The sequence below is a fragment of the Blautia hydrogenotrophica DSM 10507 genome (genome assembly GCF_034356035.1).
GTDB classification, from domain to species: Bacteria; Bacillota; Clostridia; order Lachnospirales; family Lachnospiraceae; genus Blautia_A; species Blautia_A hydrogenotrophica.
In genome coordinates this window covers 2751015-3212387 of sequence record NZ_CP136423.1, presented here as the reverse complement: position 1 = coordinate 3212387, position 461373 = coordinate 2751015, and the positions used below count along the sequence as shown (strand labels likewise).

Here is a 461373-nt window from a genome sequence, read left to right as displayed (position 1 = left end):
AAATTTCAATGGGTGTTTTGAGTTTTATGACCCGTTATCAACAGGCTCAGACTGCGCAGATGTATATGAGTATGTTGGGGAGTGATCCTAGTTCCATGTGGGACCAGGTGGAGGACGAGAAAAAAGGAACCACTTACGGGGATTCTCTAAGAGATGATGCTCTAGAGCAGTTAGAAGAGATGTGCCTGCTGAAAATTCATGCGGATGAATATGAAGTCACGGTGACGAAAGAGGAGCAGGAGAAGATTCAGAGGGCTGCGAAGCAGTTCATGGAAGACAACAGTGAGGAAGTGAAAAGTGAATTGGTGGTCTCCCAGAAGGATGTAGAAAGGTTCCTAGAGCTGACTACCTATTATCAGAAAATGCAGGAGCCGATCAAGGCGGATGCTGATATGAATGTGACAGATGAAGAGGCTGCTCAGACAACGGTCACATATACGAAGGTGGATCCGCCGGACACAGAGGCTACCACCGACGAGGAAAAAGAAGATTCCGGTCAGGAGGAGAAGGATGCAAAGACGAAGGCACAAGAAATTTTAGACCAGGTGCTTGCCACTGAGGATGCAGATATGGATGCGATTGCCAAGTCAGTGGATGAGGATTTGAGTGCGCTGTCGGAGAGTTTTTCTACCAATGAGGCTGAGGAAGAGGAGGATGAAACCGACACTAGTACTGGAAATCTGCCAGATGCCGTAAAGGAAGCCGTGAAAGGACTTCAGGATGGCGAGGTGGTGTCCTCTTTGATTCAAGATGGGGATAGTTATTATGTGGTGCGCCTTGACAGTGCTTTTGACCAAGAGGCAACGGAGAATCAGAAAGACTCCATTATTTCCGAGAGAAAACAGGAGCTTTATGATGATACGGTGGAGGAGTGGAGAGATAAGGCAGATATTTCCGAAGACAAAAAAGCAATCAAAAAATTAAAGGTGAAGGGAAATCATAAATTTACCTTTAAGGCAGAAGAGGCTGAGAGCACGGGCGCTGGGGATGGAGCGTCCGAGAACGCTGAGAATTCGGAGGCTTCTGAATAATAGTTTAATTTTTGGAGGATAAAAGAACCCCCTTTCTATGGACTTGGGAAAGTCTGTAAAAAGGGGGTTCTTTGTACGGATAAGCCTGGCGAGCGGCTGTCAGTGTTATATTGAATTATCTCAATCCGTTTTTGTCCTTAGGTACGGGAGTGATAACATTTAGGGTGTACTCATGGAGTGCCTCACGCCGGAATTTATCCGATTGCAGGAAACGGGAGTACAGCAAATCCAACATGACTAAGATCGGAAACTGAGGGGAGATTGCCTTTCCGTTTTCTAAATGCTCTTTGACTGCGAACAGGAGTACTTCGTCACAGAATTTTTGGAATTCCCGTTCTTTACAGGAGGTCATTAGGATGGTAGCTGCTCCCTGTTTTTTAGATTCTCTTAAGGAGTTGATGACGGCTTCTGTCTGCCCGCTGACACTGATTCCAATAACTGCGCAGTCATTAGAGATCACTACAGTGTTCATACGCATCATTTCATGATCTGTGATGGAAACGATGTTCAGACCGATACGCATAAAACGGAATCTCATTTCATCAGCGGCCAGGCCGGAGCTTCCACGGCCGTAGACATAGATTCTTTTTTTGGTAGTTAAAATCTTTAAAATCCGCTCCATTTGGGGGATGTCGACCAGAGAATAAGTCTTGTTTAGCAGCTCTTGGTAAGTGTTCAGAACAAGCTTTGTCTGGTCGTCAGCAGCCGGTTCGTCGGAAGAGGAAAAAGTCTGTCTGTAATGAAACAGAAATTCCCGGTATCCCTTGAAACCGCATTTTTTGGAAAAGCGGGAGAGGGAGGCTTCTGACACGTAGAGAAGCTGGGAGATATTGCGGGAAGAGAAATCCATCTCTTCCCGATTATGAATAAAAAAGTCTGCGATGGTCTTTTCTAACGGGGTCAAGTTCGCGTAGACAGATTCAATGAGTGGGATAATTGACTTTTCATAGTGTTCCATAGAGATACCTCTTTTTTAGCTGGAGCTTTTCTTTAGTGGAGAGATTGAAAGTGAAAATAGGCACCTAGCATACCTGCCTGATTCTGGTTTTGGGCGAAGGCAAGCCGTGTCTTTTCTGATACCGAAGGGATTAAGTAGCGGTCCATCGCTGTGCGAATTTTTACTTCCAGAAAATCCTTCTGGGCCATGATACCACCGCCTAAAACGACGATTTCAGGATTCAGCACATAGCAGATATTGGCAATTCCCATACCGAGTACGTCTACCATTTCATCGATGGCTCTCAGACAATCAGGGTCTTGGGCTTTTGCCTGCTCAAAGATGATTTTTCCATTGATGGAGGCGGGGTCTACCTGTTTGGCCGCAGCGACCTTTTTGACTAGAATGCTACTAGCCCCCAAGTCCTGGAACTGACCGCCTGGCAGGTACATGTATCCGACTTCAGCTCCGCTGCCGGAGAAACCATGAAAAACTTTTCCGTCTATGATGATAGAACCACCGATTCCTGTGCCGATGGTCAGGCAAAGGCAGACGCCGCACCCTTTTGCAGCGCCTGCGTGACTCTCAGCTAGGCCAGCACAGTTCACATCGTTTTCTACTTCACAAGGAAGGGAAAAGCGGTTCTCTATAATTTCCTTTAACCTGGTTCCAGTATACTCAGGAATCAAAGGAGAGGCATAGGTGATGGTTCCGGTCTGGCAGTCCACCATTCCAGCAGTGGAGACACAGACTCCCGAGGGAGAGAAGTCTTTTAAAAAGTCTTCTGTGATTTTACAGATTTTTTTCACAATTCCGGGTCCGCCGTGTTCCTGTGCCTCAGTGGGTATCTCACCTGTATAAAGGAAGGTGAGATCTTCTTGAATAACTCCATATTTGATGGAGGTTCCGCCGATATCGATGCAGATATATTGCTTCATGTGACAGCTCCTTATGCTGGTATCAAAATCTTAAATATAGCTTTTTTGATGGTAACTGGCTGATCTACGGCGACAGCGGTACGGTGGCCGTCTTTGGGATAGCAGATCAGAAAATCATCTTTTTCCAGGATGACGTGACTGTTAGGCTCACCTTCCAGGGGGAGAAAGTCGTCTTTTTCCACAAACTCTTTTTGAGTCATGTTGTCGATAAAGTTGACGTCGATCTGTTCTGGTCCTCTAAGCATCAAATGCAGGTCTAAGTATTGGCGGTGTGCTTCCCAGAAACGATTCTCAGCCGCAGTAGTTTCGTATTCGACGATATTTACGAAGAGGCGGTCTTTGTCTATGGGGTGGCTTCCTTTTTCGTAGTTGATTAAATCGTGAGTTTTAGCATATTCAAAACATTCTAAGATTCCCTTTTCTAAGAAAGAAAAATCTTTTAAATCTCTGAGATTTCCGAAGATCATAACATTACCTCCATGCTGAATAGAATTTTATTTTTGAGATGAATGGGAAAAGACATCCAGTCCGGCCGAAGACCAGAACCGGATGCCAGTATAATTAGGACTGCAATCCTACGGACCTTAGTTCTTGTAAATTGTTGTGTGCGGTGCCGGTACAGATTTATCACCTTTCACTTTGCGGTAAATCAAGCTGGCCGGAATACCTACTACCAAAGATACTGCGATGGAAATGATAGAGTAGGACCAGATAGACACGGCATCAGCAGGTATGAAATATTTAATATAAATCATCACGCAGGAAGCAGCTATGAACGCGATGGTTGCTCCAAAAGTGTTTGCCACCTTGGTGAATGCACCCAGGATAAAGGTTCCGATCAGAATACCGAGCACGAGTCCCATAAAGCCGTTGAACCATTCATAGGCAGATTTTACTCCGCCGTTTGCCAATACCATGGCTACGACGATGGAGAAGATACCCACGATCAGAGATACATACTGTCCAATTTTTGTCTGCTGTTCGAAGCTCAACTGCTTCTTAGAGAGACGTTCCTGGATATCCAGAGTCCAGCTTGAAGCTACGGAGTTCAGACCTGTGGAGAGAGTGGACTGTGCGGCTGCGTAGATTGCGGCTAAGAGAAGTCCGGTTACTCCTACGGGAAGCTCAAAGGCAATCCAGGATGCGAAGATCTGGTCCTGTTGAGCAGCTGGGGGAAGCTGATTTCCTTGTACCTGATAGAACACATACAGACCAGTACCAATTAGATAGAAGACAGTTGCGATGAAGATGGACAGACCTCCGTTTGCCAGCATCATCTTATTCAACTTTTTGGTATCGGTTGTTGTGGTAAAACGCTGTACGATATCCTGACTGGACACATAAGATCCCATGGTGTTAAAGCCTGCACCGACGATCAGCAGGAATACACTGTTTTTCAGGATATTGGCATCAAACAACGGCTCGTTAGAGGACAGGAATTTCTCGCCTGCGGTAAATTCATGGAAAATAGCTCCTAATCCGCCGTCTATCTGAGAGATGAGGAAGATTAGGCCGAAGGTTACACCGATCAATAGGACGGAACCTTGGATGAAATCAGTCCAAAGCACGGATTTCAATCCGCCAGTGTAGGAATAGATGATCGCTATGATTCCCATGATGATAATCAAAATGTTTACATTGATGTTCATCAGACTAGAAAGTACCATACAAGGCAGGTACATGATGATGGACATACGTCCGATCTGATAAATGATAAACATGATTGCGCCCAGAACACGCAGTCCTTTGCTGTGGAAACGCAGCTCCAGATAATGGTAAGCGGTGTCAATATCCAGCTTACTGTACACTGGAAGGAAAAATTTGATGGTTACCGGAATAGCCAGCAGCATGCCCAGCTGAGCAAACCATAGCAGCCAGGATCCTGCATAGGAATTTCCTGCCAGGGACAGGAAAGAAATCGGGCTCAACAGAGTTGCAAAGATAGAGACAGATGTCACCCACCACGGCACAGTTCCGTCGCTCTTAAAATATTCTTTTCCCTTCATCTCTCTTTTGGCAAAATGAAGGCCGGCAAACAGAACAGCTGCCAGATATACGATTAAGATAATTAAGTCAATGACTGTAAAACCTTGCATTGTAGACCTCCCTCATAGTTGTGCTTATGCACAGTATTTTGCGACCGCATTTTTTACCATCTGAGCAGCCTCTTTGGCGATAGCTAGATCTGCCTCACACAGACCAGTCAGAGGTTCACGGACGCTTCCGATGTCCAGACCTTCATTGATACGCAAAACTTCTTTAATCATAGCGTACATGTTTCCATGGCCGGAGCAAAGTTTGTAGATAATCTCGTTGATGTCATACTGAAGTACACGAGCTTCTTCCATCTTGTTGGCACGAACCAGCTCGTCTGCTTTCAAAAACAGCTCAGGCATAGCGCCGTAGGTTCCGCCGATTCCGCCGGCAGCTCCCATTACGCGGCCGCTGATGAACTGCTCGTCTGGACCATTAAATACCATAAAATCGTCTCCGCCGGCTGCCTGGAACATCTGGATATCCTGTACGGGCATAGAAGAATTTTTCACTGCGATGACACGAGGATTTTTCTTCATCTCAGCCAGAAGACTCATGGTCAGAGCGGTGCCAGCCAGCTGAGGAATATTATAGATGACAAAATCTGTGTTTGGTGCGGCGGAACTGATGGAATTCCAATAAGCAGCGATCGAGTACTCGGGAAGGCGGAAGTAAATTGGTGGGATAGAAGCGATTGCGTCCACTCCACAGCTCTCAGCGTGTCTTGCCAGCTCCATACTGTCTTTGGTGTTGTTGCAGGCGACGTGGCAGATCACGGTGAGTTTCCCTTTTGCTACAGCCATAATATTTTCGATGGTTATTTTACGGTCCTCCACGCTCTGGTAGATACACTCTCCAGAGGAACCACAGGCATATACGCCTTTGACGCCTTTGTCGATGAAGTACTGGGTCAAAGCACGCACACGTTCTGGGCTTACTTCTCCATTTTCATCATAACATGCATAGAATGCAGGAATTACGCCTTGGTACTTTTCTAATTTGTTCATAGTGAACTCCTTTCCGGCTTTCTTGGCCTCAGTGAAGAAATAAATAGTATTTGGTATTTATAAGTCAAAATTATAATGTGCGAAGTGCTTCTGTGAAGGCTTTGGTGATTAACTGTGGACGAGTTATGATGGAACCTACCACCACGCTGTAGCATCCAAGTTCAATCACTCTTTTGGCTTTCTCAGGGGTATTGATGTTTCCTTCTGCGATCACGCGGTGAGTGACTTTTGATAAAATCTCGCGGATGATCTCGAAATCATTGGCCTCGATTTTGTCACCTTTACTCTGTTCTGTATAGCCCACCAGAGTGGTTCCTATAAAATCGAATCCCAGCTCGTCCGCGTGCAGAGCTTCTTTGATGGTGGAGCAGTCTGCCATCAGCAACTGATTCGGATATTTTTCTCGAATCTGATGATAAAAGTCATCCAGAGTCTGGCCGTTAGGACGCAGATCACTGGTTGCATCTAGAGCGATAATTGCGGGTTTTACTTCCATCAGTTCATCGACTTCCTTCATGGTAGGAGTGATATAGACTTTACTATCTTCGTAGTCTCTTTTTACGATTCCAATGACTGGAAGGTCTACGTTCTTTTGTATCTCTGAGATGTCTTCTTTTGTGTTGGCACGAATTCCAAAGGCTCCGCCCTCTTTAGCGGCCAGTGCCATTCTTCCCATGATGAAAGAGGAGTGGAGTGGTTCGTGAGGAAGTGCCTGGCAGGATACGATCAAATGTCCTTTTAACTGTGCAATTTTCTCTTCCATGGAGTGTCTCCTTTCTTTATGCGTTCTTTAACTATTTGCAGTATATTCTTTCATGAAATTAATTTCAAGGCTCTATAGAGCAAAAGAAAATACTTTAAAGACAAATGGGATTTTGCACAATTTGAACAAAAATGGAACGTCAGATTTGAATTCTTGCACAGAGGGTATGAAAGTACTTTCAATAAAAAGAAATAAGTAGAAAGTTGTCGAAACTTAATCAAGTAGAAAGAACAACTTGCGACATAGAAAAAAATCCTGCTTGCAGGATTCTTGGCCTGCGGCGAGGTGCAAAGTGCCGTCTTCTTTCCACCGCAGTACGATCTACGCGGAGCATTTTTTGTTTCATAAGAACGTCAGTTTCTTATGAAACAAAAAAGGAACAGGCATCAAGCCTGTCCCTTTGAAAATCTCTGATTTTTTAGCCAAAGTATCTCTTCAGAAGCCCTGCGAATGCTTTTCCGTGACGAGCCTCGTCTCTTGCCATCTCATGTACGGTGTCATGAATTGCGTCTAAGTTAGCTGCTTTTGCACGTTTTGCCAGATCAAATTTACCAGCGGTAGCGCCATTCTCAGCGGCAACTCTCATTTCCAGATTTTTCTTTGTGCTGTCTGTTACTACTTCGCCTAACAGCTCAGCAAATTTAGCTGCGTGTTCAGCTTCCTCATAAGCAGCTTTCTCCCAGTACAACCCAATCTCTGGATAACCTTCTCTGTGAGCTACACGAGCCATTGCCAGATACATACCTACCTCGGAGCATTCTCCCTCGAAGTTTGCTCTTAAATCTGCAAGGATATCCTCGCTAACACCTTGTGCTACACCTACTACGTGCTCAGCAGCCCAGGTCATCTCACCTTCCTGTTTGGTGAATTTATCAGCCGGTGCTTTACAGATCGGACAGGCTTCTGGAGCTGTCTCACCTTCATGAACGTAACCACATACACTACATACCCATTTTGCCATAATTTTGTTCTCCTTTTCTTAATATATATTATTGATTAAATAACAGTAATAATTACTGTTATTAAGTTAACATATTTACCATATTTTGTCAATAGAATTTTGACTATTTTAAGAAAGAATTTAGAGTTTTAGGAGCAAAAAATTCGTAATCGCTGAAAAACTCGGTTCACTTCTTACTTTTTATCTGATTCTTTGACAGACATTCTTCGCAGATACCGCGAAACAGAGTGGTATAACTTTCAATCTTCCCAGGAAATTCCTCAGAGACGTCTGCTCTAATACGCGAGGAACTGTGAATTTTTATGTCCAAGAGGTTGTGACACTGCCGACAGTAAAAATGATCGTGAGGCGTAGTCACTGCGTCAAAACGGTCGCCGCCTTCCTCTGTGGAGATACGGTTAATCTCTCCCAATTCAGTCAAAAGAGAGAGGTTACGATATACGGTCCCCAAACTTATATTAGGATATACCTTTTGCATATTGTGATATACGGTAACTGCTGTGGGATGATCTGTACGGGAATCAAGAAATTCTTTGATAGATTCACGTTGGCGACTATATTTCAGGGTTCGCATACATTTCCTCTCCTTTATTAATAATAGTAATAATTATTATTAACTATAGTCCTACTATACAATACTTGACTGAGATTGTCAATATTTAATTTGCAAATTTCTGATGAAAAATATAATAAGAATAAAGCATTTATTGTTTCTTTTTTAGAGTAAACGTATTTTACCTATGAGGGGAAGTCTCTTGGCCTGACCGCTGCAAACGTTAATTACTCCCCAAATTGCCATCAGGAGAAAAAGCAAGGACAGCAGATTCAGTGCTTTTGAGGCAAGTCCAAAGCCGAAGAACAAAAAGGATAAATCTGCGAGTTTGTGCAGAAAACGAGTCAAAATCTGCAATAAAGTGCTGCTGATAAACAAGAGAAGTCCTTGGTTGGCATGGAAGCGGACATAGGGGGAATGTCTACTGGTGAGAATGGGAATAAAGACCAGGATACCTAGATAGGAGAGCAATGCCATTCCCTTATTCTGACGGATATCTTCAGGAGCGTAACCGTCTTCCTCGTAAGGATTTCCACTCATGTGATCTAGGGAATCTTGAAAAACGTGATGGCCGTCGAAGCGTTCTTTTTGGAGGTCCACAGCGCCACATTGAGGGCAGCAGGGGGCACCCACGGGAATTTTAGCACCGCATATTTTACATTTTCTCATAATCTTCTCCTTTATCTGTTCGTTAGGTGATACCCTCCGTGGACGAGGGTATATGGAATGTCTACATTATACGGGCTTATGCAAGAGTTGTAAAGTTATTGCAACAGTTTAGCCGTACAGTGTTCGGGAAACATAAAACATGCTTGTATGTTTTTGCGCGCGGACATCTGTATGAGCTGAGTGCCTTTCTATGAGTAAAACGGTGGCGTTAGCCACGATAAGCACGCAGTGCGGTTTTACAAATGGCGCTGGCAGAATTGTTACTATTATGGAAGTCAGGCAGCGGGAAAGTCTTGACATTTTGCAAAGAACGGCGTAGACTGAAATAGTGAAAACGGGGAGCTGGAGTAAATCCGGCTGAGAGTAAGACTGAGATCGTCTTAGACTCGCAACCTGATCCGGATAATACCGGCGTAGGCTCATATAAAAATGGCTGGGAACCCATTCCTGTCATAGAAGATGAAACCTTCTGTCGGAGATTCTGGCAGAAGTTTTTTTATTGTATAGGAAACTTCGTTCCCTATACAATAAAAAGCCCTCCGGGCAGGATGCACACGCCGCAATGAGGAATTTCACCGCGAGGCGGTGTTGCGGCGGCGCGCAAAGTGGGACGCGCCCTTCAAAGATTGAGGGGTTGAGGGAGTTGAAGTGGGCTTGCCCGCTTTGTTCTGCAATAGAAAAGACCTTGTTACGCTGAAGTGTGAAAGTCCTTTCCTATTGCATAAACGCTCTGCTAGGGATGCACACGCCGCAATGAGGAATTTCACCGCGAAGCGGTGTTGCGGCGGCGCGCAAAGTGGGACGCGCCCCTCAAAGATTGAGGGATTGAGGGAGTTGAAGTGGGCTTGCCCACTTTGTTCCCTGCAACAGAAAGGACATTGCTACGCTAATGTGTGAAAGTTTTCTCCTATATATAGGGAACAGCTTGTCACATTGAGGCGTGAGAGTCTATTTGAATAATTTTAAAAATAATCATAGGAGGTAGCAAAAGATGAATGCAAGTGTAGCTATTCAGTCCTTACCGGACGCGGCAAATGATGAGGAACTGATTCGTATTGTGGATGAGGTGATTGCCTACATCAAAGGTACGGGACTGAACTATTATGTGGGACCGTTTGAGACGACCATCGAAGGGGACTACGATGAGCTGATGGATATCGTAAAGGAATGCCAGCACATTGCAGTGAGGGCAGGGGCTCCCCACGTGGCAGCTTATATAAAAGTGAGCTACAGGCCGGAAGGAGACGTGCTTTCTATTGAGAAAAAAGTTACAAAACATCACCAGTAAAGTTTGGTCGATCACAGCTCTGGCGGTGATTCTAGTGGTGTGGGAGGCAGTATCCGTGCTGGGAATTGTGCCCAGCTATATGCTGCCGTCTCCAGTGGCAGTGTGTCAGGCGTTTATCAACGAATTTCCTTTGCTGATGGAGAATGCCAAAGTGACACTGGCAGAAGCCTTTCTGGGATTAGGCTGTGGAGTGGTGGCGGGGTTTTTGATGGCTGCGGCTATGGATCACTTTGCAAAGCTTTATCAGGCACTGTACCCATTGGTGGTTGTGACCCAGACAATTCCCACGGTGGCTATCGCACCTCTTTTGGTACTATGGTTTGGATACGAGATGCTGCCAAAGGTGATTTTGATTGTCATTGTGACATTTTTTCCAATCACTGTGGGGCTTCTGAACGGCTTCCGGTCGGCGGACAAGGATGCCGTTAATCTGCTCCGTTCCATGGGAGCGGGAAAGATACAGATTTTTCGATATATTAAACTTCCTGGGGCTATGGGGCAGTTTTTTGCCAGTCTGAGAATCTCGGCGTCTTATGCGGTTGTAGGAGCTGTGATTTCTGAGTGGCTGGGAGGTTTTGAAGGTCTTGGAGTGTATATGACGAGGGTAAAGAAATCCTTCGCGTTTGACAAAATGTTTGCTGTTATATTATTGATTTCTGTTATCAGTCTGATCTTGATGAAACTGGTAGACTTGCTGCAAAAACGTTGTATGGCATGGGAATCAAAGCGATAAGGAGAAAAATATGAAGAAAAAAATACTTGCGGCGACTCTGTCTGTCTGCTTGTTGGCTTCCCTGACAGCCTGCCAGGGAAATAAAAATGAGCCCAAGTCGGAGGAAAAAGAAAAGCTTACGTTTGTCTTGGACTGGACGCCGAATACGAATCACACGGGATTGTATGTGGCGCAGGAAAAAGGCTATTTCAGCGACGAGGGGCTGGAAGTGGAGATTGTACAGCCGCCTGAGGATGGAGCAGATGCTTTGGTTGCATCTGGAAAAGCACAGTTTGGCGTGTCATTCCAGGATACCATGGCGCCAGGCGTGGCAGGGGCCGATGCTTTGCCGACGACAGCTGTGGCCGCACTGGTACAGCACAATACTTCTGGAATCATCTCTAGAAAAGGGGAAGGGATGGACCGCCCCAAAGGGTTAGAGGGAAAGAAATATGCGACCTGGAACGGTGCGATTGAGACTGCCATGATGAAGGAGGTTGTAGAAGCAGATGGTGGAGATTTCAGTAAAGTAGAGCTAATTCCCAATACAGTCACCGACGAGGTGTCGGCTTTGAAGTCAAAATCTGTAGATGCGATCTGGATTTTCTATGCGTGGGGTGGTATTGCTACTGAGGAGGCCAAGCTGGCTACAGACTACTTTGCATTTCGAGATATCGATCCGGTGTTTGACTATTATACGCCAGTAGTGATTGCGAACAACGAGTTTTTAAAAGAAGAACCGGAGACAGCGAAAAAATTTTTGAGAGCACTGGGCAAGGGATATGAAGACGCGATTCAGGACCCGGAAGAGGCGGCATCTATCCTTTGCGGGGAAGTGCCGGAATTGGATGAGAGTCTAGTTCTTGCCAGCCAGGAATATTTAAAAGATTACTATGTGGCAGATGCAAAATACTGGGGATACATTGACCCAGAGCGTTGGAACGGATTTTATGCGTGGCTGGATGAAAAAGGTCTGACAGAAGAGGAGATTCCCAGTGACGCAGGATTTTCTAACGATTATCTGCCGGGACAGGATGAGTAAGAATGGCGAAGTTACGAGTAGTAAACGTATCAAAGACCTTCGATGAGAAAAAAGTCTTGGACAATGTTTCCATTGAAATACATGAGAAAGAATTAGTGGGGCTTTTAGGAGTCAGTGGAGCTGGAAAGACGACACTGTTTAATATTATATCTGGCCTTTTAAGGCCGGATGAGGGGCAGGTCTTTTTAGAGGAAGAAGAGATTACGGGCCAGCCGGGAAAAGTCAGCTATATGCTGCAGAAGGATTTGCTGCTGCCTTATCGGACTGTAGAGGACAATGTTGCCTTGCCGCTCTTGATCGGAGGGATGAAGAAAAAGGAGGCCCGCCAAAAGGTGAGTCCGTATTTTGAAGCTTTTGGTTTGGAGGGGACGCAGAAAAAATATCCGTCTCAGCTCTCGGGAGGGATGAGACAGAGAGCAGCTCTTTTGAGAACTTATCTGTTTTCCGATAAAATTGCTCTTTTAGACGAGCCATTTTCAGCTCTGGATACGCTGACAAAGAATGCAATGCACAGATGGTATCTAGACGTTATGGAGCGGATTCATCTATCCACAATCTTTATCACTCATGACGTAGATGAGGCGGTGCTCTTGTCGGACCGTATCTATATTCTGGGCAAAAACCCAGGCAGTATCGTGGATGAGATTTGCATTCGGGAGCCGAAGCCTAGAAGAAATGACTTTAGTCTTACGGAAGAGTTTCTGGAATATAAGAGGAGAGTTCTGGAAAAAATAGAAATAAACTAGAAAAGAATGCGCACGCCGCAATAAGGAATTTCACCGTTTTGCGGTACTTCTGCGGCGTGCAAAGTGGGACGCGCCGCTCAAGATTGAGGAGATAGGGGAACTGAAGTGGGCTTGCCCACTTTGTTCTGTGAAGCCCGGTTTTACATCAGAGCCCTTGGCTCTAGGAAGCTGGGCTTCAGGTATTTACAAAAGCGGGAAACTATGCTAATCTTTTCTTAATAATAAAAATGCTCCGCTAGGGATGGGGAGTTGAAGTGGGCTTGCCCACTTTATATGAGAGATTTGGGCGGCCGGGAAGGCTGCTTTTCTTTCTCTGTGTAAAAATTTATGGAAAATGAAGAGAAGGAGACGGTAATTATGGCAAAAGAAAAGTATTATATTACCACGGCGATTGCCTATACTTCGGGGAAACCCCACATTGGAAATACCTACGAGGCAGTGCTGGCAGACGCGATTGCTCGTTTTAAACGTCAGGAGGGATACGATGTATTCTTTCAGACAGGAACCGACGAGCATGGACAGAAGATAGAGATGAAGGCTCAGGAGGCGGGAGTCACGCCGCAGAAATTCGTGGACGGGGTCGCTTCACAGATCAAATCCATCTGGGACCTCATGAATACTTCCTATGATAAGTTTATCCGTACAACAGACGATTACCATGAGAGACAGGTACAGAAAATTTTTAAGAAACTGTACGAACAGGGTGACATTTATAAGGGCCACTATGAGGGGATGTACTGTACACCGTGTGAATCATTTTTCACAGAGTCTCAGCTGGTGGATGGTAAGTGTCCAGACTGCGGACGTCCGGTGACACCTGCGAAGGAAGAAGCGTATTTCTTCCGCATGAGTAAATATGCGGATCGGCTGATTGAGCATATAAATACGCATCCAGAATTTATTCAGCCCGTGTCTCGGAAAAATGAGATGATGAATAATTTCCTGCTGCCGGGACTTCAGGATTTGTGTGTGTCCAGGACTTCATTTAAGTGGGGAATTCCAGTGGATTTCGACCCTGACCACGTGGTCTATGTGTGGCTGGATGCCCTGACGAACTACATCACGGGAATTGGATACGACTGTGATGGGGAGAGTACCGAGCAGTTCAAAAAGGATTGGCCGGCTGATCTGCATCTGATTGGAAAGGACATTATCCGTTTCCACACGATTTATTGGCCGATTTTCCTGATGGCTTTGGGACTTCCGTTGCCGAAACAAGTGTTTGGACATCCATGGTTGCTGCAAGGAGACGGAAAGATGAGCAAGTCTAAGGGCAATGTGATCTATGCGGATGAATTAGTTGATTTCTTTGGTGTAGATGCTGTCCGTTATTTTGTACTCCATGAGATGCCGTTTGAGAATGACGGTGTGATCACCTGGGAGCTGATGGTGGAGAGACTGAATTCTGAGCTTGCGAATACCCTGGGAAATTTGGTGAATCGTACGATTTCCATGTCCAACAAATATTTTGGCGGTGTCGTGGCGGACAAAGGTGTGGCAGAACCAGTGGATGAGGCGCTGAAAGCGTTTGTCTTGGAAGTTCCCAAAAAAGTGGTTGCGAAGATGGACGAACTAAGAGTCGCGGATGCTATGACGGAAGTTTTCAGTCTGTTTAAGCGCTGTAATAAATATATTGACGAGACCATGCCATGGGCTCTAGCAAAAGACGAGAGCAAACAGGACCGTCTGGCTACGGTACTCTACAATCTCGTGGAGGGTATCTGTATAGGAGCGACATTGCTTCAGTCATTTATGCCGGATACGACTGGCAGAATCTTAGGGCAGTTGAATGCGAAAGAGCGTTCCATGGATGATCTGAAGAATTTTGGGCTTTATCCTTCCGGAAATAAGGTAACGGACAAACCAGAAATTCTCTTTGCTCGATTGGATGTGAAAGAAGTGCTGAAGAAGGTGGAGGAGCTTCATCCGCCGGTTCAGGAAGAAGAAAAAAGCAATGAGAAAGTCATTGATATAGAAGCAAAATCAGAGGTGACTTTTGAAGATTTCGAAAAGCTTCAGTTCCAGGTGGGGGAGATTATTGCCTGTGAGGAAGTGAAAAAATCGAGAAAGCTTCTCTGTTCCAAAGTGAAGATCGGGAGTCAGGTGAGACAGATTGTATCTGGAATCAAATCAAACTACAGTGCCCAGGAAATGATTGGGAAGAAAGTTATGGTTCTGGTGAACTTAAAGCCAGCGAAGCTGGCAGGGATTCTCTCAGAGGGAATGATTCTCTGCGCGGAAGACGAGAACGGAAACCTGTCTCTAGTTACTCCTGAGAAAGAGATGCCGGCAGGAGCAGAGATTTGTTAAAGTATAAAAAGCAGGGATATGAAAAAGAGCTGTCAAAAAACAGACGGCTCTTTTTTTGCAATAGTAAAGACCTTGTTACACTAATGTGTAAAAGTTTTTTCCTATTACACAAATATTCCGCTAAGGATACGCAAGTTACAATAAGGCAGTTCACCGCAAAGTGGTGTTGCAGCGGCGCGCAAAGTGGGATGCGCCCCACAAAGATTGAGGGGAAGGGGAAGTTGAAGTGGGCTCGCCCACTTTATTTTAAATAGAAAAGGATTTTTGATTGCATAATGCTCAAAAGTAAGTCTGAAATTTTGGTGATTATGCCTAGTTGTTTTTTTGAATGCAGGATGATATTCTGAATTATACAGTGAATTTAGGATATTCATATTGAAATTTTCTATAATATATAGTTTTTTCGGAATTCATGTGCATTGGCAGTTTTCTTTAAGATTGCCTCTTTTGGTTTTTAGTGCAATTTTGGAACGACGTTCTAAAATGAAAATAATGAGAGGTGGGATGCTATAGATCAAATGGGATGCGAGAGGAGGTTTTTATGGAGAGAAAGCAGAAGATTAATTGTGAGATTGACAGCATTTCAGATGACCTGAAAGCTATGGCGAGATATCTCTATGAGAATCCTGAGACTGCGATGACGGAGAGGAAAGGCTGTGCATATATTGTAGCTTACCTGCGGAAACAGGGGTTTCAAGTGGAAGAGAATTATCTGGGGATGGAGACTGCGTTTAAGGCGATCAAGAGATCGGGGAAAGGACCAAGACTGGCGTTTCTCGCGGAATACGACGCGTTGCCGGAGATCGGGCATGCGTGCGGGCATCATATGATTGCGGCGATGTCTTGTGGTGCGGCTGTGGGTCTGGCAGAAGTATTGGACACATTGGGAGGCGAGGTTGCGGTGTTTGGAACACCGGCAGAGGAGACAGGAGAAGGAAAGGTGTTTCTGACAGAACGGGGCGCGTTTTGCGGATACGATCTGGCATTGATGCTGCATCCTGCGTCAGTTACGACTCTGTGTCCGAAACTAATTGGAATCGGTGGTATAGATTTTCATTTTACGGGGAAAGCGGCGCATGCTGGTTCTGCACCGTTTGATGGAATCAATGCACTGGATGCGGTGGTACTGTTTTATGTCGGAGTTAGTACTTTGAGGCAACAGTTAAAAGATGGAACGAGAATCCACGGCATTGTTTTGAAGGGTGGGTCAGCCGCGAATGTAATTCCGGACCAGGGTACACTGAGATTGGAGATTCGTTCTGAAGAGCAGACCTATTTTGACGAAGTGGTACAAAAAGTGATTTTGTGTGCAAAGGGAGCGGCGACGGCTACAGGGTGTGAGTTGAGTTATGATTGGTTTGAACCGGTCTGTAAAGGAATGAAGCATAACGGTGTATTAAGAGACGTGGTAAAAGCAGTTATGGCTGAATTGGGTGACTGTGAGGACATTCCAGAGGATGGGGGCTCTAGTGACGTGGGGAATGTGAGTTGGGAGCTTCCGACTCTAGAACCGCAGTATCGGATTTTTGAAAAACCTTGTATGGCTCACAACATTGCGTTTGCAAAGAATAGCATGCTTCCATATGGAATGGAGCGAATGGTAAAAGGGGCAAGAATTTTGGCCTTGACTGGGCTACGTTTTTTGGAAGACTCTGCTTTGGTGGAGGCGGCTTGGGAAGAATTTAGAAGAAAGGGATAAGTTTTGGTGATAGAGGACAGATGGTTAGAGAAGAGATAGAAGAATACTTATATTTTGCGATGTCCATCGGAGAGAAGATGCTCATAAGTGGGGCGGAAGTCGGACGTGTGGAAGACACGATATCGAGAATTTGCTATGCATATGGGGCAAAAAAGGTGGACGTGCTTTCGATGAATAATGCGATTATAACTACCGTAGAATTGGAGGACAGGGAAGTCCTGACGCAGACTAAGAGAATTTCTGGGTTGCATATTGATTTGGATAGGCTGGACCGATTGAACTGCCTATCGCGTAAAATTTGTGAACGGAGACTGCCCGCCGAGGATATTCGGAAAGAATTCGACGGGATATGTCAGGGAAAAGGGTATTCGTTTGGTGTTCAGCTTTTTGCCAGCGCTTTGATTTCAGGAGCTTTTGCAGCTTTTTTTGGAGGAACTGTAAGGGATCTTTTGGTCTCAGCATTGATTGGAATTGTACTAAAGTGCACAGAAGAATTTTTAGTTCGGCAGAAGACAAATTCTTTTGTGACGATACTACTGTGTTCCTGTTTGGGAGGGTTGCTTGCGAATCTGGCAGTGATGGCTCAAGTGGGAAATCAAGTGGACATGATCAGCCTGGGCAATATTATTTTGTTTATACCCGGAGTGGTTTTTGTAAATTCGATGAGAGATATGTTTTCCAAAGATATTGTGACGGGTTTAGTAGGATTTGTGGAATCTTCACTGACCACGATGGTCATGGCTATGGGATTTGCACTCTCTAATTTATGGTTTTAAAGGAGGATGGTGGAATGGTAAATCCGATGGTACAGGTGCTGGCTGCGTGGGCAGGAGCTCTGGGTTTTTCTATATTGTTTAATCTGAGAGGAAAAAAATTGTTCTGGGTGTCTCTAGGAGGCTTGCTGGTATGGGCAGCTTATGACAGGCTACATTTGATCTTTGACAGTGATTATGTCTGCTGCTTTGGGGCTGCTGCAATTCTTCAGATCTATGCAGAGTGTATGGCGAGAAGACAGAAGACGCCAGTCACAGTATTTTTGGTTGCGGCGATGATTCCGATGATTCCGGGAGGGCCCCTGTATCACACAATGGAAGCTGCATTGAGACAGGAATGGAAGGTGTTTGCAGATCAGGGGCTCTCAACGTTATTGTTTACGTTAGGAATCGCGGGAGGTGTTCTCTGTGTGACGGCGGTCTTCTCACTGATCAGGCGCGGATTATCTGGCTTCCCAGCGACCAGATGCTCCGCAGGGCAGCACTAACCCGGTGCTAGTGACTGGGAGGCCGATTTCCTGAGACTCCACGCAACCGGAGAATTTCTTTAGCTCCGTGCAGAGCATATAAGTCAGGACTGCTGGAGCAAGTCCCGTGGTGTAGGAGTTGACCAGAAAGAATAAGGGATGGTCACTCAGCAGACTGACACACAGCTGGATAAAGGGGTGAATAGACTCCTCTATTTTCCAGATTTCACCTTTTGGGCCACGGCCATAGGAGGGCGGGTCCATGATAATAGCGTCATAGTGGTTGCCGCGGCGTATCTCGCGCTGCACAAATTTTACACAGTCGTCTACCAGCCAGCGGATGGGTGCATCCTTCAGGCCTGAGGCGGCTGCGTTTTCTTTTGCCCAAGTGACCATGCCCTTGGAGGCGTCAACGTGGGTGACGCTGGCGCCGGCTTTTGCGGCGGCGAGAGTGGCGCCTCCTGTGTACGCGAACAGATTGAGCACTTTGACGGGTCTGCCTGCATTTTGGATTTTGTCTGAGAACCAGTCCCAATTCGCGGCCTGTTCTGGAAACAGGCCAGTATGTTTAAAACTAAAAGGTTTCAGATGAAATGTTAGGTCTTTATAGTGAATGGACCACTGTTCAGGGAGATGAAAAAATTCCCACTCCCCTCCGCCTTTTTTGCTGCGGTGGTAATGGCCATTTTTCTTTTTCCAACCGGGATGAACTTTTGGTGTATTCCAGATCACTTGGGGGTCTGGACGGACTAAAAGATAGTCTCCCCAGCGCTCTAATTTTTCTCCTTTCGAGGTATCCAGAATCTCGTAATCTTTCCAATTATCTGCAATCCACATAATTATATTACCTTTCTGCTGTTTGTTAAAAGACGTTTGCTGTAAGTAACTGAGCACCGTGATCTAAAAGGCAGCGCTTTCCGGGGACGGTGTGGGAGACGATAAGGTGTCCTCTTCTGCCGCGGGAGTGGGACTGTCTCCGACTGTAATGCTAGAATAACAGCGATAAGCGTCAATGATATGGTAGGGTTCGGTTTCTGGATTTCCGGGCGTTTTTCCAGTCACTAGAATGTATTCCTCACCGTCTGCTTTTCCAAAACTTGCCAAGCATTGCCCTGCTTCCTGTGTATAGCCAGTTTTTCCACCGAGTATCAGTCCGCTTGCCAGGGCGTCTGCCGGCATGTCTTCGAACATAGAACTGGGATAGGTGAGTCCCTCGGGGTGCAGGTTTGTGGGGGTACTGGTGTGGCTGGTTGTGGATATGATCTGACGCAGTTCCTCTTTTTCCAGCAGAGCTTCCAGAAGTATGGCCATATCTGACACAGTTGTATAGTGATTCTCATCGTGAAGTCCGGTGGGATTACAAAAATGTGTGTGATTCATCCCCAGCTCGGTGGCTTTTTGATTCATTAATTCCACAAAGGATTCTTCGTCTCCAGCTATGTATTCAGCTAAGCCGATGCAGCATTCCGCTCCAGAAGGTAGGAGCACACCATAAAGCAGATCTAAGGCAGTAACTTCTTCGCCAGCTGAGAAACCAGCCATGGAAGCGCCTTCTTCGGTCAGTTTGTCAAACATATCTGGATTCAGTGTGATTTTCGTCTGCAAATCTGAGAGCTGCTCGTAAGCTACTAGAGCGGTCATCATCTTAGTCATAGAAGCTGGGAACATCTTTTCTTCACTTCTGAGATCAAAGATTTTTTCACCGGTACTTCTTCGGATTAAGACAGCGTAATGGCTGTATAAATCGTCTCCGGTGATGGACAAAGTCACAGGCACAGGTGTCGGGGTAGGGGAGGGTGTGGCTTTTTGAATATCTGAACCATTATTCTCTGACTGAAGATCTGCGGGATTTTCTGGAATATTTTTTGAGCTTCCGTCACGTGTTTTCCAGAACACAAGTCCTGCGATGGCCACCAGTATGAGGATACATAAGGTATAGAGGATTCGAAGCTGACGTTTCTTTCTGCGGCGGCGTCTTCTTTGCGCCTGAAGACGAGCATTGTTTCTGGAATTTTGCGGAGAACCTGAAGAAGCTTGTCGTCTGTTTCTATATTGGCTCATTGGTAAACTCCTTTACTGTGTTATAAATTCATGAAATCATCATCTACTCATTGTATGATGTCTAGGCCTAAAAATCAATAGAAAATATGCATGGAGATGCGCTCTAGCACAGGGAATTGACTGAAAACAATGCGCTTGGAGAGCTTTGGGCTTTCTATATTTCACATGCTGTAGCGGTTGACGTTCGTAGAAATAATATAGTACAATGAAAAATATCACTTAGATTGCAGCGAAGAAAATATGCATTCTCAATGTTCAGATTCACGAGAGTACATAAATAGAATGAGGAGGAAAAAATATGAAGGCATATCGTCAGTTAGACAGAGAAAAGCTTCTGGAACTTAAAAAAGAACTGACTCAGCAGTTTGACGAGGTAAAAGCAAAGGGACTTTCCCTGGATATGTCTAGAGGAAAACCGGGCAAAGATCAGCTGGATTTGTCGATGCCTATGTTAGATTTGGTGAACGCGGGCAGTGACATGAAGTGTGAAAATGGCATGGACTGTAGAAACTATGGTGTTCTGGACGGAATTCCAGAGGCTAAGAGACTGTTGAGTTCCATGATAGATACAGATTCCGAGCATGTGATTGTCTTCGGAAATTCCAGTTTGAATATCATGTTTGACACAGTGTCCCGATGTATGTTGAAGGGAGTTCTGGGAAGTACTCCGTGGTGTAAGCTGGATAAAGTGAAATTTCTCTGCCCGTCTCCAGGCTACGACAGGCATTTTAAAGTGACAGAGTTTTTCGGTATCGAGATGATTACTGTTCCAATGCTGCCTGACGGACCGGATATGGATGTGGTAGAAGAACTAGTGAGCAAGGATGAGGCGATCAAAGGTATCTGGTGTGTGCCAAAATATTCCAATCCTCAGGGATATACCTACTCAGACGAGACAGTGAGACGTTTTGCAAACCTGAAACCGGCAGCCAAGGATTTTAGGATTTTCTGGGACAACGCTTACTGTGTACACCATCTGTATGAGGAAGACCAGGACTCTTTGTTAGATATTATCACCGAGTGTGAGAAAGCAGGCAATCCAGATCTAGTACTTGAATTCGCTTCTACATCGAAGGTAAGTTTTCCAGGAGCAGGAGTGTCGGTATTGGCAGCTTCCAAGGCCAACCTGGAAGAAGTGAAGAAATATATCACTACACAGACAATAGGCCATGATAAAATCAATCAGCTCCGCCACGTAAGATTTTTTAAGGATGTCGAGGGCATTGAGGAGCATATGATGAAACATGCGGCTTTGATACGTCCGAAATTTGAGGCAGTGTTGAACACTTTGGACAGAGAGTTGAGTGGTTTGGACATTGGGCAGTGGACGAAGCCCAAGGGAGGATATTTTATCTCCTTCGATTCCATGGAAGGTTGCGCGAAGGCGATTGTGGCGAAGACGAAAGAAGCAGGTGTAGTTATGACAGGAGCAGGAGCTACATTCCCATATGGGAAAGACCCCAAGGATTCCAACATCCGCATCGCGCCTACGCTTCCCTCCGCACAGGAACTGGCTTTGGCCGCGGAGATTTTTGTGCTGAGTGTGAAATTAGTGAGCGTAGAGAAATTGCTGGGTGAGATTTGAGCTGACCGGACCCTTGGGAGGTAACAATGACAAAAGAGAAAGTGAAAATGAGTACGGGTAGAAAGGTACTGATTGGCCTGATCGTGGTTTTTGTTGTTTTGGCTCTTGCTGTATATGTGGGTGGAATCTTCTTTTTTAAGACACATTTTCTTCCTGGTTCCAAGATTAACGGTGTCGACTGTTCTTTCAAGACTGAAAAGCAGACGCAGGAATATATGAGAGAAGAGGTGTCTGTCTATACGCTGGCGATTAACGAGAGAGATGAGGGCAGAGAGAAGCTAGAGGCTGAGGAGATCGGACTGACCTATGAGTCGGATGACAGTATTGGCAAGATATTGAAAAAACAGAACACCGCTGCCTGGGTCTTGTCTTTACCCAAGGGTAAATCGTACCAGCTGGATACTGGTGTCACCTATGACCAGGAGAAGCTTCAGAAAAAACTGAAATCTCTGAACTGTTTTCAGGAGGAAAATATAACTGCGCCGCAGGACGCGTCGATTCAGGAGACGGATGCTGGGTTTGAGATAGTGCCAGAGGTGCTGGGTAATCAGCTGGATGAGGAGCGGACTTATGAGGCGGTACAGAAGGCTGTGGAGAATCAAGAGCAGGAATTGAATCTGGAAGAAGCAGGCTGCTATATGGAACCGGCCGTGTATCAGGACGACAAGACGCTGAAGAAACATCAGAAACAGATGAACAAGTTGACAGATGTGGTAATTACCTATGATTTTGCAGACCGCACAGAGACGGTGGACAAGGACGTAATCAAAAATTGGCTAGTACTGGATAAGAAGGGAAATTATACCTTAGATGAGGCTAAGGTGGCAGAATATGTCAATCAGCTGGGCTACGACTATGATACCTTCGGGTGTACGAGGGAATTTGTCACAGCTCTCGGAGAGACCATTCGGGTCAAGGGCGGAGATTACGGCTGGGCGATCGACCAAGATAAAGAGACAAAGGCTCTGATAAAGGCGATTAAGTCTGGTGAGACCCAGGTGAGGGAGCCGGTCTATGCCTTCAAAGGTTGGGACCGGTCGACGAATGATATCGGAGATACCTATGTGGAGATCAGCTTGAAAGATCAGAGAATGTGGATGTATAAGGACGGACAGCTGATCGTGGATACACCGGTGGTCACAGGGAATCACAGCAAAGGCTGGGATACGCCGGCAGGGGTCTATGCGGTGGATGCGAAGAAATCTCCGGCAGTCTTGACCGGTGAGGATTATGCCAGTGATGTGACTTTTTGGCTGCCGATCAATGGCAATGTGGGGATTCATGATGCTGATTGGCGGGAAGAATTCGGCGGAGATCTCTATCTGACGGAGGGGTCCCATGGGTGTATCAACACTCCCTACGATCAGGCGGAGATCATCTATAACAATATTGAAATCGGCGCTCCCGTGGTCGTCTACTAAGGCCATATCCGGGAGAAGAAAAGATTGAGAGATCAGGAAAGGATTAGCAGCGATATGAAGATTGTAGTTTTAGCAGGGGGAACCAGTACAGAGCGAGACGTCTCCATCGTCTCAGGAACCGGAGTGTGCAAAGCACTTAGACAGAAAGGTCACCAGGCAATTTTGGTGGATGTGTTTGCCGGTTTGGAATCTGTAAAACTGGAAGCCGCGTTTGAGGGAGACTACGATGTGGAAGCAGCGGCGGAGTATATCAAAAGCTTCAATGAAAGAATCCAGGAGTTAGAAAAGCAGAGAAGGGACTTTTTTGGCCCTAATGTAGTGGCACTTTGCAAGGCGGCGGACATTGTATTTTTAGCTCTCCACGGCGAAAATGGTGAGAATGGAAAGGTGCAGGCAGCCTTCGATCTGATGAAAATCAAATATACGGGGACGGGACATACAGGTAGTGCGATGGCTATGGATAAAGGCATTACGAAGGCTCTCTTTCAGATGTATCAGGTGCCGACTCCCAAAGGTGTGACTATGACGGTCAAGAACCGCAGGAATGATCTGTCTGTGCATGGAATGGATTTCCCAGTGGTGGTGAAGACCTGCTGCGGAGGGTCCAGTATAGGAGTATATATTGTACAGGACCAGGAGGCCTATGTGAAAGCTCTGGATGAGGCATTTTCTTATGAGGAGGAAGTGGTGATCGAAGAGTATATCCAGGGAAAGGAATACACGGTGGCCGTAGTGGATGGGGAAGCCTATCCGATTGTGCTGATCGAGCCGGTGAGCGGCTTTTATGACTATAAGAATAAATATCAGGCAGGAGCGACGATCGAGACCTGTCCGGCGCCTCTAGATGAGGAAAAAACGCGGAAGATGCAGGAGTACGCAGTAAGAGGATATAAAGCGCTGGCGCTACAAGCCTATGGACGATTGGATTTCATGATGGATGAGGCGGGAAATATGTACTGTCTGGAAGCAAACACTCTGCCGGGTATGACACCTACGAGTCTGATTCCCCAGGAGGCAGCGGCATTGGGGATGGATTATCCGACCCTATGTGAGCATCTGATCGAGGTCTCTCTGAAAAAATATGAGTGAACGAGCAATGGTTCAGCCAGTGATATAAATAAAAGAGAAAGAAGTGCAGACGATGAAAAACCTGACCTTGGAAAATATAGCAAATGTTTGTAATGGAATCTACAGAGGAGACGAGAAAAGCCGCTGGACGGAGGTGACGGCGATTACCAGCGACAGTAGGCAGGCGGCTCCGGGTTGCCTGTTCGTTCCCATTGTGGGAGAGCGTGTGGACGGCCACAGTTTTATCCCCAATGTGATGGAGGCGGGAGCGCTGGCGACGCTCTCACAGAAGGAACTGCCAGAAGCGCGGTTTCCGTATATTCAGGTGGCGTCCTCCTTGCAGGCTGTAAAGGATATTGCGAAGTTTTATCTGGAACAGCTTAAAATTCCGGTGGTGGGAATCACTGGGAGTGTGGGGAAGACCAGCACGAAAGAGGTGATTGCCTCTGTCTTGAAGGAGAAGTATCATATCTTGAAGACCCAGGGGAATTTTAACAATGAGCTTGGGCTTCCGCTGACGGTATTCCGGCTGAGGGATTACCATGAGATCGCTGTTTTAGAGATGGGAATCAGTGATTTTGGGGAGATGAGCCGGCTGGCGGATATCGCTCGACCAGATACCTGTGTGATTACGAACATCGGTCAGTGTCACCTAGAGTTTTTAGGAGACAGAGATGGTGTGCTGAAGGCAAAGACGGAGGTCTTCCGTTATCTGAAAGAAGGCGGACGAGCGATTCTGAATGGAGATGACGACAAACTGGCCACGATTCGCCAAGTTCAGGGCAAAGAACCGATTTTCTTTGGGATGAATCCTGCATTTCCAGTCTATGCAGACCAGATTCAAAGCCGTGGGTTAAAAGGGATGAGCTGTCGGATACATCTGCCGGAGGCGGAGTTTGCAGTGGAGATACCGATGCCTGGCCAGCACATGGTCTATAACGCACTGGCTGCTGCGGCTGTGGGGATGGTGCATGGCTTGACTCCGGAGCAGATCAGACGTGGAATAGAGAGCTTAGAGCCTATCAGCGGACGGTTTCGCATGATCGAGACGGACCACTTTTTGATTGTGGATGACTGCTATAACGCGAATCCAGTCTCCATGAAGGCGTCTCTGGATGTCCTGAAGGATGCCCTGGGGCGAAAGGTGGCTATTCTGGGAGATATGGGGGAACTGGGAGAACAGGAGAAGGAACTGCACGCAGAGGTGGGAGACCACGCGGGAAGGTGCGGCTTGGACCTCCTGATCTGTACCGGGTCTTTGAGCAGATATATGTCAGAGGCAGCGAAAGCGGCGAACCCGAATCTGGAGGTTATCTATGAGGTGGATTCGAAAAAACTAGAAAGGAACCTGTTCAGCTATCTGAGGGACGGAGACACAATTCTGGTAAAGGCTTCGCATTTTATGCACTATGAGAGGCTCGTGCAGCGATTAGAACAGTATAAAAAGTAAGGATAATGAAGTGCCCTGGCGTCGGAGCCGGGGCGTTTTTATTGCATAGGAAACGAAGTTTCCTATGCAATAAAAACGTCCTGCTAAGATGCACACTCTGAAAAGATGCGCATATACTGTAACAGACCATTCTGAATGAGGAGTACAATTCGTCTATGTATTATGATAAATTTTTTCCCTTCTATGTGGCCTATGCGAATCCGGCTCTTTACGACGGGGAGCGTATACAGGAGAAAGAATTTCAGATGATGAAGTCTTATTATCCGCAGACAGTCCAGCAGATTCAAAAGAGAGTGGAGGAGGAGTGTGAGCGGATGGACTACGAAGGCAGTATGCTGTACGATGAGTATCCGGATAAATATATGTTGTACCATATCTGCGATCAGATTAAGAAGGATGTGACACAGGTTCAGGAGAGACACCGGGGATACCTAGATGAGCTGATTCAAGTGCTTTTGTACCAGGAGATATCCAGGAGGAGATGCCGAAGGCATCGGTGTCACAGGTATTTTTAGGGTTGTGATTTTAAAAGAAAACCATTACAATAGAACCATGAAAAAAGAAATCAAAGATTTTATTGATAAGAATATGGGAAAAGGGCTGATTCAAATGGTAATCAGCAAGAGCAGAATCAAAGACGGACCTTCCAAAGTGAAGATTCGTCCTATTCTGCTTAAGGACAAGTTTATCTACCAGGCCACAGAGACTGTTGGCCCCAAGGTGCTGCATACCAACTATGAGAGACAGGAGCTGATCGAATATATCGGGGAATTGATGGAAGAGAGATTTATGCAGCTACAGTGGGAAGGGCAGTATGAAGACGGCCTGGTTTTGGTGAGCAAAAAAGGACACCTCACCACGAAAGTGAAACGACATGCCTGCAAAAAGGAACAGGCGGCGCTGGAACACAACCGTAGAAAAAAGTATTTGCTGGCGGAAGGGACAGCGGTCCCATTCTTAGTGGACCTCGGGGTTATGACACCGCAGGGAAAAATTGTATCGACTAAATACGATAAGTTCCGTCAGATCAATCGGTTTTTGGAGTTCATCGAGGACATTCTGCCTAGACTTGACCGGGGCAGAGAGCTTACGATTTTAGACTTTGGCTGTGGTAAATCTTATCTAACATTTGCGATGTATTACTATCTCCGACAGCTGCGACATTTCGATGTGAGAATCATCGGCCTGGATTTAAAGGAGGATGTGATTCAGCACTGCAATGAGCTGGCCCAAAGCTATGGGTATGAGAAACTGAAGTTCTATACGGGAGATATTGCCTCCTACGAGGGAGTCAGACAAGTGGACATGGTGGTGACGCTTCATGCTTGCGACACGGCCACGGACTATGCTCTGGCCAAGGCTGTGTACTGGGGGGCTAAGGTGATACTGTCAGTGCCGTGTTGCCAGCATGAGTTAAATGGGCAGATCAGAAATGAGATGCTCTCGCCGGTTCTCTCCTACGGGATTTTGAAAGAGAGGATGGCGGCTTTGATTACCGATGGGCTTCGGGCTCAGCTCTTAGAAGGTGTTGGCTATGAGACTCAGATTTTGGAATTTGTGGATATGGAACATACACCGAAAAATCTGCTGATTCGAGGAGTCTATACCGGAAAGAAGAAAAACCTTGAAAAAACCAGAAGGTGTATAGAGGAACTCCATCTGAATCCGACTCTTGCGAGACTTTTAGAAGAGCAGGAGGTGGATGATCAGTGAAGAGGTTTCTAAAGCGTGCGGGTATTTTGCTAGGGGTTTTTATCTTGGGAGTGATTGGTACTTCGCTTCTGATGAACAATAAAATGACGGACAACCGTTCGGAGATGAACAATCCGGTTTTGCCGGAAGTGATGATTTCGGTGGATGATGTTTTGACGAATCGGATGTGCGGATATTATCAGAAAATGCAGGGAGATTTTATGCGGGACAGCATCACGCCGTTGGACGCTTCCAAGAAACTGACTGTTGTCGTAAATCCTTATGAGACAAGGGTTGAGAGCTTGTCCTATGAAGTCCGCACGACAGATGGCAGCAAGGTGATCGAGAATAAGAAACTGAGTAGTCTTGCTAAGGAGGAAGGATATCTGTGGGCGGATATTGAGCTGGAAAAAGATTTGAGGATGACTCAGGAATATTCCTTGCAGATTACCTTGGAGACAGAAGAAGGACCTGTGTATTTCTACACGAGAATTGTGCAAAGATCAGGGCTTAACACGAAAGAATACGTGGCATTTGTGGAAAATTTTGCTAAAAAATGTCTGGATAAAGGGTTTTCCGATGATTTAGGGAACTATTTGGAGACAGACAGCAGTTCCAGCGGGGAGAATTTCTACCAGGTGGATATCCACTCTTCCGCAGACCTGGTCACTTGGGGGGATTTAAGTCCGGAGATTTACCAGGAAGGAATTCCCACCATTAAGGATATTAACGAGACGACGGGAAGCATTTCCATGGAGTATCTCATCAGTGCAAAAGATGCGCAAGGGTACCAGGAGCTTTACTTTGTGAAGGAGTTTTATCGCTTACGCTATACGGAGGAGAGAATACGTCTGCTGGACTTTGAGAGGACAGCGGAGCAGATATTCAGTGGGAGTCATATACAGGTGTCGGACACAGGACTTATGTTGGGTGTGACGGACAGGAAGGTGTCTTATGTCAGTGATAAGACTGGAAAATCTGTGGCGTTCGTACAACAGGGTGATCTCTGGGAATATCAAATTGAGTCCAACAAAATAGAACGTATTTTTTCCTTCCGCAGAGGAATTTCGGAGAGCGATTTTCGTGACAGCCGTTCTGACCACAATATAAAAATTTTGCGGGTGAGCAAGTCAGGAAATGTGGATTTTATTCTCTATGGCTATATGAACCGGGGAGTTCATGAGGGCTGTATGGGAATCAGCGTGTGTCATTACAACAGCGATCAGAATATGGTGACGGAGAAAGCGTTTATCCCTAGCACGGAGTCCTATGATTTTCTGGAACAGGGATTGGACAAACTGTGTTATATGAATAAGAACAATCAGCTCTTTATGCTGTCTGGTGGAAATCTTTATCAGGTGGACCTGGCAGAATGTTCCTACGAGATTTTACAGGAGAGCATACAAGAAGACTGTTTTGCAGCGTCTGAGACTGGGGCTTGCGCTGCTTGGGCAGAGGAGATGAGCCTGTATGACTCGAAGACCGTGGTCGAGATGGACTTTGATGAGCAGAAGTCTCGGACGATCAAGGCCGAAAAAGGACAGAGAATCCGTGTGCTGGGATTTATGAATGAGGATTTGATTTATGGACTGGCATCGGAGGGAAATCTGAATCCTGATCAGAATGGGAACAGGACATTTGCCATGGACAGCATTCGCATAGAAGGATTTGACGGCACGGTGAAAAAAGAGTATCAGGAGTCGGGAGAGTATCTGACGAATGTAGACATAAGCCCCACTTTGATGACTCTGGAAATCTCAAGGAAGTCCGGGAACAGCTATCAGCCGGTCCGCAAGGACAATGTGATGAACAATAAAAAAGTGTCCGCCAAGAAAGTGGAAGTAGAACTGCTCACCAGCAGCAGGCAGGGAATTCAGATTCGTCTCGCTTTTGAAGAGCCCATCAATAACAAGGACCCTCTGGTAGTCTATTCCAAGATGGAGATGGGAGAAGAAAATCAGATTGATCTAGAGCCGACGAGACCGCGCAGCGAAGTTTACTATGTATATGCGAGGGGAAGCTTGATGGGAAGTTATCTGGAGCCTGCCCGGGCGATTCAGGCCGCGGACGAGAACAGTGGAGTCGTCTTGAATCGGGCACAGCAGTACGTATGGGAGCGCGGAAATAAGAAGACAAAGATTCAGCTGAATCTCGCAGATGTCCCGGATGCTTTTCAACGAGGGATACTGGACCAGGATGAACTGCAAGAGAATCTAGGCGAGAAAGGACAAGTGATGGACCTGTCCGGTTGTAGCTTGGACAGCGTACTGTACGAAGTCAGTGCCCAAAGGCCGATTGTGGCAAGGACTGGAGAGGACACCAGTGTGGTGATTGTAGGATACGACCAATATAATACTTATCTCTACGACCCAGTAACGAAGGAGATGAAGCCATATGGAATAAATGACAGTACGGAGCTTTTTGCGAAAGAAGGAAATGTCTTCTTTAGTTATGTGGAAAATATAAAAGAATGAGAAATGCTGGGAAGTTCTATTAGAGACAGCTTTGGAACCAGGCAGCGGAACTGCTGCGAAATATTTGAAAAAATATAGGTTTTTCTAGTTATTTTGAATATTGAACTTCCCAGTATTTTTTTATATAATGAAATAAATGTGTAATAGAAATGTAAAGATTGTTATGGGGAGAATTCAATGAAGGTGACGAAGAGAAATGGGAAAACAGTGAAATGCAGAGTTTTCAGCTGGTTCTTGGTATTGACTTTGCTGATGACTTCTGTGGCCCCGGTAGGAGCGACATCCTTTGAAGGGGAGAATGAAACTCTGAATTCTGAGACGGATAATTCTGAGACTGAGATACAGACAGGGAATGAATTGGTCGATGAGTCTGAAACGGCTGACGAGGATGAGATGGCAGTCCGCTATACGTTGTCGTTCTATGACATGGAAGGTTCACAGAAATATTTAGACCTTGAGTTGGAAGCGGAAGAAGGCGAGAGAGTGCAGCTGCCTGAAGTGCCGGTGGAAGAGGGGCAGACCGCTCTTGGCTGGAGCAGCTATATCAAAGATACTGAGGCCGAGTATGAGGCGGGCGAGGAGATTGAAGTCACAAAGAATATGGACTTGTATGCGGTCTGTGAGCAGTCTTCGACAGTGAAGCCAGAGGAACCGGAAAAACCTGAGGAGCCTGAGACAAAAGAAGTGACTGTACAATTTTTTGACCAGGATGGAAAAGATATTTATCCGGAATTTGAGACCACAGTGGAGGAGGGAACGCAGATCACATTGCCAACTCCGGACGCGAAGAGCAATATGCGGGCGATGGGATGGTCTTCTTCTAAGAATGCCAAATCCGCGAAATATAGGGCAGGCTCGGAACTGACGGTCACAGAAGACATGGTGCTCTATTCAGTACATCAGAAATTGTATACAATTACTTTCCTGACGAATACGGGAAAGACCACGGCGAGATTGAAAAAGCTGAAAATTCAGGGAGTCTGGCAGGAAAAGATCAAACTGCCGAATCTGCCTGTGTACAGCGGTTATACTTCGGATGGATGGACGAATAAGAAGTACAGCAAGAAGGTGACGAATAAGGAAGGGAGTACCTATACGGTTTGTGGAACTCGAACACTCTATCAGGTAAATCATAAGACAAAAACGTATAGTGTAAAATTTTATAATAATGATGGCAGCACCAGTTCAAGTCTGAACAAACTGGCAAAGAAGATCCAGGAGGGAAAAACGATTGTGTTGCCTTCGTTGCCAGCCAAAAGCGGCTATGAGAGACTTGGATGGACTACGAAGAAAAAGGGAACGAAAGCAGTCTATGAGTCAGGAGATCACCTGAAGGTTAGCAAGGATACGAAACTGTACGCGGTGTACCGTAAGATTACCTATTGCACGATTCAGTTTTATAACTCGACAGGGGCGAAAACGTATTCGACTTTGAAAGAGAAAGTCAAAAAAGGGACTTATATCACGCTTCCGGATTTGCCGGCTGTGGTCGGATACCGTGCAGTGGGGTGGACGAAATACAAAGGTGGAAAAGGGTCCGTGCTGGATGAGAAACAGCGTATTTATGTAAGTGGTAATATGAAATTATACAGTTATTATAAGAAATCCGGCTCCACACTGCGTTTTTATACTTATAATGGAAGTTCTGAGTATACCAGCATACGAATGGAGAATGCAGGAAAGAGCGCGGTGATGCCCACAGCTTTCAGTCCCCAAGGCTATACGTTCCTCGGATGGTCCACGAAGAAAAACCAGACAGGCAATCCAGAATATGAGATGGGCCAGAAGTACACAAATTTGAAGAGCTCCATGAAATTGTATGCGGTCTGCAAAAAAAAGAGTCAGATTGAGAGTGAGAATGCGAAGATGTCCGTGGAAGTCAGCGAGAAGTACGATCAGGTGATCTTTCTGGGAGATTCCCGCACTTATGGAACCCAGCTAGCTCTGGAGAATACCTACGGTGGAGTTCCTGAAAATGTGACGTTTTTGTGTAAATCCGGGATCGGACTTCCATGGTTTGAGGAAAATTATAAGTCTGGGGAAAACTTTTATAAGACTATTTCTGAAATGCATGGAAAAAAAGCGGTGATCTGGAATTTCGGAATCAATAATCTGATTGATGGTTTGGACGATGTGGGGCAGCGAGTCGCGGAGTATACGTCGGTTATGACTTCTGTGGCAAAGGAGCTTAAGGCGCAGGGTTGCGATATGTACTTTATGAGCATCAACCCTACCAATGACAAAGAAGCGGCGAGTCCGAACTATGGTACGGCTTGGTCACCCAGATCTCCGTATTCGGTGAGGCTGTTTAACTGGAAGCTTAGGGAAAATATTTCGAATTATTATTCTTATATCGATACATATACTTACCTAATCAATACTGGCTTCATTACTTATGACGGTCTTCATTATGGAGATTCCACATATCTGAAGATCTATAATAAGGCGATTGAGACGATAGACAGGTAACTGGGGAGCGAGACTGAAATTTCGGCCGGTAGTGACTATATGAAATTTCACAGAGGATATCTTGTCATAATTATGCAAATGGGATATACTGTAAAGGTGAAACTGTTTGAATGACAGTTTCACCTTTGTTATTTATTATGTGAGAGGAAAGACTTTGTTATCTAATGCGTGAAAGCCCTTTCCTATCACATAAACGCTCCACTAAAGATGCGCACTTACACGAGAGATAGGATGCCGTAGGAGACTGTGTTCGGCACGCAAAGTGAGCTGCGCCCTTCAAAATTGAAGAGATGGAGGAGCTGAAGTGGGTTTCCCCACTTTGTTCTTTTGGGATTATAATAAGCTGCGGATAAAGGAGAAGGCTGGTATGAAATTGACAACTGTAAAAGAGATTTATCGGAATAAGGAAACATTTTTGGATAAGGAAATCACAGTCGGAGGTTGGGTGCGAAGCGTCAGAGATTCCAAGACCTTTGGATTTATTGTACTTCACGATGGTACGTTTTTTGAGACACTGCAGATTGTGTACCACGATCAGATGGAGAATTTCGCAGAGATTTCGAAGCTGAATGTGGGGGCGGCAATTGTGGTCAAGGGAACTCTGGTGGCTACTCCCCAGGCGAAACAGCCGTTTGAGATTCAGGCGACAGAGATCGAGGTGGAAGGCATGTCTGCTCCGGACTACCCGCTTCAGAAGAAGCGCCACAGCCTGGAATACTTAAGAACAATCACTCATTTGAGACCCAGGACTAACACATTTCAGGCAGTATTTCGTGTCAGATCACTGACTGCCTACGCGATTCATCGCTTTTTTCAGGAGAGAGGTTTTGTCTATGTGAACACTCCGCTGATTACAGGAAGTGATTGTGAGGGAGCAGGGGAGATGTTTCGCGTGACTACCTTGGACCCGGTGAATCCTCCGCTGAAGGAAGACAGGACTGTGGATTATGGGCAGGACTTCTTTGGAAAAGAGACGAATCTGACCGTAAGCGGACAGTTAAACGGTGAGACCTACGCCCAGGCTTTTCGGAATATTTATACGTTTGGACCTACTTTCCGTGCAGAAAACTCCAATACGACCCGCCATGCGGCAGAGTTTTGGATGATTGAGCCGGAATGTGCGTTCGCAGATTTACAGGATAACATGGACCTGGCGGAAGCGATGCTGAAATATGTGATCTCTTACGTGCTGGAAAATGCTCCAGAGGAGATGAATTTCTTCAATTCGTTCATTGATAAGGGGCTTCTTGACCGGCTGAACCATGTGCTGAACTCTGAATTTGGCCATGTGACTTACACGGAGGCGGTAGAGATCTTGGAGAAAAACAACGATAAGTTTGACTTCAAAGTTTATTGGGGCTGTGATCTGCAGACGGAACATGAGAGATATCTGACAGAGCAGGTGTTCAAAAAGCCGGTGTTTGTAACAGATTATCCAAAGGAAATCAAGGCGTTTTATATGAAGCTGAATGAGGATGGCAAGACGGTGGCGGCTATGGACTGTCTCGTACCGGGAATCGGAGAGATCATCGGCGGAAGCCAAAGAGAGGATGATTACGATAAGCTGAAAAAACGCATGGACGAGCTGGGGCTGAAACCGGAAGATTATGATTTTTATATGGATCTGCGCAAGTATGGTTCTACCCGTCATTCAGGCTATGGGCTGGGATTTGAGCGCTGCGTGATGTATCTCACGGGAATGTCTAACATTCGTGATGTGATTCCGTTCCCGAGAACGGTGAAAAACTGTGACTTATAAAAGTGACTGGAATTGATGGTTGATAGGAAAGGAGGCTGCCATGCGTTTTATACATCTGGCTGATGTACATTTGGGGGCCAAGCCGGATCAGCGATATCCTTGGAGTACAGGGAGAGACCAGGAGATCTGGGAGACCTTTCGCCAGGTGATTGAGCAGGCGGGCAGGCGGCAGGCAGATCTTCTTCTGATTGCCGGGGACTTGTTTCATGGGCAGCCTCTTTTGCGGGAGCTTAAAGAAGTGAATTATTTGTTTTCCACGATACAGGATACAGAGGTAGTCCTGATCGCGGGAAACCATGATTATCTGAGAAAAAATTCTGCTTATTGTGATTTTGTATGGAACAAAAATGTCCACTTTTTGAAGAAGACATCCATGCAGAGAGTGGAGCTCTCCCGGATTCATACGTATGTCTATGGATTTAGCTATGACTGCCAGCAGATCACGGAGGAGAGGTATGCGAAAGCCATTCCAGGCCAGGAGGAAGGGTTTCATATTCTGCTGGCTCATGGCGGAGACGGGCAGCATATACCAATCCAGTATGGAGCTTTGGCTCAGGCAGGCTTTTCCTATGTGGCACTGGGGCATATTCATCAGCCGCAGATTCTTAGCAGAACACAGAAAACGGCTATGGCATATTCTGGAAGTCTGGAACCGATAGAGAAGCATGAGGAAGGAAAGCATGGTTATATCTGGGGAGAATGGAAAGATCAGAGTTTGAAGCTGGAACTGGTGGCAGCAGCCAGGAGGGCTTATGAGACATTGACGTTTCCAATCCAGCCGAATATGGGGCAGTATGAAATTGAAAATGGATTGCAGGAGCTGATTGAAAAGTCAGGAGAGGAAAACATGTACCATCTTTCCTTGGAGGGAGAGAAGGAGCTGGGGCAGAGGATAGATAAGAAACGGCTCTACGCACTGGGGCGTGTCGTAGATGTGTGGGACCGGACACATGCAGCCTATGATCTACAGGAGCTTAGAAGACGCTATGAAGGCACTTTGATTGGAGAATATATTCGGCATTTTCAGGGCCATCCCCTGAGTGCGACGGAACAAAAGGCGCTGGACTATGGACTTCAGGCGTTGTTGGAGACGAAAGAATGAGGATTGAGAGGGCAAAAGTAGATAATTTTGGAAAATTAAATCAGAGGGAATTTCGGTTTGGGCCGGGAATCAATGTGATTTATGGAGAAAATGAAGGGGGGAAATCCACCCTTCATGCTTTTTTTAGAGGGATGTTTTATGGTTTGCCCAGAATGCGGGGAAGGGCAGCCAGGAATGATGCTTACAGCAGATATGAACCTTGGGAAAATCCTGGACAGTACGGCGGCAGGCTGTGGTTAGAATGTGGTGGGAAGACTTTCCGATTAAACAGGGATTTTCGAAAGGACAAGACGGCAGCAGAACTTGTCTGTGAGACAGACGGGGAGCTGCTGTGTGTGGAAGATGGGGATTTGAGTGTGCTTCTGGGAGGTGCCTCGGAGGTCCTCTATGATAATACCGTGTCGGTGGGACAGCTCAGAGGAATCACAGACCAGAATTTGGCGCAGGAGCTGCGAAATTTTATGGCGGGCTATGAGAACGGCCAGGATGCAGGGCTGAACTTGGACAGAGCGAGAGAGAAGCTTCGCAGACAGAGAAGAGAAGTGTTGAGCGGGATAGAAGAAGAGAGACAGAGGCGGGAAGAGGGGCTGAAAAGGCAGGAAGAAAAAATCAGAGAACATCAGCTTCGGATGGAGCAGTTGGAGATGGAATGGAAAAGCCAGAAAAAAGCTTTCTCTGATGCTCGGAATCTCAGCAAACCGGAAAAGACAACAGTAGGGGCTAAAAAAGCCAGAAGTATGGCGGCGGTTCTGGCGGTCTGGATGCTCCTGTTCATCCTGGGAATATGGCAGGGTGTTCCTTTTGGGGGGCTGCTTTTGTGGACCGTGATGGGAGCCGGACTGCTGGCGGCTTTCTTTTGGGTGCGCAGACGGGAAGAGAAGCTCCGAGAGTCTGAGCTTCAGATACAGTCGGAACAGGAGCTTAGGCGGCAGAAAATCCAGTGGAAGGCGGAGGAACTCTGGGAGCGGATGCAGGAGGAGCAGAAGCTGTTGGAAAATTTACGGACAGAGTACGAGCAGAGCAGGCGGGAGGCAGCAGCTGTATCCCCTGAGCAGGTGGAAGCAGACGCTTTGGAGCTGGCGGAGCAGACGTTGGTTCGTCTGGGAGACCAGATGCAGGGGAAAATCAGCCGGAGGCTGCAGGAGAGAATCTCTGAGATTTTCAGCGAGCTGACAGATGGAAAATACAGGCGTGTATCCTTGGATGAAACGATGAAGCTGGGTGTGCATACAGAAGAGAGATATGTGCCGGCAGACAGGCTCAGCAGGGGAACTCTGGAACAGATTTATTTTTCTCTGAGAATGGCTGCCAATGAGGTACTGTGTGCGGAGGAACCTCTTCCGCTGATTCTGGATGAAGTTTTTGCAATGTATGATGACAGACGCTTGGCAAGCTGTCTGCGCTGGCTGGCAGACTGCGGACGGCAGGTTTTGATCTGTACCTGTCAGGACAGGGAGGAAAGACTGCTGAAAAGACTTGGGATACCTTATCAGAAAGTGAAGCTTGTTGGTTCGTCGAAAGAAAGTCTAGGGAACTTATGAAAGATAAGCCTTCAAACCGGATTATAAAACGGTTTGAAGGCTTATGTAGTTTACGTTAGAGGTGGTCGCCGCAGGCGGCTGTGCTCGGAGCGTAAAGCGAGTTGCCTCCTATGCAAACTGGCTGTAGTACAGTTCTGCGTAAGCGCCTTTTTTTGCCAGCAGTGTCTCGTGGTTGCCCTGTTCTATGATATTGCCGTTTTGCATGAACAGGATTAAATCAGCGTCTCTGATCGTCGACAGTCTGTGGGCGATTACGAAGCTTGTTCTGTCTTTCATGAGAGCCTTCATAGCTTGGCAGATCTCGATTTCCGTTCGGGTGTCGACACTAGAAGTCGCTTCGTCTAAGATAATGACAGCAGGGTTACAAAGAAATACTCTAGCTATGGTCAATAGCTGCCGCTGACCGGTGGAAATGTTTTCTGTGTCATTGCTCAGAACTGTGTCGTACCCATGTGGCATGGTACGGATGAAAAAGTCTGCTCTGGCTGCTTTAGCGGCTGCGATGATTTCCTTGCGGGAAGCGCCGGGCTTACTGTAGGAAATATTTTCTGCAATCGTGCCGTCAAACAGCCAAGTATCTTGGAGAACCATTCCAAAATTCCTTCTCAAATTGGAACGGGTCATTTCGGTTGTATCCGTTCCATCCAAAAAAATCTTACCACCGTTTCGCTCATAGAACCTCATGAGAAGGTTGACAAGCGTCGTTTTTCCAGCGCCTGTACTTCCGACGATTGCGATTTTTTGTCCAGGTTTTGCAGAAAAATTGATTCTATGCATGAAAATATGGTCCGGAGTATAGCCGAAACGGACGTTCTGAAATTCTACCATTCCCTTTGCAGTGTCTATGGTGGTAGGAAGAGAAGGCTCTGCCGAGAGTTCTTCTTCGTCTAGAAGATCATAAATACGTTCCAGAGAAGCTAGAGCAGACTGCATACTATTGACCATATAGGCGACTTCTGTCAATGGTTCGGAGGCCTGATTGACATACTGGAAAAAAGCCTGAAAAACGCCCACGGTCATCGTGCCGTTCAGTAACATTCTGCCAGCTGAAACCGCGATCAGAATCTGACCAAAACGGTTGATCAGACGAATTGCCGGGTTGACTGCATTTATCATAAAGTCTGTCTTTTTTGTGGCTTTTGCCAATTCTTCTGTGGCTCTGTGCATTTTTTCAGAGCTGCTTTCTTCCTGGTTAAATGCCTTTATAACCACCCGGCCGCTGTATGCTTCCTCAACTAAGGTGGTAACATTGCTTACGCATTGCTGCCGTTTCATTGCATACTTTAAAGTTTTCGCAGAGACTAATTTTGTGGCTGCCAAAGCGATGCAAGTAAATACTAAAAAGATAAGTGTCAGCAGAATACTAAGACGAAACATCATGAACAGTGAGCCGACGACCATTCCGACGGCAGTAAACAGTTTTAACATTCCTGTCTGCAGCGCTTCCGCCATCTTGTCCAGGTCGTTGACTGTATGGCTTAGGATGGTCCCCGTTTTTGTCCGGTCAAAATAGGAGAGCGGAAGTCTGTTTAGTTTCTGGCTAATTTCTGTTCGCAGCCTCAGGCTGAGTGTCTCGGCGAAACTGGACATCAGGAAGGATTGAAGTGCGTAAAAAAACGCTGCTGCTAGGTAGATCAGCAATAAGATAAAGATATCTTGTCCGCCCTCTGTCCAGGAAATGGAAAATGTGCTGCCATGGGTGAAGGCTTCTTTGATTCGGTTCCAGAGCAGGTCCACAATATGAGCGCTGTATAAAGGGGCGACGATGGACAAAAAGGTATAAAATATCACAGATACAAATACCACTGCCAGGCGTCTTTGCTGATTACTGATAAATTGCCACAGCCTTTTAAGAGTTTTCCAGGCGTGGTCCGGCGTTTCAAAATCCATATCGTCTGTGAGCAGGCTGGTGTCGTTGGTGTTTTCACTCATGGACGGTGTCTCCTTTCATTTGGGATTTTGCGATGTCCTGATAGACAGAACAGGTTTTCATCAGAAAGTCGTGAGTTCCGATGCCGACGATTTGCCCTTCTTCCAAAACGATGATTTGTTCTGCGTTCATAATGGTACTGATTCTCTGGGCAATAATCAGAACGGCAGCCTCTTTTATTTCACTGACAAGGGCTTTTCGAAGCGCAGCGTCTGTCTTAAAATCCAAGGCAGAAAAGCTGTCGTCGAAGATATATAATCCGGCCTTTTGCATTAAGGCACGGGCTATGGAAAGACGCTGCTTTTGACCTCCTGAGAAATTTGTACCTCCTTGTGATACAGGGGTGTGAAGGCCATCTGGCAGATCATTTACAAAGTCAGACTGTGAGATGGATAGGGCATGACGCATTTCCTGTTCTGTCGCGTGAGGATTTCCATATCTAAGATTATCTGCAATCGTACCGGAGAACAGCCACGCTTTTTGTGGTACATAAGAGATGTGTTTCCTCAGTTCTCTCTGTGTGAGTTCCCGGATGTCCTTGCCGTCTAGTAAGATGGAGCCGGAGGAGACATCGTGGAAGCGGAGCATCAATTTGGCAATTGTGGATTTTCCACTTCCGGTACTGCCGATGATTGCGGTTGTCTGCCCTTTTCGGCAACTAAAAGTTAGATTGCTTAAGGTATTCTCACTGGTATCGGCGAAGCGAAAACTTGCGTTTTGAAAGCGTATAATGTCAGAAGCCTGAGAGTCGTTCTTATCTAAGGAAGAGAAACCGTCTTTGATTTCTGGGGCAAGGTGTAGAACATCAGAGATTCTTTGGACACAGATCATAGCTCTTGGAATTAAAATGATGACCATTTGGGCCATGACGATGTAAAAGAGAATCATGATAGCATACTGGGTCAGCGCGGTGATATCACCGATTTCCATGTAACCGGAGCCGATTCGATTTCCGCCTAACCAGAGAATACATACGATACACAGGTTGATTGCCAACAAAGCGATGCTTTCTAATCCGGCGAACAGACGATTGGCCTGGATTGCTGATTTGGCGTAATCCTCGAAAGATTTGCGCATGCGTTTTTCTTCGTAGTTTTCTTTGTTGAACGCGCGGATGACACGGACTCCTGTGACATTTTCACGTAGAACTACGTTCATCCGGTCAAGGAATTTTTGAAGTCTGTCAAAAATCAGGGAAGCCTTCTGTGTGACGAAGACGGCCAAAAGTATGATAAAAATAGTTGCGCCGATCATTAGAAACCCCATCTTGGAATCAATGGAAAAGGCCATGACGATTCCTATAATACAGACTGCCGGAACAGGCAATACCATTTGGATAAACCAGACAATACCTTGTTGAATGATATTTACATCATTTAAAGTGCGGGTAATCATGGAGCCAGTGCCAAACTGTTCAAAATCAGAGGCGGAAAATTTGAGCGATTGGTCGTAGATGGAATTTCTCATATCACGTCCTATTTTGGAGGAGAGATCTGCGCTGAGATAACTGCCCAGCAGACCGCCCAAACTGGCAATGAGCGTTATGGCCAACATGAGAGCTCCACCGCGGATTAGATAGTCCATATTTCTGCCGCTGACTCCGGCGTTTATCATATCTGCTGTGATGGTGGGGATGAGCAGTCCCCCTGCGACATCTAAGACCATGACGAGTACTGTGAAAAAGCACAGTCGTTTATATGGTTTCATAAAACGTAGGATTGTTTTCACTGCGTTGTTCCTCCTGTTAAAAGTTGTCGGCATTGCCGGACTTTAGATCTCACGTAGTTTTGTTTTTAAATTTTCAATATAAATTTTGGACAGGCGCAAAAGTTCTTTTTGTTCTTCCAAACGCAGAGATGTGAATGCAGCGTTTTCTTTTTGGACAACTGGAATAATATGTTTTTCTGTGAACTGTCTTCCAGACTCTGTCAAAAAAATGTGCTTGTCCCGTCCCCGTCCCTGTTTCAAATAGATGTAGCCGTCTTTTTCCAGTTTTCGAATGGAAGAATTGACAGTCTGCTTATTTGCAAAAATTTCGTAGCAGATATCTTTTTGCAGGCATCCGTCTCCGAGAGTGTAGAGAATATAAAAGATAGAAAATGCGCTGTCGGAAATTCCCATTTTTAGAGCGACATCATGATACAAATCATTGAGTTCTTTCTCTAATCTATTGAATTCTCTTAGAAAATCGTTGGTTTTTGTAGACATAGTTGAACCTCCTTAGTATGAAATCGTACTTATGTATCGGTATTATAGTATGAAATCGTACTTGAGTCAAGTATGATTTCATACTTATTGCAAAATAAAGTGAGTAAGTTCACTTCAACTCTCCCATCTCATTAATCTTTGAGGGGCACAGCTCAGTTTGCGCGCCGCTACAACGCTGCTTTGCGGTAAAATTTCTCCTTTTACATAAAAAAAGAACCACAACATAAAATGCTATGGTTCTTCCCTTTTACACAAACGCTCCACCAAGGGAGAAATGCTGCAGTGAAGCACAAAAAGGTTTGGCTGTACCGATTTTACACGGGCTGTCCGTGTTCTTTTTTATAATTGTTGACACAACGGGTGATACGGTCCACTGGGTTTAACAGACGGCTAATAGACAGATCGTGGTTTAGAGTGTCAATCAGCAGAGCAATGTACTTGCTCATGTCACAGCTTACATAGTATGGACGGCTCAGCAGTTCCGGAGACTGATAGGCCAGATTAGTGGTCAGTACCCTGTCGATCAGGCCCTTTTCGTATGCGGTGTCAAATTTTTCCAGTCCTTCCGTGAAAAGTCCAAAGGTGGAGCAGAGGAAGATTTTTCTCACCTGACGGGACTTCAGCAATTCTGCGACTTCCAGCATGGTATCTCCTGAGGAAATCATGTCGTCAATGATGATGACATCTTTTCCGGCTACTTTCGGACCTAGAAATTCATGAGCGACTACCGGGTGCAAACCGCTGACTTTTTTAGAGTAATCGCGGCGGCGATAGAACATTCCCATATCCACCTTCAGGACATTTGCCAGGTAGATTGCACGGTTCATACTGCCCTCGTCAGGACTGATAATCATAAAATTCTCATTGTCTATGCGCAGATCATCCTCACACTTTAAAAGTGCTTTGATGAATTGGTAGGAAGAAGGAACAGTCTCGAATCCGTGCAGTGGAGTAGAATTTTGGACTCTAGCATCATGGGCGTCAAAGGTCAGAATATTCTCAACTCCCATGTTGACCAATTCCTGAAGTGCATTAGCACAGTCCAAAGATTCGCGGTTTTTGCGGATGCTTTGACGACTCTCATAGAGGTACGGCATGATTACGTTGATTCTGCGCGCTTTTCCGCCGATGGCAGCGATCACGCGTTTTAAGTCCTGAAAATGATCGTCCGGAGACATCAGATTTGTGTATTTGGCGATTCGGTAGGTCATACTGTAATTGCAGACGTCTACCATAATATAGATGTCGTCGCCGCGGACAGATTCATTGATGACTCCTTTTGCCTCGCCGGAACCAAAGCGGGGGGTATTTACGTCGATCAAATAAGAGTCTCTGCGGTATCCTTCAAAAGCCAGAGAGGAATCTTCTTCCTCCCTGCGCTCGGAACGCCATTTTACCAACCAATCATTTACATGGGCGCCCAGGGATGCACAGCTTTCCAGTGGGATCAGCCCCAGTCTTCCAGCCGGAATAGTATCCAGGTTTTTTAAGTTACTTGGACTCATGTTTGTTTCCTCCTAGAAATAATTTTTGAATTCTTATATCTTTGCCAATGAGTTTTATCATGTCAAAGTTACTTGCGATTCTGGAGAAGGTCCGCTCAGAATAGGTATCTGAGAAATTTTCCAAAGTGAGATTTGTGGAAATAATGGTGGATTTTTTGTGCATAAGCCGCTCGTTGATGCACAAAAAAAGTTGGGATGACACAAACGTGTTGGTCATCTCAGTCCCCAGATCGTCGATAATCAGCAGGTCACAGTTGAAAATATAGTTGTCGATTTCTTCCGCTGATATATTTTTGGTGAAAGTCTTCTGTGCAAACAGGTCAAATAAATCAAAAGAAGAAAAATAAAAAACGCTGTGAGCACTGTCCAACAACTCTTTTGCAATACAGTGAGATAAAAAGGTTTTTCCGACCCCAGTGTCTCCATATAAAAACAGATTTTGAAATTCTGTATCAAACTGGGCGATAAAATACTTTGCTTTAGAAAAAGCAGCTTGAGCGGTTTCTTTCGCACTCAGCCCAGTCGCGTCATTTTTTATTTTATCAGAATAATAGTCGAAAGAAAAGTGGTCAAAGTTCTCTTTTTCCAAAATTTCTTGAAGATTAGACTGTCCGTACAAAAGGTCGATGACGGCTTTTTTGAAGCAACTGCATTTTTCATGCCCAATATAACCGGTATCTTGGCACAGATTACACTGATAGCGAGGCAACAGGTAATCGGGGGGAAAACCATATTGCTCTAGGAGTCTTTGGCGCTCCTGGGCTAAAAGTTGAATCCTGGATTTTAGATTAAAGGTGCTGGGTTCCCCCATGAGCAGCTCTCTGGCTTTTTGGACGCTGAGAGCTGCGATCTCATTGTCAATTTCTCGAAAACGGGGAGAAGTGCGGTAGACTTCTGCCTGACGATCTTCCTGTTCGTGCCGGCTCTTAGTCTGCCTGCGCTGGTATTCCCGCATGATGGTCTCATATTCAATATTTCTCAGCATGCTGTGTTCCTTTTCTATTGGTTCAGCAGTTTTTTCTCATATTCTGCAAAGTCGTAATCTCTTTGATGAAAATTGTTAAAACGATTATTGGAAGTATTTTTGGGTGTTGATTCCGCCTTTGAAGCTTTTTGGCGGGTTCTGTGGGCACTGTCTAAGGCCTCAATGTCTTTTTTGTGTTTTACGCCTCGTTTGCGCCAGTCCTGTAGGATTTTGTCTGTGTACTGCATGCTGGGCTGCCCGGTCTGAAGCACGGTTCTCGTACAGGCTTCCACGACGATATCTAGGGAAAAACCATACTCCTGGAGCCAGGTATTCATCATGGTGATTTCTAGATTGACAGGATTCCGATTCTTGATACCGAGCGCTTTTAAGACTGTAAAATAATCCTTATTGTAGGCACTGGTGGACTGTTTGGCCATGGTGACGGTGGTAATTCCATCTTCCCTCCATCCCAGAGCGACTTTCTCGATGTAACGGATACTGCGGCTGCCTTTGGAGACACAGTACTCGATAAGATATTCGATAAGTTCTGCTGACATTTCCAACTGGTCATAGAAATACATCAAAGTATTGGTATCTGTGGCTGTCAAGGTTCTGCCCAGGTATTGCTCTGCGATATACAGGAGCTGGACAACATCTTCATTTTCTTTTAACTCTTTCAGTCTGTCCGCTGTGAGTGTAACTTTCTGAGGAGCTTTTTGTACATTGGGGACTACCTCAGGTTTTACGGAATCTACAGGTGAAGCCTCCAAGGAGGCAGTGGCCTCCCCAGGAAAATCCAAAAAATAGATATCCGAAATCTCGCCAGATGCGTTGGAGGTTAATGAGAGAAGGCCGGATTTTTCCCAGTATTTTAAAGCGCGCATGACATCGCCTTCTGTACAGTTTAATCTGTCGGCAATTGAGGTAAGGCTAAGAGGCTGTGCAAGATTTTGCATGCGCAGCAAATATAGATATATTTTTACAAATTCTCCGTTCGCCTGAGGCATATACAGGTCCAGGAACTGGTTTGAGATCACAGTGACACCGGTCCAGGGAAGTTTATGTATCATAATTGGACTCATGAATTCCAACACTCTCTTTCTATTTATGTGTATTCGCATGAATTACAGCATCTATTTTGAAATTATAACATACCCGTTTCTAAATGAGAATAGGATTTTTAAGAGATTTAGTTACGGTTCACTCATTTGTGGTTTGTGAGCAGTGACACATTTCAAGGAAGGGAAAATGGCATATAATAAAGAAAGGGGGCAGAATTGAAGGGCACAAAGCTGTAGAAATTTAGAATATAAGTGTGGAAAGTGTGGATAATGTGGATAAAACGGAGAGTATTAGAGGACATGGAGGTGTAAAAGTCGAAGAAACGGGTAAAAAGGGGAAAAATCGCGGAAAAGGCTGTCGGAATATGCGAATTGATTTATACACAAAAAATCCACATGCCTAAATCACAAAAATGTGTATAAGCATGTGGATAATGTGGAAAACTATTGCCCGAGAAGGTCTTCTCCAATATTTACAACATCTCCGGCTCCCATAGTTATCAACAAATCGCCGGGGATACAATTCTCAAGAAGATAATTTTCAATTTCGTCAAAAGTTGAAAAGTAATGACAGTCTGTTCCAAGTTCCAAAATCTGTTTTTGAAGATCTCTGGAAGAGATTCCCAGATTGTCGGTCTCCCTGGCGGCATATATGTCGGCCAGCACTACATGATCTGCGAAAGTCAAAGCTCTTGCAAATTCTGGTAGCAGTGCTTTGGTTCTGGTGTATGTGTGAGGCTGAAAAACGCACCATAAGGATTTATGGGGATAATTTTTAGCAGCTGTCAAGGTAGCTTTGATCTCAGTGGGATGGTGAGCATAGTCATCTATGACGGTTACTTCTCCTACCTTACCTTTGTACTGAAAACGGCGATCAGTGCCTTGGAAATGTTTTAGTCCAGTCTTCAACGCCTCGCTGTTTAGACCAAGCTTAAAACCTAAGACTAGAGTTGCCAGAGCATTGGAGACATTATGGATACCCGGTACACTCAGAGAGTAAGTCCCCAAGTTGACTCCGTCTTTGACACAGTCAAAGGTGGCATAGCCGTATTCATTGTATTGAATATTTTGGGCTGTGTAGTCCGCATTGCTGTTTAGACCATAGGTAATAATTTCACATGGAAGATCTCGAATAATTTCTGTATATTTATCTGTATCACTGTTAATGATCAATGTACCGTCCGCAGGGAGTTTTTCTGCGAACAGACGGAAAGAGTGGCGTATATCTTCTATATCCTTGAAGAAATCTAAGTGATCTGCGTCGATATTGAGAATCAGGCTGATCTTGGGGAAGAAGCTGAGAAAACTGTTGGTATACTCGCAGGCTTCTGTGACAAAGGTCTCAGAGTTTCCCACTCGGATATTGCCTCCTATGACAGGTAAAATTCCCCCCACGGAGATTGTCGGATCACAGTCGCTTTCCAAGAGAATATGGGAAATCATGGATGTGGTGGTGGTCTTTCCATGAGTGCCGGCCACTGCGATTGGGGTATCATAATTTCTCATGATTTGTCCAAGTAGCTCAGCTCGGGTCAGCATTGGAAGTCTCTTTTTCACAGCGCAGGAATATTCAGGGTTGTCAGGATGAATAGCTGCGGTGAAGACTACAACGTCCACGGAGTCCTGAATATTTGAAGAACGCTGGCCGTAGAAGATTTGGGCTCCTTTGGCTTCTAGGGCTTGAGTCAGAGGGCTTGTTTTGGAATCAGAACCGGAAATTTGGAAACCTTTATCCAAAAGGATTTCAGCCAGACCGCTCATACTGATTCCGCCAATTCCGATAAAGTGGATATGTTGAGGGGTGTTAAAGTCTATTCTGTACATAATGAATGGCTCCTTTTTGCAATCTTAATTTATAACAGTTCAACCATGTGGCTGATGAGGGAAAAATCCGACACAGCGTGACAGAACTGCTATTCTAATTTTGAAAAATATTATACTCCGAAACGTAAAAAATGGAAAGTATTTATTCACGGGATGGGATTTAGGCAAAATATCTAAAAGGTGGAGGGAAAATCGAGCATTATGCATAATTTCCTGACGAAATATGTAAAATGATGTAAAAAGTTGTATGCAATTACAATAAAAAATGAAAATGTATTTTGAAAAATTTGTAATATATGTTCACTAATGTATAAAAGTATGCTATAATATTTTATCATAACGTTCAAGAGGTGATTGCATGATTAAGAAAGAAATGATTGCCATGCTTTTGGCAGGCGGACAAGGCAGCAGATTAGGCGTTTTGACTGAGCGTGTTGCAAAACCGGCGGTAGCCTTTGGAGGAAAATATAGAATCATTGATTTTCCTCTGAGCAATTGTATCAATTCTAATATTGATACGGTGGGTGTTTTGACTCAGTATCAGCCACTGCGGTTAAACACGCATATTGGAATTGGCATTCCTTGGGACTTGGACCGGAACGAAGGCGGCGTCACCGTTCTTCCTCCTTATGAGAAGAGTACTAGCAGCGAGTGGTATACAGGTACTGCAAATGCCATTTTCCAGAATATGTCTTATATGGAACAGTATAATCCAGATTATGTGTTGATTCTGTCAGGAGACCATATTTATAAGATGGATTATGAGGTGATGCTGGATTATCACAAGGCGAATAAGGCGGATATCACCATAGCGACGATGCCAGTGCCCATAGAGGAGGCCAGCCGATTTGGGATTATGGTGACGGATGAGACGGGACGTATTACAGAATTTGAGGAGAAACCAGAAAAGCCTAGCAGCAACCTAGCGTCTATGGGAATTTACATCTTTACATGGGAAGTGCTAAGAGAAGCATTGTACGCGCTGAAAGATCAGCAAAGCTGTGATTTCGGTAAGCATGTGCTTCCGTATTGTAAAGAAAAGGGACAGAGGCTGTTTGCTTATGAATATAATGGATATTGGAAGGATGTTGGAACTCTTGGATCTTACTGGGAAGCCAATATGGAGTTGATTGACATTATTCCTGAGTTTAATCTGTATGAAGAATTTTGGAAGATCTATACCAAGGGAGATATCATACCACCGCAGTATATTTCATCAGATGCGGTTGTGGAGAAAAGCCTGATAGGAGAAGGGGCTGAGATCTATGGAGAGGTACATAACTCCGTGATAGGTCCAAATGTAAAAGTTGAACAGGGAGCGGTTGTCAGAGACTCCATCATTATGAGAAATTCCGTAGTGGGAGAAGGGACAGTAATGGACAAGTCCATCATAGCGGAGGACGTCATTGTAGGGAAGAACGTTGTGTTGGGGTGTGGCGATGAGAATACTCCTAATGTGTTAAAGCCGGCGGTGTATGCCTTTGGTCTTGTCACCATTGGGGAAGGAAGCGTAATTCCTGATGGAGTCAAAATAGGAAAGAACACTGCTCTGAGAGGTGTGACTACAAAAGAAGATTACCCTAACGGTGAGCTGGTAAGCGGGGGAGTAATTAAAAAGGACGGTGACAGAGCATGAGAGCAATTGGCATTATTTTAGCAGGCGGAAACAACAACCGCATGAGAGAACTATCCAATAAGAGAGCGATCGCGGCAATGCCCATTGGGGGCAGTTACCGGAGCATTGATTTTGCACTGAGCAATATGTCAAACTCCCATATTCAGAAGGTAGCTGTGCTGACTCAGTACAATTCCAGATCGCTGAATGAGCATCTGAGTTCCTCCAAATGGTGGGATTTTGGAAGAAAGCAGGGAGGCTTATATGTTTTTACCCCTACGGTGACTCCGGACAACGGTTTCTGGTATCAGGGAACCGCAGATGCGATCTATCAGAATTTGAGCTGGCTGAAAAATAGTCATGAGCCATATGTTGTGATTGCGTCGGGCGATGGAATCTATAAGATGGATTACAATAAGGTGCTGGAATACCATATCGCAAAGCGGGCAGACATCACGGTTGTCTGTAAAGATGCGAATGATTCGGATGTGGAACGTTTTGGCATGATTCGTATGAATGAAGATTGCAGAATCGAGGATTTTGAGGAGAAACCGATGGTTTCCAGCTATCATACAATTTCCACAGGAATTTATGTGCTTAGGAGAAGACAACTGATTGAGCTGATTGAAAAATGTGCTCAGGAGAACCGGCATGATTTTGTGAAAGATATTTTAATCCGGTATAAGAATTTGAAGAGAATTTATGGATATAAGATCAATTCCTACTGGAGCAATATCTCGACAGTGGAATCTTATTATCAGACGAATATGGACTTTTTGAAACCTGAGGTAAGAGATTATTTCTTCCGCCAGGAGCCTGGGATTAAGACGAAGATTGATGATCTTCCTCCGGCAAAGTACAATCCGGGTGCGGTCGTGAAAAATAGTCTTGTGGCCAGTGGCTGTATTATTAATGGCACAGTGGAAAATTCTGTACTGTTTAAGAAAGTATTTGTGGGAAATAACTGTGTAATTAAGAACTCGGTGATTCTCAATGACGTATATTTGGGAGATAATACTCACATCGAGAACTGTATTGTGGAGAGCCGGGATACAATCCGCGCAAATTCTTATCACTGCGGTGAAGGGGAAATTAAGATTGTTGTGGAGCAGAACGAAAGATATGTTCTATGACGGGGATGAGCCGCATTGAGATGCGGAAATCTCTCTTGTCATAAGAAGAATAAAAGGTACTAGAAAAAGAGAATGGCGATGAAAGGGGCATGTGTGATGAATATAACCGACGTGCGTGTAAGAAAAGTAGCAAAAGAAGGAAAGATGAAAGCAGTGGTATCAATTACAATTGATGATGAGTTTGTGGTACATGATATCAAAGTGATTGACGGCGAAAAGGGCTTGTTTATAGCAATGCCCAGCCGCAAGGCCGCGGACGGCGAGTACAGAGATATTGCACATCCGATTAATTCAGATACCCGTGAGAGAATACAAAAAATAATTTTGAAAAAATTTGAAGAAGTAATGGAAGCTGAGCCGGAAATGGTGCAGGCAGATGCATAGGATGTAATCACCTTACATATTAAGTTATGAGAAGAGGGAGGCGTCGAGAGACGCCTTCCTTTTTATTTACTAGGTTATTCCGTTGGATTTCCTAATAAATAAAATTCTCCGGGCAGGATGCATATCCCGCAATATGAGAATTTTATGGCTTTGCGGTGTTGCGGCGGTACGTTAAGTGGGATTACGCCCTTCGAAATTAAGGGAATGGGGAGGCGAGTCAACTTTGTATATGTGAAACACCTTGTGGAACAGTGATATACGGATAGTGGAAATATTACGTAAATGTTACAAATGTTATGAGAAAGTATTGATTTTTTTAAGATATATGTTATACTATGGGCTAGAAAGGATATATGAGGTGTTATTATGAAGAAAAGAAAGGTTCTTTCGCTGCTCTTAGCAGGAGTTGTGGCGATGAGTTCTGTAGTGCCCGTTTTAGGGGCTACCACTCAAGAGAAAATCGAAGCAGCACAGTCAGAGAAAGCAGAAACACAGTCCAATCTTGCAGCGACACAGGAAAGAATCCAGAGTCTGGAGAGCCAGAAGGCAGACCTGGAGCAGTATCTGGCAGACTTAGACAGTCAATATGATACTTTGACAGAGGGAATCGAAGAGCTGACTGTCAAGGCAGGGGAAAAGTCAGAAGAACTGAAGAAGGTTAAGAAAGATTTAAAGAAGGCAAAAGAAAAAGAGGCGAAGCAGTATGAAAGTATGAAGCTTCGAATTTCCTATATGTATGAAAATGGCCAAGACAGTCTTTTGGACATTTTGTGCGAGTCTACCAGTTTTGCGGATTTTCTCAACCGTGCTGAGAATATGTCCAAAGTTGCTGAGTATGACAGAAATATGTTAAAAGAATACGAAGAAACAAAGAAAACAGTCAGTGAACACGAGGAGACAATCGAAAAAGAAGTGAAAGAGATTAAGAAGCTTCGCACGGAGAGTTCCGAGAAGAGACAGGAAGTGCGGGACTTAGTGTCTTCCACGAGTTCTAATATCCAACAATATGCACAGCAGATCAGCAGCAATCAGGCCGAGGCAGATTATTTGGTAGCCCAGGTGAGCAAACAAAACAGTGACATTGGCTCCTTGATGGCGGAGGCTGAGCAGGAAAAAGCAGCAGCTGCGGCTCAGGTAGAGCAAAACGAAGCGCAAAACCAGGAAGTGGATACACAGCAGGCCGAGGGCAATGTTGATGACAGTGTTTCCTCAGACGAGTCTACTGTACGGGAGGCGCCAGGAGAAGAAGAGACCAGTGCTTCTTCAAGTTCCAGCACCAGTACAGATATCATTGTTGAGGAGACTGTGGATGATGAAGCCTTAGCAGTCGAGGATGCTTATGAAGACAGTAGCTCTTCTAGTGGACAAGGTACATATTTGGGGAACTTTACATTGACGGCATACTGTAACTGTGCGCAGTGCTGTGGAACAGCTGGAAATTATACAGCCAGCGGAACCTGGCCACAGGCAGGAAGAACAGTGGCTATGGCGGGAGTTCCATTTGGAACTCAGCTGTTGATTAACGGAAATGTCTATACTGTTGAGGACTTGGGAACTCCTTATGGACATGTGGATATTTACTTTGACAGTCACGAGGAGGCGCTTGCATTTGGGCTTCAGTCGGCGGATGTATACCGTTTGAGTTAGACGAAGGCAGCAAGCATCGAAATAAAAAATCAGAAATGTAAGAAGGCTTGTACTGTTTTAGTACAGGCCTTTGTTTTACAGGTTAGAAAAGCAAAAAATTCCGGGTGAGCGGTGCATTTTGGGGCTTCTAAAGCAGAGCGAAAAATGGGAAGAATAAGAATGGAGGAGTTGGGATGGGAGAGGAGAAAAATTTGACGGCGGCGAATGCAATTTCTAATTATGAGAAGGTCTATGAGTATTTCAGGGAAAGACTGTTGAAGGTAGATCACTATAAAATCGCTGAAAAACTCTTGCTAGATATTGACGAGGAAAATATTTATATCCCTTACTTTCATAAAAAATATGCATGGATCAGAACAACAGGTCAGATTATACCCTGTGAAGAGGAAGCACCTCTAGAAATGAGTGACCGATTGCTGATGATGCATCATCTGTATTATTATCAAGACACAGCAATGCCGAGCACGGACAAAGTCCCATTCCGTGAGATTCGTCAGGCGGCCTGTTTTGAAGGTGCCTATCAGAAACTGGCTCTGCGTCCGATTGTGGAGACTTTTTCAGGACATCCTGAGAAATTTAAGGAGCGGGCGAAAGTGTTGGGAGGGAGACTTGAGAAATATGGAGATGTCAGTGTGACTTTCCAAGCCTTCCCCACTATAGAAATTACAGTGATTTTCTGGGATGGAGATGAGGAGTTTCCGGCGTCTGCGAACATGCTTTTTGACCGTAATATCACACAGTGGATTCATCCAGAGAGTGTTCCGGGACTGGCAGAGACTGCGTCTCACTGGCTGACCGGTCTGCCAAGAGAAGGAGTGTGAGGCGCCGCCTGGAATTTTCAGAGAAGATCAATGTCTCAGCAATTCCTGGAGAGACTCAAAAAGCTCAATATCAGATTTTTGAACTTTTAAGTTGGAACAGATTTCTTTTCCCTCCGGGGAAGTCACAGAGATTTCAATCACGGAACCTTCTCTCAGGGCATTTTTGGAAGCGGCTTTCATAAAACGGTGAAATTTAGGATGGTTGGAATCGAACTGTTCTTTGAGATGTTTGAGCTGTAAAAGCTTTGCAGGGTTGATCATTGCGCGGTTTCCTTTCTGTATGACATTTAGTATTCCTAGAATATTTCAAATCTACGATTCCGTCAAGAGAAAATTGAACATTATGATGAGAAAAAAAGACAGTGATCAGCTTTTTCAGAAGAATGGAAGAGCCCCTTTTGTTAGATGAAAATCTAATAAAAGGGGTTTTTGTAGTAATTGGAGGAGTGTTACAGTTTTGAAGCAAGAATGGCCTCCACAAGAACGTCGGTGAAAGCATCCATAATTTCTTTGGTGCCGATGGTGATTCTTAGATATTTTTCATTGTTGCTGGTAAATATTCGTATCAGATATCCGGCACCATCGGTGATTTTTTTGATTTTTTCTACGTCATATCCGATCAAACGGACGTAGACAAAGTTTGCGTCAGATTCATATACCTTTACATTCTCTATGTTGTTTAGACGGGCGGAAAATTGGTCGCGGGTTTTCAGGAGTTCCTCAGTGATGGCGAGGTAGTATTCTTTGTCCTGAAGTGCTGCTATTGCCATTCGTTTGTTGACGTGAGGCAGACGGTGAAGGGGCATGTCCAGCCACAGAATATTTTTCAGTGCAGTTGAGGCAAAGCCATAGCCGATACGCAGGTTGGCAAGACCGTAATATTTGGAGAATGTACGGGAAAAAACTACATTATCATAGGTCTCGATGATTTTTACAGGATCTAGAGTATACTCTGAAAATCCTAAATAAGCTTCGTCTACCAGAATCAGTGTGTCAGGGAAAGAATGGATGATATCTAGCAGGTCTTCATCAAAAATCTTATTGCCGGTAGGCATGGCCGGTGTGGTGATAAAAATTACTTTTGGCTGGTGGACGTAAGCCAGTTCTTTGATTTGAGAGACATCATGATAACATTTGGTACTGCCTTCCTTGATTTTGTACAGGACGATATTGAGAAATTTGTAATTCGCGATACCTGTGTAGTAGCTCCAGCCTGGATCTGGCAGCAGGATAGTGTCTCCACGTTTTGTAAATACACTGAGGATGGATTTGATGTTTTCCGCAGAACCATTGTTTAAAAATAGGTTCTCTACAGGGATTTTAGTCTCGGCAGACAGCGCTTCCAGCAGTTCATCTTTCTCATTGGACTCATATAGACTGATATCTTCCAGAGTCAGTGAGTTCAAAGTTTCCATGCATTGAGGTGAGGGTCCATATAAATTCTCATTGTAATGCAGTCTTCCTGTTGTCTGCTCGGTAGGGACGCCTGCATACCTGGTAATGCCGACATAGTCTGAAAATAGTTGATTGTTCATTTTGATCTTCCTTTGCCTTTAAAATGTATAGATAGTTACTTGAAGTTCGAAAAATAAATGCATGCATTCTTGATCTGATGACTGTATCATAATATAAATGATTGATTCTGTCAATATAATGAATGAAAAAAACTTATAAATAAAAAATAATGATTAAAACAATCTAAAATGACATGGAAATCAAAATACATATTTGGAGAAGTTGAGAGCCATCGGCTTTAAAAGGGTAAGAACCGACCTGCAGAAAGAAACAATCATAATAATGAATAAAACAATCAGAAATAGATTGACAAATGAAAGAAAATGATATATTATCTGAATATAAAAAAACATTATTTTTTAAAGGGGGGTGACAGAAAATGATACATTATGTTTCAGGGACAGTGGAGAAGGATATGATTGGACTAATCATCTGTAGTCATGGAAGTGTCTCCAGAGGATTGGCAGAGGCGGTATCGATGGTTTATGGTTCCTGTTCGAATCTGGCTTATTTAGGTCTGGAAGAATCAGACGATATAGAGTCCTGGGGAAACGAGCTGGCCGATCTTACACGTATCTTTCCCAAGGGATGCATCGTATTGGTAGACTTGTTCGGCGGCACACCGTGCAATCAGTTTCTTGCGAAAACTGCCAGTGATTCATCTTCTAAGACTTGTGCAGTGGCAGGCGTGAATTTGGGGATGGTGTTGGAAGCTCTTGAGTACAGGGAGACAAATGAACTGGAAGAACTGGCTGCAATTTTGACAGAATCGGGCAGAAACGCAGTCGTAAACATTTCTGAAAAATGGAATAACAGGAGAGGGTAGGAGTATGGAGTTGTGGCAGGCGATGGTACTTGGCGGATTTTATTGGTTCAGTTTCCTGGGCTTTTTTCCGCATTCAATTAACTTATTGTTTTATCAACCGTTAACTGCATCTTTGTTGGTGGGACTTGTGATGGGAGATGTTCCCACGGCGATGATTGTTGGTGCTACGATTCAGCCAATGTTTTTGGGACAGACGCAGGCCGGGTGGGTGATTACGAATGATAATTCGGCGGCAGGAATCATTACGGCATCTGTAGTTATTGCTTCCGGTATGGATATTGAGTCTGCAATGGCAGTAGCGGTGGCTGTAGGGCTTGTGATGAGTCAGCTGACCAATGTACGTATGACCGTGGGTTCCTTTTGGAATGCTTTGACGGATAAATTCATTAAAAATAGACAGTACAATAAATTGTGGCTCTCCACAATTATTTATCCTTCTTTATTTAAGATAGTGTTGTACTGGATTCCCATGAGTCTGGTACTCTACTTTGGTGCCAGCAACATTGGCTTTTTTGTGGATGGTTTGCCTGAATGGTTACAAAATGGACTGGGTGCATTGGCGTCTCTCATGCCGATTGTGGGGTTATGCATTGTGGCGTCATCCATTGGAAAGAAAGGCTACATGCCATTTTTTATCGGTGGATTTGTGTTTGCAGCCTATTCAGGGCTCAGCGGTATCGGGATTGCAGTAGCAGCAGTGATGTTAGCGTGGTTTGATTTCCGCTGCCAAAATAAAGGAGAACATCTGTCCATCAACTTGAAGAGCACAGTCTCAGAATCTGCAATTCTCGGAAAAGAGATTTAAATTGGGCGACTACCAGACTGTTGGCTTTTTACTCGAATGGAAACAGTTATGAGAGGTATCAGGCAAATGGTATCGTTGCGACTATGCTTCCTTGCCTGAAGAAGATATACAAAGATGATAGCGAAGGACTTCATGAAGCAATGGAGAGAACTTCTGAGTTGTTTAACGCAGAAGATATGACGGCGGCACTGCCAGTCGGAATTCTCCTCTCCATGGAAGAACAAAAAGCAAAGGGTGTACCTATTGAGAGTGAGATGATCTCGGAGACCAAGGCAGCGTTATTTCCGCCAATGGCTGCGGTGGGCGATACTCTGAACTGGGCGACGATTGTTCCGGTTATGCTGGCTTTAATGTGTCCATATGCTTTGTCTGGCGCGTGGTGGCCGCCTTTGGTAGTGATAGCAGTGGGAGCTTTGCTGTGCAATTCACAAGCGTATATTCTCATGCATATGGGGTATAATCTTGGTAACAGAGCGATTAAGGATTTGGTACAAAGTGGGTTAATCAATAAGATTATGTCATTCTTCACAGTTATGGGGATGTTTGTCATCGGAGGGATGATCAGTTCTCTGGTATCTGTGACTTGTCCGATTACGATTAGCAGCAGCGATGTCTCCTTTGCTTTGCAGTCTGATTTGTTCGATGCACTGATGCCGAATTTACTTACTTTGATTGCGACCCTAATTATCTTCTCATTGTGTAAGAAGGAAAATGTCAGTGTGTTGAAAATTATTTACGGAACAATGGTCATAGGCATTGTGTTAGGTGCCGTTGGAGTTATCGCATAAGAAGAGGGGATAAGTATGGGGAAAATAGTGTTAACCAGGATTGATAATCGTATGATTCATGGCCAGGTCGCCAGTGGATGGATTGGAAAATCCAATGCTGGGAAAATCGTAGTGGTGGATACAGTGACGGCAGACAATGAGATGATGAGAGATCTTCTGTTTCTAGCTGTGCCAGTGGGTGTTAAATTTTCCGTCTATACGAGAGAGGAAGCGATAAAAGAATATCAGAAAAACGAGTTTGGCACGGAGACGATCATGTTGATCTTTAAGAATATTCAGACGGCCTGTGAGTGTTATCAAGCTGGAATAAAGTTCACATCCCTTCAGATTGGAGGAACCGGCGTGAGAAAGGGAGCACAGGTTCTAGAAGGCCCGATCACGATTACACAGGAAGAGTATCGGCAACTGGAAGAAATTCATGCAGCAGGTGCAGAAATCTATCTTCAACAGACCGTGCAGAGCAAATCTACGAAATGGGATGAGGCAAAGAGGAAAGTGAAATTTTAAAAAGAAATAAAGAGGCCTGTTTTCGGTGATACAAGGAGAGGTTTTCCCGAGGTGTATCAGCAGAAAACAGGTCTTATTCAGTGGGCAATGTGCAGCTCAAGAGGATAGCTGAAGAACAATTTCTGCTGTTCTAAAGTGATCTTGTCATCGGTGATAATTCCGGTGACTTCGTCTAGGCCGCCGTAATTGACGTAGGATGGCTGATCGATCTTTGATGAATCAAGAAGTACATAGGACTTCTGAGAGAGCAGCATAGCTGTCCGAGATAATTGACAGGTGTAGATATTGTCCGTGGAAAATCCATGCTCAAAACTCATTCCATCCGCCCCGAGGAAGGCCTTTGAGAAATGAAATTGGGACAAAAAGTTGATGGCCAGTACATCTGCGGTGCTCTTGCGCTCTTCAAATAATTTTCCCCCCACTAAAGTTACATTACAGCAGGAATTGAGAATCTCCAAGTTAATCAGAGAGTTTGTGACCACATGGAGACTGTTGGATAGACGGTGTTCCCGGATGGCGGTGGAAATAGCATTTGCCATGTAGGCGGTGGTTGTTCCACAGTCCATGAAGATAAAATCGTTACCGTCTATCAGCTTTGTTGCATATCTTCCAATGGCTCTCTTTTGTTCTTTGTTTTTTTGGCGCACAAACTCATAACGGTAATGGGTATCCTGCTCTGCCAGAATGATACCGCCGTAGACACGCACGACTTTTTTTTGGTTTTCTAGTCTTGTGAACATTCGGCGAATGGTGGATTCCGACAGCTGGAACAATTCCACTGCATCCGTAGTTGAGAGTTTCTCATGTTCGTTCAAATAATCTAAAATTTGGGATTCTATCTCTTTATTTATCTCTTTTGGCATGAAAATCTCCTTATTTTTTTCAAGATGTAACACGAGTATAACACATAGGAAGTTATATAGCAAGATCCGTCGTATAGAGAACGAAAACATTCAAGAAAAATAGTTTTTGTGAAGGAAGAAATCAATAGGAGATTGATGATTTGATGAGGCAGTGCAATTGTCGCGGAGCGTCTATGTTCTAGGAAAGAGCTTTCGTGTATTAGTGTAGCAAGGTCTTTCCTAGAACACAAAAAAACACTGGAAGACCAGTGTTTTTTTGTGCTTATTTATCATCGAAGCGACAAGATTCGAACTTGCGACCTCTGCGTCCCGAACGCAGCGCTCTACCAAACTGAGCCACGCTTCGCTGTTGTGCATTAGCTATTATATGGCGTTTGGCGAGATTTGTCAAGCAAAAATAGTTATTCTTTAAAAAATTTTTTATAACTATTCAACTATGCGACTGATAAAAGCAAAAATCCGGAGCAAGCTTGCTTGCAGAGGAGTTTTGATCTTATCAGGCATATGGTGCTTAGCCATAAGCGAGGATTATAAGCTGCGTAGCAGTTATGGCTGAATAGTTACAAATTTGGGGACAGAAATCGAATTTATTTGTTTAAGTATATTTTATCGGCAGTAAACCCTGGTCCGCGGACCTCGTTTACTTTATTGACAATCATGAAAGCCTGGGGATCGATTTCCAGCACTAATTTATTCAGGTGAACAAGTTCCCGGTTAGAAATTACCGTGAGTATCACGGGACAGGAATGGTTTAGATAACCTGTCTCGGCCTGAATCAATGTAGAACCCCGGTCTAAACGGTGGATGATGGCGTCATTGATGGAGAGATATTTTTGACTTATGATTTTTACCTGTGTCTGAGAACTACCCATCAGTAAAACTTTATCTAGTACCAAGGTATAAATCATCACGAGAATGAGACCGTAGAGGATCTCCTCGGTGTTGGAGAACAACATTTGGAGAAGCAAAATAGTAAAATCCAAGATGTAGAGGACTACAGAGACAGACCATCCCAGTTTTTTATTGAGGATTAAAGGCGGTATGTCCATTCCACCGGTGGAAGCCCCGGCACGGATAACCATTCCGATGCTGATTCCAATGAAAAGGCCTGCGAAGACAGCAGAGATCATTTTGTCCTGCGTGATAGTCTGCAAGGCAGGTATTTTCTGAAAGATTCCCAGGATAAACGGATAATAGAAGGTACTGATTAAAGTAGTGAGAGCGAAAGCTTTACCCAAGAAGAAAAGTCCTAGGATAAACATAATCAAGTTGAAGACCAGGACAAAACCTGAGACGGAGATTCCAAGATAGTGATGGAAAAATAGGGCCAGTCCCGTGGTGCCTCCTGTGATAATATGGCTGGGAAGCAAAAAAATAACCACTCCAATGGCGTAGAGGGTATTACCGGCCAATATCAGGCCGATTCGAAACAGATGATTAAATTTGATCTGAGGCATGATCGAGCTCCTTTCTGGTGATAAGCAAAAAACGTAATGTTTCATTAGCATGGTAAAGCGCAAAAAAAACAGACCGACGAGGCGGTCTGTAAAATAGTCTATTAGGTTGTTCTTTCAGTTTTAAATGTACACCTGGCATTTTTCTGTCCTTTATCGCATGTTCTCCTAATAAAATACAGTACCATAGTCTGTAGTTTTTGTAAAGAGAGGCATTCGGTCTTTTATCCAGGCGGTTAAAACTTCGCGAGAGTCTCCATGCTTAGAACAAATACGGTACAGCCGCCCATCTCAACAGTTACTGGGACCGCACAGTTGGCAGCAGGACAGATGTTGCCACTTTCTAAGTGAGTGGAAGTGTATTTGACGGTTTTTCGGTGGGAAGCTTGTTCCTTTAGGATTTGGAGAACTTCATCGGTCTGATCGTTTTCGATTCCGATTAAGAGTGTGGTATTTTTGTGTTTTAAAAATCCACCAGTGGTAGCCAGCTCCGTGACAAAAAAGCCGTTTTTGTTGAGAGCCTCGATTGTGTCGTATTTATCTTCTTTGCAGAGAACTGCCAGGATTAGTTTCATGATATGTTTCCCCTTGTTTTAATGGATATTATAATATTTATTATAATCTGCGGCTTATAAAAACTGCATTTGTAAAAATTGAACTGGTATTAAAAAACGCTAAAAATGGTTCTAAGCGCGAGATATAGGCATATATTTTATTGATTTATAAACCGGAAAGAGGTATTTATGTCAAAGTATCGGCGATTTGTCGCGTATGTCTATGAATACCAGAAACAAAAAAAGGGAAACAACCGGGGATTTGTAAGAGTAGAAAATAAAGAAGAAGTCTGTGACTTTCAGATCAATCTTCGGTGTCCAGGGCTTATAGGCCAGCTCCCTTGCCGTATTTACGGATTTGTACGGGGAGAAAACAAAATGATAGGAATATTGTTGAAGGAATGTGTGACACAGACGGATGGAGTCCAGTGGGAATTTGAAGTGCAGGACGGCCGGATGGGGCGGAGTCAAAAAAGCCTAAATGATTTTGGGGGAATGGTGCTTCTGGTGGAAGGCGGAGGCTTCTACGGTACGGAGTGGGATGATCTAGGGATTGTGCCGGAACATTTTCAAGAGGAAGGACAAGAGGAGGTCACGGATACATACGCAGAGGAAGTAGAACGGACAATCTCAGAAGGCCAGACACAAAAAGAAGAGGCAAAAAATCAGGAGGCGGTGCGATCTGAGACAGTCCAGCCTGAAACAGTGCGGGTTGAGGCAGTCCAGGAGAATTTGGAGACGGAGAAAGAAGAGATTCTTCCGGTGCTCCGAAAAATTCCAGAACCTGATGATTGGGAAAAAGATGAGGAAGAAGAGGAAGAGGGAGTCACCGTGACGGGAGTCACAGCAGAGAAGTTTGAGCCTTTTGAGGATGGAGAAATCGTAGAGTGTAGAAAGATCGAGCCGGAGCAGTTTACGGTTTTGCACCGAAGGGACTGGGTTTTAAAAAATAATCGTTTTCTACTGTATGGATACTACCACTTTGGATATCTGATTGTCGGTAAGATTCGAGGGCGTAGTCAATATGTGCTGGGAGTTCCGGGGATGTATGACCAGCAGGAACGGTTTATGGCGAATATGTTTGGTTTTCCGCATTTTAAACAGAGTTCTGCCGTGGAGTTGCCCGCGGGAAAAGGTGGATATTGGTACCGGCTAATCAATCCCCCGAATTTCGACCAGGGGAATCGTTCTTAATAGAATATTGCGAAATTCTTCCAATTCTGTTCTTGTGTAGCTGGAAAATCCAGGTGTTATGACTTCTTCCGAGTCCTGGTAGGCTTGCAGATAGTAAGCTTTTGCCCCGGCCAGCCACTGGCTGATGGAGAGGAAATCTTTAGACTGGTGTAGCTCTCGGACGACAGTGGTGCGGAACTCATAGTCGATTCCACAGGACATGAGAAATTCGATAGATTCGCAGATATCCTCTAGATTTACGTAATCCAGACCTGTGAGCAAGGGATAGGAAGCCTTAGAGGTTTTGATATCCATGGCGACTTTGTCGATCAAATGGCTTTCCCAGAGTGTCTTGATGATCTGAGGGTGGGAACCATTAGTGTCTAATTTTATATGGTAGCCGAGTTCCTTGATTTGACTTAGGAAATCAGGCAAAGCTTTTTGCAAGGTGGGTTCTCCGCCGGTGATGCATACACCGTCCAGAATCCCCCTTCTTTTTTTGAGAAAATTTAAAACATCTTCCTGAGATATTTCCGGCTGCTGATTTTCATGCAGTACCAGAGAGCTGTTGTGACAAAATGGACAGCGGAAATTGCAGCCCCCAAGAAAAACTGTCGCGGCTACTTTCCCAGGATAATCTAGGAGTGTGGTTTTATTCAGACCGCAAATCTTCATATATGTAGCTCCTTTCGTTTCAGATGGTGTCGGACACTGCTTTCGTCTTGTGTGTATCGCGAAGCATGTTACTGCTCATGAATTACAAGTGAGTGAACAGTAACTCTATTCTAGTTCCTATGTATGGATTTTGCAAGGCCCCCTTGTCAATATAGACGGTTTTCCCATATAATAGCAGGGGAGGATAGGCAGATGACAGAACAGGAAAAATATATGAGAGAAGCAATCCGGCAGGCGAAGAAAGCGTGGGCGCTGGATGAGGTGCCGATAGGCTGTGTGATTGTCTTCGACGGGAAAATTATCGCTAGAGGCTATAACCGCCGGAATACGGATAGAAATACCTTGTCTCATGCAGAATTAAACGCAATTAAAAAGGCCAGTAAAAAGCTGGGAGACTGGAGATTGGAAGGGTGTACCATGTATGTCACGCTAGAACCCTGCCAAATGTGTGCAGGTGCGATTGTGCAGGCGAGGATTGATGAGGTGGTGATTGGCAGCATGAATCCCAAAGCGGGATGTGCGGGGTCTGTGCTGAATTTACTGGATATTCCCCAGTTTAACCACCAGGTTAAAATAACGAGAGGGATTTTGCAGGAAGAATGCTCTGCCCTCTTGAGTGATTTTTTCAGAGAGCTCCGAAAAAGAAAAAAGGAACAAAAAAAAGACACCCTTTAGGGTGCCGAGTTTTCTCTTTTTGCGCGCCGCACTTCGACAAGCTCCCATGGACGTTACCTCTACAGTTAACTCAGTCCAGGCACCCTCACGGCACACAGGCGATTCTGCTTAGTGCTGCTTCATTCCTGATCTGACACGGTTCACAGAGACCTATTGCGTAAGACCCAAACGTCAACGCCACTTATAAAGGGCAGCTCCACAAAAAGACGAGCCTCAGATTGGCATCACCCCTGCTATAGCGGATTGCAGGTTCAGGGCACCGCTAACTCCCCGGCTGCGCAGTTCATAATTATAGCTGGAAGAGAGGAATTTGTCAATGATTTTGTATAGAGAAGGTCCTGGCAACTATTCAGCCATATGCCTAATAAGATCAAAACTCCTCTGTAAGCAAGCTTGCGCTGGAGTTGTGTTCTGTTATGGAAAAGACATGTTTACGCTAATGCGTGAAAGCCCTTTCCTATAACATAAACACTCCGTCAAGGATGCGCACACCGCAAGATGGTGTTGTGACGGCGCGTAAAGTGGGCTGCACCCCTCAAAGATTGAGGGAAGGGGAGTTGAAGTGGGCTTGTCCACTTTGTTTGGAGTCACAAGGTTGAATAGTTACAAGGTATTGTGAAGGAAAAGGAAATATTATATAATAAGAGAGCGACAAAATTACAGATTAAGTAAAGGTGGGATGCAATATGATTAAAAGAATCGGAATGCTGACAAGCGGAGGAGACTGTCAGGCATTGAATGCTACCATGCGGGGCGTGGTAAAGGGATTAACCAATTCCATCGATGAGCTTGAGATTTATGGCTTTGATGATGGATATAAAGGGCTGATCTATGGAAAATATCGTATGCTAACGTCCAAAGATTTTTCAGGCATTCTGACACAAGGAGGTACGATCCTGGGAACATCCAGACAGCCTTTTAAGTTAATGAGAGTACCGGACGAGAAAGGAATAGACAAAGTGGCTGCGATGAAGCAGACATATTATAAGCTGTGCCTGGACTGCCTGATTATTTTAGGTGGAAATGGAACGCAGAAGACTGCAAATCTGCTCCGCGAAGAGGGATTGAATATCATTCACCTTCCGAAGACGATTGACAACGATATATACGGGACGGATATGACGTTTGGATTCCAAAGCGCGGTCAACATTGCCACAAATGCGATTGACTGCATTCATACTACGGCGGCATCTCACGGAAGAGTGTTTATTGTGGAAGTCATGGGACACAAGGTGGGAAGTCTGACTCTCCACGCAGGTATTGCGGGCGGGGCAGATATCATCCTGATTCCAGAGATTCCTTACGACATTAAAAAGGTGATCGCAGCCATTGAACGGCGTTCAAAGGCGGGGAAACGCTTTACGATTTTGGCCGTGGCAGAGGGAGCAATCTCGAAAGAGGATGCGAAGCTGCCGAAGAAAAAATACAAAGAAAAGCTTGCCGAGCGCGCGAAGAAGTATCCGTCGGTATCCTATGAAATTGCCGACAAAATTTCAAAAGAGACTGGTAATGAGGTGAGAATTACGGTGCCGGGCCATACCCAGAGAGGAGGAGCACCCTGCGCGTATGACCGTGTGTTGTCGACCAGAATCGGGGCAGGGGCAGCCGAGGCGATTATGGATGAGGAGTACGGCATCATGATCGGAATCGTCAATGACAAAGTGAAGAGAATTCCTCTGGCAGACTGTGCGGGCAAACTAAAAATGGTATCACCGAAAGATCAGACAGTGAAAGCGGCGAAACAAATCGGCATCAGTTTTGGTGACTAACTAGGAATAGGAGTAATTCCATGAGCTATACCGCTCTATATCGAAAATTCCGGCCGGATAATTTTTCAGATGTCAAAGGCCAGGAACACATTGTTACAACATTGACAAATCAAATAAAGGCCGACCGAATTGGACATGCGTACCTGTTTTGCGGAACACGCGGCACAGGAAAGACAACAGTGGCTAAGATATTGGCTAAGGCGGTGAATTGCGAGCATCCCGTGGACGGAAGTCCATGCAATGAGTGTGAGACCTGCAGGGCTATTCAGGCTGGAACTTCCATGAATGTCATAGAGATTGACGCGGCATCTAACAATGGTGTGGACAATATTCGGGAGATTCGGGAGGAAGTTGCGTACCGCCCTACGCAGGGCCGGTATAAGGTCTATATCATCGACGAGGTTCATATGCTGTCCACAGGCGCGTTTAATGCGTTATTGAAGACTTTAGAGGAACCTCCTTCTTATGTAATCTTCATCTTAGCGACCACAGAAGCGCATAAGATCCCCATCACAATTCTCTCGAGATGTCAAAGATATGATTTTCGAAGAATATCCATCGAGACGATTTCAAAGAGACTACAGGATCTTATGGATAAAGAACAGATACAGGTTCAGGAAAAAGCCATTCGCTATGTGGCCAAGGCCGCAGACGGTTCTATGCGTGACGCGCTGAGTCTGCTAGATCAATGCATTGCTTTTTATTTAGGACAGGAGCTGACTTATGACAAAGTGTTGGACGTTCTCGGAGCTGTAGACACGGAGACTTTCAGTAAGCTGCTCAGACAGGTGATAGATGGAAAAGTCACGCAAGCGATTCAGACGTTGGAGAATCTGGTGATACAGGGAAGAGAGTTAGGCCAGTTTGTGGCGGATTTTACCTGGTATATGAGAAATCTACTGTTGGTGAAAACTTCAGAAAACGCAGAAGAAGTCATAGACGTTTCCTCAGAAAACCTGCTTCAACTGCAAGAGGAGAGTAAGATGGTGGATGTGGAGACACTGATGAGGTACATCCGTGTATTTTCAGAACTCTCCAATCAGCTTCGCTATGGTACTCAGAAGAGAGTTTTGGTGGAGATTGCGCTGATTAAGCTGTGCCGGCCGGCAATGGAGACGAACTTAGATTCCGTCTTGGACCGTATCCGGGTTTTGGAGAAGCAGATGGAGGAGAGGCCGGCAGTGCAGCAGGTAATTATGACTCAGCCTTCCGAGGAGAACCAAGCTCAATCTGTGAAGAAGCAGGAGCCGGCAAAAGCCGCCCCAGAAGATCTGAAGAAGATTATGTCTGGATGGAGCAGCATGATCGCGGAGACGACAGGGCTTTTCAAACAAATGCTGCGAAAGTCTGTGCCTAAATACAACGGGGAGACAGGGGAGTCCATTCTCTATGTGGAGTTCCAGGATTTTTTAGCTCAGCCTTATGTAGATGAGCCCCAGTATGCCCAGGAACTTCAACAGATTATAGAAGGACGCACAGGGAAAAGAGTAGAGATTCAGATGCTAATGGCGGGAGGACACCAAAACCATGCTCTGGCAGAACTGACGGTAGACCAGGCGATGAGAGAGAACATTAACATGGATGTGGTGATTGAGGAAGATCCCGACACCCTTTTAGATGATTGAAAAAGAAGAGCTCTCGAAATGTTGGTGACTTTTCAGAGAGCAAAACAAATTAGGAGGATGAGAAAATGGCAAGACGTGGAGGATTTCCAGGAGGAATGGGGATGCCTGGAAATATGAATAACCTGATGAAGCAGGCCCAAAAGATGCAAAAACAGATGGAGGAGAGTCAGAAAGCTCTAGAAGAGAAGGAGTATACGGCCGCGGCCGGAGGTGGAGCTGTGGAGGTCACAGTCAGCGGGAAAAAAGAAGTCACAAAGGTGAAGCTGTCGGAGGAAGTAGTGGACCCTGACGATATAGAAATGCTGGAAGACTTGATTATAGCTGCTACCAACGAGGCACTGCGCAAGATGGAGGAAGACTCCAGCTCTGTGATGTCTAAGCTCACCGGGGGCCTGGGAAATCTGCCGTTTTAAGTGACTACGGGTAGAGGGACAATAGAGTAACGAAAAGACGAGGAGAATGGGCGTGGACTATTACAGCAGTTATATCAGCAGGTTGATTGAGCAGTTATCTAGCCTGCCGGGAATTGGCAATAAATCAGCGCAGCGCTTGGCCTTTCACATTATGAATATGCCAGGGGACCAGGTGGAGCAATTGGTGCAGGCTATCCATGATGCGAAAGAGCATGTGCAGTACTGTAAGTGCTGCTATACTTTGACTGACAAGGAATTGTGTCCTATCTGTGGCAATCCCAAGAGAGATCACTCGACGATCATGGTTGTGGAGAATACCAGGGATTTGGCTGCTTATGAGAAGACTGGAAAATTCGAGGGCGTGTACCATGTTCTTCATGGTGCGATCTCGCCGATGTTAGGCATTGGTCCTGATGATATCAAGTTGAAGGAATTGATGCAGCGTCTTCAGTCGGAGGAGGTTAAAGAGGTGATTGTAGCCACGAATTCCAGTCTTGAGGGGGAGACTACGGCGATGTATATCAGTAAGCTGATTAAGCCCACGGGTATTAAGGTGAGCCGTATTGCCAGCGGTGTACCAGTCGGAGGAGACTTGGAGTATATTGATGAGGTGACTCTTCTGCGAGCATTGGAAGGGCGAGTGGAATTGTAGGAAAGGTGACGGCTGGTGAAGAAAAAGATTACTTCTGTTGACGTGGCTAAGGCAGCGGGGGTCTCTCAGGCCACAGTGTCGATGGTTCTGAACAAAAAATATAATGTTTCTTTCTCCAAGGAAACGATACAGAAAGTAGAAAGAGCAGCGGAGGTTCTAGGGTATCAGTCTCCGGGCAGAAAAAATCGAAGGGCTTCTAGATCTGAGAAGCTGATTGTGGTTTTTTGTCCGACCCTGACTAGTCCTTATTACAGTATGCTGATTCAAGGGATTGAGAGTGCGGCAAAGAATCAGGACTATGGGATTTTTATCTGTAACACGCAGAGGGACCCGAAGCAGGAGGAGAGATATCTGCGCCTGGTGCGCACGATCGCTCCTCAGGGAATCATCTATGCCTGCAATCCGAGTCCTGAGCTTCAGGAGGATGTGCAGGAGTTATCCAAAAAGATTCCGCTGGTGGTGATCAGCAATAAAGAAAAGACCACGACTATGGATGCGATTAATCAGGACAATACGGTTGTGGGGCGGATGATGGCCAGACACCTGTTAGAGCTGGGGCATAAGGACGTAGCTTTTATATCACCGCCGCTGACGCGTAGACAGTGGCAGCGAACCATGAGAGTGGAAGGATTTGTCGAAGAATTTGCAAAAGAAGGACTGAGAGAGCATGTGTTGATTCGATCGGCAGACCCGGCAGTGGATACGGTGATACCTAGGATGGATTCAGAGTACACCATGGGATATCAGCTCACGAAGGAACTGCTTCGGGAAGGGAAAAATTTCACAGCTATCGCAGGCCAGAACGATATGATGGCCTTTGGTGCCATAGATGCTCTGCAGGAAGAGAGAAAGAAAGTTCCAGCGGATGTGTCTGTGATCGGATGTGACAATATCTTTTATTCAGGTATTCACCGAATGGCATTGACCACGATTGAACACTTTGTGGTATCTAAAGGGCGGGATGCGGGGGACATTATCCTGAGAAAAATTACCGCCGCTGTCAGCGACTGTGAAGAGCTTCAGCCCACGAGTCTTTATAATGTGGAATATCAGCCGAGATTGATTGTGCGCAAGACCACGGGATATGTGAAGGTAAAAAAACACAAAAAGAAAAATAATTAAACATAAAATATAAAAGTATTAATAATAATATAAATTTAAAAACCTTGAAAATAGCTAGAACAGCAGCAAAATGATGATTGCTTATGCAGAGAGTATTAATAAAAAAGACTGTTATTAGTAAATAAAATTATTAATAATATTAGACGGTCTTGAACTTACCAAAATCGGTGTTATAATCTAACTATCAAAAAACGTTAGAATACAATCCAGGGAGGTACGAAACAATGAAGTTTTTTATTGACACCGCAAAGGTCGAGGATATCAAAAAAGCAAACGATATGGGTGTGATCTGCGGAGTGACTACGAACCCATCATTGATCGCGAAAGAGGGTAGAGTGTTTGAAGAGGTAATCAAGGAGATTACTTCCATCGTGGATGGACCGATCAGCGGTGAAGTAAAAGCTACGACGACAGATGCAGAAGGAATGATCACAGAGGGGCGTGCGATTGCAGCAATTCACCCCAATATGGTTGTAAAGATTCCGATGACGGCGGAAGGGCTGAAAGCTGTGAAAGTGCTCAGCGCAGAGGGCATCAAGACAAATGTGACTTTGATTTTTACGCCGAACCAGGCGCTGTTAGCCGCGAGAGCAGGTGCTACTTACGTATCTCCATTCCTGGGAAGATTGGATGATATCTCTGTGGACGGCGTAGAGCTGGTTCGCCAGATTGCCGAGATTTTTGCTGTGGCGGATATTCCCACGGAGATTATCGCTGCCAGCGTTCGCCATCCAATGCATGTGACAGCTTGTGCGGCAGCAGGTGCTGATATTGCGACTGTACCATACAAGGTAATTGAGCAGATGATTAATCATCCGTTGACGACGGCTGGAATTGAGAAATTCAAGCAAGATTATTTGGCTGTTTTTGGTGATAAATAAAATATAGAGAAAAGGTGGAAAAAAGTATGAATACACTTGAGCTTCAGAAGACTGCCAATGAGGTACGCAAGGGTATCGTCTCCGCGGTACACGCGGCAAAGGCGGGACATCCGGGTGGTTCCCTTTCGGCGGCTGATGTTTTTACATATTTGTATTTTGAAGAAATGAATATAGACCCTAAGGACCCGAAAAAAGCAGACAGAGACCGTTTTGTACTGTCTAAAGGGCATACGGCTCCAGGGCTGTACGCTGCGCTGGCCCAGAGAGGCTATTTTCCCAAGGAGGACCTTTTGACACTGCGTCATTTAGGGTCTTATCTGCAGGGACATCCAGACATGAAACATATTCCGGGTGTGGATATGTCCAGTGGTTCTCTGGGACAAGGAATCTCGGCAGCAGTGGGAATGGCGATCTCCGCGAAGCTGAGCGATGAGAGCTATCGTGTATATACTCTGCTGGGAGATGGAGAGATTCAGGAAGGACAGGTGTGGGAAGCTGCTATGATGGCAGGACACCGTAAACTGGACAACCTAGTTGTGATCGTGGATAACAATGGTTTGCAGATCGACGGAGACATCGCTCAAGTATGCTCTCCTTATCCGATTGGAAAGAAATTTGAGGCTTTTAATTTCCACGTAATCGAGGTGGAAGACGGCAATGATATGGACCAACTGAGAGAGGCTTTTGCAGAGGCAAGACAGACAAAAGGAATGCCAACGGCTATCGTTATGAAGACAGTCAAGGGAAAAGGCGTGTCTTTCATGGAGAATCAGGCGTCTTGGCATGGAACTGCTCCGAATGATGAACAGTATGCTGTTGCGATGGCAGATTTAGAGAAGGTAGGTGAAGCGTTATGTCAGAAGTAAAGAAGATTGCTACGAGAGAGAGTTATGGAAATGCCCTGGTGGAATTGGGAAAAGAACACGAGGATTTAGTAGTTTTGGACGCTGACTTAGCCGCTGCTACCAAGACAGGAGTCTTTAAGAAAGCATTTCCACAAAGACATATTGACTGTGGAATCGCAGAGTCCAATATGGCAGGAATCGGTGCGGGAATCGCGACAACAGGAAAGGTTCCGTTTATCAGCACTTTTGCCATGTTTGCGGCAGGAAGAGCATATGAACAGATTCGTAACTCGATCGGTTATCCAAAGCTGAATGTAAAAATTGGAGCGACGCACGGAGGTATCTCTGTAGGTGAGGATGGAGCAACACATCAGTGCAACGAGGACTTTGCGCTGATGAGGACGATTCCAGGAATGGTAGTGGTATGCCCTTCGGATGATGTGGAGGCTAGAGCGGCTGTGAAAGCAGCCTATGAGCACAAAGGGCCTGTGTATTTGAGATTCGGAAGATTAGCAGTGCCAGTAATCAACGACAATCCAGACTACAAATTTGAGCTGGGTAAAGGAATTGTTTTAAGAGAAGGAAAAGATCTTACTATCGTGGCTACTGGTCTGTGTGTAGCCCCGGCTTTGGAAGCGGCGCAGAGACTGGCGGCAGAAGGAGTTGATGCGAAGGTAATCAATATCCATACGATCAAGCCGCTGGATGAGGATTTAATTGTCGCAGCTGCGAAAGAGACAGGAAAAGTGGTGACTGTGGAGGAACATTCCATCATTGGAGGACTCGGCGGTGCGGTATGCGAGTGTCTCAGCGAAAAAGCTCCTGTACCAGTGAAACGTATCGGCATCAATGATGTGTACGGTGAATCTGGCCCAGCTGTGAAACTGTTGGAAAAATATGGATTGGATGCAGAGGGAATCTACAGGCAGATTAAAGAATTTGTGTAGAGGCCATACAGGAGATAAAAGTGATGAATCCTCCGGCAGACCTGGAACTATAGGTTCTGGGTGGCCGGGGGTTTTTTATGTAATAGGGGAAATTGCTACATTAATGTATGAGAGTCCTTTCCTATTATACAAGCGCTCCGCGTGGATTGCACTGCGGCGGAGTGGAAGATGGCGCTTTGCACCCGCCGCAGGCGGAGAATCCTGCAAGTAGGATTCTTTTTAATAGGAGAGACCTTGTTAAGCTAATGCGTGAAAGTTATTTCTTAAAACATAAACGTGTCGCACAGGAGGCGGTCGCTGCGTAAGAGCAGGGGTGGCAAAAAGCCATCAGAATGCCTTGGGTAATGGAGTCTCCTAGGGTTACTACTTGTGAGAGGCGTGTGGTCTGAAGAGTCATCTGCTCCAAAAAACCAGATGTATTTACGATGCCGGTGATAAAGATGTCTCCCACAGCGGGGAGCTCCTTTTGCACTCCAGAACCAGGATAGAGTGCTCCGTTTCCGATGGAGATATAACCAAGGTGTCTGCGGGTACCTAAGGAGGCGTCCACTGCGATGAGCAGTGCATGGGGATGCCGTCTATTGATAAGCTGTATAGCACGGGAGAGGTTCAGAGCGTGAACGGGGCGATGGATGGTGCCATATACAGTTAGACCTTCCAGGACATAGTCAGAGAGCTGATGTCCCACGTAAGGGCCAAGGCAGTCCCCGGTGATTCGATCGCTTCCGATGCAGAGGAGCACAATTTCTTCCCAGGCGGTTTTGTGTCTGGAAATACAGGCGGCAATTCCTTGGGCGATTTCTTTAGGAGCACTTTTTTTCTTGCTGTTGACATAGAAGGTCATAGATTTATCAGCCTTTCTCGAAGCTTTCATTTTTGTCTCTGATTCATCATATCCAGAAAAACGGAAAATATGCAGAATCTGTCGCCAAATATTTGAAAATGGATCTTATAATTTGCTAAAATTTTCAGAAACTCTATGCTATTCTTACCCCGAAGGGGTGATGGTTAAATGATCGAAGTCATTTATAAAGAAGACAAATGCAAGGCCCAGGGAAACGAACAGTTTTTCCATATTCCGAAAAACATAAGACAGATCGGTTTAATCAGTGAGGAACACAAGATTTACATTGAGGACTATGCCTATACATTTTTGGGGAGAATTGCGGCAGAACAGCCAATGAAGGGAAGGCTGGCAGTGCTGCTAGGACAGTCCAATTGGGCGGAGGGAACATCTTACATTTTTATTCGCTGTGCTTTGCAGGTTCAGGAGATGGACATTTCGCCGGAACATCTGAATTTTTCAGATGAAGTCTGGGGAAAAGTGAATGAGCAGATGGAAGAGTACTTTCCTGGACAAGAGGTAGTAGGCTGGTTCTTCAGCGCGCCTCAGATTTCGATGGAAGTGACGGACGTGATTTATCGGACACATATGAATTCCTTTGGAGGAAATGATAAAGTACTGTTTTTGATGGAGCCTCAGGAGAAAGAAGAGGCTTTTTTTCGATATGAAAATGGACATATGGCAAAGCAGTTAGGATACTATGTCTACTATGAAAAGAATCCTATGATGCAGGAGTACATGATCGCGATGAACCAGGAACAGGAGTCGGACAGCCGTGAGAAGGTCACGGACGATGCAGTTCTGACCTTCCGAAGCAAGGTCAGACGGAAGCAGGAAAAGAGAGCATCGGAGGAACAAAAGAAAATGTCGGCGGTCATGTATGCGGCCAGTGCGTGTCTGGCTTTGGCCGTCTTGGCGGTAGGAGTGAATTTTGTGAACAGATATGATAAGATGCAGCAAATATCTGGACAAGCCAAGCAAGTGTCTGTACAGCCAGAGACGAAGACGGCGACTCCGAAGCCTGAGGAGAATGCCAAGATTACAGAAAAACTTATGGAAGAAAATAATACAGAAAAGGAGACTCTGACGATTCTGGAAAAAGATAAGGAGAAAACGACAGGGGAGACACCAACACCGACAGTAGCTGAAAAAGAGGACAAGCAGAAGTCTGAGACGGTACAAGATCAAGATATGGAGGAGAAACCAAACGAAGCTGATGATGCGAAGAAGGATGAAAAGACAAGCGGGGAAGTCCATGAGAGCTACACGATACGTCCAGGGGATACTCTGTTTAAGATTAGTATTCAGCGTTACGGGGATATGAGCGAAATCAGTGAGATTTGCCGATTGAATGGAATTTCAGAAGATGATATCATATATCCTGGGCAGACAATTTTGCTTCCATAAAAGGTATGCTTATTGTGCTCACGCGATAGGATGTGTTATAATGGGCGAGTAATGCTGAGGAGATACTGAAAATATGACATACAAAGGTAAGGGGTAGTGATGAGTCAAACACCTAAGGATACAGAGGGTAAGAAGATGAAAAAGCAGATCATTCCGGTGACAATCTCAAAGAAATCCAATAATATGGATTATCATAAAAAGCTGGCGCTTCATAAAAGGAAAAACGTGATGCGGATGTTGATTACGCTGGCCATTATCGCAGCGGCAGCGGCAGCTGTGATCGTGTTTATCCAGCGCAGAACCTTTCATAGTTATAAAGTGGTGAGCAGCTCTGACCAGGAAGATACAGCATCCACGAAATATATGGAGTTGGGTGATAATATACTCAGATACCGCGGGGAAGGTGCTTCTTTGGTGGATACAGAGCTTCAGACACTTTGGGAAGTGGATTATGAGATGCAAAGTCCTGTGGTAGATGTCTGTGACGGAACCGCAGTGATTGCTGACCAGGGTGGAACTAGCATGGTGATTGTCGATGAGGAAGGGCAGACGGGGAGCGTGACGACATCCTATAATATTGTCAAAGCCAGAGTTGCGAAACAAGGTGTGGTAGCTGCAATTTTGGATGGCGGTGAGGATACTTGGATTAACTTCTACGCCGCAGATGGCAGCATGATCGCTGAGAACCAAACCCGTGTGGACGAACCTGGGTATCCGCTGGATTTGTCTGTGTCGGAAGATGGCCTCTTGATTATGGTAACCTATCAGTTTGTGGAGGGAAGCAGCACGAAAAGTTACGTCGCATTTTACAATTTTGGCACAGTAGGACAGAACAAGGTAGATAATATTGTGAGCGGATTTACCTACGATGACGTCGTGATTCCGCAGGTGGCCTATCTAGATAAGGATACAGCGGTGGCTTTCCGGGATGATGGATTCAGTATCTACACTGGAAAACAGATTCCCAAAGAGGCTGCGAATGTCAAAGTAAAGCAGGAAATTGTCAGTACTTTTTATGATGAAAATAATATCGGGCTGGTGTTTAAATCCAATGGAGATTCTAAATATACCATGAAAGTTTATAATACCAGCGGCAAGAAAAAATTCGAGAGATCATTCAGCATTCCTTATACGAATATTCGAATGAGCAATGGTCAAGTTGTGATGAACAATTCTTCACAGGTCTGTGTGATCACAGATCAAGGTGCGGTAAGGTATAATGGAACCATCGATGAAGGGACGATCAATGATTTCTTCAAGGTGGGATACAATCGGTATATGCTGATTTTAGATACAGGAATTGACTTACTGAAATTCACATAATACAAAGGAGAAAAAATGACCTGGACATGGCTTGGAATTGTAGCCGTATTGGTCCTTATACTTTCCTGTTATGCCGGATATCGAAGAGGTTTTGTGCGGGAAGTAGTGGGAATTTCTTTTTTGTTCCTCAGTATCTTTCTGGTATGGACGATTAATCCTTATGTAAACCAGGTGGTAAAAACACAGACTCCGATTTATGAGAAGGTGAGAGGAATCTGTGAAAACGGAATTCAGGATTATGTAACAGAGCAAGGTGAGGCAGAAGGCGGCACGGAAGACAATGTGATTGCCAAGCTGCCTCTTCCTGAATTTATGAAAGAAGGACTGAAAGAGAATAATACGGCAGAAGTGTACAAATATCTCTCAGTAGATACCTTTGGGGGATATTTGGCGGATTATTTGGCAACAGCTATCACAAATGGAATCAGTTTTCTCATATCCTATATTATAGCTGTGATTGTCTTGAAGATTATAGTCTGTGCATTGGATTTAGTGACCCATTTGCCGGTTATACGTGGAGTCAACCGTTTAGCGGGCCTTTTGCTGGGAATTGTAAAAGGTGTTATTTTTATCTGGATTGGTCTTTTGGTGATTACAGTTTTCTGTAATACACAGATTGGAGCGGAATGTCTGAGGATGATAGAAAAAGATACTCTGCTTGGTTTTTTATATGACCAAAATATTTTTGTGAAAATATTTATGAGCATTTTTTATTCTGCGTGATTTTTAGGTAACTATTCAGCCATGCACAAAGTTACAAAAATCTGAGTTCAAACTTGTTTGAAAACGAAGATTTTTTTGTATACTTTGTATATGGCGTTTAGCCATAAGCGAGGATTTCGCCGCATATGCGGTGATATAAGCTGCGTAGCAGCTAATCCGAGCTGTTATGGCTGAATATAGCCGTTATGGGCAGCTTGAAGGTTGACAGAATGTGAAATTCGTGTTACCATTCCAAAATAAGGGAGTAGTCAGCGCTGTGGCGTGACGAAGTCAACATATTGGAGGTGGCTCCTGGCTTTGTATGAAATGACGAGACTTATCTGTAAAAGGATAGGTCTCTTTTTATGTGATAGGAAAGACCTTGTCGCGCTAATGTGCAAAGTGAACCACTCCCTCAAAGATTGAGAGGATGGGGAGCTGAAGCAGGCTTGCCCACTATGTGTTGATAAGGAGGAAAAAATGGGATTAGGGGAATTGTTTGTGATTGCAGTCGGGCTTTCCATGGACGCTTTTGCTGTATCAATCTGTAAAGGATTATCGGTGAAAAGAGTCTGTCCGGGGCATGTACTGTGTACAGGAGTTTATTTTGGTGGTTTTCAGATGATGATGCCGTTGATCGGGTACTTTTTGGGGAGCCAATTTAGTCATTTGATTACCCGTGTGGACCATTGGATAGCCTTTATACTTTTAGGCGTTGTGGGAGCGAATATGATTCGGGAATCCTTTGGGGAAGAAGAGGAGGTAGACGCATCTTTTCAAGCATCGTCGATGCTTCCTTTGGCTGTGGCCACGAGTATTGACGCACTTGCGGTGGGGATTACTCTGGCATTTTTAGAAGTGAATGTAGTCTTTGCTATCTGTTTTATAGGCTGTACGACTTTTATTTTGTCCGGAATAGGCGTGATGTCTGGAAATATTTTGGGAAAGAAATTCAAGTCAAAAGCCGAGATAGCAGGCGGAATTGTTCTAATCTGTATAGGATCGAAGATTCTTCTGGAACATCTGGGATATTTAGGGTAGAATAAAAGTCAGATGCATCAGAAAAGTAAAAGGATGCGAAAGGATACAGAGGTGAGCAATGTGAGTGAGCAGTATACCCAGAGTTACATATATCTAGAAGAGGGAGACAGCGTGGAGATTCTGCGCTGTTTTTCATCTGATACGAAAATCGAAATCAGGGAAAAATTCAAAGAAAATCCGTGAGTTCCGTCAGGACTTACTGTTTTTGCAGTGGATTTATTACTACAGGTTCGGTCGGGCCCGGTTGTTGGAAGGAAATTTCTGTTGTTTCAAATAGTTACAAAAAATGTAAAAAAATGTAAAAAAGCTCTTGACGACTTTGGAAGATCATGGTACTATATCAAAGCTGTCAACGAGAGAATAACAGACAGATAAAAAGATTAAAAAACTTTAAAAAAACTCTTGACAAAGATTGAGTCGCTTGGTAAAATAATGAAGCTGATTCGATGAGAGACAGCAAAGAACCTTGATAACTGAACAGTAAAACACATAGAACTCGAAAATTCTTTACATTCAAGAACGGTTTGAACGAACCAAAAGCAGTAATGAGGAATTAGGATAGCCAAGGGTTATCCTGAGACATCAAACACTAATTCAGAGAGTTTGATCCTGGCTCAGGATGAACGCTGGCGGCGTGCTTAACACATGCAAGTCGAACGAAGCGATGGAGAACGGAGATTTCGGTTGAAGTTTTCTATTGACTGAGTGGCGGACGGGTGAGTAACGCGTGGGTAACCTGCCCTATACAGGGGGATAACAGTTAGAAATGACTGCTAATACCGCATAAGCGCACAGCTTCGCATGAAGTGGTGTGAAAAACTGAGGTGGTATAGGATGGACCCGCGTTGGATTAGCTAGTTGGTGAGGTAACGGCCCACCAAGGCGACGATCCATAGCCGGCCTGAGAGGGTGAACGGCCACATTGGGACTGAGACACGGCCCAAACTCCTACGGGAGGCAGCAGTGGGGAATATTGCACAATGGGGGAAACCCTGATGCAGCGACGCCGCGTGAAGGAAGAAGTATCTCGGTATGTAAACTTCTATCAGCAGGGAAGAAAGTGACGGTACCTGACTAAGAAGCCCCGGCTAATTACGTGCCAGCAGCCGCGGTAATACGTAAGGGGCAAGCGTTATCCGGATTTACTGGGTGTAAAGGGAGCGTAGACGGTTTGGCAAGTCTGATGTGAAAGGCATGGGCTCAACCTGTGGACTGCATTGGAAACTGTCAGACTTGAGTGCCGGAGAGGCAAGCGGAATTCCTAGTGTAGCGGTGAAATGCGTAGATATTAGGAGGAACACCAGTGGCGAAGGCGGCCTGCTGGACGGTAACTGACGTTGAGGCTCGAAAGCGTGGGGAGCAAACAGGATTAGATACCCTGGTAGTCCACGCTGTAAACGATGAATACTAGGTGTCGGGTGGCAAAGCCATTCGGTGCCGCAGCAAACGCAATAAGTATTCCACCTGGGGAGTACGTTCGCAAGAATGAAACTCAAAGGAATTGACGGGGACCCGCACAAGCGGTGGAGCATGTGGTTTAATTCGAAGCAACGCGAAGAACCTTACCAAATCTTGACATCCCTCTGACCGGGAAGTAATGTTCCCTTTTCTTCGGAACAGAGGAGACAGGTGGTGCATGGTTGTCGTCAGCTCGTGTCGTGAGATGTTGGGTTAAGTCCCGCAACGAGCGCAACCCTTATTCTTAGTAGCCAGCAGGTAGAGCTGGGCACTCTAGGGAGACTGCCAGGGATAACCTGGAGGAAGGTGGGGATGACGTCAAATCATCATGCCCCTTATGATTTGGGCTACACACGTGCTACAATGGCGTAAACAAAGGGAAGCGAAGGGGTGACCTGGAGCAAATCTCAAAAATAACGTCTCAGTTCGGATTGTAGTCTGCAACTCGACTACATGAAGCTGGAATCGCTAGTAATCGCGAATCAGAATGTCGCGGTGAATACGTTCCCGGGTCTTGTACACACCGCCCGTCACACCATGGGAGTCAGTAACGCCCGAAGTCAGTGACCCAACCGAAAGGAGGGAGCTGCCGAAGGTGGGACTGATAACTGGGGTGAAGTCGTAACAAGGTAGCCGTATCGGAAGGTGCGGCTGGATCACCTCCTTTCTAAGGAAAAGAGAAGGAGTAGAGGAGACATGTGTTTTACTGTTGAGGTATTAAGGGAGGAGGAAGTTCTTGCGCACAGGGGTGCGAAGAACAGCTTTCGTACTAAGTTCGGTGCGGAGCGCCTCACTAAGTACTCAATGCTTCTGGCGGCGATGCGTTTGGGGGAGACACCCGTACCCATCCCGAACACGACGGTTAAGACCCAGACGGCCGAGGGTACTGCACTGGAGACGGTGTGGGAGAGTAGGTGGCTGCCAGATTAGAAAAAAGGAAGGGCTTATAGCTCAGCTGGTTAGAGCGCACGCCTGATAAGCGTGAGGTCGGTGGTTCGAGTCCACTTAAGCCCATAGGTCTTTGGGATACCGTGCATGGAGGAACAAAGGCCCACTTAAGCCCATAGGTCTTTCACAAAAGACCAATAAAAATTTGAAAATACCCAATGAGGGGATGTAGCTCAGTTGGGAGAGCACCTGCCTTGCAAGCAGGGGGTCGAGAGTTCGAATCTCTTCATCTCCACTCAGCAGGAAGAACTGCTGAAACTCGTACCTTGAAAATTGCATACATGAGAAATAAATCCTTGAAAAACGCCGTGTTGCCTGGTAGGGACGCATTCAATGGTGCACTTACTTAGGTAACGCGCAAGATAGGAAGACATCGATGATAAGTTATCATCAAGAGGAAAGAAGGCCAAGCTGTTAACGCTATAACAGCAGATGGTCAAGCAAAAAGAGCGCAGGGCGGATGCCTTGGCACTAAGAGCCGAAGAAGGACGTGATAAGCTGCGAAAAGCCGCGGGGAGGAGCAAATATCCCTTGATCCGCGGATGTCCGAATGGGGAAACCCGGCAGAGAAGACCTCTGTCATCCATACATGAATCCATAGTGTATGGAAGGGAACCCGGGGAACTGAAACATCTAAGTACCCGGAGGAAAAGAAAGAAAACTCGATTCCCAAAGTAGCGGCGAGCGAAATGGGAGGAGCCTAAACCAGTGTGCGTGCACACTGGGGTTACGGACTGCATTTAAGATTCTCTAAGGTTAGAAGAACGGTTTTGGGAAAGCCGGCCAGAGAGGGTGAAAGCCCCGTACACGAAAACCGAAGAGACTGAGCAGGATCCAGAGTACCGCGAGACACGTGGAACCTTGCGGGAAATCAGGGGGACCACCCCCTAAGGCTAAATACTACTTAGTGACCGATAGCGGATAGTACTGTGAAGGAAAGGTGAAAAGAACCCCGGGAGGGGAGTGAAAGAGAACCTGAAACCCTGTGTTTACAAGCTGTGGAACACCCTTATGTGGTGAACCGCGTACTTTTTGTAGAACGGTCCGGCGAGTTACGCTTACTGGCAAGGTTAAGGACTTAAAGGTCTGGAGCCGTAGGGAAACCAAGTCTTAATAGGGCCAAAGTCAGTAAGAGTAGACCCGAAACCGGGTGATCTATCCATGTCCAGGCTGAAGTTGCCGTAAAAGGCAATGGAGGGCCGAACCCACATCCGTTGAAAAGGGTGGGGATGAGGTGTGGATAGGGGAGAAATTCCAATCGAACCCGGAGATAGCTGGTTCTCCTCGAAATAGCTTTAGGGCTAGCCTCGATTTAGATTTGCGGAGGTAGAGCACTGAATTTCCTAGGGGGCGTCAAAGCTTACCGAAGAATATCAAACTCCGAATGCCGTGTAATTGATGATCGGGAGTCAGACTGCACGAGATAAGTTGGGCAGTCAAAAGGGAAAGAGCCCAGACCTCCAGCTAAGGTCCCAAAGTGCGTGTTAAGTGGAAAAGGATGTGGGATTTCGAAGACAACTAGGATGTTGGCTTAGAAGCAGCCATACATTCAAAGAGTGCGTAATAGCTCACTAGTCGAGAGGTCCTGCGCCGAAAATGTCCGGGGCTAAAACACGACACCGAAGCTGAGGAATCGAAAGATTGGTAGAGGAGCATTGCATGTGGGACGAAGCAGTACCGGAAGGAGCTGTGGACTGCATGGAAGAGAGAATGCCGGAATGAGTAGCGAGAATAAGGTGAGAATCCTTATGGCCGAATATCCAAGGTTTCCAGAGTAAAGCTGATCTGCTCTGGGTAAGTCGGGGCCTAAGGCGAGGACGAAAGTCGTAGTCGATGGACAGCAGGTGGAGATTCCTGCACTGCTGTGTAACAGAACTGTGGGGACATATGTGGTGAGTGCGAGCCGGGAATGGGAAGCCCGGTGCAAGCGAGGTACCAGTCACGTAGGCAAATCCGCGTGGCAATGGGAAGACGTGATGCGGAGCGAAAGTTAGTAGCGAAGAGCGTAAGCCATGTGTCAAGAAAAGCCGCTATTGTTTATACAGTACCCGTACCGGAAACCGACACAGGTGGATGAGGAGAGAATCCTAAGGCCGACGGAAGAAGCATTGTCAAGGAACTCGGCAAAATGACCCCGTAACTTCGGGAGAAGGGGTGCCACAGAAGATGTGGCCGCAGAGAATAGGCTCAAGCAACTGTTTAGCAAAAACACAGGTCTATGCAAAACCGAAAGGTGAGGTATATGGGCTGACGCCTGCCCGGTGCTGGAAGGTTAAGAGGAGGAGTCAGGAAACGAAGCTCTGAATTGAAGCCCCAGTAAACGGCGGCCGTAACTATAACGGTCCTAAGGTAGCGAAATTCCTTGTCGGGTAAGTTCCGACCCGCACGAAAGGCGTAATGATTTGAGCGCTGTCTCGACAATGCATCCGGTGAAATTGAAGTACCAGTGAAGATGCTGGTTACCTGCGCCAGGACGGAAAGACCCCATGGAGCTTTACTCCAGCTTGATACTGGGATTCGGTATTGCATGTACAGGATAGGTGGGAGACGAAGAAGTGAGGACGCCAGTTTTCACGGAGTCGGCGTTGGGATACCACCCTTGCGGTATTGGGTTTCTAACCAGCAGCCGTGACCCGGCTGGGGGACAATGTCAGGTGGGGAGTTTGACTGGGGCGGTCGCCTCCGAAAGGGTATCGGAGGCGCTCAAAGGTTCCCTCAGAATGGACGGAAACCATTCGAAGAGTGCAAAGGCAGAAGGGAGCTTGACTGCGACACCGACGGGTGGAGCAGGTACGAAAGTAGGACTTAGTGATCCGGTGGTATTAAGTGGGAATGCCATCGCTCAACGGATAAAAGCTACCCTGGGGATAACAGGCTTATCACTCCCAAGAGTTCACATCGACGGAGTGGTTTGGCACCTCGATGTCGGCTCATCGCATCCTGGGGCTGTAGTAGGTCCCAAGGGTTGGGCTGTTCGCCCATTAAAGCGGTACGCGAGCTGGGTTCAGAACGTCGTGAGACAGTTCGGTCCCTATCCGGCGTGGGCGTAGGATATTTGAGAGGAGCTGTCCTTAGTACGAGAGGACCGGGATGGACTGGCCGCTGGTGTATCTGTTGTTCTACCAAGAGCATGGCAGAGTAGCCAAGCCGGGAAGGGATAAACGCTGAAGGCATCTAAGCGTGAAGCCCCCCTCGAGATGAGATATCCCATTCTTAGGAAGTAAGACCCCTTGAAGACGACGAGGTAGATAGGGCAGAGGTGGAAGTGCGGTAACGTATGGAGCTGACTGCTACTAATCGGTCGAGGGCTTGACCAATAGCCAGGAGAGGAAGAGAAGGCTTCTGGCAGCCAGATTTCCAAGGAATCATGTATGCAGTTTTGAAGGTAGGAGATACGAGAGAAGTAGGGAATACTTTCAAAGGAATGGTCCTCCTTAGCTCAGTCGGTAGAGCATGCGGCTGTTAACCGCAGTGTCGTTGGTTCGAGTCCAACAGGGGGAGGTGTAGGCTTGCGAATGTTATGTTCGCAAGCTTTTATTATATTATAGGAAAGACCTTGTCACGCTGATGTGTGAAAGTTCTTTCCTATAACATAAACGCTCCGCTAAGGATGCGCACTTACGAGAGGTAGCTGCGGCAGGCGGCTGTGCTCAGCGTGCAAAGTGAGCTGTGTGTTTCAAGATTGAAGGGATGGGGGAGCTGAAGTGGGCTTACTCACTTTGTTCTGTTATAGAAAAGAATGTAAGAGTAATTGGGAATCCTGGTAAACAGGATTCTTTTTTTCTGCGAATAGTGTTAGAATGGAGCCAGAAATTCTAGGAGGAATCTAAAATGAAATTTAAATATTTTGTTAACAGTAGAAAGTTTTCGTGGACGATTGTAGGGATAGGATTTGTGTTTACACTGATTGTTTTTTTCTTTTTGCCATCCTCGATTCCAATACATTTTAATGCTGGCGGAATCGCGGATAGCTATGGGGATAGAATTCAGATATTTTTATTTCCGCTGTTACAGTTAATGATTTTATTGCTCACAGGTAGGGAAAAGTTACGGTATTGGCTAACACATTCTAAGACATTTTTGAATGATATACAGTATAATTGGCTGGTCAGTGGGCTATGTCTTTTAATAATATTTGTAGAATTTAGAGTGTTATATGCAGCTTTTTGAGGCTAGGGGAGCGTGGAGTGATATATGGCGATTATTATTGTCTTACATTTTAAGGATGTTTATAGTACTTATGGTGAGCAATTTTAAGGGGATAGCTGTAATCTTAGGAAAAACTTAACATTCTCTCATGCAGACATTAGAGATTTTATGGCAAAAGCTTGGTATACTAAAATGTATATAATTTGAACAGAGAAGGGAAAGGAAATATGTCGGAAAAAATTCTCGTTGTCGATGATGAACATGATATTGCGGATTTGCTGGAAGTATATTTGAAAAATGAAAATTATACAGTATACAAATATTATTCAGCAATGGAAGCTCTGGAATGCATTGAGAGAGAAGAGCTTGATCTAGCGATTTTAGACATTATGCTTCCAGGTGTCGATGGATTTTCCATTTGCCAGAAAATTCGTGAGCGGTATACTTATCCTATTATTATGCTGACGGCAAAAGATGAGGAGACAGATAAAATAACGGGACTGACTCTGGGAGCGGACGATTATGTCACAAAACCTTTTCGCCCGCTGGAATTGGTCGCCAGAGTAAAGGCACAGCTTCGAAGGTACAAAAAATACTCGCCTGTTTCTGAAGTGGAGACACAAAAAACTACAAGACTGTCTTATAAAAAATTGGAATTGGACATGAAAACGTATGAGTGTCTGTTAGATGGAGAACTTGTCGCACTCACGCCTACAGAATTTTCAATCTTGCAGCTTTTATTAAAACAGGCAGGGAATGTTGTGAGTCTAGAGGAATTGTTTCGGTCTGTCTGGAAAGATGAGTATTATAACAAGAATAGCAGCACAATCACTGTGCATATCAGACATCTGAGAGAAAAGCTGAGAGATACTGGCGCTAATCCCACTTATATTAAGACAATCTGGGGTGTGGGCTATAAAATATGAAGTTACTGTGAAAAGGAGAGTGTAGGGTGTGAACGCGAAAAATCAAAGTAATTCTATGGAAAAGAAACTGTGCAGACAGCTTTTTCTCAGTTTGTCTTTGTATGCGGCGTTGGGGTTGGCAGTGACCTTGGTATTGGATTATATTTTAGCTCTTTTTCAAAATCCAATTTCTGTGTGGCTGATTCAGAGGATTGACCTAATCTATTTTTTCTGCCTCATCTTTGGCTTTGGGGGGATTTTTTATAGATATTGGAAAAAACCGTGGTCATATTTGAATGAGGTGGTTCAAGGAGCGGGTAGACTTCATGAACAAGACAGTAGGCCGATTGAATTGTCTGCTCCTTTAGGAGAGGTGGAAAACCAGATGAACCAGATCAAAATGTCTGTTTTATTAAGCAAACAGGCTGCTAAGATGGCAGAAGATAAGAAAAATGATCTGATTATGTATCTGGCCCATGATATTCGCACACCGTTAACTACAGTAATCGGTTATTTGAGTCTGCTCGAGGAGGCGCCTGATATGCCTGTTGAGCAAAGAACAAAGTATACGGGAATTGCCCTGGAAAAAGCAGAGCGATTGGAAAGATTAATCAATGAATTATTCGAGATTACGCGGCTGCATGCTAGAACTGTTGCTTTGAAAAAAGAAAAATTAGATTTATACTGCCTGTTGGTGCAATTGGCGGATGAGTTCTATCCGATTATATCGGCTAAAGGAAATTCACTTCGGTTGGAGATAAAAGAGAAGATGACAGTGTTTGCTGACGCTGAAAAATTAGTGCGTGTCTTCTCCAATATATTAAAAAATGCGGTTTCTTATAGTTACCCGGACACAGAAATCCTGATAACAGCCGATGTGCAGGGAGATTTTGTGAACGTGGACATTCAAAACCAGGGAGATCAGATTCCTCAGGAACGGTTAGGAGATATTTTTGAAAAATTTATCCGCCTGGATAAGGCCCGTCTTTCTGACACAGGTGGGACGGGGCTGGGGCTTTCTATCGCGGAAGAGATTATTCGACTTCACGGAGGGGAAATCACAGTTGAAAGTGAAGAGAAAATGGTAACTTTTCATGTTCGATTGCCGCTGTCAGATTAGGAAAAAAGATAGGTTCTATTAGGAAGTTCTTAGGAATTTTTCTAGGGAATCTTTGAGAATTCAATGCCTCTGTTCGGTACAATAAATACTGAACAGAGGCATTTTACTGTATAAGCTCCCGGACAGCGGCTGGGAGGCCGGCAAGCTTGCTTGCCAGGACGCCCAGACATTGGCCGGGGCAACAGGTATGAGCACGCAGGCGAATGTGCGGGAGTGCGAATACCTGTCAGGATTGCGGGAGTGCGATGCACGGAGCAATCCGCAGCTTATAGCTCCCGGACAGCGGTTGGGAGGCCGGCAAGCTTGCTTGCCAGGACGCCCAGACATTGGCCGGGGCAACAGGTATGAGCACGTAGGCGAATGCGCCGGAATGCGAATACCTGTCAGGATTGCGGGAGTGCGATGCACGGAGCAATCTGTAGCTTATACTTTTTGGAGGTACCGCCGACAGGCGACATGAAGGTTTGCGCGATAGGCCAGGAAAAGGGGACCGTGCTAGCACGAACGGGTCTCGTTTCGATGCGGTTCATGTTAGACGCGTGCCACCGGCACGTAGCACCATTGTCCGTGGTATCGAGCAGGTTAGGGAAAGGAGAAAGGGCATGGAACTGAGAATCCAACAGTTGAGCAAGCACTTTAAAGACAAAAAAGCGGTTGATGAGGTGTCGTTTACGTTGACAGCAGGTGTTTGGGGACTTTTAGGGGCTAACGGTGCAGGTAAAACTACGCTGATGAGAATGATTGCAGATCTCACAGCTCCCACCAGCGGTGCAGTTTTTTATGACGGAATAGAAATCCGTAAAATGGGGGAGACTTATCGGAACCTATTCGGATATCTGCCGCAGGATTTCGGATATTCCCGTGACTTTACTGTAAAAGATTATCTGGAGTATATGGCGGCTTTGAAGGATGTTCCCATCAAAGAAACTGCAGGAAGAATAGAACGGCTTTTGGAACTCCTCACTTTGTCCGAGGTGAGAGGAGAAAAGATTGCCAAATTATCCGGGGGAATGAGACGCCGTGTCGGAATTGCTCAGGCCATGCTAAATGAGCCAAAAGTTCTCGTGATGGACGAACCCACGGCCGGGCTTGACCCAGGTGAAAGGGTGCGGTTTCGAAATTTGATCTCTGAATTTTCTCATGATCGTATCGTATTGATCTCTACTCACATTGTCTCAGATGTTGAATATATAGCTTCTAGGAATGCAATCATGAAGGCGGGGAGGATCGTAGATATAGGGACGACGCAAGAATTGGTAAGGCAGATAGAAGGAAAGGTATGGGAGGGGGCCGTATCTGTGGAGGATTTGACAGAATATGAGAAAAGATTGAGGGTTGTCAGTCGGCGCGATGAAGGTCACGGTTTGGTATTTATCCGTTATTTATCCGAGAAACCTGAGCTTCCAAAGTCCGCAACAGTGCCTCCGAGGCTAGAGGATTTATATTTGTGGCTTTTTCCTCAAACCGTCTTAGAAAAGGAGGGAAACTAATATGCGTCTATTTATGTTGGAAATGAAGCGGCTTGTAAAGACACGTCGTACTTTAATTTTAGTTTTTATAGCGTTGGTGTTTTCAGTGATTATGGCTTATCTGCCAGTAAGCTTTGAATCCATCAATCGGCCGGGAGAAGACGGGAGTATTGTGGAATTGGACGGTTTGGAGGCCCTTCAATTTAAGAAAAATTATTACAGAAAAACTAATGGTGAAGTTACACCGGAAAAAGTAGCAGAGGCTTTGAGAATATATCAGAGTTATGTGAGAGAATATGGTACCTTAGATGAGGTTCCATTGGATTTATATGTTGAAAATATTTTGGCCGTCAGACCAGTCCTACAGGGGCTTTCAGAGGCATTTGCTGACCCTAAGACTGGAATAGGGACAGATTTGATGAAGATTAACCCGGATGAGGTGGAGGAGAGTTATTATGAAAAATGCAGGAACCATCTGAATGATATTATGAACCTTGAACAGAAAAAATATCCGGCTGCCAGACAGTATGCGGCAGACAAATATTCCAAGGTGGAAGTTCCCTTTCAGCTCTATACAGGGGTGAGCAGAGACGCTTTTGACTATACTGAGCTGTATATTTTGGTCTTGATGGTCCTGTGTACTGCAATTGCAGCACCGATTTTTGCCAACGAATATCAGACTGGCAGTGACAACATTTTTCGTTGTGCGAAATATGGACGAATGAGGTTTGCTGTTGTGAGGATCACTGCATCCTGCTGTATTTTTATTGCTGTTTTTATTCTGGGAATGGCCATTCATTTGACGATTCTCAACCTCGCATTTGGAACAGAATGTCTGAAAACTTCCATGCAGATGCTGTTTTCAATCATAAATCTGCCCAATATGAATTTGGGCCAGCTTCAGTTGACTTTGGCAGTTTGCGGAGGTATTTCGTTGATTGCGAGTATGAGTTGTGCACTGTTTTTATCCGCAAAGTGTAAAGATTCTTTGACGGCTCTTTTGATTTCTTTTGTGGTACTATTTTTACCGATTTTTGCTTATTTTGGATTGGGTGGTTCCACGTGGCTTTCGACGATACTTCCTTCCGCAGGCATTGGTATGCAAAATAGTTTTCTCTATCAGTTTGTGGATTTTCAGTTTCTGCACCTTGGAAAATTGAGTCTCTGGACACCATATGTTATCTTCATTTCAGCGGTGATTGAGATTCCGGCCTTTCTGATACTGGCAGTTCGCACTTACTGCAGACGGCAGCGGTTATAAGCCGCGTCTGCTGGGCTGAATCGTGGCAATTTTTTTAAAAAAATTTGGAATTTCCTCTTGCCAAAATTCTCTGCTTATGGTAATATAACATTCGTTGACACGGCTAATGCCGTGTAAGAGGCTCCATGGTCAAGCGGTTAAGACACCGCCCTTTCACGGCGGTAACAGGGGTTCAAATCCCCTTGGAGTCATTGAAATGGATAAGTATGCCGATGTGGCTCAATTGGCAGAGCAGCTGATTTGTAATCAGCAGGTTATCGGTTCGAGTCCGATCATCGGCTTTTTGGACCTTTAGCTCAGTTGGTTAGAGCACCCGGCTCATAACCGGTCGGTCCTGGGTTCGAGTCCCCGAAGGTCCATTTTAACAAAAAAATAATAGTACTATGGCCCAGTGGCTCAGTTGGTTAGAGCGCCGCCCTGTCACGGCGGAGGTCGAGAGTTCGAGTCTCTTCTGGGTCGTTTACAGACGGTGAGTCTGTATGTGAATGGGGTCTTAGCTCAGCTGGGAGAGCATCTGCCTTACAAGCAGAGGGTCATAGGTTCGAGCCCTATAGGCCCCATTTTGTATGAGAAAATATTCTCATACACTTATTATCGAGATGCCGCAGTGGCGGAACTGGCAGACGCACAGGACTTAAAATCCTGCGAGGGTTAAACTTCGTACCGGTTCGATTCCGGTCTGCGGCAGTGATAAAAAACGAGAGAAGCGTTGAATTTGTAGCGTTTCTCTTCTTTTTTTGCTTCAAAAGGTTTGAATACCTTTGAACGTTTTATGGGAAAATTCCCGGTTTTTGAAATAATTCTCTTGCCTTGTGAAGAATCTTGATTGCTTCATCAGACAGGAACTGCTTGCGGAAACCATGAGAGGCATTTCCTTTCATCTGGTTGACTACCTTTACTCCTCTTTTGGAAAAGGTTAAATCATCATGTAGTGTCCGTTCACAGGTAGCCTGTCTGTGCAGATAGGCAATTCTGTTTCCATAGTCAGTGTCTTCCAAGCGGATTGCTTTTGTCTCCCTGATACGGATAAACAGATAAAAAGATAGTTATATCACAAGGGAATAAGGCTCTGTGATACAGCTAAGATAATGCAACAGCTTATGCGTATCGTCAAGGGAAAATACGTTGTCACTTTGTACTTCCACAGGCTTGTAGATAAACTGTTTGAAATTTGCATCAGGGACGTAATCTTTTTTGTGTTTCTGCTCGAAACATCTCCCTCTAAACTATTTTACTTTTTGTTTTTTCAGTATTATCCCACATACAATTATCACCGCGAAAAAGATAGCGATTAGATACCATAGATTTTGAAGGTGAAAACCATAGTCTAACATCAATCGGTATCCCCAAGAAGCGGGGTAAATATATCTGATGGTTTTGAGAAAATCCGGCAGCAATTCGATAGGGAACATAATCCCCGAAAGCATAATCGACGGTAAAAACACAAGTTGTGCTATCATCGTTAGCTTTGCCTGATTTTTCACAGTTAGCCCCAATATACTTCCAATACTCAGCGAGACGATGATGTATATAGCAAGCGCAAGAAAGAAAAATGGAAGCTGCACTGGCAAGGTTGCCTCGAACAATATAGGAGCAAGCAGCAATATAATAACGCTACTAATCATTAAATGCACAAACGCAGAAAGGAACATTGTAACAAGACCTAAATATAAAGGTACGCCATTTGCTTTATAAACTTTTTTTACATCACTTCCATAAGTTTCAATCAATGATGGCGGTAACCCAATAAACGCTCCCATTGAAACGCTCATTACAATCATAGATTGTATCAGTGTGCTTCTCATTTCAGGCATAACAGAAGTAAAAATACCCCCCATAAACAGGAAGAAAATAAGCGGAACGATGTAGCAGGTTACTAACATAGATTTACTACGTATATCTAATTTCCACTGTAATGCTATACCATATAAAAACCCATTCATTTTGATTCCCTCCTTGCAATTTCGATAAAATGCTGTTCCAGCGTGCCACGGTCAACTTTAATATCTAATACCTGAATCCCTTTTTGTCTCAAATCACTGAGCAGGGAAATCAAAGTATTTTCAATATTATCTGTCTTAAAAGTGTTGTCCCCTTGCTCTGTTTTGATATGGATAAAGTATTTTCTTCCTACCTTATTGGTCAGTTCCGAAGCTGTGCCGCAAAAGACTATATTTCCGCTATTCAAAATAGCAATACGATCACATAAGGTTTCTACTTCTGCCATATCGTGACTTGCTAGAACGATTGTTTTTCCTTGTAATTTAAGTTTGCGAATTTGCTCGTGGAGCGAAACCCTACCTTCAACATCAAGCCCTGCTGTCGGCTCATCGAGAAAAATAATATCTGGATTACCAATAAGTGCAAGGGCTAAATGTAATCGCCTTTTTTGTCCTGTGGATAACTGTGCATACTGTTTCTTTTCAATCTCTTTAATGTCGAGGGTGTTAAGCATCGTATAATCAATTTTTACTCCATTCCATTTTGCAAATAATTTTATAGCTTCCATTGGCTTGATATGGGCAGGCAAAGATGAAGATTGTAACTGAATACCCATTTTCCCGTTTACCATAATTGTACCGCTATCATATTTTCTCAAACCTTCAATACATTCAAAGGTGGTCGTTTTTCCTGCACCATTGACACCGAGCAAAGCAAAGATTTCCCCTTTTTCAATTTGAAAATCAAGCCCATTGAGGACAATGTTGTTGTCATAGCTTTTCTTTAATCCACGAACTTGTATTGCACTATTCATCATTGTATCTCCTCAAATGGATTTGTTCCAAGTCTTGAGAAATAGATCTGCAAAGCCGGTTCTAAATAGTCGTTTACAATTTTTTGTCTTTCTTCCCAAGCATTTGTAGCAGTATCAATATTACCAATCTCCATCAATTTTGGGAGCATACTCATATCACCGTTGGTAAATTCCATAATCAGTCCCCAATATTCTTTTACAACTCGTTGGCATTTTTCACTTTCAGGAGACACGCTTGCCTTTTGAAGTTCTATAATTTCGTCACTTAGACGGTTAAATCTATCCATAAAATTTAAACCACTTTCCTTGTCAAACCGATTACGGATATGGTCAAGAGTATCATCATCGAAACGCTTAATGAGGTAGTAAGATCCATTTTTCATTTGCAGATTGACAATAATATCTGCATACTTCTTAAAATTGACTGTCTGCATTTGCAACACTTCTTTTTTTAACTGTTCTATTGCTGTCAAAGAAGCTGTTAGATGCTCTATCTTCTCCCGTATGCTATCTGCCTGTTTAGTAAGAACGTTCGCAAAATCAGTCGGTGATTCCAACGAAATTAAACGTTGCTTTATATCACCCAAGGAAAATCCTAATGATTTTAAGGATATAATTTGATGAAGTGTAACTAAATCTTTATTTGTATAAAGCCTGCGCCCACCTTTGCTTTCTGATGATGGAGAAAGCAGTTCTTCTTTGTCATAGTATTGAAGAGTACGAACGGTAACACCCATTTTCTTTGCTACTTCGCCCACTGTCATAAAACCTTGTGGAATTGCTTTGTATTTTGCCATATTTGTTTTTTACCTCCTATACTGTATTATACATTATTACGTTACGTCACGAACAAGACTATTTTCAAAAAAATTTGTGACAAAGATTTCTCCATTCCGCCTCTTTGTATTTACGCAAAGATAACTTCCTTTTCTACCATTTCTTTTGCACATGCTCGTATGTTATTGATTCTCTGCATCCATTTTAAGGAGTTTTGTGATACCTTGTGACCGTTTCATCTGTTCCTATGAGAACTTTTTAGATATTCCTGCGTTTGGTTATTAATATCGGCAAGGTAAGACAAGGGATGTTAATCTTCTTGCAGTTCATACGAAAAACCGTCGCTTTCCCATACATACTTGTCCATTAAAAAATCTATCGTATGATATATTCGTACAATACATGACAGTTCTCCGATTGCCACAGATTGATCGCGGATATTGAAACGGCAAGTAAGAATAAAGTTGCTGAAAGTAGATTTCATAGATAGCAATCTTGTGGAAGAAATCTTGGAGTTTCTCAATAAACTCGTATCAGTGGTGGGATGCTGGCTCTTGAAAACCACAAACAGAAGAATGTGGATAGCAGATTATGCTTAGAATTGGAACAGAGAGGAGAAGGTATGTGGAGAGGCAAAGGTCTCACATGCCGTCTTGCTTGTACATTTTATTAAATTATATTATACTGTATTAATAGTATTTTGCTAGTAGAGTGTAAATGATGTATGGAAAAGAATTATAAGATTTTAAATAGAGATCACATAAAATATTTAGCAATCCTTTTGATGACGTTTAACCACATCGCGCATATCCTTATGATACCTGATACGATAGCATATGAAATATTTGAAGATATGGGGTATTTTACTTCAATCACCATGTGCTATTTCTTAGTTGAAGGATATTTTTATACCCATTCGCGAAAGAATTATGCAAAGCGTTTGTTTATTTTCGCCTTAATATCAGAGGTCCCCTATTTGTTAGCTATGGGATATTTCCAGCTGAATGTTATGTTCACGTTCTTAATCTGCCTTTGTATTTTATCAATAATGGAAAGTAAGCGAAACACAATTCAAAAGATATTATCTATTTTAGGTTTGATTTTATTATCAGTGCTGTGTGATTGTGCGCTGATTCTTCCAATAGCTACAATATTGTTTAAACTTAGCAGGGGAAATAGAAAAAAACAAATCCAAGCATGGGTAATAATGTGTGCTATTTTCTTTGTGTTGAACGTGCCAGGATATGCATCTACTAATGTACCGTATCCATTTTTATCAGGATATGCCTTATTGCATAGCTTTTATTCAATAATTGCTTGGATTTTGGCGGGGATTATAATTTTGGTATTTTATAATGGAAAAAAGTCTGGGAAATACGAGTTCCTGAACAAATGGTTATTTTATGTGTATTATCCAATGCATTTATTAGTGCTGTGGAGTATTCAATATTTTCTAATAAAATAGTAATATATAATTCTCAGTTTGTGGGCGGTAAGTGTTGGAACATTGCAGGTTTGATGAAGCCTCAAAACCTCATTCTTTCAGAAGCCGTTGTTATTTAAAATGATTTGTTTCGGTCTATGGTTATTTTTTAAGAATGAAAGATGGATTCAATATCTATTCCACCTGTCGTTAACGAAGAGATGTGGGTGTGCTGCAATGCGTGAGTAGTGATGTGCATTCCGAGGATTTTTTGAGCGGTTTCATGCAGGTACTTATTGGAACTGAATGGATTGATATAGCTGCCATTTCTGAACGTCGTAGATTCATCAGGGCGGTAAGTTTCTTTTGATAAACCCAGTTCAGCAAAGGGATAAGATAAATTTGGCATTCACTTAGAACATTGGAAGATTCCTCTGTTTTAGAGTACTGTGTTTTGAGAGAGATGACCGTTAAATGCTGTATTAGTACGTCTTAACCCCGAAATTAGCGCTACACTTTGCGGGTGAGGGCGCTATTTTTGTGTTTACAAAATGTTACAACAAGAGTATAACCGCACAAAGCAAGACAACAAACCTGAATAAGTCGCTGTATGTTAACCATAAACACCAGTCCTTTTCTCTTTAGAGTAGGTGGCTTCCTAGGCAAGTAGATTATATTGTTAAGGGGCTGTGTGGCCGATTTTCAGACAGTTCTTCAAAATAGGAGATTGATTAATGAGCAGTTAGAGCTTCAAGACATGTAGAGTTCACATCCTCATTTGTTAAGCAAAAATAAAGACATTCAATGCATCTGTAACTTCTTTATAGTTTCCTTTGCAAATAGATCATATCCACCAACTGAATGTCGCATTCATATATTGGGTGGTTGTAATTGTCTGTAAAAAAGTTTTTAATACTGTGGGAGCGGGTAAATCCGCATTTTTCATAAAAAGGAATCGTCAGCGGGCTATCCCCTGTGCCGACTTGGAGTACAGAGTATTTTTCTCTATATTTTGCGGAGATGAAGTCAATTAGAGCTCTGCCGTATCCTTTTCCCTGCCATTTCGGTAGGATGGCAATATTTTTGATTTCTAGCACACCTCCACCTTCATCTGTTATTACACATTCACCTTTGATTCCATTATCGTCTAACACATACATGACGCCTTTGTCAATATATTTGTCTACCATATCTTCTTGCTCGTCTGCCAGCAACAATAACGAGAGAAATTGTTTTTTGTGATTTTCCACTTTTTTGATTTCCATATCAATATACCTCTATAAAATATGTTTATCTAATTTATTTCTGGACACATTATATCAGGTTATTTTGACGCTGTCGTTTTTGGGCTTTTAAGAAGAACTATTCCGCGGCAATAAAAAGGTTAGAAAAGATGCGAGTATCGAGGGGAATTTAAGTCCGATACGCAGTGTGAGGAATAGGTTGGAGATAGAAAGCCTAATCGAACTTAGGTGAGTCTTTTTCTATGCATCAAAAACAGATGGAGAAAATTTACCGCATTCTCATTTCGAACAGCTAGAAAAAGCACTTACGATGGAAAAGTGGGTTGTTCTGGAAGGGATGCGGCAAATTCAGATTTTGATTCAGAATTGTTTTCTGGATATCAAGGCTCTGCTGACCAGCCACGGGAGTGACAGACCATTACTTTTTCTCCTTTTAAGTCCAACTCACCATTAAAAGCAAATCCTAGTTTTCGGTAGAGGTTTATGGCTGCGGTGTTGTCGCTGTATACGCTCAGGTAGATTTTAGAGCAGCCATATTCCTTCCAAATTCTATTAAGCAGGCAGGAGACGGCTATTTGGCCATAGCCTCTGTGTTGAAAATGACGGTCGATAAGCAGGCGGTCCAGCCAGACACGGCCGGCCGGAAGATATTCCTGAAAAAAACCATACATAGCGAACCCTACCAGTGTGCTACCGTCATAGATACCGAGCGGACGCCAAGAGTCCCGTTCGTCTGCTTCTCTCATGCAGTCTGCAACACTTTCAATATAATTTTCTTGCCCAGGGGCAGGGCTTAAAGCCTCAGCTTCTTTTCTGTTCTCTTCAGTAATCGGCTCAAAATGTAGTTCCATAAAAATCCTTTCTACAGTCTTTAAACTGAATAATTTTAAGAATGTCTTTATTATAGCATCGCCATGTGAGATTCGCAATCGCGAAGGTTGGCGTCGTTGTTGATAGGATAGGAGAAAGAGAAATACGATATAGTTAGAATTAACTAGCCAAAGGCAGCAGGATAGCGTATTTATCGGCTATCAAAGATATCTGGTAGGAACGTTTTGAGAGTGATAAAAAAAGCAGATAGAACAGCTTTAAACAATTTTTCACCGAGGACCAACGAGAGGGAGCTTCCAAGATAGGTGTCAAAAGCAGGCGGTGGGAAAAGGTGGAATGACTCTGTCAGGCGGTGAGAAACAGCGAATATCCATTGCTCGTTACATTCAGCAGGCGATATCTGAGCAAAGACACGGTTGGTGATCGCCCATCGTCTGAACACCATACGGCAGGCAGATCCTGGTGATTGAGGATGGCCGTATCGTGACACGCGGAATTGATAGAGGAGAAAGGCCTGTACCAGAGATTTGTTGAGAAATAGGAAGGACAGAGATAAGCTTTAGTTACTGTTCACTTACTTGAGGTTTGTGAGCAGAAAATATCGGGGATCCTCCCTTGACAGAGAAGGGGAGAAATGGCATATAATCAGTAGAGAAAGAAGAAAGCAGGTAGGGTTATGTGCGGACGGTATTATATTGATGATGCGGCAGTGAAGGCGATTGTGACATTGGTACGGAGCATTGACAGAGATTTGAAATTCGGCAAAAAGAGGGATATCTATCCGTCAAACGAAAGCCTTGCTCTGTACGAGGGAATGGGGCAGGTAGAGGCAGGGTGGATGAAATGGGGCTATCCAGGGTTCCAAAAGGACAGCTTGCTGATTAATGCCAGGGCTGAGAGCGCATTGGAGAAGAGAACTTTTGCAGAGGATATCCAGACTCGCAGGTGTGTACTTCCTGCGGGAGGCTTCTATGAGTGGAACAGCCGAAAAGAAAAGTGTAGCTTTTGGAGGGCGGATGCTTCAGTTTTGTACATGGCGGGCTGCTTTCACATCTGGGAGAATAAAAAATGTTTTGTGATTCTGACGACAGAGGCTAATGCCTCGGTGGCTGGGGTCCATAGCCGGATGCCTCTGGTCTTGGAACCAGATGAGGTGAAAACCTGGATTTTGGATGGAAATTCGGTCAGTGAACTGCTCAAAAAAAAGCCCACACTCTTGGAGCGAAGCCAGGAGTATGAGCAATTGTCGCTTTTTTAGCTGCGCGAGAGAGACTCAGAAGGATTTGGGTCACTGCGCAGATCTTTCATGATTTTCTTAAATTCCAGAGCAAATAACGTAACTGTGGTCATGACGGCGATGATATCTGCGATAGGCTCGGCCAGGAAGACAGCCAGGACTTTGTCGGTCATAAAAGACGGGAGAATGAAAATCAGCGGAATCAAAAGTACGATCTTACGAAAAACAGCAAGGAAAGCGCTGATTTTGGAATTTCCGAAGGCGATAAAGCTCTGTTGGCAGGAAATTTGAAGTCCCATCAGAAGAACTCCGGCCATGTATACCCTAAGGGCCCACTGGGTAATTTCAGACAACTGCGGATCGTTGGTGAAGATTGCGACAAAAGCGGAGGGAACTAGCTGGATAGCAGCCCACAGGATTGTCGCATAGCCGAACGCGCAGATAGTCTGCAGTTTGAATGCTTGTTTTACCCTGTCTGCGTTACGCGCCCCGTAATTGTAACTGATGATTGGTTGTCCGCCCTGGGTGAGTCCCTGTAGAGGCAGCATTGCAAACTGCATGACGCTAGAGAGGATGGTCATCGCGCCCACAGCCAAGTCGCCGCCGTATTTTAGTAAAGAGGAATTAAAACAGAGAACCAGGATGCTCTCGGTGGCCTGCATGGTAAAGGGGGCGACGCCTAAGGCCACGCAGGGCAGCAGAATCGATGGCTTGATTCGAAAGTTTTTCTTCTTTAGCCTCAATATTGTGTTCTTTCCAGACAGGAATTTCACTGCCCAGGCTGCGCTCAGCGCTTGGGATAAAATTGTGGCCAGGGCCGCGCCTTCTACACCCATTCCCAATCCAAAGATGAAAATAGGGTCCAGGACGATGTTAGTGACAGCGCCGATGATGACAGTCAGCATACTGATTTTCGAGAAGCCTTGGGCGGAGATGAAAGCATTCATCCCTAGAGTTAGCTGAACGAAAATGGTGCCTATGGCATAGATGCGGATGTATTTGTCAGCATACACAATGGTGTTTTCACTGGCACCGAACAGATAGAGTAAAGGTTCCCGAAACAACAGAACTGCTGTGGTCAGAAGCAGAGCTACGACGATCAGGGCAGCGAAGCAGTTTCCCATAATTTTTTCAGCGGTCTCGTTGTCTTTTTTCCCCATAGAAATACTGGCTCTAGGAGCTCCGCCCATGCCCATGAGTGCAGCGAAAGCTGAGACAATCATAATAATTGGGAAACACACGCCGACGCCGGTCAAAGCTGTGGAGCCCACCTCAGCAATATGACCGATATACATACGGTCTACCATGTTATAGAGTGCGTTTACGACTTGGGAAGTGATGGACGGCACAGCCAATATAAATAGTAGGTGCCGGACGGGTTCTTTTCCTAAGTCCACTTCTCTAGACATTTTCAGTTTCATTTTATCAGTTCTCCTTTTCCTTAAAACGTTCCAGAATTTTGTTCATGGTTCTCTCCATCTGTGAGATCTCCTCTTCGGAAATATCTTCCAACAATTCTTCGTTGATCTCAGCGATTTCCTTGTTTAGACGGAGAATGACAGGCGCGGCTTTCTGGGTGAGATGAATCCGCTGAACTCTTCTGTCATGAGGGTCCTGGACACAGGAGATCAGCTCCCGGGACAAAAGAGAGTCGATGCTTCTGCTGACCAGACCTTTTGAGACTCCCAGAATCAATCGGAGCTGGCTACTGGTGTTGATTGATTCGTTGTTGGAGAGTAAAATGAGGATAGAGATTTCATTGGGAGAGAAATTCTCATTCTGAAATCTTAGGTTGATCTCATTGGCATAGACACGCCTGATTTGGGAAAAATATCCCAGCATGGATTCTACATTTTTTTTCATAAGCGCCTCCCTATGGTTCACAAGTAAACTACTGATAGTATATAGGATTTTAAGACGTCTGTCAATCGTTTGTGCGTATTGCGAAGCATTGTGATCGTTTGACAATCGCATTTATTTATGTAGCATTGCCGTTAATTGTACCGCAAAACATTAGGAGGAAGATAAAATATGGTACGAAAATTTCAGAAATCTGATTTAGAACTGGTTATGGAAATATGGCTCAGTGGAAATGAAGACGCCCATCCATTTATTTCAAAGGAGTACTGGAAATCGAATTTTGAGTCAGTGCAGGAGCAGCTTTTGGAGGCGGAAGTCTATGTTTTTGAAGCGGACGAAGTGATAAAAGGATTCATTGGAATGCAGGGAAATTATATCGCCGGAATTTTTGTGAAAAGAGAATTTCGCCGCGCCGGTATTGGCAGACAATTACTGAATTATGTCAAGGCAGGTCATTCTGATCTGACTCTTCATGTGTATCAAAAAAACAAAGCGGCGGTGGAATTTTACCGGCGGGAGGGATTCTGTATTATTTCAGAAGAGATAGAATCGGATACGAAAGAAGTGACTGAAACGATGAGCTGGCGTCAGGCTTAGAGAAAGCGTTTATGTTAAGAAAAGGCCGTCCCCGTCCGACGTGTTTGGAAAACGCAGGATAGGGACGGCAATATTTTTACTGTATAAGCTCCCGGACAACAGCTGGGCGGCTGGCAAGCTTGCTTGCCGAGACGCACAGACATTGGACGGGGCAACGGGTATGAGCACGCAGGCGTATGTGCCGGAGTGCGAATGCCTGTCAGGATTGCGGGAGTGCAATGCACGGAGCAATCCGCAGCTTATACTTTTTGGAGGTGTCGCCGACAGGCGGCATGAGGATTTGCGCTGCAGGCAAGAGGCTGTCACGCGGAAAGTTATGCCTGTGGGCTGAGAATTTTTTTCAGGTCTTCCTCGGGAGTACTGATTGGTGTCAGCTGATAATTTTCTACTAGGAAGTTCAGCACATTAGGAGAGACGAAAGCCGGCAGGCTCGGGCCAAGATAGATGTTGCGGATGCCAAGATGCAGAAGCGTCAGCAGGATACAGACAGCCTTCTGTTCGTACCAGGACAGAACCAAAGTCAAGGGAAGCTCATTTACGCCGCACTGGAAGACTTCGGCCAAAGCTGACGCCACGCGGATTGCTCCATAGGCATCATTGCACTGTCCCATGTCCATCAGGCGGGGCAGACTGCCGATCGTTCCCAAGGACAGGTCATTGAATCGGTATTTGCCGCAGGCCAGAGTCAGTACGGCAGTATCGGCCGGGGTTTTCTGCACGAACTCTGTATAGTAGTTTCTTCCGGCTCTCGCACCGTCGCAGCCGCCTACCAGGAAAATATGCTTTAAGGCTCCGGATTTTACTGCGTCTGCGACTTGGTCAGCGACAGATAAGATGGTGTGGTGTCCAAAGCCGGTTGTGACTTGGGTCCCGCCATTGATTCCAGTAAAATTCTGGTCCTCACGGTACCCGCCAAGTTCCAGGGCTTTCTCAATCACAGGTGTGAAATCCTTGTCTTCCCCGATGTGAACCATGCCAGGATAAGCGACGACCTCTGTGGTAAATACGCGGTCCTGGTAGCTGCTCTTTGGCGGCATCAGGCAGTTGGTTGTAAACAAAATCGGAGCGGGGAGATCAGCGAATTCTTTCTGCTGATTCTGCCATGCGGTTCCGAAATTCCCCTTTAAGTGACTGTATTTTTTCAGCTCTGGATAAGCGTGGGCCGGGAGCATCTCACCGTGGGTATAGATCTGGATTCCTCTTCCCTCGGTCTGTTCCAGCAAAAGTTTTAAGTCTCTCAGGTCATGGCCGGAGATGACGATGAAAGGCCCTTTTTCCACCTTCAAAGGCACTGTGACAGGGGAAGGGATTCCGTAGGTCTGGGTGTTGGCTCGGTCTAGAAGCTCCATGCATTTTAGGTTGACTTCTCCTACTTTCAGAACCGTAGGAAGAAAATCATTCATTCCTCCGTCTTTGGACAGCAGGCGCATAGCCTCAAAGAAGAACTGGTTGACGGTGTCGTCCTCGTAACCTAGCACCGTTGCGTGATAAGCATAGGCGGCTACACCTCTTAATCCGAACAAAATCAGGGATTTTAAGGAACGAATGTCCTCCTGAGCGTTCCAGAGAAGCTCCATGGAATAATCTGGCGCTGCGTCGGCCAGCAGAGCCTTCACGCCGCGTATCTTGGATAGCTGTCTGTTCAGATCGTCATTGTCAAAATTTACATTGGTAAGTGTCGAGAACAACCCTTCGACCATCAGGCGAATCTGTTCTTTGGAAGCGTGTTTCTCCCCTAAAGACTTGGCGAGGCCAATCAACGCTCCTGTAATCTCATCTTGAAGCTTAGCGGTGTCAGCGGATTTTCCGCACACACCGGTTTTTTTAGTACAGCCAGAACATCCGGCTGTCTGTTCACATTGAAAACAAAACATTTCCTGACTCATTTTAAAATCCTCCTGTTTGCATTTATAAATTTGCTGGATATACTTTATAATAATTCTCCTTGGGTGGAGATGGTTGCGACTTTTAAGGGGATGTCTCTGCCACTGGCAGCGATGGCGGTGCGGACTGCGTGTTCCAGACCGCCGCAGCAGGGGACTTCCATGCGGGCGACAGTGACGCTTCGGATTTGATTTTCCCGAAAGATTGCAGTGAGCTTTTCTGCGTAATCAACAGAATCCAGCTTTGGACAACCTACGAGGGTGATGTGTCCCTGAATAAAATCCTGATGGAAATTCGCATAGGCGTAGGCGGTACAGTCGGCGGCGATCAAGAGGTCGGCCTGTTCATAGTAAGGAGCCTGGATAGGCAGAAGCTTGATCTGTACCGGCCATTGGCGAAGCTGACTGGTATTTCTGACGGTCGCCGAACAGGGGGAGGGGGTGAAAGTCTTTGCCGTAGTTCCAGGACATCCGCAGGGGAGTGGACTTGCTTTTTTTGCCTGCGCCTTTTTTACAGCAGCCTCGTCATAGGCAGGCGCTTCCCTCTCTTCGAAGGAGATCGCATCTGTGGGACAGGCGGGAAGACAGTCTCCTAGACCATCACAGTAGTCTTCGCGGGTGAGAACAGCCTTTCCGTTTACCATCTGGATTGCGCCTTCATGACAAGCAGCGACACAGGCGCCGCAGCCATTGCATAAGTCTTGATTGATCTTTATAATTTTACGTATCATATGTTCTCCTTTTGGCTTTTCTTTTTCGGATGGCTATAGTATAGTATAAGAAAAGAAACATAGATGTTGTTTTTACAACAAAAAAGGAGAAAGATGAGAGAATATTTGTCAGTGATGAAGAGATCGGTGCTCTTTCGGGGAATTGAGGAGGATGAGATATTGGCAATGCTGAAATGTTTGCAGGCTCATATTCGTTCCTATGAAAAGAAGGACTTTCTTTACCGAAATGGAGATCATCTGTTGGAGATGGGGCTGGTGCTACAAGGTTCGGTCCACCTGATAAAGGAAGACTACTGGGGGAAACGGAGTATTCTCGCGAGAATTCCGGAAGGACAGATTTTTGGAGAGGTGTTTGCCTGCCTGCGTCAGCAGCCTCTAAATATGAGCATTATGGCTACAGAACCAGTCAAAGTGCTGTATCTGGACGTACAGAGAGTGACCAATAGCTGTACTTCCGCCTGCGATTTTCATGTGCGTTTGATCAGAAATTTGCTGCAATCCCTGGCAGGCCACGCTCTGCTTCTGAATCAGAAAATCGAGTATATCACGCAGAGAACTACTAGAGAGAAACTTCTGTCCTATCTCTCAGACCAGGCCCTTCGAGCGGGAAATTCCAGATTTCAGATTCCTTTTAACAGGCAAGAGCTGGCGGATTATCTGGGAATTGAGCGCAGCGCTATGTCAAACGAACTGTCAAAGATGAAGAGGGAAGGGCTTTTGGATTTTCAAAAAAATAGCTTTTGGCTGCGACAGTGAGCAAGCGGCACAGAACCGGTTGCAAAGAAGAAAAGGAGATATTGAGATCAGAGATGTAAGGAGGTAGAACAATGATTCCACAAAGATTGGAGAGACTTAGGGTTAAAATGCGGGAGTGCCGGATGGATGCTTACCTGGTTCCCACTGCGGATTACCATGAATCGGAATATGTAGGTCCGTATTTCAAGTGCAGAGAATATATTACAGGCTTTACCGGCTCGGCGGGCACAGCTGTGATTACAGAGGATGAGGCGTGTCTTTGGACAGACGGCAGATATTTCGTACAGGCTGCGCAGCAGCTTAAGGAGAGCGGGATTCGTTTGATGAAAATGGGGGAACAGGGAGTTCCCACAGTGGAGGAATATTTAAAAGAGAAGCTTCCCCAAGGCGGAGCTCTGGGATTCGACGGAAAGGTGGTCAATCAGCTTTTTGCCCAGGGACTTCAGGAGGAGCTAAGACCCAAAGGAATTACTCTCTTGTATGACAGAGATCTGGTGGGAGAGATCTGGGAGGGACGGCCTGAGCTGTCCAGCGGGGAAATCTGGGTTTTGGATGAGAAGTATGCGGGAAAGAGCGCAAAGGCTAAACTTCTAGAGCTAAGAGAGAGTATGGAAGGGGCAGGGGCCACTGCACATCTGCTGACAACTCTGGACGATATTGTGTGGTTGCTGAATATTCGAGGGAACGATATTCCCTGTAATCCTGTGGTGCTCAGCTATTTTGTGGTTACAAAACAAAACTGTCTTCTATTTATTCAGCCGCAGGCAGTGAACTGTCAGATGAAAGAATATCTGGAAAGTCTAGGAGTACGGCTGCAACCTTATGAAGAGGTCTATGAGTTTGTAAAAAGCCTGCGCGGAGAACGGATTTTATTGGAAAAATCTTGTGTCAACTACACCTTGTGTCAGAGTCTGGATGATTCCAATGTGGTGATTGACCGGATGAATCCAACCACCTGGGCAAAGGCAATAAAGAACGAGACAGAGATGGAGAATATCCGACGAGCTCATATCAAGGACGGAGTGGCGGTTACCAGGTTTCTCTATTGGGTGAAAAATAATATAGGAAAAATTCCTATAGATGAAATTAGCGCAGCCGACAAGCTAGAGAGTCTGCGCAAGGAACAGGAAGGCTATCTGGAACCCAGCTTTGGCACGATCTCGGCTTATGGCGCCAATGCTGCGATGTGTCACTATCAGGCTGACGAGGAGCATCACCAGGAGTTACAGCCAAGGGGGTTGTATCTGGTAGATTCCGGCGGTCAGTACTATGAGGGAACTACAGATATTACAAGGACGATCGTCTTAGGGGAACTTACGCAAGAGGAACGGGAGCATTTCACTTTGGTGGCTATGGGAATGCTGCGCCTGGGAAATGCGCAGTTTACGGAAGGGACTTATGGTATGAGCCTAGACTGTCTGGCACGAGGGCCTCTTTGGGAGCGCGGTTTGGACTTCAATCATGGGACAGGCCACGGAGTTGGCTATCTTTTAAATGTGCATGAGAGACCCACCGGAATACATCGGAGGACAACACCAAAGAACCTGGCGGGAGAGGTCTTGATGGAAGGAATGCTGACCTCGGATGAACCAGGAATGTACGTGGAGGGCAGCCATGGAATCCGGACAGAAAATCTATTGCTTTGCAAGAGGCTGGAAAAAAATGAGTACGGGCAGTTTATGGGTTTTGAGTTTGTGACGTTTGTGCCCATTGATCTGGACGGCATTGAGGTCTCTCTTATGACTCCAAAGGATGTGGAGTACCTGAACGCATATCACAGTCAGGTGTTTGAGAAGATTTCTCCTTACCTGAACGAAGAGGAGACCCAATGGCTAAGAGAATATACTAGACCGTTGAAGTGCAGCTGAGAGGTAGGATGATCGCACTGCGGCGGAGATGAAAATATTGCTGACGCACCCCGCCGCAGTATTGCGGTGTAGATTTCAAACAGAATGGAAAGCTTGGTCTGTGGAATAGAGTTTGCACAATTCTATGAGTACCTGCACGGATTTTTCCATGGACTGGATGCAGACGAATTCGTAAGGACCGTGAAAATTATGGCCGCCAGTTCCCAGGTTTGGGCAGGGCAAGCCCATGAAGGAAAGCCTTGCTCCATCTGTACCGCCGCGAATTGGCTGTACCTTCGGCGTGATTTTCAGCTTGTCGTAGACCTTCAGAACATTCTCCACCAGATGCATATGGGGGATAATCTGTTCTTTCATGTTATAGTAGGAGTCTGTGATATCAAGTTTCACAGTGCCTTCCACATATTTTTCGTTCAGGTACGCCGCGATTTTATGCATTCTTTCTTTTTTCTTTGCAAACAGTTCTCTGTCGTGGTCACGGATGATGTATTCCAAGGAGGCGGTTTCCACGCAGCCTTGCATTCCCGTTAAATGAATAAAGCCTTCGTAGCCTTCCGTGTTTTCCGGTTTTTCAAAACGAGGGAGCATCTGGTCGAACTCCATGGCAATTGAGGAGGCGTTTCTCATTTTTCCCTTGGCAGAACCCGGATGGATGGAAAGTCCGGTGATCTGTATCTGGACGGAAGCGGCATTGAAATTTTCATATTCTATTTCTCCGATTTCTCCGCCGTCCACAGTGTAGGCGAAGTCAGCGGGAAGTTTTTTTAGATTGATGTAGTCTACGCCTTTTCCGACTTCTTCATCCGGTGTGAAACACAGGTAGACATTGCCGTGGGGAATTTCTGGATGTGCCAAAAGATATTCTGCCGCAGTCATAATTTCAGCGATTCCAGCCTTGTTGTCGTCGCCTAGCAAAGTGGTTCCGTCGGTGACGATCAGATCTTGGCCAATATACTTGGTCAGGTCTGGAAAATCCTCAGGGCTCATGATGAGATTTTCTTTATCATTCAATAAAATATTTTTTCCATTATATTTTCTGATAATACGGGGCTTGACGGCTTCGCCTGAGGCGTCCGGTGCTGTGTCCATGTGGGCCAGAAAAGCCAGGGTTGCACCCTTTGAATCAGGGACAGTGGCGGGAATAAGACCATAGACATAGCCATTTTCATCTCTGTTTACCTGAGAAATCCCTATGGATTTCATTTCTTCAGCCAGCAGATCTGCGAAGATAAGCTGAGAGGGGCTGGAAGGAAAGGTGTCAGAGAGAGGATCTGACTGGGTGTTTTGTGAGACGTATTTGAGGAATCGTTGTGTGATATCCATTTAAAAATCCTCCTGTAATTATTTTTTCGCATCCAAAGTGTTTAAATTTTCATGGTCAAAGATTGTTCCACACGGGTACAAGGATGTCTTTATTATGAACGGGAAAACGAAAAAAATACGGATGAGCTAAGTTCATTGTCCTGATCGGCGGGGTGTTTCATTGGAAGGCGAGAGGATAAATTTTCGAATCACTTCCGCTACACCGCTGTGATTATTGTCAGCTTCAGTAATGTAATTTCCGTGTTGTTTGATGTCGTTTTCTGCGTTGGACATTACGGCGCCGACGGCTGCAGTGTCTAGCATAGCAATGTCATTTTCAGCGTCTCCGACAGCTACGGAGTTTTCCAGGGGAATATCCAAAATCTGGCATAAATGCCGGACTGCGTTACCTTTAGAGATACCGGGAGCAGTGAATTCTAAGTACCAGTCACAGGAAAAGAAAGATTGTAATTTTCCTTCAATCATTGGAGCGATATGATCTTGGAAATCGTAGAGGCGATTTTTGTCGTGATAGTCCATGACAATGATTTTGTAAGGGTCTGAGTCCAGGGCAGTAGTTACGTCATCCACAATCTCATAGGATACTTTGGTAACTTGGGAATAGCGCTTCAGACTTTCGTTCTCGCGCTCACTGAGTATTCCATGGTCACAGTAAGTCTGGACATGGAGACCGGCTTTGTGAGCCTCGTCAAAGACGATTCTGAGATATTCCCTGGGAAATTGTACACTGTAAACGACTTTGTTTTTTGAGAAGTCATAGATACAGGAACCGTTGAAGGCAATTGCGTAACATCCTTCATGGGCAAGACCAAGCGACTTGGACTGTGCAATTGCGCTTACTAGAGGGCGACCGGTGGTGACTACGATTTTATGGCCTCCACGAAGGGCGGTCTCGATGTTTTCTATGTTTTCACGAGAAATATTTTTTTGATCGTCCAGCAGTGTTCCGTCCAGATCTGTGAACAATATTTTTTCTTTTATTTTCATGAAAAATCCTCCTTTTCCTATGTTCATATGAAGATCCGCTGAGGGTATCTTACATGAATATGGGAGAGGGGTCAAGCACTATCGCTGTCCGTTTGTGGATATTTTGGAGAGAATTTTGTGAATGGCAGTCAGTCCGGGGCTGGCAGTGAAAAGTCAACAGAATGACTTGAAAACCAAGGGACAGACTGGTATTCTAAAAGAAAGGAGGAATTTCATGGACGGAAAACAGCGACGAGAGATGATTATTAATTTGATGAATGCCAGTCAGGAACCTTTGTCAGGAACCGCTCTGGCGAAAAAGTTTGGAGTGAGCAGGCAGGTGATTGTGCAGGATATCGCATTGCTTCGAGCCGCAAATTATCAGATTCTCTCCACCAACCGGGGGTATGTCTGTGTGGTTTCTTCGGGAGTGACAAGGGAGTTTTATGTAAACCATACGAGGGATCAGATTCAGGATGAGATGAATGTGATCGTAGACTATGGGGGGACGATTGTGGATGTCTTTGTGGAGCATGACCCATATGGGGAGCTCAGAGCTCCTTTGACCGTGAGTAACCGAAGTCAGGTCCAGGAGTTCGTGGATGAGATCAACAAGGGGATTTACAGTCCGCTAATGACGATCACCTCCGGGTATCATTATCACACAGTCAGAGCACAGAGCGAGCAGATTTTGGATGTGATTGAAGGAAAACTGAAGGAGAAAAAGTTTTTGGTGACGACGAAATCCTTAAAAAGTGAAGATGCCGGAAGTTGATGGAGAACTTGGGGAGTTCCGTGGGACTGCTGAGAAATAAAGGGTCTCACGGGATTTTTTTGGAGTTGAAGCAGGCTTGCCCACTTTGTTGTGTAATAGGAAAGATGTTGTCACGCTAATGCGTAAAAGCTCTTTCCTATCACACAAACGTTCTGCGTGGAGCGCACTGCGGCGGAGTGGAAGATGGCGCTTTGCACCCCGACACAGGCGGAGAATCCTGCAAGCAGGATTCTTTTTTACGTAACGGTTTATTTTTTGCCGCCAGAAGATAATACCTGAAAAACTCTCGCGCTGAATGGTGGTAAATCTAGAGTTAGAAGATATTGTTTCCCCACTGTCTTGGTGGAATGAACCTTGCGGCGGGGAACTGGGGTGCTCCCTCCGTAGATCTCCCAGTCGCTGCTCAGCAGCTCTTGAACCCGCGTCTTTTCAGGAAAAGTACAGGGATAGGACTCCCAGAGTTGATCTGAGAAGTTAAATACACCGATGACTGCGCCCTCGCCCAACCCCCGCTGGAAAATATATACAGAGTTTTCAGCGGCGTTAATCTGCAACCAGTGAAAGTAATCTTTGTGATATTCTTTTGCATGCAGGGCGTCTAAAGACAGATAGTATTTGTTTAGAGTCTGAATATACCGGTGAAAAGCGTCGTGTAGGGGATATTTGAGAATATCCCAGTCCTGGGGGCGGCTTTCGTCCCACTCGCGGAACTGGCCGATTTCATTTCCCATAAAATTCAGCTTTTTCCCTGGATGCAGATACATATAAGCATAGAGTGCCCGGCACTGAGGAAATTTGTATTCGTAATCGCCCCACATTTTCTGGAGGATAGTCGCTTTGCCGTGTACGACTTCATCATGGGAAAAGGGAAGCAGATACAGTTCATTGTAGAAATAGTCCATAGAAAAAGAAAGATCGTGATAATGGGCAGGACGCTCCCAGGGAGGAGTCCTAAAGTAATTTAGGGTATCGTTCATCCACCCCAAATCCCACTTGTAGTCGAAGCCAAGTCCATCATATTCCACAGGAGCAGTTACCTTCAGGAAATTTGTGGAGTCTTCTGCGATTAGGACAGCGGTGGGGTGCAGCCGATGGAGGCCTTGATTCATAAAGCGGACGAACTCCACAGCATTTTTGTTGACTCCTCTAGAAGGGTCACCCTGCCAGTAGATAATCCGGCTAATGGCATCCATACGGATTCCGTCGAAATGAAATTCCGAGAGCCAGTAGTTGGCGGCGGACTGTAAAAAAGAGCACACTTCACCTCGGGAGTGCATAAAATTACAGGTGCCCCATTCGCTTTGCCCCACAGCGTCGTTAGGATATTCATAGAGAGGTGTGCCGTCGAATAGAGCAAGACCATAGTCGTCCATGGCAAAATGGACAGGGACGAAATCCATAATGACGCCGATTCTGGCCTGATGACAGGCATCCACCAAAGCCTTTAGCTGTGCGGCGGTTCCATATCGGGAGGTGGGACTGAAATAGCCGGTGGTTTGGTAGCCCCAGGAACAGTCCGCAGGGTGTTCGCAAAGGGGCATGAATTCCACATAGTTGTAGCCGTTTTCTGACAGATAACTGATCAAGGGTTTAGCTAACTCGTCGTAAGTGTACCAGGAAGATGAAGTTTCGGATTTCGTCTTCCAGGAACCCAGGTGCATTTCATAGATGTTCATAGGCTGTTCGTAAGATTTTTGGCGTTGTTTTAGCCAATTACTATCTTGAAAATGGTATTCTTTCAGGTCAACGATGACGGAAGCACTTCCTGGGCGCAATTCCATTCCAAAACCGTAGGGGTCGCAGTGATCTGTCACGCGGCCGCCGCCGTAGATTTTGTATTTATAGAGCATTCCTGGCTTAGCATTTGACAGAAATAGTTGATAGACACCGTGATACTCGCAGCGCTCCATCCATTGCCCTTGCCATTGATTGAAATCTCCGATCAGAGACACTTTCTCGGCGCAGGGGGCATATACGCGGAACCAGACTCCATCTTTTTCCAGGTGAGCCCCGAAATAGGTGTGAGCATCAAAAGTTTTTCCGATGTAAAAATCTTGTATATTTATCATTGTTAACCTCCATTTCTGTGCTAGTTTCGTTATGAAACCAATTCCCTCGCACAAGCGGAAGATCAGCGGGAAAATAGGCTTTTAATGGCTGATTTTGCGCATGTATTCAATGGTTTAAGTATACTACAAGTGAAGGTGGGAGAAAAGGAAATTACGCAGGGTTTTCAAAAATTGAATGAAATTTTCGAAAGATTTAAGAATTCTGTAAGGTTCCGAAATTGACAAATAAGGCTTGGGGGAATACAATAAACATTAATAGTTGAAATTGTTCAATAAAGTATTTTAAGAGGAGTAGGAGTATGGAGAAGAATGCACCCGGAAGAAGTTTTTTGAAGGTAACAGGAATTCTTTGTATTATTTATGGAGTATTTCTGGTCTTGAGTACAGCAGGTTCTATGATGAGCTATCAGGCCATGACCTCAGGAAATATGACAGATGAGGTGATGGCGGTATTAGAACAAAGCGGAGTCACTTCTCAGTCACTGCTGTTTTCAATTATCTACGTGGCGGTGGGAGCAGTGATATTTCTGGTGGCCGGAATTCTTGGAGTTATGTACTCAAAGAAGACAGAAAAAGCCGGAATCTGTGTCATCATGGGAATTCTGCTGATTGTGTACTTTGTATTTAATTTTGGTTACTCAGCTATGACGACGGGCGTGACAGTTGCAGGTATTATCAGTACAATTGTGATGTTGATCGTTCCTTTCTTGTACCTGTGGGGAGGATTGAAAAACAAAGAAGTCAATGAACCGCAGGAGAGTGAGAAAACGATTTGATACAAAAAAGAGAAAGACATTCGTTGTTTAAAAGAAAAACGAGCTTGAAAGGCAGAAATGAGAGATGACAGGGAGAAGCAGGGCGGGGCAGCCCTCTTCTCCTGCTTTTCTTTTCAGGATAAATTTGGCAGTAGACTTAAGTGTTCTGAAAATGTATGCTTTAGTGATCGAGGAAGTTTAAAAGGAGAGAGTATGGAGCCATTAATTCGCGTTGTTGACATGTGTAAAATTTACAATCCGGGGGAGAATGAGGTTCGGGCTTTGGATCATGTGAATTTAGAAATTTTTCAAGGAGAATTTGTAGCTATTATTGGCCAGTCGGGTTCGGGAAAATCAACATTTATGAATATGCTGGGATGTCTGGATGTACCGACTTCAGGGGAGTATTTTCTAAATGGTACTGATGTGTCCACGATGGCTGATAATGACTTGTCAGAAGTGCGAAACAGAGAGATCGGTTTTATTTTTCAGGGGTTTAATTTGATTCCAAATCTGACAGCTGTGGAGAATGTGGAACTGCCCTTGATTTATCGAGGAATTGACAAAAAGACAAGACGTCAGCTGGCAATGGAATCTTTACATATGGTAGGCTTGGATAAGCGAGTGCATCACAAACCCAATGAGATGTCTGGAGGACAACAGCAGAGGGTGGCCATCGCCAGGGCGATTGCGGCCAAGCCTCCGGTGATTTTGGCCGATGAGCCTACTGGAAATCTGGATTCAGCCTCCAGCCGAGAAATTCTGTCTATTCTGAAAGATATGCATAAGAATGGACGGACCGTAATTTTAATTACCCATGATAACGGAATTGCAGATCAAGCCAGGCGGGTAGTGCGTATCATGGATGGGAAGATAGAGTCTGACATTTTAAATGAGAACTTTAAAGAGTAGGAGGAAGCTGTTGTGAAAAAGGGGAAGAAAAGAACCAAGAAAACAAAAATAATGATAGGGGTTGCCGCAGTGGTTATTGTCTGCATTGGAGTGATTGCAGTTTTTGGAAAGGGCAGTGGCACGGAGGAGACCAGTGCGTCTGTGGAGGCAGTTACTGCTGAGGTTGGGGATGTAACCCAGGAAGTGGACGCTTCCGGTACAGTGGAAAGTAATGAGACAAAGACCTATTTTTCACCGGTTAACGCAAAGATTGACAAAATGGATTTTGAAGTGGGTGACAGTGTGAAAAAGGGTACTCAACTGATTACATACAATCTGGAAGATTTGGAGAAAGAAGACCAGAAGGCAGAGCTGAACCAGAAATCTGGAGAATTGGACTATGAAAATACAGTGAAGAAGTCTAACAAAGCGGTGGATAAACAAGCGGCTGCAGCGGCGAGTGTAGACGAACTGCAAGCCATGGTGGACAGTCAGGAAGCTTATGTGTATGATTTAAAAGAGCAGTTATCGCAGGCTCAGCTCGATGCTCAAAATGATGCTCAGGCACAGGTTGAGCAGGCGCAGGAAGAGGCCCAAGAGGCGGCGCAGCAGGCCAAAGAAGAATACGAAGCTCAAATGGAAGAGTACAGCGAGAATGTCGCTGCCGCAAAAGAAGCTTTGACTAAGGCAGAAGCGAAGGTACAAGAGTGTCTAAAAGCAAAACGTGAGGCTGAGAGAGCCTATAAGAAGGACCCAGATAATTCTGCCCTTTCCTCAGCATTGGATGAGGCGACCTATGATTATGAAGATGCAGTAGCGGCAAAGACGGATGCGCAGTCCAATCTCCAGGAGGTCAAAGCGCAGATACCGACCATGGACACAGACAGTACAGCTATGACGGGGGGCAGTGAGACAGGGACTACAGTTATGGTGGATACTTCAGATCTGGAGGTGGCCATAGAACAGGCGTCCAGTGATTTGGCAGAACTACAGTCCGAGCTGGCCACAAAGAAGGCTGAGGCTGAGGCCGATCCAAATGCCTTGACAGAAGAAGAGAAAGAGAAGATGAAGATCACCAATAACCTGGCTGAGATGGAGACAAAGACAGCTAAGGAATTGGTTATTGAAGGAAAGAAAGGCATTCAGGCTGAGTTTAACGGTGTAATTTCCGACTCGAAGGTGGTGGAGGGAGCTACCACGACTCAGGGTATGGAAATGTTTACGATTAAGAGTCTTGACAATGTAAGTGTGGATTTGAATATTTCTAAGTACGACTATGATAAGCTGGATGAAGGTCAGAAAGCGGTTATTACCATAGGTGATTATACTTATAAAGGAACTGTGACGAAGATTAGCAGAATAGCAACTCCGAATGAGAAAGGTGCGGCGACGATCTCGGTGAGTGTGGATATTGATAATCCAGACGACAACATCTTTATCGGAGTGGACGCGAAGGCGACGATTCATGCCAAAGAAGCCAAGAATGTGGTTACGGTTCCAGTGGAGGTCGTAAATATCGGAAAAGAAGGTTCTTTCTGTTATGTTATCGAGGACGGAGTGATCGTTAAGAAAAATGTAAAGACGGGCATCTCCTCAGATACTAAGGTAGAGATTAAGAAGGGGCTGAAAAAGGGCGATCAGGTACTCACGGATATCGGAGATCATGAGGAAGGCGATGCGGTGACTGCGACAGAGGAAAAAGAGTAGGCAAGACGGAAAGGAGCACCGCAATGGGTAATATGATAGAATATGTAAAAATGGCCATACACAATATATTGGCCAATAAAGGGCGTTCATTTCTGACTATGCTGGGTATCATCATTGGTATTTCTTCTGTCATTGCGATTGTCTCTATAGGGCAGGGAACGACGAATCAGATGAATAGTGAGATCAATGACGTGGGTGTAGGGCAGATCTATATCAATTGCAGCGAAGATGCTCAGAAGGCGGAAGAATGGATTACCCCAGACGATTTGGAAGATCTGAAGGCTCTGGATGAAGTAGATGGTGTATCTGTAGCCTCAACATTAGTCGGGGAAACGACGACCGGAAAAGGCAACTTTTCACTGTATCTCACCGGCGATACGGAAGATGCAAAAATGGTGAACAATGATTCCATGAAGCGTGGAAATTATTTCACCGATGCGGATGTGGCAGAGGCCAGAAATGTATGCGTGATTTCTGACATGGATGCGAAGAGACTTTTTGGAACGGATGATGTAGTGGGAATGGATATAGACGTGACCAGCTACGACATCACGAAGACCTATCGGATTGTGGGAGTCACAGAGCAAAAAGAGAACGGTACTTTTGTCAGCTATACTTATGAAGGGATGCCTTCCTATATTACAGTTCCTTATACTTCTCTGTCAGACGTAATGGAAGGAATAGAGGAGTTCTATAGTGTGACCATCATAGGAAATAAGTCTGTGGATTCTAAAGTTGTCACAGAAAAGGCCCTGCATGTGCTGGAAAGAAATCACCAGAGTGCAGGGGAGGACTATTATCAGGTACAGAGTTTTCAAGATGTGCTGAAGGTTATGAACCAGATGATGGGAATGGTGACAGCATTTATCTCCTTTGTGGCTGGAATTTCTTTGCTGGTAGGCGGTATCGGAGTTATGAATATTATGTTGGTGTCTGTCACGGAGCGTACCCGAGAGATCGGTATTCGAAAATCTCTGGGCGCAAAAACTTCCTCGATTATGATGCAATTCTTGGCGGAATCGGCGATTATCACGGCGATTGGAGGTATCATAGGAATTGTTCTAGGCATTGCAGCAGCGTTTGGGATATGTTCGATTATCAGTCAGTCCATGGAGATGGCGATTTCTCCTGGCATCAGCCCGGGAACGATATTGATCGCGACGGCGTTTGCCTGCGCAGTCGGAGTCTTTTTTGGAATTTATCCGGCTAAAAAAGCGGCAAAATTAAGTCCAATTGAAGCTTTGAGAAGAAATTAAAAAAATGCTTGACATCTGAGTATAAATGCCATATAATAACTAATGTTGCGAGGGCAATATGAAAATATTATATGTGTGCGTTTAGCTCAGCTGGATAGAGCGTTTGGCTACGGACCAAAAGGTCGGGGGTTCGAATCCTCTAACGCACGTAGTAGATAGGTGTTTAACTGTAGGTTAGACACCTATTTTTTGTTTACTAGGAAAATCTGTTGGATTTCCAGGAAAATTAAAAATCCTCTGGGTAGGATGTACACGCCGCAACATGGAAATTTTATCGTTTTTGCGCTATTGCGTCAAAGTGGAAGATGGAATTTTGCGTCCTGCCACAAGCGGAGAATCTTGCAAGCAGGATTCTTTTTTTGTAGAAAAATCTTGGCGCACAAAGTGAGGCACACCTTTAAGGTGAAAGAGATTGGGGAAGTGTTCGTGAATTTTGTCGTGTTTTGTTGAATTTCATGTCGGATTGTGCTAAATTAACCTTTAAATAGTACCTGGAAAATATTGGAAAATTCATCATGAATCATAGGGGGATTGCCATGGTAAGGGAATATTTAGAGCAAGATGTATTTGAAGCCCTCCAGAACCGCTTGAAATTTTTGTTTGAGGAATTTGATAATATATATGTCTCGTTTTCAGGAGGAAAGGATAGCGGTCTGTTATTGAATCTGGTTATGGACTATCGGAAAAAGTATTATCCAGAAAAAACACTGGGAGTGTTTCACCAAGACTTTGAGGCTCAGTATACGGTGACGACAGAGTATGTAGAGAGAACTTTTGAGCGCATCAAAGATGAAGTGGAGCCTTATTGGGTTTGTCTGCCGATGGCGACTAGAACGGCTTTGAGTAGTTATGAGATGTATTGGTATCCCTGGGACGACACCAAAAAGGATAGTTGGGTTCGCCAGATGCCTCAAAAGGAGTACGTGATTAATTTAGACAATAATCCGATGACTACTTATCACTATCGAATGCATCAGGAGGATTTGGCGAAGCAGTTTGGCAGATGGTATCAATTATCTCATGGAAAGAAAAAGACCGTCTGTTTGCTGGGAATCCGCGCGGATGAATCTCTTCAAAGATACAGTGGTTTTCTGAATAAGAAGTATGGGTATAAAGGAGAGTGCTGGATTAGCAAGCATTTCAAAAATGTCTGGTGTGCCTCGCCGCTGTATGACTGGTCTACTTATGATGTCTGGCATGCCAATTACCTGTTTGATTACGATTACAATGAGTTGTATGAGCTCTATTACAAAGCGGGGCTGAAGGTTTCTCAGATGCGGGTTGCTTCGCCGTTTAATGATTATTCCAAGGATGCCCTTAATTTGTATCGAGTCATAGACCCGGAGATTTGGGTTAAGCTGGTGGGAAGAGTGCAGGGAGCGAATTTCGCGTGTATCTACAGTAAGTCAAAAGCCATGGGATATCGTAATATTACTCTGCCAGAGGGGCATACTTGGAAATCTTACACCATGTTTTTGTTGGATACTTTACCGGTCAGACTCAGGAATAATTACGTAAAAAAATTTAATACCTCTATTAAATTTTGGCATACCACGGGCGGAGGGTTGGATGAAAATGTAATTCAGGAATTGGAAGAACATGGATACAATATCCGCAGGAATGGTGTTTCTAACTATACCAGAAGTAAGAAATCACGGGTGGTATTTGTGGGGAAAATTCCAGATGATACGGACGATATCAAGTCCAGCAAAGATATTCCCAGTTGGAAGAGAATGTGCTACTGCATTTTAAAAAACGATCATATCTGTAGATTTATGGGATTTGGTATGACGAGGCAGCAGCAAAAAAGAGTAGATATTATCCGGAGAAAGTATAAAAGTATCGAGGAGATTAATTATGGAGTTTAAAAGTCCTGCTTATAACGTCATTGCAGTTCCAGTGGAGAAAATAAAGGCAAATACTTATAATCCCAATGCGGTGGCTCCGCCGGAGATGAAGCTGTTGTACGAAAGCATTAAAGAAGATGGCTATACAATGCCAATTGTATGTTATTACGCAAAAGTAGAGGACCTGTACGTGATTGTGGATGGTTTTCATCGTTATCGAATCATCAAGGAACATCAGGATATCTATGAACGCGAGAAAGGAATGCTCCCGGTCTCTGTGATAGAGAAACCTTTAGATCAGAGGATGGCAAGTACGATTCGGCACAATCGTGCCAGAGGAAACCACGATGTAGATTTGATGAGTAATATTGTCAAGGAGCTACATGAGCTTGGACGGTCTGATGAGTGGATTTCTAAGCATCTTGGAATGGATAAGGATGAGATTTTGCGGCTGAAGCAGATCACAGGCTTGGCAGCTCTTTTCAAGGATGTGAAATTTGGAAAAGCTTGGGTTCCTGCGGACGAAGATACATAAAAAACTCCGCCAAAGAAGTTAATTCTTTGGCGGAATTATGGGAGATGTAAAACTCGATAAGTTTTACAAGGTTATGGCTAGGTTTTAGAACAATCCGCTGATCTTTCCAGTCTCGTCCACGTCGATTCTCTCAGCAGCCGGTACCTTTGGCAGACCAGGCATTGTCATGATCTCTCCGGTCAGGGCTACGATGAATCCTGCTCCAGCAGAGATCTTCAGGTTACGTACCGTCACCTCAAAGTCGGTCGGCGCTCCCAGTTTCGTCTGATCGTCTGTCAGGCTGTACTGTGTTTTTGCCACACAAATCGGGCAGTTTCCATAGCCCAGCGCTTCCAGTTCTTTTGCCTGCTTCTGAGCGTTTGCAGTCAGCACAACTCTCTTTCCTCCGTAGATCTTCTGTACGATCTGGTTCAGTTTGTCCTCAATGCTTCCTTCCAGCTCATAGGAGTAGGTGAAGTCGTTCGGCTCTTCTACCAGTCTGATGACTTCCTCTGCCAGTTTCACGCCGCCTTCGCCGCCTTTTGCCCATACCTCAGACAGCGCTACGTTTACGCCCAGCTCACGGCACTTGCTCTCTACCAGGTCTAACTCTGCCTTGGTATCGGTTGGGAATGCGTTGATCGCTACCACACACGGCAGTTTGTATACATTTTTAATGTTGCTTACGTGTTTCAGCAGGTTTGGAAGTCCTTTCTCCAGTGCTTCCAGGTTCTCGTTGTTCAGATCTGCCTTCGGTACTCCTCCGTTGTATTTCAGTGCACGTACAGTTGCCACGATTACCACTGCACTTGGCTTCAGTCCTGCCATACGGCACTTGATGTCCAGGAACTTCTCAGCACCTAAGTCTGCGCCGAATCCTGCCTCAGTGATCGCGTAATCGCCCAGTCTCAGTGCCATTTTTGTTGCGATGACAGAGTTACAGCCGTGTGCGATGTTTGCGAATGGTCCGCCGTGTACGATTGCCGGTACATGCTCCAGGGTCTGTACCAGGTTTGGCTTCAGGGCATCTTTTAACAGCGCGCACATTGCTCCCTGTGCGTTTAAGTCGCCTGCGGTTACCGGTTTCTGCTCGGAAGCTTTTCCGTAAGTATATCCTACAACGATTCTTGCCAGTCTATTTTTCAGGTCGTTGATATCGCTTGCCAGACACAGAACTGCCATGATCTCGGAGGCAACGGTGATGTCATAGCCGTCCTCACGTGGCATTCCGTTGGTCTTTCCGCCCAGGCCGTCTACCACGAAACGAAGCTGACGGTCGTTCATGTCCACACATCTTTTCCAGGTGATCTTTCTCGGGTCGATATTTAAAGCGTTGCCCTGATAGATATGGTTGTCGATCATAGCAGCCAGTAGGTTATTTGCAGCTCCGATGGCATGGAAGTCACCGGTAAAATGCAGGTTGATGTCCTCCATTGGAACAACCTGAGCGTATCCGCCGCCGGCAGCGCCGCCTTTTACGCCGAAGACCGGTCCTAAGGACGGCTCACGCAGAGCAACCATAACGTTCTTTCCTAATTTCTGAAGTCCGTCAGCCAGACCTACAGTCGTGGTGGTCTTTCCTTCTCCGGCCGGAGTCGGGTTGATAGCGGTTACCAGAACGAGTTTGCCGTCTTTGCCTTCGGTCTCTTTTAACAGATTATAGTCGATTTTTGCTTTGTACTTTCCGTACTGCTCCAGATATTTGTCATCGATCCCAGCCTTCTCAGCAATCTTAGTGATCGGTTCCATTGTGCACTCCTGTGCGATTTCGATGTCACTTTTGAATCCCATAATTATGATCTCCTTTCTGGATCCCCCATAATACCGACGCCTGTTAGATATGATGTGAAAGGTTTGTTGTGGACATACCTTCTGCATCGTTCGCATCCTCGCGGAGCGTTTATGTGATAGGAGGACTCTCGCGCATTGGCGTGAAAAGAGCTTTCCTATTGCATAAAAAAGGACAACATTCGAGAAGCTCAAATGTTGCCCAGACGGTCGGCGTTTCAGATTTCTAATTCCCCTGTGGTATTCCACAATTATCCGTCAGTAATTAGAAACCTCTTGGTTGATTGGAATCTTTTGATATTGTTTTTGATTCCTTAGTTGATGGTTATATATTAGCACTAATGCATATAAAAGTCAAGAATTTAGTCAAAAATTTATCAAAGTTTTAAGAAAAGTAACTGGATTAGAGTGATTTTTAATTAAAATTAAAAATACTATAATAGGAAATAAAATAAATTATTATCGTTAAACTTTTTTCCTTATTATATTGAAATATCAAAAAATAGAAAGGAACTAGGATTGTACAGATTAAAGTGCTATTACTATCTGCTACCTTCAGAACGGCCGTAACTATTCAGCCATAACAGCTTATATCGCCGCATATGCTGCTTATGGCTGAATAGTTACGTTTAATTGTATCAATTCAGCTTTTCGGCTTCACTGTCACAAATGCATGCACACAGACTGCAATTCTCTCAGTCTGGTGCTTGCAGTCCTCGGGATCCCGCTGCATATGCAGCGGGACAGTGTCAGGCTAAACGTTACGTTTAATTCTTAAGAAAGGATAAAATGCCTTGCAAAAACTTGTCGAGTTCTTGTATACTATTCCAAGATGAGGGAAACAAGCGATCAGGAGAAAAAGAGGAGACGTAACTATGACGAGAAAAGAGTTTTTAGAAAGTTTGGAGAGGCATTTGAGAGGCCAGCTTTCAGAAAATCAGCTTCGAGGTCATGTGGAGTACTATCGGGATTATATAGAAAAAGAGATTGCGTCCGGAAAGACGGAGGCGGAAGTCTTGGATATGCTTGGAGACCCATGGTTAATCGCCAAAACGCTGATTGATTCCGGGGCGTGGAGTTCTCAGGAAACAGGAGAATACGTTGTCCAGGAAGAAGACGGAGAATTTGTAAGAGAGAGCAAAAAGACTTTTAGAAAACTGGACCTTACCACATGGTATGGAAAGCTGATTGTAATTTTGGCGGCAGCACTGATTTTATTTGTGCTGATTACAATTATTGGCGCGTTGCTTCCCATACTGTTCTGTTTGGCAGTGGTGGGTGTCATTGTGAAGGCATTCCAGAAAAGGCGCTGAAGATGCCGAAGAGACAGAAGTGAATAAAAATGTAAAAACCAGATTTGTTATAAATCTGGTTTTTATGTTATAGGAAAGGATTCGTCACGTTTAACGAAATCTTTTTGGGATAGTGAGGTCCGATTCGTCGATTTCAGCAAAAGGATAAAAGCGTTTCGGCAGGTTACGGAATGGGAGCGTAAGCAGATTAGAAGAGGCGGCACCGGGAGTATCTGCTTCAATGATGTCACTGGCTACGGGCAAGTAACTCGCTCGAAAAGAGGTACAGGTTTTTACTGCAACCATCTGGTAGAAAAGGGGTTCCATTCCATGATGGCGGTATAGCTGTAGATCTCCGGCTCCTAGGAGCTGTTCGGACACAAGGATAGAGGTGTTTCTGAATTTGAGGACAGCGGTAGGACCCAGGTGATTGACAAGGCCGCGCTTAGCGGGGCCTTCTTGCGTATAGATTCCATCGTGTAAAGATTGTACATATGCCTGGAGTGTGACGGGAGCGCTCATGCTGGAATTGATCGAAGCGCCGATGGTGAAAGTGCCCGTCTTTCCAACTCCTGTCTGAAAAGCTTGTCTTACTGCGGGAGCACATCTCAAAGATAGCGCGGCTTTTACCGATGAATTCAGGCGCAAGATTTCATGGAGTATATAGGCACTGTCGCCATTAGCACCGGCGTTGGTAGAATCTGCGGAGTCCACCAGAACGAGAGGCTTGCCTGTGGCATTATTTTCTGCGACATGTATAATTTCCTGTACACTTCTTATATCAGAATGGAAACTGTGTCGCAGATTCAAAAAGCGCCGTGCCAGTTCCAAAAGAAGTTTGGAGCTGTCAGATTCAGAGACAGTAAGTACCGCACTTCCTCCGACACCGACATCCAGCCAGGGTTGTCTTTGAAAGATGGAAAAATCGGCAATTTTTTTCTCTTCTACGAAATGTTCGGCATGGCGCATCAGCTCGGAAAAAGGGCCGAAGAGGGTGGTATAAGAACTTGCAGGGGCGATCATGGGCAGGTGTATGCATCGTGTGTGGAGAGGTTTCTGAGGATTTTTTAGACGCTGGAGACACAGGGAAGCGGCTCGGGATCCAGTTTCATAAAAATCTACATGAGGATAAGTGTGATAACCGCAGAGAAATTCAGCGTTCTTTAACATTTTTTCAGTGATGTTTGCGTGCAAATCTAAAGAGGCAGAGAGAATCGTACTGGGGCCTACGAGCTGGCGAATTTTTTCCAGCAGGTCTCCGCATACGTCCTGAGACGCAGTGGACTGAGTAGCCCCGTGTAGTGAAATGCACACGCCATCTAGAGGAAGTGCTTCTTTTAGGCGGCGGGACAGATTTTTCCAGTAGTCCTCTACGACTTGGGCCTCTACCGGTCCGGCGGCGTTGGCCCACATGCGGCAGGTGGGGACAATCTGAACTTTGTTTTCTTCCAAAACGTGAATCATTCCATCTAGCGCGCTGGAACCATTTCCATTTTTTAACAGTTCCTCACCTTCCCACAGGCCAAAGACCAGATAGTCTTCTAGAGGACTAGGAAAGGGGTTGAAGGAATTGGTCTCCTGATGGAATTCACAGATTGCTATTTTCATAAGCAGCTCCTTTCGTTGCCGATGACTGCCCTGCCGAATGGCAGGGCAGAAACATTAGTAAACACCGTTGATGCTTCCATATAAATTGTGAAGAGCAGGGTGAAGTTCCAAGTAGATCTTATAAAGTTTATCGTAAATTTCAGCGTTTTCGTTTCTGGGTTTAAAAACTCTCTGTATTTTGACGGTATCATAGACTGCGTTATAATCTTTGATGTATCCAAGGCCAACCATCGCGCAGTAGTAGGTTCCCATTGCGCCGGTGTAGCGTGGGCTTTCAGGGACCTCTACGGTAATCTGCAAAACATCGGAAAGCATCTGCATCCACAGATCGCTGACTGCGCCGCCGCCTACGACGCGAATGCTGTGCAATTTTTTACCGGCAGCTTTTTCATAGTGTTCCAAATATCTGCGATGGGTGTAGCAGATGCTTTCCATAACCGCGTGAACCAGATGGCGGCGATCATGGTTGGAAGTTACGTTGAAGAAGACGGACTTGGCGTTTTTGGACAGAGGAGGCAGCTCACCGTTTAGCCAATGGGTCGCAATCAGATTGTCAGAACCGGCAGGAATGCCGGCAATGTCTTTGTTCACAAAATCGAAGACTTCTCCGCCTAGGATTTGGCGTTCTGAGTGGTAGAATTGTTCAACTGCCCAGTCGAAGGCGAAACAACCGGTCTGAAGTGCGAACAGTCCTCCTTCATATTGAGAGTTAAAGGTAAAATATTGTGGGGCCTCAATGTCTTCTCGGTTTCGGATGATATCCACCAGCCAGGAGGAGGTGCCGAAATAGATATGTACCATATTTTCCTGGCAACATCCTGTTCCTATGGTGATTGCCGGGAGATCTCCAAAGCCTCCAAAGACGGGGATTCCTTGGACCAGTCCCATTTCTTCTGCTGCCTGTATGGTGACTTTGCCGACTTCTTCGGTTGCCAGCTTCATCGGTGGGAACTTATCCAAATCTTCATCCAGGCCGGCGGCATGGATGATTTTGTCATAATCAGATTGGATGGACGGATTGCAGGAATGGAAAAAGTCATCGGAAGGTTCTGTGGCGATCTGTCCGGTAGTCTTCCATTTAAAATAGGTGTTCAGTCCCATGATTACCTTGGCGTTTTCCCAGATTTCAGGCTCATTTTCCTTTACCCACATCAGGCGAGGCCAGTACTCTTGCCCAGTACCTACGAAGAAGCCAGCCGCCTGGTTCAGACGTTCTGCCTGGGCGCTGGCTCTGGCATCCATCCAGATCAGACTGTTGCGCAGTACGTTTCCATTTGCGTCTATGGGTATAATGTTTTTCCACGGTGCAGCATAGATAAGTCCGATGATTTGATCGGGTTTGATACTAGCTTTTGTGATTACGTTTTGGGAAGTCTTGCAGATCGCTTTCCAAAGTTCTTCAGGATTTTGTTCGGCCCAGCCTGGATGGAGCTGAATTAGAGAATATTCAGCCTTGGCGTTGCAGATGACTTTTCCTTCAAAGTTGATCAGAACTGCCTTGACAGCGGTGGTGCCGCAGTCAAAGGAGAGAATATATTTTTGAATCATACTTTTCCTCCATTCTTTTTAATCAGCTTTATAACGGCTGAGGTATAAGTTGATGAGCATTCCTAAAAGAGCGAATCCGCCAGTTACATACCAGGCGATGGTCCAATTAGTTTGTCCAGCCAGCCAAGGAACGAAGATAGGGGAGATAATTCCGCCTGCACCTGCGATCAGCAATACCAGACCGACGCCAGGACCAGCAGCGGCGCTTCCGAATAAGTCAGCCGGCAGAGAGAGACCAGGACCATTTGTGGCAGGCACCCCCCAACCTACGGCCAAAGTGATAAAGAAGGCCATGCCTAAACTCATAGGAGCAAGATGCGGTAGCAGGATGCAGGTTATGAAGGCTACAAAAAGTGCAGGCCACATATTCGCCCAGGTTCTTGCCTTCAGAGCCCCTTTTTTGGCGACCATTTTATCAGAAATCCATCCCACAATCGGTGTGGAAAAGACGGCGATAAAGCCATTCAAGAAGACCATGGTTCCCACCTGTGAGGAGGAATAGTCTAAGGTATAGAGATACTCTGCAAGGTATGCGTACATACCGTAACAGCTAAAGAAGCAGCAGAGAGTGGCCAATCCGAGCATCCAAAGAGCTGGTTCTTTGAATATATTTTTTTGAAGTTCTTCGCTGTGACGGACGACGTGTTTTTCCTCTTCCAGAGGTGGGGCTTCTTTTACCATCGCGTAGAAAATGAGAGCTCCGACGGCTGCCAGGGCGCTGATGAGCCAGAAAGTGTTCTTCCAGCCGATCATTGGCGTGAGTAGGCCGCCTACATAACCGCCTAAAGCGGAACCGAGTCCGATGGCTCCCAACAGAATTCCGAGGGCTAGACCACGTTCTTTGGTGGGAAACCAGGAGCTGACTACCACATTGGTTAGTCCTACCATACAGCCGCATCCCTGGACAAAACGCAGGAGAAGGATGATGTAGTAGTTAGTCATGACGGGAATCAGGGCAGAAGCCAGAATATAAGCGATGATTACGACGGTAAACACTTTTTTCCACCCATGTTTTGCGATCAGTTTTCCTTCAATGAAGCCGCCGATGACGTAACCGGCGATCTGCATAGAAGAACCGGCCTGTATCATAGGAGTTGTCAAGGAAAAAGCGGAGGCTAATTCGTTGACGGCGACAGACCAGGAGGTCAGTGACATGTAGACAATAGAAAGCATTAGTGTGCATCCGATAAGTGCGGATAGTTTTCCGCCTTTAGTCTGGGATTGATTCATATGTTTCCTCCTTGAGTAATAGGCGATGTTATTTGCGCGCCAAATAGCATCGTGTGTTTCTTTGTGCAATTAATTGCAGGTTCGATTCTTATGAGTGGAATTATATCATGGGTTTTGTGTGAATACAACAAAAAAATGTGGGGAATATGAGGAATAATGTGTGATTTGTGAATAATATCTAAAGATTTTTGTGTCTTTATGTGCAAATTCATGATTTGTGAGGAAGAATAATACAATAAAAAGCAAAAAAACACAGAACGCGACGATTGGGGCGAAGCGAACTGTGTTTTTGAACAGGCTGAAGCAAAAGTAGGATTACGTTTTAAAAGGAGTTCAGACAGGATGTGAACACTTCTAGCATGTTATAGCAATCCTGCTCGTAGATTTCTCCCATATTGGCTACTTGAATCATATTCATGTCTGCGTATTTTCCTTTTCCCAGATAAAAAATATAGCCTCTTTTTTCCATTTTAGCCAAGAAATCAGCAGCGGGTATGTTTTCTGGAAGAAAGACGGAGGTGACTGTGTTGGAAAGATGCTCTGAGAGGAGCAGATGCAGTCCTATATTTTGGAGACCGTTGCGTATAATAGAGGCACATCGTTGGTATCGGGCAATACGCTTGTCCAATCCTTCCTCTAAAATGTTTGTCAATGCTTGATTCAAAGGCCAGAATAAATTGACATTTGGTGTATTCGGAGTCTGATGGGAGGACTTTGCTATATCGTAATGTTTATACAGACTCAGATAGACATTCTTGCACTGGGCGGCCGTGAGAGTATCTAAGATCTCTTTTTTGGCGCAGATATAGGCAGAACCAGGAAAAGCACCGACACATTTTCCGCCTACAGAGGTGGCAATGGAAATGTGGTTAGTTGTCATATCTATGTATTCACCACCTGCGGCGGAAACCGTGTCGGCGAAGAATATTTTGTGGTATTTCTCGCAGAGACGGCCCACCTCATGGACAGGATTAATCATCCCTGTGCTGGTCTCGTGATACACCATGGCCACGACTTTTATTTTGGGATTGCGGGTTATGATGTGTTCGATTTCGGCCAAGTCCGGGTAAGTCCCCCAGGGAAACACAGCCTCTTCCTTGGGAATCTGATATTTTTCGATAATCTCCAGCAGCCGTTCACCGAAGACACCGTTGCGGATCAAAAGCACGGTCTCGTCTTTTTGAAAAAGTGAGGAGAGAACGGTCTCGTTGGCGGAGGTTCCGGAACCTGAGACAATCAGGCTGTAGTAAGTGTCGTCTGCGCCAAAAAGTCTTTTGATTTTTTCTTGCGTATCTGTGAACATGCCTTCGAATTCTGGACTGCGATGACAGATGTCGTAATGGAGCAGGGCGCTTCGCACATTGCTTTTGACCATCACGGGGCCAGGGCTGAAGAGTTTGGGTGCACTCATAGTATAACTCCTTTCTTTGAAGTGTGTTTAAGTGTTTCTTTGTGTGGATTATAGAATTAAAATGTGTGTTTGTCAATAGTAAAACACAAAAACACACAAAATATTGCGGGAAAATGTGTGATGATGAGAGGAAGTAAAAAGAACAAAGTATTGAAAAAAAAGAATATAGACGTTAAAATAAAGACACCGGGTCTGGGATGACTGGAAAGAAATGTATGGTCTTATCTTAGACGGAAATTAGTAAAAACCTTGGGTTTTAAAGGTTTGTTCATGGTAAAAATCATAAATTGGGAAATGGGATAACAGTGTAGGAGAAGAGGCATGTTAGCGACAGAAAGACAAAATAAGATTATGCAGTTGTTAAGAGAGAATAAAATTGTTAAGATTGCAGATATTGTGGAAATTTTTGATGTTTCGTATGAGACTGTGCGCAGAGATATCAAGAATTTAGAGAAAAATAAAATGATAAGGAGAGTTTATGGGGGGATTTTGGCTAATGAGGAGGAAGAAGTAAAATCCACAGATGAAGAGGTGATTTCTTCTGATATGGATACTTATGAGAAGTCATTGATTGGTGAGAAAGCAGCTTCTTTGGTGGAAGAAGGAGATACGATCTTGATCGGTATGGGGCAGACCCTTTGGGAAGTGGCGAAACAGATTAAGAATAAGAGGAATATAACGGTTCTCACCAATTCAGTATACGTTATCAATGAACTGATAGATTCGTCGGTGAATTTGTATATTTTGGGTGGTCATATTAATTCCAGAGCGAGAGGAGCGTTTGGACAGGTCACTTGCCAGTCCCTGAAAAACTATTATGTGGACAAAGCATTTGTGGGGGCAGGAGGAGTCAGCCTGGAAGGAGGCGTCACTGACTGGAATGCAGAAGCCACGGAGCTTGCAGTCGCGATGGTGGAACAGGCAAGACAGACCATTTTGGTGGCTCAGAGCAGAAAATTTGGGAAGAAAGCTTTTTCTGCGACTTTTGATTTGAATTGTGTGAATATCGCAGTTACGGATTCTGATTTGCCGGAAGAATATGTTGTCGGTCTGAGAGAACGTGGTATTGAGTTGTTGTTGGCGGAGAAGACTGTAGATAAGATGGAATGACATGGTTCGGAGCGCTTTTTGTTTTTAGCGACTTAATGAATGAGGCGGCGTGATAGGGACGACGACTTAGAGGATATCTGCTAGATGGTGTGACGGTATACCAGTTTGGTCGTCTTAGCAGATAGAATCCGCGAACGCAGTGCGGAGCGGACGTGATTATACGGTGTAATTATGTGCTTCAAATAAGGATGGGGAGTTATAAACCGTGTAACACACAGAACAGTCAATGAGATGTTGGAGGAATTGGACTAGGCGGCAGGGATTTCTGTGTCAGAGAACAGTCAGCTTAGCATCGTGTGAAGAAATTCCTACAACGAAATAAAACTGAAAATACCGTCTGCGCAGTACTTTCAGTTTTTTAAAGCAGATGACGGGAATCGAACCCGCCTCCCCAGCTTGGGAAGCTGGTGTTCTACCGATGAACTACATCTGCATGCATTTAGTATAACATAGATTGAATGAATTTTCAAATAAAATCGAAAAATTTATTTGTGACAGGTATCAGTTCAGCCATATAGTGTACGGGAAGCATAAAACATACTTGGATGTTTTTGAGAGCGGGCATCTGTATGAGCGAAGCGCCTTTCAATGAGTAAAGCAGTGGCGTTAGCCACGATAAGCACGTAGTGCGATTTTACGAACGGCGCTGGCTGAACTGTTCCGTGACAGAATTTGAGTCGGAAAAATCATAGGTGAAAAGAGGAGAGAGGATGGACTATAATCGAGTGAAAGTAGCGAAATCTGCGAATGTGGTAAAGGAGGCAGTATTGCTGGGAGATGTGACGGTCGGGGAGGACTGCTGTATTTTATTCCACGCAGTGCTCAGAGGGGATGAAGATAGGATTGTGGTGGGCAAGTGCAGCAATATCCAGGATAACTGTACAGTACATGCGGATGTTGGATATCCGGCAGTAATAGGGGATTATGTGACGGTAGGTCACAATGCGCTGGTACATGGTTGCAAGATAGGAGACGGTACCTTAGTAGGGATGGGCTCGATCGTTATGAATGGGACAGTTGTCGGCAAGGAGTGCTTGATTGGTGCGGGAAGTCTGGTATTACAGAATCAGAAAATCCCAGATGGAAGTTTAGTTCTGGGAAATCCAGCGAAGGTAGTTCGCGCCCTGACGGAGAAGGAGAGAAAAGAACTGTATGAAAGCAGTGACTGCTATCTGAAGGTGGGGAGGGAACTGCGCGAAGGCGGGTATGTGAGAACGTTTGAGGAATAAAAGGACATGGGAATAAAGTGGGAAAGCCCACTTCAACTCCCCCCATTCTTATAATCTTGAGGGGAACAGTCCCACTTTGCGCGCCGAGCACAGCCGCCTGCGGCGACTACCTCTTGTGGGAGTGCGCATCCTTAGCGGAGCGTTTATGTATAAGAAAGGGCTTTCACGCATTAGCGTGATAAGGTCTTTCCTGTTATATGAAAGAGAAGACCCCGGTAGGGGAGCTACCGGGGTCTTCGAGGGGAGTATAAATAATTAAATAAGGGGTTAATGTAAAAAAAATTTTTGAAGGGTAAATTCTTTTTACATGCCAATTATAATATATTCTGGAAAAAAAAGCAATATGCTTTCTTGAATATTCCCTCTTGTTTTTGGAATAATAACGAGTGTAATACAAAAAAAGTTTACGAAACAGGAGGAAAACTTTTATGGCTAAAAATTCTAAGAACGAATATCAGAGTTCAAATGTAAAAAATAGCAAAAACAGCACGAACAGTAAAAACCGTATGACAAACAGCGAGAACAGCAAGAATTGTCATAAGAATAAGACCAGCGACTGTGGTAAGAACTACAGCGAGGATTATTCTGAGAACAGCTACGACTCCAAATATTGATCTTTCTAAAAATGCCCGGGCACAAGGCCCGGGCATTTTTCATGTCATAGGGAAGAGATTGTTACGCAAATTCGTGAGAGCCCTTTCATATAACATAAACGCTCCACGTCGGTCGCACTGTGGCGGAGTGGAAGATGGTGCTTTGCCCCCCCACTGTAGGCGAAGGTCCTGCAAACACGACTCTTTTTTAGGTGAGTTGACGGATAGAGGAAGTCTGCATATTTTAGTAAGAAAAGGGGGTTTAGTAAAATGCAGGAAATAAAATTGATTTCTCCTAGAGATATAGACCGCTATGTAGATGATGTAGATTCTGTTCTCGTTGATATACGCGATTCAAAGGAATATCGGGCTGCCCATGTAAGAGGCGCGGTAAATGTGCCCTATGAAGAGATAAAAGAGGCGTACTTTCCGGAAGAGAAATTCTTAGTCTTATACTGTGACAGAGGTGGAGCAAGTATGGAAGCTGGAAGGTATCTGGCGGAACAGGGTTACCAGGTCTGTTCCGTCGTTGGAGGATTTATGGCATATCGGGGAAGAAATCTTGTATTTTCCAATTAGCCATAGTAAAATAGAGTGCAAAAGATATGAGTGGTAAAAAGATTTGTCTGGAAGAGGATTTTCGATTTGGGAAATTCTCTTCCCAGTCTTTGGCAAGCCGTAGCATTGTCCGATGGTATGGCATACAGACCCTTGGAAAGGGTCTATAAATACTACTCTATTTATAATTTGAGGAGGATGCAGTCAGATGAAATATATGTTTGCTTCTGATATTCATGGCTCTGCTTATTACTGCAGGAAGATGCTGGAAGCCTATGAAAAGGAAGGCGCCAAGCGGCTGGTGCTTTTGGGTGACTTGCTGTATCATGGACCGCGGAATGATCTGCCCAGAGAGTATGCGCCGAAAGAAGTGATCGCGATGCTCAATGCGAAAAAAGATGAGTTTTATGCGGTGCGTGGCAATTGTGAAGCGGAAGTTGATCAAATGGTATTGCAGTTCCCTGTAATGGCAGACTACTGTATTTTAGAACTGGAAGGCAGGACTTTTTACGCGACGCACGGCCACATATATAATGAAGGAAATCTTCCGCCTATGAAAAAGGGAGATATCCTGATTCATGGGCATACACATGTGCTGCGGGCTGACAGGACCGAGAACTGTATGATATTAAATCCGGGTTCCGTGTCCATTCCCAAAGAGGGAAATCCGCCTACTTATGCAGTGTATGAGGACGGGATTTTTTCTATTAAAGATTTTGACGGAAATGTGATAAAAGAGATTACACTATAGAAAGAGGATTGCATGGAAAAATGGGAATTGATTGCCCCTTGTCATTTTGGGCTGGAGGCAGTACTTAAGAGAGAGATTCTGGATTTAGGATACGAAATCAGTAAGGTGGAGGATGGAAAAGTCACGTTTTGGGGAGATGCTCAGGCGGTTGCTGACGCAAATGTATTTATCAGAACGGCAGAGCGGATTTTAATTAAAGTGGGAGAAGTCCATGCAGAGACTTTCGAGGAGCTTTTTCAGGGAACCAAAGATCTGCCCTGGGAAAATTACATTCCAGAAGATGGAAAGTTCTGGGTGGCCAAGGCAAACTCCATCAAAAGTAAGCTGTTTAGTCCTTCTGACATTCAGTCTATTATGAAAAAAGCAATTGTGGAGAGGTTAAAAGGTGTCTATGGCATTCAATGGTTCGCAGAGGAGGGCGCGTCATTTCCCATACGTGTTGCTTTTATGAAAGATGTGGCTACGATAGGTCTGGACACTTCCGGGGTATCTTTACATAAAAGGGGATACCGCCAAATGACGGCGAAAGCTCCGATCACGGAGACATTAGCGGCGGCATTGATTTTGCTGACCCCATGGAAGGCAGACCGAGTCTTAGTGGACCCATTTTGCGGCAGCGGGACATTTCCCATCGAAGCGGCAATGATGGCAGCTGACATCGCTCCTGGCATGAACCGCTCATTTTTGGCGGAGGACTGGAAACACTTGATACCCAGAAAGTGTTGGTATGAGGCAATGGATGAGGCAAATGAGAGAGCGAAGCTGGATACTGAGACGGATATTCAGGGATTTGACATAGACCCTCAGGTGCTGAGAGCGGCCAGAGAGAATGCAAAGCTGGCAGGAGTAGATCATATGATTCATTTTCAGCAAAGAGCGGTGAAAGATCTGCACCACAGTAAGTCCTTTGGCTTTCTGATAACGAATCCGCCTTATGGGGAACGGTTGGAAGAGAAAGAATCCTTAGCACAGCTGTACAGGGAGATTGGGGAAAGTTTTCAAAGACTGGACCGGTGGTCTATGTATTTGATTACATCTTATGAGAATGCGCAAAGAGATATCGGACGGCAGGCAGATAAAAACCGCAAAATCTATAATGGGATGTTAAAGACGTATTTTTATCAGTTTTTAGGGCCGAAGCCGCCTAAGAAAAATACAAAATAGAGGATGGCGAGGAGAAGGAGACTTATGAAAAGAATCATTTTTGCTACAGGAAACGAAGGAAAGATGAGAGAGATTCGCAGGATTATGGAAGACCTGGATGTGGAAATTTTCTCATTAAAGGAAGCAGGAATTCAGGCAGACATTGTGGAGGACGGCAGCAGTTTTGAGGAAAATGCAGTCATTAAGGCGAAAACTGTCTGTGAGCTCACCAACGAAGTAGTGTTGGCAGATGACTCGGGGTTGGAGATTGACTATTTAAATGGGGAACCGGGGATTTATTCAGCCAGGTATATGGGAGAGGATACTTCTTACAGAATTAAGAATCAGAATTTAATTGATCGCCTTGCGGGAGTGCCGCAGGAGAAGAGGACAGCGCGGTTTGTCTGTGCGGTCGCGGCTGCGTATCCGGATGGAACGGTGAAGACAGCCCGGGGTACCATGGAAGGTATCATTGGATATGAAGAACGGGGAGAAAATGGGTTTGGATATGACCCCATCTTTTTTCTGCCGGAGTATGGCTGCAGCTCAGCAGAGCTTAGTATGGAAGAAAAGAATAAGATTAGCCACCGCGGGAAAGCCTTGGAGGCAATCAAAGAGGTTTTATTATGAAAGTATTGATTGTCAGTGATACACATGGAAAAGAAAATACGTTGGATGAGGTTTTGCTGAGGGAGACACCGTTTGATGTTCTGATTCACTGCGGGGATGTGGAAGGACAGGAGGATTATCTCGAGGCCGCTTTGGACTGTCCGGCTTATATTGTGGCCGGAAATAATGACTTTTTTTCTGATTTGGACAGAGAATTGGAGATTGATCTGGCCGGCACGAAAGTATTGATTACCCATGGGCATAACTACGGCGTCTCACTAGACCCGGCAGAGCTAATTGATGAGGCGGCATCCAGAGGGATTTCTGTGGTGTTTTTTGGACATACTCATAAGCCGGTAATTTTAAGAAGAGGAAATATTACTGCGGTGAATCCAGGAAGTCTTTCCTATCCGAGACAGGAAGGGAGAACACCCAGCTATGCTGTTTTGGATATTGACCGGCAGGGAAAATTTCATTTTAAGATTAAATATATGACGGCATAGTAAATGTATTTTTGAAAGCTTTTCTGTTTTTATTTCTATGGCAGATTTTCTTGTCAGGCGTGTTCCTCAAGACTGAGAAATTTTGAAGATTATCTGCGTATTTATCAGGAAAAATCCTTGAAAAAAACGTAAGGAATTTTTTAGCAAAAATATGAAAAAAGGTGTTGACATTTGTAAAACACTATAATATAATATGTCTTGCGTCAGCGGGAGCGGCGCAGGACAAAAGTATAGAGAGATCGGGGTGTGGCTCAGTTTGGCTAGAGCGCCTGGTTTGGGACCAGGAGGCCGCAGGTTCGAATCCTGTCACCCCGACTGCTGTTTCGCATCATTACCGTTTCAGCGACATGCGGGTGTAGTTCAATGGTAGAACACTAGCCTTCCAAGCTAGATACGTGGGTTCGATTCCCATCACCCGCTTCTCTGTTCTAAATACGGAGAAATGTGCTTGTAGCTCAGCTGGATAGAGCAACGGCCTTCTAAGCCGTGGGTCGGGGGTTCGAATCCCTTCAAGCACGGTATGGTGGGTATAGCGCAGTTGGTTAGCGCGCCAGATTGTGGCTCTGGAGGCCAAGGGTTCGAATCCCTTTATCCACCTTCCCTATTGGGCTATCGCCAAGCGGTAAGGCACAGCACTTTGACTGCTGCATTCGCTGGTTCGAATCCAGCTAGCCCAGTCTATATGGAGCATTAGCTCAGTTGGTAGAGCACTTGACTTTTAATCAAGTTGTCCGGGGTTCGAATCCCCGATGCTTCATTGAGAACACTGTCTTCAAAGATATTTGAGGTCAGTGTTTTTTTGTGCGATTGAAAAGACATTGCCCGCTGATGCATGAAAATGTCTTCCTATCATACAATAATTCACGAGATCTTACTGCGGCGGCGCACAAGGTAAGCTGCGCCTTTTAAGGTTGAAGGGGTGTGTTTTGACATATCTAATAAAATTGATGTGTGTATTCTTATGTTAATGCTTGACAGATGAAAAAGTAGAATGTTATAATAAATATCGCTTTATAGGAGCAGGCGGATATGGCGGAATTGGCAGACGCGATAGATTTAGGTTCTATTGTCGATAGGCGTGCAGGTTCAAGTCCTGTTATCCGCATAAGGTTCATAAAATCCGAAGCCGATTTCAGATAGGAACGGCTTCGGATTTTGCGTAATAGGCCCAGCAAGTGGCTGGCGTTTGGCGTACATCTTTTGGAAATATGGTTGTTATTCTTGTTTTCCTACTTGTTTGATTATCTGATGCACATAAGTACTCAGACCAGCGACCAGGACTCCCTGTGTAAAAGCGGTGAAAAGAGCCATGATCACGTCTCTGTATGTTGAGATCGGGCACCCGGCAAATACCCAGGCAGCGCAGACTACGACACCGATGGCGCCTAGAATTAATGGTATATACTTGTCTTTTACAGCTTGGGACTTCTTAAGTCCTACGCCGATGAAGTACAATACAAATGCTACGATTAAAAGTTCTGGTTTGATATAGTTTGTTATCTGTTCCATCTTATTTCCTCCAATAATAGCCTGACTTTATTATATGCTTTTGAGTTGGAGATGTGCGTCCACAGGAGGGGCTTGAGGGTGAGCTTTTGTTGGTGGGTTTTGAGACGGTTCTGTGTGAACCGTAATGATCGTTGGTTACGGTTCATGCCTCAATATCCCGCGAGGTGTTTTTTGCATTTTGTACATAAATCCCGAGACATAAGCGCGTTACTGCTTACGGCTTGCAAGTGAGTGAACCGTAATGACCGTTACAAAGAAAGCAGTATTTTATGATATCTTACCTTGTTTTTTTAAAATAAATGTGATACAGTTAAGCTAGTTTTCAAAAAAAGATATAAGACTCCGAAGTGCTGAGAGAGTCTTCTTTGGCTTAGATAATTGGTCGATTCAGAATTAGTACATCTATTGAGTCATTGTCAATTCAGACAGGAATCCGAATACTTAAGTAAGTGAATAGGCAGAAAGGATAAAGAATATGCGAGAAAAATATGAGTCACTGTCTCTTAGTGTACTGCGTGATTTAGCGAAAGCGCGGGGATTAAGAGGGATTTCTACGTTAAAAAAGGCAGATCTGATACAGAAAATGTTACTAGAAGATGAAAAAGAAAAAATACAGAGTCAGGAACCCGGCATGAAAGAGGAAGAAGGAAAGCAGCAACAAGATGAATACGTTCCGTCTTTCGACGGCCAGCGCTCAAATGAAAATAGCCGAAATTTAGACCATGGGCGTTACGGCGAAGGCGGCAGAAATTATGAGAACGGCCATAACAGTGAGCGAAAGCCCACTTTAAACAATGAAGTTTTAGACAGCGGGGAGAAAGCGAACGGAATACTAGAAGTGCTGCCGGACGGCTATGGTTTTATTAGATGCGAAAATTATCTGCCTGGGGAGAATGATATTTATGTCTCACAGTCACAGATACGAAAATTTAATTTGAAGACAGGGGATATTGTACAGGGGAATATCCGCGTAAATCAGGGGGAAAAGTTCCGGGCGCTGCTTTATGTGACATCTGTCAATGGCTTTCATCCTAACGAGAGTGTGAGGCGTCACAATTTCGAGGACATGACGCCGGTATTTCCCAATGAAAGACTGATCTTAGAACGCCCAGGTGGCAGTACTGCCATGAGGATTGTAGATTTGATTAGTCCTATTGGTAAGGGGCAGAGGGGAATGATTGTTTCCCCCCCAAAGGCAGGAAAGACGACTTTGCTGAAAGATGTGGCGAAGTCGATTCTGAGAAACAACAGGAGGATGCACTTGATTATTCTCCTGATTGATGAGAGACCAGAAGAGGTAACAGATATCAAGGAGGCAATTCAAGGGGAGAACGTGGAAGTTATCTACTCCACTTTTGATGAACTGCCGGAACATCATAAAAGAGTTTCAGAGATGGTGGTGGAGCGTGCACGCCGTCTTGTGGAGCACAAAAAGGATGTGACGATACTGCTAGACAGTATTACCCGTCTTGCGAGGGCTTATAACTTAGTGATTCCGCCCAGCGGAAGAACCCTGTCTGGTGGTTTGGACCCTGCGGCTCTTCATATGCCGAAACGATTTTTTGGAGCCGCCAGAAATATGAGAGAGGGAGGCAGCCTGACGATACTCGCCACTGCCTTGGTGGACACGGGGAGTAAGATGGACGACGTGATCTACGAGGAGTTTAAAGGTACTGGAAACATGGAGTTAGTATTGGATCGCAAGCTGCAAGAGAAAAGAGTTTTCCCTGCCATTGATATTCAGAAGTCTGGAACCAGAAGGGAAGATCTGCTGTTGAGTAGAGAAGAGCAGGAAGCTGTCTACAGTATGAGAAAAGCGTTAAATGGAATGAAGGCGGAAGACGCGGTGGAACAGATTCTGAATATGTTCGCGAGGACAAAGAACAATTCGGAATTCGTTCAGATGATAAAAAAACAGAAATTTTTCTAAATAGGTTGCTTTTTAATTTTTAATATGATATAATTCAAAAGCTGTTTAAAATTGAGATCGGCAAATGAAACGACTATAAAGACTATAACATAGAGAGGTGAAAAACATGAAAGAAGGAATCCATCCAAATTACAAAGAAGCTACTGTAACCTGTAACTGTGGAAACACATTTGTAACAAGATCTGTTAAAGGCGATATCCACGTGGAAATCTGCTCCAAATGTCATCCATTCTACACTGGTCAGCAGAAAGCAGCTCAGGCGCGTGGACGTATTGACAAGTTTAATAAGAAATACGGTATTAAATAAGAAGAAAGCAGAGCGGGGAAGCTGTCGTTCCTACAGAACAGGCAGAGTCTGCATACAGTAGAACATAGGGAAGTCAGAACAGGTTGAGGTTGGATAAATCTCAACCTTTCTTTAAATACCTGGATGTGCAGCGAATTATTAAAGGAGAACATATGAGATCATCAAATATTGGCGGACAGGCAGTGATCGAAGGAATCATGATGAGGCATAAAGATGAGTACGCAATAGCTGTGCGCAAGCCGAATGGAGAGATTGAGATAAAGACACAGGAATACCGAAGTGTCTTTGGCAAAGCGAAGGTGATGAGACTTCCAATACTGAGAGGTGTTGTGAGCTTTGTGGATTCCCTGGTGATCGGAACAAAATGCTTGATGTATTCGGCAGCCTTTTTCGAAGAGGAGGAAGAGGAGAAGGATAAGCTAGATGCAATGACTGAGGAAGAGAGAGAGAGAAGTCTGAGAAAGCAGGAAAAACTAGAGAAATTGCTGATGACGGCTACCGTAGTAATTTCCATGCTCCTGGCGGTGGGGCTGTTCATGGTACTTCCCTATGTGTTGGCCAGCCTGCTTCGGAAGGTAGGGGCCACGGAGACAGTCGTAACTCTGGTGGAATCCGTGGTCAAGATTGCGCTGTTTTTGGCATATATGGGATTGATATCCCGGATGAAAGATATCCAGAGAACCTTTATGTATCATGGTTCAGAGCATAAATGCATCAACTGTATTGAGAATGGACTAGATTTGACAGTGGAGAATGTCATGAAAAGTTCCAGGCAGCACAAACGCTGCGGGACGAGTTTTCTGTTGTATGTAATGGTGGTAAGCATTATTTTTCACTTCTTTTTTGTGTTTGTGCCGGTATTCTGGGTAAGACTGGTTGGAAGATTGCTGTTGATTCCGATCATCGCCGGGGTATCCTATGAGTTTATCCAATGGGCGGGCAGGAGTTCCAATTCTGTCGTGTGCTGGCTGAGTAAACCGGGGTTGGCGCTTCAGAAACTGACGACGAAGGAGCCGACGCCGGATATGGTGGAAGTGGCGATAGCGGCTGTGGAGGCTGTCTTTGACTGGAAGCCCTATGTAGAGGAAGTTCAAAAAGAGAAAGAGAGCAGACCATGAGTACTTACCGTGATTTGTTGCGATGGGGAAGAATGGAATTAAACCGGGCTCATATCCCTGACGGGGATTTGGATGCCTGGTATTTGATGGAATATGTATTTGAAATGGACCGGGCGCACTACTTTTTACGGGAGAGCGAAGAGGCTGGAAGCCAGGAGGAAGAATACCGCAGATTAATTTCCCTCAGGTGTGGGAGAATTCCGCTTCAGCATTTGACCCATCAGGCTTGGTTTATGGGTCTGGAATTTTATGTAGATGGCAGGGTTTTGGTACCTAGGCAGGATACCGAGATTTTGGTAGAAGAGGCGGTCCGCAGACTAGAAGATGGACAGAGACTTTTGGATATGTGTACGGGTTCTGGGTGCATTTTGTTGAGTATCCTGAGTCAGAAGCCTTGCTGTAAGGGAACAGGTGTAGATCTGTCTGCGGATGCTCTGGAAGTGGCAAGACTGAACGGAAGACGGCTGAATATCACAGCAGATTTTCGGCAGAGTGACTTGTTCACGGACATTGGGGGCAGATATGAGATGATTGTGTCGAATCCCCCCTATATTCCCACCGGGGTTATCCCGACTTTGGAAGAGGAAGTGCGCAGTTATGATCCGAACCTGGCTCTGGATGGAGGAGAGGATGGACTCAGCTTTTATCGGAGAATTGTGGAGCAGGCTTCCACTCGTCTGGAAGATGGAGGGTGGCTGCTATTTGAGATCGGGCATGATCAGGGAAGATGCGTCCGCGATATGATGGAGAATGCGGGATATGGAGAACTTCAGGTAGTCAAAGACCTGGCAGGTCGAGACCGTGTAGTTCTGGGACGAAGAATGTACAGGAGGAACAGAGATGTTTGATAAATTGGAAGATTTGCTTATCCGCTTCGAAGAGGTTTTAAGCGAGCTCGGAGAGCCGGGGGTCGCTGACAACCAGGAACGTTTTCAAAAACTGATGCGGGAGCAGAGTGAGTTGCAGCCCATTGTGGATACGTACAAGGAGTACAAAGAGAACCAACAGACGATTCAGGACAGCGTATCCATGCTGGAAGAAGAATCGGATGAGGAGATGCGGGAGATGCTCAAAGAAGAGCTGTCTGACGCAAAGAGACGAGTGGGAGAACTGGAAAATGAGTTGAAGATTCTGCTTTTGCCAAAGGATCCCAATGACAGTAAGAATGTAATTGTGGAGATCCGTGCCGGTGCGGGAGGAGATGAGGCAGCGCTGTTTGCGGCGGAGATTTACCGCATGTATGTGAAGTACGCGGAGAGCAGGCGTTGGAAGACGGAGATGTTGAGCCTGAATGAAAATGGTATCGGCGGATTCAAGGAAGTAACCTTCATGATTCAAGGCCAGGGTGCTTACTCTCGTCTGAAATATGAGAGTGGAGTGCACAGAGTGCAAAGGGTTCCTGAGACGGAGTCGGGCGGACGGATTCACACATCCACAATCACTGTGGCAATTATGCCAGAGGCAGAGGAAATTGACTTTCATCTGGATTTGAATGACTGTAAATTTGATGTCTTTCGGGCGTCGGGAAACGGAGGACAGTGTGTCAACACCACGGACTCTGCGGTACGTCTGACTCATATTCCTACGGGGATTGTGATTTCCTGCCAGGATGAGAAGTCTCAGCTCAAGAATAAGGACAAGGCGCTGAAAGTGTTGCGTTCCCGTCTCTATGAGATGGAACTGCAAAAACAGCACGACGCGGAGGCGGAGGCCAGAAGAAGTCAGGTGGGAACCGGAGATCGGTCTGAGAAGATCAGAACCTATAATTTCCCCCAGGGACGTGTCACTGACCATAGGATTAAGTTGACTTTGCATAGGCTAGAAGGAACCTTGAACGGCGATCTGGATGAGGTGATTGACAGTCTGATCGCGGCAGACCAGGCGGCAAAATTGAGTAATCTACAGAATGAATAGAGAAGTAAGAGGCGGTACCGAAAGGGCCGCCTTTTTTGTGTCATAGAAAAGACATTGTCACGCTGAAACGTGAAAGCTCTTTTCTATGACATAAACGCTCCGCTAAGGATGCGCATGTACCACAAGACGATGTTGCGGCGGCGCGCAATGTAAGCTTCGTCTCTCAAAGATTGGGGGGAAGGGGAGATGAAAATGTTGCTGATGCAACCCGCCGCAGGCGGAGAATCCTGCGGGGCGGGATTCTTTTTTATGTTATCTTTCCTTAAGAACGGAAAAAAGTTTACGTTGGCTGTGGGGAAATAGGATATAATAGAAGTAATATTACGGAAGCGGAGGTCCACGAAGTGGAAAAAACACAGATGGATGAAGATCATATTGTTGATTTTTTGAAGAGCAAAGTGGAAATCTGGTGTTTTCCGAGACTATTGCGGGAGTTATACAGAGGAACGCAGAATTTGCAGACGCTGTTGACGGAGAAGTTGACAGCCTATGAAGCAGGGAAAGAAGAGAATAAGGAACAGATATCCAGAAAGGTTCGGAACTGGCTCGGTGGAAGAAACCAGCCGGCGAATCGGGAAGAAGTATTCAAGATTTGTTTTGCCTTGTCTTTGGGTGAAGAGAGGTCAGAGAAGCTTCTGTTATCGACAGCGGAGAGCGGAATACACTATCGAAATCCTAGAGAGCTGATTTACGCCTTTTGTCTCAGGAGAGGTTTTGACTATCCGCAAGCTCAAGAGCTGATTGAAGCTTTGGAACAGACCGGTGCTCCGAAGAGCTCTCTGGAACATCAGAAATTAGTCCGGCAGACTTGGGCTGAAGAGCCGACGCAGCATCTGACTATCTCTATAAAAAATGAGTTTCGAAATATCACAGAGACGAATGAGCTCAAGAAGTTTATCCGGGATAACCAAGGTGTGTTTGGAATTCATCACAACACTGCGTACCGGAAATTTGTGGCAATGCTGGAGTATCTGCTGCGAGGAGTTTCTGACAACTATACTTTTACGGATGTACCCAGGGAGAAGAAATATAGTATCGAGAGGGTGACAGAAGAATATTTGAGAATGGGGGTTCCATATCAGAAGAAAAATCGGCAGTGTACAAAGGTGGAAAAGTTTATCAAAAAGCACTGGCCATCTCCAAAGATGGTCCAGGAAATGTATTCTAGAAAACGGGATGTGAATCGAAAGACCCTCTTGCTTTTGTATCTTGTGACGGAGGGGATGGGGGTGGAGGTGTCGGAAAAAAGTTTTGTATTGGAGCATTGTAAGAGGATGGATATGATGATGGCATCCTGCGGAATGGCGTTGCTGAATCTGCACAATCCCTTTGATTATTTGGTTGTCCAGTCGCTGAATTTGGAGAATGACGATGATTTTATGAGCTGGAAGCTGGAACGTATGCTGAGAAAAATTTTTCGAAATGACGGAAAGACGGTCTATCTGGAAAAACAAGACAATTCCTGCACATAGAAGAAACAGCAGGAATTCATCACTTAAGATAAGGGAGGTATCTATGAGTCAGAGAAGTTTTCTTCCCAAGGGCTATACGATTACGACAAAGAGCTGGACATATACCATTGATGAGTATGTGGGGGCGGGTTCCAATTCTGTTGTCTACCGGGCGTATTATTACGACACTTTTATGCCGGACCGGAAACATATTGTACTCTTGAAAGAATTGTATCCGTTTGACCCTCAGAGAAAAATCACAAGGGATGAACATTGGAATCTGGTGGTAAGTGCTGAGGATATGAATTTCTTTAACTATCATAAAAAAAGCTTTATCACTGGAAACTACGCGCATTTGATTTTGTCGGAGACGGAGAGCGAGCATATCGCTCAAAATCTGGATTCCTTTGAGGCAAATAATACGATTTACACGGTTTTGACTTCCAAAAAGGGACAGGTTTTGTCGGAAATGGAGGAGAAGGGGGTAAATTTTCCGACCCTGACGGATACGATTCTCTTTATCAAAAATCTTCTTCATGCGCTGGAGCCTTTTCACGATCATGACTTGCTGCACTTGGACATCAGTCCTGACAATATCTTTTTGCTGAGCCCTGAGAATCATGAGACTTTTTCCACCAGGCTTCTTCTGCTGGATTTCAACAGCGCATATTCCATGGACAGCAAAGAAGAGTTTGGAGATCAGTATTATTTTGGAAAGACCGGATATATGGCGCCGGAAGTGATGCTTCACAGACGGGAAGAGCTGGGCCCGTGGACCGATTTGTATTCTGTGGCGGTTCTCTGGTATGAGATCCTGGCGGGAGAGAAATTCCCGGAGGACAGAGAACTGGTCAGTCTGGATGAACTGGTATCGCCCTATTCTAGACTGCTTCTTCATGAGAAGGAACGGTCGGCGGTCCGTCTCAATGAGATTTTGAAAAACGCTCTGCAGTTCCTTCCGCAAAATAGGTATCAGAACATCGGAGAGATGCTTCAGGATATTCAGGAGCTATATGATATTGTGGCGGGAATCAACAGAGAGCCGGCCCCGGTCAAGGTGGAGCCTTTGATAGCTAAAAAAAGCAGAAAGAGGCATGTCTTTACGGCAGGGATTTTGGTCTGTGTCTTTTTGATAGGGGGAGCGAGCAGCATTTTTTTGTCAAAGGCGATGCGGCCGAAAACGGAAGAAGAGCAGTCCATGGAGCATACGGAGCTGGATTTGACCCAGTTTCCTTTGGAAACTGATGATTCTGTGGTGCTGACGGAGAAGAATATCCGGCATCCGCTGGTGGACAATATCATGGAGATGCCGGTGCAAAGTTCCATGTCTGCCAGAATTAACCTGAAGGATTATCCCCATCCCAGAGACACCTCGGAGGCCTTTGAGACTTACGGTATTTTTTCCATCTACAATGGAGAGGGAGACAAGAGGGGCTGGCAGTTCGCTGATCTTACCTATGATTTTTTTTATACCAAGGACAATGCCCTACACATGGAGCTTCCCTTTCAGGATACCAATGATTTTAACCTGGAATATATAGGGATTATTTTTCAGAATCACAACCACACGGAAACGTCGGTGGTGCTGGATATTAAGGACTGCACGCTGATCGACGGCAAGGGAGAGGCCCATGAGATCACAGAGCTGGAGGGTAGCCATGTTCTCTATTTTGATGAAGAGAATTGGCAGTGGAACCTTTTGACCACCCAGTGCGGGGACTTCGTCAAGACTTTTGAGGACATTTACGGAGGCAAGCTGGTGGTGGACGCAGAGGTGGGTTTTTTAGAGCCGCTGCTGGATATTAAATGGGAGAGCGACAACCCGGAGGTGGCTACGGTGGATGAGAAAGGCCGGATTTTCGCGAACCGGCAGGGACAGGCCACCATCACTGTTACAATTAAAGACCGCAATACCCAGGAAGTGAGAAAGACTCAGATGCTGGTGCACGTCAGATCAAAGCTGGGGTGAGAAAGGAAAATTAGAGCCGCTGCAAAACAGATGGGAAACCATCCGTGGAGCAGCGGCTGTTTGTGTTAAAGGATACGCACGCCGCAATAAGGGAGGGCACCGCAAAGTAGTGTTGCGGTGGCGCACAAAGTGGGACGCGCCTGTCAAGACTGAGGGAATGAGGGGGAACTGAAATGGGCTTGTCCACCTTGTTTCCCGGAAAAAAGTTGACGTGGAGTCAGAGGTGGGTTTGGTATAGTAAGAATACGACAAATTGCGGGTATCGGGAGGAAACACAGAAATATGAAGATACGAGATCAAATTGAGATTATCCTGAAAAAACGAAAAGAAAAAGTCAGTCAATTAAAGGAGAGAAAGGAACATCTGAAGAAGATCTGCTCCCTGCTGGAGGACTGCGACCACCTGTATAACGGAGCAAGGCAGATCACAGACAGCGAGCTGAGGGGACAGTATTTGTCTCTCTTTGCATCCCTGCCCACCGACACGATGAGGGAAGAGCTTCAAGGATTGGTCGGAAAATATGAGGAGGCGGTAAAAAGATTTGACAGAGATTACATCAGCATCGCCACTGTGGGAAAGGAGAGGCAGGGAAAGAGCTGTTTTCTACAGGCAGTAGGAAATCTGGACAATCTGATTATCCCCGCCTATAACTCCACGAGCTGTACCGGAGCCACCTCCGTGATTTACAACAGACCAGAGATGCCGGAAGGGACTGTGGAAGCCGTCATAAAGTTTCGGAAAAGAGAGAAGCTGCTGGAGATCGTGAAGGGATATCTGGACGCCATAGATTCGGAGTGTCTCCATGGCCGCCAGCTGGATTTCGACATGCTGGGAACGAAATCCTTTAAATTGACTGTGGACACGTTAGCAGTAAAACCTGGGGAGGCCGATAAGGGCGTCGCCCTGAACCATCTGCGCCGCATCATCGAACATTTTGGGGAAATTCGGGACTTGTACGGCCAGGGGGACTTGGTGCTCCGGGACAAAGGACAGATTGCCGAGTACGTAGCCCAGAACAATGGAGTCAAGCTGGGAGACTCTGGACACAGGGATTACTACAAATATCTGGCTGTGGAGAAGGCGGATATCTACTGCCCGTTCTATGAGGACTGCGGCAGCCTGGTATTGGTGGACACGATTGGTCTGGGGGACACCCAGTACGGGATTGAAGAAGCAATGCTGGAAACCGTGGATAAAGAGTGCGACGCGGCGATTGTGGTGACAATGCCTATGTCAGGGGTGCAGGAGTCGGATTTGAAGCTTTATAACAGCCTGAAGGAACGGTTTCAGAGAAGAGATATGTCTAAATGGCTGTTTTATCTGGCAAATAAAAATGTCGGAGTCAGCGACAACCGGGTAGATGCCTTTGTCAAGGGAATCCGAGAGGGGAATTTCTCCGTGTGTTACTGTGAGACCGCGGACTGTTCTGACTTTGACGAGGTCCGGGATAACTTCATGAATCCTCTGCTGGAGCGGCTTCTTGGCAATATGGACGACATTGACGCGGCCTACCTGACGGAACTGGAAGAGACAGAGGCGGTGATTCGGAAAAAATACGAAGTCTTTGTGTCAGAGCTGCCGGAGGCGCGGACTTTTGACGCCAGTGTGCAGCAGGGGCTGAGCGCTGCCCAGAAGGGAAAGGAATGCTACCGGAAATTGACGGCTGATCTGGTCAACTGCGTGATCTACTGGGGGCAGGAGCGCAACCAGCCCAACAGCATCCTGTGGAATGCGGTGCAGGAAATTCTGGACAGCCTGGACGATCTGGTTCCGGATGCCCAGACGCTGCAGCTGACTATAAACGGAAACGGTTCGCTTCTGCCGGGCCAGCTGTGGGACGACGCGCTCCACTATGTGAGAAACGAAGTCACTGACCGGTTCATCGCCATTGACAGCATCCTGGAGGAGGAGACGAGAAAATTCAAAAATTCTCTGGTGCGAAGCCTGTACGATGAGCTTTTGAATCTCTCCAAAGCGCAGGGCATTACAGATCTGCCCTGGGAGGAGCAAGACGGCGGTCAGGAGAAGGAGCCGGATATGGTGGAATGGCTGAAAAATATCATGGACCATGTGATCAACGACAAGCCCCAGTATGAGCAAATTTACAAAGCTTTCCGATTTATGTATCGGTTCGAGTTCAACACCAGGGCACAGCTGATTCAGGAGGTAAGAAAGCAGCTCTACATTATCAATCCCATTTGCGACAGGGAGTATGCGAAGCCTCTGTATGATTTTCACAGGGATAACGCAGGAAAAGAGGTTAACTTTTATCTGACCTCCCGTATGTCCATCATTGAGGAGAATCTAAGGCATGTACTAGTGGATTTGTACCATGCGCCGAACCAGGCTTTTTACGCGGCGGCGGAAGAGTTTTATGACAGGCTGACCTTCGCCAACAGTCTGAACGAGAGTGAATTTGAGAGCATGCAGGATGTATGGGGCAAATTTTTCATGGAATACAGCAGCCAGCTCTGGACAGCCAGCTCGGAGAAATACCAGCAGGCCAACGAGCTGGTACGAGAGTATCAGAATATCAAAAAGGAGCTGGAGATGGAGGATAACGTATGGAGACAATAAATATATTGATGCTGGGCGGAAGACGGTGCGGGAAGACGACGGTGCTGTCCGCCATGTATCAGGAGATAGGGAAGATTCTGGCAGGCACAGGGCTGAGTTTGTCGGTGGGAAACGATCAGACCAGAAAGGAGCTGGCGCAGGCAGCGGAGATTATTCAGCAGAATATCCGAAAATTTGCGACTCCGCTGACTCGTATTGAGATCGACGACAATCCCACCAGCGCCAACAGGTCTTATAATTTTACCTTGACTGTGGACAAGGGTGGGAAAATCCCCTTTTTTATCCACGATATTCCCGGAGAGTGGCTCACCGATCCCCAGTATGAGGGCGGTCTTCGCAGTCTGATCGGACAGTGCCAGGTGATTCTGATCGCCATAGACACTCCTTATCTGTTCTCGAAGATGACCGAGCAAGGCTACGGCAGATATCATGAGGAGTACAATAAGCCCATGGAAATCGCGAACTTTTTCAAGAACAGCCTGTCCACAGAAGAAATACGGGAGAGAATGGTGCTGTTTGTTCCTTTGAAATGCGAGCGGTATTACAATCTGGAGCACAATCCGAAGCTGAATATTTTCCGAAGGGAATACATGAGAGAATTGATGACGACCATCAGCGCAGGCTATCGGGATCTTCTTCAGTATTTGAGGTCACCGGAGCTGGCCGGGAGCTGTACACTGGCGATTACTCCGATTTTGAGTGCCGGGGGAATCGACTTTGTGCGGTTTCGAAAAGACGGACAGACAGGGCGGATGGTGGCTCTGTACCAGGAACCAGAGTTTCTTCCAGAGGAACGCAAGGGTTACCGGCCGCGGTTCTGCGAACAGCCAATGCTCTATGCACTGGCCTATATTCTGACCCAGACTCTGCGGGCGCAGACGGGGCAGAACAGCATGTATCAGCAGGTGGCCAAGCGGCTGGGAGGCAGTGTTCAGGAACTGTATACGGCGTTGGAGACGATTCAGAAAAAAATGAAACGAAACAGCGGGATTTTGCCCCAGGACGGATATTATATCATTCAAAATCCTGTGAATGTGTAGGCGGAGGCGAAAAGATGGAGATCTATCTCTTTGGAACCTATGAAAATTCCATGCGGGGGTATGTGCTGAACCGGCTGGAAGAGGAGGGACTGCGGGAGACGGCGGCCAATGAGAAATCAGCGGAAATCTGTCTGGTCAGGGAATTCTTTTTTCACGACGTGTTTCGCGTGGTCTGGATGGATTTCTGCCTGGAACAAAAGGCGAAAGGCTTTCGGCCGCAGCCTGACTGGAGTATGGCGGTGATTCGAGGGCTTCAGGGGAGAATTTCCGGCAGAAAGGCAGCCATGAATCTGGCCGTTTGCGGGCAGATGAAAGAGGTCGGGCAGCTTGGGGAGGTGACGCTGAATTTTCTGGGAGACCGTGAGTTCTATACCGGAAAACTGTTTGGGAGCCTTCGGATTGACGGGGGCGTTTTCCAGGCAGAACCGGAAAAGCTGCGAGAGAGCCTGACGGAAAAAAGCGGGACGGAGGACTGTTCCAGAGTACAGGAGTATAAGGGAGGACGGCTGTGGAAACGGCTGACATGTACAGACCTCGCGCCGATCACCCGCAGAGATCTGTTTCGGTTTGCGGTCTGCACCAGTACCTGGGAGGAGGCTGCGGGATATTTTCAGCCGCCTTGGCTGTGGAAAAAGCCGCCGAAGGGTGTGATTGACCGGGAGCTGTTTGAAAAACTGTTTCCCGAATGGGAGAAGAATCCCGGCTGAGTTAAAAAAATAAGATAGGAGGCGCAAGATGCCATTTGGGTCATTTTGGATAAAAAAGAATAAAGGAACTGAGAGGGAGCCGGCGAAGCCGAGCAAACGAGGGGCGGCCAGACCCGTGAAAGAAGAGACGGGAGCGAACAAAGAAGAGAAAACGTCGTTTTTCGCAGGGGAGGCAATGGATTTTTCAGGCAGGGCAAATGGGGTGGGAGGACGAATTTCCATCCTCCTGCTGGGAGACTCTCAGCGCCTGATCTGCAACTATCTGTGTTCCATGAATATCAATATGAATGAGATCGTGGGGAGGGAAGGGCTGGCCTTTTATACGGAAGATCATCGGACTATAAGCCGCATGGTGGCGGCGAAAAAGGAATTGGACGGAATTTTTTACAGGAGAGGCCAGCTGCAGGATGAGCTGGAGGAGAGAGAGCTGGAAGGAGAACAGACATATTCTTTTCGGATTTCTGTGGCTGGAAAGCAGAGTAAGTGCCTGGAACTGATATTTACCTGTCTGACGGGGGAGAGTCTGGAACAGGGCTGGGCCCCAGAAAGAAATTTCGACTCTGTGTGGATTTTGACGGAGGAACCCTGTCTGAGGGATGGAAGAGACGATTTCCTATATGAGTGTTTGGAAAAACTTAGGAATGCAGGAAGAGAGACGCCGGTGCTGTTTTTGGTGTCACAGTTCGAATACCTGGAACGGTTCCGGGTTCTGGAACAGGAAGTCAGCCTCTCTTACCAGACCCAGGAACGGCTGGCAGAATACATAAGGAATCTGTGGAGAGAGACCGCAGGAGAGAGGGAAGAAGGCTGTGAAATGCTGCAGGTTCAAATCTACGGCGGTCTGGAGTTTACCGGGTGGGATGAGCAGGGGAGACTCAGACTGGAGGTCAGCAAGAGCGGTTTCTATCAGAGGTATATACCGGTGGGCTGTCAGATGCCGGTGATTTATACGGTGAATGCCTGCACAGAAGGAGAGGGCGCAGACTTTCTGCAGACGGGCGAGGGAAATGATCTGATGGTCAAATTGTCTCAGATTTTTCATCCCTGCTGTGAGAGTGAGGCCCTCAGTGCGAAGAGGATAGAGGTGGATGGACAGTGAAAGGAAAATTTGACCGCTGGATGCTGGCGCTGACCTTTTTGCTGAGCGGAGCCGGGTGTGCGGCCTGCGCCTGGCTTTACGGCCGGATGGCACAGGATGACTGGGGAAAGATTCTGTGGACGGGACTGTTTTTTTGCATTCCGTTTGTAGTCAGTCTGCTGGGCAGCTTTTTGGCGGAGGGGATTCACCGCCGGAATTTCGTGATATTTCGGAGGGGAAACAGGGCGATCACACTGATAGCGGCGGCTTTGACTGGCTTCGCAGTGGGAGCCGGCGGGCAGTTTCTCTACATGCTTCCCCCTATGGAGAACCACAGCGCCGTAGATATGGTGCTGCTTTTGGACGGCTCCGGCAGCATGCAGGGCAAGAAAGAACCCTGTGTCCAGGCAACGGAGGCTCTCCTTGAACAGATGGATGAGCAGAGCAGGGCCCAGGCTGTGGCGTTTGCGTCCTGTGTGCTGGGAAACACGGAGCTTCTTCCCCTGGACGAGGAAGGCCGTGAGACGCTGATTAAGTTTGTCGAAGGGACTGACATCATAGGCGGTACGGAATTTGGACAGCCGCTGACCTTCGCTCTGAATTCGCTGGAAGAGAAAAAGGAAACAGGGCGGATACAGGCAGTGATTCTGTTAAGCGACGGGGAAGGGCCGTTCCCGGAGACCCTGGAAGAGGAGTACAAAGAAAAAGACGTGGTGCTGTATACCATCCGTATGGATGCGGGAGAGCAGGAGACGGAGACTGCCAGGCAGCTGGTTCAGTTTGCACAGAAGACCGGGGGATTTGACACGAAGATACCGGTGGACGAGAAGGGACAGATCAGCACCGACGAGCTGACAAAGGCCTTTCGGCAGGCGTTTTCGGCCGCGAAAGAATTCGGCATGGGAGAAGGGATGCTGGTCTTTGGAAAGATAAAAGGCAGCTTTTTGCTGCGCTTTCTGATTCGAGCGCTGATTTTCAGTGTCTGCGGCATTCTGGTGGGAGCAGTCTATTACCGGAGGCTCAATAAGGAACAGGCGATAGGAAATGCAGCTGCGGGACTGGTGCTGTGCGTGCTGGTTACGGTGCTGGGGCAGATAGGCGTCGGGAGCCTATCTGCGTCCTGTGTACTGTTTTGCGTTTTTATTTTTTCGGCTTATACAACCTATGATTTGGATGAGGAGGTGGACGGACATGTATGAGGTCAAAAAGCGCAGATGGGTCTTTGAAGGAGATGAGAAGCTGGCCCGGGAGAGCTGTGCCAGGGCCGCACAGACAGAAGATACGGAAACGCTTTTTGAGGCTGCGGACTATCTGCTTTCTCAGGCGGAGAGAGGAGATAAGAACGCAGACGCGGTCTATTGCATGGAGAGAGCCGCCAAGGCAGGACACAGTCAGGCGTTGCTGGCGATGGGGCAGATGGCAGAATACGGCTGGGCTGTGGGCAAAAGCAAAAAATACGCGAGGCGGTGGTATGAGGCCGCGGCCAAAGCAGGGAACGAGGAGGCCAGGAAGGCCCTCAGGAGGATGAAAAGGCAGCGGAGAATCCGGTGTATCGGAGCGCTCCTCATCTGTCTGGCCATCGTGGGGGCTGTGCTGGCAATTCTCTCGTATCGTTCAAAGCTTTCGGTTCAGGAAGAGGAACAGGGGCAGGTGAGCGGCCGCGGAGAAGTTCTGGTCGGAAAGGACACACAGCTGAAGGAGACGAATACGCTGGAGGAATTCAATGAGAGCATGCGGTCTCTCCTGGAGGAGTACGATGATGAGCTGGTGGTTGCCGGACAGAGGAGCACGAACCGTCTGATTCTGCACTTCGAGGGAAAGTCGCTGAACCTGACGGATTTTCTGGCCAAGCGGGTGATTGCCAGGGAAAACAATATGGTGATTATTCAGTTTGATTCTGAGGAAGAGGCCAGACAGTGCCTGGAGTCTCTGGAGAAGATGAAGGAAGTTACCTTCGTGGAGATGGATGAATACGACGTTTCCAGCCAGACAGCCGGAGAGGGTCAAAATGCCCTCTCCCAAAACTCAGGCCGTCAGTATTACACCTGGGGTTGCCAGGATATGGGAATGGATCAGCTGGCGGACTATCTCGCCGGTCACGCCAGACAGCAGTCTGCCACAGTAGCGGTGGTTGACACCGGGGTTCTGCCCGCTGAGGCGATGAAAGACCGGGTTTTGGCGGGGACCGACGTGGTGGTCGGCGGCGACGGACGCATGGACACGGTGGGACACGGAACTCATGTGGCGGGTACGATTCTGGATTGTACCCAGGGACTGGATGTGAAGGTGCTGCCAGTGGGGGTGTTCGGGGCGAATGCTCTGGCCAGCACGACGAGTATATGCACGGGGCTGGAGTATGCCATCAGTCAGGCTCCGGATGTGATTAATATGAGTCTGGGAGGCCCCGCCGGGGCGGAGCATAATTGGGAGCAGATGCTGATTGGCGAGGCGGTGCAGCAGGGAATTACCGTGGTGGTGAGCGCCGGCAACGGTGACGAAGCGGGAAACCCGGAGGATACCGCGGGAGTAATGCCTGCGGCTTTGACAGAATGTATAGTAGTGGGAGCGGTGGACCAGGAACATGAAATCGCTTCTTTTTCCAATTATGGGGATTCCGTGGACGTGTGCGCGCCCGGTGTGGATGTGGTGAGCTACAGTATCAAGCCGGAAGGCTTTGAGAGCATGAGCGGGACCTCTATGGCGGCGCCGCATATCTCGGCGCTGTCGGCAATGCTGTGTATGTATGTCCCGGAGGCGTCTCCGGCGCAGATTGAGAAATATATCAAAGATTACTGTGAGAGACTGGGAGATGAACAGTACTATGGGGCCGGGATTCCCCGAGGAGCTCTGTATATAGAGAACTGAGAAGAGATGTGTGCTTTTAGAAAAAATGAAAGTGTATGTGAAGAGTGGGAGGGAGCAGATGAACGAAGAAAAGAAATTGTTTCAGTGTCAGATCTGTGGAAGAGAGTATGAGAGGGCCGAGGGGACCTGCGACTGCGGCGCGGATTTGACGATCTACGGAAAATGGATTTTAGAGGAGCCGGGGCCGGAGCCGCCGGAACCGGACCCATCGGAACCGGAGACACCAGAGCCGGAGTCGCCGGAACCGGAGCCGCCAGAACCGCAGCCACCAGAACCAGACCCGCCCAAGCCAAAACAGCCGAGGACTGGGTGGAAATACCTTCTGGCCGGGGCGGTCGTAGCCGTTGGGGTTCTTGGTGTCTTAGGGCTCTTTTTAGCGGGAGTTCAGCAGGGGAAAAAGAGTGAAGTCCCACCAGTCAGCGATGAGAAAGAGGATGAGAGCAGCCGGGAAGCGGACGCTGAGACCCCGGAGGAGTGTTATCAGCTGGGACGGGCCTATGAATATGGCATCGAAGTGGACCAGGATTACACCGAGGCGGCGAAATGGTATGAGAAGGCGGCAGAACAGGGGCATGACGGTGCTCAGAACAGTCTTGGAGACTGCTATTACAAGGGGCAGGGAGTGCCCCAGAACTACGAGACTGCGGCAAAATGGTATCAAAAAGCTGCGGACCAGGAGAACTTTTATGCTCAGAGCAGCTTAGGCAGCTGTTACCGGGAAGGCAACGGAGTGGAGCGGGATTACGCCGCGGCGATGAAGTGGTATGGAAAATCCGCAGACCAGGGATATTCCTATGCCCAGTACTATCTGGGAAACTGTTATTATTACGGCTGGGGAACGGAGCAGGATTACTCTGAAGCGGTGAAATGGTACCAGAAATCGGCGGACCAGGATAACTCTTATGGTCAGTATATGCTGGGAGAATGCTATTACAACGGATTTGGAGCAACACAGGACTATGAATCGGCAGTGAAGTGGTATCAGGCATCGGCCGAGCAGGACAATCCTTATGGGCAGGTGGGACTTGGAACTTGTTATTTTTTTGGGGATGGGACGGAAGCGAATTTTGAAGAGGCGGCTCAGTGGTATGAAAAGGCAGCTAAACAGGGCAATGCTGTCGGCCAGAACGAGTTGGGTGCCTGCTATAGCAGCGGCTTAGGAGTAGAAGAGGATGCCGCAAAAGCAGTAGAATGGTTCCAGAAAGCAGCGAACCAAGGACATGCGGTAAGCCAGTACAATCTCGGTAAACATTACTACGATGGAGAAGGGGTAGAGAGAGACTATCAGAAGGCGGTCCAGTGGTATGAGAAAGCGGCGAACCAAGGAGACGCTGACGCTCAAAGGGAACTGGGAAACTGTTACTACGATGGGAAAGGTGTAGAACAGGACTATGAGACTGCAGTAGAATGGTACGAGAAGGCGGCAGAACAGGGAGATATGAGTGCACAGGAGAAGTTGATTCAATGCTATAGGAATGGAAAAGGCGTGGAAAAGGACGAGAGAAAAGCTGTGGAGTGGATAAGCAGGCTGAATGACCAGCAGTATAAGAAGACAAAAGAAATGCAGGAGAAATTGGAACAGGAGGAATAAGATGCTGGATTCTGTTTTTGAGGAGTTGGCCTATGGCTGTAAAATGGGAGATCCACAGGCCATGCTGCGGATGTATCAGTGGTTTTGGAGTAGAGTTCCTGATGAGCTGAAAAGATTGGACAGTCAATATGCGGCCCGCTGCAGCGAGGAAAGTGAAAAGGAGCTGGAGGAGCGGTTGGAACAAAACCCGCAGGAGGGTTTTCGGCTGAGGGCCGCTTACACCTGGCTGACTAGGGCAGCGTTTTACGGCAGTCAGGCGGCCATGGATTTGCTGGAAAAGAATCCCCGCTGCATCTGGCAGGGCTTCCTTCCCGTGAAGTCTCTCTTTTTTGGCAGCGGAGAGCACAGCGTCCCCATTACAGGGGACACGCTGAGAGCTCTTGGCCTGAGCGAGATAAAAGCGCAAGGAAGGATCAGACTGCGGGGACAGACGGAGGAAAAGACCTACTATTATGAGACTTATGCCGGCTATGAGGGACCAGACGAGGACGGGTATGGGATGGAGGAAGAATATTATTACCGTATGTATGACGAGTTCTTTCGCTATGCCTATGTCTTTCTGGGATACTCCAGAGAAGAGTTTGAGAGGCTGAGACCTAAGAACTTGGAATACAGACAGGCCCGGGAGACGCTGGCGCGGGAGAGAGAGGAATACTGGAAGCACCAAGCGGCCAGGCAGCACACAGAAGAAGTCCACACAAGGCAGAAAGGAATGCTGATAAAGGATGGGATTTTGTACCGGTGTATCAGAGATGAGAACGAGGTTTGTCGTGTACCCGAAGGCGTGTACAAAATTTGGCCGGGAGCTTTTTTAGGGCTGGCAAAAGCCACGGCTATTCACCTGCCGGACTCAGTCACAGAGATCGGCAAGGGAGCTTTTGAGAGCTGCCGAAATCTTGTCCGCCTGATCTTGCCTAAGGGGTTGGAAGAAATTCCGGAGGGGATGTGCCGGGACTGCTCTGGTCTTAAAAGCCTTTCTCTTCCCGACACGGTGATTAAGATTGATTCTCAGGCTTTTTACGGCTGCACGAGCCTGGAATATATAGGTCTTTCGGAAGGACTCAGATGGATTTCAAAGGAGGCTTTTAAGTTCTGCGAAAATCTCCGAGAGATTGAACTTCCAGACAGTACAGAGATCTTGGAGGAGGAGTCCTTTTTCCGCTGTGAAGCTTTGGAAAAGGTGCGGTTGCCGAAAAGATTCAGAAGCATGAAAAAGGAGGAACTGGGCAAGTACTTCTACGGTTGCCCTGTGACGGACTGAACGATCTGAGGGAACATATGCCAGGCGAAAAAAGACACTTGACACTTTTGTGGTAGGAAGTGTCTTTTTTGTATGACAGAAGAAAGCAGGAAGTGCTATAATAATAGCCGCAGGCGGTACCCGCGGATACCGCCCGTTTATGACACAGGCTGGAAGAGTATTGAAAAAACTTTTAAAATCAAGTACAATGACAGCAGCATAGATCAAGTGGGAGAGGAAACCCTTATAATAGTAAGAAATATCACGGATAATTAGTAGAAGGGAACGAATCCCATGAAAAATGGAGGAGCAAATTGGAGATGAAAAAAACAGCGCTGGTAATTATGGCGGCGGGAATCGGAAGCCGCTACGGCAAAGGTATCAAGCAGTTGGAGAAAGTAGGACCCAGTGGTGAGATTATCATGGACTATTCCATACATGATGCATTGGAGGCCGGATTTAACCGGGTCGTATTCATCATAAGAAAAGATTTAGAAGATGAATTTAAGAGAGTCATTGGGAATAGAATTGAGAAGATTACCGAAGTAAGCTACGCGTTTCAGGAATTGGACGATCTCCCAGAAGGGTTTGAAAAACCAGAGGGACGTACAAAGCCGTGGGGAACCTGCCAGGCAGTTTTGGCCTGTAGGAAGATACTAGATGAACCGTTTGTGGTTATCAATGCGGACGATTACTATGGAAAAGAGGCATTTGTGAAGGTGCACGATTACCTAGTAGAAGAGAAAGAACCTTCCAGTAAAATGCAGATATGTATGGCTGGCTTTATTTTGGAGAACACCCTAAGTGAGAATGGAACGGTAACTAGGGGAATCTGCCGCAGAGATGATCAGGGAAGACTGACAGGGATTACGGAGACCCATGAGATCGCCAAGACTGCTGAAGGGGCAGGGGTGAAAAAGGAAGATGGAACAATCACACCGCTAGACCCCAAGAGTCTGGTATCTATGAATATGTGGGGGTTGACGCCGGAATTTCTGAAGGCTCTAGAGGAAGGCTTTGTGGAGTTCCTGAAAAATGTGAAACCGGGTGATTTGAAAGCGGAGTATCTGCTGCCCACCATGATAGACGGTCTTATGAGAGAAGGACGCGCTCAGGTGGATGTGTTGAAGACCCATGATAGCTGGTTCGGAGTGACCTATCAGGAAGACAAGCAAAAGGTAGTCGAGGCTTTCCGGGAGCTGGTTGACAGAGGCGTATATTCGGAAGATCTGTACCGGAAATAGGGGCAGATGAAAAAGGTGATATCCTGTAGACGTAACAACCACACGTAAAGAGCGTGGGGAGGCTGAGAAACTCAGCCGGACAGCATGAATAAGGAGTTGAATAAGATGGGGAAATATTTTGGAACTGATGGATTTCGCGGGGAAGCAAATGTGGTGCTGAATGTGGAGCATGCATTCAAGGTAGGACGTTTTCTAGGCTGGTATTACGGAAAAGAGCACAAAGCCAGAATCGTCATCGGCAAGGATACCCGCCGGAGCAGCTATATGTTTGAGTATGCCTTGGTGGCAGGGCTCACCGCCTCGGGCGCGGATGTTTTTCTGCTGCACGTGACGACGACGCCGAGCGTTTCCTACGCAGTTCGTACAGAGGACTTTGACTGCGGAATTATGATTTCAGCCAGTCACAATCCGTTTTATGACAATGGAATTAAGATCATCAATGGCAACGGACAGAAAATCGAAGCTGAGATTGAGGAGCAGATTGAGAAATATATCGACGGTGAAATTCAGGAGATTCCGTTGGCTGTGAAGGAAAACATTGGGCGCACGGTGGATTTTTCGTCGGGGAGAAACCGCTACATTGGTTATCTGATCTCTATTCCCTCCCGGGATTTCAAAAATATCAAGGTGGGACTGGACTGTGCCAACGGGAGTTCTTCTGCGATTGCCAAGAGTGTTTTCGACGCGCTGCGGGCGAAAACTTATGTAATCAACAACGAGCCGAACGGCACCAACATCAATACTAACTGCGGCTCTACCCACATCGAAGTTTTGCAGAAGTTTGTCAAGGAAAACGGCTTGGACATCGGCTTTGCGTACGATGGGGACGCGGACCGCTGTATTGCTGTAGACCATGAAGGAAATGTGGTGGACGGTGATCTGATTATGTATATCTGCGGAAAGTACCTGAAAGAGCAGGGCAAACTCAAAGACAATATGGTTGTGACTACGGTCATGTCCAATTTGGGACTCTATAAGGCTTTGGAGCGAGAGGGGATGCAGTATGTAAAGACCGCGGTGGGTGATAAATATGTCAGCGAGAATATGCTGGCCAACGGCTATGGAATCGGAGGGGAACAGTCCGGCCATATTATTTTCAGTCGTTATTCAGCGACAGGAGATGGTATCCTCACCTCTTTGATGCTGATGGAGACTTTGGTGGAGAAGAAATCCACACTTCATGACCTGGCAAAAGAAGTGAAAATCTATCCGCAACTTTTGAAGAATGTGCGGGTGTCGGATAAGAAGACTGCGAGGGAAAATCCGAGAGTCATCGAGGCAGTGGACCAGGTGGCAAAGGAACTAGGAGACGAAGGAAGAATTCTGGTGCGCGAGAGTGGGACAGAGCCGGTCATCCGCGTGATGGTGGAGGCCGCCACCGATGAGCTGTGCGGAAAATACGTAGATCAGGTGATCTCTGTCATTGAGGCTGAAGGCCTGACAGTCTCCTGAGAGCCATGAAAAGGGCTTATGGTTGGCTGCTAGCCGCAGGCTGTGTGTCAGTCCTGATGGCTGGCTGTCAGGAGGAAAAAGCGATATATGACCAAGCCAGAAAGGACTTGGACCAAGGGGCCTATGAGGAGGCTGTTCAAGGTTTTCAGGAGGCCATGGAAAGAGACGTCCATAAGGCGGAGTCCTGCCGGGGAGCAGGCATCGCCAGCTTAAAATTGGGAGACTATGAGGAAGCGGCAGACTATTTTGAACAGGCATTGAGCCAAAAGGGACTGGACAAAGGATTTCGAAAAGATGTTCTGTCTTATCAGGCGACAGCCCAGTACAAGAATGGGCAGTACGAGGATGCCCAAAAAACCAGTGAAAGCCTGTTGGAATTGTCTGAGGACGCTCAGAGTTGCTATCTGGCAGGAAGAGTAGCGCTGGCGGTGGACGATTACGATCTGGCGAAAGAGAATTTTCAGAAAGTCATAGAAGAGGACAGTGGATATCAGCAGGCAGTCCAAATTTATGAGGCGTATTTGGAACGAGGGATGGAGGCTGATGGAACCGTCTATTTAGAACAGGCACTGAAGACTAGTCCATCCGACGCAAAGGGGCGGTGTGAGCAGGGAAAAATCTACTACTATATGGAAGACTTCGACAACGCAGAGAAGAGGCTTTCAGAGGCCGTAGATGGAGGAAACACCGAAGCGATGATATTTTTAGGAGAGGTGTACCTGTCCAAGAATGACTTGGAGAGTGCCAGAGCGAGTTATGAAGACTACATTCAGGAAGAGGAAGACGCGGCGCAGGGCTATAATGGTCTGGCACTGTGCGATCTGGCCGAGGGAGACTATGAGTCGGCATTGAACAATATTCAAAATGGAATTCAGCAGGCGGACACTGAGGAAATGCAGGATTTACTGTTCAATGAGATTGTAGTCTATGAGAAAAGTCTGGATTTTGAGACGGCGAAGGAAAAGGCTGCTGAGTATTTAAAAATGTTTCCAGACGATGAAGCTGCCCAGAAGGAGAGTGAATTTTTAAACAGCCGTATATCCTGAACGGGCAAGCGGTGAAAAGGAGCAAAAATTTTGTACGATTTGGAAGAATTGGAAGAACGGGTCGTCCTAATCGGCGTTCAGGAGAACGACGGGGAGGAGGTGGAGTCTTCTCTAGAAGAGTTGGGCGAGCTAGCGCGTACAGCCGGAGCTCTTGTCGCAGGCATAGTGGTGCAGAGGCGGGAGAAGATTCACCCGGGCACCTATATTGGAAAAGGAAAAATAGAGGAAGTGAGGATGCTGGTTTTGGCACAGGATGCAACCGGAGTCATCTGTGACGACGAGCTGTCCCCGGCCCAGTTTCACAATTTGCAGCGGGAGCTGGACTGTAAAGTGATGGACCGGACCTTACTGATTCTAGATATCTTCGCCAGCCATGCGGTGACGCGGGAGGGCAAGATACAGGTGGAGTTGGCGCAGCTTCGGTACCGAGCGGCGCGCCTGGCGGGACTTGGGAGTTCTCTTTCAAGGCTCGGAGGTGGAATCGGAACTCGTGGGCCAGGAGAGAAAAAGCTGGAGATGGACCGCCGGCTGATTCGGACTAGAATCAGTCAGCTGAAAAAAGAGCTGGAGGAAGTGGTACGTCACCGGGAACTGGTGCGAGACCAGAGGCAAAGGATGAACCAGAAGATCGCGGCTTTGGTCGGTTACAGCAGTGCAGGTAAGTCCTCCACGATGAATTATCTGACAGGGGCATCCATTTTGGAGGATGAGATGTTGTTTTCTACGCTGGACACCACGACGAGAGTCTTACAGCTATCAGGAAAGCAGGAAATTTTGCTGACGGACACTGTGGGATTTATCAGGAAACTTCCTCATCAGTTGATCGAGGCATTTAAAAGTACTCTGGAGGAAGTGTGCTATGCAGACATTATTATTCACGTGGTGGATGCTTCAAATCCTCAGAGAGAGACACAGATGCATGTGGTCTATGAGACCCTGCGTCAGCTCAAGGTATCCGACAAGCCTGTGATTACTCTGTTCAACAAGCAAGACAAGCTGGAAGAAAAACAGAAATTCCGGGACTTTCGTGCAGAGTATTCTATTTTATCCTCTACGAAGACTGGGGAAGGAATGGAAGAACTGAAAGCTGCATTGGAGGAAATTTTGAGAAGTGGACAGATTTATATCGAGCGTCTGTATCCTTATCAAAAGGCTGGAATTCTTCAGTTGATTCGAAAAAAAGGAGAGATTTTGGAGGAAGAATACTTAGCGGAAGGAATTGCCGTAAAAGCTTATGTTTCCAGGGAAATATATGAGAAAGTATAGAGACACCATATCTTGTTTCTGGTAAATTATGGAACACAAGATATGGTGCTTTCTATTGACTATCCATAGGGGTTCTGGTACAATAGTCCTACGTTGCAAAAATATGGAGAATCATTTGATCTTATTAAACAGCAAAGCGGACTGTATTTATCCGCTTTGACACATACACGAGTCTAGAATGGAGGTAATCATATGTTTCAGGTTGTGAAAAGAGACGGCGAGATCGCGGAATTTGACTTACAAAAGATTTCCAACGCGATTTGCAAGGCATTTGAGGCGAAAGAAAAGCATTACAGTGAGGACATGATGAGCCTGCTGGCACTGCGGGTCACAGCGGATTTTCAGGATAAGATAGCGGACGAGCAGATCTCTGTAGAGGATATCCAGGACAGTGTGGAGAATGTGCTGATTCAGGCGGGATATTCTGATGTGGCGAAAGCTTATATTTTATATCGCAAGCAGAGAGAAAAAGTTAGAAACATGAAATCCACCATTTTGGATTACAAAGAGATTGTCAATAGCTATGTGAAAGTGGAGGACTGGCGTGTCAAGGAAAACTCGACGGTGACCTACTCGGTGGGGGGACTGATTCTGAGCAATTCCGGGGCTGTCACAGCAAACTATTGGTTGTCAGAAATCTATGACAATGAGATTGCGGAAGCTCATAGAAATGCGGATATCCACCTGCACGATTTGTCGATGCTGACAGGGTACTGTGCTGGCTGGTCCTTAAAACAGTTGATTATGGAGGGACTAGGAGGCATTAAGGGAAAGATCACCTCTTCCCCTGCAAAGCATCTGAGCGTGTTGTGTAACCAGATGGTGAATTTCTTGGGAATTATGCAGAACGAGTGGGCAGGAGCCCAGGCATTTTCTTCCTTTGATACTTATCTGGCTCCTTTCGTGAAGACCGATCATTTGACTTATCCAGAGGTGAAAAAGTGTATTGAATCTTTCATCTATGGGGTGAATACACCGAGCAGGTGGGGAACGCAGGCGCCTTTTTCCAACATTACTCTGGATTGGACAGTGCCGGATGATCTGGCAGAACTGCCGGCTTTGGTGGGCGGCAAAGAGATGGACTTTAAATATAAAGACTGCAAAAAAGAGATGGATATGATTAACAAGGCGTTTATTGAGACAATGATTGAGGGAGACGCCAACGGAAGAGGATTTCAGTATCCGATACCGACTTACTCCATCACCTCTGAGTTTGACTGGTCAGACACAGAGAACAACCGCCTGTTATTTGAGATGACTGCGAAATATGGGACTCCGTATTTTTCCAATTATATCAACAGCGACATGAAGCCGAGTGATATCCGGAGTATGTGCTGTCGTCTACGTCTGGATTTGCGAGAACTGCGTAAGAAGACCGGAGGCTTCTTCGGCTCCGGGGAGAGCACAGGCTCTGTAGGTGTGGTGACGATCAACATGCCGAGAATTGCGTATTTGAGCAGGACACCGGAGGAGTTTTACCGCCGTCTAGACCATCTGATGGATATCTCAGCCAGGTCTTTGCATATTAAGAGAGAAGTTGTGAGCAAGCTTTTAGATGAGGGATTGTACCCCTACACGAAACGGTATCTGGGTTCCTTCGACAATCATTTCTCCACGATTGGGTTGATCGGAATGAACGAGGTGGGACTGAATGCCTGCTGGCTGGGACATGATCTGACGGATGAAAAGACTCAAAAGTTTACCAAAGAAGTGCTCATTCACATGAGAGATAAGCTCTCTGATTACCAGGAACAGTATCAGGGAGAGCTGTTTAATCTAGAGGCGACGCCGGCGGAATCTACGACTTACCGTTTGGCGAAGCACGACAAGAAGCGCTGGCCGGATATCAAAACAGCTGGAAAAGAAGGAGATACCCCTTACTATACCAACAGCTCCCATCTTCCTGTCGATTTCTCAGAGGACATTTTTGATGCGTTGGATATCCAGGATGAGTTTCAGACTTTATATACCTCGGGGACTGTCTTCCATGCATTTTTAGGGGAGAAGCTTCCAGATTGGAAAGCTGCCGCTTCTCTGGTGAAAAAGATTGCGGAGAACTATCGTCTTCCCTACTATACGATGTCCCCAACGTATTCTGTGTGTCAGGAACATGGCTATCTGTCGGGAGAACACTTTACTTGTCCGAAATGCGGAAAACCGGCGGAAGTCTACAGTCGAATTACTGGTTACTACCGGCCGGTACAGAACTGGAATGATGGAAAGACCCAGGAGTACAAAAACCGAAAGCTCTATGATGTAGAGAATTCCAGGATGAAAAAAGTGCACACTGCGGTGATGAAGATCAACCAGGATGAGATTCAGCTGGAATCAGTACAGACCACCAAGTTCCTGTTTACCACTAGCACTTGTCCGAACTGTAAGGCTGCAAAGGAGATACTACGGGAGGAAGAGGTGGAAGTACAGGTTATTGATGCGGAGGAGCATCCGGAGCTGGCAAAGAAATACGGAATCCGCCAAGCACCCACCTTGGTCGTGATGGACGAAGGAGGAGATATCCACCGTTATGTGAATGCCTCCAATATTCAAAAATATGTGGATGAACGGGATGAGTAACCGTTGAATGAAAAAACGAACGGGGCTGTCACACGCAGGAAAGGAATCCTGCGTGTGACAGTCCCGTCTGTCTGTACCTGCATGTGTTTAGATGTTCAACAGGTGCCTGCCGTTGCGATAGAGAATATCTTCTCTTTCCATGGGCGTAAGTTCCAGTTCCTGAAAAGTCCTCAGGTCTTTTTTCTGGTCTGTCCATGGAGCATCAGAGCCGAACAGCACTTTTTTAGGACTGTGATTCCGAATCATGCGCAGCATCTGATCGGATTCGATATGGCGAAGTGTGAAAGCTGTGTCCAAGTATACATCTCTTCCGATCAAAGTACGTTCCACCTCATCATAGAAGATATTTCCACCCATGTGAGCGAGAATAACTTTTTGAGGTCTTACATCGTCTAACATACGGGCGAGAATTCTGGGGGCTGCATGGACTGGACAGGGAGACGAACAGTCATAACCGGAATGAATGGTGATGATAAGCCCCAGCTCACAGGCGCGGGAGATGATACGTTTGTATCGGATGTCGTCAATCAATGTCTTCTGATCGTCGGGGTGGAGTTTAATACCTTTAAAGCCCAGCTCCTTTATGGTATTGAGCTCGCCCATGTAATCAGAGGTATCCGGGTGGATGCCTGCAAAGGAGAGCAGGCGAGGTCCCTTTGTGTGCTCAAAGCGTTCGTTTACTTCCAGAGCGAATTGAGTGATGCTGCGGAACTGTTTTGGTTTTGTGACAACGGGCAGTACTATGGAGAGATCTATGTGGGAAGTTCTCATGGATTCTACAAGTCCATTTATCGTGCCGTTCATGCTGGGGTTCTCGCTGATGATATGTGTCAGGTTAGGAATCACTCTTGGAGCTAATGCATCTGGAAAAATGTGGGTATGAAAATCAATAATCATACAATAGCCTCCTCTTATGTGTAAAGTGTCCGGTGTGAAAAAGACACACCAATTTTAGTATACAGGTATTAGGAGAGACAGGCAATATTTTAGGGAATAAAAAACGCATCTACAGAATGAGTAAAACGGTGGCGTCAGCCACGATAAGCACGCAGTGCTGTTTTACGAATGGCGCTGGCTGAACTGTTACTATGGGAGAGTACGGCAGATAATAAGACCTTGTGAAAAGCCTCAAATTTTGATAAGATAAGACTGGGAGTACAATGTTGGGAGAGTTTCCAGAATGTACTCCCTGTTTTGTAGTGTTGCGTCGGTACGTAAAGTGGGGCGCACCCCTCAAGAGCGAGGGAATGGAGGAGTTGAAGCGGGCTTGCCCACTTTATGAATAGGAGAAAATTATGTATAAGATTTTGATTGTGGAAGATGATCTGGTGATTGCCAGGACGATGTATAAGCATTTGGAATCCTGGGGCTATGAGGTTCAATGCGTCTCGGATTTTCAGAACGTAATGCAGCAATTTGTGGCGTTTTCGCCTCAGCTGGTTTTGCTGGACTTATCGCTGCCCTTTTACAATGGTTTTCACTGGTGCGATGAGATACGAAAAAATTCTCAGGTTCCGGTGATTTTTATCTCCTCGGCCCCAGATAATATGAATATTGTGATGGCCATGACCAGAGGGGCAGACGATTTCATAGCAAAGCCCTTTGACCTGGATGTGTTGGTGGCAAAGGTTCAGGCAATGTTGCGCAGAACCTATGCATTTGGAATGACAGGAAATCTCATGGAGCACAAAGGTGTGGTGTTGAACTTGGGGAATTCCACGCTTACTTTTAAAGAACAGGTTTTGGAGCTGACCAAAAATGAATTTCGGATTCTTCAGATTTTGTTTGAGAATGAGGGAAAGATCGTATCCAGAGATGCGATCATGAACCGACTCTGGGAAAATGACAGTTTTGTAGATGACAATACATTGACCGTAAACATGACCAGGCTGCGCAGAAAACTAGAAAGCTTTGGATTGGCTGACTTTATACTGACCAAAAAAGGATTGGGGTATCGGATTTCGTGATGAGTACAGGAAGGATTTTGTGGGATTATCTGAAGAAAAATAGATTTGTGATAGGAGGACTACTGACCTTTTTAGCAATTTTCTGTACGGTTTTTGTGCTGTATGGAAAACCGCTGGAAGCTGTCGTGTACGGCCTGCTGTTATGCTTGGTTCTGACTGTGGTTTTACTGGCAGTGGGATTTGTAGGGTATTATAAAAAGATATGGCAGCTGTCACAGCTTCAAAAAATGCTACCGGAATTGCCGAGGGAATTTCCCAAAAGTGCAAGTGTTGGGGAAGAGCTCTATCAGAAAATGATGATGGAACTTGGACAAGAGTGCCAAAGACAAGCCAACGAATATGCCAAGCACAGAGAAGAGCTGCTGGATTACTATACGTTGTGGGTACATCAGATTAAAACTCCCATCGCGGCTATGAGGCTTTTGATGCAGTCAGAGGGGCAGTCTCATGTGCTGTTAGAGATGGAACTGTTTAAGATTGAGCAGTATGTGGAGATGGTTCTGGGATATTTGCGTTGTGAAAGCATGAGCTCAGATTTGAGTTTTCGGCAGTACAAACTGGACGGGCTGGTCCGTCAGGCAGTACGAAAATATAAGAAGTTGTTTATCTTGCAACGGATTACTTTGGAGTATGAACCCTTAAATGTTTCCGTACTGACTGATGAGAAGTGGCTGGTCTTTGTGTTGGAGCAGCTTCTCTCCAACGCGCTGAAATATACTCCGAGAGGAAAGATCACCATCTGTATGGCTGAGAGTGAGGCTAAGACGCTGGTGATTCGGGATACCGGAATTGGGATAGCGCCGGAGGATATCAGCAGAGTGTTTGAGCGTGGCTTTACCGGAAGAAATGGGAGAAGAGACAAGCGTTCTACGGGGATAGGACTGTATCTTGTGAAGAAAATTTTGGACAAACTATCCCATGAGATACGAATCGAGTCATGTCCCGGAGAAGGTACGGCGGTTTATCTGAAGCTAGAGCGGGCTGACCTTACACAGATGTAAGGTTTCTGTGGAAAATGTAAGCTAAAATTATGGCAGAAGTTCCTCTAAAAAATCTATAATATCCCTATACACTGAAGTATGTGAAGGGAAAGAAAGGAGGAGGTAACTGCAGGACAGTCCGCGGTTACAGCAAGGTTCAATATGGAATTTTTGGAAGTCAATCATGTGAAGAAGATTTATTCTACCAGGTTTGGAAAAAATAAAGTTCAGGCATTAGAGAATGTAAGCTTCTCAGTGGAACAAGGAGAATACGTGGCAATCATGGGTGAATCCGGGTCTGGGAAGACTACGCTTTTGAATATTCTGGCCTCTCTGGATAAGCCTACAAGCGGAGAAGTATTGTTGGAGGGAAAGAACATTGTAAATCTCCGGGAAAAAGAGATATCCTCCTTTCGCAGAAAGAATCTGGGGTTTGTATTCCAGGATTTTAATCTGCTGGACACCTTTAATCTGAGGGATAACATCTTTCTGCCGTTGGTTCTGGCAGGGGAGGACTACCAGGAGATGGAACGAAAGCTTAGGCCGATTGCCGCGAAACTGAGGATTTCTGAGATTTTGGATAAGTATCCCTATGAAGTATCGGGCGGACAGAAGCAGAGGGCGGCAGTTGCCAGAGCGCTTATTACAGGGCCGAAGCTGGTGCTGGCAGACGAGCCCACAGGAGCTTTGGATTCCAGAGCTGCCGGGGAATTACTGGAACTGTTTCAGGAGATCAACGAGGATGGGCAGACCATTTTGATGGTCACTCACAGCATTGCGGCTGCCAGCCACGCGGGGCGCGTGCTGTTTATCAAAGACGGGGAAGTCTTTCACCAGATTTACCGTGGTGATATGACGAAACAGAAGCTGTATCAGAGAATTTCCGATACGCTTACGATTTTAGCCACAGGCGGTGAACAGTATGCGTAGAGGGATTTACTTTCAGTTGGCAGTGACGAATTTGGTAAAAAACCGAAAAATCTATATTCCCTATCTTCTGACCTGTATCTGCTCCATCGCCATGTACTATATGATCTACTTTATGCGTCTGAATCCAGAGTTGGAAAATATGAGAGGCGGAGTCACGATTCGGACAATCCTGGGAGTTGGGAGTATTGTAATCGGTCTGTTTTCGGTGATTTTTCTGGTCTACAGCAATGGCTTTCTGATGAGACAGCGCAAAAAGGAGCTGGGACTTTACAATATCTTAGGAATGGAAAAACGCCATATCCGGCGGATGATGCTCTTAGAGATGCTGCTGACGGCGGCGATGAGCCTGGGAGCTGGAATTCTGCTGGGTATTCTGGGCGGAAAACTGCTGTTTTTACTGCTGCTTCGGCTGATTCAGGCGCCGGTACAGTTTGGGTTCTATATATCGGGAGAGGCGATTCTGCATACCTTTTTCTTGTTTGGAATTATTTTTGGGGTGACGTTGCTCAATGATCTGAGGCAAATCCATCTGGTCAATCCCATTGAGCTGCTTCAAGGGTCCAAAGCGGGAGAAAAAGAGCCGAAGGGAAAATGGTTGATGGCTGTGATCGGCCTGGTGTGTCTGGTGGCAGGCTACTATATAGCGTGGACGACGAAAACTCCGTTGAAGGCTGTGAATGTGTTTTTTGTGGCAGTGTTGCTCGTGATGGCGGGCACTTATCTTTTGTTTACTTCCGGCAGTATTGTATTTTTGAAGCTTCTTCGGAGAAAGAAAAAATTCTATTATCAGACGAGGCATTTTACCAGCGTGTCCGGGTTAATTTACCGTATGAAGCAAAACGCGGTGGGGCTGGCTAACATCTGTATCTTAAGTACGGGAGTACTTTTGATGATCTCCACAACAATCTGCCTGTACTTTGGTACAGAGAATTCTCTGAAGTCTCAATATCCCAGTCAGATCAATGTAGTGTTTCAGGAAATTGAAAAAGGGCAGGAGAGTCAGATTACGGATACCGTAGAACAAGTTTTAGAATCTCAGAACATGGAAGGGAAAATACAATATCAGGTAAATATGGTCAATGACTGTATTCTGGATGGAGATGAGATCCAGTTTGAGAGACAGGAGCAGGCGGTCCAGATGGACAATATTGGAATTCTGTATTTTTTTACCCAGGAAGAGTACAGCCGCATCACGGGGGAGGAACGAAAACCCCTGGAAAATGGGGAGGTACTGATCTACGAGACGAGAAAAAGCGGTATCAAAGATCGTTGTATACTGGGTGGAAAAACGTATTCCGTTCAAAAACTGGAATCTTTTCCCTTCCGGGGGATACTAGGAGACATCGTTCCTTCGGTAATTCTAGTAGGAAATGATACCACTTGTGCCGAAATAGAAGAGGCAAAAAAAATGGAGGAAGGGAAGGACATTAACAACTGGGAGTGTAATCTGTGGGTTGACTTGACTGGAGATTCAGCCCAAAAGGAGAGGCTCGTAAGCAGGGAGATCGAGAAGGCTTTGAGAGCTCTGGCAGTACAGTCAGGTTTTTCCGGTGACGAGGGGTTGGTACAGGTGGCATCTCGGCAAGAAAATGTGCAGAGAACCTGGGAGCTCAACGGCGGCCTGTTATTTTTAGGATTGTTTTTGGGCAGTCTCTTCCTTCTGGGAACCGTGCTGATTATTTATTACAAACAGGTCTCCGAAGGATATGAAGACCGGGAACGGTATGAGATCATGCAGAAGGTGGGAATGAATAAAAAAGAGGTACAGCAGTCGATACGAAGCCAGATTTTGATGGTTTTCTTCCTACCGCTGTTTGCTGCGGTCTGTCATATCGTGGTGGCTTTTCAGCTGATACGAAGATTGATGGAGGTCTTCTATATGAGTGATGTCTGGCTATTCGCAGGCTGTACTGCTGGAACGACACTGGTGTTTGCTGTTTTGTATGTGCTTATTTATGTGATTACCGCGAGAGTTTATTATAAAATTGTAGAGTAATGGAATTGTATAGAAGATGAAAGAATGGGACACGCTCCTCAAAGATCGAGGGGTGTGTCCCACTTTGTTATGGAAAAGATCTTGTCCCATTAATTTGCACACTTTTTACAGATTCTGAATGAATTCATTGACGTAATAGGCGGCAGCCCCTACGGCGGAGGCTTCTGTGCGATAATGGCAGATTCGGATAAAATCTCCGTTTTTTTCAAAGGGGTTTAGGCGGAGAGCTTTTTCACGAAAGAGCTCGATATAGTCTGCCATATAGGAGCCGACATTGCCGCCAAGCACAATGTCGCAGTCATAACACATGCGGAGGTTATTGACTGCGAGGGCTAGATGATTTAAGTAGTCGTCAAAGATTCTTTGGAGACCGACATTACTGTTTTCTTTCAGACAATGGAAGAACTCTGCGAGATTTCCATTGGTGAAGTCAGATAGTTGCTTTGCGGAGCAGTAGGCGTCGAGACAGCCATGTTGACCGCAGTAACATTTACGCCCATGGGGGACAATACACATGTGTCCAAATTCGGTGGCTCTACAGTTGACACCTTTGTAGATCTCTTTTCCATTCATGTTGGCGCCTCCCACGCTGTTGCTTAGGGAGAGGTAGATCATTGGCTGTTCAGAACCAGATATCCAACTCTCAGCTAAGCCGGCAGAATTAGCATCGTTGAAGATGAGAAAAGGATAGGGAATGTATGGGGTCAGGCGTTCATAGATGTTCGCGGATACATTAACGACGGTGGCGTAGGAGATCGTCTTTTGGTCTCTCATTACATGGACGGGCATAGAAAGTCCGACTCCCAAAAGTTTGGATGGGTCAATGAGATATTGATTTAATAACTGCTGCATTTCAAAAGATAGAATTTGAAAATAAGCTTCTGAGTCCTCAAAGGGCAGGTACATTCTTTTGCTGCCGATAATATTTAAATCCAGGTCGATTAAGACTTCTGATAAATGGTTCTTAGTGATGTCGATTCCCAGTGCAAAGCGGGCATCTGGAACATAACTTATGATATTGGGCTTTCTGCCTCCTGTGGACTGAAAAGAGCCCACGGTGTGAATTAACCCGGCGTCAGTGAGACGGTTTAAATTGGAAGCGATCGTGGGAAGACTGATGCCGGATTTTTTAGCGATGTTTTGGCGGGATGTGTGCTTATCCTGGTAGATAATACGATAAATATTGCCGAAAAACTTGGTTTTTGCTTGTTCGGAGTTCAAATGTACTCACCTCTTCCTTCTTCGCGTGGAATTTGTGATTGTGCGAAGAATTTATTATAATTACAAGATACGGTAAGTCTTAGGATTCGTCAACCTGTTTTTTGATAAACGCTCCGTTAAGAAGGGACACACCGTAATAAGAGGATAAGATAAATAAAATGATTTATAAAAATGATTGTTAAAAAAATAATTATTTACAGAAAAATAGAGATAAAATAGTATATAATGCATAAAAATTAAAAACAAAAATTGTAAAATACCACAAACTTAAATAAAACAATTGACAGAAGATTGGGGAGGGAGGTAGAATACTACTAAAGCAGGAGAATAAAGAAAGGGAGGAGTAGAATATGGATGAGATCAAGATGCGGGTTGCTGGAATCGAGAAATCCTTTCCCGGTGTAAAGGCGCTGAGCAACATTGATTTCTCAGTTCGCAAAGGAACCGTGCATGCCCTGTGTGGTGAGAATGGGGCGGGTAAATCCACGTTGATGAAGATCATCATGGGGCTGTACAAGGCGGACAAGGGACAGATTTTTATTGATGAAAAACCAGTGGATATCAGGAATCCCATTCAGGCGAGAGAAAAGGGAATTTCCATGATTGCCCAGGAATTGAACTATGTTCCTGAATTGTCAGTGGAAGAAAATTTATTTTTGGGTCGTCTTCCAGTGAATAAGTTTGGGAAAGTAAATTGGAAACAGGTGAGAAAAGAGGCACAGCAATTTCTAAGGGAAGAAGGTCTCCCGTATTCTCCGACACAGAAGCTAAAGACATTGACAGTGTCTGATATCCAGATGCTGGAGATTATCAAGGCAGTCACCAATAACGCACAGATTATCATCATGGACGAACCCACCTCTTCCATCACAGAGAGAGAAGTACAGCAGTTGTTTAAAAAAATCGAGGAATTAAAAGCCAAAGGTGTGGCGATTATTTACATCTCACACAAAATGGAGGAGGTATTTAAGATTGCTGACGATATCACGGTTTTGCGCGATGGGAGCGTGGTGTCGACAGACAGGGCCGCAGACTTAGATTTGGATACAGTGATTTCACGCATGGTTGGGCGTAAGATCTCCAATGTCTATCCGAAAGAAGAGGTTACGATCGGAGAGAAAGCGATAGAGGTGGAGCATTACTCTCAAAAAGGTGTGTTTGAGGATGTCAGTTTCTATGCCCGCAAAGGAGAGATCGTGGGATTTGCGGGTCTGGTGGGAGCCGGGCGTACGGAGACAATGAGAGCTGTTTTTGGGCTGGACCCTCATGAATCTGGAAACGTGAAAATCGACGGGCAAGAGGTAAACATTAAGAGTGTGGCGGACAGCATACATAAGGGACTGATTATGCTATCGGAGAGCAGACGTGACGACGGAATCGTGCCTGTCAGAAGTGTACAGGAGAACGCGAGTCTGGCCAGCTTGGAGCGTTACATATACGGTGGCTATACACATAAGAAAAAAGAACAGACGGAAGTCCTGGAAATGTTTCAGAAGATGAATGTGAAGACCCCCTCCATGGAGACAGAGATCTCAAAGCTGTCCGGTGGAAATCAGCAGAAGGTACTTCTGGCCAGATGGATGCTCTGCAATCCGGAGATTATGATTCTGGATGAGCCGACCCGTGGAATTGACGTAGGAGCGAAGTTTGAGATTTATAAGCTGATTACGGAGATCGTGAAAGAAAACAAAGCGGTGATTATGGTATCTTCTGAGCTGCCAGAGCTGCTGGGAATGTGTGATCGTATTTATATCATGTGCCAGGGAAAAATCAGCGGTTGTATTGACAAGAGTGAATTCTCCCAAGAGACAATCATGATGTATGCGACAGGTCTTAGAAATCAACAGTAGGAGGGGAAAAATGAACGCAAAAGCATCACATTATTTACAAAAATTTAGTATTTACATTGTACTTGTAATTTTATTTATTGCCTGTAGTCTGATAAGTCCTTACTTCATTCAGAGCAGTAACCTAATTAATGTAGCACGCCAGTTATGCGTGGGAATCTTGATTGCCTACGGGGAAATGCTTCTGATTGTGAGTGGTTTTCTGGATTTGTCTGTAGGCTCGGTGCTGGCTTTGGCCGGTGTACTGTCTGTCTCAGCCTATAAGAGTACGCAATCTATGTTCGTGGCAGTGCTGGTTGCTCTGGTGGTGGCCGTAGGGTGTAACCTCATCAATGCCTTGTTTGTGGCGAATTTTAATGTACCGGCTTTTATTGCTACCTTAGGTATGCAGCAGGCGGCCAGGGGTTTGGCTCTGTATTATACAGGTGGTCAGAATATTCTACAGTTGGGTGATTTTGTAAAAGTCGGCCAGGGCACGATTGGGCCGATTCCGGTTCCGGTCATCATTGTTGTCTGTATCTCAATTGTAATCTGGTATATCGTGAACAATACTCGTTATGGTCGTGGACTATACGCGATCGGTGGAAGCCGAAGCGCTGCGGAAGCCAGTGGTATTAACTCTAAGAAGAGTATTTACAAGTCCTATATTATCAATGGACTTTTGGTAGGCGTTGCAGGAATGATCTTTATGGCACGTAACAATGCGGGCCTTCCGAATGGAGCCGTAGGCTATGAGATGACTGGACTTACTGCGGCGATTGTCGGAGGAACTTCCTTTACAGGTGGAATCGGCACTGTCAGTGGAACCATTGCCGGAGCATTTATCATTGGATTTTTAGAGAATGTCATGAATCTGGTGGGAGTGAACCCATATATCCAGCAGGTAATCGAAGGCTTTATCATTGTACTGGCTGTGGCCTTTGACGTGGTCAGCAAGTCCAAAAAATCGCAGAAGGTCATTGTAAAAGATGAGAAAAAAGAAGAGAAGGCTTAAAGATCATATTGAGCACGCAAGAGCGTGTCAGTGATAAAAAATGAAAGGGAGGAAACAAAATGAAATTCAGGAAAATTTGTGCGGTGTTGTTGGGTGCTGTGATGGTAATGTCAATGGCTGCTTGCGGAGGAAACAGTTCAGAGACAAGTACGGATGCGGATGCGGCTGGTTCAGGTGACGCGAAGAGAGTCTGCTTTGTGGCGCGAGCTAGCGCGGATACTTTTGCAGCCTGGATGACCGAGGAGATGAAGAAAGCTGCGGAAGGCTATGATGACATTGAACTGACCTGTGTCAGCGGTGAAGGAGATGACAACACAGAAAATGGTTTGTTGGAAGACTGTATCACAAAACAATACGATCTGGTGATTGTACAATCTAACAACAACGCTGCGCAGGCTCCTTATGTGAAAAATCTGGTAGACGCAGGTATTCCGGTAATCACTACGAACCCCACCACACATCAAAGTGACCTGGACGGAAGCGATGATGACTCTGTGATGGAAGGGACGGGTACCGTGGATGCAGACCCGGTAGCTCAGGCTCAGGTGAGTGCAGAACGTGCGGTGGAAGAGATTCCAGAAAATGCGAATGTGGTGGTGTTGCGTGGGCCATCCGGGAACTATCACGCAGAGAAACGTCGCGAGGCATGGGATACCTATTTCTTTGACAAACGGGATGATGTCAACATTCTCTATGAAGATTATGCAAACTGGAACAGCGATGAGGCGATGACATTGATGGAATCCTGGGTCCAAGCCGGAAAACATATTGACGCGATTATCTCTATGAACGATAACATGGCTGCTGGAGCAATCGAGGCAATTCGCGGTGACAGTGACTATATCAAAGATGGCAAGGCGAGCTTCCTGGCTTATGGTGTGGATGGAACCGCACAGGGCTGCTTGTTGATTAAAGAAGGACTTTTGACTTCCACTGCGCTTCAGTCAGCTTCTGAACTGGCCGAGAAGAATATGGAATACGCGGAGAAAGTATTGAACGGTGAGATGGAAATAACAGAAGTCAATGACTATGTAGACGCACCGGAGATCAATGCAGACAACGTAGAAGAATATATTCAGATCTATGTGGACAATGGAGAAATCTCAGATGACGGTACTCTCGCGGCAGAATAATGGGATCGCCGAGTCTTGGTGGTAAGATTTGATATCTAATATGTAGTATAGATGCCCGGCGAGAGAAGACTTGCCGGGCATCCTCAATAGTGAAAACAAAAGACTGGAAAAGAAGAAAGGAGAATGATAGAATGATGAAAATGCAAAAAGGCGCTTATATGCAGGGAATAGATAAGATGATACTCAAAGAGATTCCTGTGCCGAAGGCGGAAGGAAAGCAGGTTTTAGTGAAGATCGAGTATGTGGGAATCTGTGGTTCGGATGTACATTATTTTCATCACGGCTGCTGCGGTGCGTATAAGGTGGACTTATCAGAGGATTTCATGCTGGGCCATGAGTGCGCAGGTACTGTCGTAGAAGTCGGGAAAGAGGTAACGGATTTGAAGGTGGGAGACCGGGTTGCTTTGGAGCCTGGCATTACTTGCGGCAAATGTGAGTTCTGCAAGAGCGGGCACTATAATCTGTGTCCAGATGTCGTGTTTTTGGCCACGCCGCCGGTTCAGGGGTGCTATGAACAGTACATTGCATTCCCAGAGGATATGTGCTTTAAGCTGCCAGAAAATATGTCGACTCTGGAGGGGTGTCTGATCGAGCCACTGTCCGTGGGCTTTTATGCAGCGAATCAAGGCGAGGTGCAGACGGGTGATACCGTAGTGATTTTGGGAGCAGGTTGTATCGGTCTGGTGACGCTGCTGGCGTGCAAGGCCCATGGAGCCGGACAGATGATTGTCGTGGACTTGGTGGATGCCCGCCTGGAAAAGGCGAAAGAGCTGGGGGCCACTGCAGTGATCAACAGTAAGGAAAAAGATGTGTTCCAGGAAGTGGAGAGGCTGACAGGTGGCAGAGGCGGTGATGTGGTGTTTGAGACAGCAGGATCTGCGGTGACCATAGCACAGACTCCATTCTTGGTAAGAAGGGGCGGAACTATTACACTGGTGGGGATTTCTGCTCAGGAGGAGATCAATTATAATTTTGCTCAAATTATGGATAAAGAGGCTTCCATCAAATCTGTTTTCCGCTACCGCAATATCTATCCGAAGGCAATATCGGCAGTTGCTAGCGGAGCCATCGATGTGAAGAGCATCGTCACTCATGAGTTCGATTTGGAGCATATTCAGGAGGCATTTGACGAGGCGGTGAACAATAAGACCGACCTGGTGAAAGCTGTGATAAAAGTAGAATAGGAGGAGTTATGTTATATATCGGAGTAGATCTCGGGACATCTGCGGTAAAACTTTTGCTGATGGATGGGAAGGGACAGATAAAAAAGATTGTTTCAAGAGAGTACCCGCTGTATTTTCCACAGCCGGGCTGGTCGGAACAGCAGCCGGAAGATTGGTATACCCAGACGATGGAGGGCATCCGGGAACTACTCTTGGACACAGATAAAAGTCAGGTGGCGGGTATCAGCTTCGGTGGACAGATGCACGGGCTGGTGACACTGGATGAGCAGGACCACGTGATACGTCCGGCAATTTTGTGGAATGACGGGCGGTCTTTTGAGGAGACCGACTATCTAAACGAGGTCATTGGGAAAGAAAAGTTGTCAGAATACACGGCCAACATCGCGTTTGCAGGGTTTACCGCTCCAAAGATTTTGTGGATGAAAAAGCATGAACCGGAGAACTTCAGGAGAATTGCTAAGATTATGCTGCCCAAGGATTATCTGGCATATAGGCTGACGGGAAGCTTCTGTACAGAGGTTTCCGATGCGTCTGGAACTTTACTTCTGGATGTGAAAAAACGTCAGTGGTCGCAGCAGATGCTCCAAATTTGTTCAGTGACAGAAAAGATGCTGCCGAGAGTATATGAGAGTTACGAGGTGGTTGGCACACTCAGAGCAGAGACAGCCAAAGAGTTGGGACTGTCCGGCGCGGTAAAGGTGATTGCCGGAGCGGGAGATAATGCTGCTGCTGCTGTCGGGACAGGTACTGTCGGAGATAGCAGATGCAATTTATCTCTGGGAACGTCTGGGACTATTTTTGTGTCCAGCAAAAGCTTTGGTGTTGATGAGCACAATGCGCTCCATTCGTTTGGACATGCGGACGGCCATTACCATCTCATGGGCTGTATGCTGAGCGCGGCATCCTGCAATAAATGGTGGGAGGAGCAGATTCTAAAGACTACAGATTTTGCAGGTGAACAGTCAAAAATACGGAGGCTAGGCGAGAACCGGGTGTTTTACCTGCCCTATCTGATGGGAGAGCGTTCTCCTCACAATGATCCGAGGGCCAGAGCGCTGTTTCTGGGGATGTCTATGGACACGACCCGGGAGGATATGACGCAGGCCGTATTGGAGGGAGTGGCTTTTGCACTGAGAGATTCCCTAGAAGTAGCTCGGAGTCTGGGAAATCATATCAGCAGCAGTCGAATTTGCGGAGGTGGTGCGAAGAGTCCTCTCTGGCGCAGGATTATTGCAAATGTGATGAACTTAAAACTGGAACTTCTGGAGAATGAAGAAGGACCGGCTCTAGGGGCGGCGATGCTGGCAGCCGTAGGCTGCGGGGAGTATCCAGATGTCGCCTCTGCTGCTGAGAATCTGGTGAAAGTTGCAGGGACTGTGGAACCGGAGCCAGAGTTGGTTCAGAAGTACGAGGAGAGATACCAGAAGTTTCGAGAGATTTATCCAGCAGTGAAAGCATTGTACCAGACATTGGAAGCTTAAATTTGTCGGGTAATGGACTGCGAATAACAATGCTGTGAACTGGCTGTGGTATCGAGCCGGATAGAGAAGGGAATCTTTGTCTATCCGATCGGCTGAAGGTGGTACAGACAGATAAAATTCGAAACAGAGAAGAAACTGAGACATGTTGGTGAGGGCTGGCATGTCTTTTCTTTTGGTCTTCCCACTTGAATATCTTTTGTTTCGATGTTACAATTTTTTAGGTCGGCAGGCCGCGCAGAAGAGTGGTCTTAACGATATTGAATACTTTTTTGAGAGGGAAGAACAGGGAACTATGGAAAAGAGAGCATTTCAGAGAGGACTAAAAGATGGAATCCCTATCGCGCTGGGTTACTTTGCAGTAGCCTTTACTTTTGGGATGATGGCGGTATCCGCGGGACTGAATATTGGACAGGCAGTGTTGATATCTCTGACGAATCTGACTTCCGCCGGGCAGTTTGCTGGTTTGAATCTCATTGTCACAGGGGGAACCTATTATGAGATGGCTTTGACGCAGCTGATTATCAATCTGAGATATTGTCTGATGTCTTTTTCACTATCCCAAAAGTTGGATAGAAAAGCAGCGTGGGGGCATCGATATCTGGTGGCTTTTGGTGTGACGGATGAAATTTTTGGTGTGAGTGCTAGTCAGGAAGGGGCAGTAAGCCCTTGGTATAATTATGGGGCGATGGCAGTAGCGATTCCAGGCTGGACTTTGGGGACATTGGTGGGAGCAATTTCAGGAAATCTTTTGCCGGATTTTGTAGTCAGCGCTCTGAGTGTGGCAATCTATGGAATGTTTTTGGCGGTGATTATTCCGCCGTGTAAGAAGAATTCAGCAGTTCTGGAAGTGGTTGTGGGAGCGATGGCGATGAGCACTCTGCTATCTTATCTGCCCTTGCATAGACAGATTTCTTCAAGCTTAATCGTTATTATCACTACAGTGATGACGGCAGGAATCGCCGCATGGTTGAATCCGATTCAAGAGAAGAAGGAGGGAACGGCAGGTGGAGAATAATATTTATCTGATGATTTTTGTAATGGCGGGAGTGACTTATCTGATTCGTATGCTTCCGCTGGCACTGGTGAAAAAAGAGATTACCAGTCCGTTTATACGTTCTTTTTTGTTTTATGTGCCGTATGCCTGTCTCGCTGCCATGACGTTTCCGGCGATTTTATCGGCTACTTCTAGTATCTGGTCAGCATTTGTGGGATTTGCGGTAGCTTTGGCGGCGGCTTATAGGGAAAAGAGTCTTCTTACAGTGGCAGCCTGTGCTTGTGTGGCAGTTTTTATCACGGAGAGAGTGATAGGGCTGTTCGGGTGAGGAATGGAAGGGAAGTTTGAGAGCGTGTAATTTCCTGGTACTAGCCAAAGTGTGTGGGAGTATGGTATAATATACAGGTAGGCGGGTAACATGGTGGGTCTTTGATCTGCTTTGATTTGCGCAAGGAGAGAGTGATTTTTTCCGAACGCATTTGCTTATCATGACAAAGGGAGAATTTAGTATGAACAAATCCAAGAAAATTTTGGGGAGTTTGATAGTGGTTACTCTGGCAGTGTCTATGACTGCCTGTGGTTTTGGAAAGAACGATGAACTGGAACCTGCTGAAGTGGTGACAGCGACGCCTACACCGTCACCGACACCTAAGCCCAAGGTGACAGCGACACCTACACCTACGCCGACACCTGTACCTGAGCTGGCGAATAAGACGGTCTATGCTAACGATAATGTGAATGTGCGCGCGAGCGCAGCCACAGACGGAGAGATCGTGGGGTCTTTGCAGCCAGGAGAAAGTGTGACTGCGCTGGATAATCCAAAAGATGGATGGGTGCGTATTCAACTGGATGGCGCCGATGGTTATGTGAAGGAAGAGTACATTACGCAGACTGCGCCGGAGGGCACAGCAGATACTGCTCAGAACAATACATCTGCGGCTTCTGGTACAGAGCAAAACGCTCAGAGCAGCACAACGCCTGCGACCAGTACAGCAAATGTGGACGAGAATGGGGTTCCCTACGGACCGAGCAGTAATTGGTCAGCCCATGCCACTGGGAATACGGATGCCCAGGGAACACCGATCTATGCGGATACTGGAAAGGTAGTCAGTGTATCGGGCAACACAATTACGATTGTCTCAGATGTTGACGGCGAGACGATCACCTATGCTCAGGAAGGACTGAATACCAATGGTACCAGTGTGGGAGAATCCGCCACAATTTTCTATTACGACACAGGCAAGATCATAGAGGTTCAGTAAACAAAAATTTCAGGGGTCGGTGTGACTTGGTAAGTTACACCGACCCCTGTTTGCGCGATAAGTCCGGCATGCAGCACCGCTTGCCGGTGGCACGCGTCTAGTACGAACTGTAGCGGATAGGGAAGAAGATCTTCCCCTATCCGATTTATTTTTCTTTATTGGCTTCCACTTCCGCCATCTTCATAGCACGCACTTTCAACGGCAGTCCGAATAAAGTTATGAAACCAGAAGCGTCGTGATGATCGTAGAGGTCTCCGGTGGTGAAGGAGGCCAAAGACTCACTGTACAGGCTGTACGGAGAGGAGGTTCCAGCTTTGATGATGTTGCCTTTATAGAGTTTGAATTTTACTTCTCCGGTTACATATTTCTGAGTGGACTCCACAAAAGCTTGAACTGCCTCGCGCAGAGGAGTGAACCATTTTCCTTCATATACGATCTGAGCCATCTTATTTCCCATGTCTTTTTTCACTTCCATGGTAGCGCGGTCCAAAACAAGTTCTTCCAGCTGGTCATGGGCTTCCATCAGAATCGTTCCACCAGGAGTCTCGTAGACGCCGCGGGATTTCATTCCAACCACACGGTTTTCTACGATATCTACGATGCCGATGCCGTGTTTTCCACCCAGCTTGTTCAACTCAGTGATGATTTCAGAGACTTTCATTGCTTTGCCGTTCAGAGTTTTTGGAACACCAGCCTCAAAAGTCATGGTCACGTACTCTGCCTCGTCAGGAGCTTTCTCCGGGGAAACACCCAGAACCAGCAGATGATCGTAGTTTGGTTCCTGAGCTGGATCTTCCAGCTCCAGTCCCTCATGGCTGATGTGCCACAGGTTACGGTCACGGCTGTAGCTGTTGTCTGCGGAGAACGGCAGATTGATTCCATGCTGTTTGCAGTATTCGATTTCATCTTCACGGGATTGCATGGTCCAAACGTCGGTCATACGCCATGGAGCGATAATTTTCAGGTCCGGAGCCAGAGCTTTAATACCCAACTCAAAACGAATTTGATCGTTTCCCTTTCCGGTCGCACCGTGGCAGATGGCAGAAGCCCCTTCTTTTCTGGCGATTTCCACCAGCTTTTTTGCGATTACCGGGCGTGCCATGGAAGTTCCCAGTAGGTATTTGTTCTCGTATACGGCACCTGCTTTTACGCAAGGCATGATGTAATCGTCGCAGAATTCATCAATAATATTTTCAATGTATAATTTAGAAGCGCCGGAAAGCTTTGCGCGCTCCTCCAATCCATCTAACTCTTCGCCCTGGCCGCAGTCAATGCAGCAGCAAATTACTTCGTAGTCAAAGTTTTCCTTTAACCATGGGATGATGGCGGTAGTGTCCAGGCCACCGGAATATGCCAAAATTACTTTTTCTTTCATGTCTATAGTCCTCCTCAATGACTGTTTTTATTATCTTTGAAAATCAGGTTCCAAGTTAATATACAACATTTCTAATAAATATGCAATAGGAAAATGAAAAAATATAAAAAGAAATGTCACAGAATCAGTTTGTGCACTGGGAGGAAGGCCAGCAAATAAGTCCAGGATACAGGAAAATAGACAGTAATATTGATAGGAAATAAAGGAGGACCTGGCAAAGAGAAAAAGTACTTGCATAATATTCGGACTGGATGTATAATTATACACACTTAACGCAGGAATATACAGAGACAGAGAGGAAGCCATTTTGTGTTATCGCAGTGGCGCGCAAAGTAGAATGTATCTTTCAAGATTAAAGGGTAAAGTTGAAGTAGGCATGTCCACTTTGTTTTGTAATAGGAAAGACCTTGTCACGCTAATGCGTGAAATCCCTTTCCTATTACAGAAACGCTCCGTTAGGGATGCGCACGCCGCAATAAGGTAGTGCACCGCAAGGCGGTGTTGCGGCGGCGCGCAAAGTGGGACTGCGCCCTCAAAGATTGAGGGGATGGAGGAGTTGAAGTAGGCTTGTCCACTTTGTTCCATCTGGCTCTTTACGAATGCGCAGGGATGTACTATGATAAGAAGAAAAAAGAGGACGGCTTACAGAACGAAGGGGCGCAAAAGGTTCTGTATCCGGACGGACGGAAAAAGAAATGAGGAGAAAGATTATGATAAAAGCAGGAATTATCGGAGCAACTGGCTATGCAGGTTCAGAACTGGTTCGGCTTTTGCTGGGACACAGTCAGGTGGAGATCAAATGGTTGGGCTCGAGAAGTTATGTGGGTCAGAAATACGCGGGAATTTATCAGAACTTTTTTCAGCTGATTGATGAGAAATGTTTGGATGACAATATGGAGGAGTTGGCGAGACAGGTGGATGTGATCTTTACGGCGACTCCCCAGGGTCTGTGCGCTTCATTAATCAATGAAGGAATTTTATCGCAGGCTAAGGTCGTGGATTTGAGCGCGGATTTCAGAATTAAAGATGTGAAAAAGTACGAGCAGTGGTATGGAATGGAACACAAATCCCCACAGTTTGTGGAGGAAGCGGTCTACGGTCTGTGCGAGATTAATCGGGAGGAGATTAAGAAGGCCCGGCTGATCGCGAATCCAGGCTGTTATCCCACCTGTTCGACGCTGTCCATTTATCCGTTGCTAAAGGAAGGGCTGATCGACCCGAATACCATCATCATCGACGCGAAGTCAGGGACCTCCGGGGCAGGCAGAGGAGCGAAGGTGGACAATCTGTACTGTGAAGTCAATGAAAATATCAAGGCATATGGGGTGGCTTCCCACCGTCACACGCCGGAGATCGAAGACCAGCTGGGGTACGCCTGCGGCAAAGAGGTTTTGATTAATTTCACCCCTCATCTGGTGCCTATGAACCGGGGAATTCTGGTTACAGCCTATGCGTCTTTAACGAAGGATGTGACTTACGAAGAGGTCAGGGCGGCCTATGACAAGTATTATGAGAAAGAGCAGTTCGTCCGTGTGATGGACAAAGATATTTGCCCTCAGACAAAATGGGTGGAGGGCAGCAACTATGTAGATGTGAATTTCAAGATTGATCCAAGGACAAAACGTGTCATTATGATGGGGGCTTTGGATAATGTGGTAAAAGGTGCTGCCGGGCAGGCAGTACAGAATATGAACCTGATGTTTGGCTTAAACGAGGCGGAGGGACTATATCAGATTCCCATGTGCCCGTAGACAGGAGAGGAAGAATGAGCATGAAAAAAACAGAAGGCGGAGTGACGGCGGCAAAAGGCTTTTTGGCTGCCTCCACAGCAGCCGGGATTAAGAAAAACGGTTCTATGGATATGGCGATGATTTACAGCGAGGTTCCCTGTGTGGCGGCAGGGACATTCACTACAAATGTGGTGAAAGCGGCACCTGTGAAATGGGACAGGAAGATCGTATACGATTACCCCACTGCTCAGGCAATAGTCTGCAACAGTGGAATCGCCAACGCCTGTACAGGGACTGAAGGATATAATTACTGTGAGAAGACTGCCCAGGCCGCGGGCGAGTGCTTGAATATTGAGAAGTACAGCGTGTTGGTGGCTTCCACAGGAGTGATCGGTCAGCAGCTTCCTATGGGGAAATTAGAGGCGGGAGTGCGCGCGATGGCGACGAAGCTGGACAACAGTCTGGTAGCAGGTACCGCGGCGGCTGAAGCGATTATGACCACAGATACCAGAAAAAAGGAGATTGCGGTGTCCGTGGAAATTGGAGGAAAAGAAGTCGTGATCGGCGGTATGTGCAAGGGTTCCGGAATGATTCATCCGAATATGTGTACCATGTTAAGTTTCGTCACCACAGATGCGGCGATTGACAAAGACCTGCTTCAGCAGGCGCTCAGTTCTAGTGTCCGGGACACTTATAATATGGTCTCTGTGGATGGGGATACTTCCACCAATGATACAGTGCTTCTGCTGGCTAATGGCTTGGCTCAGAACGAGAAGATTGTGGAAAAGGGAGAAGACTATGAGAAGTTTCTGGAGGCTCTCAATGAAGTCAACACCTATCTGGCGAAATGTATTGCCGGAGACGGAGAAGGAGCAACTGCTCTCTTTGAGGTGAAGATCATCGGCGCGAAAAGCAAGGAACAGGCGGCAGTGTTGAGTAAGTCTGTGGTGACTTCCAATCTGACGAAGGCGGCGATCTATGGACATGATGCAAACTGGGGAAGGATTCTGTGTGCCATGGGATATTCTGGGGCGCAGTTTGACCCTGAGAAGGTGGATCTTTTCTTTGAGAGTACGGCGGGTAGGATACAGATTATCGAAAATGGAGTGGCTTTGGACTATAGTGAAGAGGAAGCTACGAAGATTCTGTCAGAGGAGGTGGTTACTGCGGTGGCGGACATCAAGATGGGCGACTGTATGGCTACAGCCTGGGGCTGTGATCTGACCTATGACTATGTGAAGATCAATGCGGATTACCGTTCCTAGTACGGCGAATAATATTCGGACTATGCGGAATTTGAATTTATAAAAGAGTGGTCCATAAGGAGAGAGGAAAGAAAAATGGTAAATCAAAAATATCTGGATAAGGCTGAAGTACTTATTGAGGCATTGCCCTATATACAGCGTTTTAACAGAAAGATTGTAGTTGTAAAGTACGGCGGCAGTGCGATGATTGACCAGGAGCTGAAGGAAAATGTGATTAAGGATGTGGTGCTTCTGAAACTGGTAGGCTTTAAGCCGATCATCGTCCACGGCGGCGGAAAGGAGATCAGCCGTTGGGTAGGAAAAGTTGGAATGGAACCGCGATTTATCAATGGACTGCGTGTTACAGATGAAGCCACCATGGAGCTGGCAGAGATGGTGCTTGCAAAGGTGAACAAGGAATTAGTAACACTGGTGCAGTCCCTGGGAATTAAGGCAGTGGGAATCAGCGGAAAGGACGGAGGCCTTCTGCAAGTGGAGAAGAAATACTCCGACGGACAGGACATCGGCTATGTGGGAGAGGTGACCCAGGTTAATCCTAAGATTCTCTATGATCTGTTGGAAAAGGATTTTCTGCCTATTGTTTTTCCGGTGGGAACAGATGAGGAGTTTAAGACCTACAATATCAATGCAGATGATGCCGCTTGTGCGATTGCCGAGGCAGTGCACGCAGAAAAACTGGCATTTCTGTCCGACATTGAAGGCGTGTGCAGGGATGTCAATGACCCGAGCACGTTAATCTCGGAGCTTCATGTGCATGAGGCCGAGAAGCTGATCTCGGACGGCTATGTGGGCGGTGGAATGATACCGAAAATTAAGAACTGCATTGACGCCATTGAAAACGGGGTAAACCGGGTGCACATTCTGGACGGAAGAATCCCGCACAGCCTGCTGTTGGAGATCTTTACGAACAAAGGAATTGGAACTGCGATTTTAAGAGAAGACGGGGAGAAATATTATCATGAGAACTGAGAATCTAATGGAAGAGTCAGAGGTTAACATTCTGCATACCTATAACCGTTTTCCGGTGGTTTTGGACCGGGGCGAGGGCGTTTATCTGTACGATGTAGAGGGGAAAAAATACCTGGATTTTGCAGCGGGAATCGCCGTAAATGCGTTGGGATATCACTACCCAGGCTACGATGAGGCGCTGAAAGAACAGATAGACAAGCTGATGCATGTATCGAATCTGTACTACAATGAACCGGTCATCGAGGCCGGTGCCAAGCTGGTACTGGCCAGCCGTATGAGTAAGGTTTTTTTTACCAACAGTGGTACGGAGGCCATTGAAGGAGCGCTGAAGGCGGCGAAAAAGTATGCCTATACAAGAGACGGCCATGCGGGACATGAGATCATTGCCATGAACCATTCTTTCCACGGCAGGAGCATCGGAGCTTTGGCAGTGACTGGAACTGCTCATTACCGGGAGCCGTTTGAACCGCTGATGGGAGGTGTCAGGTTTGCGAATTTTAACGATCTGGAGAGCGTGAAAGCCCAGATCACAGACAGGACCTGCGCTATTATCACAGAGGTAGTCCAAGGCGAGGGGGGGATTTATCCGGCAGATCAGGAGTTTTTGGAAGGGCTGCGTCAAATCTGTGATGAGAAAGATATTGTGCTGATTTTTGATGAGATTCAGTGCGGAATGGGAAGGACCGGACATTATTTCGCGTGGCAAGGCTACGGCGTAAAGCCGGACGTGATGACCTGTGCAAAAGCCTTGGGAAGCGGCGTGCCGGTAGGGGCATTCGTGTTGAATGAAAAACTGGCGAAGTCGTCTTTGGAGCCGGGAGACCATGGCACTACTTATGGAGGAAATCCCCTGGTTTGCGCGGCAGTCAGCAAGGTGTTTCAGATCTTTGAGAGAGATATGATCTTAGCTCATGTGCAGGAGCTGACCCCGTATCTGGAAGGAAAACTGGATGAGATTGTGGATAACTATGACTGTGTGGCTGGACGGCGTGGAAAAGGTTTCATGCAAGGGCTGGTGATCCAGGACAGACCTGTGGGTGAGGTGATTAATCGGGCTCTGGAAAATGGCTTGTTGGTCATCAGCGCCGGAAGCGACGTGCTGCGTCTGGTGCCGCCGTTGGTGATTACGACAGAGCATGTGGATGAGATGATAGAAAAATTAAAGAAGAGTCTGGAATAGGGTAGACATTTTATAAAGAGAGAAAACCGCGGGACAGAGGAAGAGATATTTTCCTGTCCCGCGGCTTGTCATGTGCGATAAACTCGCAAGCGGCTGATGTGCTTGTACAGGTAGGCATTTGCTGTGGCTTTGTTGTTCATCTCAAAAGGGGCAGATTCCCGGTCAGTTTGTTTACTTTTTTCTTTGGGCCGCACAGAGTCAGTCCTAGGTATTGAAGAGAATCTACGGGGGATTTGGACATTTTTTCTATGAACTCCTCGTAGGTTTTGCAGCCCTGGGCCAGATCTGTAAAGTCTATGGCAGTAAGGGATGAGAATTCCGGGAGCAGAAGTTTTCGATAAATCTCCTGCATGTTTTCAGAGGAGCCTTTGAGAATAGGAACTGGGAATTCTATGATTCCAGGGCGGTAGCGCCCGTTTTTGTCTGCCACATCTGGACCCACAATCTGGGGTTTTTGTTTGCCCAGGGAGATTCCCATGATAGCGGCAGTGTTGGCAGCTACGCCGGCGGGTAGATTTTGGTTGATAATCATGACACATTTTTCATTTTTAGGATTCATTTCTTTTCACTCACTTTCTCGAAAATATCTTGGTACATACCTGGGACTCGGCCGATAAATGTGTGGAAGGTATTTGTAAAATGACTCTGATCTGAGAAGCCTGTCTGTATCGCGGCAGCAGGTGTGACTCCTTGTTTCAGTAGCTTTTTGGCTTTTGCGACGTGGACAGACAATAGATTACGATAGGGGGGATTTCCTTTGTATTTGTAAAGGCCCGCCGGAGAGTGGACTTGCTTAATCCAGCGAAATGATCCATCTGTTCCAGATAGATATGTTCTGCGTATTGGCTGCGGATAAAGCCACAGGACAGTTTGACTTCTCTGGTCTTGAGAAGAGATTCTAAATTTTCACAAGAGAGCACGCTCTCCATTTTCCATATAACCAATGACATAGTGTTCATGAAAATGATCGGGAAAAGGCTGGATGACGCCCTGGAAGCAATAGGCTTCTAAAGATCATTATCTATCGCGGCAGACAGTGCGCATTTTTTTCATGTTTACCTTCCTTTATTATATAACGTAAATGTTCCGCAGGATTCCTTTTTATTTTAGTGGTTCTAGGGTAAAATGTCTTGTAAAATATCTTCATTTTGGTATGATATTTTTAACAACCAAAGAGCTCTTTTCGGTCAGGGCGGGAGAGGGAAGATGAAATATGGAGGTGTTTGGATGAACTCAATAAAAGTCGCGTTGCTTCAGACCCATGTGTCTGAGAAAAAAGAGGAAAATCTGTCTGTGGTTCGAGAAAAGCTGCGGGCGCTTCGGGCGGAAAAGCCGGATTTGGTAACGCTGCCGGAGATGTTTAACTGTCCGTATCAGACCGACCAGTTTCCGGTCTACGCGGAGCCGCAGGGTGGTGAGAGCTGGCAGGCTCTAAGCTGCATGGCGAAGGAGGAAGGGATTTATCTAGCAGCTGGGTCTGTCCCGGAGGTGGATGAAGAAGGAAAGGTGTACAACACGGCCTATGTCTTTGACCGACAGGGAAGACAGATCGCAAAGCATAGGAAAATGCACTTGTTCGATATCAATGTGACGGGAGGTCAGTATTTTAAGGAGTCAGACACACTGACGGCAGGGGATGCCATAACCGTGTTTGATACGGAGTTCGGCAGGATGGGAATCTGCATCTGTTTTGATATACGTTTCCCGGAGCTGTCAAGATTGATGGCGCAGGAGGGCGCGAGGCTGATTTTGATTCCTGGGGCTTTCAACATGACCACAGGGCCCGCTCATTGGGAACTTTCCTTTAGGGCCAGAGCTTTGGATAACCAGGTGTATATGTTGGGGACGGCGCCAGCCAGAGATGAGAAGAGCAGCTATACTTCCTGGGGACATTCCATCGTTGTGAATCCTTGGGGGGAGGTGCAGGCACAGTTAGACGAGAAGGAGGGGTGTCTGGTTCAGGAACTGAACCTGGATGAGATTGACCGCATCCGCCGAGACCTGCCACTTTTGTCCAGCCGTCGGCTGGATTTGTATCAGCTCCGGGGACGGAGATAGTCGGTTGATACGAAAAACCGCCGTTATGATGTTATCCATAGCGGCGGTATACATATTTGAGTTTATATCGTTGTCTCTACAATGTTTGCCTTTTACGTTCTTATAAGTTTAATAGGTATTTCACAAATTCTTTTGGCTTTTCAATATGGATACCATGTCCACAATCAAAACGAACGATTTTGCAGTTGCCAATTAGCTCCGAAACTCTTTTCGAATCATCGTCATTTAACGCAGCCATCAATATTCCGTCAGAGTTGATATTTGTTTGGGCTTTCATAAAAATTGTTTTACAGCTAATTTTTCTCAAAATATCTTCATGCAGAATTCCACAATGAAAACTGTCGGTATAAAATGCCTCTCCGAATAGAGGATCATAATGATTCATACCCTGAAAACCTGCTAATGCGGCCTTCGGCCAAAACAGTACTTTCAAATCTTTTGAAGGGTGCTTTGTGCGATAGGCTGCCGCCATTTTTACTAATTTGCCTTTTACTTTATCTCTCGAATGTTCAGGGAATAAATTCCATGCGTATTGATTGCAAAAATAGTAAAGTACAAAGTCACTTTTTTCTTCCTGTGAAATGTATGTATGACATACTGTTGATAGGTCAATATAATTGAAGGTACTTTTTCTGCGTTCTCCCTGAGAAGCGAAAAAAGGAGGGTCTTCTAATATCAGCATTTCACAAAGTTCTGTTTCTGCGGCAATATATGCGGCAATCAAACCACCGGAAGAATGTCCCAGCAGCCACACCTTTTGACCGATTTCATTTTCAATAAAATCTATTATCGCATGACTGATAGATTTTATATTATATTCTTCGGGATTATGCAGGCTGCCGCCGTGACCGTAACAGTCAACGGAATAGATATGAAATTTTTTTGAAAGCTGTTTAGCTACATTCGCATAGCTCTGTCCATCTACACCTTGAGCGTGAATGAAAACCAAAGGCTGAAAACGGTTTTCAACTTCATAGTATTTCAATCGTATACCTTGATTTTCATAAATTTTTTCTTTCATTATTAGTACTCCTTGCTGCATAATGATTTTTTAATCCCTGATAAGCGTCGGTAAGTGCCTTGTCAATAAATTCAATATCCCATTCAAGATAATTGGTTGCTATCATTGTCGCGATACCGTGAACATACAGCCATAGTTCCAAATGAAAAAAGTATGCTTTATCCTCATCAATACCTAAATTTTTCATAATGAGATTTAGCATTGGACGCATTTCTTCACGGTTTTCTTCTATCTTTTCCCCTGTTCTGTCACGCATAAAAAGCAGTTTGAATAGTTCCTTTTCTTCTTTTGCAAACTGAATATATGCGATACCGCTTGCTTTATAAGGCGGGTATTTCCCGTCTGTCATACCTTTTTGGATATAGGAATGATACAGCATATATGCGGCAGATAGGACCTCGTTTTGTACTTCTTCCATATTTTGAAATAAGCCAAAGATAGGCTTAGAGGACGAGCCAAGTTCTGCCGCTAAACCTCTTGCGGTTAATCCTGCAATCCCATTTTTTCTCGTGACATCTAAAGCGGCAGTTATGATTTGTTCTCTTGTAAACTTGAATTTAGGCGGCATGGTCCTTCTCTTTCCTATGTTTAAAAAACTATTGTTGCGCAACTTATGTTTCTTATTGTACTTGTTTATCAGATAGGTGTCAATCCCCCTCTGATAAACGCTCCGCGAGGATGCGCAGGGATTCAAAGATGAATGATGTCGGCGAATGCCGATCTGAATCCCGCGCCAAGGCTCGCGAGTAAGTCTTGAATTTGACTTGTTGAAGGTTACGGTAAACAAGAGAATAGACAACGTTTTCTGGGGTGAAAAGGTTTTTAATCCTACCCGTCATAATTTGGGTTCTATGCGTTACATTTTTTGAGTTTAAACTATTCCCTGTTACAATTCAGGCTGTCAATATCCCGCGAAATGTGTTACTGCTCACGAACTGCAAGTGAGTGAACAGTAACTATTTCCTCATATGACTGAAAGAAAGGTCTTGACAAATAGTGGATGAATAAAGTATAATATCTAAAAAGTTAGTAATAACTAACTTAAGCAAGATAAGATTAAAGGAGGTTTTCACAAATGGCGATGATTCATAAGGAGATCAGTGATTTTACTGTTCAGGCGTATTTAAACAATGAGTTTAAAACGGTTACGAAAGAGGATATTCTGGGAAAATGGAGCGTATTTTTCTTCTATCCGGCGGATTTCACCTTTGTGTGCCCCACGGAGCTGGAAGATTTAGCGAATAAATATGAGGAATTTAAAGAGATCGGTTGTGAGATTTATTCGGTTTCCTGCGATACACATTTTGTCCACAAAGCTTGGCATGACGCTTCGGAGCGGATTCAGAAGATTCAGTATCCGATGCTGGCGGACCCGACTCATGCATTGGCGAAGGACTTTGAAGTTTACATCGAGGAAAGCGGTGTGGCGGAGAGAGGAAGCTTCATTGTGAATCCACAGGGACAGATTGTGGCTTATGAGGTGATTGCAGGAAATGTGGGAAGAAATGCGGACGAGCTTTTGCGCCGCGTGCAGGCCAGCCAGTTTGTGGCAGAACACGGAGACGAGGTGTGCCCGGCCAAATGGCAGCCAGGCGCCGACACTCTGAAACCAAGTCTCGATCTGGTGGGGCAGCTGTAATCTATGGACGATAACTTGAAAAATTTTTATGATGTCGTGGTGATCGGCGGAGGCCCGGCCGGGCTGACGGCAGCGCTGTATTTGGCCAGGGCCCGCTACCGAGTCCTGGTGGTGGAGAAAGATCATTTTGGTGGCCAGATCACGATTACTTCTGAGGTGGTGAACTATCCCGGAGTGGAGAGAACCTCAGGCACTGCGCTCACAGATACCATGAGAAAACAAGCCCAGAGTTTCGGAGCGGAATTTCTACTGGCGGAGGTGGAAGGGCTGATGCTAAACGGCGATGTGAAGGCAGTAAAGACCAGCCGAGGAGAGTTGCAGTGCTTTGGGGTGCTGCTGGCTACCGGAGCTCATCCCAGAATGGTAGGTTTCAAAGGTGAAGAAGAGTTTCGAGGACACGGAGTGGCATACTGTGCTACCTGTGACGGAGAGTTTTTCACAGGCAAGGAGGTCTTTGTGGTGGGAGGCGGCTTTGTCGCTGCGGAAGAGAGTGTTTTTCTGACAAAATATGCCCGCCATGTAACGATTCTCATCCGAGAGGAGGATTTTACCTGTGCAAAGACCACCGCACAGCTCGCGAGGGACCATGAGAAGATCACGATTCTGACTAACACCCAGGTGGAAGAGGTCGCAGGAGATTCTTCTTTGACATATCTGCGCTATAAAAACACGAAGACCGGACAGGTGACGGAGTACCGTTCGGCAGAAGGGGAGACCTTCGGCGTCTTTGTTTTTGCCGGATATGCGCCGGCCACAGAACTGATACGAGGGCTGGCAGAATTGAATGAACAAGGCTATGTCATCACGGACCGTAGCCAGAGGACGGATGTAGAAGGACTCTACGCGGCGGGAGATGTGTGTGTGAAACCGCTGCGCCAGGTAGTTACCGCAGTGGGAGAGGGAGCCCTGGCTGCCACTGAGTTGGAGAAATACGCAGCGGCGATGCAGTGTAAGACTGGAATCTATCCGGTGATAGAGAAGGCTATAACGGGCAGCAGCGAGGAGAAAGAGCAGTCCGCGGGCGGTCTGTTTACCGCGGATATGCTGGCGCAGCTGAACACAGTCTTTGAAAAGATGGAATCGAAGCTGAGACTGAGGCTTTTCTTAGATGATACCGGTATTTCTAGGGAACTGTGTCAATATATGGAGGAGCTTTGTGCACTGACGAACAAGCTGTCTGTGGAGCAGGCGGAGAATGCAGAGCCGTCCATGGCGCTTCCCTGCGTGCAAGTGTGCCGTGAGGACGGTAGCTGCACAGGACTGGCCTTTCACGGAGTCCCAGGAGGACATGAATTCACCTCCTTTGTGCTGGGACTGTACAATGCGGCCGGGCCGGGACAGGCTCTCGACGAAGATACGAAGGCCGGGATTCAGGCCATCGGCCGGAGAGTGGACATGAAGGTTCTGGTTTCTTTGTCCTGTACGATGTGTCCGGAGCTGGTGACCGCTGCTCAGAAGATCGCGGCAGAGAATCCGAATGTGACGGCGGAGATCTATGATTTGAACCATTATCCGGATTTGAGAGAAAAATACCAGGTCATGAGTGTTCCGTGCCTGGTCATCAATGACAGCCAGGTGACATTTGGAAAGAAGAATGTCCGCCAGCTGCTGGAATTGTTGAAAGATTAAATTGAAAAAGGAGCCGAAGAGCATTCAGTCCTGTGTATTCCACCTCTACATTTGAGGAGATTACACGGGCCGCCTCTTCGGTTTCATTTTTGTGTGTCCGGCGATCGGCTGCCACGTCCGTAGGAGCAGTTTTTTGCTCCATTTTGGTCCGTGCTAGACGCGTGCCACCGGCACGCAGCATCACTTGCTGGACAGCAAACAGCAATCGGAGTTCTTAATAGATCAAAGGGGGCGATGATGATAATGTAGGTGTCCTCCAGTTAGAGAATTCATCTGGGAGATATGTTAAAGAGAGTTTTCTTTGGACATTTTACTAAGAACAGTAAGGGGGGGACGATGTTTCCTTCGGATATGAGGGGGGGATAAGCAGGAAGGACCAGCAGAGATAGTTTTGAAAAAACTAAATTTTGCGATACCGGAGAGAAAGACAGCGGCAATTGTGGGGCCGTCTGGCAGTAGAAAGACGACTCTGCGCAGGCGGATCGCTCGTTTTTACGATGTAAGTCAGGGCAGTATCACAGTCGTCGGGATAAAGGTGAGAAAATTTACTTGCGACAGCCTGCTGAAAAATATCAGCATGGTGTTTTAGAATGTCTATCTTTTCCGGGATACCATTCGCAACAACATTCTTTTTGGAAATCTCAAGGCTAAGGAGGAAGAGGTGATTCAGGCTGCAAGGGCGGCTCAGCGTCATGAATTTATTATGGCGCTACCCCAGGGCTATGATATCTTGGTAGGAGAAGGAGGTTCTTCACTGTTCGGCGGAGAAAAGCAGAGAATCTCCATAGCGAGAGCGATTTTAAAGGACGCGCTGATTGTAATTTAGACGAGGCGACCTCCAGTATAGATCCTGAGAATGAGCATCTGATTCAAGAGGCGCTTTCTGCGCTGACTTGCGGCAAGTCGATTATCACGATCGCTCACAGATTGGCTACGATTGAAAACGCAGATCAGATTCTGGTGCTTGACAATCAGACAGTGGCCAAAAAAGGAACCCACCAGGAGCTGATGGCTCAGGCGGGTACCTATCGGGACTTTGTGAGAATACGAGAAGAAGTGGAGGGGGACTTTCATAATCACAAATCTTCCAGAACCTTTTGAAAGACCTGATTGTAGGACTGTCCGGTTTTTTGGGCAATGTTTGCAACATCCTGATATTCCGGCTTTACTTTTTCAATGCCGTAACCGGTATAGTGTTTGAGGCGCACCTTGCCCTCCGGGAATTCTTTTTCCGTAAAATAGTAGTCCAGCGTGTAGCGGTCATAGAGCAGTTTTCGAACCCCGGCGGTGGTGGTGTGTGTGAGAAGAAGACGGGCCATGTCATCGGCCTGTTCCTCCCGGCAGGAGACACACAGCAGCGTGCCAGGGCGGTTTTTCTTCATCTGAATCGCCATAGTAAAGACATCCAAAGCTCCGACTTCCAGCAGAAGCTCCTGGGCGTAGCCGACGGCTTCCGGAGACATGTCGTCTAAAGAACAGCGAAGTTCCGCAATTCGTTGACTGGAATTGTGCACCTGTGTCTCCTCCTGCCAAAAAGCGCGTAGGATGTTGGCAGCTTCCAGTTCCTTGGTGCCGAGCCCGCAGCCGATTCGGTCGTACCGGACAAGAGGGGAAGGGGTGAACTCGTCTACGAAATAGCGCATAAGTGCGGCACCGGTAGGTGTGCACAGCTCGCCAGAGATGTCCTGGCTGTAGAAGGGAATTCCCTTCAGTAAAAGGGCGGTGGCAGGTGCGGGCACGGGGAGAATGCCGTGAGCGCAGCGAACCTGGCCGCTTCCCACGTGGATGGGGGAGGCGATGATTCTGTCTGGGGCTAGTTCCTCTATCAGCATACAGGTTCCCACAATGTCTGCAACTGCATCCAACTGTCCCACCTCATGAAAATGAATCAGCTCCACGGTTCTTCCGTGTACGGCGGCCTCAGCCTCAGCCAAAAGCTGATAGATTTCCAGGGCTTTTTTTTGGACAGTCGACGAAACTTTCAAGGATGAAATGATTTCCTGAACAGAGGCCAATGTGCTGTGACTGTGATGTCCGTGGTGTGGGTCAGGATGTACGTGATCATGGGGGCCATGGTGCGGGTCAGGATGTACGTGATCGTGGGGGCCATGGTGTGGGTCAGGATGTACGTGATCGTGGGGGCCATGGTGCGGGTCAGGATGTACGTGATCATGGGGCTCATGATGTGGGTCAGGGTGCACATGATCGTGAGGTTCGTGTTTCAGATATCCATGGAGGGTGTCTGGACATACGGGTGTTCCGGGAAGGTCTTCACTGTGCTCTTCCTGACCATGTATATAGATGGAAACATGAGTGCCTGAAATCTGGCAGCGGGTTTCACGTCTCCACTCCGCTCTCATATGAGGGATTCCTATCTCATTGAATTTTTGAATCCATTGATTTTTGTCGGGAATCAGGTCCAGCAGGGTTCCCAGCATCATATCGCCGGAAACTCCCATTTTACATTCTAAGTAAAGTGTTCTCATCAGTCGTCTCCTTTTCTGGGTGTCAGGTCCAGTAATACTTCCTTAAAGTGTGGCAAAAGTAGTTCTCGGATCTGATTTTTTTGTCGCAAAGCCTGGGGAAATTGTGACTCCAGAAGTTGGAGCCTTGCGCAGCCGTCCAACAGGCGAATGCGGAAATCCCGGTAGCCCAAATGGGCCAGGGACTGTTCACAGGTTTCTATTTTGTTCAAAAGATTACCGGTAATTCTGGTGCCTGTAGGAATTCTGGTGGCCAGGCAGGCATAGGAAGGTTTGTCATAAGTGAAAAGTCCTGCTTCCTTGGAAAGCTGGCGGATGGTCTGCTTAGTCAGGCCGCACTCCCTTAGCGGAGAGAGGACTTGTAGCTCAGTGAGAGCTTTCATCCCGGGACGGTCGTCTGTCTGGTCTGAGGCGTTGGTTCCGTCAAAGACCAGGGTATAGCCGTCTCTTTTTGCCTGGGAGGTCAGAGCTGTGAACAGTGCTTTTTTACAGAAATAGCAACGGTCCGCAGGATTGGATATGATTACCTCTCTGTCTAGAATATCCAGTGAAAGTACCTTTAGAGGGGCGCTCAGTTCTTCTGCGAGCCTGAGTGCGTCATCCAGCTCAAATTGAGGCTGGAAAGGTGTTTTTATGAAATAAGCAGTCAGTTGGCAGTGGTTTTTCATCGCTGCGTACAGCAGATAGGCCGAATCCACACCGCCGGAGAAAGCGAGGGCAAAGGGCGGACTTTTTTGAAGATATTCGTATAGTGATCGTGTCATAAAAGCTGCTCCTTTCAAAGCTTTTGGCCTCAGTTTAACAAAAAAGGTGTTTCTGTGCAAGTTTAGAAAGGTTTTACTTGTACTCTGGCCCGGAAAGGACTAAGATAGTTAACATAACAGACACAAGAAAAGAACAGCCTCACAGGGCTGCCGTCTATACGGCCGGAGGCGGTGAAATTGTGGTCATAGATGGTGTGAAAAATGGACAGGAGGAAGAAAAATGAAGGTATTAGCAGTGATAGATATGCAGAATGATTTTGTAGATGGAGCTCTGGGAACTGCGGAGGCAGAAGGAATAGTGGAAGATGTGAGAAGTAAAATCCGCAGATACCAGGAACAGGATGAATGTATTGTCTATACCAGAGACACTCATCAGACGGATTACCTGAACACACAGGAAGGCCAGAGGCTGCCGGTGGAACACTGTATTTCAGGCAGCAAAGGCTGGGAAATCGCAGAGGGCCTGTATGTGGATGGGGCGAAGGTGATTGATAAGCCAGCATTCGGTTCACTGAAGCTGGCCGAGTATCTCGGCACCCTTGGCGGAATCGAGCAGATTGAGCTGGTGGGGCTGTGCACGGACATCTGTGTAATCTCCAATGCCATGATCTTAAAGGCAAAATTTCCGGAGGTCAGAATTGTGGTGGACAGCCGCTGCTGTGCGGGAGTGACGCCAGAGACGCATGAGAACGCTCTGAAGGCCATGAAGGTATGTCAGATTGATGTGATTTGAAGTTTTTTTGAACTGGGGAAAGTAAATGCTGACGAAGAAAAAGAAGGAGAGGCTGTATGGATTTTCAGTACAATTTAGCGCAATGGCTGCTGTTTTTTTATATATATTGTTTTTTTGGCTGGTGTATCGAGTCTGCCTATGTGTCAATTCATAAGAAGAAGTTTGTAAACCGGGGGTTTATGCGGGGGCCGTTTCTGCCTTTGTATGGTTCAGGGGCGGTTATGATGTTGTTTGTCACAATACCTGTGAGAGACAGTCTAGTTTTGACTTATATTTTTGGAGCGATAGGCGCGACAATTTTGGAGTATATTACCGGGGCGTGCATGGAAGCGTTGTTCAAGGTGAGATACTGGGATTACAGTGATAAGCCTTTTAACATCCACGGCTATGTATGTCTGGGAACCACACTAGCCTGGGGGCTACTGACGATTCTCATGGTTCGGTTCATCCATGAACCTGTGGAACATCTGATCCTCTCACTGAATCAGACGCTTCAGGACGTGCTGGCCACGGTTCTTACGATCTATGTGACTTCTGATATGGCATTGTCCTTCAAGGCGGCTTTGGATATCCGTACAATGCTGGAGAAGATGACCAAAGTAAAAGAGGAGATGGAAAAGGTTCAAGGAAGGCTGGATGCGATCATCGCCTTTGCAGGGCCTAGGGTTTCACAAGAGGCTGAGAGATTTCAGGTGAAATATCGTGTCAATGAGATTTTGCAGGATATTAAGACGCGATTGGATATTCTGCAACCTAAAGACGGTGGCAGTGATGTGAATTTAAGGGAAGTGGCGGAACAGTTCCGGGAAGAAATTGAGCAGCTGAAGAATAAATATATCGTGGTTCGTGAGCGTCGTAGCAGTCTGCGTGAGCGTCTGGGTTTTTACAAGAGAAGTATGCTGAAATCACATCCGAGTATCACCTCACGGAAGTTCGCGGACGCACTCCAAGAGCTGAAAGAGATTGCCCAGGAGAAGAGAAAGAAGAAATAGGAGGTAGCCTATGGGAAACATCATTTATTTAATTTTGTCATGGGGAGCTGCTTTGCTGTTTGTCTTGATTGGGATTTATGCGAGGCAAAGGAAAAAGCCTATGTGGTTTTGGTCTGGCATAGAAGTACCTGAGTCGAAGGTCAGAGATGTCAAGGCGTACAATCGGGCGAACGCGAAGATGTGGTGTGTTTTTTCTATTCCGTTCTGGGTAAGCGGAGTTGTAGAATTTTTTTTGCCGCTTTTCTCGGTTGTAATGCTGGTACTGGCCGGTACGCTGGGGCTGGCTCTCATAGTCTGGTATTACCACAAAATTGAGGAGAAATACATTGTGAAATAAGCAAAGCAGCGTTCACAAATGGAGATGCACAAAGCAGGCTGTATTCTTCAGAAGGGAGGAGAATGTGTTATGTTTGGATTTGGGGAAAAAGAAAAAAAGTCTTTATGGATTATGTCTGGGGATGTCGTGGAGATTATCAAATCAGATTATGATAACGATATGGCATTTACTCTGATTGAATTTTTATACAACGGCCAAAAATACAGGATGGGTTCTTGTGTTCTTCCTGCCAATGAGGAGGAAAAGAAGGAAAATATATACTTTGTTTTTCAGGATGAAGTATATAAGGACTTTGGAGAATTTCAGGCAAAATGCTGTATAGACGGCAAAAAAATTTCAGATTTGGAGATGCCCATTGAGATCATCAAAGCAGGCATCATTGACGGGGAAGCTCTGCTGAGAACTCCTTGGGGAGATACCCGGCTGGCCCAAAAAGCCCTCAAAAAATAAGGTTATCCCGTTTCGATGAGGTGCACAGTAATTTTCCACGACTATTCACCACGCGGCGAATAAGGCCAAACATTCGGTGCAGGCTTGCAGAGGATGTTTGGCCTTATTCGGTGTATGGTGTTAACCATAGGTGGGACCTAGACGCGTTTCATTTCCAGGCAGTTAGCATAGAGAGCTTAGCTGTTCAGGCTTTGCAGTGTCTTGAGTGTGCCGTCAAAATTTTTTTTGTGCCAGTTTGACGCAGTTAAGCCCCCAAATGTCAAAAAGCCTGCTGAGCGGAAATCGCTTAATTCTTTTTGTTGTGTAGACAAAGTGATGGTGTCTGTGTCTGTTGTGATGGAAATGAGATAATTCAATAGATCTTCTTTGACAGATACTGTCTGAATTGTGGAGTAAGGAAGCTGCAAAGCGATTTCTCTTTTCAACCCTGCTGTGATTGTGCTAAAAGGCAGGAAAATTAGTTCGCTTTTGCAGAGCTGTAAAACATAATATTCCAGACTGAAAAACTGAGCAATTTTGGCGCTTAGATTTTCGGGAGCGTATTTTACGATAATTCCTTTGTCTTCGATTGGTTCAAAGCCTGCTTCTTTGATGATGTTGAATACCTTTTTTTCACTTGCCATCTGTGACGTCCTCCTAGAAATAATTTATATAGATCATTATATATTTTTTTTGGGGGGGGGTAAGCAAGCTATTTATTCTGTAATAAGAAAGACCTTGTCACGCTAATGCGTGACAAGGTCTTTCTTATTACAGAGACGTTCCGTTAAAGATGCATACGCCGCGATGAGGTAGTGCACCGCAAGATAGTGTTGCGGCAGCGCGCAAAGTGGGACCCGCCCCTCAAAGATTGAGAGGATGGGAGAGTTGAAGTGGGCTTGCCTACTTTGTTATTTTGTTTTTTCTAGGTTCAGCAGAGCCTGTTTTTTGTCAATCCCTCCGGCGTATCCTGTAAGGCTGCCATTTGCTCCGACGACGCGGTGACAGGGCACGAGGATAGAAATTTTGTTGTGGCCTACAGCGCCGCCGACTGCCTGGGCAGATAAATGAGGAAGGCCCTTTTTGGCGGCGAGTTGTCTAGCAATCTGACCGTAAGTGACAGTCTGTCCGTAGGGAATGGTACAGAGAATTTCCCAGACTTCTCGCTGAAAGGCCGTTCCTGCAAGGTGCAGTGGTACAGAAAAATCTGGTTCTTTTCCTGAAAAATAGACGGTGAGCCAGCTCTTTGCTTTTTCCAAGAGCGGAGTTTTTAGCTCACGGTGTTCTGTATCCAGGCCGTCAGCGAAGTATTTTTGCCCTTCAAACCACAAACCGGTCAGGCCGAGATCGTCTGATGCCAGAAGTATGCGGCCAATAGGGGAGTGATAATAACTGGTATACTGCATTTTCTACCTCCTGAGTGTTTTGTTATAGGAACGACTAGGAATATTTTTTGCGGTGGGACTTTCGAAAATATTAAACGGGTCAACGTCAATACAGTTATGTTCGTCACGATTTCTGGTAAGCTCCCATGCAATGGAATGATTCATCACAGTCAGTGTTTTCGGAAAGACATCATTGTCTGTGATTTTTTAAAGATACTGACTTTTTGAATTAATGGTTTTACGTCGTATAGTCGTATGCTTCCATCATTCACATAAGCGCAAACGATAAAATCTTCACCTGCCACAGCCAGCAGTACTTCAGGGAACAAATGTCTATAATCCAAATCGTTATTTTTTATGTTATTGGAAAGACCTTGTCACGCTAATGCGTGAAAGCTCTTTCCAATAACATAAATGTTCCGCTAAGGATGCGCATGCCGCAATAAGGTAGTTCACCGCAAAGCGGTGTTGCGGCGGCACGTAAAGTGAGCTGCGCCCCTCAAAGATTGAGGGGATGGGAAAACTGAAGTGGACTTGCCCACTTTGTTCCTAGTATTGTCTCTTCGCGATATTAGTGGGTTAAATTTGTTTAACGGTTTATTATCTTTCGCAAGTTCCCAATTTTGCATTAGCTCATTGTTGCGAATTTCCGCCCACGCAGGGACAAATTTTAGCTGATGGTGCGGCAAAACCTTTTATTATGAACGGAACAATGTTTCGGCTCCATTTCCAGGTGACAGATTTGATTCTTAGAATGTCTTTATTATACCACATGTATGGATGGATAGCGACAGTTAGATGGACTACTTTGGGGTTAGGCGATGCGGTGGTGAAATTTCCCTGATTGGAATAACTGACTTCCATGGCGATTTCGGTTATGGACGGGTCGGTCTCTGTCAGCATTTTCACAGCGGTATTCATTGGAGTTGTTCAGATTTTCATTCCGTTAATCGGTGTGATGGTACCGTTGGTGGGGGACTCTCATGCTGGGGATGGGGTGTTGGTGTGTTTTTACCAGGCTGTTATTTGGGTTGTATGCGTATTTGGTCAGCGGCTTGGTTAGAGGTCTGCTGGAGCGTAGAATTAAAAAAAGCACTTTGAGTGGGCAGGTATCGCGTGATGCAGTACTATATTCTGATTTTGGACGCGATTCGGTTGGTTTTGTTTCTGGTGGATAAAAGATGGAGAGGGGCTGTCATCTACGTGGCCGTATTCGGCGGCAGTCTGCGGCTGGAGAGGGGAGCGTGGCTCCTTGTATTGACGCAGAAATCTGTGTCTGAGGTTACAGGGATGGTGGAGTATGCAAATCCGAGCAAATTTGCCGTGGTGTTCCTAGCGGCAATTCGGAAAAGCAGCTATGGAATTTCGAAGGTATCAGGTATTGGAGGATGGCCGAAGGCTATAAGGGAAACTGCCTGCCTTCTGTGTCCAGCGTGTAGTTTTTCTCATACAGAAGCTGGGACAGAGGGACCGCCTGATAGTTTTTCTTTTCCAGGATTGTGAGAAGACTGTCTAGGGCCTTGGGCGTGTACTTAGCGCCGACATGAAAATAGAGGATTGCACCGCTGCCAAATTGAGGGTGATTTAAAATTGTGTCGATAACGGCGTCTTCTCCCTGGTCTTTCCAGTCCAGGGAATCCACGTTCCAGGTGACTGTGGTGAGGCCACAGTCGGAAGCTGAGCGTATCACTTCATTGTTGTAGGTTCCGTAGGGAGGGCGGAAGAGCTTTGGGCGGATGCCGGTCAGTTCTTGGATTTTGTCGCTGGTAGTTCTAAGTTCCAGCAGGATTTCCTGACGGTTCAGGGAAGTGAAATCTTGGTAATGATCGCCGAGAACTCCTAGCTGATGTCCAGCTTTGGCGATCTGAGCGGTCTCGTTTGGATACCGGTCTGTCCAGGTGCCTGTGAGGAAGAAGGTTGCCTTGACTTGGTGAGAGTCCAGGATTTCCAGGAGGTTGGACAGCTCCAGACAGTTGCCGGCGGCGCTGAAGGTCAAGGAAAGCCTGGAATCAGATCTTTCAACGCTGGTGACGGGCAGTTCCATACCCGTCGCGTTGGCGCTGACAGAGACCATATCAGGCAGATAGCGGATGGCGCAGGCTGTGAGTATTAGCGAGAAAATCCACAGCAGGGAAGAGAAGATATGTTTTTTCACAATTCACACTCCATGAAAGCTTGTTTACACAGTATATGACAGGAATGGAGCGGCTATGCGGTGGATAGAAACGAAAAGCCTCTAAAAATATCTTGACATTTGAAAAAAGGGAGCATATAATTATAAAAAATTTCATCAGGATAAACCGATGAAGCGGAGATCAAAGCAATTATGCGCGCACAGAGAGTCCGGGAAGGTGAGAGCCGGGCCGAGATGCAGGTTGCCAAATGGACCGCGGAGGGCACAGTCAAAGGGGAAACCTGAGTATTCTGTGACGTGAAGGCATACGTCAGTTGCCAGGGATATGATAGTATCTTAGCAAGTGCGCAGAGAGTGTTCTCTGCGAATCAAGGTGGCACCGCGGAGTGGATTTTCACCCGTCCTTGACAGAAGTTATTTTCTGTCGAGGGCGGGTTTTCTTTTGTGTAATAAATAGTAAGAACTTACCATGCTAATGCACGAAAGTTCCCTCTTATTACACAAACGTTCCGCTAAGGAAGCGCACGCAGCAATGGGGAATTTCACCGTAAAGAAATGTTGCGGCGGCGCGCAAAGTGGGACGCGGCCCTCAAAGCTTGGGGGAAAGGGGGAGTTGAAGTAGACTTGCCCACTTTGTACAGAGGTGTGTTATGGTACGAATGCCGAACAGTGGCCAGCGGTCAGAACAGGAGGAGACCAAAATGATTCCAGAGCTGAAAGAAATTCGAGAGATTGCAAAAAAAGCAGATTATGGGCGGATTCCGGTGAAAAAGGAGATTTATGCGGACCGGTATACCCCCATAGAGGTGATGCGGACGCTGCGGGCGGCCAGCAGACACTGTTATCTGCTGGAAAGTGCCCATAAGGATGAAAAGTGGGGGCGGTATTCCTTTTTGGGATACTCGCCAACCCTGGAATTCACCTGCACAGACGGCAGGATGAGGATACGTTGGCTGTCGGAAGACCTGGTGACAGGGGAAGAGGAAATTTGTACAGGGACTCCCAACGACAGAATCCGGGAGATTTTGAAAAAGTATAAAAGTCCGAGATTAGAAGGCTTTCCCCCGTTTACCGGAGGGCTGGTGGGATATTTTTCTTATGACTACCTGAAATACGCGGAGCCGTCTTTGAGAGAGAAAAATTTAAAGGGGGATTCTTTTCGGGATGTGGATTTGATGTTGTTTGACAAGGTGATTGTGTTCGATCATTATCGTCAAAAGCTTCTGCTGATCGCTGGAGTAGATCCGCAGGATGCGAAAAGCTCCTATGAGAAAACGGCAAAGGAGCTGGAAGAACTGGAACGGCTGTTAAACAGCGGCGCAAGAGCGGATTTTAAACCGCTGCGGCTGGAAGACGAACTAAAGCCCGTCTATTCCAAAGAACGGTTTCAAGAGATGGTAAAGAGGGCAAAGTACTATATCCGCGAAGGGGATATTTTCCAGGTGGTACTCTCTAACCCACTACGGGCAAAGGCCCAGGGGAGCCTTTTTGATACTTACCGGGTGTTGAGGACCTCCAACCCATCTCCATATATGTTTTACTTTTCCAGTGACGATATCGAGGTAGCGGGCGCGTCACCGGAGACGCTGGTGAAGCTGGAAGATGGGATTTTGCATACCTTTCCTTTGGCGGGAACACGGCCCCGTGGTGAGACAGAACAAGAGGATAAGGCTCTGGAGAGAGAACTTCTGGCCGATGAGAAAGAACTGGCGGAGCACAACATGCTGGTGGACCTGGGCAGAAATGACCTGGGGAAGATCAGTCGGCTGGGGAGTGTAAAGGTGGAACAGTATCTGGGAATCGAGAAATTTTCTCATGTGATGCACATCGGTTCCACAGTAAAGGGACAGATCCGCCAGGACCGGGACGCACTGGACGCGGTCAGTGCGGTTCTGCCGGCAGGGACGCTCTCAGGAGCGCCCAAAATTCGGGCCTGCCAGATCATTCAGGAGCTGGAACAGGAAAAACGGGGAATCTACGGAGGCGCCATCGGCTATCTGGATTTCACTGGAAATCTGGATGTGTGCATTTCTATCCGTCTGGCCTACAAGAAAAATGGAAAGGTATGCGTGCAGTCGGGGGCTGGTATCGTGGCTGACAGTGTTCCGGAGCGGGAATTTGCCGAGTGTACGAATAAGGCGAAGGCAGTGGTACAGGCGCTGAGAGAGGCAGAAGGAGGCGGCTTATGATCTTATTGATTGATAACTATGACAGTTTTGTCTATAACCTGTATCAAATGGCAGGCAGTGTCTATGAAAAGCTGAAAGGCGGCAGTCAGGAAGAATTGATTGTGGTGAGAAGAAACGATGCAGTCACCATAGGAGAAATCGAGCAAATGGGGCCAAAGGCTCTGATTCTGTCGCCGGGGCCAGGAAGACCGGAGCAGGCTGGCATCTGTCAGGAGGCGATTGTGCATTTCGCCGGAAAGATACCAATCTTGGGGGTGTGTCTGGGACATCAGGCGATCTGCCAGGTGTATGGCGCAAAGATTACCTACGCGAAGGAGCTGATGCATGGCAAGACTTCGGAAATTCAGGCGGACACAGGCAGTCTTTTGTTCAGGGGACTGGAAAATCCAGTGACGGTGGCCAGATACCATTCGCTGGCAGCGGAGAGTCTGCCGGAAGAACTGAAGGCGACGGCTATGACCAATGAGGGAGAGGTCATGGCGGTGGAACACCGAAAGTATCCCATCTATGGGGTACAATTTCATCCGGAGTCAGTGATGACACCTCAGGGAGCAAAGATGATTGAGAACTTTCTTTTGGCTGGCGAAAAGCGGCCGTTAGGATGGAAATAAAAGCGATTCTAAGAGTATAAAATAGATGACAGGAGGACGAGACAATGATTCGAGAAGCGATTATGAAACTTTCCAGAAAAGAGGATTTGACCTATCAAGAGGCCGAAGAGGTCATGAATGAGATCATGGAGGGGCGGGCCACGGATGTACAGATGTCTGCATATTTGACTGCTCTGTCCCTGAAGGGGGAGACCATTGACGAGATCACGGCTTCAGCGGCAGGCATGAGAGCTCACTGTGTAAAGCTGCTCCACGATGTGGAGGCTTTGGAGATCGTGGGAACAGGCGGAGATGGGGCCAATTCCTTCAATATATCTACGACTTCGGCCATGGTGATCGCGGCAGGAGGCGTGCCGGTGGCAAAACACGGAAACCGGGCAGCGTCGTCGAAGTGTGGAGCAGCCGATGTGCTGGAAGCTTTGGGAGTAAAGATCACACTTCCGCCGGAACGCAGCGCGAAGCTTTTGACACAAGATAATATCTGCTTTTTGTTCGCGCAGAACTATCACATCGCAATGAAATATGTGGCGCCGATTCGAAAGGAATTGGGAATACGGACGGTGTTCAACATCCTGGGACCATTGTCGAACCCGGCAGGGGCGAATATGGAACTGATGGGAGTCTATGAGGAGGAGTTGGTGGAGCCGCTGGCACAGGTTATGGCGAAGCTGGGTGTGCACAGAGGCATGGTGGTCTATGGACAAGATAAGCTTGATGAAATTTCCATGAGTGCGCCGACGACGGTCTGTGAGATCAGAGACGGCTGGTTCCAGTCTTATGAGATCGCTCCGGAGCAGTTCGGCTATAGCCGTTGCAGGAAGGAAGAACTGACAGGCGGCACGCCCCAGGAGAATGCGCAGATTACCAGAGCGATTCTGGATGGAAGCGAGAAAGGGGCGAAACGCTGTGCAGTTTGCTTAAATGCAGGAGCAGCTCTTTACATTACCCAAAAAGCAGGTACAATAGAGGATGGAGTGCGTCTCGCTGAGCGGCTTATCGACGAGGGCCTGGCGCTGAGAAAGCTGGAAGAATTTATCAAGGAGAGCAACCGATGAATATATTGGAACAAATCGCAGAGAGGACCAAGGAGAGGATTCAAAAAAAGAAAATGATCTTTTCCCTTGCGGAGCAAAGAAAAGCGGCTGAGGAAAACAGCAGGTTGGCGCCGTCGTTCGCAGAAGCTTTGCGCCAGTCAGAGTTATCCTTCATCTGTGAGGTAAAAAAGGCGTCCCCGTCTAAGGGAGTGATTGCAGAGGAGTTTCCTTATCTGGACATTGCGGCAGAGTACGAACAGGCAGGGGCAGCCGCGATTTCTTGTCTGACGGAGCCGTATTGGTTCCAAGGAAGGGACCGGTATCTGAGGGAAATCGCCAGTCAGGTGGGGATTCCGGTGCTGAGAAAGGACTTCACTGTGGACGAGTACATGATCTATGAGGCAAAAGAGATGGGAGCGGCCGCGGTTTTGTTGATCTGCGGTATTTTGGACGATGGGCAGCTAAAAGCGTATGGACAACTGACTCAGGAACTAGGGATGGCAGCGCTGGTGGAGGCTCACAGCGAGAGGGAAGTGGAGCGGGCACTTCGGGCAAAGGCTCAGGTGATCGGAGTCAATAACCGAGATTTGCGGACCTTTCAGGTGGATGTGGGCAACAGCATCCGGCTTCGAAAAATGGTGCCCAAAGAAATTCCCTTTGTGTCGGAGAGCGGGATACGAACTTCCCAGGACATGAGAGTCCTCTACGAAAACGGGACAGACGCAGTATTGATTGGGGAGACTTTGATGCGTGCGCCGGATAAGAAAGCGATGCTTCGAGAGCTGAGAGGGAAAATAGGATGACGAGGATTAAGATTTGCGGGCTGAGCCGGGAGGAAGACATTGCCAATGTCAATGAGGCAGGCCCAGATTACTGTGGATTTATCATACAGGTTCCCAGGAGTCGAAGAAATGTAAGCCCTGAAAGGGCAGCCGAACTGTCTATACGGCTGGACGGACGGATTACCCCGGTGGGAGTGTTCGTAAATGCCCCAGCCGAACTGCCGGCAAGGCTGGCGCGAGAGGGCATTATCCGCATGATTCAGCTTCACGGTCAGGAGGATGAGGACTATATTCAGAGGCTTCGCGGCCTCACGGATGTACCGGTGATTCAGGCTTTTTCTGTCGCCTCACGGGAAGATGTGCGCCGGGCGAAAGACAGCAGTGCAGACTATGTGCTGTTCGATCAGGGAGCCGGGGGGACCGGGAAGACTTTTGACTGGGGCTTGATCGGCAGTATGGACCGTCCTTTTATTCTGGCGGGCGGGCTGACCTTGGAAAATCTGACTGAGGCTGTAAAAAGGGTGCGGCCCTGGTGCGTAGATGTAAGCAGCGGAGTGGAGACAGAAGGATATAAGGACCAAGAGAAGATAAAGGCGGCGGTGGCTGCGGTGAGGAGGATGGAAGAATGAGTAAAGGACGTTTTGGCGTTCACGGGGGACAGTATATACCGGAGACCCTGATGAACGCAGTGTTGGAGTTAGAGGAAGCGTACAATCACTATAAGGTGGACCCTCAGTTTCAGGAGGAACTGTCGGAATTGCTGAATGAGTATGCAGGAAGACCGTCTAGACTGTATTATGCGCAGAGAATGACCAAAGATTTAGGCGGAGCAAAAATCTATCTGAAGAGAGAGGACCTGAATCACACAGGCGCTCACAAGATCAACAACGTGTTGGGCCAGGTGCTCTTGGCGAAGAAGATGGGCAAGACCCGAGTGATCGCGGAGACTGGGGCCGGACAGCACGGGGTAGCCACGGCCACTGCTGCCGCGTTGATGGGGATGGAATGTGAAATCTTCATGGGCGAGGAAGACACGAGGCGACAGGCACTGAATGTGTATCGGATGAGGCTGCTGGGAGCAAAGGTGCATCCGGTGACTGCGGGAACGGCGACCTTAAAGGATGCGGTGTCTGAGACGATGCGGGAGTGGACGAAGAGAATCTCAGATACCCACTATGTTCTGGGTTCCTGTATGGGGCCGCATCCGTTTCCTACGATTGTCCGGGATTTCCAGGCCGTAATTTCCAGGGAGATCAAGGCACAAATCTTAGAAAAGGAGGGGAGGCTGCCGGATGCAGTGCTGGCCTGTGTGGGCGGTGGCTCCAATGCCATCGGAGCTTTCTATCATTTTATCGAGGACAAGGACGTGAGACTGATCGGCTGTGAGGCGGCTGGTAGAGGGATTGACACCGCAGAGACGGCAGCGACGATTTCTACAGGAAGCCTGGGGATTTTTCACGGAATGAAGTCTTATTTCTGCCAGGATGAGTACGGACAGATCGCTCCGGTATATTCGATCTCTGCCGGGTTGGATTATCCAGGTGTGGGACCAGAACACGCATGGCTGTATGATACTGGGAGGGCTGAGTATGTGGCGGTCACTGACGATGAGGCGGTGGATGCCTTTGAGTATCTTTCTAGGACGGAGGGGATTATCCCAGCCATCGAGAGTGCCCATGCGGTGGCCTATGCCAGAAAGCTGGCCCAAGAGATGGGAAAAGATCAGATTTTAGTTATCAACGTCTCAGGCAGGGGCGATAAAGACTGCGCAGCCATTGCCAGATACTGTGGGGAGGAAATCTATGAGTAGAATTGAACAGGCATTTCAAAAGAAAAAAGCATTTATTCCATTTATCACTTGTGGGGACCCTTCTTTGGAGGTGACAAAGAAGCTGGTGTGCGCCATGGAAAAGGCGGGCGCGGATTTGATTGAGCTGGGAATTCCGTTTTCAGACCCCACTGCTGAGGGGCCGGTGATTCAGGCAGCCAATATCCGGGCTTTGTCCGCAGGAGTTACCACAGATAAAATTTTCAAGATGGTGGACGAGGTGCGACAGGAGTCTTCTGTGCCTTTGGTGTTCATGACCTATGCCAATGTGGTATTTTCCTATGGCATCGAGAGGTTTGTGAAAAAGGCTGTCGAGGTAGGAATGGACGGGCTGATTTTACCGGATGTGCCCTACGAGGAAAAGGAGGAATTTCAGGCAGTGTGCCAGCGGTATGGCCTGGCGTTTATCTCCTTGATCGCGCCCACCTCCCAAGAGAGGGTTTCTATGATTGCCAGGGAGGCGGAAGGGTTCGTCTACTGCGTCTCTTCTCTGGGGGTGACGGGCGTGCGTTCCCAGATTACGACGGACGTCGAAGCCATGGTAAAGCTGGTAAAGCAGTCCCGGGATATCCCTTGCGCCGTCGGTTTTGGGATTTCCACACCGGAGCAGGCCAGAGAGATGGCCCGGTGCGCGGATGGAGTCATTGTGGGAAGCGCGATTGTGAAACTGTGCGGGGAGTATAAAGAGGCTTGCATAGAGCCAGTGAGTCGGTATGTGCGTGATATGAAGGCGGCCATGGAACAGAGCTTTTAGAAACAGAGTGTGACAAAGGACTGGATACCTGTGAAAAAGAAAAGGTATCCGGTCCTTTGTTTTTGCTGCGGAAGGGACGCCATTTATTCAGAAGCTGTTTTAGAAGCCGGCACTTTCTTCTGCGGGGCAGGAAACAGTGGGCCAGTCCGCGGTTTGTCGCAGCTCTCCCTTTTTGCTAGATAGCATGGCAGGTGGATTTTCATGGGGAGAGTATGACCGCCGCAGATACGGTCGATTAAAGTTTTAGCAGCCATTTTGCCCATTTCTTCTACAGGAATATGTACGCTGGTCAGCATAGGGGAGAGATACTGCACGATATCGATATCATCTATACTAATTACAGAAATGTCCCTGGGGATTTTAAAGCCCCGGTCCTTGATGGCCCGAAGTGCTCCTATGGCAGTGATATCATTTCCACAGAAGACAGCAGTGATCTTAGGCTGCTGTTCCAGCAGCTTCAGCATACCGTCGTAGCCCCCTTTGGATGAGAAAGGGACAGCGGATACATAGGTGGAATCAAAGGGCAGAAGCTCTTTTTTCAGCGCGTCCCGGTAGCCGGTATAGCGGTTTTCCATGTTGATTTCACCCAGGTAGCCGATATGCTTGTGGCCGAGCTGTATCAGATATTCCATTGCGCACAGGCTTGCCCCGTATCCATCGCATAAAATTTGATCGTAATTGGCGTCGATTCCGTTCAGACCAGTATAAATTACATAATTGAAATGCTGTTTTAAAAATTTCAGTGTCGTCTTGTCGCATCTGCCCAGAATCACCACACCGTTTACGTTGTTGTCTAGAATAAGCCGAAAATTTTCAGATTTGGTGATATCAAAGGGCGTGAAAGAAGATTTTAGGATGTAATTCTGTTTGTAGGCTTCCACTTCCACGCTTTTCGCCAGGGTGGAAAAGAAGGGGTCGTTGATGTCTGTGGGCGTACGTGCAAACAGACAGGCAAGCGAGTGAGAATTCACAGAAGAATAGGATTTTCTTCGTTTCAGGTTCTGGGCGGCCGGGTTCGGCGTGTACCCGGTACGACGCACGATTTCCCAAATTTTTTCACGTACTTCGGGGCTTGCCGCCTTGGAATCGGTGTTGTTGATGACGCGGGAAACCGTGGAAATGGAGACTCCGGCTTCCAGCGCGATCTCTTTCAGGGTCATAAAAACTCCTCCTTTGTGTAAAATTACTATTTATAGAAATATAAAACTGTGAAAATAGTACAAAAACAACTTCGCTATAATTATATTATAATACAAAATCCTAAGAAAGCAAACGTTTGTGTAAAATAGAGCTTGTTTTTGATTAAATAAATTGCTAGACTTTGTTTAGAAAATATAAGGAATAGTAATCAATATAAACAAAGGAAACTCAAAAAATAAAAACAGGAGGTTTACTATGAAGGTGATGAAGAAAGCAATTGCAACAGGTTTGGCATTTACGCTGGCGGCAGGAACGCTGGTTGGCTGCGGAGGCGGAGACAGCTCAGCAGACACAAAATATGAGCTGACGGTGTCCGGTATCGGAGGGAGCTTAAACTGGCTGCCCGTCTATATCGCAGAGGAGAAGGGCTGGTTTGAGGAAGAAGGACTGGCAATCGAGGATGCTTTGTTTACCAATGGACCAGTACAGATGGAATCTCTCTCCTCTGACGGATGGGACATTGGATGTACGGGAATCGGCGGTGTGTTTGCCGGAGTTTTAGGCTATGATGCTAAGATTTTGGGGTCCAGCAATACAGACGATGGAACACAGTATGTCTTCACGAGAAACGATTCTGATATTGTGAAGGCAGGACAAGGAAATAACAGCATTAACGATGAGATCTACGGAAGTGCAGAGACCTGGAAAGGAAAATCCATTCTTTGTAATACAGGGAGTGTTACCCAGTATGTGTTGGTGAAAATGCTGGAAGGCTTTGGTCTGACACAGGACGATGTGGAGTTTGTAGCTATGGACCCGGCGACTGCTTATAGTGCATTTATCGCAGGAGAAGGAGATGCTTGTGTTCTGACTGGAAGCGGTGGAACCTTCAAGATGCTTGAAGAAACAGATAAATATACAGCGGCAGCCAGTGGTCCATTGGTTGATTCCGGCTTGATGTGTAGCTTTGTGGCGAATAAAAATAGCTATGCAGACGAAGAAAAATATGAAGCAATGAAGATATTCATGAAGGTTTATTTCGAAACTATGGACTGGATGAAAGAAAACCCAGACGAAACTGTGACCTATTGTGTGGACATGAATGATGAGAACGGAAGTACCATGACGGAAGATACTGCGAGAAAATACGTGGAAGCAGATACTTATTATACTCTAGATGAAGCAGTTGCTATGATGGAAGATAAAGCAGAGGGAACGGATATGAGCGTTATGGAAAACAACATGACGGATGTGCTGGACTTCTTCATCAGCGTTGGAAACTATACAGAGGCTGACCGTGAGAAATTTGCGGGACATGTGGACAGCAAGCTGCTGAAGGAAGTACAGGAGGGAGCTGGCACACAGGCAGAATAAGCAAGATTTTTTGTTTAGCGAATGAATTTCCGCCGGCATGGGATTAAGCCCCTGCCGGCGGACGAAAAAATAAAAGGAGACTGCTTGATTATGAAAGAGAAACAAAACTTAGAAGCGCAGCTGCAGTCCTGGCGTAATAAGCAAAAGAAGGAGAATGTAAAATATATTTTTCTCAGCGCGGCAGGCATACTTACCGTTCTGGTGATCTGGCAGCTTGCGGTAGTGACCGGCCTGGTGAATGAAAAGATGCTGCCGGCTCCGACGAAGATTTTGGACACATTGATCTATAAAATAGGAAATAAGGCTCCGGACGGCAATGTGCTGGGAATTGACATTCTAGCTTCCTTGCAGGTGGCTCTGTCCGGTTTTTGTGCGGCAATTATCATCGGTGTTCCGCTGGGATTGTTGATGGGCTGGTGGACTTACGCGGACCGTTTTATCCGCCCAATTTTTGAGCTTGTACGTCCAGTTCCGCCGATTGCCTGGATTCCATTGGTTGTTGTGTGGATGGGCGTAGGTTTGAAGGCCAAAGCGTTGATTATTTTCTTCACTGCTTTTGTGCCTTGCGTCATAAATTCATACACAGGAATAAAACTGACAAACAAGACTCTGATCGATGTATCGAGAACATTTGGAGCGTCTAACCGGGAGATTTTCTGGAAGGTGGGAGTACCCTCCTCTCTTCCCATGGTATTTGCAGGCATCCGCGTGGCGCTCGGCAACTCTTGGTCTACTCTGGTAGCGGCGGAAATGCTGGCAGCGACAGCAGGTCTTGGATATATGATTCAAATTGGACGTACCGTTGCCCGTCCAGATATTGTAATCGTCGGCATGGTTGTGATCGGAGCAATCGGAGCAGTTCTCTCTCTGATTTTATCCCGTGCTGAAAAATATTTCCTTCGCTGGAAAGTAAACCGATAGGAGGGGTACAAGATGGATCAGATAAGCAGAAAGCAAAAAAGTATACATAATCTTCTTTATTGGGGACTTCCAATTCTGGCGGTTTTGCTGATTATCGTAGGGTGGGTCAGTTTTTCAGGAGTACATCCAGAGCTGATGCCGGCTCCCCAGGAAGTAGGGGCCCGTTTTGTAAAAACCTTTACGAAACCCATTGCTAAGGTAACTTTGATTGGTCATGCCTGGGCCAGCTTAAGACGAGTATTGTTGGCATTGCTGGTAGCCTGGGCTTTCGGTATTCTCTTTGGTATCTTAATCGGATGGAACAGGAAAGCTCGTGCGTTTTTTGGAAGTATCTTTGAGGTCATCCGTCCCATTCCGCCGATCGCGTGGATTCCGATTATCATTATGTGGTTCGGCATCGGAGAATTTCCAAAGGTACTCCTGGTATTTATCGGTACCTTTGTTCCTTTGGTTATCAATACTTCCGCGGGAATTGAGATGGTGGACAGAATTAATATCCATGTGGGAAAGATCTTCGGTGGAAATAACCGTCAGATTTTAAAAGATATCGTGATTCCCACAGCTCTGCCTTCCATCTTCGCGGGAATTAGAACTTCTGTGAGTTCCGGCTGGACAACGGTGCTGGCGGCGGAGATGTTAGGAGCAAAAGAAGGACTTGGTTCTTTGGTAACCCGGGGATGGCAGGGAAGTGATTTAGCCCTGGTACTGGTATCAGTCATTACAATTGCAATCATAGGAGCGCTGCTGTCTGTGATTCTGCAAAAGCTTGAAAAGGTGGTATGCCCATGGAACAATTAAATAAGAGATTGGAAGTAAAGGGACTCTCCAAAACATTTTTTGGAGAAAAAGGTTATTTTACAGCAATTGATGAAGTGAGTCTGGATGTGTACGACGGAGAATTTCTAGTAATCCTGGGACCTGGACGTTGCGGCAAGACAGTTTTACTGAATATTATATCCGGGTTGGAAGAGGCGACACAAGGACAGATTATTTATAACGGAAAAGAGTGGAAGGGAATCAACCCGGAAATTGGAATGGTTTTCCAAAAGCTGGCGCTGATGCCTTTTAAGACAGTGATTCAAAATGTAGAGTTGGCGCTGAAATTCCGAGGAATGGACAAAGAGAAAAGAAGAGAGATTGCCAGATACTACATCGAATTGGTAGGATTGAAGGGATTTGAGGACTATTATCCAAAGCAGCTCTCTGGTGGTATGCAGCAACGTGTCGGCATCGCCAGAGCTTATGCAGCAGACCCGAAGCTTTTGATTATGGATGAGCCTTTTGGAAAACTGGATGCCCAGACCCGTTATCAGATGCAGGAGGATTTGCTGAAGATCTGGGAGAAAGAAAAGAGAACAATTATTTTCGTTACCAATAATATAGAAGAGGCCTGCTATCTTGGGGACCGGATTATCTTGCTGAGTGATTGTCCGGCGAGAGTAAAAGAAGTGTATCCGATTGATCTGCCGCGCCCGAGAGATATGGTGAGCAAGGAATTTTTGGAACTGCGTACTGTGATCTCGGATAATACGGATTTATCTATTTAGCGAGTATGAAGTACAAAGAAAGGAGACAGCTATGCCTGTGGAAGATAACAGACCCATTAAGGTGGAAGTGAAAAATCTGACAAAACGATTTGGCGATCTTCTGGTTCTGGATAATATGTCTTTTAATATTCGAAAAGGGGAGTTTGTCTGTGTAGTTGGGCCTACAGGATGTGGAAAAAGTACCTTTTTGAATTGCCTTACCAGAATTCATATGCCAAGTGAGGGAGACTTGTTCATCGACGGTGTACCGGCGGACCCTAGAAAACACAATATTTCCTTTGTGTTTCAAGAGCCAAGTGCACTGCCTTGGATGACGGTGGAGGAAAACATCGCCTACGGGTTGAAAATTAAAAAGTTACCCAAAAACGAAATTGACGAGAGAGTCAATCAAATTCTGGATTTGATGGGCCTTCAGGAATTTAGGAAGTCTTATCCAGGAGAGCTCTCCGTGTCGGCAGAGCAACGTATTATCATCGGACGTTCCTTTGCCATGAGGCCAGATTTGTTGCTGATGGACGAGCCCTATGGACAGATGGACGTAAAAATGCGTTTTTATCTGGAGGACGAAGTGATTCGTCTGTGGAAAGAATTGGGAAGTACTGTGATCTTTATTACTCATAACATTGAAGAGGCGGTGTATTTGGCGGAAAAGGTTATGATTCTGACGAACAAGCCGGCTAAGATCAAGGAGGAGGTCATCATTGATCTGCCGCGCCCAAGAGATATCACCTCTCCGAAATTCATCGAATACCGTAACTATATTACTGACAAGATCAAATGGTGGTAGAAAGGACAGAAGGTGACAGCATGAAGGGAAATCGTCTGAAGGGAAAAGTTGCCGTGGTGACCGGGGCGGCTAGAGGGATTGGTTTTGGAATTGCCAGAAAATATGTGGAAGAAGGAGCACAGGTTGTGATCGCCGACGTTCTGGATGAGGGAGAACAGGCGGCCAAGGAACTGGGAGAGAGCGCTCAGTTTTATTGGATTGACTTGAAAAGCCGGGAGGCTATTTTTCAGATGGCAGAAAAACTGTATGAGAAATATGGTCATCTGGATGTTTTGGTGAACTGTGCCGGAATTGCGCGGCCTTGTCCTACTTTTAAATTGAAAGAGGAGACTCTGGATGAGGTGATCGCGATCAATATGAAAGCTCCTTTGTTTACTTGCCAAGCTGTAGGAAAATATATGAGAAAAAACGGCGGGGGAAGTATCATCAACATTTCCTCTGGAAATACTCGGATGATCAACGTGGGCAGAGTTCCCTACGGAATTACCAAGGGCGCTGTCAATCTTTTGACCCAGCAGCTTGGAGCTGAATGGGCCATTTACAACATCAAAGTAAATGCAATCGCTCCGGGATGGATTCGGACAGAGATGGTGGAGACTCCTTTGAAAAAAGGAATCCTCAATGAGAAGGAGATTCTTTCCGTATCTCCCATCGGCAGGTTTGGTAAGGTAGAAGAAGTGGCAAACCTGGCCTGTTTCTTGGCATGCGAAGAATCTGATTATATAGCGGGGCAGATTATTTTTGCAGATGGAGGCTGGAATACAGGCATTATGCCGAATGCGTTGGATTATATCAGAGAAAACGATAAGGAGGATTAAGAACATGAAAGTATTGTGTATTGAAAAGCCAGGCAGTCTGGAATTAAAGGAGTTTCCGAAACCAAAGGCCGTGCCCGGACAGGCAGTGGTAAAGATTGAAATGTGTGGAATTTGCGGTTCTGACGTGACAGCGTACAGAGGGGTCAATCCCACCATGAAATATCCCATTAACGGACTGGGACATGAAGGTGTGGGAATTATTGAAGAGATTGGAGAGAATGATAAGGGATTAAAACCAGGAGACCGGGTGGCTCTAGAACCCTATGTTCCCTGCAACCACTGCCATATGTGCAAAGAAGAGCGTTTCAACAACTGTGCAGATATCCGTGTCTGCGGTGTTCATAAGGATGGTATGATGGCAGAATACTTCCTGCATCCCGTGCAGTTATTATATAAGTTACCGGATGATTTGAGCTTTAAGCATGCGGCTTTGGTGGAGCCTTTTACCATCGGACTTCACGCAGCCACGAGAGCCAGAGTCAAAGCGGGAGAAAAAGTCGTGATTTTCGGAGCTGGAGTGATTGGGCTGATGGCATCTTTTGCCTGCATCAATTATGGGGCGGAGCCAATCTTAGTGGACGTGATTCAGGAACGTCTGGATTATGCGAAAGAACACGGGGTGCCGCACATTTTTAACTCCAAAGAAGGCGGCATTGAAGAGTACTTAAAAGAAGTCACGCAAGGAAAGCTTCCAGAGGCTATGATTGACTGTACCGGAGCTCCTGTGATTTTGGAGCAGATGCATAACTATGTGTGCTACGGCGGAAGAATTGCCCTAGTTGGCTGGCCACACAATCCGGTATCCATCAATACGGTGCGTCTGATGCAGAAGGAGATTGATGTGTGCCCTTCCAGAAATTCCAACAAGAAATTCCCGGAGGCCATTGAACTGATTCATGACGATAAGATTCCCACAGACGCAATGATTACCAAGATGGTAAAACTCGAGGAAGTAGAAGCGACGATTCAGGATATGATAAAAGCGCCTTCGGAGTATTTGAAGGTAATTGTGGAGATTTAAGCGGGAGGACAAGACAGATGCTGACGACAAGTTATGAAATGCTGAAAAAGGCCTACAAGGGCAGATATGCGGTTCCTGCAATCAATACCCAGGGAGGTACCTATGATATTATCCGGGCCATCTGCATGGCGGCAGAGGAGCTTCAGTCTCCTGTGATTTTGGCGCACTATGTGAGTACCGGGGAGTATTCCGGTCATGACTGGTTCTATGAGACCGCGAAATGGATGGCGGAAAAAGTATCCGTACCAGTGGCCATTCACCTAGATCACGGAGACAGCTTTGAGCGCTGTATGGAAATGCTGCACTTGGGATTTACTTCCATCATGTATGACGGTTCCAACTATCCTGTGGAGGAGAATGCCAGGAGAACGGAAGAGGTAGCGAAGGTGTGCCGGGCATTTCACGTGCCGTTGGAGGCAGAGATTGGCGAGCTGGCCCGCCTGGACGACCAGGGAATGCAGATAGGTTCTTCCAATATTGCAGACCCAGAGGTGGTCAAACAGTATTTGCAACTGTGTCAGCCGGATTCTTTGGCTATTGGGATAGGAAATGCTCATGGGTTCTATAAGGGACCGGTGGATATCCATGTGGAGGTTTTGGAGGAGTGCCGGAAATTTACGGAGATTCCATTCGTGCTCCACGGCTGTACAGGGATGGATGAGAGTTTGATACAGCGGTCGATTCAAAGTGGTGTGGCAAAGATTAACTTTGGCACCCAGGTTCGCTGTAAGTATGTGGAATATTTAAAACAAGGGCTTGCAGAGAAAAAAGACGGCGGTCATGCTTGGAAGCTGTCTTCTTATGCGGAGCAGTGTTTGAGAGAAGATATCAAAGAGATTATCCGCCTTGCAGGTTCACAGGGAAAGGCATAAAGCTAGTGATACAAGGGGCTGCTGCATAATCGCGGCGGATAGGGGAAGGAAATCTTCCCCTATCCGATCTTAATTCAGAATTTCCAGGGTCATCGTATAGCTTTTAGAAGCGGAGGTTACCAGGCGCTGCAAATGATTTTTGTGCTCGAAGAGGTCATCCTCATCAGAGCAGACAGCGGAGCCGTTCCAGGGCTCAATGCAGAGGAAGGCTGCGTCTTTGGAAACCTGAGTCCAGAAAGCGACGGTGTCGAAATCCGGGTACGAGGCTTTCAGCCCTTTTCCAGCGGGGTTCAGAAGGGAAACCTCATGTCCACAGGGACGGTCGAACCAGATGGCATCTGAGGAGAACAATTCACGATTCAAAGGAATGGAAGTGGCATCTCCGGGAAAAGGAATTTCCCGCTCCATGTCAAACTGTAGATTCTCTAAATCATAGCGGCGGTAGCCGTAGGTCTGAGGCTGAGAAAAGCTCAGTCTGTAATCCTCAAAAGTTTCTTCAGAAGAAAGAGGGCAGCGGATTCCAGGGTGAAGGCCGATACAATAGAAAATGCTGTCGGTATCCAGATTTTTTACGGTGAGCGTTAGATTTAAGATAGTTTCTGTAATCGAGTAACGGACTTGGAGCTGGAATTTATAGGGGTAGCACTGCTCAGGGAAGTCTTCGTGAGTCAGGGAAAAGGCGACAGAGTCGTCAGCCTGTTCGATGAGCTGAAATTCTGTAGACTTACAGGGGCCATGTTTAGGAATCTGATAAAAGGTTCCGTCGATGCAGGTGCCCGTATTCCGGCAGTTGCCTACAATCGGAAAGAGTATGGGAGAACAGTTTTTCCATACCTGGGGATTTCTCTGCCAGATATACTCTGTATCTTGAGAATCCTGAAAAGAGATGAGCTGTGCTCCGAGGCTGTCAATTTTGGCAGAAGCTTTGTCGCTTTTAATTTCAAGAATCATGAATAATACCTCCTTCATTCAACATGTTCCCAGTATACCGATTATCGCAGAATTTTACAAGAAATTGAAAACGTTTGCGTAAAAAAATGCAGCTATTCAGCCAGTAAGTTCAGATTCGCGGCTGCCGGGAAGAACAGACGGTGCCAAGGACGCAGCCGTCAGGAAAGAATCGGAGGAGGATTTCAGAAGATAGGTTAAAAAGAGATTCCAAGAATACATTTCAGAATAGGAGGAAGATTATGAGCTTAGTTTCGTTGAAACCGATTTTGGACGCGGCGGTTCAATATGGATATGGACAAGGAGCGTTTAATGTAAACGCAGTGGCTCAGGCCAAGGCTGTGATCGAGGTTCATGAGATGTTCCGCGCGCCGGCAGTTCTGCAGGGAGCGGACTTGGCAAATGGATTTATGGGGGGCTGTGTGGATTTTACAAAGGCCACCCTGGAAGATAAGAAAAGAGGGGCCAAAAGGATTGCGGACGCAGTGAGAAAATACGGAGAGAACGCCTCCATTCCTGTGGTACTGCACTTAGACCACGGAAGGGATTTTGATTCCTGTAAGGCGGCGATTGACGGCGGCTATACTTCGGTGATGATTGACGGCTCTTCTCTGCCTTTTGAGGAAAATGTGGAACTGACCAGAGAGGTGGTGAAATACGCTCACGAGAGAGGCGTCAGCGTAGAGGGCGAGCTGGGAGTGCTGGCTGGTGTGGAAGACCATGTGTTTGCCGCGGATTCCACCTACACGAATCCGCTGAAGGCTGTAGAGTTCTTTAAGAAGACTCAGGTGGATGCTCTGGCGATTTCCTATGGCACGATGCACGGGGCTTCTAAGGGAAAAAATGTGAAGCTTCGCAGACAGATTCCCATCGCAATCCGGGAGTGTATGGCCCATGAGGGAATCACGGGAGGACTGGTATCTCATGGCTCTTCTACGGTGCCGGCTTATATCGTAAAGGAGATCAACACCTTGGGCGGAGACATCCAAAATGCCTATGGAATTTCCATAGAAGAGTTGAGGGAAGCGATTTCCTGCGGAATCAATAAGATCAATGTGGACACGGATATCCGTTTGGCTGTGACCAGAAATCTAAAAGAACTCTTCTGTGGTCGTCCTCAGTTGAGAGAAAGTGCTTCGGTGGGAGATGTGTATCGGCTTTTGGAGGCCAATAAAGATAAATTCGATCCTAGAGTCTTCCTGCCGCCGCTTATGGATACGGTGATGTTCGGAGAAGTAAAGGACGAGGATACCCAGGCAGTGATGGAATGTGTGGAAAAAGGGGTCAAGGAAGTCGTAGGAACCCTGATTGTACAGTTTGATGCTTTTGGCAAAGCGCCTCTGGTAGAACGCCCGACCTTGGAAGAGATGAAGGAGTATTACAGGAAAAATGAAAAGTAATGTGTTAGTCGTACACGGCGGCGGTCCGACGCCGGTCATGAACGCTTCTTTGTATGGAGTTATAACAGAGGCGAAAAGGCATCCAGAGATTGAGTCGGTCTACGGGGCGATCGGTGGAATGGAAGGGATTGTAAAGGAGCAGCTTTTAGACCTTCTGACCTTTGAGGAGGAAAAGTTAAAACTGCTGCTTCACACACCGGGTACCGCCATCGGTTCTTCCAGATATCCGGTGACAGAAGAGGATTACCAAAAAATCCCTGAAATTCTGGAAAAATATAAGATCCGTTATATCCTTCCAAACGGAGGAAACGGAACCATGGATACCTGCGGGAAGATCTATCAGGCCTGTGTAAAACAAGGCTATGAGGACATCAAGGTGGTGGGGATTCCTAAGACGATCGACAACGATATCGCGATTACTGACCATACTCCGGGTTACGGCAGCGCCGCCAGATATCTGGCAGCTTCTGTGAAAGAGGTGGCAGCAGATGTCGCGTCCCTCCCGATTCATGTCTGTATCATCGAGGCGTTGGGAAGAAATGCGGGCTGGATTACGGCGGCCTCGGCGTTGGCCAGAGAAAAAGAAGGGGATGCCCCTCATTTGATCTATACGCCGGAGCGCCCGTTTAACCAGGAGGAGTTTTTGGAGGATGTCAAGAAACTGTATGATAAACTGGGCGGCGTCGTGGTGGTCGTGAGCGAAGGACTGAAAAAAGAGGATGGCACTCCGATTGTGGAACCAATTTTTAAGACGGACCGAGCCGTCTATTACGGAGATGTAAGTGCCTATCTGGCAAATCTGGTCGTCAAAAGGCTGGGTGTGAAGGCCAGAAGTGAGAAACCGGGGCTGTGCGGTCGCGCTTCGATTGCCTGGCAGTCCCTGATTGATAGGAGGGAGGCCCAGGAGGCCGGAGAGGAAGCTTTGCGCCTGGCATTGGAAGGACATACCGGTGTCATGGTGGGAATCCAGAGGGAAAAGACGGCGGACGGTTCTTATAAGACCCGCTGGATGGAAATTCCTATTGAAGAAGTGATGCTGCTGGAGAAGACACTTCCTGATTCCTACATCAATGATAGAGGAAACGATGTGACGGAGGAATTTGTCTCCTGGTGCCGGCCGTTGATCGGTGAGGGGTTTGACAAATATTTAAATTTTAAAGATTATTGGCAGGGGGGAAACGGAAAATGAAGCATATTTTTCTGAATTTGAAAAGATTTGACGTGCCCAGAGAGTTGGGTGGGGTAAACAGTATCGCCCCCATCTCAGAGTGGAGTTCTCACATCGTGGAACAGACGCAGGAACGGCTGGAACGATACAGGGGAGAAGATGTGGAGTTTGCTATGTTTTTTCCCGAATTACATATCCTGAATGCCAGGAAATCCATGAAAAAGGACAGCTTGATAAAATTAGGCTGCCAGGGAGTGCTGGGACAGGATGTGCAGCCAGGAGGAAATTTTGGAGCCTTTACGACAGGCAGACCAGCTGGGGCGATGAAGGCCGCAGGGTGTGAATATACGATTATTGGCCATTGTGAGGAGCGCAATTATCTGCTGGGAATTTTACAGGCCGCAGGCTGTGCGCAAAGCCAGACAGTGAATCAGATTCTGAACCAGGAGGTAAAAGCCGCGGTTGCCAGAGGAATGAAGGTGCTCTACTGCATTGGCGAGAAGAGCGAGGAGCAGGAAAACTGGGAGCAGGTTCTGGGAGAACAGCTGGAGATGGGGCTGAAAGGTGTGGATGCCAGTCAGGTGACCATTGCCTATGAACCGGTATGGTCCATTGGACCTGGCAAAGTACCGGCAGATAAGGAGTATATCACAAAAATAGCCAGATTTGTAAAAGAAAAGACCGGCCAGCTGGACGTGGTCTATGGCGGCGGCTTGAAACAGGAAAATGCCCGGATGCTAGCTTCTATCCCTGAGATTGACGGGGGCTTGATCGCGCTCACCAGATTCCAGGGGGAGATTGGCTTTTACCCGGAGGAATATCTGGAAATCCTGGATTTATATTTAATGTAAAAGGAGAATAGCGATGAGATTAGAATTCGAATATGGACATGGAACGATGCAGGCGGAACTTCCGGACAGTACCGATATTTTTATTCCGGGAGAGACGGTGAAAGACCCGGCTTATATTCCAGAAGACAAATTAAAAGAAGCGTATCTGGAAAGCATGGCAAATCCCATTGGAATGCCGAGACTGTCTGAGCTGGCTCACAAGGGAACGACAGTCACCATTATTGTGCCGGATCGTGTAAAAGGCGGAGAACAACCCACTAGCCACAGAAAGCTGAGCATTGCATACATTCTGGAAGAGCTATATGGAGCAGGGGTCGAGAAAAAGGACATTCTGTTTATCATTTCTAATGGTCTGCATCCGAGAAGCACAGAGGCAGACGCCAAAGCGCTTTTTGGGCAGAAACTTTACGATGAGTTCTGGCACACGGGACAGATTATCAGCCATGACAGCGAAGACCAGGAGCATATGGTAGACCTGGGAGTGACGGACAGAGGAGATCCTGTCTACATGAATAAGTTTGTCTATGACAGCGATCTGCCGATCTTAATCGGCCATGTTCAGGGAAATCCTTATGGAGGCTACTCGGGAGGTTACAAGCACAGTGCAACAGGAATCACAAACTGGAAAAGTATTGCCAGCCACCACGTACCTTCTGTCATGCACAGAAAGGATTTCACCCCGGTAAACGGAGGCAGTCTGATGCGTCATAAATTTGATGAGATCAGTATGCACATGGAGAAGAAAATGGGACACCCCTTCTTCTGCTGTGACGCAGTCTTAGATACCAATTCTCGCCAGATCGCCATCTTTTCCGGCTATGCGAAAGAGATGATGCCTCTGAGCTGGAAAGTGGCGGATAAGAGAACCTATGTACACTGGGCAGAAAAGAAATACGATGTCTTGGTATTTGGAATGCCTCAGAAATTCCACTACGGGGATGGCATGGGTACCAATCCGATTATGATGATGCAGGCTTTGAGCGCACAGGTACTTCGATTCAAACGCGTCATGAGTGAGAATTGTGTGATTCTCTGTTCTTCCCTGTGCAATGGATTCTTTCACGATGAGAGATGGCCGTATTTAAGAGAGATGTATGAGCTGTTCCAGCATGATTACATGAACACACTGCCGGATATGAATCGGTACGGAGAATACTTTGCGACTAACAAAGAGTATATCAGAAAATACCGCTTTACCAACGCATTTCATCCTTTCCACGGCTTCAGTATGATTTCCTGCGGACATATCGCGGAGATGAATACCAGCGCTATTTATATAGTAGGAGCACAGGAGCCGGGCTACGCCAGAGGTATGGGCTTAAAGACCAGAGCCACCTTTGAGGAAGCGCTCGAGGATGCAAAGAAGAAATTCGTGGGACAGGAGCCAAATATCCTGGCTTTGCCGATGACTTTTAAAAAAGCATCTGTTCATTTGTGTATGAAAAATCCTGAGGAAGACTGCATGGATGCCTATGGACACTGTCATCCTTGCATGGGATAACAACGGCCGCCCGCGGCAAAAGGACGGACTCTCAAAAAGAGTCTGTCCTTTTACTGTATAAGCTCCCGGACAACGGCTGGTAAGCTTGCCGAGACGCATAGACATTGGACGGGGCAACAGGTATGAGTGCGCAGGCGTATGCGCCGGAGTGCGAATGCCTGTCAGGATTGCGGGAGTGTAATGCACGAAGCAATCCGCAGCTTATACTTTTTGGAAGTGCCGCCGATAGGCGGCATGAGGGTTTATACGATAAGCTTATCCGATTGTTATAGGTGTTCACTTTAAGGTTGAGTATTTGGCTGACAGAGGGTATACTGAGGAAAGGAGGAATTTATCAATGGATGTACGGGAATTGTTAGAGGGTGTGAAAAACCAAAGTGTGAATATCGAGGAGGCAGAGCAGTACTTAAAGGAACTACCATATCAGAATTTGGGCTTTTGTCGGTTAGATCATCACAGAGCACTGAGAAATGGATTCGGAGAGGTTATTTACTGCGAGGGAAAGGCTACGGAGCATTTGGTCAAGATCTACCAAAGCTTTCAGGCCAGGAGAGAAAACGTGCTGGGGACGAGGGCGTCACAGGAACAGTACCAAGCGGTAAAGGCGGCTGTGCCGGAAGTTTTGTATGATTCCCTAGGGAGAACTCTGAAGCTTCAGTATGAGAAGCCGCAGCTGACAGGAGAGGTTGCAGTCTGTACAGCGGGAACTTCAGATATCCCGGTGGCAGAGGAAGCGGCGCAGACGGCAGAATTCTTCGGGACCTATGTAAACCGTATTTATGACGTGGGGGTGGCGGGAATTCACAGACTGCTGGAGAAAACCGAAGAGATACGAAGAGCCAACTGTGTAGTCGCCATCGCCGGTATGGAAGGGGCTTTGGGAAGTGTCGTGGCCGGATTGGTGGAGCGGCCCGTGATCGCAGTTCCCACTTCGGTGGGGTACGGAGCGAATCTTCATGGAATCTCTGCTCTGCTTACGATGCTGAACTCCTGTGCGGAGGGGCTGGCCGTGGTGAATATCGACAATGGATTTGGAGCCGGGTATATGGCGGCGCAGATCAATCGGCTGGGAGTCGAGGGAGGTAGAAGATGAACGTAATCATTTTGGTATTTTTTCTGGTGAGCATCCTCTCTTCCATTGTAGGCTCCATCTGTGGAATCGGCGGAGGGGTGATTATCAAGCCGGTGCTGGACGCGGTGGGAATTATGAGTGTGTCAAGCATCAGTTTTCTGTCCGGCTGCACTGTGCTGGCGATGTCCATCGTATCGGTCTATAAGAACCTGCGTGCTGGTAAGGTGAAGCTGAATGTGAAGATTGCCACTGCTTTGGCTGTGGGAGCGGCCGCAGGAGGCGTGGCGGGAAAAGCCATGTTCCAGGGATTGAAGGATGCCGTCGGAGACGAAAATCTGGTGGGGATGGTACAGGCCATTGTTCTGATTGCCATTACGCTGGGAACGTTAATCTATACGGTTCTGAAAAACAGGATTAAGACAAAACAGTGCGATCAGATTTGGCTTTGTCTGGTCATCGGATTGCTGCTGGGAATCATGTCCAGCTTTTTGGGCATCGGAGGAGGACCGATCAATCTGGTAGTCCTTGCCTATTTCTTCTCTATGTCTACCAAGGAGGCTGCACTGAGCTCTCTGTACATTATCATGTTCTCGCAGATTACGAGTCTGATTCAGACGCTGGGAACCGGCACGGTGCCGGAGGTTAAGATTTCCTATTTTTTGGTGATGGTGATCGGCGGAATCGCAGGCGGTATGATCGGCAGTAAGGTGAATAAGAAGATCGACGAAGAGAATGTCAATAAACTCTTTATCGGCCTGATGGCTGTGATTATCGGAATCAACATTTACAATGCGGTGAAATTTGGGATTGCATAAGACCGAAGGTCTGGTGCTTAAAATAAAGTTTAGATGGTGAAAGGGAGAGTTCCGTCCCCATGTCAGGGAACGCAGATGACATGGAGACGGGAATCTCCCTTTGCTTTTGGTGGGGATGCACACAATGCTGCTGGAAACGAAAGATAAGTACAGCCGTGGGTACATATTAAAGGAAGCGATTCCTTTGAAATATGGTATGGTGGGTGACTTTTCTGTTAATGGGTTGACAGCTGTGGCGAAACAGACTGGGAAGGATGATGAGGAGAATGGTTTGGCATGTGTTATAAAAATTTCAGGTACAGAGAGAGGATTGGGGGTAAAACCATGTGACACTGATACGTTCATTCCCATAACAGCAGCGCTTCATTGTGGACGTATGCCTGTACTTGGTTTTGTCATAACCTAAAAGTGAAGCAGAATAAGAGAAGGAGAGATTCAAAATTGTTGCTTAAAGACTGTACCATAGCTAGGGCTGTAGAAAAATGGCGGAGGAATTTTTTAATGCTGTGTTAGATATGAATTTTGCTTTGTAGAAATATAACGAGGAGGGCGGCCTTTTAAATCTCTTTTCCTTTAAGGCTGCCCTCCTGTTTTTATGTGCTTATCTTAACAGGATAGAATTTCTGTTTCACGTACGTCTGGGCGCGCCGGAATGATGTGAAACTGCGTCCAGATTTTTTTTAGCATGTTTTTTCTCTCTGTTTCCCAATATATTTGCAAGAGCAGTAGCTAAAGTTACATTGAGAGATACGGCAATAATGGATGGAATTGCAGCCATCGGATAGATGTCTGAGAACGCGGCGGCAATGCCTACCGATAAGCCGGAATTTTGCTCAGAAGATACTACCAATAATGCCAGTGTTTGCTTTCTGTTCAATTTTAAGACCTTTGCTAGTAGGAAAGCTCCTATTACCGCAATGAAGAAGCAAAGTGTGACTGCTAGTATAACGATAATAGAACTTATACTCAAAATTACGCTCTTATTTGGTGCGGTACTCACCGCGACAATAAGAATCAGAGACAGGGTAGAGATCAAACCTACCACGCTCTTGTAGGTGTCACATTTATCTTTGAAAATACTCCGCACAATCATTCCAAGTATTACAGGAATCAGCACAACGATCACAATGTTTAAGAACATGCTTATGAAGTCTATCTGTACCCATTCGCCGCCTAAGAGAAAGGTTAGAACAGGCGTGAGGACGGGAGCGATCAATGTGGAGATTACTGTGATTGCCACTGCGAAAGCAACTTCGCCTCCGGCGATCAATACGATGACACTTGCGGCAGTCCCCGGAGGCATAGTACCTAGGAGAACCAATCCGAAAGCAAGTTGGTTATCTAATCCAAGGACTTTGGCTACGAGATAACCTCCGAGAGCCATGAAAATAAATTTTCCGGTAACACCTAACAGGACGTTTCTGGGTCTTTTAAAAATTTCTATGATGTCTTTAAATTTTATAGACATACCTGTTCCGAACATGATGACAGCCAGTAGAAGATTTGGTACAGACAGATTATAGATTTTAATACCTGCCACTGGCAGAAAAATTTCTGGAATCACCAGTGCAATTAAAGTTGTGAAGATAATGACTAATGTAAGATTGCGGCTTAAAAAACTACTTACTGCAACTATTTTTTTCATTATTTTTCCTCATAATGTCTCAAAAAAAGTTCATTAATAATTTGTATTAAAAATTTCTGCGTCTTGATATACAAAATTTTTAAAGTGGCAGTAAACCATTTCCAAGAAACTTGTTATATCTAGAAAAACCATAGGGTATATGGTGAAGTAGCAGACTTTTTGAATCTAGCAGTAGATTTACTGCCTGTCAGATGGGATTCCATCTGACAGGAATAAATTTTTTTCTCGTTTATGCTATAAGTATAAAAGCAGTAGCTTTCCTAAAAGACTGAAATATCAACTAACCTATGCATGGTTTTTACATACAGTTAATAAAGTCTTGGAATGTCTACATTTTTATTAAAGGAATATTCCTCTGAAGGGAAAACTCCACTTACAGTCTCTTCATGGAAGGCATTAAGTCCGTCAACCATTGCTTTTCTAATATGGGCAAAGTGTTTTACGAATTTTGGTTTGAAGTCTCCATACATATCTAGCATGTCTTGAGTTACTAGAACCTGACAGTCTACGTCCGGGCCGGCGCCGATTCCTAAGATCGGAATCTCAACAGCTTTTGAGAGTGCTGCTGCTACTACACTGGGAACGCACTCTACCACAATTGAGAAAGCGCCCGCTGCTTCCAGAGCTTTTGCGTCTTCGATCAGTTTTTTTGCACTCTCAGGAGTACCTCCTTGTACGCGGAAACCGCCAAGAGAAGTAGCAGTCTGTGGAGTTAAGCCAATATGTCCCATTACTGGGATACCAGCTTTTACCATTGCCGCAATTGTATCTTTGTATTCTACACCGCCCTCTAATTTTACACAGTCGCAGTTAGTCTCCATTAGAATACGATTTGCACTTGCGATTGCCTGTTCTGCGCTTATGTTATAAGAACCAAAGGGCATATCACCTACGACAAAGGTGTTTGGAGCGCCTAAAACGACTGGCTTGATGTGGTGAATCATATCATCTAAGGTGATACCTACTGTTGTCTTTCTTCCAAGCATTACCATTGCTAGGGAGTCACCGACTAAGATTACTTCACAATCGCTTTCGTTTACAATGCTTGCCATGGTATAATCATAGGCAGTCACATAAGCAAATTTCTGCCCCCTCTTTTTATAGTCTTTAAAATCTGCGATTGACATTTTTCTTTTTGCCATGTTTAAATCCTCCATATTCTTTTTTGTTTTTGAAAGTCAAAGCGGATATTTACAATTCGCTTTGATATTTGTGTAACCTCAATACCAGTGCCGTCGCTTTTTAAGGGGGAATATTTCCGTTGAAGGAAATTGATTTTTCCCTATGTCTAAATAACATTAAAGCAGGAACTTATATGATGGGGTTAAAAGTAGTATCTCTAGAAAAACAATCACTTAAGAAATACTATCTCTTTGAATTGAATTCTAAACCGGAGCATGAGATATGTCAAGAAAAATTTGGTTAAATATTCAAATATATTTATAATTAACAAAAGTATTTTATATAATTTGTATATTTTTTGACTTGGAATTCAATTGACTTTTTTAGAAATGGGAGGTATAGTGGATTTAGTGATAATATTTCTATGGTGAAAAAAGTTGTAAAAAGTAACTAAACATAATATGTGTGGAGGGAAATGAAATGAGTAAAAAGTATGTAGAACTTGGATATCCGATTTATGAAGGAATGCCTGTGTATCCTGGTTTGCCGGAAGTAAAGGTTACTTTAAGAGAAGACTTGGAAGCGGGTGCGGATTGGAATGGGTCTGTTCTTTCAATTTATCTGCATGCGGGAACCCATGTGGATGCACCGTGGCATTATATGGGAGGCAGCGCACCGGGAATTGATTGTATCCCGATTGACAGATTCTTTTATGAAAAACCTCTGCTACTAGATGTTCCGGCGAAGAAGAAAAATGACTTGATTACTGTCGAGCAGCTGTTAGCCTATGGAGATGAATTGTATAAAGCGGATTTATTGATTTTTAATACACATTCTTATGAGAAGAGAAGTGTGGATTTTATGGACTATGCAACGGGATTTTCAGCAGTTGGACCAGAGGCGGCAGAGTTTATCAGGGAGAAGCTTCCAAATGTGAAGGGTGTGGCTATTGATACTCTGAGCATTGAGAATATTGAGTTTGGACGGGAGAATGGCTTCCGTACTCATAAGGCATTTTTAGATCCAGATAGACCCAATAATACAGTGCTTATTTACGAAGATATCAATATTGCACCACTTATCGGACGAAAAATTGTAGGTGCCTGTTGTACTCCGCTGCGTATTACTGGCAGAGACGCCAGTGTCTGCAACTTAGTTGCCATTGTGGAAGAAGATTAAATTATATTGCCATTACACAGATATCTTGAAAGGAGTAAATTGACGTATGAAAATCACGATTGTTGGCGCCGGCTCTATTGGAACTCTATTCGGTTCTATTTTATTTCAGGCCGGACAGGATGTAACTCTGGTGGAAAAAAGACATGAGATTGTAGAGGCAATCCGAAAGAATGGACTTAAAATTATCAGAGGTGCAGATGAAAAAGTTTTGAAGATAAAAATCACTGAGAATATTGAGGAAGCTGCAAATCCAGATCTGATTATGTTCACCGTAAAATCCTATGACAATGTTACGGCAGCGAGAGATTGCCTGAAGATTATTGGGCCAAATACCACGATATTGACGTTGCAAAATGGTGTTGGAAATTATGAGACAATTGCGTCTATTGTGGGAGAAGAGCGAACAGTAGTGGGAACAACCACCTTTGGAAGCACTCAGTATGCGCCGGGATGTACTCGTGGGAGCGAGACCGGTTCAATTTCTATCGGTGAGTTCGCGGGTGGAATCAGCGAGCGCATTTCTACCCTGGCAAGACAACTGAGAGAAGGCGGCTTTGAGGTGTTCGAAGTGGACAATGTAAATAAATTGATTTGGACGAAACTTGCAGTAAATGTAGGTATTAACGCCATTGGAACACTCTGTAATTTTGAGAATTTGTACACTTCCAAGATCGAAGAAGCGGGTCTTTTGCAGAAACAGGCTGTAGAAGAGGTCGCTGCGGTGGCGAAAGCAAAGGGTTTGGATCTAGACTACGATCATCTTTATCAGCATGTTGTAGATGTAAGCGAGTCTACTGCTAAAAATAAGTGTTCCATGTTGCAGGATGTGGAGAACAAGAACCTTACTGAAGTGCTTACTATCAATGGGGCTATTATGGAGGAAGGAAAAAAATTGGGGATTAGCACACCGATTAACTTTGTACTGACCAATTTAGTAAAAGCAAAAGAAACCTACCATCATAGATAGGAAAGGTTTGTGTTGTAAACATTTGGAGCATTGCAAAAAGTCTTGCATATTCTCAGAGAGATATGCAGGACTTTTTGATGTATGACAAAATTTCTACTATAAAAAGTTGTTCATGAGTGTGAGAGAGCGAAATTCCGTAATATAGGGAGGACTGCGAAAACAGACGAAAAGGATATGAATTCTGGCGGAGAAAAAGGTATTTTTTTGCTTTGCAGGTGATTCCTTGTTGATTCAGTTTGGCTAAATGGATATAATGATTTTATATGGAAGGCATACGGGAGAGTACTGTGCTAGGACGTAGGGAATGAAAAACTGTTGGCTTCGTCTTTCTGTATGCCAATGCTGTGTCTGGAAGAAAGGTAGAATACTATGACTGAACTTACAAAATCTTTAGGAGATACCGTAGCTGAAAAAATCAAAGAATCCATTTTTAGCAGGCGACTATTTGAGCCTGGACAGCAGCTTCCCAAGGAAGCAGAATTGGCTGCACGTTTTAATGTAAGCCGTACTGCACTTAGAGAAGCAATTAAAAAACTGGAGGCAGAAAACATTTTAATTATCAGACGGGGAGTGGGCACTTTTGTTTCAGAAGATTTCGGCCTTGGCATTGATACCAGCGGACTTTCCTATGAAGAGCTGCAAAGACAACTCTTAAATAACTGGTATGAGGCCAGGTTAATTTGGGAAGTTCCCTCTATGGCTTTGGTTGTGAAACATGCGACGAGAGAAGAGATAGAGGAGATTGAGAAAACTCAGGAGCATATAGAACAGTTGATTGCTCTTAACAGCGAGGAATTTCTTCAGTATGATATTTTATTTCATAAGCAGTTGACTGCCGCCACACATAATAATATTATACAGAGGATGGTTGAGAATTCCAGCGCTTGGGAGTGGTCTTATTATGTGATTTTGCAACATCGTCGCTCTCTTCATCCACATATGATGCGTAATTCTCGTGAGAGTCATAGTAATATTATCAATTTTTTAAAAGAAAGAGATGCAGAAGGGGCGGCTATGGCTATGAGGTACCATTTGGTAAGTGCTATGAGAGACTTAAAAAAGTAATTGATAGAGTGAATATTGCATTTGCAGAGGTACATACGTGATAAAATAGAGAAAATCGTTGCTATTGTTGAGAACATTTTGTCTGAAGAAGTATGAAAAAAATGGAGGCTGATGTCAGCCTCCATTTTGATGTATCGCTTTGGTTTTCCATTTTCCCCTGCGGTAGAAAAATGTGGTTAGCAGAGCTCCCAATACCCAGGAAATTAGCAGAGAAACCCATACGCAGGTATAATGCCCGTTGGGTAGTTCAGGTGTTCTGGTCAGATAGGAGATTCCGTAGGCAATAGGGATGCGGATGATGACGGTCGTCACAATGGAAATCCACATGGGGGTCATTGTGTCGCCGGCTCCGCGCATGACGCCAGAAAGACTCTGGGTCACACCCATGGCGATATAGCCGACCGCCAAAATCATCATAAGTTGATAGCTGAGATTCACCAGTTCTTTGGTGTTTGTAAAAATACTCATCAAGGGTTTTCCGAAAAGCAGAATCAACAATGTGATAACGGCCGAAGTTCCCGCTGCGATCAGGGTTCCCTGGCGGGCGCCCTGAGAAACTCTGTCATACCGTTTGGCACCTACGTTCTGACCAGCATAGGTCGTCATGGCGTTTCCAAATGAGAAGTTCGGCATCATGGCGAAACCGTCCACGCGCATGAGGATGACATTTGCGGCGATGACCATCTCTCCGAAACTATTGGTCAAGGACTGCACTACAACAAGAGCCATGGAGAAAATCGCCTGTGTCAGCCCGGAGGGAAGGCCAAGCCGAATCATGGTGAGGCTGTGTTTGCGGTTCAACCGCAGATAGCGCGGTCCCAGGTCGAAGAGGGTCCTCATTCTGCACAGTTTCCACAGGCAGAGGATGCTGGAAGTAATCTGGGCGATGATCGTTGCCAGAGCAACACCAGGTACTCCCATATTTAACTGGGTTACGAAAAAGATATCCAGTATGATATTGATTACCGTGGCTACCAGCAGGTAAACCAGGGCAGAGAAAGAATCTCCTACGCCTCGGAGGACACCAGACAGAATGTTATAGTAGGCCACGCCTGCAATTCCTAGCATCATAATTCGAAGATAGGAGGCACACCAGTCAATGATACTTTCTGGAGTGTTCAAAAATCGCAGCAGCGGCATAGTCACCAGAGAGCCGATAACCATAATGATGACGGTTGCAATAGCTGTCAGTGCGATACAGGAACCAATAGTTCTCGACAATTCTTCCCGCTGTCGCGCACCGAAATACTGGGAGACCATAACGTTTGCCCCCACGGAAATTCCGATGAACAGAACCAGAAGCAGGTTTAGAACCGGGTTTGCGCTTCCCACGGCTGCCAGCGCGTTGTCTCCGATGAAATTTCCTACCACAATGCTGTCTACGGTATTATAGAGTTGCTGAGCAATATTTCCGATCAACATGGGAACCGTGAAGATAACGATTTTTTCCCAGGGCCTTCCGGAAGTCATATCGGAAGGCGCAAATAAAGTTTTTAGTTTCATAAAATTTCCCCTTTATCCCCCAAAATAAGACTACACCTAGAACAGATGGAGTCTGTCTACGCAGTTGGTATCTAATCTTATTATAATGCCTGTGGCGGCAAGAATCAATGTAGTTGTTTTAATAAGTGTCCGATCTTTAAATCTCTGTTTTTCATTTTGAACTAGAGCGGAGTTTTTTGTTTGTTGGAGATTTCTGAAACCTTTGTTTTAGGTTTTGCTAATAAGATGTTCGAAAGGACAAAAACGCTTTCTAAATAAAACTTTGTAAAAACAATCTTTACGTTCCGTTTCTTGTTTTGTTCTTTTGTAAGAACTATAATGGAGTCATTAGAGGCGCAGATATAGATTATATGACGGCAAAAAGCCAATAGACCGGTGTGATAAGCAGAAAGGAAAGGCGGTATGTTTTATGGCAAACATTTTAATTGTCGAAGATGAAAAGAAAATGCAGGAGATCATTGTCGAATATATGCAGCGTGGCGGACATATCTGTTTTACGGCTGATGATGGAATAGATGCTTTGGTGGTGCTAAAAAGCAATCCGATGGATTTGATGATACTGGATATTATGATGCCAAACCTTGATGGCTTTTCGGTCTGCAAAATAGCGAGAGAGATGAGCAATCTTCCCATCATCATGTTGACTGCGAAAGGGAGTGAAGATGACAAACTGAAAGGTTATGACTTGGGTGCTGATGATTATATGACAAAGCCATTCAGCCCAAAGGTACTTTTAGCAAAGGCAAATGCTTTATTACGACGTTCCTCTTTACTTCCGGCAGATACCATAAATGCAGGAAAAATTTCTCTTGTTCCTGCCTCCCATAAAGTTTTTGTGAATGGAAAGGAAATTGTGTTGACTCACAAGGAATATGAATTGCTTTATTTTTTTATGGTGAATCCCGAACAGATTTTCAGCCGCGAACAGTTGCTAAATAGGATATGGGGGTATGACTTTGAGGGAACGACGAGAACAGTTGATACACATATCAAAACCCTGCGCCAAAAGTTAGGCGATGAGGGAAAGCATATTGTGACACTGATTCGTTCCGGTTATAAGTTTGAGGTAGCGGTATGAAGATTTTGGAAAATATAAATATCTTTTCATTACGCAAAAAAATCCTGTTGGTCTCTAAATTGATTGGGATTGTTTTGATTGTTTCTTATGTGTTATCCGGGTATCTGCCTGTAAGTACAGATGTTTCTTTTGTGATCTGGTTGTCTTTTGTAGTTGTCTTGACTTTGGCGATTGACTTCACTATGGCACATTTCATTTCAAAACCTGTTTCGGAGTTGAATGAATCGGCTCGAACGATGGCGCGATTGGACTTTACTCACCCATGCAAAGTAACAAGCCATGATGAATTTGGTGAATTATCAAAAAGTCTGAATATCATGGCGGAAAATTTGCAAAAGGCATTTAGAGAATTGGAAGTTGCTAATGAAAAATTAATGTTGGATGTGGAGCAAAAAAAGTGTCTGTTAGCTGAAAGAAAAGAATTGGCAGATAACCTGTCACATGAAATGAAAACACCATTAGGAATTATTCGGGCTTATGCTGAGGGGTTGCAAGAGGAAGCGAATGAGGCAAAAAGACAAAAATATTTCGAGATCATTGTTGCAGAGACAGAACGCATGAGTAATCTGATTACGACTTTACTTGATTTGTCTGCACTGGAAAATGGTGCCTCACAACTTCGCCCGGAACGTTTTGATTTTGTTGAATTTCTAGAAACGGTTGCTGGACGTCTGCTGATCGATACTCCGGATGCCGATTTTAGTCTGCAATATGAATTGCCGGGGCATCCGGTTTATGTGTGGGCGGATAAAAGCAGGATGGAGCAAGTATTGGATAATTTGATTGTCAATGCAAAACGAAATGTCTATCCAGGTGGTGTTTTGAAATTGTCTTTGAAGAAAAATAGCAATCAATTGGATTTCTCCATTTTTAATCAGGGGCTTCCAATCTCACAAGAAAATTTGTCAAAAATTTGGACGAAGTTTTATCGTGATCAAAATTCTAGATATAGTGGCTCGGGATTGGGGCTTGCGATAGTTGCCCAGATTTTATCCATGCAAAACTTACCCTATGGGGCCGAAAATCAACCAGGAGGCGTCGTTTTTTACTTTTCTATCCCTTCTATAAAATAAGAATTCATCTCTTGTGGAAAGGCTTCAATTTCTGAAAAGAAATTGGGGCTTTTCTTTTCTTCTGTTCCAAGAAGATTTCACACCAACTTCACAGCAACCTCACATCAATTTCAACGCATTTTTATACTTTTACCTCAACAAGAGAGCATGGCTCTTAAAATAAAGGAGGTAGCGCTTATGTTTTTAGGTTTGGAGTGGTATTGGTGGATTGCTATTTTGGCACTACTGGCGGTTTTGATTCCGTTTAAGGTTAAGTTTGTAAAATGGTGGAATAGGCGTCAGCAAGGAAAGGAGCAACACGGGAAATGGGGGGAGGAAGAATGATCGAAGTCAAAGATTTGACTTTTTCCTATGGAAAAAATAAGCAGGCATTACACGGCTTGACTTTTTCTGTACGGGATGGAGAAATTTTCGGCTTTTTAGGACCAAATGGTTCCGGTAAGTCTACGACCCAAAAGATATTGACCGGTATATTGAAAGGCCATGGCGGAACGGTATCTCTGTTTGGAGAAGATTTGCAAAATGCGCATATGCAAGAGGTCTTTCAAAAAATAGGTGTCCTGTTTGAATTTCCTTATCTGTATGCTAATTTGAGTGCTCTTGATAATCTGCGTTACTTTGCTTCATTTTATCCCAAGGAGCAGCAGCGAGACGTGGAAGAATTGCTTGATGAATTGGAGTTTAAGAGGGATTTTCTGAAAAAGCCGGTGTCCTCCTATTCAAAGGGGATGCGCCAGCGCGTTAGCATGGCGCGAGCCTTAATCAGTAATCCTAAACTTCTATTTTTGGATGAACCGACCAGCGGCCTTGACCCTGCTGGAGCTGTGCTTTTTCGCAAAATTATAGAAAAAGAGCGGAAAAAGGGAACAACGATATTTCTAACGACTCATAATATGCTTGACGCTGATCTGCTTTGTGACAGGGTGGCATTTATCTCAAATGGAAACATTGTGGCGCTTGATGCGCCGAGAAACCTGAAAGAGAAAAACAGCAATCACAGCATTATCATAAGTTATCTGTATCAAGGCAAACGGAGCGAACAGATGATGGAGGCTTCTGAATTGAAAGCGAGTATCCCGTTTGCATATGACGAGCTGATCAGTGTTCATTCCCAAGAGCCAACTTTAGAGGATGTGTTTATCCAATATACAGGAAGGAGACTGTCTTGATGTGGAAAAACCTTTATTCTCTGGTGAAAAAAGACTGCCGGATGATGGTATCGGGAAAATTCTTTTTGGTGGCTTTCGGATCGTTTCTGATTTACACCTTGTTTATTAACTTTGGCTATCTGAATTTGATGGAAGCTGAAATTTATAATGTTTATCTCTACGACCCGTCTGGAACACAGACAGATGTTTCTCCACTGGTTTATTCTGTATCTTCGCCAGAAGAATTAATAAAAGCCATTGCAAAGGATACAAGCGGCGTGGGAATTGATGCCTGTGATGGGGAACCTAATGTTATACTTTACGAGGCTACGGAAAAAGCAGACCAACACAGAGTAGACTATGCGCTGTCATTACTGCACTCTGATGGAGAATATATGCCGGAAATTGTAGGCAACAATACTCCTGAAATGAAGCAGCGTAAGGAAATCACTTGCGAATTGTTGTTTATTGAGATTGTCGCAGTAGGATTTTTGGGAATTGCGTCTGTTTTATTTAAAGAAAAACAGATGGGCGTTATTCGCGTCCATGTAATCATACCCTTGAATAAGAATCTGTTTGTTTTTTCCAAAGTTTTTCTTTTCTTGCTGACAGATTTAGTATTTGCTGTCTTAATGACCTTGTTCAATATTGGGATTTCAGAGACAAAAAGCATTTTGCCAGCGGTTTTAATACAAACGGCAATCCTTTCTTTGATTGTAGCGTTTGTGGGCTTTGGCTGTGCGATGCTGTTAAAGGATTTCAAACAATTTTCGCTTGTATATCTGGTGACTGCGCTATTTGTGGTAACTCCTATTTTTCTGGCAGCAAATACATCGGTAAAAGTGACATGGCTTGCTGTTCATCCGTTTTATCATGTATATATGGGGTTGAAAAACGCATTTTTTGGTATGCCAGTAACTAACCCTGTTTATTATATCTGTGTGGTATGTACCGTTATTGTATTCTTTGGAATGGTTAATCTGGTGTTCCGTAAAGAAATGGGAAGGGAGGGCTGACAATGAAAGGTTTGATATATCAGCTTAAAAATGTCAGGAAAGATAAGTTTTGTGTCATGTCTTTTCTCCTGCCTATTTTGGTTGCTATAGCACTCAATGTTATTGGTTCTATTGACCTTTCCTCTTTGGGCGAATTAAATTTTGGTGTGGTTACCCAAAGTAGCACATCGGAAATGAAAGTCTGGCTGGAACGATATGGTACTGTTACGGCTTACCAAACGAGAGAGGAGTTGATTGCAGCGATCAATGACCCTTCTACCAATCTGATTGGTGTAGAACCTGATGGGGATAGTATAAAAACTGTCATATCTGGTGACGAGTTGTCAGTATTTTATCAGGCTGCAAGTACACTCCCAGATCTCTACAGGCGGCGCGGAACAGAAGTAGTCAACATACAAGTTTTAGAACAACCCGACTTAATGGCAGGCTATCAGAATATTTTTATTGCTATTACCTTGATTGTGGCAATGTTTATGGGGTGTACTTTTAATGCCGTGAATATCATTTCTGAGAAAGAAGATGGAATTGCTCTTATCAATGAAATCCTGCCCATATCCTCAAAAGAATACATTGCCCAAAAGATTTTTATTGGCTTTGTGTTTGGGTCTATATCTGCTATTCTCACAGCGATATTTTGTTTTAGACTGTCCCCTGTGGAGGTGCCAGTTATGTTAATCTTGATTATACTTTCCGCTTTTGTGTCCGCTCTGATCGGACTGTTTGTAGGCTGGGCTTCTGATGGCCTGATGGCAGGCGTAGTTTATATCAAAATTGTTATGATTGTATTTATGGCTGTTCCTACTGTGAGTTATCTGGTAGGGAAGGGAAACAAAATCTTTTCATATCTGTGTTATCTTGTTCCATCTAGTGCAACGTTTGAGGGAATTATGGGATTGGGAAATGGTAACATAGCAATCGCTCGAAAAGATGTTATCATTCTTGCTATTCACTGCGTCTTTTGGCTTTTGCTCTATTTAGCCCTGTCTAAATACCGGAAAAAGTATAATAACTTAAATCAAAAGCAGCATTGAAGTATAAGGTCGGCGTACATAGCCCTGACTTTTCACTGTTCTATGGATTAGAGTGAGAAGATATCGTACGTTTTTGATGAATATGGAGAGTGCTTTCGGCTTGATGTTTCAAAAACATAAAATAATTGCCGATGGTGATCTAGTCATAAACGTAAATTTGAAGAGATGATAAATACTGAGAGTGGGAAAGAAATACTTTTCATATGGGTAATCGTTTAGAAAATGGTCAGAGAGCTTGCTGGCGGCAGGCTCTCTGTTAATAAATGGCTGTAAAATCTGAATCATAATTTTATCGAACAGACAGTTATAAAATATGAATGTTAGAATGATTATAGTATTCCACATAAAAGTAGGTGGACTTTATTATTTTTGAGCTGTATCAGGTATCCACAATGGATATCCTGGTTATGCTCTTTTTTTATCTTATATTTTGGATACCGTTTTTTCTAGTCTATTTAGGAGTGTTGTTTTTGCTGCTTGCGTAGTTTTCGTATAAAAGGTCAATATTTATGCCCGGATTGTATTGATAGTGCTTATCGAGTGCCTGCTGAACGGTTTCCATATTTCGTGAGAGCAATGCTTGAATGATTTCTGACTGGTAAGCCTGTGACTCCTCCAGAGACACGTCATCCCAGGATGGATAGGTGGCATTTAAAAATTCAATGCTTGTCGAATATACGGAATGTATGGAAGCCTGAAGGTATTGCAGGAGTGGGTTATCAGCCAAAGAAGCGATGAGAGTATGAAATTTTACATCAATTTGCTCGATTTCTTTGGTTGATCTTGCATTTTCGATTTCTATGAGCAGCTCTTGTAATTGTTTTTTTGTCTCAGGGTTATTCTTACGGATGATATTGCGCATAATTTCCAATTCTAACGCATAGCGGAGACTGGTTAAATCTTTTAATTTGCAATGGTCTAATACGAATACCAAGGAGAGATTGTCTGTCAACTGTTCTTTGAGATGGTTTACAATATAATTTCCTCCGCCATGGCGGGATTCTAATAGGCCGATGGTTTCTAAAGCTTTTAAAGCCTCTCTTACGGAAGCACGGGACACTTGATACATTTCAGAGAGATCTCTTTCAGAGGGGAGCCTGTCACCGACGATCAATTCCCCGTCTAAAATTAACTGTTTAATCTGATCTACTATGTATTGATAATTGTTTTTGTTATGAATTGGTTCGAACATTTTTATATCCTCATATTCTTTTCATTTTTATTTTTCAGATATATAGCTTTAAAGAGAAATCACGGTTTGTTACTTTAGGGTAACAATAGGCATGCTTCCTTACAAAATCATATCATAGCTTGATTCAAATGGAAAGTCAACTATTCTTAAAAAGAATACTTGCATAATAAATTATCAGAAATTTTGTGAATATAGACGAAAAAGAAAAATAATATTGACGAAAAATAGTGAATATGATAGGTTTAAATTAGTCTAATGGTAAGACCACCAGACCATAACGAGAGTGATAGGAATATCTGTATTAAAAAATTGAAGGAGGATAATTCGTATGAGCAAATTAATCATTGACGGGAATCGCTGTAAGAGCTGCGGATATTGCATTGCAGCATGTCCTCGTGACGCGCTTTCTTTTTTTAGGCAGGAAGGAAAATTATACGATACAGTCAGAGTGGATGATGAAAAATGTACTTGCTGTGGTTCTTGTTACCAAGTGTGTCCAGACTATGTGTTCGAAATAGTTGAAACAGAAGGAGGTGCGCAGGCGTGAGTGAAAAAGTATTGATGAAAGGAAATGAGGCTTTGGCAGAGGCTGCTTTGCGAGCGGGGTGTCGCTTTTACAGTGGCTATCCTATTACACCACAGACGGAAATACTGGAGTATTTATCTTGGAGAATGGACGAGGTCGGAGGAGTATTTGTTCAGACAGAATCTGAATTGGCCGGAATTAACATGTTGATGGGAGCTTCCTGCGCTGGGGCACGAGTTCTGACAAGTTCGGCCGGTCCTGGATTTACACTAAAGCAGGAAGGAATTTCTTATCTGTGTGCCAATGATATACCGGGAGTTATCATTGATGTGATGAGAATTGGTTCTGGCCTGGGGGATATCTCACAAGGACAGGGAGATTACTGGCAGCTTACTAGGGGCGGTGGTCATGGAGACTATCGGACGATTGTTTTGGCACCGGCTTCGGTACAGGAAAATGTTGACTTGATGCCGTTGGCATTTGATTTATCAGAAAAGTATCGTCATCCGGTATTGATTGGGTCGGACGCAGCAATTGGCCAGATGATGGAAGGGGTAGAATTACCAGAATTCCAGGAAGCATTTGATATTGATACTTATGACTGGACCTTGAAAGGCTGTAAAGGAGATGATCTGCATAAGACAATTCAAAATGTGTTCTATACGGATTTTGATTATCCAAAAACTCTTCGTGCAAGATACGCGATGATAGAGGAGAAGGAGCAACGTTGGGAAAGTTATCAGACGGAAGATGCACAAATCATTCTCGTGGCGTATGGGTGCAGCTCCAGAATTTGTAAAGAAGCTGTGGAAATGGGGCGTGCGGAAGGCTTGAAACTCGGACTCATAAGACCGATTACACTTTGGCCGTTTCCAGTAAAAGCGTTTGAAAATCTGAAAAATGTGAAGGGATTTATATCCGTGGAAATTAATATTCTGGGCCAAATGGTGGATGACGTAAAATTGGCGACAGGTTGCCGGTATCCAGTGGGATTTGTGGGCTCATTCTTTGATGTACCTGAACCAGATGATATCCTTGTCGAAGCGAGAAGAATTTTAATGGAAGGACAGGAGGGAAAGTAGATGAAACTTAAAAAACCTGACAGAATAGGTATTTTGCCAGAGACTGGGTTTTGTCCTGGCTGTGGGCACGGAGTGGTTAGCCGTTTAGTAGCCGAGGTGGCTGATGAATTAAACATAAATGAAAAATTGGTGATAACACATGATGTTGCCTGTGGTTACATTGGCGCGGCGATGATGCGGTTTGATTCGATTGTGTCAGCACATGGACGTCCGATTCCAACGGCAAGTGGATATCAGAAAGTTCGTCCTGATAATATTGCCTGTGCATATCTGGGGGATGGGTCTGCGTATTCCATAGGTGTTGCAGAATTGATTCATGCGGCACTGCGAAATGATAATATAACGGTTATCGTTGTAAATAATACTGTTTACGGAATGACCGGAGGACAGATGGCTCCGACTTCTTTACCGGGAGAAAAGACAATGTCTTCTGTATATGGAAAAGACCCCGATCGTTACGGAACTTTAAACGTAGTAGATTTGATCGGTAAACAGAAAATTGCCTATCTTGCAAGAGGGGAACTATACGATGTGGCAAGCACTGCGAAAACTAAAAAAATGATTCAAAAGGCGTTCGAAAACCAAATGGAAAAAAGGGGATTCAGCCTGGTAGAAGTTCTGTCGCCGTGTCCTACGAATTTACATATGGCACCATTGAAGGCAAAAGAGTATATGCATACAGAAGCGAGAAACTATTTCTCATTGGGTGAGTTTATTGATGTGACAAAGGAGGGGTCCAAATGACAGGAATGATATTTTCAGGGTTTGGCGGCCAGGGAATTTTGACGACAGGAATGATTGCTGCAGAAGCCGGTATGAAATTGGGAATGCATGTGACTTGGTATCCTTCTTATGGTTCTCAGATGCGAGGGGGCACGGCGAATTGCAGTGTAAAATTAGATACAAAAGACATCGCAAGTCCATATGTAAAAGAAATTGATATTTTATGTGCGATGAATGCGGCTTCTGTAGATAAATTTCAAGGGCATATGAGGCCGGGTGCTTTGCTTTTAGTGGATGCTGGGGCAGTACCAGAATCTCATCCAATGAGAGAAGACGTACAAGTAGTACGAGTTCCGGTCGCTGAGATAGCAAATGAATGTGAGAATCCTAAGGGCGCGAATTTGGTAATGTTGGGAGCAATTGCGGCACACACGGATTTATTTGAAGTTGAGACGCTTGCAAAGTTGGTGGACGAATTCTTCGCAAAAAAGGGGAAGACAAATCCTAAAAATAAATTGTGCCTGTTGGCAGGAGCAAAATGCGAATAGACCTGCAGAAGTGAATAAAGGAGTGAAGAGAATGAACGAAGGAAAAAAGAAATTTCCATGGTTACCTATGTTTGCATTAGCGTTTGCCTATGCAACAGCTTTTAATCCTCCATATATCCGATATTTTCTGTATGATTCCATGATCGAGGCAATGGGATGCAGTAACGTACAGCTGAGTTTCCTGACAACCGTTTCTGTTATCACAGCATTTATCAATTCGATTCCAGGCGGCTGGGTGGCAGACCGATTCAATACAAAAAAAATATTGCTGATTTCTTTAGGGGCGAATTTTCCAGCAATTCTGTTGTCCGTAATTTTTATAAAGGTGTATTGGGTTCAAGTTATTGTATGGGGCATTTTCGGTTGTACTACAGGTTTTGCTTTCTGGCCTGCAGTGCTAAAAGGAATTCGTATCGTTGGCGGTGAAAATAATCAGTCTACGACATTTGGAATGTTCGAGGCAACGCAGGGATTGGTAGCGACAGTTGGAAACATGATTGCAGTAGGAGTGTTTGCAAAATTTGCGAATCAGATTTGGGGATATCGGGCAGCACATTTTTCTATGGGAATTCTTTGTTTGATCGGAGTGGTTTTAATTGCGATTTTCTATAAGGATGAGATGGGGACGGTAGCTGCAGAAGCCGGTGAGGAACAATCTGAGGAAGGGAAATTTAAGGTTAAAGATACCTTGGAATTATTGAAAAATCCAAGTCTGTGGTTAGTTGCTGTGACACTTTGCGGAGTGTATGGATTATATATCTGTCAGTCTTATATGACGCCTTATTTTACAGGAGTTTTGGGAGCGTCTCTTACGATAACCGGAGTTTTTGCGATTATGCGAGACTATGGAACAAAAGTTGTGGGAGGACCGATTGGAGGTTTGATTGCGAAAAAAATAGGCTCGCCTTCATTACTGAATGCGATCTGTCTCGTAGTTTGTGCAGGTTTTATTTTCACGATTTCACGGATTAAAACAGGCGGAGAAAACGTTGTGACGTTTGCAATTATTTTTGTACTCGTAAATGCACTCGTTTGCTGTATGGCAAAAGCTACTATGTGGGCGACAATGGATGAGGCCAATATTCCGATGCATTTGACAGGAACGGCGATCTCCATTGTGACATTGATTGCGATCTATGTGCCAGACGCAGTTATGCCACTGGTCAATGGATGGTTATTGGATACGTTTGCAGATGATTTGCCCAAGGCGTATAGTAATTATTTTACGATTTTGATTAGTATGGCATTCATAGCGGCCTTAGCCGCGATTTCGATCTTTGTTCGTCATAAAAAACTGAAAAAGAAGAAATTGCAGACTTCTGCAAAAGAGTAATCCAGGAATATGTGAAGATTTCCGGAGGATAGTTCGGAGAAGAGTTTTGGTAATTTGAATTTTATAAGGCAGGAAAGGAGTTAGGGTATGACAGAGCTAGCAAAACGTATGAAAACAGCGGAACCTTCGATTGTGCGAGAACTTTATAAAGTATGGACATTGCCGGGGATGCATTCACTTGGAGCTGGTAATCCTTCCTTAAAGACGTTTCCGGTAAAGGAAATGGAAGAAATTTCGAAGCAGATTTATGAAGAATGCTCAAGAGATCATTCCATGGTGGATGCAATCTTTTCTTATGGGGTTACAGAAGGGGACGACCCACTTAGAAAAGAATTAAAGAAACGTTATATGGAATACTATAAAAATGGAAATCCAAAGACGGATGATCTACAGATTTTTACCGGAGCACAGCAGGTAATTGACTTGACTGCAAAGTGCTTTCTTAACAGCGGTGATGTTGTACTGACGGAGGAACACAGCTATTCTGGTGCAATTTCAGCTTTTTGGGGGTATGAGGGAAAAGTAGTAGGGGTAAAAACGGACGAAGAAGGAATGCTCCCTGATGCTCTGGAAGAAATGCTTCAAAAAGAAGAACATGTAAAATTAATTTATTTGATTCCGACTTTCCAGAACCCTATGGGTATTGTTACAACGTTGGATAGACGACAGGCAATTTATGATCTGGCTGTAAAATATGATGTGATGATTTTGGAAGACAGTCCTTATTTTGAGCTGCGTTATTCAGGGGAATATGTGCCTTCCATTAAGAGTTTGGACAAGACCGGTCACGTGATTTTCGCAGGATCTTTATCAAAAGTTCTTACACCAGGAGTGCGCTTGGGATTTGCGATTGCGAATAAAAATGTATTGGCAAAATTAACTGTTGGAAAACAGTGCCAGGATATGAACAATCCAGGGTATAATCAGCGGATTGCAGCGAGATATATAGAAAATTATGATCTGAGTGCACATATACAGGATTGCTGTACTCTATATCGTTCCAAACGAGATACTATGATGAATGCCTTAGAGAAAGAGTTGACAGGGAAAGCAACATGGACTCATCCAGAAGGAGGATTCTTTGTATGGCTGACTTTACCCTCACATATATCAGGAGACGAATTTACCCGGTATTTAATTGATAAGAAAAAATTGATTACGGTATGTGGTTCTGCATACAGACCTGATGGGAGTGATGTGAATGCAATTCGTCTGAATTTTTCAGTGCCATCGGAAGAAGAGATACAATTTTGCGTTCATTTAATTCGGGAAGCATTGGAGGAGTGGGTAGACAAAGCATAAGTGCAATCGAAGAATATGTAAACATTGTTTGGATACACATGCAAAACAGAGGAGACGTACAGTATGGACAATTTTTTTTCTTTCATCATTAATGCAGCAAATTATCTCTGTGGTATGCCTGTACTTTATGCAGCAAGCGTTGTCTCAATTATTCTTACGATTTCTACAAGAGGATTTGTATTTCGACATTTCAGACATATTGTACATCAGATTGTGAATGGGTTCCGGCAGGAAAAATCAACGGAAAAAGGCCTTTCCTCATTTTCGGCCTGCTGCGCGGCATTGGGAAATACTCTTGGCGTGGGAAATATCGCCGGAATTGCCATTGCACTGGCTTCCGGCGGCCCAGGTGCACTTTTTTGGATTTGGATTGCTGGACTTTTAGGTGTTGTGATTAAATACTCAGAAGTTATACTTGGTTCTTTTTACAAAGAATCAGATGCCAGGACAGGTGTATACCGTGGTGGTATCATGTATTACATGGAAAAAGGACTCGGAAAAAATTGGAAATGGATGGCTATTATGTACGCACTGATTTATGGTACATCAAATTTCATCATAGAAGCTACCCAGATTAATTCCGTAGTGGGAGCATTCCATGGAGTACTGGAATTTCCACCTATTATTGTTGGTATCCTTGCAGCCATACTGATTGCTTTTGTATTGTTAGGCGGCATCCATCGTTTAGGTGATGTCTCCAATAAAATTGTTCCATTTGCCGCGATTCTGTATGTAGGGGTAAGCTTTATCGTACTTTTGGTGAATATCCCCCAACTTCCAGGAGTGCTGAAAGAGGTGCTTGTGTCTGCGTTTACAGGATCTGCGGCAGCAGGGGGCTTTGCCGGTGCATCAGCCAGTATGGCGATCCGATACGGGATTATGAGAGGATTTTATTCAAATGGAGCTGCCAGTGGAGATGTAGCCTTCGCACATTCTACAGCGGAAGTGGAGCATCCGGTACTTCAGGGAATGTGGGGAGCAGTGGAAGTTGTGGTAGATACCATTGTCTGTAGCAGTACAGCATTGGTAATACTGACAACTGGTGTTTTGGATACGGGATTAACTGGAACGGCACTTACTACAGCAGCATTCTCAGCTTTCTTTCATAATGCTTGGTATGGAGCATTATTTGTTGGTAGTATCATTGCATTGTTTGCTTTTACAACAGCGATGGTATGTGCATATTACGGAGAAGTCTGTGTGATGTATTTAATCAAAAATGAAAGGATATCGAGGCATGTGACGGTTATCTATCGTTGTCTGATTTGTGTCTCAGCAGTGGTTGGTTCAGTAGCTTCCCTAGAATTTCTTTGGAGCTTTACAGATTTTGCTTTAGCGTTTTGCATGTTTACTTGTCTGTTTACATTGTTTATGTGCCGAAAGAAAATCTCTAAGTTAACGGGAGAATATGTGGGAACTTTAACGCGGGATAGAGTGAGATAAAGTGTTGAAAAATGTAAACCAAATAAAAATATATAGGTATTTGCTTTTACATGATAGAGTGGCTTAAAAATAGATCATTCTGAAGGGAGAGACAGATGAATAAGGTAGTTGATATCAAAACTGCAATTGACAAAATTCGGAGTGGAGATTCGATCATGCTGGGGGGTTTTACGAATTTCGGGTGTCCTTTGCATTTATTATATGAGTTGGCGAAAAGACCACAGGTCAATAATTTGACATTGATTTCTGAAGACTTGGGTTATGGTGGATTGCCATATTTACAAGGTCCGGGACGACTGTTTGAAAATGAACAGGTAAGTAAAAGTATTACCTCTTTTATAGGAGCAAATCCAGATGCGAATCGCTTGATCTTCGAAAAAAAATTAAATGTGGAGTTAGTTCCCCAGGGAACCTTGACAGAACGTATACGGGCAGGTGGAGCTGGCATTGGAGGCTTTTACACACCTACAGGAGTAGGGACTGTGGCAGAAGAAGGAAAAGAAACGAAAATGATCAATGGTAAAAAGCACATATTGGAACTTCCACTTCGAGCAAATGTGGCTTTGGTTAAGGCTTATAAAGCGGATAGGCAGGGAAATGCGATTTTCAAATATACGGCAGCTAATTTTAATACGGTTATGGCAACAGCAGCCGATCTGGTTATTTTAGAGGTAGAGAAGCTGGTAGAAGTGGGGGAAATTGAGCCGGATCAAGTGCAGCTTCCAGGAATTTTTATCGACAATATTGTGCTGGCGGAGGAGGCGATATTCTAATGGCAGGTAAGAGAGAAATGATTGCAAAAAATATTGCGGCGATGCTGCATGATGGTGATGTTGTGAATTTAGGTGTGGGTATTCCGACTCTAGTAGGAAATTATGTACCGGAAGGCATGACCGTATGGTTTCAAGGAGAGAATGGCTGTATTGGGGTAGATAAAGAATTACCATTCCCGTGGGACTTTGATAATTATGAAAGTGTTGTGGGATGGATGAAGAGAAACGGAGGAGAAGACGGAGACTGGAAAGTGGGTCATAAAGATTTGGGAAATGCAAATGACATATTTGTTACATTGCTTCCAGGAGCGTGTTGTTTTGACAGTGCGCTTTCCTTTGCGATTATCAGAGGCGGGCATTTAGATGCTACTGTCTTGGGAGCGTTAGAAGTGGATATGGAGGGAAATCTTGCAAATTGGATGATTCCGGGTAAAAAGCTCAGCGGTATGGGCGGAGCGATGGATCTGGTAAGTGGTTCGAAGAGGGTAATTGTGGCTACAGAACATTGTAATAAATATGGTGTCCCAAAACTATTGAAAAAATGTACACTTCCGCTGACCGCCGTGGAATGTGTAAACACGATTGTCACGGAACTTTGCGTCATTCAGTGCAAGAATCATAAGATGACTGTCACGGCCATGGCACCGGGCATCACCCGGGAGGAGCTGCAGGCCAAGACGGACGCGCCTCTGTATTTCGCGGACGAGGTCTGCGAGATGCTGATGTAAGTATTAAATTGTTTCCATTATCCTTTTTATATAGGAAGGCAGGCAGTTTCGTAACTGACAGATAGAGTTTTTCTGCTATTATGTTGCGGGATGTCTGCCTTTTTTGGCAGATATTTGAAAATAATAATTGTCAGACTGTTATAATGCACAAAAAACATTGCTGAAATTTGTACTTTTTGCAGCAATGATAAAAATTTATCATTCTCTCTTTTCTTTTTGAATAAAATATGTTATAACATACTTGGCACGGAAATGAGACATAGTATGTGATAAACAAGAATTTTTAAAATACATTAGATTAGTGAGGGATGAACAATGAACGCAAAGACAAGTGTAAATTATTATCCGAAGTTTGGAGACAAGAAAACAACATTTTATAAAAAGAGTGAGAATTATGCAGCGGCAGCAAAGGAAGAGTCCAGAAATAATCTAGTTGCCATGATTGTGACTGCGGCGGCTATATTGGCAGTTGCTGTGTGGGGAATCTTTTGTGCATATAGTACCAGCAGTACAGAGACAGTGAGTTTCCCTGAGACAGTATTAAGCCAGGAAGTGGCTAGTGCAGATCAGACAGTGGACGTTTCTGTTGTAGATGGGGAACTTTTATAATATAAAAAGATGGCGTAACTGAAGATGGCACAGAATACGATGGACGGCTATGAGAGCTGTCCAAGGACGGGAAAGACAATACCAGTTTTGTCTCAGCTCTGTGTATATGTAGTTTCTAAAGGTCATGTATGGCCGAGTTCTTCTTTGAGAGAGAAGGTCCTGTGCCACGAAAAGATGCTTTAACCGATGTAAATGCGGTTAATATAATTTGTTAATTAAAAGACATTGCCGATTAGATGGATGGCATCTGAGAGGCAATGTCTTTTTCATATAAATAGGAAAGATCTCGTCACGCTATTTCGTAAAAGTCCTTTCCCATTACACAAACGCTTCGCTATAGATTCGCATGCCTCAGGTGGAGAATCATGTCTCGCAGAATTCTTTTGTTATGGTAAGAATTTTCTTAGTTGTCTACCGAGGAAGGTTTAACTGGGAGCTGTGCTAGAATAATTGCGGTGAACATGAGAATACAGCCCCAAATTTCCCGATGGCTCAAAGCCTCTCCTAGAAGAATCCAGCCAGCCAGCACGGAAATACAAGACTCCAGGCTGAGTATCAGGGCGGCGACAGTGGGATTCATATCCTTTTGACCTACAATCTGTAAGGTATAGGCTACACCACAAGAGAGAACTCCTGCGTACATTAGAGGCGCCCAGGCCGAGAGAATAAGGGAAATGTCTGGTTGTTCAAAGAGAAACATACAGATGATAGATAAAATACCGCACACGAAAAATTGGATGCAGGATAGCTTTATTCCATTGGTCAGAGGTGAAAAGTGGTCAATGACCAGGATGTGGAATGAAAACAAAATTGCACAAATAAACACCAGAAAATCTCCAAAATTTATGGAGAGAGAATCGGTTGTGATACACAGAAAGTAGAGTCCCACTAAAGCGAGCAGGACGCTGAGCCAGATGAAAGGGGTGCATTTTTTCTTCAAAAACAGGCCGAAGATAGGAATGATAACGATGTAGCAGGCAGTGATAAAACCAGTTTTGCCGACAGTTGTATATTGAATGCCGAATTGCTGAAAATTAGCGGCAGCGAACAGCAGTATCCCGCACAAGGTACCACCAAGAATCAGATCTTTGGAATTTTTCGGTGACTTTGGGGGAGAGGAAGTTTTTCGGTCAAGGAAAGCAATACAGGGGAGCAGAACAAGACTTCCGATCAGAGAACGGATGCCATTGAAAGTGAAAGGCTGAACATAGTCGGTTCCCACACTTTGAGCGACGAAGGACGTGCCCCAGATAAATGCGGTAAGCAGCAGAAGAAAAGAGTTGCGCAGTTGTACGTTTTTCATATTCTCACCTCAAGTTTAAAGAATTATCAAAAAAAGAAAGAACCAGAGACATGGAAGATCTGTCTCTGGCTCTGTGATTTAACTGTCTAATTAAATCAAAATATATTTTAGAATAAATAGTATCGCCAGTATATACATAACCGGGCTCACTTTCTTTCCTTTGCCGATCAGAAGGTTTAAGGCAACGTAAGAGATGACACCCATGGAGATGCCTTCTGAGATACTGTAGAAGAAAGGCATTGCCGCTATACAGATGAAAGCCGGAATTCCTTCAGCAGGGTCAGAAAACTTAATGTCTGACACTGCACTTAGCATATAGAATCCTACAATTACCAGAGCAGGAGCAGTGGCAAAGGAAGGGATCGCCAGGAAAATAGGTGATAGGAATAAGGACAACCCAAACAAAATAGCGGTTGTAATGGCTGTCAGGCCGGTACGTCCTCCCTCAGTGACACCGGAAGCACTTTCTACGAAGGTAGTAGTCGTGGAAGTACCCAGTACCGCACCAGCAGTTGTAGCTACAGCGTCGGCCATGAGGGCACCTTTGATACGTGGCAGTTTTCCATCTTTGTCCAGCATATCAGCTTTTGCAGATACACCGATTAAAGTTCCCAGAGTGTCGAACAGATCTACAAACAAAAAGGCGAAAACAATGACGATAAATTCCAAAATCGGGATACCTTCCAAACTGAATTTTGCGAAGATTGGAGACAGACTTGGAATGGAAATACCACTGCTGAAATCTGGAAGTAAGGAATAGTATCCGAGATCAGGATTCGGGACATAAAGACCTGTAAACTGACAGATAATTCCCAAAAGCCAAGTAATCAAAATACCCCACAAGATATTTCCCTTGATGTTTTTAGCTACCAGAACCCCTGTGATGATGATTCCAATAATTGCTAATAATACAGTGATTCCCACATCATTTGCTGAGGCTGCTACGAATTCAGTACCATTCACAGTGGCGTCTTTCTGTAAAATGGCATTATAGTTATCTACCGAGAACAGGCTTAACAAAGTGGAACCACCAATTACGATCTTGGCGTTTTGCAGGCCAATAAATGCAATAAACAAACCAATTCCCACACTGACAGCTTTTTTCAAATTAAAAGGTATTGCATCGAAGATGGCTTCTCGTACATTCAAAAGAGAGAGCACGATGAAGATAATACCTTCCACGAGAACAGCGGCCAGGGCAACTTTCCAGGAATATCCCATTCCAAGAACGACTGTGTATGCAAAGTAAGCATTCAGGCCCATTCCAGGAGCCAGAGCAAATGGATAGTTGGCAAACAGGGCCATACATAGTGTTCCAAGAAAGGCCGCTACTGCGGTAGCGGTGAATACCGCGCCGTGATCCATCCCAGTTGAGGATAGAATGTTAGGATTTACGGCCAGAATATAGGCCATGGTCATGAACGTGGTAATTCCTGCTAGAATCTCGGTCTTAACTGTGGTGTTGTTTTCTTTCAAATGAAAGAATTTCTCTAGGTTCATGTGAAATCTCCTTCCCTAAACAAGCAATTTTGTCAGCCTGAATCTCAGGTGTGAAATCTGATTTTTCGGGCTGACAGTTCAACAATTCCTATTCATTGTGAATTTTCTATCATAATTAACTATACTTTAGGATTATTTTTGTGTCAATTCCTTTTTTATAAAAATTTAATATTTTAGAAAATTATTTTTATGGGAAAAAACTTGAGATGGTGTTATGATATCCCACATAGACTTTTAGCGTGAAGAAAGAACGAAAGACGGGAGGAAAAATGAAAACTTATCCTTATGCGATATTTGACATGGATGGAACTCTTTTGGATTCCATGAAAGTGTGGAAAAATTTAGGGCGCAATTATCTGGAGCTTATAGGAATCAGACCGCCGGAGGATTTAGAGGAACATCTAGCTACTATGAGTATGCTAGAAGGAGCGGAGTACTTTCACAGAGAGTTGGGAGTGAAGGCCACACCTCAGGAGATTATTCGGGGGTTAAACAGGCAGATTGAAGATGCCTACAGGGAGACCCTGCCTTTGAAGAAAGGAGTCAGGGAATACCTGTCTTATTTGCAGGAGCAAGGAGTTAAAATGGGAGTGCTCACGGCGACTCCGTCTTACATGGCGAAACTGGCTTTTGACAGATTAAATATTGGAAAATATTTTGAATTTGTGATGGACTGTGAGGAAGCCGGAGGAGGAAAGACAGAACCGGGATGTTATATGGAAGCGACCCGGCGACTAGGCGGAAAGCCTTGGGAGACAACCGTGTATGAAGATGCGGATTTTGCTCTAGAGACAGCGAAAAAAGCAGGTTTTTATACAGTAGGAATTTTCGATGAGACGATGGCAGACCGCAGAGCTTATCTGCAAGAGTTGTGTGATAGATATGTGGACAGTTATGTGCAGCTGCAAGGATAAATTTATGCGTGCCTGAAGTTTTTGGTAGTCTAAGGTAGATGAGTCTCGTACAGACTTAGAGTGTAAGTAAAAAATGAAGGTATAAAATGACAATTTTTGGCGAGCATTTAAAAGAGGAATAAAAGTATGCGATTAGACAAAGAGAATATGAAAAAAATGATGGGTTTGATCGTCTTTACCATCTTGATATTAGTTGGCCTGCAAAATTTCGATAAGGTCTTGGGGATTGTAGGATTATTATGGCAGATTCTCTTTCCGTTTGTGTTGGGAGCAGCGATGGCATTTATTCTAAATGTCCCTATGCATTTTTTAGAAGAAAAATTATTTGTACGTAAAGACGGTAGCAAGCGCAGATTTGCCAGACCTGTATCTTTGATAGGAGCGTTGTGTCTGGTGGTTTGCATCATTTTGTTAGTGGTCCTGGTGGTGGTACCGGAACTTGGGAAAACTTTGGTAGCATTGGGCAAAACGATTGAGAGTACGGTTCCTCAGGTACAAAGATGGGCGGCAGAGCTGTTTCAGGATAACGAACAAATCTCAGAATGGATTGCGCAGTTGGATTTGGATTGGCACAAGGCACTTGCTTCTGCTCTAGATGTACTTAGAAATGGAGCCAGTAGTGTGCTCAGTTCCACTTGGACGGTGACGATGGGAATTGTTAAAGCCATGACGAATGGCTGTATTGGCTTTGTATTTGCTTGTTATATATTACTTCAAAAGGAGAAACTGGGACGTCAGGTTAAAATGGCTCTGAGAGCGATTCTACCGGAAAAATCTGAAACATATACGTTTCATGTTTTAAGCTTGAGTTACCGGACATTTGCCAATTTTGTCACGGGCCAGTGCATAGAGGCTGTGATCTTAGGGACGATGTTTTTTGTGCTTCTGACCATTTTAAAATTTCCCTATGCACTTTTAATCGGAGTATTAATTGGTTTTACCGCGCTGATACCGATTTTTGGAGCGTTTATCGGATGTGCAGTCAGCGTTTTGTTGCTGTTGATGGTGAGTCCTGCGAAGGCGTTGATATTTATAGTGATTTTTTTGATTCTTCAGCAGATCGAGGGAAACTTGATCTATCCGCATGTGGTGGGCGGTTCTGTTGGACTTCCGTCGATTTGGGTGCTAGTGGCTGTGACTGTGGGAGGAAATTTGATGGGAGTCGCGGGTATGCTGATTTTTATTCCGTTGACTTCTGTAGTGTATTCTCTTTTTCGAGAATGGGTGCATTACCGTTTGGAGATAAGAAAAAAGGAGATGGGGGAAGAAGTAGAAGAAGACATGGAGTCTTAATGGAGAAATTAAGGTCTTTCTGTGACATGAGTAGAGTCACAGGAAGTCCTTTTTTGTTTATGGGAAAAACTTTGTCACGATAATGTGCGAAGATTTCCCGCAACAAAAACGTTCCGCTGTGGATTTGTACGCTGCGATGAGAGATTATGAGGGCCTATAGTGTGGTAGGATAACCAATGCCTGGATAGCTTCATATTCTATAATAAACTTTTTCATATTTTTCGGAGGTTAGTATATATGAACTATTTTGGAAATTGTAATTCCAATCGCAATAATAATTGTTCCTGTTCTCAACCTAATGATTCTTTTGTGGCAGTCCAAGGGCCTACTGGTCCACAGGGTCCTCCTGGTCCGCAAGGGCCGCAGGGAGTACGTGGGGAACGTGGTCCGATGGGTCCGCAAGGCCCTAAAGGAGACAGTGGCTGTCCTGGCCCGGCAGGGCCAAGGGGCGCAGCAGGGCCGGCTGGTCCGAGAGGTCCCCAGGGGGTACGTGGGGATGCGGGACCAAAAGGAGATCCAGGAAGCATTGGTCCACAGGGGATTCAGGGAAATCCAGGGGCAATTGGCCCTCAGGGTGATCGTGGTCCTGTGGGTCCTAAAGGTGATACAGGTCCGGCTGGCCCGGTAGGACCAAAAGGAGAGAGAGGAGAACGAGGAGAGAGAGGTCCGGCTGGAGAACAGGGCCCTCAGGGTGAACAAGGATTTGCAGGAGTCACAGGTCCACAGGGACCCCAAGGCGAAGTGGGGTGTCCTGGCCCCCAGGGTGAGCAGGGAATTCAAGGCCCGACGGGAGCCACCGGGCCAAAAGGTGAGAAGGGGGATGATGGTGCTTCACCTACAGTCGTTGTAGGAAATGTCACGGCAGGGGAAAATGCACAGGTGACGGCAAATCCTACGGAGACGGGAGTTTCCTTGGATTTTGTTATACCGGCCGGTGCAACGGGAGAGACTGGTCCGCAGGGAGAAAAGGGTGAAGCAGGTGTTTCACCTACAGTTTCTGTAGGAAACGTTATTGCGGGGGAAAACGCGCAGGTAACGGCGAGCCCCACAGAAACGGGCATTTCGCTGGATTTTGTCCTACCGATTGGCGAAAAAGGAGAAATAGGAGAGACCGGCCCACAGGGAGAAATCGGTCCAACGGGAGCGACCGGAGAGGTAGGCCCACAGGGAGAAATCGGCCCAACGGGCCCGACGGGAGCAACCGGAGAGGCAGGCCCACAAGGAGAAATCGGCCCGACGGGAGCCACTGGAGCACAGGGGGAGATCGGTCCAACGGGAGCGACCGGGCCACAGGGAGAAATCGGCCCGACGGGTCCAACGGGAGTGACCGGGCCACAGGGAGAAATCGGCCCAACGGGCCCGACGGGAGCAACCGGAGAGGCAGGCCCACAAGGAGAAATCGGTCCAACTGGGGCGACCGGGCCACAAGGAGAAGTTGGTGCAACGGGTCCGACGGGAGTGACCGGAGAGGTAGGCCCACAGGGAGAAATCGGCCCGACAGGCCCGACGGGAGCAACCGGAGGGGCAGGCCCACAAGGAGAAGTTGGTGCAACGGGTCCGACGGGAGCGACCGGAGAGGCAGGCCCACAAGGAGAAATCGGCCCGACGGGAGCCACTGGAGCACAGGGGGAGATCGGTCCAACTGGGGCGACCGGCCCACAGGGAGAAATCGGCCCAACGGGTCCAACGGGAGCCACTGGAGCACAGGGGGAGATCGGTCCAACTGGGGCGACCGGGCCACAAGGAGAAGTTGGTGCAACGGGCCCGACGGGAGTGACCGGGCCACAGGGAGAAATCGGCCCAACGGGCCCGACGGGAGCAACCGGAGAGGCAGGCCCACAAGGAGAAATCGGTGCAACGGGAGCCACTGGAGCACAGGGGGAGATCGGCCCAACTGGGGCGACCGGGCCACAAGGAGAAGTTGGTGCAACGGGCCCGACGGGAGCGACCGGGCCACAGGGAGAAATCGGCCCGACGGGTCCAACGGGAGCAACCGGAGAGGCAGGCCCACAAGGGGAAATCGGTGCAACGGGAGCCACTGGAGCGCAGGGAGAAATCGGCCCAACGGGTCCAACAGGCCCGACCGGAGTGACAGGTCCAGTAGGAGCAACGGGTCCGACAGGTCCACAAGGGGAAATTGGCCCGACGGGAGCAACAGGTCCGACAGGCGCCACCGGAGCAACCGGGGCGACGGGGCCAGTCGGTCCGGGGCCTGTGGTGACCGTGAGTGAAAGCACACCGGTAAGCTATAAACTTACTTTTACAAGTGACCAACAGGCGGTGACAACTCCAAATCTGTATTCTAATTTTACCAATTATTCGCTGGATATGTCTACGACGGGCAGTGTGTTTAATATGCCAGTGGGGAATCTGATTCTCAACTATCAGAAAACGGGTACTAATACTATGCGCATCAGTGTCCGGTCAAAGGATACGGCCACCCCGATTACCGCCGATATCAGCCGAAGCAGTATTTATGGAGGGGGAAGTACGGAGGCGCAGTATCTTGACAATGTGCAGATCTCCACACTGACGACGATAGATGACACAGTCTACATGGATTCACAGGAGTTGCATTGGATTAGAGTGCGGCAGCAGGACCCGACATCCTCTCTCTGGTCCTTGTGTGTGGTCCGGATGTTTGGGTCTAGAAATGGGGCCAGAATCTCCATCTGGGTACAGTGGATACAATACAATGTCTCCTTCAGCGCGCCTACTACCTGAGAAGCGGAGTGTTTCTGTGATAGGGAAGAAATTTCGCGCATTAGCGTGACAATGTATTTTCTATCACACAAGAAAGAGCGCTGCCGTATCCGTTTTCTGGATACGGCAGCGCTCATACTTTAACAGGTAGCTCCTCCGGTCAGATGAAGCTCTGCATCTAAAATAGCCTGCTTTCTGTCGAGCAGATCATTGGATAAAAGCTGCTTTTCCACGTTCTCAAAGCCCAGGCGCTCGATCGTTTTTGCAAAACGCTCCCCGGTTTTTCCCTGCTCACGGAAGAGTAAAATTGCTTTCTCGATGACATCTAAAGCCTCTTCCTTGGTCTCAAAAACTTTGCCGAGAGCGCGGCCCTGAGCGACCTTTTTGCCCCAACGTCCGCCGATGTAAATTTTAAATCCGGGTTTTCCTTCCTCTAGGGCATCGAAATGGCAATGTCCGATGCAGCGTCCGCAGTTTGTGCAGATATCAGGATCGATTTCAGCAACGCCGTCGACCATCTTGACAGCATTGACGGGACAGGCGTCAATGACGCTGCACTTTTTGCAACCGTTGCATTCATCTTCGTCAAATTGGGGAACCAGCTGCCCGATGATTCCAATATCATTCAGATCTGGCTTTACACAGTTGTTTGGACATCCGCCCACGGCGATTTTGAACTTGTGCGGTAGTTTTACCGTGTGGTAGCCCTCGTAGAAACGATGGTGAATTTCCTCGGAGATGGCGAAGGAATCCAAAAGGCCATACTGACAGGTGGTGCCTTTGCAGGAGACCACAGGACGAACCACGGAACCAGTACCTCCGGTTTTGAGCCCTGCCTTTGCGATGTATTCTTGGAATGCCTCGATCTGATCAAAAGGCACGCCCTGAACTTCGATAGTCAGACGGGTGGTAAAAGTGATGATTCCGTTTCCAAATTTTTCTGCTGCCTCAGCGATCACTTTCTGCTGTTCAGCAGTGATTTTTCCATTTACGGTGATAATTCTCGCTGAGAAGTTATCGGTCCCTTTGTTGCTGAGAAAACCCATAGCTTTGACTCTTTTTTCTTCCAAGGGGCTGATAGTTAAAGTTGCCATTTTATAATCCTCCTATGTCTGTGTTGTGGCACGCCCGGTTCATCCCCGTCTTCCTTGAGCAGGAAATTCTGGGCGTACATGGTGGTTGATTGTTTTCTATTTATGTGTTGTCTTCGCAGTGACAGAACTTATTCCGTCTCTATCTCAGTTCCGTTGAAGGTAGTGCCGCCTTCTAGTACTTTTGTGTTGGTATAGCCATAGTATTTCAGACGGTTCTGGGTGAGGTAAGCGCGTTTTCCTTTTGCGCAGACCAGAAGTATTTTCTCATCCGTGGGATGATTTGGAAGCTGGGAGTCAATCTGAGTGAGATTTACGTACTCCTTCTCTTCCAGAGTAGGTGTGATGGAGACATCCAGCACGGTATAGCCCTGTGCGGCTTTGGCCTGGTATTCCGTAGGGGTAAAACTGTCCAGCTCTCCGTTGATTTTGTTCAGCAGGATGTTCAGTGTGTGGGCGAACGGATGGATAGCAGTGGAAAATGGAGGAGCGTAGGCGAAATCCAAATATTCCATGGAAGACAAGGTGGCCCCCAGGCTGATGGCCATCACGGCGATATCAATCATCTTGTCCACTGCGCCAGGGCCCATGCACTGTAGTCCCAGAAGTTTTTGCGTCTGCCTGTCAGCGATCATCTTGACAATGAAGGAGGAGGCACCGGGATAATAGTGGGCCTTGTCGTCTACGACAGTGATTACGCTGACTGGGTCAAAGCCGGCTTCTTTTGCGGCTGCCTCTCCTAATCCGGTACGCCCGCAGTTCAGGTTGGGCAGTTTGCAGATGCCGGTGCCTAGTACACCGGGGTATTCACGGGGCTCACCGGTCAGTTCCTGGGCCAGCATACGTCCTTCAATGTTAGCGGAGGACCCCATAGGCGACCAGGTGCTGTTCTGGGTCAGACGGTTGGTAACCATGGCACAGTCTCCGATGGCATAGATATCCGGGTCATTGGTGCGCAGACCGGCGTTTACTTTGACTGTGCGGTTTGGCATCAGTTCAATGCCTGTGTCAGCGAGAAATGCGGTGTTGGCACGGATGCCTAGAGCCAGAATCAACGCGTCGGCTTTGTAGGCTTTGCGGCTGGTCTTTACTTTTTCCACTTTCTCAGTTCCGATCACAGCTTCTAAAGTAGTTCCGGTAAAGCACATGATTCCCTCATCAGCCAAGTGATTTTCCGCGTATTCTGCCATCTCAGGGTCGAACGGCGGCAGGATCTGAGGGGCCATGTCGATGACGGTAGTCCGAATTCCCTTTGCGTGAAGATTTTCGGCTACTTCCAGGCCAATAAAGCCGGCTCCTGCCACGACGGCGCGCTTGATTTCTCCGGCCTCGATGGCGTCTCTCAAAGCGACGGCATCGTCCGGGGTTCTCATGACAAAGACATTTTTCAGATGAATGCCCTCCACAGGAGGAATGATCGGGGAAGCACCGGTGGCAATGACCAATTTATCGTAAGAATACTCTTTGGTCTCACCGGTCTTGTGGTCCAATGCGGTGACGGTTTTGGACTCACGGTTTAGTCCGGTGACTTCCACCTCTGTTTCCACATTTGCTCCGGTCAAAGCGGCGAATTTTTCCGGCGTGTTTACAACAAGTTCACTTCTTTCGTGAATCAGATCTCCCACATAATAGGGGAGGCCGCAGCCTGCGTAGGAGATATCCTTGCTCATTGTAAGAATGTCCACTTGTGCGTCACGTTCCATGCGTTTTAATTTCGCGGCGACTTTTGTGCCGGCAGCTACACCGCCAATGATTAATACCTTCATACCTCAATACCTCTTTCTAAGTGTTGTAACAGTTCATCCAGCCCCATTCGTAAAGCCATACTGCGCGCTTATCGTGGCGGAACTGTTACCAAGTGTTTGATTTCTTTTATTATAGCACTTGAATTATCATAGGTAAATTATTATAATCTTATATATATTATAGTAATTACCTATAAATGCCAAGAGGGTGGAGGTGAAACTGATGACGATTCGGCATCTCAGAATTTTTCTGGCGGTGGCGGACAGTGGGACGATGAGTCAGGCCGCGAAAAAATTGTATATCACGCAGCCGTCGGTCAGCCAGGCGGTCAGGGAGTTGGAAGAACACTATCGGGTTCTTCTGTTTGAACGGTTATCCAAGAAACTTTACATCACTGAGGCAGGGAAAACCTTTTACTCTTATGCGAAACAGGTGGTATTTCAGTTTGACCAGTTAGAGGAGCATATGTTCAGAGACTTGAAGGAGAGGCTCAGAATTGGCGCGACGGTGACGGTCGGCAGCCGGGCGCTGCCAGAGATTGTCCGGGAATTTCGACTGGAGCATCCTCAGACAGATGTCTATTGCTATGGAGGAAACACGCAGACGATTGAAGAAAAGCTGCTGGCTATGGAGCTGGATGTGGGAATCATCGAGGGCAAGGTGCAGAGTCGCGATTTAGTGGCGATTCCTATGATTGATGATTACTTGGTGTTAGTGTGCGGCAAGGACCATCCGTTTATGGAGCGGGAAAAACTGTATCCTTCCGATTTAAAAGATCAGGAGTTCGTCATGCGGGAAAAGGGCAGCGGGACTAGGGCCCTGTTTGAGAATTATCTGGAAAAACATGGGGTGCGGATCAAAGTTGTATTTGAGGAGAGCTCTCCGGCCGCGATTTTGCGGACCGTACAGATCAACCAGTGTCTGGCGGTGCTGTCAGTGGGACTGATCGAGACTGAGGTCAAAGAGGGAAGGCTGAAAGCCTTCGCCCAGGAGGAACAGGAGTGGAATCGTAAGTTTAGCTTTGTCTACCACAAGGATAAGTTTTTGACTGTGGGCATTAAGGAATTGGAACGCATTGTGAAAAACTACGGGGAAAGAGACGTCTTGGCTAAAGTGCCGGTGGGAAGTCTGATGAACAGATAAATTTAGTCCAGGTACAAACCTTGAAAATACGTGGGAGTTTTAGGAGGATAAAAATATGGGATTGAACAGTACGCCCTCTTCAGACAGGGTACATATTGGTTTTTTTGGAATGAGAAATGCGGGTAAGTCGAGTGTGGTCAACGCAGTGACAGGACAGGATTTGGCGGTAGTCTCCGATGTGAGGGGGACGACGACAGACCCTGTGAGCAAAGCGATGGAGCTGCTGCCCTTAGGGCCGGTGGTGATTATTGACACGCCGGGAATGGACGATGAGGGAGCTTTGGGAGAGCTGAGAGTAAAGAAAGCCCGACAGGTGCTGAATAAGACAGACGTGGCGGTCTTAGTGGTGGACGCTGCCGTGGGAATGAAAGAGGCAGATCAGGAGCTTTTGTCCATCATCAAGGAAAAAGAGATTCCCTATGTGGTTGTCTATAATAAAGCCGACTTGTTAAAAGAACGGCAGCCAGAGGGAGAGGGGGAAATCTATGTCAGCGCTGTGACCGGAGAAAAGATCTATGAGCTGAAAGAAAAGATTGCGGCTTTGGCAGTCACAGAGGAACCGAAACTTCGAATTGTCGGGGATTTGCTGCGTCCTTCGGATTTTGTCATCCTGGTGATTCCCATTGATAAGGCTGCGCCTAAGGGCAGATTGATTTTGCCGCAGCAGCAGACGATCCGGGATATTTTGGATTCCAACGGTGTCTCAATTGTGGTGAGAGAGGATGCGCTGAGAGAGACTTTGGAGAGTCTGGGGAAAAAGCCGCGGCTGGTGGTTACAGACAGCCAGGTCTTTGAGAGGGTGGCCAAGGACACGCCAGAGGATATCTGGATGACGTCTTTTTCTATTTTGTTTGCCAGATATAAAGGGAATCTAGCGGAAGCGGTGGCCGGAGCCTCGGCTTTAGACCGGCTTTCGGACGGGGATACTGTGCTGATTTCTGAGGGCTGTACGCATCACCGGCAGTGCGATGATATCGGCACTGTGAAAATTCCCCGTTGGATTCGGGAGTATACCGGCAAGGAGTTAAAGTTTGCCTTTACTTCCGGGGTGGAATTTCCGGAGGAGCTCTCCTCCTATCGTCTGATCGTTCACTGCGGCGGGTGTATGTTAAATGAGCGGGAGATGAAATACCGGATAAAATGTGCCCAGGATCAGAAGGTGCCGATCACCAACTATGGAATTTTGATCGCCCATATCAAGGGCATTTTAAAGAGAAGTGTCCAGATGTTTCCAGATGTCGCGGCTGAGCTTAGGGAGGACTAAGGTGCGTGGCGGTGTAAAGTAAGCGGACAAAGTTGTTACAAGCTGGAAACAACTTTCTCCTCACAGTATGGTATAATTGACGCGGATGTAAATGGGACAAAGTTTTCATGACATCGCGGAGAATGAACCGACTGTGAGGAGTTTTTTTATGGCAGTGATACTGGTAGTGGACGATGAGAAGAAAATCAATGATTTGATCTCCATGAATTTGGAGATGGTGGGACACCGGGCGATACAGGCATTTACCTCGAAGGAGGCATTGGAGTGGAACCAGAGGGCGGAGCTGGACTTGGTTCTGCTGGATATTATGCTGCCGGAGCTGGACGGGTATGAACTGCTGCCTTATTTTATGAAAAAGCAGGTTCCGGTGATCTACCTCACCGCGAAAGACAGCTTGATGGACAAGGTAAAAGGGCTGAAGCTGGGAGCTGACGACTATGTGACCAAACCTTTTGAGTCCATTGAGCTGCTGGCCAGGGTGGAGACTGTGCTGAGAAGGTGCGGGAGGCAGGAGAAGGAATTCTGCCTGGGAGAGGTGACGGTAAATTTTGCCCAGAGAAAGGTGTTCAGGGGTCAAAATCCGGTGGAGTTGACCGCCCAGGAATTTGCGCTGTTGGAGGTGTTGATTCGAAACTGCAACCTGGCATTGTCGAGGGAGCAGCTTCTGGAACAGGCTTGGGGATATGTCTATGAGGGGGAGACTAGGACGGTGGATATTCACATACAGAGGCTGAGGAAGAAGCTGGGATGGGAGAAAGAGATTGAGACGGTCTACAAATACGGCTACCGCTTGGGGAAAACAGTATGAAGCTATGGCATAAAATCTTTTTGGGTATCTTTCTGACCGCGTTTTTTGTGGTCATTCTCTATGGATGTTTTCAGATCTATGAAAATCACAAGGACAATTTAAGACGGGAACAGGAGCGTTCTCTAGGAGAGATGGAGCTTTTGGCGGCGGCGATTGACAATGCGGAGGAAATTTTCGGCGGAATTTTGCCGGGACTGCAGTGGTATGGGAAGTATTATGAAGACAAAGGCATCTATTTTTCGTTCTATAAAAAAGAAGAGTGTATTTACCAGAGCCTGGAAGGAATCGAACCTGAGATATACGCCTCTATGCTGGATGTGAAAAATAATCAGAGAAAACTGAGGATTACAAAGGCAGATCATCGTTATTATATAATGACAGCAGGCAGGAGAAATTCCGAAGAGGTGCTGTTTTACTTAAGAGATATCACGGCTGTCTATGAGGACCGGAAATCGCAGATCTGGTATCTGTCTGTGTGGCTGGGTATTTTTCTGGCGGTGACCGCCTTGGTAGCGCTCTTAATCTCGAAGGCATTGACCAGACCGCTGAAAAAACTGGAACAGAGCGCGGGCCGCGTCAACGAAGGAAACTATGAGATTTTTTGTGCACAGGGTACCGACGAGATTGGACGTCTGGGCGCGGCATTTAATTCCATGGCTCGGGCAGTGGAGGAGCGGGAAGAGAATTTGAGAGAGGAGGCCGACAGAAAACAGCAGTTTATCGAGGCCATGACTCATGAGATCAACACGCCGCTCACCTCCATTTTGGGATACGCGCAGCTTTTGAAGACTGCGAACTGTACCAGGCAGCAGCAGATCAAGGCTCTGGAGAATATAGAGTCCGAGGCCAGGAGGATTCAGCAGATGTACCAGAAATTAATGCAGCTGCACAAGATACGGGCGGAGGGATGGAAAGCTGAGCCGGTGAAGCTTCGGGACCTGGAGGCGGATTTGCGCCAGGACTTAGACCAGCTGTTTGCAAAGCAGCAGGTTCGTGTAGAATTCCAGTGGGAACGACAGACGGTGAACAGCGATTATCTGCTGCTGTACATTTTGCTGTCGAATCTGCTGAGAAACGCGGCTCTGTATTCGGATAGAGGCGGGCGGGTGCGAGTCTGCGCGGAAAACTGCGAGGATGGCTTTGTCCTGAGGGTGCAGGACTGGGGCAGGGGAATCCCGGCTGAGGCAGTAGAGCGGGTGACAGAACCTTTTTACCGGGTAGACAAATCCCGCAGCAGGCAGACGGGAGGCAGCGGCATTGGCCTGTATCTGTGCCGGCAAATCGTCGAGCAGTTAGGAGGCTGGCTGGAAATTCATTCTGCGGAAGAAAAAGGGACGACAGTCACGGCTCGGTTCCCGCGAAATGTTACAGCTCTGATACAGCCTGGAAATACGGCGGAAGAATCTTCGTCTTAGAATGAGATTGAAAATAGTAAAAGACAAAGACGGAGGTAAACTTATGAAGAGAGAAAAATGGATTTGCACAGGCCTGGCAGTTGTTATGGCATTGGTACTGCCGGCCTGTGCTCAGAAGATCGAGAGGGAGCCTGTGACAGTTCAAAGTGCGGGCATGGGGCTGGAATTGGCGTCAAAGGATGACGGGAAATCAGTGAAGGCTGCAAATGCTGAGACGAAGACAGACAAAAAAGAAACGCCCCGTAAGACACAGACGGCAAAGCAGGCGGATAGTGGTGTCGGAACAGTCTCAAAGGAGGGACAGTACTCTCTGACGTATGCGAAAGACAGCTTTACTCAGCAGCAGGATGAAAATGGAACTGTGGCGTTGGTCAGCAAAGATCAGAAAGCCAGAATTGAGATAGGCAGAGGTTTTTACGAAGGAGTAATCGAGACGGTAAAGGACGCAGATAAAGAAGAGGCGTCAGTCAGAGGAGGACAGGCGCAGCAGAAGAAGTCGGGCACAGAGGAAAATACGGATCCGTCCGAGAACGCGGAATTTAAGATTTCTGTGCAGGGGGGGCAGGACGTGTATTACAGCTTCATTCCTGAGGCGGAGACTAAGGACGGGGAAGCCTATGCGTATTCGGTTGACTCTGCGGATGGAGAGTATTGCTATATCTCGTTGGCGCAGTACCAGGCAGCAGTTCTGGGAGCAGAGGATTATGGGGCGCTTTTGATGGAAAACAGCGGGGAAAAAGGAAAAGAAAAAGTCTATTACTTATCGACTTCAGAAGGCAACGTGATTGTGCGCACAGTTTGTGATAAAGATGCGCAAAAGCAGTGGATGCCTCAAATTGAGGAGACTCTGAAATCCTTGAAGGTGGAAGATAATCTGTGGAAAAAAGCGGATGTGGAGAGGATTGTGAAAGATTTGGATATAGAAGTGACAGCGGCGGGAGAAACGCAGGTCGAGATCTCAAAAGACGGACGGTCTTCTTCCGAGTAACAGCAGTAAAGATGGGGAGTATAAAAGATGACAGAAGAAAAGGTATTTGGCAGAACGGACGATAGATAGCTTGTAGAGAAAGGAGGGATCACCATGTGCGGTATCTGCGGTTTTGTGGGAAAAGTGGAGAGTCAGGGAATCGTCCTGGAGTCTATGATGCAGGAGCTTTATCACTGCGAGGAGGATGATTTGGGAGAGTATTACTGGGAGAATGGAGCGATGGCCTTTAGGCAGGATGAGGTTGTGGAGGTGAAGGGGTGCCATCAGCCACGGGTCAGCGACGACGGAAGGCTGGCTCTGGTATGTGACGGTGTAATTACAAATGCCAAAATGCTTCGGAAGCGTCTAGAAGCAGCGGGATATACATTCCGATGCGGCGGCGATAAAGAAGTCATACTGCATGCCTATGAGGAGTATGGGGAGGAGATTGTAAATTATCTGGAAGGCTCCTACGCGCTGGTGATCTGGGACAGAAAAGAGGAACGACTGTTTGCGGCCAGAGACGCAGGGGGAGGTAGGCCTTTGTATTATGCCTTGATAGGAGGAAGGTTAGCCTTTGCCACGTCGTTAGGGAGCATATTGGCTTTTGTGAGCTTCCTGGGCAAGGCGGCGATGCCGACGGGCGGCCAGGAGGAAGAGCAGTATCTTCCCAGGGGAATCTATGAGCTGGCGGCAGGGCAAGATTTTCGTTATGAGAAAAATCTCCTGAAGCTGCAGTGCTACTGTCCAGAGGAGATTGAGCAGCGGGAACAGGAGGATTTTGAGAATCTGCATGAGATGGAAAGCCAGGGAGAGGAGGTCAAAAAAGAAGCACCGGAACAGAAGTCTGGAATATTCTATTATCTGCTTCAAAGATGGAAGAACCGGGCGGGGAACCGCTCGATTAGAGGATAGACGCAGACAGAGCCTAGATGGAAGGAGTGGAATTCCGTTCAGGCTCTGTCTGTGTTATAGCTGTACGTGTTGGGGTCAGGGAAGCGTGATTTCCCCGTCAAAAACTGTGGTGGCTGGCCCTGTCATATAAACAAGGTTTTCCAGGCGGTCCCAGTGAATTTTTAGATCGCCACCTAAGAGCTTCACAGTGACTTCTTCTCCTGTGAGATTATTCAGAATGGAAGAGACTGCGACGGCACAGGCGCCGGTACCACAGGCCAGAGTCTCGCCGGAGCCTCGTTCCCATACTCGCATTTTTAGAGTTTTCCGGTCGATGACTTTGACAAATTCCGTGTTTACACGGTCTGGGAACACGGGATGTTTCTCGAAAGCAGGACCAATTTTCTCAATATCCAGATTGTCAACATCGTCCAGGTATACGACGGCGTGGGGGTTTCCCATAGAGACTCCCGTGAAGTAGTAGGTGTGCCCGTTTACCTTTATTGGCTGGTTGACAGCCTGACTTTGGTCAGAGACAACGGGAATTTTAGAAGCCTCCAGGATTGGGGAGCCCATATTGACTCTCACCAGGGAGACTTTTCCATTTTCCACAGTCAGATTCAGTTCTTTGATTCCACTCTTGGTGGCGATGCGCAGCGTGGTCTTAGGGACGATGCCGTAGTCGTAGACGTATTTTGCAACGCAGCGGATTCCATTTCCACACATAGCTCCCTGAGAACCATCTAGATTATACATATCCATTTCGCAGTCGGCTATCTGAGAGGGCTTAATTAAAATTAATCCGTCAGAACCAACGCCAAAATGACGGTCGCTGACGAATTTTGCCACCTCAGACGGGTTATCTACTTTTTCTTGAAAACAGTTTACATATACGTAGTCGTTGCCAATTCCATGCATTTTCGTGAATTTCATTGCAGTTCCTCCTCAGAAATAGGGTAATCATTCGGAATCGTCAGTAGGTTGCCGACGTCCACTTTTAGAGCAATAGCCAGTGTAGACATGAGCTTTAGGGTTGGATTTGCACGTCCATGTTCTAAGGCACTGATATAGGTTCGGTTCATTCCGACGGCACGTCCTAGAGCCTCCTGTGTCATACCACACAGACGGCGGTAGTGAGACAGATTGTTTCCGAAAAGATCAAAATTATTCTGATATAAATTTTTCATGGCTGTGAACATATCTCCTGATCTGTTTAGATTAAGGTACGGGAGATTCCAGACGAATGGTTGTGACTTAGTGCCTCTGGAATTCCATCTATAATATATTCGTAATAAAATGAAAAAAATATCAGTTTTTGACAAAATATTTTAAAAAGATTATAAAAAAAATTTTTTTATTATGCAAGATCTATACTTGTATTTTCAAGGAAAGATGGTACAATGTTAGATATCCATGTGAAAATGTATATTTAGCCAAAGAAAATGAATATTTATAAGTTGAGGAGGAAAAACAATGAAAAAGAAAGTATTGAGTGTACTGTTGGCGACTGCCTGTGTTGTGTCCATGGCAGCCTGTGGTGGAAGTTCCAGTGATGACAGCAGCAAGGAGACAACAGGGAAAGAGGAGACAACAGAAGAGACAGCCGCAATCGAGTCTCGTGACGATCTGGAAGGAAAGAAGATCGGCGTTCAGCAGGGAACTACTGGTGACTTGGCAGTGACAGATGAGTTCGGAGATGAGAGCGTGGAGCGTTACAACAAGGGCTTTGAGGCAGTCCAGGCTCTGACTCAGGGCAAGATCGACGCAGTGGTTATTGATGACCTGCCGGCTCAGGAGTTTGTAAAACAGAGCGAAGGGCTGAAGATTCTGGACGGTGCTTACAGTGAGGAGGAGTACGCGCTTTGCTTTGAGAAAGAGAACCAGGAGCTGTGCGACCAGTTTAACGATGTGATTCAGGAGCTGAAGGATGACGGAACCTTTGAGCAGATTGCGAATTCTTATATAGGAGATTCGGCTGGTGAAAATTACTATGAGTCTCCAGAGGATGTGGACCGCTCTAATGGTACCTTAGTGATGGCTACCAACGCGGAGTTTCCGCCGTATGAATACTATGAAGGAGAAGACATCGTTGGATTGGATGCGGATTTCGCTCAGGCGATTGCAGACAAATTGGGAATGGATTTAAAGATTGAAGATATGGCGTTTGATTCCATTATCCCAGCGGTCACAAGCGGAAAGGCAGACTTTGGAGCAGCTGGTATGACAGTCACAGAGGAGAGAGAGCAGCAGGTATTGTTCTCAGACACTTACTATACCGCGCGCCAGGTAATCATTGTGAAAGAGTGATGAGGGATACTGAGAACCGGGTATACGGATAGGAGAACGCATGGAAGCATTAAAAGAACGATTTATTCTGAATTTTGTGACGGATGATCGCTGGAAGTATATTACGGACGGCTTGAAGGTGACCTTGGAAGTCACCTTCTTGGCTGTTTTGATAGGTATTCTTTTGGGCCTTTTCGTGGCTATCGTCCGATCTACCTATGATAAGACACATAAGCTGAAAATTCTGAATTTCATCTGTAACATCTACATTACTGTGATTAGGGGAACACCGGTCGTTGTACAGCTTTTGATTATCTATTTCGTGGTGTTTGCCAGCATGGACGTGAGTAAAGTCTTCGTGGCAGTGATGGCTTTTGGTATGAACTCGGGTGCTTATGTCGCTGAGATTTTCCGCTCCGGCATTATGTCCATTGATCAAGGACAGTTTGAGGCAGGGCGCAGTCTAGGCTTTAACTATGCGCAGACGATGGTGCATATCATCATGCCTCAGGCGTTTAAGAATGTTCTGCCTGCCCTGGGAAATGAGTTTATCGTACTGCTGAAAGAGACTTCGGTCGCAGGCTACATTGCTCTTCAGGACTTGACTAAGGGCGGAGATATTATACGAAGCCGTACCTACGATGCTTTTATGCCGCTGATTGCGGTGGCCTTGATTTATCTGGTCATGGTTATGATTTTTACCAAGCTGGTAGCATTACTGGAAAGGAGGCTGCGCAACAGTGACCACTAAGGGAGAAGTGTTAATCCGGGTGGAGGACCTACATAAAGTTTTTGGGGACAGCCTTCACGCGCTAAATGGAATTACCACTCAGATTCGCAGGGGAGAGGTAGTCGTCGTAGTTGGACCTTCTGGTTCAGGAAAGTCTACATTTTTGAGATCTTTGAATCTATTGGAGGTGCCTTCTTCCGGCAGAATCTATTTCGAGGACACAGACATCACAGACAAGAAAGTGGATATCAATAAACACCGTCAAAAGATGGGGATGGTTTTTCAGCACTTTAATCTGTTTCCTCATAAGACGATTTTACAAAATATCACTTTGGCTCCAATCAAGCTTCTCAAAAAAAATCCTAAAGAAGCGGAGGAAAGAGCGATGGAGCTGCTGAAGATGGTGGGGCTGGAAGAAAAAGCCAACGTCTATCCTTCACAGCTTTCCGGTGGACAAAAACAGAGAATTGCCATTGTGCGTTCCCTGGCGATGGACCCGGACGTGATGTTGTTCGATGAGCCTACGTCAGCTCTGGACCCGGAGATGGTAGGAGAGGTCTTGGAGATTATGAAAGATCTAGCTAGGAGTGGAATGACGATGGTGGTTGTGACCCATGAGATGGGGTTTGCCAGAGAGGTTGCCACGAGGGTTGTGTTCATGGATGGCGGAAAGATCAAGGAAGAGAACAGTCCTCAGGAATTTTTTGACCATCCGAAAGATCTGAGACTTCAGGAATTTTTATCGAAGATACTGTAAAAAAATCCCGTTCCGTGTGTGGAACGGGATTTTTGCTTATACAATAAGAAAGACTTTGTCACGCTAGTGCACAAAAGCCATTTCCTATTACATAAACGCTCCGCCAAGGGTGCGCACGCCGTAATATGGAATTTCACCGCAAAGCGGTTTGCAACGGTGCGCAAAGTGGCATACGCCCTCAAAGATTGAGGGGAAGGGGGAGTTGAAGTGGGCACGCCCACTTTGTTCTAACTCTAATTGGAAGTCGAGGTGGAATTGCCTGTGCTGTTTTCTTTACAGCCTTTGTTATAGCACTCCGTCAGCTTTTTGTAGCAATATCCAATAATATCCTTACGGGTGACGATTCCTATGAATTTGTTTTGATCGTCGACTACGGGGACATAATTCTGATTCATGGAACGGTGAATCAGATTTTCCATTTTGGAGTTCACATGGATGGCCTTATAATGGTGTCCTCTGGGGATGCTCATAATAGAGATATCCTCCATTGCGTGTAAGGACAGAGGGCCTCTTTTTTTGATTTCCCACAAGAGATCGCCTTCTGAGATGCTTCCAATATATTTGCCGTCCATACTTAGGATGGGAATGCAGGAGTAGCGTCGGTGTTCCATTTTTTCAAGAGTTTGACGGAGGGTCTCATTTTCGTATATATATGCGACTTCTTCTTTAGGAGTCAAAAAAAATAAAATGTTCAATATTCTTACCTCTTTTCAATATTCGCTGTTGATAATGAACCATATCATGAATGTTATCCTGCTATGTTTGGAAAAGCGGGCATATTGAAAATAATGCAATCGCAGCTGTCTTATCATTCGCGGAAGAAGGCCTCAATTGTCGAGACTATCTTTTCTTGGTCAGGACGAGTCAGTCCGTAGTACATGGGGAGCCGCACAAGCCTCTCACTTTCTGTCGTAGTGTAACGATCTTCACCGTGGAAACGACCAAATTTTTGACCTGCAGGGGCGGTGTGCAAAGGAATATAGTGGAATACCGCCATAATACCGTGTTCTCCTAAATAATGGATTAAGCGAGTACGAGTCTGTAAATCCTTCACTTTCAGGTAATACATATGGGCGTTGTGCACAGCATAGTCAGGTACAAAAGGCTGCTGAATTTTCTCAGCCTCAGCCAGTGGTCTTAAAGCTTCATTGTAGAAATTCCAACTGTCCATTCGGTCTTGCTGGATTTTGTCAGATTGCTCTAGCTGTCCCCACAGATAGGCAGCATTTAAATCACTGGGAAGATAAGAAGAACCATAATCTACCCAGGTATATTTGTCGATTTGACCACGGAAAAATTTACTTCGGTTCGTACCTTTTTCACGGATGATCTCGGCAGATTCCTGCCAGCGGCCGTCCTGGAATAAAAGGGCTCCACCCTCGCCCATGGTGAGGTTTTTGGTTTCATGAAAGCTAAGACAGCCGAAATCCCCAATAGTACCCAGGGACTTTCCCTTGTAATAGGAATCGAATCCTTGAGCAGCGTCTTCTACTACCATGAGATTGTGACGGCGAGCGATATCTAGAATCGTGTCCATCTCGCAGGCTACCCCGGCGTAGTGGACAGGGACAATCACGCGGGTCTTGTCGGTGATGGCGTCCTCGATCAAACGCTCGTCCAGATTCATAGTGTCGGGCCGGATGTCCACGTACACAATATTTGCACCTCGTTGCACGAAGGCATCTGCCGTGGAGACAAAAGTATAAGAAGGCATAATAACTTCGTCGCCTTCTTTTACCTGAGTCAGCAGAGCAGCCATCTCCAATGCATGAGTACAGGATGTAGTCAAAAATGAGAAATTGACTTGGAAATGCTGTTTCATCCAGTCACTACATCTGTGTGTGAATTTTCCGTCACCGCATAACTTACGGCTCGCGATTGCTTCCTGTATGTATTTTTGCTCGGTCCCAACATAAGGGGGAATATTAAAATCAATCATAAGTGTATTATAGCATAGATAGTCCCGGCGGACAAGGCGCACATGATTGGAAAAGACAAAATTCGCAGAGATTGTGATAGATTGAATCACGGGATTTTCCGCTCCGCAGGGAAGGTTAAGAAGTTAAAAATTTTAACTGCCTGCGTTCCCTAGAATCGGGAATTCCCAATTCCGTCCGGTATTTTGCGACGGCTCTGCGGGAAATTTGAATACCACTGTCTGCCAGCAGTTCTGCCAGTTTTTGGTCGCTGAGCACCTGCTCTTCCTGCTGAATCAACTGAAAAAGTTTTTCTTTGACGGCGGAAGAAGAGATTTGATTTTCTTTTTTACAGGAGGAGACAGGGGCTGAAAACAAGGACTTTATTAAAATGGTTTTTTTATACTGGAGGTATTTTCCGCGTACGGCACGGCTTACGGTGGAGACACTGATTCCAAGAGCATCTGCGAGCTGTTCTTGTTTGAGAGGCTTTAGTGAGCCGCCGCCCTCAAGATAAGCATTTTGATAATCCAATAAAAAACTTACGATCTGAATTAGAGTAGCTTTCCGCTGCTCTATACTGTTTAAAATAAAACGTGCGCGTTCTAGCTTTTCTTTGAAATATTGGTGTAGACAGGCATCCTCCGTTTTCTGCATCATTTCGATATAATAGTTGTTAAGACTGTATTTTCCCATCCAGGAGTCATTTATGGAGATGTCCCAGAGCTGGTTGGATTTTGTAACAATGATATCCGGTAGGATATAATTAATTTCATCGTCTTCCGCGCTCATGACAGGACGTGGATTGAGCAGGCTAATTTCATACAGATAGCTTTTTATCTGTACGGTAGGGAGCTTCAGCTTTCGGGAAATTGTGCTCAGATGGCCCTTCATCAACTCCTCCAAATGTTCCTCTATCAGAAGGAATAAGGTATCATCTTTGATTTCTTTCTTTTTTAATTGCGCAATAAGACATTCGGATAAACTCTGGGAGAAAATTCCGGCAGGTTCGAGGGTTTTGAGACATGAGAGGGCTGTCTGAAGTTCTTCTGTTTTGAAGTGAAGGCCGCTGACTGCTGAAGCATGGGAAAGCTCAGATAGTTCCATAGTAAAATATCCATCTGAATCCAGGCAGTCGATCAGATACTCCATACAGGCCCATTGACGGTTGGAATAATCATTTTGGTGAAGCTGATAGAGAAGAAGATTTTTGAATTGCAGGTCGGGCTTTGCCGGTATGTCGCTTCTGCGTTTTTCAACGGAACTATCCTCTTCTAAATAATAATCCCGATAAGACTTGTTTTTTTCATAAATAGATTCTACGTCGGCCAGCAGTTTATTCTCTTTGTTGACAGAGCTTTCAAGCATGGGGTTTTCGAGATATTCCTTGGTCAGAAAGCTATCCAGTTCCTGGTTGGTACAGGCCAATATTTCCAGTGAGTGCAGTTGGTTGGCAGACAGGGTTTGCCGTTGTTCTGTTGATAAAAATGTGTGAAAATTCATATAGTTTTCTCCTTTTGGTACAACACGGATTATAGATAGCTAAAATTTATCACAGAAAAAACGATTCCACAAGACAGAAAGTAAAGATAGTTGACAATTATTTCTGGTGTCTATATTATGAATAAAATTAGGGTATCAAGAGGTCAGTGACCCTTGATAAAAATGTCAAGTAAGTACCTATGAATGCAAGAGAAGGAAACTAAAGTTTTAACGTATAGATGAAACTTTATATGATATAATAATGTCGATACAAGGTACTTTTGACCGATGAATAGAAGCCACCCATTGCGAATCATATCAGGGGAGAACAGTTATGAACTTCGGAGATAATATTTTAATTATTTGCACCTATCAGGAATTGATGAAACAATACCGTAAAATACTGAAGGAGCATCATCTAAACATAGATATTGAAGTCATGGATAACCGTTATGGAAAAGATATGTCAAAAATATTCGAGTACGTGGCGCAGTTTCAGAAAAAAGGCAAAGAGGTTATTATTACAAGAGGTTTTTTAGCCCAGCAAATAGGAGCCCATCTGCCTTTTAAAGTCATTGAAATCCATATCGGCGCGGCAGATATGTTTCGTGCGTTATATCCGCTGGCTGGAAAAGGCTACACCGTGGGCGTGGTGGAAAGCGAGCCCTATGTGAAGGTTGCAAAACAGGTTGCAGAAATTTTAAATATCTCTTTAAACATTTATTTAGTTGAGAATGTAGAGGATTTTGAAAAAGGCTTGCTTGCGGCTAAACGGGACGGGGTCGACGTGGTGGTCGGCGGCGCTTGGCACAGCTATGAGGAGGTATTTTTTCAGGATTACGGAATACCCTACGTCGTAGTGGAGTCTAGTGTGGAGAGCATTGAAAACAGCCTTCAAAATGCGCTGGAAATGTATACGTTTTCTTACGAACAGCAAAAGAAAAACGAGCTGCTTGAGAAAATTTTATCTTTTTCTGAGGATGGTATCTGTGTATTGGATGAGAGCGGCCATCCGGTCTTGATGAATACCTATGGCGAGCAGATATTAAAAGAAAAAGAAGAAAACCAAATAGAGGACTTTTTTGCCGAAATACAAAGACAGATGCTGTCTGAGAGAGATGGTCACAGCGACACTTTAGTAGAAAAAATAGGGGATGAGTATTTTTTGATCCAGAAAATCCCGCTGGAAGTATATGGTGATTCGGCAGGTACGATTGTGATTTTTAAACGGGAAATGAAGATTCGGGACGATGAATACTTACTCCGCATGAAGCTGAGCAAAAAGGGGATGCATGCGAAATATACGCTCCAGGATATTCTGGGAAAAAGTAAGATTATCCGCGAATTAAAAAAACGAGTGGAACGCTATGCGACAACGGACGCGACAGTTTTGATTTTAGGTGAGAGCGGAACTGGAAAAGAATTATTTGCACAGGCCATTCATAACTGCAGTTTGAGGAGAAATCGTCCATTTGTCGCTATTAACTGTTCCGCGCTCCCGCCTCAGCTGTTAGAAAGCGAATTATTCGGCTATGTGGACGGTGCGTTCACTGGAGCGAAAAAAGAGGGAAAAGCCGGATTATTTGAAATGGCGCATACGGGAACGCTTTTTTTGGATGAAATCGGAGAAATGGATTTGTCGATGCAGACCAGATTGCTGCGGGTGCTCCAAGAAAGAGAGATTATGCGGATTGGGGACAATAAAGTCATTTCTGTTGACGTTAGGGTCATTGTTGCGACCAATCGGGACTTATATCAGGAGGTTTTAAGGGGGGGTGAGGGAGGACCTTTACTATCGCTTAAATATTTTGGATATTACGATTCCGCCTTTGCGGGAACGTAAAGAAGACATTGGTATAATTGCGAGCGGGCTTTTGCCTCAGATCAATGAAAGAATGCACACGCACGTCTCTTCGTTGGAGGAAGACGTATTAAAAAGAATGCAAACGTTCGCATGGCGCGGGAATATCAGGGAGCTGCGCAATACACTGGAAAAAATGGTGTTAAACGTACAGTACGGCACGATTAAAATGGAGGACGTAGCGTTCATATTTGAAGAGATGGAAAGAAAATCCCATTCGGCCAAGAGCGCAGGAGGCTTAAGAGAAGTATGTACGCTTGCGGAAATGGAGAAAAAGATGATTCAGCAGGCGCTTCAGGAAGAGGAGGGAAATCAGACCAAGGCGGCGATTCGTCTGGGTATTGACAGAAGTACATTATATCGAAAGATTTCAAAGATGTTGTAAAATGCAACAGCATGCGATGCATTTTACAATTGTCAAAAAGCAATCCTGATGATTTGTTAAGAAAAAAACGAAAAACCTTTGTACAAAATATACAAAAATGGACTTGTATATTTTTAAGTACAAAGGTTTTTTTGTTTATATTGTTCTTTTTTCTGTTTTTTTATTAATTGGCACGGTATTTGCTTTTATCTATATACAGAAAGGAGAGATGGCATGTTAAGGCAACTGTTAAGGTCGAAGCGGACCTTCGTTTTTCTAGGCGAATCAGGAAGCGGGAAATCGGAAATGTCAATTTTTTTCGCACAGAAATTACTTGAATATACGGGAAAAACAATATGGCTGATAGATATGGATCAGACAAAAGGTATGTTTCGCAGTAGGGACTGGAAAAACCAGATTGAAAATGAGCGGATTCAAGTCTGTTGCGGAGAACATTTTATGGATATGCCGCTGGTCCCGCATGGAATGGTACAAAAACTGGAAAACAAAGATGCGATTAAGATACTGGACGTTGGCGGAAACGAAGCGGGCGCTGTCGTACTGGGGCAGTTTTCGCAGTGGCTGAACGCAGAGGATTGTATTGTATTTTATCTCATCAATCCTTATCGGAATTTTTCAGGCAGCCAAGACAACATATTGTTTTTCATGGATCGTATCCGAAATGCAGGACGGATTCAAAACGTCCATATTATCAGCAATCCCAATTTGGGAAAGTCTACGCAGGAAGAAGACGTGATAAACGGTCAGAGAATGCTGGAAAAAATGCTCTCCGGTACCGGATATCAAATCGAAGCTCTGATGATTCCTAATTGGGTAGACGAGGCATTGTTTTCAAATTGGAAACTGCCGGTTTATTCTTTTAAACCGCAGATTCAATTTTTATCAGATGGGTAAGACTCCTGCCGCTATAGGCGGTGAGCAAGAAATCAGTATCAGCGGCGGGTGTCAATCCCCCATCTGATAAACGCTTTGCGAGGATGCGCAGGGATTCTAAGGTGAATGATGTCGGCGAATGCCGACCCGAATCCCGCGCCAAGACTCGCGGGCGAGTCTTGAAAAAATATTTAAGGAGGAAAAAAGATGGCAGAAGTAGAGATTAACAAAGACTACTGCAAAAGCTGTAAACTGTGCGTCAACGTATGTCCAAAGCATGTTTTGTTTGTGGGGAAATATACAAACAAAATGGGATATGACGCAGTAGAAGCGGATGAGACGAAAGGATGTATTGGCTGCAAGATGTGTGCGACAATGTGTCCAGAAGGTGCGATCGAAGTATATAAGTGAGGAGGGGTTACGGATGGAAAAATTGTTTATGAAAGGAAATGAAGCGATTGCGGAAGCAGCTGTGCGTGCAGGATGCCGTTTTTTTGCAGGCTATCCTATTACGCCGCAGAATGAAATTCCGGAATATATGTCAAAACGTTTGCCTCAGGTCGGTGGTGTATTCGTACAGGGTGAGAGCGAGGTTGCGTCTGTGAATATGGTATGTGGTGCAGCCTATACAGGAACGAGAGCGATGACCTCTTCCTCCGGCCCGGGACTGAGCTTAAAATCTGAAGGTCTGTCCTCTTTGGCAGGTGCGGAACTTCCGGCAGTTGTCGTGAATATCATGCGCGGAGGCCCTGGCGTCGGTTCTATTCAAGCGGCGCAGATGGATTATTTGCAGGCGACAAAGGCGTCTGGACATGGCGGTTTCCGTATGTTGGTTTACGCTCCGGCAACAGTACAGGAAGCGGTGGACTTTACATACAAAGCGTTTGACAAGGCGATGGAATACCAAGCTCCTGTATTGATTTCCGCGGACGGCTGCATCGGTTCTATGATGGAGCAGGTGGAACTGCCTCCCATGAAGGATGTGCAAAGAGAAGATTTACATTTCTTTGCGACGAAATATTTGAATCCGAAACGTAAAGTCATTACTTCCATGCTGCCGGTAGAAGCGGAACAGGAATTGTATAACAAAAAAATGGAACAGATGTACAAAAAATGGGAGCAGGAAGAGTATATGAGCGAAGAGTATATGCTGGAGGATGCGGAATATGTCATCGCAGCATATGGAACCAGCGCGAGAATTGCGAAAAGCGCGATTAAAATGCTGAGAGAAGAAGGCATCAAAGTCGGTTTAGTTAGGCCAATTACGCTTTATCCGTTCCCATACGTATCTTTACAAAAATTAGATGAAAAGAAAGTGAAAAAAGTACTTTGCCTGGAGATGTCTATTCCCGCACAGCTTGTCGAGGACTTGAAAATTGGGCTGGAGGGCAGAATCCCGATTCATTGCTACGGTCGGTCAGCTGGCATGATCTTTACGACGGAAGAAGTAGTGGAAGAAGTCGAAAAAATGGTGAAGGAATAGGAGGGGTGGAAATAATGGAAAAAATTTATACAAGACCAAACTCTATGAATCCCAGAGCAACGGGCTACTGCCCAGGCTGCCTGCATGGCGTTGCGACGAGATTAATTTGCGAGCTGATAGACGAATTTGGAATCCAAGAGCGCACCACATCTGTACTGCCAATCGGCTGTTCTTCTATGGGCGTGTTCCATTTTGATACCGACCTTGTCGTTTCACTGCATGGCAGAGCGCCTGCCGTTGCGACGGGAATCAAGCGCTGTGCACCGGAACGGTTTGTTTACAGCTATCAGGGAGACGGCGACTTGGCTGCAATCGGTCTTTCTGAAATTATGCATGCAGCCAATCGCGGCGAAAATATTACGTCTATATTCGTAAACAACAGTATTTACGGTATGACAGGCGGACAGATGGCGCCTACGACGCTGATAGGCCAGAGAGCAACGACCGCGCAGGATGGCAGAAAACCGGAGCGGGAAGGTTATCCTATGAAGATGTGCGAGATCCTCTCCCAGTTGGAAGCGCCTGTCTTTATCGCGAGATGCGGGCTGGACACGCCGGCGCACATCAAGGAAGCAAAAAGAGCGCTGCGCAAAGGATTCCAGAACCAGTTGGAGAACAAAGGTTTCTCCTTTATTGAACTGATGTCCAACTGTCCGACAAATTGGGGGATGTCAGCGGAAAAAACCATTCAGTGGATGCAGGAAAACACATTGAAAACATTTCCTTTGGGCGTATTTAAAGAAAAGGAGTGAAAAAGATGGAATTAAAGATGATTATAGCCGGTTTTGGCGGGCAAGGCGTTATGGTAACTGGAAAACTGTTGGGATATACGGCGTGCGCGAATCATAAGCAGGCTATGTTCCTACCGCAGTATGGGCCGGAGCAAAGGGGCGGCACCGCTAGCTGTACGGTTATTTTGTCAGAGGAAGAAGTCGGATCTCCTATTGTTGGGAAAGCAGATGTGCTGATGGTATTTAATCAGCCGTCTTTAGAAAAGTTTCTTCCAAGATTGAAAGAGGGCGGGCTCCTTTTTGCAAATGGTAGTCTGTGCGACACTTCAGATTTGACCGAACAATTTGAAGTAGTATCTATCCCCATAGATGAAATGGCAAAAGAGATGGGGGCAAGGCAAGTAGCCAACATCATTATGGCGGGAGCTTTTACTGCTAAAACAGGCATTTTTACGCAGGAAGAGCTGTCCAAGAGCGTCAAGCACATGTTGGGGAAAAAGCCGGAGTTCATTGAGTTGAACGAAGCGGCGGTACAGAAGGGTATTTCACTGGTACAGAATACTTCCGTATAGAGAAAGGAGTCATATATGACAGATTATCAAAAGATTTACAACGAAAAGAAAGGAACGGTTGCCGAGGCGCTGGCAATTATTTCTGACGGCGATTATCTTGCACCCGGTTACTGTGCAAACGAGCCGTTTACAATTTTGGGCCAGTTACATACGTTGCAGGATAGGGAAGATATTCATAAGATCAGGATATTATACTCTCTTGCAAACGGGGATTATCCATTTTTTGAGGATGCGTACAAAGATACATTTTCACTGGATTCCTATTTCTTTGGTTCAACGAACCGCAGGCTGTATCAAAATGGGAGATGCAGCTATATCCCTGTTAATCTGCATGAAGCGACAAAAAGAAAAGATTCCCATGACGGACCGAACGTATATATCGGTTCCGCGACTCCGATGGATAAGCATGGATATATGAGAATCTCTTTATGCAATATGATTGATCGGCACTATATGGATCAGGCGGAGAAAATCATTCTGGAAATTAACCCTAATCTGCCGGTAGTCAATGGGGATACGGAAATCCATATTCGGGATGTTGACCGTATCGTAGAGGTAAACACCCCTCTACCAACCATTCCATTAAGCAAAATCGAAAAAGAGGATGAGGAAATCGGAAAATATGTGGCTAGCCTCGTACATGATGGGGATACCATTCAGCTTGGTATTGGAAGCATCCCGGACGCTATCGCCCTTGCGCTGGCCGACAAAAAGGATTTGGGCATCCATACAGAGATGATTAACAGCGGTATGGCGGTACTGATGCAGAAAGGCATTGTAACAAATAAGAAAAAAACGCTACACAGAGGAAAGACCGTAGGTACATTTGCTTTTGGAGATCAAAATCTTTACGATTGTTTGGACAACAATCCCGCTATACTGATGCTGCCTGCGGAATATGTCAATAATCCTGCGGTGATTGCAAAAAACGATAATATGGTAGCTATTAATACGGCGATTCAGGTGGATTTGACTGGTCAAGTTGGTTCGGAAGGCATCGGAAGCAGGCATTACAGCGGAAGCGGCGGGCAGACGGATATGTCTCAAGGTGCTAACCATGCGAAAAATGGGCGTTCTATCATCGCTTTGCATTCCACTGTAAAAAATGGAACAATTTCAACCATCCAGCCGTATTTGACACCGGGTACAGTGGTTACTCTTTCCAGAAATTGTGTTGATTATATTGTGACAGAATATGGGATTGCCGCACTGAAAGGAAGAAACGTAAGAGAAAGGGTTGAAAATCTTATTGCGATTGCACACCCCAAATTTCGGGATGAGCTAAGGGAGGCAGCGCAGAAATGGATGCTTTGGTAAAAGGGAAAAGAAAGCGATGGTGAGATTATGTCCAAGAAAAATTTCGATATCATTATAATTGGTTTTGCGGTATTCGCAACATTTTTCGGCGCTGGCAATTTGATATTCCCGCCGCATCTGGGAGTATTGGCCGGACAGGAATGGTATACTGCGTTTGCCGGCTTCTTAGTAGGAGACGTTGTACTTTGCATACTGGCCGTTGTAGTGTCATGCAAATACGAGACAAAAGGAATCGGCGTTCTTTCCAGAGTTGGAGAAAAATTTTCTACGATCGTAGGATGCGTGATGCTTGCCTGTATCGGGCCTTTGATGTCGATTCCAAGAACAGGCGCAACAACATTTGAAATTTCTATACAGCCTTTGTTTCCAGAGGCAAATCCTATCGTTTTTTCTGTAATATTTTTTGCCATTACATTAGTATTGACGATTCGTCCGTCTAAGGTGGTAGATAATGTCGGGAAATTTTTAACGCCGGCGCTCTTAATCGCATTGGCAATACTGATTATCAAGGGGTTTCTGACGCCGCTTGGCGAAGTGAGACCGGAGCCGTATGTAGAAGACTTATTTGCTTACGGTTTGACACAGGGTTATCAGACAATGGATGCGTTTGGAGGTACGGTTATTGCCCTTTTAGTCATAGCATCTGTGGTCGGAAAAGGATATGTAGATAAAAAAGATCAGGTTTCTATGATAGGCAAAGCGGGCATTGTCGCAGGTATCTGTCTGGCGCTTGTATATGGCGGCTTGTGTATCGTAGGGACAACTGTTTCCACACAGTACGATGCAGGCATCGACCAGACTGCGTTGGTTGTCGCGATTACTTCCGCTTTGCTTGGAAACGGCGGACAAATTTTGCTTGGCATTATCATTGCGCTGGCATGTTTGACAACTGCAATAGGAACAACTTCCGCAATCGCTCAGTTCTTTGTTGGTGTATGCAACAATAAAGTCAAATATGAATGGATTGTCATTGGGTTCTGCGTGTTCAGCGCTGTGATTTCTAATTTCGGTGTAAGCACAATCATTCAATTTTCGGGACCGATTTTGTCAGTGATTTATCCGGTTGTCATAGCAATGGTTCTGCTTTCTATCTTTACGGAAAAAATTAAAAACGATAACACGTTCAGATTTGCGGCATATGTGGCACTTGTAATCAGTATTTTAACGGTAGCGAATGTGCCTATCATGCAGAAGCTTCCGTTGGCGTCCTTTGGATTAAATTGGCTTGTTCCGGTAGCGATTGCCGCTGCCATTGGATTTTTTATACCGTCAAAGAAGAAAGGTTTTGTAGAATAAGGAGGTATTTAATATGCGGGTACAGTTTGCGAAAAGAGTAGATAATATGAAAGGCTCCGAAATCCGGGAGGCCATCAAATTAACTTTAAAACCAGGCATGATTTCTTTTGCCGGAGGACTTCCAGCGCCGGAGATGTTCCCAGTGCAAGAAATGAAAGACGCTGCCAATCATGTACTAGACGAAGCGGGTGCGGTGGCGATGCAGTACGCGACGACAGAGGGATTCGACCCACTGCGCGAAAAAATTGCCGTGCGTATGAAAGCAAAATACGCCATTGATACAGTACCACAGCAGATCCTGATTACAAACGGCTCTCAGCAGGGATTGGATTTTTCCGCGAAACTTTTCTTGGACGAAGGGGACGTTGTACTGTTTGAAAGTCCGTCGTATATGGGAGCGTTCAATGCGTTCAAGGCATATCAGCCTAAATTCATGGAAGTGCCTACGGATGAGGATGGTATGATTCCGTCAGAATTAGAAAAAATTTTGGAAACAACGGAAAGAGTCAAAATGATTTATGTGATTCCAGACTTCCAAAATCCAACGGGACGTACTTGGTCTTTAGAGCGCAGAAAAGCGTTTATGGAGATTATCAATAAGTACGATATTCCTGTCATTGAGGATAACCCTTATGGTGAGCTGCGCTATGAAGGGGAGAGTATCCCTTCTTTGAAATCTATGGATGAAAAAGGCTTAGTCATCTTTTTGGGATCATTTTCTAAAATTTTAGCGCCGGGATACAGAATTGGGTGGATTTGTGCGGCACCGGATATTTTACAGAGATATATCTTTGTCAAGCAGGGAGCTGATTTACAGCCTTCAACGGTTTCCCAGATGGAAATCAGCCGTTTTATGGAACTGTACGATTTGGATGCTCATGTAGAAAAAATCCGTAAATTGTATGGGGCAAGGAGACGGTTGATGCTTGACACAATGAAACAGGAATTTCCGGCTGAAGTAACATTCACGTACCCCAAAGGCGGGTTATTTACTTGGGTAGAACTGCCGGAGCATATGGATGCAAGAGAGGTATTGAAAGAATGTGTAGAGAGGAATGTGGCGTACATTCCGGGCGGCGCGTTTTATCCGCAGGGTAGTCATGAAAATACATGCCGTTTGAATTTCTCTAACATGTCGGAGGATAAAATTGTAGAGGGTATCAAGAGAATGGGCGAAGTATTGCGCGAAATTATGAAATAACATACATCTCATAAATTAGGAAATACTTTTCAACCTCAAAAGCCTTCAGAGGAACTGTCGGTATATGGTTCTTCTGAAGGCTATGTTTATTTACATTTTGTATACAATAAAAATCCATGATTTCTCTATGTTTGTACGAGATTTCGTGGATTTTTCGCTGTCAGAAAGAGTATTCAAAGAGACGTGGATGGCTTTTGTTTTTCTGAAAATATTGTGCGGTGTTATATACTCAGAAAGGCGGATGTTTTCTGCGTGTGGGTGAAAATATATTGGCAGAAGTAAAAAGAGATAATTTTCAGAATTTGTAAAATCACATTTATATGGGGCAGAAAGGGCTTTGCATAATGTAAAAGTTTGAAGACGATCCCTGTCTGAGAAAGTCAATCTGTATGTTCAAGGGGCAGATCGTAGATGATGCTGGGGATTCTGATTGGAATTTAACCTTTTCTCTGATCGTTTTGGAGTTGGAGGTGCACATTCCTTTTATCGCTGTAATTGTGCTTACCTCTCTGCTTGCGATTCGGATGGAGCAGACCTGGGAAGAATTGGAGACGGAAATACTGAATTCCATCGTTTCTGTTTTCCAGGCGGTGATTATTCTGTTCATGGTGGGAATGGTAATTGGCGCGTGGATTCAAGGAAAAATGGCACAGGGATGGAATTCATTTATGTGATTACTGCCACCTTGGAGGATACTTTTGTGGTTAGTCCTTTGCTGATGTTTCCTGTGCTGAAGGTGATAGGGATGATTGGTTTTAGGATTCTTGCAATTCTCGATATTTTTCTGATGATTCTTGTGGGAGCTCTCTGTGGGAGGGGGTGCAGGGAGCGGATTTCTATCCATATTAGATATATGGGAACCGCGGGCGTAGAATCCGTAGATTCGTTGCTAACGAGAGGGGGTATGTCCTCCATGTTAGAGACGACTGCTTTGATTTTCTGCGCAGTTTCCTATGGTGGCGTTTTGGAAACGACGGGAACTCTGTGTGTTTTAGTTGAAAAGATTTTGAATGAGGAGTGCGGCAATTACCTTCCCTCTCATTCCGTGGAATACTTGTGGAATTGTAATGGTTGGTATGCTTGCCGTCAGTGCGGCGGAGTATCTGCCATATGCGTTTATGTGTTGGACACCGCCGATTATGGTGACGCTGTTTGCGTATTTAAATATTAGAATGAAACGGTTGACTCCTAAGAAATAGAAAGCTCGGCTTGCAGAATCGACTGAATAATTGTCAGGTAGGGGGCAGAAAAGGTTTCCTAAATTTTCAAAATTGCACTTGCACACGAGGGAAAGAGCATTGTATAATAAAAAAGTTAAAACAATGTAATGAAATTGTAACAAAGAGGAGTTTGGAGGAGAAATGAAAAAGTTTGTAAAAAGAGTGCTATCCATAGTACTGGCGGCAGCTGTGCTTGCCACCTCCGTCACTTTGCCCCAGACTGCCCAAGATGTGCAGGCTGCCTCTTCCAAAGCATGGAAGAAAAGCGGAGGAAAATGTTACAACGGAAAGGGACAGGTGATCCCCGGAGCTAAGACCAGAGGAATCGATGTCTCAGAATGGCAGGGAAACATCGACTGGGACAAGGTCGCAAAATCTGGTGTGGACTATGCATTTATCCGGGTGGGCGGCTATGGAAATGGAAGTTATCAAAGGGAGGACAAGACCTACAGAGCGAATATCAGAGGGGCTAACGCGGCGGGAATACCAGTGGGAGTCTACTACTATTCCACAGCTAAGACGACGGCCCAAGCCAAGAAGGATGCCCAGTATGTAGTCAAAATGATTACGGGACATAAGATTTCCTATCCGGTGGTTTTTGATATGGAAGATGCGACAGTTGAGTATCTGTCACCGTCCACAAAGTCCAAGATTGCGGATGCGTTCCTGTCGGAGATCAAGAGGGCCGGCTATTATCCGATGATTTATACGAATCTCAATTGGTATAACAATGAGTTCAATATGAGTATGCTGGCAGGCTATGATGTGTGGATTGCCCAATATAACAGCAACAGCACAGGACCAAGCAAGAGTGATTATCGTTATACCATCTGGCAGGCGACGGATGGAAGTTCTATAGGCCCTACGACAGCCGGGATGATCAGTGGTATACCGAGAGAAAACGCGGTGGATTTGAATTTTGGCTATGTCTACTATCTGAGCAAGATTACACCTCGGACGCAGCCGGTGGCTGGGTATGACCCGGATGGAACTGTGAAAAATGGCTGGGTGGAGCAAAATGGAAAATACTATTATTACGATCATGGAACGCTATATAAGAATAAGCTGTTTAAGGTAAACGGAAAGATTTACTATGTGGATGGTACCGGAGCACGTCAATACGGCTGGCAGACTATCAATGGAAAAAAGAGATATTTCTATTACCGAACTGGCTATGCTGCTACTGGCTGGATTCCGATTCAGAAAAAGTATTACTATTTCTCCAAAGTAGACGGAATGCTTTATACCAATAAACTGTTTGTGTCCTCTAGCGGAAAGACTATTTATTATTCCGATGAAAATGGAGTTCGTGTGAAGAACCAGCTGATTTCGGCCACCTATAAAGGGGTAAAAAGAGCGTATTATTTCGGTTCTAATTACAAGGCAGTCACTGGATGGTTTAAACATAAAGGCGGCAAATACTATGCGCTGCCGACGACTCACGGCGTAGTGAGAAATGGAATAAGGAAGATAGGAAGTAAGTACTATGGATTCGGCCAATACGGCAGAATGCTGACCGGATTCCAGAGAATTGACGGAAAATTGTATTTCTTCCACAAGACATCAGGTGTGCAATACCGCAACCGCACGGAGCACTGGAGCGGGAAGAACTATATCTTTGATAAGAACGGTGTGTGTACTGTGAGAAAGTAACAAAAAACAGAAGAGAGAATTTTTCTTTATGAACTGTCCTTGTCTATTTGACAAGGGCAGTTCATAATCATTTGGCGGCCTTCATTTGGCGGAGCAGTAGTTGTGAAGTTATACAGATTAGGAGTTCAGATAACATGGAGAATGATATTAAATTAGTTGCTGTTGATATTGACGGTACGTTTGTCCGTTCAGATTATACATATGATATTCCACGATTCCAGCGTATTTTATCTCGCATGAAAAATGCCGGATGCCATTTTGTCGTAGCGAGCGGAAATCAGTATTATCAGTTAAGAGACTTATTTCCCGGATATTATAATGATTTATCTTATGTGGCAGAAAATGGGGCTTTTGTAAAAGCTGAGACAGAACTTATTTTTGCTGCTGATATGCCGAAAGAGACCGTGGATTTTGTTGTTGACACCTGTAGGGAATATCCTGAGATACGGAATGTATTGTGTGGTGTAGAGAGCGCATATTGTGAGAGAGGAAGGGTAAACCAAGAATTCTTTGATCTTACCAGTATTTATTATCATCGCTTGAAATGGGTGGACGATTTTAAACAGGTAAATGATCAAATATTAAAGTTTGCACCGACAGTTCCGGAAGACAAAACACATTTTTATTATGAGATATTAGGAAAAAAGCTCAAAGGCAGATTAGAACCCACAACGAGTGGGCATGGTTCCATTGACTTGATCGTACCGGGTTGTCACAAGGCCTCCGGTTTGAGGCGCCTTGCAAAACGCTGGGGTATTTTGCCAGAGCAATGTGCTGCCTTTGGAGATGGAGGAAATGACATAGAAATGCTTCAATACTGTGGTTATAGTTATGCCATGGATAACGCTTCGGAGAATGTGAAAAATGCGGCGAAGCATGTATGTCCTTCCAATGAAGAAGACGGAGTGCTTGTCACTTTGGAAGAACTGTTCAGGTAGCCGTGGCAGGTGATTCTGAGGGAGCTAGGGTGGTGGACAGAATCACCAAGCCAGCCCCCTCTGAAGCAGTTTGTGCAGGGCTGTCTTTGAGTTAGATTGTTTTAGCCCAGGGAGGCAGATAGAATTTGGCCATTGTTTAGAACTTTTGAATGGCTGTAGCTTTTTCGATGCTTCTTGAATTGGATGTGGATTTCGATCCCTGATAGTTGAGTCGAATCAGATCTCCAGTTTGGTATTCTGTCAGGGAGTCGCCGAAATCGGAAGCGTTTATCAGAATATTTCCATTGGGGCCGCCTTGACTCATGAGTATCTGGCCGATGCGCAGACCGGTGTTTTTTCTAGGTTCCATGATAATTACATAAGTACTTGCGGTACCCTCTTCTTCGGGAGCAGCCCATTGTGCCTCTTTAGCATGTAGGAGCTGCTCCTCAGTTAATTCGGAGACGGAGATAACCTGGCCAAATTGAGCGGGATAGGATTCCTGTATGCTGCCATCGAATTGTACCAGAAGGACAGAACCAGTCTCGTATGCTGACGGATTCCGGGACAGATCATTTTGAGATAAATAGATGTCTCCTTCCCCATTTAGACCGATCTCACTGACAGTTACCTGTTCGTCGTTGCTGTCTATGATGACGCCGTACAGTTGTCCTTCTTGCTGTTCGGTATTTTCTTCGGAACTGGAATCATGGATTGATTGGTCGTCTTGGGTAGGTGAGTTCGCCGCTGAACTGGAAGTATGAGTACTGTCTTTTTCAGAGATTTTGGAAAGAACTTCACCTTCTGAGGGAGAGGTTTCCTGGACGCAACCTGCCAACAATAAGACAAAAACTAGAATGGCAGAATGAAAAATTTTTCTTTTCATAGGTATCCCTCCTCGATGTAAACGTTTTGTTTCCAGCGGGTTATCTGGCCACGATGATGCCGAAGGCCCACAGAGCGGTGAGTGCGTGGGCGACGGTGAAGGTAAACATTGCGCCTCGGGTGATATCTTTTCGAAGAACCAGAGTTTGGTTCCGGGTCAGCAGCAGAAGCAGCGGCAGGATAGGCAGGAAATACCGTCCCTGCACACCCTCGATAACCATAGAGGTCATTGGTGTCCAATCGAACATCAGCCCTAACATGGAGGCAGCGATCACTCCAGCGCAAATCAGCGCAATCCAAGCTTTTGCGGGAACAGAAAGGAAGAGAGCTTCCTTTTGCTGAGGGATCACAGCCAGTAGCAGAAGTACGGCGAAGATCAAGATCAGCATCCAGGGGATGTCGATATCCAGTCGCCCTAGTTTTCCTCCCAGCATGGAGGTGAAGTAGAAGTCCCCATATTCCTGGAAAGTTCTCACATACATGCCGACGAGTTTCAAAGGCGCGTGGAGAAAGTAGTCCAGGGTGTAATTGGTGCCACCCAAAGCCACTTCGTGACTGTCTGAAGCTACGGAGCTGATCTTGCTTGCCTGAAAGATCAGCAAGGAGATCACAGAAGCCATCAGTGTGCCGGCTACACCTGTGTAATAGTGCCAGTTTTTTTGTGCTTTTCTTCGGGGAATCAGCAGGCAGCATAGACTAATCAGGACATAGATGACCTTGCAGGGGGCCAGGACAGCGGACAAAATTATCAAGCCGGCCCAGTGCCGAGGGGTTAGTTTATCCACTGCGAAAGTCAGATGCAGGCAGTAGGCAGTCAGCAAGAAGGCCAGTGCGTTGACAGTGGTGTCGTAGGAGAACGAGGTAGCCTGCTGTATGCTGATGGGAAGTAGGTACACTAGGAAGGCTAGATTCTTTGCAAAAGGCATCAGTCGGATGGTGAAAAAGCCTGCGGCTAAATAGCCCAGGAAGACCAGGGCTTTTCCAAAGAAATACATCAGCACTTTGCCAAGTCCCAGCAGACGGGCCAGAGCGATTCCTGCTCCTGAGAGCCAGTAACAATAACCAGGGGCTTCAAGCGGCGGGTGGTCAGCGGAGACGTAGCCCTGGGAGTCGTCCATGGAAAAGAGGCTGTCCCAAGTGGCGATCAAATTCTGCTCATTGGCAGTGCGTAGCTCATAGAATGCCCGGTAATCTTCTTCGCGAACCAAGACATTGCCATCGTCGTCCACGCCTTGCTGTCCCAGCATTCGGCTAGAATAGTAGTAGGATGTCTCAAAATGCCGGTAGTCATCCGGAGCAGACAGCGGCGGAAACAGAATCAGATACAGACCGCCCAGCAGCACCGCCATTACCAGGAACAGATATTCCAGCTTCAGCGGGCGCAGATACAGAAGGAAGAAGCTTACGATCACGGTCACGAACAGCAGGGCCAGGAAGAGATAAAAAATCTTAAGGACCATTTTCGCAGGCTGTCCGTAGATACGAAAACAGAGATCTGTGGTAGATTCTCTTCCGTTTTCATAGAGAGCGCCGTCCGGATAGGGGTCTGTGCCGGCAGTGAAGATGCCTATGGCATTGTCCGTGGTCCCGTCCAGGGAGGTGATTTCCACGTAGTATTCTTTGCCGGAGGCGTCGGTGACGGGGTTCGTCAGATAAAAATCTAAAAATTTTCGGTCAGGGACTCCAGTGCTTAAAATATCCCAGGTCTGAAGCGGGGTTTTCGCGTTGCTCTCACCAAAAGAGACCCGGATGGTGGAATCATTTTTTCTCTGAAAGGTGGTCACGTAAAAGTCAAAGCCAGTGAGAATGTCACTGTCCGAGATAAAAGTCTGTCTCCAGACAGTCTCCTTTGTGAAGGGGTCGGCGTTGTCTGTGTGGTCGGTCTGATTGACTTCCACCAACATTTTGTCGCTGGCTGGCCGGACATAGTCGGTGTAGGAAAAGCGGGCCAGAATCGCCAGAAGGCCCAGGACTGCCAGCAGGAGCAGAATAGGCCAGACAGAGATACCTTTTTCAGGCTTTTTCATAAATTTCATATTGAAATCCTCCAAGTCATTGCATGTATTTTATGATAACATAGTCAAAAGTCAAAAACAATATCGTACGTTATTGTTCTCCGGTGTGCCTGTGGGCTTCAATCCAGGCAGGATAACCCTTGAACCGAGGTATCAAAGGTGTTATAATATCAAAGAGTATATCCTGAATGTACTGCGCATATCAGGAGACGACCACTGAAAGCCTGGTGTACGCTGGACTTTCCAATAAGAAAACAGGAGAGTGAATAAATTGAGAACTTATTTGGTTACCGGAGGCGCCGGCTTCATCGGCTCCAACTACATTCATTACATGTTTCAGAAATACGACAATGAAATCCGTATCATCAATGTGGACAAACTTACTTACGCAGGAAATCTGGAAAACTTAAAAGATATCGAAGGCCGTGACAACTATACGTTTGTGAAGGCCGATATCTGTGACAGTGAGACCATTCAGAAAATTTTTGAGGAAAATGAGATCGACCGGGTCGTGCATTTTGCGGCAGAGAGCCATGTGGACCGCAGTATCAAGAACCCGGATGTATTCGTAAAGACCAACGTGCTGGGGACGCTTGTGATGCTCAACGCGGCAAAAGCTGCCTGGGAGCTGCCAGATGGAACTTTTCAGAAGGATAAAAAGTTTCTCCATGTATCCACAGACGAGGTATATGGTTCTCTGGACGAGGACGGGGGATATTTCTATGAGACAACGCCATATGACCCCCACAGTCCTTACTCAGCCAGCAAGGCTTCCTCGGATATGCTGGTGAAGTCTTATATGGACACCTACAAATTTCCGGCGAATATCACCAACTGCAGCAACAATTACGGGCCTTATCAGTTCCCGGAAAAATTGATTCCGCTGATTATTAACAATGCTCTTCAGGGCAAGAAGCTGCCGGTGTACGGAGATGGAAAGAACGTCCGGGACTGGCTGTATGTGATGGACCATGCCAAGGGCATTGATATGGTACAGGAGAAGGGAAGACTGTTTGAGACTTACAATATCGGCGGTCACAATGAAAAGCAAAATATTCAGATTATTCATATCATTTTGGACACACTTCAAGAGATGCTTCCGGAAGGAGATCCGAGAAAGGCATTGGTGAGTGAGGACTTGATTACTTATGTGGAGGACCGCAAGGGACATGACCGTCGCTACGCCATTGCTCCAGACAAGATCAAAGCGGAGATCGGCTGGTATCCGGAGACGAAATTTGAGGACGGAATTCGGCTGACGATTCAGTGGTTCTTCGAGAATGAGGAGTGGATGAAGAACGTAACCAGCGGTGATTATCAGAAGTACTATAGTGAGATGTACAAAGTGAATGAATAGAAATAGGGTTTGAGGGAAGAAGGGTTATAACAGGTTTCTGGGATAAGCCTTCTTCCTTGTGCGATAAGCCCGGCCAGTGGTGCTGCGTGCCGGTGGCACGCGTTTAGCACGGACCGTAGCGGAGCGAAGACCTGCCGTGCTTGCACGAAGACAGAGAGTACATTTCAGAAAAAGGAGGACACTATGAAGGGAATTATATTAGCCGGAGGTTCTGGCACACGTTTATATCCATTGACGAAGGCGATCAGTAAACAGATTATGCCGGTCTACGACAAGCCGATGATTTATTATCCGCTGTCCACATTGATGTTGGCAGGCATCCGGGAGATCTTAATCATCTCTACACCGAGAGATCTGCCTACGTTCCAGGAGCTTTTCGGAAGCGGGGAGCAGTTAGGGCTTCAGATGTCTTATGCAGTTCAGGAATATCCCAGAGGTCTGGCCGACGCGTTCATTATCGGTGAGAAATTCATCGGGGATGACAACGTGGCGTTGGTTTTGGGGGACAATATTTTCTACGGACAGAGCTTTACAAAGGTGCTGCAGCAGGCAGCAGCCAGAAAAGAGGGCGCTACAATTTTCGGTTACTATGTGAGAGACCCCAGGGAGTATGGCGTCGTGGAGTTTGACGAGAATGGTAAGGCGCTTTCCATCGAGGAAAAACCGGAGCATCCAAAATCCAACTATGCAGTTCCGGGTCTGTATTTCTATGACAACGATGTGGTGGAGATTGCGAAAAATGTGAAGCCGTCGGCCCGGGGAGAGATCGAGATCACCAGTGTGAACAATGAGTATCTAAACAGGGGAACGCTGCATGTGGAGACTCTGGGCAGAGGATTTGCGTGGCTGGATACCGGAAATCACGATTCTCTGCTGGATGCGGCAGACTATGTGTCAGCTGTACAGAAACGCCAGGGGCTGTATATCTCCTGTATTGAAGAAATCGCCTACAAGAGAGGCTTTATCGGCAAGGAACAGCTCATCGCATTGGCACAGCCTTTGCTGAAGACGGCGTATGGAAAATATCTGATGGAAGTTGCAGAAGGCTTGGGAAACTAAGGAGGATACAATGGGAAAGATCAAAGTGACAACCTGTCAAATCGAAGGGCTGAGGGTGATTGAGCCGACAGTCTTTGGAGATGATAGGGGCTATTTTATGGAAACCTATAACTATAACGATTTCAAGGAAGCTGGAATCGACGTGGAGTTCGTGCAGGACAACCAATCCAGCTCTAGAAAAGGGGTTCTTAGAGGACTGCATTTCCAGATCAATTATCCTCAGGATAAGCTGGTCCGTGTGGTAAGTGGAGAGGTCTTTGATGTGGCCGTGGATTTGAGAGAAGGGTCTGCTACCTATGGACAGTGGTACGGAGTGGTTCTCTCAGCAGAGAACAAAAAGCAGTTCTTTATCCCAAAGAATTTTGCTCATGGTTTTCTGGTATTGTCGGACCATGCGGAGTTCACTTACAAATGCACAGACTTTTATCACCCAAACGATGAGGGTGGCCTGATCTGGAACGACCCGGATATCGGAATCCAGTGGCCGGTTCCAGAGGGCATGGAGCTGATCTTCTCGGAGAAGGACCAGAAATGGGGTACTCTGAGAGATCTGAAAAAGTAGGAGAGGCCCATGCTAAGACAAGTATTTTCCCTGCCGGCTGAGCTGTACCGGAACCGGCGTCTGGTACTGAAGCTGGCGAAAAATGACTTTAAAACAAAATACGCGGGCTCCTACCTGGGAATTGTGTGGGCGTTTGTGCAGCCGATTGTGACGGTATTGGTATACTGGTTCGTCTTTTCCGTGGGGTTTAAGGCAGGCACCGGGGATTTGGGAGTGCCCTTTGTGCTCTATCTGGTGGCCGGAATTGTGCCCTGGTTTTTCTTCCAGGATGCGTTAAACGGCGGGACCAACTCTATGATCGAGTATAATTACTTAGTCAAAAAAGTGGTCTTTAAAATCAGCGTTCTGCCGATTGTCAAGATCATCTCCGCGCTGTTCGTCCACGCATTTTTCGTGGCTTTTATTATTTTGCTGTACACAGCTTACGGACGTTTTCCGGATATTTACTATTTACAGCTTGTCTACTATACCTTCTGCGTGTTTGCCTTGGTGCTGGGGCTGACCTATGCCACCTGTGCGATTGTGGTGTTTTTCCGAGATCTGACCCAGATCATCAGCATCATTTTGCAGGTGGGGGTGTGGCTGACGCCGATTATGTGGGTGGCTGAGACGATGCTGGTGGACCATCCGATGCTTCACCAGATATTGAAGCTGAATCCCATGTACTACGTGGTGTCCGGCTACCGGGACGCGTTCATCATGAAGAACTGGTTTTGGGAGCATCCGGGCTGGACGCTATATTTCTGGGCTTTCACCGTGGTGTGCTTTCTGTTTGGAAGTTGGGTGTTTAACCGGCTGAAGGTTCACTTCGCAGACGTATTATAAGAGAAGAGGTAAGATTCGTGGAAGAGAAAAAAGTAATTCAAATCCGAGATCTGAGCAAGATGTACAAGCTGTATGACAAGCCTTCTGACCGGTTAAAGGAGAGTCTGGGGCTGACAAAGAAAAAATGTTACCGGGAGCATTATGCGCTGAGCCATGTCAGCTTCGATGTGCACCAGGGAGAGACTGTGGGGATTATCGGAACCAATGGTTCCGGTAAGTCCACGATTCTGAAGATTATCACCGGCGTCCTGAATCCCACCGATGGGGAGGTGATTGTGGACGGCCGGATTTCTGCCCTTTTGGAGCTGGGAGCAGGCTTTAACATGGAGTACTCCGGTCTGGAAAACGTGTATCTGAACGGCACGATGATCGGATTTTCCAGGGAAGAAATTGATGAAAAGCTGGATGACATTCTGAATTTCGCAGACATCGGGGAGTTTATTCATCAGCCGGTGAAGACCTATTCCAGCGGTATGTTCGTGCGTTTGGCCTTTGCGGTGGCCATTAACATTGAGCCGGAAATTTTGATTGTGGATGAGGCGCTGTCCGTGGGGGATGTGTTCTTCCAGGCGAAGTGCTACCACAAGTTTGAGGAGTTTAAGAAGATGGGGAAAACGATCATCTTCGTAAGCCATGATCTGAGCGCAGTGTCCAAGTACTGCGACAAGGTGATTCTGCTGAACCGGGGTGAGAAGTTAGACGAGGGAAGTCCCAAAGCCATGGTGGACATGTACAAGCAGCTTTTGGTTAACCAGGACCCTATCAATACGGACAGGCAGGAAGAAAGCGGCGAGATTGTAGCCCAGGAGATCGAGGGAAGCTGGAAGTCCAATTTCCAGGTGAACCCCAATACCCTGGAATACGGGGAGAAAATCGCCGAGATTGTGGATTTTGCGGTGTTTGACTCTAAGGGTGCCATCACCAACACCATCGAGAAGGGCAGCCGCTTTCAGATTAAGATGAAGATTTTGTTTCATGAGGAGATTCAGGACCCTATCGGTGCCTATACTTTTAAGGATACCAGGGGAACGGAGATCACAGGAACTAACACGATGTTCGAGAAAGCATACATCCGTCCGCCGAAGGCAGGAGAGACCTGTGTGATCACCTTTGAGCAAAAGATGGATCTGCAAGGGGGAGAATATCTGATTTCCTTTGGATGTACGGGGTATCGAAACGGAGATTTTCACGTGTTCCACCGTCTCTACGATGCTTGCAACATCACTGTGGTGTCCACGAAAAACACGGTGGGCTTTTACGATATGAACTCAAAAGTGACGGTAGAACAGGATTAGAGGGTGAACAAAATGGTGCCAGAAAAGGTTGGAAATATTTTATTGGACTATGAATTTTATCCGGGTGAGGACCTCTACAGCGACGGTCCCGTGGAGGATGAGATGCTGGAAGTGGCAAAAAATTTCAGGGAAGAGGAGTATAATCAGGTGATTGCAAGACGAAAGAGCTGGCCTCTTCTCTACCATTTTTCCCATATCCGGCAGAATATTGTAAATTGGTACCCTCTTGGGGGCAAGGTTCTGGAGATCGGTGCCGGCTGCGGTGCGATCACCGGCGCTCTGGCTGACCAGGCTCGGGAGGTGGTCTGCGTGGACCTGTCCAGAAAGCGTAGTCTGATTAATGCTTGGAGAAATCGGGACAGAGAAAATATCAGAATCCATGTGGGGAATTTTCAGGATATTGAGAAGACTCTGGAGGCAGACTATGATTATATCACGTTGATCGGCGTATTCGAATACTCTGAGGGGTATATCGGAACCCGGGAGCCCTATGTGGAGATGCTTCGCAGAATCGCTGGGCATTTGGCACCAGGTGGGAAAATCCTGATTGCCATCGAGAACCGGCTGGGACTGAAATACTGGTCCGGCTGTACGGAAGACCATGTAGGTAAATTCTTTGAAGGATTGGAGGGGTATCCTTCCACCCAGGGAGTGAAGACATTTTCCAGAAAGGAATTAGAGGAAATTTTTCAAAGGGCAGGAGCCTTTGAGAGCACCTTTTACTATCCCTATCCGGACTATAAATTTCCTATGACGATCTACTCAGATTTCTATCTGCCCAGGAAGGGCGAACTGAAACAGAACGTGAACAATTTTGACCGGGTGAAGCTGCAATTGTTTGATGAGGCGAAGGTCTATGATTCCATTGTGGAAAATGACTTGTTCCCCCAGTTTTCCAATTCTTACTTTGTGGTTCTGAAAAAGGAGGAAGACTGATGAAAACTGTGATCTATTCTAAATTCTCCAATGAGAGGGCCAGAAAATTTTCCATCCGCACGGATATCTGTCAGGAAGGAGAGTGCCGATGGGTGGAGAAAGTGGCTAATACCCAGGAAGCTCTGCCCCATGTGGAGGGAATTCTTCGGTGGAGGCGGGAGCTGGAACAAAAATTTGCCGACAGACGGATTGCGTTTAATCAGTGTGAAAAAATAGAAAAAGGTGTGAAGCTCGCTTATGTCCAGGCGGAGAATCTAGAAGAATATCTGGATGAGAGGCTGGATGGAGGCAGGGCTGATGAGGCCTACGAAGCTTTGATGGCTTATGTCCGATTTTTGCAGGAGACCCACAGTGAGACAGAGTTCGTGGAGACGGCGCAGTTTGAGCAGGTGTTTGGAAAGGTGAAGTTTCCCCAAAAACTGCGCTGCGGTCTGGTGTCGGATATTGATCTAGTCTGTGCCAATTTGCTGCTGACAGACCCAGTGACTGTGATCGACTATGAATGGACCTTTGATTTTCCGATTCCCGGAAATTATTTGGCTTACCGGGCATTGCATTATTATTTAGAGACTCACAGTAAGCGCCAAGTGTTAAAGAACAGGGAACCCTACCGGCAGGTGGGAATCACGGATGAGGAGCTGATCGCTTACCGGAAGATGGAAGAGAATTTTCAGCGGTATATTACCGGAGAGCACGTGCCCATGAGGGAGATGTACCGGGATATCAGTCCAGGAGTCAAAGAAATCAAAGTACTCATGGGGGAGAATCTTCAGATCTATGAGTCTTTTGGGACTGGGTTTGAGGAGCACCATTCCAGTCTCTATCCTATACGGGAGGAGCAGGTACAGGTAAGGGTGCCAGTATCGGAAGGGGTGGACTTCATGAGAGTGGACCCCGGAAGCTGCGCCTGTGCAGTGAAAATACACAAACTGAATTTTCAGCCAGGAGACATTCCGGCACAATATTTCTGTGAGAATGGATGGGTCTCTGGCCAGTGGTTGTATATCGCCAAGGAGGACCCGAACCTGACCAATATTCCGGTTCCGACAGGGGCGAAGGAGCTAGAAATTTTCTTGGAGGTTCATCCGGTGGAGGCCAGTTTCCTGGAAGGAATGGCCAGACGGATGCGCCAGGACAAGGAGGAGCTGCAAAAACTTCGCGCTCAGACAGAGCACCAGAGACGCCAGATTCATGAGATGGAGAATACCAAAGTCTGGAGAGCCTACCAGGGCTGCCGGGGGATTGTAAAGAGGGAGCGCAAGAAAGAACGAGAAAAGGAGCAGTAACATGGGGAATATCATTGCAGTTGTGGATGTGGAAAAATATGTCCGCAGGGGGCAGGGAGAATATGTAATTCAAGGATGGAGGGCATCGGAGGACTCAAGACCGATTGAGATTCAGGTCAGAGGCGACGAGGTCACCCCCATAGCTTTTCGTGCGATCTCTTTTCCGCGGCCGGATGTGCTGGAGGCCAGACCGGAGCTGGCGGTCTCGGAAGCTGATATCGGCTTTCAGATCACGATTTCCAATGTGGAAGTACTGTTGCAGAGGTTTGAGCGAGTGACGGTGCGTCTGAGGCAGGGAGAGGATTCCAAAGTTCTGGTGCAGAAAGAACGCCGCCAGATGGCTCAGGAATATCGGGACGCGGCGATTCGGTATCAGATTGATGTGCTGAAGCGGGATGGGGAGGATATTTTGCTTCAGGGCTGGTGTATTGACACGATGAGACAGGACCAGATGTCTCTGACCGATGAGAAGGGCAGGAAGATTGACTGTACTGCCAACTATCGGATTGTGCGAAGCGACGTCATCCAGGAGGAAGGCTTGGAGCCGGATTATGCCTGCGGTTTCGTGATCGAGGTGCCCAGAAAAAAAGTATGCTGTTCAAAGATGGTGCTGAAATTCTGGAATGATTTGACTTCCAAGCAGGAAGTCATCGACATGAAGGAGTTTGACTATAAAAATTCCGTCCGGGGACGGGTTCTGAATGTGCTGAAGCGGGAGAACAAGGTGAGGAATCTCCAGGTTCTGAAAAGCAGAGGCGTGGGCGGCTTCGTGGATTTCGTGAAAGAAGAGATCTACACGGAGAGCGAAAAGTACGCCTATTGGTGGAAGAAAAACCAGGCTACTGCTAAGGAGCTGAAGGAGCAGACGGCCCACCGTTTTGCCTATGAGCCGAAGATCAGCATTGTGATTCCGCTGTTTAATACGCCGGAGAAATATTTAAAGGAGCTGATTGACTCTGTTGTGGCCCAGAGCTATGGAAACTGGGAGCTGTGTCTAGCGGACGGCAGCACCAGCCCGAAGACGGGAGCCTATATCAAGAAGCATTACAACAGCGAGGGTAGGATTGTATACCGTAAGATCGAGGAGAATCTGGGAATTTCTGGAAACACCAACTTCGCGATTTCCATGGGAACCGGTGAGTTTATTATGTTCTGTGACCACGATGACGTGGTGGCTCCAAATGCGCTCTATGAGATGGTGAAGGTTATCAATGAAAAACCGAAGACGGATATCGTCTACACCGATGAGGATTTAATCAACAGTGACGGAACTGTCCACTCCTCTCCGCGGTTTAAACCAGATTTTAACTTTGATTTTTTGAGGAGTATCAATTATATCTGCCATATCTTTTTGGTCAGAAAATCTTTGATTGATCGGGTGGGAATGCTTCGCAAGGAGTTTGACGGAGCACAGGATTATGATTTCATTCTGCGCTGCTGTGAGCAGACGGAGCACATCGCCCATGTGCCGAAGGTACTCTATCACTGGAGAGCCCATGACAATTCCACGGCAGGAAATCCTGAGAGTAAGCAGTACGCGGTGGACGCGGGAAAACGCGCATTGGAAGAACATTACCGCAGAATGGGTTATGAGGCGGTGGTGGAGAACACGGGGATTTTTATCGTCTATCGCACGATTATGAAAGTTCAAGGAAATCCCAAGGTCTCTGTGATTATTTTGAATAAGGATCACAGGGAGGATCTGGAAAAATGCGTAGTCTCCATCGAGGAGAAAACCGATTATCCGAATTATGAGATCATTGTGGTGGAGAATAACAGTGAGCTGCCGGAGACCTTTGCCTTTTACGAAGAACTTCAGAGGCGGTATTCCAATGTGAAGGTAGTCACCTGGGATGGCCCCTTTAATTACTCGGCTATCAACAATTACGGGGCAGAGTATGCGACAGGGGACTACTATCTGATGCTGAACAATGACATTGAGGTCATCAGCCCGGGCTGGATGTCGGAGATGTTAGGCTACTGTCAGAGAGAGGACGTAGGGATTGTGGGAGCGAAGCTTTACTATTCCGACGACACCGTACAGCACGCGGGAGTGGTCGTGGGTGTGGGCGGCTTTGCAGGACATGTTCTGACCAGATTTCGAAAGGGAGAGACCGGATATTTCGGAAGGTTGGTGACGATTCAGGATACCAGCGCAGTGACGGCTGCCTGCCTGATGATTAAAAAATCCATCTATCAGCTGATCGGTGGTTTTGACGAGGAGTTTGTAGTGGCTTTGAACGATATTGATCTGTGCCTGAAGGTGAGGGCTTTAGGACAGCTTGTAGTGTTTAATCCCTATGCAGAGTTATACCACTATGAATCCAAATCCAGAGGTTTTGAGGACACGCCGGAGAAAAAGGCGAGGTTTAAAAAAGAGATCAAGAGATTCCGCGAGAAGTGGGGGGAGATTCTCAGCAAAGGAGACCCCTACTATAATCCAAACCTGACTTTGGTTCGGGGAGACTGTTCCATCCGAAGTGGCTATGAGAAGTTTGAGATTGTGGAAGAGATCGAGAAAGGAATTGAGTGAGATGAATCAGCAGTTGTTGGAAGTAAAGAGAGAACGGTTTCACCTGCTCAATCCCAATGTCTATATTCTCCAGGGGACGTTTCCGAAGGAGTATGAGCTGGCGGCTTACCTGGATTCGGTGAGAATCGAGGCCCGTATGGAGGATTGGGAGACCACCAGCGCGCTGGAGAGATTTAAGGAGTGGGAACTTTTAAATGGCAGGAAGGTGACGGTATATGTAGATTTGCCTCAGAATCTGAGAGAGTTCAAAAAGCTGAAGCTGATGGCGGTTCTGGAAGGGGAGAAGCTGCCGTGGTTCACAGTCAGTGTAAAGGAACTTCTGGAAAGACAGGGAAAACCTCAGTATTATATCGAAGAGGAGCGGGTCAACGTCAGAGAAAAGACCTGCCAGATCAGAGGCTGGGCTGTGGCGCAGCAACGTGTGGCAGTCAAAGTCTTTGATGAGGAGAAAAAGCCAGTCGCCTGTAGCATTCAGATGACGAACCGGGTGGACGTGACGGAGATGTATAAGGAATGCCAGGTGGAGGAAAAATGCGGCTTTTTCATTCAGCTGGAACAGGTGAAGAGCAGGAAGCTGTATCTGGTATTTTGGACGCCCCAGGGGAAGGCTGTCCATACGGTTAGCCTGCAGCCAGTGGTAATCCTGAAGAATAAAATAGAGAAATACCGGAAAAAAGGCATGAGCTATCTGAAAACCCATGGGGTGAGAGCTCTGGCTGTGAAGACGGTGCATAAACTGACAACGGTCAAGGAGAGACCTGTGGATTATCAGAAATGGCTGCCCAAGCATCTGCCGGGAAACGCGGAACTGGAAAAGCAGAGGAAGACCAGATTTGAGCTTCAGCCGAAAATCAGCATTGTGGTTCCTCTGTACAAGACAGATAAGGAATATTTAAGACAGCTGATTGAGTCGGTGCAGGCTCAGACCTATGGAAACTGGGAGCTGTGTCTCTCGGATGGCAGCGGAAGCCAGTCACCGCTTAAGGAGACGCTGGAAGAGTACCGCAGACAGGATGAGCGAATCCGGGTAGTCTCTTCCTCTGAGCCTTTGCAGATTTCCCAGAACACCAATGCGGCGATAGCCGCGGCTACGGGAGATTTCATCGCCTTTGCGGACCATGACGATGTCCTGACGCCCCACGCGCTGTTTGAGTGTGTGAAGGCTTACAATGAGAATCCAAAGCTGGAAATCTTCTACTCTGATGAGGACAAGATGACTATGGATGGAAATAAGTTTTTCCAGCCCCATTTCAAACCGGATTTCAATTTGGACCTGCTGTGTTCCGTAAACTATATTTGCCATCTCTTTGTGGCGAAGAGAACGTTGATTGAGACAGTAGGAGTGCTGCGACCAGAGTTTGACGGAGCCCAGGACTACGATTTTATTTTCCGTTGCGTGGAGGCCACGAAAGAGATCTGCCATGTGCCGAAAATCCTGTACCATTGGAGAAGTCATGAGCAGTCCACCTCGGAGAATCCCGAGAGCAAGCGGTATGCCTTTGAGGCAGGGCAGAGGGCGGTCCAGGCCCATTATGACCGAATCGGTGTGAAAGCTCAAGTGCTTCAAGGAGAGTATCTGGGGCTTTACCGGACCAGATTTCTCAGGGACCATGACCCACTGATCTCCATCATCATACCCAACAAAGACCATATTGACGATCTGCGGCGGTGCATGGAGTCCATCGAGGAGAAATCCACCTACCGGAATTATGAGTATATCATTGTGGAGAACAACAGCACCGAGGCAGAGACTTTCGCCTATTATAAAAAGCTGGAGGCGGAGAATCCCAAGGTTAATGTGATCTACTGGGACGGGCCGTTTAACTATTCTGCCATCAATAATTTCGGGGCAGAGCACGCAAAGGGAGAGTATCTGCTCCTGCTGAACAATGATACAGAGATTATCAATCCGGATTGTTTGGAGGAGCTGCTGGGCTATTGTATGAGGCCAGATGTGGGAATCGTGGGGGCCAGACTCTACTATGAGGACGACACGGTGCAGCACGCAGGGGTAGTGCTGGGCTTCGGCGGAATCGCGGGACACTGCTTTGTGCAGCAGCCCAGGTCTTCCACAGGGTATTGCCACAGGATTATCTGTGCCCAGGACTACAGCGCGGTGACGGCTGCCTGCATGATTGTGAAAAAAGAGATTTTTGACGCGGTTGGGGGCCTCAGTGAAGACCTTCAGGTGGCGTTTAACGATATTGATTTTTGTATCAAGGTGAGAGATTATGGAAAGCTGGTGGTGTACAATCCTTATGCAGAGTTGTACCACTATGAATCCAAGTCCAGGGGGCTGGAGGATACGCCAGAGAAGATTGCCCGCTTCAACAAGGAGATTGCCACGCTGGAGCAGCACTGGCCGGATATTTTTCGAAAGCCGGACCCCTATTATAATCCAAATCTGACTCTGGACAGCCAGGACTTCTCTCTGAAAAGGCTGTGACAGAATCGGGAAGAAAGATCAGGAGGTATACGATGAGAGTATTGGTGACAGGTGTCAAAGGTCAGCTGGGATACGATGTGATGAATGAGTTGGCCAAGAGAGGCTATGAGGGTGTCGGTGTGGATGTGGATGAGATGGACATCACCGATGCGAGAAAAGTAGATGAGGTAATTACCAAAGCCCAGGTGGACAAGGTCGTTCACTGTGCGGCCTACACAGCCGTGGATGCAGCGGAGGATAACGTGGAGCTCTGCCGCAGAGTAAACGCGGAAGGAACTGAGAATATTGCGAAGGTCTGCAAAAGATTAGATCTGCCAATGGTCTATCTGAGCACAGACTATGTATTTGACGGGGAGGGAGAGCGCCCTTGGGAGCCGGATGATGAGAGAGACCCGCTGAACGTATACGGGCAGACGAAGTATGAAGGAGAGCTGGCAGTAGAGAGAAATCTAGACAAGTATTTCATTGTCCGTATTGCCTGGGTCTTCGGTGTCAACGGCAAGAATTTTATCAAGACGATGCTGAATTTGGCTCAGAATCACGACACGATTACCGTGGTGGACGATCAAGTGGGTTCTCCAACCTACACCTACGATCTGGCTAGGCTTTTGGTGGACATGATCGAGACGGAAAAATATGGGCGTTACCACGCCACCAACGAAGGTCTGTGTACCTGGTATGAGTTTGCGAAAGAGATCTTCCGTCAGGCAGGCGTGGATGTGAAGGTGGTCCCGGTGACCAGCGAGCAGTTCCAGGCGAAGGCGAGGAGGCCGCACAACAGCCGGATGAATAAGGACAAACTGGAAGCCATGGGATTTCAGCGGTTGCCTTCCTGGCAGGATGCCCTGTCCCGCTATCTGAAGATCATCCGCGGTTAGGTCTATGGAGATGAGGGTGGCATGAAGTTTATCAAGACAAAAGAACAAAAAACCAAGCTCCTGCTGCTGGCGGCTCTGCTCGTCAGCGGCTTGTGTATTTACTGGAGGTATATCTTTGGAGGAGACCTGCCGGTGTTCAATGACTCCGGCAATGATACCTGGCAGCAGTACACGATGCACTACCAGACGATTGTGAACCATATCCGCAGGGGCAGCTTTTCCTGGTGGGATTTCACCAACGGCTTTGGGACAAATATGTTCAATCTGAACCTGTTTGACCCCTCCTTGATTCTGCTGTATCTGCTGGGAGTCATCACGGGGCCTGAGCATATGGTCTATTACCTGGTGTGGATTCAGCTGGGGCGGATTTTGCTGGCAGGAGCGGCCATGTACCATCTACTGGGATACTATGGAATTTCCGAGAGAGCGAAATTTCTGGCGGCATATATTTATGGGCTGAACGGCTTTCTAATTGTCTGGGGACAGCACTACCAATTCGGGATGATTACCGTCTATGTACCAGTGCTTCTTTTCCTCTTGGAGCGCTCCCTTCAGAAAAAGAAGATCACGCCGTTGTTTCCGCTGATGGTCTGTGCAACGGCTGTCTACAGCACTTATCTGGCCTATATGAGCATGATATTGGTGGGCTGTTACCTGATCGTGCGGCTTCTGATGATGGAGCAGGAGAGAGTAAAGACGAAAATACGTCTGTTTCTTTCCTCCTGCGGCAGCATTCTATTGGGGGTGGGAATGAGCCTTGCGATTCTCATGCCTACGGCTGCCGTGATCTTTGGCGTGTCTTCCAGGCTGGAGAGTGAGACTTCTTTGGTGTCCAGAATCCTGGGAGGGTTGGCGCCTTATCCCAGTGTCTACTATGGGACGCTTTTAGACCGCTTTTTTTCCAGCAACCTGCGGGGGATGGCTGTGGAAAATGTGTCCGGCTATGCAGGGTATCTGAATTACTATGAGGACCCTGTGGTCTTTACCTCGACTCTGTTTGTGATTCTGGGAGTTCAGTATCTTTTTATCCTGTGGAGGACGAAGCTGTCCACCAGGAGAAAAGTACTCGGCTATGTGACTGCGGTTGTGATCGGACTAGCTTTGTTGCTGCCGCTGGGAGGAATTGTCTTTAATGGATTTACCCAGCCCTTCAGCAGATATACGTTTCTGTTTATTCCGATATTTACGATTGTGATCGCCTGGATGTTGGACTGGCTGATGGAGACCGGAAAGATCAGCTATGTGGGCCTGGCGCTTACGACGCTGCTGATGATAAAGGTCTATCACCTGGGCTATGACCGCTCCTTCTTCGTGGGGCACAAGACCAACGCTAGTATTCTGGCCATGACTGGAGAAATCATGGCGGCGGCAGTCCTGTGCATGGCTTTGGTAAAGCGGGAGAGCTTTCGCAGAGGGCTTTATGGGATTTTGGCTCTGGCCGTGGTGGTGAACATGGTATCGGAGGGGAATGCCTGTTTTGTGGATCGGGTTTCTCTGAAAAAAGGCGACCCGGAATATTTCGGGGAGCTGTACAGCCGGGACATTCAGCAGGCCCTGAACTATGTCCGGGCTACGGACCCGGAGTTCTGCCGTGTGGAGAAAGCCTACGTGGGAGCGACAGCCTGTATGGATTCCCTCGCCCAGGAATACCGGGGAATCAGCACTTATAATTCTACAATGAACGGGAATCTGAAGGATTTTGTACAGACCTGTTACCCCGGATTGATGTATTCTGACACGAATCATTACCAGTTCGTCAAGGTGGCCGAGGATTCTGAATTCGCAGCTTTTTGCGGGGTACGCTATGTGCTGTCCAAGGATGCGGGTATGAGTCAGTACGGCTACAAACTGGTGAAGAGGTTCGGGGATGTCCGTCTTTATAAAAACACAAACTCCGCCTGTATCGGGACGGTGCAGACCGTGTCCATCTCCGAAGAAAGTTTTCGCAAGCTCTGCGATGGGGAGAACAGCGTGGATATTCTGAACAGGGCAATTGTGTTGGAGAACGGGCAGAACTATGACAGTATCGATAAGATTCCGGAGGATGAAAACGAGAGCAGAATTTTCCTGAACTCGCCGAAAAAGGAGTCAGAGATTTCCGGCTGGGTGACCAGTGAGAAAAATGGATATGCAGTGTTTAAGATTCCCTATGAAAACGGCTGGAAAATTTATCTGGACGGAGAAGAACAGGAGATAGAAAAAGCAGACTTAGGATTCCTGGGAATCAAAGTTCCGGCAGGAAGCCATCGTCTGCAGTTAGAATTTTCCCCGCCTCTGCTGGAGCAGGGACTGAAGCTCAGCGCCGTCTTCTGGGCACTGTACCTACTTTTTCTTCTTCAGTTTTATTACGATCGCCGAAAGGCCAATCAAAATTAAGAGACACAAAGCTCCAATGATGACCAGGGACAAAGTGGAATCCGCCAAATAGGGTTTGGGTTCCTCCTGGGTGTCAGCAGGGGCTTTTTTCTCTGGCTGGGGTGTGGGGGTCGGAGTGACCTTTTCCACAGCTGCGCTGCCCACCTGGACGTTTTGCCAGGTGTAAGTCTGTTGGATTAGTTCTCCGTCAGCGTTCTCCTGAACTTGAACCTGGTCTTTGGTTATGTTCTTGGGTACGATAGCATAACCGCCGGATTTCGTCTCATCTTTCTCAGTCATAGGAAGCCTTTGGAATTGCTCAAAGCCATAGTTGAAAAGATTGATGGTATCTGCCACCACCTGTCCGTTGTCAGACTTGAGGACTACGCAGATCAATGTCATACCGTTTTTTTCGGCGGCTGTGACCAGGGTATCCTTGGCCGCGTCCGTGTGGCCGGTCTTGCCGGCGAAAGCACCTTCATAATACGAAGGATTGCCGCTGACTAACATTGCGTGGTGATTGGTCAGATTCCGGGGAGTGGCCGTCTTGTTGGTGGCCGGTATGGTGTAAGTCTGGGTGGACTCAATTTCGCGGAAGGTTTCGTTTTGAATTGCGGCCTGCATAATCAGAGCCAGATCATGGGCTGTGGTGTAATGGTTTTCATCAGGAAGCCCGTTGGGATTGGTAAAATGTGTGTCTGAACAGCCCAGCTCCTGGGCTTTCAGGTTCATCATCTCCACGAAATGCTCCTTGGTGCCGCCCACGAACTCCGCCAGCTGGCTGGACACCTCGTTGGCCGACGCCAGCAGGCTGGCGTACAGGCACTGCTCCACGGTCAGCTCCTCCCCCAGCTGCGCCTGGATATTGGCGCTGTCGGGAGTCACTTCTTTGGTGCCGGTCTCCGTGAAGGTGATTTTGGTCTGGAGATCTTCCGTGTTTTCCAGAACCACCAGCGCCGTCATGATTTTTGTTGTGCTGGCTGGGTACATTCTCTGGTCCATTCCCTTGTCATACAAAATGGTTCCCGTCTCAGCCTCCATCAAGACCCCGGTCTCGTCGACGATTTCCGGCCCCTGGGGCCAGCCGGCGATGGAATTTGTGGTGATTGCGGCGGCGAGGACCGACGGACTGCTAAGGAGTGAGACACAAAGTACCAGAGCGGCCGCAATCTTTTTTCTTCTTTTTCTCATCTTTATTTCCTCTTATTTCTGTCTTGTATGATTGAGGAAGCAAAATCCTCATATACTATGATTTTATGACTTTTCGCATCAGGTATCCCAGAAGTCCTAACAAAACGATTCCGGCGCCAAAGATCAGCACGAATGGAAGCGGGGATAGCGGATCCTCTTTCGCTTTGGAGGCTTGGGTATCGGCGCTGGGACCAGGGGAGTCTTCCTCCTCGTCCACGACGGCAGTTCCCACAGGAGTTCCATGGTAGGTGAACTGCTGGCTGATGCCATCGTCGGTAGTGCCCGTATTCTCCACAGTCACATCGTCAGCGGAGGCGGTGGACGGTATCACGGCAGTTCCACCGGAAATCGTGTTCAGCTCGTCCGTTACGGAGATTGTCTGGAAGTTAGAAAAACCGTAGTCCAGCAAGGTGATGGCTTCCGGCGGCACCTGCTGTTCGGTACCGGAGAGTACGACGCAAATCAAGGTGGTGCCATTTCTGGAAGCTCCAGCGGCCAGTGTACTGCCGGAGGCCTCTGTATAGCCGGATTTTCCGCCAAGAGTTCCCTCATAGTAAGAGGCGCTGGTGGCTGTACTCAGAGGAAAGTTATTGGTCAGGTTCCGCTCAGCCGAGGTGAGGTTGGTAGCCGGTATGGTGTAGGTCATCGCTGAGGCGATCGTCTGAAAACTTTCGTTTTTCAGAGCGGCTTGCATAATCAGGGCCAGATCATAGGCAGTGGAAGTCTGTTTTTCATCAGGAAGACCGGTGGGATTCGTAAAATTGGTGTTGGTACATCCTAAATCTTTGGCCTTCTGGTTCATCATCGTGACAAAATTTTCCACCGAGCCGCCTACCTGCTCTGCTATTTGAGTGCTGATGTCGTTGGCGGACCCTAGCATGATGGCGTACAGACACTGTTCCATGGTGAAGGTCTCTCCCACCTGGGCATTTAGGCTGACACTGCCGTTGCCGGAAGCAGCCGTGCCAGTCTGTGTCATAGTGACGGTATCCGCCAGGCTGCTGTTTTCCAGCGCGATTAAGGTAGTCATAATCTTGGTGATGCTGGAAGGATAAAGAGCCGCGTCTTTATTTTTTGCATAGAGAATTGTGTTTGTGGAATCTTCCATAATGACTGCCGCGTTGGAAGTGATGTCAGGTCCCTGTGGCCAGCCCTCGATGCTGTTAGTGGCAATCCCGGTGTCCGCTGCAGCGCCTTCGGCAGTGGCCAGGACAGAAAATGGATTCAGCAAGGCAGCGGTGAGTCCGAGAGACAGCAGACCTGTCAACAGTTTTGATCTTTTCATAGTTGACCTCCGATATTATCGTATTACTATAGAAAGTATTGTAATTATTCAGCCATATGCCTGAATAGTTACAAAATGCTTCGTTTTATTGTATCATATTATGATGCCAGGGGCAAAAGATATTTTGAGTAACTATTCAGCCATGCACCTGATAAGGTCAAAAATGAAGAGCAGGCTCATTTGAGAGGAAGTTTGGGTTTATCAGACATATGGCGCTTAGTCATAAGCGAAGATTCCAACGCGTATGCGGTGAAAAGCAACGGCAGGTGCGAATCTGAGCTTGCTGGCTGAATAGGTATTACTGTTCACTCACTTGTATGCCGTAAGCAGTAACGCGCTTCACGATGCACACAGACTGCTGGAAACGACAGTTTGGCGCGAGTATATCTCGAGATTTTTGTACAAAATGTGCAAAAACACCTCGCGGAATATTGAAGATCTGAACGGTAACGAATAGTTACTATTTTGGCGCTGTACTAGTATTCCCTTTCTTGCAAAAACTAATAGGGAATGGTATTATGAAAAACGAGAGTGCCGGCGGCGGATGTTATACAAACAGCAATGTATGATATAGCCGCCCGGCGATTACAATAAAAAGAAAACAAGGAGTAGACATGGGAATAGATAAGAAAGCGGGCGGAAAGATTCAGTGGGGCCGAATGCTTGGAAAACTCTCTCCGTATACCGTTCAAAAAGGTCTTCGCTATCTGAAGCACTATGGGCCGAAAGAATTTTGGGTGAGACTGCATGAACGTTTTGAGCCGGAAGAGATTCCATATGGCCCCTGGTATGAGGCGTATGTTCCCACGCAGGAGAACCTGAGAAAGCAGAGAAAGAGACGGTTTTCCTATGCACCGCTGATCAGTATCGTGGTGCCGGCTTACCGGACACCTGAGAAGTTTCTGTGCCAGATGATACATTCTGTGCAGGAGCAGACCTATGAAAACTGGGAGCTGTGCATTGCCAACGGAAGTCCTCAGGATGAAGCAATGAGCAGAGTACTGAACCGTTTTGCCCAGGAGGACCCAAGAATCCGGTTCGAAAATTTGAAGGAGAACCTGGGGATTGCAGAGAACACCAACCGGGCTTTTGCCATGGTGAAAGGAGAGTTTTTAGGACTTTTGGACCACGATGACTTGCTGGCGCCTAATGCGCTCTACGAGGTGGTTCAGGCTTTGCAGGAGAAGGACACGGATGTGGTCTATACGGATGAGGATAAGGTGACGATGGACCTGGGTGAGCATTTTCAGCCTCACTTGAAGCCGGATTTTAATCTGGATTTGCTCAGATCGAATAACTATATCTGTCATTTTTTTGTGGTGCGTAAAAGTCTGGTGGAACAGGTGGGAGGCTTTCGCAGAGAGTTTGACGGCGCACAGGACTATGATTTCATTTTCCGATGTGTGGAGGTTGCCAAAAAAGTGGCCCATGTGCCGGAGATCCTCTATCACTGGCGGACTCACAGGGCATCCACGGCGGACAATCCGGCCAGCAAGATGTACGCTTTTGAGGCAGGGAAGAGGGCGATTGAGGCGCATTTGAAGCGTATGCAGGTGAGCGGAACTGTGAGCCACACGAAAGACTATGGATTTTACCGGGTGAAATATCCATTGAAAAAGGAGGAAAAGATCTCAATTCTTATTCCCAATAAGGATGAAAAGCAATCTCTTCAGGAGTGTCTAGAGTCCATCTGGGAGAAATCTACCTATTCGAATTACGAGATTATTATCATTGAGAATAACAGCACATCCAGTGAGATTTTTGACTATTACAAGGTATTGGAACAAGAACATGAGAATTTAAAGGTAGTCCATTGGGATCGGGAGTTTAACTATTCAGCCATCAACAACTATGGGGCTAGGTATGCTGCTGGGGAGTATTTGCTGTTTCTGAACAACGACGTCACTGTCATCACTCCGGACTGGATGGAAGAGATGCTTGGAGTGTGTCAGAGAGCGGAGGTAGGAGCGGTAGGTGTGAAGCTCTATTACCCGGACGATACCATTCAGCACGCGGGCTGTGTGGTGGGACTTGGAGGTGTGGCGGGTCATCTGTTTACCGATATGCCTAGGAGTCGGACGGGTTATCTGCACAAGGCTTCTCTGTTGCAGGATATGTCAGCGGTGACAGCGGCCTGCATGATGATAAAACGCAGTGTTTTTCAGGAAGTCGGAGGGTTTACGCAGGAGCTGTCCGTAGCGTTTAACGATGTGGATTTGTGCCTGAAGGTTCGGGAACATGGTTGGTTGGTGGTCTATGACCCCTATGCGGAGTTGTATCATATGGAGTCTAAGACCAGGGGTGCTGAGGACGACAAAAAAAAGGTACGTCGCTTTCAAACAGAAATCGAATATATGCGCAGCCACTGGTTAAAAATTCTAAAACAGGGAGACCCCTATTACAATAAGAATCTGTCCCTGACGAAGTGGAACTATTCTTTGAGACCGCTGGAGGCAGACAAACAGACGAGGAAACAGTATGAAAAAAGTGACGGTGATTATACCAAATTATAACGGGAAAGGGTACCTGGGAGAATGCCTGGGCAGCTTAGAGCGGCAAAAGGGGATAGAATTTGACATAATACTCGTGGATAACGGTTCTGAGGATGGAAGTTCTGAGTGGGTGCGAGAACACTTTCCACAGGTTCAGATTGTTCAGTTGGAGGAGAATTTCGGCTTCTGCGGCGCGGTGAACAGAGGAATTTGCCAGGCTAATTCACCTTATGTGCTGTTGTTGAATAACGACACCCAGTCGGACGAGAATTTTGTCAGAGAGATGGTTGCCGCGATGGAGCGCCATCCCAGGGCTTTCTCCTGCGGGGCAAAGCTTCTGCAGTATCGGAACCGGAATCTGGTGGACGATGCAGGCAACTATTACAATGCTCTAGGCTGGGCTTTCGCTCGAGGAAAGGACCGAGAATCTCAGGAGTATGAGGAGGAGGAGAAAATTTTTGCGGCCTGTGCGGGGGCAGCTATCTACAGAAAAAAAATCTTTCAGAAGATAGGAATGTTTGACGAGGAACATTTTGCTTATCTGGAAGATACTGATATTGGGTATCGGGCCAGATTATACGGATATGAAAACTGGTTCGCGCCGAAGGCAGTCGTCTATCACGTGGGAAGCGGCACTACCGGTTCCCGTTACAACGAGTTTAAAATCCGTTATTCTTCCCGCAACAACATCTATATGCTCTATAAAAATATGCCTGCGCCTCAGATTATTTTGAATTTCCCATTGCTGGCAGCCGGCTTCGGGGCAAAGCTTCTGTTTTTTACCCTGAAAGGTTATGGCAGGGAGTATGCGGCTGGCATCAAAAATGGTTTTCAGCTGTGCAAGAAAGAAAAAAAAGTTCCATTTACTTTGAAAAAAATCCGAAGATGCGGAAGAATCCAAATGGAATTGTGGAAAAACATCCCCCGCGGTTTTTATCGAAGATAATGGGACTATATGACTGAATAGTTACTAATTTTATCGGGAAAAGGTGAATATTTTGTTGCCTTTTGGGGGCAACTAGTATATAGTAGAAATGTTAAAAAGAAGTAATAGGGGTGATAAACATTGATTAAAGACAATCAAAAGCACTTCAATCGTATGCATGTGGTGATTGATGCTTTTGTTATCGCGGCTTCCTATTTGCTTGCATGGTTGATTCGTTTTTACGATCAGCTGACGGGGCCGTCGTTAATCGGGATTCTACCCTTCGAACGTTATATGTTCGCGCTGGTGTTTATTGTTCCTGGATTTTTGATTTTATATCAGGCATTTAATCTGTATTCTCCAAAGAGGGTGCAGGGAAGGCGTCTGGAGCTGGCTAACATTGTAAAGGCCAACGCCCTTGGCGTTCTTCTGATAATGTTTGCCTTGTATATGCTAAAAGAAAATGATTTCTCCCGTCTGATGATTTACATTTTTGTGTGTATCAATGTGGCGGCCGAGGCGGCTGCCCGTATGGCGATTCGGTACATCTTACGGGATATCCGCAAACGGGGACTGAACCAGAAACATATGATTCTGGTGGGGTACAGCCGCGCGGCGGAGGAGTATATAGATCGTGTCATAGCGAATCCTCAGTGGGGCTATATTATCCGTGGTATCTTAGATGACAGTGTGCCGGCAGGCACAACCTACAAAGGAGTCAAAGTCCTTGGACGGATTGCGAATCTGATGGTGATTCTTCCCAACAGCTCTCTGGATGAGATTGCAATCACTTTGGGATTGAACGAATATTACCGTCTGGAAGAAATCGTTGCTCTGTGTGAAAAATCCGGTGTGCATACCAAGTTTATTCCTGATTATAATAACATTATACCGACAAAGCCGTATACCGAAGACATTCTAGGGCTTCCGGTGATCAATATCCGATATGTGCCTCTGACCAATACGTTCAATGCGATGGTCAAACGGCTGATGGATATTGCAGGTTCGATTTTTGGGATTATCGTTGCATCACCGGTTATGCTTTTGGCCTGTGTGGCGATAAAATTGAGTTCACCGGGACCTCTGATCTATAAGCAGGAACGAGTAGGTCTGCACAACAAGAATTTTTGGATGTATAAATTCCGCTCCATGGAGGTTCAGCCGGAACAGGAGGAGAAGAAGGCTTGGACTGTGAAAAATGACCCACGGGTCACCGGGGTGGGAAAGTTTATGCGGCGTACCAGTATAGATGAGCTTCCGCAGTTGTTTAATATTCTCAAGGGCGATATGAGTCTGGTGGGACCGCGCCCAGAACGGCCGTTCTTCGTGGAGAAGTTTAGAGAAGAGATTCCGCGTTATATGGTGAAGCATCAGGTTCGGCCGGGCCTGACAGGATGGGCTCAGGTGAATGGCTATCGGGGAGATACATCCATACGAAAGAGAATAGATTACGATTTGTATTACATTGAGAATTGGACCATTGGATTTGATATCAAAATCATGTTTTTGACGATATTCAAAGGTTTTGTAAACAAAAACGCGTATTAAAAAACTAAGGGGAAAGATCATGGCGAAAGCGAGAAAGAGACGAAGCAAAGCAGGTAAGATCATTTTTGTGATTGAGATTGTAGTTTTAGTACTTTTGATTGGTGCGCTGGCTGCATACAGCTTTGTAAATTCCAAACTGAATAAAATCGAGAACGATACCTTAGACATGAACAAAGTTCAGATCAACAATGCAGTGGAAAGCAATACGACGCTGACCGGATACACAAATCTAGCACTGTTTGGCCTAGACAGCAGGCCGGAGGGGTCACAGTTCGCAGACAATCAAAACAGTGATACAATTATGATAGCTAGCATCAATAATGACACCAAAGAGGTGAAATTGGTGTCTCTATATCGAGATACCTTGCTGGATATCGGCGATGACACCTATCAGAAGTGTAACGCAGCCTATGCCACAGGAGGCCCTGAGGCGGCGATTTCCATGCTAAACACAAACCTGGACTTGAACATTACGGACTATGCGACGGTGGATTTCAGTGCTTTGGTTACAGTGATTGATGAGCTTGGAGGGCTGGATATTCCTTTGAGCTATAATGAGATCGAGCATATGAACAATTACTGTGTGGAGACCTCTGAGGCCACTGGAAAATCCTACACACCGATTGAGAAACCGGAGGTGAAGCCGGAGGGAACCAAGGCGGACACAGAAATTGTAGGTACGTATCACCTAAACGGTGTACAGGCAACTTCCTACTGCCGTATCCGCTATACAGCAGGGCTTGACTTTAAGAGAACGGAACGTCAAAGGTTAGTGTTGCAGATGATCGCCGATAAGGCGAAGAAATCCAGTCTGACTACCCTTTCTTCTATTATGGATAAGGTATTTCCAATGGTTCAGACTTCTTTGACTCAACAGGAGATCTTTAATATGGGAGCAGGAATGCTGTCGTATAAGTTTGATGATACTTCAGGTTTTCCATTCGAGCATACGGAGATGAACCATACTTCCAAGGGAGATATCGTAGTACCGAATACTCTGGAGAAGAATGTTACGAAACTGCATGAATTTTTGTTTGGAGAGAAGAACTATCAGGTATCCGAAGATGTGAAGAAGCGCAGTGAAACAATCAGTGGAATTGCGGGCGGCACAGTTACTGAGACATCTGATTCGGTGACAGCGACGTCGGAAGATAGCTATTCGTCCGAGCCTGTTACGGATTATACCTCTGATTATTCTACGGATTATTCTGGCTATGACAGCAGTTATGACAGTGGCTACTCTGATTATGACGGGGAAGATTACGACAGCGGTTATTCGGATTATGACAGTGGGGATACCAATTATGACAGCGGCTACACAGACAATGGAGGCGGAGATACTGGAGACTATGAAGGCAGCGGGGATACCGGAGGCATTGAGGAGTCATCCAGTGAAGAGATGGAATAGACGGAGAAAATAGTTGATTGCGGAAAGCTGGTTCAGACAGGGTCTTGGGGGCGAGAGTCTCAAAGCCTGCTGTAACTGGCTTTTTCCCTATATCGAAAGCACTGAGAAGATAGCTATGAGAGAGTCAGGAGAAGATGATGGAGAAACCTACAGTAGATATTATCATTCCCACCTACAAACCAGGAAAAGTATTTGAAGAGCTTTTAAACCGATTGGAGAGACAGACATATCCGATCTCCGGGATTTTGGTAATGAACACCCAGGAGGAATTTTGGAATAAGGACTGGGAGAAGAGATACCCGAAGCTTCGAGTGCACCATATTGAGAAGAAGGAGTTTGATCATGGAGGGACGAGAGCACGGGCTGCCGAGGATTGCAAAAGCGACTATATGATTTATATGACTCAGGATGCTATGCCGGCAGATTCTAAGCTGGTGGAGGAGATTTTGCGGCCATTGATTGAGGAGAAGGCCCAAGTGTCCTATGCCAGGCAGCTTCCGGCAAAGAATTGCCATCTGATAGAGCGTTTTACGAGACAGTTCAATTATCCTGAACAGCCCCTGACGAAGGGGATAGAAGATCTGCCCCGGCTGGGCATTAAGACTTATTTCTGTTCTAATGTGTGCGCAGCCTATGACCGGAGGATTTATGAGAAGATGGGCGGTTTTGAGAAATCGGCGATTTTCAATGAAGATATGTACTATGCGGCAGCACTGGTGAAGAAGGGATATCGGATTGCTTACTGCGCAGACGCGAGAGTGATACACTCCCATAACTACAGCTGTGGGCAGCAGTTTCACAGGAATTTTGATATGGGGGTGTCTCAGGCATGCAGACCGGATATTTTTCAGGGAGTATCTTCTGAGGGAGAGGGGATTGCTCTGGTGAAGAAGACCGCGAAGTTTTTGATAAAGGAGAGAAAGCCGTGGCTTCTCGCGGAGCTGTTTTTTCAGAGTGCATTTAAATATGCTGGATATTTTTTGGGAAAACGCTATCGCTGTTTTCCTATGTGGTTCATAAAATTTTGCACTATGAACAGATCTTACTGGGAGCAAAAAGAAGAGAACTGAAATTATCCTAAAATGGTCACATATTCTACACAATTAATTGTTATACTTACGTTATCGCAGTGTGCGGCAATGGAGAAGATTTCATGATGGAGGGAAGAGCCATGAGTGATGAATATCGCTGGAATGGAGAGAAAGACGAGAAAATTGAGAAAAATGACGGAAGTCAAGATCACGAAGGTCAAAGCAGTGAACATTATCAGGTGAATCAGGAGAACAGAACGGAATCTAAAAAACCTGATGCAGCACAGGAAAGCAAGAATGTTACCTATCATTACAGTTATAGAAAAGGGGAAAACTCAAATCGGGAGTCTTATGGGAAGACTGGATATAGAGGTGCTTCCTCGGCTGGGCAGGATCGATATGGAACGTATCAGGAATATCCCAGATATACAGGCAGAATGAGTGTGCCAAAGCCTCCGGCGCCGCCAGAAAACAGAAAAAAAGGAAATGGGAAGAAATTTGGAATGACGATCACACTAGCCGTCATTTTTGGATTGATCGCCGGCGGGGTATTTCAGGGAGTCAACAGGCTGACAGATCATTTCTTTCCGCAGAATAATTCCTCAGAGTTGTCTCATACAGAGACTGTGGATAGTGGGAGTGACGACAGCAGCTCTGCCTCAGAACTTTCTGCCGGTTCGGCTTATACAGTGGCAGATGTGGCAAAGAGTGCGATGCCTTCCGTAGTTGCGATTACCGCAGTGAGCGTGCAGGAACTGCCGAACTTTTTTGGATTTGGAAGTCAGGAATATGACTCTGTCAGCAGCGGCTCTGGGATTATTGTGGGAGAGAACGATACGGAGCTTTTAATTGCCACGAATAACCATGTCGTGGAGGGAGCGAACAATTTAAGCGTCTGCTTCATAGGAGATGAGGTCATGAACCCGGATGAGACACAGCAGCAAATGTCTAACGAAGGGCTGGACACAGAAAACGCGGTCGCAGCGAAGACGAAAGGAATGGATGCTGCCAATGATCTCGCCGTGATCGCAGTGAAAAAAAGCGACATTCCGGCAAAGACCATGAGTGAAATCAAAATCGCACAGCAAGGAGACGCGGAAAACCTGGTGGTCGGTGAGCAAGTGGTGGCTATCGGAAATGCCATGGGTTATGGCCAGTCTGTGACGAGTGGCTATGTCAGTGCTTTGGACCGCACGATTGACCAGAGTGGTTCTTCACTGATACAGACAGACGCGGCAATCAATCCTGGAAACAGCGGCGGTGCGCTTCTGAATATGAAAGGAGAATTGATCGGAATTAATTCGGCGAAATTTGTGGACAGCACGGTGGAAGGGATGGGCTTTGCCATACCAATCACCACGGCGGCCCCCATTCTGGATAAACTCATGGCCCAAGAGACTAGGGACGTGGTGGATGCCGATGAGATGGGATATATGGGGATACAGCCTTTGGATATTTCTAGCGAGATGATTCAGATGTACGATATGCCTCAGGGTGTCTTCGTCTCAGCGGTGATTGAGGACACGGCTGCGGAGAAAGCTGGAATGAAAAAGGGGGACATCATCACAGAGATCGAGGGACAGACCATGACCACTAGAGCAGAGCTTATGGATAAGCTTCAGTACTACAAGGCTGGAGAGACCATAGAAGTAATTGTGCAGAGAAGTGATAGTGGGGAGTACAAAGAGATGACCTTAAAAGTGACTCTAGAAGAAAAACCGAAAGAGTGATAAAGCTGATGGGAAGAATTTCTTTCCCAAAGAGACGAATAGGAATTTGAGTTTAGGCTTTCTTTTCATTGTGGTGGGAAGAGAGCCTTTGCTTTTAGGGGGTTCATAAAAAGTTTATTGGTAGTCTATACTATAGTATGTTATAATGAGTAAATAATATTTACAAAGAGTTGGCGGTCTGCGAAGAAGTAAGACGGCATCTGAAAGAGAGGAAGAAATATGTCAGACGATTTTGATAAAAAAGATAAGACGGCGGAGGGGCTTGTGAAGAGCGAGGCAGAGGCTTCATCGGGCTCTGACGATGAGTACGAGAAAATATGCTTTCTCTGTAGAAGACCAGAGAGCGTGGCCGGGCAGATGATTGATTTGCCCAATCATATACATATTTGTACAGAGTGTATGCAGAAAAGCTTCGACACGATGAATCAGGGAAATCTGAACTATCAGGATTTGATGAATCATATGCCGAATATCAGTATGATCGATTTGAACAGTCTTCAAAATCAGATTCCAAACAGTCAGAAAATCAAAAAGCGCTCGAAAAAAAAGGAACCCAAGAAAGTTCTGGATATCCGCAGCATACCGGCCCCGCACAAGATCAAGGCGACTCTGGACGACTATGTCATAGGACAGGAGCACGCTAAGAAGGTTATTTCAGTGGCGGTTTACAATCATTATAAAAGGGTGGCGACAGACACCATGGACGAGATTGAGATTGAAAAGTCGAATATGCTGATGATCGGTCCGACAGGCTGCGGAAAAACTTACCTGGTCAAGACCTTGGCAAAACTACTGGATGTCCCGCTGGCCATTGCGGATGCCACTTCTCTGACAGAGGCGGGCTATATCGGCGACGATATCGAAAGTGTTGTTTCTAAGCTTTTAGCTGCGGCAGACAACGATGTGGAGAAAGCAGAACAGGGAATTATTTTTATCGATGAGATTGATAAGCTGGCAAAGAAGAAAAACACGAACCAAAGGGATGTCAGTGGCGAGTCTGTTCAGCAGGGATTGTTAAAATTGTTGGAGGGAAGTGAAGTAGAGGTACCGGTAGGGGCGAACAGCAAAAATGCTATGGTGCCTTTGACCACAGTCAACACCAGGAATATTCTATTCATCTGCGGAGGGGCTTTTCCAGAGCTGGAGAATGTCATCAAAGAAAGGTTGAACAAACAGGCTTCCATGGGATTTGGGGCCGATTTGAAGGATAAATACGACAGGGACAATAAGATTTTGGAGAAGGTGACAGTGGAGGATCTGAGAAGTTTTGGGATGATTCCAGAGTTTATTGGCCGCCTTCCGATTATTTTTACTCTGAGCGGACTGACGCAGGAGATGATGGTGAAGATTCTTAAAGAACCTAAAAACGCTATTTTGAAGCAGTATCAGAAGCTTTTGGCTTTAGATGAGGTCAGGTTGGAATTTGATGACGGAGCGCTGGAAGCGATTGCAAAAAAAGCGCTGGAGAAGCACACTGGTGCTAGGGCGCTTCGAGCAATTCTTGAAGAATATATGCTGGATATCATGTATGAGATTCCAAAGGATGACAGTATTGGTCAGGTAATTATTACTCGAGAGTATATTGAGGGAAATGGAGGACCAAGAATTCTTCTGAGAGGTCAAGAGATACCGCAACTGGAGGCACATTCTTAGAAAAACGGAGGTTTTTTATGGGAAAAGATCGTATTTTTGAAGAATTGGGGGAGACCCTTGGACGTACGGCGAAGATGATAGGAGAAAAGGCCGATGATCTTGTGGAGCTTCAAAAATTTTATAGCAGGTCAGCGGGAGAGAAACGTCAGATCAAAAAGAGTCTGGAAGACTTAGGAGATCTGATTTATCATCGCCATGTGAAAGGTGAGACAATGGATTTAGAGGTCGAGGAGCTCTGTGATAAGATCACAGGTCATAAAGTAATGCTGGCCAGGTATGAGGAAGAAATTGCGCGGCGGAAAGGCTGCAAAATCTGTCCTGCCTGCGGACGTTCTATAGATAGAGCTGCCAGCTATTGCAGTTACTGTGGGGCGCACTGTGAGGAGGATTCTGACTGCTCAGAGGCGGAAGATGAGTTTACGGACGAGACAGATAAGACGGGCGAGGAGACACAGGAGAAGGCTGATGAGACAAAAGAGTCGGAGCAGGAGTAGCCTATGAAGTTTTTGTTGCTTGCTTTGGGGATATTTGGGGTGGATTATGGCTTAAAGGATTATACCAACAGTCACAGGCTTCAAGGAGAGGAAGAAGCAATACTTGGCGGCAGGATGATCCTGCGCAATTATCACAATGAGGGAGCAGCTCTTGGCTTTTTGAAAAACTATCCGAAGCTGAATAAAGGTCTGTCTTTCTTTGTGCTCTCAGGTGTAATCTGGGAATTTTTGAAGAAGCTGGCCGTTAGAGGGGAGAAGCTGACGAAATTAGGGCTGTGCCTGCTGACAGGCGGCGGATTGAACAACTGTTGGGAGAGACTAAGAAAAGGGTATGTGACAGATTATCTGAGTTTTTCCGTGAAAAACAAGAAGCTGAAAAAGCTTGTGTTTAATTTATCGGACTTTTGTGTTTTTGCGGGAGTACTGATCTGTGGACTTTCGTGTCTGCTCAAAACGGGCCGAAAAGAAATATGAAATCAAGAAAACTGCAACGCATCGGAAACTATTTATAGAATTTCGATGCGTTGCAGTTTTTTTGAGAGGCGGGGTAGGTCTTTTCCGTAAAATAAAAAAAGAATGCAGGAGATGGGACTTGAACCCACACGATCTTGCGACCACAGGCACCTGAAGCCTGCGCGTCTGCCAATTCCGCCACTCCTGCATTTCCTATTGTTACAGTCACTCATGACTGCTTGACTATAATACCTCAGATTTTGACAAAAGTCAAGAGAAAATTGAAAAAAATATCTGTCTGCATTCCGTAAAATAAAAAAGAATGCAGGAGATGGGACTTGAACCCACACGATCTTGCGACCACAGGCACCTGAAGCCTGCGCGTCTGCCAATTCCGCCACTCCTGCATTTCCTATTGTTACAATCGCTCTCGACTGCTTGACTATAATACCTCTATTTCGAGAAGAAGTCAAGAGAAAATTCGAAAAAATTGAAGGAGAAATGTAACAGTTCAGCCAGCGCCATTCGTAAAAACGCACTGCGTGCTTATCGTGGCTGATGCTACCGTTTTACTCATGACAAGGCGCTCAGCTCATACAGATGTTCGCTCGCAAAAACATACAAGTATGTTTTATGCTTCCCGTACACTGTATGATTGAACTGTAACTAACCTAACAAGGTACTATTTCTTTTCCGACAGCTTTTTTGCAGATATGTTCAGAAAAATTAAGATAATGATCTGCATCAGCAGAACACAGGAGGTGAGAATAATCTGCGTGACAGTGGGGCGGAAAAGGGACAAAAAGGAGATAATCAGGGTAGCCGGAAGCAGCATATAACCGGTAAGCTTCCAGATCTGGCCTGATATTGTTTTAGGACTTTTGGACGAGAGCCTGCGCCCGCGGATGACGATAAATACTGGAATGATAAAATTTGTTATCAGAAAGATAAACCACAGTGCCATAGAGATACCTCCAATATACTATAATAACGAAGAAATACAATTATTGTGAAGATGCATTTTCTTTTTCTTGAGAACAGCATAACAGATTTTAAGGGGAATTTCCATGCTTGATTTTGGAAAACTATTGGTACAGTAACTATTCAGCCATAACAGCTCGGATTAGCTGCTGTGCAGCTTATATCGCCGCATATGCGGTGAAATCCTCACTTATGGTTAAGCGCCATATGTCTGACAAGAGCAAAACTCCTCTGCAAGCAAGCTTGCTTCGGATTTTTGTTCTTATCAGCCGCATGGCTGAATAGTTACTTGACACAAAAAACGAAAGAAGTTTACAGTTGAAAAATAAATGCTCTTGTGATACACTTTGTAAGATTATGGGATATGAACTGATAATTAACAGAGAAAGGAAGATTGTATGAAAGCATTCCTCATATTAGAAGACGGACATGTTTTTTCGGGTACCAGTATTGGTTCTGCGCGGGAAGTGATCAGTGAGATCGTGTTTAACACTTCCATGACGGGCTATCTGGAAGTGATGACAGACCCTTCCTATGCAGGGCAGGCGGTCTGTATGACGTATCCGTTGATTGGAAACTATGGCATTTGTTACGAAGATCAAGAATCGAATCGGCCATGGATTGATGGATATATCGTTCGGGAATTGTCCAGAATTCCCAGTAACTTCCGCAGTGTGGACACAATTCAGCATTTCTTAGAAAAACATGACATTCCAGGTATCTGTGGGATTGATACCAGAGCTCTCACCAAGATATTGAGAGAAAAGGGTACGATGAATGGCATGATTACTGTCAATGAAAACTTTGATTTAGATGATATTATTCCCCGTTTACAAAAATACAGAACAGGAAAAGTAGTCGAAAAAGTGACCTGTCGAGAGAAAAAAGTGCTTCCAGGAAAGGGACCGAAGGTGGCCCTGATGGATTTTGGAGCAAAGAGAAATATCGCCAGATCACTGAATGAGAGAGGATGCCAGGTGACGATTTATCCGGCACTGACCACGGCGGAAGAGATTTTGGCAGATCAACCGGATGGAATTATGCTCTCTAATGGGCCCGGGGACCCCAAAGAGTGTACTTCTATTATACAAGAGGTGAAAAAACTTTATGACTCCCAGGTTCCGATTTTTGCAATCTGTCTGGGACATCAGTTGATGGCGTTGGCCACTGGGGCAGATACCCATAAGATGAAGTATGGCCACCGGGGAGGAAATCATCCGGTGAAGGATTTAAAGACTGGCAGAGTCTATATTTCCTCCCAAAATCATGGATACGTGGTTGACACAGAAACGTTGGATGAGAGGGTGGCTAGACCGGCCTTTGTAAATGTCAATGATCAGACGAACGAGGGGCTAGAATATATAGGAAAGAATATTTTTACGGTTCAGTTCCACCCGGAGGCCTGTCCGGGGCCGCAGGATTCCAGCTATCTGTTTGAGCGTTTTATTGAGATGATGGGAGGTACAAAGTAATGCCGAGAGATAACAGCATAAAGAAAGTCTTAGTGATTGGCTCCGGACCTATTATCATCGGGCAGGCGGCAGAATTTGACTATGCGGGAACTCAGGCCTGCCGCTCTTTGAAGGAAGAAGGGTTGGAAGTCGTTTTGCTGAACTCCAATCCTGCCACGATCATGACAGACAAAGACATTGCGGACAAGGTTTACATTGAACCGCTGACGGTGGAAGTTGTAGAGCAGTTGATTCTCAAAGAAAAACCGGATAGCGTGCTTCCTACACTGGGAGGACAGGCAGGCTTGAATCTGGCAATGGAACTGGAAGAGGCTGGATTTCTGCGAGAACACCATGTGCGCCTGATTGGTACGACCTCAGAGACGATCAAGAAAGCGGAAGATCGTCAGGAATTCAAAGATACCATGGAGAAAATCGGAGAGCCCGTGGCTGCCTCTAAGGTGGTGACTACCGTTCAGGAAGGTGTGGAATTCACCAATTCGATTGGTTATCCGGTGGTATTGCGCCCGGCTTATACTCTGGGCGGCAGCGGCGGAGGCATCGCGAACAATGAGTTTGAGCTGAGGGAAATTCTGGAAAATGGGCTGCGTCTGTCTCGTGTGGGAGAGGTGCTGGTAGAGCGGTGCATCGCCGGTTGGAAAGAGATCGAGTATGAGGTGATGCGGGACAGTGCTGGAAACTGCATCACAGTATGTAATATGGAGAACATCGACCCGGTGGGTGTGCATACAGGTGACAGTATCGTTGTAGCTCCGTCTCAGACTTTGGGAGATAAGGAGTATCAGATGCTGCGTACTTCTGCGCTGAATATCATCACGGAGCTGGGAATCACAGGCGGCTGTAATGTGCAATACGCTCTCCATCCAGAGAGCTTTGAATATTGTGTCATCGAGGTAAACCCCCGTGTGAGCCGTTCTTCTGCTCTGGCGTCTAAAGCGACGGGATATCCCATCGCGAAGGTGGCTGCTAAGATCGCGCTGGGCTATACCTTAGACGAGATCAAGAATGCGATTACTGGGAAGACCTATGCCAGCTTTGAGCCGATGCTGGACTATTGCGTGGTGAAAATTCCCAGGCTGCCCTTTGACAAATTTATCAGTGCAAAGAGAACGCTGACGACTCAGATGAAGGCGACAGGAGAGGTCATGAGTATCTGCAATAATTTCGAGGGAGCGCTGATGAAAGCGATTCGCTCTCTGGAACAGCATGTGGATAGTCTTCTTTCCTACGATTTTACAGCACTGACCGAAGAGGAACTCCTAAGACAGTTGGAGGTTGTGGACGACAGGCGAATCTGGGTGATTGCGGAAGCAGTTCGCAGGAGAATTCCGCAGGAGAAAATTCATGAGATTACAAGAATTGATTTATGGTTTATTGATAAAATCGCAATTCTGACAGAGATGGAAGCGGCTCTTCGTACGCAGCCTCTGACAGAAGAACTTCTCAGAGAGGCGAAGCGCCTGGAATTTCCGGACTACCTGATTGGAAAGCTGAGTGGCAGGACGGAAGAGGAAGTCAAAAAGCAGCGTCTAGATGCAGGCATCGTGGCTGCCTATAAGATGGTGGACACGTGTGCGGCGGAATTTGCGGCAGAGACCCCGTATTATTATTCTGTGTACGGCGGGGAGAATGAAGCATTTGAGACGAAAAACAAGAAGAAGGTCCTGGTTTTAGGCTCGGGACCGATTCGAATCGGCCAAGGCATCGAGTTTGATTTTTGCTCTGTGCACTGTACCTGGGCGTTTGCCAAGGAAGGCTACGAGACGATCATTGTGAACAACAACCCGGAGACTGTGAGTACGGATTTTGACATTGCGGACAAATTGTATTTTGAGCCTCTGACCCCGGAGGATGTGGAGAATATTGTCAACATCGAAAAGCCAGACGGAGCGGTGGTGCAGTTTGGTGGTCAGACAGCGATTAAACTGACCGAGGCGCTGATCAGGATGGGGGTGAAGATTCTGGGAACCTCTGCCGAGAATGTGGATGCAGCAGAGGACAGAGAACTGTTTGATCAGATTCTGGAAGAGTGTGAGATTCCGCGGCCAAAGGGTCATACCGTGTATACGGCTGAGGAGGCGAAAAAGGCAGCCAATGAGCTGGGGTATCCGGTTTTGGTCCGGCCTTCCTATGTACTAGGCGGCCAGGGAATGCAGATCGCTATCAACGATCAGGATGTGGAAGAATTTATCGGGATTATCAATCGAATTGCCCAGGAGCATCCGATTTTGGTGGATAAATATCTGATGGGAAAAGAGATCGAAGTGGATGCAGTCTGCGACGGGGAGGAAATTTTGATTCCTGGGATTATGGAGCATATTGAGCGGGCGGGAATTCACTCTGGTGACAGTATTTCTGTGTACCCAGCTCAGACTATCAGTGAGACTGCGAAAAAGACGATTGAGGAATACACACGCCGCTTAGCCAAATCTTTGCATGTGATCGGTATGATTAACATACAGTTTATTGTATGCGGGGAGGAGGTCTACGTGATCGAGGTGAATCCTAGATCTAGCCGTACTGTGCCCTATATCAGCAAAGTGACGGGAATTCCTATTGTTCCGTTGGCGACAAAGGTGATTTTGGGATACAAATTAAGAGATCTGGGCTATGAGCCAGGACTTCAGCCAGAGGCAGAATATTATGCGATTAAGATGCCGGTGTTCTCCTTCGAAAAAATCCGTGGAGCTGATATCAGCCTAGGGCCAGAGATGAAATCCACCGGTGAGTGTCTCGGAATTGCCTCTAGCTTTAACGAAGCGCTTTACAAAGCGTTTTTAGGAGCGGGAGTGCGCTTGCCGAGGCATAAAAACATGATTATCACCGTAAAAGATGAGGACAAGCCGGAGGTAGTGGCGATTGCGAAAAGATTCTCCGCCTTGGGATATAAAATTTTTGCCACCAGAAGCACAGCAAAAGTGCTGAAAGAACATGGTGTGAAGGTAATACGGACAAATAAACTAGAACAGCCGTCGCCGAACCTGATGGACTTGATTCTGGGACATAAAATTGATTTGATTATCGACACACCGCCTCAGGGAGTAGAGCATTCAAAGGATGGATTTTTGATTCGTAGAAATGCGATAGAGACGGGTGTGAATGTATTGACTTCTTTGGATACGGCGAACGCTTTGGTGACAAGTTTAGAGAATACAGATCTGCACAATTTGACTTTGATTGATGTGGCGCAGATCGCGGGAAGATAGTTGGCGGCTCTTGTAAGCAAATTTGATAAGCTGCTGTGTGCAAGGATAGTGCCGCGGCAGCTTGTTTTGGTGTTACAGGAAAAACTTGTCATGCTAATGCGTGAAAGTCCTTTCCTATAGCACAAATACTCCGTAGGATCGCACAGCGGCGGAGACGAAAATGTTGTTGATGCAACCCGTCGCAGGCGGAGAATCCTGCGTGGCAGGATTCTTTTTTATATAATTATCTAAGAGGAGGAAATATGAGTATCATTGAATTTTTTAAAGTGGTAATTCTGGGAATTATCGAGGGAATTACAGAGTGGCTTCCGATCAGCAGCACGGGACATCTGATCTTAGCCGACGAGTTTATCAAGCTGAATGTCAGCGATGCATTTATGCAGATGTTTTTGGTTGTGATACAGTTGGGGGCGATTTTGGCAGTTGTGGTTTTGTATTTTAAAAAGTTATGGCCTTTTTGTACCTGGGAAGGAAATGGTGAGGTGCTCAAAAGCAAGGATAAATGGATTCTCTGGGGAAAGATTGTCCTTGCCTGCCTGCCTGCGATCTGCATCTCTCCTTTCAACGATTTTATCGAAGAAAAATTCAACAACTATGTGGTTGTGGCTATGATGTTGATCGTCTATGGGATTCTCTTTATTATCATCGAGAACTATAATAAGAAGAGAACTCCTACCTGCACATCGCTAAAAGAGATGAGTGTGAAGACTGCCCTGTTGATCGGGCTTTTCCAGGTGCTGGCTGTGGTACCCGGAACTTCCAGATCTGGTTCCACCATCATCGGAGGAATCCTGATCGGTGTTTCCAGAACTGTAGTGGCGGAGTTCACATTCTTTTTGGGAATTCCAGTCATGTTTGGAGCGAGTCTTTTGAAGGTGGTCAAATTCGGTTTTGATTTCACTGGTACAGAGATCACTATTTTGCTTCTGGGAATGGCGGTAGCCTTTTTCGTATCTATTTTGGCGATCAAGTTTTTGATCGGATATATCAAGAAACATGACTTCAAAGCCTTTGGATGGTATCGAATTGTCCTGGGTATTGTGGTTTTGGGATACTTTGTGGGGAAAACCTATATCTGAAATCTGAAAAAGGATAGAAGATACGTGAATAAAGAGGAGGCGAAGACATGGAGAAGCGCTATGTGATGGCATTGGATCAGGGGACGACCAGTTCCAGGTGTATTTTGTTTGATCGGCAGGGCAAAATCTGTAGTATCGCGCAGCGGGAGTTTCCGCAGTACTATCCCCATAGCGGATGGGTGGAGCATGATCCCATGGAGATTTGGGCTACACAGATCAGTGTGGCTACGGAGGCCATGAGCAAAATCGGGGCGGACGCCTCCGACGTGGCGGCGATAGGAATCACTAACCAGAGGGAGACGACAGTCGTGTGGGACAAAGGGACGGGAGAACCGGTGTATCGGGCAATTGTCTGGCAGTGCAGGAGAACTGCTGACAAGGTTGATGAGTTGAACCGGAAAGGTTATGGCCCGTTGATCAGACAGAAGACAGGGTTGATTCCGGACGCCTATTTTTCTGGTACTAAGATTCAGTGGATTTTGGAACATGTGCCTGGGGCCAGACAGAGGGCTGAAAGAGGAGAGCTCCTCTTTGGTACGGTGGATACCTGGCTGATCTGGAATTTGACCAAGGGGAAGGTCCATGTGACAGATTACACCAATGCGTCCAGGACCATGCTGTACGACATTCATAAAAAGCAGTGGGATGAGGAACTACTGCAACTTTTGGAAATTCCTATCTCGATGATGCCTCAGGTGAAGCCTTCCAGCTGCATCTATGGATATTCCAGCGAGAAGATTATGGGTGGGAAAATTCCGATTGCAGGCGCGGCAGGCGATCAACAGTCTGCACTATTCGGACAGTGCTGCTTCAACTCAGGGGATGTGAAAAACACTTATGGGACCGGCTGTTTTTTGCTGATGAATACAGCAGATCAGGCAGTCAGTTCGCAAAGTGGGCTGTTGACTACCATGGCGGTTCAACCGGATGGTTCACCGGGATATGCTCTAGAAGGCAGTGTGTTTGTGGCAGGAGCGGCGATTCAATGGCTGCGGGATGAGATCAGGATTATTGAGAGTGCAGCGGAGTCAGAACGTTATTGTCGCGAGGTGGAAGACTGCGGCGGTGTTTACGTGGTTCCGGCTTTTACAGGGCTGGGAGCTCCTTACTGGGACCAGTATGCCAGAGGTGCAGTGTTGGGCCTGACACGGGGAGCCAGCAGAGCCCATCTGGTACGGGCTACTGTGGAATCTTTGGCCTATCAGGTGCATGATGTCATTCAGGCGATGGAGCAGGATGCGGGAGTTCGCCTGAATGCGTTGAAGGTGGACGGAGGTGCTAGCGCCAATGATTTCTTGATGCAGTTTCAGGCGGATATTTTGAATTCACAGGTAGTGAGGCCAAGCTGTATTGAGACGACAGCTTTAGGGGCCGCCTATCTGGCAGGGCTTGCTACGGGATTTTGGCCTGATGCGGTCCAGGTGGAAAAGAACTGGAGCCAGGAGAAATGCTTTTTGCCGTCCATGGAAGAGGCAAAGAGAGTGAAATTGCTCAGAAGATGGGACAAGGCAGTTGCCTGTGTCCGGGGATGGGCAGAAGAATAGAAAACCGGTGGTCTTGGAAATGATTCCAAGATCACCGGTTTTTTATATAATAGGAGAAATTTGTCACGATGATGTGTGAAAGTACTTTCCTATTACATAAATGCTCCGTATGGATTGCACTGCGGCGGAGTGGAAGATAACGCTTTGCGCCCCGACGCAGGCGGAGAATCCTGCTTGCAGGATTTTTTAATAAGAACTTTGTTTAAGGGGCTTATGCTATAATTGTGCCCGTTTTTCCCAAATAGCCGTCTTTGGCATGGGGAATATCGGTGATGACAGCTTTACGGCCTTCTCCTTTTTCTACGAAAGAGACGCCGGCTTCAAATTTCGGCAGCATGGAACCGGGAGCAAACTGGTTTGCGGCCATATGCTTTTTGGCTTCTTCCACGGAAATTTTATCCAGATAGACCTCCTGCGGGGTCTGAAGATTGAGGCTGACTTTTTGTACGCTGGTCAGAATCAAAAGCTGATCGGCATCCAGTTTTTCCGCCAGCAGGCCGCTGGTAAGATCTTTTTCAATAACAGCACTGGCTCCGCGAAGCTGTGCGCCCTGCTCGAGAACAGGGATTCCGCCGCCGCCACAGGCGATCACGACCTGGCCTGCCCACACGAGCGCGCGAATCGCGTCAAGCTCTACAATAGCCTGAGGCTTAGGGGCTGCCACAATCCGACGATAACCTTTCCCCGGTATCTCGGTGACAAAGTTTCCTTTCTTTTCCTCCTCCTCGGCCTCCTGGGCGGTCAGATAGCGCCCGATGATTTTTTCAGGATCTGCAAAGGCATCGTCATAAGGGTCGATGACTACCTGTGTGAGAATGGTGCTGACTGTTTTGTATATGCCCCGGCCGATTAATTCAGCGCGGATGGCATTTTGCAGATCATATCCGATGTACCCCTGGCTCATGGCGGAGCAGACAGACATCGGAGCAAATGTATAGTCAGGGTGGGCTTTTCCAAATTCATTCATAGCGGTGTGAATCATTCCCACCTGAGGCGCGTTGCTGTGGGAGATCACGACTTTGGCACCCAGTTCCACCAGGTCTGCAATTGCTTTGGCAGATTCTGTGACTGCCTGCTTTTGTTCCGGTAAGGTATTGCCCAAAGCCCGATGTCCCAGGGCAACGACCACAATTTTCTGACTCATATGAAAAACCTCTCTTATTTTTTTATGTTCTGTTGAATATCTTTATTATAGGAGGTTTGTCTTTGGGATGCAAGAAAATCTTTCCCGAACAAAGTGGGCAAGCCCATTTCAACGCCCTATCTCATCAAGCCTTGAGGGGCGTAGCTCACTTTGCGCCGCCGCAACACCGCTTTGCGACGAATTGCCTTATTGCGGTGTGCACATCCTTAGCGGAGCGTTTCTGTTATAGGAAAGACCTTTCACAAGATCTTTCCTATAAAAAGAAACAACCCCCGCTTTCGCAGGGGTTGTAACTTTTTTTGAGGGGGGAGATAGAGAGTGGTTATTCATCTATCCGAGACTTATTATATCTAAGAAATATGGCTAAAGTTTGACCGTTTTCTAAAAGAAAAAGAAAAAATATAAATAAATGTTAAAAAAAGAATAGGAAAATGAATTTGACTTGTTCCGGAAAAAACGGAATGCTATAATAAAGTCAGGCAGAACCAATTTCTTCGATTCTGTCGATTCTTATTTACGCGGAGATATAAACGGCGAAGACTTCTGGATTTATTGCCGGTTCCGCAAGACAGCAAAACACATAGGTGTTTTGTCTGGTCTCAATTCAAGGCCTTTCGGCCAAATTTTCCAAGAAATACCAAAGAACCTATCAGATGGAGAAGACTCCCGCCTCTATAGAAGGCGAGCAAGAAATTAACATCAGTGGCAGGTGTCATTCCCCCATCTGATAAACGCTCCGCGAGGATGCGCAGGGATTCAGAGATGAATGATGTGGGCTAATGCCGACCCAAATCCCGCGCTAAAGCTCGCGAGCGAGTCTTGAAATGTGCCCGGCTACTTTTTGCGCAAAACAAAGAGGTGCCAGGAGGCCATGCCTAAGGAGGGATGCCTATGTCTGTATGCAGGAGGTAACTTGTTGTCAGCAAAATGAAGGAGAAAACAGAAAATATGAGGAAAATCGTAAAAAGAAAGATAGCCGCGGCATGCGTGGCGGCATTCATGGTCCTGCAGTGCCTGCCGGCAGCGGCGGCATATGCAGACGGGCCTTCTCAGGAGGTGGTTTTGGAAAAGACCGCTCATTGGACGGATGAGAGAGCCTATGAGGCTGAAATTGATTTGACAGTAAAAGGAATGCAAAGTTATACCGAGAAGCAAAAGCCGGTGAACATTGTTCCTGTTTTGGATGTGACAGCGTCTATGAATTACTGCGACACCCCCGGCCATACAAAACTGGTGATAGGACATACACTGTCCGCGATGGAGAACAGCAAGGAGATCTGGGAAGAGATCAAGGAGACTTTGCCGGATGAAGAAACCTACCGGAAGCTGGGAGAGGAAAGCCCAGATCAGCTTTTTTTGTCCTTGCCAGAGTCTGTGGACCCTGAGGGGAAATGCAGGCTGGTATGCGGGCAGGAAGATAGAAGTGACAGGCTTCCCTATGACAATATCAGTGGATGGAAGATTATCTATGTGACAGATGATCAGACGTTGCTGACGGGAGTAGAAGAGGGAACTAAGCTGAGACGTTTCAGTCACACGATTGACCATGGGGGAATTTATTTGCCTGTGGGAGAGACTAAAATTTTTGAGAATCGGACAACCTGGCACTATTACAGTGGAAAAACAGAACGGTGGCAATGTGAGAAAAGTCGTATGGAGCACTTGGAGGAAGGGTATGCTCAATTTTTGGATGCGGTGTTTGAGGATATGCAGCCCATGATCTGTCCCATTGTGTTCATCGGCGGATATTATATCAATGGATGGACACAGTCGAAAGAAGAGGCAAGAGATTTTCTGACAGAAAAAGAATACTTAAATAAAGAAGCCGTACTGCCTGCCCAGAACAATGGGACGAACCATGAAGCGGCGGTATTGGGAGCTTTAGATGCAGTAGAGGAATTGGAGAATAAAGAGAACACGTTTGTTATTTTATTTACAGATGGAACTACGACCGCAGGCTACTCTCATGCAGACGGAAGTGCAGACTTAGGACTTTTGGACAGTCACAGCTATGGAATGGCAGAAGAGGATAGCTCCTGGTACAGTCAGTTTTCGCAGTGGGCGTTGGAAGATGCGACGGTCTTAAAAGAGCAGGTTCCGATTTATGGAATTGGTTACGGGTCCGATATGGGAAACGACACAGACAGTCAGGAATTTATTGAGGCTCTCAGCTCAGGAGAGGAGTACTATATTGATACCAGACAGGAAGAGATGCAGGATATCGGGAGTATATTTAAAGCAGTATATTCCGACCTATGCTGGAAGGCGGTGAAAGTCCAGGTGACGGACTATGTCTCTGAGTACTGGAAGGTAAAAGAAGGGGAATTGCCCATGGGCAGTAAAGTTGAGAGTGTCGGCATTGTGAATCAGAGAGGGGAAGAGGATACGATCACCCGGATTACTTTTCCTGTCACGAAAGAGATGGGAGAAGATGACCAAGAGAATTTCAGAATTCCAGTGGTTCTAAGAGAAGCCTATCGAGAGGTACAGGAACCGACTCTGTACGAGACGAACCAGGATGAACCGCTGTCTAAGGATGTGGACGGAACTGGTGCCTATGTGACTTATGAGGACGAGAATCAGGTGACACAAAAGGTGATGGCCAGTTCACCGGAACTGAAGGTATGTCCCAATAAGATAGACTATACGGTTCAAAAAGAGGCGCTTCAGAAACAGGTCAAGGCCGGACAGGATGTTTTGTACAAAGTGACTTTGACAAACACAGGGGGCTGGGATTTGGAAAATGTGTCTCTGACGGATGTCTACCCTGAACAGGAGATTTCTGTGCGTTTTTTGGGACAGGAAGGGGTGGAAGTGGGCGAAGATGGAGCCCGGGCTGTGGTGAAGCTGCTGCCGAGAGGAGAGACCGTGGTGTTGGAAGTGCGCGCGCAGATTCCGGAGACTGCAAAGGGAACCCTGACCAATAAATTGACTGCGATGGCTGTAAATCCGGAGAGTCCAGAAGAAACACTTGTGAGGGAGGCAGAGGCGTCGGTGGAAGTGGAACCGGCAGTTTTGGATTACACCGTGAAAAAGACCGCGGACAAGACACATGCGAGCGCGGGAGATACGATTCATTATGAGATCACGATCACTAATACAGGAGAGCAGACACTTCGGTCGGTAGTTACCACAGACAAATTTACAGTAGAAGGAGTCCAGGCTGTATTCGAGGAGCAGGAAGGTGTCTCATTGAATGAGGAAAAGAATCAGGCTTATGTGGAAGCAGTGGCTCCAGGGGAAGAACTGGTGTTAAGAGCGGAAGTAACCTTGCCCGAGGATTTTAAGGATTCTACTTTGGTGAATATGGCCGTGGTGTCTGTGGAGGGTTCGCAGCCCAAAGAGAGTCAGGCAGAAGTGAAAATTTCAGAGAAACCGATTCCCACGGCGACGCCTAAGGTGGAAAAACAAAATTCCGGCACGGGAACCACTGCCTCCGGGGAAAAGAAGGCATCTCCGGTGAAGACGCAGGATGATTCCAGAGCAGAGCTTTTTGCGGTCTTGGCCATGGGTTCGGCTGTTGCACTGGCAGGAATCTTTTTGCGTGTGAAGAATCGGAAAGTTGAAAAGTAAAGGCAGGTGTGCTATCCTATATAAGAATCAGTTGGGGTCAAAAGGTATTTTGGCCCCATTGTAAAAAATGGAGGTATCGCTATGAAATTGACGGCTTTACTTGAAGATTTAGAATATACCTGCTGCCAGGGAGATGAAAATGCGGAGGTCACCGATGTGGTGTACGATTCCAGAAAAGTTCAGAAAGGGTCTCTGTTTCTGTGTATCCGCGGCGCAGTGGTAGACGGCCACACTTTTGTCCCAGATGTGGTGAAAAAAGGGGCGGGGGTTCTCGTAGTGGAGGAGAAAGTGGAAGCTCCAGAACACGTGACGGTAATTTTGGTAAAGGATACTAGATACGCCATGGCGTGTATTTCAGCAGCCTATTTTGGACACCCTGCCAGAAGGCTGAAGACAATCGGCGTGACAGGGACAAAGGGAAAAACTACGACTACTTACATGGTGAAATCAATTTTGGAAAATGCAGGGTACCGTGTGGGACTGATTGGCACGATTGAGGCGATTGTTGGAGACAAGGTGATACCGGCAGTGAACACGACACCGGAATCCTATGTGATTCAGAAATATTTCAAGGAGATGGCAGATGCCGGCTGTGATTGTGTGGTGATGGAGGTATCCTCACAGGCGCTGATGTTGCACCGGACCGCAGGTTTTGAGTTTGATTTTGGGATTTTTACGAACATTGAGCCAGATCATATCGGGCCCAATGAGCACCGGGATTTTCAACACTATCTGGAATGTAAGTCCATGCTTTTAAGACAGTGTAAGGTGGGAATTGTAAACCGGGATGACAAACATTTTGAGCAGATTATCAAAGGACACACCTGCGCTCTGGAGACCTTTGGATTTTCAGAGAAGGCAGATCTTCGGGCCGAGGATGCGAAACTGGTGTCAGGAAAAGGATGGTTGGGTATTGATTACCAGGTGCGGGGGATGATGAATTTTCAAGTAGAAATCGACATTCCCGGAAAATTCAGTATCTACAATTCCCTGACCGCGATTGCGATTTGCCGTCACTTTAAGGTTTCTGAGAAGGACATTGTGAACGCGCTGCGTGTCGCGAAGGTGAAAGGCAGAATTGAGATGATTAAGGTATCGGATGAGTTTACCTTGATGATTGATTATGCTCACAATGCGATGGCTCTAGAGAGTTTGTTGACAACATTAAGGGAATACCACCCACACCGACTGGTCTGCCTATTCGGATGCGGTGGAAACCGTTCAAAACTGCGTCGTTATGAGATGGGTGAGACTTCTGGTAGGTTGGCAGATTTGACGATTATCACTTCAGATAATCCAAGATATGAAAAACCTCAGGCAATCATCGACGACATCAAGGTAGGGATCTCTAAGACAGATGGAAAATATATAGAGATTGCGGACCGCAAGGAGGCAATTGCCTATGCGATACATCATGGAGAGCCGGGAGATATTATTATCCTAGCCGGAAAAGGACATGAAGATTACCAGGAGATTGAGGGCAAGAAATATCCGATGGATGAGAGGGTATTGATTGCGGATATTCTGGCTGGACGTTAGAAGGACAGAGAATGAAATATGCCAGCATAGTTGTAGATATAACCAGTGAAAAATTAGATCGGGCGTTTCAGTACCGAATTCCCAGCCAATGGGAGCAGGAGCTAGAAGTTGGCATGGTAGTTACCGTTCCATTTGGAAAGGGCGATCGGGAAATCAACGGCTATGTCGTAGAATTGACGGATACGCCTCAGTTTGATGTGGAGAAACTAAAGTGTATCCGTTCCATAAAGAGTGACGCGAAGACCACGGAATCCAGTTTGATTGTCTTGGCAAAATGGATGAGAGAGCATTACGGTTCCACGATGATTCAAGCACTGAAGACAGTTTTTCCCGTGAAAGCGAAGGTGCAGCAGTGTCAGAGACGTACTTTGGTGCTACAGCTTTCAGCGGAAGAGGCAAAATTGCAGTTAAAAGAGTTGGAGCGCAAGAACTATCGTGCCAGAGCTAGGCTTTTAAGTGCTTTGATGGAACATGGAAGTTTGGATGGAGTGCGGGCAGCGAAAGAATTAGGAGCGGTCAGCAGCGTGGTGAAGTCTATGGAAGAGGCAGGGTGGATTCGGGTAGAGTGTGAGAACGTCTACCGGGACCCGGTGCGCAGTGAAAAGATACAGAAGCTGCCGCCGGCGAAACTCACCGGTGAACAGCGAAAAGTTTTGGATGGAATTATCCAAGAGTGGGAAGGGAAATCCCGGCCTTGTCTGATTCATGGTGTGACCGGCAGCGGAAAGACGGAAGTGTATATGGAGTTGATTGACCGGACTCTGAAGCAGGGGAAGCAGGCAATCATACTGATACCGGAGATCGCACTGACCTATCAGACGGTTATGCGGTTTTACGGAAGGTTTGGAGAGGTGATGTCCGTTCTCCATTCCAGACTCTCCCAAGGAGAGCGCTACGATCAGTTCTGTAGGGCGAAGGAGGGAAAGATTCAGATCATGGTGGGGCCGAGATCGGCCCTGTTTACACCGTTTCCAAAGCTGGGACTGATTGTAATTGACGAAGAACACGAAAATACCTATAAAAGTGAAATTACTCCCCGTTATCATGCGCGGGAGGCTGCCATATGGCGAGCATGGAAGGAACAGGCGCATGTGGTAATGGGGTCTGCGACTCCGTCTTTGGAAGTCTATGAACGGTGTATGAGAGAGGAATACGCGCTGTTTGAGATGAACAACAGATATGGAGAGCGGCCATTGCCAGGGGTTTCTATCATAGATTTGAGAAGAGAGCTGCGGGAAGGAAACCGCTCAATACTGAGCAGGGAGCTTCAAAAAGCAATGGAAGTACGGCTGGAGAAAAAGGAACAGGTCATACTTTTTTTGAACCGGCGAGGGTATGCAGGATTTCTCTCCTGTCGTTCCTGTGGACAGGTGATTCAGTGTCCCCACTGTGATGTCTCTTTATGTGCCCACAAGGGAGGAAAGTTGGTCTGTCATTACTGTGGTTATGAGACAGAGGCTGTGAAGAAATGCCCCTCCTGCGGTTCGCCGTATATTGGGGCGTTTCGGGCCGGAACACAGCAGATACAAGAGATTGTTCAGAAGCAGTATCCGAACAGCAGGGTTTTGAGGATGGACTATGACACCACGAAAGGGAAGGAGGGCCACGGGGAAATTCTGGAGGCATTTTCCAGGCGGGAAGCAGATATTCTCATTGGTACCCAGATGATTGTAAAAGGACACGATTTTCCCAACGTGACACTGGTGGGAGTTCTAGCTGCGGATTTATCGCTTCACGGGGACGATTATCGCTGTGCGGAGAGAACTTTTCAGCTCTTGACGCAGGCAGTTGGCCGGGCCGGAAGAGGTGAAAAGCCCGGAGAGGCGCTGATTCAGACTTATCAGCCAGAGCATTACAGTATTCAAGCAGCGGCCAGACAGGACTATCGGAGGTTTTACGAGGAGGAGATGGGATACCGCACTTTGCTGGGATATCCTCCGGCTGAACATATGATGGCGGTACTGGGGTCCTGTCAGGAAGAAGAACGGCTGAATCAGGCCATGGAATATCTAAAAAGATTTATCCAGAGAGTCTACACTAAAAAAGATTTGAGAGTCATTGGTCCGGCGCCGCAGTCAGTGGGGAGAGTCAAGGATCAGTATAAAAAGGTAATCTATCTGAAACATGCCAGGGAAGATGTCCTCATCTATGTGAGAGACAAGCTGGAACAATATATGGAAATTAATTCAGGCTTTCATTCTATGACGATTCAGTTTGACATCCAGTAGGAAAAAAACGGCTGTGAATGTGAGAAAATTTTAAAAGAAGTGTAAAAAAATGGAAGTGTGCCTGGGAACAGCCTGGGTACACTAGGAAAAGGAGACGAAAAAATGGCGTTGAGACAAATCAGAGTGGAGGGCGACCCGGTATTGACGAAAAAATGCCGCCCGGTGGAAGAGATGAATGACAGAACGAGACAGTTGATTGACGACATGCTGGATACGATGTACGAGGCTATGGGAGTCGGACTGGCAGCTCCCCAGGTGGGAGTGCTGAAGAGAATCGTCGTGATCGACGTGGGAGAGGGACCTCTCGTTATGATTAATCCAAAGATCGTGGAGACTTCAGGAGAGCAGACTGGGGATGAGGGATGCCTGAGCATTCCTGGAATGGCAGGGGAAGTGACCAGGCCTAATTATGTAAAAGCGATTGCCTTCAATGAAAATATGGAAGAATTTGAGGTGGAGGGCACAGAACTGTTGGCGAGAGCGATCTGTCATGAGTGCGATCATCTCGATGGAATTATGTACACAGCACATGTAAACGGAGATCTTCATCGTGTGGAATACGATGACTATGAGGAAGACTAAGATGAGAGTAATATTTATGGGCACGCCGGATTTCGCGGTGGGGACTTTGAATGCTCTGGTGGAGGCAGACCATGAGGTTTTGGCCGTGGTTACTCAGCCAGACAAGCCGAGGGGCAGAGGAAAAAATCTGTGCTGTACTCCGGTGAAGGAAGAAGCACTGAGGCATGGACTGGCAGTCTGTCAGCCCAAAAAGGTCAGAGATCCTGAATTTATCGAAACTTTGAGACAATTAAAGCCAGAGGCGATTGTGGTGGTGGCATTTGGGCAGATTATTCCCAAGGAAATCCTGGAAATGGCTCCTTATGGCTGTCTGAATGTACATGCTTCTCTTTTGCCGAAATACCGCGGCGCGGCGCCAATACAATGGGCTGTCATTGACGGTGAGAAGGAGTCAGGCGTCACGATTATGAGAATGGATGAAGGCCTGGACACCGGGGATATGATTTCTCGCTCAGTCGTATCGCTAGACCCAAAAGAGACAGGGGGAAGCCTGTTTGACAAGCTGAGTCAGGTAGGAGCAAAGCTGCTTGTCGAGACTTTGGAGCAGGTGAAAAACGGCCAGGCAGTCTATGAGAGACAGCCGGAACAGAGTCCTACTGCCTATGCGAGCATGATCGACAAAAAGATGGGAAATATCGACTGGACGATGCCGGCGGTGAAGATCGAGCGTCTGATTCGCGGACTGTCTCCGTGGCCGAGCGCCTATACTTTCCTAGAAGGAAAGACGCTAAAAATCTGGGCGGCTCGTGTGGTTCAGGAGGAGACGACGGCGAGGCCAGGAGAAATTTTTCACACTGATAAAAGAGGAATTTACGTTGCTGCCGGTGAGGGAGTCCTGTGTTTGGACGAAGTTCAGCTAGAAGGAAAGAGAAGAATGGCTGCGGCAGACTTTTTGAGGGGATGTAAGATAGAGAAAGGCACAAGATTGACCATGAATAAGGAGTGATGACATGTATAGCGGCATTTATTATGGATTTGATCCGACGGTTCTTTTGCTTATCATAGGAGTGATTTTATCACTGGTGGCATCTTCTAGGCTGAAGAGTACTTTTGCGACTTACTCGAGAGTGCGGAGCGCATCGGGGATGACAGGGGCTCAGGCGGCACAGAGAATTTTAAATTCCAGAGGGCTGTATGATGTCCAGGTGGTTCCCATTGCAGGAAATCTCACAGATCACTATGACCCCAGGACAAGAAGAGTCTGTTTGTCTGAGGCCAGTTACAATCAGTCTTCTCTGGCAGCGGTGGGAGTGGCAGCCCATGAGTGTGGCCATGCCGTGCAGCACGCGGAGAACTATGGCCCTTTAAATTTGAGAAGTTCCTTGGTGCCGGTGGCGAACTTAGGCTCTACGTTGGCTTGGCCTTTGTTTTTTGTGGGGTTGATTTTTTCCATGCGTCCGCTGTTGACTGCGGGAATTGTCTTATTTAGCGCCGCTGTATTGTTTCAGCTCGTGACCCTTCCTGTGGAGTATAACGCGTCCAGCAGGGCGCTGAGACTGTTGTCTGAGACGGGAATCTTAGGGGACAATGAAGTGAGGGGCTCCAAAAAAGTATTGTCGGCAGCGGCTCTTACTTATGTAGCAGCGCTGGCGGGCTCTGTTTTGCAGCTGCTGAGACTGCTGATTTTGGCAGGAGGAAGAAATCGTGATTAGTGGAATGAATACAAGAGAACTGATACTGGGGATTCTTTTGGCTGTGAATGAGGAGGGAGAGCCGAGTCATCGTGTGATTCGCGAGGTCTTGACAAAGCACCAGTTTCTTCCAAAACAGGAGCGGGCTTTCATCACGAGAGTGTGCGAGGGAACCTTAGAGTATCAGATTACCATAGACTATATCTTAAATCATTTTTCTAAAGTGAAGACAGATAAGATGAAGCCCGTGATTCGGGAAATATTAAGAAGCAGCGTCTATCAGCTTAAATACATGGACAGCGTGCCGGATTCGGCAGTCTGCAATGAGGCTGTAAAGCTGGCTCAAAAGAAAGGCTTCTATAATCTAAAGCCATTTGTAAACGGTGTGCTGCGCACCATCGCCAGAGAGATGGAAGAGGTTCCTTATCCGGAACGCTCAGATTTAGAGAACCATCTGTCTGTCAAATACTCGATGCCGCCGTTTTTGGTTCAAAAATGGCTGAGGGAGTACGGCGAGGAAATTACGGAGAAGATGCTGGCTGATTTTCTCACGGAGCGGCCGACGACAGTTCGGTGCCGGCAATACCTGACAAACCAGGAGGAGACGCTGGAAAGCATCCGGGAACAGGGGATTCAAGTGAGTCCGGCGCCGTATCTGGACTATGCGTTTTACCTCTCGGGATACAATCATATCTTGACTATCCAGGCTTTTTTGGAGGGCAAGATACAGGTGCAGGATGTGAGCTCCATGTTGGTGGCAGAGGTTGCGGCTCCTAAAAAGGGAGACCAGATATTAGATTTGTGTGCGGCACCTGGCGGAAAGAGTCTGCATGTTGCGGATAAGATGGCTGGGTTTGGGATGGTGGAAGCCAGAGATCTGACAGAGTACAAAGTGGGGTTGATTCAGGAGAATATCGTAAGAGCTGGGACGATCAATGTCCAGACACGTTGTATGGATGCCACGGTTTTGGATATCGACTCGGAAGACTCGGCAGACATCGTCTTGGCGGATGTTCCGTGCTCCGGCTACGGGGTCATCGGAAAGAAACCAGATATCAAATACAAAGTCACGCCATCTAAGCAGGAGGAAATTGTGATACTCCAGCGCAAAATTTTAGACCGGGCAGCCAGGTACGTAAAAAGAGGAGGAACTCTTGTATACAGTACCTGTACGATAGCAAAAGAGGAGAACCAGGAAAACGTATCGTGGTTTCTGGAAAACTATCCCTTTGAGGCTGTGGAGCTGGATTCTTGTCTGCCTCAGGAGCTTTGCTGTGAGACTACGAAGCTAGGATATCTGCAGCTTTTGCCCGGGGTACATAAAACAGATGGGTTCTTTATAGCGAAATTTAAAAGGAAGAGATAAATGACAGACATAAAATCTATGACGTTAGAGGAGCTGCGTCAGGCGTTGACAGGGCTTGGGGAAAAGCCTTTTCGGGCGAAGCAGCTCTATGAGTGGATTCACAGAAAACTCGCGGTGTCCTACGATGAGATGACGAACCTTTCTAAGCATCTGAGAGAGAAGCTGGAAAAGGAGTATCCGCTGACTGTTTTAGAAGCAGTGGATGTACAGGTATCAAAACAAGATGGCACTTGCAAGTATTTGTTCCGGTTAGAAGACGGGAATGTGATTGAGAGTGTTCTCATGAGATATCACCACGGCAACTCTGTCTGTATTTCCTCTCAGGTTGGGTGCAGAATGGGGTGTAAATTCTGCGCCTCCACGATTGGCGGCCTGACTAGGAATTTGAGATCGTCGGAGATGTTAGATCAGATCTATCGTATACAGAGGCTGTCTCAGGAACGTGTCTCCAATGTGGTGGTGATGGGGACGGGAGAGCCTTTGGACAACTATGAAAATCTTTTGAGGTTTATTGAACTTTTGACCGGCGAAGATGGGTTGCATATCAGCCAGAGGAATCTGACGGTTTCCACCTGTGGTCTGGTTCCGAAGATCAGACAACTGGCAGATGAGAAGCTGCAGATTACGCTGGCTTTGTCTTTGCACGCTCCCAATGATGAAAAGAGAAAAGAGCTGATGCCCATCGCCTATAAATATACGATGGACGAAGTGCTGGATGCCTGCCGTTATTATTTTCAGAAGACTGGGCGGAGGATTACCTTTGAGTACAGTCTGGTGAGAGGCGTCAATGATTTTGAGGAGGATGCCTGTCAGTTGGCGGGGCAGATTCAGGATATCAATTGCCATGTCAATTTGATTCCCGTGAATCCCGTAAAGGAGCGAAGCTTTCGGCAGTCCACCCGTCAGGCTGTGGAGAATTTCAAAATAAAACTTGAAAAATGTGGAATTAATGTTACTATTAGAAGAGAAATGGGCAGCGATATAGACGGTGCCTGTGGACAATTGAGAAAAAGGTTTATAGATGAACAAAAGGGGAAAGAATAAGACAGACAGAAAGTGAGAAGTAAGAATGAACTTATATTCGGTTACAGACGTTGGTCGGAAACGCAAGATCAATCAGGATTACGTCTATGTATCGGATAAACCGGTGGGAAATCTCCCCAATCTGTTTGTGGTAGCCGATGGAATGGGAGGGCATAATGCAGGAGATTTTGCCTCCTCTTTTGCGGTGAGAGTCGTAGTGGAATCGGTGGAAGGAGATGTGGATTACAACCCAATTAAGGTTATCCGTCATGCGATTGAGACTGCCAACGACGAACTTTTAAGACAAGCAGAGAAGTCTTCCTCGATGGCTGGAATGGGGACGACCATGGTAGCCGCCACGATTGTAGGCAGCTACGCTTATGTGGCGAATGTGGGAGACAGTCGTCTCTATGTGATGGATTCACAACTGCATCAGGTGACGAAGGACCATTCGCTGGTACAGGAGATGGTGAGACTTGGAGAGCTTCGTGAAGAAGAAGCGCGAAATCATCCAGATAAAAATATTATCACGCGGGCTCTTGGGGCAAAAAAAGGCGTGAACATTGATTTTTTTGATCTGAAGCTAGAGCCGGGAAGCCAGATATTGATGTGTTCTGACGGCCTGAGCAACATGTTGACAGACCAAGAAATGGAAGAGGTGCTGAGCAGTTCTGAGAGTCTTCAGAAAAAAGGTGAGAAACTGATCGATCTAGCCAATGAAAATGGTGGCAAGGACAATATTGCTGTTGTTTTGATAGAACCATTTACAAGCGAGGTGAAAGTATGTTAAAAACTGGAATGATAATCGGAGAACGTTATGAGATTGTAGGCAAAATTGGGACTGGCGGTATGGCCGATGTCTATAAAGGCAAGGACCACAAGCTAAATCGCTATGTTGCAATTAAAGTCTTAAAACCAGAGTTTCGGGAAGATACAAAATTTATCAAGAAATTTCAGACAGAAGCACAGTCGGCTGCAGGTTTGACACATCCCAATATTGTGAATGTCTTTGATGTGGGCAATGATGAGGGTGTCTATTATATTGTCATGGAGTTGATCGAGGGAATCACTCTGAAGGATTATATTTCCAAGAAAGGCAAGCTGAGCATCAAGGAGGCCACAAGCATTGCCATTCAGGTATCTATGGGCCTAGAGGCAGCGCACAGCCATGGGATTGTCCATCGGGACGTAAAGCCTCAGAATATTATCATTTCTACGGATGGCAAGGTGAAGGTGACGGATTTTGGGATTGCCCGCGCCGCATCTTCCAATACAATCAGCTCTAATGTGATGGGGTCTGTTCACTATAGTTCCCCTGAGCAGGTGAGGGGCGGTTATAGCGACGAGAAGAGCGACATCTATTCTCTGGGAATTACGCTGTATGAGATGGTTACAGGTGTAGTTCCTTTTGATGGGGATACGACCGTCGCGATTGCCATCAAACATCTTCAGGAGGAGATGATTCCCCCTTCCACCTACACACCGGAACTGCCGTTTAGTCTGGAGCGAATCATTGAGAAATGTACCCAGAAAAGTGTGGACCGCAGATACCGGAATATGAGTGAGGTTATCGCAGATCTAAAACATTCCCTGATTGATCCACAGGGTGATTTTGTGAAGCTGGCATCCTTAACAAACGGGGCGCAGACAGTCATCATTTCTGATTCCGAACTCAAGAAAATCAAAGACAACAATGTAGTATCAGGTCCTTCTGAGGCGGAGACCGTGCAGTCAATCCGCACGCGTGACGAGTTTGAGGATGATCCATACGACGAGAGCTTTGACGATGGATACGATGACGATGAAGGTCATGGAATCCACAGTGGCTTGGAGAAAGCCATGAGTATTGGCGCTTGGGTATTGGGTGCTGTTATTCTATGTCTTTTAATTTTGGTGATAGGTCGGGCAGCAGGTATTTTCAGTTTTGGTTCATCAGGGGATGATGCTGGAAAGACTCAGGTGGAACAAGATAAGCGTGACGAAGATGCAGCGGAGGATTTGGTAGAAGTTCCTGATTTAGTGGGTAAGACTGAAGAGGAAGCGCAGGAGATTTTGAGTAAACTGGGGCTTGGCAGGAAGAAGTCCGGTGAGGAGGTTTCTGATCAGGCGAAGGGGTTGATCTCTTCTCAGGACCCGGCGGCTGGACAGCAAGTGGAGAAGAACACGACCATTTATTATAATCTGAGCAAGGGTGAGGAGTCTCTGACCGTACCAGATGTCACGAACAGGACTCAGGAAGACGCAGAACAGATACTTGCAGATATGGGCTTCACTGTGAATGTGACAAAAGACTATACGGACAACTACGACACTTATGTGGAAGCGGGTTACGTTATTTCCACAGACCCAGAGGCGGGAACCAGCGCAAACTCGGGAGACCAGATCACGATTTTGGTCAGCCGGGGAGAAAACTGGGGAGACAGTATTTCAGTACCGGATGTGGTTGGTATGACGGAGTCAGAGGCAAAATTGGCGTTGGCGAAATTCAGCAGCGTTACCGTGGTCTCAGAGCAGAACTCCAACGTGACTCAGGGGGAAGTGTTCGAGCAGAGTTTGGAGGCTTACAGCTATGTGTCTCCGGATGAACCTATTACAATTAAAGTCAGCAGCGGAGACACAGCTCCGACGCCTTCGCCGACACCTGCAGCGTCAACGGGTACAGGAGACACGTCAGGGACTTGGAAGTGTACACAGAAGCTGGCTACACCGGAGGGATATCAAAATGGAGTAATCCGTTTGGAGTTGATGCAGACGGTGAACGGGGAACCGAAGGTCAGCGTGATCGTGGAAGACCAGACTTTACAGTTCCCGTATCAGCTGGATGTGATCGGAGAACCGGGTGTGACGGACGGAACCATCTATCTGTATGAATTGGTGGGAGACGACTATCAGCTGGAAGGGCAGTATCCGGTTACTTTTAAGAAAGTCGAGTAGTTTTGTACATGCAAGGAAAGATCATCAAGGGAATCGCGGGTTTTTACTACGTCTATGTTGATGAGGCCGGCGTGTATGAATGCAAGGCAAAAGGAATCTTTCGAAAAAATAAGGTGAAGCCTTTGGTCGGGGATGATGTGGAAATCGAGCTCCTCGGTCAGAAGGAAAAGGTGGGGAATGTAATCCGGATTATGCCGAGAAAAAATGAGCTGATCCGGCCAGCAGTGGCAAATGTAGACCAGGCACTGGTAATTTTTGCCGCTGCGCAGCCTCAGCCTAATTTTTTACTGCTGGACCGCTTTTTGGTGATGATGGAACGGCAGGAGATACCGGTGAAAATATGTTTTAACAAGAAAGATCTGGTCTCAGAGAACGAATGTCAGAGTGTGTGTCAGATTTACTCAGATTGTGGATATGATGTGGTTTGGACCAGTGCACTTTTGCAGGATGGGCGGGAAGAAATTCGACAGCTCCTACGCGGAAAGACTACCGTAGTGGCAGGACCGTCAGGAGTCGGGAAGTCTTCGCTGACGAATCTAGTTCAGAGTGAAGTGCAGATGGAGATTGGAGAGATCAGTCAGAAGCTGAAAAGAGGGAAGCATACCACCAGGCATTCGGAGATCATTCCGGTGGAACCAGGTACTTACCTGGTAGACACGCCTGGATTCAGCTCTCTGTATTTGGAGAATATAGAAAGAGAAGAGCTGAGAAATTATTTTACAGAGTTTCGTGAGTATGAGGATTCCTGCAAATTTCAGGGCTGTGCCCATGTACAGGAACCGCAGTGCGGAGTGAAGGCCGCTTTGGAAGAGGGAAAGATTAGCAGACAGAGATATGAGAATTATTTGACACTGTATCAAGAGTTAAGCGCTAAGAGGAGATATTGAGTATATGGGATTTGATGATAGTAAATCGAGAGAATATCAACTGTGTCCGTCTATATTATCGGCAGATTTTAACCGTCTGGGCGAACAGATTCAGATGCTGGAGAGAGCTGGCGTAAAGTGGCTGCACATTGATGTGATGGATGGAGACTTTGTACCCAGCATTTCTTTTGGAATGCCAGTCATTAAATCAATACGTAAGGAGTCCAGCATGTTTTTCGACGTGCATCTGATGGTGACAGAGCCCGGCAGATATATACAGGACTTTGTGGAGTGCGGCGCGGACTCTATTACAGTACATACTGAGGCATGTGAAGACTTAGAGAGAACTATTCAGATGATTCGGGACAGTGGCGTGAGAGTAGGGGTTTCCATCAAGCCGGCGACACCGGTACACGACATCAGCCATTTTCTCGAGGACGTGGATATGGTTTTGATTATGACTGTGAATCCTGGGTTTGGCGGACAGAAATATATGGAAGAGACTACAGAGAAGATTCAGGAGCTGAGAGAGCTAATCGAGGAGGAAGAGCTTTCCGTGGACATTCAGGTAGACGGGGGTATCAATCGGGAGACTCTGCCCACGGTTCTAAGGGCAGGCGCGAATCTGGTAGTTGCGGGTTCTTATGTGTTCAACGGAGATATTCTTCAAAATGTGAAGGAGGCCACTTCTACTATAAAAAGATATGCTGATTCTTGTGAAATCTGAGAATGGAGTGTAAGATGGAGTGTGTGATAATCAGCGGGGGCAATATCAGTACTGATTTTGCCCTTGATTTTTTGAACAGGAAGACAGATGTTTTGTTGATTGCGGCGGACCGAGGCTTAGAATTTTGCAGCCGGAATGGAATTTTGCCGGATTGGGCTGTGGGAGATTTTGACAGTGTCTCAAAGGCGGTTTTGGAAGAATTTGAGAGACAGAAAAAAATAAAATGGAAACGTCTGGTCCCGGAGAAAGATGATTCAGATACACAGTCTGCTATGAATTTGGCAATAGAGCTTGGGTGTGAGACCATAGAAATTCTGGGGGCGACTGGGAGTCGATTAGATCATGTGCTGGCGAATTTAGGACTGTTATCTTACGGTGAGAAGAACGGCGTGTCAGTCTCCATCGCAGATCAGAACAATTACATCTGTCTGCTCACACACAGAGAGACGATTTTAGAGAGAGAAAAGCAGTTTGGAAAATATGTCTCTTTTTTCCCTGTGTGGGGCGAGGTGGAGGGACTGACTCTAAGAGGATTTAAGTATTCCCTGAATAAATATCATTTGACAGTATTCGACAGTGGATTAACAGTGAGTAATGAAATTGTTGATAAAAGAGCGTCAATAGAGTTCGAAAAAGGGCCTTTATTGATGGTGATGTCTAGAGATTGAACCTGAAATTGCTTATAAAATATCGAATTATGCAGAAAAATGTCGAAACACTAAGGGTTGAATGCTGAAATTATGTGTGATAAAATAAAATAGACAGAAAAAAATTCAAAGGATGAGAGGAAAGATATTATGAAGCTTGGTATAGTAGGATTGCCGAATGTGGGTAAAAGCACACTATTCAATTCGTTGACCAAAGCGGGTGCGGAATCAGCCAATTATCCGTTCTGTACCATAGACCCCAATGTGGGGGTTGTGGCAGTGCCGGACGAAAGGCTGAGACTGTTGGGAGATTTTTATCAGTCTAAAAAGGTTACGCCTGCTGTAATTGAATTTGTAGATATAGCGGGACTGGTAAAAGGCGCTTCGAAAGGAGAAGGCCTGGGAAATCAGTTTTTGGCCAATATTCGAGAAGTGGATGCCATTGTCCATGTAGTTCGTTGTTTTGAAGATACCAATGTGATCCATGTGGATGGTTCTGTAGCTCCGTTAAGAGATATTGAAACCATAAATTTGGAGTTAATCTTCTCAGATCTGGAAATTCTGGAACGGAGAATGGCAAAAACAACCAAGGTGGCTAGAAATGATAAAGAAGCTGCCAAAGAATTGGAATTTCTAAAAAAGGTAAAAGCTCATCTCGAGGAAGGAAAGATGGCCATTACCATGAAACTGGAGACAGAAGATGAGTTGGCCTATATTGGTAGTTATAATCTTCTGACTTATAAACCTGTGATTTATGCGGCCAATGTATGTGAGGATGATCTTGCGGACGACGGTCATTCGTGTGCTTATGTACAGGAAGTGCGTAACTATGCCCAGGAGCAGAACAGTGAGGTCTTCGTAATCTGCGCACAGATTGAACAGGAGATCGCGGAGTTGGATGACGATGAGAAAAAGATGTTTCTGGAAGATCTGGGGCTGGAAGAGTCTGGACTGGAAAAGTTGATTAAGGCCAGTTATCGCCTTTTGGGTCTGATTAGCTTTTTAACGTCTGGTGAGGATGAGACTCGGGCCTGGACGATCAAAGTGGGGACAAAAGCGCCGCAGGCTGCCGGAAAAATTCATACGGATTTTGAGAGAGGCTTTATCAAAGCCGAAGTGGTCAACTATCAGGATCTTTTGGATTGTGGTTCTTATGCAGGAGCCAGAGAGAAAGGTTTAGTACGTATGGAGGGGAAGGAATACGTAGTCAAAGATGGAGATGTGATTCTGTTCCGCTTTAACGTATAGAGGGATATTCATGGAAATGTCGATTCGATTTCCAAACCTGGGAGTGAATCTGGGGAATGTGGGAAAATCCGTTCAGCTCTCCGGGTTTGAACTTACCTATTATGGGATTTTGATTTGCATTGGGATGTTAATTGGAATCTGGTTCGTGATTCTGGAAGCAAAGCGCAGTAATCAGGACCAGGATTTGTACTTGAAAGTAGTTATCTGCTCTTTATTAGGAGGAATAATAGGGGCGAGACTGTACTATGCGGCATTTTCCTGGGAACTCTACAGTGAAAATTGGGTAGAAATGCTAAATCCCAGAACGGGAGGATTTGCCATCTATGGAGGAATCTTAGGAGGGGCGCTGGTATCCTGGCTTTATTGCAGGATAAAAAAATTGAATTTTATACAGCTGGCAGATACTGTCTGTATGGGACTGTTGATCGGACAGATAATAGGAAGGTGGGGAGACTTTTTTAATCGGGAATCCTTTGGTGGGTATACCGATGGACTTCTCGCAATGGCTTTGCCTTTGTCGGCTGTGAATTCTTCTCAGGTGACAGAGGAGATGATGGACCATATCCAGACATTTGGAGGAGTCTCCTATGTTCAGGTACACCCTGCATTTTTATATGAAATTCTCTGGAATCTAATTTTGTTAATTGTGATTTTAGGAATTCGGCGCAGGAAAAAATTTCAAGGAGAGATTTTTCTTATCTACTTGACTGGCTATGGTATGGGAAGATTTTGGATTGAAGGGATAAGGACAGATCAGCTTCTGATTTCGGGAACTAATCTTGGAGTGTCTTGTATTTTGTCAGTAATTTTGACTATTTTTTGTGGTATTACGATTGTTGCGAAAGAAATAACGGTTCTAAAGAGAGCTAAAGTACAAAGGCGTAGAAGAGAGGTAGAAAATGCAGAATTTACAGAAGAAACAGATGGAAGCACTGAGATTGAGAATCGAGATGTTGAGAGAACAGTTGGACAGCCGACTGATGAGTCGAGAGGACATTCCTCGGAATCAGAAACTGAGTGAGGAACTGGACGACTTAATTGCAGAATATCAATTGTTGATGGTAAATCAGTAAAAAAACACCTGCCGATGGGAATATCCCCCACCTGGCAGGTGTTTTTTGTAATAATTCCGGCAAACGGCTGTCGCAGGTGGATTTCTATCTTTAAAATGGGCCAAAATATGGGATAATGCCCCAATGAGAACGGCTTTTACGGGGATATATGGAAGGATGCTGTTCATGAAAAGTTTAGAAAAAACCAGGATTTGCCTCTTGTTTTTTTAAGGTTAATAGTATAGAATAATACCATAAGTGGTAGAAAGTGGTGAATAGTGGTGGCAGATGGAGAGTAAGTGGCAGTAAAGTCCATTGCCGCCCATGGAAGATATGCAAGGGGAGCAACGCATATCTTCATGAGGCAGGTGAGAATCTATGTTCATGGGAGAGTATAGTCATACAATAGATACGAAGGGACGATTGATTATTCCCTCAAAATTCCGAGCTCTTTTGGGAGAAGAGTTCGTGATTACGAAGGGATTAGACGGTTGTTTATCTATTTATCCTATGGACGAGTGGATCATCTTTGAAGAAAAATTAAAAGCCTTACCACTTACAAATAAAAACGCAAGAACCTTCGCCCGTTTTTTTGTCTCCAGCGCGAATACATGTGAACTGGACAAGCAGGGGAGAATTCTCGTACCAGCGACGCTGCGAGAGTTTGCTGGTCTGGAAAAAGATGTGGTTTTGACCGGGAATCTGAACCGCATTGAGGTCTGGAGCAAAGAGAAATGGGCTGAGAACTCCAATTATGACGATATGGATTCGATTGCAGAAGGGATGCAGGAGATGGGGATTGTCATTTAAGCTGTTGAAGGGCTTTGCGGAGATCTCACAGAGGCGATTCCAACAGGAGAATAATATGGAATTTAAACACAAATCTGTATTACTGGAAGAGACCATTGATGGCTTGAGGGTGAAGCCTGATGGAATCTATGTGGATGGCACTTTAGGAGGTGCAGGGCACGCCGTAGAGGTGTGTAAAAAACTTTCTGCCAAGGGGAGATTTATTGGCATAGATCAAGACCAGGATGCGATAATTGCTGCGAATGAACGTCTCAGAGATTTCGGAGATCGAATCACCATCATTCGCAGCAATTATTGTTACGCGGTGAAAGAGTTGAGAGAGAGGGGAATTCAGCAGGTGGATGGCATCTTGTTGGATTTGGGAGTATCCTCATATCAGTTGGACAATCCTGAGAGGGGATTCACCTACCGCGTGGACGCACCGCTGGATATGAGAATGGACCAAAGAGCAAGCCAGACGGCTGGGGACATTGTCAATGGATATGAAGAAAGAGAACTGTACCGTATCATTCGTGATTACGGAGAAGATAAATTCGCAAAAAACATCGCGAAGCATATCGTGATGGAGCGGGCGCGTAAGCCCATTGAGACTACGGGGGAACTCACGGAGGTTATTCGCAGGGCGATTCCCATGAAGATGCAGGCAGCCGGAGGTCATCCTGCAAAACGAACTTTTCAGGCAATTCGTATTGAACTGAACCACGAATTGGATGTTTTGAGAGATTCTCTTGACGAAATGGTTGATATTTTGTCAGATCGTGGTAGAATCTGTATTATAACCTTTCATTCGCTGGAAGACAGGATTGTCAAAACGATTTTCAGAAAAAATGAAAACCCGTGTACCTGTCCCAGCAATTTTCCTGTCTGCGTATGTGGAAAGAAATCCAAGGGAAAGGTGATTACGCGGAAACCGATTTTGCCCAGCGAGGATGAGATGGAAGAAAATCCCCGCGCCAAGAGTGCCAAACTGAGAATTTTTGAGAGAACTCGCCGGGAGTAGATTGCAAGACATAAAGGAAAGGTTTCATATGTCTGCAAAAATGAAGCAATTGCAGATGTCAGCTAGAATAGATAAGGAAGTATTGAAATGGCTCAGACAGCAAGATATGCCAACAGAAGAGGAGTAAGCAGCAGAGCTGCCAGGACACGTGTCTATGTGGACGGCAATACTGTCAGAAAGATTCAAGAGTCCCCCAGAAGCAGGCGCCAGTTGCCTCAGCAGAGGAGAAGGGCAGTGAGCAAAGCGACCAGAAAAAATAGGGCAAAGGCAATGAGCATGACGAGGGGCTTTGTAGTTTTTCTAACTGTTGTTCTAATTGCGATTCTTTTTAGTTGCGTAAACTATCTACACACAAAGTCGCAGATCACAGCACAAATGAAAAGTGTAGCGGCTTTGGAGTCGGAACTGACTCAGTTAAAGGAGGAAAACGACGCCTATTACAGTCAGGTGATGACTTCTGTGGACTTGAACTCTATCAAAAAAATTGCCATCGGAGAGCTGGGGATGAAATATCCTTCTGAGGATCAGGTGATTACTTATAAGACTCAGAGAAGCAGTTACGTAAGACAGTATCAGGATGTACCGGAAGCAGAGTAGGTGAGTATTTGAGACAGAGAAGAAAAATAAATAGAAAATTAAATACCCAGATGAGAAAAAAGCTAGTAATACTATTTGGTATGGTCTTACTAGCTTTAGTAGGTTTAATCCTAAAAATATCCGTGATCAACGCGACGGAAGGCGATAAGTACAGCAAACAGGTATTAATGCAGACTCAGCAGCAGTACGCCAGTCGGGTAATTCCATGCAAGAGGGGAGACATTTTTGACAAAAATGGAAATCTCTTGGCTACCAGTAGCAAAGTCTACAATGTGATTTTGGACTGTAAAGCCATTAATTCAGACCAGGATTATTTAGAACCCACTGTGAAAGCCTTGCTCAAATTTTTTGATGCCGATGAAGAGAAGATACAGAAGCTGCTGACAGATGATAAGACGAAAAACAGCCAGTATCAGATTCTGCTCAAAGAAGTTACGGTGGATGAGAAGAAAGCATTTGATGAGTATACCACAGTGGGCGAAAACTCCAAATTGTCCGATGAGGAGAAAAAGGAGAGGGAAAACGTTCAGGGGGTATGGTTTGAAGAGACTTATCTGAGAAGTTATCCATTTGAGAGTCTGGCCTGTGACACGATAGGATTTACCTTTGACGCTGAGACTGCGGACTGGGGATTGGAGGGTTACTATAATAGTACCTTAAACGGGACGGATGGAAGACAATATGGATATTTTAATGACAGCGCTGATGTGGAGCAGACAATTATAGAGCCAACCAATGGAAAAAGTATTGTCACAACTTTGGACGTGGGAGCTCAGAGCATCGTAGAAAAATATGTGGACGCGTTTCAGGAACGCATGGGGGCCAAGAACATCGGTGTAATTGTAGAAGACCCAAATACAGGAGCGATTCTGGCCATGGATGGAGGGGACAGGTATGATCTGAATGAACCCAGAGATATGTCCAGCATATACACAGAAGAACAAGTCAAGGCCATGAATGATGAGGAAGAGGTGGAAGCTCTGAACAATATGTGGCGCAACTACTGTGTCACAGATGCCTATGAGCCAGGTTCCACGGTAAAACCCATGGTGATGGCGGCAGCCTTAGAAAAGGGAGCGATACTGGAAGGGGATTCATTTGTCTGTGATGGTTCACAGATGATTGGAGACACGATGATTAAATGTTCTGCGTATCCAGGAGCCCATGGAACAGAGACTCTCGAAGAAGTAATTGCCAACTCCTGTAACGATGCGATGATGCAGATTGCTGACAAGATGGGAGCAGAACAGTTTATCAAAAGCCAGAGTCTATTTAATTTTGGAACTCGGACGGGAATTGATTTGCCCAACGAGGGAACCGGAATTGTGCACACGGAAGATACTATGGGAGCTACGGAGCTGGCCTGCTCAGCCTTTGGACAAGGTTTTACCTGCACGATGATTCAGGAGATCAATGCGATCTGTTCTGTCATAAACGGTGGATATTATTATCAACCACATTTGGTCAGCAGCATTGAGGATAGCCAGGGGACGGTGATTAAAAATATTGAGCCGACACTTTTAAAGCAGACGGTGTCCAGCAGCATTTCCGCGGATATTCGAAGCTATATGAGAGCCAGTGTGGAATCCGGTACCAGTCACTATTCAAAAGTACAGGGATACAGTTCTGGAGGAAAGACGGGAACGGCCGAGAAATTTCCGAGAAATAATGGAAAATATCTAGTATCCTTTGTGGGCTTTGCGCCAGTAGATGATCCAGCGGTGGTGATCTATGTGGTTGTGGACGAGCCGAATGCGGACCGCCAGGACAACAGTGCTTATCCCCAGTACATCGCGCAGGGGATACTCTCAGAGCTGCTTCCGTATCTGGAAGTGGTGCCAGATGAGACTTCAGACGGCTATGTCCCTGAGACGGAATTGTGGGAAGGCTTCAACGGCCTTGTCAAAGGTATCAACACGGATGGGACCACGATTGAGGACATTCGTTATAATGAGAACGGTGATTATGATGAGAACGGCGAGTATGACGAGGACGGAAACTACGTAGGACCTGCCGCGGAAGATCATACAGAGGGGGACACAGAAGAGAGTACAGGCGACAGTGGGAACAATGAGGGAGAGCCTCAGCCTGACGTGTCCGATGACAGCACTGCGGATGGAGTTTCAGACCCGAATGTACCAGGGCCTCTAGAGGATGACACAGACCCCATCGTGGGAAATGACTCGGAGAGCGACGGGATTACCAATGAGGAAGCCGGTCTGGAATGAGCAGCAGAGAATTTGTGAAAAAACAATAGCGTCGGTGATAACCTCACAGAAGAATCCATAAATTATAGGGATAACTTCTGTGAGGTTTTTTATGAAGAAAAATAAGACCTTTCATAAGAAAAAAATAGTTGTCGTGTTTGTATGCTGTGTGACAGTTATGGCAGGATTAATAGGAAGATTGGTATGGCTGATGGGATTTCGGTCAGACTATTACTATGAAAAAGCAGAAGATCTCCACGAGAGAGAGCGGGATATCAAAGCAGCCAGAGGTGAGATCATTGATGCTTCAGGAAAGGTTCTGGCCTCCAACAAGACGGTGTGTACAATTTCTGTCATACACAGCCAGGTGAAAAATCCTGAGAAGGTGATCGCAGTATTGACAGAGGAATTGGGGATGGATGAGGAGGATGTCAGAACACGCGTGGAGAAAGTCTCATCCATTGAGAGGATTAAGACGAATGTGGAAAAAGAAGTGGGAGACCGTATCCGAAAATATCAGTTGGACGGAGTGAAGGTAGATGAGGATTACAAACGGTATTATCCTTATGGGAGTCTGGCATCTAAAGTGATCGGATTCACAGGCGGTGATAACCAGGGAATTGTGGGACTGGAAGTGAAATATGATTCTTATCTGGAAGGGACGCCGGGCAAGATTCTGACGATGACGGACGCTAGAGGTGTGGAACTGGACGAGGAAGGGGAGGAGAGAGTTGATCCTGTGCCTGGTTATAATCTGATGATCAGCCTGGACAGCAACATTCAGATGTACGCACAGCAGGCAGCTTTGAAGGTAATGGAAGAAAAACAGGCAGACAGGGTGTCCATTCTGCTTATGAATCCTCAGAATGGGGAAATCTATGCAATGGTAAATGTGCCGGAGTTTGATTTAAATGATCCGTTTACACTGAATGAGGAGATAGACACATCTGGGATGTCGGAAAAAGAAAAACAAGATCTTCTCAATCAGATGTGGAGGAATCCTTGTCTGAATGATACCTATGAACCTGGCTCTACGTTTAAGATTATTACAATGTCAGCGGGATTGGAGGAAAAAGTGGTATCCTTAGACGATCAATTCTATTGTCCCGGTTACCGAGTGGTGGAAGACAGACGCATCCACTGCAGCAACAGAAGGGGGCACGGGGCAGAAGATTTTTTGAAAGGTGCGGAGAATTCCTGCAATCCAGTTTTTATTGATGTAGGGCTTCGGCTGGGTGTAGACAATTTTTACAAATATTTTCAGCAGTTTGGATTGATGAGTCTGACAGGAATTGATTTGCCGGGAGAGGCAGGGACGATTATGCATCAGAAAAAGAATATGGGGCAAGTGGAGCTAGCCACAGTGTCCTTTGGCCAGTCTTTTCAGATTACACCGATTCAGCTAGCTACCACGGTCAGTTCTCTGATTAATGGTGGAAAGAGGGTGACTCCGCATCTGGCTCGCGCGATTCAGAGTTCTGATGGAGATTATATAAAGGAATTGGAGTATGAGACAAAAGATGAAATTGTTTCTGAAGAAACTTCTGAGACGGTGAGATATATCCTGGAACATGTGGTCTCGGAGGGAAGCGGAAAAAACGCCTATATCGAAGGATATACCATAGGAGGCAAAACTGCTACTTCTCAGACTCTTCCCAGAAGCGCGAACCGCTATATTTCCTCTTTTTTAGGATTTGCACCGGCAGAAAATCCTCAGATTTTGGGCCTTTGCATCATTCACGATCCCCAGGGAGTTTACTATGGGGGAACGATTGCAGCGCCAGTGATTCGAGATATATTTGAAAATGTCCTTCCGTACCTGGATATTCCAAAGACGGGGAAAGTGCAGGACAAAGACGGCTCGGCTGAAAACACATGACAGAGCTGGAGATACTTGATGCGGTAAGGCTGACAGGATTTTTGGGGCAGCGAGATTAACAGTTGATAATTGGCGGGAAAAGCTTTATACTAAAGGATAGCCAAAATATCAGGCTAAATCAGCTCTTAGGCTGATGAAAAACAAAAGAATGAAAGAGGTGTCTTATGGATTTTCAGATTGTTATCCCGGTTCTGATTTCCTTTGTAATCAGTGTGGCGCTGGGACCGATTATTATTCCATTCCTGAGAAAACTGAAAATGGGTCAGACAGAGCGTGTGGACGGTGTCCAGTCACATCTGAAAAAAGCGGGAACTCCCACGATGGGAGGGATTATTTTTCTGTTGTCAACGGTGGTGACTTCTCTGTTCTATGTGAAGGACTACCCGAAGATCATTCCCATTTTGTTTTTGACTTTGGGATTTGGAATTATTGGCTTTCTGGATGATTACCTGAAAGTTGTGCTGCGGCGTTCGGATGGTCTTTTGCCTTGGCAGAAATTTTTGCTTCAAGTCGTGGTCACGGCTGTTTTTGTGTTCTATCTCTTAAATTATACGGATGTGTCTTTGGCGATGTTGATTCCGTTTTGGAGCGGACATTATCTGAACATTGGTTGGCTGGCAGTACCTTTGCTTTTTATAGCGGTGATCGGGACGGTCAACGGTGTGAATTTTACCGATGGCCTGGATGGTCTGGCGTCCAGTGTGACCATTATGGTGGCTGTATTTTTCACAGTGGTTTCTGTGGGAATGAACAGTGGCATTGAACCGATCACCTGTGCCGTAGTGGGTGGACTGATGGGATTTTTGTTGTTCAATGTATTTCCTGCCAGTGTGTTCATGGGCGATACAGGTTCTCTTGCCTTGGGAGGATTCGTGGCAGGTACGGCTTATATGCTTCAGATGCCTTTGTTTATATTGATTGTAGGGTTGATCTATCTGATTGAAGTGATCTCTGTGATTATGCAGGTGACTTACTTTAAGATGACGCATGGAAAGCGTATCTTTAAGATGGCTCCGATTCACCACCATTTTGAACTTTGCGGCTGGTCGGAGACCAGAGTGGTCGCGGTGTTTTCCATTGTCACAGCGATTCTCTGTCTGATTGGCCTGTTGGCACTGTAGGAGGAAGAAAATGGAATTAAAGGGAAAAAAAGTATTGGTGTTTGGCTCTGGAATCAGCGGCATAGGAGCTGCGGATTTGCTGGGAAGGGAAGGGGCACTTCCGATTATCTTCGATGGGAATGATAAACTCTCAGAGAAAGATATTTTACATAAAACCAGAGGAGATTACCCGCTGGAAGTGTATATCGGAGAACTTCCAAAGGAGGTCCAGTCATCTTTGGACTTAGCGGTTTTAAGCCCGGGTGTCCCCACAGATATTCCTCAGGTAAAACGCCTCTACGAGCTGGGGATTTCTGTGTGGGGAGAGGTAGAACTGGCCTACCAGGTCGGAAAGGGAACGGTGCTCGCTATTACCGGAACCAACGGTAAAACCACAACCACAGCCCTTTTGGGAAAGATTATGGCCGACCATCAGGACTCGGTCTTTGTGGTGGGGAATATAGGAAACGCTTATACAAGCGCAGCTTCTCAGATGAAAGAGGAGAGCGTTACAGTCGCGGAAATCAGCAGTTTTCAGCTGGAGACCATCGAAACATTTGCTCCCCATGTGAGCGCGATCTTGAATATCACTGAGGACCATCTGAACCGGCACCACACGATGGAAGAGTACATTCGTGTCAAAGAGCTGATTACGAAAAACCAGGGCTGTGACGATTACTGTATTCTGAATTATGAAGATGAGATTCTGAGAAAATTTGGAGAGAATTTAACGCCGAGGGTTATCTATTTTTCCAGCGTCAGGGAATTAGACGAAGGAATTTTTCTTAGAGATGGCAGAATCATTCTTCGGCTGGATAAGAAAGAGATTCCCTTTATGAAAACTCAACAGCTGAGAATACTGGGACGGCACAACCATGAGAATGCAATGGCTGCCATAGCCATGGCGTATGTTGCCGGAGTTTCAGCGGAGGAGATCTGCCGCAGCGTCTGTAACTTTCAGGCCGTGGAGCACCGAATTGAATTTGTGGAGGAAAAAGACGGTGTTGCGTATTACAACGATTCTAAGGGGACGAACCCGGATGCTGCGATAAAAGGAATTCAGGCGATGGACAGGCCGACTTTGCTGATCGGAGGCGGATTCGACAAGGGTTCAGAGTATGATGAGTGGATTCAGTCTTTTGACGGAAAAGTACGGTATCTGGTTTTAATAGGACAAACGAGGGAGAAAATTCAGGAAGCGGCTAATCGTCTAGGATTTCATGACTGTATTCTGGCTGAGAATTTGGAGGAAGCCGTTAAGATCTGCGCGAAAAAGGCAAATCCGGGAGACGCGGTTTTGCTCTCTCCTGCTTGCGCCAGTTGGGGACAGTTTGACAATTATGAACAAAGAGGGAATATGTTCAAAGAGTACGTACATAGTCTATAGTTAGAATGGATTATGTGGGAGTGAGAATGTGTCCCAGGAGAAGAAGAAAGAAAAATTAGATATTGCGTTGCTGGCACTGGTATTGATTCTGGTCGTGTTTGGCCTAGTCATGCTGATGAGTACCAGCGCTTATAATGGGCGGGTCAAGTTTGATGATTCCGCCTATTATTTTAAGAAACAGTTGTTTGCCACGGCTTTGGGGCTGATGGCTATGTATCTGATATCCAGGATGGATTATCATCGGCTGACTGCTTTGGCTCCTGCCTGTTACGTGCTGGCTTTGATTCTGTCCACGGCGGTGCTTTTCTTTGGTCAGGAGTACAATGGCTCTAAGAGGTGGTTGGCCCTGGGACCTCTGTCATTTCAGCCCTCAGAGTTTTCCAAAGTGGCGGTGATTCTGTTTCTGGCCTGGGTGACGGAACGCACCAGGGGCAGGACAGACAGCTTTGGATTTATGGCAAAAATTATGGTGCTGTTGCTTCCTATCGTGGGACTCGTGGGCACAAATAATCTGAGTACAGCGATCATTATTTTGGGAATCGGGGTAATTTTGATTTTTGTGGCGAATCCTAAATACCTACAGTTCGTGGGAATTGGCTTAGCAGGAGTGGGATTTATCACTGTTTTCCTGGCTATGGAGAGCTATCGGTTGGAGAGGCTGGCGATTTGGAGAGACCCTGAAAAATATGAGAAGGGATTTCAGACCATTCAGGGACTCTACGCTATCGGGAGCGGCGGTGTGTTTGGAACTGGGTTGGGGAGCAGTATGCAGAAGCTAGGGTTTGTCCCGGAGGCACAGAATGATATGATATTTTCAATTATCTGTGAAGAGTTAGGACTGGTGGGAGCTAGTCTTTTGATTATCGTATTCGCTCTGCTTTTGTGGAGACTGATGGTGATCGCAACTCATACGGCGGACTTGGAGGGCTCTCTGATCTGCGCAGGGATTTTGGGACATATGGCGATTCAGGTGATTTTGAATATCGCTGTTGTCACAAATACAATTCCGAATACGGGAATCACGTTGCCATTTATCAGTTATGGAGGGACTTCGGTGTTGTTTTTGTTGGGAGAAATGGGGCTGGCTCTCTCAGTAAGCCGGTGTAGAAAGCATATCTGAATCTCAGAGGAATTCATAGCGCACAATATATGCTGCCTTTGCATAGGATAGTAAGTGAGAAGGTATCTGGGAGTGCAAAGAGTGGACGCGATTCGGATTATCGGAGGCAGGCCTCTAGAAGGCAGCATTTATATACAGGGTTCTAAGAATGCTGCGCTGCCTATGATGGCTGCCGCACTTTTACATGAAGGTACCACGGTGCTGCATAATTGTCCGCGGATAGCGGATGTATTTTGCATGGAAGAAATTCTGAGAGAACTTGGAGCAGATACCTTTTGGGAAGAGCATTCGCTTCATATTGACTGTAGCAGAATCGGTAAAAGTCATGTAGACCAAAACTATGCGAAAAAAATGCGTTCTTCCGTTATTCTGTTGGGGGCGTTATTGGGCAGAAAAAAAGAGGGGACGATTGGTTATCCAGGAGGATGTGTGATCGGACAAAGACCGGTAGATCTGCATCTTAGAGTCTTGCGATGTTTAGGAGCAAAGATTTGGCAGACAGAAGAAGGAATCAGCGCAGACGCCAAAGAAATGACGGGAGGAGAATTTATTTTTCCACAGAGGAGCGTAGGAGCGACAGAACAGGGGATTTTGGCAGCCGTGCGTCTTCCAGGAGTGACGAAACTGTATAATTGTGCTCAGGAACCGGAAATCTTATGGCTTCAAAAAATGCTCAATGAGATGGGAGCCGATGTGAGTGGTGCGCAGAGTGGACAGATTTGTATATACGGCGGCAATGCGCTCAGGGACTGTGAGTTTTGGGTACCGCCGGACCGGATTGTGGCGGGAACCTATCTGTGTGCGTCTGCAATTACGAGAGGCAGGCTTACGATACAAAACCCACCTGTAGGGGAAATTCAGGCGTTCCTGGAAGTATATCGTAAAATGGGTGGACAATATGAGTTCAACAGTGGTAAACTATTAGCGGACAGTCGGCGGGCGACAAAGGCTGTTTCCTTTGTGGAGACGAAAGAATATCCAGGATTTCCCACAGATTTGCAGTCACCTCTTATGGCTGTCTTGGCTGTGGCGGATGGAGTCAGTCACATTCGTGAGAATATATTTGAAGATCGCTTTAAGACAGCATGGGAGCTGAACAAAATGGGAGCGACAATTCAAGTATCAGGACAGGAAGCCAGAATAGAGGGATGTCAAAATCTCAGAGGAGCAACAGTGGAGGCTCGGGAGCTGCGGGGCGGGGCAGCGTTGATGCTGGCAGGTCTAGCGGCCGATGGCGAGACGATTTTGACAGGCAGTGCCTACATTGACAGGGGCTATGAGAGAATTTGTGAAGATATGATAAGTCTGGGAGGAAGAATAGAAAGATACAGGTAGAAAGAGTATGAGAGCATCCAATTATCGAAAAAAACTGGATAAGAAGACTTTGAAAATGATCTGGGGCACCGTTGGCGGATTGATGATAGGGGGCATCATTTTTTTCTTCGCATATTTTAATGTGACTCATGTGGAAGTGGTGGAGAGTACTCACTACTCCAAGGAAAAAATAGAAGAGATGGTCCTTACTGGACCGATGGCCTCCAATTCGGTATTGGCGCCCCTTTTATATAGTAAGGATAACGTGGAGGGGATTCCCTTCATAGAAAAATTTGATGTGACACAGGTGAATCGAAATACAATTGCAGTCAGTGTAAAAGAGATGGAGGCTGTAGGCTGTATCCCTTATTTGGACTGTTATGTGTATTTCGATCGGGAAGGTGTGATGATTGAGAGCTCCGTGGAGCGAGATGAAAAGATCCCTTATTTCGATGGAATTCGTGTGGACCGAGTAGTGAAAGGGGAGGTGTTGCCGATTAAAGGAAAGACCGTCTTAAACACAGCGGTCAGTCTGGCGAGGATCTTTGAGAAGAACGAGAGTATCCCTGACCACATTATTTTTGATGAAAATTATCAGATCACGCTTCAGTATGGAGACATTCAGGTGGAACTGGGACAAGACCAGTATCTGGAAGAAAAAATGGAAAAGGTAATCGCGATTCTTCCGCTGATTCAAGGAAAAAAGGGAATTCTGCATTTGGAAAATATCAGTGATAGTATGCAGAATGTCACCTTCGAGGAGACTGTGGACGAGAAAGAGACAGACAGTGACCAGGAGGGAACGGCAGAAGATGAGGAAGGAGATTCGGATTCTACCGGAGACACCTACGATGACAGAAGTTATGACGACGGAAGTTATGACGACGGAAGTTACGACGATGGAAGTTATGACGACGGAAGTTACGATGATGGAAGTTATGACGACGGAAGTTACGACGACGGAAGTTACGATGATGGAAGTTATGACGACGGAAGTTACGATGATGGAAGTTATGACGACGGAAGTTACGACGACGGAAGTTATGATGACGGAAGTTACGGCGATGGAAGCTACGACAGTGGTGTCTACAGCAATGATACTTCAGGCAGTGAAGGCGTCGGCAGCGGTGATTATAGCGGGTATTAAGACACTATAAAGGGTGGAATTATAATATTGCTGAGGAAACTTGGGTCTAAGATTGAGGTCACTGGGAAAAATGGCGAAAATTATTGAAAAAGTGTAAAAAAACCAAATTAGAGGTTGATAAATTTACAAAAAAAATATATTATATATCTATATGTAGCTAAAAAAATTAAGGACCTGAGGGGAATAAATAACAGGAAAAATAAAGGAGGAAGTACGTTGTTAGAGATTATGACGAATGAGGCTGAGTCTTCTGCGAAGATTATAGTGATCGGTGTAGGCGGCGCAGGTAATAACGCAGTAAATAGAATGGTTGAAGAGGCAATTGGCGGAGTTGAGTTTGTGGGTATTAATACGGATAAGCAGGCTTTGACTCTGTGTAAAGCTCCGACAGTACTTCAGATTGGCGAAAAAATTACCAAGGGTCTTGGTGCAGGCGCGCAGCCGGAAGTTGGACAGAAGGCGGCAGAAGAGAGCATCGAAGAGGTTAAACAATTGATGGAAGGCGCTGACATGGTCTTCGTGACTTGCGGTATGGGTGGCGGAACCGGAACTGGAGCGGCTCCCGTGGTGGCAGGCGCAGCGAAAGAGATGGGAATTCTGACCGTCGGTGTAGTGACAAAACCATTTCGCTTTGAAGCGAAGACTCGCATGAATAATGCGTTGTCAGGTATTGAGAGATTAAAAGAAAACGTGGACACTTTGATAGTGATTCCAAACGATAAATTGTTGGAAATTGTGGACCGTCGCACAACGATGCCGGAGGCCTTGAAGAAGGCTGATGAGGTCCTGCAGCAGGCCGTACAGGGAATTACCGATCTGATTAATCTGCCGGCTCTGATTAACCTGGACTTCGCAGATGTACAGACTGTGATGACCGACAAGGGAATTGCGCATATTGGAATCGGCGAGGCGAGAGGAGACGACAAGGCTCTAGAAGCAGTTCAGCAAGCAGTTGCAAGTCCGTTGCTTGAGACTACGATCAAGGGCGCAAGTCATGTGATTATTAATATCTCCGGAGATATCTCTCTGATGGATGCGAACGATGCCGCAAGCTACGTTCAGGAGTTGACCGGAGAGGATGCGAATATTATCTTTGGTGCTATGTACGACGATACCGTAGCAGATTACGCGAGAATCACTGTGATTGCAACAGGACTGGACGACACTGCGGCAAAGGCAGGTTTTATGGGAAAAGGAACTTCTAGTTTTGGTATGAAAAAGCCGGCTCAGCAGAACAATGCTGCGACGAATAAGATGCCAAATGGGATGACAATGCCGAGTTTTAACATTCCGAATGTAAATTCTAGTCCGTTTACCCCTAAACAGCCTACCAGCACAGTTCAGAAGAAGGATATCCAGATTCCAGATTTTTTAAAGAATAGATAAGTGTTATAGACGGCCTGCTTGTGCAGGCCGCATTTTTGTATGAGAGGAAGGCATTTTTACGCTGATGACAGTGAACGAAACTCATAGGTATAATGTTTTGAGTTTTGGGAATCCTAGTCTCTATACAGAGATTTTGTTGTAAGGCATCACTCTGTGTATGAAAAGGAAAAGGAGGCCCATATTATGCCAATGTTAAGATGTTCTGCTACGACCTGTCTCTATAATAAAGAGGAGTACTGTTCAAAAGGAGATATCATGATCAGTGGAGAGCAGGCAAAATATGCAGATGAGACAAACTGTGCAAGCTTTGTAGAACGCAAGGATGGCTCAGCAGTCAACAGCACAGGCTGTGGATGCGAAAGAATTAATATCCAGTGCCAGGCACATGACTGTGTCTACAATACCAACGAGAAGTGTGAGGCGGCACAGGTGAATATTGCCGGAACTGGAGCCTGCGTCTGTCAGGATACCAAATGCGGCACATTTGAGTGCTGTCACTAGAAGACAAGCAGAGGTGCGCTGATTAGGGACCGCACTGTGGCGAGTCACGGCTGACGCAGCTCGCCGCAGGCGGAGAACCTGGCGCAGTTATTCAGGCATATGTTGTTTCGTGACAGGCGAAAAGTAACACTGACTGTTACCGAATGAAAATTAGGGATAAAAAAAGCTTGACGTGTAGGGAGCTTTGTGGTAATCTGTTTAGGTACGCAAAGGAAGTAGAGTATCCACTCTCACCGCAGCGCAGGGGCGACTGCCGGTTAATGATGAGCTACATATAGAGTTTTTATACTGTGTGTGGAATAGAAGTGTGGATAGTCTGGCTATTGACACTTTTTTTGTAATGGGAAAGTCTTTCCTGTTAGATAAACGCTCCGCTGTGGATGTGCACACCGCAATGAGGAATTTTACCGCTTTGCAGTGTTGTGGCGGCGCGTAAAGTGAGCTGCGCCCCTCAAAGATTGAGGGGATGAGGGAGTTGAAGTGGGCTTGCCTGCTTTGTTCTGCTAGCAGATGGAGCGATAGCCTGTGAGAAGATTCCAATGCAAATGAGATAACGATAGAGATTGAGAAAGGTATGGAGGTGCAAGACAATTAGCAATTTAAGTATTAATGAGCAAATCAGAGACAAAGAAGTACGTCTGATTGGGCCAGATGGGGCACAGATGGGAATTATGTCCGCGAGAGAGGCTATGTTGAAAGCTCAGGAAGCAGGTTTGGACCTGGTGAAGATCGCTCCACAGGCAAAACCACCTGTATGCAAGATTATCGATTACGGAAAGTATAAATATGAGCTGGCTAGAAAAGAAAAGGAAGCCAGAAAAAAACAGAAGATTATCGATGTCAAGGAAGTACGTCTTTCACCGAATATTGATACTAATGATTTGAAAACAAAAGTGAATGCGGCTAGAAAGTTTTTGAGCAAGGGAGACCGGGTAAAGGTGACATTGCGATTCCGTGGAAGGGAGATGGCTCATATGCACAGCAGTAAGCATGTGTTGGATGACTTTGCGGAGCAACTCAAGGATGTCGCGACAGTGGAAAAGGCACCAAAGGTGGAAGGCCGCAGCATGACAATGTTTTTAACTGAAAAACGTTAAAATAGAGAAAGATGGATTAAGGAGGAATATTCAAATGCCAAAAATTAAAACATGTAGAGCAGCAGCGAAACGTTTCAAAAAAACAGGTACAGGAAAATTAGTGAGAAGTAAAGCGTATAAAAGCCATATCTTGACAAAGAAGTCTCAGAAGAGAAAAAGAAATCTGAGAAAATCTACTGTTACGGATTCTACCAATGTAAAGAACATGAAGAAAGCATTACCATATTTATAAGATAGAGAAACAGGAGGAGAACGAAAATGGCAAGAATTAAAGGCGGTTTAAACGCGAAGAAGAAACATAATCGTACATTGAAACTGGCAAAAGGTTACAGAGGAGCCAGATCTAAACAGTATAGAGTAGCAAAACAGTCCGTGATGAGAGCTCTTACCAGCTCTTATGCAGGTAGAAAAGAAAGAAAACGTCAGTTCAGACAGCTTTGGATTGCGCGTATCAACGCGGCTGCAAGAATGAACGGATTGTCATACAGCAGATTTATGTATGGCCTGAAACTGGCTGAGGTGAACATGAACAGAAAAATGCTGGCAGAGATGGCAGTGAACGATCCGGAAGGATTTAAGACTTTGGCAGAAGTAGCAAAGGGAAAATTGGCTTAATCATCTGAAAAAGAGGATTTTAGGAAGATCTTACAGGCGTTGTACAATTTGAAATGAGACTATGATAAGAAGAGCATAGTTTTGATTTGCAGATTGTACGGCGCTTTTTGTGTTATAGAAAAGACCTTGTGATGTTAATATGTGAAAGTCCTTTTTTAGTAGAAGGGAGACGTTATGCTTACCTATAATTTCGAAGAAAGAAAAAACTGTCCGCTCTATGAGTTTCTCTATCAAAAGATGAAAGAGGATATTTTGCAAGGGAATTTGAAAGCGAATGAAAGGCTTCCCTCAAAACGGAGTCTGGCTAGACATCTGGAGATCAGTGTGATTACTGTGGAAAATGCTTACGCTCAGCTGATGATGGAAGGATATATTTATTCCAAGGAGAAGAGTGGTTATTATGTAAGTGAGCTCGCGCTGCAATTGCCAGCAGAACCGGGAAAAAAGGATGTTCCATTACAGGAAGAGGAGACAATAAGTACGGAATATTTTTTAGATTTAAAGAATAACAGTGTACCGACGGAAAATTTTCCTTTTACCGTATGGTCTAGACTGATGAGAAGAGTTTTGGCAGATCGTGAGATACGCCTGTTGGAACGTGTGCCGCCCCAGGGGGCGTTGGAACTTCGAAAAGCGATCTCGGACCATTTGTATCAATTTCGCGGAATGAACGTGGAACCAGGGAGAATTATTGTGGGAGCCGGGACGGAGTATCTCTATGGCTTGCTGATTCAGCTATTGGGGAGAGAGGAGATTTATGGCGTGGAGAATCCCGGTTATAGGAAGATTTCTCAGGTCTACCGGTGCCAGGGAGTAACCTGTGAGTACATTCCAATGGATTTCCAGGGACTGTCAGTGAAGGCGCTCAGGGACAGTAAGGTCACAGTTTTGCACATCTCTCCGGGGCATCATTTTCCCACAGGAATTGTCATGCCGATTAAGCGTCGCCAGGAGTTGCTTTGCTGGGCTAAGGAACGAGGGGGGAGATATATCATAGAGGATGACTATGACAGTGAGCTGAGATTCCAGGGGAGGCCGATTCAGACGCTACAATCCATTGACGATGAGGAGAAAGTGATTTATATCAATACCTTTTCAAAGACGATGACCCCTTCGATCCGAATCAGTTATATTGTGTTACCTCGCCATTTGATGGAACGGTACCAGGCGAAGTTGTCTTTTTATGCATGTACAGTTCCCAGCTTTGAGCAGTACACGTTGGCCAGATTTATTCGGGAGGGGTATTTTGAGCAGCACATCAATCGAATGAGGAATTATTATCGCACACTGAGAGATGAGATGGTTCAGGCAATTGAAGACAGCAGACTGAGAGGGAGAATGCTGATACAGGAACAGAATTCAGGATTGCATTTTTTATTGCAGGTGAAGACAAGAAAGAGTGATGATGAGATTCGGCTTTGTGCGCAAAGACAGGGGATTCGTCTGGACTGTCTGTCACAGTACTATGAGGGAACCGGTCGAGAGTATGAGCACTGTCTAGTAATTAACTATTCAGGAGTGGACAGGAAGCGGATTCAAGAGGGAATTCGGCGGCTAGAGAGGATTTTCCAGGACGAAGAATAGGAATCTGTCCATAGGCATGATCTGAGAAATCTTGGGCATATATTAGTGATGAGATCATTTGGCAGGCAGATCATTTATGAAGAAAAAGGATAGGGTCTTTCAGGGGGCAGCTTCGGCTTTGCTTTTGTTCTTAGGGGTTTTATGCTATAATCATTTTAATGTCAGAGAGTATTCGGAAGTTTTTCGGGAGGCAGCAGCGGAGCCAGCACCCAAAGTGGCGCTGACCTTTGATGATGGTCCGGATCCCGTCTATACTCCCAAGCTTTTGGATGGGCTAAAAGAGCGAAAAGTTCATGTCACATTTTTTTTGATTGGCAAAAAACTGGAAGGACAGGAGGACTTAGTCAGAAGGATACAACAGGAAGGCCATTTGATAGGAAATCATACGTATAGTCATGTGGACCTGTCTAAGCTATCAGAAAGTCAGGCAAAAGAGGAGATAGAGAAAACCAGCAATTCCATATACGAGATCACAGGTGAATATCCGACCTATGTGCGTCCCCCGTTTGGAGAATGGCAGGAAGAGCTGGAGTTTGAAGTGACGATGCTGCCGATTCTCTGGAATATAGATCCCATTGACTGGCAAAGATCTGATGTGGAAGGGATTGTCCGGGATGTAGAGAAAAAAGTGGCCGATGGATCTATTATTCTGCTGCACGACTGTTATGACAGTTCTGTGGAGGCGGCTCTGAGAATCGTAGATGATCTATTGGAGCAGGGGTATCAGTTTGTAACTGCAGATCAGATGATTTTGGAATGAAAGGAACGTGACAGAATGGATTTGTTTGAATATGCGAAGGAAAAAGCGATGGAGGAGGAATCTCCGCTGGCTTCTAGGCTGAGGCCTTCTACACTGGAAGAGGTGGTGGGGCAGACACACATTGTGGGCAAGGATAAGCTTCTCTATCGGGCAATTAAGGCGGATAAACTCAGTTCTATTATTTTTTATGGACCACCTGGCACCGGGAAGACGACCTTGGCAAAGGTCATTGCAAACACGACCAGCGCCAACTTTACACAGATCAACGCCACTGTGGCTGGAAAGAAAGATATGGAAGCGGTGATCAAGCAGGCGCAGAATGATCGAGGTATGTTTGGGAAAAAGACGATTCTGTTTATTGATGAGATTCATCGTTTTAACAAGGGACAGCAAGACTATTTGCTGCCGTTTGTGGAAGACGGAACGATTATTCTAATCGGAGCTACTACAGAGAATCCCTATTTTGAGGTGAACGGAGCGCTGTTGTCCAGATCTGTGATTTTCGAGCTGAAGCAGTTGGAAAAAGAGGAGATCAAGACGCTGATTCGAAGGGCTGTGAAAGATCCAGTCAAAGGTATGGGAAATTATCATGCAGATCTGGACGAGGATGCGTTAGAATTTTTGGCTGATATGGCAGGTGGGGATGCTAGAACTGCCTTGAATGCCATTGAATTAGGAATTTTGACTACCCAGAGGTCAGATGACGGAAGGATTCATATCACCTTGGAAGTGGCACAGGAGTGCATCCAGAAGCGGGTTGTGAGATATGACAAGGGCGGAGACAATCACTACGATATTATTTCGGCGTTTATCAAGAGTATGAGAGGCTCTGACCCGGATGCGGCGGTGTACTATCTGGCGAAGATGCTCTATGCAGGGGAGGATGTCAAGTTTATCGCCCGCAGAATTATGATATGCGCTTCGGAGGATGTGGGAAATGCAGACCCCCACGCGATTATGGTGGCTGTGGCGGCAGCTCAGGCTGTAGAGAGGGTCGGTATGCCGGAATCCCAGATTATTTTGTCACAGGCGGCATCCTACATTGCTTGCGCGCCCAAGAGTAACGCGGCAGTTAATGCGATCAGTGCGGCGATGGAGAGTGTCAAACATGTAAAGACTACCGTGCCGCCGCATCTTCAAGACGCACACTATGGCGGACACACGAAGCTAGGCCGAGGCGTGGGATACCGGTATGCTCATGAGTATCCCAACCACTATGTAAAGCAGCAGTATCTTCCGACGGAGATTTTAGGGACACGTTTTTACGTGCCTGGAGAGCTGGGATATGAAAAGACAATTCAGGAATATTTAAGAAAAATAAAGGGAGACGCTTAATTTAAAAGCGTCTCCATTAAGTGTTCATAGATTTCTAGATGTTTTTGGGACCACTGGCGGCAGATTGCTTCTGCCGCTTCTTTTGTGGGGACAGCCAGAGTTAAATCCAGCATATCCGCTCCTCGTTCTTTGAGTTGACAGCGGACATGGTAATCTTGATTTGTGGATTTGTAATAATCGGCAGACACGGAAGTACTGTCCTTTATCTCGCAGCCTTTTTCCTTCAGAAAGTTCTGAATTTCCTCCTTGATAGTGTCTGAGATCTCTTTGCCAAAATAGGACAGAGTTGTTCTGCCAGCTTCTGTGAGGCGGTAGTAAGAGGCGTTTCGAACAGTCTTCACCTCTAAGAGATTGGAGTCCACCAATTCCGAAAAAGTCTGCTGGAGATGAAAATAATTCGTGTATTCTTTTTCCAGCAAAAATTCGGATATCTGAGAATTTGTAAGTGGGTAATCTACCTCGTTTAACATATAGAGAATAATCAGTTTGTAAAGTGTAAAAGGCTTTGCCATTTGAATTACCTTCCTTCTTACTATGAAAGCCTGGACAGCGGAGAATGCGGAAAATGTGTCTGCGTTAAGTAGTACCGGCACACCGTCCCTGCCAGGTTTCCTTTTGTTTCATCTCATGGTGAAGACGGTTGAGAACTTCCCTTTTTCGGCTGGCCCATAAAGGCGCGAGTAAGAGCTCACTAGGGCCGTCTCCAGTCAGACGATGGACGACAATTTCAGGGTTTAGATGTTCCAGACAAGAGATCAGGATATCCAAGTATTCTTCCATGCTGTAGGTGGAAAAAGCCCCTTGAAGATAATCCTTGGCCAGGTCGGTTCCCTTTAAAACATGGAGAAGCTGAAGCTTGATTCCTTGTATGTCTTGCCGATTCAGATATTGGATTGTCTGAAGAATATCTTCAGAAGTTTCCCCAGGCAGTCCAAGGATTGTGTGGACAATAACGTCGATGTCCAGAGCGCGGAGGTCCTTCACCGCGTCCTCAAAACAAGACAGCGGGTACCCGCGGCGAATGTAACGTGCGGTTCGTTCATGCATTGTCTGAAGGCCCAGCTCTATCCAGACGGGTTTTTGGCAGTTTAGGTGTCCAAGAAGTTCTAAAATCTCTGTGTCCAGACAGTCGGGACGGGTACCTATGGAAAGAGCGACGATATCGGGATGGGAGATCGCCTCCTGGAAGATCGAGCGAAGGTAGGAAAGCTCCCCGTAGGTATTTGTGTAAGCCTGAAAATAAGCGATGTATTTTCGGATGGGCCGTTTTTGAGAGAGCATTGCTTTTTGGCTCTCGATCTGTTCTGTGATTGACAGGTCGGCAGAGGCGGCAAAATCCCCGGAACCGCCGGCACTGCAGAAAATGCAGCCCCGGCTGTCTAAGGTTCCGTCGCGATTGGGGCAGGTCATCCCGCCATTTAAGGTCACTTTATATACTTTTTCATGAAATTTTTCCCGGAGCATATAATCCAAGGAATGGTAAGGCTTTTCTCCCCAGCGCATTATTGAATATGAGCTTTTACGGCCTCACTGACCGCTTCCGCAACTCTGGGGTCAAAAGCCTCCGGCATGATAAAGTCTTCGTTCAATTGCTCATCTGTGACAAGAGAGGCTAGAGCTTCGGCAGCAGCCAGCTTCATCTCTTCTGTGATCTGTTTTGCCCGTCCTTCTAAAGCGCCTTTGAAGATTCCTGGAAATGCCACGACATTGTTGATCTGATTTGGAAAATCAGAGCGTCCTGTGCCTACAATGCGCGCGCCGGCGGCTTTTGCCACGTCCGGCAGTATCTCAGGAACAGGGTTTGCCATGGCAAAGAGAATCGGATCTGTGTTCATGGTCTTTACCATCTCGGAGGTAACCACATTGGGGGCAGATACACCGATAAAGATATCGGCGCTCACCAATGCGTCGGCTAAAGTTCCGGTCTTATCCTCCAGATTGGTGATCTTTAACATCTCTTTTTTGATATCATTCAGGCGAGGCGATTTGCTGGAAACGATTCCCTGGCTGTCGCAGAGCATAAGATGACGGAAACCATAACGCAGCAGGAGCTTTGTGATGGCGATGCCGGCAGCTCCAGAACCGTTGATGACGATGCGGCATTCCTCTTTTTTCTTTCCGGTGATACGCAGAGAGTTAATAATGGCTGCCAGAACGACGATGGCAGTTCCGTGTTGATCATCGTGGAATACCGGGATGTCCAAAGAGGCTTTTAAGCGCTCTTCAATCTCGAAACAGCGGGGTGCAGAGATATCTTCCAGATTGATTCCGCCGAAAGCGGGAGCGAGCTGAATGACAGCTTTGACGATCTCATCAGTATCCTGTGTGTCCAGACAGATCGGAAATGCGTTGACGCCGCCAAATTCTTTGAATAATACAGCCTTTCCTTCCATAACCGGCAAGGCGGCGTGCGCGCCGATGTTTCCTAGTCCTAGGACAGCACTTCCATCGGAAACCACAGCGATGGTATTGGATTTGATGGTATATTTATAGACATCCTCTTTATTCTCAGCAATTTTTTTACAAGGCTCTGCGACACCGGGGGTATAGGCGAGCGCAAGGTCTTCACGAGTGTTGATCTTCGTTTTGGAGACGGTTTCTAATTTTCCTTTCCACTGTTCATGCAGCAAAAGAGCTTGTTCATTTGTAGTCATAGTATCTTCTCAACCTTTCTGAATTATGATAGCTTGTCTACTTTGTTCTATATATAGGAAAGAATTTATTACGCGAATATGTGAAAGTCCTTCCCTATAACACAAGTACTCCGTAGGATCGCACTGCGGCGGAGATGAAAATATTGCTGACACAGTCCACGGCAGGCGAAGAATCCTGTGAGACAGGATTCTTTTTTATAATTAATAATAGCATTGGTTTTTGGGAAGTGCAAGGGAAAATCAAAGTCATGAGACTGCTGTTAAAGACTTCGGGTACAATTACTTGCGCCAAACTGCTGCTTACAGCAATTTGTGTGCATCGCGAAGCGTGTTACTGCTCACGAGTTGCAAGTGAGTGAACAGTAACGGACGGCGGTTGTCACTCATGAACATATAGAAAAACAGTGGAAACTTGTAAATTTGTACTATAGGAAGTATAATAGATGAAAAATATGGCACAGGGAAGTGATTACAGGCAGAATGGAGGAAGCAGGAAATGATAAAGAGTGTAATGGATCTTCATACGCATACAGTAGCCAGTGGACATGCATACAATTCGCTGAGAGAGATGGCGAAAGCTGCGGCTGAGAAGGGACTGGAGCTGTTGGGAATTACAGAACATGCGCCGAAAATGCCCGGCAGCTGTCAGACCTTTTATTTTCGCAATCTGAAGGTAGTTCCGAGAACCCTCTATGGGATTGAACTTTTGCTGGGGTCAGAGGTGAATATCATGGATTCCGAGGGAAATCTGGATTTAAGTCAAAAGGACCTGATGAGCCTGGATTTGGTGATTGCCAGTATGCATACGCCGTGTATGAGGCCAGCGAGCAAGGCGGAAAACACTTACGCATACCAGAAAGTGTTGGAGAACCCTGCGGTAAATATCATAGGGCATCCTGACGACGGGCGTTTTCCGGTGGATTACAGAGCACTGGTAAAGACGGCAGCCGATTACGGAAAAGTTTTGGAAGTCAACAACCATTCTCTGGACCCGGAATGTACCCGAGAAAATGCAAAGGAGAATGACTGGATTATGCTGGAACTGTGCATGGAATATAAGGTGCCGATTGTCATGAGCAGCGATGCGCATTTTGACACTCTGATCGGGGATTTCCCTAATATATATCCTTTGTTAGAGAGATTAAAATTTCCTGAGGAATTGGTGCTGAACCGTTCTGTGGAAGCGCTGAAACCCTATGTAAATAAATATAGAAGTTAAGAAAAGGTTTTTGCCAATTATTAAAAATCAATGAAAATTGCGGAAACTTCTTGAATGTACAATTTTAGTGTGATAAAATTAAAAATAGAATTTCTATTTGAAATTTTATTATGGGTGACCGTTTTTACAAACGGAAGGTAGCAAGAACAGATCGAAGGAGAATAAGTAATGGGTAAAAAAATTAGGACAGAAGCAGTGGACCATTTGTTTGATGGAATACTCAGCCTAAAGACGAAAGAAGAGTGTTATCTTTTTTTTGAGGATGTGTGCACGATCAATGAATTGCTTTCTTTATCTCAGCGGTTTGAAGTTGCGAAGATGTTGATGGACAAGCGCACGTATCTGGACATTTCTGAAAAGACAGGAGCGTCCACAGCGACAATCAGTCGAGTAAACCGTTCTTTGAATTATGGAAATGACGGTTATGAGATGGTGTTCCAAAGACTAGAGGAACAAAAGAAAGAGAGCAAGGAATAAAAAGAAGAAAACTCTATGTAAATGGGAAAACCATTTGCATAGAGTTTTTTAGGTAGCGGAGAATCCTACTTGCAGGATTCTTTTTTATGTAATAGGAAAGCCATTGTCACGCTAATGAGTAAAAGTCCTTTCCTATTACATAAACACTTCGCTATGGATGTGCACTTGCACGAGAGGTAGCCACCATAGGCGGCTGTGCTCGGCGCGCAAAGTAGGGATGCCCCCTTAAAGATTGGAAGATGTGGGCTTACCCACTTTGTTCTGTCCTCTTACATTTCCAGTTTCATATCTCCCAATTTTATCCAACCTTTCTTTCTCATGAGTTCTGAGAAAAATAAAGTGATTACTGCCGGCAAAATAAACTGCAAAAGCAAAATCTTGATCAGGACTGCCATAGGAGAGTCGTAGGCAACCATAGTCTCCCAGGTCATAATCTGCCCCACAAAACCAGCAGAACCCATACCGGAACCAGTGGCGTTGCACTGCATGTTTGCAAGCATCGTTCCCACAGGTCCTAAGATGGCGCTAGAGAGGATGGCCGGAAGCCAGATAATGGGTTTTCTGACAATATTTGGAACCTGGAGCATGGAAGTGCCGATCCCCTGGGCGAGAAGTCCGCCAATCTTGTTTTCACGATAACTGGCGACAGCGAAACCGACCATGTTGCAGCAGCATCCAATCACGGCAGCTCCTGCGGCGATGCCGGACAGATTCAAAATGATTCCGAGGGCGGCAGAACTTATGGGAAGAGTCAGAATCATTCCCATGAGGACAGAGACTACAATTCCCATAAGGAAAGGCTGCTGCTCCGTTCCCCAGTTAATCAGACTGCCTAGCCAAGTCATAAAGGCAGAGATCGGTGGCCCTGCGATCAATCCCACGGCGGAGCCTGACAGGATGGATACTAGAGGAGTCACCAGTATGTCAAGTTTTGTTTTTCCGGATACGAGGTGGCCCACTTCAATACCTACTAGAGCGGCTACGAAGGCACCCAGCGGTTCCCCGGGCCCAGAAAACAGCATGGAGCCGTCCTCAGTGAGTACAGTTTGTGCCAATAGTTTACTGGCGAAGCCGCCTACCATGCCGGCGGTGGCAGCAGATAAAACCACCAGTGAACTCTCTTTAAAGCGGTAGGCAACACCTACTCCAATGCCAGCGCTGGTCATGGCAGCAGCCACTTTTCCCAGCACATAGATGGTGTCACCGATGCTACCGCCGATTAATGTTCCAATTTGCTGAATGATTGTGCCGATGATTAAGGTAGCAAAAAGCCCTTGGGCCATGCCACTTAAACCATCAATGAAAATGTGGTTAAGTATTTTTTTCATTGAGAATCCCCCTCTGATTATTGTGTATACATGTGTCTTGTCACTTGACAAAGCGTACCACATTTTTTGAAAAAACGCAACATAAAATATTCAGAGGCGGTGCTGCCAGGAGGGTTACTGGAGGAATATCTTTGAGGTAACGTCTTTTACGCCGTGGATTTCAAGCCTGACGTATAGCTGTCCATTTTTGAACTGATTCAGTGGAAGCTCTAAGGGTTTTGACAAGGCCGTTACATCAAAAGACTGTACCGTTTCATCTTGGACAAGCCACAGAGTCAGCGTCGCGTCGTCTGGGACTGTACCGCAGGAGATATCGGCATAGAGCATTTGAGTTTTAGGAGCTTGTATGGAAAAAAGCTCTTCCTTGATGAAACCGTCGCTGGCACTTTTAAAATCCAACTTCCAGATACCGTTGTGATAAATGTTAGAATTCATCTGGATGGTGCCGAGATTCCAAATTTTTTCGTCTGAGGTGACGTCTGTGTTTATTCCGTTCCCAGCGGCTGCGTTTACGATAAAAACTGCCAGACATACCAGTATGAGCACCATGCTGACCGTACCGGTAACAATGAATTTTAGGTGATGGGTTTTTGGCTTTGACATAGTAGTAATATCCTCCTTATTCTCAACGTATTTACCGCATTCTTCGCAATATTTTGCTTTTAAAGAGATTCGATGTCCGCAGGTGGGACAAATTTTCTTGGGTTCCGGGCGGCGAAGAAAGTAAATAAGAAGTCCGATCAATGGCGTCGCGATCAAGACTATGGCTGTCCATAGAATCGGGTCTTCTCTTCTTTTTTTACAGTCTTGGTATACCCATGCTGCAAAAAAGGCGGAGGAGCAAAGCGTAAAGGTTACAATACACAGAAGCAGTATGGGGAATAGCATGGAAAGGCCACTGAAGCCGTCGCTTTTAAAAAAGTATAAGACCAACCGTAAAAAAAGCAGAAGACAAATCATAGGTATTCCGATATAGAGAAAAAGTGGTTTCTTTTTTTGGGTGTTCATGCCAAAGCACCTCCTTTCTGAATGTGAATGGTGATATCTTCCTTTAAACGGGTTCTTCTGACTCCGACTATCGTGAGCAAAACACCGGCAATACCCAAGTAGAGACAGGTACCCGTGACGAGTATGGATAGATAGGGATTAACGATCACCAATTGCGCGGCAACTGCCAATAAAGAGAAGATGACAAAATTTAATGTCATTGGTAAATACCAAAGGGACAAGGAATATACGGCGGGCGCTTTTTTATTCATTTCCTGTCGGTGCAGGTTAAGTTTCAGGGAATTGTTTAATTCCTGAGAAGGCTCGTCGTCGATTCTCATTGAAGCTCTGATAATTTTATCCAACTCGGTGTTAAAATGGTTATCCTTCATAGCCAGCTTCCTCCAATCTTTTTTTTATCAGGCGTCTACCTTTAAACAATCTACTTTTTATGGTTCCAGGCGGTTTCTTTAGTATCTCTGCAATCTGTTCTATGGAAAAATCAGAGAGGTAAAACAATGTCAGCGGTATCCGGATTTTCTCAGGAAGATTTTGAATGATTCCGTTGACTGTGGAGATTAACTCCCTCTGCGAGAAAATTTCCTCTATATTTTCTTCTGAATGCAGTGTATTTGCCGTCTCATCGTCCAAAGTACTGCAAGGAGCGATGGAATTTCGACGAGCCTGTTTTCTCCTGTCGCTTTTCCAAAGATTGTGGGCAAGGGAGAAAAGCAGAGCTTTTGGATTTTTCTCCCAGTCAAGAGACCAGATGCCTTCTAAAGCCTTCAGAAAAGTCTGCTGATACAGGTCTTCGGCTTCGGTTTTGTTCATACAGAGTTTCAGGCAGAATCTGTAGATATCTGTGCCAAATTCATCAATACATTTTTCCACTTCTTTCGCGTCCAAGGTTTCACCTCCATTACCTGTTCACTCTATATTCGTCGCCATTTTAGGAATGGTTCATTTTTAGAAAAAAATTTTTTGCGTGGTAAGTCCGGCGCAAATATGGCAGCGGGCGGGGCAAGGGAATTTTAAATGATCTGTAGAAGAAAAGAATTGTGCTATGTGAGAAGGTGCAAAAAGGAGAAAAATATTGACACAATGGAAACAGAGAGTTTTATCGTCTCCATTGTGTCAAATTTTTAGGACTTATTCTTAGATTTTTTTTCTTTGTGTTTCGTGGGCGGAACCATGCCGTCCACGAGTTTTTCGATTAACAATTTTTTACAGTAGACGTCGAAACTGAGAAGGCAAATGAAAGAAAATTGCTGCAGAAATTGCCGGTCTTCTTCCGGTGAATCCTGAAATGTCTGGTCTGCAATGTTGTAACGCTTTAGTAGGTCCTTCTTTAGATATTCGATTTGACTGTGTTCCATGCTAAAGACTTCCGAGTAGACTTTGGTCAGATCAAATTCATTGTCTGTGCGAAAATATTTTTCAGTAATCGGAGCCAGAAGAGTTTGAATGTCATTGATAGACAGTATGTTTTTGAAATAATAGATAAAGATAAGGAGAAGCAGATGTTCTTTGGAATATTTTTTCTTTTCTGGGGATGGTAAAAGGCCGTTTTTCGCATAGTTGTTAATCATCGTTTTGGTCAGCACTTTGTCATCAGAATAGCGTTTGGAAGATTTCAATTTCGTCTCCATAAAAGTGGTGACCTGATCCATATAAAGATCAATTTCAGGGAGATCTTCCGGTTTGATATAGTCGATTCGGGAAATGCTCTCCAGAATGCTGTTGATTACATTTTTTGTGTCAATAGTCATAATATCACCTCGTTTCTTTATTATATAGTTTTGAATACTACTTGTAAAGCTTTTTGATGCTGAATTTTAAGAATTTAGCAATAGATAGTTACTATTCACAGCCGATTTAAACTTCAGCACAGAGACGTTGTGCTCGCATGTAAGATGCAGTGCTGAAGTTTGAATCAGGACTGTGAAGGAGAAAACATACTTGTATGTTTATGCGAGCGGACATCAGTATGAGCTGAGCTTGTCCCTCGTACCAAGGCGCTGTCTGTGGGGGAATGTCATTCATGTGGACGAAGGACTAGGGGCATGGTATAATGTCTGTGGAATTAAAGAAGGCTGTGTTTTCTGTAGGACATAGCAGGTGAGGACGAGAGAGACAATATTGGTTTAGAATAGATGGGAGATTTACATGAGCATTTATGAGAATTTAAATCCACAACAGAAAGAGGCAGTGTGTCAGACAGAGGGACCTCTGTTGATTTTGGCAGGGGCTGGTTCAGGCAAGACCAGGGTTTTGACTCACCGGATAGCCTATCTGATAGAAGAAAAAGGCGTAAATCCGTGGAATATTATGGCGATTACCTTTACGAACAAGGCAGCACAGGAGATGAAAGAACGGGTGGACCAGATCGTAGGTTTTGGTTCGGAGAGCGTCTGGGTGACGACTTTTCATTCCACTTGTGTGCGTATTTTGAGGCGATACATTGATCGAATTGGATTTGACAATCGTTTTACTATTTATGATGCAGATGACCAGAAGTCATTGATGAAGGATATCTGTAAGCGACTTCAGATTGATACCAAGTTATACAAAGAGCGTGCCCTTTTAGCCCAGATTTCTCACGCGAAGGACCAGTTGGTAAGTCCGGAAGAATTCGAACTGAACAGTCAAGGCGATTACAGCAAAATGAGAGTGGCCGAAGTATACAAGGAGTATCAGACTCAGCTTCGCAGAAACAACGCACTGGATTTTGACGATTTAATCATGAAGACCGTGGAGCTGTTTCAGAGCTGTCCAGAAGTTTTGGAATCTTATCAGGAGAGATTTCGCTATATTATGGTGGACGAATATCAGGATACCAATCTGGCGCAGTTTCAGTTCGTGAGCCTACTGGCGTCTAAATATCAAAACTTGTGTGTCGTAGGCGACGATGATCAGTCTATCTATAAGTTTCGAGGAGCGAATATTGAGAACATCTTAGGATTTGAGCGGGTATTTTCCAATACAAAGGTAATTCGGTTGGAACAAAATTATCGTTCTACCAAAAACATTCTTCAGGCGGCAAATGAGGTGATTCAAAATAACGCACAGAGAAAACCTAAGACACTCTGGACAGACAATGAAGAGGGAAATAAGGTCCATTTTCGGCATTTTTTGAGTGGATTTGAGGAAGCGGAATATGTGGTGGGGGACATCGCCCAGAAGCATCGAGAGGGTATTTGCAGTTATCGAGACTGTGCAGTTTTATATAGGACGAATGCTCAGTCGCGTTTGTTTGAAGAAAAATTTTTGATGGCGAACATTCCTTATAGACTGGTAGGGGGAGTGAATTTCTATGCCCGCAAGGAAATCAAAGATCTGCTCAGTTATCTGAAGACGGTAGACAATGCAAAGGATGATCTGGCTGTCCGCAGAATTATCAATATCCCCAAAAGAGGGATTGGAGCCACGACACTGTTGAGGGTTCAGGAGTATGCGACGGAACAGGATATCAGTTTTTATGACGCGCTCAAAGAGGCAGAAAAAATACCGAAGCTGGGAAGAGCGGCAGTGAAGATACAGCCTTTTGTCACGATGATTCAGAGTCTTCGCAGTGAGCAGAGAAGCTTTTCAGTCAGTGAGCTTTTAGACGATGTTATCGAAAGGACGGGGTATGTTCAGGACTTGATTGCGGAGGATACAGATGAGTCAAGGGCCAGAATCGAGAACATTGATGAGTTGATTACAAAGGCTACCACTTATGACAAAGAAAGTGAGAATCCTACGCTTGGAGGATTTCTTGAGGAAGTAGCCCTGGTCGCGGATATTGACACAGTGGACCCCAATCAGGACCATGTGTTGTTGATGACTTTGCACAGCGCCAAAGGATTGGAATTTTCACAGGTGTATCTGGCGGGGATGGAAGACGGTATTTTTCCAAGTTATATGACGATTGGTTCGGAAGATCCAGGCGATATGGAGGAAGAGCGGCGGCTTTGTTATGTTGGTATCACGAGGGCGATGAAAGATCTGACGATGACAAGTGTGCAGCAGAGAATGATTCGAGGCCAGGCGCAATATAATAAGGTATCCAGATTTATCTACGAACTTCCCAGGGAAGTTGTGGATATGGGACACAAAATTGAGAAAAAAGAGATAAAAACGGAAGTGCCGAGAAACAATACATATGCGCAGATGAGGGAGGCATTTCGGGCGAAAGCGTTCCAGCCCAGACAGTTTGAAGTGAAAAAGGCAGACAAACTAAGTTATGAGGTGGGAGATACGGTGCGACATGTCAAATTTGGAGTAGGAATTGTGAAAAATATCGTAGAAGGCGGAAAAGACTATGAGGTTACGGTGGATTTTGACCAGGTGGGAGTGAAAAAAATGTTTGCTAGTTTTGCGAAGCTAAAGAAGATTTGAACCGGCTGCTGTGAATCTGAGCTTACATGGCTAAATAGCTACCAATTATTTTTATTACTTGAAAGAAAATCTGGTAAAAAGCATGAGATAGTGATATAATAAGAGAAGTTAGAACCGCTGTTGACTGCTCTTCCAAATGCTCAGGAGCGGTGAAAAATTGGTTTGGGGTTTCCAAATATGATGCAGCGGATAATATTAGGAAAGAAGGTGTTTAATGATGAACATGAATAAGCTGGAGGATTTATTAACATCACTGAACAAGAAAGAGGATGAAAAACAGAAGAATGCAGTTCTCTGGGCGTTGGCTATCATCGGAGCAGTGGCAGCAGTAGCAGGAATCGCTTATGCAGTGTACCGTTTCTTTGCACCGGATTATCTGGAAGATTTTGAAGAAGATTTTGACGATGACTTCGACGATTATTTTGAAGATGAGGATGACGACAAAGACGAAAAATAACATACGTAAGAGAGAAGCTCTGAGAGAGAATATTTTTTCTGCCCCAGAGATGGATGGAAGATTTAAATAAGTGGAAATCTGTCGGCGGTGAGGCTTTCTGTGTATATAAGAATGAGAAGCAGCAGCCGGCAGATCTGCTGTAGAAGAAGGAGGGCCTGCGGGCCCATGCAACAAGGTGTGAGGGGGCGCTGCACAATTTTCGGAGATCGTTTTGAGAATACATGGCTGATGTATTTTAGAAATGGTTTTCGGCAATTGTGCAACGCCCTCTTTTTGTCACGTGGAACTGTATCAGCGGCATTCTCAGTGACATAGGAGCTGTCGGCTGAGAGGACAGATAAAAATAGAGGACACGGAGGTTATTGTGAAAAAAGGTTGTATCTGTGAGGGAATTATTGAGAAGGTAGAATTTCCCAATAGGGGAAAAGCGACTGTGGAGGGAGAGACAGTCATAGTAAAAAATGGGATACCTGGACAGAAGGTTCGTTTTGTGATTAACAAAAAACGGGGAAAACGTTTGGAAGGCAGACTTCTGGAGGTGTTGGAAAAGTCGCCTTTGGAGAGACGGGAGCCGGTTTGCAGTGTTTTCCCCGACTGTGGAGGGTGCATGTACCAGACAATGCCCTATGAAGAGCAGCTGAAGATGAAGCAGGCCCAGGTAAAAGAGATCCTGGACAGGGCAGTTTTGGGGGAATATGAGTATGAAAATATTTATGGAAGTCCGCAGGAATTTCACTATCGAAACAAGATGGAGTTTTCTTTTGGGGATGCTGAGAAAGACGGCCCTCTGACGCTTGGCTTGCATAAAAAGGGCAGTACTTATGATGTGCTTACAGCCGGGGATTGTCAGTTGGTGCATCAGGATATGACAAAAATATTGACCTGTGTGTGGGAATATTTCCGAGACAGAAAGGTCTCCTATTACAAAAAGATGCAGCATATGGGTTATCTGAGACATTTGCTGCTGCGGCGGGGAACAACCACCGGGGAAATTCTGGTGCATTTAGTTACAACCAGCCAGGAGGAACACGATTTGACACCTCTGAAGCAGGAGCTTTTGGGCCTTGGATTGGAGGGAAAAATTGTCGGGATTATGCATATCATCAATGATTCTCTCTCGGATGTGGTCAAGAGTGACGAGACCAGGATTTTATATGGGCAGGACTATTTCTACGAGACTTTAATGGGATTGAAGTTTAAAATTAGCACCTTTTCTTTTTTTCAGCCTAATACTCTGGCTGCGGAGGTACTCTATAATATTGTCCGCAGTTACGTGGGAGAGACCAAGGATAAAGTGGTATTTGACCTGTACAGCGGTACAGGGACAATTTCTCAGATTCTTGCCGAGGTATCCAAAGAAGTGGTGGGTGTGGAAATTGTGGAGGAGGCCGTGGAAGCGGCCCGGGAAAATGCGAGGATGAATGGCCTAAAAAACTGTAGGTTTATCGCCGGTGATGTGTTGAGAGTGCTGGACGAACTGGAGGAAAAACCGGATATGATTGTCTTGGACCCGCCGCGGGATGGAATTCACCCTAAGGCGCTACCAAAGATTTTGGATTATGGCGTGGACAGAATCGTCTACATCTCTTGTAAAGTGACCAGCCTGGCCAGGGACTTGGAATTGTTCCAAGAGCGAGGGTATCGGGTGGAGAAATGTACGGCGGTGGACCAATTTTGTCAGACGGTGCATGTGGAGACAATCTGCCTTTTAGAACGAAAATAAGCGGATTTTCGGGGTTCTTATGTGGTGGTTCAGTCTATTTGCCACCCATTTGCCACCCGCAAAATAGAATTGAGCAGAAAATCAAAGAAAGCAGCTGAATGGCAGAGTTTTGTAGAGGATATCTGGCCTGTTTAAGAGCAGGAGAGAGAGTGACCGCCTTTGCGACGCCGATCTACTATTTCGAGATGGCGGGACAGACGAAGACTTTGTTGGACAGAGCAAATTCACTGTACGGTTCAGAATATGCGTTTGATGACATCTATCCTTTTGTCGGCGGCTGCGGAGAATGAAGGGGGACGAAGTAGGTGCGATTACAAGGCATCCTACGCTAAAGCAAGCTTAGTTACTGTTCACTCACTTGCGGTTCGTGAGCAGTAATACGTTTTGTGATGTACACAAACTGCTGTAAACAGCAGTGTGGCGCGAGTATGTCTCGGGATTTTTGTACGAAATGTACAAAAAAACTCGCTAGATCTTGAAGACCTGAAGTGTAACCAAGCTTATGAACTCGACAAAGCGGTCTGAAAAATAGCTTGCAGATTTTGGAAAAGTATGATATAGTACGTTTTGTCCGAACATTTCATATCCACTGGGTCTGGGTATGAGTATTCAGTTAATCCTATTTTTTAGCCTTGCAGGCACGTAGTGTCTGCAAGGCCTTTTTTTGTTTCATAGGAAACTGTATCCCTATGAAACGAAAAATGTTCCGCTAAGGACGTGTAATTAGGGAAAATAGCACAAAAAAATCTAATTATAAATGTCAATACTGTCGAAAACGTGAAAACGTATTGACAATTTGAATACTTACCTCTATAATAAAACCCAACATCGGATGTTGGATATTTAAGGGCAAAGGAGAGAACGTATGAGGAAAGTAGGGAAACTAACGATGACGGTTTGTATGGCTGCGTTTCTGGTACCGGTTTTTCTGGCAGGCTGCGGAAAAGAGACGGATTCAGCCGGGAGCGGCACTGTATCGGATGGGGCGTACGAAAAATTCGAGGAAGTGGAACTGAGGCTGAGCTGTAATGGAACGGAGACCGCGAATGACGCAAAGGCGGCCTATCGGATCGCGGATAAGCTCAGTGAGAAGTCCGGAGGAAGAGTGACGATGACAGTTTTTACCAACGATCAGTTGTCTGGAGGAAATATGTCCAAGGGGCTGGAAATGCTGTGCAACGGAACTGTTGATTTGGATATTCACTCTACCAGTGTCATCTCAAATTTGGATAACCGGCTGATGGTCAGTACGCTGCCGTGGCTATTTTCGGACTACCAGGAAGCGGAGGACGCTTTTTACGGAGAAGGCGGAGAGTACATAGATTCGATTTTGCAGGAGAAGGGAGTTTACTACCTGGGCGCTGTCCACAATGGATTCAAAGCGATCACGAACAGCAAGCATCCAATTCAGAAGCCAGAAGATCTCAAAGGGCTGAAAATAAGAATACCAGGAGGCAGTTTCTTCAGCGACTTTTATTCGATGCTTGGCGCATCTCCGCAGGCCATGTCCTGGTCGGAAGTATTTACAGCGCTTCAGCAAGGAACCATCGACGGACACGACAACTCTCTCACCACCATCAACTCGGGAAATGTCCAGGAAGTACAAAAATATATCACGATATCCAAGCATACCTATGAGGCTTTCACTGTGATGGCAAATCAGAAACGGTTTGATGTCTTGAATGAGGATACACAGAATCTGATTCGGGAATGTGTGGAGGAAGCCACAAAGGAAATTAATCAGGAGATCATAGAGGAAGAGGCTACGCTGGAAGAGAAGTTTACAGCGGAAAATGGCTGTGAGATCTATGAATTGACAGAAGAAGATATTGCCGACTTCAAAGCGGCAGTCCTGCCTTTGGAGGAGAAATACAAAGAGCTCTATGGAAGTAATGCCTGTGCGGCATTTGGCGCGGAATAAATTTCAGAGAAAGGAGATGGCGGGATGAAGAAATTTTTGAAAGAAATTGAGGATAATATCTGCGGATTGCTTCTGCTGGCCATGATGGTTCTCACCTGTATCAATGTGTTCGCGAGATATGTATTCAAAAGTTCCATGCCTTTTGTAGAGGAATTGACTGCTCTGGGCCTGGTGATAATCAGCCTGAGCGGCGCTGCTGTGGCAGCCAAAAGAGGCGCCCATCTGGGGCTGACGGTGTTGACAGATTTGCTGCCTGAAAAAGTCCAAAAAGGATGTGTTCTGTTGGGACATTTACTGGGAACGGTATTTGGGCTGGTTTTGTTGGGATTTGGAATCTCTATGGCGGCCTTGGAATATGAACTGAAGCTGGTGACTGCCGGTATGCAGTGGCCGGAGTGGATGATGGGAGCTTTTGTACCCGTCAGCGGAGCCGTACTGACTGTACGGTACATGCAATTATTTATCCGCGATCTAAAAGGGAAGGAGGAGAAGAGCTGATGGCAGGCCTAATACTGTTTGGAGCGTTTTTTGTTCTGCTTTTGCTGAACGTACCCATCGGACTTTTGCTGGGGATTTCCAGTATTCTCACCTTGTTATATGAGAATCTGCCGGTTTCTATGGTGACTATCAATATGTACTCCGCAACCAGCAAATTTGTACTCCTGGCGATTCCTTTCTTTATTCTGGGAGGAAATATCATGGAGAAGAGCGGTATTTCCCAGAGACTGATTGATTTCTGCAAATCGTTGGTCGGACACAGAAAGAGTGGAATGGCTCTGGTGTGCGTAATCGTGGCCTGCTTTTTTGCGGCGATCTCTGGTTCAGGTCCCGCGACAGTGGCGGCGCTGGGTATGATTATCATTCCGGCCATGGTGAAGGCAGGGTATGACAAAGCCAGTTCTACAGCCTTGATGTCTACCAGCGGCGCCATCGGCATCATCATTCCGCCTTCGATCACCTTCGTAATCTACGGTTCTATCACAGGAACTTCTGTGGGTTCTTTGTTTGCCTCAGGTATCGTGCCGGGGATTCTCATGGGAGCTTTGCTGCTGACGGCCATGATGTGGATGAGCCGAAAGAGAGAACTGAAACTGATGCCGAAAGCGTCTGCCAAAGAACGCTGGAGCTCATTCAAGGATGCGTTCTGGGGACTGATGATGCCGGTTATTATTTTGGGAGGTATCTACGGGGGAATCTTCACACCGACGGAAGCCGCAGCGGTATCCGCGCTGTATGGACTGTTGGTGGGGCTGTTCATCTATAAATCCATTCGCATCAGAGATATCCTGGAGATTTTAAAAGATTCGGTGTCTCAGACTGCGGTCGTCATGTTCATCGTAGGCACAGCCAGCTTGTTTGCCTGGGTGCTGACGGTCACAGGCATGGCGGCTTCCGCCAGCAATATGCTGATTGACATTTGCAATGGAAATAAGTACATCTTTTTGCTGATTATCAACGTTATTTTATTGATTGCAGGTTGTTTTATCGACGCAAACTCGGCCTCTTACATTTTTGTACCGATTCTCTTTCCGGTTGCGGCAAGTCTGGGAATTGATGCGGTGCACCTAGGGTGTATTATGGTTATGAATATGGCGATCGGGCTGGTTACGCCGCCGGTGGGAGTCAACCTGTATGTAGGATGCGGAATCGCGGATGTGTCATTGAAAGACATATCCAAGGCAGTGCTGCCTTTTGTGGCGGTATCCATTCTCACCTTATTGCTGGTGACATATATCCCGCAGATTTCGATGGCGATTCCGAATCTGGTCAAATGATAATTCTTCCAATGCATAGCTGCATTGGAAAAAAAATAGAATATAATGTCCAACATTGGAAGTAGGACAAAGAGAGGTGGAAAAATGAAAAACGTGAGTGTGGAAGAGCTGAAAGAACGGGCAAAGGAATTGAGAAAGACCGCTCTGACTATGATTTATGAAGCGCAGTCTGGGCATCCAGGGGGCGCGCTCTCGGCAGCTGACCTTGTGGCGGCACTGTATTACCGAGAATTAAATATTAACCCAAAAGAACCTAGATGGCCTGAGAGAGACCGCTTTATTCTGTCAAAGGGACATGCGTGTCCGATACAGTATGCGGCGCTGGGACGATTGGGTTATTTTGAGGAAAGCCATCTGCACACTTTGAGGCAGGAGGGGTCCATTTTGCAGGGGCACCCAGATATGAAAAAGTGTCCTGGCATTGACATCTCTACAGGGTCTCTCGGGCAAGGACTTTCTTGCGGTGTGGGAATGGCATTGGCAGCGAAGAGAAGAGGGGAGGATTACCGCGTGTTCGTGCTGACCGGCGACGGCGAGTTAGATGAAGGACAGATCTGGGAGGCTGTGATGGCGGCCAGTGCCTGGAAATTAGATAATTTAACGATGATGATCGACAATAATCGTCTTCAGTTGGATGGTCCTTGTGAGCAGCTTATTCCTCATCTTAATTTGACACAGAAGATGAGAGAATTTGGCTTTGAGACCTATGAGATTGACGGAAACGACATGGGAGAGATCGTGGAGACTCTGGACAAAATCAAAGCCTCAAAGACTGGACGGCCTAAATGCATCAATGCCCGTACCGTCAAGGGAAAGGGTGTATCCTACATGGAAGATCAGTTGGGCTGGCATGGAATGGCGCCTGACGAGGAACAGTATCGGACTGCTATGGAAGAATTGGAAAGGGGACTGTAAAAGATGGGAGAGAACAAGAGAGCGACGAGAGACGGTTTTGGGGATGCGATTTTGGAGATTGGAAAAACCAACCCGGATATCTATGTGGTAGATATTGATATTGGAAAATCCTGCAAGACAGGGGCGTTTTCCAAGGAGCTGCCAGCCCAGCATGTCAATGTGGGAATCGCGGAACAAAACGGCGCGGGGGTCGCAGCCGGCCTGGCGACGACGGGGATTATCCCTTTTGTGGTTACTTATGCGGTGTTTGGAAGCCTTCGTATGGGGGAGCAGATTCGTCAGGAGGTGTGCTATCCCAATCTGAATGTGAAGATTGCCTGCTCCCACGGAGGCGTTACTCCGGCCAACGATGGCGCGAGCCATCAGAGTATTGAGGATATGGGGGTCTACCGCACGATTCCCAATATGACAGTCATGATGCCTGCGGATTACTACGCCGCCAAGGCACTGGTAAAGGAAGCGGCAAATACTTATGGGCCGATGTACCTGAGATTTACCAGGGATGCGGTTCCGGTGATCTATGATGAGAATACAAAGTTTGAAATCGGCAAAGCGAAAAGGCTCACAGAGGGCAGGGATGTGGCAATGATTGCCATTGGAGATACGGTCCATCTTGCACTGGAAGCGCAAAAAGAATTGGAAAAGGCAGGAATATCCGCGAGAGTTCTGGATATGCACACGCTCAAACCACTGGATGAAAAGGCGGTTTTAGACTGTGTCCGTGACATTGGCCGTATTATCACGGTAGAGGATCACAACATCCTGAACGGGCTGGGCAGCGCTGTGTGTGAGATCGCGGCGGAAGCTGGCGACGCAAAAGTAAAACGAGTGGGAATTCAAGACCAATTCGGAATGTCGGCTCCTTATGAGAGACTGCTGGAAATCAATGGAATCACTGTAGAACATCTCGTGGCGCTGGCAAAGCAGGAATGGTGAAAGGAGGAGACAGAAAAAATGCGGGCAGGATTTATGGAAAAACCCGGTAAAATCTATTATACGCAGTCGCGGGAACCGATGATCGAGAGAGACACCGATGTGAAAATTCAGGTAAAGGCGGCTGGAATCTGTGGTTCGGAAGTCCACGCTTTTCACGGAAAGCACCCGTTTCGGATTCCTCCTGTGGTCTCTGGCCATGAGTTCGCTGGAGTAGTCGTGGAGACTGGGAAGGCAGTCACGAAATATAAACCTGGGGACCGGGTGACCGCAGAACCTCAATATGGCTGTGGAAAATGCAAAGCATGCCTTTCAGGCCGGTATAATATCTGTGGAGCAAAGGAAGTTTTGGGAGCAGGAGAATGGAGCGGTTCCTTCGGAGAGTTTGTGGTGGTCCCTGAGAAAACGGTAGTACCTCTAGGGGAGGAACTGAGCTTTGAACAGGGGGCGTTGATCGAACCTCTGGCTGTAGGGATGCATGCGGTCAGGCAGCATCAGGTGGGATTGGAAGACACCGTCTTAATTATCGGCGCCGGGACCATTGGGCTGGGTGTATTGCTGTGTGCGAAAGCCTGCAATCCGAAGTGCGTGATCACGGCGGACGTGAGTGATTATAATCTGCAAAAGGCTAAGGAAATCGGCAGCGACTATGCAATCAACAGCCAAAAGGAGAACTTGGAAGAGAGAGTCCGTGAGATCACAGGGGGAAACGGGGCGGATGTGACGTTCTTAGCTTTTGGAAACGCGGCAGTGGCAGAGACGGCTGCCAGATGTACGAAGAGAGGCGGTGTGATCTCTGAGATTGCGGTCATGCCGAACGGGGTAGGAGCCCCTTATGGATGGATTCAAAACAAAGAGATCACCTTGGCAGGTTCCAATATGTATGTATATGAAGATTTTGAGACAGTGGTGGACGCTATAAGGCGCAGATTGATAAGCACAGAGGGCTTTGTCACCCAGAGGTATCCTATCGAAGAAATAGACAAAGCCATGGAGATGGCGGATAAGAGGCCGGAACCCGTGATTAAAGTAATGTTAGAGTTCTGACTCCTAAGGCTGGCTTGCAGCCCGGACGTCAGAGACAGCAGATAAATTTCTCCTAAAAAATCAGGCAAATCCCTGCGTGAAGAAAACGCGCACAGGGATTTGCCTGATTTGTTTTAACAGTGAGACATCAGCGGTAAATATCTTTCCAATAAAAATAACTATTATTAATTGCTGCATAGAGTTCTTCTATGTTTTCTCCTTTTAACTTGTCCAAAAGATTCTTATGCGTATCAATTAAATATTGTTTGTCTCCCTTTTCAATTACTTTTTCAATGGTACGATACCGGGAACTCTTACTCAGCTGCACCACTACGTCATGTATCACCAAGACCAGATCATTATGGGTAGCGCGGGCGATTTCATTGTGGAATTCAATATCACGGTCGGCGGCAGCTTCTACATCGACAGGATCTTTTTCCAGCTCACAGACCAGAGCATTGCACCTTTCTGATATCTTATTCCACTCTTCTTTCTCAATTCCCTGCTCTTTTATCAGAAGCATAATACCATTTTCTATAATTTTACGAAGACCGATCAGTTGTTCATAACTGCCCTCTTTTTGCAGAATAATTGTGTATATGGCAGGATTTAACATTTTAGTGGAGAAACCATCACAGACAAAGGTTCCTTCAGCCCGGCGGACTTCCAGGACACCATAGGCGATCAGGATACGGATTGCCTCACGAACGGTGTTTCTGCTGACGTTCAGCAGGGAACTCAATTCATGTTCAGTGGGAATCTGATCTCCCGGTTTTAGTTCTCCTTCTATAATTCCTTCTGTAATTCGATCAATGACACTTTGTACTACAGATTGGCTGTTGATAGGAGATAAGTATTTTTTTTCCATTGTACACTGCTCCTTTCAGTATGCGGCTCGAGGTCAGAGACATACCATTTTTAGTATACGTGATAAAAAACAAAATGTCCATGAGAAAATGAATCTATGTCTGGAATCCGTAACAGTTCAGTCATACAATATACGGGTAGCATCAAACATACTTGTATGTTTATGCGAGCGGACATCTGTATGAGCGGAGTGCCTTTTCATGAGTAAAACGGTGGTGTTAGCCACGACAAGCACGTAGTACGGTTTTACGAATGGCGCTAACTGAACGGTTACAAATCTCAGCGATATACTTAAGAGTTACTAAGTGGCTGTGGGCAAACCTAGAGGGAAAAGGTTTGTTTTGGAAAGAACAGTGTTGTCTGTTATAATAAAGTTAAAAATACAGCTTGAACAGGAGAAACATATGAAATTCATCCATTTGTCAGATCTTCATCTGGGAAAGAGAATCCATGGATTTTCCATGTTGGAAGACCAGAAGTATATATTGGAACAGATCATACAGATTGTAAAACAGGAACAGGCAGACGGTGTGCTTCTGGCGGGGGATCTCTATGACAAACCAGTCCCTCCCATCGAAGCGGTTCAAGAGCTGGACCGGTTTCTCACAGGCTTAGCCAGTCTGGGAATCTCAGTCTTTGCGGTCAGCGGCAATCACGATTCTGCTGAGAGAATCGCCTTTGGAGCACGGCTTATGCAGGAGAGAGACATCTATTTGTCTCCGGCATATGACGGCAGCACAGCGAAAATCTGTGTGGAAGATGAATACGGCGAAGTCTGGATTCACCTGCTTCCTTATGTCAAACCAGCGGCTGTGCGCCACGCGTACCCGCAGGAGGATATTCAGACTTACCAGGACGCAGTACAGGCAGCAGTACGGCACATGGAAGTAGACACCGATAAGAGAAATATACTGGTGGCTCATCAATTTGTGACGGGAGCTTGGACTTGTGATTCCGAGGAGATCAGCGTAGGCGGGGTGGACAATGTGGAGGCTTCTGTCTTTGACGAGTTCGACTACGTGGCGCTAGGGCATATACACAGTCCTCAGAAGGTGGGAAGGCCGCAGGTCCGGTACTGCGGTACGCCTTTGAAATATTCTTTTTCTGAGGCAGACCAGGAAAAGTCGCTTACCGTGGTACAGATAGGGGAAAAGGGAAGCGTTCAGCTTCACACGATTCCGCTGAAGCCCCTTCGTGATATGCGAAAAATACGGGGATCTTATCTGGAAGTGACTGCCCGCTCTTTTTACCAGGGAATGAATCTGGATGACTATTACCAGATCACTTTGACGGATGAGGAAGACATTCCAGACGGTTTGCAGAGGCTGAGGACGATTTACGGGAATCTGATGCGGTTGGAGTATGACAATCAGAGAACCCGGGAAGATCAAGAAATCGACCGGGCGGAGGAGATTGAGAAAAAATCAGAACTGGAATTGTTTGAAGAATTCTATCAGCTTCAAAACAATCAACCCATGAGTGACCAGCAAAGAGAGCTGGCCAGAAAACTGGCGGAAGAGATTCGGGAAGATGAGGGGAGAGAGCCATGAGACCAGAGAGATTGATTATCAGCGCCTTTGGGCCCTATGCCCAGAGGGAAGAAATAGACTTTCGCAGACTAGGAGGACATGGCCTGTATCTGATCACAGGAGATACAGGGGCAGGAAAAACCACGATTTTTGACGCGATCACTTTTGCGCTGTATGGAGAGGCCAGCGGAGAGGTGAGGGAATCGGGAATGTTTCGAAGTAAGTATGCCGAGGCAGACGTTCCCACCTATGTGGAACTGACATTTTCCTATCAAGGGAAAATTTACCAGGTCAATCGCAATCCGGAATACCAAAGACCGAAAGCGAAAGGAAATGGAGTTACTACACAGAAGGCGGATGCCAGTTTAATTTATCCAGATCTACGTCAGCCGGTCACAAAGACCAGAGAAGTGACCAAAGCGGTGACGCAGCTCTTGGGCCTTGATTATCGGCAGTTCACACAGATCGCAATGATTGCCCAAGGAGATTTTCAACGGATGCTTTTGGCGGATACCAAGGAGCGGGGAGAGATTTTTTGCCGGCTGTTTCACACAGAATCGTTCCGCAGGATGCAGGGACGTCTAAGAGAGGAGGAGCTGAGGCGTAAGAAGGAATACGACGAAGGCAGAAGGAGTATTGTTCAGTATCTGAATGGAGTGAGCTGTCCGGCGGAATTTGCGTATGCCGCGGAGTATGGGGATCTAAAGAAAACACGGTTTGAGGGAAATGTACAGAGAGGATTGGAGATCTTAGAGATTTTGCTGAGTCAGACAGGTATAGAGCTGGGAGAATCCAGCAGGGATAAAAATCTGCTGAGCAGGAGGATACAAGAGCTGGAACAGGTGCTGGGAAAACTGGAGCAGGAGAAAAAATACAGAGAAGAGCTGGAAAAAAAGAGAGAACTCCTGACACAGATCATTCCCAAACTGGAACAGGCTAGGATTAGGCTGGAAGAACAGACGGAGGCAGCAAAGGAGAATGAACTGTTTTTTGAGAAAATACGCCAGGGAACGGAGCAGCTTAGAGAGTGCGAAAGATTGGAGCAAGACCGGACGCTTCTGAGAAAACAGGAAGAAGACCTGAGGGAGAAAGAGGGAGAGCTTCAAACAAAGGAGGCAAAAAGAGAGTTATTATGGGCTCAGATACAGGAAAAACAAAAGAGCTTGGAGTCTCTTAGCCTCGTGGAAGCACACAAGGAGAGATTGGAAAACAGATTCCGTCTGCGAAATCGTCAGAAAGAAGAGCTTAGCAGTTTACGGGAAGAGTGGACTGCGGTAAGAGCGGATCAGGAAAAAGAGAGGGAAAAACAGGACAGAGCACAAAAGGAACAGCAGAACTTAGAAGCAATGGCGGAAAGGCTGGAAGATGAGAGTGAAAAGCTTAGACGCTTAGAGGGACAGAGAGAAGCCCTGGAACAAAAAAGAGAACAGGTGGCTGGACAAAAGCAGCGAGTTCTAAAAGCCCAAGAAAATCTGAGTAGTCTTTGGGAACAGCGCGTGGGAGTCGAGCAGAAGCTGGAAGTGTTCACAGAAAAAGAGAGAGAATTAAGACAGCTCATAGAAGAACTGTATCAGCGAGCTCAGGAATGGAAAGACTCGGAGACTCAGGAGCAAAAACTGTGTTATAGACTGGAAGAATTACAAAAGGCCACGGGGGAATTTCGGACTCTGAGAACTCAGCGGACGGATCTTTTAGCGGAAGAATCTTTGATACAGAAGGAGTACGAGAAGCTGAGCTATTTGGAGGGACAAAGAAAGGCGCAGGAAGAGATCTGGCAGCAGGAATGGGAAAAAGTCAAAGACACGGAACATAAGGCGGCTCGGCTGGCAGAGGAAAAGGCAGCTCTGACGATACAAATCAATGAGTCAAAGCAGCTGGGACAGGAAGTGAAAGAGGTTCAGGATTTGTTGGCTCTGCAAAGAGAATACCAGGAGGCTTACCGACAGGCATACCAGGAAAAAGAGGAATGTCTTAAAATTTATCAGCGAATGGAAAAGCTCTTTTTTGACGCTCAGGCCGGTGTGCTGGCCCAGGAATTGACGGAAGGGGTTCCCTGTCCGGTGTGTGGCTCCATCCATCATCCTCTTCCCGCTGTTTGCCCCCAAGAAGCTCCAGAGAAAGAGGCGTTGGATAAAAAGAAAAGAGAGCTTTCCGGGAAAGAAGAAAGGGTGCAGAGTCTGAGCGCGCAGGCTGGACAGCTTAAGAACCGTCTGGAAGAGAAAAGGAACAGACTGAGCGATCAGGGGGTTCAATGGGAAACTTTTGAGGAACTTCCTTTCGTGTCAGAGCAGCTTTGGGGACGGTTAGAAGAGTTAAAAGAACGTTTGCAGCGAAACCTTGCAGAGACAAAGCGGCTGCACGAGGCAGCAAAGATGAAAGAAAGGCTGGAACAGCTTTTGGCAAAGACCCGGGAAGAATCCCGGGAAAACCTGGGCTTATCCCATCAAAAGGAACAGAGGCTGGCGGTGCTGAAAAGTCAGGCCAGGGAAAAAGAAGAGCAGATTTTCAGATGCGTCCAGCGAGCCAAGGAGCTGGAACCGGATTTGGAAGAGGTGATAGAGCCGCAGCGGCTGTCAGAGAAGGAATTGGAGATTGAAGAAATAGGGAGGGCTTTGGAAGAACAGTGCCGCAGGATAAAAGACTCCTGGGAAGAGGCTGGCCGTCAGGCTAAGCAGTATGAAGCGTATCGGCAAAGACAGGAAAAGTGCCAGGAAGAATTGGAGGATATCTTGGAGGGCAGACAGGACCTTGGCAGGCAGTTAGAAGCGCTCAAAGGGGGAGAGGAGACACTGAGGCAGCAGGCAGAAGAGGAACTGGCGCAGATGTACGAAAAGGCAGCAATCCCGGGAAAACCCGATTTGTCATCCAGGGAAGCAGCGAGGGAGAGCTTTAGCCGTGTGAGCGGATGGATTGGGCAGCAGGAAGAAGAGGTGAAGGCTCAGTTAAGAAACCAGGCTTTGGCAAGACAAAGACAGGGAGAGCTTCTGCTGCGCAAAGAAGAATGCAAGGAGTCGCTCACGCAGATTCAGCAGGATATCCAGCAGACGCTTAGTTCTCTGGAAGTGCTCAAAGACAGGGAGGCAGCGGTTCAAAGACATCTCAGGGAAAGTCTGGCGGCTGAAGATGCTGCCTGGTCGTATGACTGGGAACAGATTCAAAAGCTGACCGAAGAAGAACAGGTGGAGACAGTGAGAGAAGCCGAAGGCATCGCGAAAAAGGCTCTGGACGAGTGCGAAAAAACGTTGGATGAAGTTGAGAGAAAGATTTCTTTGAAGCGTCAGTTAGAACAGGAACTGCCAGAGCATAGCGAAGAGGTAGAAGACTTGGCCGCCAAGATACAGGAGCTGCAAAAAACGATAGTACGGCTGCGGACTCAAAGAGAAAATCTGAATCTTCAAATTCAGCAGAGAAGGCAAAGCCTGGAAGAGAAGAGTGAGCAGGAGATCATACAGGAGATTCAAAATTACCGTGAACAGGCGGAAAGGAGAAAGAGAGATTTCGAGGCTGCACAGGAGGCTTGGAAAGAACTCGAGACAAAGGAGACGAGCTTGAAGTCAGCGATCAGAACCCTGGAGGGACAACTGGAAGAAAAAGAAAAACCTCAGGAAGAGGAAATTAGGGATGAGAAGAGACAGTTGGAGGAACGCAGGACACAGCTGGAGGAGAAAATTTTGAGATTTCATGCTTTGCAGGACAAAAACCAGGAGATCTATCAGCGCGTCTGTGAGCAGCAGCAGACTTCCGTGAAGCTGGAACAGGAATACCGATGGGTGAAGAACCTGTCAGACACTGCAAACGGTGAGCTGACGGGAAAGAGAAAGATGACGCTGGAGACCTATGTCCAGACGAATTATTTTGACAGAATTCTGCGGAGAGCGAATCTGCGTCTGCTGACGATGAGCAGCGGCCAATACGAGCTGATACGGCAGCAGGAGACCGAGAACAGGCGGGAAAAAACAGGGTTGGAATTGGATGTTTTGGACCATTACAACGGAAGCAGAAGAAGTGTGAAGACGCTCTCGGGGGGAGAGTCTTTTCAGGCGTCATTGTCCTTGGCTTTGGGATTGTCGGATGAGATACAATCCTGTGCAGGGGGAGTACAGCTGGATGCCATGTTTGTGGACGAAGGATTCGGTTCCCTGGACGAAGAAGCTTTAAGTCAGGCGGTGAGAGCTCTGGGAAGCTTGGCAGACGGAAAGCGAATGGTAGGGATTATCTCTCATGTGTCGGAGTTGAAAGAACGGATAGAAAAGAAGATTGTAGTCAGAAAATACCGTGGAGAACGAGGACGGGATGGAAAGAGGCAGATCGGCAGCAGCGTGCAGGTGTCAGGGGGAGAGTAGGGGGCTTCAAGCAAAAATCAGGAGGCAGGTGATGATTCACCTGCCTCCTGGTGGTTTGTCGAATTAAAATCCATTTTTCTCTAAGAACGCTGCAGCCACGTCTTTTTCGTCTTTTTGAAGCTCATCAATCTGATAGTTCATCTCCTGCATACTTTCGTCAGTCAGCAGAGGAGCCAGTTTTTCAAAAACGTCTTGAATCTCTGGATATTTTTCCAAGATTTCACCGCGAACTACAGGAATCGCGTAGTAAGGCGGGAAGAAATTTTTGTCATCTTCTAGAACTGTCAAACCGAATTTTTTCAGCAGTCCGTCTGTAAGGAAAGCGTCGATCACATCACTCTCTCCACTCATGAGAGCGGTATAGCGAGGAGAACCGTTAATACCGGTTTCCTCCGCGAAAGTCAGACCATAAGTTTCCTTCAATCCTGGAAGGCCATCGCCACGGTTCATAAATTCCAATGTCGGAGAGATTCTCAACTGTCCATTCAGACTCTGGAGATCACTCATTGTTTTCAAGCCGTATTTCTCAGCGAGCTCCGGTTTTACCGCAAGGGTATAGGTATTGTTGAAGCTCATCTGGGACAGGACATCTAAGTCGTACTTGTCTTTGAATTCGTCTTTTACAGTCTGGTAGGCTTTGTCCACATCGGAGATCGGTTCATAGCCCAAAGTATCTGCGTAAGCGGTACCGATGTACTCCATATAGACATCCACTTCGCCGGATTTTACAGCATTGAATACGACCTGTGTGCCTCCTAGGTTAGATTTTCGGCTTACATTGAGATCTGTCTCTTTTTCTATCGCCTGGGACATCAGTTCACAGAGTAATCTTTGCTCTGTATAGTCTTTGCCGCCCACAGTGATGGTATCTCCCTGTGGAGAGTTCATAGTAGAACGGATGCCGGACACCACAAAGAAGATGACGATAAGTGCTCCGGAGACGATCAGAATCGCCTTCTGGCGGGCACGCTGCTTTTTAGATGCAGCATTCTTGTTGCGCAGACTGACAGGAGTGACAAATTTTTCCACCATGCCTAGCAAAAAATCCACTAATAGTGCTAGCAGACAGGCGGGAATCGCTCCGGCCAGAATTTGACTGTTATTTACCGTACTGATTCCAGAGAACACGAGGTAGCCGAGACCGCCTCCTCCGATAAAAGCAGCCATGGTCATCAATCCCACGGCAGTTACCGCGGAAATTCTGATGCCAGCCATGATCACTGGGAGGGCAAGAGGAATCTGGATTTTAAACAGAATTTGTGTTTTAGTCAGTCCGATTCCCTTTGCAGATTCCAGAAGCTCTGGGTCAATTCCCTGGATTCCAGTGAAGGTATTTTTCACAATCGGAAGAAGGGAATATAAAATTACGACGATGACAGAAGGAAGGACACCGATTCCCAGAAATGGAATCGCGAATCCTAGCAAGGCCATACTGGGGATTGCCTGGATAATACTGGCAATTCCTAAAACGGCTTTGTTTAATTTCTTTACATAGCTGATCAGAAGTCCTAAGGGAACTCCGATCAAAATCGCCAGACCAACTGCAATACAAGTTAGCTGTATGTGGGCTATGAGAAGAGAGAGAATCTGTGATTTGTTCTGAACAACATATTCAAGAAAAGCTGTCATAGATTAAATCCCTCCTCATCCATATCGATAAACTGCGCGCTCATAGTGGAAACCAGACTACTCTTGGTGATAAGTCCACAGAGCTTTCCATCCTCGTCAATGACGGGTACATTGGAGGTGGAGTGCGTCTTTAATTCTTTTAAGATAGTGACAATATCCGTATCAGGATTTGTGGAAAGAATGGGCGGATGCATTACATCTTTGATTAATCCTTTCTTCTCATCCAATTGACGGATGTCTTTGGTGCGGACGACACCCAGGAAATTTTTGGTTTTGTCAACGACCATCAAGCTGTCAACTTTATTGGAACGCATTTTTTCTACTGCACGTACCAGCGGAAAACTAGGCGGACAGCTGATAGGTTCTGTAATCATGATATCTCGCACTTTGATGAAATTCGGGGACTCCCAGATACGGTGCTTGCCGACGAAATTGCTGACGTACTCATTGCAGGGAGCTTTCAGGATTGTCTCCGGCAGATCATACTGTAAGATCTCGCCTTTGTACATGATACAGATCTTATCCGCGACTTTGACAGCTTCCCCCATGTCATGGGTGACGAAAACGATGGTCTTTTTTAACTCCTCCTGAAGAGTCACCAGCTCGTCTTGAAGCTGAGATCTGGTCAGGGGGTCAAGAGCGCTGAAAGGCTCGTCCATTAAGATGATTTTGGGGTCCGTGGCAAATGCACGGGCGACTCCGATACGTTGTTTTTGGCCGCCGGACAGTTCACTGGGATAGCAGTCTAGATATCTGGTGGGCATGTTGACCATTTCCATCATTTCCATCGTTTTTTTTGCGATCTGCTCCTCATCTCTTTTTTCTAGCCGCTCAATCAATTCAATGTTTTGGCGAATCGTCATGTGAGGAAAGAGACCTGTGGATTGAATGACGTATCCCATGCTTCTGCGAAGCTGGATGAGATTTTCACTCATGATATCTTTTCCGTCTATGAGAATCTGGCCGGAAGTGGGTTCGAGAAGTCTGTTAATCATTTTTAGTGTGGTGGTCTTCCCGCAACCACTTTCACCAATTAATGTGACCAGTTCACCAGACTCAATCGTAAAATTCAGATCTTTCAAAATAGTTTGTTTTTCAAACGATTTAGTGACGTTACTAAATTGAATCATGGATACCTCCTTGTTGATACTTATTGGGTTAACCCAATATGAAAAATACTTCAAAAAAACTGTTCTGTCGAAAAAACCCGTATCCGGTTTAAGTTTATCATTGAAGATATTAAGAAAGTATAAATATTTTTGATAAGATGTAAGAATGGCCGTATAAATTAGCGTTTCAGAGGCTGTCAATAGAATGTCCCATATGAGGGCAAATATAAGTTTTATAACCGGATTTTTTCAGCAGATTTGAAAAAAGAATTTTAAAAATATTATAACATAAGAATAAAGCAATGTAAAATTAAGTGGAGCTTCCGAGGAAGATGATTAGCCTTAACTTACTCGGAACGAGTTTAGATTTTTTATGGGTATCCTAATAATGTTAAGTTGTAGTATGGATATGATAAAGGAAATTAGAAAATTTGCTTATTTTTTTCAAAATTCTTCCAAATAAAGGTGACTTCTGAAAATTTACATAAAAATGCAAATTTACATACATTTGACATAAAGTTTACTGGGATTTGATTGAATTTGGCGCGTGAGGGCTCCTATAATAAGACCGTGAGCGATATTTCAGCTAACAGGATTCAGAATATGGAATCGGAAAGGAGTTTTAACTGTGCTGGAACTGAAAAATATTGTAAAAAGCTTTGGCGGAAATGTAATTTTAGATGATATCAGTCTAAATATAGAGGAGGGGGAAATTGTATCAATTCTGGGACCTTCAGGAAGCGGTAAGACGACCCTGCTGAATCTGATTTTAGGTATCACCGATATTGATAAAGGAAGTCTGGTGTATAACGGACGGGATTTGACGAGAGTACCCATGGAACAGAGAGGATTCAATATTGTGTTCCAGGACTATGCACTGTTTCCGAATTTAAATGCATATCAGAATATCACCTATGGTCTGAAAAATAAACCAGGGATTTCTTCCAAAGAAGAAGTGGAGGAGCTGATTGACTTGCTGGGTCTTCGGGAGCACCTAACCAAGAAAATCGAACAGCTCTCAGGCGGCCAGAAGCAGAGGGTGGCTTTGGCGAGAACCATGGTGATGAAACCGAAGATCTTACTGTTGGATGAACCTCTGAGCGCTCTGGATGGAGTCATCAAAGAGTCCATCAAAGACCGGATTAAGACAATCGCCAGAGAGTATCATCTGACGACGATCATCGTGACCCACGACCCGGAGGAGGCGCTGACGCTGTCAGACAGGGTGTTGATTATCAATAAGGGAAAGATTTCACAGTATGGAAAACCTGAGGAAATCATTAACCGCCCTGACAACTCATTTATCAGAGAATTCATTTTGAATCAGTTAGAGATCAAGAGAAATAACATTTTTTCCCTGTTTCAGTGCGGGCTGACTGCGTAAAGGTGTCGGAATGAAAAGTACAAAGAACATAGAGATCAAACTGATATTTATAGCTGTGGCTGTGTTATTCCTCTGGTTCTTGGCAGCTCCCATTATCATGCTGCTTTTGAAATCCTTTCAGGATGATACTGGCAGAATCTGGCTTCATTATATGGAAGTATTCACCACAAAAGGATTTTGGCAGGCGGTGGGAAACAGCTTTCAGGCGGCAGGCAGCAGCGCGGTGGTCACGACGATTCTGGCTTTCGTGCTGGCTTACACAGTCAATTATACGAATCTGCCCAGAATTTTAAAGAAAGTGATCCGGGGCGGCGCGGTGCTGCCAATGCTGCTGCCCACAATTACTTATGGTTTTGCGATTATCTACTCCTTTGGAAAACAGGGTTTAGTGACTAGGCTTTTGGGAAGACAACTTTTTGATATTTATGGATACGGAGGGCTTCTGCTTGGTTACGTGGTTTACACACTGCCGGTATCTTTCCTTCTGATTCAAAATACCATGAACTACATAGACAAGAAATTTATGATTGTGTCCCGCGTCATGGGGGACAAGGGTGTGAAGACCTTTGGAATTACGGTTCTTCGGCCTCTGTTGGGAACTCTGGCTGCATCTTTGGTGCAGTGTTTTTTCCTGGCGTTTACGGATTTTGGTATTCCGGCGTCCGTGGGGGGACAGTACGAGGTGGTGGCTTCCGTACTCTACGACGAGATGCTGGGGAGTCTTCCGAACTTTAACAACGGAGCCGTGGTGGCCATGGTAATGCTGGTGCCCTCTGTGGTCAGCATTCTGCTGCTCCACTATCTAGAGAGATACAATGTGCAGTACAATAAAATCTCACTGGTGGAAAACTTCAAAAACCGCCTAAGAGACGGTGTCTTCGGAGTGTTTTCAGGGGCAGTGATGCTGATGATTGTCATCCTGTTCGCAGTGGTATTCATCGTTCCATTTGTGAGAGAATGGCCCTATGAGATGGCGTTTACTCTGGACCATGTTAAAGATGTGTTCCAGGACGGTGAGCTGTCTGGCGTGTTCAGAAATTCCTTGTTTGTGGCGATCATGACGGCTGTCGTAGGATCTCTGGTGGCTTACGGTGCAGCGTTGATCACGGCTAGAAGCAAGCTTACGGCCAAAACTAAGAACGTGGTGGAAGGGATTGCCCTTGTCACCAACACGGTTCCAGGTATGGTGATCGGTATTGGATTTATGCTGATGTTCTCAGGGACGAGCCTGCAAAATACTTTCTTATTGATTATTGTCTGTAACGTGGTTCACTATTTCTCCACGCCGTATTTGATGATGAAGAATTCTCTTCAGAAGATGAATGGTTCCTGGGAGACGACGGCGATGCTGATGGGAGATAGCTGGCTTAAGACGATTTTTCGGGTAGTGACGCCGAATGCGCTGCCTACGATTCTGGAAGTCTTCAGTTACTATTTCGTGAACGCGATGGTGACAGTCAGCGCTGTCATTTTCATCGCGGGGGCAAAGACGATGGTGGTGACGACGAAAATCAAGGAGCTACAGCACTTTGCCAAGTTCAACGAGATTTTTGTGCTGTCTTTGTGTATTTTATTCACAAACCTGATTGCGAAGGGCATTTTCCGGGTTATTGCAAGCTACAGGAAAGCAGGCAGCCAGGATTCTAAGACAGAAGGAGCGAAGAAAAAGAGGATCGCAGCCGGCGTGGCGGCAGGAATGCTGATCTGCGCAGCGGGTGTCTTTGTTTTCGGCCTAAACGGAGGTTCAGGCAGTAGCGAAAAAGTAATTATTTATTCCAACGCGGATGATGAGGCGGTGGACGCCATCAAAGGTGCGCTGGACGATAACGGCTACAAAGGCAAATACATCTTCCAGACCTTCGGTACCTCCGAATTGGGAGGAAAACTTCTGGCGGAAGGGAAAAACGTAGAGGCGGATTTGGTTACAATGAGTTCCTTCTATCTGGACAGCGCCCAGGAACAGAATCAGATGTTCGAGAAGCTGACCTTTGAGGCACAGACACTCTCAGAGACTCCAGACTTCTATCGTCCGATTACCTCCCAGGAGGGGGCGATCATTGTCAACACCGAGGTAATGAAGGAAGAGAATCTTCCCATGCCGAAATCCATACGGGATTTGGCGGACCCAGTCTACGCGGGACAGATCTCTGTGACGGATATCAAGAGTTCATCTACCGCATGGCTTCTCATCCAGGCTCTGGTGGAAGAGTACGGCGAAGACGAGGCCAAGGACATTTTGACCGACATCTACAAGAATGCAGGACCGCATATTGAGGATTCGGGCTCCGGTCCGCTGAAGAAGGTTCGTTCTGGTGAGGTAGCAGTCGGTTTTGGGCTTCGGCATCAGGTGGCGGCTGACAAGGAAGACGGGCTGCCTGTGGACTATGTGGACCCCACAGAGGGCAACTTCTCTCTGACAGAGTCAGTGGCTGTGGTCGACAAGAAAGAGGACACGAATCCACTGGCGATGGAGATGGCGGAATGTATCGTCAAGAACGGAAGAGAACAACTTCAGAAGACCTATCCGAATGCGCTGTATGTGGGAGAGACCACAGACAAGTCCAATGAGTCGGCGTATCCAAGAGTGTTTTCAGAGCCTTTGACAGCGGAACTGTTGGAAAGACATCAGAAACTGTCAGAGAGCTGTAAATAAAAGCAGTAAAGTAATTATAGAAAGAAAATGAAACAGAAAAGAGGAAAAAGAGATGATTCAGTACAAATTATTGACCCCAGGACCACTGACCACCACGGAGAGTGTGAAAAAAGTAATGATGGAAGACCACTGTACCTGGGACGACGACTATAAACAGATCACCCAGAAAATCCGTAAAAATCTTCTGAAGCTGGCCCATGTGTCAGAGGAAGATTATACGGTGGTTCTGATGCAGGGAAGCGGAAGCTTCGGTGTGGAATCTGTGCTGACCAGCGTCGTAGGAGAGGAGGATAAGCTTTTGATCGTGGCCAACGGAGCTTACGGAGAGCGTATGACAGATATCGCCGATCATGCGAAGCTTTCCTATGCGGTTTACCGTGTGGATTATGACCAGGTTCCTTCTGCGCAGAAGGTGGAGGAGATCTTAAAAGGTGATCCTGCGATCACCCACGTGGCGATGGTTCACAGTGAGACGACCTCTGGAATCCTGAACGACATTGCTTCCGTATCCAAGGTGGTAAAGGCAGCAGGAAAGACCATGATTGTGGATGCCATGTCCAGCTTTGCAGGCGTGGATATCCAGGTGGAAGAGCTGGGCATTGACTTTTTGATCAGCAGCGCCAACAAGTGCATTCAGGGCGTTCCGGGGTTCTCCTTGATCCTCTGCAATCGCAAAAAGCTGATAGAAAGCCAGGGGAAGGCAAGAAGCCTGTCTTTGGATTTGTACGATCAGTGGGAGACTATGGAGAAAGATGGAAAATGGCGTTTTACCTCTCCGACACACACCGTTCTGGCTTTCGCGAAAGCTATGGAAGAGCTGGAAGAAGAGGGAGGAATTCAAGCTCGGTCAAAACGTTACTATGACAATAACCGTCTGTTGATTCAGAAAATGAAAGAGTTGGGAATTCGCACCTACATCGGAGAAGAACACCAGGGACCGATTATTACCACATTTTTCTATCCGGAACACTGCAATTTTTCCTTCCAGGAGATGTATGAATACATAAAAGAGCGCGGTTACGCCATCTACCCAGGAAAGGTGACGGATGCGGACACCTTCCGCATCGGCAATATCGGAGAGATCTATGAGGAAGATATTCTGAAGCTATGCGGGATTTTTAAAAGTTTTTTTGATAAAATGAGATAAGAAGATTGGCATGGACTTTTCATTATTTTGGACAAGAGGAGAATGAAGATGGGTAAGAAGATAGAAGCAGTGATATTTGATTGGGCAGGAACCACCGTGGATTATGGTTGCTTTGCTCCGGTGCAGGCGTTCACAGAGGTGTTTAAGGAGGCCGGCATTGAGCCGACGATGGAGGAGGTTCGGGAGCCTATGGGAATGCTGAAATGGGACCACATTCGGACCATGCTGAGGATGCCGAGAATTGAGGCAGCGTGGACAGAAAAATATGGGAAAAAACCCGAGGATACGGACGCTGACCAACTGTTCTCGAAGTTTGAGCCGTCTCTTCTGAAAATTTTGAATCAGTTCTCTGACCCAAAGCCCCATGTGGTGAAGACGGTGAATGAGCTCAGAGCAAAAGGAATCAAAATTGGTTCCACGACTGGGTATACAGACACAATGATGGAGATCGTGGTGCCGGAGGCGAAGAGACAGGGATATATACCGGACTGTTGGTACAGCCCGGATTCTACGGGTGGAATGGGACGGCCCTACCCGTATATGATCTTCAAAAATTTGGAGGCATTGAAGATCTCTGGTGTGGGCAGAGCAATCAAAGTGGGAGATACAGTCTCTGATATTAAGGAAGGGAAAAATGCGGGAATGTTCACCGTGGGAATATTGGAGGGCAGTTCTGTGATGGGTCTGACCCAGAAGGAATATGAAGGACTCTCTGAGCAGGAGAGAGTTGATCAGCTGGTGAAAGCTGAGAGGAAATACAAAGAAGCAGGAGCAGACGCAGTGATCAGAGATATCTGCGGTGTTCTGGAATTTATTTAAGACAGGAAAATGAAAGGAAGATGAGGGACATGGAGTTCGGCCATGTCTCTTTTTCATATTCTGCCCATCTGTTTGGTGATTGACTTTACCCTGATCATTTTTTAAAATAGTTTTAAGACTGAAAGTTAAGGAGACATCTGGGGGTTGCGCGAAGGGAAAAAATAAGGTGGGAAAGAAGATTATATGTTGTATGCGAAGTTATTTGGAAATTTTCAGATTTTTATAGGGGGGGGGTACTAAGGATAGCACAGAAATTCTGAGTGGGAAGAGTAGTTCTAGCCGCTGCCTAAAATTACTTCAGATTATGCTGGCTCATGCGGGAGAAGGGATATCTAGAGTGTCACTTCTGGAGTATCTCTATGGAAAAGAAGAGATTTCGAATCCGTCCAATAATCTTCGAGTGACAATGCACCGGCTTAGAAGTCAACTTCGTGAGGCTGGGCTTCCTAAAAGCGAGTACTTTTTGCTGAACCGTGCGACAGGCATCTATCGGTGGGATGAGAGAATTCAAGTGAAAACGGATGTACAGACCTTTGAGGACGAACTGGAATCCGCACGCCAGGAAAAAGACACAGAAAAGAGAGGAAGATTTTTGAGAAAGGCCTGCATTTTATATAAAGGTGAATTCTTAGAGGACATGGGTCTGGAAGAATGGGTGATCGTGCGTGCGGTGAAATACAAAGAGAAATATAAGAAAGCGATGAGAGAGCTTCTGAAATTGTTAAGGGAAAAGGAGGAACACGAGGAGATTGTACAGTTGTGTGCAAAGGCTGTGAAGCTTTACCCTTACGACGAGTGGCAGGAGGAGATGATCGACAGCCTAGTACAACTGGGAAGGAAAGAGGGTGCGCTGCAACTTTGTAAAGATACATCAAAGATGTATTGGGAAGAATTGGGAATTTCAGTTTCCGCACGTATGACAGAGCAGTATCACAGGCTCACGGGAATGCTCCAGGGTAGTATGAAGGACATTCAGAGAATTGAAAATCAGTTTAAAGAGACGAGGCAGGAGGCAGAAGCGCTGTATCTAAGTTTTCAAAGCTTTGTGGATATCTATCGGTTGCTGAAGCGCATATCGGGAAAAGGAGGACGGCCAGTCTACGTGGCGGTGTGTTCCCTCTGGAATTCGGAGAACCATTCCAGCAGGCCGAAGCGGACGGAAAGATTATCCATGTATCTGAGAAAAGCGCTTCAGTGTTCTTTGAAGAGAGACGATGCTTTTACGAAGTACAGTGATTTAGAGTATCTGATACTTCTGAGCGGCAAAGATCGGGAAAACTGTGAACAGATTTTCGATCAGGTTCGAAGGCAGTTTTCACGGCAGAGCAAGAGCTGGGCGAGATATTTAAAGTTTGATTTGTTTCCAATTGAAAGGGAATGATAATTAGTAATGTTATCCCTATTTATGAGAAGGTAAATATTAAATATTAAAGAAAAAATGGAGCGCTGAAACTTAGCAGCTCCGTTTTTTTTTACGTATTTTGTGCAAAAAGGAACAAAAGGTAAGGATATTTAGAACGAATTTGAAGAAAAAAATGAAAGTATGAAAATATGGAAGGATGTAATGCTTTTCGTAATTTTGAGGCTTTTATAATAGACATCAAGAGAAAAAACAGAGATATGTTTTGGAAAATAAAGAAAACATCGGGGACCAAGGAGGGAGATAAGATTGTATAGTGAAAAGAGACGCGTACTGGCGTTTGTGCTGGCGATGCTTTTGATTTTTACGTCTGGGGCCTCGTTTGTACTGGCTGAGGGCGAGATGGAACAGGGAGAGCTAAGCGGCGAGGGTCTGTGCGAGCATCATCCCGTACATACTCCAGAGTGCGGCTACCAGGAACCGGACGAGGGCAGTCCGTGCGTTCATGAGCATACGGAAGAGTGTTATGTCCTGGATGAGAACGGAGAACAGGTCTTAAACTGCGGTCATGTACATGATGAGAGCTGCGGTTACCGTGAGGCAGAGACCGGAGCACCATGCGGGTATCACTGTGAGATATGTACAGGTGAGGATACGGAACAGCCCGCCGAGGAGATTTCGATTTCCCAATGGACTTGGAACGATGAGAGAGGAGTATTGAGCGAAGAGGACGGAGGCTGGGTACTGGATATGGAGGACAGTGCGGCAGTTGACCGTGAGGATTTGTACTCCATGTTGCCTACGGAGATCACAGCTCAGGTGCAATTGCCGGAGGGCGAGCCGGAAGTCACGGAAAAACCAGAGGAACCGGCGGAAGAAGCGGACTCCGAAGAAGAGCCAGGTACAGAGGTGACGGACTTCGGGGAAGAGCCTGTGGAAATGTTTCTGGAGGACGGCGAGTCTGATTGGGATTCTGAGGCTGACAGTGGAACTGAGATGGAGACATCGACTGAGGAAATAGGAACACGGGAATCGGAAGAGGAACAAGAGACGGCTGAGTCCGGCGCCGGTGGGACAGCGGACGACAGCACCAGCGGTGCTGAAATCAAAACAGAAAACCTGGAAATCGCCTGGGACATCGAAGATTTTCCGGAGGACGGCGCCCAGGAAGGAAACTATGTCCTAAATGCGGCTCTGCCGGAAGGCTATGAGCTGACAGATGGGGCTGGAACCTTACAGGTGACGTTGAGGCTGGGAGAAGCTCAGGTGTACACGAAACTGCCTGAGGGAGAGATTCCGTATTCAAATCATACGGTAAAGGGTATCTCACCAGTGGGAACTACGATTAATTTGTTTGACTATTGGTTGGAGGAGCAGACGAAGGCGGATGATAAGAGGCCTAATAATTACCAGAATTTAGGCATTAATGAAAATCACGCTCTGTTGTTTGGAAACGATCAGCAAAATCTAGCTGTAGAGCAAGTACGGGGAGAATGGAATCACTGGACAGGGAAAAAACCTATTAATGCCAAGTGGCCATACTCAAATATCGTGGAAAAGAAACTGGTGGACGGCTATCCTATAATGAACGGAGAGGATGTGCTGAAGTATTATGGTGAGGGGTATCCAAGAGGGGAATCCCTGTCCTATCTGTTTAATCCCAATTATGAGCAGGAGGGGAAGGCGACCTACAAAAATGTGCAGGGGCTGCTGCAGATCGACGAGGAAAACTACTATTATTATGACTGTACCCAAAACTACGCGGTTTATTATGATGACACGAGGTCGTTTGCTCTGTATGATGCACCAGCGGTGAAGCCAGGAGGGGCTAAAAATGGACAGTTCTTTCCATTCAACGCGGCAGATCAAGTGTTGGAGGAACAAGGTGGACAATTGGTGGCGAAAGATGTCAATGTGAAAAATGCTCTGCTGAACCATTATTTTGGGATGACAATGACCACTCGCTTTATACAGCAGCATGGAGGACATACGAAGCCAGACAAGGCACAGCCAGTTACTTATGAATTCTCCGGGGACGATGATGTTTGGGTTTTCATAGACGACGTGTTGGTCGGTGATTTGGGAGGAATTCACAATGCGGCTTCACTGAAAATTGATTTCTCAACGGGAGAGATTTTCATCAATGATAATCCTGATGGGACACTGAGAGAAAAATTTGAGAGTGCCGGGGTCAACGGCAAATTTGCGGACGGTTCCAATACCTTTCGGGATGATACTTACCATACGCTGAAGTTTTATTACCTGGAAAGAGGGCATAGTGATTCTAACATGTCCCTGAAGTTCAACTTGGTTACGATTCCAGAGAGCTCTGTGATTAAGGTCGATCAGACCGGAGAGGAGATTAAAGGAGCTGGTTTTAGGCTGTATGCGGCGAATGAGGAGTATGAATATAATGAACAAGATTTGATTGCGACGGGTGTCACAGATGAGAATGGAGAATTTATCTTCATGAAAGACGATGCCATACTGGGGTTAGAAGATATCTACCAAGAAGGTAAGGTTTCTAGGCTGGTTTTGATGGAATCAGATACTCCGGAGGGATACCGTTCCATGAAGGAGTACCGCTTTTACTTTCGCAAATCAGGGAACAATCTGGTCTTGTTGTCTGCAAATCCTTGGGAGACAGGGGCGTACGCCAGCTCCAATGTCACGGTACAGGCAGATGAAGAAATAAGCCTTGTGGGAAAATCGCAAGAAATAAACCTGAAAAACGGCACGATGTTCGCTGTGGTACTCCAATACCAAGGAGAGGATTCCAGTGGTATGGAAAATCCGAATAACTGGCATGCAGTGTCCGGAGAACCGATCGCAGGCTGGAAGGTCACAGAGGATACAGGAATGGATGGGATTTTGACGGCAGCTAAGGAGAATCAACATCCGTTCATTGTGACTCCTGACGGAGCGTATACAACGACAGTTCAGGACCTGCCAGGCGATATTATGAGCTATTACTATATGCTGAGTGATGACGAAAAAAGTCAGGCGAAGTATACTATTGGATACTTTTATACCAACGCAAATAGCATTGACGGGGCGACAAAAGATAATACCTCCCGCGTCGATAGTGATGAGTTTGAGAGATTATTCTCTGTAAACTTGTATGTTCCCAATGTGAAGAATAATCTGTATGTGCAGAAATTAGATGAGAATGGAACTCCAATTTCAGCTGCCAAGGAAAGCGGAGAAGCGACGTTTGCACTCTATAAAGTGGATGAGTTTTTGGCAGATGGCAACTATGCCCCCACAGAGAGTGCCCTCGAGAGGACTGTTACGACTTCTGATATGAAGCAGGAAGAGGGGGCTCCCTTTGATCTGACGGGCGGCGCGATGTTCTCAGGAATTCCGTTGGGTAAATATTATCTGGTGGAGATAGAGGCTCCTGAGGGATATAAAAGAAGTGAGACGTCGATTCCGGTGATTGTGGATAACACAGGCGTCTATGCAAACGCCGGGACTGAGGACGATGGGATAGCCGTGGAGCGCGGCGTGGGTTCTATTGTGCGTAGTATGATTCAGTTTGCGGCGGATGATAAGGTGGATGCGACTCTGCATGACATCAAAGTCGGCCAAGAGACGGCGGAGGACTATTACCAGGAAGAATCGTGGAAGAGGTCGAATGAAGCAGAGGACCTGCACCTTCAGTATCTCAATGGCAGTGAAAATTTGGAATATGGGCCGGTAGATGGCAAAGGAACGACGACTTGGAGGAATGAGGTCGGATGGTCCAGGCTCGTGATTCAGCAGTGTCTGCTGCACGGCAACAAAGGTTCTTATAAACAGGAGCTGGGAGACCAGAATCTGATCGAATTATTTTCCCGGACCGTGATTGTATCGGTGGAGAATCAGACGCTGGGAAATCTGAAAGTGTCCAAGGAAGTCGTAGGGCCGGCGGGGGAAGGTCAAGAGTTTACATTTGAGATAACTCTTACAGATAAAGACGGGAAATCGCTGGAAGGCAGTTATCCGGCTCAGAAGACAGGCAATACTGATGGGAACAGTGCGATAGAGAATGTGTCTGATGGTTCCCAGGTAACGCTTCAGGGTGGTGAATCACTCTTGGTAGAAGAGCTGCCAGCGGGTACGAAATACGTAGTGAAGGAAGTAAAAGGGAATTCCGATAATTACAGCACGGTGGTCTCCGTGGATGGCTCCGTTCAGGAAGGAGACGAGGTGAGCGGAGAAATTCCCAAAAATGATACTTCCCAGGTGGCGTTCAAAAACATCTTCCTGAAGCCTGCCCAGGTTGAGTTGAAAGGCAGAAAGACTCTGATCGGAAGGAATCTGAGACCAGAAGACAGCTTCAAATTTCAGCTGACAGGCGGCAATGATGAGACGAAGAAAGCTATAGAGGCTGGAATTGTGAAGATTCCTGAGAACTCCATTCAGGTTCAGTGGAAAGGAACAGACAGGCAGCAGGAGTTTCCTCTTGGCTCCATTGAGATTCTGGAAGAAGGAATCTATTGCTTCCATGTGAATGAGAAGCTGCCAGAAGGAGTTACACAAGAGAATCCGGTGGGAATAGACGGGATACGATATGACAGCCACACAGCTGAGATAATCGTAACTGTGAAAGCAAATGAGGAGGAGACAGAGCTGACCTCCACTGTGACTTATGACAATTCGACGGCGATTGCAGAAGAGGATAAGAATGCAAACTTAGCGGCATTTACGAACAGTCTGACCGGTAAATTTTCTTTCCTTAAAACAGACGGAGAGGAGAGTCCTTTAGCCGGTGCGGAGTTCGTGCTGTACGAGCTGGTATGTACAAAGACTTCTCATGACCACGATAAACGACTTCAGGTGGACGCCCAGGGAAATCTTGTCTCTAATTCTGAAAATGCAGGATGCTGGGAGAAGATTTCAATTCAGACATCGGCAGCGGATACTGGTCTGGTAGAATTTAAAAATCTGTCCTCGGAGGCTTTGGAATATCGCCTTGTGGAATACCAGGCGCCGGATGGTTATGTACTGCCGGATGGTCAGTGGAAGGTGACCTATGATAAGGACAGCGGCAGCTTCCAGGTAGCCGACGCCAAGAAGAAGCTGGGCAACCCGGCGGCCTTTGAGAAGATAAAAGGGAAAAATGCTTCCTACCAGGTGAGAAACTACCGGCCAGGGGAACTGCCGGTTTCAGGCAGCAGGGGAACCAAGGTATTTCTGTTCATTGGAGGTGCTCTGATGATGGCGGGAGGCTTCTGGTATCTAAGGATTCGCTTGAGACGGGCCAGAAGCTGACAGAGGCAGCAGCTCTGTTTGAAAACCTTAGAAGGCGGGCGGCAAAAGTCGCCCCTTGAAATAAATATGAGGTTTAGTAGTAAGGAGGAAAATTCTATGAAAATGAAAAAAAGCAGCTCAGTGATTTCGAAGATCTTGGCCCTGTGCCTGGCAATGGTACTGTCTCTGGCTATGGGGATAACGGCGATGGCGGCGCCGGAAGGAGGGCTAACGGGTTCTGAGACAGCCGACGTTACAGTTGACGGCTTGGATACAGAAAATGAGGTAACAGTAGAAGCATATCAAATTATTACTGTGAATATTGATTTAGAATCTGGACAGCCAAAGAATCCGATGTACACCTGGAATTCAGAGGTGGTAAAATGGCTGAAAGATAATGGTTATGGTAATTATATTGGTAGTGGAAATGCCGTTCAAGATGCTTTTGGAGATATGAGTGCGGACAATCAGAAAGAATTTCTGGAAAAGCTGGCCAATGGAATTAAGACGGGAACCTGTGACTTGGACGCGACTGATACAATGAAATCAAACTCTGGGAGTGTAACCTTCGAGAATATGTCAATGGGCGAATATCTGTTGATTGCAAGTGGCGGAGTGAAGATTTACCAGCCGACGACAGTGAAATTAGTTCCAGAGTACAAGGATGGGAGTTGGAAAGTAGGAACCCCTGTGGTGGGAACGGATTCTGTGATGAAAAGTACGGAACCGACCATCAGCAAAGAGGTGGTAGATAAAGATGACGAGACCGTTGCTGTGGGCGATGAGGTGACTTTTAGACTGAAGGCAATAGTTCCGGATTATCCAGAGGATGCAACATATCGCAAATTTGTAGTAAGTGATAAACTAGGAACCGGTTTTGACTATAGTGGAGATGAGACAATTAAAGTTTTCAGAGATGAAGCAGGACAACAAGTGATTGGCAACGAGAATTATACTATCGCAGAAACACCAGAAAAAGAAAGAACTTTCCAAATCAATTTTGAGGATGCTTTTATCACTGAAAATGCAGGTCAAACAATTTATATTACTTATCGTGCAGTTGTAAATGATGAGGCTTTTACAGTAGACGAGTTGAAGAATGACGCATTTTTAGGGTACAACAATGACCCATATGTAGGCTCTGATTATGAAACAGATACGACAAAGAAGGTTTATACTTACGGCATTGAGGTAAAAAAAGTTGACAAGAATGGTGGTATATTGTCGGGTGCTGTCTTTACCTTGAAAAAAGGTAATAGTTTGCTGAAGTTTGACGGAGTGGATGGCGTCTATACCCATAACTCTGAGGGGACAAGTTCAGAAGTTGAAGTAGGAGCAAACGGAGTACTGAAGCTGCAGGGCCTGGATGTGGGCACATATATTTTGGAAGAGGTAAAAGCGCCGGACGGTTATGTACTTCCTACCGGTAAAATTACGATTGTTATTGAGGATAAAGAGCCTGACGGAACAATTGATGGTGGCGATGGTGTAGTGACTTCTGACGGAACAATTAAGTTAAAAGAAAAAGCTACTGTAAATACGAAGGTAATTTCTCTAATCGTAGAGAACACAAGCGCTGAGGATGCGGGCTTTACCCTTCCTACCACTGGTGGTATGGGCACGACAATCTTCACAATCGTGGGAATCCTGCTGATGGGCGGTGCTGCTGCGATGGTGGTTGTGATTTCCAGAAGAAAAAAACATGGATACAAGTAATTTTTTAAGAATGGGTTTGAGCTGAATGGGACGAAAAACCGAAAAAGAGCGCAGAAGAAACCCATGGATATTCCTGGCGCCCCTGCTGGTCTTTGCGGCGGGCGCTGGGATTTTCCTTTATCCGGCCGTCAGCAACTTTCTAGCGGAGAGGGCGCAGACGAATGTGATACGCAGCTATCAGGCGGCGGTTGACGAGTCAAATCGGCAGAAGTTGGAAGAGGAGTGGCAAAAGGCAGAGGAGTACAACGAGAATCTGGCAGGCGACCCGGTACATGATCCTTTTGTGATGGGGAGCGGATATGTGCTGCCGGATAACTATGAGGAAGTGTTGAACTTGAACGGCGACGGCGTGATGGGATATCTCGAGATACCGAGAATCGACGTGGAGCTGCCGATCTATCACGGGACCAGCGAAGAGGTTCTCGAAAAAGGGGCTGGACATCTGGAAGCCACAGCGCTGCCCATCGGCGGAAAAAACCGGCATCCGGTGATCAGCGCCCATCGAGGGCTTCCGAGTGCCGAACTGTTCACCCGGCTGGACGAGATGGAGATTGGGGACTGGTTCTATCTCAGTGTTTTGGATGAAACATTAGCTTACGAGGTGGACAAAATCACAGTGATTGAGCCGGAGGAACTAGAATTTCTGACGCCGGAGGAAAACAGAGATTTACTGACTCTGCTGACTTGTACGCCTATGGCGTGAATACCCACAGACTTTTAGTGAGAGGTACGAGGGTTCCCTATGAAGAAACAGAATTCACAAAGACGGGCAAAGAGCCTGAAAAAAGTGACTCCTGGAGAGCACAGTATCTGAGAGCCGTCCTGACGGGGGCAGCCCTGTTGGCGGTTCTGGGACTGATTATCATTGGGCGGCGTCGAAGAAGGGGCAGACACAGGGATTCGAATTAAGGTGGCAAGGAGAGGCGACAGGTAGGACGATGAGAGATAAGATCTTGAAAATAACGGCGGCGATGTTGTTTCTGGCGAGTGTTTTGACCTTGAATTATCCGGTAATCAGTACTTTGTACAACCAGATTCAGCAGGGAAAGCTCATCGGCCGCCAGGAGGCGGAAGTCGTCGACCTCAACGAACAGGAACGGAAAACAGTCTGGGAGGCGGCCAAGGCTTATAACTGGCAGACGGTTCAAAATAGAACTCGGCTCTACGACGCGTTTAGCGGAGAAATCGAGCAGATGGAATCAGAGTATGAGAGCTTGCTGAATGTGGATGGGAGCGGTATGATGGGGAGCATTGAGATTCCTAAAATCGCTGTGTATCTCCCCATTTATCACGGGACTTCCCGGGATACACTTGCAAAAGGGGTAGGACATCTGGAGGGATCTTCTCTTCCAGTGGGAGGAAAGGGCACGCACGTAGTTCTCACCGGGCACCGGGGACTTCCACAGTCAGAGCTTTTTACCAATCTGGACCAGATGGAAAAGGGGGATGTATTTTACCTGCGGGTTTTGAACCGGGTGTTGGTGTATCAGGTTTATGAGACTGAGACAGTAAAACCAGACCAGGTGAAGGGGCTGGCCGTCCAAGAGGGCCGGGATCTGGTGACTTTGGTGACATGTACTCCGTATGGGGTGAACTCTCACAGGTTATTTATCCACGGGAAACGGATTCCCTATGAGGAGGATAGGGAGATATCGGTCTCTCAGATTCAGAGAGAGACGTTGGGGAGATGGTTACTGCGGCAGAAAGTATTTCTGGCATCGGTGGTAGTTTTGGTGGCAGCTTTTCTGGCCGGACTATTTATTTTGATTCGTCGTATGAGCAGAAGACATAGAGAGAAAAAGGAGGAGAATTCATGAGGCGGCTATTCAGGAGTGGAGGAAAGCGGAAGGGCCTGGCGGCTCTGTTGGTTTTATCCGTGTTTTTCAGTCCGGCCCGGCCGGCCCAGGCTGAGAGTTATGATCCAGGGAGGCTGGGGAGCATCTGCATCAGTCTTACAGACTTGGGAACAGACAGAGAAGACGTGCTTTTTGAGCTGTACAAGGTCGGAACTTTGAAGGCGGGCAGTGATTATCAGTGGGTGTTGGATGAGGCTCTGGTTGGGACAGGAGTGGACTTAAATTCCATGGATACCACGGAGAAGACTATGGAAATAACACAGACACTGGCAGACGCAGTGGAGGACAGTGGGCTGAAAGCGCTGAGTGGAACCACAGACAGTGAAGGAAAAGCAGAGTTCACAGGGCTGACTCAGGGCAAATATCTCCTGATTCAGCCGGGGGACGACTATGGAATTGTTAGTCCTTCTCTGGTGACAGTTCCGTATTGGGAAGAAGAGTGGATTTATGACGTGGAGGTGACGCCGAAGGCGGCTGCTCCAGGAGAAGAACCTGGAAAGCCCACCGGAACGAAGGGCCGCCCGATTTCGCCTAACCTGAGTACGAAAAAGAATACCCAGGACCCGGTACGGCGCAGCTCTGTGAAAACAGGAGATGAGAATTTGCCGGCAGTCTGGGCGGGACTTTTGGCAGCAGCAGGTATGGTGGTTGCTATGGCAGGACGGAGAAAGATGGAAAAAAGAAAATAGATATAGGGATAAAAAGCCTCTGCGCGGTGGACTAGCCATTCGTACAGAGGCTTTTAAAATGCTTCAGCGTTTTTTTAACAGACGGACGCCGATCAGGTTGAACAGCAGAATGTAAAACAGAGCGAATAAGAAAAAGGTAGGGAGCAGGCCTCCTAGCATGTTGTCGTCTTTGTTGGAGTTCATTCCCAGTACCATCAAAGAGTAAGGGTAGAAGATTCCTGCTTTTGTGTTGGCCATGAGTAAGCCGGAGATTCCGCCGAGAAGGCCGACGGCGACTGGGATTGCGAAGTTGGAGATCACGGAGGCTACCAGGTACTGAATTGTAGCGATTACCCAGCCGCCGATCGTGCCGCGGAAAATCCATCCCAAAATATCAATGGGAGGAAGGCCGGGGAGGCCGACAACTTTTCCGGCGATCAAGTAGAGAACGGTAAACCATAGCTGAGTCAGCAGAGTAATCACGCATACCATAACATATTTGGAGCAGTAAATGGTAGAAAAACGTAAGGGCTGAGTCAGAAGGGTATTCCGGCAGGAATGAAAATTTTCAAAACGCCAGAGAAAGGCACAGTATACTCCGATCAGTGGCGCGAAGAAGAAATTGGAGTAGAACAGACTGACCTGTGTCCAAAAAGAGTACCACTGAGATTGCAGAATGTTTATATTGCTCAGGTAGTTCCCGGCTCCCAGCAGGGTGGGAATGATGGGAATCAGAAAAAAGGCGGGCCAGATCAGCGTGCCCTTGCACTTCATTCGCTCACAGTTGATGACTTTCATAAGCATAGTAGATTCCTCCTTACATAGCGGCGATTTTTTGACAGAAACGTTTTTTTCCAAAATAGTACAGCAGGCAGATACAAATCACGCACACGAATAGCCAGATCAGCGGATAGGAGTCCCAGAAATACTCCGTGTACCTGGTGGTCTCGTCGTAGTTGTAGCCTGAGTTGCACAGAGCCACGAAATAACCCCAGGGGATTACGTAGCGCAGCGGAATCTGGGGCAGGAACCAGGAGAAGACACCGGCAAAGGTTCCCCCAATGCTGACGAACAGCGGGAAAAGCTGGTTTTCGTAGTGCAGCGACATTAGAAGCTGAAACAGGAATAGGAAAACGTGCGTAAAGATGACAGTTACAAAAAATTGAAAATAATATTTCTGCCACCCGGACTGAAAGCGCTGGTCAAGGACCACAAGGAGTACGGTCTGAAGCAGGTCGAAGACCAGCAGATAGAGAAGCCCTGCAAGCAGCTTGGATTTAAAAAACGAACCAGGGGACTGCATGGTGAAAATCCAGGTGTAAGTGCTCCCCACCTGCTCCATATCGCACATTCGACTGGCGGCGGTGGCCAAGACCAGAGGCGTCACGATGGTGTTTATCAGGAGCAGGTTAATCTCTAACATGGCTGTTGTGCTATTAAGCTTGGTTAAATCCAGGTCTTTGACGCACCAGAGCATCCATGCGCAGATCAGCGCAAAGGACAAAAAAAATAACAACCACATGTGTCGGCGGTGGAACTTTTGAAATTCTGCTTTTAGATTTTTCATCACAGACTCGCCTCCTTTTGTACCATTTGCAGGTAGATATCTTCCAGATTGCCTCTGCGCTCCTCGATCCGGTAGAGATCAATTCCGTTTTCAAAGAGATGGCGGATGTGCAGTCCCAGACTGCGGTCCCCTTCATAGGGCAGCAACAGTCCCTCTTTGGTCTGCTGAATCGGGTGTACAAGGCCGGCATGTTCGTATTTGGGAATCAGGAGCTGATAGGCCAGCAGGTCGTTGGAGGTGCGAAGCAGCAGCTCCCGTTTGTTTTTGGACTGAAGATCATAGAGAGAATCCTGATAGATCATCTTGCCATTGGAGATGATTCCCACATTGTCAGCGATCTGTTCGATCTCCGCTAGAAGATGGCTAGACACCATCAAGGTGATTCCATATTTTTCCGGTAAACTCTTGATAAGTTCGCGCATTTCGTGAATGCCGGAGGGGTCTAAGCCATTGGTGGGTTCGTCCAAAAGCAGCAGCTTTGGTTTTCCCAGCAGGGCGTTTGCGATGCCGAGCCGCTGCTTCATTCCCAGGGAATAGTGGGAGGTCTTTTTGTGTTTCTGGTTGTCCAGACGCACGATGCGCAGGGCTTCATTGATTTCTGAGTGGGGCAGGTTTCTCAGCGTACAGGAAATTTTGAGATTTTCATACCCTGTCAGATTGCCGTAATAGGATGGGGACTCGATCAGGGAGCCTACCTGGGAGAGGATGGCGATGCGGTTGGAAGTATTCATTTCGTGTCCGAAAATCTGGATACTCCCTTTGTCCTGGGCGGCCAATCCCAGAAGCATCTTCATGGTGGTGCTTTTGCCGGCTCCATTCGGGCCCAGGAAGCCGTAGATGGAACACTGCGGTACCTGAAGATTGATCTGGTTCACGGCCGGGCTACCGTGGTAAAGCTTTGTGAGATTTTTTGTCTCAATAATATATTCTGTCATGGTGATATCCTCCTTTTGTGTGTGGCGTACTCTCTTTGGAGTACACTGTTTCTGACTCTGATTATGAGATATCATCCTTAACTGCACCTTTTGTTTTCCTTAATTTTACTTTAAATATCGAAGGGCTTTGACAAAACCTTTAGTTGCAAAGAAAAATGGCGCAAACCCTGGATTTTAAGGTTTCATTTTCAAGAAAGAATTTGGGTTAAACAGAATAACCATAACAGGTATAGTGGTGACGTTAAGGTACATGTGATAGAATATAAACAAACACGTCAGTTATCAATCTGTCAGACAGCAGCACATGTAAATATTTCCTCTTGTCAGTTGGTTCTCTTAAAGAATGAATGGAAACCGTAGGTATAAACTGTTTCCAGCGGGAGATGTTATAAATAAAAAACGCAGGAGGCAGAAGATGGAATCCATATGGTGCAAGACATGCGGCAGGGAAAAAGCTCCCGCTTTAAAAGGGAACATTGAGACGGATGTGGCTGTGATTGGTGGAGGGATGGCTGGTATATTGACAGCGTGGCAGCTAGAACAGGCGGGGGTACGGACGGTTGTGTTGGAAACAGATCGCATCGGAGGTGGACAAACCCAGAATACAACCGCAAAAATTACGGCGCAGCATGGAATGTTCTGCCACTCATTTATTGAAAAAAAGGGTGAAGATACCACCAGGAAATATGCACAGGCAAATAAGGATGCTGTAGAAGAATATAAAAGAATAGTTCGGGAGAAATCTATTGCCTGTGATCTGAAGGAGTGTGATTCCTACGTCTATTCTGAGGACGAGGAAAAAGTAAGAAGAGAGGTGGTGGCAGCACAGAGCCTAGGATTGGAGGCATCCTTTGCGGAACAGGTAGAGATTCCGGTTTCGTGCGCGGGAGCCGTACGTTTTTCCAGCCAGGCCAAGTTTCACCCTTTGAAATTTATCGAGGCTCTGGCTGAGCATTTGACCATCTATGAGGATACTTCGGTGACAAGGGTAGAGGGACATTTGGTAAAGACGCCCTGCGGGAGTGTGAAAGCAGGAAAGATTGTGTTTGCCGTACATTTTCCTTTTATCAACTTTCCGGGGATGTATTTTGCCAGAATGCATCAAGAGCGGTCATACGTATTGGCCTTGGAAAAGGCTGGTATGGTTGATGGAATGTATATAGGAGATGGAGAGAACACGCTATCTTTCCGACAGTATGATAGATATCTTTTGCTTGGCGGGCAGGCGCATCGTACAGGAGAAAATCGGGAGGGAGGATGCTATGAACGACTAAAGAGAATTGCCCAGGAGTTGTATCCTGGAAGCTGTGTGGCAGCCTATTGGTCAGCACAGGACTGTATCACAGCAGACAAAGTTCCGTTTATTGGACCGTATGCTGCCGACTGTCCGGATTGGTATGTGGCGACGGGATTTCAGAAATGGGGTATGAGTTCTGCGATGGTATCTGCAATGCTGATTCGAGATGCGGTCTGTGGAATCGAGAATCCGTATGCACAGGTATTTTCTCCTCTGAGATTTTCAGGAGAAGAAGTTCCCCAGCTTATGAAAGATGGGGGAAAAGCGGTGAAAGGACTGACAAAGCGTTTTTTCCATGTTCCGAGTGAAACTATTTCCTCAGTTGAGAGAGGCCATGGAGCGATTGTTGAGACACCTCAGGGCAAGGCAGGTGTGTATAAGACAGAAGAAGGAACGGTCTGCCAGGTAAGTGCGATTTGCCCGCATATGGGTTGTGAGCTGACTTGGAATCCAGATGAGAACTCTTGGGATTGTCCCTGTCATGGCTCACGTTTTGACTGTGAGGGGAAACTTTTAGAGGGACCGGCACAGGAAGGAATTCAGTACGACTTGCTATAACAGAGTGGGTTGCATAGGCGCTAGCAGTTATGATTTTATCAAGAATATCTAAGGATACCATTTCTGGCTTAAAGTTTCTTGTGCTTTTGCGTGTTTTGATTGCATCCAATACATCCATCATAATACCTCCTTATTGTTTTAGTTCGGGAAAGAGTTTGCAGCAGTAAAACGTGAAAAATCTCTTTCGGGCTATAAGCCCGGAGGCGAGAAGAGCTCCTCGTTTTATTATCTGTTATGGAACGAAAGGAGGCAGGCTGTCAATCTGAAAATAACCTGCTTTGGGACGGAGAAAAATGCTTGACTCCTACGCAGCGTAATAGTTTATACTGTGGTTACCACGGAAGGAGGAGAGGAAAATGATGACGGTACATGAAGCAAGCAGACTAGCAGGAGTGAGCGTACGCACCCTGCAGTACTATGACAAAATCGGTCTGTTGCGTCCTTCAGGATATACAGATTCAGGCTACAGGCTGTATGACGATGCGGCTTTGGAGAAATTACAGCAGATTTTGCTGTTTCGTGAGTTGGAGTTTCCTCTGAAGGAAATCAAGGAGATTTTATCCAGCCCGGATTTTGATCGGCACAGGGCCCTAAAGCAGCAGATTGAGCTGCTGACGATGAAGAAGGAACATTTGGAAAACCTCATTCATTTTGCCCGTGGATTACAGTCGATAGGAGTGAGAAATATGGATTTTTCAGTATTTGATACAAAAAAGATGGATGAATACGCCAAGAGAGCGAAAGAACAGTGGGGCAAAACTCCGGAGTATGAGGAGTACGAGCGAAAAACGAAAGAGAGGACACCGGATGAGGAAAAAGAGGCAGAACAGCAGCTTATGCGGCTGTTCGCGGAATTTGGGAAGTTAAAAGACCATAACTCCGCCTCGCCAAAGGTCCAAGGCCAAGTGCGAAAACTGCAGAATTTCATCTCTGAGTATTTCTATAAATGCACGAAAGAGATTCTTTCAAGTCTTGGACAAATGTATGCCGGAGGCGGAGAGATGACCCAAAATATTGATAAGATGGGTGGGAAGGGGACGGCTGTATTTGTAGCAAAAGCCATCCAAACCTACTGTAAAAACTGATAAGAGAGTTTAGACGCGCGAATGTTGCGCGGCAAATACTGTCTAAACAAGTTTGGTCGTCCATTTGGTACAGTCCCAGACCTCATGGACGACATCTTGATAAAATTCTGGCTCATGGCAGATTAAAAGCAGTGTCCCTCTATATTCTTTTAACGCTGCCTTCAGTGCTTCTTTTGCGTCTGCGTCCAGGTGGTTCGTGGGCTCGTCCAAAAAGAGTACGTTGGTCTCCCGGTTGATAATCTTACACAGGCGTACTTTGGCCTGTTCGCCGCCGCTTAGGACTCGTACCTGACTTTCGATGTGCTTGGTGGTCAGGCCACATTTGGCCAATGCAGAGCGGACCTCATACTGGGAAAAAGAGGGAAACTCTTGCCAGATTTCTTCAATACAGGTGGAGCTGTTTTCTTTTTTTCCCTCCTGTTCGAAATAGCCGACAGAGATGTTTTCTCCCAGCTCACAGGTACCTTTCAGCGGTGGAACCAATCCAAGGATACTTTTAATCAGGGTTGTCTTTCCGATACCGTTTGCTCCGGTCAAGGCGACCTTGTGTCCTCGTTCCAAAGAGAGATTCAGAGGCTGAGAGAGAGGTTCCTCATAGCCGATGACAAAATCTTTTGCCTCAAAAATGTATTTTCCAGGAGTGCGCCCTGTTTTAAAATGAAATTCCGGTTTTGGCTTTTGAGCGGCCAATTCTATGACATTCATCTTATCCAATTTTTTCTGGCGGGACATGGCCATATTTCTGGTGGACACTCTTGCCTTATTACGGGCGACGAAATCTTTTAACTGGTTGATTTCCTGCTGCTGCTTTTTGTAAGCAGCTTCCAACTGTGCTTTTTTCGCCTCATGGATTCTTTGGAAATCTTTATAGTTTCCCACATACCGGTCTAGCTTTTGATTCTCCATGTGGTAGATAATGTTTACTACATCATCCAGGAAGGGAATGTCATGAGAGATCAGGATAAATGCGTTTTCGTACTCTGTCAGGTATCGTTTCAACCAGTTGATATGGTGCTCATCCAGGTAGTTGGTAGGTTCATCTAAGAGCAAGATATCTGGTTTTTGAAGCAGAAGCTTTCCCAGCAGAATTCGGGTTCTCTGTCCGCCGCTTAGATCTGTCACGTCCCGTTTCAGTCCCAGCTCTAAAAGTCCTAAGGCTCTCGCGACTTCCTCCACCTTGGCGTCGATTACATAGAAATCATGGAGCGTAAGGGTGTCCTGGATAGTTCCCAATTCTTCCATTAGTTTATCCATCTCTTCCGAGGAGGCTTCTCCTAACTTTGTGCAGATGTCATTCATTTTTTCTTCCAACTCGAACAAGTCAGAGAATGCGGATTTTAGGACATCTTCCACGGTCATTCCTTTTTCCAGTACCGTATGCTGGTCTAGATATCCGGCACGAACTCCTTTTGCCCATTCGATTTTGCCTGCATCCGGAGGGAGCTTTCCAGTCACAATGTTGAAAAATGTAGATTTGCCTTCTCCATTCGCACCGATCAGTCCGATGTGTTCTCCTTTTAAAAGGCGGAAGGATACATCCTGGAAGATCGCGCGATCTCCGAACCCGTGTGAGAGATGTTCCACGTTTAAGATACTCATCTATTTCAGACTCCTTTGCTTTTATATGATGAAATGCGGGGAAAGACTACCGAGAGCTTCCCCGTCTCTCCATTATATCCGTACGGTTGCTTTTATTCAAGAAGACGTTTGTAGTCTGAGTGCGGAAAAAATGGCAGTTTTTTTGGGGCGCAGGTTTGTGGTATGGCATACGGCAGAGAGATTTTAAGCCGCGTTCTTGTAAAAAGAAACCAGTATGTGCTAAACTGAGTGGAACAGTAGAATGTACGCGTTCGAAAAAGGACGCGGAATGATTTTGGAGGAGAGGCATTATGGTATTTGACTTTTATCCATGGAACCTGGATGTTGATGTGGAGGGGACGAGGCTTCTGTATCGGGATAACGATTACGCGGGGAAGCGGAAAGTGAACGAAAGGTTTTGGCAGGCCATGTCCGACGGACAGAAGCGTTTTTTTCATTCCCTCGGCGTGGATTTTATGCGGGTGGAGGCTGATGAGAAGCTCTACAATATCCCTGATGACGGAGATGTACAGGGCGGCGGGATATCCATGAAAACGATTCATTTTTTATTACATGGAAGTTTTCTTGCAATTCCTGATTTTCAAGGAGAACTCTATAAGGATGCGGAAGTATTTGGCAGTCAGGTTCCGGATTCACTAAAAATTGTCAGGATGCCTCAGGAGGAAGCGCTTACTGTGTATGAGGTGGATGGTTGGCCTTGTGTATTTAAACATCCATGTTTTCATTTTGAGCAGGAGAAATTTCAGAAGTGGAACTGCGGATACTTGCTGGGAAGTATCCTGCTGATGAAAGATGAGTAGCTGAACCATAGATTTTTACGGAAGCAGGAGAAAGATGAAAAAAGTATTGGAGGAAGAGCTGATTTATGAGATACTCTCTGTGGTGGAAGAAATTCCAGAAGGAACAGTCGCTTCTTACGGACAGATCGCACGGCTGATCGGGAGAGATCGAAATGCCAGATTGGTTGGAAGAGTCCTGAGTATGGCCCAGTTTTATGGGAATTATCCCTGCCACCGGGTGGTGAACCATGCAGGCCGCACGGCGCCGGGCTGGGGACAGCAGCGTTTTTTGCTGGAGGAAGAAGGGGTTATCTTTAAGGATAATGGATGCGTGGATATGAAGAAATGCCAATGGGACTGCGAATAAGATTTCGTATGATCTCGTAAGGTATTTCGTTTAGTAAATGGGAGGAAGGATCGTATGAAATTTGCGTTTTTGATTATGGGAAATTTTGATATGACGATGGACAGAGCAACGATACATGGAGGGAATGCCCAGATGATTGGGGTCTCAGATATGCAGGAAGCCGCTGCCGCTGCCAAGCAGCTATGTGAAGAAGGGATTGACTGTATAGAGTTATGCGGCGCTTTTGGGGCGGAGGGTGCAAAACAGATTATTGAAATCACTGAGAATAGAATACCGGTAGGATACGTTACACACTTGCCAGAGCAAGATGAAATTTATAAGGCCGTTTTTTCTAAATGACAGAAAACGGTAGAGGTCTCTCGCTGGTCTGGCCAGACAAAAGTAAGGGGACTTGATAGGAGGAGAGGGAGAGTGAGCGAATGTAAGCTGTGTCCGAGGGAGTGCAAAGCTGACCGGAGCAAAGGACAAAGAGGCAGATGCCAAGTGTCAGGGGAAGGAATTTTAGTGGCAAGGGCGGCTTTGCATCTGTGGGAAGAGCCTTGTATTTCCGGAGAGCATGGTTCCGGGGCGGTATTTTTTTGCGGCTGTCCGTTAAGATGTGTGTACTGTCAGAACAGTCAGATCTCAGGGGCTGAGAGGGGAAAGAGAATTTCTAAGGAAAGGCTGGCAGAGATTTTTTTGGAGCTGGCAAAGAAGGGAGCGGCCAACGTCAATCTTGTGACCCCTACACACTACACACCAGAGATTATCTGGGCGGTAGAACGGGCCAGGCAGTGCGGGTTGAAAATTCCGATTGTCTATAACTGCAGTGGCTACGAGAAAGTTGAGACTTTGGAAACTCTAAAAGACACGGTGGATATTTACCTGACGGATTTTAAATATATGGAGGAAGAGATGGCAAGTCGATATTCTAGCGCGCCGGACTATCCCCAGGTGGCAAAAAAAGCACTGGCAGAAATGGTTTGTCAGGCTGGCCCCCCTGTTTTTGACAGTGATGGTATGATGACTAGAGGAGTCATAGTCAGACATCTGCTGCTTCCCGGACACCGAAAAAACGCAGAGGCAGTGGTGAAGTATGTGCATGAGAAATTTAAAAATCAAGTTTATTTAAGCCTGATGAATCAGTATACGCCGCTGCCTCAGGTAAAGCGGCTATATCCAGAGCTTGGCAGAAAGGTGGGAAAAAGAGAGTACGAATGTCTGGTGGACTATGCGATCTCTCTAGGGGTGGAATGTGCGTATATCCAGGAAGGAAAGACTGCAAAAGAGAGTTTTATTCCGGACTTTGACTGTGAGGGAGTCTGAGGCGGTGAGGTGGCTTTTCGGGGACAGACATAATCAGCTTTGAAAAGGAGAGCGAATGAGTATGCCGGGAAAATGTGTCGAGAAGTTTTATTTTTTTTAGAATTAAATCAGATGAAATAAATTCTTGACAGATGCGAATAATCGAATTATAATAAATACATACAGAAGAGAAAGAAAAATACAAAAGAGAACCTATACATATTGACAGAAGAAAAAATTGTTTGAAATACAGAAGACAAATGGGAGAAAAGCACAAAAGATTTGACTCACAGATTAGGTGCCATCAGGCATCAGATCTGTGAGTTTTGTATTTAGTGGAACTTTTGACATTAAGAAGTGGGTGAGAGAGAATGATTGTCAGTGTCAGTAGAAGGACAGATATACCGGCCTGCTATTCGGATTGGTTCTGGAACCGCCTCAAAGAAGGGTATGTTTTGGTGAGAAATCCCATGAATGATCGGCAGGTCAGCCGAATCAGCCTGAATCCAAGGGCGGTGGATGGATTTGTGTTTTGGACGAAAAATCCACTTCCTATGTTGAGAAGACTGGAAGAACTGGAAGAATATCCTTATTATTTTCAGTTTACGCTGACTCCATACGGGAGGGATTTAGAACCTGGTCTGCCTTCTAAAAGAGAACGGCTCCTCCCGGCATTTATAGCGTTGTCAGAAAAGATTGGGCCAGACAGAGTTGTTTGGCGGTATGATCCAATTGTTTTTAATAGAAAGTATACGCTTCAAACTCACATCCGATGTTTTGAGGCAATGACAAAGCTTTTGGGAAATTATACAAAGAGATGTGTCATCAGTTTTTTGGACAGGTATCGGAAGATTGAGGGCTGGATGAAGGAGACCGGTGCAAAGACACCGACTAGGGAGGAGATAGAGGCTCTGGGGAAGGCATTTTCAGCCTCTGCGAAAAAATATGGGATAGAACTCTATACTTGCTGTGAGACTGTCGACCTAAGTGAGTTTGAGATTTTTCATGGAAGCTGTGTTGATGTGTCTTTGCTGCGAGGTTGTGGGGGCGGTAGCTGGAAGGCGGAAAAAGACCCTGGTCAAAGAAAAGAGTGCGGCTGTGCGGCCAGTATTGACATCGGTGCCTATGATACCTGTCGAAATTTGTGTAGATATTGTTATGCGAACCGCAGTCTTTCTGTTGTCGATAGAAATCACAGGCTTCACAATCCACTTTCTCCTTTGCTGTATGGAGAACTGCAGGCAGAAGATAGGGTGACAGAGCGAAAAATGAGGCTGCTAAGAGATGGACAGCTCAGTCTTTTTAATGGATATTATGAATGAGAAACAATAAAAAGGTATGCAAGAAAGGAGGTACAGGGTGGATATAGAGCTGAAATTGGCATATGAGGAGACAGAATATGTCAGAAGATTGATTGAGGAGTATATGCAGATGCTGGTGAGGATGGAGCCGGATATTGAGACTTATTTGAGAATGCAGAACAGTGAGGAGGAGCTGCGAAATCTGAAAGAAAAGTACAAAAAACCGGATGGCCGGCTTTATCTAGCTTATGTGGAAGGTATGCCAGTGGGGTGTATAGGTCTGCGCAGGCTGAAAGGGAGAGAGTGTGAGATGAAACGGCTGTATGTAAGGACCGAATTTCGAGGGATGCATATAGGGGATGTCTTGGTAAAAAAGATCATTTCTGACGCACGTGACATCGGTTACCGCACAATGCGGCTGGATACGTTTCCGTTTTTGGAAAGAGCAATAGGGTTGTACCGGAAATACGGGTTTTCTGAGACTCCTTCGTATAATGATAATCCTCTGGAAAATGCCGTCTACATGAAACTGGACTTGTAGGAGAAAAGATGTCCCGCACAGCCGGAGAATCTCTATTACTGGATTTTCCGGACTGGCGCGGGGCGTGTTGAGGCAGTCTACTGGGAAACGGGGGTGTTGTAGAGGGTAAAACCGTTGGCGGAGTAGTCGTCAATGGTAGCGACTGCGTCGATATCTACGATCACCTGATGAATGACAGGGTCTAGCTGATAACCTGGAGGGGCCGTGGTCTCTTGCAGCTCATATTTTCCAGGCTTCAGATTGGAAAAGTGAAGACGGCCTGCAAAATCAGACACGGCCTCCTGGATATTTTTCTGTTTATCGGAGAGTGTGAATACTGCGCCTTCTATTCCTGAACCAGTGGAGGCATCTAGTTTTCTCGCTGTGAAGTCCACGGTTACAGGCGGTGGGCAGAGGCGGCAGAACCAATTGGTTCTTTTCCAGACAGCGTAAAGACAAAGGTCAGCAGTGAGGCCGGACAAGGTCTCACCTGGCAGGTAGGAATCGCCCCTTCCGCAAGGGTCCGTGTTCCAGACACGAAAACAGTGCTTTTTGCGTTTTGGTGTGACATCGGGAATAGTGACTGGCTGACCAAAGGGAACGGTGACTGGTTCTGGGATGCAGCAAGCTTTTGGACAGCAACTGTCATTTCCGAAGAAGGAGATGGTGTATTCTTCTACAAACTCTTCCCACCTTGCGTACAGAATCAGATTACCGGTACTTCCATGGGCAAGACAGGAAATTTGGGTTCCACCTGCTGGAGCGTTGTACCATCCTAGAAAGCGGTATCCCTGGAGAGGGCCAGGGGACAGCAGACACAGATCAGGAGTGACCGAGGTATAAGTGGTCGGATTTGGATTGGCAGCTTCCATGAGATTTTCGTACTGAATCTGATAGCTAGCTGGAGTGAGAATCACCTGTGTACTGTCATCAGTGAGACGAGTTTCCCAGCCATTGAAACAGTCTACGGGCTTGTGGAAAGCAGTGGCATCTGTCTGAGTCAGAAGTGGATAATCCGCGGTTGTGGTCCCGACTAAGACAGAGCAACCTTCAGGATTCGTGGATACATAGGAGGAATTTTCAAGCTGAATCATGGATGTTTCTGTTAACGGGCTAATCAGACGGATGACCGACGAGTCGTTTTTTAGATAGATTCCGTTGGGAATTATCCAGTTTCCTCCCAAATATAAGACGGAAGCACTATAAATATCTCTTCCACGGGGTGATTCGTTACCAGAGAAGGAACCGCTGGACAAAGTAGCAATACTCTGACTGAAAAGCCAAAGCCCGCCGCCGCATCTGCTAGAACGATTGTTCTGGATGGTTCCGCCATTTATGAGAACCTGGGAACGATTTTCAGCACTTATTGCACCGCCTTCCAGGCGAGAGTTGTTATTGCGCAGTACACAGCCTTCTGCCAGCGTGAGAGACCCCCCATTCACATGGACGAGGGAACGGTTTTCAGGACTTTCCAGAGGATGTGTCTGGCTGTTGCCATCTAGAATTATGTTTTGAAGAGTGAGAGCGCCGCCTGATGTAATACAAAAAAGGTGGGCGAAATAAGTATCTTCTTTGGTTAGTACAAAAGGATTGTCTGGGGTAAGACTTTCGATGAGCACCGCGTAAGAAATATCAAGCTGCGATGAGAGCTCGAAATCAGTGGTTACCTGTATAGACGGGGCTAAGGCGTCCAATGCCGCCTGTAGCTCTGTCTGTGTGGATACTTGTGTCATATTAATCACCTGCTTTATATCTGTGCTTTATGGTATGTCAGCGCAGCGGGATGAGTGACAGAACAAAATACGTCCTTTAGGAAAGAGCGATACGCAAAAATTTGTATGGACCCAAAAGAAGAGAGTGTCGCAAATTACCGGAGATTATATAGGAGGTATTTACTATGGAACATAAGAAAAACTTGGTCAGCTATTCCGTTCTGTTTTCAGGCATTTTTGGGACACTAATATGTCTTGGATATGGGGCAGGGGATAATATTCTGGCTTTTATGCTGGGAGTGCTGGCTGTGGGTGGTCTTGTGGTATATCCTATTGTACTGACATTGCTTAACCTGTTTTTTCTGATTGTCAGAGTTAAAAATCCAGTCTTAGTGAGGCAGGCAAAGTATATAGAATACATCACGTTGGTATTGGGCGTGTTGTACACGGTGCTTATCCTGCCTTTTTTGGAGATTCAGCTGAAAGCAGATTGGACAGAAATATTGGCCAATCGGCAGGTACATACACCCGTGTGGGTGGGCGGGCAGCCCACGATTTTAGTTTTGGCATGTCTGGGGATGGCGGGGTATTTGTTTTTGTCTTGGGTAAATATCTGTAAAGTTCCGCCGCTGTTGTGTGTGTTTGCGATCTCGGGAATGTATCTGGGAGTGGCAATCTGTCTGGTGTGGATTGTACAGGTTTTCAGTGAACGATATTTTCTGCTGTGTGTTCTACCGTTTAACTATATTGTCCTGGCAGCGAAGACCGTACGTTATAAAGTGGGGGAGTGGCAGGAGCAGCAGAGAGAAGAGGTGAAGGAGTTTAAAAATCCAAAACTAAACGCGTGGAACCAGAAGCTGTTGGAGTCTAGGCGCTGGCCGGCGGCTGCCTTCTTTTTTATGTGGCCTTTGTTGGGAATCACAGTGGCTGTGCTTTTGCTGTTTGGTCAAAGACCGGACAGCATCATCCGGGCCTGGACGGAGACCAGTGATTGGAACCTGTCTGCGCAGTCAGCGCCGCAGAATATTTATTATGACGAGCACTACCTGTGCACCGTGGCGGCAGGCGGGCACAGAAAGCTTGTGAAACCCATACGGATGGGAATTCGTCACGGACATCCAGTGATTGTGAATCGACAGCTTTGTGTCGCGAACGCTTTTGAGGAGCTTCTTCAGGAGTGTTTCCCAAGTTTCCATAGAGGAGTCAGAGGTTTTTATGATCGCTTTGGTTTTCCGATAGCGAGATGGATACGCTCTCCTTATATTGCGGATGGGATTTATTTGCTTATGAAACCTCTGGAATGGTTGTTTTTAGGGGTACTTTACTGTTATGATGTGAATCCAGAAAATCGGATTGCGGTTCAGTATCTGCCGAAGTATCCTGATTTTGAGAGGAGAGTTTGAGATGTCTGACACGGCGTCCATATAACTCCTAAGGATACGCATGTTGCAATAAGGTAGTTCACCGCAAAGCGGCTGCTGTATCGCGGCGGATAGGGAAGGAAACTTCTTGTATCTGACTAATGGGGAAATTATTGCTGGATTAAGAATTTAGAGAGGCAGTACAAGTGGAAGTATGGGGAGATTTATAGTACAATAAAGAAAATTGCCGCGTCTTATGCTGAGAACTGTGGTGGAAAGGTTAAAATCAGAAAGAAGGCGAAAGAGGATGAGAGATAGGAAAAGGGAAGGCTTTGTGTCAGACGGAAATGGTCGGTATACTTTGCAGGTGATTGCACGTATTTACAATGATTTTCCTACGAAATTTGGTCTTCCTCATCAGAGTGGGAGAATCCCAGAACTGAGAGGAAAAATTATATTTGAGGCTCCATATAGAAATCCAGATGCAGTGAGAGGTTTGGAGGAGTTCAGCCATATCTGGCTGATCTGGCAGTTTTCCATGGCGGTCAGAGATGGCTGGACAGCGACTGTTCGTCCGCCGCGCCTGGGAGGAAACACGCGGATGGGAGTGTTCGCCACCCGATCTCCATTTCGACCCAATTCTCTGGGATTGTCTTGTGTGCGGCTAGAGAAAGTAGAGTTGGATAAAAAGTTAGGGCCGGTGCTCTATGTGGCAGGCGCGGATTTAGCAGATCAGACTCCAATTTACGATATCAAACCTTATTTGGCCTATGTGGAAAGTCATCCTCAGGCTGCCGGCGGTTTCACGGACCGTATTTTAGAGCATAAATTGAAAGTGGATTTTCCGAAAGACTGGTTGGATAAGATTCCGCAACAGAAGAGAAGGGCTTTGTTGGAGGTCCTTGCGGATGATCCCCGTCCCACCTACCAGGAAGACCCTGATAGGATCTATGGCATGGAGTACGGGGAATGGGATATTCATTTTCGTGTCTGCAAAGGTAGGCTGTCAGTGTGTGGTGTGTCCCAGATTGTCCGCTGAGAACGCCTTACTGGGTAGATACCGCCAGTTGTCTTTGAAAGAGTGTGCGGAACAGAAAACGTACCAATGGACCGCAAAAAAAGATCTGCCAGCAAAGTGCCATAGGAAAGTTGCTGGCGAAGGTCTGAAGCCAGATGGCGGGGAACTCAGTTCCTGCATGACTGAAAATTAAGGTTGCCCAGAGACTCATTGTCGGACACATCAGGCAGACTGTGACACCTGCGCGGGTCAGAGTCACTAAAAATGGCAGGTCTTTTCCAGGTGTCACCAGACGAAATGCAATTTTGGGTGCGATGCGGTCTATAAAGAAGAATCCTGTCACGAAGCAGATGGGGAACATGATAGGCATCTCAGACAGAGCATTGAGAATCCCCTGATTTGTCAGACCGCCCATGTGCAAGCCAGCGTTGTAGATTTCCATGGCCAGAACCATGAAAAAAGTCATTAGAATTGCGTAGATTATTTCTTGAAATTTTGTTCTTGGCATTACGATAACCTCATTTCTGAATTTTTTTAGGAACGGAAACGAGCCGTTCCCAGGGTAAAGCAGGGAGGCCCACTTTCCCCTGCATAGTGGGACGTTTATATTGTAGGAAAAGCCTTTCGCGCTTTAGTGTGAGAATGTCGTTCCGACATATAAAAACGAGCAGTGTATGTCAACTGGACTTACGTGACATACACCGCTCGTTTCGCTATTATTATAACAGGAGAAATTTTATTTTTCAAGCGAAAACTAGTGGTCAGTTTTCAATTTTCGTGTAACGGGATACCCTCTTGGAAACTAGAATTGCCAGAGCTATTTTTACTAGATCAGGGAGGATAAACGGTATCACACACCAACTTAGCACAGTCATCACGCCAATGTTGCCGGAGGTTCGCATGTAGACGGTTATAAACCATGCAGTTCCGAAGGCATAGCAGACAATTAAGCCCAAGATCATGGAGAAAAATAAAGTTACAGTTTTCTTTCCGAACAATTTTTCTATTCCCCACATTACCAGGACAGTCAGAAGGAAGCCGAGAATGTAGCCACCGGTATTTCCCAGCAGTACACCGATGCCGCCTTTGAATCCGGCAAACACTGGAATTCCCACCACACCCAGGAGAATGTAAAGGGATACGGCTGCTGCTCCACGCTTTCCGCCGAGTATTCCTACAGTGATGAACACTGCAAAAGTCTGCAAAGTGAATGGAATCATTGTAGGAATGGAAATCCAAGAACCAATGGCGATTACTATGGCGAAAAAAGAAATATAGACCATATCCCGCGTTTTATTCTGTGGTCTGTTTTTTACGGTTGTCGTGTTGTTCATTTTTATTCCTTTCGTCTTTTTGTTTGCAGGTTTATTATAGCATAAGTTTTGAAGGATTGTCAACTCAACACAAATAAAGGTTTACAATTTAGAAGCAAAAATTCTTCATAGCTTGTCATTAGGTGGACGGAAAAATTAGGTTCCAGGTGCCGTCTTCCGGAAAAAATAGGAGAATAAATTCTTTTTTCCAACCGTCTACCACTGCTTGGCATTGGAATTTTCTAGCTTGAACTCCCGCGTAATATTTTTGCTCAGAGTACAAAACCTGTATATCTTTTATGCACTGAATCATTTGATTTTCATCCTGATATTTTATCATTCGGGGGTAAAATTTTCCAGTGGAAGGAAACCAGCAGTCCACTGCCGCAGCCAGATATGTTCCGGTTATCTTTTGTTCACAGTGACGTTCCACTTCATTTTCATAGAGAAATGCCATATTTTTCCTTCCTTTCGGTGTATGAGATTACCCATAGCAGACAGAATGACGCAGCTTTTGTCTGTCGTTGATGGGTTTGTCTATATTATACAGAACGGATGTTCTGGTTTCAATGGAAATATATGGATGGAAGCTTTGTCATAGCCAGCCGCGATCCAAATCATCAGTCACATGGCTGAACTATTACGATCATTATATAAGAAGCGACAGTTCAGCCAGTGTCATTCGTAAAACCGCATTGTGCGCTTATTGTGGCTGACGCCACCGTGTTACTTATGGAAAGGCGCTCAGCTTATATAGATGTCCGTTCATAAAAACATACAAGTATGTTTTATGCTTCCCGTGCACTGTATGTATGAATTGTTGCTATAAAAAAACAGAAAAGACTTGAAATTCTTGACGAAAAAAGTTAATATTGTGTATAGAGAATACGTAACCTTGCAATTCTAAATACATAGGAGAGAAGTAGCGGGAATAAGAATACTTATAGGCTGGATTGTGAAAAATCAGAGGCAGATCGTTTCCTGCAAAATGAGAATAGTCTGAGGGGTACAATATGGAAGACATTGTAATCATTGGTTCAGGACCGGCCGGTATTTCGGCGGCATTGTATGCGGTGCGGGGAAACTTGTCACCACTAGTGTTGACAAACGGGGTGGGAGCTCTGGAGAAGGCAGAAAGAATTCAAAATTATTATGGAAACAAAGAATTTTTGACCGGACAGGAACTCCACGAGAATGGAATGGAACAGGCCCGAAAGATGGGAGTGCGTTTCAAGGAGACGCAAGTACTGGGAGTGCATGAGGAAGAAAATTTTATGATAGACACCAATGAAGAACCAATTCCCACGAAAGCAGTAATCTTAGCTACAGGAGCCAGGAGAAAAGCTCCCCAAATTCAGGGGCTGAAAGAGTTAGAAGGCCGAGGAGTGAGTTACTGCGCGGTCTGCGATGCATTTTTCTACAGAGGAAAAGATGTGGCTGTTTTGGGAAACGGTGACTTTGCTTTGCATGAAGCCGATGAGTTGGTGCATCTGGCGGGAAGTGTGACAATTTTGACAAACGGGGAGCCGTTGTGTTTTACTAGGCAGCATAATTATCCTGTGGAGGAAAGAAAAATCTTGGCTTTGGAAGGTAGCGAGCGGGTGGAACAGATACGTTTTGCGGACCAGGATACGGTTGGGATTGACGGAATTTTTGTGGCAATGGGGACAGCTGGGAGTTCTGAGATAGCCAGACAGCTCGGAGCGCAGATTACAGACCGGGGCGAGATTGTAGTGGACGAACAGATGCAGACGAATATTCCCGGGATTTTTGCGGCGGGGGATTGTACCGGAGGGCTGTTGCAGATTTCGAAGGCAGTATATGAGGGAACTGTGGCAGGGATTCATGCAGGACATTATATTCGAAAACTGCGCAGGGAAAAAGAAAAATAGCTGTGCATGCCGTGAGGACCGTGTGGAAAACGATTTTTATGTAAAATACACAAAAACACTTTGTGGAATATTGGAGATCTGAACTGTAACATCAACGAAACAGAAAATGAAAAGGAGAAAAAATATGGCGAAAGTATTGACAAGTGGAAATTTTGAGGCAGAAGTACTCGGGGCACAAAAGCCAGTGTTGGTGGATTTTTGGGCAACTTGGTGTGGACCGTGCAAACGCCAGGCGCCGATTGTGGATGCTCTGGAGGAAAAAGGTTATTTGGTGGGAAAAGTAGATGTGGACCAGGAGCCGGGATTGGCGCAGCAGTATCAGGTGATGAGCATTCCTACGCTCATCATCTTCAAAGGAGGCCAGGAGGTGAAACGTCTGATTGGTCTTCATTCAGAGGAACAGATTCGCTTAGTCTTAGATCAGATATAAAAAGGCTGTCAGATTTAAGGGAGTCTTGAAATCGTTATAAAAAGGAATTCATTGGTGATACTTTACACGGATTTTACACGAATTTTACTTGAAATGGCTCGTTCCAGCTCAGGGTTCATGGTAAGATACCGTTGGAAAGGCGATGGATTCCTTTTTTCGTGTAATGGGAAAGACCTTGTCACGCTAATGCGAGAAAGTTCTGTCCTATTACACAAACACTCCGCTGTGGGTGCGCATTTGTACAAGAGGTAACTGCCGCAGGCGGCTGTGCTCGGCGTGCAAAGCGGAAAGGGGCCGCGAAAACAGAATAGAGAGGAAGAGAGATATGGCGTTGATTTATGTTGTGGAAGATGATAAAAATATTAGAGAGATAGAGAGTTTTGCATTGAAGAATGCGGGGTATGAAATTCAGGGCTTTGTCTGTGCAAAAGACTTTTATACAGCGATGTTGCGTCAGAAACCAGATCTGGCTCTTCTAGACGTTATGCTTCCGGATGAGGATGGCCTAGAAATTGTGAGGAAGCTGCGTAGTGACAGAATGACGAAACATATTCCAATTTTGATGGTGACGGCAAAGACGACGGAGATTGATAAGGTGAAGGGCCTGGATATGGGGGCAGATGATTATATGACGAAGCCTTTCGGGGTGATGGAATTGATTTCCAGGGTGAAAGCCTTGCTTCGGCGCAGTCAGATTATACCTGAGGAGGAAGTGATTCAGGTGGGGCCGGTCACGATGGATCAGAATAAGAGAAAGGTGAGTGCCTACGGGAAAGCATGTGAATTGACTTACAAGGAATATGAGCTCCTGCATCTTTTGATGCAGAATGCGGGGATTGTGATTTCTAGGGATGTAATTTTAAACCGTGTCTGGGGGACGGACTATGAAGGAGAATCCCGCACTATTGACATGCATATCAAGACTTTGCGAAAGAAGCTGAAGGAGGCGGGGGCGATGATTCAGACGGTGAGAAACGTGGGATATGTATTTAACGAGAATTAGAAGGTGTCAAATGAAAAGAAAAATTAATCTGCAATTTTTTGTGGTGGCTTTGGTGGCAGTGTTGGCTACTCTAGGTTTGGTGACAGCTGTATGTTACCAAGTGTTTCAGGCACAGGTTATGGAAGATTTGGAGGCCTATGGCCATGTCTTGAATAAGACGCTGCCTTTCGAGAATAATAAGACGGACGATACCTCATTTCAGGTAGATAATTTGAGGGTGACGGTGATTTCTAAGGACGGCGAAGTGACATATGACAGCGATGCCAATGAGGGAGAGATGGATAATCACGGCAGCAGACCGGAAATCGAGGATGCCTTTAAGACTGGTGAGGGAGAGGCAGTGCGCAGATCTCAGACCATGGATAAAAATACTTTTTATTATGCCCTGCGTATGGATAATGGGGATGTACTGCGGGTGGCTAGAGAGGCAGGCAGTATTTGGAAGATGATTAGTGAGGCTGTTCCGGCGCTGCTTGGCATTTGTCTAGGAATTTTGCTGCTATGTGTGATACTTGCCTACTTTCTGACGAGAAGCCTGATTTCACCGATTGAGGCTTTGGCGACAGATATGGATAGTTTGAGAGAAAAGAAGATCTACGATGAACTTAGGCCATTTGTGGAGACAATCAAAAAGCAGCATGAGGATATTTTACAGAATGCGAGGATAAGACAGGAGTTCACGGCGAATGTGTCACATGAGCTGAAGACACCTCTGACGGCGATTTCAGGCTACTCGGAACTGATTGAAAACCGGATGGCAGAAGGGGAGGCTGCCGTACGCTTTGCCAAAGAGATTCACCACAGCTCCAACCGTCTTTTGACATTGATTAATGATGTGATTCATCTGTCTGAGTTAGACAGCATGCAGCTCGAGGAGACAAAAGAGATGGTGGATCTCTACGAGGTTGCCAGATCATGTGTCGCTATGTTACAATTACAAGCAGAGAAACATCAAGTGAATTTGGCCCTATTAGGTGTGAGTTGTCAGGTGCTTTCCACCAGACAGAAAATGGAGGAGCTGGTATACAATCTCTGTGACAACGCGATACGTTATAATAATAAAGGCGGAAGCGTCTATGTGACAGTCAGGCCCAGCGGAAAGAAAGTGATTCTTTCGGTGAAAGATACCGGAATTGGAATACCAAAAGAACATCAGGAGAGAATCTTCGAGAGGTTTTACCGGGTGGACAAAAGCCGGTCCAAATCTACCGGTGGAACTGGATTGGGGCTGGCTATTGTCAAACATATTGTGGCTGGCAGCAATGCTTCCATGGAATTGGACAGTGAGGAAGGGAAAGGCACTGAGATTCGCGTGATTTTTTATTCAGAACAGGAGTGAGTGTGATGTACCAAGCTGGCTTGGTTTTGGAGGGCGGAGGAATGCGGGGACTGTTTACCGCAGGAGTCCTGGATTATTTCATCGACCTTGGCATGGAGTTTCAGGAAGTGTATGGGGTTTCGGCAGGGATTTGCAATGCGTGTAGTTATTTGTCCAAACAAAGGGGCAGATCTCTTAGAGTAAATACAGACTATCTGGAGGATCCTAGGTACTGTAGTGTGGAGAGTCTGATAAAGACCGGAGATCTGTTCGGAGCGGATATGCTTTACCGAATCATACCGGATGAGCTGGATCCGTATGATTACGAGACTTTTCAAAAGTATCCGGGGAAGGCGTATGCGGTAGTGACGAACTGTGAGACAGGGAAGGCAGAATATATGCGACTTCGCAGGATGGACAAGGACATACAGGCGGTGAGGGCCTCGAGTTCTATGCCGATGGTATCACGGATGGTGGAGATTGAGGGACAGCTATATTTGGACGGTGGAATCAGCGATTCTATTCCAGTCATCCAATCCATGAGAAATGGAAATGAGAAAAATGTGGTGGTTCTGACCAGAGACGCCACATACCGAAAGACTCCGTCTAGAGGGATGGCAGCCTTTCGGCTGCGTTACAAAAAATATCCAAATCTAATCAAGCAGATGGAATATCGCCATGTCCGGTATAATAAAACCCTGGAATTTATTGAAAAGGGTCGGAAAATGGGAAAAATTTTCGTGATTCAGCCGAAAAAACCCATCGAGATAGGGCGGGTTGAAAAGGATAAAGAAAAACTGAGGGAGCTGTATGAGGAGGGGTATGAAAGCGCCAGAGATTCTTATGAGGGGTTGATGGAGTTTTTAAAAAGATAATACGGCAAAATGAGAGAGGAGGAGGGCAGTGAACAGGGATAAAAAGACAGGGATTTTACTGGGGGCTGTAGCAGTCTTGCTCGTAATCGTAGTCGGTCTGGGTGTTTTTCTGATTGGGATGAAGCTCGGGCAGAAAAAAGGAGAGTCAAGGGATATTGCGGCGGCAGAGGATTTGCCTGTTCAGGAGGAGACTCCGGCGCTGACCAGAAAGCCTACAGCGGCGCCCACTGAAAAGCCGACACCGACGGCCGCTCCGACGAGTACACCGACCCAGGCGCCGACAGCAGTGCCGACCCAGCCAAGTTCGGTGTCTTCCGACAGTTACCGCATTGACGCAGGGCTTCGGGAATGGACGAGTCAGGGCTTGGTCTTTTTACAGGGGGATTATATTACCCTGTACGTCAATGCAGAAGACTACAATAATGGTCTGATAGGCTGGGAAGCCAATGCAGAAGGAGACAGTCTGAAGATCTATTACCCCAAAGCTCATGACTCTGGCCATGGGGGAACCGTCGTCACGCTGATGGCCTTTGACTGGGGGGAAAATGGGTATGAGAATTTTCCGAATTATAAGATTGCATGTCTGACGGAGAACAAGAAATATATCGCGATGTTTCCGACGGACGTACAGTACAATCCCAATGATTCCGTCCAGGCAGAGGAGTATGCCCGTCTGAGACAGTGGGCCTCTAATATTGACCAGGATAATTCCAGCAATCCGTTTAGTGCACATGAATGAGATTCTCTTTTGAAATCCGAAAGGAGCCGCCGGCAGAAGAAGGCTGCCTGATGTCTTTGAGCTTTACAGCCCAGAAGATATCAGGCAGTCTGTTTTGTGTAAAGGTAATTCATCGCAAAGCGGTGTTGCGGTAGCGCGCAAAGTGTAACGTTGACGTTCCGGTGGAAATCCGATATGATTATGAATGTTATCATGAATTAGAGGAGTGTCTTAGATGAATATATTAAATATAGAACATGTCCATAAAGTGTACGGTGAGAAAGTGATCTTCGATGATATTTCTCTTGGCATCCAGGAAGGGGAAAAGATCGGTATTATAGGTATCAATGGGACGGGAAAGTCCACGTTACTGAAAATAGTAGCAGGACAGGAAGAGCCGGATGAAGGACAGATTGTCCGTCAAAATGGACGGAGTATTGCCTATCTTCCTCAAAATCCCCGCTTTTTGCCCGGGGAGACCGTGATGTCTTATACACAGGAGGTGGATGAGAATTGGAGAGTGCAGAGTATTTTAAATAAACTGGGAATTACAGAGTATGGGGAGCTTTTGGAGAATTTGTCCGGAGGACAGAGGCGAAAAGTCGCGTTGGCAAAAGTTCTGGCATCGGACTTTGATATTTTGCTGCTGGATGAACCCACAAATCACTTGGATGACGAGATGATTTCTTGGTTGGAAGAATACTTAAAGGAGTTTAAAGGTGTTGTCTTGATGGTGACTCATGACCGGTATTTTTTGGACAAAGTCACAAATAAAATTTTGGAAATCAGCCATGGCCAGCTATACAGCTACAGTGCAAATTATTCCCAATTTTTGGAGCAGAAGGCGGAACGCGCGCAGATGGAATTGGCGTCAGAGAGAAAAAGGCAGAGCGTTCTTCGGATGGAGTTGGAATGGGCAAAAAGAGGCTGCCGTGCCAGATCGACGAAGCAAAGGGCGCGCTTAGAGCGTTTAGAGGCATTAAAAAACGCGAGAACTCCGGTGCAGGAACAAGCGGTGGAGCTGGATTCTGTGAGTACTCGGATGGGGAAGAAAACCATAGAACTGCATCATGTCAGCAAGAGATACGGCGAAAAAGTGATTGTGGAAGATTTTGACTATATTGTTTTGAGAAATCAGAGATTGGGAATTGTAGGGCCAAATGGCTGTGGGAAATCCACTCTGATGAAAATGATTGCGGGAATTGTACCGCCGGATGCAGGGGAAATCCAGGTGGGTGAGACTGTGAGGATTGGATATTTTGCACAGGAAGAACAGGATATGGATGACCGACAGAGGGTAATCGATTATGTCAAGGATATTGCCGAGTATATTGAGACTAGCGAGGGAAAAATCAGCGCCTCCCAGCTTTTAGAGAGGTTTCTTTTCACGCCAGATATGCAGTATTCCCCTATCGGAAAGCTCTCAGGGGGTGAAAAACGAAGACTCTATCTTTTGAGCGTGCTGTGTGGAAAGATCAATGTGCTGCTTTTGGATGAGCCGGGAAATAACTTGGATATTCCTACTTTGGCAGTTTTGGAAGATTATCTCAGCTTTTTTTCAGGAATTGTGATCACAGTCTCTCATGACCGTTATTTTTTGGACAATGTGGTGGACCGTATCTTTGAATTTGACGGGGAGGGGCACCTCACTCAATATGAGGGTGGTTACACGGACTACAAGGAGGCGAAGAGAAGACGGGAAAATCAGGCTCAGAGGGAGACATCCGCTCCCAAAGTAGAGAATCAGAAGAAAGCGACTGGAAAGGATTGGAAACAGAAGCGACCGGAAAAGTTAAGATTTACATTTAAAGAGAAAAAGGAATTTGAGACGATCGACGATGAGATTGCGAAACTGGAGGAGAAATTAGAAGAACTAGAGGAAAATATTCTGGCCAATGCCACAAATTCTGCAAAACTCTATGAGTTGACGACAGAAAAAGAAAAGACCGAGGCCAAACTGGAAGAAAAAATGGAACGCTGGGTCTATCTCAACGACCTGGCAGAACGAATAGAAGTACAAAGACAGGACGGATGAATTTATGAAAAAAAGTAATTTAACGACGTTGTGCTATCTGGAAAAGGATGGTTGCTATCTGATGATGCACAGAGTACGAAAGAAGCAGGACGTAAATGAGGGCAAGTGGATTGGTGTCGGAGGACATTTTGAATTAGGAGAAAGTCCGGAGGACTGTCTGTTGCGAGAGGTGAAAGAAGAGACGGGCCTGACACTGACTTCCTGGAAATTCCGTGGATTGGTGACCTTCACCCAGGAAGGCTTTGGCACGGAGTATATGTGTCTGTACACGGCAGAAGGATTTCAAGGAGAGATGACAGACTGTGAGGAAGGGTGTCTGGAATGGGTTCGTAAGGAACGACTGAATGAGTTAAACCTCTGGGACGGAGATGAGATCTTTTTGAATTATCTGGCCGAGGAAAGGCCGTTTTTCTCTTTGAAACTGGAATATCGCGGAAATCTTCTGCTAAAGGCAGAGCTGGATGGGCGAGAATTGGAGCTTTTTGAGGTCTTAAATGAGGACGGAAGTTCTGCCGGACGAATCAAAGAGAGATCTCTGGTTCACAGAGACGGAGACTGGCATGGGACAGTACATACTTGGATTGTGCGCAGGAGAGAGAATGAGTGGGAGCTCTTGTTTCAAAAGCGCTCTGAGCAAAAGGAATCTTTTCCGGGAAAATACGACATATCCTCTGCAGGGCACCGGCAGGCAGGAGAAGACGCGCTCGCTGCAGCAGTGAGGGAGTTGAGAGAAGAATTGGGACTGTGCGTGAAGCCAGAAGATTTGGAATTTCTTCGGCTTCGAAAAGGTGTGGTGCAAGAAAATTTTCATGGAAAACCTTACTATGACAGGGAAATTGCAAGTTTGTATCTCTATGAGAAACCTATGGATACGAAGAAGTTGGTTTTTCAGGATGGCGAGGTAGAGTCTGTCCATTGGGTGAGTCTGAAAGTCTGTAGGGAAGAGATTCTGGCAGGAGATTCCCGGTACTGTGTGCGGCCTGACGAGATTCAGATGATTTCTGAGGCCTTGGAGCAAAAAAAGCAGTGTTAGCAGTGAAGCTGGGCAGCATGGCAGGGGAGCTGTGGATTTGAAACTAGATACTTTTACCATATTGACAGAATATAAGAAGGCGACTTATAATATGAAGGAATATTTCATGGAAAGAAAAGGAAAAGAGCAGTGAGAAGAAGTGTGGATTTACTGGACGGCCCTATAGCCGGTTCTCTTGCTAAGTTGGCACTTCCAATTATGGGAACGTCCCTAATCCAGATGGCATATAATTTGACAGATATGATTTGGATTGGAAGAATCGGCAGCAATGCAGTGGCAGCAGTGGGAGTCTGCGGCATGTTTATGTGGCTTTCCAATGGAATCGCGGCGGTTCCGAGACTGGGAGCCCAGGTAAAAGTAGGGCAAACTTTAGGAGCAGGCCATGAGCAACGGGCAGTGGAATACACACAGACGGGAATTCAACTGGGGATATTTTTAGCTGCTCTGGTGACTTTGATTTATACATTTGGCAACGAAGGACTGATTGGATTCTTTAAGCTGAATCATGAAAGTGTGTCTAATGACGCGAGAATTTATCTGATTATCGTAGGTGCGGGAATGATTTTTACCTTTATGAATCAGATTTTTTCTGGACTTTTTACAGCTATGGGGAATAGTATCGTGACTTTTAAAGTTACGACAGTGGGATTGGCGATTAATTTCCTCCTAGACCCGGCACTCATTTTCGGAATAGGCCCGCTGCCCGCTTTGAAAGTGGCGGGAGCAGCCATAGCCACGGTGTTAGCACAGGCAATTGTATTTTTTCTCTATATGTTAGTAGTGATGGGGGACAGTAGGATTTTTCAGAAAGTGAGACTTTGGAAATTTGCTGGCTTCCGACATTATAAAGAAGTGATTCGGATTGGTTTTCCCGGCTCAATTCAGAATATTATATTTTCAGCTATCTCCATGATTATTGCCAGGCTGATCGCAGGCTGGGGAGACGCGGCTGTGGCTGTCCAGAAAGTAGGGAGCCAGATCGAGTCGATCTCCTGGATGACAGCCGATGGTTTTGCGTCGGCGGTAAACGCTTTTACAGCGCAAAATTTTGGAGCGGGAAAAAAGGAGAGAATTCGCCGAGGATATTATACTGCGGCTGGGATCATCACAGTGTGGGGAATTTGTACAAGTTTAGCTTTAATTTGTATTCCGCAGGTGTTTTTCCGAATTTTTATCACAGAGGCAGATATTTTGCCTATGGGTGTGGATTATCTGAGAATTATAGGATTTTCACAGTTGTTTATGTGTATGGAAATCACGTCAAGCGGAGCGTTTCAAGGACTTGGAAGACCGGTTTTTCCTGCGGCTACGGGAATTGTTCTGACAGTGGCTAGAATTCCGATGGCAGTTGCCTTGTCGGCTACGGTTTTGGGACTGAATGGAATTTGGTGGAGTATCAGCATTTCTAGTATCTTAAAAGGAATTTTGATTACTGTGGGGTTTGTGCTTTTGTTGCGCAGGTATATGAATCATACAGAGAAGTTTTATTCCAAAGACAGATGAGAGGCTTTTGGTGCGGCATTGGACCGCTTGTGGAGCTGACAAAAAATACATTCTAAATAAAAAGGACGCCGTGCCGTCCTCCGTCAAATCAGCTGATTCGCAGGTTTGATAGAGATGGCGCGGCGTTCTTTTATGTTATGGGAAATACTTTGCTACGATAATGCGAGAAAACTCTTTTCTAAAGCATAACTGTTTACAGAAGACATAAAGCCTGCGCTAAAGAATCTTGCAGATGGCTCTGCATTTTTTTTACTGCTCCCTCGATGTCACCGTTTAGAAAAGCGGAGGCAATTTTTTGGTGTTCCTCAAATACTTTTTCCCGGTTTTCCACTTCTCGTTCATAACGGTTCGAATAAATCGTAATCTGGCTGCGCATTTGAAGTGCCGAGGAACACAGCCGAGAATTATCGCAGTATTGATAAAAAACAAGGTGAAGGCCATCGGAACAGGAACGCCATTGCCTGATGTCAGAGGTATTCAGATATTTTTGGGTTTCTTCCAGATTCTGAATCAGGGCGCGACGAACTTCCTGCTGCTGGGGATAGTCTGATGCATAACGAATAGCGAGGGCATCTAAATCTCCCATAAAGGTAAATAATTCTTTTAAATCTTTGGCGTTTAAATCAATCACATTGACGCCGATATTGGAATAATATTGAAGGAGTCCATCTTTTTCCAGACGAGTCAAAGCGTCGCGGATGGGTGTGGAACTTACCTGAAAGCGTTCTTTTAGTGTATTGAGAGTTAGCTTCTCACCACAGGGAATTTTTTGAGTCAGAATATCGTTGCGAAGAATTTCGTAGATTTGTTCGGATAATGTGCTGCGGTTTAGAGCCATGGTCGTGCCACCTTTCAAAATGATAAAATGATTCTTGTTTATTGAAGGCATTATACCATAAAGGGGAAGTTCGTTCAACAGGCATTTTGCATTATATATTTTGCAAAATGTGTATTGCAAAACATATAGAAGTAGAGTAAAATAAAAAACAGTAAGAAGGCAGAGCATGTTTGACATCGCAAAAGGCCTCGGGAACGTGAGGCAAAAAAGGAGGAAAAGGTATGAAGACTTATCAATGGCCCTATCCTAATGAGGTGGGACAGGAGGAAGTGGCTGAATGTGACGTTCTGGTATTGGGAGGCGGTCTTGCAGGCTGTTTTGCGGCTATCGCCGCAGCCCAGAAAGGCAAGTCGGTCATTCTCGTGGAGAAGGGAGCTACGGAGAGAAGCGGGTCTGCAGGTACCGGAGTGGATCACTGGGAGTCAGCCTGCACGAACCCTTGTTCTCAGGTGACTCCTGAGGAAATCGCAGAGGCTTACGTGGAAGAACAGGATTATTACTCCAACGGAATCGCTCATTATATCACCTGTAGGGAAGGCTATGACCGAATGCTGGATGTAGAGTCCTACGGAGGAAAGATCAGAGATACGGAAGATGAGTTCAAGGGAGCCGAATTCAGAGATGATAAGACGAAGCTGATGTTTGCCTACGACTATAAGAATAAATTCACCTTGCGTATTTGGGGTTCTACGTTTAAGCCAGCTCTGAAAAAAGAGTTGGAGCGTGTCGGGGTGAGAATTTACGACCGCACAGAAGCGACCGCTCTGCTCACGAAGACAGTAGACGGAAAGAAACGTGGAATCGGTGCGATGGGGATGAACGTACATACGGGAAAGTTCTTGATTTTTAAGGCAAAGGCTACGATTTTGACCATGTCCAGACCAGCTAGAATCTGGCTGTTCAATTCCGATATGATGGGGCTTAGTGAGTTTCGTCCGCCACAGAGTATCGGAAGTGGCCATGCGATGGGATTCCGAGCTGGTATAGAATTTGCACTGATGGAGAAGTCTGTTCGTGGAGAGTTCTCGGCAGCAGGCAGGAGCTTTCCGCCATACGGAGCGGGAAATAACCATAATACCTGGTATGCAGCTACCATGGTGGATGCTAGAGGTGTGGAGATTCCTTATGTGGACAGGGATGGCAATGAGTTGAAGACGGTTTCAGAGCGTTATTATCCTGCAAAGGGGCAAAAATTCTTTTTGAAAGGTGGCGTGATTGACAATCCGAAATATGAGTTCAGAGGACCAGAGACTGTGGATTTTGAAGAACTGATGAAGAGAGGTTATCAATTGCCGTTCTATGCAGATTTAAGCCGTATGCCGGAATTTGAGCGGAAAGTGATCTGGGGGATGATGGTAGGAGAAGAAGGAAAGACCAAAATTCCGATTTTGAAAAACTATAACGACCGGGGCTTTGATCCTACGAAGCATATGCTTCAGTCTTATGGAACTGGCTGGCAGTCAGCAAGTTTTCTGGACCAGGAGAGGCAACTGTTCGGAGCTCCGGGCGGTATTCTCAATGACTGGGATATGAAGACGAATATTGATGGTATCTATGCAGCAGGAGATCAGCTTTTTGCATCAGACTGTGCAGGATTTGCCTGCTGTACGGGACATTATGCGGGAAGAAAAGCTGCGGATTACACAGACACCGTGCAGTTGGAAGACTATGATGCGGGGGAAGCCGATCGGGAGAGAGCACGTCTGTTTGCGCCTCTGTATCGGGAGGAAGGCATGGACTGGAGAGAGCTGAATATGGCGATCGCAAAGGCTATGCAAAACTACTGTGGTGGCGTGAAATGTGATGATCTTTTGAAGGAGGGGTTGGATTTGCTGGAAAGCTTTGAAAAAGATATCGTACCTCAGATTTCCTGCGAAAATCCTCATGAACTGATGAGAGCCCATGAAGTGTTTGACATTTTGGATGTAGCGAAACTGATTCTCCATGCCTGCATAGCAAGAAAATCCAGTTCAGCTCCTCTGTTTTTCCAAAGAAGTGATTATCCTCAGATGGATCCGGAAGAAGATAAGAGAATCATAACGATTCGTCAGGAGAATGGAAAGATTATAGAGGGAAGCGTGCCTCTGGGATATTTTGGAAATCTCAAAGAGGAATATGAGAAGAGAAACCAGGAGTATATCGAGGAGGTGGCTAGACGTGAAGAAAATTGATATGACAGTAACACCAGTGCCATGCAGTGTTCGTCCAATTCTGTTTGATGAGACACAGTGCATTGGCTGTAACCGCTGTGCAAAAGTGTGCCAGGTGGATATCTTGATTCCAAACCCTGAGAAGGGAAAGCCGCCGATTGTGGCTTATCCAGGGGAGTGTTATTACTGCGGAGCTTGCGTGATGTCATGTCCGAGGCAGGATGAGGGAGCGATTAAACTTCAACATCCACTGATGAACCGTGCGAAATTTGTTCCTACCAGACAGCCGGAATAAGGAGAAAAGTGGTTTGAATTGACAACTCCTGAGACATCCAGTACAATTTAAAAGAAAAAAGATGGATAAGCAGGAGGAAGAACTATGACTATTCGTATTGGTATCCTGGGCTATGGAAATTTAGGCCGAGGAATTGAGTGCGCAGTGAAGCATAACCCAGACATGGAGCTGAAAGCTGTATTTACCAGAAGAGAGCCGGCATCTTTAAAGATTTTGACAGAAGGAGTGCCAGTCTACTCGGTAAGCCAGATCGAGAATTTTAAAGATGAGATCGATGTGTTGGTTTTGTGCGGTGGCAGTGCTACGGATCTTCCAAGACAGACGCCGGAGTATGTAAAGTGGTTCCATGTGGTGGACAGTTTTGATACCCATGCAAAAATCCCGGAGCATTTTGCAGCAGTGGACAAAGCCGCAAGGGAGCATAATAAAGTAGCAATTATTTCCTGTGGATGGGACCCAGGAATGTTCTCCTTGAACCGCCTGTATGCCAACTGTATTCTTCCAGAGGGAAGAGATTATACATTCTGGGGCAAAGGAGTTAGCCAGGGCCATTCTGACGCAATCCGCAGAATTGACGGGGTAAAGGATGGAAAACAGTATACGATTCCGGTTCAGGAAGCTTTAGAGGCTGTCCGTAGAGGGGAGAATCCTGAGCTGACGACTCGTCAGAAACACAAAAGAGAGTGCTTTGTGGTGGCTGAGGAAGGTGCGGACTTAGCGCGGATTGAAAATGAGATCAAGACAATGCCGAACTACTTTGATGAATATGACACCACTGTGCATTTTATCACTGAGGAGGAGATGAAAAGAGATCACAGCGGAATTCCGCATGGCGGTTTTGTGATTCGCACGGGAAGTACAGGCTGGGAGGACGAGAATCATCATGTGATTGAATACAGCTTGAAATTGGATTCAAATCCTCAGTTTACTTCTTCTGTCATAGCGGCTTTTGCCAGAGCAGCATACCGTTTCAGCCAGGAGGGACAGTCAGGGTGTAAGACGGTATTTGATGTGCCTCCAGCTTATTTAAGCCCGAAGAGTGCGGAAGAGCTTCGTAGCCATTTGCTGTAATCTAGAGAGGATTCCGATACACAGATGGGATTTGGTATTTGAGGTAATTTTAGGAAAAATGTGAAAATCTAACAAAAAAGACCTTTGGTAATTTTCAATTATGTTGGAAATCTAACAAAGGTCTTTTTTTTATTGACACTTTGGTCCAGATCGGTCTATAATAAGATCACAGAAATGTAATACACTTGTAAAAACTTTAAAAAAAAGTACATAAAATCAAAAAGAAAATGAAAAGAATTTTGAAGAGGATGGAAAAAGTTTTATGGGAAAGCGAAAACGTAATTGGAAATTCTGGTGTCTGCTTTTACTGATGCTATTTTTCGCCGGCGGGGTAACTTTGCAGACGACGACATCAGAGGTACAGGCGGCCACGAAGACCAAGAGTGGTTGGGAGACTACGGCCAAGGGAAAGTACTATTACAAGAACGGAAAAGCTTGCACTGGCTGGCAGACTATAGGAAAGAAAAAGTATTATTTCAATCCTTCTACAAAGTTGATGACAACAGGATGTAAGTGGATCAGTGGCTATTGGTATTATTTTGGAACAGACGGAGCCATGAGGACCAATACCTGGGGAAAGAATGTCAGCGGCGGAAAAACTTACTATCTCTATTTTCAGTCTAATGGAAAAGCAGTGAAAAAAGCTTTTAAGACCATTGACGGTAAGACCTATTATTTCAGCAGCAGAAGCGTCATGGCGACTAATTGGTGGAATATCAACGGTTCCCGGTACTATTTTGGGACAGATGGTGTTCGTCACAGTGGATGGCTTTATCAGGGGGATAAAACCTACTGGTTCCACCAGAGTACTGGAAAGATGCGCACCGGTGAGGTAAAGAATGCAAAAGGTGATGCCAGATATTTTAGTAAAATGAAGGACACCTACGGAGAGATGGTAAAGGGCTGGGCCCAGTTTGGAAAGACAAAGTTCCGATATTATTACCAGAAGACCGGTATCCGAGTGATGAAAGGCTATTTGAAAATTGACGGTGATTATTACTACATAAAGAATGGTTACCGTGTATTTGACTGTTGGATGAAGAATGGAAAAGGTGAGAGACGCTATTTCTTCAGCGATGGTGTGATGGCAACCGGAAAGCAGACGATAGACGGAAAAAAATATGAGTTTTCCAGTAATGGAGTGTTGATTAAGGAGCCGTCGGAAGGTTCAGCAGAGCAACCTACTTCTTCCAAGACGGTGAAGAATTATCTGCTAAATGCTTTGAAGCCGGTAGGTTCCACCTTGTATGTATGGGGTGGCGGATGGGCTCAGCCCACGGTCACATACAAAGGACTGTATCCGAAATGGAAACAGTGGTATGACGCAAATTCAGGTTCCTATGACTATAATGATTATCGAGATTTGAGTGTGGCTACCAGAGCAAAAGGACTGGATTGTTCGGGCTTTGTAGCCTGGTCTACCTACAACGTCATGCAGACGAAGAGTGGTGTTGGGGCAGGATATGCTACCAGTGCAGACTCAGTGGCAGCGACTTACGCTGGTTTTGGATGGGGAACCAAACGGACGCAGGCGACCTTGAAAAAGAATAATTACCGTGGCCAGTTTAAGGCTGGGGATGTGGCCAGCAGTCCGGGACATGCATGGATCGTGTTAGGACAATGTGATGATGGCAGTTATGTGATCGTCCATTCTACGCCTCCATGCGTACAGATTGCGGGAACGCCTACTCCTTCAGGCAATTACAGCAGCGAGGCGATTTCACTCGCTAGGAAATATATGAAAAAATATTATTCAAGTACTGTAAATAAATTTGGACTGGGCAGTTCTACAGGTTACGCTACCTATTTCAGCGGATGTAACACGATGCGTTGGAAGAGTTCTGTACTGTCTGATCCAGATGGATATCTAAGCATGGATGCTGCCGAGATTCTAGCTGATTTGTTTGGAGAAGTATAAAGGTGGCAGACGCAGAAGAGAGTGGCAAGGGAGAAACAATGGCGTGCCGCTGCAAAAGAGTCTTTCTTTTGCAGCGGTATTTTTGTATAATGGAGACAGATACTTTCAGCGAATAAAGGCACGAAAGACATTCTTTGAGGAGTGCATGTGTTTTTGTAAGCTGGGGAGAAAGAGAGAGTCAGGAGGTAATGGAAATGGAAATGACACCGACGCCGCACAACGGAGCCAGACTGGGAGAGATAGCCAAAACTGTGCTGATGCCTGGAGATCCGCTTCGGGCAAAAGTGATAGCGGAGACTTACTTGGAAAATCCCATCTGCTTTAATACTGTAAGAAATATGTTTGGATATACAGGTACCTATCATGGTAAGGAGATCTCTGTCATGGGAAGCGGTATGGGAATGCCTTCTATTGGCATCTATTCCTATGAGCTGTTTCACTTTTATGATGTGGATAAGATCATTCGAATTGGTTCTGCCGGTGGAATTCAGGATGATCTGAGAGTGATGGATGTGGTCGTAGGTCTGGGGGCATGCACAGACTCCAATTATGCTCATCAGTATCAGCTTCCGGGAACCTTTGCGCCGATTGCCAGCTATGAGCTGGTGGAAAAGGCTGTGGACGTGGCGAGGAGACAAGGGACGCCTGTGCATGTGGGAAATATTCTTTCTAGCGATGTTTTTTACAATGAAGTGAGCAGTGAGCAGTGGAAGAAGATGGGAGTTTTATGTGTTGAAATGGAAGCGGCTGCTCTCTATATGAATGCGGCCAGAGCAGGAAAACAGGCCCTGTGTCTGTTGACAATCTCAGACCATCTGTACCGGAAGGAATCCCTAAGCGCGAAGGAAAGGCAGGAGAGCTTTCATAGTATGATGAAGATTGCATTGGAACTGTGAATATATGCTGAGAATCTGAAAACATAGTGTTAAGCTTGATAGATTTTGGCCCTTCATATCGAAACATCTCCCGGAATAATATAAAATAAACGCAACGAAATTGTTACAAAGTTTTTAAAAAAATTAATTTTAGGCTTGCATCCTTTGTAATATTGTGTTAATATGTAGGAGAAGTAAAGAAAATGTTACGGATATATTAAATATCCGTCCAGAAAATTTACGAAGGGTGTGAATTATGAAAAAAAGAATTGTGTGCTTAACATTGGCACTCTTAATAAGTGCAAGTCAGGTGATGACTGTTAGTGCATCACGAGAAGAAGAATTAAGAGAAGAAGCGGCATATACTAGCAGTCAGCTGGATGCTACATACAGTTATATTAATGATTTGGGAGCTCAGATCGAATCACTGAATGCGGAGATTGCGTCTTTGGATCAGGATTTAGTAAATACAATGGTTAATATTGAGGTTTTGAATACGGATATTTCCAATAAGGAAGCAGAGATTCAAAAGACCAGAAAGAATTTAAAGAGAGCAAAGGCTAACAAAGAGAAGCAGTACGAGGCGATGAAGCTCAGAATTCAGTATCTGTATGAGAATGGCGGAAGCAATGCCTGGTATAACCTGATGTTGGATTCTAATGATCTGTCTGAGTTATTGAACAAGGCTGAGTATACTCAGAAGATGTATAAATATGACCGTGACGCTTTAAATAAATATGTGGAGACGATCAAGGAGATCAAAACTCTGGGCGTGCAGTTGAATGGAGAGAAAGCTGAGCTGGAAGACATGAAGGCTGAGCAGGAGGCAAATCAGGCGAACCTGGAAGTACAGATTAGTGAGAAACAGAGTGCGGCTAACAATGCAAGCAATGAGATTGCTTATGCACAACAGCAGGCCAATGAATATGCAGCCTTGTTGGAAGAACAGACGGCAGAGATTCAGAGACTGGAAGCTGAGAGGATTGCCGCTGAGGAAGAGGCGAGACGTCAGGCAGAAGCGGAAGCTGCGGCTGCTGCAGCTGCTGCCGAGGAGGCAAATAATCAGGAAGAAGATACTGATGCTGAGGATGCAGACGGTGAAGAAGATTACACAGAAGAAGATGGCACTTATGAGGAGGATGGCTCTGAGGATGTGGTTACTGATGAGTATGGAAATGTCATCGATGAGGACAACACTGTGGAGGACACAGACTACAGTGAGTCAGGCAGTACAGATTCTTCTGTAAGTTATTCTGGAAGTGGTTCATCGGTAGCTGACTATGCTACACAGTTTGTGGGAAATCCTTATGTATACGGTGGAACAAGCCTTACAAATGGAGCTGACTGTTCAGGTTTTGTTCAGAGTGTGTATGCAAATTTTGGAGTGAGTCTTCCGAGAACTTCCTATGACCAGATGAACGTGGGAACAGAGGTTTCTTACTCAGAGGCACAGCCAGGAGACTTGATCTGCTACGGCGGACATGTGGCAATTTATCTTGGAGGTGGCAGGATTGTTCACGCATCCAATAGTGCTCCATATCCAGCAGGTGGTATCAAGATTAGTGACAATGCGGCTTACCGTACAATTCTTTCAGTAAGAAGAGTTATGTAATTGAGTTGAGAGTCCGCTGCAAGATAGTTCAAGGCTATTTTGCAGCGGCTTTTTACTGTGTGAGCACACAGGCGTATGCGCCGGAGTGTGAATGCCTGTTAGGATTGCGGGAGTGCGATGCACGGAGCAATCTGTAGCTTATACTTTTTGGAGGTGCTGCCGATAGGCGGCAAGAGGGCTCGTATGCTGGGTAAGCCCCTTGTCACACTATATGGTTGAACTGTTACAATATTTGTAGGAAATTCGGCAATAGCACTTGACATTGGTGTACCACAATGCTATAATACACCCTGTATAATTCCATAATGAACATATTAAGTGCCAGCCATTTATTGTGGGAATGGATGGAAAAGGGAATCAGGTGAGATGCCTGAGCGATCCGGTCACTGTATCAGAGGAGTGAAGTCTCGAGAATCCATTGTGCGCAGTGCGCATGAGAAGGAGAGACAGAGCGATGAGCCTGGAGCCAGGAAACCTGCTTAGTATGGCGAGGTGAAGCTTCCGTGTAAAGTGTAACAGCCACTTCTGAGATAATCCGCAATCTCAGATGCGTATCTGTAAGAACAGATGCTTTTTATGGAATCCGCCTGTTCATATGAATTATGCATGATTAAATGGCAGGCGATTTACTCTGGTCATTCGTTCCCTCCGCGCACTCATGAACGAACTGTCTAGCGCTGGAGTAAATCGCACCCCCCTTAAAGAGGAGTTCACAATGAAAGAGAAGAAAGAGTTTTGGGAGGACAAGGAGTTCTCTTTTTTTTGTCACAAAAATTGCGAGTACTTTCCGTGCCATGAGACAAAGGACCTTGAGAATTTTAATTGTCTGTTCTGTTATTGTCCTCTGTATGCGTTAGGAGATAAATGCGGTGGCAATTTCAGAATATTAGACGGAGGGATTAAGGATTGTTCTAAGTGCATGTTACCTCATAGGCGGGAAAATTATGGATATGTGACGGGTAAATATCATGAGATCATGGAGCTAGTGAAAAAGAATCAGAAGAAATAGTACAAAGAAGTCTGTGGAAATGGAGAAGAAAATGAAAATAACGGTTTTGATGGAAAATACAGCGGTATCAGAGAGGTATCTGTGCCGCCATGGACTTAGTTTATATATAGAGACTCAGAGGCATAAGGTTTTGTTTGATATGGGACCAGATGCCTCTTTTTTGGAAAATGCAAAGAGGCTGGGAGTGGATATCAGCCAGGTGGATGTGGCTTTTTTATCCCACGGACATTATGACCACGGAGGCGGACTGAGTGCATTTTTACAGGAGAATTCCAGAGCAGATGTTCATGTGCAGGCCGGAGTGTTTGGAAAATATTATGCCCACGATGCTCATCCTAAGAGAATCCGCTATATAGGGCTGGATTCAGCCCTGAGGGATCATTCCAGGTTGGTTGTACACAGAGGTGGCTACCGTCTGGATGAAGAATTGGAAGTGTTCTCAGGAGTGAGAGGAAGAATCTGTGCATCTCCGGCCAATGACAATCTTTACTGGGAAAAGGATGGAAAAGAAGAACTTGATACTTTCGAACATGAACAGAATCTTTTGGTACATCAGGAGGCTGGAAGAGTATTGGTCTGCGGTTGCGCTCATAACGGTATCGTAAATATTCTGAGTAAGGCAGAAGAGCTGCCAGGGGGCCCTCTGACACAGGTAATCGGCGGTCTTCATCTGAATAATATTTATGAGGAAGATGAAAAGAAACGCTGTGAATTCTACCAGAAGTTGGCATCCCATCTGATGTGCAGGCCTTGTGAGTACTATACTTGCCACTGTACGGGAGTCAAAGCCTATGAAGAGCTAAAGAAGCTGCTGGGGGAACAGATTCACTATCTGTCGGCAGGCGCTGAGAAGTCTCTGTGACTTTGTACATGGAGGGGAGCGGGTGGAAAATTAAAATTGATGAGCGTTCCCAGAGTGGAGGAGAGGAAAAAGACAAAACCAGACGAGTGTATCGTCTGGTTTTGTCTTTAACTTGTTTGAGGGGGGAGATAGAGAGTGGTTATTCATCTATCCAAGTAATACTATACAATATAAATGTGAGCAAATTATGGAAAATTCCTAAAGGTTTTGGGAAAATCATAAACAAATTCTAAATAACAGGTTTATTATAGGGATTCACTTCGGTTTGTGTACGGTACCAAAAGAGAAATTCCTCGAGATTTTGTTCTTTGACAAAACTGTTACTGTGTAAAATAGAATCTACAACCTGATAGTCAGCGTTAGAGATAGAGTCCAGGCCGCCTCTCTTGACTGGTGCAGCCAGCTTTTTTGCCATCAAGTTTAGAATAAGTTTTTGAGAGATGGAAAGCTTTTCCCGCCGAATACCGCCTCTAAGATAGAAGACAGGCAAATCCATGAGGTCGTTGTACTGGTGAAGCAAAGCGATAAAACCTGGAGTAGGGGAGAGGATTCCCACAGTGATGACGGCTTCGATGCGAAGGTATTTCTGAGCTTTTTCTAGGCCGCGTATCCTCTTGTCACAGATCCATCCCATGTAGATGACTTCTATACCGGGAGAGAAGGTTTTTTTCATTTTTCCAGCAGGGCAAGATGGAAGGTTCAGTTTCTTGGAAAGCATTTGAGCATATTTTTCCGTAAATCCCGTGTTGGATTCGTAAATAATTGCCTCTATCATTTGTACTCCTTTGCAGCTTATGTAAAATTCTGTCTATATTGTAACGGAAAGGAAAAAAGAAAGCAAGGGCGGAATCGAAAGGAGGCGTCACAATGGTTAAGAGGAAGGGATTGACAGGGAAATTTGATGTGATAAAATAGGGACAGAAAAGGAGTTAGAAATAGCTAACACATAAGAAGGGAGGGAGATGAGATGTTTACCAATATTGTCATTGTGGTTGTGTTGGCCGTGGTAATTTTGGCAGGGCTAAGAGGTTCTTTCAAACATCTTCGAGGGGAAGGAAGCTGCTGTGGAGGGGAAAGCACGGTTAAACCGAAAAAGAAGAAGCTGACAGGGCAGATTGTGAACCAAAAGGAGATTCGTATCGAGGGAATGCGCTGTGTTAATTGCCAGAATCGGGTGACGGAGGCTTTGAATGAGATTGAAGGCCTGTCGGCGAAGGTCAGTTATAAAAGAAAAAATGCTCAGCTTAAGATGGAGCGGCAGGTCTCAGACGAGGAGATCAAAAAAGCAGTGGAACATGCAGGATATAAAGTGGTAGCTTAAAGTTGCTCGATTACAGGTGTCGTCTTCACAGCAAGAGTATGCTGTGAGGACGGCATTTTTTCGTATGGCTGAGGATATTCCCGCGAGGCCTTTCATTGTATGTCGGTGTAGTGACAGCGAGTAAAGTAGGTGTCACTTCCTTAAAATGGCGGGGAACTAATCTGTGGGATTTGGCCTGGAAAAAGACGGAGAAATATTATATGATTGGGAAGAAAGAGCTAAAACGTCAGTTATGGAGAAAAATAATACGGAAGAATGGAGAAAACGAGCGTTTGGCTTAGAAAAAAAGAAAGGCAGAAAAGATATGAGGAAAATTTTACAGTTAACATTTATTTTCATTTTTTTGCTAGGAACTTTAGCAGGATGTACTAAGAAACAGGAAGAAATTAAAGAAGTGTCAAATCCTATGAAAGAAGTGGAGGGTAATCAAGCCTTCCGGGAAGTTGGCGCGTATATTGAAGTGCCGGCAGGAGCGCAGGACAGCAAGTATTATATCGTTGATAAGAAAATCGCAGAGATAATTTTTGTGTTCAATGACGCAGAATACAGCTATCGTTCTTCAAACAAGACGGAGGATTTGGAAGGAGAAACTGCTAAGCTGGAAGAAGACCAGAGTCGGACAGTTCAGGGGAATAAAGACCAGGAGGCCACAGTACAGACAGATGTACAGGGTGGGCAACTAGCGCTTTGGCAGTATGAAGACAATTCTTATAGTTTGTATACGGAGGATGAGGTTCCGACAGAAGTCTTCGATTCTCTGTGTCGGGAATTGATGACAGATTCTATATCTCAGCAAGCAGGTGTCTGAAATAAAAGAATTAGCACTCATCTATTGACAGTGCTAACAAAAGGTGTTATAGTCTCAATAGAACAAAAGGAGAATTCTGATATTGTATTTGAGGATAGATTAGGAGGCGATTTGTATGAATATCAGTAAATTCACACAGAAATCTCTTCAGGCAGTGCAAAATTTAGAGAAGACCGCCTATGAATTTGGAAATCAGGAGGTGGAACAGGAACATCTGCTGTATAACCTTCTTCATCAGGAGGATAGCTTGATTCTAAAGCTGATTGAAAAGATGGAGATACAAAAAGAGCATTTTCTGAATACCGTGGACAATGCATTGAATGCTAGAACCAAGGTGTCGGGTGGACAGCTGTACATTGGGCAGGATTTGAACAAAGTATTGGTAAGCGCTGAGGATGAGGCAAAGGCTATGGGGGATTCCTATGTTTCCGTGGAGCACCTTTTCTTGGCATTGCTGAAGTATCCCAATACAGGGATTAAAAAAATATTCAAAGAATACGGGATTACGAGGGAGCGTTTTTTGCAGGCTCTCAGCACGGTAAGGGGCAACCAGCAGGTCACTACCGATAATCCAGAAGCTACCTATGACACGTTGAATAAGTATGGTCAGGATTTGGTGGAGAAAGCCCGGGAACAGAAGCTAGACCCGGTGATTGGCAGGGACGCGGAGATTCGCAACGTAATTCGGATTCTTTCTAGGAAGACGAAGAATAACCCGGTTTTAATCGGTGAGCCTGGAGTGGGAAAAACAGCGGCGGTAGAAGGACTCGCCCAGCGTATTGTACGGGGAGACGTGCCAGAAGGGCTGAAGGACAAAAAGATTTTTGCCCTGGACATGGGAGCTCTGGTGGCTGGAGCCAAATACCGGGGAGAATTTGAAGAACGGTTGAAAGCCGTTTTGGAAGAAGTAAGAAAGAGTGAAGGGCAGATTATTCTATTTATTGATGAACTTCATCTGATTGTAGGAGCAGGAAAGACAGAAGGGGCCATGGATGCGGGAAATATGTTAAAGCCGATGCTGGCGCGAGGAGAACTACACTGTATCGGTGCCACTACGCTGGATGAGTACCGCCAGTACATCGAGAAAGACGCGGCTTTGGAGAGAAGATTTCAGCCTGTTCTGGTGGATGAGCCGAGTGTGGAAGATACGATCTCGATTTTAAGAGGTCTGAAAGAGCGCTATGAGGTGTATCACGGTGTAAAGATTACCGATGGGGCATTGGTGGCGGCAGCTACGTTGTCCCAGAGGTATATCACAGACCGTTTTCTACCGGATAAGGCTATCGACTTGGTGGATGAAGCTTGCGCCTTGATTAAGACGGAGCTGGATTCTATGCCGACAGAGCTAGATGAGATGCGCCGGAAGATCATGCAACTGGAAATCGAGGAGGCTGCGCTGAAAAAGGAGACGGACAGTCTGAGCAAAGAGCGTTTGGAGAACCTTCAAAGGGAGCTGGCTGAGCGAAGGGATGAGTTCAATGGAAGAAAAGCTCAGTGGGATAATGAAAAGCATTCTGTGGAAAAGCTCCAGAAGCTGAGAGAGCAGATTGAAGATCTGAACAAACAGATTAAGCAAGCAGAGCAAAGCTATGACCTGGAGAAAATGGCGGAATTGCAGTATGGGGAGCTGCCGAGATTACAGAAAACTTTGGAGATTGAGGAGCAGAAGATCAAAAATACAGATCTAAGCTTGGTTCATGAAAGTGTGACAGACGATGAGATCGCGCGTATTATCTCCCGCTGGACAGGGATTCCAGTGGCAAAACTGACAGAGGGAGAGCGGACGAAAATTCTGGGCCTGGAAGCTCAGCTTCACAAGAGAGTGGTCGGACAGGATGAAGGTGTCAGGAGAGTGACCGACGCGATTTTGAGATCTAAGGCTGGCATCAAAGACCCTACGAAGCCCATCGGTTCTTTTCTGTTTCTGGGTCCAACCGGAGTCGGCAAGACGGAGCTTGCGAAGACGCTTGCAGAAACTTTGTTTGACGACGAGAATAATATCGTTCGCATTGATATGAGTGAGTACATGGAGAAATATTCTGTCTCCCGGCTGATAGGAGCTCCTCCCGGATATGTAGGGTACGAGGAGGGTGGTCAGTTGACGGAGGCTGTGCGTCGGAAGCCTTACAGTGTTGTTCTCTTTGACGAGATTGAAAAGGCTCATCCAGATGTGTTTAACGTGCTTTTGCAAGTGTTGGATGATGGGCGCATTACAGATTCCCAGGGAAGGACCGTGGATTTTAAGAATACGATCCTGATTATGACATCGAATATCGGATCGACTTATTTGCTAGAAGGTATTCAGGAAGATGGAGAGATCAGTTCGGACTGTGAAAAACTGGTGATGGGAGAGTTAAGAGGACATTTTCGTCCGGAGTTTCTAAATCGTCTGGATGAGATTATCCTTTTTAAACCGTTGACAAAAGAAAATATTGGACGTATTGTAGATCTGATGGTCAAAGATCTGAGCTGCCGTCTAGCGGACCAGGAGCTGGCACTGGAGCTTACCGATAAAGCGAAGGCTTATGTGGTAGATCATGGCTATGATCCGGTGTATGGTGCGCGTCCTTTGAAACGTTATCTGCAAAAGCATGTGGAAACTTTGGCGGCAAAATGCATCTTAGGTGGAAATGTGCACGCAGGTGATGTAATTGTGCTGGATGTGGAAAATGACCAGTTTATCACTAGAATAAAGGAAGGTACGAGATGATTCCAAGGGACCCAGTGATGCTGTTGAGTTATGTAAACACGCAGCTTCGAGATTACTATGAATCTCTAGAGGCACTCTGTTCATGCCGAGGGATTCAAAAAGAAGATTTGCTGAAGAAAATGGAACAGATTGATTATCACTATAGTGAAGAGCAGAACCAATTTATCTGAAGAAAAAGATGGGCAGCCCCGGCGTTCCTTCAAGAAGACGCCGGGGCTGTTTGATGTTGCAATGTGCGCATCCATAGCGGAGTGTTTATATAATAAGAAAGAACTTTTGTACATTAGTGTGATAAGATCTTTTCTATTATATAAGAAAAATAGATATGGCTGCACTGGCAGCCATATCTATTTCATAGGAAGAAATCTAGTCGTGACTAGAAGATTTCACAATTTAGTTCTTTTAATTTTGCGTCCAGCCAAGGCTTAGACAGGCCTTTTCCACTCTCGATGTCTGCTTTCTGCTGGGTTTCCATGTCGAAAACTGCTTTTGCTTTTTCTTGAAGTTCGGCGGCTTCTTCTGGTTTGACAACCAGAAGACCATCCTGATCTCCGATTAAGATATCTCCAGGTCTGATTACCTGGCCACAGACAGAGACTGGCACGTTAATTTCGCCAGGTCCGTTTTTGTACGGCCCGTTGGGGGTGACACCTTTTGCATAAACCGGGAAGGTCTCAAAGGTGGAGATCTCGTCGATATCACGGATACATCCGTCGATGACGAAGCCGTTCAGCCCGGCTTTCATGGCTGTGTGGCTCATGATTTCACCGCAAAGGGCCCGGTGCATGCTGCCGCCGGCGGCGATTACCAGGATATCTCCAGGCTGCGCCAATTCCAATGCTTTGTGGAACATCAGATTGTCTCCCTCTGGACAGTGGACTGTGAAGGCAGTTCCTAGCATGGGGGAGTGGTTCATAGCCTTCAGACTACTGTCGCAGCAGGCGATTCTTCCCATGCAGTCGTCGATGTTTGCAACAGGAAGTCCACGGAATCCCTCGATCAAAGATTTTTCGGGACGGTTAATTTTTGTATAAATTCGGCATCCTACATTTGCCATGATAATTCTCCTCTCTCAGTTCAATTTTTCTAATGCTTTCTTGATTCTGTCAGCAGCCTCCATCAGATCTTCCATAGAGTTGGCAAAGGAAAATCTCATGCAGTTAGCGCCTCCTTTTCCATAGGCATCTCCTGGGACTCCTGAGACTTTGGCGTTGTCTAGCAGATAATCACAGATCTCGTAGGAGGACATGTTTGGGATATTGAATTTTACCCAGGCGTAGAAAGTCCCCTCTGGTTTTTCACAGGTGACGCAGGGAATCTCGTTGAGGCGGTCGATAAAGGCATCTCGCCTCTGCTGGTAGATACGGCACATCTCGGCCATTTCCTCATGGCAGTCCAAAGCAGTCATTCCTCCGTCCTGTATGAATCCGCTGGTGCAGGTCATCATGTGCTGCCAAAGCTGAATCATGTGTTTTAGGACGGTTTCTGAGGCACAGGCGTAACCCAGGCGCCAGCCGGTCATGGCGGCACATTTTGAAAAGCCGTTGATGGTGATTACCTGGTCAGCGATTTCAGAAAAGCTGGCAAGGCTGATGTGTTTATTGCCATCAAAGATTACCTTCTCGTATATTTCATCAGATAAGATCAGCACGTCAGGGTGCTTTTTGAGATAGGAGACCAATTCCAGGGCTTCGTCCTCATGGAGAATTTTACCGGTGGGGTTACAGGGATAATTGATGATGATTAGACGAGTTTTTTCCGTAGTGGCATCCTCTAACAGCTTCTCACTGATACGGTAGTTGTCCTCATAGGAAAGCCCCAGAGATACAGGTACTCCGTAGGAGGCAGAGATGATCGGCTCATAGGAGACCCAGTTGGGTTCAGGACAAAGAACCTCGTCGCCCGGATTCAGCAGTGAACGGACGGCGGTGTAGATGGCAATTTTGCCGCCAGGGGTCACCAGGATATTGTCTTTTGTACAATTGATATGATTCTCTTCGCGGAGCTTTTTTGCAATTTTTTCGCGGAATTCTGGAATTCCAGCTCCCAGAGTATAGTGGGTGTCATGTTTGTTTACCATCCCATCATAGGCTGCGTCACAGATTTTTTTCGGAGTTGGAAAGTCTGGATCACCGCCGCTGAGCCCGATTACGTTTTCGCCGTTCATTTTCATAATCTTGGCTTTTTCAATGTATTTAATTGAAGCAGATGGTTTTAGGCTTTCGATCGCATTGTTAAAAGTATTCATACAGAGACCTCCATTCCTTGTATAGCTTTGTATTCTCAGCATTCAAAGTCAGCAACTGTTTTGTCACTGAAATCGTAACTATTCAGCCATAACAGCTTGGATTGGCTGCTGCGCAGCTTATATCGCCGCATATGCGGCGAAATCCTCGCTTACGGTTAAGCGCCATATACCTGATAAGAGACAAACTTCTCTGCAAGCAAGCTTGTTCCGGATTTTTGTTCTTATCAGTCGCATGGCTGAACAATTACCTGAAATCATCTTATCATAGCCGAAAATGATTGGAAAATGAATAATTTTATTGTATAATATAAAAAAAATGAATATTATGAGGAAGGGGGAGAGAAATTGAATTTTTCTGAGATAGAGACTTTCCTGATGATCGTCCAGACGAAAAACATCACGAAGACATCGGAGAATCTGTTTTTATCGCAGCCGACGGTCAGTCACCGTCTGAAAGCTTTGGAAGATGAACTGAATACCAAACTGATCGTGAGAAAAAAGGGCCATAAAACGATCGAGCTGACTCCGAAGGGGGAGGAATTTATATCCATAGCCCAAAGGTGGATGACTCTGTGGAGAGAAATGCAGATGATTCAAAGCGGTCAGGAGAAGATATTGCTGACAGTGGGGTGTATTGATACGCTGAACACAACGGTGATGTATCCGTTTTATTCCCAGGTCCTCAAGGAAAAAAATCAAATCAATTTAAGACTGCGCACACATCAGTCTTCGGAACTGTATGGCCTGCTGGAAAAGCATGAGATCGACATCGGATTTGTGTATCACCATCTTCATTACAAAAATGTCGTGGCGACTCCCGTATTGAGGGAGAAAATGTATTTGGTCCAGCGGGAAGAGTATGCGTTGCGCAAAGAGCGGATTCACACCGATGAGATGGACCCGCGAAAGGAATTGTTTTTTAGTTGGGATACCAACTATCAGATCTGGCATGACCAATTTATCAATCAGTCTCCCCATTCACGCCTTCAAGTGGATACTTTTATGCTAATCAGCAATATTTTAGGGGAGGACGGCAGTCTGTGGCTGATCGCACCGGCCAGTACAGTCCGGGAACTGGCGAAGTATCATAAGTTGTATGTTAGCGAGATTGCCAATGAGACTCCACCGCCGGAACGACTTACCTACGAGATCAAGCATAAATATACAGGAGCAACGCTGCAAGAAGGCATTGGTATATTTGACGATATGCTGCAGAAGTATTTAAAAGAGAGGTACAGAGATATCTGGGTGCTGCGAGGGATGGGGGTATCTGAAAAATGGAAAAATGATGAGAAGAAAGGGCAAGTTTAAGACTTAGCCCTTTTTTATGTCATAGGAAAACCCCTTACGATGATAGAAACGCTCCGTTGTAGATGCGCACTTGCACAAGAGGTAGCCGCCGCAGGCGGCTGTGCTCGGCGCGCAAAGTGAGCTGCGCCCCTCAAGATTGAGGGGATAGGGAAGTTGAAGTGGGTTTGCCCACTTTGTTCTGTCGTTCAGAGTCGTTGTGTGAAAAATGGCGATTTTTTGAGATAAAAATAAAAAAAATTTATATATTATAATCAAATAATTCATTTTTATACATTAAAGTTATGTGATACTATTATTGCATTAAGAAAACGAAAAGAAATGATGGATATTTTAGAGAAAATACGTAGGAGGTGAAATGATGGAAATACAGTTTCTTCCTTCCGGTGATATGGCAATCACGGTCGAGTTTGGTAAAGAGATCAGCTTGGATACGAATAAAAGAGTGCGGATGCTTCATCACAATCTGAAGGAACATCCTGTGAATGGAGTGATTGAGACAATTCCTACTTACGCGGCGCTGCTAGTGATTTACAGACCAGATGTCATTCTGTTTGATGGGCTTGTGGGAACTTTAAAAGAGCGGATTGAGCAAATGGATGCTGTTCAGATGCCGAAGGCCTATGTGACGGAGATTCCGATTTTGTATGGAGGCCAGTGGGGAATTGACTTGGAGGAATGTGCGAAGCTAGAAGGAATTACGGAAGATGAATTTATCCGTATTCACTCGGGAAGTGAATACTATGTGTATATGCTGGGATTCGCGCCGGGACATCCTTATACGGCCAGATTTGAGCGAACGTTTCATTTCAAGAGGAGAGAATCTCCGAGACTGAAAGTCCCAGGTAGTTCTGTGGTGGCTGCTGAGAATTTGTCGAATATTCTGCCCTTTGACCAGCCGTGCGGATGGAACCTCATCGGTTCAACTCCTGTCAAAATGTGTGATTATCAGAGAGAAGAACCCTTTCTTCTTAGTGCCGGTCAATGGATTCGTTTCGTGCCGATCAATGAAGACAGATACCATGAAATCAAAGAAAATGTGGAAAAAGGGCAATATCAATGCAGAACCTATGAGAAGGAGGAGTGAGCATGGGAATACGAGTGGAAGACGGTGGAATGTTCACTACAGTGCAGGATGAGGGGAGGTTTGGTTACCAGCAGTTTGGAATGACCACGGCTGGCCCTATGGACCGATACTCTTTTCATCTGGCGAATATCCTGGTCAGCAATCCCAAAGGGGAGGCTGCATTAGAGATCTCTATGATTGGGCCTAAACTGAGGATTGAGCGGGACAATGTGATGGCGATTACCGGAGGAGACTTAGGTCCTCTTCTCAATGGAAAGCCAGCCCCAATGTATCAGGCTTTCCAAATAAAGAAAGGAGATCTGCTGAGCTTTACCGGTATGAAAAACGGGTGCCGGGGCTACCTGGCATTTGCAGGCGGCCTGGATATCCCCGTTATCATGGGAAGCAAGGCGACTCTGGTGAGAAATGAAATCGGCGGTGTAGAAGGGAGAACTCTGAAGGCAGGAGATGAGATCGGTTTTTCGAAACCGCAGTCGGAGTTGCCGGGGATGGGAAGGAGAAAACTTCCACAGGATTTGTTTGCAAAAAAAGAAGTCGTTCTAAGAGTGGTTCTAGGACCGCAGCGTGATGCTTTTACCCGAGAGGGAATCCGGCAGTTTTTCTGGCACAGCGCGCGGATTACCGCTGAATTTGATCGGCAGGGTTGCCGCTTGGAATGTGATACACCCATAGAGCATGTGGTAGATGGAAATACCATGACAGACGGGATTGTCTGTGGGTCTATTCAGGTACCCAGCAACGGGATGCCGATTATTATGTTGGCAGATCACCAGACGACAGGTGGTTACACGAAGATTGGGACGGTGATTTCCACGGATATCCGAAAACTGGCGCAGAGTATTCCGGGGATGAGAGTACGGTTTGTGGAGGTGTCCATGAATTTGGCGCAGCAGTTATATATCCGAGAGATTGAGAGAGAAAACGAATGGATGAAAAAAATAGAAGGAGAAGTGTTATGAAGATTGTAGTGTTAGACGGTTACTGCTTAAATCCAGGGGATTTAAGCTGGAAAGAGCTGGAAAAATTGGGCGAATGCCATGTGTATGACAGAACCTCTCTTACAGACGTGGAGGAAGTGATCGAGAGAATTCAGGACGCGGAGATTGTGATTACGAATAAGACGCCGATTTCCAAAGAGGTGTTCCAGAGATGTCCCAATATAAAATATATTGGAGTTCTTGCTACCGGATATAACGTAGTGGATGTGGATACAGCAAAAGAAAAAGGAATTCCTGTGGCGAATATTCCTACCTATGGAACTGCGTCTGTAGGACAGTTCGCGATTGCGCTTTTACTGGAAATTTGTCACCATATCGGACATCATAACCAGGTGGTTCACGAAGGAAAATGGGAACAGAACCCAGACTGGTGTTTTTGGGACTACCCATTGATCGAGTTGGACGGAAAGAATATGGGAATTATTGGATATGGACGCATTGGGCAGTCGACAGGAAGGATTGCTCAGGCGCTGGGCATGAAAGTACTGGCCTATGACGCATTTAAGAATCCAGATTTGGAGAATGAGAACTGCAAATACGTGGAGCTGGACGAGCTGCTCAGTCAATCGGATGTCATTGCGCTGCACTGCCCATTGTTTCCGGAAACCGAAGGAATCGTCAATAAAGAGAATATTGCCAAGATGAAAGATGGTGTGATTATTTTGAATAACTCTAGAGGGCCGCTGATCGTAGAGCAGGATTTGGCAGATGCTTTGAACAGTGGAAAAGTAGCTGCGGCAGGTCTAGATGTGGTGTCCACAGAACCTATTAAGGGTGACAATCCTTTGCTGGGTGCGAAGAACTGTATCATCACACCCCATATTTCCTGGGCACCAAAGGAGTCACGCCAGCGCCTGATGGATATCGCGGTGGACAACCTGAAAGCTTATCTGGCAGGTAAGCCAGCAAATGTGGTAAACGCATAAAGAGAAGGAGGAAGCAGGATGTACACAATTGATTTAAACAGTGATCTGGGAGAAGGATTTGGCGCCTACAAGATGGGAGCAGACGAGGAAATTATTCAATATGTGACAGCAGCCAATGTAGCCTGTGGTTGGCATGCCGGAGATCCGATGATTATGGACCGCACAGTGAAAATGGCAAAAGAAAACAACGTGGTTGTAGGAGCACATCCGAGTTATCCGGATTTGGTGGGATTTGGAAGAAGAAAGATGGTTCTGTCCCCCCTGGAGATCAAAAACGACATGAAGTATCAGATTGGCGCTCTGATGGCGTTTACACAGAGTGAGGGAATGAAGCTTCACCATGTGGCACCGCACGGTGCACTGGGAAATCAGTGCCAATATGATAAAGAAGTGGCCAGGGCAATCTGTGAAGCTGTGTACGAGGTGGATCCGGAGTTGATTATCTATTACTGTGCAGGAGCAGTTTTAGGAGAAGAAGCTAAAAAGATTGGGCTTCGAACTGCGTCAGAAATTTTTGTGGACCGTGCCTATATGGATGATCTTTCCTTAGTTCCCAGGAAGATGGAGGGCTCTATGATTACTGATGAAGAGGTGGCGATCAGTAGATGTGTCCGTATGATTAAAGAGGGAAAGGTGACATCAATTACAGGGAAAGAATTGGATATTAAAGGAGATACACTCTGTGTTCACGGAGATGGACCGAAAGCGTTGGCATTTGTGAAGAGAGTCAGAGAAGCTTTTGAGAGAGAGGGAATCGAGATTAAAAGCATTTAAGAAAAAAGATGATTCCCGCTTTGAATTGGCGCTGGACAGCGGCTTTGTATTAGATGGGGAACATCTCAAAGATAGAGAAGTGGAGGTACCATATGAAAGAACAGAAAAAAGGGATGTCTGTAGTAAAGAAAATGATGATCGCGCTGATTGCGGGATTGATCGTGGGAATTGCCTGCCTGTTTTTGAGAGAAAATTTGATTGCATCTGGAAATGAGAATATCTGGAATTGGATCAATAAGCTTCTGTTCCAGGATATTACGGTGGAAGAGGGCGTAAGCGCGGTAGGCATCTTCTATATCGTCGGTCAGGTCTTTATGAGAGGTCTGCAGCTTGCGATTGTTCCGTTGGTGTTGGTTTCTTTGAGTTTGGCGATGTGCAGCATTTCCAATTCCACAAAGCTGGGGAGAATTGCGGTTAAGACTCTGTTGGGATTTTTTGGATTTTATGTCTGTGGCGCGTTTTTAGCCTGTGCTGTGGCTTACGGAGTGAAATCCTTGGGAGCTTTTGATGTTGCTCTGCCCAGTGAGGCTGTTGCCGAAGCTTCAACAATCGAAGCATTCAACCCGCTGGCAACGATCGTAAACGCGGTTCCATCCAACATTACGGAGGCATGCAGCTCCAATAACAGCATTCTAGCTGTTGTGGTGGTCGCTATCATTATTGGACTTTCTCTGAATCACCTGGGTGAGAAAGGGGATGCACTGAAAAAGGTACTGGAAAGTGGAAATGAGGTCATTCAGCTCTATTTAACTTTCCTGATCAACAAAGTGGGTCCTGTCGCTATTTTTTGCTTGATTTCCAGAACTTTCGCGATATATGGTATCGAATATTTGGCACCAGTGGCTTCTTATGTGGTAGCGGCGATGCTGACACTGTTCGTTCTGGTTGTGACCATCTATCCGATTGGAATCTATTTTACAACTGGATTAAATCCAGCAAAATTCTTAAAGAAGATTGCTAAGGTTGGAATTTTTGGATTTTCTACGAACTCCTCAGCAGCATGTTTGCCGCTGAACAAAAAAACCTGTGTGGAGGAGCTAGGATGCAGTGAGGAGATTAGTAGCTTCGTGTTGCCTACAGGTATGACCATCAATATGAACGGAACCACAGTCATGCATATGTTTGCGGTTACATTTATTGCTACTGCAGCCGGGATAGAAGTGACCCCAGCAAACATGGTAGTGATGGCTTTCCTGTCAATCTGTGCAGCGGCGGGGACACCGGCGATTCCGATCGCAGGTACAACGATGATCTTTACCGTACTGTCAGGCATGGGCTGGACGACGGATGCGTGCATGATAGGATATGCTCTGATTGTGGCGGTTAACCGTCCGGTAGAGATGGCACTATTGCCTCTGAACGTTATCGGTGATGCGGCTACTAACGTCATTGTAAACGCGAAAGAGAAGGAATTAAACAAAGAGGTATATAACGGTTAAAGCCGTCGAACGTAAAATTACAGCGGTTGGTTATTGAATACATATGGGAAGTGGACTTAGAAGAAGGGCTGTGGGGAAAAGGCCCTTCTTCTGTCATATAAGAACAAACCATAAAGGTTAGGGCAGATGAATTGGTCACAGAAAGGTATGGGGGAAATGATGGAATTTGACAGAATTATGGAATTGATCTTCGCGATCAGCGAATCAGAGCTTACAGAATTTGAATACAGAGGAAACGACGTGGAACTTTGCATGAGAAAGGAAAGCAAAGAGAGAAAGAGGCAAAGAGACATCCCAGATCCGGACAAACCCTCGCTGGAGACGGAAAAAAAAGAAGCCTGTGTGAAAGAAGGGTGTCTGGTAAAATCACCGATGGTGGGCATTTTTTATGAGATAGAAGGAATTATGCCTGGAACCAGAGTGGAAAAAGGCCAGCTCTTAGGCAATATTGAGGCCATGAAAATGATGAATGAGATTAAAGCAGAACAGGCTGGAAGGCTAGAAGAGATTTTTGTCAAAGACGGACAGACCGTAGAGTATGCACAGCCGATGTTTCTGATTAAATAAGAGGAGGGAAGAGGCAGTGTTCCAGAAACTTTTAATTGCGAACCGGGGTGAGATCGCGGTGCGGATCATCCGTGCCTGTCATGAGATGGGAATTTTGACAGTGGCTGTATTTTCGGAGCCTGACAGGGAGGCCCTCCATGTAAAGATGGCAGACGAGGCAGTATGTATAGGGTCTGCGGCTGCAAAGGACAGTTACTTGAATATGGATAGAATTCTCAATGCAGCTTTGATTACTAATGCCCAGGCGATTCATCCAGGTTTTGGATTTTTATCGGAAAACGATCAGTTCGCTGAGAAATGTCAGGATTGGGGAGTGGTTTTTGTCGGACCGTCTTCGGAACTGATACGAAAAATGGGTAACAAGTCTGTGGCGAAAGAGACCATGCGTCAGGCTGGAATTCCGGTGATAGAAGGGAGCAAGGAGCCAGTCTTCGACAATAAGGAGGCTTTGCGTCAGGCTGAGAAAATCGGTTTTCCGGTCATGGTTAAGGCTGCCTTTGGAGGCGGGGGAAAAGGAATGCGGATTGTCTCTGAGAAGAGTGAATTTGAGTCCTTGTTTCGCTTGGCACAGCAGGAAGCAGTACGGTCTTTTG

General features: G+C 46.0%; 405 protein-coding genes, 21 tRNA genes, 3 rRNA genes, 1 other RNA gene, 4 pseudogenes and 2 riboswitches (2 of these 436 running past the window's edge). Of the genes and pseudogenes, 329 read left to right on the top strand and 105 right to left on the bottom strand.

Annotated elements, in window-relative coordinates:
• Positions 1–1031, top strand: partial view of a peptidylprolyl isomerase gene (locus tag BLHYD_RS15450; RefSeq protein ID WP_021845319.1) — the 3' portion only. It extends 121 nt beyond the left edge of the window; 1031 of the gene's 1152 nt are visible here — the last part of the coding sequence; its start codon lies beyond the left edge, outside the window; it ends in the stop codon at positions 1029–1031.
• A gap of 115 nt (positions 1032–1146) precedes the next feature.
• Here the strand turns inward: BLHYD_RS15450 and BLHYD_RS15445 are convergent, their stop codons facing one another.
• The 9 genes from BLHYD_RS15445 to BLHYD_RS15405 all read right to left on the bottom strand — a co-directional run bounded on the left by BLHYD_RS15445 (position 1147) and on the right by BLHYD_RS15405 (position 8893).
• Positions 1147–1989: a MurR/RpiR family transcriptional regulator gene (locus BLHYD_RS15445; RefSeq protein ID WP_005952487.1), complete on the bottom strand. Its 843-nt coding sequence runs from the start codon at positions 1987–1989 to the stop codon at positions 1147–1149.
• A gap of 32 nt (positions 1990–2021) precedes the next feature.
• Positions 2022–2906: an ROK family protein gene (locus tag BLHYD_RS15440; protein WP_021845317.1), complete on the bottom strand. Its 885-nt coding sequence runs from the start codon at positions 2904–2906 to the stop codon at positions 2022–2024.
• Between the two features lie 11 nt (positions 2907–2917).
• Complete coding sequence (locus BLHYD_RS15435; protein ID WP_005952481.1) at positions 2918–3373, bottom strand: NanQ anomerase/TabA/YiaL family protein; 456 nt, start codon at positions 3371–3373, stop codon at positions 2918–2920.
• Between the two features lie 117 nt (positions 3374–3490).
• Positions 3491–5002 (bottom strand): sodium:solute symporter family protein, encoded by a 1512-nt coding sequence (locus BLHYD_RS15430; protein ID WP_005952480.1) that lies wholly within the window; start codon positions 5000–5002, stop codon positions 3491–3493.
• Positions 5003–5026: 24 nt separating this feature from the next.
• Positions 5027–5947 carry a dihydrodipicolinate synthase family protein gene (locus BLHYD_RS15425; RefSeq protein WP_005952478.1) on the bottom strand — a complete coding sequence of 307 codons (921 nt, stop codon included), beginning with the start codon at positions 5945–5947 and terminating at the stop codon, positions 5027–5029.
• A gap of 70 nt (positions 5948–6017) precedes the next feature.
• Positions 6018–6710 (bottom strand): N-acetylmannosamine-6-phosphate 2-epimerase, encoded by a 693-nt coding sequence (locus tag BLHYD_RS15420; RefSeq protein ID WP_005952477.1) that lies wholly within the window; start codon positions 6708–6710, stop codon positions 6018–6020.
• A gap of 418 nt (positions 6711–7128) precedes the next feature.
• Positions 7129–7671, bottom strand: a complete 543-nt coding sequence (locus tag BLHYD_RS15415; protein WP_005952475.1) for an NADH peroxidase — start codon at positions 7669–7671, stop codon at positions 7129–7131.
• A gap of 166 nt (positions 7672–7837) precedes the next feature.
• Positions 7838–8245: a Fur family transcriptional regulator gene (locus tag BLHYD_RS15410; protein WP_005952473.1), complete on the bottom strand. Its 408-nt coding sequence runs from the start codon at positions 8243–8245 to the stop codon at positions 7838–7840.
• A 144-nt stretch (positions 8246–8389) separates the two neighbouring features.
• A complete protein-coding gene (locus BLHYD_RS15405; protein WP_005952472.1) occupies positions 8390–8893 on the bottom strand; it encodes a magnetosome magnetite crystal formation protein family in 504 nt (167 codons plus the stop codon).
• 991 nt (positions 8894–9884) lie between these two features.
• Between BLHYD_RS15405 and BLHYD_RS15400 the strand changes: the two genes are divergently transcribed.
• The 8 genes from BLHYD_RS15400 to BLHYD_RS15365 all read left to right on the top strand — a co-directional run bounded on the left by BLHYD_RS15400 (position 9885) and on the right by BLHYD_RS15365 (position 17951).
• Positions 9885–10181 carry a thiamine-binding protein gene (locus BLHYD_RS15400; RefSeq protein ID WP_005952416.1) on the top strand — a complete coding sequence of 99 codons (297 nt, stop codon included), beginning with the start codon at positions 9885–9887 and terminating at the stop codon, positions 10179–10181.
• Positions 10150–10914, top strand: a complete 765-nt coding sequence (locus tag BLHYD_RS15395) for an ABC transporter permease (protein WP_005952415.1) — start codon at positions 10150–10152, stop codon at positions 10912–10914. Before BLHYD_RS15400 ends, BLHYD_RS15395 begins: the two co-directional genes overlap by 32 nt.
• A gap of 10 nt (positions 10915–10924) precedes the next feature.
• On the top strand, positions 10925–11935 hold the full coding sequence (locus BLHYD_RS15390; RefSeq protein WP_005952414.1) for an ABC transporter substrate-binding protein: 1011 nt from the start codon (positions 10925–10927) through the stop codon (positions 11933–11935).
• Between the two features lie 2 nt (positions 11936–11937).
• A complete protein-coding gene (locus BLHYD_RS15385) occupies positions 11938–12681 on the top strand; it encodes an ABC transporter ATP-binding protein (protein ID WP_005952413.1) in 744 nt (247 codons plus the stop codon).
• 357 nt (positions 12682–13038) lie between these two features.
• The gene (metG, locus tag BLHYD_RS15380) at positions 13039–14991 is read left to right on the top strand and encodes a methionine--tRNA ligase (RefSeq protein WP_021845311.1); all 1953 of its coding nucleotides are present in this window, start codon (positions 13039–13041) and stop codon (positions 14989–14991) included.
• A 541-nt stretch (positions 14992–15532) separates the two neighbouring features.
• Positions 15533–16690, top strand: a complete 1158-nt coding sequence (locus BLHYD_RS15375; protein WP_021845310.1) for a M20 family metallopeptidase — start codon at positions 15533–15535, stop codon at positions 16688–16690.
• Between the two features lie 20 nt (positions 16691–16710).
• Positions 16711–17466: a threonine/serine exporter family protein gene (locus BLHYD_RS15370; protein WP_005952408.1), complete on the top strand. Its 756-nt coding sequence runs from the start codon at positions 16711–16713 to the stop codon at positions 17464–17466.
• Positions 17467–17480: 14 nt separating this feature from the next.
• Positions 17481–17951 (top strand): threonine/serine exporter family protein, encoded by a 471-nt coding sequence (locus tag BLHYD_RS15365; RefSeq protein ID WP_021845308.1) that lies wholly within the window; start codon positions 17481–17483, stop codon positions 17949–17951.
• Here the strand turns inward: BLHYD_RS15365 and BLHYD_RS15360 are convergent.
• Both BLHYD_RS15360 and BLHYD_RS15355 read right to left on the bottom strand, forming a co-directional pair.
• Positions 17907–18767, bottom strand: a complete 861-nt coding sequence (locus tag BLHYD_RS15360) for a class I SAM-dependent methyltransferase (RefSeq protein WP_021845307.1) — start codon at positions 18765–18767, stop codon at positions 17907–17909. The two genes, BLHYD_RS15365 and BLHYD_RS15360, sit on opposite strands and share 45 nt — an antisense overlap.
• Before the next feature lie 63 nt (positions 18768–18830).
• Positions 18831–19991, bottom strand: coding sequence for a D-alanyl-D-alanine carboxypeptidase family protein (locus tag BLHYD_RS15355; RefSeq protein ID WP_155799602.1), 1161 nt, complete (start codon positions 19989–19991; stop codon positions 18831–18833).
• A gap of 298 nt (positions 19992–20289) precedes the next feature.
• Between BLHYD_RS15355 and BLHYD_RS15350 the strand changes: the two genes are divergently transcribed.
• The 11 genes from BLHYD_RS15350 (at position 20290) to BLHYD_RS15300 (ending at position 36552) form a co-directional block, all read left to right on the top strand.
• Positions 20290–21576 (top strand): aspartate aminotransferase type Ic, encoded by a 1287-nt coding sequence (locus BLHYD_RS15350; protein WP_005952404.1) that lies wholly within the window; start codon positions 20290–20292, stop codon positions 21574–21576.
• 26 nt (positions 21577–21602) lie between these two features.
• Positions 21603–22997 (top strand): L,D-transpeptidase family protein, encoded by a 1395-nt coding sequence (locus tag BLHYD_RS15345; RefSeq protein ID WP_005952403.1) that lies wholly within the window; start codon positions 21603–21605, stop codon positions 22995–22997.
• A 54-nt stretch (positions 22998–23051) separates the two neighbouring features.
• The gene (locus BLHYD_RS15340; protein ID WP_005952402.1) at positions 23052–24086 is read left to right on the top strand and encodes a D-alanine--D-alanine ligase family protein; all 1035 of its coding nucleotides are present in this window, start codon (positions 23052–23054) and stop codon (positions 24084–24086) included.
• 52 nt (positions 24087–24138) lie between these two features.
• Positions 24139–25515, top strand: coding sequence for a UDP-N-acetylmuramoyl-tripeptide--D-alanyl-D-alanine ligase (locus BLHYD_RS15335; protein WP_005952401.1), 1377 nt, complete (start codon positions 24139–24141; stop codon positions 25513–25515).
• Positions 25516–25670: 155 nt separating this feature from the next.
• Positions 25671–26030: a hypothetical protein gene (locus tag BLHYD_RS15330; protein ID WP_005952400.1), complete on the top strand. Its 360-nt coding sequence runs from the start codon at positions 25671–25673 to the stop codon at positions 26028–26030.
• A gap of 37 nt (positions 26031–26067) precedes the next feature.
• Positions 26068–27228: a class I SAM-dependent methyltransferase gene (locus BLHYD_RS15325; protein ID WP_005952399.1), complete on the top strand. Its 1161-nt coding sequence runs from the start codon at positions 26068–26070 to the stop codon at positions 27226–27228.
• Positions 27225–29681, top strand: a complete 2457-nt coding sequence (locus BLHYD_RS15320) for a cysteine peptidase family C39 domain-containing protein (protein ID WP_005952398.1) — start codon at positions 27225–27227, stop codon at positions 29679–29681. Before BLHYD_RS15325 ends, BLHYD_RS15320 begins: the two co-directional genes overlap by 4 nt.
• 177 nt (positions 29682–29858) lie before the next feature.
• On the top strand, positions 29859–32150 hold the full coding sequence (locus BLHYD_RS15315) for an InlB B-repeat-containing protein (protein ID WP_005952397.1): 2292 nt from the start codon (positions 29859–29861) through the stop codon (positions 32148–32150).
• Between the two features lie 367 nt (positions 32151–32517).
• Positions 32518–33909 carry an asparagine--tRNA ligase gene (gene asnS / locus BLHYD_RS15310; protein WP_021845302.1) on the top strand — a complete coding sequence of 464 codons (1392 nt, stop codon included), beginning with the start codon at positions 32518–32520 and terminating at the stop codon, positions 33907–33909.
• Between the two features lie 40 nt (positions 33910–33949).
• Entirely contained in the window at positions 33950–35011 is a 1062-nt protein-coding gene (locus tag BLHYD_RS15305) for a metallophosphoesterase family protein (RefSeq protein ID WP_021845301.1), read from the top strand.
• Positions 35008–36552, top strand: a complete 1545-nt coding sequence (locus tag BLHYD_RS15300; protein ID WP_005952394.1) for an ATP-binding protein — start codon at positions 35008–35010, stop codon at positions 36550–36552. The genes BLHYD_RS15305 and BLHYD_RS15300 overlap by 4 nt, the downstream gene beginning before the upstream one ends.
• 108 nt (positions 36553–36660) lie before the next feature.
• Here the strand turns inward: BLHYD_RS15300 and BLHYD_RS15295 are convergent, their stop codons facing one another.
• The 7 genes from BLHYD_RS15295 to murC all read right to left on the bottom strand — a co-directional run bounded on the left by BLHYD_RS15295 (position 36661) and on the right by murC (position 46047).
• Positions 36661–38484 carry an ABC transporter ATP-binding protein gene (locus tag BLHYD_RS15295; RefSeq protein WP_005952393.1) on the bottom strand — a complete coding sequence of 608 codons (1824 nt, stop codon included), beginning with the start codon at positions 38482–38484 and terminating at the stop codon, positions 36661–36663.
• Positions 38477–40210 carry an ABC transporter ATP-binding protein gene (locus BLHYD_RS15290; protein WP_021845298.1) on the bottom strand — a complete coding sequence of 578 codons (1734 nt, stop codon included), beginning with the start codon at positions 40208–40210 and terminating at the stop codon, positions 38477–38479. The genes BLHYD_RS15295 and BLHYD_RS15290 overlap by 8 nt, the downstream gene beginning before the upstream one ends.
• Positions 40211–40252: 42 nt before the next feature.
• Positions 40253–40690, bottom strand: coding sequence for a MarR family winged helix-turn-helix transcriptional regulator (locus tag BLHYD_RS15285; RefSeq protein ID WP_005952391.1), 438 nt, complete (start codon positions 40688–40690; stop codon positions 40253–40255).
• Positions 40691–41004: 314 nt separating this feature from the next.
• Positions 41005–42195 (bottom strand): ribose-phosphate pyrophosphokinase, encoded by a 1191-nt coding sequence (locus BLHYD_RS15280; RefSeq protein WP_005952390.1) that lies wholly within the window; start codon positions 42193–42195, stop codon positions 41005–41007.
• A complete protein-coding gene (locus BLHYD_RS15275; RefSeq protein ID WP_005952389.1) occupies positions 42182–43180 on the bottom strand; it encodes an ATP-binding protein in 999 nt (332 codons plus the stop codon). Before BLHYD_RS15275 ends, BLHYD_RS15280 begins: the two co-directional genes overlap by 14 nt.
• A 14-nt stretch (positions 43181–43194) precedes the next feature.
• Positions 43195–44232, bottom strand: a complete 1038-nt coding sequence (locus tag BLHYD_RS15270) for a DnaD domain protein (protein WP_021845296.1) — start codon at positions 44230–44232, stop codon at positions 43195–43197.
• Positions 44233–44667: 435 nt separating this feature from the next.
• Positions 44668–46047, bottom strand: a complete 1380-nt coding sequence (gene murC / locus BLHYD_RS15265) for a UDP-N-acetylmuramate--L-alanine ligase (RefSeq protein ID WP_005952384.1) — start codon at positions 46045–46047, stop codon at positions 44668–44670.
• A gap of 358 nt (positions 46048–46405) precedes the next feature.
• Between murC and BLHYD_RS15260 the strand changes: the two genes are divergently transcribed.
• The 5 genes from BLHYD_RS15260 (at position 46406) to BLHYD_RS15240 (ending at position 51647) form a co-directional block, all read left to right on the top strand.
• Positions 46406–47683 (top strand): glucose-1-phosphate adenylyltransferase, encoded by a 1278-nt coding sequence (locus tag BLHYD_RS15260; RefSeq protein WP_005952382.1) that lies wholly within the window; start codon positions 46406–46408, stop codon positions 47681–47683.
• Positions 47680–48795, top strand: a complete 1116-nt coding sequence (gene glgD, locus BLHYD_RS15255; RefSeq protein WP_005952380.1) for a glucose-1-phosphate adenylyltransferase subunit GlgD — start codon at positions 47680–47682, stop codon at positions 48793–48795. The genes BLHYD_RS15260 and glgD overlap by 4 nt, the downstream gene beginning before the upstream one ends.
• A 96-nt stretch (positions 48796–48891) precedes the next feature.
• Positions 48892–49179 (top strand): septation regulator SpoVG, encoded by a 288-nt coding sequence (spoVG, locus tag BLHYD_RS15250; RefSeq protein ID WP_040350977.1) that lies wholly within the window; start codon positions 48892–48894, stop codon positions 49177–49179.
• Positions 49180–49545: 366 nt separating this feature from the next.
• Positions 49546–50826 (top strand): PcsB-like coiled-coil domain-containing protein, encoded by a 1281-nt coding sequence (locus tag BLHYD_RS15245; protein ID WP_005952376.1) that lies wholly within the window; start codon positions 49546–49548, stop codon positions 50824–50826.
• Positions 50827–50999: 173 nt separating this feature from the next.
• A complete protein-coding gene (locus BLHYD_RS15240) occupies positions 51000–51647 on the top strand; it encodes a DUF3786 domain-containing protein (protein ID WP_005952375.1) in 648 nt (215 codons plus the stop codon).
• A 27-nt stretch (positions 51648–51674) separates the two neighbouring features.
• Here BLHYD_RS15240 and BLHYD_RS15235 read toward each other — a convergent pair whose 3' ends face one another.
• A complete protein-coding gene (locus BLHYD_RS15235) occupies positions 51675–51908 on the bottom strand; it encodes a hypothetical protein (RefSeq protein WP_055164904.1) in 234 nt (77 codons plus the stop codon).
• Between the two features lie 188 nt (positions 51909–52096).
• On the bottom strand, positions 52097–53182 hold the full coding sequence (locus tag BLHYD_RS15230; RefSeq protein ID WP_005952084.1) for a pyridoxal phosphate-dependent aminotransferase: 1086 nt from the start codon (positions 53180–53182) through the stop codon (positions 52097–52099).
• Between the two features lie 359 nt (positions 53183–53541).
• Here BLHYD_RS15230 and BLHYD_RS15225 point away from each other — a divergent pair, with 359 nt between their 5' ends.
• From BLHYD_RS15225 to BLHYD_RS15210, 4 genes are read left to right on the top strand one after another with little or no spacing between them, the layout of a single operon-like run.
• Positions 53542–53988 (top strand): PTS sugar transporter subunit IIA, encoded by a 447-nt coding sequence (locus tag BLHYD_RS15225; protein ID WP_005952082.1) that lies wholly within the window; start codon positions 53542–53544, stop codon positions 53986–53988.
• A gap of 4 nt (positions 53989–53992) precedes the next feature.
• Complete coding sequence (locus BLHYD_RS15220) at positions 53993–54793, top strand: PTS sugar transporter subunit IIC (protein WP_005952080.1); 801 nt, start codon at positions 53993–53995, stop codon at positions 54791–54793.
• Positions 54794–54813: 20 nt separating this feature from the next.
• Complete coding sequence (locus tag BLHYD_RS15215) at positions 54814–55581, top strand: PTS system mannose/fructose/sorbose family transporter subunit IID (protein ID WP_040350900.1); 768 nt, start codon at positions 54814–54816, stop codon at positions 55579–55581.
• A 15-nt stretch (positions 55582–55596) separates the two neighbouring features.
• Positions 55597–56088, top strand: a complete 492-nt coding sequence (locus BLHYD_RS15210; RefSeq protein ID WP_005952076.1) for a PTS sugar transporter subunit IIB — start codon at positions 55597–55599, stop codon at positions 56086–56088.
• Between the two features lie 77 nt (positions 56089–56165).
• On the opposite strand, the gene BLHYD_RS15205 is transcribed toward BLHYD_RS15210, so the two are convergent.
• From BLHYD_RS15205 to BLHYD_RS15190, 4 genes are all read right to left on the bottom strand, one after another.
• On the bottom strand, positions 56166–56951 hold the full coding sequence (locus BLHYD_RS15205; RefSeq protein ID WP_148391219.1) for a DeoR/GlpR family DNA-binding transcription regulator: 786 nt from the start codon (positions 56949–56951) through the stop codon (positions 56166–56168).
• 272 nt (positions 56952–57223) lie between these two features.
• Positions 57224–57297, bottom strand: a tRNA-Pro gene (locus BLHYD_RS15200).
• 241 nt (positions 57298–57538) lie between these two features.
• Positions 57539–58408, bottom strand: a complete 870-nt coding sequence (locus BLHYD_RS15195; protein ID WP_005952072.1) for a YitT family protein — start codon at positions 58406–58408, stop codon at positions 57539–57541.
• Between the two features lie 233 nt (positions 58409–58641).
• Complete coding sequence (locus BLHYD_RS15190) at positions 58642–58980, bottom strand: cyclic-di-AMP receptor (protein ID WP_005952070.1); 339 nt, start codon at positions 58978–58980, stop codon at positions 58642–58644.
• Between the two features lie 168 nt (positions 58981–59148).
• Here BLHYD_RS15190 and BLHYD_RS15185 point away from each other — a divergent pair, with 168 nt between their 5' ends.
• The gene (locus BLHYD_RS15185) at positions 59149–60153 is read left to right on the top strand and encodes a DUF6128 domain-containing protein (protein ID WP_005952068.1); all 1005 of its coding nucleotides are present in this window, start codon (positions 59149–59151) and stop codon (positions 60151–60153) included.
• On the opposite strand, the gene BLHYD_RS15180 is transcribed toward BLHYD_RS15185, so the two are convergent.
• Positions 60112–60807 carry an anaerobic ribonucleoside-triphosphate reductase activating protein gene (locus tag BLHYD_RS15180; protein ID WP_005952066.1) on the bottom strand — a complete coding sequence of 232 codons (696 nt, stop codon included), beginning with the start codon at positions 60805–60807 and terminating at the stop codon, positions 60112–60114. The two genes, BLHYD_RS15185 and BLHYD_RS15180, sit on opposite strands and share 42 nt — an antisense overlap.
• 192 nt (positions 60808–60999) lie before the next feature.
• Here BLHYD_RS15180 and tadA point away from each other — a divergent pair, with 192 nt between their 5' ends.
• A complete protein-coding gene (gene tadA / locus BLHYD_RS15175; protein ID WP_021845599.1) occupies positions 61000–61482 on the top strand; it encodes a tRNA adenosine(34) deaminase TadA in 483 nt (160 codons plus the stop codon).
• Between the two features lie 19 nt (positions 61483–61501).
• Here the strand turns inward: tadA and ffs are convergent.
• Positions 61502–61764, bottom strand: an RNA gene (gene ffs / locus BLHYD_RS15170) — signal recognition particle sRNA large type.
• 404 nt (positions 61765–62168) lie between these two features.
• On the opposite strand from ffs, the gene BLHYD_RS15165 reads away from it, so the two are divergent.
• The 8 genes from BLHYD_RS15165 to BLHYD_RS15130 all read left to right on the top strand — a co-directional run bounded on the left by BLHYD_RS15165 (position 62169) and on the right by BLHYD_RS15130 (position 69736).
• Positions 62169–63251 carry a 6-phosphofructokinase gene (locus BLHYD_RS15165; protein ID WP_005952063.1) on the top strand — a complete coding sequence of 361 codons (1083 nt, stop codon included), beginning with the start codon at positions 62169–62171 and terminating at the stop codon, positions 63249–63251.
• Positions 63252–63271: 20 nt separating this feature from the next.
• On the top strand, positions 63272–64876 hold the full coding sequence (dnaX, locus tag BLHYD_RS15160; RefSeq protein WP_005952062.1) for a DNA polymerase III subunit gamma/tau: 1605 nt from the start codon (positions 63272–63274) through the stop codon (positions 64874–64876).
• 65 nt (positions 64877–64941) lie between these two features.
• On the top strand, positions 64942–65289 hold the full coding sequence (locus BLHYD_RS15155) for a YbaB/EbfC family nucleoid-associated protein (protein ID WP_005952061.1): 348 nt from the start codon (positions 64942–64944) through the stop codon (positions 65287–65289).
• Positions 65290–65341: 52 nt separating this feature from the next.
• The gene (gene recR, locus BLHYD_RS15150; RefSeq protein ID WP_021845597.1) at positions 65342–65941 is read left to right on the top strand and encodes a recombination mediator RecR; all 600 of its coding nucleotides are present in this window, start codon (positions 65342–65344) and stop codon (positions 65939–65941) included.
• Between the two features lie 15 nt (positions 65942–65956).
• Positions 65957–67063, top strand: a complete 1107-nt coding sequence (locus BLHYD_RS15145; RefSeq protein WP_005952059.1) for a LacI family DNA-binding transcriptional regulator — start codon at positions 65957–65959, stop codon at positions 67061–67063.
• A 224-nt stretch (positions 67064–67287) separates the two neighbouring features.
• The gene (gene fsa, locus BLHYD_RS15140; protein WP_005952058.1) at positions 67288–67944 is read left to right on the top strand and encodes a fructose-6-phosphate aldolase; all 657 of its coding nucleotides are present in this window, start codon (positions 67288–67290) and stop codon (positions 67942–67944) included.
• Positions 67945–67970: 26 nt separating this feature from the next.
• Positions 67971–68810 (top strand): transketolase, encoded by an 840-nt coding sequence (locus tag BLHYD_RS15135; protein WP_005952057.1) that lies wholly within the window; start codon positions 67971–67973, stop codon positions 68808–68810.
• Complete coding sequence (locus BLHYD_RS15130) at positions 68798–69736, top strand: transketolase family protein (protein ID WP_005952056.1); 939 nt, start codon at positions 68798–68800, stop codon at positions 69734–69736. Before BLHYD_RS15135 ends, BLHYD_RS15130 begins: the two co-directional genes overlap by 13 nt.
• A 256-nt stretch (positions 69737–69992) precedes the next feature.
• Here the strand turns inward: BLHYD_RS15130 and yyaC are convergent, their stop codons facing one another.
• Positions 69993–70610, bottom strand: a complete 618-nt coding sequence (gene yyaC, locus BLHYD_RS15125; protein WP_005952055.1) for a spore protease YyaC — start codon at positions 70608–70610, stop codon at positions 69993–69995.
• Positions 70611–70748: 138 nt separating this feature from the next.
• Between yyaC and BLHYD_RS15120 the strand changes: the two genes are divergently transcribed.
• From BLHYD_RS15120 to BLHYD_RS15015, 22 genes are all read left to right on the top strand, one after another.
• Positions 70749–71987, top strand: a complete 1239-nt coding sequence (locus BLHYD_RS15120; RefSeq protein ID WP_005952054.1) for a LysM peptidoglycan-binding domain-containing protein — start codon at positions 70749–70751, stop codon at positions 71985–71987.
• Between the two features lie 135 nt (positions 71988–72122).
• The gene (locus BLHYD_RS15115; RefSeq protein WP_242648413.1) at positions 72123–73310 is read left to right on the top strand and encodes a DUF5711 family protein; all 1188 of its coding nucleotides are present in this window, start codon (positions 72123–72125) and stop codon (positions 73308–73310) included.
• A 15-nt stretch (positions 73311–73325) separates the two neighbouring features.
• Complete coding sequence (locus BLHYD_RS15110; RefSeq protein ID WP_005952052.1) at positions 73326–74033, top strand: CvpA family protein; 708 nt, start codon at positions 73326–73328, stop codon at positions 74031–74033.
• Between the two features lie 459 nt (positions 74034–74492).
• Entirely contained in the window at positions 74493–75053 is a 561-nt protein-coding gene (locus tag BLHYD_RS15105; RefSeq protein WP_005952051.1) for a manganese efflux pump MntP, read from the top strand.
• 51 nt (positions 75054–75104) lie between these two features.
• Positions 75105–75236 carry a hypothetical protein gene (locus tag BLHYD_RS15100; protein WP_276902340.1) on the top strand — a complete coding sequence of 44 codons (132 nt, stop codon included), beginning with the start codon at positions 75105–75107 and terminating at the stop codon, positions 75234–75236.
• A 408-nt stretch (positions 75237–75644) separates the two neighbouring features.
• Positions 75645–77178, top strand: a 16S ribosomal RNA gene (locus BLHYD_RS15095).
• Positions 77179–77320: 142 nt separating this feature from the next.
• Positions 77321–77438: ribosomal RNA gene (rrf, locus tag BLHYD_RS15090) — 5S ribosomal RNA — on the top strand.
• 13 nt (positions 77439–77451) lie between these two features.
• Positions 77452–77525 (top strand) — tRNA-Ile (locus BLHYD_RS15085).
• Between the two features lie 96 nt (positions 77526–77621).
• Positions 77622–77694: transfer RNA gene (locus BLHYD_RS15080), tRNA-Ala, on the top strand.
• Between the two features lie 198 nt (positions 77695–77892).
• A 23S ribosomal RNA gene (locus tag BLHYD_RS15075) occupies positions 77893–80777 on the top strand.
• The 16S, 23S and 5S rRNA genes sit together here with 3 tRNA genes alongside, the layout of an rRNA operon.
• A gap of 110 nt (positions 80778–80887) precedes the next feature.
• A tRNA-Asn gene (locus tag BLHYD_RS15070) sits at positions 80888–80960 on the top strand.
• A 330-nt stretch (positions 80961–81290) separates the two neighbouring features.
• Complete coding sequence (locus tag BLHYD_RS15065; protein ID WP_005949944.1) at positions 81291–81629, top strand: DUF1648 domain-containing protein; 339 nt, start codon at positions 81291–81293, stop codon at positions 81627–81629.
• 206 nt (positions 81630–81835) lie between these two features.
• The gene (vanR, locus tag BLHYD_RS15060) at positions 81836–82534 is read left to right on the top strand and encodes a VanR-ABDEGLN family response regulator transcription factor (protein WP_005949946.1); all 699 of its coding nucleotides are present in this window, start codon (positions 81836–81838) and stop codon (positions 82532–82534) included.
• A 28-nt stretch (positions 82535–82562) separates the two neighbouring features.
• On the top strand, positions 82563–83633 hold the full coding sequence (locus BLHYD_RS15055) for a sensor histidine kinase (protein WP_242648401.1): 1071 nt from the start codon (positions 82563–82565) through the stop codon (positions 83631–83633).
• 602 nt (positions 83634–84235) lie between these two features.
• Positions 84236–85123 (top strand): ABC transporter ATP-binding protein, encoded by an 888-nt coding sequence (locus BLHYD_RS15050; protein ID WP_040350727.1) that lies wholly within the window; start codon positions 84236–84238, stop codon positions 85121–85123.
• Between the two features lies 1 nt (position 85124).
• The gene (locus tag BLHYD_RS15045) at positions 85125–86363 is read left to right on the top strand and encodes an ABC transporter permease (RefSeq protein WP_005949961.1); all 1239 of its coding nucleotides are present in this window, start codon (positions 85125–85127) and stop codon (positions 86361–86363) included.
• Between the two features lie 119 nt (positions 86364–86482).
• Positions 86483–86554: transfer RNA gene (locus BLHYD_RS15040), tRNA-Glu, on the top strand.
• A gap of 17 nt (positions 86555–86571) precedes the next feature.
• Positions 86572–86644 (top strand) — tRNA-Thr (locus BLHYD_RS15035).
• A 4-nt stretch (positions 86645–86648) separates the two neighbouring features.
• Positions 86649–86722: transfer RNA gene (locus BLHYD_RS15030), tRNA-Ile, on the top strand.
• Between the two features lie 26 nt (positions 86723–86748).
• A tRNA-Asp gene (locus BLHYD_RS15025) sits at positions 86749–86822 on the top strand.
• A gap of 28 nt (positions 86823–86850) precedes the next feature.
• A tRNA-Val gene (locus BLHYD_RS15020) sits at positions 86851–86923 on the top strand.
• A 41-nt stretch (positions 86924–86964) separates the two neighbouring features.
• Positions 86965–87050 (top strand) — tRNA-Leu (locus BLHYD_RS15015).
• An 83-nt stretch (positions 87051–87133) separates the two neighbouring features.
• On the opposite strand, the gene BLHYD_RS15010 is transcribed toward BLHYD_RS15015, so the two are convergent.
• From BLHYD_RS15010 to BLHYD_RS17555, 5 genes and pseudogenes are all read right to left on the bottom strand, one after another.
• On the bottom strand, positions 87134–87361 hold the full coding sequence (locus BLHYD_RS15010) for a hypothetical protein (protein WP_005949963.1): 228 nt from the start codon (positions 87359–87361) through the stop codon (positions 87134–87136).
• Between the two features lie 228 nt (positions 87362–87589).
• Positions 87590–88306: an ABC transporter permease gene (locus BLHYD_RS15005; RefSeq protein ID WP_005949965.1), complete on the bottom strand. Its 717-nt coding sequence runs from the start codon at positions 88304–88306 to the stop codon at positions 87590–87592.
• Positions 88303–89118 carry an ABC transporter ATP-binding protein gene (locus BLHYD_RS15000; protein WP_040350728.1) on the bottom strand — a complete coding sequence of 272 codons (816 nt, stop codon included), beginning with the start codon at positions 89116–89118 and terminating at the stop codon, positions 88303–88305. The genes BLHYD_RS15005 and BLHYD_RS15000 overlap by 4 nt, the downstream gene beginning before the upstream one ends.
• Entirely contained in the window at positions 89118–89915 is a 798-nt protein-coding gene (locus BLHYD_RS14995) for a MerR family transcriptional regulator (protein ID WP_005949969.1), read from the bottom strand. The genes BLHYD_RS15000 and BLHYD_RS14995 overlap by 1 nt, the downstream gene beginning before the upstream one ends.
• A gap of 110 nt (positions 89916–90025) precedes the next feature.
• Positions 90026–90196 (bottom strand): annotated as a pseudogene (locus tag BLHYD_RS17555) (TnpV protein); the annotation flags it as partial.
• A 423-nt stretch (positions 90197–90619) separates the two neighbouring features.
• On the opposite strand from BLHYD_RS17555, the gene BLHYD_RS14990 reads away from it, so the two are divergent.
• Entirely contained in the window at positions 90620–91360 is a 741-nt protein-coding gene (locus BLHYD_RS14990; protein ID WP_005949972.1) for a TraX family protein, read from the top strand.
• Between the two features lie 779 nt (positions 91361–92139).
• Here BLHYD_RS14990 and BLHYD_RS14985 read toward each other — a convergent pair.
• Positions 92140–92583 carry a GNAT family N-acetyltransferase gene (locus BLHYD_RS14985; protein WP_005949974.1) on the bottom strand — a complete coding sequence of 148 codons (444 nt, stop codon included), beginning with the start codon at positions 92581–92583 and terminating at the stop codon, positions 92140–92142.
• A 359-nt stretch (positions 92584–92942) separates the two neighbouring features.
• Positions 92943–93413 carry a GNAT family N-acetyltransferase gene (locus BLHYD_RS14980; RefSeq protein WP_005949976.1) on the bottom strand — a complete coding sequence of 157 codons (471 nt, stop codon included), beginning with the start codon at positions 93411–93413 and terminating at the stop codon, positions 92943–92945.
• Positions 93414–93714: 301 nt separating this feature from the next.
• On the opposite strand from BLHYD_RS14980, the pseudogene BLHYD_RS14975 reads away from it, so the two are divergent.
• Positions 93715–93934 (top strand): annotated as a pseudogene (locus tag BLHYD_RS14975) (ABC transporter ATP-binding protein); the annotation flags it as partial.
• 135 nt (positions 93935–94069) lie between these two features.
• Positions 94070–94651 (top strand): SOS response-associated peptidase, encoded by a 582-nt coding sequence (locus tag BLHYD_RS14970; RefSeq protein ID WP_005949980.1) that lies wholly within the window; start codon positions 94070–94072, stop codon positions 94649–94651.
• Here BLHYD_RS14970 and BLHYD_RS14965 read toward each other — a convergent pair.
• Together BLHYD_RS14965 and BLHYD_RS14960 are read right to left on the bottom strand one after the other, a co-directional pair.
• Positions 94648–96051 carry an MATE family efflux transporter gene (locus BLHYD_RS14965; RefSeq protein ID WP_005949982.1) on the bottom strand — a complete coding sequence of 468 codons (1404 nt, stop codon included), beginning with the start codon at positions 96049–96051 and terminating at the stop codon, positions 94648–94650. The genes BLHYD_RS14970 and BLHYD_RS14965 overlap by 4 nt on opposite strands.
• A gap of 4 nt (positions 96052–96055) precedes the next feature.
• Positions 96056–96493: a MarR family winged helix-turn-helix transcriptional regulator gene (locus BLHYD_RS14960; protein ID WP_021844466.1), complete on the bottom strand. Its 438-nt coding sequence runs from the start codon at positions 96491–96493 to the stop codon at positions 96056–96058.
• A 168-nt stretch (positions 96494–96661) separates the two neighbouring features.
• Here BLHYD_RS14960 and BLHYD_RS14955 point away from each other — a divergent pair, with 168 nt between their 5' ends.
• Positions 96662–97087 carry an N-acetyltransferase gene (locus BLHYD_RS14955; protein WP_005949986.1) on the top strand — a complete coding sequence of 142 codons (426 nt, stop codon included), beginning with the start codon at positions 96662–96664 and terminating at the stop codon, positions 97085–97087.
• A 314-nt stretch (positions 97088–97401) separates the two neighbouring features.
• Here BLHYD_RS14955 and hcp read toward each other — a convergent pair whose 3' ends face one another.
• Positions 97402–98973, bottom strand: coding sequence for a hydroxylamine reductase (gene hcp / locus BLHYD_RS14950; protein WP_005950274.1), 1572 nt, complete (start codon positions 98971–98973; stop codon positions 97402–97404).
• A 44-nt stretch (positions 98974–99017) separates the two neighbouring features.
• The gene (locus tag BLHYD_RS14945) at positions 99018–99701 is read right to left on the bottom strand and encodes an ATP-binding protein (protein ID WP_005950276.1); all 684 of its coding nucleotides are present in this window, start codon (positions 99699–99701) and stop codon (positions 99018–99020) included.
• 93 nt (positions 99702–99794) lie between these two features.
• Here BLHYD_RS14945 and BLHYD_RS14940 point away from each other — a divergent pair, with 93 nt between their 5' ends.
• Positions 99795–100457: a Crp/Fnr family transcriptional regulator gene (locus BLHYD_RS14940; RefSeq protein WP_021844468.1), complete on the top strand. Its 663-nt coding sequence runs from the start codon at positions 99795–99797 to the stop codon at positions 100455–100457.
• A gap of 71 nt (positions 100458–100528) precedes the next feature.
• On the top strand, positions 100529–102325 hold the full coding sequence (locus BLHYD_RS14935; RefSeq protein ID WP_005950280.1) for an aminopeptidase P family protein: 1797 nt from the start codon (positions 100529–100531) through the stop codon (positions 102323–102325).
• 75 nt (positions 102326–102400) lie between these two features.
• Here the strand turns inward: BLHYD_RS14935 and pepT are convergent, their stop codons facing one another.
• Positions 102401–103645 (bottom strand): peptidase T, encoded by a 1245-nt coding sequence (gene pepT, locus BLHYD_RS14930; RefSeq protein ID WP_005950282.1) that lies wholly within the window; start codon positions 103643–103645, stop codon positions 102401–102403.
• 132 nt (positions 103646–103777) lie between these two features.
• Entirely contained in the window at positions 103778–104632 is an 855-nt protein-coding gene (locus tag BLHYD_RS14925) for a Cof-type HAD-IIB family hydrolase (RefSeq protein ID WP_021844470.1), read from the bottom strand.
• A gap of 121 nt (positions 104633–104753) precedes the next feature.
• Here BLHYD_RS14925 and BLHYD_RS14920 point away from each other — a divergent pair, with 121 nt between their 5' ends.
• On the top strand, positions 104754–105386 hold the full coding sequence (locus tag BLHYD_RS14920; protein ID WP_005950648.1) for a transcription repressor NadR: 633 nt from the start codon (positions 104754–104756) through the stop codon (positions 105384–105386).
• A 248-nt stretch (positions 105387–105634) separates the two neighbouring features.
• Here BLHYD_RS14920 and glgB read toward each other — a convergent pair whose 3' ends face one another.
• Positions 105635–107455 (bottom strand): 1,4-alpha-glucan branching protein GlgB, encoded by a 1821-nt coding sequence (gene glgB, locus BLHYD_RS14915; protein WP_005950652.1) that lies wholly within the window; start codon positions 107453–107455, stop codon positions 105635–105637.
• Positions 107456–107754: 299 nt separating this feature from the next.
• Here glgB and BLHYD_RS14910 point away from each other — a divergent pair, with 299 nt between their 5' ends.
• The 7 genes from BLHYD_RS14910 to BLHYD_RS14880 all read left to right on the top strand — a co-directional run bounded on the left by BLHYD_RS14910 (position 107755) and on the right by BLHYD_RS14880 (position 114446).
• Positions 107755–108231, top strand: coding sequence for a hypothetical protein (locus tag BLHYD_RS14910; protein ID WP_005950656.1), 477 nt, complete (start codon positions 107755–107757; stop codon positions 108229–108231).
• A gap of 192 nt (positions 108232–108423) precedes the next feature.
• The gene (locus tag BLHYD_RS14905; protein ID WP_021844473.1) at positions 108424–109122 is read left to right on the top strand and encodes an ABC transporter ATP-binding protein; all 699 of its coding nucleotides are present in this window, start codon (positions 108424–108426) and stop codon (positions 109120–109122) included.
• 12 nt (positions 109123–109134) lie between these two features.
• Positions 109135–110808 (top strand): efflux RND transporter periplasmic adaptor subunit, encoded by a 1674-nt coding sequence (locus BLHYD_RS14900; RefSeq protein ID WP_005950660.1) that lies wholly within the window; start codon positions 109135–109137, stop codon positions 110806–110808.
• Between the two features lie 23 nt (positions 110809–110831).
• Positions 110832–112064 (top strand): ABC transporter permease, encoded by a 1233-nt coding sequence (locus BLHYD_RS14895; RefSeq protein WP_005950662.1) that lies wholly within the window; start codon positions 110832–110834, stop codon positions 112062–112064.
• Between the two features lie 75 nt (positions 112065–112139).
• Positions 112140–112213 (top strand) — tRNA-Arg (locus BLHYD_RS14890).
• Positions 112214–112600: 387 nt separating this feature from the next.
• Positions 112601–113932, top strand: a complete 1332-nt coding sequence (locus BLHYD_RS14885; RefSeq protein ID WP_021844475.1) for a phosphoadenosine phosphosulfate reductase — start codon at positions 112601–112603, stop codon at positions 113930–113932.
• The gene (locus BLHYD_RS14880; protein WP_005950667.1) at positions 113922–114446 is read left to right on the top strand and encodes an IbrB-like domain-containing protein; all 525 of its coding nucleotides are present in this window, start codon (positions 113922–113924) and stop codon (positions 114444–114446) included. The genes BLHYD_RS14885 and BLHYD_RS14880 overlap by 11 nt, the downstream gene beginning before the upstream one ends.
• Before the next feature lie 84 nt (positions 114447–114530).
• Here BLHYD_RS14880 and BLHYD_RS14875 read toward each other — a convergent pair whose 3' ends face one another.
• Positions 114531–116216 (bottom strand): formate--tetrahydrofolate ligase, encoded by a 1686-nt coding sequence (locus tag BLHYD_RS14875; RefSeq protein WP_322141402.1) that lies wholly within the window; start codon positions 116214–116216, stop codon positions 114531–114533.
• Positions 116217–116406: 190 nt separating this feature from the next.
• Positions 116407–116489, bottom strand: a riboswitch (ZMP/ZTP riboswitch).
• A gap of 599 nt (positions 116490–117088) precedes the next feature.
• Between BLHYD_RS14875 and BLHYD_RS14870 the strand changes: the two genes are divergently transcribed.
• Positions 117089–117526 (top strand): DUF1700 domain-containing protein, encoded by a 438-nt coding sequence (locus BLHYD_RS14870; protein ID WP_005951042.1) that lies wholly within the window; start codon positions 117089–117091, stop codon positions 117524–117526.
• 90 nt (positions 117527–117616) lie between these two features.
• On the opposite strand, the gene BLHYD_RS14865 is transcribed toward BLHYD_RS14870, so the two are convergent.
• The 4 genes from BLHYD_RS14865 to BLHYD_RS14850 all read right to left on the bottom strand — a co-directional run bounded on the left by BLHYD_RS14865 (position 117617) and on the right by BLHYD_RS14850 (position 123302).
• Entirely contained in the window at positions 117617–119113 is a 1497-nt protein-coding gene (locus tag BLHYD_RS14865) for a M81 family metallopeptidase (RefSeq protein WP_005951044.1), read from the bottom strand.
• A gap of 54 nt (positions 119114–119167) precedes the next feature.
• Positions 119168–120661 (bottom strand): xylulokinase, encoded by a 1494-nt coding sequence (locus BLHYD_RS14860; protein WP_005951046.1) that lies wholly within the window; start codon positions 120659–120661, stop codon positions 119168–119170.
• Positions 120662–120679: 18 nt separating this feature from the next.
• Entirely contained in the window at positions 120680–121891 is a 1212-nt protein-coding gene (locus BLHYD_RS14855) for an MFS transporter (RefSeq protein WP_005951048.1), read from the bottom strand.
• A 322-nt stretch (positions 121892–122213) separates the two neighbouring features.
• The gene (locus BLHYD_RS14850) at positions 122214–123302 is read right to left on the bottom strand and encodes a pyridoxal-phosphate-dependent aminotransferase family protein (RefSeq protein WP_005951050.1); all 1089 of its coding nucleotides are present in this window, start codon (positions 123300–123302) and stop codon (positions 122214–122216) included.
• Positions 123303–123623: 321 nt separating this feature from the next.
• Between BLHYD_RS14850 and BLHYD_RS14845 the strand changes: the two genes are divergently transcribed.
• Positions 123624–124412, top strand: a complete 789-nt coding sequence (locus BLHYD_RS14845) for a DeoR/GlpR family DNA-binding transcription regulator (RefSeq protein ID WP_005951054.1) — start codon at positions 123624–123626, stop codon at positions 124410–124412.
• Positions 124413–124774: 362 nt separating this feature from the next.
• Here the strand turns inward: BLHYD_RS14845 and BLHYD_RS14840 are convergent.
• A tRNA-Gly gene (locus tag BLHYD_RS14840) sits at positions 124775–124845 on the bottom strand.
• 277 nt (positions 124846–125122) lie between these two features.
• On the opposite strand from BLHYD_RS14840, the gene BLHYD_RS14835 reads away from it, so the two are divergent.
• From BLHYD_RS14835 to BLHYD_RS14770, 14 genes are all read left to right on the top strand, one after another.
• The gene (locus BLHYD_RS14835) at positions 125123–125641 is read left to right on the top strand and encodes a gamma carbonic anhydrase family protein (RefSeq protein ID WP_005951058.1); all 519 of its coding nucleotides are present in this window, start codon (positions 125123–125125) and stop codon (positions 125639–125641) included.
• Positions 125642–126069: 428 nt separating this feature from the next.
• A complete protein-coding gene (locus BLHYD_RS14830) occupies positions 126070–126255 on the top strand; it encodes a hypothetical protein (protein WP_021844728.1) in 186 nt (61 codons plus the stop codon).
• A 249-nt stretch (positions 126256–126504) separates the two neighbouring features.
• On the top strand, positions 126505–126813 hold the full coding sequence (locus BLHYD_RS14825; RefSeq protein ID WP_005951062.1) for a rhodanese-like domain-containing protein: 309 nt from the start codon (positions 126505–126507) through the stop codon (positions 126811–126813).
• A gap of 187 nt (positions 126814–127000) precedes the next feature.
• Positions 127001–127543: a phosphodiesterase gene (yfcE, locus tag BLHYD_RS14820; RefSeq protein WP_005951066.1), complete on the top strand. Its 543-nt coding sequence runs from the start codon at positions 127001–127003 to the stop codon at positions 127541–127543.
• Between the two features lie 12 nt (positions 127544–127555).
• Positions 127556–128707, top strand: a complete 1152-nt coding sequence (locus BLHYD_RS14815) for a THUMP domain-containing class I SAM-dependent RNA methyltransferase (RefSeq protein ID WP_005951068.1) — start codon at positions 127556–127558, stop codon at positions 128705–128707.
• Positions 128708–128731: 24 nt separating this feature from the next.
• The gene (locus BLHYD_RS14810) at positions 128732–129316 is read left to right on the top strand and encodes an XTP/dITP diphosphatase (RefSeq protein ID WP_040350774.1); all 585 of its coding nucleotides are present in this window, start codon (positions 128732–128734) and stop codon (positions 129314–129316) included.
• Positions 129313–129798: a metallophosphoesterase gene (locus tag BLHYD_RS14805; RefSeq protein WP_005951072.1), complete on the top strand. Its 486-nt coding sequence runs from the start codon at positions 129313–129315 to the stop codon at positions 129796–129798. Before BLHYD_RS14810 ends, BLHYD_RS14805 begins: the two co-directional genes overlap by 4 nt.
• A 240-nt stretch (positions 129799–130038) precedes the next feature.
• Positions 130039–130113: transfer RNA gene (locus BLHYD_RS14800), tRNA-Pro, on the top strand.
• A gap of 34 nt (positions 130114–130147) precedes the next feature.
• Positions 130148–130218, top strand: a tRNA-Gly gene (locus tag BLHYD_RS14795).
• A gap of 24 nt (positions 130219–130242) precedes the next feature.
• Positions 130243–130316 (top strand) — tRNA-Arg (locus BLHYD_RS14790).
• A gap of 5 nt (positions 130317–130321) precedes the next feature.
• Positions 130322–130395: transfer RNA gene (locus BLHYD_RS14785), tRNA-His, on the top strand.
• A gap of 8 nt (positions 130396–130403) precedes the next feature.
• Positions 130404–130475, top strand: a tRNA-Gln gene (locus tag BLHYD_RS14780).
• A gap of 7 nt (positions 130476–130482) precedes the next feature.
• Positions 130483–130555 (top strand) — tRNA-Lys (locus tag BLHYD_RS14775).
• Positions 130556–130821: 266 nt separating this feature from the next.
• Positions 130822–130903, top strand: a tRNA-Leu gene (locus BLHYD_RS14770).
• Positions 130904–131013: 110 nt separating this feature from the next.
• Here BLHYD_RS14770 and BLHYD_RS14765 read toward each other — a convergent pair.
• Positions 131014–131307, bottom strand: a complete 294-nt coding sequence (locus tag BLHYD_RS14765) for a phage holin family protein (protein ID WP_005951074.1) — start codon at positions 131305–131307, stop codon at positions 131014–131016.
• A 475-nt stretch (positions 131308–131782) separates the two neighbouring features.
• Here BLHYD_RS14765 and rho point away from each other — a divergent pair, with 475 nt between their 5' ends.
• The 20 genes from rho (at position 131783) to BLHYD_RS14665 (ending at position 158676) form a co-directional block, all read left to right on the top strand.
• Positions 131783–133237, top strand: coding sequence for a transcription termination factor Rho (gene rho / locus BLHYD_RS14760; RefSeq protein ID WP_005951076.1), 1455 nt, complete (start codon positions 131783–131785; stop codon positions 133235–133237).
• A 106-nt stretch (positions 133238–133343) separates the two neighbouring features.
• Positions 133344–133544 carry a 50S ribosomal protein L31 gene (rpmE, locus tag BLHYD_RS14755; protein WP_005951078.1) on the top strand — a complete coding sequence of 67 codons (201 nt, stop codon included), beginning with the start codon at positions 133344–133346 and terminating at the stop codon, positions 133542–133544.
• A 152-nt stretch (positions 133545–133696) separates the two neighbouring features.
• Entirely contained in the window at positions 133697–134662 is a 966-nt protein-coding gene (locus BLHYD_RS14750; protein ID WP_040350775.1) for a DUF1385 domain-containing protein, read from the top strand.
• The gene (gene prmC / locus BLHYD_RS14745; RefSeq protein ID WP_005951082.1) at positions 134659–135510 is read left to right on the top strand and encodes a peptide chain release factor N(5)-glutamine methyltransferase; all 852 of its coding nucleotides are present in this window, start codon (positions 134659–134661) and stop codon (positions 135508–135510) included. Before BLHYD_RS14750 ends, prmC begins: the two co-directional genes overlap by 4 nt.
• Positions 135503–136576, top strand: a complete 1074-nt coding sequence (gene prfA, locus BLHYD_RS14740) for a peptide chain release factor 1 (RefSeq protein WP_005951084.1) — start codon at positions 135503–135505, stop codon at positions 136574–136576. The genes prmC and prfA overlap by 8 nt, the downstream gene beginning before the upstream one ends.
• A 344-nt stretch (positions 136577–136920) precedes the next feature.
• Positions 136921–138048: a hypothetical protein gene (locus BLHYD_RS14735; RefSeq protein ID WP_040350776.1), complete on the top strand. Its 1128-nt coding sequence runs from the start codon at positions 136921–136923 to the stop codon at positions 138046–138048.
• A gap of 43 nt (positions 138049–138091) precedes the next feature.
• Complete coding sequence (locus BLHYD_RS14730) at positions 138092–139996, top strand: protein kinase domain-containing protein (RefSeq protein ID WP_005951088.1); 1905 nt, start codon at positions 138092–138094, stop codon at positions 139994–139996.
• 282 nt (positions 139997–140278) lie between these two features.
• Entirely contained in the window at positions 140279–142573 is a 2295-nt protein-coding gene (locus tag BLHYD_RS14725) for a hypothetical protein (protein ID WP_005951092.1), read from the top strand.
• Positions 142561–143613 carry a hypothetical protein gene (locus BLHYD_RS14720; RefSeq protein WP_005951094.1) on the top strand — a complete coding sequence of 351 codons (1053 nt, stop codon included), beginning with the start codon at positions 142561–142563 and terminating at the stop codon, positions 143611–143613. Before BLHYD_RS14725 ends, BLHYD_RS14720 begins: the two co-directional genes overlap by 13 nt.
• A gap of 14 nt (positions 143614–143627) precedes the next feature.
• On the top strand, positions 143628–144320 hold the full coding sequence (locus tag BLHYD_RS14715) for a hypothetical protein (protein WP_005951096.1): 693 nt from the start codon (positions 143628–143630) through the stop codon (positions 144318–144320).
• A 28-nt stretch (positions 144321–144348) separates the two neighbouring features.
• Positions 144349–145419 (top strand): hypothetical protein, encoded by a 1071-nt coding sequence (locus BLHYD_RS14710; RefSeq protein WP_005951098.1) that lies wholly within the window; start codon positions 144349–144351, stop codon positions 145417–145419.
• Entirely contained in the window at positions 145416–146597 is a 1182-nt protein-coding gene (locus BLHYD_RS14705) for a vWA domain-containing protein (RefSeq protein ID WP_005951100.1), read from the top strand. Before BLHYD_RS14710 ends, BLHYD_RS14705 begins: the two co-directional genes overlap by 4 nt.
• Positions 146590–148263: a S8 family serine peptidase gene (locus BLHYD_RS14700; RefSeq protein WP_005951102.1), complete on the top strand. Its 1674-nt coding sequence runs from the start codon at positions 146590–146592 to the stop codon at positions 148261–148263. The genes BLHYD_RS14705 and BLHYD_RS14700 overlap by 8 nt, the downstream gene beginning before the upstream one ends.
• 58 nt (positions 148264–148321) lie before the next feature.
• The gene (locus tag BLHYD_RS14695; RefSeq protein ID WP_155799581.1) at positions 148322–149854 is read left to right on the top strand and encodes an SEL1-like repeat protein; all 1533 of its coding nucleotides are present in this window, start codon (positions 148322–148324) and stop codon (positions 149852–149854) included.
• 1 nt (position 149855) lies between these two features.
• Positions 149856–151115 (top strand): leucine-rich repeat domain-containing protein, encoded by a 1260-nt coding sequence (locus BLHYD_RS14690; protein ID WP_005951106.1) that lies wholly within the window; start codon positions 149856–149858, stop codon positions 151113–151115.
• A 299-nt stretch (positions 151116–151414) separates the two neighbouring features.
• Positions 151415–152338 (top strand): nucleotidyltransferase family protein, encoded by a 924-nt coding sequence (locus BLHYD_RS14685; protein WP_005951110.1) that lies wholly within the window; start codon positions 151415–151417, stop codon positions 152336–152338.
• 105 nt (positions 152339–152443) lie between these two features.
• Positions 152444–153790, top strand: a complete 1347-nt coding sequence (gene glmM / locus BLHYD_RS14680) for a phosphoglucosamine mutase (protein ID WP_021844948.1) — start codon at positions 152444–152446, stop codon at positions 153788–153790.
• Between the two features lie 5 nt (positions 153791–153795).
• A complete protein-coding gene (locus tag BLHYD_RS14675) occupies positions 153796–154836 on the top strand; it encodes a tetratricopeptide repeat protein (protein ID WP_005951114.1) in 1041 nt (346 codons plus the stop codon).
• Positions 154837–154866: 30 nt separating this feature from the next.
• Positions 154867–156102, top strand: a complete 1236-nt coding sequence (hflX, locus tag BLHYD_RS14670; protein WP_005951116.1) for a GTPase HflX — start codon at positions 154867–154869, stop codon at positions 156100–156102.
• Positions 156103–156294: 192 nt separating this feature from the next.
• Positions 156295–158676: a ribonucleoside triphosphate reductase gene (locus BLHYD_RS14665; protein WP_055166428.1), complete on the top strand. Its 2382-nt coding sequence runs from the start codon at positions 156295–156297 to the stop codon at positions 158674–158676.
• An 87-nt stretch (positions 158677–158763) separates the two neighbouring features.
• Here the strand turns inward: BLHYD_RS14665 and BLHYD_RS14660 are convergent, their stop codons facing one another.
• Positions 158764–159573, bottom strand: a complete 810-nt coding sequence (locus BLHYD_RS14660; protein WP_021844950.1) for an amidohydrolase family protein — start codon at positions 159571–159573, stop codon at positions 158764–158766.
• A 398-nt stretch (positions 159574–159971) separates the two neighbouring features.
• Here BLHYD_RS14660 and BLHYD_RS14655 point away from each other — a divergent pair, with 398 nt between their 5' ends.
• The 4 genes from BLHYD_RS14655 (at position 159972) to BLHYD_RS14640 (ending at position 164549) form a co-directional block, all read left to right on the top strand.
• On the top strand, positions 159972–160643 hold the full coding sequence (locus BLHYD_RS14655; protein WP_005951126.1) for a response regulator transcription factor: 672 nt from the start codon (positions 159972–159974) through the stop codon (positions 160641–160643).
• Positions 160643–161644, top strand: a complete 1002-nt coding sequence (locus BLHYD_RS14650; RefSeq protein ID WP_005951128.1) for a sensor histidine kinase — start codon at positions 160643–160645, stop codon at positions 161642–161644. The genes BLHYD_RS14655 and BLHYD_RS14650 overlap by 1 nt, the downstream gene beginning before the upstream one ends.
• Positions 161645–161785: 141 nt before the next feature.
• Complete coding sequence (locus BLHYD_RS14645; protein WP_005951130.1) at positions 161786–162553, top strand: ABC transporter ATP-binding protein; 768 nt, start codon at positions 161786–161788, stop codon at positions 162551–162553.
• Positions 162546–164549, top strand: coding sequence for an ABC transporter permease (locus tag BLHYD_RS14640; protein WP_005951132.1), 2004 nt, complete (start codon positions 162546–162548; stop codon positions 164547–164549). Before BLHYD_RS14645 ends, BLHYD_RS14640 begins: the two co-directional genes overlap by 8 nt.
• Positions 164550–164654: 105 nt before the next feature.
• On the opposite strand, the gene BLHYD_RS14635 is transcribed toward BLHYD_RS14640, so the two are convergent.
• The gene (locus BLHYD_RS14635) at positions 164655–165770 is read right to left on the bottom strand and encodes an ROK family transcriptional regulator (RefSeq protein ID WP_005951134.1); all 1116 of its coding nucleotides are present in this window, start codon (positions 165768–165770) and stop codon (positions 164655–164657) included.
• A gap of 350 nt (positions 165771–166120) precedes the next feature.
• Between BLHYD_RS14635 and BLHYD_RS14630 the strand changes: the two genes are divergently transcribed.
• From BLHYD_RS14630 to BLHYD_RS14595, 8 genes are all read left to right on the top strand, one after another.
• Positions 166121–167620, top strand: coding sequence for a sugar ABC transporter ATP-binding protein (locus BLHYD_RS14630; protein WP_005951137.1), 1500 nt, complete (start codon positions 166121–166123; stop codon positions 167618–167620).
• A gap of 10 nt (positions 167621–167630) precedes the next feature.
• Complete coding sequence (locus BLHYD_RS14625) at positions 167631–168611, top strand: ABC transporter permease (RefSeq protein ID WP_021844953.1); 981 nt, start codon at positions 167631–167633, stop codon at positions 168609–168611.
• Positions 168612–168670: 59 nt separating this feature from the next.
• On the top strand, positions 168671–169744 hold the full coding sequence (locus BLHYD_RS14620; RefSeq protein ID WP_005951142.1) for a sugar ABC transporter substrate-binding protein: 1074 nt from the start codon (positions 168671–168673) through the stop codon (positions 169742–169744).
• Between the two features lie 134 nt (positions 169745–169878).
• Positions 169879–170928, top strand: a complete 1050-nt coding sequence (locus BLHYD_RS14615; protein WP_021844954.1) for an NAD(P)-dependent alcohol dehydrogenase — start codon at positions 169879–169881, stop codon at positions 170926–170928.
• A gap of 8 nt (positions 170929–170936) precedes the next feature.
• On the top strand, positions 170937–172409 hold the full coding sequence (gene xylB, locus BLHYD_RS14610) for a xylulokinase (protein WP_005951146.1): 1473 nt from the start codon (positions 170937–170939) through the stop codon (positions 172407–172409).
• 292 nt (positions 172410–172701) lie between these two features.
• Positions 172702–173424, top strand: coding sequence for an AzlC family ABC transporter permease (locus BLHYD_RS14605; RefSeq protein WP_040350857.1), 723 nt, complete (start codon positions 172702–172704; stop codon positions 173422–173424).
• A complete protein-coding gene (locus tag BLHYD_RS14600) occupies positions 173414–173731 on the top strand; it encodes an AzlD domain-containing protein (RefSeq protein WP_005951150.1) in 318 nt (105 codons plus the stop codon). The genes BLHYD_RS14605 and BLHYD_RS14600 overlap by 11 nt, the downstream gene beginning before the upstream one ends.
• 181 nt (positions 173732–173912) lie before the next feature.
• On the top strand, positions 173913–174665 hold the full coding sequence (locus BLHYD_RS14595; protein ID WP_021844958.1) for an SH3 domain-containing protein: 753 nt from the start codon (positions 173913–173915) through the stop codon (positions 174663–174665).
• Positions 174666–174810: 145 nt separating this feature from the next.
• Here the strand turns inward: BLHYD_RS14595 and BLHYD_RS14590 are convergent, their stop codons facing one another.
• A complete protein-coding gene (locus BLHYD_RS14590) occupies positions 174811–176040 on the bottom strand; it encodes an argininosuccinate synthase (protein ID WP_005951154.1) in 1230 nt (409 codons plus the stop codon).
• A 710-nt stretch (positions 176041–176750) separates the two neighbouring features.
• On the opposite strand from BLHYD_RS14590, the gene argC reads away from it, so the two are divergent.
• From argC to BLHYD_RS14570, 4 genes are all read left to right on the top strand, one after another.
• On the top strand, positions 176751–177791 hold the full coding sequence (gene argC, locus BLHYD_RS14585; protein ID WP_021844960.1) for an N-acetyl-gamma-glutamyl-phosphate reductase: 1041 nt from the start codon (positions 176751–176753) through the stop codon (positions 177789–177791).
• 20 nt (positions 177792–177811) lie between these two features.
• Positions 177812–179035, top strand: coding sequence for a bifunctional glutamate N-acetyltransferase/amino-acid acetyltransferase ArgJ (argJ, locus tag BLHYD_RS14580; protein WP_040350859.1), 1224 nt, complete (start codon positions 177812–177814; stop codon positions 179033–179035).
• Positions 179036–179110: 75 nt separating this feature from the next.
• Complete coding sequence (argB, locus tag BLHYD_RS14575) at positions 179111–180004, top strand: acetylglutamate kinase (protein WP_005951162.1); 894 nt, start codon at positions 179111–179113, stop codon at positions 180002–180004.
• Positions 179994–181184, top strand: coding sequence for an aspartate aminotransferase family protein (locus BLHYD_RS14570; RefSeq protein WP_005951164.1), 1191 nt, complete (start codon positions 179994–179996; stop codon positions 181182–181184). The genes argB and BLHYD_RS14570 overlap by 11 nt, the downstream gene beginning before the upstream one ends.
• A gap of 136 nt (positions 181185–181320) precedes the next feature.
• Here the strand turns inward: BLHYD_RS14570 and BLHYD_RS14565 are convergent, their stop codons facing one another.
• Positions 181321–181743 carry a DUF2000 domain-containing protein gene (locus BLHYD_RS14565; protein WP_005951166.1) on the bottom strand — a complete coding sequence of 141 codons (423 nt, stop codon included), beginning with the start codon at positions 181741–181743 and terminating at the stop codon, positions 181321–181323.
• A 668-nt stretch (positions 181744–182411) separates the two neighbouring features.
• Between BLHYD_RS14565 and BLHYD_RS14560 the strand changes: the two genes are divergently transcribed.
• Positions 182412–183242 (top strand): carbon-nitrogen hydrolase family protein, encoded by an 831-nt coding sequence (locus BLHYD_RS14560; RefSeq protein WP_040350860.1) that lies wholly within the window; start codon positions 182412–182414, stop codon positions 183240–183242.
• Positions 183243–183342: 100 nt separating this feature from the next.
• On the opposite strand, the gene BLHYD_RS14555 is transcribed toward BLHYD_RS14560, so the two are convergent.
• Positions 183343–184263, bottom strand: a complete 921-nt coding sequence (locus BLHYD_RS14555) for an alpha/beta fold hydrolase (protein ID WP_005951174.1) — start codon at positions 184261–184263, stop codon at positions 183343–183345.
• Positions 184244–184831 (bottom strand): TetR/AcrR family transcriptional regulator, encoded by a 588-nt coding sequence (locus tag BLHYD_RS14550; RefSeq protein WP_005951176.1) that lies wholly within the window; start codon positions 184829–184831, stop codon positions 184244–184246. The genes BLHYD_RS14555 and BLHYD_RS14550 overlap by 20 nt, the downstream gene beginning before the upstream one ends.
• Before the next feature lie 507 nt (positions 184832–185338).
• Between BLHYD_RS14550 and ahpC the strand changes: the two genes are divergently transcribed.
• The 3 genes and pseudogenes from ahpC to BLHYD_RS17450 form a co-directional block, all read left to right on the top strand.
• Positions 185339–185902, top strand: coding sequence for an alkyl hydroperoxide reductase subunit C (gene ahpC, locus BLHYD_RS14545; protein ID WP_005951178.1), 564 nt, complete (start codon positions 185339–185341; stop codon positions 185900–185902).
• Between the two features lie 3 nt (positions 185903–185905).
• The gene (locus tag BLHYD_RS14540) at positions 185906–187531 is read left to right on the top strand and encodes an FAD-dependent oxidoreductase (RefSeq protein ID WP_005951180.1); all 1626 of its coding nucleotides are present in this window, start codon (positions 185906–185908) and stop codon (positions 187529–187531) included.
• Positions 187532–187916: 385 nt separating this feature from the next.
• Positions 187917–188632: pseudogene (locus BLHYD_RS17450) on the top strand (ABC transporter ATP-binding protein); the annotation flags it as partial.
• Here BLHYD_RS17450 and larC read toward each other — a convergent pair.
• Positions 188608–190017 (bottom strand): nickel pincer cofactor biosynthesis protein LarC, encoded by a 1410-nt coding sequence (larC, locus tag BLHYD_RS14530; RefSeq protein ID WP_040350779.1) that lies wholly within the window; start codon positions 190015–190017, stop codon positions 188608–188610. The pseudogene BLHYD_RS17450 and the gene larC sit on opposite strands and share 25 nt — an antisense overlap.
• Positions 190017–190778, bottom strand: coding sequence for an ATP-dependent sacrificial sulfur transferase LarE (gene larE, locus BLHYD_RS14525; protein WP_040350780.1), 762 nt, complete (start codon positions 190776–190778; stop codon positions 190017–190019). Before larE ends, larC begins: the two co-directional genes overlap by 1 nt.
• A 220-nt stretch (positions 190779–190998) precedes the next feature.
• Here larE and BLHYD_RS14520 point away from each other — a divergent pair, with 220 nt between their 5' ends.
• From BLHYD_RS14520 to BLHYD_RS14505, 4 genes are all read left to right on the top strand, one after another.
• On the top strand, positions 190999–191511 hold the full coding sequence (locus BLHYD_RS14520) for a cysteine hydrolase family protein (RefSeq protein WP_005951196.1): 513 nt from the start codon (positions 190999–191001) through the stop codon (positions 191509–191511).
• A gap of 56 nt (positions 191512–191567) precedes the next feature.
• Complete coding sequence (locus BLHYD_RS14515) at positions 191568–192503, top strand: putative ABC transporter permease (protein ID WP_021844969.1); 936 nt, start codon at positions 191568–191570, stop codon at positions 192501–192503.
• Positions 192504–192513: 10 nt separating this feature from the next.
• A complete protein-coding gene (locus BLHYD_RS14510; protein WP_005951202.1) occupies positions 192514–192840 on the top strand; it encodes a hypothetical protein in 327 nt (108 codons plus the stop codon).
• A gap of 69 nt (positions 192841–192909) precedes the next feature.
• The gene (locus BLHYD_RS14505; protein WP_040350862.1) at positions 192910–193290 is read left to right on the top strand and encodes a hypothetical protein; all 381 of its coding nucleotides are present in this window, start codon (positions 192910–192912) and stop codon (positions 193288–193290) included.
• Positions 193291–193466: 176 nt separating this feature from the next.
• Here the strand turns inward: BLHYD_RS14505 and BLHYD_RS14500 are convergent, their stop codons facing one another.
• Together BLHYD_RS14500 and BLHYD_RS14495 are read right to left on the bottom strand one after the other, a co-directional pair.
• On the bottom strand, positions 193467–193913 hold the full coding sequence (locus tag BLHYD_RS14500) for a hypothetical protein (RefSeq protein ID WP_005951206.1): 447 nt from the start codon (positions 193911–193913) through the stop codon (positions 193467–193469).
• 267 nt (positions 193914–194180) lie between these two features.
• Positions 194181–194675: a methylated-DNA--[protein]-cysteine S-methyltransferase gene (locus BLHYD_RS14495; protein ID WP_005951208.1), complete on the bottom strand. Its 495-nt coding sequence runs from the start codon at positions 194673–194675 to the stop codon at positions 194181–194183.
• An 841-nt stretch (positions 194676–195516) separates the two neighbouring features.
• Between BLHYD_RS14495 and BLHYD_RS14485 the strand changes: the two genes are divergently transcribed.
• Together BLHYD_RS14485 and BLHYD_RS14480 are read left to right on the top strand one after the other, a co-directional pair.
• Positions 195517–195717, top strand: coding sequence for a hypothetical protein (locus BLHYD_RS14485; protein ID WP_005951212.1), 201 nt, complete (start codon positions 195517–195519; stop codon positions 195715–195717).
• A gap of 56 nt (positions 195718–195773) precedes the next feature.
• Positions 195774–196157 (top strand): hypothetical protein, encoded by a 384-nt coding sequence (locus BLHYD_RS14480; protein ID WP_021844973.1) that lies wholly within the window; start codon positions 195774–195776, stop codon positions 196155–196157.
• On the opposite strand, the gene BLHYD_RS14475 is transcribed toward BLHYD_RS14480, so the two are convergent.
• Positions 196054–196809 (bottom strand): polysaccharide deacetylase family protein, encoded by a 756-nt coding sequence (locus BLHYD_RS14475; protein ID WP_021844974.1) that lies wholly within the window; start codon positions 196807–196809, stop codon positions 196054–196056. The two genes, BLHYD_RS14480 and BLHYD_RS14475, sit on opposite strands and share 104 nt — an antisense overlap.
• A 680-nt stretch (positions 196810–197489) precedes the next feature.
• Between BLHYD_RS14475 and trpE the strand changes: the two genes are divergently transcribed.
• The 7 genes from trpE to trpA are packed head-to-tail and all read left to right on the top strand — an operon-like array spanning position 197490 to position 203986.
• Positions 197490–198977 carry an anthranilate synthase component I gene (gene trpE / locus BLHYD_RS14470; protein ID WP_040350782.1) on the top strand — a complete coding sequence of 496 codons (1488 nt, stop codon included), beginning with the start codon at positions 197490–197492 and terminating at the stop codon, positions 198975–198977.
• Positions 198974–199588, top strand: coding sequence for an anthranilate synthase component II (locus BLHYD_RS14465; RefSeq protein WP_005951221.1), 615 nt, complete (start codon positions 198974–198976; stop codon positions 199586–199588). Before trpE ends, BLHYD_RS14465 begins: the two co-directional genes overlap by 4 nt.
• Positions 199589–199632: 44 nt before the next feature.
• Positions 199633–200643 (top strand): anthranilate phosphoribosyltransferase, encoded by a 1011-nt coding sequence (trpD, locus tag BLHYD_RS14460; RefSeq protein ID WP_005951223.1) that lies wholly within the window; start codon positions 199633–199635, stop codon positions 200641–200643.
• Positions 200640–201425: an indole-3-glycerol phosphate synthase TrpC gene (trpC, locus tag BLHYD_RS14455; RefSeq protein ID WP_005951225.1), complete on the top strand. Its 786-nt coding sequence runs from the start codon at positions 200640–200642 to the stop codon at positions 201423–201425. The genes trpD and trpC overlap by 4 nt, the downstream gene beginning before the upstream one ends.
• Positions 201422–202033: a phosphoribosylanthranilate isomerase gene (locus tag BLHYD_RS14450; protein ID WP_005951227.1), complete on the top strand. Its 612-nt coding sequence runs from the start codon at positions 201422–201424 to the stop codon at positions 202031–202033. Before trpC ends, BLHYD_RS14450 begins: the two co-directional genes overlap by 4 nt.
• Positions 202030–203214 (top strand): tryptophan synthase subunit beta, encoded by a 1185-nt coding sequence (gene trpB / locus BLHYD_RS14445; protein ID WP_005951229.1) that lies wholly within the window; start codon positions 202030–202032, stop codon positions 203212–203214. The genes BLHYD_RS14450 and trpB overlap by 4 nt, the downstream gene beginning before the upstream one ends.
• Positions 203207–203986 carry a tryptophan synthase subunit alpha gene (gene trpA / locus BLHYD_RS14440; RefSeq protein WP_005951231.1) on the top strand — a complete coding sequence of 260 codons (780 nt, stop codon included), beginning with the start codon at positions 203207–203209 and terminating at the stop codon, positions 203984–203986. The genes trpB and trpA overlap by 8 nt, the downstream gene beginning before the upstream one ends.
• 83 nt (positions 203987–204069) lie before the next feature.
• Here trpA and BLHYD_RS14435 read toward each other — a convergent pair whose 3' ends face one another.
• Positions 204070–205146: a LacI family DNA-binding transcriptional regulator gene (locus tag BLHYD_RS14435; protein WP_005951233.1), complete on the bottom strand. Its 1077-nt coding sequence runs from the start codon at positions 205144–205146 to the stop codon at positions 204070–204072.
• A gap of 235 nt (positions 205147–205381) precedes the next feature.
• On the opposite strand from BLHYD_RS14435, the gene BLHYD_RS14430 reads away from it, so the two are divergent.
• The 8 genes from BLHYD_RS14430 to BLHYD_RS14395 all read left to right on the top strand — a co-directional run bounded on the left by BLHYD_RS14430 (position 205382) and on the right by BLHYD_RS14395 (position 212466).
• Positions 205382–206500: an ABC transporter substrate-binding protein gene (locus BLHYD_RS14430; RefSeq protein ID WP_005951234.1), complete on the top strand. Its 1119-nt coding sequence runs from the start codon at positions 205382–205384 to the stop codon at positions 206498–206500.
• 90 nt (positions 206501–206590) lie between these two features.
• Entirely contained in the window at positions 206591–207421 is an 831-nt protein-coding gene (locus BLHYD_RS14425; protein ID WP_021844980.1) for an ABC transporter permease, read from the top strand.
• A 12-nt stretch (positions 207422–207433) separates the two neighbouring features.
• Positions 207434–208219: an ABC transporter permease gene (locus BLHYD_RS14420; protein WP_005951239.1), complete on the top strand. Its 786-nt coding sequence runs from the start codon at positions 207434–207436 to the stop codon at positions 208217–208219.
• Positions 208207–208968, top strand: coding sequence for an ABC transporter ATP-binding protein (locus BLHYD_RS14415; RefSeq protein WP_005951241.1), 762 nt, complete (start codon positions 208207–208209; stop codon positions 208966–208968). Before BLHYD_RS14420 ends, BLHYD_RS14415 begins: the two co-directional genes overlap by 13 nt.
• A 31-nt stretch (positions 208969–208999) precedes the next feature.
• On the top strand, positions 209000–209755 hold the full coding sequence (locus tag BLHYD_RS14410; protein WP_005951243.1) for an ABC transporter ATP-binding protein: 756 nt from the start codon (positions 209000–209002) through the stop codon (positions 209753–209755).
• Positions 209756–209775: 20 nt separating this feature from the next.
• Positions 209776–210573, top strand: coding sequence for an SDR family NAD(P)-dependent oxidoreductase (locus BLHYD_RS14405; protein ID WP_040350783.1), 798 nt, complete (start codon positions 209776–209778; stop codon positions 210571–210573).
• Between the two features lie 4 nt (positions 210574–210577).
• Positions 210578–211594, top strand: coding sequence for a zinc-dependent alcohol dehydrogenase (locus BLHYD_RS14400; protein ID WP_021844982.1), 1017 nt, complete (start codon positions 210578–210580; stop codon positions 211592–211594).
• A gap of 17 nt (positions 211595–211611) precedes the next feature.
• Positions 211612–212466, top strand: coding sequence for a class II fructose-bisphosphate aldolase (locus BLHYD_RS14395; RefSeq protein WP_005951248.1), 855 nt, complete (start codon positions 211612–211614; stop codon positions 212464–212466).
• A gap of 69 nt (positions 212467–212535) precedes the next feature.
• On the opposite strand, the gene BLHYD_RS14390 is transcribed toward BLHYD_RS14395, so the two are convergent.
• The gene (locus tag BLHYD_RS14390) at positions 212536–213417 is read right to left on the bottom strand and encodes an aldose 1-epimerase family protein (RefSeq protein ID WP_040350784.1); all 882 of its coding nucleotides are present in this window, start codon (positions 213415–213417) and stop codon (positions 212536–212538) included.
• A 239-nt stretch (positions 213418–213656) separates the two neighbouring features.
• Between BLHYD_RS14390 and BLHYD_RS14385 the strand changes: the two genes are divergently transcribed.
• From BLHYD_RS14385 to BLHYD_RS14355, 7 genes are all read left to right on the top strand, one after another.
• On the top strand, positions 213657–214814 hold the full coding sequence (locus tag BLHYD_RS14385) for a class II fructose-bisphosphate aldolase (RefSeq protein ID WP_005951252.1): 1158 nt from the start codon (positions 213657–213659) through the stop codon (positions 214812–214814).
• The gene (locus BLHYD_RS14380; protein WP_005951254.1) at positions 214804–216003 is read left to right on the top strand and encodes a diphosphate--fructose-6-phosphate 1-phosphotransferase; all 1200 of its coding nucleotides are present in this window, start codon (positions 214804–214806) and stop codon (positions 216001–216003) included. The genes BLHYD_RS14385 and BLHYD_RS14380 overlap by 11 nt, the downstream gene beginning before the upstream one ends.
• The gene (locus BLHYD_RS14375) at positions 216000–216833 is read left to right on the top strand and encodes a triose-phosphate isomerase (protein WP_005951256.1); all 834 of its coding nucleotides are present in this window, start codon (positions 216000–216002) and stop codon (positions 216831–216833) included. The genes BLHYD_RS14380 and BLHYD_RS14375 overlap by 4 nt, the downstream gene beginning before the upstream one ends.
• Before the next feature lie 13 nt (positions 216834–216846).
• Positions 216847–218334 (top strand): lactate racemase domain-containing protein, encoded by a 1488-nt coding sequence (locus BLHYD_RS14370; protein ID WP_005951258.1) that lies wholly within the window; start codon positions 216847–216849, stop codon positions 218332–218334.
• Positions 218335–218671: 337 nt separating this feature from the next.
• On the top strand, positions 218672–219427 hold the full coding sequence (gene larB / locus BLHYD_RS14365) for a nickel pincer cofactor biosynthesis protein LarB (RefSeq protein ID WP_005951259.1): 756 nt from the start codon (positions 218672–218674) through the stop codon (positions 219425–219427).
• The gene (locus BLHYD_RS14360) at positions 219424–220221 is read left to right on the top strand and encodes a sulfite exporter TauE/SafE family protein (RefSeq protein ID WP_005951260.1); all 798 of its coding nucleotides are present in this window, start codon (positions 219424–219426) and stop codon (positions 220219–220221) included. Before larB ends, BLHYD_RS14360 begins: the two co-directional genes overlap by 4 nt.
• Positions 220222–220345: 124 nt before the next feature.
• Positions 220346–220627 (top strand): hypothetical protein, encoded by a 282-nt coding sequence (locus tag BLHYD_RS14355; protein ID WP_005951261.1) that lies wholly within the window; start codon positions 220346–220348, stop codon positions 220625–220627.
• A gap of 222 nt (positions 220628–220849) precedes the next feature.
• On the opposite strand, the gene BLHYD_RS14350 is transcribed toward BLHYD_RS14355, so the two are convergent.
• Positions 220850–221866, bottom strand: a complete 1017-nt coding sequence (locus tag BLHYD_RS14350; RefSeq protein WP_005951262.1) for a bile acid:sodium symporter family protein — start codon at positions 221864–221866, stop codon at positions 220850–220852.
• Positions 221867–222174: 308 nt separating this feature from the next.
• Positions 222175–223008 (bottom strand): 3-methyl-2-oxobutanoate hydroxymethyltransferase, encoded by an 834-nt coding sequence (gene panB / locus BLHYD_RS14345; RefSeq protein WP_021844987.1) that lies wholly within the window; start codon positions 223006–223008, stop codon positions 222175–222177.
• A gap of 460 nt (positions 223009–223468) precedes the next feature.
• On the opposite strand from panB, the gene BLHYD_RS14340 reads away from it, so the two are divergent.
• From BLHYD_RS14340 to BLHYD_RS14330, 3 genes are all read left to right on the top strand, one after another.
• Entirely contained in the window at positions 223469–224167 is a 699-nt protein-coding gene (locus BLHYD_RS14340) for a cyclase family protein (RefSeq protein WP_021844988.1), read from the top strand.
• Positions 224168–224213: 46 nt separating this feature from the next.
• Positions 224214–225134 (top strand): ketopantoate reductase family protein, encoded by a 921-nt coding sequence (locus BLHYD_RS14335; protein ID WP_005951265.1) that lies wholly within the window; start codon positions 224214–224216, stop codon positions 225132–225134.
• Between the two features lie 369 nt (positions 225135–225503).
• Positions 225504–226199: a FadR/GntR family transcriptional regulator gene (locus tag BLHYD_RS14330; protein WP_005951266.1), complete on the top strand. Its 696-nt coding sequence runs from the start codon at positions 225504–225506 to the stop codon at positions 226197–226199.
• A 114-nt stretch (positions 226200–226313) separates the two neighbouring features.
• Here BLHYD_RS14330 and BLHYD_RS14325 read toward each other — a convergent pair whose 3' ends face one another.
• Positions 226314–227702, bottom strand: coding sequence for an MATE family efflux transporter (locus BLHYD_RS14325; RefSeq protein WP_005951267.1), 1389 nt, complete (start codon positions 227700–227702; stop codon positions 226314–226316).
• Positions 227703–228111: 409 nt separating this feature from the next.
• Here BLHYD_RS14325 and BLHYD_RS14320 point away from each other — a divergent pair, with 409 nt between their 5' ends.
• The 6 genes from BLHYD_RS14320 to BLHYD_RS14295 all read left to right on the top strand — a co-directional run bounded on the left by BLHYD_RS14320 (position 228112) and on the right by BLHYD_RS14295 (position 233048).
• Complete coding sequence (locus BLHYD_RS14320) at positions 228112–228780, top strand: response regulator transcription factor (RefSeq protein ID WP_005951268.1); 669 nt, start codon at positions 228112–228114, stop codon at positions 228778–228780.
• Positions 228777–229853, top strand: a complete 1077-nt coding sequence (locus BLHYD_RS14315; RefSeq protein WP_005951269.1) for a sensor histidine kinase — start codon at positions 228777–228779, stop codon at positions 229851–229853. The genes BLHYD_RS14320 and BLHYD_RS14315 overlap by 4 nt, the downstream gene beginning before the upstream one ends.
• Before the next feature lie 177 nt (positions 229854–230030).
• A complete protein-coding gene (locus BLHYD_RS14310; protein WP_196795182.1) occupies positions 230031–230177 on the top strand; it encodes a hypothetical protein in 147 nt (48 codons plus the stop codon).
• Positions 230174–231022, top strand: coding sequence for an ABC transporter ATP-binding protein (locus BLHYD_RS14305; RefSeq protein ID WP_005951271.1), 849 nt, complete (start codon positions 230174–230176; stop codon positions 231020–231022). Before BLHYD_RS14310 ends, BLHYD_RS14305 begins: the two co-directional genes overlap by 4 nt.
• Positions 231023–231063: 41 nt before the next feature.
• Positions 231064–232017 (top strand): ABC transporter permease, encoded by a 954-nt coding sequence (locus tag BLHYD_RS14300; protein ID WP_313901932.1) that lies wholly within the window; start codon positions 231064–231066, stop codon positions 232015–232017.
• Positions 232018–232019: 2 nt separating this feature from the next.
• Positions 232020–233048 carry an ABC transporter permease gene (locus BLHYD_RS14295; RefSeq protein ID WP_005951273.1) on the top strand — a complete coding sequence of 343 codons (1029 nt, stop codon included), beginning with the start codon at positions 232020–232022 and terminating at the stop codon, positions 233046–233048.
• A gap of 451 nt (positions 233049–233499) precedes the next feature.
• Here the strand turns inward: BLHYD_RS14295 and BLHYD_RS14290 are convergent, their stop codons facing one another.
• The gene (locus BLHYD_RS14290; protein ID WP_005951275.1) at positions 233500–234240 is read right to left on the bottom strand and encodes a FadR/GntR family transcriptional regulator; all 741 of its coding nucleotides are present in this window, start codon (positions 234238–234240) and stop codon (positions 233500–233502) included.
• Positions 234241–234568: 328 nt separating this feature from the next.
• Here BLHYD_RS14290 and BLHYD_RS14285 point away from each other — a divergent pair, with 328 nt between their 5' ends.
• From BLHYD_RS14285 to BLHYD_RS14235, 11 genes are all read left to right on the top strand, one after another.
• A complete protein-coding gene (locus BLHYD_RS14285; protein ID WP_005951277.1) occupies positions 234569–234787 on the top strand; it encodes a 4Fe-4S dicluster domain-containing protein in 219 nt (72 codons plus the stop codon).
• A 14-nt stretch (positions 234788–234801) separates the two neighbouring features.
• On the top strand, positions 234802–235848 hold the full coding sequence (vorB, locus tag BLHYD_RS14280) for a 3-methyl-2-oxobutanoate dehydrogenase subunit VorB (RefSeq protein WP_005951279.1): 1047 nt from the start codon (positions 234802–234804) through the stop codon (positions 235846–235848).
• Complete coding sequence (locus BLHYD_RS14275) at positions 235849–236592, top strand: thiamine pyrophosphate-dependent enzyme (protein WP_005951281.1); 744 nt, start codon at positions 235849–235851, stop codon at positions 236590–236592.
• Positions 236589–237119, top strand: coding sequence for a 2-oxoacid:acceptor oxidoreductase family protein (locus tag BLHYD_RS14270; protein WP_005951283.1), 531 nt, complete (start codon positions 236589–236591; stop codon positions 237117–237119). The genes BLHYD_RS14275 and BLHYD_RS14270 overlap by 4 nt, the downstream gene beginning before the upstream one ends.
• Positions 237120–237150: 31 nt before the next feature.
• A complete protein-coding gene (locus BLHYD_RS14265) occupies positions 237151–238452 on the top strand; it encodes an MFS transporter (protein ID WP_005951285.1) in 1302 nt (433 codons plus the stop codon).
• An 87-nt stretch (positions 238453–238539) separates the two neighbouring features.
• On the top strand, positions 238540–239754 hold the full coding sequence (locus BLHYD_RS14260; protein WP_005951287.1) for an aminotransferase-like domain-containing protein: 1215 nt from the start codon (positions 238540–238542) through the stop codon (positions 239752–239754).
• A 63-nt stretch (positions 239755–239817) separates the two neighbouring features.
• Positions 239818–241197: an alanine/glycine:cation symporter family protein gene (locus BLHYD_RS14255; RefSeq protein WP_005951289.1), complete on the top strand. Its 1380-nt coding sequence runs from the start codon at positions 239818–239820 to the stop codon at positions 241195–241197.
• 95 nt (positions 241198–241292) lie between these two features.
• Positions 241293–241970, top strand: coding sequence for a CoA transferase subunit A (locus BLHYD_RS14250; RefSeq protein ID WP_005951290.1), 678 nt, complete (start codon positions 241293–241295; stop codon positions 241968–241970).
• Positions 241970–242698 (top strand): CoA-transferase, encoded by a 729-nt coding sequence (locus tag BLHYD_RS14245; RefSeq protein WP_005951292.1) that lies wholly within the window; start codon positions 241970–241972, stop codon positions 242696–242698. Before BLHYD_RS14250 ends, BLHYD_RS14245 begins: the two co-directional genes overlap by 1 nt.
• Positions 242699–243013: 315 nt before the next feature.
• Positions 243014–243307: a hypothetical protein gene (locus BLHYD_RS14240; protein WP_005951293.1), complete on the top strand. Its 294-nt coding sequence runs from the start codon at positions 243014–243016 to the stop codon at positions 243305–243307.
• A gap of 24 nt (positions 243308–243331) precedes the next feature.
• Positions 243332–243490 (top strand): hypothetical protein, encoded by a 159-nt coding sequence (locus tag BLHYD_RS14235; protein WP_005951294.1) that lies wholly within the window; start codon positions 243332–243334, stop codon positions 243488–243490.
• A 220-nt stretch (positions 243491–243710) separates the two neighbouring features.
• Here the strand turns inward: BLHYD_RS14235 and BLHYD_RS14230 are convergent, their stop codons facing one another.
• Together BLHYD_RS14230 and BLHYD_RS14225 are read right to left on the bottom strand one after the other, a co-directional pair.
• Complete coding sequence (locus BLHYD_RS14230) at positions 243711–244610, bottom strand: DMT family transporter (protein ID WP_005951296.1); 900 nt, start codon at positions 244608–244610, stop codon at positions 243711–243713.
• A 90-nt stretch (positions 244611–244700) separates the two neighbouring features.
• The gene (locus tag BLHYD_RS14225; protein ID WP_005951298.1) at positions 244701–246110 is read right to left on the bottom strand and encodes an NCS2 family permease; all 1410 of its coding nucleotides are present in this window, start codon (positions 246108–246110) and stop codon (positions 244701–244703) included.
• A gap of 269 nt (positions 246111–246379) precedes the next feature.
• On the opposite strand from BLHYD_RS14225, the gene BLHYD_RS14220 reads away from it, so the two are divergent.
• The 3 genes from BLHYD_RS14220 (at position 246380) to BLHYD_RS14210 (ending at position 251041) form a co-directional block, all read left to right on the top strand.
• The gene (locus BLHYD_RS14220; protein ID WP_021845004.1) at positions 246380–247024 is read left to right on the top strand and encodes an HAD family hydrolase; all 645 of its coding nucleotides are present in this window, start codon (positions 246380–246382) and stop codon (positions 247022–247024) included.
• A gap of 126 nt (positions 247025–247150) precedes the next feature.
• Positions 247151–248317 (top strand): AI-2E family transporter, encoded by a 1167-nt coding sequence (locus tag BLHYD_RS14215; RefSeq protein ID WP_005951302.1) that lies wholly within the window; start codon positions 247151–247153, stop codon positions 248315–248317.
• Positions 248318–248554: 237 nt separating this feature from the next.
• The gene (locus BLHYD_RS14210; RefSeq protein ID WP_313901933.1) at positions 248555–251041 is read left to right on the top strand and encodes a hypothetical protein; all 2487 of its coding nucleotides are present in this window, start codon (positions 248555–248557) and stop codon (positions 251039–251041) included.
• 119 nt (positions 251042–251160) lie between these two features.
• Here the strand turns inward: BLHYD_RS14210 and BLHYD_RS14205 are convergent, their stop codons facing one another.
• Both BLHYD_RS14205 and BLHYD_RS14200 read right to left on the bottom strand, forming a co-directional pair.
• Positions 251161–252114 carry a 4Fe-4S dicluster domain-containing protein gene (locus tag BLHYD_RS14205; protein WP_005951308.1) on the bottom strand — a complete coding sequence of 318 codons (954 nt, stop codon included), beginning with the start codon at positions 252112–252114 and terminating at the stop codon, positions 251161–251163.
• Positions 252115–252242: 128 nt separating this feature from the next.
• On the bottom strand, positions 252243–253877 hold the full coding sequence (locus BLHYD_RS14200; protein ID WP_260784524.1) for an FAD-dependent oxidoreductase: 1635 nt from the start codon (positions 253875–253877) through the stop codon (positions 252243–252245).
• A 202-nt stretch (positions 253878–254079) separates the two neighbouring features.
• On the opposite strand from BLHYD_RS14200, the gene BLHYD_RS14195 reads away from it, so the two are divergent.
• The 6 genes from BLHYD_RS14195 to BLHYD_RS14170 all read left to right on the top strand — a co-directional run bounded on the left by BLHYD_RS14195 (position 254080) and on the right by BLHYD_RS14170 (position 260369).
• A complete protein-coding gene (locus tag BLHYD_RS14195; protein ID WP_040350786.1) occupies positions 254080–255000 on the top strand; it encodes a LysR family transcriptional regulator in 921 nt (306 codons plus the stop codon).
• Between the two features lie 55 nt (positions 255001–255055).
• A complete protein-coding gene (hydF, locus tag BLHYD_RS14190; protein WP_005951317.1) occupies positions 255056–256264 on the top strand; it encodes a [FeFe] hydrogenase H-cluster maturation GTPase HydF in 1209 nt (402 codons plus the stop codon).
• A 148-nt stretch (positions 256265–256412) separates the two neighbouring features.
• On the top strand, positions 256413–257072 hold the full coding sequence (locus BLHYD_RS14185; protein WP_021845011.1) for a response regulator transcription factor: 660 nt from the start codon (positions 256413–256415) through the stop codon (positions 257070–257072).
• Complete coding sequence (locus tag BLHYD_RS14180; RefSeq protein ID WP_005951323.1) at positions 257069–258487, top strand: sensor histidine kinase; 1419 nt, start codon at positions 257069–257071, stop codon at positions 258485–258487. Before BLHYD_RS14185 ends, BLHYD_RS14180 begins: the two co-directional genes overlap by 4 nt.
• A 43-nt stretch (positions 258488–258530) precedes the next feature.
• Positions 258531–259475, top strand: a complete 945-nt coding sequence (locus BLHYD_RS14175) for a hypothetical protein (protein WP_021845012.1) — start codon at positions 258531–258533, stop codon at positions 259473–259475.
• A 93-nt stretch (positions 259476–259568) separates the two neighbouring features.
• Positions 259569–260369 (top strand): class II glutamine amidotransferase domain-containing protein, encoded by an 801-nt coding sequence (locus BLHYD_RS14170; protein WP_005951327.1) that lies wholly within the window; start codon positions 259569–259571, stop codon positions 260367–260369.
• 75 nt (positions 260370–260444) lie between these two features.
• On the opposite strand, the gene dapF is transcribed toward BLHYD_RS14170, so the two are convergent.
• Together dapF and BLHYD_RS14160 are read right to left on the bottom strand one after the other, a co-directional pair.
• Positions 260445–261281 carry a diaminopimelate epimerase gene (dapF, locus tag BLHYD_RS14165; protein WP_005951329.1) on the bottom strand — a complete coding sequence of 279 codons (837 nt, stop codon included), beginning with the start codon at positions 261279–261281 and terminating at the stop codon, positions 260445–260447.
• Positions 261278–261535, bottom strand: coding sequence for a helix-turn-helix domain-containing protein (locus tag BLHYD_RS14160; protein ID WP_021845014.1), 258 nt, complete (start codon positions 261533–261535; stop codon positions 261278–261280). Before BLHYD_RS14160 ends, dapF begins: the two co-directional genes overlap by 4 nt.
• 286 nt (positions 261536–261821) lie before the next feature.
• On the opposite strand from BLHYD_RS14160, the gene BLHYD_RS14155 reads away from it, so the two are divergent.
• Genes BLHYD_RS14155 through BLHYD_RS14145 form a run of 3 tightly spaced genes read left to right on the top strand, consistent with a single transcriptional unit; the run spans position 261822 to position 264121 of the window.
• A complete protein-coding gene (locus tag BLHYD_RS14155; RefSeq protein WP_005951333.1) occupies positions 261822–262655 on the top strand; it encodes a transporter substrate-binding domain-containing protein in 834 nt (277 codons plus the stop codon).
• Positions 262656–262695: 40 nt separating this feature from the next.
• A complete protein-coding gene (locus tag BLHYD_RS14150) occupies positions 262696–263385 on the top strand; it encodes an amino acid ABC transporter permease (RefSeq protein ID WP_005951335.1) in 690 nt (229 codons plus the stop codon).
• Positions 263375–264121: an amino acid ABC transporter ATP-binding protein gene (locus BLHYD_RS14145; RefSeq protein ID WP_005951337.1), complete on the top strand. Its 747-nt coding sequence runs from the start codon at positions 263375–263377 to the stop codon at positions 264119–264121. The genes BLHYD_RS14150 and BLHYD_RS14145 overlap by 11 nt, the downstream gene beginning before the upstream one ends.
• Positions 264122–264354: 233 nt before the next feature.
• Here BLHYD_RS14145 and BLHYD_RS17550 read toward each other — a convergent pair whose 3' ends face one another.
• The 3 genes from BLHYD_RS17550 to rpoN all read right to left on the bottom strand — a co-directional run bounded on the left by BLHYD_RS17550 (position 264355) and on the right by rpoN (position 267540).
• Entirely contained in the window at positions 264355–264816 is a 462-nt protein-coding gene (locus BLHYD_RS17550) for a CBS domain-containing protein (RefSeq protein ID WP_005951341.1), read from the bottom strand.
• Between the two features lie 113 nt (positions 264817–264929).
• Entirely contained in the window at positions 264930–266060 is a 1131-nt protein-coding gene (gene rffA, locus BLHYD_RS14135) for a dTDP-4-amino-4,6-dideoxygalactose transaminase (RefSeq protein WP_005951343.1), read from the bottom strand.
• A gap of 115 nt (positions 266061–266175) precedes the next feature.
• Positions 266176–267540: an RNA polymerase factor sigma-54 gene (gene rpoN, locus BLHYD_RS14130; protein ID WP_005951346.1), complete on the bottom strand. Its 1365-nt coding sequence runs from the start codon at positions 267538–267540 to the stop codon at positions 266176–266178.
• Between the two features lie 313 nt (positions 267541–267853).
• Between rpoN and BLHYD_RS14125 the strand changes: the two genes are divergently transcribed.
• The 15 genes and pseudogenes from BLHYD_RS14125 to BLHYD_RS14060 all read left to right on the top strand — a co-directional run bounded on the left by BLHYD_RS14125 (position 267854) and on the right by BLHYD_RS14060 (position 281049).
• Positions 267854–269362, top strand: a complete 1509-nt coding sequence (locus tag BLHYD_RS14125; RefSeq protein ID WP_005951348.1) for a sigma 54-interacting transcriptional regulator — start codon at positions 267854–267856, stop codon at positions 269360–269362.
• Positions 269295–269765, top strand: coding sequence for an AAA-type ATPase lid domain-containing protein (locus tag BLHYD_RS14120; RefSeq protein ID WP_155799582.1), 471 nt, complete (start codon positions 269295–269297; stop codon positions 269763–269765). The genes BLHYD_RS14125 and BLHYD_RS14120 overlap by 68 nt, the downstream gene beginning before the upstream one ends.
• 285 nt (positions 269766–270050) lie before the next feature.
• Positions 270051–270659, top strand: coding sequence for a hypothetical protein (locus BLHYD_RS14115; protein WP_148391251.1), 609 nt, complete (start codon positions 270051–270053; stop codon positions 270657–270659).
• 186 nt (positions 270660–270845) lie between these two features.
• Complete coding sequence (locus BLHYD_RS14110) at positions 270846–271049, top strand: 4Fe-4S binding protein (protein WP_005951355.1); 204 nt, start codon at positions 270846–270848, stop codon at positions 271047–271049.
• Positions 271050–271062: 13 nt separating this feature from the next.
• Positions 271063–272121: a 3-methyl-2-oxobutanoate dehydrogenase subunit VorB gene (gene vorB, locus BLHYD_RS14105; RefSeq protein WP_021845018.1), complete on the top strand. Its 1059-nt coding sequence runs from the start codon at positions 271063–271065 to the stop codon at positions 272119–272121.
• Positions 272122–272135: 14 nt separating this feature from the next.
• Positions 272136–272873, top strand: a complete 738-nt coding sequence (locus tag BLHYD_RS14100) for a thiamine pyrophosphate-dependent enzyme (RefSeq protein WP_021845019.1) — start codon at positions 272136–272138, stop codon at positions 272871–272873.
• 5 nt (positions 272874–272878) lie between these two features.
• Positions 272879–273424 (top strand): 2-oxoacid:acceptor oxidoreductase family protein, encoded by a 546-nt coding sequence (locus tag BLHYD_RS14095; RefSeq protein ID WP_040350787.1) that lies wholly within the window; start codon positions 272879–272881, stop codon positions 273422–273424.
• Between the two features lie 15 nt (positions 273425–273439).
• Positions 273440–274741, top strand: a complete 1302-nt coding sequence (locus BLHYD_RS14090) for an acetyl-CoA hydrolase/transferase family protein (protein WP_005951365.1) — start codon at positions 273440–273442, stop codon at positions 274739–274741.
• Positions 274742–274768: 27 nt separating this feature from the next.
• The gene (brnQ, locus tag BLHYD_RS14085; RefSeq protein ID WP_005951367.1) at positions 274769–276037 is read left to right on the top strand and encodes a branched-chain amino acid transport system II carrier protein; all 1269 of its coding nucleotides are present in this window, start codon (positions 274769–274771) and stop codon (positions 276035–276037) included.
• 13 nt (positions 276038–276050) lie between these two features.
• Complete coding sequence (locus tag BLHYD_RS14080; protein ID WP_005951369.1) at positions 276051–277238, top strand: aminotransferase-like domain-containing protein; 1188 nt, start codon at positions 276051–276053, stop codon at positions 277236–277238.
• A gap of 389 nt (positions 277239–277627) precedes the next feature.
• Positions 277628–277912, top strand: a complete 285-nt coding sequence (locus BLHYD_RS14075) for a hypothetical protein (RefSeq protein WP_005951373.1) — start codon at positions 277628–277630, stop codon at positions 277910–277912.
• Positions 277894–278190, top strand: a pseudogene (locus tag BLHYD_RS17545) (hypothetical protein); the annotation flags it as partial. The gene BLHYD_RS14075 and the pseudogene BLHYD_RS17545, both read left to right, overlap by 19 nt.
• Before the next feature lie 58 nt (positions 278191–278248).
• On the top strand, positions 278249–278437 hold the full coding sequence (locus tag BLHYD_RS17540; protein ID WP_369124194.1) for a Na+/H+ antiporter NhaC family protein: 189 nt from the start codon (positions 278249–278251) through the stop codon (positions 278435–278437).
• Positions 278438–278599: 162 nt separating this feature from the next.
• Entirely contained in the window at positions 278600–280111 is a 1512-nt protein-coding gene (locus BLHYD_RS14065) for a GH25 family lysozyme (protein ID WP_005951377.1), read from the top strand.
• Positions 280112–280245: 134 nt separating this feature from the next.
• Positions 280246–281049, top strand: a complete 804-nt coding sequence (locus tag BLHYD_RS14060; RefSeq protein ID WP_005951379.1) for a Cof-type HAD-IIB family hydrolase — start codon at positions 280246–280248, stop codon at positions 281047–281049.
• A gap of 136 nt (positions 281050–281185) precedes the next feature.
• Here BLHYD_RS14060 and BLHYD_RS14055 read toward each other — a convergent pair whose 3' ends face one another.
• Complete coding sequence (locus BLHYD_RS14055; RefSeq protein ID WP_005951381.1) at positions 281186–281914, bottom strand: hypothetical protein; 729 nt, start codon at positions 281912–281914, stop codon at positions 281186–281188.
• A 40-nt stretch (positions 281915–281954) separates the two neighbouring features.
• Entirely contained in the window at positions 281955–283949 is a 1995-nt protein-coding gene (locus BLHYD_RS14050; protein ID WP_005951383.1) for a DUF2142 domain-containing protein, read from the bottom strand.
• A gap of 250 nt (positions 283950–284199) precedes the next feature.
• Here BLHYD_RS14050 and rfbB point away from each other — a divergent pair, with 250 nt between their 5' ends.
• From rfbB to BLHYD_RS13995, 11 genes are all read left to right on the top strand, one after another.
• Positions 284200–285285: a dTDP-glucose 4,6-dehydratase gene (gene rfbB / locus BLHYD_RS14045; protein ID WP_021845021.1), complete on the top strand. Its 1086-nt coding sequence runs from the start codon at positions 284200–284202 to the stop codon at positions 285283–285285.
• A gap of 183 nt (positions 285286–285468) precedes the next feature.
• Positions 285469–286344, top strand: a complete 876-nt coding sequence (rfbA, locus tag BLHYD_RS14040) for a glucose-1-phosphate thymidylyltransferase RfbA (RefSeq protein WP_005949990.1) — start codon at positions 285469–285471, stop codon at positions 286342–286344.
• 10 nt (positions 286345–286354) lie between these two features.
• Positions 286355–286906, top strand: coding sequence for a dTDP-4-dehydrorhamnose 3,5-epimerase (rfbC, locus tag BLHYD_RS14035; protein ID WP_021845022.1), 552 nt, complete (start codon positions 286355–286357; stop codon positions 286904–286906).
• Between the two features lie 9 nt (positions 286907–286915).
• Positions 286916–287731 (top strand): ABC transporter permease, encoded by an 816-nt coding sequence (locus BLHYD_RS14030; protein ID WP_005949994.1) that lies wholly within the window; start codon positions 286916–286918, stop codon positions 287729–287731.
• Positions 287732–287790: 59 nt separating this feature from the next.
• Positions 287791–289026 (top strand): ABC transporter ATP-binding protein, encoded by a 1236-nt coding sequence (locus tag BLHYD_RS14025; RefSeq protein WP_050769921.1) that lies wholly within the window; start codon positions 287791–287793, stop codon positions 289024–289026.
• Between the two features lie 12 nt (positions 289027–289038).
• A complete protein-coding gene (locus BLHYD_RS14020) occupies positions 289039–289962 on the top strand; it encodes a class I SAM-dependent methyltransferase (protein ID WP_005949998.1) in 924 nt (307 codons plus the stop codon).
• Entirely contained in the window at positions 289962–291248 is a 1287-nt protein-coding gene (locus BLHYD_RS14015; RefSeq protein WP_005950000.1) for a hypothetical protein, read from the top strand. The genes BLHYD_RS14020 and BLHYD_RS14015 overlap by 1 nt, the downstream gene beginning before the upstream one ends.
• A 1-nt stretch (position 291249) precedes the next feature.
• Positions 291250–293781 carry a glycosyltransferase family 2 protein gene (locus BLHYD_RS14010; RefSeq protein ID WP_005950002.1) on the top strand — a complete coding sequence of 844 codons (2532 nt, stop codon included), beginning with the start codon at positions 291250–291252 and terminating at the stop codon, positions 293779–293781.
• Between the two features lies 1 nt (position 293782).
• Positions 293783–296227: a glycosyltransferase family 2 protein gene (locus BLHYD_RS14005; protein ID WP_021845025.1), complete on the top strand. Its 2445-nt coding sequence runs from the start codon at positions 293783–293785 to the stop codon at positions 296225–296227.
• 32 nt (positions 296228–296259) lie between these two features.
• Complete coding sequence (gene rfbD, locus BLHYD_RS14000; RefSeq protein ID WP_005950008.1) at positions 296260–297105, top strand: dTDP-4-dehydrorhamnose reductase; 846 nt, start codon at positions 296260–296262, stop codon at positions 297103–297105.
• A 21-nt stretch (positions 297106–297126) separates the two neighbouring features.
• Positions 297127–299481: a YfhO family protein gene (locus BLHYD_RS13995; protein WP_005950009.1), complete on the top strand. Its 2355-nt coding sequence runs from the start codon at positions 297127–297129 to the stop codon at positions 299479–299481.
• On the opposite strand, the gene BLHYD_RS13990 is transcribed toward BLHYD_RS13995, so the two are convergent.
• Together BLHYD_RS13990 and BLHYD_RS13985 are read right to left on the bottom strand one after the other, a co-directional pair.
• Positions 299428–300651 carry a D-alanyl-D-alanine carboxypeptidase family protein gene (locus tag BLHYD_RS13990; protein WP_040350729.1) on the bottom strand — a complete coding sequence of 408 codons (1224 nt, stop codon included), beginning with the start codon at positions 300649–300651 and terminating at the stop codon, positions 299428–299430. The two genes, BLHYD_RS13995 and BLHYD_RS13990, sit on opposite strands and share 54 nt — an antisense overlap.
• Positions 300652–300706: 55 nt before the next feature.
• Positions 300707–301936 (bottom strand): D-alanyl-D-alanine carboxypeptidase family protein, encoded by a 1230-nt coding sequence (locus BLHYD_RS13985; protein WP_005950013.1) that lies wholly within the window; start codon positions 301934–301936, stop codon positions 300707–300709.
• A gap of 614 nt (positions 301937–302550) precedes the next feature.
• Between BLHYD_RS13985 and BLHYD_RS13980 the strand changes: the two genes are divergently transcribed.
• From BLHYD_RS13980 to BLHYD_RS13940, 9 genes are all read left to right on the top strand, one after another.
• Positions 302551–304449, top strand: a complete 1899-nt coding sequence (locus tag BLHYD_RS13980) for a glycosyltransferase family 2 protein (RefSeq protein WP_005950015.1) — start codon at positions 302551–302553, stop codon at positions 304447–304449.
• Positions 304415–305374 carry a glycosyltransferase family 2 protein gene (locus BLHYD_RS13975; protein WP_005950017.1) on the top strand — a complete coding sequence of 320 codons (960 nt, stop codon included), beginning with the start codon at positions 304415–304417 and terminating at the stop codon, positions 305372–305374. Before BLHYD_RS13980 ends, BLHYD_RS13975 begins: the two co-directional genes overlap by 35 nt.
• Positions 305375–305494: 120 nt before the next feature.
• On the top strand, positions 305495–306901 hold the full coding sequence (locus BLHYD_RS13970; RefSeq protein WP_021845031.1) for an undecaprenyl-phosphate glucose phosphotransferase: 1407 nt from the start codon (positions 305495–305497) through the stop codon (positions 306899–306901).
• 19 nt (positions 306902–306920) lie between these two features.
• Positions 306921–308309: an LCP family protein gene (locus BLHYD_RS13965; protein ID WP_005950021.1), complete on the top strand. Its 1389-nt coding sequence runs from the start codon at positions 306921–306923 to the stop codon at positions 308307–308309.
• 137 nt (positions 308310–308446) lie between these two features.
• Positions 308447–309379, top strand: a complete 933-nt coding sequence (locus BLHYD_RS13960) for a glycosyltransferase family 2 protein (RefSeq protein WP_040350730.1) — start codon at positions 308447–308449, stop codon at positions 309377–309379.
• Positions 309380–309462: 83 nt separating this feature from the next.
• Complete coding sequence (locus tag BLHYD_RS13955) at positions 309463–311070, top strand: S1C family serine protease (protein WP_005950025.1); 1608 nt, start codon at positions 309463–309465, stop codon at positions 311068–311070.
• 219 nt (positions 311071–311289) lie between these two features.
• Entirely contained in the window at positions 311290–312723 is a 1434-nt protein-coding gene (clpX, locus tag BLHYD_RS13950; protein ID WP_005950026.1) for an ATP-dependent Clp protease ATP-binding subunit ClpX, read from the top strand.
• Positions 312724–312740: 17 nt separating this feature from the next.
• Complete coding sequence (locus BLHYD_RS13945; RefSeq protein WP_005950028.1) at positions 312741–313217, top strand: hypothetical protein; 477 nt, start codon at positions 312741–312743, stop codon at positions 313215–313217.
• Between the two features lie 3 nt (positions 313218–313220).
• Positions 313221–313691: a signal peptidase II gene (locus BLHYD_RS13940; protein ID WP_005950030.1), complete on the top strand. Its 471-nt coding sequence runs from the start codon at positions 313221–313223 to the stop codon at positions 313689–313691.
• A gap of 103 nt (positions 313692–313794) precedes the next feature.
• On the opposite strand, the gene BLHYD_RS13935 is transcribed toward BLHYD_RS13940, so the two are convergent.
• The 3 genes from BLHYD_RS13935 to BLHYD_RS13925 all read right to left on the bottom strand — a co-directional run bounded on the left by BLHYD_RS13935 (position 313795) and on the right by BLHYD_RS13925 (position 314634).
• Positions 313795–313878 (bottom strand) — tRNA-Leu (locus BLHYD_RS13935).
• A 115-nt stretch (positions 313879–313993) separates the two neighbouring features.
• A tRNA-Leu gene (locus BLHYD_RS13930) sits at positions 313994–314077 on the bottom strand.
• 275 nt (positions 314078–314352) lie between these two features.
• Entirely contained in the window at positions 314353–314634 is a 282-nt protein-coding gene (locus tag BLHYD_RS13925) for a hypothetical protein (protein WP_021845036.1), read from the bottom strand.
• Between the two features lie 415 nt (positions 314635–315049).
• Here BLHYD_RS13925 and BLHYD_RS13920 point away from each other — a divergent pair, with 415 nt between their 5' ends.
• From BLHYD_RS13920 to glpK, 4 genes are all read left to right on the top strand, one after another.
• Positions 315050–316123: a carbamoyl phosphate synthase small subunit gene (locus BLHYD_RS13920; RefSeq protein WP_005950035.1), complete on the top strand. Its 1074-nt coding sequence runs from the start codon at positions 315050–315052 to the stop codon at positions 316121–316123.
• Positions 316123–319329 (top strand): carbamoyl-phosphate synthase large subunit, encoded by a 3207-nt coding sequence (carB, locus tag BLHYD_RS13915; protein WP_005950037.1) that lies wholly within the window; start codon positions 316123–316125, stop codon positions 319327–319329. Before BLHYD_RS13920 ends, carB begins: the two co-directional genes overlap by 1 nt.
• 242 nt (positions 319330–319571) lie before the next feature.
• Complete coding sequence (locus BLHYD_RS13910) at positions 319572–320408, top strand: undecaprenyl-diphosphate phosphatase (RefSeq protein WP_005950040.1); 837 nt, start codon at positions 319572–319574, stop codon at positions 320406–320408.
• 47 nt (positions 320409–320455) lie between these two features.
• On the top strand, positions 320456–321952 hold the full coding sequence (gene glpK, locus BLHYD_RS13905; protein ID WP_005950041.1) for a glycerol kinase GlpK: 1497 nt from the start codon (positions 320456–320458) through the stop codon (positions 321950–321952).
• A 211-nt stretch (positions 321953–322163) separates the two neighbouring features.
• Here glpK and arcC read toward each other — a convergent pair whose 3' ends face one another.
• Positions 322164–323096 carry a carbamate kinase gene (gene arcC / locus BLHYD_RS13900; protein ID WP_005950043.1) on the bottom strand — a complete coding sequence of 311 codons (933 nt, stop codon included), beginning with the start codon at positions 323094–323096 and terminating at the stop codon, positions 322164–322166.
• A gap of 948 nt (positions 323097–324044) precedes the next feature.
• On the opposite strand from arcC, the gene BLHYD_RS13895 reads away from it, so the two are divergent.
• From BLHYD_RS13895 to BLHYD_RS13735, 33 genes are all read left to right on the top strand, one after another.
• Positions 324045–326669 (top strand): DUF7507 domain-containing protein, encoded by a 2625-nt coding sequence (locus BLHYD_RS13895; RefSeq protein ID WP_021845038.1) that lies wholly within the window; start codon positions 324045–324047, stop codon positions 326667–326669.
• Positions 326670–326750: 81 nt separating this feature from the next.
• The gene (locus BLHYD_RS13890; protein ID WP_005950046.1) at positions 326751–328208 is read left to right on the top strand and encodes a UDP-N-acetylmuramoyl-L-alanyl-D-glutamate--2,6-diaminopimelate ligase; all 1458 of its coding nucleotides are present in this window, start codon (positions 326751–326753) and stop codon (positions 328206–328208) included.
• Positions 328209–328219: 11 nt separating this feature from the next.
• Positions 328220–330436 carry a replication restart helicase PriA gene (priA, locus tag BLHYD_RS13885; RefSeq protein ID WP_005950047.1) on the top strand — a complete coding sequence of 739 codons (2217 nt, stop codon included), beginning with the start codon at positions 328220–328222 and terminating at the stop codon, positions 330434–330436.
• 102 nt (positions 330437–330538) lie between these two features.
• On the top strand, positions 330539–331018 hold the full coding sequence (def, locus tag BLHYD_RS13880; protein ID WP_021845040.1) for a peptide deformylase: 480 nt from the start codon (positions 330539–330541) through the stop codon (positions 331016–331018).
• 1 nt (position 331019) lies between these two features.
• Positions 331020–331964, top strand: a complete 945-nt coding sequence (gene fmt, locus BLHYD_RS13875; protein ID WP_021845041.1) for a methionyl-tRNA formyltransferase — start codon at positions 331020–331022, stop codon at positions 331962–331964.
• Between the two features lie 4 nt (positions 331965–331968).
• On the top strand, positions 331969–332670 hold the full coding sequence (locus BLHYD_RS13870; protein WP_005950050.1) for a zinc metallopeptidase: 702 nt from the start codon (positions 331969–331971) through the stop codon (positions 332668–332670).
• Positions 332663–334015 carry a 16S rRNA (cytosine(967)-C(5))-methyltransferase RsmB gene (gene rsmB, locus BLHYD_RS13865; protein WP_040350732.1) on the top strand — a complete coding sequence of 451 codons (1353 nt, stop codon included), beginning with the start codon at positions 332663–332665 and terminating at the stop codon, positions 334013–334015. Before BLHYD_RS13870 ends, rsmB begins: the two co-directional genes overlap by 8 nt.
• Entirely contained in the window at positions 334016–335059 is a 1044-nt protein-coding gene (gene rlmN, locus BLHYD_RS13860) for a dual-specificity RNA methyltransferase RlmN (RefSeq protein ID WP_005950052.1), read from the top strand.
• A gap of 25 nt (positions 335060–335084) precedes the next feature.
• Positions 335085–335828: a Stp1/IreP family PP2C-type Ser/Thr phosphatase gene (locus BLHYD_RS13855; RefSeq protein WP_005950053.1), complete on the top strand. Its 744-nt coding sequence runs from the start codon at positions 335085–335087 to the stop codon at positions 335826–335828.
• Positions 335822–337972, top strand: coding sequence for a Stk1 family PASTA domain-containing Ser/Thr kinase (gene pknB, locus BLHYD_RS13850; protein ID WP_005950054.1), 2151 nt, complete (start codon positions 335822–335824; stop codon positions 337970–337972). Before BLHYD_RS13855 ends, pknB begins: the two co-directional genes overlap by 7 nt.
• Positions 337973–337980: 8 nt before the next feature.
• Positions 337981–338859, top strand: coding sequence for a ribosome small subunit-dependent GTPase A (rsgA, locus tag BLHYD_RS13845; protein ID WP_005950055.1), 879 nt, complete (start codon positions 337981–337983; stop codon positions 338857–338859).
• Positions 338860–338863: 4 nt separating this feature from the next.
• Positions 338864–339565, top strand: coding sequence for a ribulose-phosphate 3-epimerase (gene rpe, locus BLHYD_RS13840; protein ID WP_005950056.1), 702 nt, complete (start codon positions 338864–338866; stop codon positions 339563–339565).
• Positions 339566–339579: 14 nt separating this feature from the next.
• Positions 339580–340233, top strand: coding sequence for a thiamine diphosphokinase (locus tag BLHYD_RS13835; protein WP_021845045.1), 654 nt, complete (start codon positions 339580–339582; stop codon positions 340231–340233).
• Between the two features lie 129 nt (positions 340234–340362).
• Positions 340363–341460, top strand: a complete 1098-nt coding sequence (gene ychF / locus BLHYD_RS13830; protein WP_005950058.1) for a redox-regulated ATPase YchF — start codon at positions 340363–340365, stop codon at positions 341458–341460.
• A gap of 10 nt (positions 341461–341470) precedes the next feature.
• Entirely contained in the window at positions 341471–342481 is a 1011-nt protein-coding gene (gene lgt / locus BLHYD_RS13825) for a prolipoprotein diacylglyceryl transferase (protein WP_005950060.1), read from the top strand.
• 409 nt (positions 342482–342890) lie between these two features.
• Positions 342891–343322 (top strand): division/cell wall cluster transcriptional repressor MraZ, encoded by a 432-nt coding sequence (gene mraZ / locus BLHYD_RS13820; RefSeq protein WP_021845047.1) that lies wholly within the window; start codon positions 342891–342893, stop codon positions 343320–343322.
• Between the two features lie 55 nt (positions 343323–343377).
• On the top strand, positions 343378–344322 hold the full coding sequence (rsmH, locus tag BLHYD_RS13815) for a 16S rRNA (cytosine(1402)-N(4))-methyltransferase RsmH (RefSeq protein WP_040350794.1): 945 nt from the start codon (positions 343378–343380) through the stop codon (positions 344320–344322).
• A gap of 87 nt (positions 344323–344409) precedes the next feature.
• Entirely contained in the window at positions 344410–344919 is a 510-nt protein-coding gene (locus BLHYD_RS13810; RefSeq protein WP_005950069.1) for an FtsB/FtsL family cell division protein, read from the top strand.
• A gap of 8 nt (positions 344920–344927) precedes the next feature.
• Positions 344928–347147 carry a peptidoglycan D,D-transpeptidase FtsI family protein gene (locus BLHYD_RS13805; RefSeq protein ID WP_021845049.1) on the top strand — a complete coding sequence of 740 codons (2220 nt, stop codon included), beginning with the start codon at positions 344928–344930 and terminating at the stop codon, positions 347145–347147.
• Positions 347148–347238: 91 nt separating this feature from the next.
• Positions 347239–349005: a peptidoglycan D,D-transpeptidase FtsI family protein gene (locus tag BLHYD_RS13800; RefSeq protein ID WP_005950075.1), complete on the top strand. Its 1767-nt coding sequence runs from the start codon at positions 347239–347241 to the stop codon at positions 349003–349005.
• A gap of 164 nt (positions 349006–349169) precedes the next feature.
• Positions 349170–350126, top strand: coding sequence for a phospho-N-acetylmuramoyl-pentapeptide-transferase (mraY, locus tag BLHYD_RS13795; protein WP_005950077.1), 957 nt, complete (start codon positions 349170–349172; stop codon positions 350124–350126).
• Between the two features lie 10 nt (positions 350127–350136).
• Entirely contained in the window at positions 350137–351492 is a 1356-nt protein-coding gene (gene murD / locus BLHYD_RS13790; protein WP_005950079.1) for a UDP-N-acetylmuramoyl-L-alanine--D-glutamate ligase, read from the top strand.
• 28 nt (positions 351493–351520) lie between these two features.
• Positions 351521–352612, top strand: coding sequence for an FtsW/RodA/SpoVE family cell cycle protein (locus tag BLHYD_RS13785; protein ID WP_005950081.1), 1092 nt, complete (start codon positions 351521–351523; stop codon positions 352610–352612).
• Between the two features lie 54 nt (positions 352613–352666).
• Positions 352667–353947: a UDP-N-acetylglucosamine 1-carboxyvinyltransferase gene (gene murA, locus BLHYD_RS13780; protein ID WP_005950083.1), complete on the top strand. Its 1281-nt coding sequence runs from the start codon at positions 352667–352669 to the stop codon at positions 353945–353947.
• A gap of 7 nt (positions 353948–353954) precedes the next feature.
• Complete coding sequence (locus tag BLHYD_RS13775) at positions 353955–355073, top strand: cell division protein FtsQ/DivIB (protein ID WP_005950085.1); 1119 nt, start codon at positions 353955–353957, stop codon at positions 355071–355073.
• Positions 355074–355301: 228 nt separating this feature from the next.
• Positions 355302–356459: a cell division protein FtsZ gene (gene ftsZ / locus BLHYD_RS13770; RefSeq protein WP_040350797.1), complete on the top strand. Its 1158-nt coding sequence runs from the start codon at positions 355302–355304 to the stop codon at positions 356457–356459.
• A gap of 183 nt (positions 356460–356642) precedes the next feature.
• On the top strand, positions 356643–356960 hold the full coding sequence (locus BLHYD_RS13765) for a DUF1540 domain-containing protein (protein WP_021845054.1): 318 nt from the start codon (positions 356643–356645) through the stop codon (positions 356958–356960).
• 563 nt (positions 356961–357523) lie between these two features.
• The gene (gene infC, locus BLHYD_RS13760) at positions 357524–358057 is read left to right on the top strand and encodes a translation initiation factor IF-3 (protein WP_005950093.1); all 534 of its coding nucleotides are present in this window, start codon (positions 357524–357526) and stop codon (positions 358055–358057) included.
• 34 nt (positions 358058–358091) lie between these two features.
• Positions 358092–358289, top strand: a complete 198-nt coding sequence (rpmI, locus tag BLHYD_RS13755) for a 50S ribosomal protein L35 (protein ID WP_005950095.1) — start codon at positions 358092–358094, stop codon at positions 358287–358289.
• Between the two features lie 26 nt (positions 358290–358315).
• Positions 358316–358672: a 50S ribosomal protein L20 gene (gene rplT, locus BLHYD_RS13750; RefSeq protein WP_005950097.1), complete on the top strand. Its 357-nt coding sequence runs from the start codon at positions 358316–358318 to the stop codon at positions 358670–358672.
• A 174-nt stretch (positions 358673–358846) separates the two neighbouring features.
• On the top strand, positions 358847–360256 hold the full coding sequence (gene pdxR / locus BLHYD_RS13745; RefSeq protein WP_005950099.1) for a MocR-like pyridoxine biosynthesis transcription factor PdxR: 1410 nt from the start codon (positions 358847–358849) through the stop codon (positions 360254–360256).
• A gap of 76 nt (positions 360257–360332) precedes the next feature.
• Positions 360333–361016, top strand: coding sequence for a polysaccharide deacetylase family protein (locus tag BLHYD_RS13740; protein ID WP_005950101.1), 684 nt, complete (start codon positions 360333–360335; stop codon positions 361014–361016).
• A 15-nt stretch (positions 361017–361031) separates the two neighbouring features.
• Positions 361032–362351, top strand: coding sequence for a replication-associated recombination protein A (locus BLHYD_RS13735; protein ID WP_005950103.1), 1320 nt, complete (start codon positions 361032–361034; stop codon positions 362349–362351).
• Here BLHYD_RS13735 and BLHYD_RS13730 read toward each other — a convergent pair.
• From BLHYD_RS13730 to BLHYD_RS13720, 3 genes are all read right to left on the bottom strand, one after another.
• Positions 362348–362863: a DUF4364 family protein gene (locus tag BLHYD_RS13730; RefSeq protein ID WP_021845056.1), complete on the bottom strand. Its 516-nt coding sequence runs from the start codon at positions 362861–362863 to the stop codon at positions 362348–362350. The genes BLHYD_RS13735 and BLHYD_RS13730 overlap by 4 nt on opposite strands.
• Positions 362864–362927: 64 nt before the next feature.
• Positions 362928–363854 (bottom strand): tRNA modification radical SAM protein MnmL/YtqA, encoded by a 927-nt coding sequence (gene mnmL, locus BLHYD_RS13725; RefSeq protein WP_005950107.1) that lies wholly within the window; start codon positions 363852–363854, stop codon positions 362928–362930.
• Positions 363854–365005: an NAD(P)-dependent malic enzyme gene (locus BLHYD_RS13720; RefSeq protein ID WP_005950109.1), complete on the bottom strand. Its 1152-nt coding sequence runs from the start codon at positions 365003–365005 to the stop codon at positions 363854–363856. The genes mnmL and BLHYD_RS13720 overlap by 1 nt, the downstream gene beginning before the upstream one ends.
• 496 nt (positions 365006–365501) lie before the next feature.
• On the opposite strand from BLHYD_RS13720, the gene BLHYD_RS13715 reads away from it, so the two are divergent.
• Both BLHYD_RS13715 and BLHYD_RS13710 read left to right on the top strand, forming a co-directional pair.
• Entirely contained in the window at positions 365502–366224 is a 723-nt protein-coding gene (locus BLHYD_RS13715) for a phosphatase (protein ID WP_005950113.1), read from the top strand.
• Positions 366225–366392: 168 nt separating this feature from the next.
• Positions 366393–366701, top strand: a complete 309-nt coding sequence (locus BLHYD_RS13710) for a YerC/YecD family TrpR-related protein (protein ID WP_005950114.1) — start codon at positions 366393–366395, stop codon at positions 366699–366701.
• A 269-nt stretch (positions 366702–366970) separates the two neighbouring features.
• On the opposite strand, the gene BLHYD_RS13705 is transcribed toward BLHYD_RS13710, so the two are convergent.
• The 5 genes from BLHYD_RS13705 to BLHYD_RS13685 all read right to left on the bottom strand — a co-directional run bounded on the left by BLHYD_RS13705 (position 366971) and on the right by BLHYD_RS13685 (position 370785).
• Positions 366971–368029: a PTS sugar transporter subunit IIC gene (locus BLHYD_RS13705; RefSeq protein WP_021845060.1), complete on the bottom strand. Its 1059-nt coding sequence runs from the start codon at positions 368027–368029 to the stop codon at positions 366971–366973.
• A 114-nt stretch (positions 368030–368143) separates the two neighbouring features.
• Positions 368144–368632 carry a hypothetical protein gene (locus tag BLHYD_RS13700; RefSeq protein ID WP_242648402.1) on the bottom strand — a complete coding sequence of 163 codons (489 nt, stop codon included), beginning with the start codon at positions 368630–368632 and terminating at the stop codon, positions 368144–368146.
• 401 nt (positions 368633–369033) lie between these two features.
• Entirely contained in the window at positions 369034–369408 is a 375-nt protein-coding gene (locus tag BLHYD_RS13695) for a hypothetical protein (protein WP_005950120.1), read from the bottom strand.
• Positions 369398–369922: an RNA polymerase sigma factor gene (locus BLHYD_RS13690; RefSeq protein ID WP_021845062.1), complete on the bottom strand. Its 525-nt coding sequence runs from the start codon at positions 369920–369922 to the stop codon at positions 369398–369400. Before BLHYD_RS13690 ends, BLHYD_RS13695 begins: the two co-directional genes overlap by 11 nt.
• 236 nt (positions 369923–370158) lie before the next feature.
• Positions 370159–370785 (bottom strand): DUF1836 domain-containing protein, encoded by a 627-nt coding sequence (locus BLHYD_RS13685; protein WP_005950126.1) that lies wholly within the window; start codon positions 370783–370785, stop codon positions 370159–370161.
• A 190-nt stretch (positions 370786–370975) separates the two neighbouring features.
• Here BLHYD_RS13685 and BLHYD_RS13680 point away from each other — a divergent pair, with 190 nt between their 5' ends.
• From BLHYD_RS13680 to BLHYD_RS13630, 11 genes are all read left to right on the top strand, one after another.
• Positions 370976–371131: a hypothetical protein gene (locus BLHYD_RS13680; protein WP_005950127.1), complete on the top strand. Its 156-nt coding sequence runs from the start codon at positions 370976–370978 to the stop codon at positions 371129–371131.
• Between the two features lie 51 nt (positions 371132–371182).
• The gene (pcrA, locus tag BLHYD_RS13675; RefSeq protein WP_005950129.1) at positions 371183–373396 is read left to right on the top strand and encodes a DNA helicase PcrA; all 2214 of its coding nucleotides are present in this window, start codon (positions 371183–371185) and stop codon (positions 373394–373396) included.
• Between the two features lie 223 nt (positions 373397–373619).
• Positions 373620–373853 carry a hypothetical protein gene (locus BLHYD_RS13670; RefSeq protein WP_040350801.1) on the top strand — a complete coding sequence of 78 codons (234 nt, stop codon included), beginning with the start codon at positions 373620–373622 and terminating at the stop codon, positions 373851–373853.
• 364 nt (positions 373854–374217) lie between these two features.
• Entirely contained in the window at positions 374218–375576 is a 1359-nt protein-coding gene (gene rlmD, locus BLHYD_RS13665) for a 23S rRNA (uracil(1939)-C(5))-methyltransferase RlmD (RefSeq protein ID WP_005950135.1), read from the top strand.
• A gap of 98 nt (positions 375577–375674) precedes the next feature.
• The gene (locus BLHYD_RS13660; protein ID WP_005950137.1) at positions 375675–375866 is read left to right on the top strand and encodes a hypothetical protein; all 192 of its coding nucleotides are present in this window, start codon (positions 375675–375677) and stop codon (positions 375864–375866) included.
• Positions 375867–376441: 575 nt separating this feature from the next.
• Positions 376442–377497, top strand: a complete 1056-nt coding sequence (locus BLHYD_RS13655; protein WP_005950139.1) for a DctP family TRAP transporter solute-binding subunit — start codon at positions 376442–376444, stop codon at positions 377495–377497.
• 24 nt (positions 377498–377521) lie between these two features.
• Positions 377522–377995 (top strand): TRAP transporter small permease, encoded by a 474-nt coding sequence (locus BLHYD_RS13650; RefSeq protein ID WP_005950141.1) that lies wholly within the window; start codon positions 377522–377524, stop codon positions 377993–377995.
• Positions 377995–379272 carry a TRAP transporter large permease gene (locus tag BLHYD_RS13645; protein ID WP_005950143.1) on the top strand — a complete coding sequence of 426 codons (1278 nt, stop codon included), beginning with the start codon at positions 377995–377997 and terminating at the stop codon, positions 379270–379272. Before BLHYD_RS13650 ends, BLHYD_RS13645 begins: the two co-directional genes overlap by 1 nt.
• Positions 379273–379356: 84 nt before the next feature.
• Positions 379357–380187 (top strand): transketolase, encoded by an 831-nt coding sequence (locus tag BLHYD_RS13640; protein WP_021845067.1) that lies wholly within the window; start codon positions 379357–379359, stop codon positions 380185–380187.
• 3 nt (positions 380188–380190) lie between these two features.
• Positions 380191–381123: a transketolase family protein gene (locus BLHYD_RS13635; RefSeq protein WP_005950146.1), complete on the top strand. Its 933-nt coding sequence runs from the start codon at positions 380191–380193 to the stop codon at positions 381121–381123.
• Positions 381124–381141: 18 nt separating this feature from the next.
• Positions 381142–382167 (top strand): zinc-dependent alcohol dehydrogenase, encoded by a 1026-nt coding sequence (locus BLHYD_RS13630; protein WP_005950148.1) that lies wholly within the window; start codon positions 381142–381144, stop codon positions 382165–382167.
• Positions 382168–382294: 127 nt separating this feature from the next.
• Here the strand turns inward: BLHYD_RS13630 and BLHYD_RS13625 are convergent, their stop codons facing one another.
• Complete coding sequence (locus BLHYD_RS13625) at positions 382295–383014, bottom strand: FadR/GntR family transcriptional regulator (protein WP_005950150.1); 720 nt, start codon at positions 383012–383014, stop codon at positions 382295–382297.
• A gap of 403 nt (positions 383015–383417) precedes the next feature.
• Between BLHYD_RS13625 and BLHYD_RS13620 the strand changes: the two genes are divergently transcribed.
• A complete protein-coding gene (locus BLHYD_RS13620; RefSeq protein ID WP_040350734.1) occupies positions 383418–384563 on the top strand; it encodes an exonuclease SbcCD subunit D in 1146 nt (381 codons plus the stop codon).
• Positions 384560–388885 (top strand): AAA family ATPase, encoded by a 4326-nt coding sequence (locus BLHYD_RS13615; RefSeq protein WP_005950154.1) that lies wholly within the window; start codon positions 384560–384562, stop codon positions 388883–388885. The genes BLHYD_RS13620 and BLHYD_RS13615 overlap by 4 nt, the downstream gene beginning before the upstream one ends.
• A 63-nt stretch (positions 388886–388948) precedes the next feature.
• Here BLHYD_RS13615 and BLHYD_RS13610 read toward each other — a convergent pair whose 3' ends face one another.
• Positions 388949–390514 carry an ABC transporter permease/substrate-binding protein gene (locus tag BLHYD_RS13610; protein WP_260784526.1) on the bottom strand — a complete coding sequence of 522 codons (1566 nt, stop codon included), beginning with the start codon at positions 390512–390514 and terminating at the stop codon, positions 388949–388951.
• Positions 390511–391644 (bottom strand): betaine/proline/choline family ABC transporter ATP-binding protein, encoded by a 1134-nt coding sequence (locus BLHYD_RS13605; protein WP_021845073.1) that lies wholly within the window; start codon positions 391642–391644, stop codon positions 390511–390513. Before BLHYD_RS13605 ends, BLHYD_RS13610 begins: the two co-directional genes overlap by 4 nt.
• A gap of 607 nt (positions 391645–392251) precedes the next feature.
• Here BLHYD_RS13605 and BLHYD_RS13600 point away from each other — a divergent pair.
• The 11 genes from BLHYD_RS13600 to BLHYD_RS13550 all read left to right on the top strand — a co-directional run bounded on the left by BLHYD_RS13600 (position 392252) and on the right by BLHYD_RS13550 (position 408482).
• A complete protein-coding gene (locus tag BLHYD_RS13600) occupies positions 392252–393007 on the top strand; it encodes an ABC transporter ATP-binding protein (protein WP_021845074.1) in 756 nt (251 codons plus the stop codon).
• A gap of 10 nt (positions 393008–393017) precedes the next feature.
• The gene (locus BLHYD_RS13595) at positions 393018–395660 is read left to right on the top strand and encodes an extracellular solute-binding protein (protein ID WP_005950165.1); all 2643 of its coding nucleotides are present in this window, start codon (positions 393018–393020) and stop codon (positions 395658–395660) included.
• A gap of 52 nt (positions 395661–395712) precedes the next feature.
• The gene (gene phnW / locus BLHYD_RS13590) at positions 395713–396807 is read left to right on the top strand and encodes a 2-aminoethylphosphonate--pyruvate transaminase (RefSeq protein WP_005950167.1); all 1095 of its coding nucleotides are present in this window, start codon (positions 395713–395715) and stop codon (positions 396805–396807) included.
• A 42-nt stretch (positions 396808–396849) separates the two neighbouring features.
• Positions 396850–397626 (top strand): phosphonoacetaldehyde hydrolase, encoded by a 777-nt coding sequence (phnX, locus tag BLHYD_RS13585; protein ID WP_005950169.1) that lies wholly within the window; start codon positions 396850–396852, stop codon positions 397624–397626.
• A 337-nt stretch (positions 397627–397963) separates the two neighbouring features.
• A complete protein-coding gene (locus BLHYD_RS13580) occupies positions 397964–399007 on the top strand; it encodes an AfsR/SARP family transcriptional regulator (RefSeq protein ID WP_242648403.1) in 1044 nt (347 codons plus the stop codon).
• 288 nt (positions 399008–399295) lie between these two features.
• On the top strand, positions 399296–404242 hold the full coding sequence (locus BLHYD_RS13575) for a SpaA isopeptide-forming pilin-related protein (protein ID WP_005950175.1): 4947 nt from the start codon (positions 399296–399298) through the stop codon (positions 404240–404242).
• A 96-nt stretch (positions 404243–404338) separates the two neighbouring features.
• Entirely contained in the window at positions 404339–405937 is a 1599-nt protein-coding gene (locus BLHYD_RS13570) for a SpaH/EbpB family LPXTG-anchored major pilin (RefSeq protein ID WP_040350737.1), read from the top strand.
• Between the two features lie 25 nt (positions 405938–405962).
• Positions 405963–406640 carry a class C sortase gene (locus BLHYD_RS13565; protein WP_005950179.1) on the top strand — a complete coding sequence of 226 codons (678 nt, stop codon included), beginning with the start codon at positions 405963–405965 and terminating at the stop codon, positions 406638–406640.
• A 17-nt stretch (positions 406641–406657) separates the two neighbouring features.
• Entirely contained in the window at positions 406658–406846 is a 189-nt protein-coding gene (locus BLHYD_RS13560; protein WP_005950181.1) for a hypothetical protein, read from the top strand.
• 29 nt (positions 406847–406875) lie between these two features.
• A complete protein-coding gene (locus BLHYD_RS13555; RefSeq protein ID WP_005950183.1) occupies positions 406876–407754 on the top strand; it encodes a class C sortase in 879 nt (292 codons plus the stop codon).
• Positions 407751–408482, top strand: a complete 732-nt coding sequence (locus tag BLHYD_RS13550) for a hypothetical protein (protein ID WP_005950185.1) — start codon at positions 407751–407753, stop codon at positions 408480–408482. Before BLHYD_RS13555 ends, BLHYD_RS13550 begins: the two co-directional genes overlap by 4 nt.
• Before the next feature lie 63 nt (positions 408483–408545).
• On the opposite strand, the gene BLHYD_RS13545 is transcribed toward BLHYD_RS13550, so the two are convergent.
• Genes BLHYD_RS13545 through BLHYD_RS13535 form a run of 3 tightly spaced genes read right to left on the bottom strand, consistent with a single transcriptional unit; the run spans position 408546 to position 410963 of the window.
• Positions 408546–409265, bottom strand: coding sequence for an ABC transporter permease (locus BLHYD_RS13545; RefSeq protein WP_021845082.1), 720 nt, complete (start codon positions 409263–409265; stop codon positions 408546–408548).
• A 13-nt stretch (positions 409266–409278) separates the two neighbouring features.
• Positions 409279–410028, bottom strand: a complete 750-nt coding sequence (locus BLHYD_RS13540) for an ABC transporter permease (protein WP_005950191.1) — start codon at positions 410026–410028, stop codon at positions 409279–409281.
• A complete protein-coding gene (locus BLHYD_RS13535) occupies positions 410028–410963 on the bottom strand; it encodes an ATP-binding cassette domain-containing protein (RefSeq protein ID WP_021845084.1) in 936 nt (311 codons plus the stop codon). Before BLHYD_RS13535 ends, BLHYD_RS13540 begins: the two co-directional genes overlap by 1 nt.
• Positions 410964–411378: 415 nt before the next feature.
• Here BLHYD_RS13535 and BLHYD_RS13530 point away from each other — a divergent pair, with 415 nt between their 5' ends.
• Together BLHYD_RS13530 and BLHYD_RS13525 are read left to right on the top strand one after the other, a co-directional pair.
• Entirely contained in the window at positions 411379–412818 is a 1440-nt protein-coding gene (locus BLHYD_RS13530) for an FAD-dependent oxidoreductase (protein WP_040350738.1), read from the top strand.
• A gap of 356 nt (positions 412819–413174) precedes the next feature.
• The gene (locus tag BLHYD_RS13525; protein ID WP_005950201.1) at positions 413175–413903 is read left to right on the top strand and encodes a MerR family transcriptional regulator; all 729 of its coding nucleotides are present in this window, start codon (positions 413175–413177) and stop codon (positions 413901–413903) included.
• Between the two features lie 42 nt (positions 413904–413945).
• Here BLHYD_RS13525 and BLHYD_RS13520 read toward each other — a convergent pair whose 3' ends face one another.
• Complete coding sequence (locus BLHYD_RS13520) at positions 413946–415502, bottom strand: ABC-F family ATP-binding cassette domain-containing protein (protein WP_005950203.1); 1557 nt, start codon at positions 415500–415502, stop codon at positions 413946–413948.
• Between the two features lie 290 nt (positions 415503–415792).
• On the opposite strand from BLHYD_RS13520, the gene BLHYD_RS13515 reads away from it, so the two are divergent.
• The 6 genes from BLHYD_RS13515 to BLHYD_RS13490 all read left to right on the top strand — a co-directional run bounded on the left by BLHYD_RS13515 (position 415793) and on the right by BLHYD_RS13490 (position 419774).
• Entirely contained in the window at positions 415793–416302 is a 510-nt protein-coding gene (locus BLHYD_RS13515; RefSeq protein ID WP_005950207.1) for a hypothetical protein, read from the top strand.
• Positions 416303–416336: 34 nt separating this feature from the next.
• Positions 416337–416648, top strand: a complete 312-nt coding sequence (locus BLHYD_RS13510) for an MGMT family protein (RefSeq protein WP_005950209.1) — start codon at positions 416337–416339, stop codon at positions 416646–416648.
• 54 nt (positions 416649–416702) lie between these two features.
• Positions 416703–416987, top strand: a complete 285-nt coding sequence (locus BLHYD_RS13505; protein WP_005950211.1) for a DUF6506 family protein — start codon at positions 416703–416705, stop codon at positions 416985–416987.
• Positions 416988–417059: 72 nt separating this feature from the next.
• A complete protein-coding gene (locus tag BLHYD_RS13500) occupies positions 417060–417953 on the top strand; it encodes a radical SAM protein (RefSeq protein WP_040350739.1) in 894 nt (297 codons plus the stop codon).
• 350 nt (positions 417954–418303) lie between these two features.
• Positions 418304–419254 carry a DUF1848 domain-containing protein gene (locus tag BLHYD_RS13495; RefSeq protein WP_005950213.1) on the top strand — a complete coding sequence of 317 codons (951 nt, stop codon included), beginning with the start codon at positions 418304–418306 and terminating at the stop codon, positions 419252–419254.
• A gap of 37 nt (positions 419255–419291) precedes the next feature.
• Positions 419292–419774 (top strand): GNAT family N-acetyltransferase, encoded by a 483-nt coding sequence (locus BLHYD_RS13490; RefSeq protein WP_040350740.1) that lies wholly within the window; start codon positions 419292–419294, stop codon positions 419772–419774.
• A 77-nt stretch (positions 419775–419851) separates the two neighbouring features.
• On the opposite strand, the gene BLHYD_RS13485 is transcribed toward BLHYD_RS13490, so the two are convergent.
• Positions 419852–421486: a SpaA isopeptide-forming pilin-related protein gene (locus BLHYD_RS13485; RefSeq protein WP_005950215.1), complete on the bottom strand. Its 1635-nt coding sequence runs from the start codon at positions 421484–421486 to the stop codon at positions 419852–419854.
• Between the two features lie 164 nt (positions 421487–421650).
• On the opposite strand from BLHYD_RS13485, the gene BLHYD_RS13480 reads away from it, so the two are divergent.
• A complete protein-coding gene (locus BLHYD_RS13480; RefSeq protein ID WP_005950216.1) occupies positions 421651–422868 on the top strand; it encodes a DUF6688 domain-containing protein in 1218 nt (405 codons plus the stop codon).
• Between the two features lie 265 nt (positions 422869–423133).
• Positions 423134–423865 (top strand): tRNA (N6-threonylcarbamoyladenosine(37)-N6)-methyltransferase TrmO, encoded by a 732-nt coding sequence (tsaA, locus tag BLHYD_RS13475; protein ID WP_021845092.1) that lies wholly within the window; start codon positions 423134–423136, stop codon positions 423863–423865.
• 7 nt (positions 423866–423872) lie between these two features.
• On the opposite strand, the gene BLHYD_RS13470 is transcribed toward tsaA, so the two are convergent.
• From BLHYD_RS13470 to BLHYD_RS13460, 3 genes are all read right to left on the bottom strand, one after another.
• Positions 423873–424352: a DUF2798 domain-containing protein gene (locus tag BLHYD_RS13470; RefSeq protein ID WP_005950218.1), complete on the bottom strand. Its 480-nt coding sequence runs from the start codon at positions 424350–424352 to the stop codon at positions 423873–423875.
• Positions 424353–424605: 253 nt separating this feature from the next.
• On the bottom strand, positions 424606–425178 hold the full coding sequence (locus BLHYD_RS13465; RefSeq protein ID WP_021845094.1) for a biotin transporter BioY: 573 nt from the start codon (positions 425176–425178) through the stop codon (positions 424606–424608).
• 118 nt (positions 425179–425296) lie between these two features.
• Positions 425297–425614: a hypothetical protein gene (locus BLHYD_RS13460; RefSeq protein ID WP_005950220.1), complete on the bottom strand. Its 318-nt coding sequence runs from the start codon at positions 425612–425614 to the stop codon at positions 425297–425299.
• Between the two features lie 556 nt (positions 425615–426170).
• On the opposite strand from BLHYD_RS13460, the gene BLHYD_RS13455 reads away from it, so the two are divergent.
• From BLHYD_RS13455 to BLHYD_RS13415, 9 genes are all read left to right on the top strand, one after another.
• A complete protein-coding gene (locus BLHYD_RS13455) occupies positions 426171–427049 on the top strand; it encodes an NAD(P)/FAD-dependent oxidoreductase (RefSeq protein ID WP_005950223.1) in 879 nt (292 codons plus the stop codon).
• Positions 427050–427173: 124 nt separating this feature from the next.
• Positions 427174–427479 carry a thioredoxin gene (trxA, locus tag BLHYD_RS13450; protein ID WP_021845097.1) on the top strand — a complete coding sequence of 102 codons (306 nt, stop codon included), beginning with the start codon at positions 427174–427176 and terminating at the stop codon, positions 427477–427479.
• A gap of 325 nt (positions 427480–427804) precedes the next feature.
• Positions 427805–428482, top strand: a complete 678-nt coding sequence (locus tag BLHYD_RS13445) for a response regulator transcription factor (RefSeq protein ID WP_005950225.1) — start codon at positions 427805–427807, stop codon at positions 428480–428482.
• Positions 428483–428492: 10 nt separating this feature from the next.
• Positions 428493–429821, top strand: coding sequence for a sensor histidine kinase (locus BLHYD_RS13440; RefSeq protein ID WP_005950226.1), 1329 nt, complete (start codon positions 428493–428495; stop codon positions 429819–429821).
• Between the two features lie 5 nt (positions 429822–429826).
• The gene (locus tag BLHYD_RS13435) at positions 429827–430675 is read left to right on the top strand and encodes a patatin-like phospholipase family protein (protein WP_005950227.1); all 849 of its coding nucleotides are present in this window, start codon (positions 429827–429829) and stop codon (positions 430673–430675) included.
• A gap of 28 nt (positions 430676–430703) precedes the next feature.
• A complete protein-coding gene (locus BLHYD_RS13430; RefSeq protein ID WP_005950229.1) occupies positions 430704–431414 on the top strand; it encodes a hypothetical protein in 711 nt (236 codons plus the stop codon).
• A 214-nt stretch (positions 431415–431628) separates the two neighbouring features.
• Entirely contained in the window at positions 431629–433428 is a 1800-nt protein-coding gene (locus BLHYD_RS13425) for an ABC-F family ATP-binding cassette domain-containing protein (protein WP_005950232.1), read from the top strand.
• A 4-nt stretch (positions 433429–433432) separates the two neighbouring features.
• Complete coding sequence (locus BLHYD_RS13420; RefSeq protein ID WP_005950234.1) at positions 433433–434461, top strand: NUDIX domain-containing protein; 1029 nt, start codon at positions 433433–433435, stop codon at positions 434459–434461.
• A gap of 129 nt (positions 434462–434590) precedes the next feature.
• Positions 434591–435964 (top strand): MATE family efflux transporter, encoded by a 1374-nt coding sequence (locus tag BLHYD_RS13415; RefSeq protein ID WP_005950236.1) that lies wholly within the window; start codon positions 434591–434593, stop codon positions 435962–435964.
• A gap of 193 nt (positions 435965–436157) precedes the next feature.
• Here the strand turns inward: BLHYD_RS13415 and BLHYD_RS13410 are convergent, their stop codons facing one another.
• On the bottom strand, positions 436158–436802 hold the full coding sequence (locus tag BLHYD_RS13410; protein ID WP_040350741.1) for a GntR family transcriptional regulator: 645 nt from the start codon (positions 436800–436802) through the stop codon (positions 436158–436160).
• A 221-nt stretch (positions 436803–437023) separates the two neighbouring features.
• Between BLHYD_RS13410 and BLHYD_RS13405 the strand changes: the two genes are divergently transcribed.
• From BLHYD_RS13405 to BLHYD_RS13370, 8 genes are all read left to right on the top strand, one after another.
• Positions 437024–438973 carry an FAD-dependent oxidoreductase gene (locus BLHYD_RS13405; RefSeq protein ID WP_021845102.1) on the top strand — a complete coding sequence of 650 codons (1950 nt, stop codon included), beginning with the start codon at positions 437024–437026 and terminating at the stop codon, positions 438971–438973.
• Positions 438960–439247: a 4Fe-4S dicluster domain-containing protein gene (locus tag BLHYD_RS13400; RefSeq protein ID WP_005950244.1), complete on the top strand. Its 288-nt coding sequence runs from the start codon at positions 438960–438962 to the stop codon at positions 439245–439247. Before BLHYD_RS13405 ends, BLHYD_RS13400 begins: the two co-directional genes overlap by 14 nt.
• Before the next feature lie 84 nt (positions 439248–439331).
• Positions 439332–440318 carry a diaminopimelate dehydrogenase gene (locus BLHYD_RS13395; RefSeq protein WP_005950246.1) on the top strand — a complete coding sequence of 329 codons (987 nt, stop codon included), beginning with the start codon at positions 439332–439334 and terminating at the stop codon, positions 440316–440318.
• Positions 440319–440580: 262 nt separating this feature from the next.
• Positions 440581–442236 carry an N-acetylmuramoyl-L-alanine amidase family protein gene (locus BLHYD_RS13390; protein WP_005950248.1) on the top strand — a complete coding sequence of 552 codons (1656 nt, stop codon included), beginning with the start codon at positions 440581–440583 and terminating at the stop codon, positions 442234–442236.
• A 194-nt stretch (positions 442237–442430) separates the two neighbouring features.
• A complete protein-coding gene (deoD, locus tag BLHYD_RS13385) occupies positions 442431–443132 on the top strand; it encodes a purine-nucleoside phosphorylase (protein WP_040350742.1) in 702 nt (233 codons plus the stop codon).
• A 235-nt stretch (positions 443133–443367) separates the two neighbouring features.
• Entirely contained in the window at positions 443368–444723 is a 1356-nt protein-coding gene (locus BLHYD_RS13380) for a C40 family peptidase (RefSeq protein ID WP_260784527.1), read from the top strand.
• Between the two features lie 299 nt (positions 444724–445022).
• Positions 445023–445220, top strand: a riboswitch (cobalamin riboswitch).
• 218 nt (positions 445221–445438) lie between these two features.
• Entirely contained in the window at positions 445439–445732 is a 294-nt protein-coding gene (locus tag BLHYD_RS13375; RefSeq protein WP_040350744.1) for a cysteine-rich small domain-containing protein, read from the top strand.
• Positions 445733–445763: 31 nt separating this feature from the next.
• Positions 445764–446594, top strand: coding sequence for an MBL fold metallo-hydrolase (locus BLHYD_RS13370; RefSeq protein WP_040350809.1), 831 nt, complete (start codon positions 445764–445766; stop codon positions 446592–446594).
• Between the two features lie 229 nt (positions 446595–446823).
• On the opposite strand, the gene BLHYD_RS13365 is transcribed toward BLHYD_RS13370, so the two are convergent.
• Positions 446824–447369, bottom strand: a complete 546-nt coding sequence (locus BLHYD_RS13365) for a hypothetical protein (protein ID WP_005950260.1) — start codon at positions 447367–447369, stop codon at positions 446824–446826.
• A gap of 192 nt (positions 447370–447561) precedes the next feature.
• Here BLHYD_RS13365 and BLHYD_RS13360 point away from each other — a divergent pair, with 192 nt between their 5' ends.
• The 5 genes from BLHYD_RS13360 (at position 447562) to BLHYD_RS13340 (ending at position 451603) form a co-directional block, all read left to right on the top strand.
• On the top strand, positions 447562–447915 hold the full coding sequence (locus BLHYD_RS13360) for a heavy-metal-associated domain-containing protein (protein WP_005950261.1): 354 nt from the start codon (positions 447562–447564) through the stop codon (positions 447913–447915).
• Positions 447916–448010: 95 nt separating this feature from the next.
• A complete protein-coding gene (locus BLHYD_RS13355; RefSeq protein ID WP_148391254.1) occupies positions 448011–448196 on the top strand; it encodes a hypothetical protein in 186 nt (61 codons plus the stop codon).
• A 23-nt stretch (positions 448197–448219) separates the two neighbouring features.
• Positions 448220–448723: a hypothetical protein gene (locus BLHYD_RS13350; protein WP_155799567.1), complete on the top strand. Its 504-nt coding sequence runs from the start codon at positions 448220–448222 to the stop codon at positions 448721–448723.
• Between the two features lie 115 nt (positions 448724–448838).
• Positions 448839–451433, top strand: a complete 2595-nt coding sequence (clpB, locus tag BLHYD_RS13345) for an ATP-dependent chaperone ClpB (protein WP_005950266.1) — start codon at positions 448839–448841, stop codon at positions 451431–451433.
• Positions 451430–451603 carry a DUF4250 domain-containing protein gene (locus BLHYD_RS13340; RefSeq protein WP_005950268.1) on the top strand — a complete coding sequence of 58 codons (174 nt, stop codon included), beginning with the start codon at positions 451430–451432 and terminating at the stop codon, positions 451601–451603. Before clpB ends, BLHYD_RS13340 begins: the two co-directional genes overlap by 4 nt.
• Positions 451604–451809: 206 nt before the next feature.
• Here BLHYD_RS13340 and BLHYD_RS13335 read toward each other — a convergent pair whose 3' ends face one another.
• Both BLHYD_RS13335 and BLHYD_RS13330 read right to left on the bottom strand, forming a co-directional pair.
• Complete coding sequence (locus tag BLHYD_RS13335; RefSeq protein ID WP_005950270.1) at positions 451810–452490, bottom strand: RraA family protein; 681 nt, start codon at positions 452488–452490, stop codon at positions 451810–451812.
• Positions 452491–452505: 15 nt separating this feature from the next.
• A complete protein-coding gene (locus BLHYD_RS13330) occupies positions 452506–453681 on the bottom strand; it encodes a pyridoxal phosphate-dependent aminotransferase (protein WP_005950272.1) in 1176 nt (391 codons plus the stop codon).
• Between the two features lie 345 nt (positions 453682–454026).
• Here BLHYD_RS13330 and BLHYD_RS13325 point away from each other — a divergent pair, with 345 nt between their 5' ends.
• The 8 genes from BLHYD_RS13325 to accC all read left to right on the top strand — a co-directional run.
• On the top strand, positions 454027–454992 hold the full coding sequence (locus BLHYD_RS13325) for a LysR family transcriptional regulator (RefSeq protein WP_155799569.1): 966 nt from the start codon (positions 454027–454029) through the stop codon (positions 454990–454992).
• A 355-nt stretch (positions 454993–455347) separates the two neighbouring features.
• Entirely contained in the window at positions 455348–456076 is a 729-nt protein-coding gene (gene pxpB / locus BLHYD_RS13320) for a 5-oxoprolinase subunit PxpB (RefSeq protein WP_005950287.1), read from the top strand.
• Between the two features lie 2 nt (positions 456077–456078).
• Positions 456079–457035, top strand: coding sequence for a 5-oxoprolinase subunit C family protein (locus tag BLHYD_RS13315; protein ID WP_005950288.1), 957 nt, complete (start codon positions 456079–456081; stop codon positions 457033–457035).
• Positions 457032–458000 carry a D-2-hydroxyacid dehydrogenase gene (locus tag BLHYD_RS13310; RefSeq protein WP_005950290.1) on the top strand — a complete coding sequence of 323 codons (969 nt, stop codon included), beginning with the start codon at positions 457032–457034 and terminating at the stop codon, positions 457998–458000. Before BLHYD_RS13315 ends, BLHYD_RS13310 begins: the two co-directional genes overlap by 4 nt.
• An 18-nt stretch (positions 458001–458018) precedes the next feature.
• Entirely contained in the window at positions 458019–458774 is a 756-nt protein-coding gene (locus BLHYD_RS13305; RefSeq protein WP_005950292.1) for a LamB/YcsF family protein, read from the top strand.
• A 92-nt stretch (positions 458775–458866) separates the two neighbouring features.
• The gene (locus BLHYD_RS13300; protein ID WP_021845113.1) at positions 458867–460213 is read left to right on the top strand and encodes a dicarboxylate/amino acid:cation symporter; all 1347 of its coding nucleotides are present in this window, start codon (positions 458867–458869) and stop codon (positions 460211–460213) included.
• Positions 460214–460339: 126 nt separating this feature from the next.
• On the top strand, positions 460340–460780 hold the full coding sequence (locus tag BLHYD_RS13295) for an acetyl-CoA carboxylase biotin carboxyl carrier protein (protein ID WP_005950295.1): 441 nt from the start codon (positions 460340–460342) through the stop codon (positions 460778–460780).
• A gap of 16 nt (positions 460781–460796) precedes the next feature.
• Positions 460797–461373, top strand: partial view of an acetyl-CoA carboxylase biotin carboxylase subunit gene (gene accC / locus BLHYD_RS13290; protein WP_005950297.1) — the beginning only. The gene runs 764 nt beyond the window's last position; the window shows 577 of its 1341 coding nt (coding positions 1–577); it begins with the start codon at positions 460797–460799; its stop codon lies off the right edge, out of view.

What these genes read in the sequence shown, in the direction of transcription:
- BLHYD_RS15000 (WP_040350728.1), bottom strand. Translation starts at nt 89,118, where the DNA reads ATGAATAGTGCAATACAAGTTCGTGGATTAAAGAAAAGCTATGACAAC.
- BLHYD_RS13620 (WP_040350734.1), top strand. Translation starts at nt 383,418, where the DNA reads ATGAAATTCATCCATTTGTCAGATCTTCATCTGGGAAAGAGAATCCAT.
- priA (WP_005950047.1), top strand. Translation starts at nt 328,220, where the DNA reads ATGAAATATGCCAGCATAGTTGTAGATATAACCAGTGAAAAATTAGAT.
- BLHYD_RS13370 (WP_040350809.1), top strand. Translation starts at nt 445,764, where the DNA reads ATGAAAATAACGGTTTTGATGGAAAATACAGCGGTATCAGAGAGGTAT.
- lgt (WP_005950060.1), top strand. Translation starts at nt 341,471, where the DNA reads ATGGAAATGTCGATTCGATTTCCAAACCTGGGAGTGAATCTGGGGAAT.
- BLHYD_RS14010 (WP_005950002.1), top strand. Translation starts at nt 291,250, where the DNA reads ATGGGGAATATCATTGCAGTTGTGGATGTGGAAAAATATGTCCGCAGG.
- pcrA (WP_005950129.1), top strand. Translation starts at nt 371,183, where the DNA reads ATGAGCATTTATGAGAATTTAAATCCACAACAGAAAGAGGCAGTGTGT.
- BLHYD_RS14645 (WP_005951130.1), top strand. Translation starts at nt 161,786, where the DNA reads ATGGAATTTTTGGAAGTCAATCATGTGAAGAAGATTTATTCTACCAGG.
- BLHYD_RS13870 (WP_005950050.1), top strand. Translation starts at nt 331,969, where the DNA reads ATGTATAGCGGCATTTATTATGGATTTGATCCGACGGTTCTTTTGCTT.
- BLHYD_RS15225 (WP_005952082.1), top strand. Translation starts at nt 53,542, where the DNA reads ATGATACATTATGTTTCAGGGACAGTGGAGAAGGATATGATTGGACTA.
- BLHYD_RS14065 (WP_005951377.1), top strand. Translation starts at nt 278,600, where the DNA reads ATGAAAAAGTTTGTAAAAAGAGTGCTATCCATAGTACTGGCGGCAGCT.
- BLHYD_RS14195 (WP_040350786.1), top strand. Translation starts at nt 254,080, where the DNA reads ATGACGATTCGGCATCTCAGAATTTTTCTGGCGGTGGCGGACAGTGGG.
- BLHYD_RS14450 (WP_005951227.1), top strand. Translation starts at nt 201,422, where the DNA reads ATGACGAGGATTAAGATTTGCGGGCTGAGCCGGGAGGAAGACATTGCC.
- BLHYD_RS13540 (WP_005950191.1), bottom strand. Translation starts at nt 410,028, where the DNA reads ATGAAAAATCTAAAAGCAGAATTTCAAAAGTTCCACCGCCGACACATG.
- BLHYD_RS14495 (WP_005951208.1), bottom strand. Translation starts at nt 194,675, where the DNA reads ATGCAGTATACCAGTTATTATCACTCCCCTATTGGCCGCATACTTCTG.
- BLHYD_RS13535 (WP_021845084.1), bottom strand. Translation starts at nt 410,963, where the DNA reads ATGACAGAATATATTATTGAGACAAAAAATCTCACAAAGCTTTACCAC.
- ychF (WP_005950058.1), top strand. Translation starts at nt 340,363, where the DNA reads ATGAAGCTTGGTATAGTAGGATTGCCGAATGTGGGTAAAAGCACACTA.
- BLHYD_RS13350 (WP_155799567.1), top strand. Translation starts at nt 448,220, where the DNA reads ATGAGGAAAATTTTACAGTTAACATTTATTTTCATTTTTTTGCTAGGA.
- clpX (WP_005950026.1), top strand. Translation starts at nt 311,290, where the DNA reads ATGTCAGACGATTTTGATAAAAAAGATAAGACGGCGGAGGGGCTTGTG.
- clpB (WP_005950266.1), top strand. Translation starts at nt 448,839, where the DNA reads ATGAATATCAGTAAATTCACACAGAAATCTCTTCAGGCAGTGCAAAAT.
- BLHYD_RS14630 (WP_005951137.1), top strand. Translation starts at nt 166,121, where the DNA reads ATGGATGAGATCAAGATGCGGGTTGCTGGAATCGAGAAATCCTTTCCC.
- BLHYD_RS13365 (WP_005950260.1), bottom strand. Translation starts at nt 447,369, where the DNA reads ATGATAGAGGCAATTATTTACGAATCCAACACGGGATTTACGGAAAAA.
- BLHYD_RS15245 (WP_005952376.1), top strand. Translation starts at nt 49,546, where the DNA reads ATGAAGAAAAGAAAGGTTCTTTCGCTGCTCTTAGCAGGAGTTGTGGCG.
- BLHYD_RS13710 (WP_005950114.1), top strand. Translation starts at nt 366,393, where the DNA reads ATGGGTAAAAAAATTAGGACAGAAGCAGTGGACCATTTGTTTGATGGA.
- BLHYD_RS14920 (WP_005950648.1), top strand. Translation starts at nt 104,754, where the DNA reads ATGGCAGTCAGTCCGGGGCTGGCAGTGAAAAGTCAACAGAATGACTTG.
- BLHYD_RS15370 (WP_005952408.1), top strand. Translation starts at nt 16,711, where the DNA reads ATGGTTAGAGAAGAGATAGAAGAATACTTATATTTTGCGATGTCCATC.
- BLHYD_RS13390 (WP_005950248.1), top strand. Translation starts at nt 440,581, where the DNA reads ATGGGAAAGCGAAAACGTAATTGGAAATTCTGGTGTCTGCTTTTACTG.
- BLHYD_RS14515 (WP_021844969.1), top strand. Translation starts at nt 191,568, where the DNA reads ATGGATTTTCAGTACAATTTAGCGCAATGGCTGCTGTTTTTTTATATA.
- BLHYD_RS14825 (WP_005951062.1), top strand. Translation starts at nt 126,505, where the DNA reads ATGCAGGAAATAAAATTGATTTCTCCTAGAGATATAGACCGCTATGTA.
- murC (WP_005952384.1), bottom strand. Translation starts at nt 46,047, where the DNA reads ATGTACAGAATAGACTTTAACACCCCTCAACATATCCACTTTATCGGA.
- BLHYD_RS14960 (WP_021844466.1), bottom strand. Translation starts at nt 96,493, where the DNA reads ATGAAAAAAAATGTAGAATCCATGCTGGGATATTTTTCCCAAATCAGG.
- BLHYD_RS13650 (WP_005950141.1), top strand. Translation starts at nt 377,522, where the DNA reads ATGAAGAAATTTTTGAAAGAAATTGAGGATAATATCTGCGGATTGCTT.
- BLHYD_RS13920 (WP_005950035.1), top strand. Translation starts at nt 315,050, where the DNA reads ATGAAAGCATTCCTCATATTAGAAGACGGACATGTTTTTTCGGGTACC.
- BLHYD_RS15285 (WP_005952391.1), bottom strand. Translation starts at nt 40,690, where the DNA reads ATGTCTACAAAAACCAACGATTTTCTAAGAGAATTCAATAGATTAGAG.
- BLHYD_RS13730 (WP_021845056.1), bottom strand. Translation starts at nt 362,863, where the DNA reads ATGGCAAAGCCTTTTACACTTTACAAACTGATTATTCTCTATATGTTA.
- BLHYD_RS14685 (WP_005951110.1), top strand. Translation starts at nt 151,415, where the DNA reads ATGAAAAAAACAGCGCTGGTAATTATGGCGGCGGGAATCGGAAGCCGC.
- BLHYD_RS15430 (WP_005952480.1), bottom strand. Translation starts at nt 5,002, where the DNA reads ATGCAAGGTTTTACAGTCATTGACTTAATTATCTTAATCGTATATCTG.
- BLHYD_RS14265 (WP_005951285.1), top strand. Translation starts at nt 237,151, where the DNA reads ATGAACGAAGGAAAAAAGAAATTTCCATGGTTACCTATGTTTGCATTA.
- phnX (WP_005950169.1), top strand. Translation starts at nt 396,850, where the DNA reads ATGAAGATGGGTAAGAAGATAGAAGCAGTGATATTTGATTGGGCAGGA.
- vanR (WP_005949946.1), top strand. Translation starts at nt 81,836, where the DNA reads ATGTCGGAAAAAATTCTCGTTGTCGATGATGAACATGATATTGCGGAT.
- BLHYD_RS13550 (WP_005950185.1), top strand. Translation starts at nt 407,751, where the DNA reads ATGAGGCGGCTATTCAGGAGTGGAGGAAAGCGGAAGGGCCTGGCGGCT.
- BLHYD_RS15305 (WP_021845301.1), top strand. Translation starts at nt 33,950, where the DNA reads ATGCGTTTTATACATCTGGCTGATGTACATTTGGGGGCCAAGCCGGAT.
- BLHYD_RS13945 (WP_005950028.1), top strand. Translation starts at nt 312,741, where the DNA reads ATGGGAAAAGATCGTATTTTTGAAGAATTGGGGGAGACCCTTGGACGT.
- BLHYD_RS13595 (WP_005950165.1), top strand. Translation starts at nt 393,018, where the DNA reads ATGAAAAGTACAAAGAACATAGAGATCAAACTGATATTTATAGCTGTG.
- BLHYD_RS13485 (WP_005950215.1), bottom strand. Translation starts at nt 421,486, where the DNA reads ATGACACAAGTATCCACACAGACAGAGCTACAGGCGGCATTGGACGCC.
- BLHYD_RS14370 (WP_005951258.1), top strand. Translation starts at nt 216,847, where the DNA reads ATGAGATTAGAATTCGAATATGGACATGGAACGATGCAGGCGGAACTT.
- larC (WP_040350779.1), bottom strand. Translation starts at nt 190,017, where the DNA reads ATGAGAACACTTTACTTAGAATGTAAAATGGGAGTTTCCGGCGATATG.
- BLHYD_RS14625 (WP_021844953.1), top strand. Translation starts at nt 167,631, where the DNA reads ATGAACGCAAAAGCATCACATTATTTACAAAAATTTAGTATTTACATT.
- rffA (WP_005951343.1), bottom strand. Translation starts at nt 266,060, where the DNA reads ATGATTGATTTTAATATTCCCCCTTATGTTGGGACCGAGCAAAAATAC.
- BLHYD_RS14310 (WP_196795182.1), top strand. Translation starts at nt 230,031, where the DNA reads ATGTTTTTAGGTTTGGAGTGGTATTGGTGGATTGCTATTTTGGCACTA.
- BLHYD_RS15315 (WP_005952397.1), top strand. Translation starts at nt 29,859, where the DNA reads ATGAAGGTGACGAAGAGAAATGGGAAAACAGTGAAATGCAGAGTTTTC.
- prfA (WP_005951084.1), top strand. Translation starts at nt 135,503, where the DNA reads ATGTTTGATAAATTGGAAGATTTGCTTATCCGCTTCGAAGAGGTTTTA.
- BLHYD_RS13835 (WP_021845045.1), top strand. Translation starts at nt 339,580, where the DNA reads ATGGAGTGTGTGATAATCAGCGGGGGCAATATCAGTACTGATTTTGCC.
- rfbD (WP_005950008.1), top strand. Translation starts at nt 296,260, where the DNA reads ATGAGAGTATTGGTGACAGGTGTCAAAGGTCAGCTGGGATACGATGTG.
- BLHYD_RS14055 (WP_005951381.1), bottom strand. Translation starts at nt 281,914, where the DNA reads ATGAAAAGAAAAATTTTTCATTCTGCCATTCTAGTTTTTGTCTTATTG.
- BLHYD_RS14730 (WP_005951088.1), top strand. Translation starts at nt 138,092, where the DNA reads ATGAGTCAGAGAAGTTTTCTTCCCAAGGGCTATACGATTACGACAAAG.
- BLHYD_RS14990 (WP_005949972.1), top strand. Translation starts at nt 90,620, where the DNA reads ATGGAAAAGAATTATAAGATTTTAAATAGAGATCACATAAAATATTTA.
- BLHYD_RS14290 (WP_005951275.1), bottom strand. Translation starts at nt 234,240, where the DNA reads ATGTTCGAACCAATTCATAACAAAAACAATTATCAATACATAGTAGAT.
- BLHYD_RS14060 (WP_005951379.1), top strand. Translation starts at nt 280,246, where the DNA reads ATGGAGAATGATATTAAATTAGTTGCTGTTGATATTGACGGTACGTTT.
- BLHYD_RS14075 (WP_005951373.1), top strand. Translation starts at nt 277,628, where the DNA reads ATGTTCAAGGGGCAGATCGTAGATGATGCTGGGGATTCTGATTGGAAT.
- BLHYD_RS15240 (WP_005952375.1), top strand. Translation starts at nt 51,000, where the DNA reads ATGGGAGAGGAGAAAAATTTGACGGCGGCGAATGCAATTTCTAATTAT.
- BLHYD_RS13315 (WP_005950288.1), top strand. Translation starts at nt 456,079, where the DNA reads ATGGGAATACGAGTGGAAGACGGTGGAATGTTCACTACAGTGCAGGAT.
- BLHYD_RS13375 (WP_040350744.1), top strand. Translation starts at nt 445,439, where the DNA reads ATGAAAGAGAAGAAAGAGTTTTGGGAGGACAAGGAGTTCTCTTTTTTT.
- BLHYD_RS14870 (WP_005951042.1), top strand. Translation starts at nt 117,089, where the DNA reads ATGACGAGAAAAGAGTTTTTAGAAAGTTTGGAGAGGCATTTGAGAGGC.
- BLHYD_RS14390 (WP_040350784.1), bottom strand. Translation starts at nt 213,417, where the DNA reads ATGATTCTTGAAATTAAAAGCGACAAAGCTTCTGCCAAAATTGACAGC.
- rsmH (WP_040350794.1), top strand. Translation starts at nt 343,378, where the DNA reads ATGGAATTTAAACACAAATCTGTATTACTGGAAGAGACCATTGATGGC.
- BLHYD_RS14850 (WP_005951050.1), bottom strand. Translation starts at nt 123,302, where the DNA reads ATGAGTGCACCCAAACTCTTCAGCCCTGGCCCCGTGATGGTCAAAAGC.
- metG (WP_021845311.1), top strand. Translation starts at nt 13,039, where the DNA reads ATGGCAAAAGAAAAGTATTATATTACCACGGCGATTGCCTATACTTCG.
- BLHYD_RS15210 (WP_005952076.1), top strand. Translation starts at nt 55,597, where the DNA reads ATGGGGAAAATAGTGTTAACCAGGATTGATAATCGTATGATTCATGGC.
- BLHYD_RS13700 (WP_242648402.1), bottom strand. Translation starts at nt 368,632, where the DNA reads ATGTCAAAGCCAAAAACCCATCACCTAAAATTCATTGTTACCGGTACG.
- BLHYD_RS13435 (WP_005950227.1), top strand. Translation starts at nt 429,827, where the DNA reads ATGTACCAAGCTGGCTTGGTTTTGGAGGGCGGAGGAATGCGGGGACTG.
- BLHYD_RS14355 (WP_005951261.1), top strand. Translation starts at nt 220,346, where the DNA reads ATGCTGCTGGAAACGAAAGATAAGTACAGCCGTGGGTACATATTAAAG.
- BLHYD_RS13975 (WP_005950017.1), top strand. Translation starts at nt 304,415, where the DNA reads ATGAAAAAAGTGACGGTGATTATACCAAATTATAACGGGAAAGGGTAC.
- BLHYD_RS13660 (WP_005950137.1), top strand. Translation starts at nt 375,675, where the DNA reads ATGGCAGAGTTTTGTAGAGGATATCTGGCCTGTTTAAGAGCAGGAGAG.
- BLHYD_RS14325 (WP_005951267.1), bottom strand. Translation starts at nt 227,702, where the DNA reads ATGAAACTAAAAACTTTATTTGCGCCTTCCGATATGACTTCCGGAAGG.
- BLHYD_RS15180 (WP_005952066.1), bottom strand. Translation starts at nt 60,807, where the DNA reads ATGAAGATTTGCGGTCTGAATAAAACCACACTCCTAGATTATCCTGGG.
- BLHYD_RS13305 (WP_005950292.1), top strand. Translation starts at nt 458,019, where the DNA reads ATGTACACAATTGATTTAAACAGTGATCTGGGAGAAGGATTTGGCGCC.
- yyaC (WP_005952055.1), bottom strand. Translation starts at nt 70,610, where the DNA reads ATGAAAGCTTCGAGAAAGGCTGATAAATCTATGACCTTCTATGTCAAC.
- asnS (WP_021845302.1), top strand. Translation starts at nt 32,518, where the DNA reads ATGAAATTGACAACTGTAAAAGAGATTTATCGGAATAAGGAAACATTT.
- BLHYD_RS13615 (WP_005950154.1), top strand. Translation starts at nt 384,560, where the DNA reads ATGAGACCAGAGAGATTGATTATCAGCGCCTTTGGGCCCTATGCCCAG.
- BLHYD_RS15260 (WP_005952382.1), top strand. Translation starts at nt 46,406, where the DNA reads ATGATTAAGAAAGAAATGATTGCCATGCTTTTGGCAGGCGGACAAGGC.
- BLHYD_RS13440 (WP_005950226.1), top strand. Translation starts at nt 428,493, where the DNA reads ATGAAAAGAAAAATTAATCTGCAATTTTTTGTGGTGGCTTTGGTGGCA.
- BLHYD_RS14565 (WP_005951166.1), bottom strand. Translation starts at nt 181,743, where the DNA reads ATGAATCCTAAAAATGAAAAATGTGTCATGATTATCAACCAAAATCTA.
- BLHYD_RS14510 (WP_005951202.1), top strand. Translation starts at nt 192,514, where the DNA reads ATGGGAAACATCATTTATTTAATTTTGTCATGGGGAGCTGCTTTGCTG.
- BLHYD_RS14570 (WP_005951164.1), top strand. Translation starts at nt 179,994, where the DNA reads ATGAGAACTGAGAATCTAATGGAAGAGTCAGAGGTTAACATTCTGCAT.
- BLHYD_RS14725 (WP_005951092.1), top strand. Translation starts at nt 140,279, where the DNA reads ATGAAGATACGAGATCAAATTGAGATTATCCTGAAAAAACGAAAAGAA.
- BLHYD_RS14260 (WP_005951287.1), top strand. Translation starts at nt 238,540, where the DNA reads ATGACAGAGCTAGCAAAACGTATGAAAACAGCGGAACCTTCGATTGTG.
- BLHYD_RS13605 (WP_021845073.1), bottom strand. Translation starts at nt 391,644, where the DNA reads ATGATTCAATTTAGTAACGTCACTAAATCGTTTGAAAAACAAACTATT.
- BLHYD_RS13445 (WP_005950225.1), top strand. Translation starts at nt 427,805, where the DNA reads ATGGCGTTGATTTATGTTGTGGAAGATGATAAAAATATTAGAGAGATA.
- BLHYD_RS14320 (WP_005951268.1), top strand. Translation starts at nt 228,112, where the DNA reads ATGGCAAACATTTTAATTGTCGAAGATGAAAAGAAAATGCAGGAGATC.
- BLHYD_RS14100 (WP_021845019.1), top strand. Translation starts at nt 272,136, where the DNA reads ATGGAAAAAATTTATACAAGACCAAACTCTATGAATCCCAGAGCAACG.
- BLHYD_RS15110 (WP_005952052.1), top strand. Translation starts at nt 73,326, where the DNA reads ATGACCTGGACATGGCTTGGAATTGTAGCCGTATTGGTCCTTATACTT.
- BLHYD_RS14935 (WP_005950280.1), top strand. Translation starts at nt 100,529, where the DNA reads ATGATTCCACAAAGATTGGAGAGACTTAGGGTTAAAATGCGGGAGTGC.
- BLHYD_RS14270 (WP_005951283.1), top strand. Translation starts at nt 236,589, where the DNA reads ATGACAGGAATGATATTTTCAGGGTTTGGCGGCCAGGGAATTTTGACG.
- BLHYD_RS13740 (WP_005950101.1), top strand. Translation starts at nt 360,333, where the DNA reads ATGAAGAAAAAGGATAGGGTCTTTCAGGGGGCAGCTTCGGCTTTGCTT.
- glgB (WP_005950652.1), bottom strand. Translation starts at nt 107,455, where the DNA reads ATGATAAATATACAAGATTTTTACATCGGAAAAACTTTTGATGCTCAC.
- BLHYD_RS13570 (WP_040350737.1), top strand. Translation starts at nt 404,339, where the DNA reads ATGAAAATGAAAAAAAGCAGCTCAGTGATTTCGAAGATCTTGGCCCTG.
- BLHYD_RS14220 (WP_021845004.1), top strand. Translation starts at nt 246,380, where the DNA reads ATGAAAACTTATCCTTATGCGATATTTGACATGGATGGAACTCTTTTG.
- BLHYD_RS14305 (WP_005951271.1), top strand. Translation starts at nt 230,174, where the DNA reads ATGATCGAAGTCAAAGATTTGACTTTTTCCTATGGAAAAAATAAGCAG.
- BLHYD_RS14695 (WP_155799581.1), top strand. Translation starts at nt 148,322, where the DNA reads ATGAACGAAGAAAAGAAATTGTTTCAGTGTCAGATCTGTGGAAGAGAG.
- BLHYD_RS15415 (WP_005952475.1), bottom strand. Translation starts at nt 7,671, where the DNA reads ATGGCAAAATGGGTATGTAGTGTATGTGGTTACGTTCATGAAGGTGAG.
- BLHYD_RS13505 (WP_005950211.1), top strand. Translation starts at nt 416,703, where the DNA reads ATGAAATTTGCGTTTTTGATTATGGGAAATTTTGATATGACGATGGAC.
- BLHYD_RS15350 (WP_005952404.1), top strand. Translation starts at nt 20,290, where the DNA reads ATGAAGGCATATCGTCAGTTAGACAGAGAAAAGCTTCTGGAACTTAAA.
- pxpB (WP_005950287.1), top strand. Translation starts at nt 455,348, where the DNA reads ATGATGGAAATACAGTTTCTTCCTTCCGGTGATATGGCAATCACGGTC.
- BLHYD_RS14255 (WP_005951289.1), top strand. Translation starts at nt 239,818, where the DNA reads ATGGACAATTTTTTTTCTTTCATCATTAATGCAGCAAATTATCTCTGT.
- BLHYD_RS14520 (WP_005951196.1), top strand. Translation starts at nt 190,999, where the DNA reads ATGAAGGTATTAGCAGTGATAGATATGCAGAATGATTTTGTAGATGGA.
- BLHYD_RS15115 (WP_242648413.1), top strand. Translation starts at nt 72,123, where the DNA reads ATGAAAAAGCAGATCATTCCGGTGACAATCTCAAAGAAATCCAATAAT.
- BLHYD_RS13515 (WP_005950207.1), top strand. Translation starts at nt 415,793, where the DNA reads ATGGTATTTGACTTTTATCCATGGAACCTGGATGTTGATGTGGAGGGG.
- arcC (WP_005950043.1), bottom strand. Translation starts at nt 323,096, where the DNA reads ATGAGTCAGAAAATTGTGGTCGTTGCCCTGGGACATCGGGCTTTGGGC.
- BLHYD_RS15045 (WP_005949961.1), top strand. Translation starts at nt 85,125, where the DNA reads ATGCGTCTATTTATGTTGGAAATGAAGCGGCTTGTAAAGACACGTCGT.
- BLHYD_RS14965 (WP_005949982.1), bottom strand. Translation starts at nt 96,051, where the DNA reads ATGAAACTGAAAATGTCTAGAGAAGTGGACTTAGGAAAAGAACCCGTC.
- prmC (WP_005951082.1), top strand. Translation starts at nt 134,659, where the DNA reads ATGAGTACTTACCGTGATTTGTTGCGATGGGGAAGAATGGAATTAAAC.
- BLHYD_RS14230 (WP_005951296.1), bottom strand. Translation starts at nt 244,610, where the DNA reads ATGAAAAACGTACAACTGCGCAACTCTTTTCTTCTGCTGCTTACCGCA.
- BLHYD_RS14020 (WP_005949998.1), top strand. Translation starts at nt 289,039, where the DNA reads ATGGTGCCAGAAAAGGTTGGAAATATTTTATTGGACTATGAATTTTAT.
- BLHYD_RS14435 (WP_005951233.1), bottom strand. Translation starts at nt 205,146, where the DNA reads ATGACCCTGAAAGAGATCGCGCTGGAAGCCGGAGTCTCCATTTCCACG.
- BLHYD_RS14905 (WP_021844473.1), top strand. Translation starts at nt 108,424, where the DNA reads ATGGAGCCATTAATTCGCGTTGTTGACATGTGTAAAATTTACAATCCG.
- BLHYD_RS14985 (WP_005949974.1), bottom strand. Translation starts at nt 92,583, where the DNA reads ATGGAAATCAAAAAAGTGGAAAATCACAAAAAACAATTTCTCTCGTTA.
- BLHYD_RS15390 (WP_005952414.1), top strand. Translation starts at nt 10,925, where the DNA reads ATGAAGAAAAAAATACTTGCGGCGACTCTGTCTGTCTGCTTGTTGGCT.
- BLHYD_RS15130 (WP_005952056.1), top strand. Translation starts at nt 68,798, where the DNA reads ATGTCAGAAGTAAAGAAGATTGCTACGAGAGAGAGTTATGGAAATGCC.
- rpoN (WP_005951346.1), bottom strand. Translation starts at nt 267,540, where the DNA reads ATGAATTTTCACACATTTTTATCAACAGAACAACGGCAAACCCTGTCT.
- BLHYD_RS14295 (WP_005951273.1), top strand. Translation starts at nt 232,020, where the DNA reads ATGAAAGGTTTGATATATCAGCTTAAAAATGTCAGGAAAGATAAGTTT.
- argC (WP_021844960.1), top strand. Translation starts at nt 176,751, where the DNA reads ATGATAAAAGCAGGAATTATCGGAGCAACTGGCTATGCAGGTTCAGAA.
- BLHYD_RS14875 (WP_322141402.1), bottom strand. Translation starts at nt 116,216, where the DNA reads ATGGGATTCAAAAGTGACATCGAAATCGCACAGGAGTGCACAATGGAA.
- spoVG (WP_040350977.1), top strand. Translation starts at nt 48,892, where the DNA reads ATGAATATAACCGACGTGCGTGTAAGAAAAGTAGCAAAAGAAGGAAAG.
- trxA (WP_021845097.1), top strand. Translation starts at nt 427,174, where the DNA reads ATGGCGAAAGTATTGACAAGTGGAAATTTTGAGGCAGAAGTACTCGGG.
- fsa (WP_005952058.1), top strand. Translation starts at nt 67,288, where the DNA reads ATGAAGTTTTTTATTGACACCGCAAAGGTCGAGGATATCAAAAAAGCA.
- larE (WP_040350780.1), bottom strand. Translation starts at nt 190,778, where the DNA reads ATGACACGATCACTATACGAATATCTTCAAAAAAGTCCGCCCTTTGCC.
- rfbC (WP_021845022.1), top strand. Translation starts at nt 286,355, where the DNA reads ATGGGAAAGATCAAAGTGACAACCTGTCAAATCGAAGGGCTGAGGGTG.
- rplT (WP_005950097.1), top strand. Translation starts at nt 358,316, where the DNA reads ATGGCAAGAATTAAAGGCGGTTTAAACGCGAAGAAGAAACATAATCGT.
- BLHYD_RS15230 (WP_005952084.1), bottom strand. Translation starts at nt 53,182, where the DNA reads ATGAACAATCAACTATTTTCAGACTATGTCGGCATTACCAGGTATGCA.
- pepT (WP_005950282.1), bottom strand. Translation starts at nt 103,645, where the DNA reads ATGGATATCACACAACGATTCCTCAAATACGTCTCACAAAACACCCAG.
- BLHYD_RS13765 (WP_021845054.1), top strand. Translation starts at nt 356,643, where the DNA reads ATGCCAATGTTAAGATGTTCTGCTACGACCTGTCTCTATAATAAAGAG.
- fmt (WP_021845041.1), top strand. Translation starts at nt 331,020, where the DNA reads ATGAGAGTAATATTTATGGGCACGCCGGATTTCGCGGTGGGGACTTTG.
- BLHYD_RS13470 (WP_005950218.1), bottom strand. Translation starts at nt 424,352, where the DNA reads ATGCCAAGAACAAAATTTCAAGAAATAATCTACGCAATTCTAATGACT.
- BLHYD_RS14430 (WP_005951234.1), top strand. Translation starts at nt 205,382, where the DNA reads ATGAAGGTGATGAAGAAAGCAATTGCAACAGGTTTGGCATTTACGCTG.
- BLHYD_RS13300 (WP_021845113.1), top strand. Translation starts at nt 458,867, where the DNA reads ATGAAAGAACAGAAAAAAGGGATGTCTGTAGTAAAGAAAATGATGATC.
- BLHYD_RS14980 (WP_005949976.1), bottom strand. Translation starts at nt 93,413, where the DNA reads ATGGAACTACATTTTGAGCCGATTACTGAAGAGAACAGAAAAGAAGCT.
- BLHYD_RS15270 (WP_021845296.1), bottom strand. Translation starts at nt 44,232, where the DNA reads ATGATACATAAACTTCCCTGGACCGGTGTCACTGTGATCTCAAACCAG.
- mnmL (WP_005950107.1), bottom strand. Translation starts at nt 363,854, where the DNA reads ATGCGCTGGGGAGAAAAGCCTTACCATTCCTTGGATTATATGCTCCGG.
- BLHYD_RS13990 (WP_040350729.1), bottom strand. Translation starts at nt 300,651, where the DNA reads ATGAGAAAAAGAAGAAAAAAGATTGCGGCCGCTCTGGTACTTTGTGTC.
- trpC (WP_005951225.1), top strand. Translation starts at nt 200,640, where the DNA reads ATGAATATATTGGAACAAATCGCAGAGAGGACCAAGGAGAGGATTCAA.
- BLHYD_RS14215 (WP_005951302.1), top strand. Translation starts at nt 247,151, where the DNA reads ATGCGATTAGACAAAGAGAATATGAAAAAAATGATGGGTTTGATCGTC.
- brnQ (WP_005951367.1), top strand. Translation starts at nt 274,769, where the DNA reads ATGTCCAAGAAAAATTTCGATATCATTATAATTGGTTTTGCGGTATTC.
- BLHYD_RS15155 (WP_005952061.1), top strand. Translation starts at nt 64,942, where the DNA reads ATGGCAAGACGTGGAGGATTTCCAGGAGGAATGGGGATGCCTGGAAAT.
- BLHYD_RS15235 (WP_055164904.1), bottom strand. Translation starts at nt 51,908, where the DNA reads ATGATCAACCCTGCAAAGCTTTTACAGCTCAAACATCTCAAAGAACAG.
- BLHYD_RS15355 (WP_155799602.1), bottom strand. Translation starts at nt 19,991, where the DNA reads ATGAGCCAATATAGAAACAGACGACAAGCTTCTTCAGGTTCTCCGCAA.
- BLHYD_RS14095 (WP_040350787.1), top strand. Translation starts at nt 272,879, where the DNA reads ATGGAATTAAAGATGATTATAGCCGGTTTTGGCGGGCAAGGCGTTATG.
- BLHYD_RS15375 (WP_021845310.1), top strand. Translation starts at nt 15,533, where the DNA reads ATGGAGAGAAAGCAGAAGATTAATTGTGAGATTGACAGCATTTCAGAT.
- BLHYD_RS14080 (WP_005951369.1), top strand. Translation starts at nt 276,051, where the DNA reads ATGCGGGTACAGTTTGCGAAAAGAGTAGATAATATGAAAGGCTCCGAA.
- BLHYD_RS15295 (WP_005952393.1), bottom strand. Translation starts at nt 38,484, where the DNA reads ATGAGTGAAAACACCAACGACACCAGCCTGCTCACAGACGATATGGAT.
- BLHYD_RS13545 (WP_021845082.1), bottom strand. Translation starts at nt 409,265, where the DNA reads ATGCTTATGAAAGTCATCAACTGTGAGCGAATGAAGTGCAAGGGCACG.
- BLHYD_RS14880 (WP_005950667.1), top strand. Translation starts at nt 113,922, where the DNA reads ATGGAGTTTAAAAGTCCTGCTTATAACGTCATTGCAGTTCCAGTGGAG.
- ahpC (WP_005951178.1), top strand. Translation starts at nt 185,339, where the DNA reads ATGGCGATGATTCATAAGGAGATCAGTGATTTTACTGTTCAGGCGTAT.
- BLHYD_RS15405 (WP_005952472.1), bottom strand. Translation starts at nt 8,893, where the DNA reads ATGAGAAAATGTAAAATATGCGGTGCTAAAATTCCCGTGGGTGCCCCC.
- BLHYD_RS13960 (WP_040350730.1), top strand. Translation starts at nt 308,447, where the DNA reads ATGGAGAAACCTACAGTAGATATTATCATTCCCACCTACAAACCAGGA.
- BLHYD_RS13705 (WP_021845060.1), bottom strand. Translation starts at nt 368,029, where the DNA reads ATGAAAAAAATACTTAACCACATTTTCATTGATGGTTTAAGTGGCATG.
- rfbA (WP_005949990.1), top strand. Translation starts at nt 285,469, where the DNA reads ATGAAGGGAATTATATTAGCCGGAGGTTCTGGCACACGTTTATATCCA.
- BLHYD_RS13985 (WP_005950013.1), bottom strand. Translation starts at nt 301,936, where the DNA reads ATGAAAAGATCAAAACTGTTGACAGGTCTGCTGTCTCTCGGACTCACC.
- BLHYD_RS13310 (WP_005950290.1), top strand. Translation starts at nt 457,032, where the DNA reads ATGAAGATTGTAGTGTTAGACGGTTACTGCTTAAATCCAGGGGATTTA.
- BLHYD_RS13810 (WP_005950069.1), top strand. Translation starts at nt 344,410, where the DNA reads ATGGCTCAGACAGCAAGATATGCCAACAGAAGAGGAGTAAGCAGCAGA.
- BLHYD_RS15345 (WP_005952403.1), top strand. Translation starts at nt 21,603, where the DNA reads ATGACAAAAGAGAAAGTGAAAATGAGTACGGGTAGAAAGGTACTGATT.
- BLHYD_RS13465 (WP_021845094.1), bottom strand. Translation starts at nt 425,178, where the DNA reads ATGAACAACACGACAACCGTAAAAAACAGACCACAGAATAAAACGCGG.
- BLHYD_RS14835 (WP_005951058.1), top strand. Translation starts at nt 125,123, where the DNA reads ATGGACTATAATCGAGTGAAAGTAGCGAAATCTGCGAATGTGGTAAAG.
- BLHYD_RS14155 (WP_005951333.1), top strand. Translation starts at nt 261,822, where the DNA reads ATGAAAAAGAAAGTATTGAGTGTACTGTTGGCGACTGCCTGTGTTGTG.
- BLHYD_RS13800 (WP_005950075.1), top strand. Translation starts at nt 347,239, where the DNA reads ATGAAGAAAAATAAGACCTTTCATAAGAAAAAAATAGTTGTCGTGTTT.
- BLHYD_RS13775 (WP_005950085.1), top strand. Translation starts at nt 353,955, where the DNA reads ATGAGAGCATCCAATTATCGAAAAAAACTGGATAAGAAGACTTTGAAA.
- BLHYD_RS15435 (WP_005952481.1), bottom strand. Translation starts at nt 3,373, where the DNA reads ATGATCTTCGGAAATCTCAGAGATTTAAAAGATTTTTCTTTCTTAGAA.
- BLHYD_RS14885 (WP_021844475.1), top strand. Translation starts at nt 112,601, where the DNA reads ATGGTAAGGGAATATTTAGAGCAAGATGTATTTGAAGCCCTCCAGAAC.
- BLHYD_RS15135 (WP_005952057.1), top strand. Translation starts at nt 67,971, where the DNA reads ATGAATACACTTGAGCTTCAGAAGACTGCCAATGAGGTACGCAAGGGT.
- BLHYD_RS14340 (WP_021844988.1), top strand. Translation starts at nt 223,469, where the DNA reads ATGAGTAAAAAGTATGTAGAACTTGGATATCCGATTTATGAAGGAATG.
- BLHYD_RS13855 (WP_005950053.1), top strand. Translation starts at nt 335,085, where the DNA reads ATGAACTTATATTCGGTTACAGACGTTGGTCGGAAACGCAAGATCAAT.
- rho (WP_005951076.1), top strand. Translation starts at nt 131,783, where the DNA reads ATGCGAGAAAAATATGAGTCACTGTCTCTTAGTGTACTGCGTGATTTA.
- BLHYD_RS13455 (WP_005950223.1), top strand. Translation starts at nt 426,171, where the DNA reads ATGGAAGACATTGTAATCATTGGTTCAGGACCGGCCGGTATTTCGGCG.
- BLHYD_RS13555 (WP_005950183.1), top strand. Translation starts at nt 406,876, where the DNA reads ATGAGAGATAAGATCTTGAAAATAACGGCGGCGATGTTGTTTCTGGCG.
- BLHYD_RS15325 (WP_005952399.1), top strand. Translation starts at nt 26,068, where the DNA reads ATGAAAAAAGAAATCAAAGATTTTATTGATAAGAATATGGGAAAAGGG.
- BLHYD_RS15275 (WP_005952389.1), bottom strand. Translation starts at nt 43,180, where the DNA reads ATGCTGAGAAATATTGAATATGAGACCATCATGCGGGAATACCAGCGC.
- BLHYD_RS14865 (WP_005951044.1), bottom strand. Translation starts at nt 119,113, where the DNA reads ATGAAAATAGCAATCTGTGAATTCCATCAGGAGACCAATTCCTTCAAC.
- BLHYD_RS14860 (WP_005951046.1), bottom strand. Translation starts at nt 120,661, where the DNA reads ATGATTCAAAAATATATTCTCTCCTTTGACTGCGGCACCACCGCTGTC.
- BLHYD_RS15005 (WP_005949965.1), bottom strand. Translation starts at nt 88,306, where the DNA reads ATGAATGGGTTTTTATATGGTATAGCATTACAGTGGAAATTAGATATA.
- BLHYD_RS15195 (WP_005952072.1), bottom strand. Translation starts at nt 58,408, where the DNA reads ATGCCTCAGATCAAATTTAATCATCTGTTTCGAATCGGCCTGATATTG.
- yfcE (WP_005951066.1), top strand. Translation starts at nt 127,001, where the DNA reads ATGAAATATATGTTTGCTTCTGATATTCATGGCTCTGCTTATTACTGC.
- pknB (WP_005950054.1), top strand. Translation starts at nt 335,822, where the DNA reads ATGTTAAAAACTGGAATGATAATCGGAGAACGTTATGAGATTGTAGGC.
- BLHYD_RS14400 (WP_021844982.1), top strand. Translation starts at nt 210,578, where the DNA reads ATGAAAGTATTGTGTATTGAAAAGCCAGGCAGTCTGGAATTAAAGGAG.
- BLHYD_RS14720 (WP_005951094.1), top strand. Translation starts at nt 142,561, where the DNA reads ATGGAGACAATAAATATATTGATGCTGGGCGGAAGACGGTGCGGGAAG.
- carB (WP_005950037.1), top strand. Translation starts at nt 316,123, where the DNA reads ATGCCGAGAGATAACAGCATAAAGAAAGTCTTAGTGATTGGCTCCGGA.
- vorB (WP_005951279.1), top strand. Translation starts at nt 234,802, where the DNA reads ATGAAAGGAAATGAGGCTTTGGCAGAGGCTGCTTTGCGAGCGGGGTGT.
- BLHYD_RS14180 (WP_005951323.1), top strand. Translation starts at nt 257,069, where the DNA reads ATGAAGCTATGGCATAAAATCTTTTTGGGTATCTTTCTGACCGCGTTT.
- BLHYD_RS14715 (WP_005951096.1), top strand. Translation starts at nt 143,628, where the DNA reads ATGGAGATCTATCTCTTTGGAACCTATGAAAATTCCATGCGGGGGTAT.
- BLHYD_RS15340 (WP_005952402.1), top strand. Translation starts at nt 23,052, where the DNA reads ATGAAGATTGTAGTTTTAGCAGGGGGAACCAGTACAGAGCGAGACGTC.
- BLHYD_RS13655 (WP_005950139.1), top strand. Translation starts at nt 376,442, where the DNA reads ATGAGGAAAGTAGGGAAACTAACGATGACGGTTTGTATGGCTGCGTTT.
- BLHYD_RS14395 (WP_005951248.1), top strand. Translation starts at nt 211,612, where the DNA reads ATGCTGACGACAAGTTATGAAATGCTGAAAAAGGCCTACAAGGGCAGA.
- BLHYD_RS14640 (WP_005951132.1), top strand. Translation starts at nt 162,546, where the DNA reads ATGCGTAGAGGGATTTACTTTCAGTTGGCAGTGACGAATTTGGTAAAA.
- BLHYD_RS13330 (WP_005950272.1), bottom strand. Translation starts at nt 453,681, where the DNA reads ATGAATACTTTTAACAATGCGATCGAAAGCCTAAAACCATCTGCTTCA.
- BLHYD_RS13630 (WP_005950148.1), top strand. Translation starts at nt 381,142, where the DNA reads ATGCGGGCAGGATTTATGGAAAAACCCGGTAAAATCTATTATACGCAG.
- rlmN (WP_005950052.1), top strand. Translation starts at nt 334,016, where the DNA reads ATGACAGACATAAAATCTATGACGTTAGAGGAGCTGCGTCAGGCGTTG.
- BLHYD_RS14855 (WP_005951048.1), bottom strand. Translation starts at nt 121,891, where the DNA reads ATGAATCAATCCCAGACTAAAGGCGGAAAACTATCCGCACTTATCGGA.
- BLHYD_RS14235 (WP_005951294.1), top strand. Translation starts at nt 243,332, where the DNA reads ATGGCACAGAATACGATGGACGGCTATGAGAGCTGTCCAAGGACGGGA.
- BLHYD_RS13670 (WP_040350801.1), top strand. Translation starts at nt 373,620, where the DNA reads ATGAATAAGCTGGAGGATTTATTAACATCACTGAACAAGAAAGAGGAT.
- BLHYD_RS14175 (WP_021845012.1), top strand. Translation starts at nt 258,531, where the DNA reads ATGAAGAGAGAAAAATGGATTTGCACAGGCCTGGCAGTTGTTATGGCA.
- BLHYD_RS14250 (WP_005951290.1), top strand. Translation starts at nt 241,293, where the DNA reads ATGAATAAGGTAGTTGATATCAAAACTGCAATTGACAAAATTCGGAGT.
- BLHYD_RS14200 (WP_260784524.1), bottom strand. Translation starts at nt 253,877, where the DNA reads ATGAAGGTATTAATCATTGGCGGTGTAGCTGCCGGCACAAAAGTCGCC.
- BLHYD_RS13645 (WP_005950143.1), top strand. Translation starts at nt 377,995, where the DNA reads ATGGCAGGCCTAATACTGTTTGGAGCGTTTTTTGTTCTGCTTTTGCTG.
- BLHYD_RS13395 (WP_005950246.1), top strand. Translation starts at nt 439,332, where the DNA reads ATGACTATTCGTATTGGTATCCTGGGCTATGGAAATTTAGGCCGAGGA.
- BLHYD_RS14750 (WP_040350775.1), top strand. Translation starts at nt 133,697, where the DNA reads ATGAGATCATCAAATATTGGCGGACAGGCAGTGATCGAAGGAATCATG.
- BLHYD_RS14285 (WP_005951277.1), top strand. Translation starts at nt 234,569, where the DNA reads ATGAGCAAATTAATCATTGACGGGAATCGCTGTAAGAGCTGCGGATAT.
- BLHYD_RS15300 (WP_005952394.1), top strand. Translation starts at nt 35,008, where the DNA reads ATGAGGATTGAGAGGGCAAAAGTAGATAATTTTGGAAAATTAAATCAG.
- BLHYD_RS15220 (WP_005952080.1), top strand. Translation starts at nt 53,993, where the DNA reads ATGGAGTTGTGGCAGGCGATGGTACTTGGCGGATTTTATTGGTTCAGT.
- BLHYD_RS14240 (WP_005951293.1), top strand. Translation starts at nt 243,014, where the DNA reads ATGAACGCAAAGACAAGTGTAAATTATTATCCGAAGTTTGGAGACAAG.
- BLHYD_RS14500 (WP_005951206.1), bottom strand. Translation starts at nt 193,913, where the DNA reads ATGGCAAGTGAAAAAAAGGTATTCAACATCATCAAAGAAGCAGGCTTT.
- trpB (WP_005951229.1), top strand. Translation starts at nt 202,030, where the DNA reads ATGAGTAAAGGACGTTTTGGCGTTCACGGGGGACAGTATATACCGGAG.
- BLHYD_RS14405 (WP_040350783.1), top strand. Translation starts at nt 209,776, where the DNA reads ATGAAGGGAAATCGTCTGAAGGGAAAAGTTGCCGTGGTGACCGGGGCG.
- BLHYD_RS14150 (WP_005951335.1), top strand. Translation starts at nt 262,696, where the DNA reads ATGGAAGCATTAAAAGAACGATTTATTCTGAATTTTGTGACGGATGAT.
- BLHYD_RS14125 (WP_005951348.1), top strand. Translation starts at nt 267,854, where the DNA reads ATGAACTTCGGAGATAATATTTTAATTATTTGCACCTATCAGGAATTG.
- BLHYD_RS15445 (WP_005952487.1), bottom strand. Translation starts at nt 1,989, where the DNA reads ATGGAACACTATGAAAAGTCAATTATCCCACTCATTGAATCTGTCTAC.
- larB (WP_005951259.1), top strand. Translation starts at nt 218,672, where the DNA reads ATGGATGTACGGGAATTGTTAGAGGGTGTGAAAAACCAAAGTGTGAAT.
- BLHYD_RS14830 (WP_021844728.1), top strand. Translation starts at nt 126,070, where the DNA reads ATGGCTAAAAATTCTAAGAACGAATATCAGAGTTCAAATGTAAAAAAT.
- BLHYD_RS15120 (WP_005952054.1), top strand. Translation starts at nt 70,749, where the DNA reads ATGATCGAAGTCATTTATAAAGAAGACAAATGCAAGGCCCAGGGAAAC.
- BLHYD_RS14805 (WP_005951072.1), top strand. Translation starts at nt 129,313, where the DNA reads ATGAAAGTATTGATTGTCAGTGATACACATGGAAAAGAAAATACGTTG.
- BLHYD_RS13715 (WP_005950113.1), top strand. Translation starts at nt 365,502, where the DNA reads ATGATAAAGAGTGTAATGGATCTTCATACGCATACAGTAGCCAGTGGA.
- tadA (WP_021845599.1), top strand. Translation starts at nt 61,000, where the DNA reads ATGACAGAACAGGAAAAATATATGAGAGAAGCAATCCGGCAGGCGAAG.
- BLHYD_RS14245 (WP_005951292.1), top strand. Translation starts at nt 241,970, where the DNA reads ATGGCAGGTAAGAGAGAAATGATTGCAAAAAATATTGCGGCGATGCTG.
- BLHYD_RS14620 (WP_005951142.1), top strand. Translation starts at nt 168,671, where the DNA reads ATGAAATTCAGGAAAATTTGTGCGGTGTTGTTGGGTGCTGTGATGGTA.
- BLHYD_RS15185 (WP_005952068.1), top strand. Translation starts at nt 59,149, where the DNA reads ATGTCAAAGTATCGGCGATTTGTCGCGTATGTCTATGAATACCAGAAA.
- BLHYD_RS13995 (WP_005950009.1), top strand. Translation starts at nt 297,127, where the DNA reads ATGAAGTTTATCAAGACAAAAGAACAAAAAACCAAGCTCCTGCTGCTG.
- BLHYD_RS14955 (WP_005949986.1), top strand. Translation starts at nt 96,662, where the DNA reads ATGGTACGAAAATTTCAGAAATCTGATTTAGAACTGGTTATGGAAATA.
- BLHYD_RS13890 (WP_005950046.1), top strand. Translation starts at nt 326,751, where the DNA reads ATGAAATTGACGGCTTTACTTGAAGATTTAGAATATACCTGCTGCCAG.
- glgD (WP_005952380.1), top strand. Translation starts at nt 47,680, where the DNA reads ATGAGAGCAATTGGCATTATTTTAGCAGGCGGAAACAACAACCGCATG.
- BLHYD_RS14765 (WP_005951074.1), bottom strand. Translation starts at nt 131,307, where the DNA reads ATGGAACAGATAACAAACTATATCAAACCAGAACTTTTAATCGTAGCA.
- BLHYD_RS14970 (WP_005949980.1), top strand. Translation starts at nt 94,070, where the DNA reads ATGTGCGGACGGTATTATATTGATGATGCGGCAGTGAAGGCGATTGTG.
- BLHYD_RS14030 (WP_005949994.1), top strand. Translation starts at nt 286,916, where the DNA reads ATGCTAAGACAAGTATTTTCCCTGCCGGCTGAGCTGTACCGGAACCGG.
- BLHYD_RS13910 (WP_005950040.1), top strand. Translation starts at nt 319,572, where the DNA reads ATGAGTATCATTGAATTTTTTAAAGTGGTAATTCTGGGAATTATCGAG.
- BLHYD_RS14110 (WP_005951355.1), top strand. Translation starts at nt 270,846, where the DNA reads ATGGCAGAAGTAGAGATTAACAAAGACTACTGCAAAAGCTGTAAACTG.
- BLHYD_RS14090 (WP_005951365.1), top strand. Translation starts at nt 273,440, where the DNA reads ATGACAGATTATCAAAAGATTTACAACGAAAAGAAAGGAACGGTTGCC.
- BLHYD_RS14275 (WP_005951281.1), top strand. Translation starts at nt 235,849, where the DNA reads ATGAAACTTAAAAAACCTGACAGAATAGGTATTTTGCCAGAGACTGGG.
- BLHYD_RS13720 (WP_005950109.1), bottom strand. Translation starts at nt 365,005, where the DNA reads ATGACTACAAATGAACAAGCTCTTTTGCTGCATGAACAGTGGAAAGGA.
- argJ (WP_040350859.1), top strand. Translation starts at nt 177,812, where the DNA reads ATGAAAAAAACAGAAGGCGGAGTGACGGCGGCAAAAGGCTTTTTGGCT.
- hcp (WP_005950274.1), bottom strand. Translation starts at nt 98,973, where the DNA reads ATGAGTCAGGAAATGTTTTGTTTTCAATGTGAACAGACAGCCGGATGT.
- BLHYD_RS14710 (WP_005951098.1), top strand. Translation starts at nt 144,349, where the DNA reads ATGCCATTTGGGTCATTTTGGATAAAAAAGAATAAAGGAACTGAGAGG.
- BLHYD_RS13565 (WP_005950179.1), top strand. Translation starts at nt 405,963, where the DNA reads ATGGGACGAAAAACCGAAAAAGAGCGCAGAAGAAACCCATGGATATTC.
- mraY (WP_005950077.1), top strand. Translation starts at nt 349,170, where the DNA reads ATGGATTTTCAGATTGTTATCCCGGTTCTGATTTCCTTTGTAATCAGT.
- BLHYD_RS15280 (WP_005952390.1), bottom strand. Translation starts at nt 42,195, where the DNA reads ATGAGTCCAAGTAACTTAAAAAACCTGGATACTATTCCGGCTGGAAGA.
- glmM (WP_021844948.1), top strand. Translation starts at nt 152,444, where the DNA reads ATGGGGAAATATTTTGGAACTGATGGATTTCGCGGGGAAGCAAATGTG.
- BLHYD_RS14925 (WP_021844470.1), bottom strand. Translation starts at nt 104,632, where the DNA reads ATGAAAATAAAAGAAAAAATATTGTTCACAGATCTGGACGGAACACTG.
- BLHYD_RS13925 (WP_021845036.1), bottom strand. Translation starts at nt 314,634, where the DNA reads ATGGCACTGTGGTTTATCTTTCTGATAACAAATTTTATCATTCCAGTA.
- BLHYD_RS14540 (WP_005951180.1), top strand. Translation starts at nt 185,906, where the DNA reads ATGGACGATAACTTGAAAAATTTTTATGATGTCGTGGTGATCGGCGGA.
- BLHYD_RS13480 (WP_005950216.1), top strand. Translation starts at nt 421,651, where the DNA reads ATGGAACATAAGAAAAACTTGGTCAGCTATTCCGTTCTGTTTTCAGGC.
- BLHYD_RS15365 (WP_021845308.1), top strand. Translation starts at nt 17,481, where the DNA reads ATGGTAAATCCGATGGTACAGGTGCTGGCTGCGTGGGCAGGAGCTCTG.
- BLHYD_RS14995 (WP_005949969.1), bottom strand. Translation starts at nt 89,915, where the DNA reads ATGGCAAAATACAAAGCAATTCCACAAGGTTTTATGACAGTGGGCGAA.
- BLHYD_RS13940 (WP_005950030.1), top strand. Translation starts at nt 313,221, where the DNA reads ATGAAGTTTTTGTTGCTTGCTTTGGGGATATTTGGGGTGGATTATGGC.
- BLHYD_RS14335 (WP_005951265.1), top strand. Translation starts at nt 224,214, where the DNA reads ATGAAAATCACGATTGTTGGCGCCGGCTCTATTGGAACTCTATTCGGT.
- BLHYD_RS13410 (WP_040350741.1), bottom strand. Translation starts at nt 436,802, where the DNA reads ATGGCTCTAAACCGCAGCACATTATCCGAACAAATCTACGAAATTCTT.
- rsgA (WP_005950055.1), top strand. Translation starts at nt 337,981, where the DNA reads ATGCAAGGAAAGATCATCAAGGGAATCGCGGGTTTTTACTACGTCTAT.
- BLHYD_RS13460 (WP_005950220.1), bottom strand. Translation starts at nt 425,614, where the DNA reads ATGGCATTTCTCTATGAAAATGAAGTGGAACGTCACTGTGAACAAAAG.
- BLHYD_RS14420 (WP_005951239.1), top strand. Translation starts at nt 207,434, where the DNA reads ATGGATCAGATAAGCAGAAAGCAAAAAAGTATACATAATCTTCTTTAT.
- BLHYD_RS14205 (WP_005951308.1), bottom strand. Translation starts at nt 252,114, where the DNA reads ATGGCAACTTTAACTATCAGCCCCTTGGAAGAAAAAAGAGTCAAAGCT.
- BLHYD_RS14945 (WP_005950276.1), bottom strand. Translation starts at nt 99,701, where the DNA reads ATGATACGTAAAATTATAAAGATCAATCAAGACTTATGCAATGGCTGC.
- BLHYD_RS13525 (WP_005950201.1), top strand. Translation starts at nt 413,175, where the DNA reads ATGATGACGGTACATGAAGCAAGCAGACTAGCAGGAGTGAGCGTACGC.
- trpE (WP_040350782.1), top strand. Translation starts at nt 197,490, where the DNA reads ATGATTCCAGAGCTGAAAGAAATTCGAGAGATTGCAAAAAAAGCAGAT.
- hydF (WP_005951317.1), top strand. Translation starts at nt 255,056, where the DNA reads ATGGGATTGAACAGTACGCCCTCTTCAGACAGGGTACATATTGGTTTT.
- BLHYD_RS13420 (WP_005950234.1), top strand. Translation starts at nt 433,433, where the DNA reads ATGAAAAAAAGTAATTTAACGACGTTGTGCTATCTGGAAAAGGATGGT.
- BLHYD_RS14555 (WP_005951174.1), bottom strand. Translation starts at nt 184,263, where the DNA reads ATGAAAGAAAAAATTTATGAAAATCAAGGTATACGATTGAAATACTAT.
- BLHYD_RS15050 (WP_040350727.1), top strand. Translation starts at nt 84,236, where the DNA reads ATGGAACTGAGAATCCAACAGTTGAGCAAGCACTTTAAAGACAAAAAA.
- BLHYD_RS14170 (WP_005951327.1), top strand. Translation starts at nt 259,569, where the DNA reads ATGTGCGGTATCTGCGGTTTTGTGGGAAAAGTGGAGAGTCAGGGAATC.
- BLHYD_RS14410 (WP_005951243.1), top strand. Translation starts at nt 209,000, where the DNA reads ATGCCTGTGGAAGATAACAGACCCATTAAGGTGGAAGTGAAAAATCTG.
- BLHYD_RS14895 (WP_005950662.1), top strand. Translation starts at nt 110,832, where the DNA reads ATGGGTAATATGATAGAATATGTAAAAATGGCCATACACAATATATTG.
- BLHYD_RS13635 (WP_005950146.1), top strand. Translation starts at nt 380,191, where the DNA reads ATGGGAGAGAACAAGAGAGCGACGAGAGACGGTTTTGGGGATGCGATT.
- BLHYD_RS14595 (WP_021844958.1), top strand. Translation starts at nt 173,913, where the DNA reads ATGAACAAATCCAAGAAAATTTTGGGGAGTTTGATAGTGGTTACTCTG.
- BLHYD_RS14605 (WP_040350857.1), top strand. Translation starts at nt 172,702, where the DNA reads ATGGAAAAGAGAGCATTTCAGAGAGGACTAAAAGATGGAATCCCTATC.
- rpe (WP_005950056.1), top strand. Translation starts at nt 338,864, where the DNA reads ATGGGATTTGATGATAGTAAATCGAGAGAATATCAACTGTGTCCGTCT.
- BLHYD_RS14940 (WP_021844468.1), top strand. Translation starts at nt 99,795, where the DNA reads ATGAGAGAATATTTGTCAGTGATGAAGAGATCGGTGCTCTTTCGGGGA.
- BLHYD_RS13625 (WP_005950150.1), bottom strand. Translation starts at nt 383,014, where the DNA reads ATGGAAAAAAAATACTTATCTCCTATCAACAGCCAATCTGTAGTACAA.
- BLHYD_RS15425 (WP_005952478.1), bottom strand. Translation starts at nt 5,947, where the DNA reads ATGAACAAATTAGAAAAGTACCAAGGCGTAATTCCTGCATTCTATGCA.
- argB (WP_005951162.1), top strand. Translation starts at nt 179,111, where the DNA reads ATGGTAAATCAAAAATATCTGGATAAGGCTGAAGTACTTATTGAGGCA.
- BLHYD_RS13695 (WP_005950120.1), bottom strand. Translation starts at nt 369,408, where the DNA reads ATGAAGGATAACCATTTTAACACCGAGTTGGATAAAATTATCAGAGCT.
- BLHYD_RS14560 (WP_040350860.1), top strand. Translation starts at nt 182,412, where the DNA reads ATGAACTCAATAAAAGTCGCGTTGCTTCAGACCCATGTGTCTGAGAAA.
- BLHYD_RS13685 (WP_005950126.1), bottom strand. Translation starts at nt 370,785, where the DNA reads ATGACTATTGACACAAAAAATGTAATCAACAGCATTCTGGAGAGCATT.
- tsaA (WP_021845092.1), top strand. Translation starts at nt 423,134, where the DNA reads ATGAGAGATAGGAAAAGGGAAGGCTTTGTGTCAGACGGAAATGGTCGG.
- BLHYD_RS14375 (WP_005951256.1), top strand. Translation starts at nt 216,000, where the DNA reads ATGAAGCATATTTTTCTGAATTTGAAAAGATTTGACGTGCCCAGAGAG.
- BLHYD_RS14380 (WP_005951254.1), top strand. Translation starts at nt 214,804, where the DNA reads ATGAAAAGTAATGTGTTAGTCGTACACGGCGGCGGTCCGACGCCGGTC.
- BLHYD_RS13640 (WP_021845067.1), top strand. Translation starts at nt 379,357, where the DNA reads ATGAAAAACGTGAGTGTGGAAGAGCTGAAAGAACGGGCAAAGGAATTG.
- BLHYD_RS15165 (WP_005952063.1), top strand. Translation starts at nt 62,169, where the DNA reads ATGATTAAAAGAATCGGAATGCTGACAAGCGGAGGAGACTGTCAGGCA.
- BLHYD_RS14350 (WP_005951262.1), bottom strand. Translation starts at nt 221,866, where the DNA reads ATGAAAAAAATAGTTGCAGTAAGTAGTTTTTTAAGCCGCAATCTTACA.
- BLHYD_RS13735 (WP_005950103.1), top strand. Translation starts at nt 361,032, where the DNA reads ATGGATTTGTTTGAATATGCGAAGGAAAAAGCGATGGAGGAGGAATCT.
- BLHYD_RS13360 (WP_005950261.1), top strand. Translation starts at nt 447,562, where the DNA reads ATGTTTACCAATATTGTCATTGTGGTTGTGTTGGCCGTGGTAATTTTG.
- BLHYD_RS14815 (WP_005951068.1), top strand. Translation starts at nt 127,556, where the DNA reads ATGGAAAAATGGGAATTGATTGCCCCTTGTCATTTTGGGCTGGAGGCA.
- BLHYD_RS14050 (WP_005951383.1), bottom strand. Translation starts at nt 283,949, where the DNA reads ATGAAATTTATGAAAAAGCCTGAAAAAGGTATCTCTGTCTGGCCTATT.
- BLHYD_RS15410 (WP_005952473.1), bottom strand. Translation starts at nt 8,245, where the DNA reads ATGCGAACCCTGAAATATAGTCGCCAACGTGAATCTATCAAAGAATTT.
- glpK (WP_005950041.1), top strand. Translation starts at nt 320,456, where the DNA reads ATGGAGAAGCGCTATGTGATGGCATTGGATCAGGGGACGACCAGTTCC.
- BLHYD_RS13405 (WP_021845102.1), top strand. Translation starts at nt 437,024, where the DNA reads ATGAAGACTTATCAATGGCCCTATCCTAATGAGGTGGGACAGGAGGAA.
- BLHYD_RS14005 (WP_021845025.1), top strand. Translation starts at nt 293,783, where the DNA reads ATGAATCAGCAGTTGTTGGAAGTAAAGAGAGAACGGTTTCACCTGCTC.
- BLHYD_RS15400 (WP_005952416.1), top strand. Translation starts at nt 9,885, where the DNA reads ATGAATGCAAGTGTAGCTATTCAGTCCTTACCGGACGCGGCAAATGAT.
- dnaX (WP_005952062.1), top strand. Translation starts at nt 63,272, where the DNA reads ATGAGCTATACCGCTCTATATCGAAAATTCCGGCCGGATAATTTTTCA.
- BLHYD_RS14385 (WP_005951252.1), top strand. Translation starts at nt 213,657, where the DNA reads ATGAGCTTAGTTTCGTTGAAACCGATTTTGGACGCGGCGGTTCAATAT.
- BLHYD_RS14910 (WP_005950656.1), top strand. Translation starts at nt 107,755, where the DNA reads ATGGAGAAGAATGCACCCGGAAGAAGTTTTTTGAAGGTAACAGGAATT.
- BLHYD_RS14330 (WP_005951266.1), top strand. Translation starts at nt 225,504, where the DNA reads ATGACTGAACTTACAAAATCTTTAGGAGATACCGTAGCTGAAAAAATC.
- BLHYD_RS15065 (WP_005949944.1), top strand. Translation starts at nt 81,291, where the DNA reads ATGAAATTTAAATATTTTGTTAACAGTAGAAAGTTTTCGTGGACGATT.
- panB (WP_021844987.1), bottom strand. Translation starts at nt 223,008, where the DNA reads ATGGCAAAAAGAAAAATGTCAATCGCAGATTTTAAAGACTATAAAAAG.
- BLHYD_RS13495 (WP_005950213.1), top strand. Translation starts at nt 418,304, where the DNA reads ATGATTGTCAGTGTCAGTAGAAGGACAGATATACCGGCCTGCTATTCG.
- BLHYD_RS15205 (WP_148391219.1), bottom strand. Translation starts at nt 56,951, where the DNA reads ATGCCAAAAGAGATAAATAAAGAGATAGAATCCCAAATTTTAGATTAT.
- def (WP_021845040.1), top strand. Translation starts at nt 330,539, where the DNA reads ATGGCGTTGAGACAAATCAGAGTGGAGGGCGACCCGGTATTGACGAAA.
- BLHYD_RS15335 (WP_005952401.1), top strand. Translation starts at nt 24,139, where the DNA reads ATGAAAAACCTGACCTTGGAAAATATAGCAAATGTTTGTAATGGAATC.
- BLHYD_RS14480 (WP_021844973.1), top strand. Translation starts at nt 195,774, where the DNA reads ATGCAGTACTATATTCTGATTTTGGACGCGATTCGGTTGGTTTTGTTT.
- BLHYD_RS15190 (WP_005952070.1), bottom strand. Translation starts at nt 58,980, where the DNA reads ATGAAACTAATCCTGGCAGTTCTCTGCAAAGAAGATAAATACGACACA.
- BLHYD_RS13895 (WP_021845038.1), top strand. Translation starts at nt 324,045, where the DNA reads ATGAGGAAAATCGTAAAAAGAAAGATAGCCGCGGCATGCGTGGCGGCA.
- BLHYD_RS14360 (WP_005951260.1), top strand. Translation starts at nt 219,424, where the DNA reads ATGAACGTAATCATTTTGGTATTTTTTCTGGTGAGCATCCTCTCTTCC.
- trpD (WP_005951223.1), top strand. Translation starts at nt 199,633, where the DNA reads ATGATTCGAGAAGCGATTATGAAACTTTCCAGAAAAGAGGATTTGACC.
- trpA (WP_005951231.1), top strand. Translation starts at nt 203,207, where the DNA reads ATGAGTAGAATTGAACAGGCATTTCAAAAGAAAAAAGCATTTATTCCA.
- BLHYD_RS14550 (WP_005951176.1), bottom strand. Translation starts at nt 184,831, where the DNA reads ATGCCGCCTAAATTCAAGTTTACAAGAGAACAAATCATAACTGCCGCT.
- dapF (WP_005951329.1), bottom strand. Translation starts at nt 261,281, where the DNA reads ATGAAATTCACGAAAATGCATGGAATTGGCAACGACTACGTATATGTA.
- BLHYD_RS13510 (WP_005950209.1), top strand. Translation starts at nt 416,337, where the DNA reads ATGAAAAAAGTATTGGAGGAAGAGCTGATTTATGAGATACTCTCTGTG.
- BLHYD_RS14810 (WP_040350774.1), top strand. Translation starts at nt 128,732, where the DNA reads ATGAAAAGAATCATTTTTGCTACAGGAAACGAAGGAAAGATGAGAGAG.
- BLHYD_RS14300 (WP_313901932.1), top strand. Translation starts at nt 231,064, where the DNA reads ATGATGGTATCGGGAAAATTCTTTTTGGTGGCTTTCGGATCGTTTCTG.
- BLHYD_RS13530 (WP_040350738.1), top strand. Translation starts at nt 411,379, where the DNA reads ATGGAATCCATATGGTGCAAGACATGCGGCAGGGAAAAAGCTCCCGCT.
- deoD (WP_040350742.1), top strand. Translation starts at nt 442,431, where the DNA reads ATGGAAATGACACCGACGCCGCACAACGGAGCCAGACTGGGAGAGATA.
- BLHYD_RS14700 (WP_005951102.1), top strand. Translation starts at nt 146,590, where the DNA reads ATGTATGAGGTCAAAAAGCGCAGATGGGTCTTTGAAGGAGATGAGAAG.
- pdxR (WP_005950099.1), top strand. Translation starts at nt 358,847, where the DNA reads ATGCTTACCTATAATTTCGAAGAAAGAAAAAACTGTCCGCTCTATGAG.
- BLHYD_RS14690 (WP_005951106.1), top strand. Translation starts at nt 149,856, where the DNA reads ATGCTGGATTCTGTTTTTGAGGAGTTGGCCTATGGCTGTAAAATGGGA.
- BLHYD_RS14655 (WP_005951126.1), top strand. Translation starts at nt 159,972, where the DNA reads ATGTATAAGATTTTGATTGTGGAAGATGATCTGGTGATTGCCAGGACG.
- BLHYD_RS14115 (WP_148391251.1), top strand. Translation starts at nt 270,051, where the DNA reads ATGTCAATTTTTTTCGCACAGAAATTACTTGAATATACGGGAAAAACA.
- BLHYD_RS14650 (WP_005951128.1), top strand. Translation starts at nt 160,643, where the DNA reads ATGAGTACAGGAAGGATTTTGTGGGATTATCTGAAGAAAAATAGATTT.
- xylB (WP_005951146.1), top strand. Translation starts at nt 170,937, where the DNA reads ATGTTATATATCGGAGTAGATCTCGGGACATCTGCGGTAAAACTTTTG.
- BLHYD_RS13380 (WP_260784527.1), top strand. Translation starts at nt 443,368, where the DNA reads ATGAAAAAAAGAATTGTGTGCTTAACATTGGCACTCTTAATAAGTGCA.
- rpmE (WP_005951078.1), top strand. Translation starts at nt 133,344, where the DNA reads ATGAAAGAAGGAATCCATCCAAATTACAAAGAAGCTACTGTAACCTGT.
- phnW (WP_005950167.1), top strand. Translation starts at nt 395,713, where the DNA reads ATGATTCAGTACAAATTATTGACCCCAGGACCACTGACCACCACGGAG.
- ftsZ (WP_040350797.1), top strand. Translation starts at nt 355,302, where the DNA reads ATGACGAATGAGGCTGAGTCTTCTGCGAAGATTATAGTGATCGGTGTA.
- BLHYD_RS14015 (WP_005950000.1), top strand. Translation starts at nt 289,962, where the DNA reads ATGAAAACTGTGATCTATTCTAAATTCTCCAATGAGAGGGCCAGAAAA.
- murD (WP_005950079.1), top strand. Translation starts at nt 350,137, where the DNA reads ATGGAATTAAAGGGAAAAAAAGTATTGGTGTTTGGCTCTGGAATCAGC.
- BLHYD_RS13520 (WP_005950203.1), bottom strand. Translation starts at nt 415,502, where the DNA reads ATGAGTATCTTAAACGTGGAACATCTCTCACACGGGTTCGGAGATCGC.
- BLHYD_RS14225 (WP_005951298.1), bottom strand. Translation starts at nt 246,110, where the DNA reads ATGAACCTAGAGAAATTCTTTCATTTGAAAGAAAACAACACCACAGTT.
- BLHYD_RS13295 (WP_005950295.1), top strand. Translation starts at nt 460,340, where the DNA reads ATGAATTGGTCACAGAAAGGTATGGGGGAAATGATGGAATTTGACAGA.
- BLHYD_RS14425 (WP_021844980.1), top strand. Translation starts at nt 206,591, where the DNA reads ATGAAAGAGAAACAAAACTTAGAAGCGCAGCTGCAGTCCTGGCGTAAT.
- BLHYD_RS14665 (WP_055166428.1), top strand. Translation starts at nt 156,295, where the DNA reads ATGTTTCAGGTTGTGAAAAGAGACGGCGAGATCGCGGAATTTGACTTA.
- BLHYD_RS14845 (WP_005951054.1), top strand. Translation starts at nt 123,624, where the DNA reads ATGTTAGCGACAGAAAGACAAAATAAGATTATGCAGTTGTTAAGAGAG.
- BLHYD_RS13340 (WP_005950268.1), top strand. Translation starts at nt 451,430, where the DNA reads ATGATTCCAAGGGACCCAGTGATGCTGTTGAGTTATGTAAACACGCAG.
- BLHYD_RS15105 (WP_005952051.1), top strand. Translation starts at nt 74,493, where the DNA reads ATGGGATTAGGGGAATTGTTTGTGATTGCAGTCGGGCTTTCCATGGAC.
- BLHYD_RS13335 (WP_005950270.1), bottom strand. Translation starts at nt 452,490, where the DNA reads ATGGCAAATGTAGGATGCCGAATTTATACAAAAATTAACCGTCCCGAA.
- BLHYD_RS14590 (WP_005951154.1), bottom strand. Translation starts at nt 176,040, where the DNA reads ATGAAAGAAAAAGTAATTTTGGCATATTCCGGTGGCCTGGACACTACC.
- BLHYD_RS17540 (WP_369124194.1), top strand. Translation starts at nt 278,249, where the DNA reads ATGAGGAGTGCGGCAATTACCTTCCCTCTCATTCCGTGGAATACTTGT.
- BLHYD_RS15385 (WP_005952413.1), top strand. Translation starts at nt 11,938, where the DNA reads ATGGCGAAGTTACGAGTAGTAAACGTATCAAAGACCTTCGATGAGAAA.
- BLHYD_RS13965 (WP_005950021.1), top strand. Translation starts at nt 306,921, where the DNA reads ATGGCGAAAGCGAGAAAGAGACGAAGCAAAGCAGGTAAGATCATTTTT.
- BLHYD_RS14185 (WP_021845011.1), top strand. Translation starts at nt 256,413, where the DNA reads ATGGCAGTGATACTGGTAGTGGACGATGAGAAGAAAATCAATGATTTG.
- rpmI (WP_005950095.1), top strand. Translation starts at nt 358,092, where the DNA reads ATGCCAAAAATTAAAACATGTAGAGCAGCAGCGAAACGTTTCAAAAAA.
- BLHYD_RS14315 (WP_005951269.1), top strand. Translation starts at nt 228,777, where the DNA reads ATGAAGATTTTGGAAAATATAAATATCTTTTCATTACGCAAAAAAATC.
- BLHYD_RS14615 (WP_021844954.1), top strand. Translation starts at nt 169,879, where the DNA reads ATGAAAATGCAAAAAGGCGCTTATATGCAGGGAATAGATAAGATGATA.
- BLHYD_RS15330 (WP_005952400.1), top strand. Translation starts at nt 25,671, where the DNA reads ATGTATTATGATAAATTTTTTCCCTTCTATGTGGCCTATGCGAATCCG.
- vorB (WP_021845018.1), top strand. Translation starts at nt 271,063, where the DNA reads ATGGAAAAATTGTTTATGAAAGGAAATGAAGCGATTGCGGAAGCAGCT.
- BLHYD_RS14675 (WP_005951114.1), top strand. Translation starts at nt 153,796, where the DNA reads ATGAAAAGGGCTTATGGTTGGCTGCTAGCCGCAGGCTGTGTGTCAGTC.
- BLHYD_RS14660 (WP_021844950.1), bottom strand. Translation starts at nt 159,573, where the DNA reads ATGATTATTGATTTTCATACCCACATTTTTCCAGATGCATTAGCTCCA.
- BLHYD_RS14025 (WP_050769921.1), top strand. Translation starts at nt 287,791, where the DNA reads ATGTACAAGCTGTATGACAAGCCTTCTGACCGGTTAAAGGAGAGTCTG.
- BLHYD_RS13980 (WP_005950015.1), top strand. Translation starts at nt 302,551, where the DNA reads ATGGGAATAGATAAGAAAGCGGGCGGAAAGATTCAGTGGGGCCGAATG.
- BLHYD_RS14210 (WP_313901933.1), top strand. Translation starts at nt 248,555, where the DNA reads ATGAACTATTTTGGAAATTGTAATTCCAATCGCAATAATAATTGTTCC.
- BLHYD_RS15440 (WP_021845317.1), bottom strand. Translation starts at nt 2,906, where the DNA reads ATGAAGCAATATATCTGCATCGATATCGGCGGAACCTCCATCAAATAT.
- mraZ (WP_021845047.1), top strand. Translation starts at nt 342,891, where the DNA reads ATGTTCATGGGAGAGTATAGTCATACAATAGATACGAAGGGACGATTG.
- BLHYD_RS14505 (WP_040350862.1), top strand. Translation starts at nt 192,910, where the DNA reads ATGTTTGGATTTGGGGAAAAAGAAAAAAAGTCTTTATGGATTATGTCT.
- BLHYD_RS15420 (WP_005952477.1), bottom strand. Translation starts at nt 6,710, where the DNA reads ATGGAAGAGAAAATTGCACAGTTAAAAGGACATTTGATCGTATCCTGC.
- BLHYD_RS14485 (WP_005951212.1), top strand. Translation starts at nt 195,517, where the DNA reads ATGGCGATTTCGGTTATGGACGGGTCGGTCTCTGTCAGCATTTTCACA.
- BLHYD_RS13955 (WP_005950025.1), top strand. Translation starts at nt 309,463, where the DNA reads ATGATGGAGGGAAGAGCCATGAGTGATGAATATCGCTGGAATGGAGAG.
- BLHYD_RS14160 (WP_021845014.1), bottom strand. Translation starts at nt 261,535, where the DNA reads ATGAAAAATTTATATCAGAATAATTTTGATCTTTTCGGAAACAATCTG.
- BLHYD_RS13425 (WP_005950232.1), top strand. Translation starts at nt 431,629, where the DNA reads ATGAATATATTAAATATAGAACATGTCCATAAAGTGTACGGTGAGAAA.
- BLHYD_RS13610 (WP_260784526.1), bottom strand. Translation starts at nt 390,514, where the DNA reads ATGACAGCTTTTCTTGAATATGTTGTTCAGAACAAATCACAGATTCTC.
- BLHYD_RS14465 (WP_005951221.1), top strand. Translation starts at nt 198,974, where the DNA reads ATGATCTTATTGATTGATAACTATGACAGTTTTGTCTATAACCTGTAT.
- BLHYD_RS15360 (WP_021845307.1), bottom strand. Translation starts at nt 18,767, where the DNA reads ATGTGGATTGCAGATAATTGGAAAGATTACGAGATTCTGGATACCTCG.
- BLHYD_RS14415 (WP_005951241.1), top strand. Translation starts at nt 208,207, where the DNA reads ATGGAACAATTAAATAAGAGATTGGAAGTAAAGGGACTCTCCAAAACA.